A 457,014-nucleotide genomic window follows, 5' to 3' on the forward strand; every position below is an offset into this window, starting at 1 on the left:
GCTCGGCGGCGGTTGCAACGCGGACGACAACCGGGCCAGACGGCCCTGCGCCTCCCTCACATGAGGACCGCGCGGATAGTGGCGCAGATAGCTCCAATAGGCGTCGGGCGAATTAACGATCAGCGTCCGCCGCCAGACGAAGGCCTCGCGACGGGCCGCCAGCATGCCGCGCACATTGCGCGAATAGGGGCTCGAGGGGAAAGCAACGAGGAAATCATCATAGCCACGGATGGTGTCGAGCTCGAGCGCCGTCGCATAAGCCTCATCCACGCTAAGCTCGCGCAGCGGCCTGCGGCGACGTTCGATCACCGCCTGGGGCGAGACCTGCATCGCCGGCGCGCCGGCGCCACGATCGAGCAAGGCCAGCGGCGGATCAATCTTCGAGACATGCCAGGGCACTTGTGCGCCGGCGGTCAATTCGGCGGTGCGCGCCCGCACGCGCACCATGATCTCATTCAGGTCGAGACCAGGTTGGCGCAGCATTTCGGCCAGCGCCTGGGCATAGGGCCCATAGGGCGCCTTCGGCATCGGCGCCACTTCGCCGGGGCCAGCGTTGAAACCAACGAGGCTGCCACGGTCCGGATCGGTCAGCGTCAGCCCTGGCGGTGTTGCGGCTTCCTTGGCGAAGGGGCTTGGATAGGCCAGATCGAACAGAACGATCTTGGCGCGGTTCTGCAGACCCGCGAGAGGACGCGTCAGATCGGAAAGACGAATGGCGGCCAGCGCCAGATCAGCCTCGCGGGTGATGCGCGCGCCGGTCGGCACGAAATAGTTTTCGCCATCGCTCTGCACGCCATAGCCAGACAGATAGATGGCAGCAACAGCGCCAGGGCCAGCCGCTTCCACCTTCTCGACGAACTCGCGATAAGCGGCGCGGAAAGTATCGACATCGAGATTGCGCGCGCCGGTGACATCAAAGCCCGCGGACTTCAGGGCGTCGGCGACAAGCGCCGCATCATTGGCCGCTGTCGGCAGCGAGGCAGGGCCGTAATCATCATTGCCGATGACAAAGCCAAAGCGGGCTTCAGTGGGTTGCGCTGGTGCGGGTTGTGCGATGGAAGGCGTGTGGATTGGGATTGCGAGCAAAGTGGAAACGATCAGAGTCCAGATCAAACGCATGATTTCCCTCGTCGTTCGTTGTGCCCGCGTCGCACCCAATAGAATATTCAGGGTACAGCTAGCCTTCTTCACCTGAACCATGGCTGAACAAAGACAAAGCACAGCATGAGCTGTGATTCATCCATCCAGACGTACCAGGCCTTTTGTGGCAATAACTTAGCATACGTTCCATCGCCTAACGATCAACATGGCGACGGAGCAGCTTAGCCACATCTGCAAGGACTGTCTCCATCAACACATGATAACGCCGACGTTGTCCATGTGTTCCTCCGCTGGATATCCGCTACTTCCACATGCGCGCGAAACACTTGAAAAAACGACGCGCAACTTCGGATGGCTGCTGACGCGACGATAGTGCGAGGTCGCTTTCAGATTCGCTGTGCAAACATCGAATTGGCCAGAGGCTCTCCGCTTATCTCTTTTCAGGCTTGCGCTGCGCCGTGCCGATACGCTGCGGCGAATGCAACCCGGTCTTGTTGCGGGCCACACGCCGCGGCGGACGTGGCGGCGTCCCTTCAAGCAGATTGCAAATAAGGTCGATGACCTCGTCCGTACAGACGGCCTTCGGATTGAGCCGGCTGTTGAGCGAGAAGCCGTCGAAAGCCATGAACAAAAGATGGGTGCAGCTGCCGTCCGCGAGCAAAATCTGCCGTTCGGCCGGCAAGCATTTGTGCAGCATCTCGCTCAACTTCTGCTTGCTCCATTCGATCGTACGCGCGTCATACTCCGTAGGCTGCGCCGTCGAGAGCGCCTGCATGATGTTATTGGCGAAGCAATTATCCTCAGCTGGAATTTCGCGCCAGAAGGCGGCGATGATGAAGCGCAGCCGTTGCCGGGGATTCTTGATCTCTTCGAGGTCGCGCTCCAATTGCTCCAAGCGATCGCGCAGCCAAGGGTCGCTGATGGCAACCAGCAGATCGAGTTTCGAGGCGAAGTAAGAATAGACATTGGCGAGCGATACGTCGGCGGCAGTCGCTATTTGGCGCAACGTTGTCCCGCTATAGCTGTGCTGCCGAAAAAGCTCATGCGCTGCGGCCACGATAGCATCCCGCACCTCCGCCTTTTTAACTTGGGCCAACACGCCCTCCTTTATCCAAACACTGTTCGCTATTGACACCGAATAGATTTGAGTCATTATCAAAAACGTTCATCGTTTGCTATTGCTAATACCTCATGCGGAGCCCTCTGGATGTTCGAGTACTTCGACGGCAATTACCCCTGGAACAGCGCCACTGTCATGGTGTTGAACACCGGTGCCCAGATCGCCGAAGTGGATGACGTTCTGTCTCCTATCAAGCACCTCGCGGCAGGAGCGACAGACCAAGCGAATGAAGCTTTTTGTCAAGCTTGGCAGAATGCAGCACAAAAAGTCGAGGGCTTTGCAGAGGCTGACGAAGCCCTAGGCAATCTGCGCGCAGCCGGCGGGAAATATGCCCGAGCCGCCGGCTATTACTTTGCTGCGGAGCGGCAAACATCCGTTAAAGATCCCAACCGGCTAGCGCTCTATCGCAACATGCTCCACGCATTCACAAAGTACGTGGCCTTGCGGCGCGAACCATGCGAGCGCGTCGAGATACCTTTTGATAATGGAACATCCCTGCCCGCTCTCTACGTTCGCGGTAAGGGGGCGGTCGCTAGGAAGCCATGCATCGTTCATTTCGATGGGCTGGATGTCAACAAAGAGTGGATTTACCTGAGCGGCATGCCGCACGAACTGGCGGAACGCGGGGTCTCCACATTGATCGTCGACCACCCTGGCGTAGGAGAAGCCCTGCGTCTGCGCGGATTGAAAAGCATCGTGGAAATCGAACGCGCGGCGTCGGCTTCCGTGGACTGGCTGATCACGCAATCCGATGTTGATCCCGAACGAATTGGAATGATGGCGCCCAGCCTCGGCGGCTACTACGCCATGCGCTCTGCCGCACACGAGCCTCGGTTTCGTTGCGTTGTCGCCTGGGGCGCCATGTATGACTTTGGTGCCGGCGTACGTCGTCGTCTGGCGGGAAATGGAACGCAAAAGTCCGTTCATCACTTCTTCGATCATGTGCAGTGGGTCACGGGTGCATCCAACCTAGAGGAAGCTCTCCGGATCGCGGATCAAATGACCCTCAAGGGCATTCTAGATAGAATCCGCTGCCCAATGCTTGTCGTACATGGCGAGAACGACCGGCAAGTGTCGCTCGATGCTGCAAAGCAGGTGTATGCCGAGGCCATCAACAGCGTCAAAAAAGAGCTGAAGGTGCACACGCTTGCCGAAGGCGGGAGCGAGCACTGCAGCATCGACAATATGAGTCTTAGCATCGATTACATCGCGCATTGGATTGCCCGCACACTCGACGCTCCAAAAGAGCTGGCCTGAGCGTCGTCTATTTGGCACCTCGATCAAAATTCGTTTTAACATACGGAGGCAACGATGTTGATGACGCGCCGCCATGTCCTGGCTGCATCCGCCGGCACTCTTGTCGCCGCGCCAATCACGGGTCGAGCGCAGGAAGCGCTTCCGGACGTGATGCGCGTGATCGTGTCGGTCCCAGCGGGAAACTCAATAGATAGTTCAGCGAGGGTATTCGCGGAGGCTTATCGAATCGCGACAGGCCGCAAATGCTACGTTGAAAATAAAACAGGGGCAGCAGGAACCATCGCGGCAACGGAGGTGTCGCGCGCAAAGCCCGACGGATCGGTGCTTCTGTGGACGACAGGAGGGCATACCACCACGGCAGTCCTGATGAAGAAATTGCCATATGACCCCGTCGAAGGGTTCACTCCGATGACGCCAGTCAGTGCCGGAGATGGCTTCGCTTTGATCACGCGCGCTGCGAGCCCATTGAATAGCGTTCAGGACGTCATCGATATCGCAAAGAAGACGCCCGGCAAACTTACCTACGCATCCGGTGGCATCGGGAACACCACGCACGTGGTCGGCGCACTTTTTGCCAAATACGCCGGAATCGATTTAACCCACGTTCCCTACCGATCGGACTTCCTGCCCGACCTGATCGCTGGCGTCACGGACATGATGTTCTCTTCACCGGCCGTGCTCGACCCTTTCATTAAAGACGGCCAGCTGAAACTTATAGGCATCAGCAGCCCCAGGCGATCTGAGAGATACCCAGACCTTCCTACTTTTTCTGAATTTGCCGTGCCGGATATAGGAATTCCTGCTTACTCGGCTCTACTGGCGCCGCCGAATATGCCACCTGCCACGCTTGCTACTTTGCATGAAGGAATCACACAGGCGCTTCGCTCGCAGCTCGTTGCCGCCAACTTCTCGATGATCGGCAACCGCGTCTGGACTCTGTCGCCGCAAGAATTCAAAACCTATTTGCAGAATGAAGTAGTCTATTATCAACGTGTACTGCCGCCGCTCGGCATTCAGATGAACTTCTAAGAAAGCGGACAGGCCGCCGATTTTCGACACCTCGGTCGACCGGCTCGAAGCCTATTAAAACTAGATTCGCACTCGGCACCCGCAATGCAATCGCCGTTCAATCTCAAAAGTACGTAACTGCCCGTCCAAAAGCGGTGAAGTGCTCCGCGAGACGCGATCCATTGATCAGAATCTTCACTATTTAGCGAACAATGTTCTCTATTGACATCCGTGAAATCCTAGCCATTATTCAAAAACAATCATTGTTCGTTATTTAAGGAGAGGGTTCATGCTGCATGCCGCCTATCGATCGCAGGAAATGAATCCCGGCAAAATGCCGGCATTGTTCCGCAAGCAATTTGAACTCTGCCAGGTCAAGCCAGGCGAGACGATCGCCTGCATCACCGACCTCGGCACGCGGCGCGAATATGTACAGGCGGCCTTTGCCGCCGCCGACGAATTGCGCGCCGATGTTTTCGAGATGTGCGTCAATATGATTCCCGGCTGGACGAAGGTTGGCGTGCCGACGATCGGTCAGTGCAAGGGCACCCTCGACGCGCTGCGCCAGGTGGATATGATCGTCATCTTCCACGTGCCGCTGTTTGCCTCGTGGCTGAAGGAGGTTCGCGCCGCGGGTGTGCGCGTGTTGATGATCATCGACGCGCCCGACGATCTCGAACAGCTGCAATCGCCGCCCGGCCTGAAAGAAGCGGTAGTCTACGGCCGCGATCTTTATACCAAGACCAAGACGGCCCGGCTCGTCTCGGATGCGGGCACCGACCTCACCTGGTCGCGCGGCGAATTTCGGGTGATGGCGCAATATGGCTATGCGGACGAACCCGGCCGTTTCGACCATTGGGGCGCCGGCCACATCCATACCTTCCCCAACGAAGGCAGCGCCAACGGCACAGTGGTGATCCAGCCCGGCGACATCATCATTCTTCCCTACTGCCGTTATGTGGTCGATCCGGTCCGCCTCAAGATCGAGAACGGCTTCATCACCGAACTGGATGGCGGCCTTGACGCCAAACTGATGCGCGACTGGCTCGACGACGCCAAGGCGTCCGACGACGATCGCGATCCTTATGCCATTTCGCATCTGGGCTGGGGCCTCAATCCGCAAGCGCCTTGGTACTGGATGGGTCTACAAGGCGAAGTGCCAGAACGGTCCCGCGTAGCGGCACGAGCCTTCGCCGGCAACTTTCTGTTCTCGACCGGACCGAATTCGGAAGGCGGCGGCAATCGCAAGACGCGCGGCCATTACGACGTGCCGATGCGCGATTGCACCTTGATGCTCGATGATCAGGTGATCATCGAGAAAGGCCGCATCATCGATCAAAACATGATCGTCGAACGCATCCGACGCTGATCCGCCGGCCTGGAGGGGATCCCGCGCCCATGGCGCGGGACTGGGCCACAACGAGCCTTTCCGAGCAGTCGGAAACACGGAGGGAATGGATGCTGATCGCCGATTATCCGCAGCAAGAGCCACCGTCGGCTGTCGGTCTCGCCTATGGCGAGGCCTGCGCGACCCGCTCGGCCGCCGTGACATTCGATGAGCTCCGCTACGGCGACAATCCCTATCAAAGCATCGCCATCTACCGGCCGGAGAAACCAAACGGCATCCTGTTCGGTTTCTCCCACGGCGGTGGCTGGACTGGCGGCTATAAAGAATGGATGGGCTTCATGGCGCCCGTTCTGAACGCCAGCGGTATCACCTTCGCCTCGATCGGCTATCGCCTCGCGCCACAACATCTGTTTCCAACGGGCGTGGAAGATATCGCCCAAGCCATCGCTCTCCTAAGCCATCGGTGCAGCGACTGGGGTTGCGATCCAAGGTCCTTCTTTCTCGGCGGACACTCAGCCGGCGGGCACTATGCCGCCCTGCTCGCGGTCACGCGCGACTGGCAAAAGCCACTCGGGCTCGACAACACGGTCATCAGAGGTTGCCTACCCATTTCCGGTGTCTACCGCTTCGGCGATGGGTCTGGATTGTCGATGCGTCCGCGCTTTCTCGGCCCCGAAGGCAATGGCATGGACATCGCGGCCAGCCCCGTCCTGCGCATCGACGGCACGCCGCCACCTTTTCTGATGGCCCATGGCGATCGCGACTTTCCGCATCTCATCACCCAGGCGGAAGAGATGGAGCGCGCGCTGGAGACCGCAGGCGGCGATGTCACCCGGCTGGTGTTGCGAGACGCCGATCATTTCCAGGCGAGCCTCGCTGCGGGCGACGACACGGCCTTATGGGCGCCCACCGCGATCGGCTGGATGAAGGAACGGGCGGCATGAGCCCGCCCTCCGCGCTCAGTGTCGCCCATCTGTCGCGGCGGTTTGGCGCGACGCAGGCGCTGCAGGATGTCTCATTCGATCTCGCGCCCGGCGAATGCCTGGCGCTGCTCGGCCAGAACGGCGCTGGTAAATCGACGCTGATCAAAATTCTCAGCGGTTTGCAGCGGCAGGACAGCGGCACGATCAAACTGTTCGGCGACGCCGTGGCCTTCGCTCATCGGCGCATGGCGCTCGATGCCGGCCTCGTGGTCGTGCCGCAGGAATTGCGCGTGGTGCCGCTGGCGAGCGTGGCGGAGAATGTCATGCTTGGACGCCTTCCCAGCAATCGTCTGTTCGGGGTTTTGCCGCAGGTCGACCGGCAGGCGCTGCGCCGCGAAGCGGCGGCGGCTCTGGCGCTTGTTGGGGTTTCTCTCGACCTCGACCGCCCGGCCGGGGCGCTGTCCTTCGCCGAGCGACAGATGATCGTGATCGCTCGTGCCCTTGGCCATCGTGCCCGCATTCTCATGCTTGATGAGCCGACAGCCGCGCTCGACCGGCCGGAGGTTGAACATCTCTTCACGGTTTTGCGTCGCCTTAAGCAACAGGGCGTCGCGTTGATTTATGTGTCGCACCGGCTCAAGGAAATAGACGTCATCGCCGATAAGCTGCTCGTTCTGCGCGACGGCCGGGTCGCGATGAATAGCGCGGCGCCCCCCTTCCCCCATTCCGGCATCATCAGCGCGATGACCGGCCATGTGAAGGCACCGGAAGACACGCGCCACGAATTTCACGAAGCTGGCGCAGAGGTCGCGCGACAGGATGTCAACGGCGTGGTCATTGCCTGTCAGCGCGCCAGGTGTATCGGCCTTGGCGGATTGCTCGGGTCGGGCATCAGCACGGTCGTCCGGCGCTTCTTTGGCAGCAATGGTTCAGCGATCAGCCGGTCCATCAATCGCGGCTGGGGCTATCTGCCGCCCGAGCGCGCGCTAGCCTTGGTGCATGCGCTTTCGGTCCGCGACAACATCGTCCTGCCGCATCTGCGCCATTTCGCCACCGCCTTCGGCCGCGACGAAAAGAAAATAGATCAGGCGGTGATGCGCATGATGCAGATGCTCGACGTCAGACCCTTGCGGCCAGACCTGCCAGTCCGCGCCCTCTCCGGCGGCAATCAGCAGAAAGTCGCGCTGGCGCGCTGGCTTGTCGGCAAGATCGATCTCCTGCTGCTCGACGAACCGACTCACGGCATCGACGTCGCGGCAAAAGACCAAATTCATGCGCAGATCCGCCGTTTCGTGGCGAAAGGCGGCGCGGTTCTGATGGCCAGTTCAGATGTGCCCGAACTCCTGAGCATTAGCGACGAAATCAAGATCATGCGCCAAGGCCATGTCACCGGCAGCCTGCGGCGCGACGAAGGTTTCGACGAACTCGCCTTTCACGCGCTGGCAGAGGAAACCGCATGAGCGACACGACATTGCGTCCTTGGACCACGGCTTTCGTCAAAAACCGCGTCCGCCTGAGTGAACAGACACCGCTTCTGGTTCTAGTCGTCCTGTGCACGGTCGCTTCGATTGCATCCGAGAATTTCCTGACGCCCTTCAACATCACCAATCTGCTGCTGCAGGCCGCGGTAATCGCCGTCATCACCATCGGCATGACCTATGTGATTGTCGCCGGCGGTTTCGATCTGTCTGTCGGCTCCGTGGTGGCTCTCTCGGGCTGTCTGGCGGCGCAGACGATGCTTCACTTCGGTATCGTCGCGGGGATTATCGTCGGCGGCGCCACTGGCGCTGCGGTCGGATTGATCAATGGCTTGGTCATCACGCAGCTCAGAGTGAGCCCCTTCATCGCCACATTGGCGAGCATGGTTCTCTTTCGCGGCGTCGCGCTCATCATCACGCAAGGCGCGCCCGTCGTCGGCGATGAAGGCCTGCCGGCATCTTTCGTGCATTTTGGCGTCGGCCGTTGGCTTGGCATCCCCCTGCTCGTCTGGGCAGCCCTGGTCCTCGCCGTGGTGTGCGGTTGGATATTGCATCGCACCATCCTTGGCACACGCATTTTCGCCGTCGGTGGCAGCCGTGAAGCCGCTTTGCTCGCCGGGATCATGGTCGAGCGCGTTACCACCACGGCTTACGTGATCTGTGGCACGCTCGCGGGCCTTGCAGGCGTCATGCTGGCTGCACGGCTGCAATCGGGGCAACCGACCGCCGGCGAGTTTTATGAATTGACCGCTATCGCGGCCGTCATCCTGGGCGGGGCTTCCCTACAAGGCGGCGAAGGCCGTCTGCATCGCAGTCTGATCGGCGTGCTGATCATGACAGTGCTCGCCAACACGCTCAATCTGATCGGCGTCGATAGCTATTGGCAGCGCGTCACGATCGGCGTGGTTCTTGTCGCTGCGGCCGCCGCCGATCAGGCGCGTCGCCGGTTTTCTTAAAATGCTCCAGCAAGGGAAGAAGATCATGATCAGCAAACGGATATTTCTCGGACTTGTGTTGGCACCGCTGCTTTCAACAAGCGTCATGACGCATGCCATGGCCCAGACCAAGGAATACACCATCGGCGTTGCGCTCGCTTCGGACACCAATCCTTTCTACATCGCCATGCGGCGCGGCATCGAGGCGCGAGCCAAGGAGCTGGGCGTCAAAGTGGTCTTCGTGACGGCCAATGAAGTCATCGCGCAACAGGTGACCGGCATCAACGATCTGGTCGCCCGCAAGGTCGATGGGATTCTGGTGTCGCCGATCGATGCCGTGGCCGTCGCAGCAGCCTATCAGGCCGCCGGCGAAGCGCGCATTCCCGTGATCTCCGTGGCCCGCCACGCCAATTCGCCGCATCAGTCGGCTTATGTCTCCATGGATGAGAAAGGTGTCGGGCGCGACATCGCCACCTGGATCGGCAAAGCTGTCGGCGGTAGCGCCGACGTGGCGATGATTACCGGCCCCGCCGGTGCGGCGACCTTCCGCAACATCAATGCCGGCCTTGACGAAGGTTTTAAGGCACAACCGCAGATCAAGATCGTCTACCGCAAGGATGCGGCGCTGACCCGCGAGGATGGATTGAAATATGCCGAAGACATTCTCGTCGCCCGCCCCGGCATCAAGGCGATCTATTGCGCCAATGACGAAGTGGCGCTTGGCGCCGTCCAGGCCGTGACGGCTGCGGGCAAGCGCGGCCAGATCATCGTGACTGGCATGAACGGCATTCCTCCGGCCCTGCAGGCGGTCAAGAATGGCTCACTCGGGCTCACGGTGGAGCTCAATCCCGTCTCTTGGGGACGGCTGGGCCTTGAGACCATGGTTGATTGGCTCAACGGCAAACGCGCCTCTGACCTTGTGACGGTCCGTCACGTGCTCATCGACGCGAGCAATGTCGCCAATGCCTTGCCGCCTGCAAAATAGCAACTCATTCGGAAACAGGGGCCACGCCGACATAACGCGCACGTGGGCGGATGAGACGGCCGCTCTGGAATTGCTCCAACGCATGCGCGATCCAGCCGGTGCAGCGCGCTGTCGCGAAGAGCAGGAACGGCGCGTCGTCGACCAGCGCAAGCGATGAAGCCAATGCGGCGAGTGCGAAATCGATATTCGGCGCTTCGCCGGTGATCGTCTCGGCGACGCGCTGGATGTCTTCGAACTCAGCCGGCATTTTGCATGCCGACAGCAGGGCGCGGGCACGCGGATCGCCTTCGGGATAGAGCGGATGGCCAAAGCCCGGTACGGCCGCGCCGAGGTCGAGCCGCGCTTGCACGGCGTTCTCCGCGCCAACGCGCCGCGCCTCCTCCAAGAAGGCACGCACGCGGCGCGCCATGCCGCCATGCAACGGCCCCGACAAAGCGGCGAGCCCCGCCATGACGCAAGCCGCCAATGACGCGCGCGTCGAGGCAGTGACACGCACGGCGAAAGTCGAGGCGTTCAGCTCATGATCGGCGAGCAGCACCAATGTCCGGCGAATGAGATCGGCGCCTTTCGCGTCACACCCCCAGGCACGCGCCAGGCGATCGTGGATCGGCCCCTCGCCCGGCCCGCCCGCCACCGCATCGACCAAGGCATCGAGGACGGCGGCGGCCTCGAAATAGAGCGCCTTGGGCGTGCGGCCGGCAATGGCAGGATCATTCGCGGCGCGCGCGGCGATGGTCGCGAACATGCGCTGCAAGGGCGTACCAGGACCGATCGGATTGGACTGCGGCGGAAAGCGCGCATTGCCGCACGCCCAAAGCAGGCGCGCGACGTCTTCAAGACGCGCGGTCTGCGCCAGCGTCTCCACATCCTGGCCGCGATACCACAAACGCCCGTGCGCCACCGTGGTGATCGTCGAGGCCAACACCGGCTCGCCCCAGGCGATGGCGTCTTCGGCGATCGCCGCGTTCCGCCGCCCGCGCGTCTTGCGATAGCTCAGACGGTCGACGTCGGCGGCGCGATAGAGCCGGCGGCGCGGATCCTCGTCATCCGCCTTCGCCTCGATGCGGCCGCGACTGACATAGGCATAAAGCGTCTGCGGCCGCAGTTTCAGCCGGGTCATCACGTCCTGCGCGCTCAGCCATTCGCTCATATCGCTACTTTTCACGTCGATATATTGATTATCTTTATCAATATTGATTCTATGCCGATCAGGGCCAATCCTCAAGCATCATTGATTGATGGAGTTCAGCCATGCCCGATCTCACCCCCATCTCCGACGGTCTCGAAGATGTCGTCGCCGCCAGCACGGTCCTTTCCGAGGTCGATGGCGCTGCCGGCCGCCTGATCCTGCGCGGCCATGCGCTCGAAGACATCGCCGGCCATGCCGACTTCGCCGAAGCGGCGCGGCTGATGTTCGACGGCTTCTTTCCCGATCTGCCGGCGGGCGAGGCTTTCGCCCGGGCGCTTGGCCAGAGCCGGGTGGAGGTGTTCAGCGAAGTCGCAGCCCTCGACAGCACGCTCATCAGCCGCACACCGACCGAGGCGCTCCGCGCCCTGATGGCGCGGCTGCCCGATGGCGACGATCTCGCCACCGCCCTGCGGTTTTTGGCGGCGCCAGCCGTGTTCACGCCAGCAATCGTGCGGGCGCAGCGCGGCCTTGCCGCCATCGCGCCCGATGCCTCGCTTTCCCATACGCAAGATATTTTGCGGATGATGCACAGCGACGGCCCGACCACGACCCAGGCGGCGGCGCTCGATGCCTATCTCGTCACCGTCTGCGACCACGGGCTCAACGCCTCCACCTTCGCGGCGCGTGTCGTTGCTTCCACACGCGCCGGCCTTGGATCGGCGGTGCTCGCGGGCTTGAGCGCGCTGAAAGGGCCACTGCATGGCGGCGCGCCGGGGCCGGTCATCGACATGCTCGATGAGATCGGCGACGCCAGCCACGCGAAGGCCTGGTTGGAAGCAGCATTGCAGCGTGGCGACCGGCTGATGGGTTTCGGCCATCGCATCTACCGTGTGCGCGATCCGCGCGCCGATGCGTTAAAGCGGGCGATCCGTAAACTCGACGCAAGCGCCGGCCGCCTCGCCTATGCCGAGGCTGTGGAAGCGGCGGCGCTCGCCATCCTGCGCGAGCGCAAGCCGAACCGCTCCTTGCAGACCAATGTGGAATTTTACACCGCATTGCTGCTGGAAGCTCTGGCCTTTCCGCCCGACACATTCACTTGCGTCTTCGCCATGGGCCGCACCATCGGCTGGCTCGCCCATGCGCGCGAACAGATCGCCGGCGGCCGCCTCGTGCGCCCGCAATCGATTTATATCGGCCCGATGCCGCAACAGGCGGCGTGAACGGCACGCATTAAACGCAACCCTGCTGCTGTCATGATTTGGCAGCAGGGTGTGTTTCAGGGTCCATCCTCAAGTACTGTCGCCATCGCGCTATGAAACCTGTCGTCGCCGAGAGCGACGGCACGGGTTATCATCGCCGATGGACAGACCAAGGATGCGATGATGGACGATCAACAGCGGGATGAATTCTTCGAGCGGCTCTGGACGGGGGCGGCGACGCTGGAGGATTGGACGGCGACGGTGGCGGGTGGTGTCGCCCAGCCGATCGCCGACGACGTCATCACCATCCACACCAGCTATCTGTTCGGCAATGCCACGGCGCTGCGGACCAGCGAAGGGATCGTTCTGATCGACAGCGGCAGCCGCGAGACGGCGGCGCAAACCTTCGCGGTGCTGCGCCGCTGGGACGAGGCGCCTGTTCACACCATCATCTACACCCATGGCCATATCGACCATACCTGGGGCGCCCGCCTTTACGATCAGGAAGCCGACGGCAAAGGGTTCGCCCGTCCCCGCGTCATCGCCCATCGCAATGTGCTCAACCGCTTCAAGCGCTACGACACGACCCATGACCTCAATTCGCTGGTGATGGGCCGCCAGTTCAACCAGCCGGGCTATACATTCCCCGATCAGCATCGCCGGCCCGACGAGGTCTATGACGAGACATTGTCGCTCGACATCGGCGGCACGAAGATCGAGCTGATGCACGGGCGCGGCGAGACCGACGACGCCACTTTCGTCTGGCTGCCGCAGAAACAGATCGTCGCCAGCGGCGATTTCGTCATCTGGGTGTTTCCCAATGCCGGCAACCCCCGCAAAGTGCAGCGCTATGCGCCCGACTGGGCGCGCGCCTTGCGCCAGATGCAGGCGCTGACGCCGGCGGTGCTCGTGCCCGGCCATGGCCCGGTGGTGCGCGGAGCCAAGCGCGTCGATGAAATGCTCGGCAGCGCTGCCGACGTGCTGGAGAGCCTCACCACGCAAACATTGGCGCTGATGAACACGGGCTCGTCCCTCGACGACATCCTTCATAAAGTCAGCGCGCCGCCGGAGCTGTTGGCACGGCCGTGGCTGAAGCCAAAATATGACGATCCGGAATTCGTCGTGCGCAACATCTGGCATCTCTATGCCGGCTGGTTCGACGGCAATCCATCGCACCTGAAGCCGGCGTCGGATGCCGAACTCGCCGCCGAGATCAGCACGCTGGTCGGCGGCGTCGACCGGCTGGCACGCCGCGCGGGCGAATTGGCGGCCAGCGGCCACACGCGGCTGGCGGCGCATCTGATCGAATTCGCCAGCGATGCCATGCCGCAGTCGCCGCAAATCCAGAGCGTGCGCGCTGAGGTCTATGGGCGCTGCGCCGAGGCGGAAACGTCGCTGATCGGCAAGGCGATCTTTTCGGTCTATCAGCGTGATGCGAAGGAGCGGTCAACCGTACCCATCCGCGCCGTGACATTCCCCAGAGACGAGAGCGCGCATGAAACCGAGGAGATTCTTGCCGAGACCGAAGGCGGCCAACAGATTCTAGACTGGCTTGCCAGCTTCCCTGGCTACCTACACGCTGGCGCCGCCTTTGGCGATTTTGAAGTCGTCTCCTTCCATCTGCGCCGTGAAAGCCCAAGCGAACTGGTGTTGAACTTGCCCGACTCTCCCCGCCCGGTGACTGTAACTTTCACGCTTGGCGATTGGATTGATACACGCATAGAAGGCTTCAGCCATCAAAACGTCATCGGCGGCCTGCGCCTGCGTCGTGCCGGCCTGCGAGATACACAGCTCTGGGAACAGGGTGTTGGTATGGTCCCCGGCCTGATCGAAATCGAATTGGAGCCCTGCTTCGGTGCCAACGGCGTCATCCGTGCCACCTTGCAAAAGGTGCATCTGCAATTCTCGTGATTGCTACGCATGTTGGAATATCCGCGTTGCAGCTGCTATGCGAACAGGTCCGATATCGATTCACTTTCGAGTACGCTGATGAGCCTGACAATCCGAAGCGCCAAATCCGATGACGAAAGCGCAGTCACAGCCCTATGGCGTGCCTGCGATCTCGTCGTCAGCTATAACGATCCCGGCGCTGACTTTCGCTTCGCACGCGGCGGCGCGGCATCCGATATTTTGGTTGGGACGGATGCGGCAGGTCGCATCGTCGGCTCCGTCATGGTCGGCCATGATGGCCATCGTGGCTGGCTGTATTATGTGGCTTCCGACCCGACGTCGCGTGGCAGCGGCATCGGCCGGCAGATGGTGACGGCGGGCGAGAATTGGCTGCGGCAGCGGGGCGTCGTCAAAGTGCAATTGCTGGTGCGCGAGACCAATACCAAGGTCATCGGCTTCTACGATCATCTGGGCTATGAGGAGACACCGCGCGTCATCATGGCGAAGTGGCTGGACCGCTGACTGCGATCAGTTTGTCCGCCCGCCGCGATCCGATTGCATTCCACGTCTGATGTTGCGGTATTCGCGTGGGGTAGCCCCAACGACCTGCTTAAATCGCGCCGCGAAATGGCTTTGCCCGCTGAAGCCAACTTCCAACCCTATGTCGACGATTGACTGCTTTGTCGCGTCCAGCAATTCGCAGGCGCGGTTAACGCGTTTGCCCGTGACATATTGATGTGGCGACACACCCGTTCTTGCCTTGAGACGACGCGAAAACTGCAGAGGGCCGAGGTTCAACACGCCAGCCAAACGCGACACATCAATATCCGCGTCGAGATGGGTATGGATATATTCATCGATGATCGCCATCTGCTTGCTGGTCAGAGGTGAGACTGGCAGGCTGGGAGCAATCTTAGCGTCCGTGAAATGTCTCAGCAAACGAACGGCGAGGAGATTGGCGACCGATTCCGCATAGAGCGCTGAAGAGAGCGGATTGGTGGCGGTTTCTCGATACAGCATGAATGCCAGATGCCATATCGTGTCGTCGCGGCCGTTCGGCGTGCCCTGGATGCTGATATCGTCGCGCATATCGAGCTCGGCTGCGACCCGCTTTACAACCCCGCAATCCAATTCGAGCATGACCCGCTCCAAGGAGCCGGTCCAATCAATGGAATGACAAGCCTCAGCGGGATTGATGACAATATTCCTGTTCCCGGCGAGAACCTTCCGCAAGCCAGCGTCTTCATTCCACCACGCGAGATTGGCCCCGCCTCTCAGACATACGCCAATCTGATGAAACTCATGCCGATGGCGCACATGCGCCGGCCGATACGCCTGCTCGTGCTTAACCTCGAGCCATGAGGAATGGGGGGCGTCGGCAAGTGGCTGTGTTCCCAACGACATCTGGCTACACCTGCGCTGCAAAAGTCAGACCTATTTTTTAGCAGCAACCTCCGCCACCAGCAATGTCCGTCGCCTCCCGCCCCAGCGCCCCAAAGCCTTGAGAGCCGGAAATGACGGAAATCAGACAATTCGCCCCGCCGTGATAGACGCGAACTTAACGGCGACTTACAGCCCGGAGATAAGAATTCAGGCCTGGGAGGGCGGCGGACATGACTTGGTTCAAGACCACTTGGCTCAAGACCACTTGGCGCAAGATCGCCGCGTATGGCATCGCCGTTTTGTCGATAAACCTGTCATCGGCGCAAGCCGACACCGCCAAGACCGACCTGGCGCACAACTTTCCCAATCAAATGGTCAGAATAGTCACGCCGATTGGAGCCGGCAGCGCCGTCGACGGGCTGGCGCGCGTCATCGCCGACAAGCTGCAGGACATCTGGAAGCAATCCGTCGTTGTTGAAAATCGACCCGGCATGCCGGGAACCGCGAGTGTGGCGAAAAGCGCCCCCGACGGCTACACGCTCATGATGATGTCAAACGGCCACGTCGTCGGTGGGCTCATCAACAAAAGCCTGTCGTTTGATCCGATCGCGGACTTCCAAGGCGTTATCAAACTCGCATCCGTCCCTCTTGTCTTGGTGACGGAACCCAAGCTCCCGGCAAACACGCTGCAGGAGCTGATCACCCTGGCACGAACGAAGCCTGGCCAGATGAATTATGGGTCGGCGGGTCTCGGCAGCACCTCTTTCCTTTCCGCCGAGCTGTTTAAGAAAATAACCAACACAAATTTCGTTCAAATTCCCTACAAGGGCGGCGGCGATGCGCTGATCGGAATTCTGCGTGGCGATTCTCATATTTATTTTCTGGCGCTCAATCTGACGGTCGAGCAGGCCAAGGGCGGGAATCTCAAAGCGCTGGCGATCGCAACGTCCAAGCGCAGCCCCGCCCTGCCTAATGTTCCAACCTTCGCCGAGGCTGGCCTGCCAGAGTATCAGTACGATGCGTGGTTCGGCGCCATGGCGCCGGCACATACGCCAGTGCCCATCCTGAACAAGATCAATGCCGACATCAGCCGCGTGTTGCAGATGCCCGATGTCATCGAACGGCTGCAGGCACAGGGTTTTGAGCTCACCAGTAGCACGCCCGATGAGTTCAACGAGTTGATGAAGTCAGATGAGAAACTTTATCGAGAGCTTCTGAAAGACACAAGGGTCGGCACGCCCTGACCGACAGAGGCCGTTCTCAACAGACAAGATAGAGATCACAGAACACTGATAACTTCGATGGAGTAAGAACTTATGGCCAGCGATACATTGCAAGCGACCAGCACGAACGCATGGCAGGCGTTGCGCGGCCGATTGGACCAATCGATCCCTTTCGCCAATATGCGCGATACACCCTATTATAGAGATGCTGTCTACGAGCAATTTTCGGCGAAAGAATATGCGCGCCGCTATGAAGCGCTGCGTGCCAAAATGCGCGAGCATCGGCTTGATTGCATGATCGTGCCAGGAGGGCCGAGTCACTGGAGCTTTGGCGGCGGCATGGCGTGGCTTACGGGCCATTGGGAGTGGCATGCGCTGTGCTGCTACATCCTGGTTCCCCTGCACGGTGAGCCCACCATGATCTATTCGATGGGCGGCACGCATGCGGAGGCCGTCCGCCGACTGGTCGAGGTTGCAGTGACGGACGTTCGCCACAGTCGCGGCGGGCGCTATGCCGATGTCATGGTCGAACGGTTGCGCGAACTCAAGCTCGAACGCGGTCGCATCGGCCTGATGGAGATCGACCCACGTCATGGCGATTACATGCCGGTCAATCAATATGAGGTCTTGCGTCGCGGCTTGCCCGACGCGGAACTCATATTCACGAAAGACTTCCTGCACGAACTTCTGGTGATCCACAGCGAGGAAGAACTCGCCTGCGTCCGCAAAGCCGGAGTGCTGACGCAACGCGCCATGGAAGCCCTCGTCGCCCGCGCCAAGCCGGGCGTGAAGGAATATGAACTGCGCGCGGCGGCGGCGAACGCGATCCTGGAAGGCGGCGGCGATATCGACTTTCTCATCATCGGCTCGACCCCGATGGCAAACCCGGCGATGATTTTCGGCAACCCTCGCCCTTCGAGCCGGGTGCTGCAGAAGGGCGATATCATCAATATGGAGCTTGCCGCGGCCTATCGAGGCTATACCGCTCAGATTGGCTCACCCGTCTGTATCGGCGAACCGACCGATATGGTGCGCAAATTCTGGGAAGACATCACCCTGCCCGGCTATCGCAAAATCGTCGCCGAAATCGCTCCTGGCAAGCCGGTCATCAACATGTGGGAAGCGTCGAAATTCTTTCGCGAGAAAGGCGTGCAATCAAGGCCGATCCATTGCCACGGCATTGATCTTGTCACCGACGAACCCCATGTCACGACGGAATATGGCAGCCAGCATCACACGGTCGAATTGCTGAAGCCGGGGATGATCATCATGGCGGAACCCAACCCGATCACCATGGATGGGCTTTTCGGCATTTTCCTGGGGCACACCTTCATTCTCAACGAGCATGGCCACGAAGTCGTCGATACATTTCCATTGGAATTGGCAATCGCAGGCACTTGAGCGCAGGCTCCACGAACCAGGCGCGTCAGGCCCACAAAGCGTGAGCCGGCGCGCCACTCCTATTTGTCTTCGACCTGCGCCTGAAGATTGTCGCGCAGCACCCCCAGAACAGTGCGCGCCGTTTCGATATCCTTGAGCGTCAGGCCCTCGGCCACGCTTTCGGCCCAGGGTATCTGCAACTTCAACGCCCGGTCGTAAACGGTCTTACCGTGTTCGCTGAGACTGACCAGTTGCGCGCGCCGGTGATGCGGATTCGGCTCGAAGGCGACGAGCCCTTCTTTTTCCAGATCGTTGACGATGCGTTGGACGTTCTGCCGGTTCGCGCCCATGTCACGCGCCAACCATGCGACAGGCTGCGGGCGATCGGCGGCCACGATGGCGCCGAGAACCTGCCAGCGCGCGCTGGTCAACCGCAGTTCGGCGACGAGCCTGTCTCCGGCCGTCAGCATGCGGTTATTGACCTGAAACAGATCCAGAATGAGGTCGGTCACGGCCGCCCCCGTCGTGGTTCTTTTGTTCTTTACCATGGGCACCATACACCTTAATTGACATTATGATGTCAATATGCAAGATGACACCATGATGCCAATATAGTTCATCGTAGGAGCGTGTCATGCCGGTTCGGCGCCCCATGGATCCCGCTTTTCCAATCGAAAAGCAGATTGCCATCGATGCATCGCCTGTCGTTCTGGTGAACGTCTTCACCCTCGATATCGCCGACGAAGAGACGTTTCTCGCCGCCTGGCGCAACGACGCCGATTTCATGACACAGCAGCCGGGATGCATCTCGACGCAGCTTCACCGCGCCATCGGCGACAGCCCGACCTATCTCAACTACGCCGTCTGGGAATCGACGGCGGCGTTCCGGGCCGCCTTTACGCATCCGGAGTTTCATGCCCGGCTGGCGAGCTATCCGTCGAGCGCCGTCGCCTCGCCGCATCTGTTCCAGAAGATCGCGGTTCCCGGCATCTGCGTCACATAGACCCCTTCCAAGGTTGCAAGGAGAAAGCCATGGCCATGCGTTTGCTCTTCAACATATTGGCGATTTCGGGAGCCGCGATGTTCGCCGGCGTCATGCTGGCGATCGGCGTCATCCTCGGCGCCTATTGGAAAAGCTTACCGCCGCAAGGGTTTCTCGACTGGTTCAGCCAGAACAATCATTTCGTGGCGCAAGTCATTCCGTTCGTCGTCGCTCCCGCCCTAATCGGTCTCGCGGGCTCGCTATACATCAGTTGGGGCGACACGACAGGGCGCACGCTCTGGCTGGTCGCCTCAGCTTGCATCATCGCGGTTCTGGCTGTGACGTTTGCCTATCATCTGCCGAGCAATGCGCAATTTGCCGCCAAAGCCGTACCTCTGGATCAAGTCTCCGGAAAACTCGACAGCTGGCTCCTGCTCCACAGTCTGCGCATTGTTCTGGCGCTCGTCGCCTCCATCCTCGGCATTGTCGCGATCGCGCGTTGAACGCCCAGTTCACACCTTCGGCAGCAGCGCGATGATCTCGCTATGGGCAATGCCCTTAGCCGCCGAGGCGATGTCGCCGTTCTTCAGCGCCTCCGCCGCCTGGACGAGATCAGCCATGACGCGGCGGTAGAGCGCGCCGCCGAGGCTGACGCGCTTGACGCCCGCTTCTTCCAAAACTTTCAACGGCACCGGGCCGCTGCGCGGTCCCACAACCACATTGACCGGCTTGGGCGCTACGGCGCGCACGACTTTCTTGATCGCATCGAGATCCGGCAGGCCGGGCGCATAGAGCACGTCGGCACCCAGTTCCGCGAAAGCAACAAGGCGGCGGATGGTGTCGTCGAGATCGGGCCGGCCTTGCAGGAAATTGTCGGTGCGCGCGGTGAGCACGATGCGGCCGCGCGCCGCCTGCACCGCGCCTTTGATGCGCGCCACGGCAGCGTCGAAATCATGGATCGGATGCTGCGGATCAGCGGTCGTGTCCTCGATGCCCAATCCGGCAAGGCCGCCGGCGATGGCGGCGCGCACAGTGAGCGCGCAATCTTCCGGCGAAGGACCGAAACCATCTTCAAGATCGCCATTGATCGGCAGGCCGGTGAGCCGCGCCAGCATACTGGCGTTCTCCATCGCAATATCGCGGCTGATCGCATGGAAGCCATCGAGCCGGCCAAGCGCGAAGGCAATGGCCAGCGATGTGGAACCCAAGGCCTCGAAGCCGGCGCGCTTCAGCAGCACCGCTGAAGCGCCATCCCAGGCATTGGGCATGATGAAGGTGCGCGCATGCAGCGCCAGAAAATGCTCATAAGCTTGCGGCTGAGACATGAGAGGCCTCCCGATGGGGGCGCGACTGTCGGACGAACCAGCGCGCCAGGCAAATCATGGCTGGGCTGCGATTATGGATCCTCGCCGGGCTTTGTGGTGAAGGCATCGGCCCATTCCGGACGCTTGGCGTATTGCGCCCGCACATAGGGGCAACGCGGCACGATCTTGAAGCCGGATTGGCGGGCGTCGGCCACCATATGTTCGACAAGAGCGAGCGCCACGCCGGTGCCGCGCATAGCCGGCGGCGCGCCGGTGTGGTCGGCGCTGACGATGCCCGGGCCTTCAATGGTGAAAGCGATTTCCGCCTCGGCGTCGATGCCGGCGACGTGCGCCACGTAGCGGCCGTGGCTGGCGTCGCGCATGTCTTTCGTGATGGTGATCGCGCTCATGAATCCTTCAACCCCGCGTTGCCCCTGCCTCTTGGGCTCCCCTTCCGTCGATATCGCCTGGTTTCGCCGCCGTCGAGGGCGCCATCGGCCCAATTGAGCAAAAGCGGCCAGGAACGCCGTGTGGTCGCATCCCCACACAAGCCAAAAAAGCTTTATGCCACAGAAAGATAGGCCGATAGCGGGGCTGGCGTTGGCAGAATCATCGCTATACGATGCAGGAATCGCGCGGGAATGTGGCCAGGGGCTTGGCTGCCGCGATTGGGGCTTTGGGCACAATGTTCGGATGGCAGGTTTCCAGGCTCGGCATCGCCATGCCGAGGCGCAATGGCGCGTTTCTTTCCGGTGTGTCGGTGATGACCCTACTGCTAGCCAGCAGCCTAGGCATCGTGCTCACATCTGGCTCGGCCATCGGTCAGGAAATTCTTTACAGCGGCGGCAGAGGCGGCAATGGCACGCCGGATGCCGGCGGCATCGTTGGCGGCGGCGGGGGCGGTGGCGGCTTTGGCCCAGGCGGAAGCGCTGACATCAATCCCGGTCAATCTGGCTCAGCGACAGACGGCGGAAGCAGTGGCAGCGGAAACGCGGGTGGCGCCGGCGGCGGAACAGTTTCGAATTCGACGCCTTTGGCTCAGGGTTATGTGGGTGGCAACGGCGTCACCAGTCTCTCCGGCGGCGGCGGTGGCGGCACTGGCCTTGTGCTAACCGGCAACGGTTCCACAGACACGAATGGACGAACCATCACTGGCGGCGTGGGCGGCGGTGTCATCGCTGCAAGCAGCGGCCGCGGCAGCGGCGGCGGCGGAACCGGTCTTCTCGCACAGGATGGCCGTAACGTCCTGATCAACAGCAGCACCATCAGCGGCGGCGATGGCGGGAATGGCGACTTCACTAACCCCAATAATTTCTCGCATGGCGGCGGCGGTGGTGCGGGTATCTTTCTGCAATCAGGTGGCAGTATCAGCAACGTCAGCGGCAACGTTCAGGGCGGCAACGGTGGCTATGGTTCGTTTGGCGGCGATGGCGGCGATGGCGGGGCCGGTATATTGGCCAACAATGGCAGCATCGAAAACGCTGGCATCATCACCGGCGGCGTCGGTGGCTCTACAGCCTATATACAATTTCCCCAGCTCGCAGGCCGCAGCGGTGTCGGAGGTGCCGGTATCGAGGCTTGGGGCACGACGATCACCAATATGGCCAGTGGTCAGATCACTGGGGGTATGGGCGGGGCAAATATATACGCGGGCGTTGGCGGCGATGGCGTGATGCTCCGCTCTGGAGCACCAAGCGTCCTGACCAACAACGGCAGCATCACAGGCGGCGTCGGTGCGCAATCCTATGGGTTTGGCGGCGTCGATGGCCAAGCCGCCGCGGGTGGCGCCGGCGTCAGCCTCGCGACAGGCAGTGTCCTCGACAATGAAGCCGGTGTCATAACCGGCGGTCGAGGTGGATATGCTTTCGCCGGCACGAGCGGCGGCTTTGCGGGCGCAGGTGGCGCCGGCGTGCGGCTAGGCGGGGGCACAGTCAACAACAGTAGCAGCATCACCGGCGGCAATGGCGGCGTCGCCGATGGCAGCCTTGGAAACACCCTGGGACGCAGCGGTGGAAATGGTGGTTCCGGGATCGATGCGACTGGCGGCACAATCAACAATCGGACGAACGGAACCATCACGGGTGGAGACGGCGGGATTGCCGGGACTGAGGTCGCGGGCATCGGCGGCGCTGGCGTGCGCGCCAGCGGCGCTACCATCAACAACGACGGTGCGATTACGGGAGGCATTGGCGGCGCAGCCAATGGCGCCGTGGAGGCCGGCGCCGGCGGCACCGGGATCTCCGGCGCCAACCTCACCATCATCAACAGCGGCACGATCATCGGCGGCATGAGCGGCGACGGCGCGGTGCAGGCCGATGCCATCACTTTCACTGGTGGCGCCAACAAGCTGACCATCGGCACCGCTGTCGCCGACATCAACGGCGCTATCGCCATCAACGGCGGCTCGCTGACCTTAGACCAGTCGGCCAACAACACGGAAATCTTCAGCGACATTATCGGCATTGGGTCGGTCGAGAAGACCGGCACGGCCACCGTCCTGCTCTCTGGCATCAACACCTATTCGGGCGGCACGACCGTCACCCAAGGCATTCTCGACCTCGACGGCCCCCAGCCCTTGGGCACCGGAACGGTGACGATGAACGGCGGCACGCTGCGCGTCGCCACGACCGGCTGCGGTTGCGGTGGCAGCGTCATCGACCTGTTGAACGATGTCGTCATCAATGCCGCCGGCGGCACGTTCGATGCGGCCTCTGGCGTCATGGTTTTGCTCGGCAATATCACCGACGGCAACGGCCGCGGCACTTTGACGATCACGGGTGATGGTGGTGAGTTTGGCGGCTTCGTCGTCTTCCTCGGCAACAACACCTATAGCGGCCCGACTCATATCACCGCCAACGGAATTCTGCTGGCGGGTTCCGAGACGGCCCTCTCGGCGAATTCCGACTATATCGTCGACGGCATTCTCGATATGGGCGGCTTCAACACCACTGTGCGTTCGCTGTCGGGCGCCAGCACCGGCCAGGTCGGCAGTTCCGGCTTCGGCAACCCCGTGACGCTGACCCTCAACGCCACGAGCGGTACCAGCACTTACAACGGCATCATTCTCGATGGCGGCAGCGACCCCGTGTCCGTCGTCAAGACCGGCGCCGGCAAACAGGTGCTCGCCGGCATCAACACCTATACCGGCTCAACGACCGTCAATGCTGGCATCTTGAGCATCGATGGCTCCATCGCCTCCTCATCAGAGGTGATCGTGAATTCGGGCGGCACGCTATCGGGCAATGGCATCGTCAGCACGACGACCATCAATGCGGGCGGCACATTGGCGCCGGGCAATTCCATCGGCACGCTGACCGTGCAGGGCAATCTCACCTTCATGGCCGGATCGGCCTATCAGGTCGAGGTGTCGCCCTCGAACGCCGATCGCGTCAATGTCACGGGCATCGCCACGCTCAATGGCGCCACCTTGTCGGCCTTCTATGAGCCGGGCGCCTATGTCACCAAACGCCATACGGTTCTCAATGCGGCCGGCGGCGTCAACGGCACCTTTAGCGGCCCGGTCAACACCAACCTGCCAACGAATTTTTCGACGGCGCTGAACTATGACAACAACAACGCCTATCTCGATCTGACGCTCAACTACGTGCCACCGGGACCGCCGTATTTCGGCAACGGCCTGACGGTGAACCAGGCGAATGTCGCCACTGCGCTGGTCAACTCGTTCAACACAGCCGGCGGCATTCCGCTGGTGTTGGGCGGTCTGACGGCAGGCGGCTTGACGCAAGCCTCGGGGGAATCCGCGACCGGCCTCCAGCAAGCGACATTCAACGTGATGGATCGCTTCCTCAATCTGATGACCGATCCCTATGCCAGCGGCCGCACCACCGCGATGCTGCCGATGTCTTACGCGCCTTTGCCCCGTGGCACACAGCCCCTCATGGTGACCCAGCAGCAGCGCTGGAGCGTCTGGGCGGCGGGCTATGGCAGCACGCAGACGACCAGGGGCAATGCCTTCGTCGGCTCCAATACCAACACCGCCGGCATCTATGGTTTCGCGGCCGGCGCTGACTATCGCGTCTCGCCCGACACCCTCCTCGGCTTTGCGCTCGGGGGGGCGGGCACCAGCTATCACCTCAGCACGGGTCTGGGCAGCGGTTCCTCGAATGTCTTCCAGGCCGGCATCTACGGCCGCCACACGTTCGGCCCCGCTTATGTGGCGGGCTCCTTGGCCTATGGCTGGCAAGATGTGACGACCGACCGGCGCGTAATGTTCGATCAGCTGCGCGCCAGGTTTAACGCCCATATGTTCTCCGGGCGCCTCGAAACGGGTTATCGCTTCGCCACGCCCTTTGGCGGCCTGACGCCCTATGCGGCGGGACAGTTCACCAACATCGCGCTACCGGCCTATCAGGAACAGGCGATCACGGGCCCGGGCGTCTTCGCCCTGTCCTATGGCTCCAAGAGCGTCACCGCCTGGCGCAGCGAGCTGGGCCTGCGCGGCGACAAGGCCATCGAGATGGGGGACGCTACGCTCACTCTGCGCAGCCGCCTCGCCTGGGCCCATGATTTCAACCCGGATCGCAGCATCTCCGCATCGTTCCTGAACCTTCCGGCCTCGGGCTTCATCGTCAACGGCGCGGCGCAAGCCCGTAACGCGGCGCTGGTCTCGGCGGGGGCGGAGATGAAATGGCATAATGGCTGGTCGATCGCCGGCTCGTTCGAGGGGTCTTTCTCCAATCGCGGCAATGGCTATGCGGGCAAGGGCTCGCTGCGCTATCAATGGTGAGATGACGCTGCCTTTGACGAATGCGCCATCCATGGTTGAGATGGCGCATTCGGACGCTGGGACGTCCCTTCGTTCGCGAAAGAGGGCAGCATGATGATCGCAACAAAAACCGGAGCTTGGAAAGCCGGAATTTGGCGGCGCACCACACTCGCCATCGCCGTCGCGGTTCTGGCGGCCGCCTTCCACACAGCCCCCGCCGCAGCGAAATCGCGCTCGCTCAGCGGCACCGTGACTTATCGCGAGCGGATGGCCCTGCCGCCTTCGTCTCTTGTCGAGGTGCAGTTGGTGGATATCTCGCTGGCTGATGCTCCAGCCAGGGTTTTGGCCCGGACCACTTTGTGGCCGCGTCGTCAGGTGCCGCTGCGCTATCGCCTGCGCTATGACGATACGCAGATCATCGCCAACCACACCTATGCCTTACAGGCGCGCATCACGCTCGGCGGCCGGCTGCTGTTCATCAATACGACGCGTCACAGCCTGTCGGCCGATGGGCTTGCTGGCGGACGCGAGGGATTTGGCGATACCGACATCCTGGTCGAGCGCGTCGCCGACAGCCCACGCACGCAGGAACCGGCGGCTCCTGCCCGACCCGACGGACGCTGGCTTGCCGAGGACATCGGTGGTGGCGGCGTCATCGACCGCTTACAGACCGTGCTGGAAATCGCGCCCAATGGCGCGGTGAGCGGCAGCGGCGGCTGCAACCGCATGGTTGGCAAAGCTAATATCGCCGGCGACCGGCTGAGCTTCGGCCCGATCGCCAGCACCAAAATGGCCTGCCCGCCTGCGGCGATGAATCAAGAAGCGAAATTCTTCGCGGCCCTGGCCGATGTGCGCGCCTGGCGCGTCGATGCTATCCGGCAAAAGCTGATCCTGCTTGACGCACAAGGCCGCACCATCATCACGCTGGCCCGGATGTAGGATCAGCCGGAAGCCTCCGTCATTCATCCTTTTGATAAATCAACCGTGCCTTGCTGAAATCGCGGGCGCGCAAATCCTCGCGCTTGATCCAGATATAATAGAGACCATTGAAGTCGTTGATGTCGTTGTCATAGGCGCCGATCTGCAGCAGCAAAACCCATTGCTGCGCTGATCGCTCAAGCCGTTTGAAGACATCACGATAGTTCATCTGCGTGATATCGACACCCGCGTCCGCGGCGGCGAGATCGATCGTCATCTCTTTCTTGATATTCTCCGGCCAACCGCCAAGACGATTGGACGCCTCGAGATGGGTGGGCTGGAGATCGCTCCAGTTCTCGTGCGGATAGGGTCTGTTCAGATAGCTCGGTGTGATCGGCGCCGCGCGCTGATCCGGCAGCGTATAGGTGAAAACAGGCCGAAACCGCGCCGACGGCAGGCAATTGCGATAGACATCAATGCCACCAAACAAAGGATAACCGAGATCGGGCGCCGTCTTCCGTGTCAGCTGATCGGTTTCCACATGGATGAGCTGAAAGAGCCGATTGCCATTGGGCTCCTGGCCCGTCTGCGGATTGAATACGAGATCGTAGAAAAGTAAGAGCCGGCCCGCGCGCGGGATATCCTCATCGAGCCGCCCCGCAGCGGCGCAGACAGCCAGATCGATCTGCGTCATGAAGGCCAATGGCGCGACGCGCTTGGCCAAGGCCTCCTTCAGCGCGATCTGGCGCTTGAGGTCTTCGTCCGAATTGTCTGCTTCATACTTGCGCAGGGTTTCTATCGTAGCCAGACCAAAGACTGTCGGCTGGCGTAACGGCCAGATGAAATCACGCGGCACATCAGGTGAACCACCAATCTTGCCGGCGCCCACAGCGATCTCGCTGTCTTCAACCGCTGTCGACTGCAAGGCGATGGAGGGCTTGGCGAGGGCCAGCAGCGTTTGGACTTCGTCGGTCGATATGCCTGTCGCGGTCAGCGAGGCGGACAATTCATCGAGTGTTCGATAAGGCCCAGACCGGAAGGTCGCAGCGTTCTGCGCACTCAGTTGACGCGGCAAAGCCGCGCAAAAACCCGCGGCACCGATCATCTTGAAAAACTGCCGCCGCGGGAATTGCACGGGACTACGACGTGTAAACCCGTTCATCGCAGAAGAGTCCGGAAATCGTAGGGAGGGAAGATGGCGGGAGGGGGAAGATACGCGCCCACGCCATGAGGAGCAACTTTCTCGCACACGTATGCATGGCGATCTCATGTATATGAGCGCCAAGATCAGGACGTTTACGCAAATCATTGCACAACAAGATGCGCGCCGCCTGGCAGGCAGCGCGCAAACCTCACTAGATCGGTAGGTACCTACCCACAGCTATTTCGCTTTGCCATGCATCCACCTGACACTTTGTCCCGAGCAGGCTTCTACCGCTCGCTCTGGATCCCCGCGCAGCCGCTGCGCGGCTGTCTGGGATACACCGAGCGCTTATCAACAACCGTCAGACCGCTTCGGCACGCAGGGAGGCCATGTCGATGACGAAGCGATATTTCACGTCGTTCTTTTCCATGCGCTTATAGGCTTCGTTCACCGCCTGGATCGGCACGATCTCGATATCGCTGACGATCTTATGCTCGGCGCAGAAGTCGATCATCTCCTGCGTTTCGGCCATGCCGCCGATGGCGGAGCCGGCCATGCTTTTACGCCCCATCATCAGATTGCCACCGATGGGTGGCGGCGTCAGCTCCGTCAGGGCGCCGACGAGCACCATGGTGCCATCGAGCTTCAACAGGGCAAGATAGGGATTGACGTCATGGCCCACAGGAACGGTGTTGAGTAGAAAGTGAAAGCTCCCCGCGTGTTTGGCCATTTGCTCGGCATCACGAGAGACCAGAACTTCGTCAGCGCCCAGCCGCTTCGCATCCTGGCCCTTCTCCGGCGACGTGGTGATCATCACCACATGGGCGCCCAACGCCTTGGCGAATTTCACACCCATATGGCCAAGGCCACCCAGGCCGATGACGCCGACTTTCTGGCCCGGCCCGACCTTCCAATGCCGCAATGGCGACCAGGTGGTGATGCCGGCGCACAACAGCGGCGCTGCCCCGGCAAGATCGAGCGATTTCGGAATATGGACGACAAAGCGTTCGTCGACGACGATCTCTTCCGAGTAACCGCCGAACGTCAATTGCGTGCCGCTGCGATCATGCGAATTGTAGGTCCAAGTCGGAACCTCTTCGCAGTACATTTCCAAATCCGCTTTGCAGGCGGCGCAGTGGCGGCAGGAATCGACCATGCAGCCGACGCCGGCAAAATCACCGACCTTCAGCTTGCGCACATTGGCGCCTATAGCAGCGACACGGCCGACGATCTCATGGCCTGGCACCATCGGATAAAGCGAATTGCTCCAGTCGTTGCGCGCCTGATGCAGATCGGAATGGCAGATGCCGGAATAAAGAATGTCGATGCGAACATCGTTCGGCCCTGGATCGCGCCGCTCGAAAGAGAATGGCGCCAGCGCGGATTGGGCATCCTGAACCGCGTAACCACGAACTTTGTACATATATAGCCTCCAGAGAGCCGCCGTTGGAGCTGCTAGATAGTGCGGGACATCCACCACAATTAGATGTCACAATCGGGTTAGTCTTATGAACTGGATGCATAAATGAAACGGGACGATCTCAGCGATCTCGCCCTCTTCGCGGCCGTGGCCGAACAGAAGAGTTTCACCCGCGCCGCCGCCCTGCTCGGCATGTCGCAATCGGCGCTGAGCCACGCCATGAAAGCGCTGGAGGGGCGGCTCGGCCTGCGGCTGCTGGCGCGCACGACCCGCAGCGTGGAGACGACGGAAGCCGGGGAGCGCCTGCTGTGCGCCCTCAAGCCCGCCTTCGACGACATCGCCCACGAATTGACTGCGCTCGGTGAGTTGCGCGACAGGCCTAGCGGCACCATCCGCATCACCGCCGGCCGGCACGCGGCCACCTCTTGCCTGTGGCCGGCGCTGCGGCGCTTTCTGCCGAAACATCCCGATGTCCAGGTGGAGGTTTCGGTTGACGCCGGCCTCACCGACATTGTCGCCGGCCGCTTTGATGCGGGCATCCGGATCGGCGAACAGATCGAGAAGGATATGATCGCGGTACGTGTCAGCCCGCCGCTGCGCTCGATCGTCGTCGGCGCGCCCTCCTATTTCAAGAAACATCCCGCGCCCCGGCGGCCACAGGATCTCGCCGATCACGACTGCATCAATTACCGCTTCGCCACCGCCGGCAGTCTCTACGTCTGGGAATTCGAGAAGAGCGGCCGGCCGATGAAAGTGCGGGTCAATGGCAGGCTCATCTTCAACGATGCCGAGATGATCATCGAGGCCGTGCTCGCTGGCCACGGCCTCGCCAATGTGTTCGAGGATCAGGTGAAATCCCACATCACCGCCGGCCGCCTGCGCACGGTCCTGAACGAATGGTGCTCGCCTTATCCGGGCTATTACCTCTATTACCCCAGCCGCCGGCAGACACCGGCGTTGAAGGCCTTGATCGAGGCGATGCGCATTTAGCGCGCCAGGCGTTGCGCCGTCGTCTGCGAAATGCCGGTCTGGCCGGTGGTGTAGGCTTGCGTCAGCAGGCTGCGGATATAGTCGCCGGCCACAACGGGCTCATAGACCCCACGCGTCGCCTCGCAGCTCGACAGAGTGGCAATGGTGGCGCGCGGATTTGGATAGGCGAAGAAGGAAATCGACAAGCGCGGACGCGGGCTTAGATTGCGCACACGATGCAAGGTGGAAACATAGAGATCATTGGTCCAACGCGACAGCAGGTCGCCGACATTGATGACGAATGTGCCGGCCTTCGGCGGCACATCGATCCATTCGCCACCCGCATTCTGCGCCTGCAGGCCACCAACATCATCCTGCTGCAGGATGGTGAAAGTGCCGTAGTCGGTATGCGGCGAAAATCCCCATAGACGATCGGCAACAGCGGGATCGACCGCCGGATAATGATTGAAGGAGTGGATGCAGCCGAGCCGGTCGTGGAAATCCTCCAGATAGGTCTCGGGCATGCCAACGCTCAGGGAAAAGGCGCGGGAGAGCTGGCGAGCCAGCCGCACTTTATTGGCAATGGCCGTTTCAATCGCCGTCCTGAAACCAGGCAAGGCCGCCTCGGGCAACCATTGCGACCGGCCGGCGGGTGACGTCTCATCGATCACCTCTCCCGGATAGAGAGCCCGCGACGAATAAAGCCGCTCCTTACGATCGGCCTTGGTCAGTTTCTCGGCATCGGGCTCAAGGCCGCCGGTCTGGATGAACCCGAGGTTGGCCTCGTTGTTGCGGGCGAGGATCAGTTCCTTTTGCGCCGTCGACAAGGCAAAGAATTGCTTGCCGAACGCGACCGTCGCCTCCATCTCGGTGCCGGCAATGCCGTGACCGGTGATATAGAAGAAGCCAATATCGATACAGGCCTGGCGGATGGCTCCGGCCACTTCTTGCCGCTCCTGGACAGATCCACCCGCCGCGAAGGGCGACAGATTGATGACCGGAACGCTCGACACGCTGCTTCTCGTTTCGCTCCCAACAGCTTTACCCATCACACCCTCACTTATGATGACTTTCTGATCCGCTTGCTCTCGCCCGTCCGCCGCGACGACTTGGCCCCACCTTTCATCTCCGTCTCGACATCGACGTCACCAAGGGCGTGGTTGACGCTTTTGAGAATGGCGACGAGGCCAACAAGATCGACGTGGCGGACCAGGGGCCAGATGACCTTGCGATAGTCGACGCCCGCGTCCGTCAATGCTTCGAGCGTTTCCTGCCCGCGCTGGGTCAACATCAGATGCGGTGACGCCTTGTGATCCTGATTGAGCACGAGCTGCACCAGCCGATCAGCAACAAGCTCATCGGTGATGCGCTGCACGTTCTGGCGGGTAACGCCAAGGCGGCGGGCGATCTGCGGGACGGAAAGAAGTTCCATCGAGGCCGCACGCAACACCTGCCAGCGCGCCTGCGTCTGCCCGCCCTTGGCGGCTAGCACCGCCCCATGGCGCCGAAAGGTGGCCGAGAGCGCATAAGCCTCGATGGCCAATTGATCGATAATTTCGATATCTGATTTCTGCATCATATTTTCATATTGACAATAAATTGTCTGTTCGTCAATCTGTGTTCATTGTTCGCGTATGTGGGAGACGAGTGTGAGACTGCAAGGCAAAACAGCAATTGTGACGGGGGGCGGCCGCGGCATCGGCGCGGAATATTGCAAGGCGCTCGCCAATGTCGGCGCAGCCGTTCTGGTGGCCGACCTCGACGGGGATGGCGCCAAGCACGTCGCGAACGAGATCGTCGAGGCGGGCGGCCGGGCCCACGCTTTCCGCCTCGATGTATCCTCGCCCCAAGACACGAAGGCCATGGCCGATGCGGCGCAAGAAAAGTTCGGCGGCATCGACATTCTCGTCAATAACGCCGCCATGTACGCCAATCTGACGCGCAAGCGTTACGACGAGATCACCCCCGACGAATTCGATCAGGTGATGGCCGTCAATGTCAAAGGCGTCTGGCTGTGCACTATGGCCGTCGTACCGGCCATGATCCAACGCGGCGGCGGCCATATCATCAATATCGGCTCAGGCAGCGTGTTTGTCGGCGGCAACGGGCTTGTCCACTATGTCGCCTCAAAAATGGGCGTGATGGGTCTCAGCCGCGCGCTGGCGCGCGAACTCGGCCAGTACAATATCTGCGTCAACACGCTGATCCCCGGCCTTACCGACAGCAGTTCCAATCGCGCCAATACGACGCCGGAATATCTCGCAAGCGAGGCCAAGCAGCGTTCGATCCAGCGCGTACAGACACCGCAGGACCTGATCGGCCCACTCCTCTTCCTTGCCTCCGACGACAGCCATTTCGTCTCCGGCCAGAACCTCAATTGCGACGGCGGCCGCCTCTTCATCTGACGGAGCATTCATGGAAAAGCCTTCCGACCGCATGCGCGACCAGCTCGAACAGCTCGCGCTCGCTTGCCGTATCCTTGAAATGGAAGGGCATGGCGATCTGGCGCAGGGACATCTGTCCCTGCGCGACGATAGCGGCGATTTCTTCTGGATGAAGCGCAACGACATCGGCCTCGGCGAAGTGATAGGGCCACAGGATTTCGTCGCGCTTTCCTTCCACGGCAAGCAGCTTTCCGGCAGCGGACGGTCGCATTCCGAATGGCCGATCCATTCGGAGATTCTTAAAGCGCGACCGGATGTGCGCATCGTCGCCCATAGTCATCCGCAGTTCGCCTGCCTGCTGACAGCGGCCGAACCGGCGTTCCATCCCTATACGATCGAGGCCGACAAACTGACCCGCATTGGCTTCTTCGGTGGAACATCGGCATTGATCAACGATAGCGAGGCTGGGGGCGACGTGGCCCAGGCGCTTGGCGCAGCCGACATTCTGTTCCTCGCCAATCACGGCGTCGTTTTCTGCGGCGCCACGGTTGCGGAGGCGGTGTGTCGCGGCATTTTTCTGGAACGTGCGGCGCGGGTCGAAGTGATGGCCGCGGCGGTTGACCTGAAGTGGCGACGCTTACCCGATGCGGAAGAACGCGCCGTGCGCCACCAACAAATGATCGGACCTGGTCACATCGATCAGACCTGGGCCTATTTTCAACGCAAGCTCGCGGCGCAGTATTCGGCGGCCGACGGCGCGCCCAGGCCCGTTTTCGGCAACAGGATTTAAGCGACATCTTCGTACAGTTCAGCGTCAGGGAGAGTTGTCATGAGAGGTTTCCGCATCAGGACATTGGCAGCCACTTTGGCCATAGCCGTTTCATCGCCAGGCCAGGCGCTTGAAAAGATCAATTTCCTGCTCGCCGCACCGCCAGCCCTGCCCGCTTTCTCGCCGCTCATCATGGCCAAAGAAAACGGCTACTATGCCGAAGCAGGCTATGACGTAGAATTCCATACCGCACGTGGCGGGCTCGACATCGCCAAGCAGGTCGGCGTCGGCAATGCCGAATTTGGCCTGTCTCTTGGCGACGCGCCGATTGTCGTGCGCGCCAACGCCATTCCGATCAAGATCGTTGCTTTGCTTGGCGGCGGCGCACTCGGCGTACTCGTGGCGCGGAAGGATCGCGGCATCGAGAAGATCGAGGATCTGCGCGGCAAGAAGATTTCGGTGATGTCGTTCCAGGAAGCCAATTTCTTTGCCACGCTTGGCGCTCTCGCCCGACATGGCATCGGCCGGGGCGAGGCGGACATCCAAGCTGTCGGCCCGAGCGGCGTGATTGGCCTTGTCATTGCTGGCGCTGTCGATGCCTGTATCTGCACGCCGGATTGGGAGATCAGCGTACAGGATGGTGTCGGACCGACGCTATCAATGCCGCTCAAGGATTATATCCCGACCACGGCACAGGCGATCGTCGCTTCCGACGCGATGATAGCCAAACGGCCGGAGACGGTGCGCGCCATCGTGCAGGCCAGTTTGAAAGGCCTGAAGTTCGTCATGGACGACCCGCAGACAGCGACCAAAATCTACGTGCGCGCCGTTCCCTCCTTCCAAGGCAAGGAGGATGTCGTTCTGCGCATGTTCCAAAATTATATCGAGCGCACGTATAAGGGACAGAAAGTTCTGGGCGAGACAGATCCGGACGTTCTGGCGCAGATGCAGAAACTCTATCTTGACCTCGGCGTGATCGAGAAGCCGTCGCCCGTCGAGAGTTTCTACACCAATGCTTTCGTTCAGCCGCGATGAACAGCCCTTATCGCGGCTGGCCCACCTGCCGCAGACCAGTGAGCATCACCGTCCCCGCCGCGACGATGAGCGCGCCCGCCCAATAAGGGGCGCTCGTGCCAAGATTGAGCGCCAGAGCTGCGGCGAGTAGCGGGCCGAAGATGCGGGCGATGGCCTGTTGCCCCTGATAGGCGCCTTGCACGCGTCCCTGCGTTTCGTCACTGGCCGCATTGGCGACAAGGCCGTTCATCGCTGGCATGAACAGTCCGTCGCCCAAGGTGAAGACGACGATCGCGAGGATGAGCAGGAACACCGACGGCAGCAGCACGATCGCGCCGATCAGCAGAAAACCCGCGGCATTGATCATCAGTCCGGCGCGCGCCAGCCGGTACTCGCCATAACGCGGCAGCAAGCGGCGGGTCAGTACGCCTTGAGCGAGAATATCCATTATGCCGACGACAAATAGGGCCATGCCGATGCCAAGCGGGCCGAAGCGCAGCACCTCGATCATAAAGACCGAGATATTGCTCTGCATCATCGTGGCGGCGAAATAGAACAGGAAGGACGCAGCGAAAGCGATGCGCAGGGTACGATCACTAAGCACGCCGGAAAATTGCGACAGGACGTTGAGCTGGCGCCAGCGCAACACCGGCGCGCGCCGCTCAGCCGGCAGGGTTTCCCCCAGCGCCACGTGCACCCAAAGCATGTTGAGCAAAGCCAGAACGGCAGCCGCGAACAAGGGCGCCGTCGGCGAGATTTCGCCAAGCAGACCGCCGACCACCGGACCGAACATGAAACCAACGCCGCCCGCCGCACCCAGCATGCCATAAACGCGCCCGCGCTCAGCGGGCGGCGTCACGTCGGCGACGCTGGCATAGATGGCGCCGATATTGCCGGCGGTCAGGCCATCAATGATACGACCCGCGAAGAGAACCGACAAAGCGCCGCCGATGCCAAACACCACATAGCCGATGGCTGATCCAAAGAGTGAGACAAGCAAGACCGGCCGACGGCCGTAACGGTCGCTCAGCGCACCAAGAACCGGCGCTGCCAGAAAGGCGCAGGCGGCATAGACCGAGACGATCACACCGACGGTGAGCGCGAGCTGCGATTCAGGCACGTAACGGCCGACCAGAAGTGGGACGACCGGATTGATGATGGTGAAGCCACTGACATTGAGAAAGACGGTGACCGCCAGGATCGCGGTTCTATCGGTCAGCAGGCTGGAAGCGGAGGAAACAAAATTTTGACGTTGGATTAGACGATACATGGACCGGTCTCACGTTCTGGGTCCGGTCGATGCAAGGTCGAAAGAACGAGCACCCAGCCGAACCAGCGCGCCGAAGCGCTTGGATCGCCGTGGTGCCTCAGGCCCCAGATGTTTCGGAACCGGACAGTGCTTCCCTTAGGGGAAGGGTCTGGACCTACCATACCAGACCTGCCTTTTTCGACGCGGCCAATATAGAGCGACTGTAGGCGGCGCGCTAGCCCATTACGATGTGTGCGCCGCCAGATGATCTGCCCCTGCCTGACGCGCTCAGACCGACTGATCGTCAAAGAGCAACATCAGGTAATCACCGTCGTTAGGCGCGAACCGCACGCGGTCGGCGGCGCAAGCCTTGCCCGTCTCGCTGGCGAAAGCCTCGCGGATGGCCGCGACACTGTCGAAATATAGGGTGGCGACGAAATGGGGCGTATCGCTTGCCCCCGGCCTGACAATGGCGCCGGTGCTGGTTTCGTAACGCCGCAAACCGGGCAAGCGTTTGGCGAGCGGCACGTGAACGTCGAAGTAGTGCTTTTCAAAGGCTGCGGGATCGGCCGGCTTGTTATAGATGACCAGCATCTTTGCCATCACTGTTCTCCTTGTCTGTAGCGCGATATGGCATCGCTACTCCCATGTCGCGACGAAAGGGCCTGCTTCGACAGGATGATGGAAAAATCTTATGCGCGGCAATCCGGACTTACGGCCCGACAAGCCGGGTCACTTCCTTGCGCAGGCGCGGCAGCACATCCTTTTCGAACCAGGGATTCTTCTTCAGCCAGGAGTTATTCCGCCACGAGGGATGCGGCAGGGCGATGACTTTCGGCGTCGCGGCGAAGGCCGCGCGCCAATCGCGCACCAGATCGGTCATGCCGCCTGATGCCGGCACCGGCAGACCCAAGCGCTGGCGATGCCAGGCCTGGGCATAGATGCCGATGGTGAGAATGGTTTCGATCTGCGGCATGGCCTGCATCAGCTCTTCATGCCAGCGGCGCGCGCATTCTCGGCGTGGCGGCAGATCGCCTTTCTTGGCGTCGTGCCCAGGAAAGCAGAAGCCCATCGGCACGATGGCGATGCGCGAGGTGTCGTAGAAAGTCTCGTTGTCGACCCCCATCCATTGCCGCAGCCGATCGCCGGAGGGATCGGTGAAGGGCATGCCCGAAGCATGAACGCGCACACCCGGCGCCTGCCCCGCGATCAACAGCCGCGCCGTCGACGATGGCCGCACGACCGGGTTCGGCTCATGCGGCAGCGGTGCCTTGTCGGGCGTCTCGATGCAGATGCGGCAGGCCGCGATGTCGCGCGTCAGCGCGGCCAGTTTCCGCTGTCCCGTTGTCTCGCCCCTCTCAGTTTGCTTGGTCAAGATCAATCGTCCTAGCGCCGCTCCAGCCCAAGGCGATGCCCTGGTTCATTTTTTCTCGTTCGGAGCGATCGTGTCCGCAACAGCATTTTTGGCGCGCCGCGGCAAAATCGTCATCACGAGAATGAAAGCTGAAAGTAACAGATTGAAGCCATTGCTGACGATCAGAGGCCAAGCGCCAAGCAACAGGCCGTAGGCGGTCCACAGCGCAAAGGCGAGCACCGTCAGCAAATAGGCCCCCGGCGAGATCGATTCCGTATCCCTTGTTCGGATGATGCGCCAAGCCTGCGGCACAAAGCTCGCCATGGAGCAGATCGCCGCGAATGTTCCGATGCCGACAATGATCATGGCAATCCCAGACCCCTTGCAGCGAACGCTTGGACCTTTCAATGGTTCCAAAGACTTAGCGGTAACTTCGGACAGTATTCCAGGGAACTGCAAAATTTTTGCGGCGAGTCATTTTGACGCGGGAACCTTGGTTGGTTTCGCCCGTTACTGGGGCGTTGAGTTGAGTGTGCCGCGTTGAACTGAACTGGAGGTCAATACCGACGGGAGGACCTCAGGCGCGCACTCGCGATCGCGGCGGCTTCGTCGCGGGTCTGTTCGTGCCTTCGCACAAGCACCTTTATCCGCGCCAGCACCTTCCCTGTCGTCCCCCGCTCCAACTCCTGGAACCACTGTGGAAATCAGCTTGAGAACAAAGCCGTCAATCCATGGCGAGCCACTCGGCGTCACCCTCGCGTTGCGGGGCCGGGTTCTGGGCAATGTCCATTTCTACTAAGGAGAAATCCATGACCGTTGTCACACGGCTTTACGACGACTTCGCCCATGCGCAGGAGGCCATAGCCCTGCTCGAGCGGAGCGGCGTGCCCAGTGCCGACATTTCCATCGTCGCCAACACCACCGACCGTTGGCGTGCCTATGACAATCAGGATGATCAGACTGGCGATCCCCATCTCGATAATGGCAGCGCCGGCCTGCTCGCCGGGCTTGGCATCGTCGCTATTCCGGGGCTGGGGCCCGTGGTGGCGGCCGGTTGGCTCGCATCCATGGCGCTCGGCCTTGTCGCGGGCGGCGCGGCTGGCGGCATCACCGGCGCACTGATCGAGAGCGGCGTCAGTGAAGCTGAAGCCCATGCCTATTCGGAAGCGGTGCGACGCGGCGGCACCTTGCTGACGGTGCGCACCCATGCCGCCATCCACGAGAAGCTTGAAACGCTCCTCGATGCCATGACCGATCACTGGTCGGAGCAGACCAATGCGCTTGGCGCCAATATCTGGCCGAAAGCCGGACGGACACACCTAAGGTCAGTCGCGAACACACGGCCAGATCCGCGAACAGACGCGCCCTACGTCGGCCAGACGGCTTGGCGACTTGTCGGCTAGCAGCATGTAGGCAGCAGGCTTTGTGAACGGCAGGCTTTGTGAACGGACTTGGCCTCACAGATCGAACGTGCCGCCGTCCTCCGCGATCAGGAGGCCGGCGGCCGCGATCTCCTCGCGCAAGGCATAGGCATCCGCATTCATATGCGTGGCCATGATCTTGCGCGCCTTGAGACGCGGCAGGTTGGCTTTCAGCGTGGTCCAGTCGATGTGATAGGGCACGGCTTCGCGGCCCGCATAGCATTCGACGACGAAGAGATCAGCGCCCTGGCTGATCTCGATGAGATTATCAACCCAGCACGTGTCGCCGGAATAGGCGAAGACCTTGCTGCCATTGTCGATGCGCAGCGCCCGCGACATGGCGCCGGATGGATGATCGACTGGCAGCGCCGTGATCTTGCAGCCCGCCACCTCCGTGACATGGCCCGGCGCGGTTTCGATCAGGGTGAGCGGATAGCTCCAGCGGTTTGACCAGCTGTCGGGAAACAGAGCCTCGCATGTGGCGCGCAGGCGTGCCTCAAGCCCCTGGGGACCGACGATGGTCAACGGCTTCGTGCGCCGACTGACGAACTGGCCTTCGAGCAACAGCGACGGCAAACCACCGAAATGATCGCCGTGAAGATGGCTGAGCACGACGGCGTCGATATCCGTCGTATTAAAGCCAAGTTTATGCCAAGCGACCAACGCCGAGGAGCCGAAATCGACCACGACGGTATGGTTATTTTCTTGTTTATTTTCTTGGCCCTCACCGGGCCAATCGAGCCGCAGGCACGTGTTGGAGCGCCCGCCGCTGCCGAAAGCATCGCCGCTGCCCACGATGGTCAGATGCATCTGCCGATCCTTATGTGCCTGATTTTGTGCCTCTCCCGAGCTTGGATTGACGGAGACCAGATCATGTGCGGGAGACGAAGCAAACATGAAAAATCCTATACAATAGATGGCCTTCGGCCGAAACGACCCCGGGAAAATCCATCAAGAAACCATCGTATTTCATCGCAAATTGCAGCAATCAATGTGCGCTAGCGCACATCTAAGGGCGCGAATCCGCGCTTCTGCAGGCTCCCCGGACCGATCCAACCCGTAACTGGGTGCTAGATCAGGCTATTTTGCCAAGTGTCAGGCGATCGTTAAGCTTTTTGACGGAATATGGCCAAGCCGCGGTGCGGGCCTTTTCCAATCAATTCGCGTTTTGAGTCCGGGTCAGTTGTGTCCATGCGTGAGGTCACTGCCGAAATGATCGAGCGGGGTCGCGGCCCCGATCCAAGAATGGTCCAGCAGCGGCGCGACATGGCCTCGAAAATCCGTGCCACCCGCGAACGAATCACGTCGTCTGGCACCGGCCACCGCGCCTTCGATCTTGAGCTGGTCCGCCAATTCGCCGAAGCCCGCAAATCCGCGGCCCCCGTCGTCATGGCGCTGTCGGTGATCGTCGCCTGCAGCACGGTCATCTGGGCGCCGCCGTTACGGGCGCTGATCTGGCTGACCTTGATGGCCAGCGCCAATGCCCTTGTTTACGGCTTCGCCACCCTGTTCCTGAAGGACGATGAGCCCGAGCGGCGGCTGCGCGCCTGGCATCGCAAATTCATCCTGGCTGAAATTGTCCAAGGCTTTGCCTGGGCCAGCCTCGTCGCCATCCTTCTGCCGGTCTCCGACGAAAGCGCGCGCCTCTTCGTCCTGTTCGTGCTGCTCACCGTCGCCGCGATGAATGCGGTGCTCTCGGCCCCCATCCCCATGGCGGTCTATTGCAGCCTTCTGCCCGTAACGCTTGCCATCGTTGCCTTCACGCAGGGGCGCCCCACGGCGGCGGCCGCCCTGCCCCTGACGATCATGGCCGCTGCGACACCAATCTATTTCGCCGTCCTCGCCAAGCGCCTCTATGCCTCGACCCTCGATTCCCTGTCGCTGCGCATGGAGAAGGACGAGCTGATCGCCGAACTGGAAGCGCAGAAGATGAACTCGGACGAAGCGCGCCGGCGCGCCGAGGAGGCAAACCTCGCCAAGTCCCGCTTCCTCGCCACGATGAGCCACGAACTACGCACGCCGCTGAACGCCATCCTCGGCTTTTCCGAGGTGATGCAGAACGAGCTCTTCGGCCAGCACGCGGTTCCGGCCTATCGCGAATATGCCAGCGACATCCACACCAGCGGCGAACATCTCCTCAAACTCATCAACGAGATTCTCGATCTGTCGCGGGTCGAGGCCGGGCGCGTCGATCTGCGCGAGGAATCGATCTCGATCGCCCATATCGTCGAGGATTGCCAGCATCTGCTCAGCATGCGGGCGCAGAAGCGCGGCATCAACGTCGTCAATTCGGTCGAGGCCAATCTGCCACGCCTGTGGGCGGACGAACGCGCCGTGCGTCAGGTGGCCCTGAACCTTTTGACCAATGCGATCAAATTCACGCCGCAGGGCGGCACCGTGACGATCAAGGTCGGCTGGACGGCGGCTGGCGGTCAATACGTCTCGATCCGTGACACGGGCCCAGGCATTCCGCCAGAAGAGATTCCGGTGGTGCTGTCTTCCTTCGGGCGCGGCTCGATGGCGCACAAGAACGCCGACGAAGGCTCCGGCCTTGGCTTGCCCATCGTCAAAGGCCTGATCGAGCTGCACGGCGGCACGTTCGTGCTGAAATCGGAAGTCCGCGTCGGCACGGAAGTCATCGTCATCTTCCCGCCGGAGCGGGTGATGGACGCGCTGCCGCAAATGGACGTGATGGCAGAGGAAAAACGCGCGCCGCGTCGCTTCGTGCGCCGCTCCGCTGCCTAGAGCAAATTGCGTTTCTATCGAAACGCAATTTGCCGAGAACGCCCTTAACCAGAGACGAACTTCGCCTCGTCCCCTTCGATCTGGTTGCGGCCGAAGCGACGCGAGCACAACACGGTCATGATCACTGCGGCGACCAAGCCCAGAGCCAGCGGGATGGCCGAGGCGATGAACAGCCACGATAGGCTGACGCCGGAGCTGATCAGCACGGCCCCAAAGATCGGCCCGAGGATGGAGCCAAAACGGCCGATGCCGAAAGCCAGGCCCACCCCCTTGGCGCGCACGGCTGTCGGGTAAATCAAACCCGACGCGGCATTCAGGCCGAACTGCACACCAAGATTGCAGAAGCCCGCCGCCGTGACGATGGCGATGAGAGCCACCGTGCCGAGATTGGGAATGCCAATGGCGGCAATGGCGAGACAGGCGAACAGCAGCAGCACGGTCAGCACCGAGAAGCCGAAACGGTTGAGCAGAACGCTGACGAGAATACCACCGAACAAACCACCGATCTGGTACATCGCATTGGCAGCGGCCGCGTTGCCCGCCGTCATCCCATTGCTCTCGAACAGGATCGGCATCCAGCTGCTAAGTAGATAATTGGTCATCAGATTGAGGGCGAAAAGCAGCCAGAGCAGCAGAGTGATCGGCCCCAGACCATTGGTGAAGAGCCGCTTCAACGACGTGTTCGCCGCATCACCCGTCGCTTCGCCGGGCGCATGAACCATGAAACGATCATCGGGGCGGAAGGACAGATCGGGCCGCATCTTGCCCAACAAGGCGGCGAGCTGCGCCGACTTGGCTGGACGCAGCGCCAGGAACTTCACCGATTCCGGCATGGCGACGAGCAGCAGCAACGCAATGAGCAAGGAAGCGATGCCACCGATGAGGTAGAGAATTTGCCAGCCATATTGCGGCACCAACCAGGCGGCGACCACGCCGGGCACGGCGCCACCGCAAGTGATGCCGGCAAACATCAGGATCACCATCGTGGCGCGCACGCGCTTGGGCGCCATTTCAGCGTTGAGTGAAATGGCGTTCGGCATGATGCCACCAAGACCGATGCCGGTGAGAAAGCGCAGCCATGTCAGTTCCGTCACCGAACTGGCGTAAGCGCTCCCCAGCGAGAAGATGCCGCAGAGCAGACAGCCGACGATGATGGCGGTGCGGCGGCCGGCTCGATCGCCAAGCCACCCGAGCAGTGGCGCACCAATGAGAATGCCAACCAGGCTGGCGCTGAACACCGGCGCGATGTCGGCCTTGTTAAGATGCCAGGCCTGAACGAGCGAAGGCGCGCTGAACGCGGCGGCGGTGAGATCGTAGCCATCGATCAGCATGGCCGCGAAAGACCAGAACAGCAGTTTGAGATTGAAGGTGCGAATGCGCTGGCCGTCGATCAATTCCTCGACGAGATAGCTACGTCCTGTAGCCGTGGGATCGCGCCCTTGGGTCGCTGCCTGGGTCATCGTGTTTCCTCTTTATGTGCAGGAACCTGTAAGGACAGGAGTGATCCTGACGCAGGTCTATCCCGTCGGCGTGGCAAGCTCACGGCGCATAGTGCAAATCGCGCGTGTGCTTATCCGCTCGACCGAGGCGGTCGTCATTTCGCCTGGCTGTTGCGGATGGTAAGCGTGGCACGGGCGATCGATCGCCGCGCGTCACGGTAAAAGCGTTTTGCAGTTTGGCGAGATCGCCAAACCTCACAAAGACGCGTCAAAATAAAAATCCAAGGCAAAATTGCGTTTCGATCGAAACGCAATTTGCTCAGGGTCGGTAGCGGAGAATCCCTGTTGAGGTCAAGGCAACGGGTCGATCGTACCCCGCGCCTTCCTGGACGCCGCCCACCGGCAGTCCTCACGCCATCCTATTTGGTGTTCTGCTCTTTAGCCTTGTCCTGCAGTCGTTCCTGCGCACGTTCCTGTTCTTGCAGCCAGCCGGCGTAAGTGGGCCGGTCGATGCTGAACAGGTCTGTCGTGCGCGCATACCAGCCACCCCCGTGCATGCGGCCGATGAGGCCGAGCGCCGGTGTGTCGATATGGCCCCGCACGCCGTCGATGACGAATTCGTCGGCGATGTGGGCCGCGACGATGCGGCCGATGACGATGGTCTGTTGCGGCCCCGTCACCACAGCCGACAGGCTGCGGCATTCGAGCGAAACGGGCGACGCCTTGATGCGCGGCGGCGCGACGAGCCGGCTGGGCGCGGCTTCAAGGCCGGCGCACTCAAGCTCGCTGATGTCGCGCGGCGCGTCCATGCAGGTGATGTTCATCGCCGGCGCCAGATCGTTTGACACCAGGTTCACGACGAACTCGCCGGTCGCCAGGATATTCTCCGCCGTATCTTTAAAACCCTTCACGGGGTCGCGCAGCAAACCGAGCACGAGCGTTGGCGGCTCATGGCCCATGACATTGAAGAAACTATAGGGCGCGGCGTTGACGATGCCCGCCGGCGATTTCGTCGTCACCCAAGCGATCGGCCGCGGCGTCACCGTCGCGGTGAGGATTTTATAGCGGATGTCGGCGGCTGTGCCGTCCATCTCATAATACATGGCGCTACCGTTGCTCGGCGAGAGAAGCGAGATTGGAGACTGGATGTTTCGGCCGGTCGTCCACCGTCAGCTGGAAAATATCCGGCCGCGCGTAATGGCCGCTGACATCGAAATCGAACTTGCCGCGTGGCACATCATCAAGATCAAGATCAGCGTAGAGGATCGTCTCGCCCCCAAAATTCGGTCCGGCGAGAATGCGGCCAAGCGGATCGATGATGGCGCTGCCGCCACGCATCATCACAGTTTCAGGCGCATCGCCGAGTGCCGATTCATGGCTCTTGCTGTAAGCGCCGCGCGTGATGTGCTGGCAGGCGGTAAGAACGAAGCAGCGGCCTTCCAGCGCGATATGGCGCATGGTCGGCACCCAGGTTTCACGATCATCCGCCGTCGGCGCGCAATAGATCGAGATGCCTTGCGAATACATATGCATGCGCAGCATCGGCATATAGTTTTCCCAGCAGATCACCGCGCCAACTGTGCCGAGCGGGGTTTCGAACACCGGCATGGTCGAGCCATCGCCAAAACCCCAGATCAGCCGTTCGCCAGCTGTCGGCATTAGCTTGCGGTGCTTGCCGATGAGCCCCTTGGCGCCATCAAAGAACAGTACCGTGCAATAGAGCGTGCCCTTGTCGCGCTCGATACAGCCGATCACCGCGAACATATTGGTCTCGGCGGTGGCGGCGGCGATCGTCGCCACCTCTTCACCGTCAAGCGCGATCGCCGCCGCGTGATAGGCGCGGAAGGCTTCGCGCCCTTCCGGCCGGCGCATGCCGATGGGCGCGCCGAACGAGGCGCCCTTCGGATAGCCACCGATGAAGGCTTCGGGAAAAACGATCAAGCGAGCACCGTTCCCGGCCGCTTCACGGATCAACGCCGCGGCTTTTTCGGCCGAGGCGACCGGATCTTCGGGAAAGGAGGCGGCCTGGGCGACCGCGGCTTTATACGTCGTCATGGCTGTCTCCGCTTCTCCTACCCTACAGCGTTTGCGAGCAAAATCGCGTTTCGACCGAAACGCGATTTGCTTTAGACCGCGACCACCGGATGGCGGATCTGGCCGATCTTCTCCACATAGGCTTCGACGACATCGCCAGGCCACAGCCATTCCTGCGGATTGCGGCCAGCGCCAACGCCTTCCGGCGTGCCCGTAGCAATAATGTCGCCAGGTTCGAGAGTGATGCCGGCGGAAATGTCGGAGATCAGCGTCTTGACGTCGAACAGCATGTGCTTGGTGTTCGACTTCTGCTTGATCACGCCATTGACGGTGAGCCACAGGTCGAGCGCCTGCGGATCGGGGATCTCGTCGGCGGTGACGATGCACGGACCGAACGGACCATAGGTGTCCATGCCCTTGGAATAGATCCACTGACCGGCGCGGCGATTATCTCTCGCGCTGACGTCGATCATGACGCTGTAGCCGAAGACATAGTCGAGCGCTTTGTCCTTTTCGACGCGCTTGGCCGTGCGGCCGATGATCGCCGCCAGTTCAACTTCCCAATCGAGCTGCTGGGTGATTTCCTTGTTGTGTTCGATAGCATCGCCCGGCCCGATCACCGTGGTCGGCGGCTTGGAGAAGATCACCGGCTGTTTCGGCAGATCGGTCGAGGTGTCGAGGGTGCGGCTCGATTCCGCGACATGCTCCACATAGTTGAGGCCGATGCCGAAGATGTTCTTGCGCGGGCGCGGAATCGGCGCGAGCAATTTGACATTGACCAGCGGCAGCGCTGCGCCGAGCGGCCAGGACGGGCGTGTCTGATCGACGACGTCCTGCAATTGCGTGACAGCGAGCGGCCCGAGATCGATCAGATCGAGCATGGTGTCGGGCAGATCGAGGCCGAGGGATTCGCCCAGAACAGCGACATCGACGACATAGTCGCCATCGATAAAGCCCAATCGCGCGGGCGCCTCGATGGAGGCGCGGTAAGTCACAAGACGCATGGATGTTCTCTCGTTAGTTAGAGCTTTTTGTTTTGACGCATTTTCTTCACGCGAACCGGAATCCAGTTCGCTTGAAAATGCTTTAAGCTGGCTGAAAGCCGCGATTGTCGAGGAAGGCTTCCTCGCGATAAAGGCCGAGCGCCTGCATGACCGGCAGGTCATGGAAAGCGAAGAGGCAGGCGTCTTCCTTGTCCGAGCCATTGGCATGTTCGTGCCAGGCCCAGGACGGCACGCAGAAAATATCGCGCTCCTGCCAGTCGAAGCGGCGGCCACCGATGATCGAGAAGCCGCTGCCCTTGGCCACCTGATAGATGAAACTACCGGTGTGACGATGCGCCTTTGTGCGCTCGCCGGCGCGCAGCATCTGCATGCTGGCGCCGATGGTCTGCATGACCGGGCCGCCGGTGACCGGATTGACGTAGTTCATCATCACGCCATCGAAGGGCGAACCTTCGGTGGTCGCCGCATAGCGCGTCAGCGCCTCATAGGTCGGCGCCCATTCATATTTGAGCAGGGGCGAATAGCCCTTCGACCAATCACCCGTCGACGGACGCAGACCTGGATTGCCCCAAGTCTTGCTCATGTCGTCGACCGCATAGCCCACAGCCTGATGCAGATCGGGATGGACGACATAGAAATTGGCTTCGAGCGCATTGACGAGAGGAATGTCGAGACCATCCTGCCAGATGCAAGGTGAGCCACTCGCTTCAACACCATGTTCATGCCAGGTGCCGTTGGGCGTGAGCACGAAATCATTGGCGCCCAGCGTCATCTTGTGGCCGTCGACGATGGTATAGGCGCCCGCGCCTTCCATGATGAAACGCAAAGCCGAGGCCGAATGCGCATGCGCCGAGGCGACTTCGCCAGGATGCATCACTTGCAGGCCGGAATAGAGCCAGCCCACAGCAGCGGCATCTTCCGTGCGGCCAGGATTGTTGAGATAGATGACGCGCCGGCCGGCTTTTTCCGGCGAGACCAGCTCGACCGAGCGCAGCACATGTTCGCGCAGATCGCGATAGCGCCACAGCACCGGCACGGAAGCGGACTTTGGCTCCCACGGCTCGATCTTGTTGGCGACGGTCCAGAGCGCGCCGGTCTGCAGCCGGTCGAGATCCTTGTAATAGGCGACGAGTTCCGGCGTGTCCTCGACGTTGGCGCGCCCGGCGACTTCCTCGCGATATTGGTCGTGCCGTCCTTGATCTTTTTGGGTTTGGCTCATGACCCGATCCTCGCTCCGGTCCCTGTTCTCCCCATGACGCTAGGGAGGATTTTCGAAAGAATCAATCTTTTTCGTGAATGATGACGATTTTGGGTGATTTTCTCCACCAATCGCCTATTCTAGCACCAGATTTGGCGGAAAAACTTGGAGGAAAACGTGCCCCCCAGACGCATTGCCGCTGCGGCTTTAGAGAATGACCGGACGGGCACAGAAATCCTGACCCTGGTGGACACGGCTTATCGCGATCTGCGCCGCGACATTATCGGTGGCGTGTTCGCGCCTGGCCAGCCACTGCGGCTGGAAGTGCTGCGCACCCGCTATGGCCTCTCCTTCTCGCCGCTGCGCGAGGCGCTGAACCGGCTGCAAAGCGAGCGGCTCGTGCAATCGGCGCCGCTGCGCGGCTTCTCGGTCGCGCCGCTCTCACCCGCGCAGATGTGGGATGCGGTGGAGACGCGCGTCTTGATCGAATGCCAGGCGCTGCGTCGTGCCATCGCCGCCGGCGATGACGCCTGGGAAGCCCGGATCGTCGCCGCGTTCCATGCCCTCAGCCTCAAGACCAAGCGGTTCGCCGCACGTTCGACACCTCCCACCGCCGAAGAGGCGCAGGAAATCGAGACCAGCCATTACGAATTTCATCGCGCGCTCATCGATGTCTGCGGCTCGCCGCGTCTCATCGACCTTGCCGACAAGCTCTATGCCGAGACCGAACGCTATCGCCAGCCGACCCTGACCGGCCGCACGCCCAGGGGCGCGCCGCGCGACGTGGCGCTGGAACATCGCGAAATCATGGATGCGACTTTGGCGCGCGAGGAAGCGCGCGCCACCGAACTGCTCGCCGCGCATTATCGGCGCACCGCCACTTTGGTCGAGGAAAGCCTCGCGGCCGAGTGAGGCGGAACAAACAGGCATAGAAGCCGCAACAGCGATTCGTGCCGGTTCCGTACCGGCTTTGGTTTACTATTCCCGTTTTGGGTGCCTGACGCCAAGCTGCGGCAGCAGAGCTCGTTAACCATAGCTTTTCGCCGGCTCGTACCGCCCGGCGCTTGCCCAGGCGCGCCAGGCAAGCACCACGGCGGTGATCTGCGTCAACGCTCCGACGATCATGGCCACGCGCAAGCCCTGCGCGCCCGCCCCCGCCACCGCATAGATCGCGCCGAGCAGCGCGACGCCCATGGTGGCGCCGATCATGCGCGCGACATTGAGCAGCGCGCTAGCCGTGCCCGAGCGCGCCGCCGCGACAGCACCAACCGCCGCGGCCGTGAGTGTGCCGGTGGCGAACCCCATGCCAAGCCCGGTGAGCGCCAGGCCAATCTCTCCCCACAGCACCGAAGATGCCGTGGCCGACAGCGCAATGGTCGCCAACCCCAAGGCAATAATCGCGACACCACCGGTCGCCAGCAACCGATGGCCGAACCGCACCGCCAGCGCGCCGGAGAAAGGCGAGATGGCGACGAAGACAAGCGCCATCGGCAGCAAGGCCAGGCCAGCGCCTGTCGCATCGAAGCCACCGGTCGCCTGCCAGGTCATCGGCACCAGGAACAAAGCGCCATACATGCCGAAAGTCATCGCCGCCGTGGCGGCGAGCGCGCTTGAAAAAACTCTGGAGCGGAAGATATCGAGCGGCACCAGCGCCGACGCGCCGCGCCTCTGCTCGATGCGGATGAAGAAGATGAACGCGAGCAGCGCAATGACGATGGCTGCACCGCCCATCAGAGGCGCGTCATGAAATTCGATAGCGGCGAAGGCCAGGCCGGCGATGGCAAGCGCGCCCAGCATTTGCGCCGTGATGTCGAAATCGCGGTCCTGGGGATCTGATGTCTCGCGGATCGACAGCCGTGCCAGGCCCATGGCCAGGAGGCCGAGCGGTACGACGACGAGAAAAATACTTCGCCAGCCGAAATGGTGGATCAACACACCGCCGGCCGTGGCGCCAACGGCCATGGCAAGGCCATTGCAAGCCGCCCAGATGCCAAGCGCGCGACCACGTCGCGCCGGATCCGTCCAGGTAACACGGATGATGGCGAGCGAAGCGGGGATCATCAGCCCTGCCCCCAGCCCTGCGATGGCGCGACCGGTGATGAGCACGCCAATATTCGGCGCGAAGGCGCAGCCAAGCGAAGCCGATGTGAAAATGGCCGTCCCGATCACGAACATGCGGCGACGTCCGGCCAGATCGGCCAGAAGCCCGCCGGTGAGCAGAAGCACCGCATAGACCAGATTGTAGCTATCGATCACCCATTGCAGCGCGCCGGCGCGCGCCTGGAAGTAATCGCCAATAGACACCACGGCGAGATTGGCGACAGCGGTATCTACTTGGGCGACAAGAACGGCAAGACAGAGCGTAATCAACGCCATCGTCTCGCGTGGCGGACGCGGATTGAACGGGAGTTCAAGCGGCGGCAAACTGCCAGCGCGGTAAATCGGATCGTCGGGCATGGTTTCGATCTCCAATCGGAGTTCGAACATTAGACCCCCACCCTGCTGACATGTTTCGACGACAACCGAAGCATGATGATCTTATTCAACGAGACCAGACAGCATCATGTTCCCCCTTTGCATCGGCGAATTTTGCTCGGTTCGTCTCGACCCATTCCGCTGAGAGCTTTTCAAACAGGATTGGCGGTACACCGACCCTTTTACCGCCTTGAATCAAGGTCAACGCCTCGGCAACCGATGAAGGCCATGAGGGCTGTCCGAAATGCCCCAAGGCCTCCAGCACGTGCTCGGAAGCCGTCGGAATAAATGGCCACGCGATTGTCGCCGCCAGCGCTACCAGGTTGACGCTGGTCCGAATGATGATGGCAGCACGATCAGGCTCCCGAGCAACCTTCGACCATGGCGCGGCAGCGACAAGATAAGTATTGATCGCGCTCCAAATCGCGCGCACTTCATCCGCGGCCTTGCGGAGAGCACGTTCATCTTGGTGCGCCTTCAAAGTTGCAAGACGTTGGATCAGTTCGAGAACGAGGCTTTGTTCGAGATCGCCCGTTTCGCCTGCCGTTGGCACGATGCCATCGTATTTCGTGGCAACGAATTTCAACACCCGATTGACGAGATTGCCGAAAGTATCAGCGAGATCGTTGTTCACGCCTGCGGCGAACCGCTCGAAGGAGAAGGCGGAATCGCGGCTCTCTGGCGCATTCGCCGCCAACCACCAACGCCAGTAGTCTGCCGGCAGCAAGTCTAGCGCTTGATCGAGAAACACGCCACGGCGCTGGCTGGTTGAGAATTTCTGGCCTTCGTAAGTGAGCCATGAAACCCCTTTTATGACGTCAACAGTCTTCCACGGCTCGCCAGCGCCCAATACGGTGCAAGGAAAAGAAACCGCGTGAAACGGCACATTGTCCTTGCCTAGGAATTGCAGGTATTCGACATCGTCCGCCTGCCACCACCAGGCTTTCCAATCGCGCTTCTGCGGATCGACATCGGCCCATTCCTGGGTGGCCGCTATATATTCGATCGGAGCGTCGAACCAGACGTAAAACACCTTCCCTTCGAAGCCGTCTTTCGGGATGGGAACGCCCCAGGCGAGATCGCGTGTTATGCAGCGATCTTGTATGCCTTCATCGAGCCATTTGCGCGCAATCGACGTTACTAAGTGCGGCCAACCCTGCCGCGAAGCCAGCCACGTCTCCAAGGCGCCAACCAACGCCCGCTGGCGCAAGAAGAAATGTTTGGTTGGACGCACCTCGAGGTTCGTGCTCCCGGAGATCGCAGACCGTGGCTGAATCAGGTCCGTCGGCTCCAACAATCGGGAGCATTCCTCGCATTGATCGCCCCGCGCACGATCGAAACCACATTGTGGACAGGTGCCCAGGATGTAGCGGTCCGGAAGGAAGCGGGCATCATCATGCGAATAGACTTGCCTGAGCGTGCGCTCCTCAATGAAACCACGCTCGTCCAGGCGTTTGAAAAAATGCTGAGTCAGTGCACGGTTTTGTGGCGACGACGAGCGTCCGAAATGATCGAACGAAAGGCAGAATCGCCGGTAGATATCGGCCTGAATGCGATGCTGTTCGGCGCAATATTCGGCAACGGGGAGGCCCGCTTCAGCGGCCGCGAGTTCCGCTGGCGTACCATGCTCATCGGTGGCGCAGATGAACAACACCTCGTCGCCGATCTGACGCCGGTAGCGGGCGTGAATATCGGCGGGCAAGAGCGATCCCGCCAAATTGCCGAGATGCTTGATGCCGTTGATATAGGGAAGCGCGCTGGTGATCAGTACCTTACTGTTATTGGTCATCGTGGTGGTCCTGGGCTGCGGGGCTGGAAAATCGGCAATAAAAAAGGCCCCGAACGAGGGCCTGATCCGATCACCGCACGCAGTCTCAAGACGCGCTACGTCAACCCAGTCCCTCTTCGGAGGTTGGGATGCGCATTCGTGTTATGGCGCGAAAATATGTGATGATGTTCACTATGATCACCTGAGTACGCACCCATTATGTGTCTGCGAACTCCTTTTATCAAGTGGTTCAAGCCACTTCAGGGGCGATCCACCCTGCTGACATGTTTCGACGGCAACCGAAGCATGATGACCGGATACCGGCTATGATTGTCATTCTCGCAGCAGCAATCGGGAGAGGAACCATGACATTCGCCTCCGGCTTCTCCACCGCCGCGGCGCTCATCGCCGATCCGGCGCGGGCGCGCATGTTGACGTTCCTGCTCGACGGGCGCGCTTATCCGGCCGGGCAATTGGCCGAGGTTTCGGGCGTGACGCCGCAGACGGCGAGTTCGCATCTGGCGCAATTGCTGGCTGGTGGGCTCGTCACCTGCGAGGCGCAGGGGCGCCATCGCTATTATCGTCTCACTGGGCCACGGGTGGCGCAGGCGCTGGAACATCTGGCGACGCTTGCGACACATCAGCCGGTGAAACGACCAGCGCTCAGCACCGAAGCGCGCGAGCTGCGCTTCTGCCGCTCCTGTTACGATCATCTCGCCGGCCAGATCGGCGTCGCGGTGACGCAAGCGCTGCAAACACACCGTTTCATCGCGATGGCCGACGATCAACAGTTTCGCTTGACGCCCGAGGGCGCCGCCTGGTTCGAGGCGGTCGGCATCGACACGCAGGCGCTGAAGCCGACGCGGCGCGGCATCGCCCGCCCCTGCCTCGACTGGACCGAGCGGACCTATCATCTCGCCGGCCCGCTCGGCCGGCAGCTGCTCGACACGCTGATCGCGCGCGGCTGGCTGCGCCGCGCCAAGGATACGCGTCGCCTGCAGCTCACACCCAAGGGCCGGTTGGAACTGAAGCAACGGCTCGATATCGACGCCGAGACGCTCGCCCGATTGCCGCAATATCCACCGCAACAAGGCGTTGCAGCCATAAATTCAGCGCAATCTTGAAATCTAGATTGCCTTGATTTTTGCGATTGACCGAAAATCAAGCTATAATTTATAAGTCACCCCATGGTGACGCCCCTTGGTGGCGGGCGACGCCATAGCAGATGTCGTTCAAGAGGGTCGTTTCGGTGTCGTCTCCCGTCAAAGTCGAACTGTTGGCGCACGATCCAGCCTGGGCGCGGGACGCGGCCCGGGAAAGCGCCGTGCTGGCGGAAGCGCTCGGCCCCGTGCTCGTCGCGGTTCACCACATCGGCTCGACCGCCATTGCCGGCATTCATGCCAAGCCGATCATCGACCTGATCCCGGTTGTCACCGATCTGTTGGAGCTCGATCGCTGCCGCGATGCGGTGGAAGCGCTGGGTTATACATGGTGGGGGGAATATGGCCTGCCGGGCCGGCGCTATTGTTTCAAGAGCGATCCGGTGACGGGCCGTCGCCTCGTGCATCTGCATTGCTATGCGGAAGGTTCCTCCGAAATCACCCGCAACCTGGCTTTCCGCGACTATCTGATCGCCCATCCCGACATCGCGCGGGCCTATGATCAGGAGAAGGCCCGTTGCCGCGACCTGCATGCTGGCGATATGCATGACTATAGCGATTGCAAGGATGCCTGGATCAAGCGGATCGAGGCGCAAGCGCTGACCTGGGCCGTGACTAGAGCGAAGGAACTGCGTTGATGCGGATGGCCGCCCTTCTCATCACCCTGCTGGCGGGCCTGTTCGTCCTCACTCCGGGCCAGGCGCAGACAATCCGGGTCGGCGGACAGCCGGTGCAGATCGACGCGCAGACTGTCGATCTCTCCGAACTGACCGTGCTCACCGACATTTCGGCCCTGGCGAAATTGACCGCGGTGAAGAAGCTGCTGATCAACGGCACCGGCATCACCGATCTGTCGCCGCTCGCGTCGCTGCAGACACTGGAGGAGATCGACATTTCCGATACGTCCGTCGAGGACCTGGCGCCGCTGCGGAAACTGCCAAACTTGCGCGCGCTGTTTGCGGCGCGCAGCCGCGTCTATGATCTCAGCCCCCTCGCCAGCCTGCCGCGCTTGAGCACGCTCGACCTGCGCCAGACCCGGCTTGGCGATGCCGACGGATTGCGTCCGTTGGCCAATCTCGAAGCCCTCTGGCTTGCCGATCTGCCGTTGAAAAACATCGCCGCTCTGGCGGAAACGAAGAAGCTGACGACGCTCGATCTGTCGCACAGCAAGGTTTCCGACCTGTCGCCGATTGCCGAAGCGAGCGCGCTGTCGGTCTTGCTGCTGCAAGGGGCGCCGATTGCCGACCTGACGCCGCTGGCGAAGCTGACCAAGCTCACGCGGCTCGATCTCAGCTATACGCAAGTGACGACCCTGGTGCCGCTGACGGCGGCGCAGAGCCTGGAAGACCTGCGTGCCGATGGAACCAGCGTCTATGATCTCGCGCCGCTCAAAAATGCCACGAGCCTGATGGTGCTATCGCTGGCCTTCACGCCGGTCGACGATGTGACACCCTTGGCCGGACTGACGCACTTGAAGAACCTCGTCCTGGCGCGCACCGACATTCAGAGCATCGCCCCGTTGAAGCAACTGGCGCAGCTCTGGTCGCTGGATATCCAGGGCACGCCGGTGCATGATTTCACGCCGCTCCTCACCCTCACCTCCTTGCGACGGCTTTCGATCGGCGAGCCATTGCCGAAGGAGAGGTTCGGCGCCAGCGCGCCCATTGATATCAATGCCCTCAATCTCAACTGGCTGACAGTGGATGGGCAGAAGCAGATCCAGGAATTTCTTGCCGGCCCGACCCACATCGGACCGCGTTGAGTTTTTGTAGCGCGGCTCAGCGTTTCAAGACCGACACATAAGATGCAACTTCCGGAGCCGTGAAGATGCTCTTGGCTTGGGCGGCAGCGGCGACATAGCCGGATATATCGACGTCTTTCGGTAGTGCGAGCTTGCCGTCGCAATAGACATATATGTCCTTGACCTCGCGAATGACGCGCGAACCCGGGATGGCATAGGGCGCGGAAAAGGTCGCTTGGGTGCGAGTGATGGCATAATGAGACGGCGTGACGATGAGCAGACGCGTCTCAGCCCAGCCGCCCTCGGCACCATCGCGACGGACGACCTGACGCAGCACACGCTTGCCCCGGGCGACATAGATTTTCCAGATGGCGCCCTCTGACGACTGCATCCGCGAGGCTTCGAACTGCGCATTGGCTCGGTTCGGCAAAGGCTGGCGCAGCAGCCGTTCAAGCCGCGCGTCGTCGCAGGCAAGAGCCGCCGTGGTACAAAGGGAAAGACAGGCCGCCAGTACGGATTTTTTCATCGGTCGCTCTCGGGAAATGGAACCGTCACAGATTAAACTGTATTCTAAAGCAAATCACGTTTCGGTAGAAACGTGATTTTGCTTAGATCCTCTTATTTGGACGCGTCTTCATGGCGCTCGACGATTCCGTCGAGCTGTGAAACGCTATGTACGCGGCACGCGCCGAAAGCCTTGATTGACGTCGCGCCAGGATTCATTGTGAAATTTGTTTCAAGATGCGCGGATCGAGAACGACATGACACCCTATCGCAAAATTTTCGCGGCTTCGCTTGGCATCCTCGCTGTCAGCTCTGCCGCGCAGGCGCAAGATGCAGACTATTGCTCGCCCTTCGACGCGGCGCGCCAGGCTACGTCCTCGCTCGCCCTGCGAACGGTGAAAGACGAGGTGAAGCGCCTGCATTTCATCAATAGCGAACCGAACAAGGCGGGCTGCCCGTCGCTTGAGGCGAGCTGTCAGCTGCCGTCGTTTGTTGTGGGCGGTGACAGGCTCCTGGTGTCCTCGGTCAATGCCAAGAAGCTCGCCTGCGTTCATTACTTCTCCAAGGCAGGCAAACTCAGCAGCGGCTTTGTCGACGCCAGCGCTCTCAATGTCGCGTCCACATCCGGCGAGAAGCTCAGCAGCCGCGCCGGCTTGGGCGCCTGGAGCAATGGCAATACGGGTCTGATCGAGATCAAGCCTGCAACCGACAACTATGTTGTCATCTCCGGCGAAATCAATCGCGGTCCGCCCTCCTTCAACAGCGGCAGTTTGAATGGCCCTGCCTTCCTCTCCATCAAGGACGACGGCAAGAGCGCCGGCTATGCGGACGATCACTATGACGGCACCACATCTCCCACGAGCCCGCCCGATACCAGCGCCGCGAGCTTCAGCTGCAAGGCGCGGCTACGCCTGATGGGCGATTTCCTGATCGTCGATGACAATGACAATTGTGGCGGCCATGGCGTGATGTTCACCGGGCTCTACAAGAAGAAGCCCTAGCATTTCGAGCGCCCACCGCGGAGAGATGATGAATCTGCGAACACGATTGAGCGGCGCCTGGTCGCTCCTTACAGGCAGAGGCGATGATGCCGCCGTGTGCTCGTTCTGTGGACAGAGCCGATTTCAGGTCGAGCAGGTTATCGCCGGGCCTGGCGCAACCGCTATCTGCAACCGCTGTGTCTTCATCTGCAATCAGGTTTTGCTTGAGCACGCCGGCCCGCCAGGCTTTCGCCGCCAGGCTGATGGCCCCCATGGGCGGACCATCAGCATATCGCTGAGCCACAGCGAGCCGATACTCGACACTGTCGAGCGTGTTGCCCTGGAAGCGCTGCTGCGAGCGCTCATTGCCGCTTTGCCGGATAGTCGCTTGGTGGGCTGGAGCTATCTGCATGGCCAGGATCGTTTCGATCTACTGACAGTCGAAATCGAAACCACGTCGGGCCAAACGGCCGAAGATATGCAGGCACTGGCCGCCGCCCACTGGCAGCGGCTGCGCGACATAAGCCTCGCCGCGCGCCAAGCGCCGGCCAATGGTGAGGTACCGCCGTTGATCGCCATCGGCGAAACGGCGATGCAAGCGGCCCGGACTTTCGCCGATGCGGTGGCGCAGGCTGCGACAAAAGACCAGAACGCCCCGGTTTAACCGCTACACACGCAATTTTGACCGCCACACTCCGTCCATACAGTTTGCGCAGGATCGCCAGCTGTGATGCGATGACACTCTGAACCCACGGGGAGAATTGGTTTTGAGAAAAACGACCTTGCGCGCTTGTCTCACCCTCCCGGCCCTGTTCATGGCGGCCGCTCTCACCGGCATTTCCGCTGCGACAACAGTTGCGGCACAGCCGGCCGGCAATCGCGGCGCACGGTCGGCTGAACAGGCGCAGCAACCCTCGAACGAACCGCGCGCCGAGGCGCGCCCCCTCCCGGCTGACCGCACCACAACCCACAAGGTCGAGATCAACGGCAAGACGGTTGAATTCACCGCCACGGCCGGCGCGATCCGTCTCACCGATCTCGAAAGCGGGCGACCGATTGCCGACATCAGCTATATCGCCTTCCAACTGGCTGGCGCCGACAAGCGGACACGGCCTGTGACCTTCGCCTTCAACGGTGGCCCCGGCTATGCCTCCGGCTGGCTCAATCTCGGCGCGCTCGGGCCATGGCGACTGCGTATGGACGCGGATGCGGCTTTCCCGACTGCCGATGCAGCGCCGCTCGACAATGCCGAGAGCTGGCTTGAATTCACCGATCTGGTCTTCATCGATCCAGCCGGCACTGGCTATAGCCGCATACTCGGCGGCGAGGATGTGCGCCGACGTTTGTGGGGTGTCGATGGCGATATTTCGTCCCTCGCCACCACGATCCGACGCTGGACCGAAGCCAACGGTCGCAGCTTCTCGCCCAAATATCTCGCCGGTGAAAGCTATGGCGGTTTCCGTGCGCCCAGGATCGCCCATCAGCTCACCACCGACCAAGGCGTCAGCGTCAACGGGCTCGTGCTGATTTCGCCGGTGCTCGATTTCCGCCGTTTCAACGCGCGCGAAAATCCCCTCAGCTATGCGGCTGCCCTCCCCTCGATGGCGGCGACGGTCTTGGAGCGCAAGGGCACGATCGAACGGGCGAGCCTAAAGGCGGTGGAGGATTATGCACGCGGACCTTTCGTTACCGATCTGATGCGCGGGCTGAAAGACACCGAGGCCGTGGCGCGACTGACGCGCAGTGTTGCGGACTTCACCGGCCTCGATCCCGATCTCGTCGCCCGACGCAACGGCCGCATCAATACCTCGACCTTCGCGGCCGAGACCGGGCGCGCCAACGGCAAGGTCGCCTCCATCTATGACGGCGCGGTGCTGGGGCTCGATCCGTTCCCCGGCTCGCTGCGTCCGGAAGCCGACGATCAGATGCGCCTTGGCCTGCACGCGCCCATCACCCAGGCCATGGTCGAGATGTTCCGCAACCGGCTGGGATGGACCGTCGAGAACGGCCGCTATTTCTTCATCAACGATCAAGCCTCGCGGTCGTGGAACTGGGGGAACAGGCAGCAGGAAGCGGTGACTGCGCTCTCGCAATCCTTGGCGCTCGACCCGCGTCTGCGCGTGTTGATCGCGCACGGATTGACCGATCTCGTCACGCCTTATTTCGAAACACAGATGGTGCTCGACCAGATGGCGCAAATCGGGCCGCCCGAGCGGCTCCGTTTCGAAGTCTATCCCGGCGGACACATGTTCTATGCGCGCGACGACTCGCGGAAGCGCTTCCGCGATGCCGCACGCGCCATGATGGCGGCGCCATAAGCTTCACTGCACGTCCAACGGTATTTTGTATCGGTTCAACTCCCGTTCGGCCGCGATCGTACCTATCTTATTGCCATTCTGATCTTGCTCGCGTTACTGCAATAAGCGCAGAGGAATGAATGGCATGAATCCATCGCGACGCGACCTGGCGCGTTTGCTGCTCGCGGCCACGCCGTGGCTCGCGGCGGGCCAGCTTGGCATTGCCTCGCCGGCATGGGCGCAGCGCCGACGCACCGTTGAAACAAGCCCACAAAAGCCAGAGGGCAAAGATCGCGGTGGGCCTGCGGGCACAACTCATATCGTCGAATTCCTCGCCTCGCCCTTTCCTTATGATGGGCGCGTGCCCGGCCGCGACACGCCTTTCTTCGATACGACCAAAGACAAACGGCGCGGCCGGACATCGCCACGCGGCGGCTTTACGCCTGACAGCGCCTATACGGATAAACGCGTGCTGCTGCATCTCGGCGCCGGCTTCAATGCCGCGCGGCCAGCAGCGCTCGTCGTCTTTTTGCACGGCCAGCACAGCCAGCTCACCCGCGACCTGCGCAATCGCCAGCATATACCGGCGCAATTCGATGCCTCGGGCCTGAATGGGGCTCTCGTCGCACCGCAGCTGGCCTTCGACGCGGTTGATGGCGCCGCCGGGCGTTTCTGGGAGCCGGGCTTCTTCAACGATTTTCTCAACGAAGCGGCCTCGCGCCTCGGCGAATTGTCAAAAGCCGGTGGCGCCGCGTTCCGCGCCATGCCGATCATCATCGTCGCGTCTGGAAGCGGCGCGGAAGCAGCGGCCTATGCGCTGCAGATCGGCGGTGCTGCGGCGCGCATTCATGGCGTCATCCTGCTCGACGCCTGGCTCGACGAACGCCAGCGCCTCGTCAATTGGCTGGCAACCAAGCGCAACGATGCTTTTCTGGTCAGCGCCTATGGCGCCGCCGCACGCGCCGACAATGCGGCTCTGAAGAAGGAGCTTGCGGCACGCGGCTTCACCGGCCGCGATGGACGCCCCAGCGTGCTGTTACCTGGCAGCATCTGGTTTCTCGATGCCGGCAATACCGATCCGAAAGACTTCATGACAAAAGCCTGGACGGCGGATCCGCTGAAAGTGCTGCTGGCGCAGATTCCGGAATTTCGGCAACAGAAGCGTTGAAGACGATCACCGCGCCGGGATCGATAGGATCACGCGCAAGCCGCCCAGCGGAGAACGGTCGAGCGCCAGGGTGCCACCGTAGGATTCGACGAGATCGCGCGTGATGGCAAGGCCAAAGCCGGTGCCTGGAGTCGTCTCGTCCCAGCGCCGCCCGCGCTCGATCTGCACCGCCTGTTCCGCTGGCAAGCCTGGACCATCATCCTCCACCGTGAACACGGTGGCGCCGCCCGTCATCCCAGCTTTGAAGCCTATGCGGCCGTGCGCCCATTTACGGGCATTGTCGAGCACGTTGCCGAGCATTTCCATAAAGTCAGCGCTGTCGCCCGCAAACACCGCGTCAGGCGCGACCGCAATGTCCCAGTCGAGCGGCCGATCGGACGGCAGGCGACGCAAAGCGCCGGCGAGCTTATCGGCCAGCGGCGCGACAGGTGTCGATGCTTTACCAAGGGTCGGCACGAGCCTGGCGCGGGCGCGCGCCAAAGCGCGGTTGACCTGTTGCTGCATCAATCCTGTCTGCTCGTTGATGGCGCCGGACAATTCGGTGCGGCCCTCGCCTTCCGCCTGGCGCGACAATGCATCGAGCACGGCGAGCGGTGTTTTCAAGCCATGGGCTAGATCACTCGCCTGCGCACGGGCTTTGTCGGCCGCGGCGTCCTGAAAGGTGATCAGGCGATTGAGATCATCCACCACCGGCTGCACTTCCGCTGGAAAGACGCCAGGCAGATTACGGGCACGACCAAGATGAATCTGCTGCAATCCTTGCGCGAGCCCTTGCAAGGGACGCAAGGCGAGGCGCAGGAACAACCACATGGCCAGGGATAGACACAGCGCCAGGGCCACCAGCGAAGGCACCAGCAGATTGCGGAACGAACGCTGCGCCGAGGCCAGATCGTTGCGATCGAGCGCCGCCGTAACCTGAACAGGTGTCTCAGCCTCGCCCTCCGCATCGCCCTTGGAGACGGCAATCGTCTGCGTCACCGCGATGAGACTGCTACCATTGGGGCCGGAAAGATCGATTGTTCGCCTTTCGCCGTCGGTGGGATCAGCGGGCACGGCGAGTTCGGAATCCCACAGCGAGCGCGAACGGGCACGCTTGCCCGCCGGCGCCGTCACCTGCCAATAAAGACCGCTATAGGGCTCGGCAAAGCGTGGATCGGGCAATGTTAATTCGCCGACCGGTGCCCCGGCCCGATCCAGGCTTACCTGCGCAGCCAAAACCTTGACGATCTGCGTCAGCTCACTCTCGGCACGCCGGTCCAACTCACGCTCGAAGATCGTGGTGAGCCCAAGCCCGGCAAGGGTCAGCGCCAGAACGATAAGGGTTGCCGCAAGAGCGCCGAGGCGAACGACCAGCGACCGGCTTTTCATGGCGCATCCGGGGCGATGTAATAGCCATAACCACGCCGGGTTTCGATCAAGGGCACGCCGAGCTTGCGACGCAGGCGTGCCATCAGCGCCTCGACCGCATTGGTGTCACGGTCGCTATCGCCGGAATGGATGTGATCGAGCAGTTCTGTCTGCGGGACGGCACGGCCGCGATGCAAGACCAGATAGGACAGCAGCCGATATTCCAGCGCTGACAGCGCCACGGCTTTTCCCTCGACGCTGATGCTTTGCGCACGTGTATCGATCTCAAGCGGTCCGACGCTGACCAACGAAGAGGCATGGCCCGCCGCCCGGCGGGTGATGGCGCGCAGACGCGCGATCAGCTCCTCCATGCGAAACGGCTTGGTCAGATAATCGTCGGCGCCAGCGTCGATCCCCTCGACCTTTTCGCGCCAGCCATCTCGTGCGGTGAGAATGAGCACCGGCGTCGTCACGGCCGCGGCGCGCAATCGCTTCAGCACGGACAAACCATCGAGACGCGGCAGACCGAGATCGAGCACGATCGCATCATAGGTTTCGGTCTCGCCTTTGAACCAGGCATCCTCGCCATCGCGCGCCACTTCGGCAACATAGCCGGCGGCCACCAGACCATCACTGATGTCCTTGGCGATGCGCGGTTCGTCTTCCACCACAAGTATGCGCACGATCAATCGCTCTTATCGCTTTTAATAACTTCCAGCGTCTGCGCGTTGATCTCGATTTCGCGCCGACGCCCTCTCGGCGTCAGAATCTTGATTTCATAGACCCACACGCCATCATCCCGATCAAGCTCGATCTTGATGACTTCGCCCGGCAAGCGTTGCCGCGCCACCGCCAACACTTCCGACAACGGGCGGATTTCGCCCTGCTTGCGTGCATCGAGCGCGCAATTCTGGCTGCCATCACAGTCTGAGGCCCCCTGCACGTGCTGAACGCTGAGAAGCCCCGCCATCACGATCAAGCCTGCCGCAAGAAATCTAAGACCCATCGGGGTATCCACCAGGAACTGGAATTGTATCAGGTATCTATGCGCTTTTTCCCGACGCTGGGAAGCTATGGCCGTAGCCTGGCGCCTGCATACCAATAAGCTTGCTACCGAGCTTGATATCGACAGTATAAGCCGGCGGTGCGCGCAGGCCAGGCCCCTCCACTGGGCGTGGCCCTGAACGGCTGGATGTCTTATTTGACGCATCCTCATCATCATGACCTGTGGAAAGACCGGCAACGAGCGCGGCGAGCAGCAGGAAGACGACAAAGCCTTCCAGGCTCAAGGACACACCGGCGATAATAGGTGCTGCGAGGAACAAAATAACGGCCGCCGCTTGCATGAGATGGCTCCATAGTCGAAAACAACGATGCGCCATCAAGGCAGATCGTGCCTGACAGTTCGCTGACGGTCCCTGTCAGCTTCCCGCGGGGTGGGCCATGCAAGATCGCTCCCGCAACACGAAAGGAATACTCCATGCGCCCTATCGCCTTGATGATTTTGCCCGTTGTTTTCGTCAGCCAAGCCGCGCTCGCCGACAGCCGATCCTGCGCCACCACCGCCTTCGGCCAGGACCAGAAGATGACGCTTGAGGCCGCGACACAGCAGGCCGAGACTCTCGGCTATGCAGTGAACAAGGCCAAGCGCAGCAAGGGCTGCTGGAAGATTGAAGGCTTCGACCGCAATGGCGCGGAGATTGAAATTATTTTCGATCCAAGTTCGGGCCAGGTGGTCAAGCCGCAAGATTGGCATGCGCCGGCACGCTGACGAGAACCGCCCATACAAGGAGGCTCGTACAAGGAGGCTCGACGCATTTGCGTCGGGCCGATAGCTCATAACAATTTGATGACAAAAGATGGTCGCTTGTCGAAATTTTGACGGCAGGAATGCTGAGATAAAAATCTCATTTTAGAAAACTTCTTTGATTGCGATGCACAATTCTTGGACATCGAATCTCGCAACAAGAACTTATGATCGGCGAGAGCCAATCAAGTCTTGAACAGACGTATCATTGTCTCCATATGGGGGTCTCACTTCCGCCGCACGAACCGTGTGGAAGGGGGCCCGGGAGGTTCTGGCATATCGCCGATGCGCGACGCCAATAGCCGCCATATCGATTTGTTGGAAATGCAAGGAAGGCCATGGAAATCAGACAGGCTCACGTCGAGGACGCGGCTGCCATCCTTGCCCTGCAAAAACTGGCTTATCAGAATACGGCCCTGCTGTATGGGGGACCCGCCATTTCGCCGTTGATGCAGACGCTCGACAGTCTGGCCGCAGATTTCGCACGAACCCACTTTCTGAAAATGGTGACGCCGCAGCAGCAGATCATCGGTTCGGTCAGAGGATTCCAGGTCGGCTCGACTGTCTTTGTTGAGCGCGTCATCGTCGCGCCGGAATATCAGCAGCGCGGCATCGGTACTGCCCTGGTCCATCGGATCGAGGCGCAATTCGCCGATGCACAGCGCTTTGAGCTGTACGCCGGCGAGAAGAACGAAAAGGCTGTCCGTCTGTGCCAAAAAGTTGGCTATCGGGAGCTGAAGCGCGAACGGATGAGCCATCAGCGCATCTTCATTTTCATGGAGAAACTGGTCGGCGCCTTCGCCTATCCGCCAGCCGAACCGGCAAAGGTGCGTTCGCTCTCCTAGGGTTTCGCGAGATGATTTCGTCCAATGCGGAGACGAAAGATGGTTGCGTAGACCGCTTGGATGTTGATCAAACGGGCTCGACGATCTGGCGTCCGCGCCAGATCATCTATCGTTTTGCGATAATTCTGATGAAAAAATTGAGCGGCAGCGCGCAGGCCGCGGTGCTACCTTCCCCCGACCAGCGGGATTGACAGGGGCGATCAAAGGATCGCGGCCCCGATGGCGTGGGGGCAACGATGTTCAAGACTTTGATCAGCATGTTTGCGCTTGCCACTATCGCTGGATCCGTATCGCCAGCCGTGGCGCAAGTGCCACCCTTTCCATCTTCGTTTCGCATCCAAACGGTCGAAGCCAACGGCGTGAAGCTGCATGTACGCGTCGGCGGCAAGGGGCCAGCCGTCGTGCTTTTGCATGGCTATGGTGAAACCGGTGACATGTGGGCCCCGATGGCTGCCGATCTCGTCCGCGACCACACGGTGATCGTGCCGGATTTGCGCGGCCTCGGCCTATCATCGAAGCCCGCTGGTGGCTTCGACAAAAAGACCCAGGCCGGTGATGTGACGGCGGTGCTCGATACGCTCAAGATTGAACGAACGGATCTGGTTACCCACGACATTGGCAATATGGTCGGCTTTGCCTTTGCGGCCCTCAATCCAACGCGGGTTAATCGCTTCGTCATCATCGACGCACCGGTGCCGGGCGTCGGTCCGTGGGAAGAGATTCTCAAAAACCCACTGCTCTGGCACTTCCGTTTCGGCGGCCCTGATATGGAGCGCCTCGTCGCCGGACGCGAACGCATTTATCTCGACCGCTTCTGGAACGAATTCTCCGCCAATCCGAAGAATTTCACAGAATCGTCGCGCCGGCATTACGCCAAGCTCTATGCTCTGCCTGGCGCCATGCATTCTGGCTTTGCGCAATTCGCCGCGTTCGATCAAGACGCGATCGACAATCGCGCCTTGCTTGCCAAAGGCAAGCTCACCATGCCCATCCTCGCTCTCGGTGGCGAAAAATCATTTGGCCCGATGATGGCAACCGTGATGCGTGATGCCGCCACCAATGTGACCGAGGGCATCGTCCCTGCTTCCGGCCACTGGATCATGGAAGAAAATCCGAAAGCAACAATCACATTGGTGCGTGAATTCCTCGACAAAAAGTAGGATGTCGCGATCGAGTGTCGTCTCCACCATATGTGGAAACAATGCTTTAGCAGCTCGGGCCAAGAACACGCGATCCCGGCATATAGGCCACCTCGAAATTTGGCCGAAGCCTGATGCGAGCATACCAGTCGGTCACCTTCGGTAGATCGCTCCACATCGATGAGAGGCCCAGATCCTCCATGCGCACGATGGTCGGCGTGATGCTGACATCGGCCAGGCTATAGTCGTCGCCATTAAGCCAGGGACCGAGCGCCAGGGATTGCTCCATGCGCTCAAGCGTTTGGCGCAATTTTTCCAGCGCCTCGGCGATATCCTGATCGCTGAAGCCAGTGCGGCCCATCTTCTTGTAGAAGTGTTTTCGCAGCGGCAGGCGATTGGCATAGGCATCGAATTCCGCGTCCGTCATCTTCGCCCAGATCGGTACGAAATAGGCATTGAACGACGGCGGGCGAATGGCCGGCGTCGGCACCTCATCGATATATTGGCGCCAGGCGCGCATGCGCGCGCGGGCCTTGGCATCTTTCGGACGCACCGAAATCTCAGGATAGACGTCTTCGAGATATTCGTTGATGACGGAGCTGTCGATGATCGGATCGCCACCGTCGACCAGGGTGGGGACGACACCATTGGGATTGAGCTTCAAATAGCCCGGCCTCACATGGTCGCCCTTGGCGAAAACGATCGTATGACCTGTCCACGGCAGGTTCTTTTCGGCCAGAACCAGCCGCACCTTCTGGCTGCATGTGGAAATAGGCGCATGATAGAGTTCGAGCACGACGGCATCCTCCCCCTGTTGATCAGACACAGTGAGGCCGCCACGATTTGTTTTGTCAAATCGCTAAATTGAACCGAACGCAGTCGCGATAACGCGTTATGGCGTTTCACAGCTCGACGGAATCGTCGAGCGCCATGAAGACGCGTCCAAATAAGAGGATCTAAGCAAAATCACGTTTCTACCGAAACGTGATTTGTTCTAGTTCGGCTTTGACGCCACTTTCGCTTGATCGAAGGTCGCCATGTCGCTGTGGCAGGCGAGCGCCGCTTTGACGATAGCCACCGCCAGCGCCGCGCCGCTGCCTTCGCCGAGGCGCATCCCGAGATCGAGCAGCGGCTTCTTGCCGAGCCGGCGCAACACCTCGCCATGAGCGCCCTCAGCCGAAACATGGCCGGCGATGCAATGGTCGATGGTGGAGGGATCGAGCGCATGCAGAATGGCGGCGGCCGCCGTCACCACATAGCCGTCGAGGATCACCGGAATGCGCTCCATGCGCGCGGCGATAATGGCGCCGGCAAGGGCACAGATCTCACGCCCGCCAACGCGGCGCATCACTTCCAGTGGATCATCGAGGTGATCGCGATGCAACGCCACGGCACGCTCAACCGCGCTCACCTTACGCGTAAAGCCGGCATCGTCGACGCCCGTGCCGCGCCCGACCCAGTCGGCGGCTGTGCCACCGTAAAGCGCATGATAGATCGCCGCCGCGACTGTCGTGTTGGCGATACCCATTTCGCCCAGGCACAGGAGATCGGTGCCGCCGGCGATCGCTTCCATGCCAAAGGCAAAAGTGGCCGCCGCCGCCTTTTCATCGAGCGCTGGCTCTTGCGTGATGTCAGCCGTCGGCAAATCCAGCGCCAGGTCGAAGACTTTCAGGCCGATGTCGAAGGTGGCGCAGATCTGGTTGATGGCGGCGCCGCCAGCCGCGAAGGTATCGAGCATCTGCCGCGTCACCGCCTGCGGATAGGCGGAGACGCCCTGGGCCGCGACGCCATGATTGCCGGCGAAGACCGCCACCAAGGGGCGCAGGACCGACGGCTGCGAGCGGCCCTGCCAGGCGGCGAGCCATTCGACGATCTCCTCCATGCGCCCTAGCGCCCCGGCGGGCTTGACCAGTTCCTGGTCGCGCGCCCGCACCAGATCGACACAGTCGTCTGCCGCTGGCGGCAATTGCGGCACGAGCGCGCGGATATCGTCGAAGGGCAGGCCGGTGGGGCTAAAGGTCATGGGGCTACAGGGTCTGGAGAGCGGAACGAGCCCCGTGTAGCGGGCGCGCCGGCAATTGCAAAGGGGCCATGCGTCCCAGCTTAGGTTTTGAACGTATTGCCTTGAAATAACTCCACCATCAGCTCCCGCATCCAGATCGAGCGTGGATTGCTGGCAAAGCGCCGGTGCCAGAACTGTTTGACCGGGATCATCGGCACCGGCATGGGCGGATCGAACATTTTCAGCCTGTAGGTGACCAAACGCAGTCCCATGACCCGTGGCACCGTGACGATCAGATCGGACGAGGCGAGCATGAACGGCACGCTGAGAAAATGCGGCACCTGAACGGCCATGCGCCGCTTCAATCCCAATGTCTTCAGATTGTTCTCGAATATTTCCTGGCTACGTCCCTCATGGGTGACGACGATATGGCCGCAACGCAGAAACTGTTCGAGCGACAGGGAATCGTTGATCTCCGAATGATCATCGCCGACCAGGCAGACGAAGCCCTGCTCGAACAGCAGCTGCTGAAAAATGGTCGATTGCGTGATGTCTGGAAAATAGCCAATGGCAAGATCGATCTTGCCCTCCCCCAGCGCTTCTTCAAGCTCCGCCGGCTTCACCACGACGGAGCGGATCGGCATATGCGGCGCGATCACTTTCAACCTGGCGATCAAAGCCGGCAGCAGGATCATCTCGCCGACATCGGATGTGGCCAGCACGAGCGGACGTGTCTCGTGACGCGGATCAAACGCCTCCTGCGCGATGATATCCTCATTCAGCGTGTTGAGAATCTGCTTGATGGCCGGCCCGATGCTTTGCAGCCGTGGCGTCGGGCGAAAGCTGGCGCCGGATTTGACGATGAGATCGTCTTTGAGAATCTTGCGCAGTTTGGCCAAGGAGGCACTGACCGTCGGCTGGCTGATCTTCAACGTTTTCGCGGCGCGTGTCTGATTGGGATCCTGCGCCAGCGCATCGAGCAAAAGCAGAAGATTGAGGTCGAGCCCCCTGAAATCCATCGGCCGCCTCCCCAATCGACGCCTCCTTTCTAACATCGTTGGCCAAAGCCGTGCAATTCACGCCCTATTGTCGACGGCCCCGACCGGGCGCGACCGCGTCTTCAAAAACCTTCAACCAATCCTTGTCCTGGGGCGAGTTGGCAAAGCCACCCCAGGCGTGACGATAGGCATCTGGATTTTGCGCGCTCGACGGCACCTTGCCCTGCTCCGCCAACTCCTTGGCGGCGCGCAACAGGCAGCGGCGGGTGCGCACCACCATGATATCGCTTGGCGCCAGATGTTCCCGATCGCGATCAACGATCGGGCCCATGCTTTCGCTGATCGCCATATCCTGAATTTCGACACCCTCGATGCCGGAATAGCTGAGGTGCTTTTGCACGTCGCGATCGATCAAATAGTCGTTGCCAGCATTCGCCTTCAGCCGCCAGCGGCCATACCAATCCGTGGTGTTGGGCAGATAATCGTAGAGGAAGGAAATGCCCGGGCCGCCGCCAAGCAGCGTCTTCTTGGCCGGATTATCGACGGCCGATAGCGTGTGCGCCTTACTGGTGATCGAGAAAAACATCGTATGGGTATCGTCCATCGGCACGAAAGCACGCAACGCCGGCTCGCGGCCAAGCGGAACGGGCGGCGGCTGCGTGAAGAACGGCAGATTGAACTGTCCGAAACGCCAGTTTCTCTCGCCATCGGATGTATCGCGATAGGCTGCATACATCACGCCGCAGTCCGTATCGGCGACATGATACTCCGGCGCGCGATTGGCGACGGCGGGATCATCGCCCTCCACCTTGCCGCCGTGCAGAAAGCCCAGATGCGACGTATCGATATCGCCTTCCAGCGCCTGCAGATAGTTGCACGGCCGCAGCGCGCACCAGACACTGACATTGTCTTCGTCAAGCCCCAGTGCTGGAGCCTGCGGCAGACCGGGAGGATCCTTGCTGTCGCCCATATAGACCCAGACGATGCCCAGATGTTCCTTCGTCGGATAGGCCTTGATGCGCACCTTCTCGCGATAGGATGAATCATCGGGCAGGTTCGGCGCATCGAGACATCGACCGTTCGTGTCGAACTTCCAGCCGTGATAGACGCAACGTAGGCCGTTTTCCTCGTTGCGCCCGAAGAACAGCGACGCGCAACGATGAGCGCACAGATGCTCAACGATGCCGATGTGCCCCGAAGTATCGCGAAAAGCCAACAGGTCCTCGCCCAGCAGCCTAAGCCTGATCGGCGGACCATCGGCAACCGTTTCGCTGGAGAGCAGGGCCGGTATCCAATATTGCCGCATCAGCTGGCCCATGGGCGTGCCGGGGCCCACCCGGGTCAGAATCTCTCCATTGGTCATGCGACCCTCCCTCTCGATTGGAACAGTGGGTCGCAGCTGTAATGAGAGGAATTTCAATTCAGAATAGAAAAGACCCGATTGTCACTATTGGGAATTTTGATCGTCCGGCAGCCTAGCCAGGGCGATTGCAAAGCGCTGGGACAAGTCTGATATATTCCGGCTCAAATCGGCGCAGGTCTCTCAGAAGGTCCTTACATGTCCCGCGATATCAAGCTTTCCTTTCCCCATGGCACGACCGCCCTGGAAGCCCAGCAGAAGGCCGACGCCGGCATTCGCAAGGCTTTCGCCCAGTACAACGACAAGCTCTCCAGTCACGATCTGCGCTGGACAGGCTCCCATGCAGATATTTCGGTTGGCGCCCTGGGGCAAAATCTCAATGGCACGCTCGATATCGACGACACCAATGCGGTGGTCACCGTCACCCTGCCCTGGCTGCTCGCGCCACTGGCGAAAAAGGTCGAGGGTTTCTTGCAAAGCCAGGGCCAGATTTTGCTGGAGAAGAAATAGGGCGCATGGCGTTACTCTCAGATTTTCTCGCAGATCTTCTGGCCTGCCTGCGCTTCTATTCACGCCTCCCCGTGCCGACGCTCGCGGTGGAAACGGCGCCGCATGCCATGCCCGATGTCTCACGCATGGCGCGCGTGCTGCCGCTGGCTGGCATCGTCATCGCGTTGCCGGCCGCGCTCATTCTCATCTGTGCCCATGGGCTTGGCCTGCCAGCGACGATCGCCGCGGGCCTGGCCCTCGTAGCCCTGGTGCTGACCACCGGGGCCTTCCACGAAGATGGTCTCGCCGACACCGCTGACGGTTTCGGCGGCGGTGTGGAACGCAGCCGCAAACTTGAGATCATGAAGGACAGCCGCATCGGCACCTATGGCGGCGCGGCCTTGATCCTCTCCCTCGGACTGCGCTGGGCGGCGCTGGCGGCGCTGATTGATCGCAGCAGTCTTGTTGCGGGCAGCAGTCTTGGCGCCGCCGGCCTGTTGATCGCGGCGGCGGCTTTGTCGCGGCCGCTCGGTCTGCTGCCGCTGTTTGCCCTGCCCCCGGCGCGCACCGATGGCGCGGCGAGCGCCGCCGGACGGCCGACAACCGATGCGTTCGTCACGTCGCTGGGCGGTGGCGCGGTCATCGCCCTGCTCTTTGGCGTTTCCCAAGGGGGAGTCCCGCTAGTGCTGGCAGCCTGTATCGTTGCAGCCATCGGTGCGCTGGCTGTCACCGCGCTCTCGCGTGCACAGATCGGCGGCCAGACCGGCGATGTCGCCGGCGCGGCTCAGCAGCTGGCCGAAATTGGATTTTTGCTGGCATTTCTGACACAAAATCCTGTCTGAACCCGATTAGTCTCGTCATTTTCATTCAGCACTCTTTGGTCCGCCATGAAGTTTGTGTTCGTCATCCTCGCCGTTGCCGCGGCTTTCGCCATCGGCGGCACTATGATCGATACGAAGATCTTCGGCCTTTCCCCCGGCGCTTTTGCCGCCGTGCTCGCCTTCAGCCTCATCGCTGTCGCCAACATCGGCTGGTATGTCAGCGAACATCGCGGCCGGTTATCGACCACGCTGCTGCAAGCCGTGGCCTGGGTGGTCATCTTCGGTGTGGTGATCACCGGCTATGCCTTCCGGCAGGAGTTCGCCGGCATCAGCTCGCAGGTGATGGACGAGCTGGTGCCCGGGCGCACGCCTAAGGCAGGTCCGGGCGAAGCCATCGCCGTGCGCCGGAGCGACGGCCATTTCGGCTTCGACGCCATCGCCAATGGCACCAAGGTGACAATGATGTTCGACACGGGGGCTTCAAGCGTGGTGCTGACCGCGCAGGACGCGCAACGCATGGGCGTCGATCTCTCGAGCCTCGACTATACCGTCCGGGTTTCGACCGCCAACGGCACTGCGATGGCCGCGCCCTATTATCTCGATGCGCTCACCATCGGCAATATCACCGTGCGGCGCGTGCGCGCCCTCGTCGCCCGCCCCGGTGCACTCAGTGAAAGCCTGCTCGGCCAATCCTTCCTCGAAAAGCTGGCGGGCTATAACGTGGAAAAGAACCGGCTGGTTCTGCGCGGGATCTGAGCGAGCCCGGTAAAGGATTGGACATGACCACGTGGCGGCCGCCGTCGATAATTCGTGTGAAAGTGATCGGCCTCGCCTGGCACGGCCGACGCCTGCTCGCGGCGGAGGTGGAAACCGATGCGGGCGTCGTCAAAGGCGTCCGTCCGCTCGGCGGTTCCGTTGACTATGGCGAAACCCGCGAACAAGCTTTGCATCGCGAGTTCATGGAGGAGCTCGGCACGGCCATCGCCATTCGCGGCCCCTGGCAGGTGTTCGAAAACATTTTCGAACACGAAGGCGCGCTTGGCCATGAAATCATCTTTGCCGCCGAGATCGAATTGGCCGACCAAATGCTTTACCAACGCGATGAAATCGCCTTTGCCGAAGACGATGGCACGGCCTGCAAGGCGAAGTGGATCGATCTCGAGGACCTGAAAGCCTCTGGCCTCGCCCTTTATCCGAGCGGGTTGGCTGCGAGCCTGCAAACGTCTGGAACGTTTCACGTCAAGATGGAAACATAGCCTGACGTGAAGTAGGATAACCGCCATTGCGAGCGCAGCGAAGCAATCCAGGGGCCAAGGTATTGTGAAATGCTCCAAGGACGTTTGCCATGTCAGATCGTGAGAGCCTCACCACCGCGAAAGCCATTATTGCCAGCGCCGAACCGCAACTGTTCGTCGCCGATATTAAGGCCTCATGCGATTTCTTCACCAGTAAGCTCGACTTCTCGGTCGCTTTTTCCTATGGCACACCGCCGTTCTACGCGCAGGTCAGGCGCGACGGCGCAGCGGTCAATCTGCGATGTGTCGAACGGCCGTTGATCGACACGACAGTGCGCGACCGGGAGCAATTGCTTTCCGCCTCCTTCACCATCGCGACAGCGGAGGAAATCCGACAACTGTGTCTGGAGTTTCAATCCGCAGGCGTCGTCTTCTTTCAACCGCTGAAGAGCGAGCCTTGGGGTGCGCGTGATTTCATCGTTCAGGATCCGGACGGAAATCTGCTCCTCTTCGCCGGCCCAGACGACTAGAATTTCGCACATACAGCCATCAAACAGTGAGTTTCAGATGAGCGACACGAACCATTTTCTCGATGAAGCCATCAGCCTGGCGCGCGACAACATCCGCCAAGGTGGCCGCCCGTTTGGCGCCGTGGTGGTGAAGAACGGCGAGATCATCGCACGCGCCGTCAACCGCATCCTTATCGACAACGATCCGACGGCCCATGCGGAACTGCTCGCGCTGCGCGCCGCCGGCAAGGCGTTGGGCTCACCGCGTCTCGACGATTGTTCCGTCTATGCCAGCGGCCAGCCCTGCCCGATGTGCCTTGCCGCCATGCGCATGTCCGGCATCCGCGACATCACCTTTGCCTATTCCAACGCGCAGGCCGAACCTTTCGGTCTGTCGACTGCGACCATCACTGCCGAATTGGCGAAGCCCGCCGACCAGCAGGCCGGCCTCTTGTTCAAGCATACGCCCCAAGATGTGTCTGATGCGGAGCATCTCTATCGCCTGTGGCAGCGCCATTCAGGTTAGCAGAGCTACTTCGCGAAGGCCTTGGCCCCTGCCACGCAAGCCACCACCGCGACGGTGACGACCAGCATCAACGGGCTCACCGCTTCGTGCAGCAAGGTCGCCGCCAGCGCCAGACCGAAGAAGGGCTGCAGCAATTGCAGCTGGCCGACGGCGGCGATGCCGCCCAATGCCAGGCCGCGATACCAGAAGACAAAGCCGATGAGCATGCTGAACAGCGACACATAGGCGAGACCTAGCCAGGCCGGCTCGCCGACATGGGCGAAGGAATGTGGCCAGGTCAGCGTGGCGAGCACCACCATGATTGGCAGCGACAGCACCAGCGCCCAGGAGATCACCTGCCAGCCGCCGAGTGTGCGCGACAGGCGCGCGCCTTCCGCATAGCCAAGGCCACAGACGACGATCGCCGCCAGCATCAGCGCATCGCCTAACGGCGCCGCGGTGAGCCCTTGTGAGACGGCAAAGCCCGCGACAAGCGCGCTGCCGAGGCCCGAGAACAGCCAGAAGACCGGGCGCGGCCGCTCGCCGCCGCGCAGCACGCCGAAGATCGCCGTCGTCAGCGGCAAGAGGCCAACGAAAACCACAGAGTGAGCCGAGGTGACATGGCGCAGCGCCAGGGCGGTGAGCAGCGGAAAGCCGACGACGACGCCGAGCGCCACGACCAACAAGGAGACGAGATCGCCGCGCGCCGGCCGCTTCTCGCGAAAGAGCAGCAGAAGCCCAAGCGCCATCATGCCGGCCAAGGCGGCGCGGGCCACGGTGAGAAAGACCGGATCGAAATCGGCGACAGCCACACGCGTGGCGGGCAGCGAGCCGCTGAAAATCAGCATGCCGAGAAAACCGTTGATCCAGGCCGTCGTCGTCTTGTCCATTTCACACCTCGGGGCGCTCTATCGGGCGCAAAGGGGTGGATCGGCCAGAGACAATACAGTACAATTAGGCGTAACTGTTATGGTCACCGGAACAGTACAGATGGACGCAGAGATAGAAGACAGGAGCGGCACGCGGATCGACGCGGTGATGGCGGCGATTTCCAGCCGTATAGCCGTGCGCAGCCTGACACCAGGCGCACGCCTGCCTTCCGTGCGTGCTTTCGCCAAGACCATGACGGTCTCCACCTCGACGGTGGTGGAGGCTTATGAGCGGCTGGCGGCCGAAGGGGTGATCCGCTCGCGGCCGGGCTCGGGCTTTTATGTCGCCGCACCGCTGGCGCCATTGTCGCTGGCCGAGATCGGCCCCAAACTCGACCGCGAGATCGATCCGCTGTGGATCTCACGCCAGTCGCTCGACGCGGGCGACGATGTCCTGAAACCCGGTTGCGGCTGGTTGCCGCCGTCCTGGATGCCGGAAGCGGCGATCCGCCGGGCGTTGCGGAGCCTCGCCCGCGCGCCTCAGGCTGCACTGACCGATTATAGCTCTCCGCTCGGCTTGCCAGCCCTGCGCCAGCTCCTTGCCCGCCGCATGGGCGAACATGGCATCATCGCCTCGCCCGACCAGATCATCCTGACGGATTCCGGCACCCATGCGATCGACCTTCTCTGCCGCTTCCTCATCGAGCCCGGCGACACGGTGTTGATCGACGATCCCTGCTATTTCAATTTCCATGCGCTCCTGCGCGCCCATCGCGCCAAGATCGTCAGCGTGCCCTATACGCCGGATGGCCCGGATATCGAGCTGTTCGCGCAGGCACTGACAGAGCATCAGCCGCGCCTCTACATCACCAATTCGGCGGTTCACAATCCAACCGGCGCGACGCTCTCGCCCGTCACCGCCCATCGGGTGCTGAAGCTCGCCGATCAAGCGGGATTGACGATCGTCGAAGACGATATTTTCGCTGACTATGAAACCACGCCGGCGCCGCGCCTCGCCGCCTTCGACGGGTTGAACCGTGTCATCCATATCGGCAGTTTCTCCAAAACCCTGTCGGCTTCGATGCGCTGCGGCTTCATCGCCGCGCGCCCCGACTGGATCGAAGGCCTCACGGATCTGAAGATCGCCACCAGTTTCGGCACGGGGCGGCTTGCGGCCGAACTGGTGCTGGCGCTGCTGACAGACGGCAGCTATCGCAAGCACGTGGAGGGCCTGCGCATCCGCCTCACGACCGCCCGCGCCGAGACGACCGCGCGCCTGAAGCCACTCGGCATTGTGCCCTGGTTGCAGCCGCAGGCCGGCATATTTCTATGGTGCCGGTTGCCGGAAGGGATCGATGCAGCAGAGGTGGCGCGCACCTGCCTGAAGGACAATATCGTTCTGGCGCCTGGCAATGCCTTCAGCCTGTCGCAGACCGCCCATCGCTTCCTGCGCTTCAATGTGGCACAGTCGAGCGATCCTCGCCTCTATCGCTCACTCGAGACAGCGTTGAGACAGAAGCCATGAAATCCACCAACTATCTGAGCACTTTCATCGTCATTTCGCCGGATAGCGCCGCGACACAGGGCACCGTACCCGAGAAAGCCGGCTCCATCGCTGCGATCCAGCATCGCTTGTTGAAGGACAAGCCCTATGGTTTGACCAGCGACGACGTGTTGTTCCTCACCCATGCGGAGCGGGCGCAGATTCCTAAGTCTGACTGGAAAGCGGCGCGGGCAGAGTTTTTCGCCAAGCCGAAAGCCTGCCTACGCTGCTCGCCGCTGGTGAAGCAATTCGGCTGGGGCCTGCACCATGATGAAAAAGGCCGCGTCGCGCTCTATGGCGTCGAGACGCAGCCCTATCGTCAATTGGCCAAGAAGGCCGACCTGAAAATCGTCAATGGTATGCGTAGCAGCCGGGCTTAGAGCTTGGTTCTCATTAGAACCAAGCTCTGGTTTTCTGTTTGACGCATTTTCTTCACGCGAACCGGAACCACTTCGCTCGAAAATGCTTTAACCCGTCACCAAGCTGACGACGAAGCGGGCGGACACGATCAGCAGGAACAAGCCGAAAGAGATTTCCAGCGTGCGCTTCGACATGGCATGCGCAAGCTTCACACCCAGCGGCGCCGTCAACACGCTGATCGGCGCCAGCAGCACGATGCCGATTAGCGAAACATAGCCGATGGCAAAGGGCGGCAGGCCGGGCTTGTCATAGCCGGCGATGGCGTAACCGATGGCGCCGGGGATGGCGATCAGCACGCCCATGCCGGCAGAGGTCGAGATCGCCTGATGGATCGGCCGATTGTAGAGCGTCATGAACATGGAGGAGATCTGGCCGCCGCCGATGCCCATCAGCGCCGACAGCACGCCGGTGATGAAGCCATAGACGCGCATCAGAAAGCCCTTGGGGAAATCATTGCCGAGGCGGAAGGGAAAGCCGCTGAGCAAGCGGATGGCCGAAAGACCCGCCACCACGATGAAGACGATCTTGAACACGCCCGACGGCACCCAGCGCGCCGCCAAGGCGCCAAGGATGGTGCCAAGCACCACCGGCACGGCCCAGACGCGCAACACCGACATATCCACCTGCCCACGCGCCTTGTGACTGCGGAAGGAGGCAATCGAGGTGGGAATGATGATCGCCAACGATGTGCCGATGGTGAGCGGCATGCGCACTTCGTCGGCCACGCCGAGGATACGGAAAATCTCGTAGAGCACCGGCACGATGACCGCCCCGCCGCCGACGCCGAAGACACCAGCGAGGAGCCCGGTGATCGCCCCAGCGACGATCATGCCCGCGATCATGATGGCAAAATCCTGCACCGGCATTCCCAAAATCATCATTCCTGGTCCTCAAATTATTATCGCGCCTGTTTTCAGGCTCGTTTGCCGGCGGATTTAGCAGCGGCGTGGCAACGGGCGGGACCATTGCGGCATCACCGCAGTGGGCGCAAGGCCAAGCTCGCCTTTAGGGCATATTTATCGGGAGATTGTCGTCAGGCCGCGTCCTGGGCCTGATCGGCGCGGCTCGCGTCTCGGCTCACCAGAGCGACAGCGGCGCGCAGTACCTCGAGGCCTGCACCGCGCTTGACCGCTTCCGTCGCCAGATGGCGGCGGAAAGCACGCGCGCCATGCATGCCGGCGAAGAGACCGAGCATGTGACGGGTGATGTCGGAAAGACGGGCGCCCTTCGCCAGTTCATCAGCGATATAGGGCTCCATCAATACAACGGCCTCGAAAGCGTCAGTGACAGGCGCTGCCTGGCCGAAGAGCTGCGGATCGACCTCAAGCAACATCCCCGGATTCTGATAGGCCTCGCGGCCGACCATCGCGCCGTCGACCTGTTCCAGCTGAGCCTTGATGACATCCATGCTGCGCAGGCCGCCGTTGATGGCGATCGGCATATCCGGAAAATCGCGCTTCAAGGCATGGACGAGCGGATAGTCGAGCGGCGGCACGTCGCGGTTTTCCTTCGGCGACAGGCCTTTCAGCCAGGCCTTGCGCGCATGCACGATGAGCGCGTCGACGCCTGCAGCCCGCAGCTTTTCGGCCATCGTCCACAAAGCTTCGCGCGGCTCCTGATCGTCGACGCCGATCCGGCATTTGACGGTGACGGGAATGTTCACCACGGCCTTCATCGCCGCGACGGAGGCCGCAACAAGATCGGGCTCGCGCATCAGGCAAGCGCCAAATGCGCCGTTCTGCACCCGGTCGGACGGACAGCCGCAATTGAGATTGATCTCGTCATAACCGAAGTCCGCGCCGATGCGGGCGCATTGCGCCAGAGCTTCCGGCTCGCTACCGCCAAGCTGCAAAGCCACCGGATGTTCCGCGGCATGATAGGCAAGCAGACGCTCGCGCGGACCGAACAGGATCGCGCCCGTGGTCACCATTTCCGTATAGAGCAGCGCCCGGCGCGACAGCAGACGATGCAGGAAACGACAATGCGTGTCCGACCAGTCCATCATCGGGGCGACAGAGAATCTAATATCTAAGATGCTCATTTAACTATATTATCTCGCTTTCACGCGCAGTGCGCGCAAGCCATCCAAGGTCTTATGTAGCCCGAGCGAACGGGAAGTTGAATATCCGGCTTATGACACGCCCTCATTTGTGCGGCCACCGGGGCTCTCTATACGGTGATGAACCGTCAGCCGGTCCCCGGCCATCCGACTGGAGACGCACGATATTTATTATCGCGCGGCACTTGTCTGGCTGGGCGCCGCCTGTGACGATACGCACATTACACAAGGCAAGATTTTGCTATCCCCGGGCCTCAGAAGCCATGGAGCGCTGAAGCATGGGGCAGTTTCGTCATGAGTGAGTCTGAGCGTTTAGGGGCTGAGGCTCGGGCGCTCTCACCTCAGGCCCTTTCAGACCTGATCGGATCCATCTACGACAGCGCCCTCGATCCGTCGCGCTGGGAGCGCACATTGGCCGACATTGCGGCCGCGATGCCCTGCGAATCCGTGATCCTCTCCCTCAACGACCTGCGCCACAACCGCTTGCTGATCGACAAAAGCATCGGCTGGGGGCCTGTCGGGCTTAAGGAAAGACAGAAACACATCCCCGAAATCCATGCGCGGGTGAGCGAATGGTTTGTCAAAGGCCCCTCCCTCGACCAGCCCTTCGTCGCCTCGCGCGAGCTCAGCGCCGACTATCTCGTGGCTTCTCCTTATGTCCAGAGCTGCCTCAAGCCGCTCGGAATCGTCGACATCATGCATCATTTCCTGATGTATACGCCGACACATTTCTCCGAACTGGTGATCGGCCGCCACGAGCGGCATGGCCCTTTGACCGATAAAGAAATCGCGATCGGGACGCTCCTGCTGCCGCATCTGCGACGCGCCGTCACCATCAGCAATGTGCTCGACGCCAGCACCATCGAGCGCGCGCGCTTGGCGCAGGCGCTCGATACGCTTCGCTGTGGCGTCGTTCTGACCAACACTGAAGGCACCATTCTCCACGCCAACAGCGCAGCCGAGCAGCTGTTTCGGAGCGGCACGGAAATCCGCAGCATCGGTGGCGTTCTCAGCGCGCCAGCGCCTGACGCGACGCAAGAACTACTCAAAGCCATTCGGCTGGCGGCGCGTGATGAAACAACCCTCGGGAGAACCGGCCTTGCCATCCGCTTGGCCAGTACCACCGCTGCACCGCTCTACGCCCATGTCCTCCCGATGACCGGCAGCGAGTTGCGCACGAGACTGCAACCAGACGCCGTCGCCGCCGTTTTCATAGGCGGCTCCAGCGTCGCAATGCTCGATCTGACACCAACGGAAACCAAAGACTACCTGCGGCGGCGCTTTGGATTGACCAACGCGGAGGCCAACGTCGCGGTGGAAGTGCTCAAAGGCGGGGGACGTGAAGCGGTCGCCGCCGAGCTTGGCATCTCCATGACAACCGTGCGGACACATCTGAGCCGCATCTTTGAGAAGACGGGCGTGCGCCGGCAGACCGAACTCGTCCATCTGCTTCTGCAAGGCGAGCTTGGCGAGAACGCGCCGGGTTGAATGTCACGTAGAGGTCTCTCACCGCGCAGTTCATATGCCCTGCCAATTAATCTAGCGCCTTTGCCTATAAGTCTTTGTGGCCTTCACATTGCATCCCCGATCCTGAAAATGCGATGTTCCTCGGATAAGAAGAGGAAGCCCAAGGATCAATGCAAGTGGATTTCGACCATATCAATCATGTCGGCATGGCAGTGCGCGATCTCGCATCGGCGACCGCCAGTTTCGAGGCCATGGGGTTCCAGCTCACGCCCTATTCGCCACACTCGGCGGCCTGGAAACCCGGCGACGCGGTGAAGCCTTTGGCTTCGGGCAACCGCTGCATCATGTTCGCCGACAACTACCTCGAAGTCCTGGGCAGCGAAAACCCAAAACAGCAGGCGCCGCGCATCGCCAACTTCCTGGCGCGACACCAGGGCGCCCATATCATCTGCTTCAACACGGAAGACCCACAGACCGTCGACCAGCGGCTGCGCGCCGACCAGATCGAAACTTCTGGCGTCATTCCGCTCCAGCGCGACATCGACACACCTGATGGCGTCAAAACGGCGAAATTCGAGCGCGTGCAATTCGCGCCAAACGATTCACCAGAAGGCTATATCCAGGCGGCGCGCCACCTGACGCCGCAATATATCTATCAGCCGCGCTATATCGCTCATCCCAATGGCTGCACCAAACTTGTCGACACCATTGTCATCGTCGACGATCTCGATCGCTTCTGCGCCCGCTATGGATGCTATATCGGCGCGCCGCTGACGCGCGAGGGGCCAGTCGCCCGTTTCGATTTCGCGCACGGATCGCGGCTCACGCTCATTCACTGGCGCGATGCTCCCGCCCTACTGCCCGGCACGTTGTTTGCACCTGTGCCGAGTATTGCCGCGGTCAGTTTTCGCGCGCCCGATCTTCGCACCGTTCGCGAGCGGCTTCTGGCACACGGCTTTACTCCCGCCGAGGTCGGCGAACGCTTGATTGTCCCGGCCGAACAGGCCAGCGGCGTCGCCATTGTTTTCGAGGTTTGATCATCATGATGTCTCGCCGCTTCCTTATCCCGCTTATGGCCAGCCTGCTGCTGTCGCCGTCGCTTGCGATGGCGCAGGATTTTCCCAAACAGATGGTGCGCCTCATCGTGCCCTATCCGGCGGGCGGTGGCGTCGACGGCCTTGCCCGCGCGGTAGCCGACGGTCTCGGCCGGAAATGGGGCCAATCGGTCATCATCGACAATAGGCCTGGCGCCAGCACGATGATCGGCGGCGAATATGTCGCGCGCGCGCCAGCCGACGGCACGACGCTGCTCTTCACCAGCGATTCCTCGATCACCAGTAATCCATTCCTGTTCCGGAAAATGTCGTTCGATCCGATCAAGGATCTGGCGCCAATCACGCAGCTCGCCGACCTGCACCAGATGGTTCTGGTGCATCCTTCAGTCCCCGCCAACACGCTGCAAGAGCTGGTGGCGCTCGCCAAAGCCAAGCCCGATGCGCTGAACTATGCATCCTATGGCAATGGCAGCCAGCCGCATCTGCTGTTCGAGGCGCTGAAGAAACAGGCCGGCATTCAGATTATTCAAGTGCCATTCCGTGGCATCGCGCCTGCTTTGCAGGCGGTGATCGCCGGCGACGTGCAGATGACGCTCGGCGGTCCGGCGGCGCTCGGCATGTTGGAAGCCAAGCAGCTCAAGGCGCTCGCCATCGGACGCAAGCAGCGCCTGCCCGCCTTGCCCGATGTGCCGACCTTGGCGGAAGCGGGCTATCCGGAGATTGATCCGCTTTCGTGGTTCGGCCTGTTCGCGCCGGCCGCGACACCACCCGCGATCATCGCAAAGATCCAGCAGGACGTCGCCGCCATCATGAAGGATCCCGACTTCAACAAGCGTTTTGTCGAGGGTTTGGGCTTCACCGGTGTCGCCAGCACGCCTGAAGCTTTCGCTCAGTTCATCAAGACCGATCTGGCGATCAAGCAACGGCTGATCGCCACCTCCGGCGCAACGGTGGAATGATCTATTTGTCCGGCGGCACACGGGTGGTCGGCAGCAGCGACCACCCGAAGCGCGCTTCCAGAAGCCCCCAGATACCGCGACGCGCGAAGATCATCGTGATGATGGCGATCGTGCCCAGGACAATCATGTAGATCGGGCCGAGATTGGCCAGGAACTCGCGTAGGATGAAATAGACGGCGGTGCCGACGATCGCCCCCTCCAGGCGACCGATGCCGCCGATCACGACGATGAAAATGATCGTCACGGTCCAGTCATTGAGGCTGAAGCCACTGGCGGGCGAGATCCGCAGCTTCTGGAGAAAGATCAGCGACGACACGGCACTGACGGCGGCAGCGACACCGACATAGGTGAAAAATTTCGCTCGCCAGATATCGATGCCCAAGGACGCGGCCGCCGTCGGATTATCGCGCAAAGCCGTCAACGCCAATCCGGCTTTAGAGCGCAGAAGCATATAAGCGCCCAACAACGTACCGGCACTCATCGCCAGCAACAGCCAATAGATAATGAACTCACGCGTCGCCCTGTCATCGGCGATGCCGCGCACGACAGCCGCTGGCAGCGACATGCCGGCACCGCCGCCAAGTTGTGGGATCATGGTGAAGACGAGATAGATCGTCTCAGCCGCCACCCAACTGCCGATGGCGAAATAGGCGCCTTCGAGGCGAAACAACAGCGGCGCGAAAATCGCTGCCGTGAGCGCGGCCAGAAGGGCGCCGAGCACGATGGCGACATAGGGCGAGACGCCCAGGAATATGGTGGCCGAGAACAGCGTATAACCGCCAATACCAACGAAGGCCTGCTGGCCAACCGAAAGCAACCCGGCATAGCCGGCAAGCAGATTCCACAGCAGCGCCAGAGTGAGCAGGCTATACATTTCGCCAAGCAGCCGCAGGCCACCGCGATCGGCCCAGAGCGGCGCCGCCGCGAGCCCTACGACCAGAACAGCTGATATGACGATGAAACGGCGCCAATCCGGGATGGGGCGTGCGGGTTCTCTCATGTCGCTTACGGCGCTTTCGGGAACAGGCCGCGTGGACGCAGCGCGAGAATGATGAAGAAGACCAGATGGCCAGCCAAAATCTGCATGTTCGGCGAAATCTGCGCGCCGAAAGATTGCGCGAGGCCGAGCACGAGGCCGCCCGCCAAGGTGCCGTAGAAGCTGCCGAGGCCTCCGATGATGACCGCCTCGAAACCGTAGATCAGCCGCGCCGGCCCGGAATAGGGATCGAAATTCGAGCGCATGGCCAGAAACACGCTGGCGATGGCGATGGTGGCGAAAGAGATCGCCATGGCCAATGCATAGATATGATTGGCGCGCACGCCGATCGCCGAAGCAATCTGCGGATCGTCCGACGTGGCGCGGAAGGCACGGCCGATGCTGGTGCGGGCAAAGAGAAATTCCAGCACGACAACGAGAGCGACAGCAACAAGCAAGGTGAACAACGGCAGCAGGCCGATCTGGATCGACCCGAGCGGTAGACTGCTGGTCTGCAGCTCGCCAGCAGACAGACGCATGCTGTTGCTGGTGAAGATCGCGAGGAGCCCATTCTGAATGATAACGGCAAGGCCAAAGGTCACGAGCAGCGGCGGCAGCACGTCGTCGTCGCCCATGGTGCGATTGAGCACCCATTTCTGCAGCCCATAGCCGATCACCGCCATGATTGGCACAACGACGAGAAGCGCCAGCAGCGGATGCAGTCCGCTCGCGCCGATGACCAGATAAGCGATATAGGCGGCCAGAACGATGAAATCGCCATGGGCGATATTAACCAGCCGCATGACGCCAAAGATCAGCGACAGGCCAAGGGCGAACAGCGTGTACAAGCCACCCAGCAGAAGACCGCCGATCAGCGTGTCGAGCACGTTCATGGTTGCGCTCCCACTGTCACTCTCCGAAATAAGCGGTGGTCAATTGCTGCAGCGTCAGGGCTTGCGCCGCCCCGTCAAGGACGATGCGGCCTTCGCGCATACAGACGAGGTGTTGAGCGATTCTGCGCACGCGGGCGATATCCTGCTCGACGACGATGGCGCCAACGCCGCTGGCAAGGATGGCTGGAAAAGCGGCATAGACCTCATTGACGACAATCGGCGCCAGCCCCAGCGAAATCTCATCAAAGAGGATGAGATCTGGATTGGCGATCAGCGCCCGGCCGATCGCCACCATCTGCTGCTGGCCACCGGAGAGCGACAGCGCTGGCGCGTGTCGCTTCTCGGCGAGGATGGGAAACAGCGTATAGACGCGTTGTAAGGTCCAATGACCTTTGCGACCATAGTCGGCCGCGATGCGCAGGTTTTCCTCGACGCTCAGCGAGCGAAACAGACGACGCCCTTCAGGCACCATGGCAATGCCAAGCGTCGCCAGATCGCTGGTCGGCAAAGCGCCAATGGGGCTACCGCGAAACCGCACCATGTCCTGCTGACGCGGCAGCAGCCCCATGATGGCGCGAAACAATGTGGTCTTGCCGGCACCATTGGCGCCCACAAGGCCAAGCATCTCGCCCTGTTCCAGATCAAAACTCAGATCGAACAGGGCCTGGAAATCGCCATAGCCCGACGACAACCGATCGAGAGACAGCAGCGGTTCAGCCATGGGTGCTCTCCGCATCAAGGCCGAGATAGATCGACGAAACTTCCGGGCTTTTCATGATCGTCGCTGGATCGCCCTCGGCGATCTTCTGGCCAAAGTCGAGCACGATCACCCGGTCGACGATCGAGAGCAGCGCATGCAAAACATGTTCGATCCAGATGATGGTGGTGCCTTCCGCATGGATCTTGCGGATGAGCGCCACCAGTTCATGACATTCGGATTCGGTGAGCCCACCAGCGATCTCATCGAGCAGAAGCAGGCGCGGCGCTGTCGCGATCGAGCGCGCCAGTTCCAAGCGCTTGCGATCGAGCAGCGTGATCTCGCCAGCGCGCAAATGGGCCTTGGGCCACAGGCCGGTGCGCTGCAAAGCCTCGGCCGCCGGCGCACGCGCCTCGCGCTGCGACAAGCCTTGGCCAAAGGCCGCTGCCACCAAAGCGTTCTCAAAGACGGTCATGCCGCCGAAGGGCTGCGGCACCTGAAAGGAGCGGGTGATGCCCAAATGACAGCGGCTGCGCGCGCTCGCCGTGGTGATGTCCTTGCCGAAAAAGCTGATGCGCCCTGCATCGGCCCTGATGATGCCAGTGAAAAGATTGAACAGTGTCGTCTTGCCGGCGCCGTTCGGCCCGATGATGCCAACGGCCTCGCCGGCGCGCACCGTCAGCGACACATCCTTTGTCACCGACAAAGCGCCATAGGCTTTGCTCAGCCCTGCGACCTCCAGCGCGACTTCGCCCGACGACATGCCCCCTCCCGGCCGATGTCCAAACGCAAGACCCGACGCTAGGCCGAGCACCTTCCCGGGCAAAGAGCTAGAATAAAGATACATTATAAGCAACAGAATATATTATTTATTGCCCACTCCATTTCCCTGTGCCATGGTCAACTCAAGTGGGAGTGGGGCGATCACGGGAGGGTGCGCGCTGTGAACAAGTCCGCCAATCGATACGATTACGACGTGATCCAGATCGGCTATGGGCCGGTCAGCAAAGCTTCAGCACTCTTTCTGGACAGGGCCGGCTGGCGGGTCGGCATTTTCGAGCGCTTCAAGGAAGTTTATCCGCTGCCGCGCGCGGTCTGCATCGACCATGAAATCTTCCGCATTCTTCATGCCGCGGGCTTAGGCGACATCGTCGACCGTGTGACGTCGCCGGCGCCGGTTTATCGCTGGTTCAACGCCGAGTGGAAGGAGTTGCTTGCGATCGATTGGACGGTTGGTTCGACCTCCGGCGGCACCGAGGTAAATTTCGTCCATCAGCCGAGCTTCGAATGGGCGATGGATCAAGAGGTCAAGGCACGGCCGGGGCTCGATCTGCATTTGCACCATGAAGCGGTGGAGATCGAACAGGACGCCGACAAGGTCACCGTCACCGTGCGCGACACCGAGACGGGCGAGATCCGCAAGGTCACGGCGCGCTATGCCATCGGCATCGACGGCGCCAACAGTTTCGTGCGCCAGAGCCTTGGCATCGGCCAGCAGGATCTCGGCTTCGAGGCCGACTGGTTGGTCATCGACTTCACCCTCAACAATGGCCTCACCGCGCGCGATCTCGGCATTCCCGAATGCGGCCAATTCTGCAATCCGGTGCGCCCCACCACCATCGTGCCCGGCGGCATCGAGAACGGCCGCGTCTGCCGGCGCTGGGAGTTCATGCGCCTGCCGCACGAGACCAAAGAAGAGATGGTCGAGGAGGCGAAGGTCTACAAACTGCTGGAGGATTGGATCAAACCGGATCAGGGCGAATTGGTGCGACATACGCTGTACTCGTTCCGCTCGCTCGTTGCCGATAAGTGGCGTGATGGCCGCATCCTGCTGGCCGGCGATGCCGCCCACGTCATGCCCCCCTTCATGGGCCAAGGCATGTGTTCGGGTATGCGCGATGTATGGAACCTCACCTGGAAACTCGATCGCGTGATGCGCGGCGCGGCCTCCGACACACTGCTCGACACCTATCAGCCCGAACGCGCCCCGCATGTCACCGACGTGATCAAGACCTCGATCTTCCTCGGCTCCATCATCTGCATGCCGGACGAGAAACAGGCAGCCGAACGCGACGCCATGTTCCTGAGCGGCAATGCGCCAGAGCCAGCGCCCTTCCCCATTCTCACCGATGGCTTTCTCGAGCGTGACGCATCGGGCGCGGTGGTGGCGCCTGCCGGCCAGCTGTCGCCGCATGGCACGGTGCGCCACCAGGGCCGCACGGAACGGTTCGACCATTTCGTCGAGACGGGTTTTACCTTGATCCTGTCGAATGGGCTCGCCGCCACCGATCTCAGCGCCGGTGCCTGGGCCATTCTCGAAAAGCAGGGCGTTCAGGTCGTCACCGTCGCGGATCGTCGTAAGGCGAGCGATACGGAGATTGGCGATACGCAAGGCCAGTTCCAACGCTTTATGGAAGCGCATGGCATCAAGGCTCTCCTGGTGCGGCCCGATTTCTATCTGTTTGGCGCCGCCGCCGATGCCCAACGCCTGGAAGCCATGATCTCAGCCTTCGGTGCGCAAGCGCAGGCCGTCAATCTGGCTTCGGTGGACCGCCAAGAAATCTCGGCTTGAGCGGCGCGTCGCCGCGTTTAGACTTTCGCTTTCGTCTGACGGAGGGAACAGCATGAGCAGACTGACACGAAGAGGCGTGCTGCGTAGCGGCACGATGGCAACAGCGACGCTCGCCATGCCGGCGGTTCTACGTCCTGCCCTGGCGCAGGCCAAGCCGATCAAGCTCGGTTTCATCAGCCCGACGACCGGACCGATCGCCGCCTTCGGCGCGTCGGATGAGTATGTCTTGGCCGGCGTGCGCAAGGCCATTGCCAACGGCGTCACCATCGGTGGCAAGACCTATCCGGTGCAGATTATCGTCCGCGACAGCCAGTCGAATCCCAACCGCGCCGCCGAAGTCGCCTCGCAGCTGATCCTCGACGACAAGGTCGATCTGATGTTGGCCTCGAGCACGGCCGACACGACCAATCCGGTCGCCGATCAGTGCGAGCTGAACGAAGTGCCCTGCATCACCACCGACACACCATGGGACGGCTATTTCTTCGGCCGTGGCGGCAATCCGGCGAAGGGCTTCAACTGGACCTATCATTTCTTCTGGGGCGCGCAGCAGATCGTCGATTCCTACACCTCATTGTGGGATCAGCTCGCCACCAATAAAAAGGTTGGCGTGCTGTGGTCGAATGACAGCGATGGCGTGCCGCTCTCCAACGCCAAGACCGGTCTGCCGCCACTGTTCGCCAAGCGCGGCTATGAACTGGTCGATGCCGGCTTTCACCAGCCGCTATCGGACGACTTTTCGGCGCAGATCGGCAAGTTGAAAGATGCCGGCGTCGATATCGTCACCGGCATTTTCCTGCCGCCGGATTTCACCACGTTCTGGACCCAGGCGGCGCAGAAAGGCTTTCGTCCGAAAGCCGCAACCATCGCCAAGGCGCTGCTGTTCCCGACTTCGGTGGAATCGCTTGGCGCCAATGGCAATGGCGTGTCGAGCGAAGTCTGGTGGTCACCCAACCACCCGTATGTCTCCGGCCTCACCGGCGAAAGCTCGAAGGCATTGGCCGAGGGCTATACCGCCGCGACCGGCCGCCAATGGGTGCAGCCGACCGGCTACAAGCACGCGCTGCTCGAAGTCGCGATCGACGTGTTGAAGCGCTGCGGCGATCCGACGAAACCGGCCGCGATCCGCGACGCCATCGTCGCCACCGACTATAAATCCGTCGTCGGGCCGGTCAGCTGGAAAAACGGGCCGGTCAAGAATGCCTGCGCGACGCCGCTGGTTGGCGGGCAGTGGCTCGCCAGAGGCGACGGCAAGTTCGATCTGATCGTCTGCGAGAACAAGACGGCGCCGGAGATCCCGGTTCAGGCGGCCTTCAAGGCGCTCTGATCGATTCCAACATTCAATTTAGCAAGGCCGCGGACCCACGTCTGCGGCCTTTCGTCATATATATTTAGAACCCGCCCGGCCTTGCACCGCCACTGTCGATCTGGGAGCTTCCTCAACGACAGATTTGTCTCCCTCAGACGTCAGGATCGCCCCATGGATCGTCGTCGTTTCAATCTTGTGCTCGGAGCCACCATCGCCATGTCCACTCAGGCTTCAGCGGCCGGCGTTTTCCTCAATTACAGCCAGCAGGAACTCGACGATGCCTATGATCAGGCCAAATGGGCGCCAAACTCCAAGGAGGTGATCGCTCGCTACGCCACCGACAGCGCCGCCGTGCGGCGGAAATATCCGCCGAAGACGGAGCGCTTTGGTCCGACCGACGTAGAGACACTCGACATTTTCGCGCCGCAGGGCGCGAAGGACCTGCCGGTGATGGTCTTCATCCATGGTGGCGCGTGGCGCGTGCTGACCAAGGACGACGCCTCGGCGCCGGCGCCGACCTTCGTCGACAACGGCTGCATCTATGTCGCCCTCAACTTCGCCGTCATTCCGGCGGTGCGCCTTCCCGATATGGCGCAGCAATGCCGCACGGCGATGCTGTGGGTGCAAAAGAACATTGCGCGTTTCGGTGGCGATCCCAACCGCATCTTCGTCTCAGGCCATTCGTCCGGCGGCCATCTCTGCGGCGTTGTCGCCACCACCGATTGGGCGAAACTCGGCGGGCCGGCCGATCTCCTGAAAGGCGCCGTGCCGATGAGCGGCATGTTTGACCTTTACCCGGTGATGCTGTCGCAACGCAGTTCCTATGTGAAGATCTCTCCGGAAGAAGTGGTGGCGCTGAGCCCGATGCGCCATCTCGACCACGTGACCTTTCCCGTTATCGTCGTGCATGGCGACAAGGAGACGCCGGAATTCCAGCGCCATTCGCGCGAATTCGCCACTGCGATGGCCGGCATGGGCAAGCTCGCCGGCAACATCGTGCTACCCGGCCGCAACCATTTCGAAGTGCCGGAAGAGTTGAACAAAGCCGACACCGAAGTGTCGAAGGCGGTATTGAAGCTGATGAAGGGGTGATTAGCTCTACCAAGATCGAGCAAGGATGTCGTATTGGCGCTGCATCGCATCCATAACAGGATGCAATGCAGCGTTTCTGTTTGGATCGAGCAGCCCACAATCGGCGCGGAGCTGAACCGTATGCGCAGAGCCCTGCACTATCGCGGCCAATTCGAACGCGTCTTCAGATGCTATCGATTATAAATCCATAGGCTGCCTGACTCTTGTGAGCACTCCCTCAATTTGTAAGCGTTGCTCGCTAAACAAATTTCAGATGGGAGGAATCATCTATGGACCGTCGCCGTTTCAATCTGATGCTCGGAACTTCTTTGGCCATGTCGACCCGGGCTTGGGGCGCGGGAGAGGTATTTCTTGGCTACGATCAGAAAGCCGTTGACGATGCCTATGACCAAACAAAATGGGCGCCGAATGCCCGAGAGATGGTTGCTCGCTATGCAACCGATAGCGCTGAAGTACGCAAGAAATATCCGCCGAAAACGGAACGTTATGGCGACAGCGAGGTAGAGAATCTCGACATCTTTGCACCGCAGGGCGCCCAAGACTTGCCTGTCATGGTCTTCATCCATGGCGGCGCCTGGCGCTCCCTCTCCAAGGACGACACGTCAGGTCCGGCACCAACTTTCGTCGACAATGGCTGTATTTTCATCGCGCTCAATTTCGGTGCTATCCCGGCCGTACGCCTTCCCGAAATAGCGCAGCAATGCCGCGCCGCCATGCTGTGGGTTTATAAGAACATCGCTCGTTTCGGCGGCGACCCCAATCGCATCTTTGTCGCCGGCCGTTCGTCCGGTGGGCACTTATGTGCCGTTGTTGCCACCACTGATTGGACGAAACGGGGCGGCCCAGCCAATTTGCTCAAAGGGGCCGTGGCTATGAGCGGCATGTACGAACTCTATCCAGTGATGCTGTCGCAACGCAGCTCTTATGTAAAACTCTCGCCGGAGGAAGTCAGTGACCTCAGCCCGCTGCGTCACATGGATCAAATCACCTTCCCGGTCATGGTCGTCAACGGCGACAAGGAATCACCGGAATTTCAGCGCCAGGCCCATGTATTCGCGGACGTTCTGGCCGGCATGAACCGTCTCTCCAGCCATATGGTGGTGACCGGTAAAAACCACTTCGAAGTACCGCAAGATTTGAACAATGCCGGCACCGATCTGTCGAAGGCGGTTCTGAAACTGATGAAGGGCTAAGCCTTATCCCAGCCGCGTCGCGTAAGGCGCCAGAACCGGCAGGCGGAAGAAACCGGGTGCGGCGTCGCAGACTTCGGGAATAGCGCGGATCATCAAGGCGGCTGTCGCATCCATCGTCGGACGCGACAGCGGCGCGGCGGGATCTGGATCGGTTAGCGCCAGCGACAGGCGCACATTGGGGCGGCCGTCGATTTCAATGCGCCAATGGGCCTCATCGGTCTCGCCATGCAGGGCCGGCGACGAGGTCCACAGGATCGAATGGGTCATCTTCACACCGTTGGCGAAGGTCGCTTGCCAGCGCCAGGTGGTGGCCGCCACGGTGCCGCGCGGCAACACGCCGACTTTGACGGGAATATCGTGCGGCGCCAAAGTCACTTCGTGGTCCGGCGTCATCGTCGCAAGGCTCGTACCAAGGGCTTCCGCCACATAGGTCAGCGTCTCAGCGAAATAGATATTATACAGTTTGGCGATCGGCCCCTTGGTGACATCCATCTTGGCCGGATCAGCGCCAAAGCCCATGACATCGAAGATCAGGCCGGGTGAGGGCGAAGGCGAGGCGTCGACCACTTCGAAACAACGAATAGCATCGAGCTTGGCGACCAAGCCCGTCACCATCACCGCCAATCGCTCAGCGATGAAACCGGGGTTGAAGCCGATGCCCGCAAGCGTCGCTTGCCCTGAGAGCGCGGCGGCACGCAGCGGGCCGGCATAGGCCTCGCCCTGCACATCCGGCAGGAAGAAACCGTTCGGCGAAATGACATTCTTGCCGCTCGCCAGTAGTTTCGCGATCTTGTCGTTCTGCTTCTCGTAGGGGACGCTGATTAGCGAGGCGTCGATCACCACGTCGGCATCGAGCGCCAATATCTCCTCGAAACTGTCGGTGGCGAGAATGCCGGTCTTCGGCCGCTTGGCGATGTCGCCGGCATCCAGGCCGACCTTCTTGGGATCATGCACCAAGAGCCCGACGAGCTGTAGATCGGGGTGGTCGATGATGCGCCGCAAAGCTGTTCTGCCAACCGAACCCGTGGCCCATTGCACGACCTTGCGCATCGCGGTCTCCCTCTATTGCTTTAAGGTTTGGCCTTCGCGGCTGGGCGAAGCGCGATATGAGCGCCGCCCAGAACGATGAGATGTCCTTTGGGATCCGTAACCTTGACATCACAGATCGCCTTACGGCGATCGTGATAGCTCACGATGGCATGGGCGATCAGTTCCTCGACGTCGAGCGGCGCCGGATTGAGATAGCGCACCGAGAGATCGACGGTGAGAATGGTCTCGCCCGGCGCGATGAGGGTCATCGCGGCTGTACCAGCCGCCATGTCGACCAAGGCCGCTGCGACACCACCGTGAACCAAACCGACGAAATTGGAATGCCGGCTTTCGACAGCGCAGGTGAAACGTGCCGCGCCCCGCTCCGCCCAGACCGGCTTGACGCGCAGCGCGCCGCTGAAGCCGGACACATAGCCCTGCTCGATCCAGCTCTGCGCCACTTCAAGCCCGCTCTTGGTGCGATCGAAATGGAAGGCGGGCAGACGCGTATGATCATCCATCACGCCGGCTCGTAGGTGTGGGCACGGAAGCGATCGACGGCGGCGGCATATTCGGTATCGAGACGATCGACGATCTCCTCCACCGGCTCGATGCCACGCACCTTGGCGATGCCCTGACCGGCGGCCCAGGTGTCGCGCCAGCGCTTGAGCGAGCTTTCGCCGGTTGTGTAGCTGCGCGGAGGCGCGCCCGCCGGTGCGCTCGGATCGATGCCGCAGGCCAAGAGGCTCGGCTTCAGCCAGGAGGCCGGCGTGCCGCTGACCGCCGACGTGATGACGAGATCATCCGGTCCGCAATCAACCACCATCTGCTTATAGGCATCGACCGCCATGCTCTCGCGCGCCGCCAGGAAGCGGGTGCCCAGATAAGCGAAATCGGCGCCCGCCGCGATCGCGCCCGCAAGGCCCGCGCCATCGGTGATGCCGCCGCCGACGACGACAAAGCCATCGAAAAATTCGCGCACCGCCGAAACAAAAGAGAAGGGCGAGAGGTGGCCGGTGTGGCCCCCTGCTCCAGCGCAGATGCACGCCAGCCCATCGACACCGGCCTGCACCGCTTTGCGCGCCAGGCGGATGTCGACCACATCGCCGATGACGATGCCGCCGTAGCTTTTGACCACGTCCATCACCGGCAGCGGCGACCCAAGCGCGGTGATGACGATGGGCGGCTTGTGACGGGCGACGAGTTCAAGCTCGTCCTTCAAGCGCGCATTGGTGGAATGAGTGATCAGATTCAGCGCCCATGGCGCCACGGGGCGCGCGCCATTCGCCGCGCCCAATTGTTCCTTGATGCTGACGATCCATTGATCGAGCTGCTCCACCGTCCGACAGTTCGAGCTGGGAAACGAACCGATGACGCCAGCGCGGCAGGCGGCGACCACGAGATCGACGCCGGAGACCAGGAACATCGGCGCGGCGAAGACCGGCAGTCTGAGTTGGAAGGGAAAGGATTTGCTCATGAGGCTGTCTCGCTGGCGAGTTTGGCGCGCAATTCGCGCTTGAGGAGCTTGCCGACCGGATTGCGCGGCAGCGCCGGGAAGAGTTCGAGCCTTTCGATCTGCTTATAGATCGCGACCTGCTTGTCATTGAGCAGGAAACGGTTGACGTCTTCGAGCGTCAGCGTTTCGCCGGCACGCGGCGCGACACAGGCGCAAATGCGCTCGCCCAAGATCTGGTCTGGAATGCCGACGATCGCCACCTCGGCAACCTTCGGATGACCGGCGAGGTGGCCTTCCAGCTCCTCGGCGGAAATGTTCATGCCGCCGCGAATGATGATGTCCTTCAGCCGCCCCATGAAGCGGAAGAACTGGCCGCGGTCGCCGGCAAGCTCAAAGAGATCGCCGGTGCGATACCAACCCTCAGCATCGAAGGCCCGGGCATTCTGCTCGGCCGAACGCCAATAGCCCGAGAAGATCGGCGCACCCTTGACGCGCAATTCCCCGAGGCCGCCGATCTCCGTGATTTCCTCTTCCGTGACGGGATCGACCAGCCGCGTCGCGACGCGATCGGCATAGGCGAAATCCCATTTGAACTGCGGCGCGAAACGCGGAAAGAACACCGCCCGCTCAGCCGGATCGGGAATATCAGCCAGGGTGCCGGCGAAAGACGCGCCTTCGTTGGAGCCAAAATAATTGATGACCTCGACACCATAGCGCTCATGCCAGGTGCGCACCATCCATTCCGACAGCGGCGCGGAGCCTGAGCCGAGACGCGACAGAATGTTGAAATCGATGCCGGTGAGAAGCTGTTCGTTATGCAGCAGCCGATTGAGGATGGCTGGCGGCGCCACCGTATATTCAATCTTCTCGTCGCGGATCTGCTGCAGGAAGACGTCGAGATCGAACGGCTGATGCTGAACCATGGTGGCGCCCAGCACCAACCAGGCCGAGAAGCCGGTGGAAATGCCGGCCATGTTGATCATCGGGAACGGATTCAGCAGCCGTGCGCCGGAGCGCAGGAAAGCGGCAGCGATGACCATTTCGCCAACCACGAACCATTCGTTGTGGCTGCGCGGCACGCCCTTGGGCGCGGCCTCGGTGCCCGAGGTCCAGCAGATGGTGACGATGTCGTCGGCGCTGACCGCAGCCGTTTTGGCGGCCGCCAGAGCCCTTTGCCGGGCTCCCACATCCACCGAGGCCAGCAGCGCGCGCAGATCCCGCGTTCCTTCCGTGGCGCCGCCATAGGTGAAGATGGTCTGCATCTTCGGCAGTTTCGGCGCCAATCGCGCGAACATCTCTCCATGCGGATGTTTGCCGATGCGCGCCGCCGTGATCACCAGTTTGGCGTCTGTGATTTGCGCCACATGGGTGAGTTCGTGTTCGCGATACTGGATCGCCACCGGTGTCGCCACAATGCCGAGTTTCATACAGGCGAGATAGACGACGAACAGTTCCACCGTATTGGGCAATTGCACCAGAACGACATCGTCCCGCACAATGCCACTGTCGAGCAACACCGCCATCAGGCGCGTCACCTGATCGTCGAGCGTGGCCCAGGTCAGCCGCTGCGGCGTCTCGCCGGTGATAGAAGCGACATTGGGGGGATCTATACAGGCCTCGGCGTTTGGACGCACGCGCACATGCTCGTCGAACAAATCAAACAGGCGGCGCTCATCCCACCAGCCCTTGGCTTTGAACTCTCTGGCCCGTTCCTGCGAAACCAAAATCATCTTGTGCCGTCCATCCCTGCAGCCGATGCTGTTATAGGCCGCCGCCGTTGCACGATACGAAACCGCGCGGCGACGAAAGCCAGATCGGCCAGGCAGGCGTTGCCGGCCGGGTTCAATCCGGTGACGTGATAGTCGCTGTAAGCAGCGGCGAAATTGATCCACATGGCGCCTTGCAGATTGATCGACAGATTGGCGCCCGCCCGCTCATAAGCGCCGACGGAGCGCGCGATAAAATCCTCGTCTGTCGCATAGAGATAGGAAGAGATCGCGCCGTGGGTGCGCGCCAGGTCCGTGGCTTCCGCCACCGCCGCGTCGCCATCCTCTGCCGCGATCAGAAACAGCACTGGGCCGAAATGTTCTTCCGCATAGAGCGCGCGATGAGACGCATCCACTGCCGCGACGAGCGGCGTCAGGGTGCGCGCCTTGGGGAAGTCCGCATGCGCATAGGGTTGCGGCGCGCGCAGGATGCGGGCGCCGGGCGTGTTGCGCAAACGCTGTTCAAGCGCCCTGACGAGATCGACGCTCGCCCGAGCCTGGATCGCGCCCATGATGCCGGCGGCCATTGTTGGATCAGCGGCAATCTCATCGATGGCGGCGACAAGGGCTTTCCTCACATCATCGAAAGACGCATGGCCTTCGCCCACCGCAATACCGTTCTTGGGGACATAGACCGTCTGCGGACTGGTGCACATCTGGGCCGAGAACAGACAAGTGGCACGCGCGATGGCGCGCGCCGTCTCGGCGAGACTATCAGTTGAATGAACGACCACCGAATTGACGCCGGCGGTTTCGGTGAACAGGAGTTTCCCTGTCACCGTGCGTTCAAGATGGCCGCCATAGCGCGGACTGCCGGTGAAATCGACGATCTGTATCGCCGGATGATCGATGAAGACCTGCGCCACCGGCGCTTCGAGCGTATCCGCCGCCAAAGTCACCAGATTGGGATCAAGGCCATAGTCGGCGAGGACCTTGCGGCAGGTGTCGACCACGATCGCCATTGGCAGAATGGCAATCGGATGCGGTTTGACGATGACCGCATTGCCCGTGGACAGGCTGGCGAACATCGCCGGATAAGCGTTCCACGTCGGAAACGAGGCGCAGCAGATGACGAGGCCGATGCCGCGCGGCATCAGCGTGTAGGTCTTTTCCAGCGCGACATCCTCGCGGCCGAAGGTGCGGCGCCAGACAGCGCTTTCAGGCACATCGGCCATGGCTTTCGCCGCATAGGCCAAAGCCTCGATGCCACGATCGAGCGCATTCGGCCCGCTGCCGCTGAAGGCCTGGGTATAGCTCTGGCCGGTGACATGCATGACGCTATGCGCCATTTCGAAATTGCGGTCGTAAAGCCGCTGGCTCATCTCGCAGCACAGGGCAATGCGCGCCTGCGGCGAGACTTCCCGCCAGTCCTCCATCGCCACTTGGGCGGCAGCGATCAGGGCTGCGGGGGTGCTTTGTGGGTAATCGATGCCAAGCGCCTCCCCCGTATAGGGCGAGACCTCGTGCCCGACGCGACCGGTGATGCCTGGTTGATCCAAGGCGAAGGAACGGCCGCGTTGCGCTTCAAAAGCCTTGCGGCCGGCCTCCGGCTTTTCCGCGCCGTGGATCTTCGAACTCGGCGAGTCCTTATAAGGGCTCCAGCTGCGCCGCGTTTGAACAGCCGCGATCGCCGCCGCCATCGTCGGCGCGTGGCGTTCCATCACAGCCTCGAAAGCGGCCTTATGGGTCTGCACGTCCACGGTGGCGCCTTCCGTTGGCTTCAAGTCAGACGTTCGACAACCATGGCTGAACCGACACCCGAGGCGCCGGTGGTGACCACGAGGCCATAGCGTCCCTTCGCGGCGTCGAGATTATCGAGGAGCGAAGACAAAAGGATCGCCCCGCTCGCCCCGAGCGGATGGCCGCGCGACATATGCCCACCGGCGATATTCACCTTGTCCGGATCGACATCGTAATCGCGCAAGAATTTGACGATGGTGACGCCGAAGGCTTCCATGAACTCAATGCGGTCCATGTCCTTGAGCGACAGTTTGGCCCGTGCCAGCGCTTTATCCATCGCCGCGAAACCCGCCAGCAGCGAAACATGGGGATCGCCGCCGGCATCGGCCCAGGCGACCACGCGCGCGCGCGGCGTCGCATCGAAGGCATCGCGACCCGCGACCAAGGCCAGCGCCGCCGCGTCACACATTGGCGGCGCATGAGCGATGGTATGGCGATGGTCGAGCACCTCGCCTTCCAGTGCCGCGCGATAGGCGTCCGCCACAGGGCCGAAGGCCGGCTGCATAGCCGCCAGGCTTTCCAGCGTCGTCTGCGGCCGCACGCATTCATCGCGCGCCAGCACTGCCGCGCCTTGCGCATCCTTGACGACGATGCGTGACTTGATCAGCGCCGGATCGCCCTCCCCTGCCCCTGCCAGCTGATTGGAACGCAAGGCTGCGGCATCGAGGTCGGCGCGCGAAATGTTCTCCGCCGCCGCCAGCCGATCGGCGGCGAGCGCCACTGGCACATAGCGGGTGCGGGCTGGAAAATTCATGTCGGTGTAATAGTCAGCCCTGTCGGCCATGAAGGTGACGCGCGACATGCACTCGACGCCGCCCGCCATCGCCACCGGCGTTGCGCCGGCCGCGACGAAAGCCGCCGCCTGGCCGATCGCACTCAGGCCCGAGACGCAATAGTTATTGATCACCTGGGCGCTGGCGCCATCGGGCAAGCCCGCATGCAATTTGGAGATCAAAGCGATATTGCCGCCCTGCGCGCCGATCTGGCCGACGCAGCCGAGCAGCAAAGCCTCGGTGCTCTGCCGCGCACCGGGAACACGCACTTCAAGGCCATCAACCAATTGCTTGACGAGTTCATGCGGCGCAATGGCAGCAAGCCCGCCGTCGGGCCGCGCCTTGCCGCGCGGCGTGCGCAGCGCGTCATAGATAAAGGCGTCCATCAAGCCCTCACGCTGTCATCTGGTCGCCACGCGCCCAGGTCGCATGGAAGCCCGAGGGCACGCGAACCGGGAGGACCACGCGGGCGATTGGCCCATCCTCGAAATTCTTGGCGTCGATGATCTGCACTTCCGAATGGCTGCGATCAGCCGCCTGGACGAAGGTGACGACATAGCCGTCGTCCTCATCCTTGGCGCCGATGCGTGGCGCAAAAGCGGCTTCCGACCCGGTCCAGCCCGCTTCGAACTTGTAGCTCTGCCGCGCACCGGTCTCGAGATTGTATTTGTGTAGACCGTCGAACAGCAGCAGTTCGCTCGGCGCCATCGACACGTGATAGGACCACTTCGACTTGCGGCCGGAATAATCCTGGTTGATCGCCGGGAATTCGCCAAAGGCATCATCAAGCTGGCGGAACTTGACCGCGCCGGTGCGCATGTTCATGCGCCATTCGACCGGAACCGCATGCAGCTTCAGCACCGCCACCATGGCCGCATAGTCGCCATAGGCGGCGTTCGGGCCATAGCCATGCGGCACCATTTTGCAGGCCTGCATGACGACATCGTCGCCATCTTCCCAGCTGTTGATGACATGGTAGATGTAACAGGGGTCGGTCTCGAACCAGCGAATATCGCCACCACGGCCATTGCGCGGCACCACGCCGAAGCGGGCGGGCTGGTTACGCTGCTGAATGCGCCACAGATTCTGTCGCAACCCCTGTTCGGTGAAGACGATCGGCAGATCATGCAGGATGATGTAGTTTTCGGTCAGCCCCATGTCGTGGGGCAGACGCGGGCCTGGCAGTTCGACACGATCGAAATTGGTCAGCACATTGTCTTTGCTGACAACGCCGAAACTCATCCAGGGCTCGTAGAGCGAATAGTCGAAAAATGCGAATTCGCCGGTGACATTATCGACCTTGGAATGGGCCGAGACATGACGCGGCAGCTTGCCACCAAAGTTCTCGTCACCAATGGTTTCGAGCGTGCGCGGATCGACGCGCACCGGCGTGCCGGAGATGTACCACAGGCCCATCAACTGACCGTTGTGGATGACCACATCGGTATTGGCCGTATCCTTGTAAACTTTCTCGCCACGCTCGCGATGGGCCGGCAGCAAAACGCCGCTTGCGCCGCAGCTGCCATTCAGATCAGCCACGTGATCCTTGGAACGGATATAGCGATTGCGATATTCGGCCTTGCCGCTCTCGAAATAGACGGCGTGCAACATGCCGTCACCATCGAACCAATGGTGCAGATCGGTTGGCATATGCGTCGGGTTCGGCCCGTTGCGCACATAGGCGCCGTGTAGATCGCGGGGGATTTCGCCGATGACTTTCGGCGACAGCACCGTCACCTCATCACTGACCGGCGCAAAGAAGCCCTGAATGTAAGGATTGCGTGCGTTGACGTTGTCCGAGTTGTGACCCAGTTCCGCCATCTCATTCCTCCTCCGTCATCCAGGCCCCATCCCTGGCTCGTTATCTCAGGTAAGCACGCTTGGTCTGTTAACGCAAGCTACTAAATAGCCCGTCCGCACGAGCTATTTCGCGAGAGCTATTTGGCCGGCCGAGGCCAGGGAAAGAACCGTGGAGTGCGGGCGACATATTTCGCCCAGGTTTCCGGCCGGGTGCGACTCATATGCATTTCCTTGAACCGCCCAGCCGAGCCATAGCCCATGAACCAGGTGACATAGATCGGGCAGACGATGGCCATCAGGCCATAGGGATGGGCGAGAGCAAAAATAAAATAGCCCCACCACATGACGGATTCGCCGAAGTAATTCGGCTGCCGCATTACGTTCCACACGCCTGTCTCAAGCAGGCCGCCGCGATTGGCAGGATTGTTCTTGAAGCGACGCAGCTGAAGATCGGCAAGAGATTGAAACAGAAATCCTGTCAGCCAAACGAGAAAACCGACAACAGCAATCCAGGAAGGCTGCGGGCTCGGCGCGCCGAAGGCAAAGGCGAAGGGCGCGCACCAAATCCAGATCAGAACGCCTTGCAGCAGATGGATCTGGAAAAAGCTCCACCACAGCCAAGCACTACCGTTCCGCTTACGCCAGGTGGCATAGGGCTCGCGCTCCGCACCGATATTGTCGTGAAACGTCTGGAAGGCGAGACGCAGCGACCACGCAGCGGCCATCGCCACCAGCAACGCCGACCACCAGGTGAAATTGGCGCGAAACAGATAGGCCATGAAACAGGCGGCGGCGAAGGGCAGCAGCGGATAGGCCACATCCATGATGCCGTGATTGCGCAGAGCGGTGCCGATCGCCCAAGTCACGATCAAGCCGAGTAGAATGACAATGCCGGCGGTCAACCAGACGCTGAACACACCGCGCAATGGCCCTTCACCGAGACTGAGCGTGATTAGGAGGATGACCAGCGGCACTGCGGCATGGACATAGTGCCAAGCTTTGCCGCGCGTCTCCTTCGGCATGACCAAAAGCCAGATAGCGGCGATGACGCACCAGCCAATCAGCATCTGTGCAATCAAGCTCACGGCAATCCTCCCCACTCGGATCAGCGTTATCCTGCCGCGTCACTCCACCGTCAGCAGAACCGTGCGCGGGAGACTTGCAAAATTAGTCCGTTAATGCAAGCTATCGCATGCGAGCCCCTGGGAGGGATGGTTTTGCGCAGGTTTGAATACGATCCGTCAGCGGCGCGCCGCGATGCGCGTCTCTTCGCGTTGCCAGCGAATGCGCTTGGCGTCGACCGGCAGGCCTGTGGCGACATCGCAGACGATCGGCGTAATGCGCTCACCGGTTTCGCGATCAAGCAGCTTCATCGGCGGGTTGTTGAAGTCACACAGCCAGCGCTCGCTCCAGCCGAAGAGCGCCAGAATAATTGGATAAAGACCAAGGCCCGCGGGCGTCAGCCGATATTCGAAACGGATCGGCCCGTCTTGATACGGATGTTTCTCGAAAATGCCGTTGGCGACAAACCTGTTCAGACGCTCGGTGAGAATGTTCGAAGAAATATTCAACACCTGCGTGAACTGGTCGAAGCGGCGCAGGCGAAAGAAAGCCGCCGACAGAATCGCCGCGCTCCAATAATCGCCGATGATCTCGACCGAACGCTCAATCGGCGCTTCGCCACGGCCGGTTTCCAATCGCCGCCGCCGCGAGCTGACGGGCAGACGCCGCTCCTCAATGCCAGGACCACGTTCATAGGTGATGCGGCGCGGATCGACCGGCTTGCCATGGGCGCGATCAAGCACATCGAAGTGGACGCGCTTGCCGGTCTCTCGATCAAAGAATGCCAGCGCATAGCGGTTGCGCAACGGCTCGGGCGCATAAAGTCGATCCCACTGCCCTTGCATCACCGAGATGCCGAACAGATCGAGCCCCATGGCGGTGAGACCATATTCGGTGCGCACGCCGCCTTCCCGGGTGCGCAGTTCCAGCAGGCCGGCGGAGACAAGCCGCGTCAGGCGATCGGACAGAACACTGCGCGGCAGGCCGAGATTGTCGCGCCAATCAGAGAAACGATGCACACCGAAGAAGGCATCGCGCAGGATCAGTTGCGTCCAGGTATCGCCCATGATGGCGAAGGCGCGCGCGACGGGATTGCCCAAAATCGCATCTATCAAATTCTGATCCACGATTTCGGTTCCGCTCCGTGGGTTCAAGACAAGCGACTGGGCAAGCGACGCGATGATGGCCAAAGGCGCCGCTCCTGTCGCGGCCGCCACGCAAATCAAATGCACATAATCAGCGGGAACAACAAGAGGGTTTTCTTGCAGGTGGCGACAGCGCTTGAGGCCAGCGCCTGCCGCGTCGCATGATTGACAGTGAATTGGGGCAACAGTACATTACTTCAATAATTGAAGTAATAACGGAGGGGACGACACGATGACGGACCTCGCAGGCCGCGTCGCGATTGTGACCGGCGCCGGCAAGAGCCTGGGGCGCGCCTATGCGCTTGGCCTCGCCGCGCAGGGCGCCGCCGTTGTCGTCAACAATCGCCGCCATCCTGGTGAACGCACAGAAGACACATCCGCCGCGCAAGTGGTTGCCGCCATCCGCGCCCAGGGTGGACGTGCCGTGGCCAATTATGATGAGGTGGAACAAGCCACTGCCGGCGACGCGATGGTCAAAGCCGCCCTCGACAGCTTCGGACGTCTCGACATCGTCATCGCCAATGCGGCGGTGCCGCAGGCGGCGGCCTTTCACAAGACGTCGGCTGAGGAATTCCGTACCATTTTCGACGTTGGCTTCTATGGCACGCTGCATCTGTTGCAGGCGGCCTGGCCGATCATGCGCGAGAACGGCTATGGCCGCATCGTCACCACCACATCAAGCGCCGGGCGCTTCGGCAATCATGGCCTCACCGCCTATGGCGCCGCCAAGGGCGCCATCGAAAGCCTGACGCGCAGTCTCGCCGCCGAGGGCGCGTCACGCGGCATCAAGGCCAATGCGATTTCGCCCTATGCCCTGTCGCAGATGACGTCCGGCTATCTCTCGGGCGACATGGCCGAACGGTTCAGCCCCGAACAGGTGGTGCCCATGGTGCTGTGGCTGGCGAGCGAGGCCTGCACCGCCAATGGCGAGGTGATCATCGCCGGCGGCGGCCATTTCCGGCGCGGCTTTCCCGTGGAAACCACGAGCGCTCCGGGCACAGGCAAGACCATGGCGGATGTCTTTGACGAGATCCGCGACAGGGAGGGGGTCGCCTACACCTCATCCAACGCCGCCTTCGACGGACTGCTCAAGGACATGAACTTGAGCGCTGCCGACGCCCGTAAGAAATCGGCCACATAAGAGAGACGCGGATGGACGCCCAGGTCGTGCAGATTCTTCAGCTGACCCTCAACGGGATCTCCATCGGCTCGATCTATGCCCTGGTCGCGCTCGGCATCGTGCTGACCTACAAGGCAACCGAGGTGCTGAACTTCGCCTATGGCGACATTCTGATGATGTCGGCCTTCATCGGCTGGGGCCTGATCGTCGTGGTGGGCATCCCGTTCTGGCCCGCCGCCCTGCTGACCATCCTCATCGCCGCCGTGCTCGGCTTTTTCCTCGACCGTTATGTGATGCGCACGATCGTCGGGCAGCCGCAATTTGCTGGCGTCATGCTCACCATCGCACTGGCCTTCATGCTGCGCGGCCTTGTCAGCATGGGCTTTGGTCCAAGCTCGCGCAGTTACCCGACACCCTGGACCGGCCATATCACCCATATCGGACCGATCGTGGTGACCGATCTCAACCTCGTCATCCTCGCCGCCGCCTTGATCGTCACGGCGCTGCTGTTCCTGTTCCTGCGCTACACCCAGCTTGGCGTCGCCATTCAGGCGTCGTCGCAGAACCAACTCGCCGCTTATCTCTGCGGCATCCGCGTGAAGCGACTGAACTCGCTGGTCTGGGGCCTCACCGCCGCCATGGCCGCCGTCGCCGGCCTGCTGCTGGCCCCCATCGCGCTGGTCGATATCAGCCTCTGGTTCGTCGTCCTCAAGGGCCTCGCGGCGCTGGTGCTCGGCGGCTTTGGCAGCATTCCGGGCGCCATCATCGGCGGCCTGCTCATCGGACTGATCGAACAATTCGCCGGGGTCTATCTGCCCGATGGCGCCAAGGAAATGTCGGCGCAGCTGGTGCTGATCGTCGTCTTGATCTGTTGGCCCCGCGGCCTGTTAGGCGAAGCGCACGGAAGACGAGTTTAACATGCGGTTTGCATACGACACCTCCTACAGCGATGCGCAACGGCTGCTGCGCTACCGTTCGCAATGGCTCTGCTATGGCGCGCTGGTCATCGCCCTCATCGTCGCGCCCTGGGTCATCCCGGCCTATTACGTCGGTGAGCTGAGCTATCTCTTCATCATCGCCATCGCCAGCCTGGCGCTGATGGTGCTGACCGGCTTCACCGGCCAGGTCTCGCTCGGCCACGCCGCCTTCATGGCCATCGGCGCTTATACCCATGCGCTACTGCTCGACCAGGGCATCGGCTTCATCCCCTCCATCCTGGGGGCTGCGACACTGACGGGCGTGGTTGGTCTGGCCGTCGGCCTGCCGGCGATCCGCGTTTCGGGGCTTTATCTGGCGATGGTGACGCTCGCCTGCGCCATGCTGACCGAACAGGTCATCGGCCGCTGGAAGGATTTGACCGGTGGCTTCACCGGCATTCCCGTCTCGCCACCCATCATCTTCGGCTATGACTTCAGCTCGCTGAAGGCCTTCTATTTCCTGTGCCTGGTCATCCTGGCCATGGTTCTGCTCGGCCTGATCAATCTGATACGCGGCCGTACCGGACGCGCCTTCATCGGCGTGCGCGATTCAGAAGCCGCCGCCTATACGCTCGGCATCTGGGTTGGCGGCTATAAAGTGCTGGCCTTCGCGATCTCCGCCTTCGTCACTGGCATCGCCGGCGCGCTGCTGGCCCATCACCTGCAATTCCTGACACCGGACGGGTTCAGCGTCATGCTGTCGATGGAGCTGGTGCTGATGGTGGTGATCGGCGGGCTCGGCTCGCTGCGTGGTGCCATCTTCGGCGCAGTACTGATCGGCATGCTGCCGACGCTGATCTCGAAGATCAAGCCGCTGCTGCCGACCAGCATTTCCTCGCAGTTCGGCCTTGAGACGTTCGTTTTCGGCTTGATCCTGGCTCTGTTCGTGATGTTCGAGCCCAATGGGCTCAACGGCCGCTGGCTCAAACTGAAAGTGCTATTCCAGAACTTCCCGCTTTATCGGCGCAACACGTTCCGACGCGGCAAGACCTATATGCATTCGGAGCGCTATCGATGAGCTATTTCTCCGTCGACAGCGTCTCTCTGTCCTTTGGTGGCGTGCGCGCCATTCGGGATCTCAGCTTCGATGTGGCGAAGGGCGAGGTCTTCGCCATCATTGGCCCCAATGGCGCCGGCAAGACGTCTGTCTTCAACGTCATCACGCGGGTATTCACCGCCAGCTCCGGTCGCATCACCTTCGATGGCCAGGATATCACCCATGTTCCGCGCCACAAAGTCGTCGACTATGGCATCGCCCGCACTTTCCAGAACATCGAACTGTTTGAAGGCGCGGCGGTGATCGACAATCTCCTGCTTGGCCGTCATCGCTTCTCCTACGGCAATCTGCTCTCGGAAATCTGCTGGCTGCCGGGCATTCAGCGGGCGGAAGCGGAATCGCGCGCCCGCGTCGAAGACATTATCGATTTCCTCGAACTCGCCCCCTATCGCAACAGTCTGGTTTCCTCCCTGCCCTATGGCGTGCGCAAAGTGGTCGAACTGGCGCGCGCCCTCGCCACCCAGCCGAAACTGTTGCTGCTCGACGAGCCCGCCTCCGGCCTCAACCCGGAAGAGGCGCGTGACCTTGCCTTCTGGATCGACGACATCCGCAGCGATCTTGGCGTCACCGTGGTGATGATCGAGCACGACATGTCGCTCGTCTCCCAAGCCGCAGATCGGGTGTTGTGCATGAATGCCGGCCAAGTGCTCGCCATCGGCGCGGTGGACGAGGTGCAAGCCAACCCCACCGTCATCTCCGCTTATCTCGGGACATAGCGACATGAGCGAACCCTTGATGAGCATCCGCAATATCGAGACTTGGTACGGTCCGATCAACGCCATTCGCGGTGTCAGCCTTGATGTGCACGAAGGCCGCATCGTCGCGGTTCTCGGTGCCAATGGCGCCGGAAAATCGACCCTGCTGCGCACCATCGCCGGCGTGATCGACCCGTTCAAAGGCGCGGTGACATTCGACGGCCAGATGATCCACGGGCTCGATCCCGATGAAATTGCCCGTCGAGGCGTCGTTCTGGTGCCGGAGGGACGGCAGGTGTTTCCGTTCCTGAGTGTGCGCGAAAACCTGATGATGGGCGCCGTGGCGCGGCGCGACAAAGCTGGGCTCGCCGACGATTTGGAACAGATTTTCAACTGGTTCCCGCGTCTGCGCGAACGCACCAACCAATATGGCGGCCTGCTCTCGGGTGGCGAACAGCAGATGCTCGCCATCGGCCGGGCGCTGATGTCACGGCCCCGCATGCTCCTGCTCGACGAGCCTTCCCTTGGTCTCTCGCCCTTGATCACCAAGGACATTTTTTCCATCATCGGGCGCGTCAATGCCGAGACCAAGACGACCATCCTGGTGGTCGAGCAGAATGCGGCGATCGCGCTGAAGAATGCGCAGGACGCCTACATCATGGAACTGGGGAGGATCGTCGCCGCCGGCTTGAGTGAAGAGCTCATGCAGAAGCAGGACGTGAAGGAGTTCTACCTCGGCACCGGCGCGACAACAGGAGCGGATGGACGCATGCAACGCTGGAAGAGGCGCAAGACATGGCGGTAGCAGGCATGGCAGCTCTGCGCATCGACACGGCGCCGCCGCCGTGGAGCCCCATCTCGGTTGCGGGCCAGGACACGCCGACCCGACTGTTTCGGGCGCGCTGCCAGGCGTGGAAAGAGCGGCCGGCGTTGCGCCAGAAACGCAAAGGCATCTGGCATTCGCACAGCTGGGGCGACTATTATTTCAACGCCCGCGCCATCGGCCTGGCGCTCCTCGATGTCGGCTGCAAGCGTGGCGATGTCATTGCCGTTCTGGCCGAGAACCGGCCCGAATGGCTCTTCGCCGATATGGGTGCGCAATGTGTTGGCGTCATCGGCACAGGCATTTACCCGACCTCCCCGCCCGAACAGATCGAATATATCCTGATCAATTCAGGCGCCCGCGTCATCTTCGTCGAGAACGACGAGCAACTCGACAAGACGCTCGAGATCCGCAAGAACTGCCCGGGCCTGACACGCATCGTGGTGATGGACTGGGACGGGTTACGCGATTTCTCCGATCCGCAGGTGGTGCCGTTCTCCGCCTTCCTGGCACGTGGCCAGGAACAGGCGACGGCGCAGGCGGAGGTTTTCGAACAAGCGATCGATACGACCGATCAGGCCGATACGGCTTTTCTCGTCTATACATCAGGCACAACCGGCGCGCCGAAAGGCGCGATGATCTCCAATCGCAACGTGATGTTCCAGCTCGAGGCGATTGCCCGGCATCTGCCGGTGGCCGAGCTCGATCATTCCATCTCCTTCCTGCCGCTCTGTCATATCGCCGAGCGCATGGGCACGGTGTTCAACCAGCTCCGGCTCGGCGTCATCGTGCATTTTCCTGAAAACGCCGGCACCGTCTTCAATGATATCCGCGAAGTCGCGCCGCATATGCTGTTTGCGCCGCCGCGCTTCTGGGAGAAGATGCATTCCCAGATCGAATTGTTCCTGCGCGACGCCATGCCGTTGGCGCGCAAGGTCTACGCCAAGGCGGTCGCCGACGGTGCGGCCATTGCGGAGGCGACCATGGCGGGGCGCCAGGTCTCGGGACTACGGCGCTGGCGCTTCGCGGCGCTGCAGCTCGTCGCGCTGATGAATGTGCGCAAATTCCTCGGCTTGCAGAACATCAAAGTGGCCACCACCGGTGCCGCGCCCGTGCCGCCGGATCTGATCAAATGGTACATGGCCATGGGCATCAATCTGCTCGAAGCCTATGGCATGACGGAGACGACCGGCTATGCCACGGCGATGCCGGCGAACGGCATCCGGGTCGGCACGGCCGGCATCGGCGTCGATAAAACCGAACTCAAGATCGGCGCCGAGGAGGAAATCCTCGTGCGCGGGCCGCATGTCTTCCAAGGCTATTGGCACATGCCGCAGAAGACCGCTGAGGCGATCGACCACGACGGCTGGCTGCGCACGGGCGATTGTGGCGAGATCGATGCCGATGGCTATCTGCGGGTCAAGGACCGGTTGAAGGACATCATCATCACCTCCGGCGGCAAGAACATCACCCCGAGCCAGATCGAGAACGATCTCAAATTCAGCCCCTATATCGTCGATGCGATGCTGGTCGGCGATGGGCGAAAATATCTTACCTGCCTCGTCATGATCGATCAGGACAATGTCGCCAAATTCGCTCAGGACAAACAGGTTCCCTACACCGATTTCAGGAGCCTGACGCAGACCAGCGAAGTGCAGACCCTGGTGCGCACGGAGATCGAGACCATCAACGGCAAGCTGGCGCGAGTGGAGCAGATCAAGGATTTCCGCCTCATCGAAGACCTGTTGACGGCCGAGGACGAGGAACTGACGCCGACCATGAAACTCAAGCGGCGTGCCGTCGCTAAGAAATACGCGGCGCTGATCGAGACCATGTACCAAAACTGAGGGTTGAACTCGCAACGGAGGGGATGATGCGTTTAAAGACAGCATTAATGGCGGGTGCCTTAGCTGGCGCCGTGCTGACCGGACTATCCGGCTTGGCCCGCGCAGCGGGCATTACGGACAGCGAAATCGTTCTGGGCACCCATCTGGACCTTTCAGGTCCCGTGGCTGCCGCCATGCCGCAATTGCGCAACGGCATGCAGATGCGGTTCGACGAAGCCAATGAAGCGGGCGGCATCAACGGCCGCAAGATCCGCCTCATCGTCGAGGATAACGGCAGCCAACCGCAGCTTGCCGTGCGCGCCACCGACAAGCTGATCCGCAGCGACGGTGTCTTCGCCATCGTCAATGCCTTCGGCTCGGGCACCAATGCCGCCGTGGTCAAGCGCGCCGTCGATGCCGGCGTGATTTACTTCTCGCCCTGGGGCGCGGCAGCCGTGTTGCAAAAGATTTCCGGCCGCAGCCCGCTGCTGTTCACGACGACCGCCGACTACGACACCACAGCAAATGCCGGTCTTGGCTGGCTGATCGATGAGAACAAGGCCAAGAAAGTCGGCTTCATCTTCCAGGAAGGTCCGCTCGGCGAATTGACCAAGACTGGCGTTGTCGCAGCCCTTGAATCCCGGGGCATGAAGCTTGCGGCCGAAGCCTCGTATAAGGTCGGCGACATCGATTTCTCCTCCCAAGTGGCTCGTATGAAGGCCGCTGATGTCGACATTATTTTCGCCGCGACCCTGACGCGCGAGACCGTCGGCGTCATGTCGGAAGTGAAGAAACTCGGCTGGGACAGCGTCAAGGTGCTGACGACCATTCCGGGGCGGACGATTGTTGTTGCTGAAATCGGCAAGGGCGCCGTGGAAAGCCTGTCCGGTATTGGCACCTGGTATATCTGGCCTCCGGGCGCAGAGCCGGCTGACGTCAAGGTCTGGCAGGAGAAGTATCGCAAGCTCTTCAAGATCGAGCCGGACGAAAATGCTTTCCTGGCCTATGCCTATTCCGACTGGTTCGTGAAATACGGCCTGCAAGCGGCCGGGCGCGATATCACCGCCGAAAAGGTCGTCAAAGGCCTGCAGAGCTCCACCTATACCGACAGCCCGATCTTCTATGGGCCGAAGCGTTTCAAGAACAATCATATCGATCCGGAAACCGTGCAGATCAGCCAGGTCAAAAAGGGCGTCTGGATGCCGATCAGCGGTATGATCGATCCGAAGTAAGGCAGGCCAAACGAACGGCGCCGCGTTCGCGCGCGGCGCCGTTTGCTTTTCAACCGTTGGAGCACTGAAGGCATGAGTGAACAGCCCGCGATCGATTTCTCCCGTCTCGGCCCTGCGGCCGGCGCGCGCATCGCCATCGTCGGCGGCTGCGGCGGCATGGGGCGCGCGCTCGTGCGCGCCTTGCTGGACACGGGCGTGCAAGTGGCTGTGCTCGATCTGCCGACATCGATCGAACAACATAAGCCGCCGGCCGGTGCCATCGCGATTGCGATCGACGGCAGCCAGGAAGAGAGTGTGACTCAGGCTTTCGCTGATCTAAGCCGGCAATGGGATCGTATCGACGGCTTCGTCAATCTCGCCGGCTTCATGAAGGGGTTTCATCCGATCGCCGAATTGCCGGCGGCGATTTTCGACGAAGTCATGACAGGCAATCTGCGCACCCAGTTCCTGTGCGCCCGTGCCGCGCTGCCTTTGCTGCACAAGAGCAGCCAGGCGGCCATGGTCAATGTCACCTCCACTCTCGGCATCGATGTCCACGGCGGTTACGTCCATTACTCGGCCGCGAAAGCCGGCATTATCGCGCTGACCAAGGGGCTGGCGCGCGAGAATGCGCCGCGCGTGCGCGTCAATGCTCTGGCGCCTGGCCTGACCAACACCGCTTTCCTCGTCGGTGGCACGGGCCGAGAGAAAGTGTTCGACGATATGGACCCGCAGCTCTATGGCAAACGCGTGCCGCTGAAGCGGGTCGCCGTCGCCGACGACATGGTCGGCCCGATCCTGTTCATGCTGGGCGCGGCCTCGCGCTATATGACCGGCGAAACCATGATCGTCGACGGCGGCACCTATGTGCAGTGATCAGAGGCGCAATCACAATTTCCTGTGCAGGAAATCGAGGACAATGCGGTTGAATGCGTCGGGCTGTTCAGCCCAGCCGAAGTGACCGACACTTGGCATGCAAACGAATTCGGCCCCAGCAATTTTCGTCGCCATTTTCTCCATGACGGCGACGGGCGCCGTGCGATCGCCTTCGCCAGCGATGCACAGGGTCGGCACATTGATCTTCGGCAGCACGTCGCGGCCATCGTAATGCACGATGGCGCTGATGGCGGCGCGGAAAGTTTCCTCGCGCATGGTGCCGACGGTGCCGATCACCAGATCAACCGCAGGACCATTGGCGCCCGACACCATCATCTGGCGCAGCATGCCCGGCGTATATTGCGCAATGCTCTGCCCGGCATCGAGCGGCGCGACGCGATCACGCACGAATTGCTGCTGCCATTCGCCATCGGGCTTGCCGAAGGCAGCGCTTGTCGCCGACAGGATGAGACCGGCAACCTTGTCGGGGAACAGGCCGAACGCCCGCTGCGCGATCATGCCGCCCATCGAATGACCGACCAGCACATTGCGCGCGCCGCCGGCAACATCAAGAAGTCGCCCAAGCGCTTCCGCCGCGACCTCGACCGAGAAGGGCTGCGGCAACGGGCTCAGGCCATAACCTGGCGCATCCCAGGCCAGCACCCGATAGCCAGCCGCAACCAGGGCTGCGATCTGCGCCCGCCAATAGTCCTTGGCGCCAAAAGCGCCGTGCAGCAGCACGATGGTGACATCGCCTGCACCCGTGACGCTGTAGTCGGGAATTCGCTTGGTCATCCAGCTCTCCATGGGGGGGGGGGGCACTATAACTTCATTTAATGAAGTATTATTTGCAAGTCCTTTGCGTAGAAAGGGAGGAGCAGAATGACTGACAATGCCTGGAAGCTCCCAATTGTGAGCAAAAACCAACGACTTCTATCCCCGGCGGGACTCAGCTAAGAGCTAGGATCAAGGTTTTGGATCCCATCGTGGTCAGCAAGGACAAGCCCGAACAGCTGATGACCCCGGCGCGCCTCGCCCAGGCGGTCACCGGCGACGCGTGGACATTGCACATCCTGCGGCACGCCTTCCGCGGGACACGGCGTTATAGCCAGTGGCGCGAGCTTTTCGCTGGCGAGGGCATGCCCATCCCCGAACCTGTGTTGAGTGATCGCCTAGGACGGCTGGTGTCTTATCAAGTCCTCGAGCGACAGCCCACCACGCCGCAGGGCGCGCATCTTGAATACCGGTTGACCGATCGCGGCCTTGAACTGTGGACGCTGTTGATCTCGATCCGGGATTGGGAAGAGCGTTATGCTGGCGGGCGACGCGGCAAAAATACGGCGATGATCGTGCATACGAGTTGTGGCCACCCGACGCATCCGACCCTGATCTGCTCCCATTGCAGCAAAACCGTCACGGCGCGCGACACCAGGCTCGACATGATCGTCGCCAAGTCCGGCACGTCCGCTGCAAAATTATTGAAAGTGCCCAATACACGCCGCTCGAACGCCGCCGAGCGTGGTGCGCGCGGCAAATTCCTGCGCACTCAGACCTTGCAGATCATCGGCGACCGTTGGAGCAATATGCTGCTAGGCGCCCTCTTCCTCGGCAAGCACGGCTTCGACGAATTGCGAGGCTTCCTGGCGATTCCACCGGCCGTTCTTTCCAATCGCCTGGCGAAATTCGTGTCGCTGGGCGTGTTGCAGAAAGAGAACCACGCCGAAACCCCACGCCGCAAATTCTACCGGCTGACCGACAAAGGCCTGGCGCTGTTTCCGCTCGTCATTTTCACGGTCGACTGGGGCAATCGCTGGCTGACCGCTCATCCGGAACATTTCCGCATCGTCCACACCACGTGCGGCGCCACGCTGCGCCCGACGCTGGCCTGCAGCCATTGCCACGAGCATCTGCAACGCCAGACGGTGCAACTGGTCCCCTGACATGAGCGCAAGGCCCGTTTTCAACGACGTTACCGCCTGACTTGTTTACTTCAATAAATGAAGTTATAGTCCTGACGGGAGGACAAGCCATGGATGCCTATATCGTCGATGCGGTTCGCAGCCCTCGCGGCGTCGCCAAACCCACCGGAGCCCTGGCCAGCGTAAAACCCGTTCACCTCTTGGCGCAGATGCTCACCGCCGTACAGGACCGGGCTGGCTTCGATCCCGAACAGATTGACGATCTCATTGTCGGCTGCGTCACCCAGAGCGGCGACCAGGGCGCCAATATCGGCAAGACAGCGGCGCTCTATGCGGGCTGGAGCCCCAATGTCTCGGGCATGACCCTCAATCGCTTCTGTGCTTCGGGCCTTACAGCGGTGAACCTTGCTGCCGCGCAGGCCGCCGCCAATGAAGGGGCCGTGGTGGCCGGCGGCGTCGAAATGATGTCGCGCGTGCCGATGTTCGGCGACAATGGCGCTTTGTTCACCGACAAGGAAGTCGCCAAGCGCACCAATTTCGTTCACATCGGCCTCAGCGCCGATCTCGTCGCCACCCAGCATGGTTTCAGCCGCGCGCAATGCGACGACTATGCCTTTCTCTCCCATAGCCGCGCCGCCGCCGCCAAAGCCGAGGGCCGGTTCAGCCGCTCGCTGGCGCCGGTGAAATCCGCCGAAGGCGCTATCGTGTTGGAAGCCGACGAGACAGTGCGCGCCGATGTGACGCGCGAGAAACTAGCGGCGCGAGACGCGGCCTTCCTGGAGGCCGGCGCCAAGGGCGGCGATGATCGTCTGCGCGCCCTGTTTCCCGATCTCAGCGAAATCCGTCACGTCCATCACGTCGGCAATTCGCCGCAGATGGCCGATGGCGCGGCCGCCGTTCTGGTCGCGTCAGAGAAGGCGCTGAAAGATCTCGGCCTCAAACCACGCGCCCGCATTCTTGGCTGGAGCGAAGCCTGCACCGCCATCACCCAGACGGGCGCGGTGGAGGCGACACGCAAATGCCTCGCTCGCACCGGTATGAAGATCGAGGATATCGATCTGTTCGAGGTGCGTGATTCCTTCGCCGCTGTGACCCTGCATTACATTCATGCGCTCGGCATTCCGTTGGAGCGCTTCAACGTCAACGGCTCGTCCATCGCGCTCGGCCATCCCATGGGCGCCACCGGCGCGATGTTGGTCAGCACCTTGCTCGACGAACTCGAGCGCCGCAACGCGCGCTACGGCCTCATCGGCATCGCTGGCGCCGCCGGCGTCGCCACCGTTACGCTCGTCGAAAATCTCGCCGCCTGACGGTTGGCGCCAGGAGCATCGTCATGAAAACCTCGCACACGATCCCCAGCACCATCGTTTTCCCCAACGAAAATCCCTATCTCAACGAAGCCTGGAAGCCCTGCGACACCGAATGGACGGTGACGGCGCCGGATCTCGAAGTCATCGGCGAGATTCCACGCGATCTGAACGGCGTCTATCTGCGCAACGGCCACAACCAGGTGCATGAACCGATCGGCCGGTTTCATCCTTTCGATGGCGACAGCATGGTGCACGCCGTCCATCTGGAAAATGGCAAGGCGGCCTATCGCAATCGCTATACTCGCACCATCGGCTTTCTCGCCGAACAGGCGGCGGGCAAATCGCTCTGGCCCGGCATTATCGAGCCGCGCAAAGGCTCACGCCGGGGCTGGGGCAGCATCGGCAAGATGAAGGACAATGCCGGCACCGACATTCTCGTCCATGGCGGCAAGGTCATCGTCGCCATGTCCCAGTGCAGCGAACCCTATCGGCTTGACCCGATCACCTTGGAGACCTTCGGCCCCGACGAGAATTGGGCTCTGGACGTGCAGCCCCATGGCATCTGCTCGCATTTCAAACATGACCTGGCGTCCGGCCATATGATGTTCTTCAACTATGGCGAACGCCATCCCTATATGAATTACGGGGTCGTCGACCGTCACAACAAACTCGTCCACTACGTGCCGATCGAACTGCCCGGCCCGCGCTGGCCGCATGATCTCGGCTTCACCAGCAACTATTCGATCTTGCACGATCTGCCGATGTTCTTCGACCAGGCGCTTTTGGCCAAGGGCGCGCATCGCCTCGCTTTCCATCGCGATGTGCCGGCGCGTTTCGGCATCATTCCGCGTTTCGGCGCCAACAGCGACGTCAAATGGTTCGAGGCCAAGCCCTGCTACATCCTGCATCTGGCCAATTGTTATGAAGACGGCGACGACGTGGTCATGGAAGGCTGCATCCAGACCAACCCACTGCCCGACCTCTCGCAATTCCCGAAAGAGGGCTATGCCCGCATGATGGCCATGCTCGACATGCATCTGCAGGAAACCCACATGCATCGCTGGCGCTTCAACATGAAGACCGGCCAGACGAAGGAAGAATATCTCGACGATCAGGTCACCGAATTTCCGATGACCAATGCGGATCTTGGCGGACGGCCCTATCGCTACAGCTACAATGCGCTGCCAGCCAAAGGCTTCTGGCTCCTCGAAGGCCTGAAGAAATACGATTTCCAAACCGGCCAGACGCAAACCTATATGATGCCGAAGGGTTGCTATATCAGCGAAGCCCCTTTCGCGCCGCGCCCGCACGGCCAGGGTGAGGACGATGGCTATCTCCTCACCTTCGTCACCAATCTCAACAGCGGCCGCGGCGAATGCGCCATCTTCGACGCGCAGGACATCACCAAAGGACCGATCGCGCGCATTCTCCTACCGCATCAGGTGCCAAGCGGCGCGCACGCCTTCTGGGCGCCGTCCGATCTCCTCGTCGCATAACCGATATCGCGAGAAGCCCCATGACGAACCGGCAACTCCCCGCCTCCCTGACCGATGGACTGGAACTGCCACTGATCGTGGCGCCGATGTTCCTGGTCTCCGGCGTCGATCTTGTCGCCGCCGCTTGCCGCAACGGTACGATCGGCGCATTGCCGTCGCTCAATGCGCGCTCACCAGAGATTCTGGACGCCTGGCTGAAGGATCTGACGACACGCCTTGAGGATGATCGCCAGTCCGGCAATGCGCCAGCGCCCTGGGCGGTCAATCTCGTCGTCCACTCCACCAACAAACGATTGGCGCCAGACCTCCATCTTTGCGTCAAATATCGCGCGCCGCTGATCATCACCGCGCTCGGTGGCCCAAGGGCGGTGGTCGATACGGTGCATAGTTATGGCGGCCTGGTCTTCGCCGACGTCAACACGCCGGCCTATGCACGCAAGGCGGCCGACACCGGCGTCGATGGGCTGGTGCTTGTCTGTTCGGGTGCCGGTGGCCACACCGGGCCGATGACGGCGCCGGCCTTCGTCGCCAGCGTGCGCTCCTTCTTCGATGGCATCATCGTCGTCGCCGGCGGCCTGACCTCCGGGCAGCATCTGCGCGCCGTCCAGGCGATGGGGGCTGATCTCGGCTATATGGGCACCAATTTCATCGCCACCGAAGAGAGCCTGGCACAACCGGGCTACAAACAGATGGTGGTCGACAGCCAGTTCTCCGACATTATCTGCACCAATGCGATCACCGGCGCCTATGCCAACAAGCTGCGGCCGAGCCTGGTCGCCGCCGGCCTCGACCCCGACAATCTCAAGCCACGCGGCAAATTCGAAATGGCGAGCGCGGGAGAGGACCAGAAAGCCTGGCGCGATCTGTGGTCCGCCGGCCATAGCGTCGAGCAGGTGAAAGCGATCCGTACCACCGCGGAGGCCATCACCGAGATCGGGCGCGGTTATGATGAAGCCCTGGCCGCCGAGCTGAACGATCCCTGGCGGCGGATGCGGCAGACCACCATGCAAGCGACGAAGAAAGTCACGGCATGAGGATTTGCGATGCCGTGACCGCTCAGCGCTTCCGCGAGGCTGGATGGTGGCCGGACACGACTCTCGACGATCAGCTTTTCCGCCATATGCGCGAACGGCCGCAACAGGAAGCCATTGTCGACCCGCCTAATCGCGCCGAGATCGACGGGCAACCGCCAGCGCGGCTGACCTGGGCTGATTTCGGCGACGCCGTCTCCCGCCTTACCGCTGCCTTGGCGCGCAACGGCATCGGCGCCGACGATGTTCTGGTGGCCCAGATGGCCAATACCTGGGAGATCATCGCGCTTTATTTCGCGGCGGCGCGGCTCGGCGCCATCGTCTCGCCAGTGCCGACGCAATATCGCGAGCGCGATGTCGGCTATGTGGTCGAGCACGTGCGGGCCCGGGCATTGATCGTCACGCCGCGCATCGGCCGACACGATTTCACCGCGATGGCGTCTGCCATCGCCAAGGCTGCATCGATTAGGCTTTTTACGATCGGCGACAGCAGCGAATCTGGCATCGATCTCACAGCGGAGATGGAGAAAGACGTAGGAGAGTATACCGCAGTATCGCCGGCCCATGCCGACGATATCGTCTGCCTGTGCTGGACCTCGGGCAGCGAGGGCCGACCGAAGGGCGTGGCGCGCAGTCATTCGCAATGGCTCGCCATCGCGCCGATGATCGTGGAATCGGCCAATCTTCAGCCCGGCTGTCGCATTCTCAATGGACGACCGGTCGTTACCATTGGCGCGATGACGGCAACTTTGTCGCCCTGGCTGCAGCTCGGCGGCACGCTGGTCAATCATCATCCGTTTTCGCTGGATGTCTTCATCGACCAGATTTTCAACGAAGCCATCGACTTCACCGGCTGCGCGCCGGCCATGCTGGTCAAAATGGCGGAACATCCTGCGATGCAGAGCCGACGCGATCTCGGCCGACTGCGCACCATCAGCTCGGGCTCGGCACAATTGCCGGCGCATCTGATCCGGCTCTATCGCGATCGCTTCGGTGTCGATCTCCTCAATGTTTTCGGTTCGACCGAAGGGACGATGCTGGCCAGTACGCCCCAAGACATGCCCAACCCCGAGGATCGTGCCGCCTATTTCCCGCGCTATGGCGCGGATCGCTGCTGGCAGCTGTCTCTGGCGCAGGGGATTGAGAGTCTGCTGAAAGATCCAGAGACGGGGAAGCTGATCGAGGTGCCGGGGAAACCCGGCGAATTGCACCACCGTGGCCCTTTCACCTTCTTGGGCTATTTCAACGCCCCGGAACTCTCCGAAGCGGCCTTTGACACGGAAGGTTTTGCCCGCACGGGCGATCTGTTCGAGATCGCTGGCGATCGGCAGCAATATTACCGTTTCGTCGGCCGCCTGAAGGATATCATCGTGCGCGGCGGCATGAACATTTCCACGGCGGAGGTGGAGGCGCTGGTGGTATCGCATCCGGCAGTTCTGGAAGTGGCCGCGGTCGGCGTGCCCGATGCGGCGTTGGGCGAAAAGGTCGCGATCGCCGTGGTCTTCCGCGACGGCGCCACCGCCTCGCTGGCGGAGATCAACACGTTTCTGCGCGAAGCCTGCGGCATTGCCCTCTTTAAACAGCCCGAGCATCTGATCGGCCTTGAGGCGCTGCCGCGCACGGCCGTCGGTAAAGTGGACAAGATCGCGTTGCGCAAAATGGTCGCTGACGGAGTTTACGCCACAGGACCACGGGCATGAGCCGACAGACCCTCGTTCTCATCCCTGGCATGCTCAACAATGCGACGGTGTGGAGCGAGGTCGCGCCCGCCCTCACCGACGTGGCGGATGTACATATCCCGATATTCAGCGATGAAAACACAATCGAAGCCATGGCCGAGACAGTGCTGGCCTCAGCCCCGCCAGGGCCGCTAGCCATCGCCGGCTTTTCCATGGGCGGTTGGGTGGCGCAGGCGGTATTTCGCCAGGCGAAAGATCGCACCACGCGCCTCGCCTTCATCAGTTCAGGCGCAAGCCCGGCTGATCAGAAAGAACTGGACACGTTCACGCGCACCGGCAACAGCGTGCCGAGTAATTTCGAAGCCCTGCTGGCGCGCATGTTCCCGGCAACAGTCCATCCCTCGCGGCTTGAGGACACGGCGCTTGCCGCGACAGCCATTCAGATGTGGCGCGAGGTCGGCCCGATCACTTTCGTGCAGCAGCGCCAGGCTGTCGTCGACCGGCCGGATCTGCGCCCGCATCTGCGCGCTCTCGACATTCCCGTGCTCATCGCCTGCGGGCGTGAGGATCCGGTGTGTCCACCGGCTTTTTCGCAGGAACTCGGCGCTTTGATGCCGTCAGCGCATATTGTCTTCGTCGAGCAATGCGGGCATCTTTTGCCCTTCGAACGTCCAGACGAACTTGCCGGCCTCATGCGGCAGTGGCTCGCGGCCAAGCAAGGTATCACGCAGGGAGAGAGACATGGCTGAGCCGATCTATATCCTCGGCGGACATCAGACCGATTTCGCCAAGGCATGGTCGCGCGAAGGCCAGGACATTGCCGACATGGTGCGCGTGGCGACCGAGAGCGCGCTCGCTGACGCCGCGCTTGACGCATCCGCCATCGAGACCATCCATGTCGGCAATGCATTTGGCGAAGCGCAGCGGCGGCAAGGGCATCTGGGCGCCATGGTGGCGCAGGTCGTTCCTGAATTATGGGGCGTGCCGGCCATGCGCCATGAGGGCGCTTGCGCGTCCAGCTCGCTCGCCACGCTCGCCGCCATGGCGGAGATCGAGGCTGGGCGCTACGGCTGCGCGCTGGTGCTCGGCGTCGAGGAATTGAAGAACCTGCCCGGCGATGTCTCGTCGCAGAACCAAAACGCCGCCGCCTGGCAGGGACACGAGGGCATCGACTGCCGCTTCATGTGGCCTGCCGTCTTCGGCCGCCTGGCTGGCGAGTATGACCGGCGCTACGGGCTCGACCGGCGCCATCTCAACCGGATCGCCGAACTCAATTATGGCAATGCCAAGCGCAATCCAAATGCACAGACGCGCACGTGGCAGTTCAACGAACTGAGTTTCACCGATGACGACAATGCCAATCCGATGATCGAGCCCGGCACCCGGCGGCAGGATTGCGGCCAGATCACCGATGGCGCCACGGCGGTGATCCTGGCCTCCGAGCGCGTTGCGAAGGACTATGCGGATCGGCGTGGCATCCGGCTCGAAAGCCTACCGCGCATTCTCGGCTGGGGCCATCGCAATGCCGGCTTGAAATTTCTCGACAAGATCGAACGCAGCCGCGACAGCGAATATATCTTCCCTCATGTGCGCCAGACGATCACCGACGCCTGGCAGCGCGCCGGCATCACCGGCGTCGACGATCTCGATGGCATCGAAACCCATGATTGCTTCACCACGACGGAATATATGGCGATCGACCATTTCGGCATTACGCCGCCCGGCCAAAGCTGGCGCGCGGTGGAGAATGGCGACATCGACATGGGCGGTCGCATTCCGATCAATGCGTCGGGCGGTTTGATCGGCGGCGGCCATCCGGTCGGCGCGACAGGCGCACGCATGCTTCTCGACACGGCGCGGCAAGTGACCGGCAAAGCCGGCGACACCCAGATCGACAATGCCAAGACACTCGCCACGTTGAACATCGGCGGCTCCTGCGCGACGGTGGTGAGCTTCGTGGTCGGCGTCCGCGACTGAGCTTGGTCGGTCGAACCGGGAAGCAAGACGACATTTCGACGACATTTGCGCCAAGGATGTCCATCCACAACCTTGGCCGCGCCCGCTTTACCTCGTGCGAACATCTGGCCTAGATTGGATCGGCGGATGGCGAGAGGATGAACCGGGTGCGAAGCTGGCCAAGGCCGACAGGCCGAAGAAACAAGCTGGGACCTCGACGCGTCTCGTTTTTTTTGGCGGCCGTCGCGGCATTGGCGCTGACGGGTTGCCAAGAAAAGGCGGCGACCAGCCAAAAGCAACTGCTGCGCGTGCGCGCCGTCGATGCGACGCTAACCGATTATACGCCCACGATCTCCCTGACAGGCGTCATCGCCGCGCGAATCGAAAACCCGATTTCCTTTCGCACCAGCGGCCGCATGGCCGAACGTTTTGTCGAAGTCGGCGATCACGTGACCCCCGGCATGCTGCTCGCCCGTATCGATCCGCAAGAGCAGGAATCGGATATTCGCTCCGCCCAGGCTGCTGTCGACTCGGCCCAGGCGCAGGTGACGCAGACGACCACCACCTACCAGCGTCAGCAAACCCTGCTCAACCAGGGCTTCACCACGCGAAAAGACTATGATCAGGCAGAACAAGCGATGCGCGTCGCGCAAAGCGCTCTGCAATCGGCGCAGACCCAACTGCAAAACGCGAAGGACGCCCTAGGCTATACGGAGTTGCGCGCCGAGAAGGCGGGGATCATCACCGCACGCAGCGTCGAGACCGGACAAGTGGTACAAGCCGCGCAGACCATTTTTACCCTTGCGGAAGACGGGGACCGCGATGCGGTCTTCAATGTCGATGAAGCTCTAGTCGCCTCGTCGATTCCCGATCCGCAGGTCATGGTGACCCTGCTGAGCGACCCACGTATCAAGGCGCTCGGCACCGTGCGCGAGGTGGCGCCGGTGATCGATTCAACGTCGGGCACGATCCGCGTCAAGGTCACCATTCCCAATACGCCCCCGGACATGGCGCTCGGTGCGGCCGTCGCCGGCTCGACCACTTTGCGCGGCGCCCAGGCCGTGCTGCTGCCGTGGGAGGCTTTGTTCTCGGACAGGGGCGCGCCGGCGGTCTGGACCATCGACAGGGCGACGCGCGCCGTGACGCTGACGCCTGTTACCGTGCTCACCTATAACTCCGGCAATGTCGCCATCAGCAAGGGGTTGGCCAACGGACAGGGCGTGGTGGCGGCCGGCACGCAACTGCTGCGGCCAGGCCAGATCGTCGAGATCGCACAAGGAAGCGCGCCATGAAGAGGAAGCTCCTTCCCCTGCTGGCGTTGACGCTGGCCCTGCCGCTGGCCGCCTGCAACGACAAGAAGAAGGACCAACCTGAGATCATCCGGCCGGTTCTGTCCGTTGTCATTCAGCCGCGCACCCAAAGCGAACAGGGGTTCGTCGGATCGATCGAGCCACGCATCAGCGCCCCCTTATCATTCCGCCTGCTCGGCCGCCTCATCGCGCGTAACGTCAATATCGGCAACGTGGTGACCAAGGGCGCGACGATCGCCTCGATCGATCCGACGACCTTGCAGCTCCAAGTGCAGGCCGCGCGGGCTGACCTGTCCAGTGCCGAGGCGCAGTTCTCCAACGCCTCAGGCAATGAGGAGCGGCAGCGAATTTTGCTCCAAGCCAAGAATGCTTCGCAAGCCACCTATGACTCCGCCTTGCAGGTGCGCGATTCCGCCAAGGCCGGTGTCGAACAGGCGCAAGCAGCCTTGGCCAAAGCCGAAGAACAACTGACCTATTCGCAGCTCTATTCCGACTTCGACGGCGTTGTCACCGCTGTCGGCGCCGAGGTCGGCCAAGTCGTCTCGGCGGGCCAGATGGTGGTGACGGTGGCGCGCTCCGACCAGCGGATCGCCGTGGTCGATATTCCCGATCAGTTGATGAGCGATCTAGCGATTGGCGCGGAGTTCAATGTGGTTTTGCAGTCCGCGTCGACGGTCAAGGCAATCGGCACTGTCTATGAAATCGCGCCGCAAGCCGATGCCATCACGCGAACACGCCGCGTGAAACTCAATCTGACGGACCCGCCAGCGGGATTTCGTCTCGGATCGACAGTCAATGTGACGCGCGATGTCGCCATTAAGCCGTCGATCCTCGTGCCGCTATCGGCATTGGTGGAGCAGGACGGCAAAACATCGGTATGGACCGTCGATCCCGCCACGTCGACGGTTGCCCTGCAGCCGATCGATGTGGCGAACAAGGATGGCGACACGGTCACGGTCGGCAGCGGGATCGCGCCGGGAACGCGTGTGGTGATTGCCGGCGTGCATAGTTTGAAACCAGGCCAAAAAGTGAAGATCGCCAACGTAGGGGAACAGCCGTGAAAGGGTTTAACCTCTCCGAATGGGCGCTCGATCACCGTTCGATGATCTGGTATTTCATGCTGGTCTTCACGCTGGCCGGCGTCTTCTCTTATCTCAACCTCGGCCGCGAGGAAGATCCAGCCTTCACCATCAAGACAATGCTCATCCAGGCGAACTGGCCTGGCGCTTCAATCAACGATCAGGTCACGCAGGTGACCGATCGCATCGAAAAGAAGCTCGAAGAGCTCGACACGCTCGACTACTCCCGCTCCATCACCACGCCGGGCCAGTCGGTTATCTTCGTCAATCTGAAAGCGGATACCCCGGCCGCCAAGGTGCGGCCGACCTGGGTCGAAGTCCGCAATATGATCAACGACATTCGGGCCAATTTCCCGCAAGGGGTGCAAGGTCCGTTCTTCAACGACCGGTTCGGCGACGTCTATGGCAATATCTACGCCTTCACCTCGGACGGGGTGACGCCCCGGCAATTGCGCGACTATGTCGAGATCGCGCGCTCGCGCATTCTGACGGTTCCCAATGCCGGCAAGGTCGACCTGATCGGCGCGCAGGACGAAGCGATCTATCTGGAATTCTCAACGCGCCAGACCGCCGCGCTTGGCCTCAACCAGCAGCAGGTGATCCAGAGCCTGCAGGCGCAGAACGCGATCACCCCATCGGGCGTCATTCAATCTGGCCCTGAGCGCATCATCGTGCGGGTTTCCGGCCAGTTCACGTCGGAAGACAGCCTCAAGGACATCAATCTGCGGGTCAACAACCGCTTTTTCCGCCTGACCGATGTGGCAACGGTACGGCGCGGCTATATCGATCCGCCGACGGCGATCTTTCGATTCAACGGCCAGGATGCGATCGGCCTCGCCATCGGCATGAAGCCCGGCGCCAATCTGCTGAAATTCGGCGAGGCGTTATCGGCAGAGATGAAACTGATCACCGCCGAGCTGCCGATCGGCGTTGGCGTGCATCTGGTGGCCGATCAGCCGCAGGTGGTGGAAGAAGCGGTGTCGGGCTTTACACGCGCCCTCTTCGAAGCCGTGATCATCGTGCTGGCCGTCAGTTTTATCAGCCTGGGCGTGCGCGCCGGCATGGTGGTGGCGCTGTCGATCCCGCTGGTGCTCGCCATCACCTTCGTGGTGATGGAATATATGGGCATTTCGCTGCAGCGCATTTCGCTCGGCGCGCTGATCATCGCGCTTGGTCTCCTCGTCGACGATGCGATGATCGCCGTGGAGATGATGGTCACCCGGCTGGAGCTGGGGGATTCACTGCGTAAAGCTGCGACGTTCGTCTATACGTCCACGGCCTTTCCGATGCTCACCGGCACGCTGGTCACCGTCGCCGGCTTCATTCCGATCGGGCTCAATTCGAGCAGCGCCGGCGAATATACCTTTACTCTGTTCGTTGTGCTGGCCGTTTCCCTGCTCGTCTCTTGGGTTGTCGCGGTGATTTTCTCGCCTCTGATCGGCATCACCCTGCTGCCGGAGACGATGAAGAAGCACTCTCACGAACCCGGCCGGTTCCATAAACTGTTTTCCAGGGCGTTGATCTGGTCCGTGCGCAACCATTGGATCACGATCGCCGCCACGATCTTGCTCTTTCTAGCGTCGCTCGTCGGCATGCGGCTGGTGCAGCAACAGTTCTTCCCCTCCTCCGACCGCCCGGAACTGATCGTCGACTGGAATTTACTGCAGAGCAGCTCCATCGCCGAAACGCGCGCCCAGATGGAACGCTTCGAGGCGATAGCCTTGAAGGGCGATCCCGATATCGATCACTGGAGCACCTATATCGGCCAAGGCGCCGGACGCTTCGTGCTGTCCTTCGACGTCCAGCAGCCAAACCCCTATTTCGGCCAGATCGTCATCGTCGCCAAGAGCTATGAGGCGCGCCGCCAGTTGCAGCCGCGGCTGGAAAAAATCGCGCGGGAGCAATTCGTCGGCACCGACGTGCTGGTCAAAACGCTGGAGCTGGGGCCGCCCGTCGGCCGGCCGATTCAATATCGCATCAGCGGTCCCGACATCGAGACAGTGCGCTCGCTCGCCATGAGCTTCGCTGGCGCTATCGATGGCAATAGGAACCTGAGCCTTCTGACCTACGATTGGATCGAGCCGGCGCGGGTCGTGCGCGTCGATGTCATGCAGGACAAGGCGCGCCAGCTCGGCATTTCCTCGCAGGATATCGCCCAGTCGCTCAACAGCATCGTCGGCGGCGTGACGATCACCCAGGTGCTCGACCACACTTATCTCATCAATGTGATCGGCCGCTCGCAAGCGAGCGAACGCGGTTCACTGGAGACCCTGCAAAATCTGCAGATTCCAGCCGGCAACGGCGAGTCGATCCCGCTCGCGGCGATCGCGCGGCTGCAATACAGCCTGGAGCAGCCCACCATCATGCGGCGCGGCCGGTTGCCGACGATCACAGTCAAGGCCGGCGTCGTTGGCGCGGTGCAGCCCGATACGGTGGTGAAGGAACTCGAGCCAATCGTGCGGGCTTTCCGCGAGAAACTGGCGCCCGGATATGCGGTAGACATCGCCGGCACCGCCGAGGAGAGCGCCAAGAGCCAGGGGCCAATCGCCGCCGTCGTACCGCTCATGCTGTTCGTCATGGCGACGATCCTGATGATCCAGCTGCAGAGCTTCCAGCGCCTGTTCCTGGTGGTCGCCGTGGCGCCGCTCGGGTTGATCGGTGTTGTCGCAGCCCTGGTGCCTTCCGGCGCCCCTCTGGGTTTCGTGGCCATTCTGGGCGTGCTGGCTTTGATCGGCATCCTGATCCGCAATTCGGTGATCCTGCTCATGCAGATCGAGGAATTGGTCGCGGAGGGCATCGATAAATGGACCGCCGTCATCGAGGCGTCGGAACATAGAATGCGCCCAATCGCTCTGACGGCGGCGGCAGCCAGCCTGGCGCTTATTCCCATCGCGCGCGAAGTGTTCTGGGGACCAATGGCCTATGCCATGATGGGCGGCATTATCGCCGGCACCGTGATCACACTCTTGTTCCTGCCGGCTCTCTATGTCGCCTGGTTCCGCATCAAGGAGCCGCCGCGGCCGGCGGAGGCCGAGACGAACCCGCCGCCCCTGCCGGAAGGGAGCGTCAGCCACGCCCAAGCGTTGTAAGCCGTCAAGCCTGATAGGGGCATGATGTGATCAGGCCCGGGATGTTGGCCTCAACAGGGTCGCAAAACGAAACGGGCGAGAGTGATCTCGCCCGTTTCGTTTTGTCGGTGAGGCGATGCCTCAGTAGTGGGTGCAATCCCTGCCGGCGTCACGTTCCTCGCGGCGCCATATCGCCTCGCCTTCATCGTCAAGAGCAGACTCGACGATCAATTTCAGGCCAGTCAGCACCGGCATAGGCGACCGCTTCATGACCCGTTTCAGGCCGCGACGATCGCAGTCGTCAAAAGTTTCCCCAAAGTTCCGCACCATAGAGGCTACGAATTCACCGTCCGACATACCCGCCGCCGCAGCCAGCAGGTTCATACGTTTGCTGAAGTCGCCGCCGATCGAGCGAACAGCCGCGGATGCGACCGGGGGAAGCGAGCATGTTGCGACGATCTCTTCGATCTCCATGTGCCTCTCCATTTCTAGATCTCGTTCGGCCCCCACAGCCCCCGCCGGATCCGATTAACAAAACCGGATCCGTTGGTCTTGAGCCTGTGTCTTAAAGACGAATGCTGACGGTAACATGACGCAAAACGCAGGGAATAAGGTCTTTTCTGGGCTATTGCGGTGCACCAGAGCAAATCTGTGTTTCGATAGAAACGCGATTTTGCTTAGCCGCCGTCGGCGACAAGACCTGCTGCGGCGATGCCGGTTGAAGCGGCCAGCTCGTCGTTGTCAGACGTGTCACCGGAAACGCCGACGGCGCCGAGAATACGATTGTCCTTGTCGCGGATCAGCACGCCACCGCCGACCGGCAGGATGCCGCCGTCGGCCAGATGAGCGACGCCGTTAAAAAATTGCGGGCGATCGGCCGCCAGCTTCTCGATACGCTTGCTGCCGGCGCCCCAGGCGACCGCGCCGTAAGCTTTGCCGAAGGCGACCTTCCAACGCATCAGGCTGGTGCCATCCTCGGCCGCGCTGGCCTTGAGCGCGCCGCGCGCGTCAAGCACGACAATGGCGAGGGCATTGAACTTACCCTGGCGGGCATGGGCGAGCGCGTCGTGGACTATGGTCTGGGCTTGAGCGAGCGTAAGGTCTGACATCTGGTTCCCCTGTTGAATGGACCTGAAGACTTTTTGGCACAATCGAGCCAGGGCGTCGATCCTCGGGCCACGATCATTCGGCGTAGCAATTACGCGCCCTGTGATCGGCGGTACGGATAGCCTGCTTTGAACGGTTTGATGGACGCAAGATCGGCCTGCCATGTGCGCTGACGCACATCTTTGACAAAATTCATTGCCATCCTGGCCGCACTGGAGGAACATTTGCTGGCGGCGAAGCATATGTATGGGCGGGAAACCGCGAAAAGGAGATAGGTATGGATCGCAGATATTTTCTCAGAGCGCTTTTCGCCGCTGGCGGCGCCGCCGTTCTGGTGCCCATGCTCGGTGCTGGCGATGAAGCATCGGCCGCGCCACGCCCAGCCGTGAAGCCGGAACAAGCCCCCGAAGTTGCCGCCGATGCCGACGTGCCGGCCGAAGGCGCACAAGACTCACAATATTATTATTATCGCCGCCCGCGCGCTTATTACTACCGCCGGCCGCGCTATTATTATCGCCCCCGCTACTATTATCGGCCCCGTTACTATCGGCCGCGCTACTACCGTCGGCGCTACTGGTAAATTGTAAGCGCTCCAAAAAATTGCCCCTCGCGAAACCATCGCGAGGGGCTTTTGTTTTCAGTTGATCCGTTTGGCTACCAGACGCCGGTATTGGGCATCGAAGTCCACGGCTCGGCCGGCGGCAATTCGGCGCCGCTCTGCAAGAGTTCAATGGAAATATTGTCGGGCGAGCGGATGAAAGCCATCCGGCCATCGCGCGGCGGACGATTAATCGTGACGCCAGCCTTCATCAATTTGTCACAGACCGCATAGATATCATCGACCTGATAGGCGAGATGACCGAAATTGCGGCCGCCCGCATAGGCTTCCGGGTCCCAATTGTAGGTCAGTTCGACCAGCGGCGCCTGATTAACCTTGGCCGCCTCGGCATCCTGCGGAGCCGCCAGGAAGATCAGGGTGAAACGTCCGCGCTCGCTCTCGATCCGGCGCACTTCCACCAGCCCCAGCTTGTTGCAGTAGAAATCGAGCGAGGTGTCGATGTCGGCGACGCGAACCATCGTGTGCAAATAGCGCATGCAAGACTCCAGAACGACCGCCGGCGGATTTCCGGCCGGCGCAAAGTTGCGTATGAGAGGGACCAGTATGGAAGAATTAGGGTGCTGACGCCAGTATGACCGCCACCGACGCCTCCCACGATGCCGCGGCCCGCAAACAGCGCGCAGCAGCGGCTTCCGTTGCCGCCAGCGCCTTGCTGACCATCGGCAAACTCGTCGCCGGGCTTCTGTCGGGATCGCTGGCGCTGCTCTCGGAAGCCCTGCACAGCCTCATCGACACGGGCGCCACGATCCTGACCTGGTTCGCCGTGCGCGCCGCCGACCGCCCCGCAGATGCCGAACACCACTACGGCCACGGCAAGGTGGAAGCGGTGGCGGCCCTGGCCGAAACCGGCCTGCTGATCGTGCTGGCCTGCGGCGTGCTCTACGAAGCCATTCAGCGGCTGAGCGGCCATGCGGCCGCCCCCGTCGAGGTGAGCTGGATCGTTTTCGCTGTCCTCGGCGCCTCGATCGTGGTGGATGCGGTGCGCTGGCGCTCGCTCGCCAAAATCGCGCGCGAAACCAAAAGCGATGCGCTGGCCGCCGACGCCATGCATTTTTCCAGCGATCTCGTCGCTTCCGTCTGCGTCAGCCTCGGGCTGATCGCAGTAAGCTATGGTTTCCAGCGGGGCGATAGTTACGCGGCCATCGGCGTCGCTGTCTTCATCTTCATCGCCGGCTACAGGCTCGGCCGGCGCACCATCGACACCCTGATGGACAAGGCGCCCGACGGGCTCACCGAGCAGGTGCGCGAAATCGTCGGGCACGTGCCTGGCGTCGCCAATGTCGAGGATATCCGCCTGCGCCAGTCGGGCGCCGCGCTGATCGGCGAAGTAGCGGTAGCCGTTGCGCGCACCCTGCCGGTCGAACGCATCATGTCGATCAAGGACGAAATCACCGCGCGCATCACCGCCGCTTTGCCCGAAGCCGCCCTGGTAGTGATCGCCAATTCGCGCGCCCTCGACGATGAAACCGTGCTGGAACGGGTGCTGGTCACCGCCGCGCGCAAGCGCCTGATGGTGCATCACGTCACCTTGCAGACGGTCGATGGCATCCGCTCGATCGGCTTCGACCTGGAAGTCGACGGCCGCATGACGCTTGGCGCCGCCCATGATGTCGCCTCGCAGCTTGAAGCGGCGATCCGCGACGAACTCGGACCGGAGATTGAGGTCGACAGCCATATCGAGCCGCTGGAAGCCCGCGAACTGCACGGCGAGAACGCCCCGGCTGCGCGCACCGCCAGCATCGCCGCCACTTTGCAAGAGGCGGCGCAAGCCTCGAAAATCATCTCGGACGTGCATGACGTCCGCGCCCGCCAGACGCCGGCCGGGCTCATTATCAGCTACCATTGCCGCGCCATGGCGGAGGCCAGCGTCGAAGATGTGCACCAGGCGGTCGACCTTCTCGACCGCAGGGTCAAAACCCAGTTCGCCGATGTCGCCCGCATTGTCGGCCACGCCGAGCCCTACGGCGCCTGAGCGCCTGTCTTCGCCGTTTCACAGCTGCTCTTGATACTGGTTCTTGGATACTGGCCCTTGCGGCCGCCCCCTTATTGACAGTCGCCGCAAAATATGTGAGTGAATATTCACTTACTTTTCGGAAAGCCACAGGCTGCCGAAATCCAGGGAGACAGGCATGTTCGGGGAGCTTTTGACGTCGCGCCGGTTCTGGCCGCTGTTCTGGTGTCAGTTCTTCTCCGCCTTCAACGACAATTTCGTCCGCAACATGCTGGCGATGCTGATCCTCTTCAAACTGGGCGCCGAAGAGACCGGCGCGCTTGTGACCCTGGCGGTCGGCATTTTCGTCCTGCCCTCGATTTTCCTCTCGGCGCTCGGCGGCGAGATCGCCGATTCCCACAACAAGGCTTTGATCGCGCGGCGGCTGAAGTTCGCGGAAATCTTTGTCCAGATGGTCGCCGCCGCCGGCTTCTGGTTCGCTTCCCTGCCACTGCTTTATGCGGCGCTCTTCGGCCTTGGCGTGATCGCCGCGCTGTTCGGGCCGATCAAATACGGCATCCTGCCCGACCATCTGAAGACCCACGAGCTGCCGGCCGGCAATGCGCTGATCGAGGGCGCTACCTTCGTCGCCATTCTGCTTGGCATCATCGTCGGCGGCTATGCTGCCTCCCACGGTCGCGACCCGTCCGGCGTCGTCGTGCAATTGATGATCGTGGCGCTGGCCTGCTGGCTGTCGAGCCGCGCCATTCCGCCGACCGCGGCGGCAGCGCCAGAGTTACGGGCAGACCGCAACATCCTGCGCTCGACGTGGCGGCTCGCCAGCGAATTGCGCGATGATCGCCGCATCTGGATCGGTGGCCTGGCGGTCAGCTGGTTCTGGATGACCGGCGCCGTGTGCTTGTCGCTCGTCCCCGTCCTCATCAAGCATCGCATCGGCGGGGGCATCGATGTAGAGACGGTGATCAACGCGCTCTTTGCTGTCGGCATCGCCGTTGGCTCCATTGGCGCGGCGATCGTCGCCCATGGCCGCATCGTGCTACTGCCGGTGCCGCTGGCCGCGCTCGCCATGGCCGCCTTCCTTATTGATCTCGGCTGGACCACCCTGTCGCTGCCCCATGCGGCGAGCGAGATCGACATCGGCACGTTCCTCGCCAGCGCCACGGGCCTGCGCATCGCCATCGATGTGGCGGGTATTGCCGTCGCCGGCGGTTTCTTCGTCGTGCCGGCTTTCGCCGCCGTGCAATCCTGGGCCGGTGTCGATCGACGCGCCCGCGTCGTTGCCGCTGTCAATATCGTCACCTCCCTGTTCATGGTCGGCGGCGCGCTGATCACCGCCATCCTACAAATGAGCCTGTTTGGCGTCAGTGAGCCGGCGCTGCTGATCTTGCTCGGCGTGCTCAATGTCGCCGCCGCCGTTTATCTGTTCGCGCGCCTGCCGGGCTCTTTCGCGGCCGACGCCTTGCGGCCGTTGTTCAAGCTGATTTTCCGTATCGAAGTGCGCGGCCTCGAAAATGTCGCCAAGGCGGGCGACCGCTGCGTCATCGCCGTCAACCATCTGTCCTTCCTCGATGCGCCGGTGATCCTGTCGCTGCTCGACGACAAGCCCGTCTTCGCCATCGACTGGCAGATCGCCAAGGCTTGGTGGGTGAAGCCGTTCCTTGGCATCGCGCGCACCTATCCGATGGATCCGACCAAGCCGCTGTCGACGCGCGGCCTGATCAATGAGGTCAAAGCCGGCCATCGCCTCGTCATCTTCCCGGAAGGGCGCATCACCGTCACCGGCGCCTTGATGAAAATCTACGACGGCGCGGCGATGATCGCCGACAAGGCGAACGCCATGGTGGTGCCGGTGCGCCTGGAAGGCCTGGAACGCACACCCTTCACCCGCCTGCCGCGCGGCTTCGTGCGCCGCACCCTGTTCCCGAAAGTGCGTGTCACCTTCCTTGAGCCGCGCAGACTGACGCTGCCGGAAGACCTGCGTGGCCGCAAGCGCCGCCAGGCAGCGGGCGCAGCACTCTATGACGTGATGTCGGATCTGATCTTCCGCACCACCGATATCGACAAGACGCTGATGAAAGGCCTCGTCGATGCCATCCACGAGAGCGGCAAATCGAAGATCGTTCTGGAAGACCCGCTCTCGGGCAAGCTCAACGGTCGCAATGTCCTGATCCGCACCGACATCCTGGGCCGCAAGTTGATGCCGCTGACCCAGGCGGGCGAATGCGTCGGCGTGATGCTGCCCAACGCCAATGCGGTCGCCATCACCTTCTTCGCCTTGCAGTCGGCCGGGCGCGTCGCCGCCATGCTCAACTACACGGCCGGTGTCGCCAATCTACAATCGGCCTGTAAAGCCGCGGGGGTGCGCACTATCCTCACCTCGCGCGCCTTTCTCGATAAGGCCAATCTCGGCGCGGTCGCCGCTGAACTGGCAAAGACGACGAAAGTCATCCACCTCGAGGATATCGCCGCCACGGTTGGCACCGGCGACAAGCTGCGTTCGCTGTTTACCGCTGGCCACTCGCTTGAACAGCGTTCGCCCGATGATCCGGCCGTCGTGCTTTTCACCTCCGGCTCGGAAGGCGCGCCGAAGGGTGTCGTGCTGTCGCATCGCAATTTCATGGCCAACATCGCCCAGATCGACGCGCGCTTCGACATCACGCCAGCCGACATCATCTTCAACGTGCTGCCGGTGTTCCATTCCTTCGGCCTGCTCGGCGGCATGCTGTTGCCGATGCTGTCGGGCATGAAGTGCTATCTCTATCCCTCGCCCCTGCACTACCGGCAGATTCCCGAACTGGTCTATGGCAGCAATGCCACCGTGCTGTTCGGTACAGACACTTTCTTCAACGGCTATGCCCGCACCGCCAACCCTTATGACTTCCGCTCGCTGCGCTATCTCGTCGGCGGCGCCGAGCCGGTGAAGGAGACGACGCGCAAGGTCTATATGGAGAAATTCGGCCTGCGCATTCTCGAAGGCTATGGCATCACCGAAACAGCCCCCGTGCTGGCGGTGAACTCCGCCATGTTCAACCGCAATGGCACTGTCGGCCGGCTGCTGCCTGGCATCGACTATCGCCTCGAAGAGGTGCCTGGCATCACCGAGGGCGGCCGGCTGCATGTCAAAGGCCCGAATGTGATGATGGGCTATTATCGCGCCGATAAGCCGGGCGTGCTGGAACCGCCACTGGGCGGCTGGCACGATACCGGCGATATCGTCACCATCGATCCGATGACCTTCGTGACGATCAAGGGCCGCGCCAAGCGTTTCGCCAAGATCGCCGGTGAAATGGTTTCACTCGCCGGTATCGAACAGATGTGCACGCCGATGTGGCCGGAGAATCCGCCCTGCGTCGTCGCCGTGCCCGATGCGCGCAAGGGTGAACGTCTCGTCATGGTGACGACCAAGACCGACGCCACGCGCGCCGAGGTGCAGACCTTCATGAAAGCGCACGGCGCCAACGAACTGATGTTCCCGTCCGAACTTCTGATCGTGCCGGCTCTGCCGCTGCTTGGCTCCGGCAAGACCGACTATGTCGAGCTTGATCGGATGGTGAAAGCGAAGGTCACGGCCAGCGCGGGAGCGGTCTGACATGACAGCCGCCTCCCTCCCCATCCCGCTACGCAAAGGCGCGGCAACACGCAACCGCATCCTCGCCGAGGCCCTGCGCCTGTTCGCCGACAAAGGCGTCGAAGGTACATCGATCCGCGACATTGCGCTCGCTGTGGGCATAGTCGATGCCGCGCTCTACCGGCATTTCCGCAGCAAGGATGAAATCGCCAGCGAGGTCTTCCTGCTGCACTACGGCGCGCTGGCCGAGGCCATCGCTGAAATTGGCGAACACAAGCAGTCTTTCCGGCAGACTGTGCGCCAGCTTGTCGACCATTTCTGCACATTATTCGATGAACAACCGGCGGTCTTCGCCTTCATTCTGCTCCAACAGCACGATCATCTGGCCGGGATCGGCGACGAGGCCAATGTGGTCGAGACATTGCGCCAGATTATGCAACGGGCGCATAAATCCGGCGATATCATTGTCGGCGACGCCAATGTCGCCGCCGCCATGGCCTTGGGAACCGTCATCCAACCGGCGGTTTTCAAGCTCTATGGGCGTCTCGACAAGCCGATGAAGAGCTATGGGGGGCAATTGACCGAGGCGGTCTGCCGAGCTCTCGGCGTGCCCTGAAGCTGCCCAACTTGCATTCTGCGGTTCAGACCCCATAAATGTTTGAACCATTACAGAGCGAGTCCTCATGCGTACCGACACCGCCCGCCCCGTTCGCCTTGCCGACTATCGTGTGCCTGACTATCTGATCGACAAGGTCGATCTCGTCGTCCGCCTCGACAGACATGCGACACTGGTCCGGGCGCGGCTGAGCCTGCGCCCCAATCCCAAGGGAAAAAACGGTGCGCCCTTGCTACTCGATGGCGATGGGCTTGTCGGCCAGCTGGTGGCGATCGATGGTGAAGCGCCGTCCCCGGAGGCCTTCCGCATCGGGCCGGACCAGCTCGAACTGTTTGCACCACCGCGCCAGCCCTTCACGCTTGATATAGAAACCACAGTCGACCCCACCGCCAATACGCAGCTCATGGGCCTCTATCGCTCGGGCTCCGCCTATTGCACCCAATGCGAGGCGGAAGGCTTCCGCCGCATCACCTATTTCCTCGACCGTCCCGATGTCCTGTCTGTCTATTCGACGCGGATCGAAGCGCAGCGCAGCGACGCGCCGGTGCTGCTCGGCAATGGCAATCTCGTCGAACAGGGCGATCTCAGCGACGGCTGGCACTACGCGGTGTGGAACGATCCGTTCCCGAAACCTTGCTATCTCTTCGCCCTGGTCGGCGGCGATCTCGATGTGCTGAAAGACAGCTTCACCACGATGTCTGGGCGCAACGTCGCGCTCGGCATCTATGTGGAACATGGTAAGCGCGATCGCGCCGCCTATGCGATGGACAGCCTGAAACGCTCGATGCGCTGGGACGAAGAGCAGTTCGGGCGGGAATATGATCTCGACGTGTTCAACATCGTCGCCGTGTCGGACTTCAACATGGGCGCGATGGAGAACAAGGGCCTCAACGTCTTCAACGACAAATATATCCTGGCCTCGCCCGACACAGCGACCGACACCGACTATGCCGGCATCGAAACCGTTGTCGCGCACGAATATTTCCACAACTGGACCGGCAACCGCATCACCTGTCGCGACTGGTTCCAGCTCTGCCTGAAGGAAGGCCTCACCGTCTTCCGCGATCACGAGTTCAGCGCCGACCAACGCTCAAGGCCGGTGCAGCGCATCGGCGCGGTGCGGAACCTGCGCGCCACGCAATTTCCGGAAGATGCCGGCCCGCTGGCGCACAATGTGCGGCCGGAGCTCTATCATGAGATCAACAATTTCTACACGCCGACCGTCTACGAGAAGGGCGCCGAGGTTATCCGAACGCTGAAAGAGTTCATCGGCGCTGATGCTTTCCGGCGCGGCATGGATCTCTATTTCGAGCGCTATGACGGCACGGCGGCGATCGTCGAAGAATTCATCGCTTGTTTCGCCGAGGCGAGCGGCCGCGACCTGACGCAATTCATGCGCTGGTATAGCCAGGCCGGCACGCCGGTTCTAACCGTGCGCGAAAAATATGACGAAGCCGCCCGCAGCTATACGCTGGAATTCGAACAATCCTGCCCGGCCACACCTGGCCAGCAGCTCAAACTGCCGCAGATCATTCCCATGGCCATCGGCCTCGTTGCCACCCATGGCGAAGCGCCCACGCTCGACCTGCCAGCGGCCAACGAAGCCGGCGGCGCCAGCGCTGAGGAAGTCGCGCGCGGCGTTTTCGAGCTGTCGACCCGCTCGCGCCGGCTCGTCTTCCGCAATCTTGCCAGCAAGCCCGTTCCCTCGATCCTGCGCGGCTTCTCGGCGCCGGTGCGCGTCGAATTCGACTGGAGCGAAGAGGCGCTGCTGACCCTGCTCGCCCATGACAGCGACAATTTCAATCGCTGGCAGGCGGCCCAGACCTCGGCGACCCGGCTGATGCAGACCTCGGTAGCAGCGATCCGCAGCGGCGGCAAACCGGCCGACCCGGCGCGGTTCTGCACGGCGCTGGGCCACATCATCACCAGTTGGAAGGCCGATCCGGCTTTTGCCGCGCTCGCCGTCAACCTGCCGAGCGAGCTGGATCTGGCGCGTGAGATCGCCGTCGATGTCGATCCCGATGCGATCCGCTCTGCCCGCCAGCACATGCGCACCACGCTCGGACGCATGAACCTGCCGGCGCTCGCGGCCATCCATGACGAACTGTCGGTTCCCGCCGCGTTCAAGCCGGACGCCGCCGGCTCAGCCAACCGCAGCATGCGGCTGATGGCACTCGACCTGATCGCCGCCGGCGATCCGACCGAGGGCGCCCGCCGCGCACGACGCCAGTTCGAGACCGCCGACAATATGACCGACATGTTCGGCAGCCTCAGCATTCTGGCCTTGAATGCCCCGGCCGAGCGCGAGGCGGCGCTGGCGGCTTTCTATCAGCGCTTCGCCGACGACCCTCTGGTCATCGACAAATGGTTCGCGCTGCAGGCGATGATCCCCGACAGCGAGGCGCTGGCCCGCGTGCGCGGGCTGATGGCGCACCCGGCCTTCTCGATGAGCAATCCGAACCGGTTGCGCTCGGTAGTCGGCACTTTCGCCATGGGCAATCCGACCCAGTTCAATGCCAGCAACGGCTCCGGCCACGACTTCCTCGCCGACGTGGTGTTGGATGTCGATCGCCGCAATGCCCAAGTGGCGGCGCGACTGCTGGTCGCCTTCCGCTCGTGGAAGGGATTGGAAACCACACGCCGCGCCGCTGCGGAAGCGGCACTCAAGCGGATCGCGGCCCACAACGACCTCTCGGCTGATGTGCGCGACATCGTCACGCGCTCGCTGGCTTAGAATCAATCGCGCTTCGATCAAGTATTTTCGAGCGAAGCGCGGTGGTTGTGAGCCGCACTTCGCGTGAAGGAAATGCATCAGACGGAAAATGAGAGCTCGGTTCAATTTCCGAGCTCCAGAAACGCGATTTTGCCTTCCATCTTGTTTTGACTCGTCTTTGTGGCGTTTGACGATTCCGTCAGACGCCACAACGCTATGCGCGCAACAAAAAATTCGTAAATGATTGGTTAAGGGACTGGACAAATCACCCCGTCAGGATTCAACTGGCCTCGATTCGACGCGATGCGGCACATGGCGACGAACAAGTTTCAAGTACGAGGGGGCCATTCATGGCACGTGCAAACGTGCTGGAGGAATCCGTTTATTCGGATTCATCCAGAACGGCAGCGCATGCGATTCCAAAAGCGAGTGTTCGACCAAGCCGAAGCGGTTTGGAAAACACATTCCGCCTGATCGCCCCTGCAGCAGCCGCCCTTTTTTGTTTGATCCTTTTATCGGCCAGCCTTCTTTCCCTTATCAATATTCGCGGACACGCCTTTCAAGCCACAACCTCCGACATCGAACTGACCGCCGCCGTCGTGGCACTCACCCTCGACCGGGCCGACAAAAATCCTGACGCAGCGGACATTCTTGAAGGGGCGCTCCGCACCCACACGCCGCAGCGTGGCACGATCGTCCTCCTCAGCGACGCATCGGGCCAGATCGTCGCCGCCTCGCCCGCCGCTTCGGCGCGCGGCACGGCGACCGATCTGTTGGGCGATGCACAGCCGTTGCTGATCCTCGGCGAGCGCGCCGGCATCGTGCGGACCCATCTTGCCGATGGACGCGAGGTCTTCGCGGGCTCCTTCAGTTTGAAAAGCCCTCTCGGCCAGGTCTTCGTTATCCGCCCGATGGCGGAAGTGGTGCGCGACTGGCGCAGCGCCGGTCTCTTGCCTGGCGTGCTCGGCGCCCTGTCGACGATCGTTATCGGGGCGCTCGCCTTCGCCTATTTCTGGCAGGCGAACCGGGCGCGGCGCGCCTCGGCCCAATGCGAACAACTGGGCCGCAAGTTCGACATGGCGCTCAACCATGGTCATTGCGGCCTGTGGGACTGGGATTTGTCGCGCGGCCGCATCATGTGGTCGGACTCGATGTACGACCTGGTCGGCCTGCAGCCCGATGGCGGGTTCCTGTCGGTTGGCGACGTGACCAGCCTGGTGCATCCCGCCGATCTCAACCTCAGCCTCGTGGCCAAAGTGCTGCTGACGTCGCGCCCGCGCACCGTCGACCGGACATTCCGCGTTCGCCACAGCGATGGCCGTTGGCTTTGGATGCGGGTGCGCGCCGAAGTCGTTCGCCACTCGCCGGGCGACGCGCCGCATCTGATCGGCGTCGCGCTCGACATGAGCGAACATCGCAGCCTCGCCGAAAAATCGCGCACCGCCGGCGCGCGACTGCAAGACGCGATTGAATCGATCTCGGAATCCTTCGTGCTGTGGGACATGGACGACCGCCTTGTCGCCTGCAATGCGCGCTTCATGAAGCTCTACGGCCTGCCGCCCGAATGCGCCCGCGAAGGTACCGCCGTCGAGGACATTCTGGCGCAAGCCGAAATTCCCATCGTCTCGGCACAATCGCAACCAGACGCGCCTCCCGGCGCACGTTCCTATGAAGCGCAACTCGCCGACGGCCGCTGGCTGCAAGTCAACGAGCGGGCGACGAAGGACGGCGGCTATGTCTCCGTCGGTTCCGACATTACGGTGCACAAGCTGCACGAAGAGAAACTGCTCGATTCCGAACGTCGCCTGATGGCGACGGTCGCCGACTTGCGCAAGTCGCGGCAGACCCTGGAAGTGCAGGCCCGACAGCTTGCCGACATGGCCGAGCGCTATCTCGAACAAAAGGCCGAGGCCGAGCTCGCCAGCCGCGTCAAATCCGAATTCCTCGCCAATATGAGCCACGAACTGCGCACGCCACTCAACGCCATCATCGGCTTTTCGGAGGTGATGGAACACGAGACGTTCGGATCGCTCGGCTCATCGAAATATCTCGATTATGCCTGCCATATCCGCGAGAGCGGCCAGCATCTTCTCGGCATCATCTCCGACGTGCTTGAAATGTCGGCGCTCGAAGCCGGCCACGTCGAACTGAGAAAGACCGAGTTCGAAATCGCTCTTGCCATCACGTCGGCGACCGAGAGCGTTATGGATATCGCGCAGCGCAAGAATGTGACGCTGACGAGCGAAACTTGTCCCGGCGTTCACGTCAGCGCCGACCGCAACGCCATTGAGCGGGTTCTCGGCAAGCTGGTGCGCAACGCGATCCGCTTCACTCCCTCGGGCGGGCGCGTCGGCGTCCGCTGTCGGATGATCGACGGCGCGATCAACATCTATGTCGAAGACACCGGCTGCGGCATTTCCTCGGAGGCGCTGGCACGGATCGGTCGGCCCTTCGAGCAGATCAACGCGCCGCTGGAAAACGGTTTTAAAGGCTCAGGGCTTGGCCTGGCGATCGCTCGCTCCCTGGCGGAGCTGCACGGCGGCTCCATGCGCATCCGCTCCGTCGAAAATGTCGGCACCCTGGTGCGCGTCCGTCTGCCTTTGCCGCCGAGCGCCCTGAAGGCAATGGCGCGCAACACCGAGAGCCCGGCGGCGCCGGCCACCCAGTCACAGTCGCAAAGCGCCTGATCCATTTCTTGCGTAAAGCGCCTGATCTACTTCTTGCTGGACGAGGCTTTACCAGACGCGCTCTTGCCGGGCGCCCCAATCAGCCGCGTGAAGATTTTCCGCACGTCGGCGCGTGTTTCCGTCAGCATCAATTCGACACGGCCGAAGTCCGGCAGATTGACGCTGGAAGCAATGCGGCGCAGCACGCTGGAGGCGACCTTGGTCGGATCGAACGGCCCTTCGATCGTTAGCCGCATCATCTGCGTGACAGCCTGATAAAACGCGCATGCCGTGATCAACTGCTCGCCATCGCCTGGCGACAGAAGATGCACAGCAGCGGCCTTGCGCAACACGCCGAGCGTCGAGACCTCGGCGATCTCGGGATGCTTTCCCGCATGGGCGAGCGCTAGGAACTGGGCGATGAATTCAATGTCGATGATACCGCCGGCCGCCAGTTTCAAATCCCACGGGTCGGCATCGCCCTTCTCCCGCGCGATGAGCCCGCGCATGGCGGCGATATCTTTCTGCAGTTTCTTTTCATCACTCTGCCGGCAGATGATAGCGGCTCGTGCTGCCTCGATCTGCTCGCCGAGCGTTGCATCGCCCGCGATGACCCGAGCGCGCACCAGCGCCATATGCTCCCAGGTCTCGGCTTCGTGCTGCTGATAATCGACGAAGCTGGTGAAGCGCGTGGCCACCGGCCCCTGCCCGCCTGACGGGCGCAACCTGAGATCGACATCATAGAGCTTGCCGCGCCGCGTCGCCGAGGTCAGCACCGCCACCAGCCGCTTGGTCAGACGGGCATAATATTGCGCCGCATGGAGAGGACGCGCCCCATCGGACTCCGGTGTCTCGTCGTCGTAATCATAGATCAGGATCAGATCGAGATCGGACGCAGCGGTCATCTCGCGCGAGCCGAGCTTGCCCATGCCGATAATGGCGCAACGCGCGCCCGGCACCGTGCCGTGATCAACAGCGAAGGCGCTCTCCACGTGCTGGAGCGACACGCGCAGCAGCGCATCCGCCAAGGCACTGTAGGAAAGGCCGACCTCCTCCGCCGATATGGTGCCGGCTAGAAAGCGGATGCCGATGACGAACATTTCCTCTTGCGCCAGATCGCGACAGTCGTCCATGAACTGTTCACTGTCGTGCGCCGTCTCGAGAATGCGCAGGGCGCGGGCCTCGAAACGGCTTTCGCCCGAGCGTGCCGCGCTGTGGGTCGGATCGATAGCGGCATCGAGCACATGCGGGCGCAACGAGACCATCTGCGCCAGGCGCGGCGCGCCGCCGAGAATATCGGCGAACAGTTCACGCACCTTGTCGTTCGACTTGAGGATCGAAAACAATTCGACGGCCGCCGGCATGCGCATCAACGCATGGTCGAAGGCAAGCAGCGCCGCATCGGCATCGCCGCTGCCGCCAAAGGCCTCAAGCAGCGCCGGGACGAGCGCCGTCACAACCTCTCTCGCACGCGCGCTCTGCATCGCCGGGCGACGGCCAAAATGCCAGCCGCGCACGGTCTCGGCCGCAAGGGCTGGATTGGCGAAGCCGAGTTTCGACAGGGTTTCGAGGGTTTCGGGATCATCCGTGACGCCGGTGAACACCAGATTGCCGACGCTCGACGACAGCTCCGGTTCGGCCTCGAACAAGCGCGCATAGTGGCGCTCGACGCAGGCGAGCTGTTCGAGCAAGGCGTCGCCGAAAGCCGCGCCATCGCGATAGCCGCAGAATTGCGCGAAACCTTCGAGCACTTCAGCGTCGGCTGGCAAGCGCTGGGTCTGTTCATCGGCCACCATCTGCAATCGATGTTCGATCTCGCGCAGAAAGCGATAGGCGGTCGAGAGTTCGCTCACCGCGTCGGGCGTGATCCAGCCGTCGGCTGCCAATTCGCTCAGCATGTCGAGGGTACGCGGGCCCCGCAACTGCGGGCGACGGCCGCCGAAGATCAATTGCTGGGTCTGGACGAAGAATTCGACCTCGCGGATACCGCCGCGCCCGACCTTGATATTGTGGCCAGCGACAGCGATCTCGGCGAAGCCGCGCACCGCATGAATCTGCCGCTTCATCGCATGGATATCGGCGATGGCGGCATAGTCGAAATAGCGCCGCCACATGAACGGCGTCAGGTCTTTCAGGAAAGTCTCACCCAGCGCGATTTCGCCGGCCACAGGGCGGGCCTTGATGAAGGCGGCACGCTCCCAGTTCTGGCCGAGCAATTCGTAATAGGAGAAGGCCGCTGGCAGCGAGACGGCGACAGGCGTCGAGCCTGGATCAGGGCGCAGCCTGAGATCGACGCGGAAGGCATAACCATCGCCTGTGTGTTCCTGCAGCAGTTTGGCGATGTGCTGGGTGACGCGCACATAGATGCGCGTGCCTTCCGAGGGATCGTCGATCGCTTCGGTCTGCGGGTCGAAGAAAGCGACAAGGTCGATGTCGCTTGAATAGTTCAACTCGCCGGCACCATGTTTGCCAAGCGCCAGCAGGACGAGGCCGCAGGCGCGCTCGGGCTCGGCCGGATCGGCCAGCTTCAAACGCCCGGCATGATGCGCGGCGCGCAGGGCATAGGCCGTGGCGGCGCGTGTCGCCACATCGGCGAGGTGCGACACCGCCGTCATCACCGCATCGACCTGCCAGACGCCGCCTAGGTCGCACAGCGCGATCAGCAAATGGCCTTCCTGCTTGCCTTTGCGCAGGGCGTGCAGAACAGCGTCATCGTCGTTGGCGAGCGTGCAGGCGACCCGCATCCGCTCCAGGCAATCGTCAAACCGATCCTCCGGGCTGGAGGTCAGCAGATCGCGCAGGCGATCGGTGTCGGCGCTGCTGAGCCCCCAGAGATAGGGCGAATGTTCGGCGACGCCCTGCAACAAAGCCTGGATCTTGCCGGCGGTTTCCGCGTCGGCGCCAAAACCCAGATCAATCTCCAGATCGGTCAGTTTGTGCGCCGCTTTGCCGCCCACCAACGGCGCGGTGAGGATCCGCCGGGCCAGCGCGCGATTGTCCAAGGGAATTGCGTTCTGCGACGAACCGGTGCTGCGGCTATTTCGCGGTTTCGCTGGGGATTTTTTCGCTGCGCTCATGTGTCTTGTCCGGTTGGACAGGCAGGGCGGCAGCCGCTGGTATGACGAGCGTCACAAGCAATCCCGGCGCGTTGTCCTCGATTCTGATTTCGCCATTGTGCAGGCGCGCGACCGCCGCCGCAAGCGATAGTCCAAGGCCCGATCCCGGCCGGGAACGAGAACCTTCGAGCCGGACAAAGCGCCCCAGAACATGCTCGCGCTCGGAAGCCGCGATGCCGGGGCCGCGATCGCCAACCCGCAGGAACACCTGGCCGCCCTCGGTGCTGGCGCTGATGCGAACGACCGAAGGATGATCGGCGCTGGGCGAAACGCCGTATTTCAGCGCATTATCGATGAGATTGGCAAGCGCTTGGCCGATGAGTTCGCGGCTGCCATAGACCGTGAGGCCGGGCGCGATATCGGTTTCGATGCGTATCTGCGCCTCTTCGGCGGCCGGCTCGTAAAGTTCGACGAGATCGCGCGCCACATCGCCGGCGTCGAAGTCGGTCTTGCCCTCGATCTCGCTGCCGGCCTCCATCCGCGCGATCATCAAGAGCGCGTTGAAAATGCGGATCAGCGTGTCGGATTCCTCGATGGTTTTATCCAGCGCGCCACGGAATTCATCCGGTGTCTGCGCCGTGCGCAAAGCTTCCTCGGCGCGGTTGCGCAGGCGCGTCAGCGGTGTCTTGAGATCGTGGGCGATATTGTCGGAGACCTCGCGCAGGCCCTTCATCAATTCGACGATACGATCGAGCATCGAATTGAGATTGACGGCAAGGCGCTCAAGTTCGTCATTGGCGCTGCTCAGCGGGAGGCGGCGTGAGAGATCGCCGGTCATGATCGTGCGCACGCTATCGTTCATGCCATCGACGCGCCGCAAAACGCGACGGGCGACGAGGAGGCCGCCGAGCGTGCCAATCACGATCAACCAGAACAGCGATGTCAGCATGGCACGCGAGAACACGCGCCGCAGCGCCTCGCGATCTTCCAGATCGCGGCCTACGAGCAGACGGAAACCACCAGGCAAGAGGAAAATGCGGGCCAGCGCGCGGCGCTCGACGCCGGGCTCGCCCTGGCGCTCATAGGTGGTTTCGCGCACGCCCGGCTGTTCGAGGACGCCGGCCGGCAGTTGCGCGATGTTGCCGGCAATGGCTTGGCCGGCGAAATTGGTGACGAGATAGAGCGAAGCGCCGGGCTGGCGCGTGCGCCGCTCGATGACATCGACAATGACGCGAATGCCGCCACGGGCATATTGCTCGGACAGGCCGTTGATCTCGGCCTCGACGGTGGCGGCGATCTGCTCATCGAGCAGGCGACGCACGTTCCAGCCGACCCAGCCGATGATGACGCCCGCGCCGATCGAGAAAATCACCAGATAGGCGAGCGACAGCTTGAACGCCGTCGTGCGGAAGAGATTAGCGAGCGCCGTCACGGATCATATATCCGGCGCCGCGAATGGTGTGCAGAAGCGGCGGGTCAAAGCCCTTGTCGATCTTGCTGCGCAGGCGCGAAATGTGCACGTCGATCACATTGGTCTGCGGATCGAAATGATAGTCCCAGACGTTCTCGAGCAACATGGTGCGGGTCACCACCTGGCCTGCGTGGCGCATCAGATATTCGAGCAGCCGGTATTCGCGCGGCTGCAACGGAATGTCCTTGCCGTCGCGGGTGAGCGTATGGGCGAGCCGGTCGAGTTCTAGGCCGCCGACACGCAATTGGGTGGTCTCGCCAGCAGCGCCTGCCCGGCGACGGGCCAGCACTTCGACGCGGGCGAGCAGTTCGGAAAAGGCATAGGGTTTGGCCAGATAATCGTCGCCGCCGGCGCGCAGGCCCTTCACCCGGTCATCGACCTGGCCGAGCGCCGAGAGAATCAGCACCGGCGTTTCGACCTTCTGCTCGCGCAGGCCGCCGATCAGCGACAGGCCGTCGAGCTTGGGCAACATGCGGTCGACGACCAGCACTTCATAGGCGCCTTCGCGCGCCATGGCATAGCCTTCGAGCCCATCCGCCGCATGGTCGGCCAGGTGGCCGGCCTCCCGGAAAGATTTCACCAGATAGCCCGCAGCTTCGCGGTCGTCCTCGATCACCAGAATGCGCATGAGGGACATATAGCGGACTTTCAAAACAAACGGCAGGCCATTTGGCCTGCCGTTGTTACGTTCCTGAAGTCTTACGAGGCCGGATTGGTGACCAGCGCCACGAAACGGGTGCTGTCGCCCGATTTGACGCGCAGGAGCACCGCCTTACGGCCGGCCTTCTTCGCATCTGCGAGAGCCGCCGACACTTGCGCCGGACGGGTGACGGGCTGGCCGGCCGCCTCAAGGATGATGTCGCCAGCGCGCAGGCCCAAGGTGGCACCCGCGCCATTCGGATCGACTTCAGCCACGACGACACCTTCGCGGCCGGCGCCCGGGATCTCGCTGGCGGGCGCCAGCGACAGGCCGAACTTCTGGTCGAGCCGTTCGGTATTGCCGCTGTCGCCCGAGCGACCCTGACGGGCATCAGCCCGCTGATCGGGCAGCGCCTCGAGAACGACGGCCGTGGTCATTTCCTTGCCGCCGCGCAGATAGGCCAGGTTGACCTTATGCTCGGGGCCGAGGCCGGCGATCCGGCGCGACAGTTCACGCGGGCTATCGATGCTTTCGCCATCGACCGAGATGATCACGTCGCCCGACTTGAGCCCGGCCTTGGCCGCCGGCGTGTTGTTCTGCGTATCCGCAACCAACGCGCCATGGGTGTCCTTGAGGCCGAGCGAGTCGGCGATCTCCGGGGTCACCGGCTGGATCTGCACGCCCATATAGCCACGGGCCACGACGCCCTTGTCACGCAGGGCCGCGATGACGTCCTTCACCGTGCTCGACGGGATGGCGAAGCCGATGCCGACGCTGCCACCCGACGGCGAATAGATCGCCGTGTTGACGCCAACCACACGACCGCTGGTGTCGAAGGTCGGGCCACCGGAGTTGCCGCGATTCACCGGCGCGTCGATCTGCAGGAAGTCATCATAAGGACCAGCGCCGATGTCGCGGCCACGTGCCGAGACGATACCAGCCGTCACCGTGCCGCCGAGGCCGAACGGATTGCCGATAGCCACAACCCAGTCACCGACGCGCGGCGAGGTCGAGGAAAGTTCGACGGACTGATAGGTGCCAGCCTCGTTGATCTTCAGCAGCGCAAGATCGGTCTTCTCGTCGGTGCCGATGACCTTGGCGGTAACGGTCTTGCCGCCATCGAGCGTCAGCGTGACGTCGCCACGAGCATTCTTGACCACGTGGTTATTGGTGACGACGTAGCCATCGGACGAGATGATGAAGCCCGAACCCTGAGCAATGCCGCGGCGCTGCTGCTGGCGCTGGTTCGGCATCTGGAACGGCGCGCCTTCCTCACCGAAGCGACGGAAGAAGCGTTCAAGCGGATCGCCGGGCTGCAAGCGCGGCATGCCTTGGCCCGCACCCGGACCGGCTTCCTCGTTCGCGGACTCGACGATGTTCACCTTGACCGAGACGACAGCGCCACGCACGCGCTGAATGGTGTCGGCGAAAGACGGCATGGCAGCATTGGCCAGCGGCGCTTCGGCATGGGCGCTGGTGGCGATTTGCGGGATATGGACGGCGCCAAGCGCGCCACCGAGAGCCAGAACGGCGACGGCACCGAGAAGGGCTGCGCGCACGGTCTTGTTTGGCATCTGCTTATTCGGCGTCGGCTGGTTCGGCGTCTGCGGGTTGAGAAGGGACTCAGACATTCACTCATCTCCTGAATGGGGTCGCCGGTTCACCCGGCGGTGATGGAGAAGATGGGCGCTGTCGGCTTTCACCGCCATTTCCGGCAGATGAATTCTTGGTAACGTGCGTAAGCGGCTAGTTTTCGCGCTTTTTCAGCACTTCAGCGAGTTTTTGAGCTTCTTCTGGGCTCAACTCATCAGCCAATTCGCGCACTGGCCGGCGACGTCGCAGAAAGACCACAATCAAAGCCGCCGCCAGAATGGCCGGTGTGGCGATCCAGAGCAGAATGGTTTCCGTGTTGAGTGGCGGCTTCAGCAAGATGAACTCGCCATAACGCGCGACGAGATATGTGCGCACCGCATCATCGCTGTCGCCAGCAACAAGCCGTTCGCGAACGATGACGCGCAAATCCTTGGCGAGCGGCGCGTTGGAATCATCGATCGACTGGTTCTGGCAGACCAGACAGCGCAGACCTGCCGAGATCGTCCGCGCGCGTGCTTCCAGTTTCTGATCGGCAAGAAGTTCAGACGGCTCGACCGCATGCGAGGCAGAAGCCGCGAGAAGACTTCCCGTCAAGAGAAGGCTTGCTGCGAACAGAAGATGACGAAGGAGCTCGGCGATACGCATGGTCTATTCCGCCGGCTGCATCGCCGCATGGCGGGAGCGGCGGGCCACACCGACGCGCAGACGGCGATCCGCGAGCGAGATGGCGCCACCCAAAGCCATGATGATCGCACCAATCCAGATCAGCGCGACATAAGGCTTCCAGTAAAGGCGGACGTCGATCATGCCATTGCTGTTTTGCTCAGTGACCACCGCATAGATCTGGCCGAGCGAATAGGTGCGCAGGCCAGCATCCGTCGTCGTCATCTGCCGGGCGCGGTAGAATTTGCGCGATGGCTCGATCACGCCAACAACCGTGCCGCCTGAGCGGATCGTCATGCGCGCGACGGTTTCGTCATAGTTGGGACCAGGACGCGGCTCGATCTTGTCGAGGGTCAGCTCATAGGGGCCGACCGCGACATGGTCGCCCGTGCGCATCGCCAGAATTTTTTCGACGCCCCAGCCGGTGGCGGCCAGGCCGAGCAGCGACACGCCGACGCCGGCATGAGCAAAGGCCGTGCCCCAGGCCGACCACGGCAGGCCGGTGGCACGCGCCAGCATCACCGATGGTGACAGACCGCCACCAGAGATGCGGCCCCAGATCTCGACGAAGGCGCCGACCATGACGAACAGAGCGAGCCCAGCGAAAACGGCGGATACGACCGGCTCGCCCTGCAGGGCGGCCAGGATCAACCCGCCGCAGATGGCTGCGATCAACGCCACCACGAGGCGCTGAGCGGCGCCAAGGAAATTACCGCGCTTCCACGCCAAAACTTGGCCAAGCGGCATGGCGAGGAACAGCGGCACGAAGAGCGGAATGAACGTGTAGTTGAAGAACGGCGGCCCGACCGAAATCTTGTCGCCGGTGAGTGCTTCGAGCGCCAGCGGATAGAGCGTGCCGACGAAGACCGTGGCGCAGCTCGTGGTCAACAGCAGGTTGTTGAACACCAGCGCGCCCTCACGCGAGATCGGCGCAAAAATGCCGCCCGCTTTCAACAACGGACCGCGCAGCGCGAACAGCGCCAGCGAACCACCGATGAAGAAAACGAGGATAGCGAGGATGAATACGCCGCGCTGTGGATCAGTGGCGAAGGCATGGACCGACGTCAGCACGCCGGAGCGCACGAGGAAGGTACCAAGCAGAGAGAGCGAGAAGGCGAGGATGGCGAGGAAGATCGTCCAGATTTTCAGCGCGTCGCGCTTCTCCATCACCGTCGCCGAATGCAAGAGCGCGGTGCCGGCGAGCCACGGCATGAGCGAAGCGTTCTCGACCGGATCCCAGAACCAGAAGCCGCCCCAGCCCAAGGTGTAATAGGCCCAGTAGGAGCCCATGGCGATGCCGAGCGTGAGGAAGATCCAGGCGGTCAAGGTCCACGGCCGCACATAGCGCGCCCATTGCGCGTCGATGCGGCCATTGATGAGCGCGGCGGCGGCGAACGAGAAGGTGATCGAGAAGCCGACATAGCCGAGGTAGAGCATCGGCGGATGGATGGCGAGGCCGGGGTCTTGCAGGATCGGATTGAGATCATTGCCCTCGGCCGGCGGCGGCAGCATGCGGGCGAAGGGATTGGACGTCAGCAGGATGAAGAGCAGGAAGGCGGCGCTGATCCAGCCTTGCACCGCCAGGGTCGTCGCCAACAGATCCTGTGGCGTGCGCCGTCCTCCAACAGCGACAAGCGCGCCAAAGAAGGCGAGGATCAGCACCCACAGCAGCATCGAGCCTTCGTGATTGCCCCAGACCCCGGAGAATTTGTAAATCAGCGGCTTCTGCGAATGAGAATTCTGCACCACATTGGCGAGCGAAAAATCAGACGACAGATAGGCCCATGTCAGCGCACCGAAGGCGATGGCGACAAGAACGAATTGGATGATCGCCGCTGACGGCGCCATGGCCATCAAAGCCGGATCATTCTTGCGGCTGCCCCAGAGCGGCAGAGTTCCCTGCACCAGCGCCAGCGCCAGCGCGAGAACGAGAGCGTAATGTCCGGTTTCGACGATCATCGCGACGTGCTCACTTCTTCGCCTCGGCGCCGTTCGCCTGCCAATGGCCTTGTTTCTTCAAAGCATCGGCGACTTCGCGCGGCATATAGTTCTCGTCATGCTTGGCCAGTACGGAATCGGCGCGAAAGCTCGTCGGGCTCACCAGCACGCCCTCGGCGACGACACCCTGCCCTTCGCGAAACAGATCCGGCAACATGCCAGTGTAAGTCACGCTGATCTCGCGCTCCACATCGGCGACGACAAAGGTGACGGTGCGATTTTCGCCCTTCATGATCGAGCCCGCCTTGATCAAACCACCCAAGCGCATGCGCGTGCCAGGCGCCGGCGCCTTGGCGGCGATCTCGGCCGGCGAATAGAAAAAAACGATATTGTCGCGCAGAGCGAACATGGTGAGTCCTGCGGCGACAAAGAGGACGCTGAGCGCGCTGCCGATCAACACCAGCCGGCGTTGCTTGCGGGTCATGATCAGCCTCCAAGTCCCAGTTCGCTTGCCAGGGCGTCGACGCGAGCCCGCCCTTCGCCATCGTCGGCCAGCGCCTTGCGCGCCTCAGCCAGCGCCGCACGGGCATCATCAGGCTGCTTCAAAACCATATAAGCCCTGATCAGCATCGCCCACCCATTGCCGTCGCGCCCGTCCTTCGCCAGTTTGGCGGCCAGATTACCGACCATGGCACGAATGGCGCTGTCGCGCTCAGCCTCGGGCAGCGCGGCGATCGCCTGCCCGGCTTCGCTGGCGGGGCGTGCATCGGCGGATGCTTCGGGCAATCCCAGTTCACGGATCCGGTCGCGCACGACGCCGGCCCATTCAGCATCGGCCGGTGCCTCAGCCACGAGCTTTGTCCAGATATCGCGGGCTTTTAGCTTGTCGCCCGCCTGGGCGGCAGAAAGGCCGATATAAAAACGCGCCTGCTGAAACTGCGGCGCCAACGCCAACGCCCGTTCAAAGGCAGCCAAGGCCTCGGGTGTCACGTGGCCGTTCGCGGCAAAAACCAAGGCTTCGCCCAGTGAGGTCTCACGCACCGGGGTCGCGCCGAGAACACGCAGCGCGTTGGCCCAGGCCTTGGCGGCGTCCTCGTAACGGCCCAAACGCAGATAGACCGGCGCGATCACTTCATAGCCGCGGCCATCGTCCGGGTTCTTCGCCAAATGGGCTTCGATCTGGGCCACAGCCATCATGATGTCGGGCTGGCCCGGCGGCGCCTGACGGCGCGCTTCGAGCGGCAGGTCGGGAACCTCGGGATTGCCGATGCGTGCGTAAAGGCCGAGCGAAACGCCGCCGATGATGACGATGCTGGCCAGCGCCGCGACGCGCCGGCGCCAGGTAGCGGCAGAGGAAACAGTGGCTGCGGAGGTGGAAACAGTCCCCTCGCCTTTGGCCTCCGTGCGCATCAGACGACGGGCGGCTTCGGCACGCATGGACTTGGCGTCAGCTTCACTGACAAGGCCACGCTGGAGGTCGGTGTCTATGCCGGCCAGCTCACTGCGATAAAAGGCGGTATCGCCATCGGATAGCGGCTGGCGCGCGCGCGATAGCGGCCACAAAACGCCGATAGCGGCAAGCCCGGTCAGAAGCGCGAAAACGACCCAGATCATGGCGCGGGTTCTGTCACGGCTTGATGGCGAATGAAAGCCGCCACAAAGTCACATCCGCATTATGTCCGTAGGAAGCCATCGCTCAAACTGGATGTTTCAGCCCGCAGGCAGGCGCAAAACTGCCCGTAATCCACCCATCGACGCCTCTTCCAGGCGCAAAGTGCCGCCATAGACCCTTGCCAGATCAGCAACGATGGAGAGGCCGAGGCCCGAGCCCGGCTTGGTCTCGTCCAGGCGGCGACCGCGCGCCATGGCCTCCTCCCGCCGTTCCGGCGGCAGGCCCGGCCCGTCGTCTTCGACGCTGACCTCGATAAATCCGTCCGCCAGCCGGCGGGCGCGCACGGCGACCTGGCTCGTCGCCCATTTGCCGGCATTGTCGATGAGATTGCCGGTCATGTCCTCGAAATCCTGCCGTTCGCCGCGAAAGCGCAGGCCGGGGGCGCCGTCGAAATCGAAATCGACGCGGGTGTGGAGCTTTTCGAAGGTGCGCATCAGGGCATCGAGGGAGGGTTCGATTTCGGTGATGGCGCCGATGACACTGGAGCGGGCGGCGAGCCGGGCGCGATCGAGATAATAGGTCACCTGGTCGCGCATCACCTCGACCTGTTCAAGCACTTTGCCACCAAGCGGCGAAGCGTCCGTCGCCGCCTCGTTGGAAATAACGCTGAGCGGCGTCTTCAGCGCATGGGCGAGATTGCCGACCTGCGTGCGCGAGCGTTCCACCACTTCGCGGTTGGAGGCGATGAGCAGGTTGAGCTCTCCGGCCAGGGGCGCCAGATCCTGTGGATAGGCGCCGGCGATCTTTTCCCCGTCGCCCCGGCGAATGGCCGCGACCTCGCCACTCAACAGACGCAAGGGCCGGAGGCCGAAGCGCACTTGCAGCGCCGTCGTGCCGACGAGCGCCAGGGCCAAGATGGCGAAGGCCAAGGCCAGGGTCAGGGTGAACTTACGAATCTCGAGAAGAACATCCTCGTTGGTGGCGGCCACCTGAACCAGATAGGTGCCGTCATCACCGACATCGATGACCCGTTCGATCATGCGCAGATTGCGACCATCGGGGCCTTCGATATAGCCCTTGCGCAGGCCGGTCTGATCGGCACGCACGCCGATGTCGGCTAAGCGCGGCAGGCGCGAGGCGAAAAGCGAGCGCGACGCGCGCATCTGCGGCGTGGCGCCATCCATGCGCGTCACCTGCCAATACCAGCCCGAGCGGGTAAGTTCGAACAGGGGCTCGCCCAACTGACCAGGGCTTGTCGGCGCTTCATCGCCGCTCAGCGCCACATCGGCGACCAGAGCCTTCAGGTAGACCGACAGGCGATCGTCGAAAGCCTGCTCCGTCGTTTGCCGGAACGCGGCCACCAGGCCAGCGCCGGCGATCAGCAGAAGCAGGATGCTCCAGAAAGCAGCGGACAGAAAAAGGCGGGTCGGGATCGACAGCGCATCGCGGCGTAGCAGAGCCATCGCGCCTATCTGCTCGATTTGGCCGGAGAGGCCGGCGGCTCGCCCGGCGGCGCGATCAGATAGCCCAGGCCACGGATCGTCTGCAGAACTTCGACGCCAAGCTTTTTGCGCAGACGGCCGACGAAGACCTCGATCGTGTTCGAGTCGCGATCGAAATCCTGATCGTAAAGATGTTCGACCAGTTCGGTGCGCGAAACGATGCGGCCGGCGTGATGCATCAGATAGGCGAGCAGCCGATATTCATGGGAGGTGAGCCGGATCGGATTGCCATCAACGACCACCCGGCCCGCCTTGGTGTCGAGCCGCACCGGGCCGCAGACCAGTTCGCTGGTCGCATGGCCAGCGGCGCGGCGCACCAGAGCGCGCAGACGCGCCAGCACTTCCTCCATATGGAAGGGCTTGGCGACATAATCGTCAGCGCCGGCATCGAAGCCTTCGACCTTGTCGCTCCAGCGGTCGCGCGCGGTCAGCATCAGCACTGGTGTCTTGCGGCCAGCGGCGCGCCACTCTTCCAGAATGGTGATGCCATCCTTCTTCGGCAGGCCGATGTCGAGGATGATCGCGTCATAGGGCTCGCTCTCGCCAAGGAAATGGCCTTCCTCGCCGTCGAACGTCGTGTCGACCGCATAGCCCGCCTGTTCCAGGGCGGCGACAAGCTGACGATTCAGATCCTTGTCGTCCTCAATAACAAGCAGTCGCAACAGACCCGCTCCTTCATGGCGTTTTGCGGTTTGGCGTGATCCAACCAACAAAGACGCGTCAAAATAAAATCCTAGGCAGATTACCTAGGGCTGCGAAACCGGCAGCTGAGAAACCGGTTTGCCGTCGACGGCATCCAGATAGACGCGAACGACTTTTCCGTCACGACGCAGCAGCGCCAGCTCATATACGTATTTGTCGTCCCAGCGACAAAGGCGAGAGCGCAGCGGCTCGCCCCCGCCGTTGCGGGCGGCATTGCGTAGCATGGGAAAAGGATCGGCGAGCTTGCGCTCCTGCACGGCGGCGCGCGTCTCGGAGGGCGACAGACAGGTGTGCACAGCGCGCTCCGCTCCAAGGGCGGGCGGCGCGGACATATGACCCATCATTGCCAAAACGAGCAGGAGTTGCATGGCCCGATCCTGCCTCAATTCCGCTGAACCCTAGATGAACTCCCCCATCACCACAAGAAATTCAAGATGTTAGAGCAGTTCTTCGCCGACTCGCCTGCCAGATTTTGGACAAAGCCCGACGACATAGGGCGAATCACACGGGCGACGGCAAGAATCTTTGCCATCGAATCAAAGCCATTTGGCACCCACGCCCCCTCGGGCTACACACCGGGCAAGGAGTGCCTGTCGATGAAATCCGCCCGCCTGCTGCTGGCCGCCCTGTGCGTGCTCTCGATCCCCACGTCCAGCGAAGCGCTCGTCGGCCCCTCGCAGGACGGTGGTGTGCTGGCCGCCCATACCGTGATGCTGCTGAAACGCTCGGGCAAAGCATCCGGTTTCTGCACCGGCGTGGTGCTGACGCGCGACATCATCCTCACCGCCGGCCATTGCGCCCATGGCGCCAGCGACCTCGCGGCCTATGTCAACGAAGGCGGCACTCCGGCGGTCATTCCCGCCAATGGCTCGGTGATCCATCCGGAATTTCGCGCCGATGCGGTCAAGACGCGGCAGCGCTCCATCGATCTGGCGCTCGTGCGCCTGTCGAAGCCGCTGCCGGCGTCGTTCTCCCCCATCCAATTGTCGTCCCGGCAGTCGGTCTCGGTCGGCGATACATTCCGCATCGCCGGCTTTGGCCTGACGCGTGAAGGCGACGGACGTTCAGCGGGCACGTTGCGCAGCGGCGTCATCGCCGCGCGCGCGCCACTGTCGTCGATCCTGCTCTGGGCCGAGGACCCACGACGCGGCGGCTTCGGCGCCTGCACAGGCGATTCCGGCGGCCCGATCTTTTCAGACGACGGCAGCGAAGTCGTCGCCATCACCGTCTGGTCGCGCGGCAGCGGCGGCAAACAGTGCGGTGAACTCACGCAAGGCGCGCTTGTCGGCCCACAGCGCGCTTGGATCAATGAAGCTATGACCCGGTTGGCACGCTGAATATGAACACTGACTCAAACGACCTTTCCCTTGCGGCGCTGACCATTCTCGACGCCGGCCCCATCGGCCATGTGCGCGCTGCCGCAGAATCCGGTTTCACCTCGGTTGGCCTGCGCCTGCAGCCGCTACTGCCAACCGACCTGGCCGTGGTTGGCGACGCGAAAGCCATGGACGAACTGGTGCAGTTGATCGCCCAGACACGGATGCGCGTGCTGGAGGTCGGCGTTTTCCCGCTCAAGGCCGGCATGGACCTGGAAGCCCTCGGCCCGGTTCTCAGCTTCAGCCACAAGCTCGGCGCGCGCTATATCGTTTGCCCGGTGGAGGATGACGACAAGACCCGCCGCGTCGAAACCTTCGCGGCCTTGTGCGACTTTGCAGAATCCTGTGCGCTCGAAGTGCTGGTGGAATTCAACCCCTATAGCGCCTGCCGTTCATTGGGCGAGGCTTACGAGCTTGTCGATCGGGCCAAACGACCGAACGGCAAATTGCTTATCGATGCGTTTCACCTGTCGCGTTCAGGCGCGCATCCGCTTGATCTGCGTTCGGTGCCGAAGGAGCTGCTGGCGCTGGTGCATCTGTGCGATGCTGAGCCGCTGCCGTCGACACCGCGCAGCGTCGATGATCTGCGGCGGGAGTCGCGCACCGCCCGTCTGTTGCCGGGCGAAGGCAGTTTGTGGCTCGACGAACTGCTTGATGTCCTCCCTGCCGGGATCCCTCTTAGCATCGAGGCGCCAGCGGCCAAGAACGCGCACCTGCCAGCGACCGAGCGCGCCCGCCTCGCGCTGGCGGCAACACAGCGCCTGATGGCGCGACGCAACCAAGGCAAATAGGGATAGGACGGGAGATCAAGGGCAAGCGGTTCAAGGATAATAGATTTTAGAATTGTTCTGATTTCTGGCTTTCCCCTTGACCTTCCCGCCCGCGCCGACAAGGCTCGTCAGACGGTTTTGCTATCACCATATCTTCCGTCCACCATTGTCGAGACTGATGAAAGTGCCACGAGCCTGATGTCCGCCCCCCTGCCTTCATTGCCCAAGGAAATGGAAGTTTTGCACCAGGTGCCGTTGTTTGCGGCGCTGCTGCCGGAAACTTTCGCGCGGCTGGCACAGGCGGCGCGGATCGAGCGGCATGCCAAGGGCGACATCATTTTCCGCCAGGGCGACGTCGCCCAATCGGCGATTGTCGTGGTGGATGGCTTCGTCAAAGTGTCGCGCCTGTCGGCCAATGGCGATGAAACGCTGATCCATATTTTTGGGCGTGGCGAAAGCGTCGGCGAATCCGCCGTTGTTGCCCGTGATCGTTATTCGACGACGGCGGAGGCCGTGGGCCCGGCTGTTGTCGTGCGCGTGCCTGGCGCGCTCTTCATCCAGATGGCGCGGGAATTTCCCGACCTGGCCTTTGCTATTATCAACGAGGCGCAGGCCAAGGTCATCTCGCTGATGGATGAAATCGAAATCCTGAAAGTGCAGACCGCCGACCAGCGCGTGCTGCGCTTCCTCCTGTCGCTGTGTCCGCCCGACACCGACAGCTGCACCATGCGCCTGCCCTATACCAAGGGCGACATCGCCGCTTCGCTCGGCCTGAAGCAAGAGACGTTGTCGCGCTCCTTCGCGCGGCTGAAGACGATCGGCATTGAGATTGACGCCCGCCAGGTAACTGTCGCCAGCGTGCGCCGCGTCGAAGACGAGATCGCGCGGCTCAACCAGCTCGTGTGATCAGCTCAAGTCCCTTAGTGCACACGCTCGATCGCAATCGCGGTGGCTTCGCCACCCCCGATGCACAAAGCCGCGACGCCGCGCTTGAGATCACGCGCCGCCAAAGCATGCAGCAGCGTAACGATTAAGCGAGCACCAGTGGCGCCAATCGGATGCCCGAGCGCGCAAGCACCGCCATTCACGTTCAGCCGATCGCGCGCGATACTGAGATCCTTGGCAGCGGCCATGGCGACGACAGCGAAGGCCTCGTTGATCTCGAAGAGATCGACATCGTCGACCGACCAGCCGGTCTTATCGAGCAGTTTGCGGATCGCCGGAATCGGCGCTGTCGTATACCAGGCCGGCTCCTGGCTATGGGTGGCATGGGCCTTGATCTCGGCGAGGACAGACAGATGCAGGCGATCGGCTTGCGAGCGCCGCATCAAGATCAATGCCGCCGCGCCATCGGCATTGGCCGAGGCGCTTGCGGCGGTGATCGTGCCATCGGCACGAAACGCCGGCTTGAGCGTTGGAATCTTCTCCGGTGACACTTTCAGCGGATGTTCATCGGTATCGACAAGGCGATCACCGCCCTTGCCAGGCACCGCCACGGGCGTGATCTCGGACTTGAACGCGCCGCTTTCAACCGCATGGCGCGCCCGCGTCAATGTCTCGGTGGCATAAGCGTCCTGGTCGGCGCGGGTAAATTGATAGGCCTGCACAGCGGCCTCGCCAAAGTCGCCCATCGGACGACCGCGCTCATAAGCATCTTCCAGCCCATCGAGCATCATGTGATCGAAGATGCGATCGTGGCCGACGCGATAGCCGCTGCGGCCCTTGGCCAGGAGATACGGCGCGTTGGACATGGATTCCATGCCGCCAGCCAGCGCGATATTCGCCGATCCCGCCAGAATGAGATCATGCGCCAGCATGGTGGCCTTCATGCCGGAGCCGCAGACCTTGTTGATGGTCGTGGCGCCCACCTGATCGGGCAGATGCGCGCTGCGAGCCGCCTGCCGCGCCGGCGCCTGCCCCTGGCCTGCGGGCAAAACGCAGCCCATCAGCACTTCGTCGATCTGATCTGGCGCCAATGTGGCGCGTTCGAGCGCAGCCTTGATGGCCTGGGCGCCCAGGGCAGGCGCTTCGACAGGCGACAAGTCGCCGAGAAAACGGCCAAGAGGCGTGCGCACGGCGGAAACAATGACGACCGGATCGGACGCGGACATGAGTTTTCTCCGTATTGCAATCGGCGACGCACGGAAGCCCCTTCCGGAACGCTGTTACTATTAAATTATGGTCATAATATAATATGTCAAGCGTTGTGGATCGCGAGCCGTAACGCCACGTTCCGATTCAAATCCTGGAGGGTCTAAAACTTCCGCGGTGGCGGCACTTTGCCGGGCCAGCGGACGATGTGGTCGAGCAGATCATCGTCCGACAAGTCGTCCTCAGACGGCCCAGCCCGGCCGCGCACCGAGACGCCGGCCGTGTGCACGGTCTCGCGCGATCCAGAAATCAGGTGATGCCAGGGATAGAGGTCCTTGCCCTCGTCGACCAGGCGATAGGCGCAGGTCGGCGGCAGCCATTTGATCTCGCGCAGCCGGGTCGGCGTCAGCTTGATGCAATCGGGCACCTTCGCCTTGCGGCCAGGATAATCTGAGCAGCGGCAGGACTTTTCCTCGAACAGCCGGCACACCACATCGGTGAAATGGATCTTACCGGTGTCCTCATCCTCAAGCTTGACGAGGCAACAACGACCACAGCCGTCGCAGAGGGACTCCCACTCGGCCCGGCTGAGGGCATCAAGGCCCTTTTTCCAAAATGGCTTGGTCGCCGCGGGCGCGGTTTTTGCAGCCATGGCAGACTTACGAACCGGTTTTGTGTCATTCTGGGGCATGGATCGGGCATGCGCCTCGGCAGGGCCATCGTCAAGAGGCTTACCAACGTGGTATATGGGGAACTGATCATTTTACGGGACCGGATCGGGATCCCCGCACGTGTTTGACGATTTTCAGACCACAGGCCTTGGCCAGAAGATTGCCCGCGCGCTTCTGGCCTTTGACGCGTGGATCAATTCGAGCCTCTACGAAAGTGGCCAGCAGGCGCGCCAGCGCTATGACACCTTTGTCGCCTTCATGGACCGGTTCCACGTCTCGGGCTGGCGCAAGGTTGGCGTTGAACTCGCTTGCGAGACCCTGACCTTGGGTCTGGCCGGCGCGGTGCTGATGCTGGCGCTCGCCGTCCCGGCCTTCAACGAGACCAGCGACGAGGATTGGCTGAAGAAGCAGGACCTCGCCGTCGTCTTCCTCGATCGCTATGGCGAGGAAGTCGGCCGACGCGGCATCAAGCACGACGACTCGCTGCCGCTCGAACAGGTGCCCGACTTCCTGATCCAGGCCGTGCTCGCCACCGAGGACCGGCGTTTCTTCGAACATTACGGCATCGACCCGATCGGCACTTTACGCGCCTTCACTGTCAACGCCCGTTCGTCCGGTGTCGTGCAGGGCGGCTCGACCATCACCCAGCAGCTGGCGAAGAATCTCTTCCTCAGCAATGAGCGTTCGATCGAGCGCAAGGTGAAGGAGGCTTTCCTGGCGCTGTGGCTGGAAACCCGCCTCACCAAGAACGAAATCCTCAAACTCTATCTCGATCGCGCCTATATGGGCGGCGGCGCATTCGGCGTGCAGGCAGCGGCTGATTTCTACTTCGGCAAGTCGCTGCGCGAGATCAATCTTGCTGAAGCCGCCATGCTGGCTGGCCTGTTCAAGGCGCCAACCAAATTCGCGCCGCACGTCAATTTGCCGGCAGCGCGGGCCCGCGCCAATGACGTTCTGCAGAATCTCGTCGACTCCGGCTTCATGACCGAAGGCCAGGTGTTCATCGCGCGCAAGAATCCCGCCACACCCGTCGATCGCCATCGCGCCGCCTCGCCCGACTGGTATCTCGATTGGGCCTTTGAAGAAGTGAAAAAGCTAGCGCAAGCCGGCAAGTTTGGCGACGATCGCGTGCTCACCGTGCGTACCGCGCTCGACAGCGGCATCCAGCACCAATCCGAGAAAGTGCTGGAAGACAATCTGCGCCAATTTGGCAAACAGTATCGCGTCAAGCAGGGCGCCATCGTCGTACTTGAGCCCAACGGCGCCGTGCGCGCCATCGTTGGCGGCCGCGACTATGGTGCCAGTCAGTTCAACCGCGCCACCGACGCGTTGCGCCAGCCCGGCTCTTCGTTCAAACCCTATGTCTATCTGGCGGCTTTGCTGACCAATAAATTTAAGCCCTCGACCATCGTCACCGATGGCCCAGTATGCATTGGCAATTGGTGCCCGAAGAATTACGGCGGCGGCTATGCCGGATCGATGCCGCTGATCTCGGCGCTGACACGCTCGATCAATACGATCGCGGTGAAACTGTCGATCGCCATCGGCGACGGCTCGCCCAAGGCTGGCCGTGCCAAGATCGTCGAACTGGCGCGGCGCATGGGCATCACCTCGCCTTTGACCGACACACCGTCCCTGCCGATTGGCGCTGGCGAAGTGACGCCGCTCGAACATGCCAATGCCTATGCGGTGTTCGCCAATGGTGGTAAGCGCGCCCCGGCCTTCGCCATCGTCGATGTGCACAATTCGCGCGGCGACCTCATCTATCACCACGATGCGGAAGCGGCGATGACACAGGTGGTGCCACCGGCCAAGATCGCCGAAATGAATACGATGCTGATGTCGGTGGTGGAGAACGGCACGGGCCGTCGCGCCATCCTGCCGGGCATCAAGGTCGGCGGCAAGACCGGCACCACCAATGGCTATAAGGACGCCTGGTTCATGGGCTTCACCGGCAATTACGTCGGCGCCGTCTGGTACGGCAACGACGAGCCGACCTCGATGAACAATATGACGGGCGGCACCCTGCCGGCGCAAACCTGGCACGATGTGATGGAGTTCGCCCATCAGGGGATCGAGCTGAAGCCACTCTACAGCGCACCGCCGCCAAGCCCCGAAGCCATCGCCGCGGCGCTGTCGCGCGGCAGCGGTCAGGGTACCGCCCTTGGGCAACCGCAACGGCCGGTGACGCTATCGCGCAAATCAACCGAGACGCTCGGCGCGCTGGAAAACCTTCTGCGCACCTCGGCTGAACGCCAGCGCAAGGTCGACGCAACGCCGGTGCACGACGATGGCACGATGCTGCGCCTCGGGTCGGCGAAACCACCGCAGATGCTGACCCGCTGAATGGGCGATATCCCAGAGAAAATCACGCTTCGATAGAAGCGCTATCGTGCATTGACTCAATCCCAGTGGATTGACTTGCGTGCGATGGGATGTTGCCATGATGCAAAGATCATCGGCAGCAAGATCATCATCGGGAGGAAGAGCCATGACGGCCGCAGGCGGCGTCAGACAGGCGCTTATTATCGGCGCCGGTTTCGGCGGCATCGGCATGGCGATCCGCCTCAAACGCGCCGGCATCGACGATTTCGTCATCCTCGAACGCGCCGATGGCGTTGGTGGCGTCTGGCATGCCAATCGTTATCCGGGCGCGGCCTGCGATGTCGAATCGCATCTCTATTCCTATTCTTTTGAGACCAATTTCGATTGGGAACGGCCGCACGGCACACGCCGCGAGATCCTGCGCTATTTCGATCACTGCCTGCGCAAATACGCCATCCTGCCGCATATCCGCTTCAACACACCTGTCGAAACAGCGACCTTCGATGAAGAACAAAGCATCTGGAACGTGCGGACGCGAAACGGCGAAACCCTGCGCGCCCGATCACTGATCTCGGCTTGCGGTCTTTTCAACACGCCCGCGATTCCAAAACTCGCTGGCATCGAAGGGTTTGCAGGCGAGGTTTTCCACTCAGCTGCCTGGAACGAGGACTTCGTTTCCCACGGTCGCCGCATCGCCGTGATCGGCACGGGCTGCAGCACCGCGCAATTCGTTCCCGAAATCGTCGGGGATGCGGCGCGGCTGGTCGTCTTCCAACGCACGCCTGCCTTTGTCGGACCAAAGGCGGAGGCAGCCTACAGCGCCCGCCAGCGCCGCCTCTACCGACTGCTGCCGATCCTGCGACGTCTCGACCGGCTCAGCATTTTCCGCCGCTACGAGCAGCTCTATCGCATCCATGAAGATCCGGCGTTCCGCGCCGAACGCGGCAGGGACACGCGCGCTTTCGTCGAGCGCCAAGTCAGCAATCCGCAAAAGCGACAAAAACTCACCCCCACCTATGATGCCGGCTGCAAGAGAGGCGTGCGCTCAGGAAGCTTTCTGAAGGCGCTCGATCGCGATCATGTCGACGTGGTCACGGAGCCAATCGAGCGCGTCCATGCCCATGCCATCGAAACCAGGGACGGCGCTCTCCATCCCGTCGACACAATCATCTATGGAACGGGTTTCACACCTTCCAATTACCTTTCGACATTTGAGCTGCGCGGGCTCGGCGGCCTCACCCTGAGCGAGGCCTGGAAAGACGGTCCCGAAGCCTATTTGGGCATCACCATGAACGGCTTTCCAAACTTCTTCATGATCTACGGCCCCAACACCAATGCGCCCGCCTCGATCATCTACATCATCGAATGCCAGATCGATTACATCTTGAAATGCGTTCAGGCCCTCGCGAAGGGCCAACTGCGCCAGATGCACGTCGATGCGCAAACCCAGGCGACCTTTAACGCAGATCTGCAAGCCCAGCTGCGATCAACCGCCTGGGCCAGCGGCTGCATGAGCTATTTCATGACCGCCGCGGGCAAGATCGTCACGCAGTGGCCAGGGGCGAGCCGCAGTTATTGGATGCGCACCCGCCGCCTGAAGATGAAAGACTACCAAACCACGCGCTGAACCTACTGGCCCTTCATCACCACTTTGCGGATGCGCTCACGCTGCTCGGGCGTCACTGCACCCAGCGCCTTAATGGCAAGATCGCGCGCCACTTCCGGCTCCTGGAAGGCAATATAACGCTGGCTCTTCTCGCCATCGGCGATCAACGCCGGATCGGTCAGCGCCCGTTTGACGGCGGCGCGCAGAAAAGCGAGCCGCGCCGGCGGCACGCCCTGGGTGGTGACGAGAATACGGCCGAGATCATTGATGGAATTGCGGAAGTCGAGCCACCAGACCTGCTCGTCATCGAGCTTGAACGCCTCAAAAACCGTCGGCACGTTGGGCAGCAGTTCGGAACGCTTGCGGCCCATCGAGAGGAAGGCACGCGCCTGGCCCGACTTGTCGATCTGCGCGGCTGAGGAATCGGACACATAGAGCGCGTCCTGTTCGCCGCGCTCCATCGCCAGGGCGATTTCGTTGCTGCCCTTGTAGCCAAGGATGATCTGGCAGTTGAGCCGCAGCGCCTCGCAGGTGATGGCAGCGCCGTCGCCAGGCCCATCGTTGAGGCCCGTCCCGCCCCAGCGGATGCGCGCTCCAGGCTTCAGCACGTCCTGCGGCGTCTTAAATGGCGAATCCTTGGCGACGAGCCAGATCCAGGGATAGGCGCTGACGATGCCCAGATGTTCGAGCTTGGTCAGGTCGTAGCGGGCGTTCTGATTGTCGACGATCTGGCCGAGCGCCGCCGGTGTGCCGTTGGCGATATGCAGCTGCAGGCCATCGGGCGCGGCATTGGCGATGCGATTGAGCGCGACGATGCCGCCGGCGCCAACCTGATTTTCGACGACAACCGTCGCCTCGAGTTCACGGGCAAGATAGGGCGCGATCATCCGCGCATAGGTATCAAAGCCGCCGCCGGCGCCAACGCCGACAACGAATTTCACGATCTTGCCTTTATAGAAGGCGGCCTCGTCTTGGGCTGCGGCAGATTGGGCAGCGGCAGGTGATGCGGCCAGAGCAAAGGCGCAGGCGGCCACAGCCATGGTCGTGATGCGGATGATCTTGACGATCATAGAAATACTCCTCCCTCGAAGCTCGGCGCGTCTTGACGTGCACTCTTGGTGCGGCCGGGCAATTTCGGTCCTGCTCTTGCCATGGTTCGCGCCAACATGGCAATCGTAACGGGGTTGAAGCCGACTCAAGCGGCAGGCGCGAGCAGGTTCTGCGGTCGTTCTGGAGCAAGCGCATTGGCGACGTTTCTGAAATCGCTGTTGGCAGCCGCCATCGGCGTCGCGCTTGGCCTCACCGCGACATGGCTGGCGGTCGAGCGCGGCTATGGTTTCGGCGCCGTCAGTTCGGGCCCCTGGACCGGCTGGCCAAAAACCGGATCGGACAGCGCTGACCCCTATGCGCGCGCCGTGCTGGCGCGCACCGGCGAAGTGCCGCTCGGCCTCGCCGAAGGCCTCAGCTTCACCGCCCGCACCGATCAAACCGGCGCCCAGCTCGATCCCAGCTGCGACTATGTCCTCACCGGGCCGATCCCGCCGGCGCGCTATTGGACACTCACGGCGCTGACACCGCGCGGTCTCATCATCGACAACAGCGCCGGCCGCACCGGCATGACATCGGCGGAAATCGTCCGCGCCATGGACGGGACCTTCGCCATCACAATTTCCAGGCAGGCCCGGGCCGGCAATTGGCTGCCGCTCGGCAATGCACCTGAATTCGTCCTGATGCTGCGGCTCTATGATACGCCACTCAGCTCGGCCAGTTCCTCCATCGGCACCACGCCGATGCCGGTGCTGCGCAAGGAGCGCTGCGCATGAAGCCGTTCACCAACTGGCGTGAAACGCTGATCAGCAATTCGCCCTGGATCGCCGGCGCTATCATCGTGGCCGGTATCGTTCACATCACCTCGATCATGGCGATGCCCTATCTGGCGCCGAAAGACGCTTTCGCGCGCCTGGAACAGGCCGCTCCTCTCAATCGACTGACCGTGTTGCCGCAGCCGGCGGCGGCAGCGGCGCTGATGCCGTTCGAGGATCCAGCGGCCGTGGTGGCCGTCTGCCGTTACGATCTCGACGTCGCGGCGCTGCGCCTGCGCGGCCCTCTGTCAGGCGACGGCCTGCTGCTGTTTTCTTTCCACAACCGCTTCGGCACGACCTTCTATGCGATGACCGACAAGGGCGCGCTGCGCGGCCGGCTCGACGTGCTGGTGCTCAACCAGACCCAGCTCGAAGCGGTGGAAGCTTTCGATCCGGAAGACGAGCTACCGCAGGAATTGCGGCTGGTGAGCCCAACTCAAAAGGGATTTGTGATTGTCCGCTCGCTGGCGCCAGAGCCTGGCAGCCGCCCGCAGGCGCGGGCACGGATCGGACAAATCGGCTGCGAAGCGGAAGGCAACCGGCGGGATTAGGCGCGACGCAGGTTAAGCTCGACGCTTACGCTTGCGCGAGCGTTGGCTTGAGGTCGACTGGCCAACCCCAGGGCGCTTTGCACCGGGATCGGGTGTGCGTTCGTAGCGGACTCCGGTGAAGAACAAAATCTCGGCCGCTACGCCGGATGTAGAAGCGCCCCCGGATATCGGGCGCTTTTGAACTGGAAATTGAATCACTATCGCCATTGCGCCAGCTCCGGGACCAAACCGTTCCTTCAGCGAGCAGAAGCAGAACGATTTAATTAAAGGTTTCGGAAGTTAATAAATAGTCAACACCAGTTTCATTTCCGGACGGGTGCGGCGGCACATATGCCGCGCCGCCCGTTCCCGAAGCGAAATCGCCTGATGGTGAACTAAGCTCCCGGAGCTAAATCGAGGAAGTTGCGCCCGGCGCGATCCTCGACATCGACGATCCAGATGTCGGGATCAAAGGCCATTTCGCGCTGCAAGCGCGTGCTGACGGCGAGCCCATCCAGCCAATCTTCGGCATGCATGCGCGTCCACAGGCGATCGATGCCGTCGTCGCTGATTTCGCTCTGGGGGGCCGGACCAAACAGCGCCTGCCGGCCGTCGAGGCAATCGATCACGACGAAGATCGCCCCCGCCTCCTCGGCGCCGCGCCGGCGCAAGGTGGCGTAGGCACCTTCAACCGCGCAGCGGCGCAGATAGGCCGACACCCATATGCCAGCCTTTAATCGCATGGTCAGTTGATCTGAATGCCGGAACGCGTTGCAAGTTCACGCTGCGTGCGGCCGGTGATCTCTCCGGTCAGCGGCAGGTTGCGGTCGCGTTCGAACTTGTGGATCGCCTGTTTTGTGCCGCTACCGATAACGCCATCGACGCTGACGGAGTAGCCGAGCTTGGCCAGCGCCTTCTGCGCCGCCATGACTCGCTTTGCCGCAGGGTCCACGGGCGCCGATGCGGCGACTGTCGAAACCTGCCCCGCTCCCACAGCACCCTTGAGGAGGGCTGCGATCGGGTCACTCCCCTTCGGCTCACTCGCCGCCGGCTTGGAATCTGTCTTGGGATCGATCAGGTCCGCGATGCCCCTTGGCGCCGCTGCAGGACGTAGCGGTGCCGTAGCCGCCATTTCCGTGGGGCGAGGCGCTGGAACCGGCGGTTCGGCCGCGGGAACCACGCGCGGTGCCGTGCCGACCATTTGTGGCGCCGGCGTCGCACCGCTGCCAGCGTGTGAAAACAGCGGCGCGGGATGGCGCGCGGTCTGGAAGAACAGCGCGTTGACGATAACGGCGCCAAGCAAAGCCGCCGACGTGATGATGAGGAAACGACGCCAGTTCATCACCAGCAATCCACGCATGGATGATGCCTTACGAGCGGGCGCGGCTTTCGCCGTGGCGCGGCCATTGGCGCGAGTGCGGCGCGGCATCGCGTCGAAATCGGGCTCTTCGCGAAGGGCAAGATTACGCAATTTTCTTCACCTGTTGATTGGAACTCAAGTGGGCGCGTGAATGTGTTGGAGCGGCATCTTGTGTCGAGGGACCCCGCGCGATCGTTTCGATCATGGCGAGCTTACCCTTGCGCGCCTCCGGCTCCTGCCGGCAATCGATCGGCAGTTTAACCGTTACGCGCGTGCCTTCTCCAAGGCCGCTTTCAATCGTCAATTCGCCGCCATGCAGACCGACAAGGCCGCGCACGACCGACAGGCCGAGGCCGGTGCCTTCATAAGGACGGTCATAGCTGTCGCGCGCCTGGAAGAAGGGATCGCCAAGGCGCACCAAATCCTTGGCCAGGATACCAATGCCGGTATCAGCCACCGAGATCGTCAGGGCATTGCCCTTCGGCCGCACCGAAATTGTCACCGTGCCACTGTTGGGCGTGAACTTGACCGCGTTGGACAACAGATTGATGAGCACCTGCTTGATCGCGCGCTTATCGGCGACGAGTTCGTCGAGCCGCTGCGGCACATCCTGCACGATCGAGATATTGGCCTGCTGAGCCTTCAGCATAACCATCTTGGTGCATTGATCGATGAGCGGCGCCAGATCGAACGGCTCCGACACAATATCGAAACTGCCGGCCTGGATCTTCGAGATATCGAGGATCGAATTGACGACGGCCAGAAGATGCTCGCCCGAGGAATGGATGATGTTGGCGTATTCCTGCCGCTTCAACGGATCCCGCGGCGCCAATTCCTCGGTGCCGAGAATTTCGGAGAAGCCAATGATGGCGTTCAACGGCGTACGCAGTTCGTGGCTGACATTGGCGAGGAAGCGATCCTTCCAATGAGAAGCGCGCTCGGCCTTTTGCAGGGCATCGTCGAGCTGCTCAGCATGAAGTTTTGCCAGCGAGATGTCGCGCAGAACCGCCATCACGCTGCGATCACGCTTCAGATCAAGCCGGCGCAGCCGCATCTCAACCCAGGCAAAGGACGGATCGGTGGCGAGGCCGTGCTCATCCAGGGTTGCCGCCGCACGCACCCGCAGTTCGATCGGCGCCACGCCGCCGTTCGCCGCCGCGTCGGAAACGGCTTTGAGATAAGCCGGGCGGTCAGCGACATGGATGCGCTCGAACAGGGCGCGGCCGATCACGTCGCGCGCGATCAGGCCCGGCCCCTCGAAACGTTCGCTTGAAACAAATGTCACGGCGCCGGAGCGATCAAGCCTGATCACAAAATCGCCAATGGCCTGCGTCAGCGCCTGATACTGCGCGGCGTTGCTGCGCTCGCTGTCGCGGCGCTCGCGCTGTATTTTCAAGCCCGCAAGCGCCACGGCCCCAGCATAGATGACGGCAACGATCAGCAGCAGCGCCGCCATATGATCCTGGGACGGATTGGCTGCCCCCATCCAGTGATTGAGCCTGGCGACATGGAGACCGACGAGCGTGGCGATAGAGCCGATGCAGCTCGCAAGGATCAGCCGGGCGTGCGTGGCGAACATTGCTTCCAGCGGCACCAGGATGAGCCACACCGCCGCGACGCTGAAGAGCGAGCTGGATTTAAAACCGAGCAGAGCGGCGAAAGCGAGCATAGCCGCTGCCGAAATGACTTGGCACAACAGCAGTCGCCCCGTCGTCGAGACGATCATCGCAGTGAAAGGCGGCACCAGCAGCAACGCCAGCAACGCGGTGTCCCACAAGGACGGCGCACCATAAAGCGCCAAATAAACGGGCACGAAGGCAAGGCCCATCGCGCCGAGCAGAAGACGGCTGGCAATGAAAAGGCGATGGCCGATGTGATCGATCGGCTGGGTCACACTTGCGTGCACCAGTCCACCGATCCGATCCCACAATCCGTTGAGGAAGGACACACCGCTACTCGTAAGCCAACGCCGCCCCGATCGGCGGCATGGGGCACCTTCGCAAGGCGATCTTATTGAACCCTAAACCGCGACGGCCCCGACGGTCGAAAAGCCTTTCCAGCGACGGATTTTGGACGTCTGACGGCTGAAAACTGCCTGCATGGTTTAGAAGACGTTGCCGATTTAGCGCGGTTCCACGCCACCATGGTGAACAGAGCATTGCCGCGACGTATCGGATTTGCGCGAAGGATTTGACGTCAATTTGAAGTGTCCCCGCCATAGTCGCGAGGTCCGCTGTTGTGGCGGTGCAGAGAGCTCAAATGTTCTTCCTTGCGCGCAGTGTATTCTGGCTTGGTCTGACCTTCTCCTGGATCCCCTGGAGCGGCGACGGCGGCACCGTGACCGGCCCGCGCGAGGCCGCCACCGCCCTGGTGCGGCAGGCCGCGGACACGATCCCTGGCGAAATCAGCCGCTTCTGCCAATCCTCGCCGCGCTCCTGCCTCGATATGGCGGCCAAAGCCAGCAAAGTGCTGACCATCGAATCGCTGATCGAGGCCGATGCGGCACAACTGCTCGCCGATCAAACTGGGCGGCCACTGCGCTAAAATCGGCCGCAAAGGCTCGTTTTGGCAAAAAATATCGAAAACCACCGCGATTTGTCGCTGGCGCCAGCCCGCCGGCTCTTCCATATAGGCCATGAAAGGACAATTCGTGCCCATGGCCACCAGCCTGCAGACCATCATTGAGGATTTTGAGCTGATCGACGACTGGGAGGATCGCTACCGGTACGTCATCGATCTAGGACGGACGCTCGATCCCCTGCCCGAAGACGCCCATAACGCAGCCAACAAGGTGCATGGCTGCGCCAGCCAGGTCTGGCTGCAGACACACCTCACCGACGGCGCCAACGGACCTGTGTTGAGTTTTCTGGCCGACAGCGACGCTCATATCGTGCGCGGTCTCGTTGCCATCATCCTGTCGATCTATTCGGGCCACAGCGCCCGCGACATCATCGGCACCGATGCTCTGGCGATTTTTCGTCAACTCGGCCTGATCGAACATCTCACCCCGCAGCGCTCCAACGGCGTGCGCGCCATGGTCGAGCGTATCCGGCGCGAAGCGACGGCAGCGCTGGCGGCGGCTTGATCCTGAATAGCCGCCAATAAAAAAGCCGCCGTGATCCACGGCGGCTTTCGAAAGACAGTATAGCGAAGCTTTACCGAGCGCCGCGGCGCTGCTGACCGAGACCCATTTCCTTCGCCAACAGCGAGCGGGCCTTGGCATAATTGGGCGCAACCATCGGATAATCGTTCGGCAAACCCCATTTCTCGCGATATTGCTCGGGGCTCATGTTGTACTGCGAGCGCAAATGCCGCCGCAGCGATTTGAAGCGCTTTCCGTCCTCCAAGCAGATGATGTAATCATCATGGATGGAACGACGGGCCGAAACCGCCGGCTTGGGCGGCTCGACGACCTTGGCCACAGACGAACCGCCAATGCGCTGCAGGGCAGCGTGAACTTCTGCAATTAGATTTGGCAATTCCGTCATCGGAACTGGATTATTACCGACATAAGCCGACACAATATCGGCTGCGAGCTCGATGAAATTGGAGCTATCGGAATCGTTCATGAGACTTTCCACCTGAATAACATTCAAAGAATCAATGGGGCGCGTGTAATAGACTTGTACTACCCAAAGCACAAACTGGCATTCATGGCAATATACTAAGCAAACAAGAGTGCAGTTTTTAGTCGCGTAACACAAATCTCAGCAATCCATCGTTATTCGACACACTGTAAATGGCGCATTACTTTGATGATACATATACATACGTAGATTTATCAATCCAGTCTCGAGGTCGTGGATTACCAAAAGCGACAGCCGAAGACGCGGCGCGCTTCTGCTATCAAGGATGGGACTCAAGGGTGGCCCATGAAGAAACCGTCAGATCAACAATCTAGCCGTAAATCGAACGCCCTCGGCGCCAAGGTCGCCAAAAAGGCTTCGAAAACCGAGCCCAAACGCAAGGCACGGCCGGCTCCCGCGCCACCACAGCGCGTGCCGCTGGCCCGAACCTTTCACGGCCAGACGATCGCCGATGATTTTGCCTGGCTGCGCGCCGACAATTGGAAGGCCGTGCTGAAAACGCCAGCCAAATTGCCAAAGAAGATCCGCGCTTTTCTTGAGACGGAAAACAAATATGCCGAGGCCGTACTGGCGCCGGTGAAGACGCTGCGCAAACAGCTCGTCAAGGAAATGCGCGGGCGTATCAAGGAAGACGACTCGCAGGTCCCCGCCCCCGACGGTCCTTGGCTTTACTACGATCGCTATCGCAAAGGCGGCCAACATCCGCTGGCCTGCCGTAGGCCCCGTGACGGCGGCAAGGAACAGATTCTCATCGACGGCGAGAAACTCGGCAAAGGCAAGCCGTTCTTCGACATCGAAGCGACTGAACATTCGCCCGACCATAGCCGTATGGCCTGGTCGGCGGATACGAAGGGCTCGGAATATTTTGTCATTCGCATCCGCGAAGCCGGCAAAGATAAGGATCGGCGCGAGAAGATCACCGACACCGACGGCTCGATCGTGTGGAGCGCGGATTCAAAAACCCTCTATTACGTGCGCATGGACGAAAACCATCGTCCCTATCGCGTTTATCGCCATCGCCTCGGCACGCCGACTGACGCTGATGAACTGGTATTCGAGGAAAAGAATCCACGCTGGTTCATCCATCTGTCACAAACGCAATCGGGCCGCTTTGGCGAGATCGAAGTTGCCGATCACGAGACTTCTGAGACACGCCTGATAGATCTGACTCAGGACGCGCCGAAACTGCGCCGAGTGGCGCAGCGGCGTGAACGCGTGCGCTTCGATGTCAGCGATCACGGTGACACGCTGTTCATCCTCACCAATGCGGATGGCGCGGTCGATTTCAAAATCGTGCAAGCGCCGCTCAAGAGCCGTTCTTCTGATCAGTGGCGCGATCTGATCCCGCACAAGCCCGGTCGCCTGATTACCGGCATGACCGCCTTCGCGCGCCATCTGGTGCGCACCGAGCGCGAGGACGGCCTGCCGCGCATCATCATTCGCGATATCGCCAGTGGCGAAGAACATGCCATCGCCTTCGATGAAGAGGCTTATGACCTCGACCTTGGCGAAGTGCTGGAGTTCGACACGGACGTCATTCGCTTCAGCTATTCGTCGCTGACCACGCCGTGGGAGACGTGGGACTATAATATGGCGACACGCGAACGCACCTTGCGTAAACGCCAGGAAATTCCATCCGGGCACGATCCGAAAAAATATGTCACGCGACGCATCTACGCCACCTCGCACGACGGCGTCGAAGTGCCGATCTCGATCCTATATGCGCGCAAGACCAAGATCGACGGCAAGGCGCCGCTGTTTCTCAATGGCTACGGCTCCTATGGTTATTCCTCAGATGCCGGCTTCCGCAGCAATGTGTTGTCGCTGGTCGATCGTGGTTTCGTCTATGCCATAGCTCATATTCGTGGCGGCACGGACAAGGGCTGGAACTGGTATCTCGACGGCAAGCTCGACAAGAAGACCAATACGTTCCACGATTTCATCGCCAGCGCCAAACATCTGGCCCGCAAGAAGTTTACTTCGGAAGGCCACATCGTCGCCATCGGCGGCAGCGCCGGCGGCATGCTGATGGGGGCTGTCGCCAATATGGCGCCGCAGGTTTTCGCCGGCATCATCGCCGCTGTTCCCTTCGTCGACGTGCTCAACACCATGCTCGACGACAGCCTGCCGCTGACGCCGCCGGAATGGCTCGAGTGGGGCAATCCGATCGCAGACAAACAGGCTTTCGAGACGATCCGTTCCTATTCGCCCTATGACAACGTGCGGGCGCAATATTATCCGCCTATCCTCGCCGAGGGCGGCCTCACCGATCCGCGCGTCACCTATTGGGAGCCGGCGAAATGGGTCGCTAAACTGCGCAACGAAATGACCAGCGGCGGCCCTATCCTGCTGCGCACCAATATGGGCGCGGGACACGGCGGTGCACCAGGACGCTTCGCGCGGCTTGAAGAGGTCGCCGTCGAATATGCCTTCGCCATCATGGCGGCACGGCGCCAATTGAAGGCCTAAAACAAATCGCGTTTCGCCAGAAACGCGATTTGTCGTTTGACAATTCCATCGAACCGCAAAACGCTATAGCCATGCTGCTTGACCGTCATCAATCACAACTGCTGATCGTCGATATCCAGGAACGATTGCTGCCGGCCATGGTGGCGCCCGACTCATTGATCGCCAATGTACAAAGACTCTGCGTTGGCGCCCGCGAACTCGCCGTGCCGATCACCGTTTCGGAACAATATCCGAAGGGCATCGGCGCGACGGTTACCAGCGTGCGCGAGGCGGCGGGCGATGGCGCGCTGGTGCTCGACAAGCTGCATTTCTCCTGCGCCCGCGACGATAAGATCGCCATGCGCATCAACGAACTCGGCCAGGTGCACCAGCGCAAGCAACTCGTGGTCTGTGGCATAGAGAGCCATGTCTGCGTGCTGCAGAGCGCCATCGACTTCCAGACCAGAGGCTATCAGGTCGCGGTGATCGCCGATGCGGTGTCCTCGCGCAGCGACAGTTCGAAGGCCACCGCGCTCGAACGCCTGCGCCAAAGCGGCGTCACTGTCGTGACGACCGAAATGGTTCTGTTCGAATGGCTGGAGGTCGCCGGCACCGATCAGTTTCGAACGGTGTCGAAACTGATCAAGTAGCGCTTTCCTTACGCCGGCTTGGTCAGGAACTCGCGCAATTCGTCGAGCGACTTGAAGTGGAACAAGCCACTCGACGTTTCGGCATCGACTGAACCGTTGTCATAGAGCGTGTAGATGACGCCTTGCGATTCATAACGGCGCACGATGGTCACTTCAGGTTCGGGATCCGGAGCAGGCGTCGGCTCGAGCGCAAGTTCTGGCTCGGGCTCGGGTGCCGGCTCGGATGTCCCTGGCGCGGGCTCCACCGCCAGCGGCGACACTGGCTCTGGTTCGGCCTCAGCTTTGATCTCGGGCACCGGCAACGGTTCAGGCTCAGCAGCTTCGTGTGGCGCGGCTTCGTTCGGCGCGTCGTCGAGAAGCGTATGTTCCAGGCGCTCTTCGATCGTGCGCATGATGGCGGCGTGATCGCGTGGCGACACGGGCGCCGCCGGAGAAGCAGCTGGTGCGGCCGCAGGTGCAGGCTCTGCCGGTTCCGAACGCGTCACCCATTCGGGCTCCTTCGGCAGTTCGATGCCACGCAGGGCAGCATCAAGCCAGGCAAGTTCGTCCGCTTCCGTCGATTCTCCGGCCGGGCCGGCTTCAATCTGCTCAACGGCGGCGGCGGGAGCGATCTCCTCAGTGATCTCTTCTACGATCTCTTGCGAGCTTTCTTGCAAGCTTTCTTGAACGCTCTCTTGGCCCATCGGCGGGCTGGCGATATCCGCCGTCGCTGTTACGTCGTCATGCACATTGTCCTGACCAACCGCTTCCGGTGCAGGCGGCAGCAGTGGCGACGTTTCGACAATGGGTTCGGCCAGGGGCCCTTCCGCGACCTTAGGCATCTGCGGAGGTTCGGGCGGCGGCGGCGCCGCACCGAAGAGCTTGCCTTCAATCTCAGCCTCTAGCCGTTTCAGGGTCTCCGTCGGATCAATGGACGCGGCCGGTTGGGGCGCAGGGGGCGCGACGAGAATCGTGGGCTCAGGCGGCGCTTCAACGACCTTGGGCGGGGCTGGCGGCTCGACGGGCCGGGGCGTCGGTTCGGAGCGACGGCCGAAGATGGCAACGCCCGCTGCGGCGGCGCTGGCGGCGCCAGCCAGCGCACCGATGGAAATACGTCCCTTCGGCGGGGGCGCAACCGGCGGCGGCGCGACGATAAAGGGCTCGGGCGCGAAAGGCTTCGGCACGGAAGGTTTGGGCGGCTCGGGCGCGTGAATGGGAGCTTCTGAGACCGCAGGCTCCGAGATCACGGGCTCAGGAATCGCAGGCGCGGCCATCACGGGCTTGGGGATCACCGGCTCATACGCCCGGATGTCCTTATGGATCTCTTGAGCCACGGTCTCGTGCAGAGAAGCGCTTTGCACGGCGGTCTCATGCACGGCGACATCAGGGGCCGGCTCCGCCTCGGCGGCAGGCACCGAGGGCACGAACGGCGGCAGCGGCGCCGGAATGGGCAGCGGCAACGGCATGTCCTGCGGGCTCGGCAAGGCATTCTGCATGCCTTGCGGCGGCCTATCGGCAAGCGGCGGACGCGACGGCGTGGCCGGGCGCGACAGCCCTTCACTCTCTTCCGAATGCGTTCCTTGGATCACCGCATCGAGCTTTGCCACGACGGCCGAAATCGCCGTCAGGATGGCACCCGCCGAAAGCAGCATCGATCCCGCGATGAATTGCGCCCAACCCCGCTCCACCAGAACGATCGACCAGCCATTCACCATGGCGGCGATGCCGATCACGATCAGGAGCAAGCCGGCAGCAAGAATGGCAAGCCGCATCAATTTCTGCCTTCTCTCTCAGCGAAACCCGAATCAAGGGCCTAACGCTTGAAAAACTCACAAGGTCACAAAAAGAGGTGGAAATACTTAAAATTGCGTCAGAAATGACCAATCCGAAATTTTGGAACGATAACTAGCTGATTCTAAATAGCTTCACTCCACGCACCCGTACGGCGATTATATATTATTCCGTCAGCTGTGTGAGAAGTGTGTGCGGACTGTGTTTTTGCATCGACTCGGTGAGGGTCTCAATCGAGGCATATGCATAGCGAGAATGACTGTCCTCGCTGTTGTGTCCGATGATGTCCTTTCGGTCCTCCTTTGACATTCCCAGTTGGCGCGTCCAGGACGCAAACGTATGACGCAAATCATGAATTCGCTTCGTGGGCAAGCCCGCCTTCTTGCGAAGAACGCCCCAACCCTCGTTGATCGAGACCCAGGGTTTACCGGTGTACGGGCTGGCAAAAACGTAGCGTGAGTTTGTGCGGGTGCGGAGCACCGACAGCGTGCGTAAAGCTGTGTCCGAGAGCGGGATCAAACGCCCCCGTTTTGTCTTCTCGCGAAGGTGGTTCAGATCGATCACCCGCTTGCGGAAATCGATCTCATCCCACTCCAGGTGGAGTGCCTCAGATTTGCGCATCCCAGTCTCCAGGATGAGCATAATGAAGAACGGCCAGAACCGATGGTCCTTGGCTGCGACGAGCAGTTTCCGAACCTCCTCGGGGCGAAGCCATCGGGGTTGGTACTTGGACTTCTTGAGGTGCTTCTTGTTGATCAACTTTATGGGGTTGAACTCAGGAGCCCCCTCCATTTCATCAGCGATACAAAACTCGATGACGGTGCTGATGGCGCTCAGTTGCAACCGTAGCTGAATGTCCGGAATTTTGTTCTCTTTACGGACGGTCTTGATGTGCAGTCGAAACCAGGCTGGCGTCATCTCAGCCAGAGCCGGATCGCCCGCTTCGTGGATGAAGCGAGCAATCAGTTTCCCGTATTGATCAAGGGTCGTCTCTCGCAATTCGTTCGGGTTCGCCGCTGCGAACACGGTCCAGGCTGTGCTGAAGCGGACGCTGTGCTGAATAACGATGTCGCTTACAGCTTTGCGTTCTCTCTCATCCGCAACTTGTTGAGCCTGTTTTCGAGTTCTTGAGCCCTTTGCGATACCTGTGGAGATGCGTTTGATCGTACCTCCGACTTGCACTTCTGCGTACCAGAAGGGCGAGTCTTCTCTACTGTACAGTTTTGACATGTTAAATGGCCTGTTTGGGTGGACTGCAGGTGAATCTTAAGCTGCTCGCGATTCACCAGCCAAACGCCATTTAGTTGAAAGGCCCCAGGTAGCATGCCATGCCGCGCCCAGTAATAAACGACCCTTCGAGACACCCCCAACAAACCAACAACTTTAGATAACCTGACGACCACTATAGGCCCCCTCAACTGCACAACTTCCCGTCCCCCGGGAAGTAAATCGTTAACAGTTGAGACTAATTTGAGAACTTAATATTGTGTTAATTATGAATCTTGCTTCACCGCGTAATGGCGAATTACTTCTAGGACCGGGAATGGGGTTTCTAGACCACCTCGCTTGAGGAGGTCAGCCGAAATAATCAACCGGTCGACGCTCTTGGAAAGGTGCGGAAGTTCGTCTTTTGAAAAATTCCCTAACAGCTCAATTGCCAGATCCTCACTCACAGCACCTAGGCACTCGAGTAATTCTCTACTGGTAGGCGTCGTCGTTCCCATACGCGTAACTCTCCACTCATACTAAGTTTCTCACTGAGCCGACGTTTGCGCGTTCCGTGTGCAGGAAAGCCAATAATGGTTCCTCCTGCTCGTGGGAATGCACATGCACGACACAGCATGCAGTTGGTGTCGAGATAGCTCGCTGGACACAGAGCCACCCGATTACCTCCCGGTGTTCCGAAGCTGAGACGGCCACCAATCCGATCCCGAAAAGCACGAAGGCTTTCATCAGGGCGTTTGCTGAAACTCTCATCGACAACGGTGACGACAGGAAGTCCTGTCTTCACCAACTCGTCAGCTTCGTTTATGTCGTTCGCGGATAGGTTCACGTTGAACCCCAACGAACGGATTTCATTGAATACACCATAGAACCTATGGTGCGTGTAGACAATTGCCTTCCGGCCGCCGTTTGCCTTCGCCAACGCACGAATCTGATCGTGGTTATTGGGCAAATCACCAGCTTGTCCGTAACGCCACACCTGATCGCGAGGCAGCTTGCGGATCGCAGCGAGAAGCTGATCGAAACTCAAAAGGTTTACAGCCTCGCCGTTCGAGACCTTGTCCCAATGCAAACGTAGCGGCCCATGCTCGGCATAGCAGCCGTTGTTCAAGAACGCGCAGGAAGTGGGACATGTATCACGTGACGACGTGACGACAGGGATAGGACCGGTCTTCTTATTTCGCGAGACAGCGGTCATGACAAAGTTTGCCATTCTACGTTCCATTAAAAAACCCGCCGGAAAACCGGCGGGTTGTGGCCTCTGATAAATTTGATGGTTGGACCTAGAACACTGGGCGGAAGGTGAAGACGCCATCGTCGATGCGACAGTCGACAGCCTTCATGCTGACCCGGATCTCACAGCCCTCCGGAACGATGTGACGGGAACAGAAATCCCCAACGCCGTTCTCTTCGATATGGATTTTGGCGTTGCCCGGAATAAAGGTGCCGCTTTTTCTCAAGGCGAGCCAGCCGGTATCCTCGTCTGTACCAACGAGAACCTCAATTTGGTCCTTGTCCTTCCACCCCAGTTCCGCAAGAACTTCTGGGGGGAAGCGAAGAAGTCCCGTGAGGCCCTCGGGTAGAGCCCGAATACCGTAGCGGGGTTCGGTGAGAATATGCCGAACGCGTCGGGTTTCCTTTTTCACAAACGACACATGCGTCTCCTGACGTTAACTGGAATAGCTAACGTCAGGTGATGTGCGTCGTTTGGATCAGCAACTAAGAGTCCTTAGACTCCTGTCGTTAGCGTCCTACGAGAAACTGGAAGAAGCGCGCGAGAAACGCTTGCTCTGCTGGATGCAGCTCCCGCTCCTTCATCACCTGGATCTCAACCCCGTCGATCTCCGGCTCATAGACTTTGTCCTCATCGATCCGGATCTCGTTCGTGCCCCAGTACTGGTTGATGGTGGTCTGATTGGCGTCGATGAAGTCGATGAGGTTCGCCTTGTCCATTTCCTGCAGAACCTCATAGCGGCAGACCCGCATCTTCTGACCGTGGTAGTCGCGAGGCACAGCGACCACGTCCTCTGGCCAGAAGGCACAGAGGACCACGCGCTTGCCCGGGTCATGGAGTCCGTACGACGGCAGATAACGATAGGCGCCGAGGTGGAGACCTGTTGAGCACTCATGGTCTGGGTTCGGATCGACGTCCTGCCAGTCGACATGAACAATCTGACCCGGCGTATTGTCGAATGTCCCGGTGTAGACGTCCCGGAAGTTACCCCGGACAACCTTCAGCGCAGCGATACGGCCATCCGGCAGGAAGCCGAGCTGGGATTGTTCGATGAAGATCGGCAGCCGTTCCCGCGCTTTCTCGGACGGATTGCGCATCAGGCTCGCCAGAGCCTCCACCAGGGCGCCAGTCGGAAGGTCTTTCTCGATGAAGCCGAAAAGCTTGTCGACCCAGACGTTGTGAATTTCGATGCCGTCGAAGGTGACGGCGTCGCCAAACACCGAGATGCGACCGTCAGTCGACTTGCTGAGCGCGATGCGAATGTCAGCCAGCTCGCACAACGTGTCGGCATCGAGATGACCTCGGAGCAGTCCTTCAGCGATCTTGGCGAAGTTGGCGTGATCCGACGCCACGGTGAAGACGCTCTTGTGAGCGAAGAACGTAAGGCTGTTGTCAGAAATCTGAAAGGGAATCTGGTTCATTGATGCATGTTCTCCAGTTCAAAATAGCGGTTGAGGGCCGACATCAGAATGTCGTGGTCACGCTGATAGTACCCTCCGGCACTCCCTAGGGCGTGCGAGTATCTGCTGAGTAAGGCTGGGAGGACCGGGTACTTCTTCTCAATCGAGTCCCAGCGCTCATTGAGATCAATCGACGACTTTTTCTGAGCCAATGGATGGCTGACGCCGAGTTCGCTATAGATGGTGATTAGCTTGCTCGTTGTCAGCTCCGCGACGGCGTCTTGCTTGTCTCGGCCCTTGAGGTACTTTTCATAGTCCCCGAACAACTTGAGCATCTCACTCGGCAGCGGTGCCGAGAACATCTTGTGGTGCTTGGCCATGTTGAGCAAGTTCGATCCGACACTGAACTTGCTGTTCAGAATGCGCTCGTATTCCCTCGCATCGAACTTTTTCTTCGCTTCCCCGATCAACCGATCCCCAAGCCACTCGAAGTGTGAAGGCACAGTATCGCTCGATCGATAGACGAGGATCTTTTCATCTTCTGTGAGCAGACCCGTCTCCCGAGCCAACTGGAGCGCATAACCGATCCGGTTATCTGTAGGTCCGCCGTTGCGCAGTTTGTATCTGCGGGTCCGTCCTCCAGAGTAGCGTGTGTCAACAATGAACAGATGCTTCTCAGACAGGTCCAAATACTCAGTCCCATCGGGGTACACGTTCACCTTTGTCAGAGACTTATCCGGTCGAGCCCCTCGTTTGAGGACGGTCTTGGGTAGCACCACGTCGTCGAGACAGATAATGCCGGGGTTCTCGAACTCTTCGCGGAAAAGTGCCTTGAGTTGAGTCTTGAACGTGTCCAGGTCCGGGGGGCGGAGCCAAATGATGTTGGCCCCACTTTCCAGCGTCCCGTTGTCGACCAAGGCCTGGATCTTCTCGCCTGACCGATACGGCTTCAATTCATAGACGAAATATTTTATCCGACAGGACACTTCGTGTGGGTTGGTGTTGGGGCTCGAAAAACGGTTTCGGTTGTGGCGAAGCGCCCCGAATGTGTACCCACCTCCCTCGACCAGGGACTGCACGGTTGCCTTGGTGCCCACGGGGATCTTGTAGAACGCATACCCCCCAACCGGCTTGCCTTCGAACGTCACCCTCTTCGCCAAGTATTCGGCAATCTTCCAATGCGTCGTTTTATGCACGTCCGAGAAGTACTCACGAACCTCACGGAAGGTCTTGAGCTTGTCCACGGCGGCCTGCATCTTCTGGACATAGACCTGTTCGAACTCACCCAAGAGGCTCTTCAGCGTCGCCTTGGTCTTGTCGTCGTAGCCCAGCTCCTCTCGCGATGTCTGCACCATCACGCTGCCGATGGGAGCATCAAACAGGACGCTAAGGTTGTTCCAGGGCCAGTTCTCGATGCCGAGCTGCTGCAAGTTGATAGGATAAGCGACGCAACCCATCCGCACCCAAGGCCCCGAGAAGGGCGCGTTCTCGAAGTGGGTCCAATTGTCTCCCGCCTTCGCAACCTTCGGCTCCTCCAGGAGGATCGGGGTCACTTTCGGGCGCGGGTTGAAGTGCCAAAGGATTGCCTGGGCCTTCTCCATGAACAGGGCGATATCCGAGGACCGGACTGGGAATGACACTTCCAGTCCGGCCCTCTCTTCAGGCCCAGCCGCCCGAGTCAGCATCAGTTTGCATTGAGGCATGCCACCGTTGTTGAGTGACATGACGTAATGGTGGACCCTCCCTCCGTGGAACGACGTGACATTGAACGAAGCCACGCCGCTCTCGGTGATCAAGTATGCGAATGGCGACTTGGAGCCGAGCCCAAACCCACCGACATTGTCGTTGTCGTTACCCTTCGTGCCACCGAAGAAGGTCGCGTAGACGGTGACCATCTGATCGGGACTGAGCCCTGGGCCGTAGTCACGGACCCGGAACGTCGGAACCAGACGGGTCGGCAAATGCACTTCGAAGTCGCCACGAGCTGCATCCCAGGCGTTTGTGCAGATCTCACGGATCGGATACGCGATCTTATCCTTCGCGATACCCGACATGAGCTGGAACGCGGCTTTGGCGTTGAAATCGAACTTGAAGTTCGTGGTTTGTTCAGCGCCGGATGAAAAGTCGGTATAGTTGGGTTCAGCGAGCTGCATTGAGTGCTTCCGCATAGATGTTTGGGTGATGCTGTTTGACGTGCGCGCAGATGCGCAGCGTCTCATCAGCGAGCTGATGTCGACGACGACGGAGAATGGTCAGGGCTTGGTGCTTGAGGCGGAGCGAGTAAGTCGCTTTGGTCCGCCAATCTTTGCCACGGTGTGGCTCTTCGAGCTGACCCTTGATGACCATAATCGAGTCCTCAAGGTAGATGAGTGCTTGGTCGCACTGCTCTATCGTCGTAACGTCATCAACCCGCCATCCTTGGCTGTTGATGTACAGGGTCACGGATCGGTCTTCCTTTCGGTGCAAATGTGACTTCGCTCTCGAAGGGTCCAGCTTCGAGAGCGAGTTTTATCCAGGGGAGATATTTTTCAGGGACGCTGTGGAGACCTGGGTCGATGTCGAGCAACCAGTCGCCTGCATCTTTGGCGTGTCGACGGCTATCGGAATTGCGATAGAGCCAGTCTGCGAGGTCTTCGGCCTCCTGAGTGTCAGCGAGGCGAAGGATCATGCTGCCTGCTTGATCCGGAGCACCTTCCGCCACTCGGGCTTGCCGGTGTCGAGGAAGTTGGTGATGGCTTTGGCGGCTTGTTTAGGGGTTATCCGGCTGTAGGCATAATCATCGTTACCCCCATCACCCCCAAGCGGAAAGTACAGCTCCCCGAGCGGTCCCTCGGCATTGCAAACGTAGCTTCTAGGACTGAAGTTGTCACACAGATGGGCAACCCAGCCACCTATGCAACGCACTGTTCCGCAATCGAACTCCCCCTCGAACTCCACCATGTTGAAGATGGGCTTCTTGCAGGGGACGTAGCGGTAGATGGGCTCCTTGACATGGACGTACTCACCCGCCTGCAACCCATCACGCACCTTCACCAGGGCGTTACGCTCCTTGATCGAGATTCCCAGATCCTTCGGCTTCAGCATGCTCTTCTCTCCTCACGTAATCGATTTCAATTCGCCCCGTGATCTCCTTGCGAGCGTCCGCCATGACGTCGGAGATATTAGAAAAGCCGCTACGCCATTTGGCGTGCGGCTTGTTCAGTTTGTATGAGAGGGCGTCCTGGTAGATGGCGACGAAGACTGTGGTCACGACGGCGGGATCACCCACTGTGCGACCGGAAACGGCACGGAACATAGTGCCTCGACCCAGGCCCTACCCTTCTCCGTGGGTCGAAACACGATCTTCCCCTCGAACATTTCGGGCTCTATCATCCCTTCGTCCCTCAAGTTCGAGGTGGTATTGATCACGGATGAGGTATTGGCTCGGGGATGCTCGGCAGCAGAATAATAGTAAAACAGCATCGTCTCGATGCAGACAGGACTAGCCATCCTGATATTCCTCCCTGGTTTCCTCAATCTCGACTTCCGAAAACCACTCAGCGTCTTGGCTGAAATCAGCGCGAGGCATATTGAAATGCTCCCGCAACAACTCAAGCAACTGTTCGCGTTCGATCCTGACCCTTGTGGTGGTCACCGTTTTGATGCGCGTCTTTACCATCTGCTGCCATCTCGCATGTGATGCGCCCATGTCCTGCGAACAGGGCGTGATGAACGACCCAGACCTTCTTGAAGCCGTCTCGTCGGAGTTCGAAGTGGCCGGTGCCAGCTTCCACGACGAGACCGCAGCGGTAGCAGAGGCCGGCTTGTCGGTTACGGGCCATCTAGGACTCAAACTCTCGTTTGAGCTGCTCATATTGTCTTCGACGCGTCTCTTGCCACACTGCTTCGCTCTGCAAACGCCGCGCCACTTCTGTGTCTGTTTCCGGTCGTGGTTTCTCTAGGCGTACCTCCACGGTAGCGCTGCCGTAATCGTCGTACGGCTCTATATCAATCCGGAGGTCACCATGCTGCTGCATCGATTGCGTGAGGAAGTGGATTGCTTCCGAGATCTTGCGTCCATCCAGATCGTAGCGGATGTCGATGTACTCCATGATCTCTTTTCTAGGTGTGTCGTTCATTGAGATACTCCTTCGCCTCACACATCGCTTGCAGGAACGCGATGCACGGGTTCATCCGCGATGGGCGGCTGTCGACGTCAAAGCCCGTGTCCAGCACCCGGTCCTCCTGCAACCCCATGGGTGCGATCCAGGCATCGTCGCTGACAGAACATGTGCCGACTTTCCACATCCAGTTGGGGAAGACTTCGTGGAAAAGTTTGAGGCAGGAATCCATGGATATCTCCACCGAGGAATCGTACCATCGTCCTTCCCAGACCCGCTCTCCGTCATCCGCAATCACATAGGTCATGCAAAACTCGCGGTCCTCGCTGACCTCGTAAAGCTTCTTATCTTTGAGGAAACACAGGACCTCGCCCAGAAGCTGGTCGGGGAAATGTTTTCCTCTGAAGGCAGCGATCTGTTCAGACAGCTTCATTGTGCTGCTCTTCCGTTCGGAGATATTCCAACCAATCGGCTTCGCAAGCGCCGTGGAAATAGCGACCTTCGTCTTCACTCGACGGAACAGCAGCGTTGAGCCACCATCCCGCCTCGAACGCCTTCTGCTCCTCCACCCGCGCCTCTCCACAGAGCCGGAGCAGCTCCTTCGCCAGGGCGATGGCATCCTCCTTGCTCTCTTGGTCGAGGATGTAGCGAGCTTGGACGTGGATGAGGTGGTCGTGGAAGGAGGTCATGCGTATTTTTCCTCACCGAAGACGCAAGCCTGCAGGAAGGCATCGGCGCAGGGGGCATCAATGTTACCATCAAATATCTGCGCGAAACGGCCCGGGAATCTCTCAGCCATGGCTTTGAGACCGGTGGCGATACGGCGTTCATCCAATCGGTGCTTCATCTTGTGCCCGGTTTGCTCGTCGTCCACTTCGATGACGTCGATCAGGATGGCGCCAGCGAACGTCTCTGGTTCGGAATACCAATAGTCGCCGCGATGCTTGCGCCTCCGCCAGTAGATGCCGTCACACCACCCACCACGACTTGCCGTGGTTACGGGGTCGCCACCTTCGATGGCACTGGAGAACAGTTCTGACAGTGTAGCGGGTGAGATTTCGAGATTTACAATCAAGACTTGGCTCCCTGCTGATCAGTGGTGGGCTCGCTGCACTGCGGAATTTCGTCGACATCCTCGCAGTGGCAACAGCACGACCATCCGCAGGTCTCGCACCCTGGACCGTTGTGATACCCGGCGCTGCGAAAGAACATGTCGATTTCGCCGTCGTCCATTCTTGGTGTATGTCCGCGAGCTTTCATGGCATCGAACCAATTTTCATCCATCGCCATTTGGCGCCCTCCGAACTCAGTTCCTGAAGTCGATATTCGGAACAATGGCCGCCGGCTTGAACGTCACCCGGTAGTGGTAGACGTTGGCGGCTGCCGCCTCCATCTGCTCCGAGAAATAGGTGACGTTGTCGCTCAGGCCGAGGAAGTGCTTCTTGTACTGGCCCGCGCCGGTCTTGCAGGTGACGGACAGCTTCTTGTCGGTCTGGGTCTGCGCGCAGAGGCCCTCGATAGTGAGGATGTAGTCGTTGGTGATCCCGTTGTAGAAAACGATCCGGCGGTTAATCTCGAAATTGTCGGCAGCCTGCGAGAGGTTGCGTGATGCAACATCGGCGTCATTTGAGCAGGCGGCCAGGCCGAGCGTGATCGCTGCGACGAGCAGCATGCCCGTCACCTTGTGTATATTCGTCATGTTTTCGATTTCCTTTTAAACGTCCTGGCCGTCGACCATAGTCAACGTAGGATAGCCTTGCAGTGAACACTCACCGGAGACGGAGTCTCCCCACTCTTCGGGTCTTTCGTATGCGGTAAACGAGGCGGCATCATCGAGCACGCCCTTGACGATGCGCTCTGCCTCCTCTGCGCTTTCGGCCTCGACTGTGACTGCAGCCTTGAGGCTCATGTCGAATGTGTAATGTTTGGTCATGTCGCCGACGCCTCCTCGATCATGGCGTGCCATTTCACGTACCCCTGCTCCTTCGCGCTGACGCGCAATGGGTCGGGATACGTCGCAAAAAGGAATGATGTGGTGTTGATGCAAGCGATGACATCGGCCATTTCCCGAGCCAGTTCCTCCAGATTGGTGAGGCCGCTCTTCGGGTCCAGCTCGCCCGCACCCTGCATGAGACAGCGCGAGGCTCGGCCTGCCAGCTCGTTGCATTCCTCACCCAGCTTGGCGAGGACGGCGATGCGGATCGGGTTCGTCTCCGGTATCCACGGTGAGATGGTGTCGGTCATGTAGGCACCTGCCACAGAAGGGAGTAGACGGCGTAAAAACTGGAGGGAACCCACAGCACCAGCATCGTCCGCTCCAGTTTCGACCAGGCCTTCCAGCTGTCGAAGCTGGCAAACGAGACGCCGATGCCCATCACCAAGAGGATGATGGCCGCTAGGAGATTAAGGAGAGCCAGGACCATCTGAGTCCTCCCATGGTGGGGACAGCTTGACTGCCGCGACGAGTGATGAGGCGCCCGCAACGAGAGCGGCTGTGATAATGTGAGCCGGCCAACTGTCTCCGAACGTCACAAGAACAACGAAGATGAACAGTGACTGGAGGAGCTGACAGAGGCCGACTAGGTTCAGGATGACACTCATGGGCGCAGGCCTTTCACACCACGACGCTTGGCCGTGTTGAGGTGACGACGAAGACCGCGTGTCATGTTCGGAAGCACGACTGTTTCCTGAAGCTCCTTCGCATAGCGGACGTGGGCCTGCTTCTTCATCTCGAGCATGGCCGCTTCGGCTAGTTCTGCCTGCACGAGGAAGTTGGTCACTTTGCTCTCCACTGGCTAATGCTCCTGTCTGAAAAGGCCGACGTAGAACGTGCCGGTGATATCTAGGAGTTCACTGATGTAATGGTGACCCCTTCCATCGGGACATCTGATGAAGAGTCCGTACGAGTCCTCTTCAATTTTGAGTACCGCGTTGGCCGGCAGGCAGTCGAACCGGTCGTCGGCTCGAACATAGTCGCCTTTTCCGCAGTCGCAGACCTTGATAAATTCGCTCATTCCGAACGAGGCTCGGCCAGGTGAGCCTTCACCTGCTCTCGGAATCCTGCGAACCACTCCACTAGGTCGGCGCCGTTGACCGGCGTTTCATCGTCATCGAACTCGGGCCAGGCTTCGACAAGATCGTGCAACAAGTCCCGGTCAGTCGTTGGCATAGGTCACCACCCATTGTGCAATGTGAATCAGACAGAAGATCGGCATCAGGACCCAGGCAAGAGCGAGTATCCACATGAAGTCTCCGGCTGTGGTTCGCTTGCCTTCAAACGCTCGAACTCCGCAAGAGAGGCAGGTCCATAGTGCAACCCAGAGGATGAAAGACATCGATGAAGGTGCTCCAGCAGATTGTCGGGAAGCGGAGATTGGAAGGCTGGATAAAGAACGGGCCCACCTTGGTTCAGATGGGCCTGTATGGTGTAGAGGCTCAGATCGAGCAGCCACTTGAAGTGCTCGATGTCCGTCTCATCAAACGGTACGTTGCGCCCCTTCATTGTGTAGATGATGCACGTTTGAGGCTGGGCTTGGGTCCCCAGATGACCCTCGATAACCTGAAGGAGTTTCATCTTCGCGCTCCCGATGGATCAGTACCCAGACACCCGTCCCCGGAATGAGTGCGAACGTGTCGATGTAGGTTCCGGGGAATGTGGGGTTGCCGAAACGATCGACAAGTTCGGGGAAGGCCCTACGCCGGTGCCAGAGCATAGGACGCAGCCTCTATCAGAGTGAGAGGACGGAAATCGGCCACGCCATCGACACCAACGTCGAGACTTCCTGGAATGCGATCAGGAAGAGTGGCGTGACAGTGGCCATGGAGGTGGATGCCACCACGACGCTGACCTGCCCAGGTTCGAAGCGGGTAGTGGCAAAGCGTGAGGTGGAAGTCCCCCAGCTGGACTTCCAAGAACTGGATAACCTGCTCCCATTGGGGGAGCTTGCGGGTCATGCTGTGGTCGTGGTTCCCCCAGATCAGGATCTTCTTGCCATGCAGCTGGGTGAGCAGAGACTGCATATCTCGAGGCTTGCTGTGGAAGGCGAAGTCCCCAAGGTGGAAGACCGTGTCCTCGGGTTGGACGTAGTAATTCCACCGTTGGATGAGAGCAGCATTCATCTCCTCAACCGAGGCGAATGGCCTTCGGCAGTAGTTGATAATGTTGGCGTGCCCGAAGTGGGTGTCGGCGGTGAACCAGACGGTCATGCGGCCCTCTCGTGTCGGAAATGTTGGGGTTTGGTTGCCTCGTACCAAAAGGCCACTCGGGGTGGCTCTTCGTAGACGGTGATGATCAGTGGGGTTTCTTCGAGATACTTCCGCTCGGCCTTCCTAAGGGTGGCCCCGCTCTCCCTGGCCGTGTCGATGATCAGAAGTCGACCGAGGTGGCGAGGGTGGCGGGCACCGTAGGGAATGAACGGAATGCCGAGCAGGTGGGAGGTGTAGACGCTTGCTAGCGCTCCTGATCTCCCCGGTCCTGTTACGGCACCGAGGTCGTCTGTTGTGTAGGTGGTAAGGATTTCTCGCAGACGAGCCGAGAACTCGGTCTCCGAGACTATCCTCAAAGCCACCCCACAACAGCACCCACGGGTAGCAGGCCGATCCCCAGGAGGCGGAGTACTTCCATCAACCCCCACTGCGACAACGGCACAGCCGTCTGGGCTAAGAGGAATAGCTTGTACAGATTCATGACCCAGCCAACAGCACCCATCAGGGCAACGCCAAAGCCGAACGCCCACAAACCTGCGGTGAATTTGCTCATAGTGTATTTTCCTGGGTTAGATAAGGATCAGCTGTTCAGCCACGTCCCGGCTGACCTGGATCGGCTTGGGTGCGGGTCGTACGAAGGCTATAGCCTTCACGACCACCAGCTCGGCCGCCGGTCGATCAGTATGGGAGAGCAAGGTCTCCGCATGCTTGATGGCCTCGTCTTCGGTGGCCTTCCACTTGCGATGCGAGGTGTGAACAAGAGGGGCGATGACGCAGTAACGCTCTTCGGTCTGCACGACCTGGGTGGGCTTCGGACGACGAGCCATGGGTATCTCCTAATAAAATGGGGGCAGCTTCCCCAGGGGTGCTGATGCAGTCCCCTCATCTCTCACCCCTGGGGATTACGGTCCGCCGTAAGACCCATCGAAAACCAGAGATAAGGGGATCTGTGTTGTCAGCGGTCGACCACTGCCAGCTCGCAATGGATCACGTGTTTGAGGTTGAGGTACCAAGAGGAATCGTCGATGGACCGAATTCTGGCCCAGCCATCTCCGCTGATGCTCAGCACTTCCCAAGCCTTGGACTCGACGTGACCATTGATGAGACCAACGTTGGAGATCATGACCTTCTTGGCGGGGTCTAGGCCGTTGACCTGGTTAAACAACGTGATTGGTGTGTTCATCAATCACCTTCGTGTTGAGACCATTCTCCCCGGCGAACTTCGCAAAATGAGCCGGCCACTCCGATACCTGTGACTTGTCGTGAACCTTTTGCAGGTCCCGGAAGAAGTCAAAATTCTCGAGCCCGACACCGAGGCCTTCTGTGAGCACAGCCTCAAGCATGACGTCGTCGCCATTGTCGAACTTGGGGCTGTATTTATCGTCGGGGATCAGCATCCCTACCGCGCACTTGTGGCCTTGCGGGCTCCGGTACATACAGAAGATGTCGTCCTCGTCCTTCTTCCGCAACGACCGGGTGCCCTGCTTCAGCAACCCACCGACTGCGCGATCGAAATAATCCTGCTTCTGTTCTTGGGTAAGCATCGACGAACCTTTCTAAGTTTCTCGTGGAAGTTCTTCCGAAGGCGTTGCTCTTCGGTTCGAGGTTTGGGGCGAAGCACCTGATGGACGCGCGCCTTCGACACGCCGACTGCTCTTGCAATCTGCGCGTAGGAAAGGTTATGCGTGTCTCGGAGGTGCTTGGCCTGGGTGGACCAAGTGGGCATGGGGGGATGCGGTGGCCTGGGTTCTAAAAGAATTGAATGACAAGCAGCTGGAATTAGCGCTTGAAAGTTTCAACAGCCGTCGGACGAGCCTTCAAGGTGAACAGGCGAGTATCCGAGCATCGCAAGAGTCCTTGCTAAGGGCCCGTCTGCCTAATCAGGACCAAATCGACGCGCTCCAGGTAAGCCTTGAGGTACTTATCAATATTGAGCTTCATACCTCTCGTGAGATTGAAAAGCTTGAAGCTGAGATAGAGAGCCGGAAGTAGCCAGTTACGCCCTGACGAGCAGTTCTTTAACCTCGTCCTTGAGCGTGGCTTCGTCCTCCCAAAGGCGCGGTGGACGGTCCCAGTCGTTGAGATCACACTTGAGTGCCCGGATCGCATTGTCGATCCGGTCGTCGATGAGACGTACGAGAGCCTCGAACTGTTCCTCAGACATAGCAAAGGGGCTCCTCGCCGCTCTGCTGCTCAGCCCAGTTCTTAGGCAGACCATGCTCGAGCAGCCAGTAGATGCGCTTGGCAGCTCCCTGTGGAGTATTGTCTAGGTAACTCCACCCTGGTCCGAAGGCCCAGTCCCACTCGTCCGAGTAGTGGGCGAGGTCGAACTGATTGCGTGAATAGCTCTGCCACGAGTAGCAATCCGCGCTGGGCTCAATACCCGCTGCGGGGCCATGACCAAGAGCACACGCAATTGCGCCGCAATCGTGCTTCGCCGGGCTGTATTCGTGATCCCGGTAAGCGCTAACGCAGTACCATTTCATGTCAAACTCGTACTCCACACGGCCGGTGATGAGATAGTCTGCGAGTTTTCTGAGGTTGTCTCTATTCATAGCAGAGAGGCTCCGTACGCATCATCTGTTTGTGCCAGTTCGACGGTAGTCCCTCGTCGAGGAGCCAATAGATGCGCCTCGCGGCCCCCTCCGGCGTGTTATCCGATCTTTCCCAGCTACCGGAGAAGAGCCACATACCCTCGTCGCTGAATAACGAGAGGCCGAAATGGCGTCTCACATAGGTCGTCCAGGACTCATCCTTCTTGATAGGTTCGATCCCGGCGGCGGGTCCATGCCCAGCTGCGCAGGCGACGGTACCGCACTCATGGACCAACGGGGCGAGATCATCGCCGTACTCGTCGCGGCAGAAGGACCCCATATCGAAACGGCACGCGGTGGTGCCCGTTGCGAGGTAGTCGGCCAGCTTCTTGAGGTTTTCACGATGCATTGGCGATAGCCTTATCCAAGAGTGCGAGTACTTCCCCGTGTTTACGGTTGTCTGCATCGTTGAACGCGATGACGATATCCGCTGCCACACCGTTGTTGTGGAGGTCTTTGGCCTCGGGTTCGATCAGCTTTGCGAGCGTCGACACCACTGCTGCCCGTGACCAGTGCGGTAGTTCGACCGCTCGGAGGGCGCCGAAGAGACACCAGCAGACCGCAGCTCCGCTCTCCGGAAGGAGCCCTGACATTCCGTCAGCGTTACGGGCGAGGCTATGTTGCGTCCACCGATCCGGGGTCGCCAGGTGGTTGCGGACAGCTTTGAGATTTTCAAGAAGCTGATTTGACATTGGCGATGGCCTCATCGAGTACGTTCAGGACGTCGTCGTGAGTGGTTCTCCGGTCGTCATTGAAGGTCGGGATGTCGCTGTGCGTGCGGGTCACGACGATCTGGATCGCGCCCTCCAACGCTTTCCAGCGAGGGTTTTTCTCGCTGGTGTCGTATGTCAGTTCATCGAGTTGGTTGGGAAACTCACCCTCGGCCACCACCTTATTCATGGCACCGAGCATGCAGTAGCAGGTGGCATACGTCGACCAGGGCTCAATCTGGGATTGCTCCTCGTCCATAGCATAGTAGTCCCGTGTCCACTTCGCGGGCGGCGTCAGCAGGGTGCGGACAGCCTTCAGATCTTCAAGAAGCTGTGACATGCTGAAACACCCTCTTCCCTGAGTTGCGATAGGTCTTGCCCTTGGCAAATGTGGGCTTGACCCGCGTGATGACAGACGTTTTCTTCGCGCGACGGAGGGCCGCGCGTTTGACTTGGCGTGACATGTGGGAAGTCTCTCTACTTAGAAAACATGATGGCGAGGTCGATGACGCTCATGACGTCGCGATGCGTGGTGTTGGGGTGGTCATGCCAATGAAGAAGGCTATCGTGGCGCCAATGGACGTGCCCCTGGAGAGCGTTCCATAACGCTCGCCCACGTGGTTTGTCCCCGTCGGCAATCGCGTGCACCGCAAGTGGTACGCAATACCTGCCGGCTTCGGTGCGATAGGAAAGCGGAATACCATTGATGTCGAAGTGGATCATGTTCTTGGTCCACTTTTCTGGCAAGTCGACGAGGCTGCGCAGGGTGTGGAGATCAGCGAGGAGCTGACTATTCACCCCTGCCAAAATAATCCTCGATCGCCTGCTGGACCTCAACATAGAACGGGCCGGTCCAGTCTTTCACCCACTGCGGCGCGTTCGGATGGTTTCGTAAGTCGTCAGTTGCATACTGGTCATCGACCAGTGCGAGGGCAGCATACTCCCCCATTGCAACAATCTGGTCAGTGACATCCCAGGTCGTAGGTCCATAGGGATCGACTTCGACCGCGTAGTCGCGTACCCACGCCTGGGGGACGAAACGGGCGACGATGCGGTGGGTATCCTCAGGCATTGGCGATGGCCTTATCCAAGAGTGCAAGCACGTCGGAGTGCCTGGTGTTGGGGTGGTCGTTGAAATTAGCAATGCTCCGACCGTCCCCGATGGCGTGGTAGAGGGCAGAATTGACCTCATTTTCCCGATCGAAGGGCAGAAGCTTTCGGCCAGCACCGACGAGACACCAGCACGTTGCGCTCTCATTCTGAGGGTGGACATGAAGGCGATGCTTGTTCATCGCCAACCAACCCTGCGTCCACCGGTTCGGGTCCGAGAGCAGGTCGCGGACAGCGGTGAGGTCCTGTTTGAGGGTCATGGGTTGGCCTCGATCACTTTATCAAGGAAGGCCATGACACCCGGGTGAGTACCGTTGTCGTTAAGGGTGAGGTACGAACCTGGTTCTGTGGCAGCCGCCGTAAGAGCCTTGTCCACGGCGTGGAAGCGGGACCAGTGTTGTCTGGCGTGGAGCTTGGCGTTCGCTCCGTTCAGGCACCAACACGTAGCTGCGGGATGGTTAAATGTTACGCCACAACCCTCGTGGTCGCGAGCATTCTCGCCCTTGGTCCATTTGGCGGGATCGGAGAGGAGTGTGCGGATTGCTCGGAGGTCAGTGTTGAGTTGGGATGCGGACATGCGTTATCGCTCCTTCCCTGGGCGGGAGAACGGACGTGATTGTGGGTGGTGCTAGGGCGCGGCGGCTATCGCTTGGTCGAGCAGGTTCAGGACGTCGTCGTGCCTGGTCGAACCGTTGTCGTTGAAGGTAATGAAGCCCGTCCGCCCTGGTACCGCTGCATTCAACGCGCTATCAAGAGCATCGTACCGTCTGGTGTAGCGGGCATCCGTGATCTTAATCATTGCACCATTCAGGCACCAACAGGTGGCGTTGTCGTCATCGGGGAGTGCCTGCCGACCGAGTGCGTCACGGGCATTGAAGTTTTTCGTCCATCTGTCAGGCGTATCGAGGAGCTGGCGGATAGCCTGAAGATCAGCCTTGAGCTGAGACATGTGCGATGGTCCTGTCCAAGAGGTTGAGGACGTCGTGGTGATTTGTGTTGGGGTCGTCGTTGAAGTCAGCGATGCTCTTGTCATAGGTGGGGATATGAAACCGCACAGCGTTCTTCACATCGCGTTGTTCTTCAGGAGATGCAACGGAGTTGATCGCGCCCAACATGCAGTAGCAGGCGGCATTGCTGCTTTCGGCAAACGTAGGGTTTCCGCTCTCATCTTTAGCAAGATACCCCTTCGTCCACTTCGTCGGGTCCGCGAGGAGTGCGCGGACCTTGGTGAGGTTCTCGAGCAGGGTCATTGGGCTGCCTCGATTGCTTTGTTGAGCAATGACATGACGTCATCGTGGGTGGTGTTCGGGTCGTCGTTGAAGCCGACATAACCCCCATGGTTCGTAGGCACCGACCGGGTCAGGATGACTCTGATTGCCGCGTAACGGCCCTCATCATCATCATCTAACAGACCTACCTTGGCCGCAGCCCCATCCAGGCACCAGCACACTGCCGTGGGGTGATCCGAAGTGCAGATGTCGCCATCGCGATCCCTCGCAAAGGCATCCTGTGTCCACGCTGAGGGCGTGGACAGCAGGTCTCGCATGGCGATGAGGTCAGTTTTGAGTTGGGACTGGGACATTGTCGAGCACCTGAGGGTTGAGGCCGTACTGGGCTGCGATGTTGCGCATTTCCTGGAGCCACGCGGTGAGCGGGCCACCTTTTGTTTCGGGCATATGGTTGTCGTGCGCGTCTTGGATCGCGGCGAGAAACTCCACGTGGTTGTTGAAACGGACCAGCTCGAAGGCCGGGATCGCGCTCCAAGCGCTGTGTCCTTCCATCTCCCTCACGTACTCGTCGTCAGTTATGAGGATGCCGAGCGCACACTTGGTACCGTTGGGGCCGCGATATCGACAATCGTTGTTGTGATTGATTGACCGAACACCCTGAGCGACGAGACCCGTGGCCACAGTGTCGAAGATTTCCTGCTTGGTGAGAGACATGCGTCCTCCTTCACGCTGTGGTTCAGCGTGTTGTAGTGGGCTTGGGTTGTGGGAATGGTTAGGGAAGGTGGCGCATCACCAGCCAGTAGAGACTGTTGTAGTCATCACCTGTTGGTGCTTGCTCCATGTTATTCAGGCGGGTGTCGTACACCGCGACACGGGTCCGAATGTCTTGCATGGTTTGGTGCAGTTTAAGGTACTGACGCGCGATATAACCCGCGAGCAGTACCCCTGGGAGAAGGCCGAGAAGGAACCCCATCAGGGTGTGGCCGCGATGGTGCGGTCGATCAGGTCAAGGACCATGGGGTGAGTGGTGTTGGGGTCGTCGTTGAAGACGGAAATCCTATGGTCACCGAGTTGTGCTCTCAGTGCGAGAACGCATGCAGTGTATGCAGGCCCGTCGGGGTTTGTGCGGCCAATTGCACCATACAGGCACCAGGACTTCGCCAGGGTGGGATCATAGGTTTGATTACCATCGATATCCCGTGCACCTGCGTTCTGGGTCCAGTTCTCTGGAGGCGTCAGGAGAGTGCGGACAGCCTGAAGGTGAGCTTTGAGCATGACGGTGCATTCCCTAGGTGAGAGGGTTGTGGTGGGTGTGAAATGTGGGAGTGAGTTAGTAGGCTTCGGTGGCCACGTACTGTCGCTGCTGCGCAGGTGGGAGACCCTTACGGTTCCTAGCCTGCTCACGAAGCTCACGTGCTAACCGTCGAGATTCAGGCTCTCTAGGGTGTTCACCTCTCATTACCTCAATGAAGTGCAGAGGGTTGATGCATAGCGAATTGGTGCACTCACCGTTGGTCTGCAGTGGGAGCAGACTCTCAACCGGTATGCCGTTGTGACGCGCGAATAGCTCGCGTCTGGGGTTCACCCTCTTTCGGTTGAGGGTAGCAACAGGTCGAAGGCTCTCACGTTTGGCACGAGGGGCCCTGATCGGCTGGTCAGGTCTACCACCGTTGTACGGGGTGTATTTGTAGACTTTGTCAGGGTTGGTTGTGGCACCAGTCCAGACCCAGCAGCGGGTTTTAGGTGGGTTGTTCGGGTACCCCGTAGGGGTTTTGATGTGCTTACGCCAGAGGTGCAGTTTGATCGCCATGGGCATTATTTCACTAGTTGACTGAAACAATTACAAAAATTGAAAAACTCTTGTTCCACTCACTGTCCTGAAGGCTATTCAATTCTCTAACCTACTCCTATGGACTCCTTTTGGACTGGCGGACTCTTTGGGGAATGTAGTGGGATAACTGATTTAGAAATATCCTATTAATATCAATAAGATAAAATAATAATAAAGTAATAAACAGAATATATAAACAGTGGGGGCTTAAAAAGAAAAAAGAAAGTAATAGGGATATAAGGGTTTTACTGCCCCGCAAAAAATCTCTACCTGCCGATGGCTTTCCGGGCGGTGCTGGCGATATCGGTTTCCAGCTGATGTAAAGTAAAATAGTGATCAAAGCTCAGAGCTGGCAGTTTCACGCGAGCTTCTCCGTTGCTCAGCGTGTAGGTGCCATCAGGGTGGCGAGTGAGCACAATGACGCGATCCTGGTAGATCACCTTGTCGTCCATGAAAGCCTCCGTTTTCCCGTTCGGGAAACTGAAATCCGCGCAAGCGGAAACGTCCAGGCTGGAGATCCAACCCGGAGTAAAGCCCGCGCGCGAGATTTGAAAAGATGTTGATATTATCAACACCGATTTTGTTTGCTGCGCCCGCCAAGCGGGAGACAATTCTCTCCCGAACCTCGCCCCGACCCCGGCCCACAAAAACGAACAACTGTTACGCATCCGAAATGATATTCACCGCCGGCCACGGTCACGGCCCCGTCAGCGACGTCCGCACACATGGCCCCGAGCTGGCACCCAAGCCCGCGTCTTAGGCGGAATGCGGACCGTGCGCGCGCGCTGGCTGTGAGACGCTTCCCCAAGCCCTTGCGTGGTGAATACGTTTCGGCCGCCATGCTCGTCCAGGAGGTGAGCTTGCGCCTGCGCCAGGTCCGCGTCGGCCAAATCGGCTTCCCGCGCGATCTCTTGAGCCCGTCCCAGGATCGCAGCCCGCCGCGATACCTCGCGGTGACTCAGAATGGGCCGCTGAGCCGGCTCCGCCCAGTCCGCGCTACCTGTGGGGCGCAAAACCCGTTTGCCCGTCAGTGAGTCAATGTGAGTCATTGTGAGGCCCCCCGTGTTTTCCCGTTCGGGAATTCAAAATCGGCGCATGCGTCGCCAGTTCAGATACGACTGAACCAAGAACGCTATGGCCAAGCCCACAATCGCGGTTAGGGCGGGCGTATAAATCGTAATCAACGCATCGCTATCCACGTGCGCCTCCGTTGGTGTCGGTCCCGCCTCGCACAGGCGGGACCGTCCGGGGGAAGGTTAGGCCGCTTGGGCCTGTTCAGTTGAGGACAGGGCGAAGAGGCGCGCATTGGCTGCCTTGATGACGTTGGTAACGTCGTCGACGTCCATTTCACCAATGAAGCTGATCAGATCAGCAACCGTAATGCGCAGTGTCATCTGTTCAGCGTCGGGATTGTCGCTAATGACGTTCTCCGCCATGGGAATGCCCGCCGCCTGCGCCGTGGCGGCGGCCTGCGCTGGCGTTGCGGTGGCTGCATCGCGCAGTTCCTGCAATTGTTGTTCAAGCTTGGCCAGCTTGTCGGCTGCCACCTGTTCAGCGGCGGCCTTGGCCTTGGCGGCCCTGTCATCCGTGCGCAGTTCCTCGCGCATTTCCTGAGTAAGCGCCACGCCAACCTTGGCGAAGCGATTGGCATCGGCCAACCCCTCGACATTCATGTCAGCCAGAAAGCCCGTGATCGCTGTTTCCTTAGCGTCCTCGCTGTTGGCTTGCTGGAATTCCTTGACGCGCACATGCTCGAAATATTTCTCCCGCATCGTGGCCAGCACGCGGGTTGCGCAATCGACGCGATTGTAAGCCGTCGTCTTGGCCATTTCCGCATTCAAGAGCGCCGCAACAATGCGGCTCTTGGCGTCCTTCACTACATTGGCGTGCACCTTGACGTGGCCAATATGGAAGTTTGTCTTGACGGCCAGGCACGTGACGATGGCCGCCAGATTGGCATGCTCTGCGCTGTTAACTTCGATGGCCGTTTCAGAAACCCGATTGATGTAATGTTGAATGCTCATTTTCGTTTACTCCTATTTCCCGTTCGGGAAAGTGAAGATTAGACATAGTAATGGCGTTCACTCGTTAGAGTGTCTTGAAGTACTGGAGGGGGAAGGCCCCTGTTCACGAACTGAATATGACAGTGAGGATGGGGAGTTGGAAGGAGAACGTCAGATTGGATAAGTATATGATTTTATTGTATTATTTTTACATATAGTGGGGAACCGTCGCGCATTTATTCTCGCCAAATTTTTCGATTTTTGGATGCTAGTACTAGCAACTTCCGCCAACAATACTTGGCAGAAGGGAGTCCAAGGACTCCCTCCGAATGAGCCAGGTGCAAAAGAAAAGGGGCCCGAAGGCCCCTCAATTCCCGTTCAGCGCTAGTTCCCGCTCCATTTCGTAAAGCGCGCGGTCCCACCAATCCGCGTCTACTTCGACGGCTTCGTCGGCTTCGTCGGATCGACAATCGTGAGGAACCTGTACGCTGAGTCCCCCGACCCGGCTCTGGAAGTCTTGCCCAGACCGTCCAACACTTCCTTGAAGCCGAACTCCTTCTGCAACTGGCGCATACGATCGATAAAGGTCTCGTATGCCGCAGGCTGCACATTCGCCTCGCTGACGCAGAACAAGCGGTAGGCGAGATAAACCTGCCGGGCGGGTGTGGTAGCCTCGCTCGATGCCCCGTTCTCGCCAACCCCCAGCTTCAGGTGTCCCCGATGATGAGAGTTGGCGAGGAAAAAACGGACAGGGTTCGTCCGATTTTCAACGCGTTTACATAGCTCCAAGCTGCTGGCGGGCACGCAATACTCCGCGCGATCCTTCAATGTGATCAGCCCCTGCACTGCCCATGCCGCGATGGCCTCCCGTTCCTGCTCCAAGATCAGCTGATCGATGTTGACGATGCGATCTTTCGTCTCGATGGAGTTGGAGAACTCCAAGAACAACCAGCGACGGGTGAAGCCTGCCGATGAGTCATCGGTACGAGGCAGAACGTTGGAGGCGAACCAGTGAGCAGCGATCGGATTGAACTTGTAGAGGGGTTGGTACTTACGTTGAGCCTGAATAGTGGAACCTTCCACCACCAGCTTGAAGATATCACCCGAGATGAGGTCCCGCTCCGATAGCTCACCTGCAACATTGAGCACCTTGTCGGTCAGCTCCGCGACCGAGAACTGGTTGTTCCAGAACTTCGGAGCCACCGCTGCTGCACAACCATCAGGCATCAGGCCCTGCATAATGCGTAGAATACGTGATTTACCCGTATCAGCTGGGCCATAGAGACAGAACACGCGGAAGTACTGTGGCGCCACACCAAACAGGGTGGCTGCAAAAGCCTCCTGCAGAGCCTCAACCTTGTCGGCAAAGTCAGGATCGGTGCCCCAATAACGCACCAGAAGCTCCGAAAACATCGTCGCTTTGCCCGCCAACTCCGGCTGGTAGGGGTAGGGAAGCACATAAGTGCAGCCAAAGTCCTTGTTATGGGGCTGTAACGTCAGATCTTCGGTCAGATAGCCATTGACGAAGTTTATGCCCCGGATATCGCGTTGTTTGAGGTCAGCACGCGTCAACGTCGCCATAACCTTCACGACAGCGCGATAGTCGTTGTCCTTCTTGCATGCCGGGAAGTTGCCATACTCCGTGGCCACGATCTTCTGCAGGTCAGCGGCCTCCATTGGCACCCAATGCGCGCCTTGCCATTGGTAAAACATCTCATTGGAGAAGCGTAGCTCCCCTGTCCGCTCGACATTGTCGATGACAGCACGCGCGATCTCGGTCTGATCGTTGCCCGCAATGTCGCCCTTCTGAAATTCGCGAATTTGCCGAAGGATGCTTGCGGCGGTGAGGTTGTTCGCCGTCGCACCCTGGAGCACTTTCACAATATGCTGCTGCTCGAGCGGTGTGATGCCTGGATTACCGGCCACGCGCGCGCACATAATCCCAACCAACTCGGTCATCTTCGGGTTGGTGTGGTCGAGACCGTCTGACTGGATCTTCGCATGGAAGTCGTCGATGATCTCCTGATACGAGAAACGCCGGTTTTCACTGGTGATGTCGTCGAGGCCCAGCTCTTTCAGCTGGTCTACGGTCATACCCTCATCCCAACCAGCTGGAAGCGTCAGCTTTTTCGGGCCAAAAAGGTCCTTCCGCAGCCATTCGACGATCTTTTCCGTCATCTTTGCAGGCGGGAGTTCGTCTCCCGGAACCTTTTCGACACGGTCCTGCACCCACTGAAAACCGACGTCCAGACCCTCTTTCAGGGTGATATTGCCCTTGATGATGTCGGAAACGATGCCACCGGCGAAGCGGACGAGCGCATTATCGCGCCCACCAGCCGGAACCCAGTTCACAAAGCCGACGCGCGCAGCACCTGAAGCCACCTCGTAGCCGTTCTGACGCAGCGCATCGCGGGCCAGCTCGCCAAACGACGTCGGCAAGGTGCCAATCTGGCCTAGCACGTCCAGCAGATCGCAGTTGGCGGTGTAGGGCGCCATCAATCCCGGATGGATCGAGGGCGGCAACAACACCTGAGCACCCGTCGACAGGAAGTCGAGGACGTTGGTGCCGTCCGCGAGCTTCACGTGGAAGGTGTTCTGGCCCTGATACTTGAACAGCTTGACGTAGCCCTTGCGCCCACGACGCAGCCACGGCGATTTCGGTGTGATGCTGTCGATAGCATTCAGTATGCCCGGTTCGTCACTATCGACGTCGAGCGCAACAAGGCCAGAAGCCTGCCCCAGAACCAGGCCCATGTTGTGGTCCGGAAACATCTGCAGCCAACCGGCTTGCTCGGCATCCCCAACGGGCACGGCCGAGTAACGCTGCCAGGTAGAAATCGCAGGACGCTTGCCGGCCGCCTTGTCGGCCCCGGACGGGTCGGGTCGTGTGATCGGGATAACCGATAGTCCAGCAGCCCAATAGCCTGGCGCGTTCTCACTAAAAATACCCATAACCCCTTAAGCCTCCAATTTCGATTCAGCGCCCGCGCCCAGCTTCAAATCAGCGACCGACTGCAGGTTCCGCAACCGATTGCGAAACTGCGTGCGGCCATTGACGTCGAGCATGTCGTCCATGACGCCGAAAACGATTTGCTGAAATTCCACGGTCTCTCGAAGCGTGTAGACGCGCTCCTTCAGGCTCACCCACTTCTCCAGAAGCGAGGTCTTGGCCTTTACGAGCTGAATACGGTCGCTGGGGTCAGTGTCCGTAGACATCGACACATCCAACTCGATCTTCTTCATCATCTCGATGGTGGCTTCCACCTCTTCGAGGACGACTTCGAACTTGTCCTTCGCGCCCTCAAACACCGGAACACGGTCGCCACCCGAAACGGGCCCCTCACTGAGGAAACGGTTGAGGTAGACCCTCAACTCACGGGGGTAAGGGCAACTTGTCTGGCCCAGGTACTCATCTACGGACATACCGCTTTCACTATGAGCCAGCTTCAATGCTCTCAATCGTATGTCTAGGTCCTTGGGCAACAGAGGATAGGTCACTCGCAATCCCTTAAAAGTGAGGTGGACGACGGAGATCGTGGCCATACCAGCGATCAGCAAGGGGAAGTCGCGCGACTCCCTTCTTAAAAACCCGCGTGCTGCAGGGCTTTCTAGCGGCTCTTTTGCAGCTGGGGTGTCGTCCCCATATTTGCAAACGCATGAACCCGTTGCTCAGTGAGTTCATTTCCACTGCGGACACTCGTTACGATGACGACTCGTCCGAAACTTCAATGTCCGAATGGGTCATCAAAAACACGCGTCTCAAGCGCAAGCCCTACAGCTTCAGAGGCTATGAGTTCCAGCAGAAGATCATCGACGACCTGCACCAGAACCTGTGCTGCATCAAATGCTCACAGGTCGGCCTCACCGAGAGCCAGCTGCGCAAGTACCTAGGTTGGCTGCGACGCAACCCTGGCACCACCGGCATCTACACGATGCCCGACGACAAAATGCGGGACCGTGTTTCGCAGACGCGCGTCAAGCCGCTGATCACGACGGAACCGGTGTTCAACCCTCCGCGCGGAGACAGCCCTGTCAGGCAGAAGGGCATCTATCAGATCGACGATTCCTTCGCCTATTTCACCGGAAATACCGAGGGTGACGCGACCTCGATCCCTGCCGACATCCTCGTTCACGACGAACTGGACCTCTCGGACCAGGAGAACATCGGCCTCTTTCAATCCCGCCTGCAGAACTCCGACTTCAAGATCCGCCAGACTTTCTCGACCCCAACCTTTCTCGGGTTCGGGATCGATGCCATGTTCAACCTGTCGGACCAGTGGGAGTTTTTCACGCGCTGCCCCGGCTGCAGGCAGCATCAATTGCCAGAATTCCACCTCCGCCACATGCACCTTCCAGGTCTCCTCAAGAAGGAAGACGACCTGACCAAGCTGACGGCCGAGGACATTGGCCGGATCGACATATCCCAAACCTATTGGCGCTGCGAGAAGTGCTCGACCCAGCTCCATCTTGGTGACACCAGCATCCGTGAGTGGGTCGCCAAGCATCCGAGCCGCACCCAGAACCGTGGATATCGCGTCCGACCGACGTCCATCGATCGCATCACGATCCCTTACATATTCCAGCGTCTGGTGGAGCATCAGCGCCTCGACAATATGAAGGGCTTCTTCAACACGGTGCTGGGCGAGGCCTATAACGATTCCAACGCTCGGATCAGCGAGGCTGACATCAAGGCCTGCATGGACAGCCCCGGCGAGCCCTCCGACAACATCAATGAGCCCTGCACCATTGGTATCGACCAAGGCAACATCTGTCATATCACGGTCGGGACGCCAACGCGCACCCTGCTCCACACCCAGGTCCCGCGCAACGAACTGAAGGATAAAGTCCTCTATCTCTTGAAGCGCTTCAACATCGTCAGCGGCGCGATGGACCGTTATCCCGACACAACGCTGGCGGAGTCGATCCGCGACCTTGAAGGATACAAGGGCATCATTTGGCCAATTCACTACGGAACAGCAGCCAATAGTCCCTTCCTGAAGGAGACCAAGGATGAGTTCGACGAGATCACCCACTGGGTAGCCCATCGTACCAAGACCCTGGATCAAGTCGCTACTATCATCCGCAACCATAAGCTTTCGCTCAATGGCTTCGGTCATCACCAGTCTCTGCTGATCAACCACCTGCGTGGCATGTTCCGTAAGGAAGCACCCGACATCCTTCCGGTGTGGGAGAAGCTCACCGAGGAAGATCACTTCTTTCACTCACTGGGTTACATGCTGCTCGCACGTCGCCTTGTCGACGTCATCTTTCACAATAGCGAGCCTGAACTCAGGTCCAACGCATTGCTGATCGGCGGTACGACTTCAATCGTACCCGACCTCTCCCCAAATTCGCTGAACAGACGCACCCCCCGGTCGTCATTAGGAATGCTGACGGTTGCTTGACGGCCTGCTGAACATCATTCTACCCAAGAAGAAAGCCCCGAATGGGGGCGTCAGCAACACTCCGACTTTCCAACCCGACCAAAAAGACCAGGTGCTTACCGTCCCGCAGTACCGGGACCATCTGACCGATCTCTTCACGTCCCGTCAGGCGAACAACAGCCAGGACCTTCTCAAGGCGCTGTTCCGCCAGGACCCCGACGTATCCGCGACCGTCAACGGCTACTTGACGCTCGCGAACACCGAAATGGTGATGTGGGCGACTGACGCTCAGGGCGCTGTCGACCGCGACGCGAGCAATGCTCTCGCCACGCTGGTCACGCGCCTCACGCGACAGGTCGACTACACACTCGGCTTCCAGCTCAAGCAATCGATTTACCAGCTCAACGCCGACCTTCGATACATGCTTCTCCTTCGCGGTGGTATCGGCGCGGAGTTGGTATTTGATAAGGCCCAGCTCCCTGACAGCATTCGTCAGGTCGACCTGGCATCAATCCGTTGGTACGAGAAGGCCTCGGGTGTCTATAAGCCGGGGCAGTCCGTCCAGGGTCGGGGCGACCCTGTGATGCTCGATACCCCGGCTTTCTTCGTCTCGTTCTACCGCCGGGACCCGACGACGATCTACACCGACTCCACGTTCATCGCCGCGATCAATACCATTGCTGCGCGTCAGCAGGTCATCAACGACCTGTACCGGATCATGCAGATCACCGGCTTTCCTCGCATGGACATCAAAGTCCTTGAGGAAGTGATCATCAATCGGGCACCGGCAAACATCAAAGCCGACCCAACCAAGCTGCGTGAGTTCGTCAACAACCAGGTTGCTGCGATCCAGTCGACGTTCCAGAGCCTGCGTGCCGACCAGTCGGTGGTCCACACGGATTCCGTCGAATTCGATATCCTGAATGGCAGCTCGGCCGCTGTGGCTCTCGACGTAACGAACGTTGTCGAGACCCTAAACGCTCAGAACCAAGCTGCGCTCAAGACGATGGCAACCGTCCTCGGTCGTGGCAGTGCCGGCGTCAACACCGGCTCAGTCGAAGCCCGGCTGGCCGCCATGTACGCCGACGAGTTGAACGAGCCGTTGGCTGAGATGTACGAGAAGATGTTCTCGTTCTGCCTCCACCAGCAGGGATTCCAGGGCTTCGCCAACGTCAAGTTCCGTCAGGCTGAGCTACGCCCGGACCTTGAGCTGGAGACAATGCGCCAGATCAAGACCGCTCGTATGCGACAGGACCTGTCGGACGGCATCATCACCGACATTGAATACGCGCTCGAGATGTACGGGCGCCTACCGAATCCAACCGCGCCTGAGCTGTCGGGCACTGGCTTCATGACGCCAACGCCCACGGCCGCTCCCAACGCTGCTGACATCTCCCCGAACACCGACCCACTCGGTCGCTCGCTAACCCCGGGCAAAACCGGCGCGACGAAGACTAACCTGCCTAAGAGGAAGTCCTGATGCCGATATTTCGCGACGCGGCCTGGGGGCAACGTCTCATCCTGCAGGATCTCACCGGCGACCCAATCAACCTAACGGGCGTCCCGCTGCGGATGCAGTTTCGCGAGTATCCGGATCACCCCACCGCTTTGATCGACATGTCGACCGCGAACGGGCTGTTGAGTACGAGCGCCAACCCAACGGGAGGCGTTGTCGACGTTCATCTCGGCCCCAGCGATACGGCGACTCTCCCCAAGATCAGCTTGTATTGGGACCTCATCCGCACGGACACCAACGTCCCACTTTGCGGAGGTCGCGTTCTCGTTGACCAGGTGGTGACGCGATGAGCGATCTCGTTGTCACTTATACCACGAACAATGTCGTCGTCACCGGCATCTACGGCGCCGCCGTTGGCATCCAGGGCCCGGCGGGTCGAGCCGCAATCTACGGCGCGGGAGCACCCGGTCCAACTGTTGGCGAAAACGGGCTGTTCTACATCGACCACACCAACTGGCGGATGTACGGCCCGAAAGCCGGAGGTGTTTGGCCAGCTCCGGTTTCGTTAATCGGTCCAGCGCACTGGTTAGGGGCGTCCGCTACGGCCCCAACCGTCAACCTTGCTGGGGCCCCGCTCGTCGCTGGCGACATGTACTGGAGCACTGCCACCAGCAAATGGCGATCGTGGACGGGTACCGCTTGGGTCGACATAGATGCGGGCGCAGTAGCAGCTCGCAACGCGGCTGAAGGCTTTGCGACTAACGCCGCCGCCAGCGCTTCCCAAGCGGCGACTGATAGAACTGCAGCCGCTGGTTCTGCATCGTCCGCGTCCACCTCGGCAACAACCGCCACGAACGCAGCTACAACCACATCCGCTGACCGTGTTGCCGTCGCGGCAGACAAATCGACGGTGGCTGCTGATAAGGCAACAGTCGCCGCTGATAAGGCCACGGTCGCGGCCGACAAGGCCACCGTCGCGGGCGACAAGACCGCTGCAGCAAACTCTGCGACCGCCTCGGCCAATTCTGCAACCGCCTCGGCCGGTTCTGCAACCGCGTCCCAGAACAGTGCGACAGCCGCCGCCGGTTCAGCGACGGCTGCGAACACTTCATGGTTGCAGATAGATAAGCGCAATCTGGGTGCCAAAAGCTCCGCCCCCACGCTCGATAACCAAGGCCAGGCCCTCGTCGCGGGCACGGTTTATTTCGACAGCCCCACAAGTACGACCAAGGTCTGGACTGGATCAGCTTGGATACTTGCTGCGTCAGCAACTGCTTTGGACCGGTCAGCAAATCTCAGTGATCTTTCCAATGCAGACACTGCACTCACCAATCTGGGTGCCACCACTGTAGGCAAGGCGCTTCTCAAGGCTGCAACCGTAGCCGCCCAGCGGGTAGCGTTGGGCTTCACTACTGCCGGCTCGACCCTAGTCCAGGCGGCCGACACAGCCGCTCAACGGGCTGTTCTGGGCTTTTCGACGATCGGCTCCACCTTCATTCAAGCTGCTGATGCGGCAGCGGCGCGTGTCGTACTCGGCATCACTTCCGTTGGCTCAGCACTAGTCACGGCGGCCGACGCGGCAGCGGCGCGTGTCGTACTCGGCATCACTTCCGCCGGCTCGGCCATAGTCACAGCGGCTGACGCAGCCGCGCAACGTACCGCGCTGGGCATTTCCGCTGCTAACACCCCATCCACCGCCACCGGCAACATTGCCGCGACTAACGTGCAAGCAGCGCTTGCAGAATTGGACAGCGAAAAGCAGAATCTTCATAACAATTTGACGGCGCTGGCTGGGCTCACGCTAGCTGCCAATAAGTTGCCCTACGCAACTGGCGCTGGTGCACTATCTTTGGTCGATCTCACGGCTTTCGTTCGCACACTGTTGGATGACGCCGACTCCGCCGCGTTTCTGACAACACTTGGTTTCGTATTCTCGATGGGGGCAAACGGATATGTCAAGTTCCCGAATGGCCTTCTCATCCAGTGGGGATCGCAGAGCGGCGGCACAGGACTGGTCGATACCTACTACCCCATCGCATCCCCAAACGTCATGGCGATATTCACGACGATTACAGGTGCCACCGCCTCAACCGTAACGGCGAACGTTTATGACCGATTCGCCACATACTTTCGCTGCTATCGTCGCGTCCAGACCTCGGGAGCCATGGGCGACGCTAGCGAAACGTTCTTCTTCCTCGTAATTGGAAGTACATGACCGTGCTGATGACGATCGACGCCGAAGGGCGACCAACCGGCTTCTACGTTCCCGAAATTCATGGTAACGCCATCCCTTCGGGCGCTATTGAGATTACCGAAGCACAGTGGCGAGAGGCACTGAGTAATCAAGGCCGACGTTTATGGAACGGCTCCGCTCTCATTGAGTGTGATCTACCTCCATCGACCCCCTTACCCATTGAACTGATCGGGGCCATTTCACGCCGCCAGTTCGCAAAAGGGCTCGCGCACCATGAGTTCGTGGCACAGGAAGAGGCCGAAGCATTCCTAACTGTTGGCACGTTGCCAGCAGCGTTTGCTACCATGGTCGCTTCATTGCCACCCGAAGAGCAGTTCGACGCGCGAATGGATTTGCAGGCAGCAACCTTCGAACGCAATCACCCTTTGGTCTCAGTGTTCGGTTCTGCTCAGGGCATGACTGAAGTGCAGATAGACGATTTCTGGCATTACTGCTGGATGCTCTGATCTCAGCACATTATAACACGGCATAACACAGCACTGATTGATAGCCCCAGTCCTGATCCTACGTGAGCAGCAGCCCGTAGTTTCAGGATTTTTCTTTGAAGCAGATTCCGATTACCGATGCCATTCGAACACAGCTGATCGCAGCTGTTGGCGATGATGACATCGAAGTCAATAACCTTGCCGTGTACGAGGCGACTGCCCTCAACACGAAGCCCATTCGGAAGAACCACCCGCTCTATAAGGGTGCGCATCACTCCACACAGTTCCTGCACGAAATGTCGAACCAGCTCGCTCTAGAGAGCTTGCCGCTCCATATCATGCACAACACGTACACCGGCGAGCTGCCTCTCGGTCGCGTATTTCACAGCGAAGTGCTCAACGGCGACGAGCTTCGCGTTCTCTTCTGGGTCGACAAGACGAATGAAGACGTCGTCAAGCTGATCGACAACAGCACGGTCGATCAGGTGTCCGTCTCGGTTCTGCCGAAGGCGGCCACCTGCAACATGTGTGGTTTCGACTTTCTCGGCTCGGAAGCGACGCTCGACCACTTCTACTCAGGAACGGACCCGAAGGGTCACGTGATGGGTGAGAACGGCGCGCACGTCAACCTGCACAACCTCGATCAGTGGTTCGAGATGAGCCTCGTCAATCGAGGTGGCGCCACCGGTGCGCGCATCGCGAACCGCAAGTCCTCCCACTTCAGCGAAGCACGCCTGGCCGCAAGCGGCCCGGCAGCCTTGCTGGCGACTTTGAACCTCTCTGAAAGCGATTTGGAGACCCCCGGCATGGATATGGAAAAATTTCTGGAAGGCCTGACGAAGACGACTGCCGATCTGGCACTCGCCCAGGCCTCCAACACGAGCAAAGACGGCGAGATCACCGTTCTAAAGGCGAAGGTCACGGAGCTTGAAGCGAAGCTCTCCGATGCCGCGAAGGGCGAAGACTTCAAGAAGACCGCCGAGAGCCTCGTTGCTGCTCTGACGTCCGCCGTCAAGAAGGCGCTGACCCTGACTGGTGATGCCACCACGCAGATCCCGACCGAAGTCCCTGCACTCATCACGCTCGCCGCCGAGAAGATCGAAGGCCTGAAGCTGAACGTCGCCGGGGCGCAGTCTGAATCCGCTGACGCCAACGACGGTGACAAAGCCGTCCGTATGAATTTCGCCGCTTTCAAGCGTCGCTCGTAATCCAAGGAGCTTCATAGATGTCTACGGCTTTTCACACCGGCGTCAAAACTGAATCGTTCTTCGATGAGGTTTGGATTCGAACGATGAATTTGGCTGCGGCGATCACCGTTGCCGACGTCGGCAAGGCGCTCGCGATCGACGCGAGCGCAGCCAACACCGCGAAGCTCGCCGGCACCGACGATCACGTGATCGGTCGCCTCGAAACCTTTGAGGATCGCCAGACGGGCAAGGTTGGTGCCGTTTCTCGCAAGGGCCAGTTCAGTCTGCCGAAAACCGGCACCGTCAACGTTGGCGATTCTGTCGTTGGCAATGGCTCAGGCGTCGTCAAAGCCGCCGTCGTTGTGACCCCCACCACCGCCACCCCTTTCACCGCCGCGCAGACGAACAACCTGCGCGCCGTCGCGACGAACATCGTCCTCGAGGTCAACAACACGGCCAACACCGTCGTTGTTGAACTCAAGTAATCTGGAGACAACATCTTATGGCTTCGATCATCCACCCGCTGACTTCGATCCAGCGCGTTGCTCCGGAAGAACTCCTGGGCGGTTTGCGTGTCGACAACGCCCATAACTCCCGAGACGCCGGCCAGAAGCTGCTCTCGGAAGCGGCCAAGTACGGTCTCGCGATGCGCGACTACCTCCGCCTCGCCATCGACCCGTCCAAGTCGAACGAAAAAGACAAGTACGAAGGCCTGAATGGCTACGAGGCCGCGCTGGCTTACCTCCAGTTGCCGCTGAACGACGACTTCGACGGCGGCATTGTGCTCGACCTTGCGTCGGACACGTTCAACACCTATCCGGGCACCCGCGCGCTGTTCCCGGAAGTCGTCGACGATCTCGTCCAGTGGAAATACCGCCAGGACAACATCGAGAACGTCGGCGCCCTCGTCGCTTCGTCTCGCACGATTAACGGTACCGAATTGATCACGACAGTGGTCGATGACAAGCCGGGTGACTACCAGGGTACAGGCGTCATCGCGGAAATGGCCAACATTCCGGTTCGCTCCATCCGTACAAGCGATCACAGCGTTAAGATGTACAAGATCGGTGGCGGCTATCGTACCTCGTACGAATTCAGCCGTCGCGCCCGTCTTGACCTCCTGACGCCGTACGCCAACCGCATTGCGCGCGAACTCGAAATGTCGAAGGTCGGACATGCGACCAACCTGCTCATCAACGGTGATGGCGTTCAAGCCGCCGCCCCCGTCGTGAACCAGTCGGCCTTCAACGGTGTCAACATCGGCAACTCCACGAACAGTCAGCTGAGCTACAAGCACCTGCTGAAGTGGTTTGTGGCCCGTGCCAAGGCCGGCGTTCCACTGGACACGGTCGTCGGTAACTGGGACGCGTATGTGGACTGGCTGCTCATGTTCGCCCTGCCGATCTCCGACAATCGGGATCGGACGGCAGCCGAAAACCTCGCGCGTTCCGGCTTCCAAATCGGCGGCGTACCGATCCTCAACGGTCAGGTGAACTTTGCCTTGTCCTCGACGGCCGCCAACACCCAGCTGATCGGCATGACCAAGGGTGAGACCTTGGAAGAGCTGAAGGAAGCGGGCTCCATGATCCAAGAAGCAGACCGCGCGGTCGGCAACCAGACGGTCTCCTACTACAAGACCGAAGTCACCGGCTACCGACTGGTCTTTGGTGATACCCGCGAAATCTTCAACTACGCCGCCTAAAGGCAACATTGAGCCCCGGCGAGCCGGGGCTCTTTCATATGGAGCGAACTATGATTTTGGTGGAAACCGCCGGCAACTTCCAGCTTATGGACCCCATGACGGGGGCGGTCATTCGGCACGAAGGCTACACCTGCGTACCCAATTCGTCCTTCATCGGTCAGAGGATTGCCCTCAATCAGGCCCATGTTGTGGCAGAGGTCAACAACGACGCCACGGATGCGGACTGGCGCGACACTGTCGAACAGAGCAAGGGCGACATCGAGTTGGCCATCGCAGCGTTTGTGGCTGAATTCCCCGTTCAGGGTAAAACGGAGGAAGCTGCCAAACTGAAGGCTGAGGCTGATGAGGCTGCAGAGGCCGCCCGCCTCAAGGCCGAAGCTGATGAAGCTGCCCGCCTCAAGGCTGAGGCTGAGACGAAGGCTAAAGCCGAGGCGGAAGCCAAGGGTCGAGGCAAACTCAGCCTCCCGAAGGGTTGATTAGCGTGGATGTGTTGGTCGGTACCGCCGCATCCATCTCCTTCCTCTTGCAGAGCCCGACTGGGGCTCTGCCTGCCGATGTCGGCAGCGTCACATGGTCTCTGTATGGCGGCAATGGCGCGCGGATATCTGGTCCAACTGCCATCACCACGGCGGCGATGCAGTCGGAAGTAATCGTTCCGCTCGCGCCCAGTGACCATACGATTACTGCTCCTGCACGTTTCGAGCGCCGCACAGTCGTCCTCGACTGGCAGACCGATGGTGTTTCCCACACCTCCCGGCAGACTTACCGTGTCCTCCCCTTCCTGAATACCTCCGCCAACGCGGATGCTGTCCGCACCCTGCTGGCGTTGACGCCAGACGAGCTTCGGGATGAGGAGGTCGATATTGTCCGTGCTTATTTCCAGATTGAGAGTGAGGTTACTCAGGCCGTTCTGGACGTTGGCCTGTCCTCTGGCACTCTCATAGAGTTCTCGCTCAATCAGGCAATTGTCTGCGAAGCTGCTCTACCCTGCCTGAACACGATTGAGCTACGTGCCGCAGCTGTGAACACGGATGGTGTCCAGAAGTTTGAGCGTTACAAAAGTGGCATCGACTTCGATGCCCTGCGCGCTCGGGTCCAAGGTATGAAGTTAGAAGCCCTCGATAGTGCCGCTGGCATCGAGATCGACGACCCGACCCTGGTCGTCCTGACCCAACCAACGGATGTGATCACAGGTGCGTAGTACTTCGGCCCGCTTCCGCGAATGGCTGACTTCCGAAACCGGTCTCAAGTTTGAGGGGACGTTGATGCCCCTCGACGACGGGGCAGCCAATACCACAACCTTTCTGGAACCCCGGTTCGTCCTCCATACCAAGCCCAAGGAGCGAGTCTCGGTCGGGCAGACCTTCACCGACGCTCAAAAGCGGACCTTCCTCCTGGCTCAACATGACCAGCGGGCCGATCTCCGGCGCAGCTTCCGTTTATTCCAGATGACCGCAAAGGTAGCCTGGGGCCGCATGTCGGAAGTCACGGACCTCATCACAGGCTTAAAGAAGGGGGAGAAGGTTGATCCGCTTGGCAATATCTGGGTCAGCTTCGAACTCTATGGTCGAGAAGAGGTCGATCGTGTCCTCCACATTGGCATCGACCGGGTCCGGGTGGTTACCGGTGCGCCCGTCCAGCTGAACGACTACGTCGATGGCAAGCGTGTGTCCCGTCTAACCAAGGTCTTCGGGGTGTCCGTCCTGGAGATCACCTGATGGCTGTCAACATCAGGTTCAGTCTCCGTGTTGGCCGTCGAGGAGCGGGCAACACGAACCCTGCTGACAACGCGGCCATCAAGGCCATGCAACAGAGATTGTCCAGCTACCAGATCTCAGCCGACAAGCCCTCTGAGAACAAGAAGGTGCAGCAGGAACTGCAGAACTGGATGATGACGATCGCTGGGGGGATAGCAAGCCAGAAGGTGCGCAGTGCCATCATGGCCTCCAGGGATCAGATCGTTGCCGATCTGAACAACGACTTGGAGGAATACACCAGGAAGGCAATCCAGTTCTTCACCAGTCGCCAGTCCTCCCACGTCGCCAACCGAAATATGGCCGCTCGTGATCTGCATCTGAGCCTCGATGATGTCGCCCCCTCTGGCTTCACCTCCTCGCTCCTGGACAAACGCCGCAGCGTGGTGTCCTGGAAGCCGCTACAACCCAAGACGATCAAGAAGAAGAGTGGAGACACGACATTCTATGTCTTCTCCGGGGATCTGAAGAAGACCCTGAACTCCCGCCTACCGGGTATGTTCAAGGACATCCTCCATCCAGGCATCAAGCTATCGTTCGACAAGAACAATGTCCTGAACGTTTCACCGACTTTGGCCACCACTGGCAAGGTCAGCGGACGGGCTGCCTTCATCCAGGGCCAGGTTTTCGATGGCAAGGACATCAACAATGTCCTGATCCGAAACTACCTCAAGAACCGTGTCGAGGAGCTAGGGGCAGACGTCGCCTACAAGCTTGGTGTCGGCAAAGGACAGAAGGAGGAGCCCAAGCGCCCTTGGGTCGACGCCACCGTCTCCTATTGGGCTTTGCGACGCTACCCCCATGTAATGGTCACCAGCGTCCGCAAACGAGTCAGCGAGGCCCTCAAAAATGTATAAGACCTGTCGCCTCTCCCTGATCCGTGCGGTCATGGACGCAGTATCTGGTCTCCAGAACCCAACCGGGAACCCACTCGAGTACATCGATTGGGACGGACACACCGATTTTCAGAAACTACCCGCTTCGGACCTGATTGGCATCAGCGGCTTCGGCATGACTGAGAACGGTGGGCTCTACGATATCGTCTTTGGTATCTCGGTCTCGACGATCAATGACCCCAACATGTTCCGCACGACGGATTTCGTCGACGTTTTGCTCAAGCGGCTCAAGGGGGGAATGCAATTCGATCTTTTGGACGCCAACGCGGACAAGATCGGAGTAGCTACTATGGTGGAAGGCACCTCAGCAATGCCGGTAGTTCGGGCCGAGGTCAGGAATGTCTTTACGGTGTCGGGGACAGCGGTGACTGGTGACCTTCCTGATTGATAAACTCGGCCAGCTTCACCAGCCGTCGCATATCCTCATCCCCAGCCGTCAGACCCAACTCGATCAAGAAGAGTGCTTCAGCTGAGCTGGTGCGCAGGTTCTGCTGAGCCCGTGCCCGGATAATCTCCCGGAGCTGAACGGGCACCCTGATCGACATAAACACGGTCTCTTCCGTCACCATCATCTCCTGTAACACGGCATAACACGCCACTCGTTGTAGGTGGGAATCCACGATTCCATTTGCAAGCCAGCGAATTCTTTGCCCTTTCCTTCGGAGTGGCTACATGGCTGGTACAGCAAAAACCGAACAGTTTATGTTTTCTGTCGCGACCCTAATGGTGGGTCCGCAGACTGATCTTCTGAAGCTCAACGTCAATGACAACTCTCTCGGCCTCGTCAAGAACGTGTCCTGCGAGTCCAGCCCGCAGCTGGTCGAGCTGACCCAGGGCATCCAGAACGACGTGGCTTTCTCCGCCGCCAACGATATGCAGATCAAATGCTCGGCCGAAGTCTACGAGTTCACCGCGCGCAACATCGCCTATGGTCTTTCGCTGGACGCCAGCTCCCCGACCTCGTTCGCCACCCAGCCGGCGCCGCTTCCGCTGCAGGCCCCCGTGGCCGCTGCAGCGACGACCTTCATCCTAACCGGTGATCAGACGACCACTTTCCAGGCGGGAAAATGGGGCTACCTGCAGGAAGGCACCGACGATTACTTGCATATCTTCAAGGTGCTCTCGTCTGCGTACTCGACGAACACCACGGTCACGATTACCGGCTATGCTGTCCCCACGGGGATGTCGTTTTCGACGGCCAATGGCCGCGCGGGCATCTTCAACAAGATCGACGCAAACCCTGATGCTGCCAACGCCCCGCTTGCGTGCCGCATCACCGGTACCATGATCGCCAACAAGCGCCCCGTTCAGATCATCTTCCCCAAGATCAAGATCACGAAGGGCTTCTCGATGAAGTTCGCGAACGACAACTTCCACAACTTGCCGTTCGAATTCACGCCTTATGTCCCGCTCCCGACCGATCCGGGCTACAACGCGGACTTTGTCAAGCGTATGTCGGTCCTCTGGCCGTAATACGCTCTACGCGCCCCGGCAGCCACCTCCCTGCCGGGGCGTTTTTTATTGTCTATATTCTGTCCTTCAGACTCAAAAGAAAAGTACGATATCCCCGGGCCAGAGCCGCTTCGGTACACATGACCATTTTTGATCCCGGATCAAAGGAAGCACATCATACGCCGTAAGGTAGTCATTGAAGGCAGTAGGGGTCGCCGTCACATTGTAGACAAAGGCCTTTGTCTTCTTGTACGGAATTACCACGTTTAAAGGTAACGAGTTAGCTATACACTCTTCAGCCGTCTGCCCTGTGTGTTTTAGATCGTGAAACGTGTCAGCTTTAACAGCCTTTGTAGAGACGTTCGGTAGTCGGTCAACAACGGCTCTGGGTAGTTCGACGTACTGGTCATACTTCGTTTCAGGACTCAAACAGCGAAAGCACCTTTGCTGATGCAGCTCCCCAGTATCTGGCGCAATGTGATAGCAGGCTAGAACAACGATACCCTCCTGACGCTCCCGAATAACTCGGTAAGGTGCGGTTTTCGGGTTCTGATTACGGTACCGTCGATACAATCCGCCCCTCCTAAGGGATTGGCCCCAAGCAGCGTCATTCGGCGTGCGCGGTCACGCTCCAAGTCCTATCCTTCTTACTCTGGCTAACATACACGGTAACGCCAGCGGATGCGGCCGACCCGTTCGCATAGCCAAGAGCAAAAAAGCGATCCAAGGCCCTCTGAACAATGCCCGTATCCGCTCGACTAGAAAGCGCACGCACCATCACTCGGCCAACGTCCACCACAACCCCGCGCTGATACGGGCTCAATAACGCCCGTTCAGAGATACCGGTGATCATTGTGGACGTAACATCCACTTGCTGATGATTGACAATGGCTGTCAGAGTTACCTTACCGGTGTTGAATCTGCAGAAAGCTGCGTGGTCGGACTTACAGGTTGTTGGCACGAAGCGGGCGGGCGAACCAATGCTCAAAGCAGCCCTGTTTAGGTCACCACCGAAGTCTCGAGGCACAGGTGGTCCAGCTTGAGCTACGGTCGTGCTCAGCACCACCCCCAGACCCAAAGTCCAGGCTACAATTCCTTTTCTCACTTATTACCCCCACTCGTTCAGCCCAATCCGAGGATATAGGACCGAGATTCACCGGGTCAATCCACCTCGACGCTGAACTTTCTCCCTCACCTATATGTTGGTACCTCTCACTATCCCCAAATCCTCCGAGAAGTCATACCCGGAGGTATTTGTGGCTGAACCCAGAATTCATCTGAAGAAAGAGGGGGACGGAGAGGTCGAAGTCTTTATGAGCTTCGGTCTCCAGGACCAGTGCGCGCAGCTGATTGGTAGCGCCGAAAATATCGCCCGCGTCACCGAAATCCAGGGGCTCGTCATGGCTCTGGTGACCTGCGCGCTGGTACCTCGCACGACATTCGGACGCCCCACCGTTGACGTCGAAAGTTTCGACCCCCCTGGCATTTCTCCTGAAGAGATCGAGCGGCTTCTCGACTGGGTGTTGGAGCACACCCTCGATTTTTTCGTACGACAGCTCAACTCCAGATCGAAGCTGGCGTTGAGCAAAAAAGAGACTTTGAAGGAAATCAACTCCTCATTGATTTCTATCGCGGACGAAGTTTCGAAGACCTGATCGTGCTGACCTTGAAGGTTCAGCCTTCAAGTCTCGCCACAGTCTATTGGTCCCACACATTGAAAGACCTGCAACGACTGACCGATCTGCACATCCAGACCGAGTTAGCGAGGGTGTTCTCGGTAACAGAGAGCCTTCAAATCGTTGCAGGTCAAATATTCGGAACGAAGGACGGAGGTAGAAGCAGCACTTCTGGTGGCGGAAACGTCAATATCGTCACTGGGCCCGAGAACTTTGACGCGTCGAGGTATGCATAGTGGCTGATAACGATCTCAACGTTGGTGTTGATCTCGACCTGGGAAACCTCAACCGCGAGACCGGCGATGCCGCTGCCCAGCTGAACAAGATGGTCGCCGCCATTGCGGGAATGGCGGCAGGCCTCACAGCCTCGACGCAGGAAGCCAAAGGGCTCGCAGAGAATTTCAAGAACCTGGAGATGGTGGTCAAGCGGACGTCCGAGCAGACTCGGGCGCTCCGAAACCAACTCAACGACCTCAAGTCCACCCAGAAGGCGGAAGGGATTGCGAGGAAGTCCATCCTCGACAGTGCCTCACCTACCGGGGGCACGCTTCGCGACGCAGGTCTTGTCAATTTTAATTTCAAAGCCATTGAGACGGCTCTCAACAGCTCTGGGGAACAGATCGCGGCCCGTCTCAAGGAGACGATGCTCAAGATCGGCAAGCGTCTGGAGGATACTACTGACCAGATGCTGAAGGCGCGGCTCAACGAAACTTCGTTCCGCACAGCCCAGAAAATCGCCAAGTTCACGAGCCCCGAAGCCATTCAGGCGGCCACCATTGCGTCGGAAGCCCGCCAGATCCAATCCATCAACCGGTACGCTAAGTATGGCTCTGGCGCGGATTATCTGGCCGCCTCTGAAGCCGAGAAGGCAGCGCGAGCCTCGAACAAGTCCACCTTCGGCCAGCGCCTTGGCGCGCGCTTCGAGACCTTTTCCGACTATGCGGCCATCGGCACAGGTTTCTATGCCATTAAGCAGGCCGTGCTCGGGGTTGCTGATCTTGACGACGCGATGAAACGCTTTCAGGCGATCACGGAAACGTCGAACGCCGAAATGGGCAAATTCCAACAGGGCCTCCTACAGCTCGCCTCGACCAGTAAGTACTCTGTCTCCGAGCTGACGGAAGTCGCTACCACCCTCGGTCAGACCGGGCTGTCCGCCTCCGGTGTGGTGAAGGCGCTCCCCGCTGTGACCGCTCTGGCCACCGCCGCCGGTGCGCCGTTGAAGGAGGCCGTAGACGCCGTCGCCTCGGCTCTCGGCGCTTATAATCTTGATGCCAGCCGAGCAGTCGACATTGCCAACGTGATGACGGCGGCGTTGAACAAAACGAAGCTGACGATGCAGCAGCTTCAGCTTGGTTTCTCTTACTCAGCCAACGTTGCCAAGGAAGCCGGCGTTTCGTTCACCGAACTCTCTGCCATTCTCGGTGGCCTTGCTCAAGCTGGTATCCGGAGCGGTTCTACCCTCGGCACCGGTACTCGTCAGCTGATCCAGGACCTGCTGTCGCCTAGTGAGAAGCTGAAGAACGTCATGGACCAGTTGGGCGTCACCCTGTCCGACATCGACATCAAGACGCACGGCCTGGTCGGCGTACTCGATAACCTACGTGCAAAGGGCTTCGGCTCGGCCGAAGCGCTCCGCTCCCTCGACCTTCGCGCCGCCTCGGCCTTTACGGCCCTCGCCGGCCAATCGGAGACCGTCAAACAGCTGCAGCAAAGTCTTTTGCTTACGGATGCGGCCAGCACTGGTGCAGCCAAGGCGTCGGAGTCGCTATACGCGGCCTTCACCCGACTAGGCAACACCACCATTGCCATCCTATCGCAGGCGTTCGGACCACTAGTCGAACTTCTGAAGAAGGTGGTTGACGGCCTCTCGGGTATGCTCGGGGTTGTCAATCAGCTGGGCTTCGTTCTCCCTGTCATGGGAACGGCCCTGGCTGGTATCGTTGCCTCGGGAGCGATTTCTGGGGTTGTCGCGGGCTTCGCCTCAATCTCTGCCCTGCTCTCCCGCCTCCCCACCTTAGCTTTGGGGGCAGTCGCTGCGCTGCGAGCCGTGCAGGTTGCCATGCTGGCCAACCCTCTCTTCGCAGTAGGCGCGATTGCGTCGACAGCCGCTCTCGCTGCGATTTCGATCTTCAGCTCCAACATCAATAACACCCAAGCCAACCTTGACAAGCTTAAGGGGACGCTGAACGAGCTGCAGGAGAAACAGCAGACAATCGAGACAAACATTTCCGGCGCCGGTCGAATGATCGATGACCTGTCGGCTCGTCGTGAAAAGCTGAACAACGATCCCCTGCTCCGTCGTACGGCGATCATCGAAGCACAGCAGGCGTTCAAGGAACTTGGCCTTTCGGTTTCATCCAGTTCGGACAACATTGACGTATTAATCGAAGCCCTACGCAAGCTGCGCGGGGAACTAGCGAAGGAACTCCCTCAAACGTTGCGCCGTCGTGTTGTGGACCAGAAGAAAGAAATTTCTCTGATGACACAGCAGTCGGATGAATCCGACGCAGAGTACCGCAGCACCAACCGGGCTCGTCGAAACCGCTTGTTTGCGTCGGCCGGGATCGGGGACCAAACCCAGAAGGTCTTTGACTTCCTCGACAAGCCGACGAGCCAGATCGACACATCAGACGTACGTGGCCAAACCGCACCGCTGGTGGGTTTGATCAATGATCTCCGCAAAAGCTTCGAGGGTAGAGGCGATGATAAGACGTCCAGTATTTTAAAGATGCTGGACCAGCTTTATGCCGACCTCGAAGCGAAGACCAAGCGTCTCCAGAACCTCCAGGGCAAAGGCATCGACCTGCAGAGCACGGAGAGAAGCGCAGAGGTCAAAACTATCCAAAGCAGCGAACTGTTTCAGCGTCTCTCTGCGAACCGCGAAGATCAGTATAAGGACCTCCGCGCTGGGTACAGCAGCGTTATGGGGAACCAGAGCTACACGATCTCCGAGCGGGCAAAGCGTCTTGCCGACTTGTCCAATAACACCCAAGCTCAGTCGCGCGCTTTGATGGACGACGCGGAGGCCCTCGCGGAGGAGTTCGCACGTCAGGGGTTCTCGCCGGAGGCTATTCGCCAAGCCCTGGAAGGCCTGAGAGATAGCATCATTTCTGTTGGCAAGGGTGTAATCGATCAGACGAACAGTGCTGCTGAAGCCGCGAACAAGATGAAGGAAGCGGAACTTAAGCAAACGAGCAGCCGTCTCAAGGCAGAAATCGCTACCGCTTCGAGTAGGGCTCAGAAGAGCCGCAGTCAGTCCGAAATCGATTCCCTTCAGGCTTACGTCACGGGGCGTGAAAAGCAACTTGCGGAAGTGGACGAACAGCTCCTCCGCAGAGGCGCCAAGGATCAGATTAACGGAATTCTCAACTCCGACGAGCAGCTACGACTAGAAGAACTTCGTCGCGAAAATGATGCGAAAGCGGCCAAGACGGCTCAGGATTTTGCCGAGTTTCGTCGTCGTACCACGGAACGTGACCTTCAGGATGCGAAGAGACTCGTCACGTCTAGGAAGGATGGGTTGGAAAGTCAGATCTCTGCTATCGAACGAGAGCTGAAAGATCCCGCTACTACGCGACAGAAGGCTCAGGAACTTCTTGAGACGCTCAACAAACTGTTCGACCAGCTGAAGGGCGTCCTGCACCAGGGGATAGATATTGATGCCGCCATCCAAGCAAATAAGGGGGAGCGGAACAACGTCATCATCGACCCCTCCAAGGTCAGTCCAGGCACCGTGCAGGCACAGGTTCTTGATGCTCTGAAGGCAATTGGTGCCTCCGACCGAGCTGGTACGGCGTTTTCGTTTGCACAGCACGAAAGCCAATGGCGTCCGAACGTTAGTAATGAACGTGGCTCGGGAGCGACGGGTCTCTTCCAGTTTATGCCCAAGACCTGGATGGGTCTCGGTGGCGGCAACATGTACGACGTCGACCAGCAGGTCACGCGGTTCGTTCAGTACATCAAAGTCATTGAAGGTTCGCTTCGGAAGGCGTTCCCGGATCGCGAAATCAGCGACGAGGATCGCTACCTCGGATGGCAGCAGGGTCCTAAAGGGGCAGTTGACCTCCTCAGTAACCCGAACGCGCTGGCCAAATCCGTGGTTGGCCGCGATGCGGTTTCGATGAATCTACCAGACCGGCTTGTTGGTCAGACCGACACGATGACGGCGCAGGAGTTCGTCAAGGTTCTCACGGAAGGCTTCCGTGCTTCACAGGCGAAGGCTGCGAACTTTGGCAACTCTACCAAGCAGATGGCAGACCAGGAAACGGCGAACCAGAAAGCCGCCCGAACGCGGGAGCTGGAGACACAACAACAGAAAGATATCCAGGACGAGGCCCACCGCAGATTCAGGGCGCAGGCAATTCTCGACGCGAAGGATTCTCGGGTTAACCGTCTGGACATCCAGAGCAAGGAATCTGCGCTTAAGAACACCATCGACCCAGCAGAAGCCCGGCGTCTGCTGATCGAAATTGTCACAGGTCTCGCTTCAATGATGAAGCGTGAGCTGGCTCAGCTTGAGAATGACCCAGCCTTTAAGGACCTTTCGCAGGACGAGAAGGAACACCGTCGTCAGCAAATTCAGGACAAGTATGCCCAGGAGTTGGATCGAAAAGGTCAGGGCTATGCTTCAACGGTGGGGGATAAGGAACTCACCAAGGCCAAGCAAGAGATGGATCGCCTTAATCAGCTGAAGGAGTTGTACGAGCGCGACAGCTCAAAGGCGATCCCGGGATTCGGCTCAATTAGTGATCTGGAGAAGGCCATTGACCTCACCAAGCGCCAGCTGGAAATTCTAGATCCTATCAAAGAGAAGACCGCTGAGATTGAGGCGATAAACGAGCAAATCCGCCTTGCGAAGGAGCTTGGTCTTGGAGATGAGCAGACACTCAACGAATTGCTTGCCCGTCGCAACGAACTGGAGAGGGAACGTGGCCGTCTCCAAAAGAAGGGTGATGTAGACGCTCAGGTCCGTAGTTCAGAGGGTTCCCTCTCAGGAGCCTTCAAAGCTGGTACCGACTCCTATTTTAAATCCTCGGGCATGCTCAAGGCCAACGGTGACTTCAAAACGTTCACCGAGCAAATGGCGGGGTACTGGGACCAGGCCTTGAAGGGCATGGACAATTCCATGAGCCAACTGTTCACGGATCTCGCCTCTGGCACCAAGACGGCAGGGGACGCATTCCGCGCCTTCGGTCAAAACATCCTCCAGACCATGATCAAGATCGTGTCCGATGCGGCTACCAAACAGCTCCTCAAGATGTTTACCGACATGTTCTCGAGTGGTTCGGGCAGCATCTTTGGATCAATAGGATCTGCCTTCGGCTTCAACCAGGGCGGTATGGTGCCCGCTATGCGCCGTGCCGCGCTTGGTACCTACAACACCAACCGTGACTCTGTCCCCGTCCTCGCCCGGCCGGGTGAGTATATCCTGCGCAACTCGGCCGTCGACGCGATCGGTCGTGGCAACCTCGATATGCTCAATACTCTTGGCAACCGGCGTATCAGCCAGGCCCCAATTGCTGCCCCCTCGTTGGGAAAAACGACCAAGGACGAAGTCAACGTCTGGGTTGTGGCACAGGATCAGGTTCCGCCTCCGGGTCCGAAGGACATCGTCGCAGCTGTCGTTCAGAACGCTGAAGCGGGTGGTCAGATCAAGCAACTCATCAAGAAGGTGACAATGGGTGGCTAAGCTTTTTGACTTTCCCTATCACAAGATCTCGGATCGGTACCCGGAGTCGAGTAAGATCGTCCAATATGGCCGTGGCTACTCCTTCGCTTCAGCCCCCATCGGCCCCGATCAAATGATCTTCAAGCTTCGTTTTGATGCCATGTTTCACTGGCTGACGCTCTACGAGCAGATCGATCGCTACACGAAGCCCCAACTCAACATCGTCCTATTGCAGGAGTTCTATGAAGAGGTGCGCATGTTCACACCCTTCAACTACAAGCACTGGCGCCGAGGTTTGGTAACTGTCCGTTTCAACAAGCCACTGCCAGAAATGATGCCCATGACCGAGAAGATCATCGTGGATCAGGTGACTGGCTCTCGTGGACATCAGGTTGAAGGTTTCGATGTAGAACTTATATTGCAACCACTATGACGATACCTGCTTCACACGTCGAAGAATCCGTCAAACTTACCGCCGACGCTCCCGTCGATCTCTTTGAGATCAGCCTTGTTGGCACCCCAACCCCGGTTGCGCTTTACCTCACGAATGGCCCCACTGTGACGTGGCAGGGCAAAGATTACGAGGGCAACGCGCTCAAGTTGTCCAGCATCGCCCAGAACGCGAGTGGTGAGAAGCCTCGCCCTTCCCTCACACTGGCGAATCCGTACGGCATCTACAATCCCTATGTCTTTGCGGGTCACTTCGACGGAGCATCGGTTACCCGTCACAAGGTTCTGCGGCAGCACATTCTCGCTAACAGCAACCTGACGGACACATCGTTCTGGTACATCGGCCGTATCCCGCAACTGATCGCCAACCAGGCACTGGTCTGTGAGCTGAGGCTCTATACGGACGGACCTGAGTTCAAAATTCCGGCTCGCATGTTTATCCCGCCCGAATTCCCATTTGTGAAGATCCAATAATGATTCAATATCAACATCTTCTGGGGCGCACATTCAAACTCGGCTCCACCGACTGCTACGGACTGGTGCGCGAGTTCTACAAGGACAACTTCGGCATCCAGCTACGCAACTATGCGCGCCCGATGGACTTCTGGGACCACAACCTCAACCTGTATGTCGAGAACTTCACCAACGAGGGCTTCCGTCCTCTGTCTCCTGCTCAAGAACACCCCGCGCAGTGGAAGCCCGGTGATGCTGTCCTAATGGCCATTCGGTCCCCTATCGCGAACCACGCAGCCGTTATCCTGCCAAGCGGGAACATCTTGCATCACATGCTCGGCAAACTGTCCGTCGAGGAACCTTTCCGCCCCGCGTATCGGAACGCGATGGTTGCCATCCTCCGCCACAAGGACGTGGTCCTCGAGGAAGAACACCACACAATGGACGTCATGGAGCTGCTACCCGATGGTATTCGAGAAAAAATCGCTCGAGACTTTCCTCGCGGGGTCATTGGGACCCAAAGAGCGGATCGGTCTCGTACTGAGTGATGGTACTATCATCGAGCTGGAGAACGTGTGCGAGAAGCCAGAGGCTGGTTTCGAGATTGATGGTATGGACCTCCTTCAGTACGAAGATCGCACCTTTGCCTCATGGCATACCCACCCTGGCTCGGACAACAACCTCTCCGTAGGGGACATGCATACCTTCTTGAATTACCCCGACTGGCGGCACTATATCGTCGGCACAGACGGCACTGCCGAGTATTTTGTAGAAGAGGGTAAGCTGCTTCAGTGCGAATGACGGTCCACTTCCATGGATCATTGAGAAAACTGCAAGCAGACCCGATCGAGGTAGAAGCCGAAACACCGGCCGAAGCCATCAAGATAGTCACCAGCCAACTCCCTGCTTTCGCACCCAACGCGGTCAAGGGCCGCCAATGCGTTCAAGTCGCAGGGTGTCACAAAATCGAGGAGCTGTTCTCCACCAACCCGCGCGAAGAGATTCATCTCATGCCGGCCTTCATCGGCGGCAAGAGCGGTGGTTGGTTGCAGATCATCATCGGTGCCGTGCTGCTGGTTGCGGCGGCAGCGGCGAGCTTCATGGGTATGCCGGTCATCGGTTCGCTGCTCCTGAAGATGGGCCTCCTCATGTTGTTGGGCGGCGTTCTGCAACTCATTGCGGCTCCGAAACGAGATGACAAAAACTCCGAGGAGGTCAAAGGCCACTACCTCGGCTCCCCCAAAAACACGGTCGATATCGGTCGGCGTATTCCCATCCTGTACGGGAAGACGCAGATCGGCGGCCACTACCTTTCCTTCAACATCTCCGCCGCCGAGGTCTGATTTGCAGCCCACCATCGACAACGTCCGCTCCATTGTTGAGAAATCAGGGAGCATCCGCCAGGCCGAACGAGACCTTCGATCTTTGGGGGTGCAGACATCCGAGAGAAGCCTGCGCCGACTGCTGGCCAAGGTGGGAGACGACGGGTACGACGTCGAACCGCTCCCACCCAGTATTGATGTGGAAGAGCTGATCGCAGCACGTTCAGCCCGGTTTGACACCAAGAAGAAACACACCGAAGCGGCCAAGGTCCGTACGGTCTACCTGCGCAATAACCAGACCATCGGCGTTGGATTTCAGGGTGATGGCCACCTTGATGACGACGGCACCGATCTTCGCGAATTCTTTCAGCATGCGGCGCTGTTCGATGGTTCCAGAAAGGGCCTGTATCTCGGTTTCATGGGCGACCTGTTCAACAATTGGGTCGGCCGCTTGACCGCTCTATTCGACAAGCAGGCAATCACCGGCGCTGAAACACAGGCCCTGATCAAACACTATGCGGAGAACCATCGCTTTCTGTTCTACGTGCTCGGCAATCACGACATGTGGAACGGCAAAGAAGACATTCTCCAGTACACGTTCCGGGCTACGTGCAACATCGTCACGGCGCACGAGCAGCGCGTGAAGCTGGTCTTCCCGAATGGACGAGAGGTCCTCATCCATGCGCGCCACAAGTTTCCTGGCAACAGCATGTATGCGACCCAGTTCGGCCAGATGAAATATGCAACCCTGGACGGCCAGGCTGACATCTACGTCGGTGGTGACAAGCACGTCTCCGGCTATTCGAACGGCGTTCACGCCGGAACTCACAAGATGTGGTCAGCGCTGCAGGTCGCTTCGTACAAGAAGTACGACGAGTACCCGGTCGAACTCGGGCTGCCTGCCAAGGACCTCTACAATTGTCCGGTGGCGATCATCGATCCCAAAGCTTCCGACATCAACCTCATCCGTTGGGAATTCGACCCCTTTGAAGGAGCTGAACGACTCAAGTGGGAACAATCGCGTTAAGAGGTAACAAATCCCTCGGTGGCGGTTCTGATACTCAGACCAACACCCCCGATACCCTTAAGAGCGACGATAGCGTCGAAATCGTTCTTGCACTCTCTGAGGGTCCCTGCGTCGGTTTCGCAAACGGTGCGCGCTCCTTCTTCGTCGGCGGTACCCCCCTTGTAGACACCGACAATAAGCCGAACATCGGCAACTTCGACCTTCGTCTCTATACCGGTGATAGCCCCGCAACGCCCATCGTCCCAAAACTCGGCGGCTTTGGCGCTTCCACGAACGTCGGTGTCGAACTCGAGACACACATTCCGGTCACGCGTTCAGGCACATATTCGAACATTGACTTCCTTGAACTCCGTATCGTCTACAACCGGCTGCTGGCTACCAACAAGAACGGCACGTTCGCCGCATCCGGCGCGTTCATTGTCGAAATCAAGCCGCACTCCTCGTCGGTCTGGCAGTCAGCTTACACCACGACCTCGCCGCCGCCTTATCAGCAGCTCGGAACCGACGTGTTCCAATGGATGGCGTATGCGGCCAACAACCAGAAGAACAACAGCGTCAATCCGGCGTTCCGTAAAATCTACCTCCAATCCGTTATGCCTGGTGTCCCGGAAATCCCACAGGCAGTCTGGCTCAACAGTTCGGAGAACTACCGCCCCTACGGTTGGAACCTCGTCACCTGGGCAGCCTACGGCGGCGCCACCCACAATGTCACACCGGGCTACAGCTATTGGGAATGGAACGACGGCGGTATTGTGCGCCGTGTCTATCACGGCTTCGTGGACGGAGCCGCTCCAGCCCCCCTGACACAGTATGATTTCTGGGTGGCTCCGACAGGCACCATGGGTCGCTCGACCGAAGTGGCCTACACTTGGAACGGTTCCGCCTGGGTTGATTATATGGATTGGGCTCAGCCCCCGATCACCACACCCGGTATCGTCGAAATCTACGGGAAGACGTCCGTTCCTTATGTGAAGGAGCTGCGGTTCGCAGTCCCTCGCATCAGTGAGCCGTTCGACGTCCGTGTCACCAAGCTGTCGCTGCCGAATACCACTGAATATTTCTGCGACATTCTGTTTGAAAGCTTCCAGGAGCTGACGGCCAATCCGGTGGTCTACGACGACCTGATGCTGGCGCATCTAACCATCAAGGCCTCGAACCAGTTTTCCAGCGTCCCCGAGTTCCTCTCGGAATGTAAGGGGCGCATCATCCGCGTCCCGAACAACTACAACCCGGACGCGCGCACCTATACCGGGATCTGGGATGGGACCTTCAAGTTCGCCTACTCGAACAATCTGGCTTGGTGCGCTTACGACCTGGTGACCAATGCCCGATATGGCGTCGCCTCCTATCGTCAGGTGATAGCCGACAAGTTCGCTTTCTATGCCTTCGGTCAGCACTGCGACGCCCATGGCTTCACCTACAACGACTGGATTACCGAACCTCGCAACCTCAATGAGATGATCGATTACGTCTGCGGTATCGGAGGCGGAAAGTATATCGATCGTGGCGACGGCTACGCGACCGTCATCTTCGACTACAAAGATCAACCAGCTGAGCATCTGTTCACGCCTGAGAACGTCGGTGAAGGGATTTTTACCTACGCCTTCACGGACATCACGTCGCGTAAGAACGACATCACCGTTTCGTTTAAGAACGAGCTGTACGGCTGGATCGAGGACCGTCGCCGTATCTACGACCAGACGCACATCGACACTTACGGACGCAATCCGGAGGAGTTCGTCGCAGTCGGCTGTACCGACGAAACGGAAGCGGTCAAGCGAGCCCGTCTCCGACTGGCAACCTCGCTGACGGAAAAGACAATCGTCACTTTCAAGACGAACCGTCAGGGGCTTTACGTCAACCTCTATGGCATCATTCTAGTAGCCGATCCAGATTCCGGCTTCGGTCTGTCAGGCCGTATCAACTCCGTCGTGAATAGCACTACTCTGGCGCTGCGCGACCCGTTGTATTTCGAAGCTGGCTTTACCTACAAGGTGAAGTTCTCGGTCCCGGACGGCGGCAAGTTCCGGATCATTGAACACAACCTCATCACCAGCACTGGCTCGACCAAGCAGCTGAAGCTCGCAACCCCGCTGGCTTACACCCTGCCGGAATACTGTACCTTCTCAATCGAGTCTTCGTCGGGTATCGGCGCACCGAAGGCATGGCGGGTTACCGACATTGAGGAGGTGGACGGCGATCCCGACAACGTGTCGATCTCAGCCCTCGAGGTCAACCGCAACAAGTGGGATTACGTCGACGGGATTTACGACCCTATCGAGCCGATTGGAACGGGCAACGTCAACACGCAGCTCCTGCCTCCGACTGACGTCCGGATCACGCCGCGTACGACGGACGGCAAACATTACATCGACATCACGTGGACGCCGTCAGGCAGTCCGCTGACCCGCCAGACGCGGCTTTATCAGCAGATCAACGGTGGTGACTTAGACCTTCTGACTGAGACCCGTCAGAACCAGTACACGATCGTTGCGCCCGTGCCGGCCAAATATCAGTTCGCACTCGTCACCGTGGGTCTTGACGGCAACGAGAGCCCGCCGGTCAGGTTCGAGCACATCGTTGCTGGTGATGAGAGCGTCCGACTGGTTACTGCCCCGACGAACTTGCGCATCCAGAACTCCCTGTCCGCCGGTGTGTTCACGGGCCGCGATCCGGTCTTCCTTTGGGACGCCTCGGTTAATGACCCCTACGTCGTTCGCTACCGCATTCAGGTTCAAGACCCTGCCGACTCTTCGGTCAAGCGTCAGGAGTTCGTCACCGATACGACCTGGACCTATTCCTATGGTTTGAACGAAATCGACTGGGGAACACCTAAGCGCAACTTCAATGTCGAGGTCCGTGCGGTCGACGCAGCTGGGTTCGTTTCGCCGCGCAACCTCCTCCTGTGCTCCAACCCCCTCCCGGTGGCTCCGCTTGCGGCTGACGTCTCGGTCACCCAAGGGATGTTCATGGCCTACGTGTCGGCGCAGCGTCCTGCGTCTTCCGACATCGCTGGTATGGCCGTCTATGCCTCAACCACCAATGGCTTTACACCCAGTCCGACAACCCTGATCTATAAAGGTCCAGATATCACGGTCCGCAGGGAAATCGCAGAAGGCCAGACGCTCTACTTCCGTGTCGCCTTCTACGACACGTTCGATGGGACGCTGTCACCTTTCTCGGACCAGAAGTCGGTCGTCGGTTCGGGGCTGGTTCCGAACTCGGTCAGTTATACCAAACTCTCGACGGATCTTCAGACTGAGATCAGCACCATCGCTCCGACTGCGGTTCGCGTCGCGGCTCTGGAAGAGGAGACCTACGGCACCTGGAACGTTAGAATCCAGACCCAGGTGACGACGAACGCTGGACCGAAGAACATCATCTCCGGGTTCGGTCTCGCGCAAGCTACCCACGACGGTGTTGTTGAGTCGGATTTCATTGTCCAAGCTGATCGCTTCTCGATCATCCCGAGTTATAACAGCACAAATCCCGTCAAGCTGTCTCCCGTCTTCGTCGCCTCGACCGTTGCAGGCAACATGTCGGTGGGCATCAATGGCGACCTGTTCCTCGACGGCAGCATCTCGGCCAATGCGCTGAAGATCAACAGCCAGATGGCGAACCTCGTCGTAAACGGCGACTTCGAGGCGGATCTGCTCAATTGGTCGGCCCAGTTCCCGGCCCGAACCACGATCTCAGTGGACAGCGCAAGCGGCTCGAAAGCGGTCCGTCTCGACCGCACTGCAGCGACGACCGGCATCAACGGTATGCGCATCGATTACACCCAGCTGATCCCGGTCGCAGCGGGCGTGCCCCTTGAAGTGTCGGCTATGGTCAAGGGCGACACTGCGAGCATTGGTGGCTGTTATCTCGCGGTTCTTTGGTACGACGGAAGCCTCACGCTTCTGAACGAGAGCCAGCCGGTCAGCAATCAGCCGTTCACTACGACCTATGCGTTGAAGTCCGGTCAGACTACCCCTCCGGCGAGTGCAAAATTTGCTAAGGTCCGCGTCTATCATTGGGAACAATCCACCACCCGATACATGTACGCCGACAATGTCGCGCTTAGGGGCACGGCTCAGGGCACTTCGATCCAAGGCGGCGCGATCTCGGCGTACCATCTGAGCGTCACGTCTCTCTCCTCGATCACTGGCAACGTCGGCATCCTGACAGCAGGTATCATCCAGGGCGCTGATCCGAATGCGCTCTACATGGACCTGAACGCCAGCTATCTGCGGGCGCGGAACGGCGACTTCCAAGGTACGCTGCGCGCGACCAAGATGGTGGCAGGTAGCCGCTTGGAACTCGGCGCCGGTGCCAACATCGAGAGTGGCGTTCTTCCGTTTGACACGGGCACCTATCGCCGTGGTGGAGAGTTTTATTTCAGCTCAGGGTCAAGCCTCAATCCAAACTTCACGCTCAAACGGGATCGGCTTGTCTCGGATGCGCTTGGCGAACGGATGCACACGCCGATTATGCCTTGGAATCATGCCCTGCAGTATCCGGCAGTGCTCGACGGCGGCGCTGGTATTCCGTCACTTTTCATTATGCCAGACGGTGGCTTTGCTCAGACCGGAGGCATTAGCGCCTGGCCGAGCGGCGCCGGTAACATGGGTGAGGTTCACCAGATTTATTGGGACCCAGGCCTTCGTTGGAATCGTCAGGGCAACTTCTGGGCCCTCGGTCGTCCATTCTATATCCAAGTTCCGGCGGGGGTCACCGCCATGGAAGCGTGGCTCTGGGGCGGCGGCGGCGGCACATGCTGGTCCGGAAATGACGCCGGTGCTGGTGGGCACGTCAGGGGGTATTTCTCTGTCACCGAAGGCCAGCGCTTCCACCTAACTGTTGGGTTCGGAGGATCAGCAGGGGACTGTCGGGAATCCGACTTCACTCCCTCGCCGCTGCGTTTCGATGTTCTCAAAACTCTCGAAGGTTGGGCCGAGGCTGGTCGAGGCGAGCCTGGAAATCTCTACCACGCCACAGGTGGTGGACGAACCTGCCTGGGTCGCATCATCGACGACGCTGGTAACTTTGAAGAGATCCTGGTCGCCGGCGGCGGCGGCGCTGGTCACGCGGGCCAGAACGGCACGCCCGGCGGCCCGTATTCCCCCGGTTGGACTGGAGGCATGCCAAATTCCGTTGGTCAGAACACTTTTGGCCAAGGCGCAGGCGCTGGCGGCGGCGGCGGTGGTAGCTCAGTTTATGGCGGCGGTGGCACCAACGGTAAGGGTGGTTCGAACTACGTCCACCCAAGCTGCTGGAACACGAGCAGCCAATCTGGCTCCGGCCCGAACCCACCCGAGACGGCGTCTGGCTACTACAACCACCACTGCAACGGTCGGATGGGTTTCGACAACGTCAACCGTAAGAAACAGCCTGGTTATGGCTTCGCAGGTGGTCGGCGCCCGAATGGTCCGACTGTTCTAGGTGAAGACGCTCTCAATGCCGGCGCTCCCGGCTTCGCGTGGATTGGCTTCTGGTAAACTGAAAGGACCCCCTCATGGATAAGCCCACTTTCGAAGCTCCTGCTATTATCCCAACTGGTACGACTGACCTGTGTGTCTCATGGTCTCTCGGTAGCGAGAAGGGTAGCTTCCTCATTCCAGCTGACGTTGACTTTCTGGGTATGTCCGACGCTGCCAAAGTTGAGTACTGGTTCAAAGCTACAGGGCGTAAAGCGACTACTAAAACCCTAAAGGACTAGTCGCCAACTACTGAGCCATGGCACGCAAGGTCGGCATCATGGCGTACGGGACGCCGGAGGACCGCCTCCGGCTTGAGTCCCTGGCCCGTATCAAAGGGCAATCCAGCAGCGAATGGCTGATCGAACAAATCCGTGCAGCTTATAAGGAGCTGTACGGAGACGTGCCTCCCGTTCCCAGACCTGAACCGGAGACACGCTCTTGACGATGAGTTTTCAGGGCGCAGCCCTTCCCCTTTCCAATGACACGGTCGAGAAGACCGCCAAGGCTCTCGGTATCGAGGTCGCAGCGCTTCGTGCCTTCATGGAAGTCGAGGCGCCAAAGGGGCCGTTCGACGCCAAAGGGCGTCCGACGATGCTCTTCGAACCTCATAAGTTCTACAAGCATCTGCCCACTTCAGATAAGCGTGCGCGAGCTGTAGCAGAGGGTCTCGCTTATCCGAGACAGGGTACCAAGCCATACCCTTCAGAGAGTTACACGCGCCTCCTGCAGGCGATTGAAATCGATCTCGAAGCTGCTCTTCAGTCCTGCTCCTGGGGATCGACCCAGATTATGGGCGAGAACTACGAAGAGCTGGGTTACGTGTCCGCGAAGGCCATGGTCATCGCGGCGATGGATAGTGCAGATCTCCAGCTGGTCCAGACCGCGAAGCTCATGCGAGCAAAACCCGGTCTCGTCAATGCCATCAAAAAGCATGACTGGGCCACATGCGCCCGCCTATGGAATGGAGCGGGTTATGCCAAGAACAAATACGACGTCAAACTCGCCAAGGCTTATCAGAAGTGGCTCAAGAAGGCTCCCGCCCGCCCGGTTGCTGTAGTCACCGACCTGTCGAAGGAGGAGATCGAGGCCGTCCAGGCCCAGCTTAAGAAGCGCGGATACCACCTGGTCGGCAAGGTCGATGGCAAGTGGGGCTCCAACACCATTGGGGCTATCTCTGCTTTTCAGACCGAGAACGGTCTTCCGCTCACCTGTAAGCTCGACCCCGCCACGCGTGAGGAGCTGTTTGGCTCGAACGCTCCGCGCCCGATTGGTGAAGCTCGATCCAAAGCGGGGTTCGCTGACGTTCAGGGCCTTGGCATTGCCAAGATCGCGGGCGGCATCGGTCTCGGCGGCAGTGGTCTCTCGGCCGCAAGCGAGTATCTGGATAAGGCCAACGAAGTGAAGGACAAGGTCGTCTCGGCTTGGGACATCCTCGAGCCGATCCGTGGCATCGTCGCGGCTCATCCGCTCCTGCTCGTCACCGTCGCAGGGCTCGCCGTGGCGTCCGTCGCCGGTGTCTTCATCTACGCGCAGATCCGCAACTATCGCTCGGGGGCGCTCGCGTGATCATCCCGACATGGGCGAAGATTGCTGGTGCTTTCCTCGTCGTCGGCGGAATCTATTCCGCCGGCTGGCTGGGCGCGACGGAGCACTATGAAGTGCAGAGCCTGCGAAACAAGAACGCGGCCCTCACCAAACAGCTCAAGGACACCAACGAGATCAACGAGGCCGCCAGCAAAGAGCGCGAGAAGGCTCAGGCTGCGATGCGCCAACTTCAGGGGAAGATCGATGCGTTTAAAGCCACGCCTGGCCGCAACGACGCTATGTCTGCTGATACTGCTCGGCGGCTGCGCAACATCGCCAAAGATGCAAGTCGCGGCTACACCAAAGGAAGACGCGGAGCTTCGTAGGCCAGTTCAAGCCCCGGTCCCGAAGAAAGGCAAGTCAGCGAGCAACTACGCCGCTGATACTCTCGGCGCTTTGGGAGAAGCCAACGCAAAGATTCAGCAGTGGACGAAATTCTACGATGACGTGCGTGAGAGGAACGACGACAAATGACGCTCCTCGACCGCGTAGTTTACGGTATCAGCTCTCACTTTATGGAGCGTAGGGCGGAATGGGCTATGTCGGCTGCCCTGCTCTCCACCGACTTTATAGCGCTCGGCATCCTGCGTCTGCTCGCGCTGGTGATCAACGGCACCTTCGCTGACACCTGGTATGGTCGCTGGACGCACCACGTTCGAGGCTTCCTGGCTCTTTACAGCCTTTATGTTTGGACGACGATCGACTCGAGGCTCCTCCTTCCGATCATCATCATAGAGTTCTCCAACCTGGCGCTGGCTTTTGGCGATTCAGGCGCCGCCGATCGGAGGTTCAAAAATGCAGCTGCCGAACATTGACCCGGCCGCTGTAGAGAAACTTGCCCCTGGCTCGTCGATCTTCTTCTCAGCAGGTGTAGTCATCGCCGGCATCGTGCTGGGTTTCGTGGCCTATTTCCAGAAGATGTTCGGCTCTCGCGCCGAATCCAACACCGACAGGCTCGAGAAGGGCATTGATCGCCTTTGTGATCTTCTGGAAAAGAAGATCGAAGTGGACGAGGAGACGGCAGCTACGCTGCGGGCGATGTTGGGGCAGATGAAGGACGAGGCCGCATATCAGCACGGACTAGCTGCGGGGAAACGGCTTACCTGAATTCGAGGTAGGGCCGACAACTCTGCATTATTCTTGGAAGGTCTGCCTGAATTTCCTTAACGAGGGCAGCTAGCGCCTCACGCCTGGCAACGAGCTTTTGGTCGGTATTTAGTATTTGGGCATCAATATTTGCTTTCTTCTCGTCCCGCTCGGCCCTTGAAGCGGCGGTTTCAATTCCCCCTCCTATTTTAAAGTTTTGCTCTAACTCTAAGGCCGTCAATCTCATCCTGTAGCTATTTAAATCCTTCTCGTAGCTCATAATCATCTGACCATCGCTAACCACTTTTGATGCTCTCTCCGCGTTAATTTCCCATAGCTCCTTCAGATGTGGGAACAGAAACGAACCCATCGTCACTCCATCCGAGAACGGTTTAAATTTATCGGTCCAATTGGGATCGTCTTTGATTAGACTTTCAATCTGATAGAGGAAATCAACAACTGTATGATAGACATTGAAGCGGTCTTCGAACAGGTCGTGTCGAAACTTCTCGGTATTAATTTCGACCTGCCGTTGGGCTATATCTCGCTGAGCCTTCGAGAAAGTGTACGTTATTTTCGCCGCCACTGACGCAGCGGTGACTGTGGCCACAGGACCCGCGAAGTCTTTGAAAAGATCGCGCCACCCAACGCTCCAAATTACATGCCCAAAGTCAGCAGCGGCCTGCGCAAATGGTCCTACCGTCCCCAACCCCATCGTCAGCCCCTAAAATTCCCGCCGAACTTTCCTCGCCGGCTTATCGTCTCGCAACCCCACGAAACTTGAATGTCTCAACACGCCGCCCTTCTCCCAGCTCATGAAGGTCACTTCAGCAACGAGCTTCGGCTCGACGCGACGTATACCTTTCTTGCCCCTGCTGGGAAACAGTGGCGTCTCCTCGATTTCCAATGGCTTCAGCTTCTTCAGGATCGCAACCAGGTCCTTGTCCGTGAAGCCTGTCCCCACCCGGCCGGCATCCTTCAGCTCTTTACCGTCGTAATAGCCAAGCAGCAGAGCGCCAAACCCAGGACGCGAACCTTCTGGCTCAGTCCACCCGGTGATGACGAACTCCTGGCGCTTAAGGCACTTCGCCTTGACCCATACCCCACGGTTGCCCGGCATGTATTGAGCATCGATACGCTTCGAGACCATACCTTCGAGGTGCATGCCACAGACTGCCTGGAAGAAGAACCCAGCTCGTTCTGTAGAATGATCGTGGTACTGGAAGCCACTCTTCCTCGGCACCAGCGGTTTGAGCAGCGCTTTCCGTTCACCGAGGGAGAACTTCATCAGATCTCGGCTGTCGAGATGCAACAAGTCGAAGGCATAGAACATAAGCGGTAGCTTCTTCTCGTGCGCCTGTTGCGTCAGAGCGAAGCTCGGGAGCCCGTCCTTGTTCAGGGCAGCCATCTCACCGTCGATGTATGCTGACTTAACCTTGAGCCTCGATGCTGCTTTCGCAAGGGACGGATACCGGTCTGTCCAGTCGAGGCCACTGCGGGTTAGAAGGCGAACCCGCCCGTCTTCGATCAGAACGGCGATACGATAGCCATCAATCTTGATCTCGTGGACCCAACCCTCACCTTCGGGAGGGTGTTCAACAAGCTTCACCAGCTGTGGTTCGACCCATTTGATCATTCGAAAAGGTCCGGTTTTCCCCTTATCCGTAGGGTACGCCCCCGATTGTCTTTCGAGAAACGGGAATGGTCCTCGACCAAATCGATCGTGTCTGGCCGCTTCTTGCACTCAACATCGGAGCAGATCAGGCGCTCGACAACACCAGAGATCCGCGTGTTCCACCCGTACCGAGCGGCGAACGCACGAAGTGGGAGAGAAGCCGACCGGCCGCACTCGCAGTGGACCCATATCCAATAGGCGCTCAGATCAATCAACGTCTGCTCGCTCACCCGCTCCGGAAACTCGACCTCTCGATGGTCCCGGTACGGTGGCAGAGGAAACGGATAACGCTGTTCCTTACGGCCGGCCATTTTTGATCGTGTGGTTCTTGAATAGCTGGGCACCACAGCTCAACGACAGTGCCGTCGTTGTTCGAGGCACTTCCTTCTCGTAGACCTCGACGAAGACGTCAAACGCGGCCCGAGCTGCTTTGGCATCCTTCAGCTGGCCAATAATCTCAACCACTCCGCCCCGGTCTCCGCCCCAGGGCCACCGCTGGATTTTGAAGTGCATCCCGTTGAACGGGTCTTCACGGGTCAGCTTCATGTAGTAGTGCTGCAGAGCGTATGTAGCGTAACGCACTGATTCAACACTTAGACGAGCTTCTTTGCCCTCGTTCATCCGGCCCCACAGCTTGAACATGAGGGCCTGGACCAACTCCAGGTCATTGATGATGTCGCCGGGTGAGAACTCGTCTGCCATGGCGGATATGGATTCCACCGGCAGGCCTGGCTGTCAAGAACGAAGCGAGAACAAATCACGTTCGCCTCCGCCCCAGGAGGGTGATGAGAGCCCCTGCCCCGAGGGTGAAGGCTGTTAAAACTGCATGGAAAAGGGTGGTGGCGAGGTGGGGATTGAGCAGCGCCAGGACAAAGGCGATGGTCACGCAGACGAGGGTCAGCGCGAGCCCACAAAGGATAATAAGACGAGTGTTCATTACAGTCTCTCGGATCATTATCGATCGAGAGACACTTTCGCGCGCGAGAGGGCTCTCGACCGTGAGGTCGATAAAACCCTCAATCGCGCTAACCACTAGGTTTCGGGGGAAACCTAAGCTCGACTGAGAAGCAACCTAGATTACTTCGACCCCTATGACCCTGACCCTTTCGGGCTCACGTCGGGGCGTTCCGTGGATAAGAACGAGTGACGAACGTTGATTCTAGCCCGATTCGCGCGCTCACTCAAGAGTACCCGTCCACAAGCGCCTTCTGCAGCCGGGCGACCAGTCTTTCTGCGTCCTCTTTGCTCCACACGGCAAAGAGCTGTGCCTCATCAAACAGAGCGTCACGGTTGTCGCTCTCATAGTCCATTGGGGGAGTTTCCACCCCCAACAGCGCCTGGTCGGTCGCAGCCATCCACATATCGGTATCGCTGCACTCATCAAACCAAGGGAAGAGATCTTGCACGACAAAATCGTCGGCAACTGTCTCCCCTTTGATCACGACCTCACCGTGCATGTAGTCGACATAGCCCGGCCGCTGGGCAGCGAACTTGGCAAAGATCGTCCCTGCAGGCAGACTAAGAAACGTTTTCCGATCAACGATCCTCATGCATGTCCGCCCTTTCCAGAGCCGCCTTCTCCGTGAAGACCGCGTTTGGGAATCGCTTCTTCAGCTTTTCCATATTACCCCGTGTCACCCGCGTGATGCCACCCTGGGCATTGCAGAGGAGCTGGAGATACCAAAGAAGGTCGCCAGTCTCGAGCAGCAACTCGTTCTCGTCGATCTCCTTCTGGTTATAGAGCGCCGTCGACAAGAGTTCCCCCAGCTCGGCTGCTTCGGTACAGACGCCAATAATGCCGTGGAGAATGTCGAGGTCCACAACGTCGAAGCGAACCCCAGGCTCGTCGAACTTCATAGACTCGACCTCAGCCCCGTTTTCGGTGTCTCGCCCATAGAAGAGTGCCTTCTTAACACTATCGAGATTTCTTCCCTCTCGGGCGAAGTCATCGAAGGTCCAGGCGAGCAGCGTGGGATGAGACAGCTCCTCATGGAACTTCTCGTACTTCGCCAACGGTCTCACGAAATCGGCATAGTTCTCGCCGTCAACGTTGATGTCAGTCGAGATCGGATACTGACGACTGAGCCGCAGCGCCCCCTCGGGCAAGGAAACCATGATCTGGTTCCCCTTCTCGTCAAGGACACGTTGAAGCTCGGCCATCTTCCCAGTCTGCTGTGCCTTCATCACGACAACCTCTTCCATCACTTCGCCCTCTTTTTCGGTTTCCGCTTCACAACCTTGATGTCGTCCAGACGCAGAACGTTGACTGGTCCGCCGCTGTTTTGATCGACCAGAATGGCGATCTCGACTGCCTTCGCTGCGTCGGCGCCCATATGCATGGCAGCCGTGGCTGCCATGGCTCCTGATCCTCCGGCCCAATACGGACCTGCAGCTGGCCACCAGCCGCCTTCCTCAATGCAGAAGACGCGGCCATCTTTGCAGACGACGAAGATCGAACTGTCTGCCATGCTCGGCAGCTTCGAAGCATCCCACTTGTCGGGGTCGTCCCAGGGCAGCTTCCGCATACGATCCAGCTTCTGAGCTGCAGCGTAGACGTTGCTGATGGTTCCCATGACCGCATAGATCACGGGGTGTTTTGTGCTGATCCAGGCCTTCTTGATGGAGTTGGGGACGATACCGTCCCCACTCGTGATCCGGGAATCGAAGGCCACTACCCCGTCTCTGACGGCGAGAGTGGTCAAGCGCCACCTCCCTCATCGAGAGCCCACGGGCCGGGGTCGAGCTTGTAGTTGGGGTCCACAAACCAGTCTTCGGGGCTCGGTTTTGGAATCGGGAAAGCTCCCGTCCGCATGACGTACTGCCTCAGTTTGTCGAGCGTCACATGAGGCTGATCCAACTTCTCAAGGCGATCCTCTTCCATCAGCTCCCAGATCGTCTTGCTATCCGCCGGCAGCTTGATCTCTTCCTCACCCGGCTTCGCCGGCGGGGAATTAAACCGCAACTGCTTCCGCTCGCCTTCGTGTTTCCAGCGGTCATCCTCACCCAGATCGGCATCAAAATGCTCGATCAGGAAGGCGATGTTGCAGCCTATGACTGACAACATCGGCAGCCCGCTCTCTTCGTCGTAGTCCTTACCCTCTTTGAAGTCTGTAAGATGACGCTCCAGGCTATCGATCATGCTCTTCCACTTGAAGCCTTTCCGCCAGTTCTCGGCGCTGTACTTCTGTTCGCCGTACGTCAGAGCGAAGGCGACATAACGGTTGAGCGACGACGGCACCAAGCTCATGCGGGGCTTGCCGTTGTTATATCGAAGTGCGTTGGTGCTCATTTGGCCTCCTTGTAGCCATAGAGGCGGTCGATGAAGTCAAAGAGTTCATCGGAGGTCTTGATGAACGATTGTGTGTAGGACTTGTCGGCATTGTAAACGCGGACCGAGAACTCACCTCTGGAGGTGAGCTTGATGGACATATGGGGCATCACTCACTCCTCAGCTGGTAGAACCGTGTCATCCACGCCTGGGCGGCGTCATCTGGATGCATTGGGTCAACAATGCAGTCCAGCATCGGGTGGCGGAGTTCGTACATGAGACCCAAGGCGAGCATCTCGTCGTTGCGGATCGCAATGTCGTAGCCGTGGATTTGCCGGTAATGATCCCAAGGGACCCCCAAAAGATTCGCCAGGTGGCCGAGGATTCTCAGCTCATAGAGTTCGATCTCTGGGAACTTACTCTTGGCCGACGCTGGGATGTCGCTGATGAAGGTCTCAGCCAGGTCGTGGGTGAGAGCCGCCATGGCTAGCTCCTGTGGCACGTACCAGGACAGGAGTGTTTGATGCTGCGCTATAGAGAGGGCGAACTTGCCCCGACCGGCGTAGCGATTGATCCGCGAACACGCAAATGCGAGGTCGGGAATCTGTAGGTCGAACATTTCCTTTGTAAGCAATAGAGGATCGTTCAGCGCGTGGAGTGTGGGACAGAACATCATCAGTCCACTCCATAAAAGAAGGAGCGAACGCCCACTGGGTCTTTCCGGGGGATGAGATAGAGGACCACCCACCCGTCCTTATGACGACCCTGGCACATCTCATGTGTGCCAGCGTCGAAGAGACGGCGGGCTTCCTTGATCGGGTGGAAGAACCGATGCGGCCACGGTCCACCCGGGTCCTTCACCGCGATGACGTGTTTCTGCATACCCGGCTTGCCGAGTGTGAAGAGATCATCGGGGATGGGGTAATTGGGGCGCTTAAACGTATACGATGAGGCGTTGGCCTGTCGTTGTTTAAGCTCTCGATAGTCCATTCCGAGGAGTCGAGCGACCTTAGAGACATTGCCTCCTGTTCGCGTCAACTCCTCATCTACTAGGCGTTCAATGACCTCAGACACGTGGCCCTCATCGTCAGAATTCCAGGATTGTTCCTGCTGACGGAGACTTGTGTGTGATGAGGATAATTTGCGAGATTCGGTCCACAAGGAGTCCTAGGGAGTCCTGCGTTTTCTGAGCACGATCATCGTCCATGGACGCGTCGATCTCATCACCGATGAAGACAGGGAAGACATTGTTCGTCAGCACCTGTCCCAGTCCCAGTCGCAGAGCCAGGTTGGCACATGCCTTACCTGACCCCGACAACGTACCGAGCGGTTGTCCGTCGACGGTCACTTCAAAGTTCTCATCGACGACAATGCTATTACGTTGTCCACCAGTCATACGTGTCAGAAGCCACGAGGCGACCTTCGATAGCGACGGCACAAGGTACGTCTTGATGCGTGACCGCATCTCGACAAGGAACAGGCGAGCCTGCTTCCAGCCTTCCAGCTCGACGCGCTTCTCAGACACGACAGCTGAGGTAGCGGTCCAGGCAGCATGAGCCTTCTGGTGCATGGTCAACTGCATCTCGTAATCACGAGCGATCTTGAGCTGTCTCTCAACGTGGGCCAGCGCGTCGTCCACCAACTGGAGTTTCGCCAGCTCATTTTCCTTGACCGCCTTCTCAGCCATCCAGGCGTCGTAGGGCCCGATGTCGCGATCGTAGATATGCTTGGCAGCTTCGTACGCCTGCCGCGTGCGCAGTGCCTGCTCGATGGGCGTCCGATCCGGGCGAGCGCCGAGATCAAACAGCATCTTGTCCTGCACCGAAATATGCACCGCGCCTGCGGCCCGCGCTAAGGATTCTCGGGTTGCCTGGGGTCGCGCAGCCTCAAGTGGAAATTGCGAGACCTCCGCCCAAGTCTTTTGGATGACGTCTCGGTCCCAGTTATCTATCCGACGAACCTGATCCGCCAGATCGGCAAGCGAGAGGCTAGGCTGAGGAAGGTTGCCCAGCTCGGTCAGGAGGAACTTGTAGTCGGCAATAGCCTGATGTTCGAGGCTGAAGCGCGTCTGACAATGAGGACAGTCAGCGTGGGGAGCTTTACCCAGCTGCTCCAGCTTTGCCGTGTAAACCGCCTGCTCTTTGAGTTTGCCGTGGAGCGCAATCTGCTCTTCGGCAGTCTCGCGAGTGATCGATGCCCGAGGATTATCACGCTCGAAGGCAGCACGGCGCCCGGCTTGGTCGAACAAGTCCCACTCTAAGCGGATCTGCTCGGGGTCGAAGTCGATGACCTGGAGGGTCTTGATGCGCTTATATTCTACCTCCCAGGCGTTGATCTGTGCCAGCTGCTCATTCAGGACCGCCGCTGATGGCACGTCTGGTTCCACAGGCAGCTTCGGCTCGGGCTTCCCTACCGAAAGCCAGCCCTTGAGCTGGGATTGTAGCTGCTGTTGTTCCTTGAGAGTGACGAGCTGCCCCTCCAAATCCGGGATCGGCTGCAGGTCTTCGGGAGCCACAGGCGTCTGCGGCTCCGACCCCATATGCTTTTCCAGGACCTCAATCTCTTTACCGGCAAGGCTGGCCTGCTCCGACACCCACTTCGTCACGGTGTCGATCCGGTCCACACCAATAACCTGGTCGACCATCCGCTTCCGTTCGGCCGGCAGCATATTGCCCAGACGCTCGACGTCACCCTGGTTCGTCACGCAGGAGATGTCGAAGACGTCCAGACCGAACCCGAGCGAGGATAGGAGCTTCTGGTTCACAGGTTTGACACCTGTGGCGACCAGCTCTTGGTTCCGCCACAGCTTGGCTTTGTTGATCTGGCGTTCGACCCTGTAGTTCTCGCCACGGAGATCGAACTCAGCCGTCAGCTGGAGGGTCTTGTAATCCTCACTGGTGCCACGGAGCGCCGAAGTACCAAATAGGGCAAACCGCATCATCTCGATGACGAAGCTCTTCCCCTGCTCATTGGCACCGGTGATCTGTGTCAGTCCCTTGGTAAGGTCCAACTCACGCTGGAGCGTTCTCCCCGTCGACGGGAAGGTCACGCTGTACTTCAGGGTCTTGAACATTCTTGCTCTCTTCCTTCATCCGGTGCAGGACCTCGCCAAAGTGGAACATCATCACTTTGGTCCAGATGTTCTGGACAATGTCGGGTCCGAAATCGCTGTCTTCGACCAGCTTGAGGGCGTCTGCATAAGCGCCCTCCCCCAAAGCATCCTGCTGGATCAGAAACTCCAGCAGCTGTATCTCAGGAGGGATCAGCCACTGCTGGGCTCGAATGGCCTTCAGAGCGTCACTTCGAAAGCTTCCTGCCATTTGCTCCTCAGCTGTTCGGCCACCGTTTCTGGCAGCGTGAATTCTTTGGCGACGTCGTCGTAGAGACTGCTCAGATTGAAGTCGCCCAGGTTGACGTCGAGATCTGCGCTGGCGACTTCTTCTGGTTTGCGGACCTGGAGCTGCAGGCAGTCGATCGTGAGATCGAAGATTTCACCCGGCTCAAGGTCGATACGGACACATTTGTTCTTCAGGTCCGTGGCACTCGCCGCTTCCTTGAGGCTCAGGGTGACATAAAGATGGTCGTTGTCCTGCTCACCGAACGCATATGGTTGCATCGATCCGACCACGGTGACGTCGATGCCATCACGGGAGAAGGCGTCGGGCTTGTGGATGTGACCGGTGTAGGCCTGGGTGATCCCCAGGTCCTTGAGCTGTAGGGTCGGGATTAGGTTGTGGACGTCTGAACGGGTATCGACGTCCCAGTGTCCGAAGGCTTTCTGCACTGTCGAATGACTTTTTGGCAGACCCTCAATCATCTCCGATGCTGGGATGGTTGGGTGCCAACCGCACAGCAACAACCCGTCCGATACATAGAGCATGTCAACGGGTGTGACGTTCTTCAGCTCTGCCGTCAGAGCGGTGAACACATCAAAGGCAGTCTGCACCTCCAGGTCCCGGCTGGCGTCGTGGTTGCCTCGGAGGACAAAAAACACAGTGTCCGGGTTGTTTCTGGCCGCCTCTTCGTACGCCCAGTACGTTTCCATAATCATGGACAGGCTGACGACAGGCTTATCGAACAGGTCCCCCATGTGGATGTGGCAATCACACCCCTCCGGGTCCAACTCCTGGACGAACTGCTGCCAGACCATCTTCTCCCGGTCGTCCCGGCGGTGCAGCGGCACGTTCGTGATGAACCGCCGCCCGAGGTGGGTATCCCCCAGCAGTTTGATGCGTTTTCCGTTGTGGTCGATAATCAATTGGACCCCGCGAGGTACATAAGGAGGAAGAACACGGTCTCAGCGAATTGGATGGGACCGCGCATAAAAAGAGCAAGGGTGACCGCTGCGACAGCGATCACCCCACTCGTAATCCAGATGAAAGCTTTCATCTTACGCACGCACCCCCTTACACTGAATCATGACCCGGTCCAGACGGTCGCCCACCAGCTCTCGCAGTTGTGCATCCGTCAGCTTTCCTTCCGCCCAATCGGCCAGGTAGAAGGCGTCGCGCCCGTTTTCCATCGGAACCAAGGCCTGCATCGGAACAATGCAGCCATAGTTCAGCGTGACGAGGACATAGAAGGTCGCAATGAAACTAAGCATTGGTCACCAACTTGATTTGGTGGAGGACGTCGAAGATCGCGTTGTGAGCCTCGCCCACGAACTCAAACTGCTGTTCCCACTCCAACGGTTCGGTGTGGCCCCGTCCGGTGATGTAGGAACGGACGTCAACCGCGTTGTAGTACCTGAGCGGGTTCTGGATCATGAACTGGCGGAAATATGAGTCCATGAAACCCCAGTCGAAGCTGATGGGCTTGGCCCAGAAGCGGATGGGACGGTTGGTCGGCGTCTTGGCGATCCAGTTGAAGAGGTCCTGCATAACCAGGGCCGGGTCCTCAGACCGCGCCAAGATCGCTTCGAGGATCTCGGGCTTCTGTCTGCCCCACCATTGACGCGTGCTCTCGTCCCAGAAGCGGTTCGGGACGTTCGGCGCCAGGGATCTGCAGAACATGTCGTCGGCGTCGACTTCTCCGGTCTCAACGTTGAAGCGAACAGCTGCGGCCTGAAGCATCCAGCTGTGGCTGGGATCGATGCCTGTGGTCTCACAGTCGAACATGATGTCGGGGTAAACGAGATTGGTCACAGGTCCTCCTGCGTGAGTTCGCGCATCTCGGACCATGGAATGGAAAACAGCTTGAGCGCCTCGCGGCTTTCAAGCCCCTGGAACGGCAACACGAACCAACGGTTCAATGAAAGGGAATGGACGAAGATTTCGTAGCGACCACCTGCCGGAAGGATCATCCGTGCCGCCGTACGTTGACTGGGCTTGATGAGAGAGAAGGGAAACTTCCTCTCGTCAATCGTCGACTTCACCTCGATGTAGCGGGTGCCGTTCCGGCGGGTGGTCAGGAGATAATCCGCTGGCTGCTCTTCGTAGAACCCGGCAGCGCCGGTCTTTCCACGAACATGAGCCGCATCTGGGAAACGGTGAAGGTGCGCGTCCTTACCGAGGGACCGCACCATCGCCTCGAACTCTTTCTCAGATGGTTTGCCAGTGTTTTTCGCCATGGCAGTGAGGTGGCGACGGGTCCCGAAATTACAAAGTGGGACTCCCTAGGAGTCTGGCCTGAGGTCATCCATAAAACTGGACAGCACCAGTCCCGCTGCACCTATGGGGTGCGGAAGCAACACCAGTTCAATCCCGACTTCGGCGAACAAGCTCCGGGTCACCTCGAACGACGCTGCCCAACGTGGGTTGTCGTCCGGGAGCGAGACCACACGCTTGATGCCAGCTTGAGCAATCAACCCGGCACATCCGCTGCAGGGCATGAATGGCCAAACATATAATGTGCAGCCATCCAGCGGTCCCGTAGCATTGACGATGGCGTTAGCCTCCGCGTGGACTACCAGCTTGTACTTCTCGTCACGATTGTTCAGGCGTTCTGGGGTGTCAGCCACTTTGCGGGGGAAACCATTGTACCCGAGACTGATCACCTGCCGTTTATCGTTCACAACCACAGCACCAACCTTAGTGCTGGGGTCTTTCGAGGCGGCAGAGGTGTAGCGGGCGAGACCGAGCCAGAAGAGGTCCCATTTCATACCGCCACCGGGGCTTTGATCGTAGGCTCCGGTTCGTAGTGAAACAGCTTGATGTCGTCGTATCGGAAATCAAACAACGACGTGATTTCAGAGTTGAGGACGAGTTCCGGAAGCTTCTTGGGCGTCCTCAGCAGCTGCTCCTGAACCTGTTCAAAGTGGTTCCGGTAGATGTGAGCATCACCGAAGCTGATGATTAGGTCACCAACCTCTAGATCCGTGACATGGGCCACCAGATGCGTCAGAAGCGCGTAGCTGGCGATGTTGAACGGAACGCCGAGGAACATGTCGGCCGACCGCTGGTACATGTGGCAGGACAGGCGCCCGTTGGCGACGTAGAACTGAAACAGACAATGGCACGGTTCCAGTCGCATTTCCGGGAGGTCATCTACATTCCAGGCTGAGACAACCATACGGCGGGAGTTCGGGCCCCATTTGATTCTCGATATGACATCGCTCAACTGGTCATACTTTCGACCGTCGACGGCCGACCAGGAACGCCATTGCTCGCCATAAACCGGGCCGAGATCGCCGTTGGCGTCGGCCCACTCGTCCCAGATGCTGACACCGTTATCTTTCAAGTATTTGATGTTGGTGTCACCCGAGATGAACCATAGCAGCTCATGGACCACCGACTTAAAGTGAATCCGCTTCGTGGTCATGAGCGGAAAGCCCTTCTGCAGCGGAAAACGGAGCTGCGGTCCGAACATGGATCGGGTGCCAGTTCCAGTCCTATCTTCCTTGTCGGTACCGCGTTGCATGATGTCTTGGAGGAGATTGAGATAGTTCTTCAACGACGAAGCTCCGTCAGGGTGCGGGAAAGGTCCATGCTCGCTCGCTTGGCGGCGGCATTCTCTTTGGTGCAGCAGGCGCTTTCGCCTGATGCGTCCTCAGCTTTCATGCGCATGATTGCCATTTGCGCAGCCTCAATGAAGCGAACTGCCTCACGGACCGCATCCTCAAGCTTGGAAATTCGTGTGCTATGCCAGCTCATTCAACTCTTCCTCAGGATTGTTCAGGTAGTAGAAACGTTCAATGAACGTCCCGCCTATGTGACTGTGGATGCGAACGAGCACCCAGACCGTGCGCCACCAACAGATGCGGCCTTCAACAACTCTGGGGAGGAACAGAAACTTGCGGTAGCAATACTCATCGATCATGCATCCACCTTCACTTTTGATCTGTTTTTCTCCCTGATCTCAGGAATACGGTCCCAAGCTCGTTCGGATTCGTTGGTAACAACCTGATGAGCGTCCAACCCAAGAGACGCCGCAACAGCAAGCGCTGTGAATAAAACCCCACCAAGTTCCTGGTGTGGCTCTCCCACAGGGCGAGAGAACGTGTGTTCGACTTGCCGGAATGCGTTCTCTCTTGTGATGCCGACTGCCTGGGCGAGTTCTACAGCCTCTTCCAGAAGCCGAAGAGCACGGGTTCGCCGGTCCATATTTCCGGACGAGCCAGGGAACGCCGTTTCAAGCCACTTGACGACGTTGCGCTGGGTATCTGAGAGGGATGGTGACATCACAACCGCTCTCCCTCATGGAAGGCCACCGCAACCGGAAAGCGCGGAATGCCATCCGGCGTCGGCGTGAAGTACCGAACCGTGGCTGTGGTCGGAGAGGTGCCGAGCAACGCCTTCGTATAGGCCTGATCACCCTTGATCCCAGCGCCGAACTCACGGCCATCAGCCAGCTTCAGGGTCACCTTCTTGGCGTAACCTGCCCAGTTTCCGAGTCCTTCCTCGAGCCGAACCACCTCGAACTCGGCGTCCTGGAATTCCTTCCGCTTCAGGAGCTGCTTCGAGCGCTTCTGCTCGTAGTCGCCGTTGAGTCTAACCATCTGCCCTTCGTACCCAGCTTCCAGATACTGGCCATAGAGGGTGTTGAGTGCAGCTGCGTCGGACACCTCACCGGTTGGCACCATCTTGAGGCTGGTGGAGAAGTCCTTCGCCATGATCCGAAGGCTGGACAAGCGCATGAAGAATGAACCCGGTACCGAAGGCACGTCGTAAATGTGGTACTGGATCAGCCGAGCGGATTCCGCCAGGTCCGCGTCGGTCGGCTTCTGCTTCTTGACGAGGCTAGTGATCTTGTTGAAGTCGTCGCTGAGCGTGTCCCCATAAAGCTCCCCATCCAGGATCAGGCTTGGTGCAAGGGCGAAGAAGCCAGATAGCGCCCCCGAGACGTGCGGACAGGACAGGATCGGCTTTCCCTGTCGGGACCACAGACCCTCCTTGGTGGCGATGCAACGAATGCCATCCAGCTTGGGTTGGCTGAACACGTGCGGATGACCGCTCGGGAAATCCGTGTACTTCTCGGCCAGCATCGGCTTGATGACGCTGTCGCGGGGACGGTCAACTTCCCCAATAGTGAGACGGTAATCCCTCGCGAGCTTCTTGCTGCGCTCGGCGTCGGCCTCGAACTGGGCCTGTTCCTCGGCCGTGTCCTTGGACTTCGGTGCGGCGATGGTCCAGCCACTGACGACCAGGTTGCCGTCGAGAATACCGGCGTGGGTCCGCCATTTGTCGCCTTCGACCTCATAGGCCCAAGTGCGGATGTTCTGTTTGGAATCGCGCTTGTAGATGGGTTCCGATATCATTTTACCTCCATTCGATCTTAAGCTGCTTGGGCATAAGCATGCGGCTTCGCCCGCTCCTCGAAGAGCCAATCGATCACTTCCTTGTACCCAGCCTCGTCCAGGCGCTTGCCCGCTCGGGCCTCACCCACGATCTCTGCATCAGGTTCGAACAGCTCGACCTGTCCCAGACGCGCCTTGTCCTTCGTCCATGGCGCGAAGGTCAGGCCGACTGACGGCGAAGCGTCGAGCTTGCATTTCTGGAAAAGATCGGGGTGCGTGATCATGACGTCACGCGCCTGAGTGATGAACTGAGGTGCGATCTCGCGATGAACCGAGAACAAGACCTCGTCGTGGATCGGTGCCAGGAAGCGGGCGTCTTTCCGCCACTTCGGGACGATCAATTTGTCCTCAATCGACAAGATCGACCGCTTGGCAATCGTCGCGCAGGTTCCTTGGATGTACGCGTTGACGGACTGATTACCTCCGCGCTTGGCGATCTTGCGCCCAATCCAGCGCATGACCTCATGAAAGTTGGCGAGGTCGGTCAGGTGTGTGTCGGTGATGAATTTCCGGCACCACTCGTCAAACCACTGGTTCGTCGACTCGTAGCGAGTGTACCGTTGGCCGTCCGGTAGCGTGATGTAGCCCCTGGACTGAACCTCTTCGATCAACCCGACGCGCCATGCTTCGGCTTCAGGGAAACGAGCGCGGTAGGCATCCGTAGCGTCGGCGGTCTTAGTGGTGTCCCAACCCATGCGCTCGCCAATGGTGGCGAGCCAACCGGAGTACCAGTAGTTGAAATTGGCCCCCTTCCCGATCTCGGTGCGCCAGTATCCATAGGCCTTCTTCGGCTCGAGAACCTCGCCCTTCAGATTGTTCTGAATGCGTTTCAAGTCCTCAAGTTTCACCCCGATGTCATCGGCGTAATCACCCCAGGCGTCGTGCGCCCTGAGCTTCTTGAAGACGTCGAGGCTCATAAAGGGAAGTTCAACACGAAGAATGTCGGCCGCCGAGCCGCCGTGCAGGTCTTCGTGCGGGAGCTGGCCAAAAGCCTTGATGAACTCCCGGTCGCCCGAGAACTCACCAATTTCGACCAGCTCGATACCCGACCAGTCGATGGAGACGATGACGTGATCTTCCTCGTCTGGGAGGAAGTAGCCACGCACGAAGACGGACTCGCCACGCTTCGCAAGCTGCATCGGATTGGGTTCAGAGCCGGCCATACGACGTGTCGCCAACATGGACGTCAGCGTCGGATACATCCGGTTCGTTTCCGGATCGGTCAGCTGCAGGTACGGAGCGATGTAGAGCTTCGCGCGCTGATCGACCGAGGCCAGGGCATTGATCTGCTCGATGACGGTGATCGCTGCCTCTTGTCCCTCTTGCTTACTAAGCCGGATCAGAAGCTTGCCCCGGGCCTCACCATCACCCTCAATCTTGCCCTGAGACACAATCGGCTTCGTGCCAATGAGATCGTAGAGCAGCGTGCGGATTGGCATGTAATGCGAATAATTTGGGCCAACGGATTTTGCGGCGCCCAGTTCCTTGGTCCACTGGTTCGAAATTGAACCACGAGCCTGCATGAGTTCGGCATAATCGTCCTTCTGGTCGCCCAGGTTCGCCCAGTTGACAATCTGCTGCCGATACTTGGCGTGGTTGTTCTGGTACCACTTCTCAAACTTCAGCAGGTTCGCGTTCGGCTCTGCCGGAAATGGTAGGAGCTGCTTCACACCTGCTCGCAACGTTCGCAAGATGCCCGCTGCCGTCTGCCTCTCGGTGTGGAGCTGGTTCTTGATGGCGTCGGAATTAACCCGGAGGCCGCCGAGCTTCGCATCCGCGAAGATCTTCGTCATCGGGTTCTCTTGCGTCATGAAGGTTTCAACGAGCTTATTCCCCCCTCGCTGCATCATCATCGCGAGCAGATGACGGAACAGACGCACGGTCCAGTAGGAGTCATCGGCGCCGTACGCGACCACTTCTTCGCCTGTGAGTTCTCCCATATGGGCCTTGTCACCCAGGACCTCCGCGAAGGTCGTCATGCGATGACCGAAGTGCGATTGAACTGCCTGCTTCAGACCGTAGCCGTAGGCCAAGGAACCCGCGAGACCGTTCCACGACCACGCTGACGAGGACTCTTTAGCTATGATCTTGTAGGCCAGCTCCGAAAGCTCGGGGGTCATCTCCCGCGTCTCGCGGTTGTAGCCGGTCAAAGATGCGCGGAGAATGAGCGGGACGAGCTTCTGAATCTCACCAATGCCACTCATACGCCAAGCGTCGATGTTGTACTCGTCCGGGCTATAGGTGCTGACGGCCATCTGCAAAGTGCAGATTACGTTCTCGAGATCATAACCCAGGCAAGACTTGGCGACGGCCAACTCGAACGGTGCGTTGTGCGCGACCCAGTACGCACCAGTCTTCCGAGCCTCGTAGCAATCGAGCAGATGCTGGGGTTCTAGCCTGTTCTCAACATCGGCATGGCCGAAGTTCATATAATAGGCCTCCGACATATTCTCGCTGTAGAACGAAGCACCGACAAGATCGGTCCGACGCATGTCGAAGATCAGTTTCTTGCCAGCGGCTTTCTTCCGCGTGACCGGATCGTAGCCACAGCGCTGATTGAGACCCTCATGGCGACGATCATCGTGCGTCTCAAAGTCGTGACCGATGAAGTCCGCTTCAGAGATCAGCTTCACGAGCTGCGGTTTGACCTGGGCAATATTGCGCTTGTCGACGAGAACTGCGGGGACTGTCATAGAAGGTATTGCTCCAACAGGGCGTTCGCCTTGGCTTGATTTTTCTGACCGACGACCATGTGGCGGGTCATCTCGTCTTCAGGAATCGTGTAGAGGCCGACGATCTCCCACATCTTCAGGGCCTCGACGGCGTTGCTCACTTCACCCAACCAGTTGCGGGTGGCGGCCGTGGGGAGTTGTTCGGCCGTCATGGCCACGACGCGAGCGTCGCCCCCGTTGAACGCTGCCTTGAGCTGGTGCTTCGTTTGGGGGGTGAGCTGAGCCCAACCTTTCTGCCCGAACAGCTTCACACCAGGGATGTTGTCCGAGGCGTCACCGACGAGCGTTTTGTAGAGACGAACGTCATCTGGAGGCAGTTCGGTCGTGAAGTCCGCGCTGGTGTGACCATCGAACAGCTGCGACAGATCGCGGTCCTGCGAACGAATGTGTTTGTTCGTCACCGGATAGGCACGAACAATCGTCGCAATCACATCGTCCGCCTCATAGGTCGGGACCGTGATCTGGACCGAAGGTGTGAAAGCGAGCCCCTCCCGGAGCAGGTTGACCATTGGCCAAATATTATCCGGGTGCGGAAGGCGCTTGCTCTTGTAGGCCGGGAAAATGGCTTGGCGGCGCTTCTTCGCCCCGGCTCCGTCCCAGCACCAAATGTTCACGTCGCCGGCTTGTGTCGCCAGCATGTCGTTGATGATCCTGCGCGGGGCACGACCTGTTACGTCCCGTTCAAGCTCGCGCCGAACGTGGAATAAAGCGTCAATAATGTAGATCATGAGACCCTCGAAAAGGTCCCCAGCTTCCCCTCTTCGAGGTGGAGCTGGGGCCAAGTTCTTCGACGCTGGAGTGCAGAAGGGAGGGAGAGTTCAGCGACGAAGTTTGATGACCCGAAGTGCAGACGTCGTACCTCGGATCAGCAACTCAGAAATCAGTTCGTGACGTTCTCGATGGAGAACACGCCGTAGTTGTTCGAGCCCTTCTTCTTCGGAATATGAACAAGCGTCACAGCGATATCCTCGTCTTCGTCCCGACCGGCGGCCTTCATGGCCTTGACCCACGGCGCAACCATCTGGGTGCCCGTATACGGGGTCGAGTAACCAATGCGGGTGCCCGCCGGGATGACGCCCGCCTTGCCCTGGACGTCCTTCGTCAGGGTGAACACGAGGTCGAACGAGATATACTGACCCTTGCACCGAGCGTCGGTGCTGCGAGCCATCTGGATGACATCAGCCCACGCCTGGCCGGTGGTCATCTCACGGATGCCATCGACCGAATGCTTGTAGGTCTGATTGCCGGCCAACGAGAAGCTTACGGTGTACTTCGCCGCGACTTCCGCCAGCTTGATCGAGACACCGAGCTTCTCGAACGGCATGATGTCTTCACCGATCCGCAGGCCAGTATCCTTGACCTTGAGATAGGCATCGACGGCATTGCCGACCTGGGAGAGAGCGTCATCGACGCTGATGGCGCGGCCTGCAGGGAGCGTGACAACCGACGACTGCTTGTTGTCGTTCGACACAGTCGGGAGTGAGTCTGCAGCTGTATTGGCCTGTTCCATAGCAGCGTTGAGAGCGTTATTCAGAGACATGAGTGTGCGTTCCTTGAAAAGGTTGTGGTTCAGATTGAGGTTTGAAATTCGATCTCGTTTCGAGTGAAGACTTAGGAACGCTTCAGCTCGGGACCAAAGAAGAGTCGCGGGACTCTTATCTAAAGATGAAAAATTTCTCGGTTCGGATCGACGAGATGCGCGTCGGCCGACTTCTGATTGACGATATCTGCCACACGATAATCGACGCGTGTCTCGTACTTCAGTACCGTGATGCGAAGGGCGGACTGTCGAGCCTCGCGCATGAAGCGCATGTAGGACTGCCAGAAGATTCCATCTGTGAACGGAAGCGTGGCATAGATGCAGTGGCTAACCTCGATCCGGTTTGGACCCCAGAACTGCCAGTTCCACCCCACGTCGGATACGTTGCTCGAAGCAACGACGCCATCCAGCTCACCTGCGATGAACCGCTTGCTGTTAATCTGACGATCTTTGGGCTCAACCTCCCCGGTAATCAGTGCGAACCTGAGACCGAGGCTCTTTGCCAGGGCCAAAATCTCGCGTTGCTGCGGGATCATTGAACTGAACACGACGACGGGGGTACCAAGCTCGGCGTGCTGCGTGAGGTGAAGGTCCAACCGTTCGAGTTTACCCGGGCGCTTCCCTGGCATGATATCGACGGTCATACCGCTGTCGGGGAAGCGCAGATCGGGGAACACGTTGGGGTGTTCCATGATCTGCCTCGCCCGGGCGAAATGGACACCAGGCAGGGTGCCGTCGACGAAGAACTTTTCTAGCTCTAGTAGAGCATCGCGCTCGAAGGTGTCGTAAAGCGGTTTCTGTTCAGGCTCCAGCTCGACCTTCTCGATCTGGATGACTTTCTTTTCCTCACCGTGGATGTCTTTCCATAACCGGTGGGTTCCGTGTCGCTCGAGAATTTTGCGGAGACGGTCGTGGTTCTGGTAACCAGTTCGCTTACCGGTCCACAGGTCCAGCAGGTAGTGGTGGTTCTTGAAAGCGTCGAACGTCCCGTAGTAGCGGGGTTCTATGACCCTTATCGCAGGATAGGCAGTATCCAGTTTCCCATTGATGATGGTACCTGACATGGGACGAAAAAACTTCCCTCGTTTGTCCATAAACTCATACATCGCTCCTGTGTTTCCGGATTCGTGTCCGCCGAATCCTTTGTGAAATTCATCAACAGCCAAAGCGGTAAACCGCTCGGGGAAGCCACCCTGCTTCATGATGCGCTTGAACCTATCGAAGCCCATGAGTTTTACCTTGTCGGAAGCCTCCATCTGCTTCTCGACTTGAGCGGGGGTGCCATCGATGATGGTGATCTCGTCAGGCTGCCACTCTCCGAAGAACATTGCCTCTTCAAGATTCTTGCGGAGGAGAGATTTGGGCTGAACCCAGATCGTGCCGGCTTGGTGCTGTTGCCAGCGATAGACTTGCTCGACGCACTCTACTGGCGTCTTACCTGTGCCAGGTTCGTTGCCGTTGATGGCGAACGGATTGTTGATGAAGTAGGATAGGTCTTCGAGCTGGTCAGGGCGAAGTTGCCAGGTCACATTGTCTCCGGAAGATACCGATCAACAAGGATTTCGAAGCGGCCATCGTTGAATTCGCTGGCCGGTCGGCTCCAGGACTGCTTGTCCACACCCACGTAGTGGACGATCTCCGTCCCCTCTTCGATGGGCTGGGAGGTTTGCAGCTTGCTAACCCCGACAACGCGGTACTCGGTGCCACGTTTGATGTGCCGGTGCGTGGGGTCGGCTCGCTGTGAGTAGCAGACAAGATGTTCATAGCGTTTCTTCAGCTCTCGCAGAGCCTGTGCGGCTTCATAAGCATCCCTCTCAAACGGCTCCCCATCGGGGTTTGCCCAAGCTTCAAGACGCGTGAGAATGTCGGACATCGTTGACCTTCTTGTTGATGTAGCCGAGCAGCAAACTGGTTCCGAGCCGCGCCCAGTCTGTATCTGGGGGCGGATCATGATCGGGAACAGGGAGTGTGGTTGCCGCCGGTGGCTTCAAGTCACCGCAGAACACTATGGTTCTGACGCGAGGCGTTCTCAGCAACATGTTCAATGCCGGGAAGTGCTGAGATTGGTAGTTGACGATGATAAGTGGAGCCAAGTTGGTGTGGTTGACCTCGAACGTCAGCGCCTTATTCGTCGTCGCCCATGGGTGATGGATCACCTGCCGGGTTGGGTTACAGAGCCGATACGTCTCCTCGATCCATGGCATTGCCTTGTGGGGTACCCAGTAAGCACCACCATCAGGGATGGGGGCTAACTTCTCGAGCAGAGGTAGGTCCGTGGTCGTAGGCTCTGCCAGCTCGTCGAGGGGAAGGATGTCGTGGACACATCGGAGCCACGTCGTCCTGTTCAGGATTTCGAAGGGGCTGGCGAGCTTGCTCAGCCCCTCTGTGAGACAAAGGGACTTCTTCCTTTCGTGCAAAAAGAAGAGGTCCCCGTCACTATGCAGTCCATAGTGGTGGATCATGCCGCCTTCTTGAGAGCAGCAGTCGATGGGGTGATCTCGACCGAGGGTTTCCGGTTCTGGGAGTATTGGTCCTGGAGCGAGACGACACCCGCGCCGAGCAGCTGCTTCTTTTTCTGTTCGGGCAGAGCGTCCCAGACCGCTTGGTTGAGTACCGGCGCCTGCCCCTTGAAGGCGGCAGTGGAGCCTCGCTTGGTCTTCACGACACCCAGTTCGCTCGTGAACACGAACGGCTCGTCAGCCCGCGCGGTAGCCTCCCGAAGCTCTTCCTTCCCCTCCTCGATCAATTCGAGGGTTCCACTGATGGCAATGACCTTCTTAAGCAGTCCGTCCGCCAGTGCTTGCAGATCGTTTTTCATGACGTGCTCTTTCCCTGTGGATAAAAATCCCGAGGTAATGCCGAAACCTGGCATCGACGCTTTGGTCCTGGACCAAAAGAGAAAGCCGACCTGCTAGGTCGGCTTTTCGATCTTCGGGAGACATGGATGTGTGAAATTTGATGGTCTCAAACAGACTTCTGACTTGGACTACCGATGATGACAGATGGAACCTCCGTAAGCTGTTGGAGAGGAATGTCGGTGATCTCAGAAATCCGAACGAGTTCCGAGAGGGTGAAGTCGTGCAGCCCCGTCTCCATCATCCGCAGACGGCTGTGGTTGGAGAAGTTGGTCGCCCGGCAGAAGTCGTAGGTGTCCCATTGCTTCTTGCTTTGCCGGAAACGGTAGAGCTTGGCGCCAACCGCCGTGTGTAGGGAGCTGAGAGGCTTGGATTCGCTGATCGGCTTGAAGCCGTCCCGGCGCTTCGAACGAAACGGGATTTCGACCCCGTTCTCCTGCGCCTTTTGACAGGCCCGGGCGATGTATTTGCTCACGGTCCCGGGTGCGACCCGAGCCTTGAACTGGGTGCGGATTTCGGAAGCTGGAACGGCTTGGTTGATGAAGAGGTCATAGACCTGCTCTTCGATGGAAACGGTGTCTTTGGTGTTCAATTTGTCCCCCCGGACAGTGTGAAAAATTTGTGCGAACAGGCGTGCACAAATGGACCCGATTTGCACGGGCGCGGGGAGGTAAAGTCTTATTAAAATCAGCTAGTTAGCTCGAATTCCAGGCCAAAACTTAAAAATGCATCAAATAGGGCAGCACAGGCTTGGCCTCAGCCCTTACCCGGCTACCGTAGAATCAGAAATATATAGTGTTTTCAGCCCATTAAGGCCGCCACAGGTGTTACCGCAGGCTTAGTTGCCTGCGACCGAGTGGAGAAAGCCCTCGATGGTTTCGTTGAGACGTTTGGCTTGTTGGGCGACATCGGAGGCCGACCGGTGCACCTGCGCCGCGGCCTGATCGGTCTCGCTAACCACCGATTTCAGCCCCTCCATATGGCTGGCGACGGACTTGGTTTCCTCGGCCGCTTCGGCAGCGCTGCGGGAAATTTCCTTGGTCGCCGCCGCCTGTTCTTCAACCGCCACGGCGATGCCGGCGGTAAACCCTTCGGCCTGCTGCATGGTGGAAGCGATGGAGCCGATGGCCTCGACCGCACCTGTGGTCGCGTTCTGGATCGAGGCGACATGTTCGGCAATACGATCGGTCGCCTGCGCCGTTTGATGGGCCAGGGATTTGACCTCCTGGGCCACCACGGCAAAGCCGCGCCCCGCCTCGCCGGCGCGTGCCGCCTCGATGGTGGCGTTAAGGGCGAGCAGATTGGTCTGCGCCGCGATCGCTTGAATGATGCCGATGATCTCGCCGATCTTATGCGCCTTGTCTGCGAGCCCGTTGATCGTCTGGCTGGTGGTCGCCGTGGTGCGCGAGGCTTCGATGACCATATTGCGGGTGCGCACGACCTGATTTTCGATCTCGCGAATGGCGATCGAAAGCTCCTCGGAAGCGCGCGCCACGGTCGTCACATAATTGGAAGCGCCTAGCGTCGAGCCGGAGGCCTGGCGCGACCGACGCGCGCTCTCGGTGGCAATGGTCGACAGGCTGTCGGCGGCCAGCGTCATATGTTCGCTATGGGACGACACCTGCCCCAGCAACGAGCCAACCGTCGAACGAAAATCGTGGACCAGCGTTTCCAGCTTGCCCTGCCGCGCCTGGGAGGCAGCGGTTCCAGCCTCAATAGTGTGTAAAAGATCGTTGCGTTCGACGAGCCGCTGTCTCAATTCGCGGATCGCATCGGCCATCTGGTCGATCTCTTGGGTGCTCTTCACATCCGGCACGGCGCAAGAGAGATCGCCGGCAGCGAGCTGCTTCAATGACGCGGTCAATTGTTCAATCGGCTCCGTGACGGAACGTAGAACCACATTCAGCGCAATCGTCAGAATGGTGACGACCAAGAGAGCCGCGGCGACGGCCCAGAGCACGTCCTGAACGAAATCGCCACCGGTCTGCGGGCGCGTGAACGAAGCGACAAGCAAGACGACGATGACGGCAAGGCCGCTGACCAGCGAAGTCAATTTGACGATCGTATCGCGGATCATCCGCTTGCCGCGCGCTGCCGTTTCGGTCGCGCCCGCCCCTGCTCGTCCGGCCATGTCCATGAATGCCTCAAAGGAATCGATGGCCGCAGAAGTCTTGCGGCTCGTATCGGCACTTTGCCGGAACTGGCTTAACGTCGGGTAAATGCTTTATTACCCAAGCACTTGAAACTGTTTGGATTCGTTTTCACGCCGCGTGGGAACACCCGGCAAGCTCTCCAAGCTTCCTGCCAGCTTTTAGGCTTGCTGGACATCAGCACCAATTTCGGGAGCATGTCTGGGATCATTCCAGCTCACATCGAGCGGCGCTCGTAAGACGCACAGAACTCCGTCCGGTTCGAACTCGATAAGGACATCCCCGCTCAGTTCGGTGGCCAGCACTTTCTCGACGAGCTTTGATCCAAATCCTTTTCTAGTCGGCGGACTAACACAGGGACCGCCGCTCTCTTTCCACCGCAATTCGACGACCCGTGGTGCGGCGTGACAGAACTGCCAAGTAATCGAGACCACGCCTTTCTGTACCGAAAGAGAACCGTATTTGACCGCGTTGGTGGCTAATTCATGCAAAGCCATAGAAAGAGCCAGAGCGACCCGTGACGGCACGCGCGCTTCGGGGCCCGCAATCTGGAAACGCTCCTTTTCGTAAGGAGATATTGCTTGTTCCACGATCGCTAAGAGCATGGCTCCGTCCCAGGAGCCGCGATGGAGCAAATCGTGCGTTCTCGTCATTGCGAACAAACGCCCTTCAAAGACCTCCATTGCGACGAAAGGATCCGAGGCTTGGTTGAATGTTTGGCGGGCAATCGCCAACACCGTCGCGAAGATATTTTTAACCCGGTGCTGCATTTCTTCCGCAAGGATGCGTTGCAACCGCTCCGCTTCCTTTCGGTCGCAGATATCGCGAGCAATCTTGGAGGCTCCAACAACTTTGCCGGTCTCTTCGATAATAGGTGAGACGGAGAGCGAAACGTCGATTAGGCGGCCAGTCTTGTGCAGGCGCTTAGTTTCGAAAGGCGCGACGCGCTCACCTGCACGTATCCGTGTTAGGATTTCTTGCTCTTCATTGCGGCGATCCTCGGGTATCAAGAGAGTAACGGACTGCCCAATTACCTCTTCTGATGTATATCCATAAAGGCTCTCGGCGCCCGCATTCCAACTCCTTATGCGCAGAGAAACATCGGTAGAGAGTATGGCATCCTGAGAAGTGGCAACGATCGCAGCAAGCTTGCGCTCGACTTCTTCGGCTCGCCTACGTTCAGTAGTCTCGCTGACGATGCAAAAGACGCCATACACGACGCCGATCTCGTCTCGAACTGGCGAATACGAGATGTCAAAATAAGCGATCTCAGGATAGCCGTGGCGCTCGATGTAAAAGGGTCGATCCTTTGCTGAGACGGTCTTCCCCGTGTCGAGAACCCCCTGCAACAAAGGCGCAAGATCAGACCAAAGTTCTGTCCAGTTTTCTTGCGCCGGCCTCCCAAGCGCGCGTGGATGTTTATCACCAATGGTAGGTGCGTAAGCATCATTGTAGAAAGCAATAAATTCCGGCCCCCAAAACATTACGATCTGAGCCTGCGCGGGGAGCATGAGCTGAAGGGCTGACCGGAGACAGGCCGGCCATTGATCCATCGGCCCCAAACCCGTACCCGCCCAATCAAAATGACGAATTAGTTCTTCCATTTCCTCTGCCGCGAGAAAATCTCCCGTGCCCACCAGCCATCTCCGTGCTTTCCCAGCATCAATGACATCATAAATCGGCAGGGTCATCAGTCACAAGGCTTGCTATCGCCACTTTGAGTTTATGATCCGCAGGGATTGCTCGAAAGCTCGCCGAATGATGAGGTCTATCCGAATTAGCCCTATGCCGCCTTGCGCCGAGCGGGCTTGCGTCGGTTCGCTGTCTTGGCTGGCTTTTTTCGCCCGCTCTTGCCGCCATGGCCGATGCTCCGCCGCAAGGCCTCCATCAAATCGATAACGTTGCCTCGATCCTCGGCCGATTCCTCCCTGGCGACGATGGCCTTGCCAGCTGCTTTTCGCTTTACGAGCGCACGCAAGGCCGTCTCGTAGCGGTCCTTAAATTTTGAAGGATCGAATGAGGCTTCCTTGCTCTCCAAAATATGCTCGGCGATCTTTACCATGTCCTTTGTGATCCGAGGTTTTGTGATCTTGCCGATGACGTCGCTGGCTTCCCTGACCTCATAGGGATAACGAAGCGTCGTTCCCATCAAAACATCGCCGTGTGGCTCGATGGCCATAACATGCTCACGATTGCTGAGAACGATCCTGGCGAGCGCCACCCGACCTTTGTCCTTCATCGCGTCGCGGATCACGGCGAAGGCGTCAGCGCCAACCTTTCCCTGTGGCGCCAAATAATACGGGCGATCCCGATAAAGATCTTCGACCTCTTCCGCAGGCACAAAGCTGTCGATGTCGATCGTCTTGGTGCTTTCGATCTTAAGGGCGTCCAGATCCTCCTCGTCTATCTCGACATATCGACCCTTCCCAACTTCATAGCCGCGGCCCTTGTTTGCCTTGTCGACTGCCCGCCCCGTGACTTCATCCACCATCTGCTGCCGTAGACGGTGCTTGGTCTTGCGATTGATCTGATGGAAATGGGTTCGTTCGGCTAAGGTCGTGGCCGGAAACAGGGCAATGGGGCAACTCACCAAGGACAGCTTGAGCGTCCCCTTCCAATAAGGTCGGATAGGCATGTCGGGGCTCCTGATCGCCTGGCTTCTCGATGTCAATGCCGAAAAGCAAAATCGGTTGCGGATCCAACGCTTAAGCCAAGAGATCGCCCCTTATCTTGGCTGCCGGGCGCTCGGCCGCTGGCCTGGGCAATGTGCTCGGCCAACCGCGATCGAGACAGCATAGGCGAAATCTTGGCTTAAGTCGGCTTAAGTCTTGATCTTATTGAACTATCGAGCAGCCGGACGAGCCAGAACGGCGCCGACGGCCGCTGTCCGCGCCGTAAAATCATCCGACAGGAGGAAGGAGAGCTCCTGCGGGCGCGTGCCGGTGACGGGGTCGGCCGCCGTCAATTCCGCGTCGATATAACCGGGATGACACATAATGAGATGGCGCGTGCCGGGCGCGGTGAGATAGCGCGAGAACAGGCCCGCGTAGTCGATCCGCTCGTCGAAGGCCGAAAAGCCAGCAAACCCCTCGTTGGTCGCAAAGCCATAGCGGCGCGCCGTCGGCGCGAAGCCGCGCCCCAGCCAGGCCACCATCGCCGCCTTGGCGAGCGCGCTGCGCCGCAGGAGGATTCGCGTCAAATGATCGGAACTGTCGCGCAGCCAAAACTCATGCGGCAACGGGAAGCGGCCAAGTTCGGAGAACAGACTGTCGCGGATACCAGGCAGCGCCTGTACATGCTGATGGCCGTCGAGAAAATCCGGCATGCGGCCCATCGCCTGAGCGAAGGCATCGATCTGCGCGTAAATTTCCGCCGCGATCTCCTCACGCGGCAGGTCGGCCGCCTTGGCACGCACGAGAGTCCCGATGCCCGGCAGGCCATTGCGCGCGAAAGCCGGCATCGGCGTCAGAGGCGTCCCGAGCGTGAGATTCAGGTGAACACCCAGCCACGCACGGTCGACATGGGGGGACAGATCACGGGCGGCGTCGCGCCAGGATGGCCTGTTGGTCATGGCGCCGGTGGCCGACAGACGCCCAGCCTCGAGCGCCTCCAAAATGCCGCGGCTCACCGCCGGCGACAGCGCATAATCGTCAGCGCACAGAATGAACTCGAATTTGGCCAATTTCCCTGCTCAAAACCGGATCAATACCACTGGAACCTGCACAGCTTGCACAAATTGGCCGGCCCGCATAGGTCTTGCAGCACACGGGCGGCAGGCGCCATCACCACGGAACCTTAAGTCAAGGCGATGACCCAGACCACGACCAGCGAACGACCGTCCGACCCAACCTCACGCCCCTCGCCACAGATTTCCGTCGTCGTGCCAATGTATAATGAGGCGGAGAATTTATCGCCCCTCATCGCACGCCTCGTTCCGGTATTGGAACGGTGTGCCGCCTCTTTCGAAGTGGTTTTCGTCGACGACGGTTCGCGCGACAACACGCTCGACGTGTTGCGCGCCGCCCATGCCGTCGATCCGCGCCTCGGCGGCATCTCCTTCTCGCGCAATTTTGGCAAGGAGGTGGCGATCGCCGCCGGCCTTGACCATGCGCGCGGCGATGCCGTCGTCATCATGGACGCCGATCTGCAGCATCCGCCGGAGGTGATCGAGACCTTCGTCGAACGCTGGCACGCCGGCTTTCAGAATGTCTATGCCCAGCGTACCGATCGCGAAGGCGACAGTCCGCTGCGCCGCTGGCTGACCGAAAAATTCTACGAAATGTTTGCTATTTTCGGCGAGACGCGGCTGCCGCCGGGCGCCGGCGATTTCCGTCTGCTCGACCGCAAAGCCGTCAGCGCTTTGCGCGCCATGCCGGAGCGGGCGCGTTTCTCCAAGGGGCTCTATGCCTGGATCGGCTTTCGCTCGACCGGCGTGCCCTTCACCGTTGCCGATCGCGCCCATGGCGAATCAAAATTCAGCTATCGCAAGCTGACGCGCTTCGCCCTCGACGGCCTGATGTCGTTCACCACGCTGCCGCTGCGCATCTGGACCTTCATCGGCACGCTGGTGTCGACCATAGCGCTCCTTCTCGCCGCCTACTTCCTGCTGAAGACCGCGGCTTATGGCGTTGACGTGCCTGGCTATGCCTCGCTGATCGTCTCCATTCTGTTCTTCGCCGGCATCCAGCTCATGTCGCTTGGGATCCTTGGCGAGTATGTCGGACGCATCTTCGCCGAGGTGAAACGGCGCCCGCTCTACCTCATCGCTGAGCGAATCGGCGCAAGCGCTGTCGAACCGTCTAGCGAAGTCGCGGATTCTCCCTTGCCTGTTCGGGTCGTGGACCGGTCCTTCCAGTGAGCGGTCTCGCGCGCAATCTGCTGTCGGTCGGCGGCTTCACTCTGCTGTCACGTGTGACCGGCTTTGTGCGCGATATCGCGCTGGGCGCCTTCCTGGGCGCCGGCGCCCTGGCCGATGCCTTCTACATCGCCCTGCGCCTGCCCAATCATTTCCGCGCCATCTTCGGCGAAGGCGCCTTCAACGCTGCCTATGTGCCGGGCTATTCGCGGGCGCTTGAAGAGCGCGGCAAAGACGCGGCGCGGCTGTTTTCGGCGCGCATGTTCACTCTGCTGTTTGCCGTGCAGATCATTCTTCTGCTGCTCGCCTGGGCCTTCATGCCGCAGGTAATGGCGGTCCTGGCGCCAGGTCTCGAAGCGGATCCAACGCGTCTGGCATTGGCCGAGACCATGACGCGCATTACCTTTCCCTATCTGTTGTGCGTCACCCTGGTCACGCTCGTCGCCGGCACCCTGAATGCCAACGGTCGCTTCGCCGCCGCCGCTTTCGCGCCGGTGTTGTTGAACCTGGCCATTCTGGCCTTTCTCGCCATTGCCTTTCTGTTTCCCAATGCCGGCTATGCTGCGGCCGCCGGCGTGCTTGTCGCAGGCGCGCTCGAACTGATGCTGGTGCTCTACGCGGCACGGCGCGCGGGCATTCTTGCCGTGTTCGCGCGGCCGCGCTGGGACGCGGACGTCAAACGCTTCTTCAAAACCTTCGTGCCGGCCGTCATCGGCTCGGCCGGCGTGCAGATCGCACTGTTCGCCGACACCATCATCGTCTCGATGCTGCCGACCGGCGGCGTGTCGTCGGTCTACTACGCCGATCGCATCTATCAACTGCCTGGCGGCGTCATCGCTATAGCTGCCGGCACCGTGCTGCTGCCGGAGATGAGCCGGCGCTTTGCCGCTGGCGACAACCAGAGCGCTTATGCCGCGCAGAACCGCACGATGGCGGTGACAGCGGCCTTGAGCGCGCCGTTCTTCGTCGCCTTCATCATGATTTCCGACATCATCATGCGCGGTGTTTTCCTGCGCGGCGCCTTCGACGAAACAGCGGCTTCCGCAGCCGCCCATGTCCTGATGGCCTATGGCTGGGGCCTGCCCGCCGCCGTGCTGGTGCGCTCCGCCGTCGCCAGTTTCCAGGCGCGCGGCGACACGACGACGCCGATGATCATCTCGCTGTTGGCGGTGGCCGTGAATGTCGGGCTCAAGATCCTGTTGTTTCGCCCTTATGGCGCGGCCGGCCTCGCCATCGCCACCTCTGTCGGCACCTGGATCAATCTGTTGCTGCTCGTGGGGCTCGCCGTCAAACGCGGCAGCATGCAGCCCGATGCGACCACCGGACGTATTTTCGCGGCGGTCGTCGCCGCCACGCTGGTTCTGGCCGTCGTAGCCTTTGCCGCGCAGCCGCTGGCCGATGCCCTCGCGGTTCATGCCGGGCGCTGGTCGAACGAAACGCGCCTCGTGACCATGGGCATCTGTGGCGCGCTGGCTTATGGTATCGCGCTTGCCGGCGCGCTCTATGCCTTCGGCGTGCGGCCCGGCCGACTGCGGCCGCTGCGCCAAACGCAGGCCGATAAAGCGGCAACACCAGAGGTCTGACCATGGCCGCAGCGATCTATGCTTTCGACGCTTACGGCACCTTGTTCAACGTGCATGCCGCCGTCGACCGCCACCGCGACGCGATCGGCGCACAGGCCGATCGCCTGTCGGAACTGTGGCGCGCCAAACAGCTCGAATATACTTGGACGCGCACGTTGATGGGCGCCTATCGCGACTTCCGCGTGCTGACGGCGCAAGCGCTCGATTTCGCCGCGGCGCGCTTCGGCGGCATCGATGCGCAGACGCGCGCGGCTTTGCTCGCCGCTTATGAAACCCTCGACGCCTATCCCGACGCCAAGCCCTGTCTCGCGGCCTTGAAGGCGCAAGGCGCGCGCCTCGCCATTCTGTCCAACGGCACGCCGGCCATGCTGGAAGCCGCCATCGACGCTGCCGGCCTGAACAGCCTGTTCGATGCCGTCCTGTCCGTCGACACTCTGCAGGCCTTTAAAACCCTGCCCCGGACCTATGAACTGGTGACCGCGCGTTTCCAGGCCAAACCGGACGCCGTGACCTTCCTGTCGTCGAACCGCTGGGACATTGCCGGCGCGCGCCAATTCGGCTTCCGCCCGGTCTGGGTCAACCGTACCAGCCAGCCTGACGAATATCCCGATCTGTCCCCAGTTAAGGCTATAAAATCGCTGGCTGAATTACCGGGCTTGGAGACCGGCGCGTCGCCCCTTACATAGGGCCGTCCGCCGAACCGGAAACCGCGATGAACAAGCCTGCCGTTATCAGTACCGTTGCCGACCTGCGCGCCACGCTTGCCCCCTGGCGACGGGCTGGAGAGACCGTGGCGCTCGTGCCGACAATGGGGGCTTTGCACGCCGGCCATATCTCATTGGCGCAATTGGCCAAGCGCAAGGCGCGCCGGGCCGTGGCTTCGGTTTTCGTCAATCCGACCCAATTCGCGCCGAATGAAGATTTCGCCAAATATCCGCGCACGTTCGAAACCGATCTCGAGCGACTGACGGCGGCCGGCATTGACGCGGTTTTCGCGCCGACGCCGCAAGTCATCTATCCGGCGGGCTTTGCCACCACTGTCTCGCTGGATGGCCCGGCCAAGGCTGGCCTGGAAGATCGCTTCCGCCCCACCCATTTCGCCGGCGTCGCGACGATTGTCGCCAAACTGCTGCTCCAGAGCACGCCGGACTTCGCCATTTTCGGCGAGAAGGATTTCCAGCAGCTCGCAGTGATCACGCAGATGGCGAAAGATCTCGATCTGCCGGTGGAGATTGTCGGCGCACCGACAGTGCGCGAAAGCGACGGCCTCGCCATGTCCTCGCGCAATGTCTATCTCGACACCGACGAACGCCGCCGCGCGCCGCTTCTGTACGCAACGTTGCAAGATGTGGCCCGCCGGATTGGCGCGGGCGAAGATGCCGAGAGTGCTCTTACCATTGGGCGCCAAGCGCTTGCCGATGCCGGCTTCGTGCTCGACTATCTCGAATTGCGCGATGCCACTTCCCTGGCTGTGCCGGCACGGCCGCTGACACAGCCGCTGCGGCTGCTTGTTGCCGCCAAACTCGGTAAGACCCGTCTCATCGACAATATTTCCGTCGCGTTGTCTTAACGACATCACCAGCAAGAGTTCCAGGAAATCACCATGGCCTATCTCGCCGATGCCAAGACATCTGATACCAAGACGTCCGACGTCAGGCCGTTGAAGCTGACCGACTTTGAGAAGATGCGCGCTACCGGCGAAAAAATCGCTTCGCTCACTTGCTATGATTCAAGCTTCGCGACGCTGCTCGATCGCTGCGGTGTCGACATCCAGCTCGTTGGCGATTCCTTGGGCAATGTGTTGCAGGGCCATACATCGACCTTGCCCGTGACCATGGAACATATGGAATATCACACGGCCTGCGTGGTGCGCGGCGTGCGCCGTTCCTTCGTCATGACCGACCTGCCCTTCGGCTCCTATCAGGAGAGCCCGTCGCAGGCCATGCGCAACGCCGCCCGATTGATGGCGGCTGGCGCGCAGATGGTGAAGCTCGAGGGCGGCGCCCATATGACCGAGACCGTACACTTCCTGGTGCAGCGCGGCGTGCCGGTCTGCGCCCATATCGGGCTGACACCGCAATCGGTGCATCAGCTCGGCGGCTATCGCGTGCAGGGCGCCAATCAGCTGACCGCCAAAGTACTGCTCGACGACGCCAAGTCGCTGGCGGAAGCCGGAGCGGCCTTCATCCTGATGGAAATGGTGCCGACGAAAGTGGCGGGCGCAATCACCGCCGCGCTGACCACGGCCGGTACGATCGGCATCGGCGCGGGTGTCGATTGCTCCGGCCAAGTGCTGGTGCTGCACGACATGATTGGTGTTTATCCCGGCAAGAAAGCCCGCTTCACCAAGGATTTCATGGCCGGCGCTTCAAGCATCGATGACGCCGTGACGCGCTATGTGCAGGACGTGAAGGGCAAGAGTTTTCCGGCTGCGGAACATTCTTACTAACCAACCAACCTCACCAGCACATAGCCAAGCACGCTGATCAGCGCCATCGAGGCGAGCGCGGCGAGCGAAACGCGACTGCCGGAGCGCAGCAGCACGCGCGCATCGGCCGAGAGGCCCAGCGCCGCCATGGCGATGAGCGTCAAGAGGTTGGAAGCGCCAAGCAGCCAGGCGCGGGGCTCGTCGGGAATGAGCCCAAGCGAGCGCAGCGCGACGAGGCCGAGAAACGCATAGATGAACCACGGCAGGGTGACGCGCACGTTGCGGCTGCGCGCGTTAAGTAACGACACCACGAGCAGCACCGGCGCCAGCATCATCACCCGCACCAGTTTGGTGAACGTACCGATCTGCGTCGCCACCGCGCCGATCGGCATGGTCGCCGCTAGCACCTGCGGCACTGAATAGATCGTCAGCCCGGCGAAAGCGCCATATTGCGCGCTCGTCAGCCCCAGTGCATCGAAGAAAAACGGATAGAGGATGGCGAGCGGCAGGCCCCAGATCGCCGTAAAGGCAATCGCGGCGGTGACTTCGCGCGGCTCGGCACGGATCGCTGGCGCGACGGCGGCGATGGCTGAATTGCCGCAGATGGAGCTGCCGCAGGCGACCATGATGGCGAGGTTCTTCGACAGGCCCAACGCCTGCCCGATCAGGAAACTCAGGCCCATGCCGATGACGACGACCGCCATGGCGCTCACAACGATGCCGACCGACAGACCTGGCACCATGCCATAGCCAATCGAAGCGCCGAGCAAAGCCACGCCGATTTCGAGCAAGGTCTTCGCCGAAAAGTCGATGCCTTTATCAAACGGCCGGCCAGGCTGCACGAAGGTGCGCAGAGCCATGCCGATCAGGATCGCGCCGACATAGGCATCAATCACCTGATGGCCGATGGCGCGCTGCGCCAATCCAGCGAGATGCGCCACAAGCGCCACCAGGCAGCACAACACAATGCCCGGCCATGGGCCGAAGGCGCTGCCTTCTGGCAGCGCGCGGCGTATCCTCTCTAGGTTCATTTTATGTGCTTATGTTCGGGTCAATTACCCAGGGCTTCCAGAACGCGCACCCAGGAACGCATGCCGCCTTGGAAAGAGGACAGTTCGTATTTTTCGTTGGGGGAATGGATCTTGTCGCTTTCGAGCGCGAAGCCGATCATCAGGGAATCGAGATCGAGTTCGCTTTTGAACAGGCCGATGATGGGAATGGAGCCCCCGGAACCGACCAGCACCGTCTCCTTGCCCCACTCGCGCTGCAGGGCATCGCGCGCCTTGCTTAGTTCCGGCGAGGCGAAGGGCAGTTGCAAGGCCGGCGAAGCGCCATGCGAGATGAACTCCACCTTACAATCGGCAGGCAGACCGGCGCGCACATGCGCTTCGAACGCCTTGACGATCTTGACCGGGTCCTGTTGTCCGACGAGGCGGAACGACACTTTGGCGCGCGCCTCGGCCGGCAACACCGTCTTGGCGCCTTCGCCCGTATAGCCGCCGATAATGCCGTTCATCTCACAGGTCGGCCGCGACCAGATCTGCTCCAGCACGCTGCGCCCCTTCTCGCCCGCCGGCACCGACAGGCCGACGTCGGAGAGAAAATGCGCCGCATCGAAGGGCAGCGCCTGCCATTGCGCGGCCACATCGGCCGGCAATTCGGTGACGCCATCATAAAAGCCCGGCAGGGTGACGCGGCCATCGGCATCATGCAGACCGGCGAGAATATGAGAGAGAATGCGAATGGGATTGGCGGCTGGGCCGCCGAACATGCCCGAATGCAGATCGCGGCTCGCTGCCTTGATCACCACTTCATGGAAGACGAGACCGCGCAGCATGGTGGTGATGGCCGGCGTCTTCGTGTCCCACATATTGGTGTCGCAGACGAGAGCGATATCGGCCTTCAATTCGTCCTTGTTGGCCTTGAGGAAGGCCGGCAGGGAGGGAGAGCCGCACTCTTCCTCACCCTCGAAGAGGATGGTGACATTGCAGGGCAGACCGCCATTGGCCATCAGCGCCCGGCAGGCTTCGACGAAGGTCATGAGCTGGCCTTTGTCGTCGGAGGAGCCGCGCGCGACGATCTGCTTGCCGTTGCGCCCATCGACCAGGCGCGGCGCGAACGGATCGGTCTCCCAGAGATTGAGAGGATCGACCGGCTGCACATCGTAATGGCCGTAGAACAACACATGCGGCGCGTTGGCGCGCTGCGCCTTGGCATGGGCGACGACCATGGGGTGGCCGGCGGTCGGCCGCACAGACGCCTCGAAGCCGATGCCCTTCAGCTCGTCGGCGAGCCATTGCGCGGCGCGCTGGCACTCCGCCTTGAACTGCGGATCCGTCGAGATGGACGAGATCTTGAGCAGATCGAACAGTCGCGTCAGCGCGGCATCGGTGTTTTTGTCGAGGGTGGCGAGAGCCGAAGAAATATCTGTCATGTGTGTCCGCTACCGTTGTGCACCAGCATAGCCAATCAACCGCGCTCTCGCCTATGAGCGGCGAGCGCCTTTGTCGTCGGGACGATCGAGCGGATTTTCGGACGCGGTTTTGGCGGTCGAATTCGACGACACACCATCGGCAATGCCATAGCGACCGCCCTTGCCGCCCAATATGCCGCCCAGCACATTGCGCAAAATGGCGCGGCCGATTTGCGAGCCGACCGCGCGGGTCGCCGACTGTACGGCCGATTGCACGATCACCTGCGCCGTCGTCTTGGGCTGGCGCATCGGCTTGCCGGTCTTCGGATTGATCGTCGTCGGTGGACTCCCGAAGACGCCGCCGATGGCATTGCCGATATCACTCAGGATGCCGCCGCTGCCGGCGCCCGCTTCCACTTCTGGCGAGCCCGCGCCTTCCATCTGTCCGCCAGCCCGCTTGGCCAGAATCTCGAAGGCGGATTCGCGATCGATCGGCGTGTCGTATTTGTCCTTGATCGGGTCCTTCGCCATCACGCCTTTGAGTTCCTCTAGCGTGATGGTGCCGACACGGGCGGACGGCGGCGCGATGAAGGTGCGCGACACCATCGAGGGCATGCCCTTTTCATCGAGCATCGAAACGAGGGCTTCGCCGACCTTCAATTCCATGATCGCCTTGACGGTGTCGAGACCGGGCGTCTGGCGGAAGGTTTCGGCGGCGGCGCGGACAGCACGCTGATCGCGCGGCGTGAAGGCCCGCAGCGCATGCTGGACACGGTTGCCGAGCTGGCCGAGCACGGTGTCGGGAATGTCGAGCGGGTTCTGCGTGACGAAATAGATGCCGACCCCCTTGGAGCGGATGAGGCGCACGACACGCTCGATAGCATCGAGCAGCGCCTTCGGCGCATCGTCGAACAACAGATGCGCCTCGTCGAAGAAGAACACCAGTTTCGGCTTCGGCAGATCGCCCACTTCGGGCAGCTTCTCGAACAGTTCCGACAGCATCCACAACAGGAAGGTGGCGTAGAGGCGCGGGCTTTCCATCAGCTTTTGCGCCGACAGAACATTGATGACGCCGCGCCGTTCCTTGTCGAACTGGATGAAATCGGTGAGGTCCAGCGCCGGCTCGCCGAAGAATTTGTCGGCGCCCTGGTTCTCCAGCACCAGCAATTGCCGCTGGATCGCGCCGATGGAAGCGGGGACGATGTTGCCGTATTTGGTCTTCAGGTCGAAGGCGTTGTCGGCGACATATTGCAGGAGCGACCGCAGATCCTTGAGGTCGAGCAGCAGCCAACCTTTTTCATCGGCGACGCGGAAGACAATATTGATGATGCCTTCCTGCGCGTCGGTGCATTGGAGCAGACGCGATGTCAGCAGCGGACCCATTTCGGCGACCGTGGCGCGAATCGGATGGCCGGCCTCGCCCAACAGATCCCAGAAGGTGACGGAAAAATCGTCGGCCTGATACTCGAAGCCGAGTTCCTGAGCGCGCTTGACGAAGGGCGGCTTGGAGTCGCCCGGCATACAGATGCCAGAGAGATCGCCCTTGATATCGGCGGCAAACACCGGCACGCCGTTGTTGGCGAAGCCTTCAGCCAAAGTTTGCAGGGTGACCGTCTTGCCGGTGCCGGTGGCGCCAGTGATCAAACCATGACGATTGCCGACGGAGAGCGTCAGGTATTCGTATTTATCGCTCTTGCCGACGAGGATCTTGCCGGGTTCGGTACGCGGATCGCCTGACATCTCAAGATTCCTGCATAATTCTGACAATGGTGGACTCTTATAAGACAGCCGTCTGACGCTTTCCACCACGGCGACAGAAATCTCCGCTTGATCGGCAGGCAAAACGTGGCGCAAATGCGCCAGGTGCGGTCCTGAAACAGACAGGAAGGGAAATATTATGGAAGAATTGCTTGCACGGCTGACCTCAACCGTCGGCGTTGACGCGGATACGGCTCGCAAATCCGTCGGCGCGGTCCTTTCCTTCCTGGAAAAGGAAGGCCCCAGCGCCGAAGTCGGCACCCTGATCGACAAACTGCCCGGCGCGCGTGACGCGATGAACGAAGCGGCAACCGCAGGCGGCGGTGGCGGCTTGATGGGCGCCCTTGGCGGCCTGATGGGTGGCGGCATCATGGGCCTTGCTGGCCAATTGCAGGGCTTCGGCCTCGGCATGGGTCAGATTCAGTCTCTCGCCAAAGAGTTGTTCGCTTATGGCCGCGAAGTGGCGGGCGAAGACACCATGGGCGCGATCGCCGGCAGCATCCCCGGCCTCAGCCAGTTCGTCTGACGCACGAACGCCGAGACGTCGACATCATGACCGGCCCGACCGACTCGATCACCTTCGCGCCATTGGCTGCTCCCTTCGCCGGTCCCGGCGAAGGTGAGTGGCACGCGCTGGTCGAGAAGGTCCTCAAGGGCAAGTCGTTCGACAAGCTCGTCTCGCATACGGCTGACGGCATCGCCTATGGCCCGCTGACGCAGCGGGCCACACAAGCAGGCCCGCGCGCGTTGCGCGCGGCACACGGCCAATGGCAGGTGATGGCGCGGATAGAACATCCCGACGCCGATATCGCCAATGCCCAGGCGCTCGAGGCGCTGATCAACGGCGCCAGCGGATTGCATCTGGTGATGGCCGGCGCCGCTGGCGCCCATGGCTTTGGTCTCTCCGTCGCTCATCTCGCGCAGGCGCTGAAGGGCGTTGATCTGGCCGGCGCCGCCATCGAGGTGGATGCCGGCGCTGTTGGCGAGGCGGTTGCCAGAACCCTCGTCAGGCTCGTCGCCGAACAAGGACTTGAGCCATCGCTGACGCGGATCTCCTTCGGCGTCGACCCAATTGGCCTTGCGGCGCGTGGCGAGGAAACATCGCCCCTCCATTCGCTTGGCCCCCTCGCGACCGATCTCGTGGCGCTGGGCTTTCGCGGCCCGCTTTGTGTGGCCGATGGCCGTATCGTTCATCAGGCCGGCGGTTCGGAAGCGCAGGAACTGGCCTACGCGCTCTCTACCGGCATCGCTTATCTGCGCACGCTGGAAACAGCGGGGCTCGATCTCGAAACCGCGCGGCAATTGATCGGCTTCCGCCTCGCCGCCGATGCAGACGAATTCATCACCATCGCCAAACTGCGGGCGCTGCGCAGCCTGTGGGCGCAGGTCGAGAGCGCCTGCGGCCTTGCTCCAAGACCTCTGCATCTGCATGCGGAAACCGCCTGGCGGATGATGACGCGCCGCGATCCGTGGGTGAATGTGCTGCGCGCCACCACGGCGGTGTTTTCCGCCGCTGTCGCCGGCGCTGACGCCATCAGCGTGCTGCCCCACACGCAGGCGCTTGGATTGCCTGACGCCGAGGCGCAGCGCCTGGCGCGCAATGCGCAACTGGTGCTGATGGAAGAATCCAATCTCGCCAAGGTGGACGATCCGGCCGCCGGCTCCGGCGCCTTCGAAGAGATCGGCGCTGCGCTGGCGCAGAAGGCCTGGACACTGCTGCAGGAGATCGAAGGCGAAGGCGGCATTCTTTCGACACTCGCCTCCGGGAAGCTGCGCGAGGCGGTGGCGCAGGTGCGCGCGCAACGCTTCAAGAACATCGCCCGCCGGCGCGAGCAGATCACCGGCACCAGCGAATTTCCCAATATTCACGAGGCGCCGGCCCATGTGCTGTTGCCGCTGAGCGCCGCGGCGGCCTCCGGCGACATGGATGCCACTGGCCTGTCGCCGATCCGCCTCGCTGTGCCGTTCGAACGGCTGCGCGACACGGCCGAGGCTTTCAAAACCAGCCACGGACAGGCGCCGAAAATCTTTCTCGCCAATCTCGGTACGGTCGCAGCTTTCACCGGCCGCGCCACCTGGGCACGCAATTTCTTCGAGGCCAGCGGCCTCGAAACCATCGCCTCGAGGCCACTGGCAACCATCACCGACGCGGCGCGCGCCTTCGCCGACAGCGGTGCGCCGATCGCCTGTCTGTGTTCCAGCGACACGGTCTATGCCGAACAGGCCGCTGCCGTCGCCACGGCTTTGAAACAGGCCGGCGCGTGTCAGATCTGGCTTGCCGGCCAGCCGGCGGCTCTGGAACCCGAGTTGCGCGCGGCTGGCATCAGCGATTTCGCCTTCGCCGGCTGCGATATGATCGAGGCCCTGGCGCGGGCACTCACCGCAGCGATCAGCGCGAAATAGCGATGCTCGTTCAAGACGGATCATCCATGCGCCTTCGTGTTCTCTCTTTCATCCTCGTGATGGCGGTGGCCGGCAGCGCCATGGCCGCCCCGTTCGATGGCTCCTGGTCCTTCGACGTCTCCACTGAAGTTGGCGATTGCGAGCCGGTGCGGCAATATCCCGTGACGATCGCCGACAGCCGAATGGCTTCCGGCGCCGGCTCCCCTGCTGCGACCGTCGGCACGATCGAGGCGAACGGCTCCGTCTGGGGTCGTTTTTCGAGCGCCGGAGATGTGGTGCGTATCCAGGGCCGGCTGTCGAAGGGCACGGGTTCCGGCACCTGGTCGTCCGGCAGCCGCTATTGCGGCGGTCAATGGCGCGCCCATAAAGGCTAATGCGCTGCAACGTGGCCCTGGCGGCTTCCGCCGGTTATACTCGCGCCATGAGCCGTATTCCTGATTTCTCGACCCTAGGGTTCCGACCATCGGCCGCCGCAACAGGCCCCGGAACCGCCGCCAGCGCCGATCTTGGCGCCGCTCCCCCCTGGCTGACGCCCGAGGGCATCGCGGTCAAATCGCTTTACGGGCCGGGCGATCTTCAGGGGATCGATTTCCTCGACACTTGGCCAGGCCTCGCCCCCTATCTGCGCGGGCCCTACCCGACCATGTATGTCAATCAGCCGTGGACGATCCGGCAATATGCCGGCTTCTCGACGGCTGAGGATTCCAACGCCTTCTACCGGCGCAATCTGGCGGCCGGCCAGATGGGCCTGTCCATCGCCTTCGATCTCGCCACCCATCGCGGCTATGATTCCGATCATCCGCGCGTCGCCGGCGATGTCGGCATGGCCGGCGTCGCCATCGATTCCATCTACGATATGCGCACGCTGTTCTCCGGCATTCCGCTTGATCGCATGTCGGTGTCGATGACGATGAACGGTGCGGTGCTGCCGGTGCTGGCGCTCTATATTGTCGCCGCCGAAGAACAAGGCGTGCGCCAAGAGAAGCTCTCCGGCACCATCCAAAACGACATCCTCAAAGAATTCATGGTGCGCAACACCTATATCTATCCGCCAGCGGATTCGATGCGCATCATCTCGGACATCTTCGCCTATACGTCGAAGCATATGCCGAAGTTCAATTCGATCTCGATCTCCGGCTATCACATGCAGGAAGCCGGCGCGACGCAGGATCTCGAGCTCGCCTATACGCTGGCCGATGGTGTCGAATATGTGCGCGCCGGCATTGCCGCTGGCATGCAAGTCGACGACTTCGCACCGCGCCTGTCGTTCTTCTGGGCGATCGGCATGAACTTCTTCATGGAAGTGGCGAAGCTGCGCGCGGCGCGCCTGCTGTGGGCCAATCTGCTGCTGCCGTTCGCGCCGAAATCGCAGAAGTCGCTGGCGCTGCGCACCCATTGCCAGACATCCGGTTGGTCGCTCACCGCGCAAGACGTCTACAACAATATCGTGCGCACTCAGATCGAGGCGATGGCTGCAACACAGGGCCATACGCAATCGCTGCACACCAATGCTTTAGACGAAGCGTTGGCGTTGCCGAGCGATTTCTCGGCCCGCATCGCGCGCAACACGCAGATCTTCCTGCAGCAGGAATCCGGCACCACCAAGGTTATCGATCCGTGGGGCGGCTCCTATTATGTCGAGCGTCTGACCGCCGAGCTGGCGATGCGCGCCAAGGCGCATATCGATGAAGTCGAAGCGCTGGGCGGCATGGCCAAGGCCATCGACATGGGCCTGCCGAAGCAACGCATCGAGGAAGCAGCGGCGAAGACGCAAGCGCGCATCGACACCGGCCAGCAGTCGGTGATTGGCGTCAACAAGTTCCGCCTCGAGAACGAGAAGCCGATCGATGTGCTCGTCGTCGACAACTCCGCCGTGCGCGCCCAGCAGATCGACAAGCTGAAACGCCTGCGTGCCGAACGCAATGAAGGCGACGTGACGCGGGCGCTTGTCGCTCTGACGCAGGGCGCGCGCGGCAATGGCAATCTCTTGGCGCTGTCCATCGACGCGGCGCGCGCCAAAGCAACCGTCGGCGAGATTTCGCTGGCCTTGGAAAACGTCTTCAATCGCCATGTCGCCAAGATCTCGACGATCAGCGGTGTCTATGATCGCGAGGCCGGCCCCGCCGCCGATGCGGTGGACCGGGTGAAGCGTATGACGCGTGCCTTCGCAGAGAACGAAGGGCGCAAGCCGAAAGTGCTTGTCGCCAAGGTCGGCCAGGACGGCCATGACCGTGGCCAGAAAGTCATCGCCTCGGCTTTCGCCGACATGGGTTTTGCTATCGAAGTCGGGCCATTGTTCGCAACGCCAGGCGAAGCGGCGCAACAGGCCGTCGATGGCGATGTTCATGTTATCGGCATTTCGTCGCTTGCCGCCGGCCATCTGACACTCGTACCAGAGGTCCGCGATGCTTTGGCCAAACTCGGCCGCGACGACATTATGATCGTTGTCGGTGGCGTGATCCCGCCGCAGGACTTCGAAGCACTGCGGCGCGCAGGGGCCGCAGCCATCTTTCCACCGGGCACGCCGATCGCTGAATCGGCCGAAAAGCTGCTCGAAGAGCTCAACGGCCGCCTGGGCTACGCGCAGAAACCCGCGGCAGAATAGACACTTAGCAAAATTGACCGGGCCTGCCTTGCTATCGCCACGGACAGGCCGCACTCGGTGGCGGGCAAAATGCGCTTCGATCGAACGCATTTTGCGCCAGAGCGGATACGAAAAATGGGCTGTTTTCGCTCAAATCCCGCTCTGCCTTTTTGAGAGCGATTACGTTTGATGAAGTTGGATCGGTTGATCCCATTTCTTCTCTTCGTGATCTACGGCACCGAGAGGAGGCCATTTGATGCATCGATTTTCATCCGCGCTGCTGGCCACGGGGGTGCTGCTGGCAGTGGTGCCGGCGCGGGCCCAAGATTCGACGCGCTACAATCAAGACATCACCGAATTATCCAAACGCCATCATGTCCCTGAACGTCTGATCCATCGCATCATCGTACGCGAAAGCCGTTACAATCCGAGAGCTCTACACGCCGGCAACTATGGCCTCATGCAGATCAAGCCGGCAACGGCACGCGGCATGGGCTATCGCGGTTCACCTGCCGGCTTGCTCGACGGTAAAACCAATCTCACCTATGCGGTGCCCTATCTCGCCAATGCCTATCGGGTCGCTGGTGGTAACGAGGACCGCGCCGTTCAGCTTTACGCGGGCGGCTATTACTACATCGCCAAGCGCCGTGGCATGCTCGGCGCGCTCCGCACCGCCCATGTGGAGGGAACTGCGGATGGAGCTCTGGCACCAACGCCTGTCGTGATCACCGAACAAGTAGCGATGGCTCAACCCGTGCAGGCTTATGCCGCCGCGCCCGCTTCGCCATTCGCGGGACTTGCCTCTCTCTTCTCTCCGCAACAGCCCGAGCAACCGGCCGCCGCAGCGCCTGAACCAGAACCGCAGGTCGAACAGGCCGCGCTTGAAGAAAAATCGAAGTCGCGCAAGCGGCGCAAACACCGCACCGCGCCCCATCGCGCTACTGTGCCGTTACCGCCGACGATGCAGGCGCCTCAACCGGCGGCGGAAGCTGCTGGCTCTCGATAACTGAAGTGCGCGGGCGCTGATCGGCGATCGTGCCCCCATCGATCACGGAGATTTCGCGTGAGTCTTCGGCGCGCGGACGGGCGATCTGCGCACCGATCCGGCGCACCACATCAGGCGCGCTCGCATAGGCGCCGTGATTGATCCAACCGTCTGAGAAGGCGCTGAGGTCATAGACTTTGACGCCGAGACGATCGAGTTCGGCACGATCGTTGGCATCGGTTGGATTGATAGCGCCGACGCGCACACGTTCGCCAACAAGCCGGCTCGACAGATTGAGCGCGCGATCGCTGGTCGAAGAGAAAACCGAAACATTGGTGCCAGGCAGTCGCGCCATCTGCTGACGGAACACAGCGACATCGATATCGGGTGCGGCCAGCATGACATTGCCAAGCCGACCATTGAGCAGCGTGCGGCTGCCGATGGCGGATTCACGCAAAGCTTCCATCGCCAGCCAGGCGCCCATGGAATGGGCCAGCACATGGACACGGCCGACCGACGGCAAAGCGGAAATCTCGTTCAACAACGCGGTCAGCGCATCGCGCGAGACGGTGGCGTTCTCCTTGGCCGAACCATAGGCGAGCATCCCATTCTGCGCCGGCCAGCTGAACAGGATCGGGACGCCGCCGAAACGGCCGTCAGCGACGATCTGCGCCAGGCGGAAGCGCGACTCCTCCAGCGATGTGTTGAAGCCATGGACGAAGATCAGCACGTCACGGTTCGAGCCGACGCGGCCGGACAGATGGGTGGCGACTTCTTGGGCCATGGATGACTCGCCCAGGCGCCGGCTGCGCACCAGGGTGAAATGCTTTTCCGGATTGGGGCGGCCGAAACTCGGGGTTTCGATATTACCGGCTCGGTGATTGGGCGGCACTGAAACGGTCACGAGGGAAAAATGCGCCGTGCCGTCCGGCAGATCGCGCTCGGCGCTGCCCCGGTCACTGCGCCGCGTCGAAGCGACGAACATATCCACAGGCAGCGGGTCCCCCGCCGGCCTCGATGAAAACATGCTGCCGGCGCTGTCGACCGCGCTCGCCGTCATGTCGGTGACGGCCCCCACGGAGGTGCAACCCGCCAAGCCCGCGCTCAGCAGGGCGAGAAGGGCGAAATGGGGCAAACGGAGACGAGGTTGCAACGGCAGGGTCATCAGATCGGGGGCAATCACCGGGAGGCGCCATCGGCGCAGGATCGGCCTATTCGTGGAACGGCCGGATTAACGAAGGTTTACTGCGAGGCAGCCCAAGCGATTGAATTCAATAATGTGTGTTTTTAAGGGCGCCCCGGAATACCAGCGGACATCCCGCGAACAAACGAGACCGTTGCAAAACATTTTCGGGATGTGTTGCTCAAATGCGCGAATAGGGAGGGTGTGGGAAATAAGTTCCGTGCGCCAACACACCGCCGCGCCCGCTGTGCAGGCATAGAGTCAGCCCTGATACTCCCCTGCGGCTAGCCCAAGGTCGACACCAGCCGCATTTTCCAGCCTTCCTGTGGGGTGGGTGATCCCCTGACGAGTATTTTGCGAAATGGATCGCGCCATGCACCGTCGAATGATCAAGCTTTCGCTGGCCGTGGCGCTGCTGGCCGCTTCAGCTCTCCTGCCGCATACGGCCACGGCTTGCGAGGCGCCTTTGGATCTTCGTGCCATCGACGCGGCCCTGGCGCGCGCGCAGCTTCCTCCCGACGCGCTTGCAAGAGCGCGGCAATTGCGCATCAAGGGCGCGGCGTTGATAGAGAGCGGCAAGCGTGACGAAGGGCGCAGCGCTTATCGCCAGTTGACGCAGGTGCTCGGGATGCCTGCGTCGTCCGGTACGTTCCGATGCTGAGGCGAGCGGCGAAACTCGCGATCCTCGTTTGTTGCGCGATGGCGGTCGCCATGGCGGGCTCTGCCCATGGGGCGACGTTCGAATTGCGATCGCGCGACGTCATCGCGGTCGAAGGCTACATCGAGCTGGGGGATTGCGCGCGTTGGGCGGCGCTCGTCACACCAGCCATCAAGGCGGTCGAACTGAACTCCCCGGGAGGGCGCGCCGGACAGGGTGAATGCATCTCGCGCTCCATATCGGGCTTGCGCCTCAAGACAATCGTTCACGACAAATGCGCCAGCATCTGCTTTCTGCTTTTTGCAGCTGGTGCCCAAAAATCAGCCTGCCCGAACGCCCGGATCGGCGTCCATCGCCCCAACGATCCGGTGACGCGTGCTGAATCCTCCGACCCGATTTTTCTGAAGACGATCCTGGAGTACGCCGACAGGTACCGTGTGCCCGGCCCGATCAAGGCGAAGCTGTCCGGCACACCCAGCCGCGACATGTATTGGCTGACGCGAGAAGATCTGACTTCCATGAATGCCACAGGTTGCTAGTCTCCGAATTCGACGTCCGCTGGACGGTGTCGCCTCGGAGACAGGAAGCGATGGAGCAGAATGGTCACAGGCGGCCCTCGAACCGGCGGACCGTGCGCGTTCTGGTCACCGCTTTCGGCGCCTTTCCAGGCGCCCCCGCCAACCCAACCGAGGCGATCATCCGCAGGTTGCAACGCCAACCCCGGTTCGCGCTGGCCGACATTGAGCTGCGTGTCGCCGTGATGCCGGTGCGCTTCGCTGGCGTCGTAGGCCGCATCGCCGCGCTGCTGCAGGAGCACCAGCCCGACATCGTCGTCCATCTGGGCCTGGCTGGGCGACGCCGGGCCATCAGCGTCGAAGCGCAAGCCCGCAATCGCCTAACGGTGCTGCACCCGGATGCCGACGGCGCCCTGAACAGCCAGTTTACCGTTACACCCGGGGGCCCAGCGATCCGCCGGGCCCGGTGGAACCCGGACTTCCTTGCCTGCGCCATCCAGCGCACCGGCATTGCCGTCGCCCGATCGCGGGATGCCGGCGACTATCTTTGCAACCAGACGCTATATGTAACATTAGACCTATTCGATGGGCCGGCCGGTTTCATTCACGTGCCGCGTCTGCGCCGGCGGCGGCCTATCCCGCGCCCTTTGGCGGGCAGGCGCCCCCGGTCAACGCCCCTGCCGAGCTTATCGGAAGCAAGCCAAGCCGTGGCTATTGCCGTTACGCTTCTGGCGCGGAACCAGCGACTTTCACGCAAGTCATGGTAGACACACACCAGTAAACACACGCCCAATAGACAAATCTCCGTAGACAAGCCTGCGTAGACAAACCTTCGTAGACTTGACCCCGTAAGGCCCCTCAATTAGGTCCCTGTAAACTCACGAGACAAGGGAACGGCTGATGGATGTGGATACCGGCACCTTCTTGGTGCAGCTGCTTAAGATCATGTGGATCAATATTCTGCTGTCCGGCGACAATGCGGTGGTCATCGCGCTCGCCTGCCGCGGATTGACCGCAGACAACCGCAAGTGGGGCATTATTCTTGGCGCCGGCGTTGCCATCCTGCTGCGCATTCTCTTCACCGCGGTCGTCACCGAGCTGATGCAACTGCCCTTCCTGAAGATCATCGGTGGCGTGCTGCTGCTGTGGATCGCGGTGCAATTGCTCATCGAAAACGCCGATGAGAAGGACATCAAGGAATCCAGCAATATCTGGGGCGCCGTCCGCGTCATCGCGGTGGCTGACCTTGTCATGTCGCTCGACAACGTGGTGGCGATCGCCGCCGCTGCCCATGGCAACTGGCTGCTGATCATCATTGGTCTCGGCATCTCCATCCCGCTGATCGTCTTCGGCGCGCAGCTGGTCATTCTCATGCTTGAGAAATGGCCATGGCTGGTGTGGGCCGGCGCTGCCCTGCTCGGCTGGGTAGCGGGCGAACTCATCGCCGACGAACATGCACTAACGGCGACCTTCGCGAACTTGCCTTCGGCGCTCGTCCACTTTGGCATGCCGGCTCTTGGCGCGGCCCTGGTGGTGATCGTCGGCTTGATCCTGAAGAACCGGCACCAGACGCGCGAAGTGGCGTCGTAGTCTTCAAGGCCTTCTCTCTTCTAGGCCCTTTATGGAAACGCCCGCTGGCAACAGCGGGCGTTTTGCTTTGGAGAAAGCCCATTCTTGATGATGAACTGGCTCGGCGCCCTAACGGACGAACTGCACCATGCCCTTCGGCGGCGCAGCGACTGGGATGCAATCCTTGCGACCGGAATTGATGCAGCGCTGGCGCGTCTCGTAGGAGTCGAAAGCCCGTATGGTCCAGATCGAAGCGACCGCCAGGAACAACAGAACGACCGTCGCGATGAGATTGACGAAATGGCGATGGCCATAATCGATGGGGGCGTCGGCACTTTCGCCGCGCTCGGGAGATCCGCCATCCTGTTTGGTCCGGCTATCGACCGACATTCCGCTGCCCCAGAGCAAACCGCGTTCTCCAGAAACGCAATTTGCCCCCCGATTTTATTTCCGACGCGTTTTGTGACGTTTGACTCAGTCAAATTTCAAAACGTTACGGAAGCTTTGCAACCTAATGTCCTGACAATGGATATGACGGCTTTTGGTTGCAAGCGCTTTTACCGCAGGGCAGCTACACGTCCGATTGCGAGCCGAGCTTCACGCGCTCACGGTTAAGCACCCAGAACTGCCCGGAAGCCTTGGCGACGATTTCGCCAGCCGTGTTGCGGACCTCGCCCTCGGCGAACATCAGGGACTTAGTCGCCTTCAGCAGCCGCCCCTCGGCCACCAGACGGCCCCTTCCCGGCGTGAGGAAGGCGATCTGCATATCGACGGTGGCGACCAATTGCGGCTCCGGCAGGGTCGACGTGCAGGCGCCGGCCAAGGCCGCATCGAGTAGGGTCATCAGCAGGCCGCCATGGGCCGCCTGCACCCGGTTGGTCTTTTCCGGTGTCGGATCGACGGCGACGCGACAGACCCCATCGGCGCGAGAGAGGCGCTCGATGCCGCAGTAATCGAGGAAAGGAACACCGGTTGTCATGGCTACGCTCGCTATACCGGCTCGCGCCAGGAGGCGAGCGGCAGGCCGGAATAATTTTCGGCCAGGAAGGTCGAGCCGGCGCGCGAGGAGGTCACAGCCTCGAGCTCGGCGATCTGGCGTGCGTTGTCGAAGGGGCTGTCGGCGACCGGATGCATCATCGAGGTCATCCACCAGGAGAAATGCTGGGCGCGCCAGACACGCTTCAGGCAGGTGGTGCTATAGGCATCGAACAGATCGGTGCGGTTCTTCTTGTAAAATGCGACGAAGGCGCGAGCGAGCACGCTGACGTCGGCGATGGCGAGGTTCATGCCCTTGGCGCCGGTCGGCGGCACGATATGGGCGGAATCACCGGCGAGGAACATGCGCCCAACTCGCATCGGTTCGGTGACATAGCTGCGCATCGGCGTCACCGCGATCTGCGACAAAGGCCCCATGCTGACTTCGAGCCCTTCGTGCTGGCCTAGACGGCGGTGGAACGCATCCCAGATGCGATCCTCAGACCAGTTCTTAGCGTCATCATCGACCTCGACCTGCAGATAGAGGCGCGATACGGTCGGCGAGCGCATGGTGAACAGCGCGAAGCCTTCAGGATGGTGGCAGTAGACCAGCTCGTCAGCCGTCGGTTTGGCCTGGACGATCATACCGAGCCAAGCGAACGGATACTGCCGATCGTAGCCTTTGAAAATATCGGCGGGGATGGCGTCTCGGCAGATGCCGTGAAAGCCGTCGCAGCCGGCGATATAGTCGCACTCAAGCCGATGTTCGGCGCCTTCGTGCTGGTAACGGATGAAGGGCTTATCGCCCTCGAAACCGCCGACTTCCTTGGCCTGCGCCTCGAAAATGATCTTACCGCCGGCGGCCAGGCGCGCGGCGATGATGTCCTTGACGATTTCCTGCTGACCATAGACGGACACCTGCCGTCCTGTCAGTTCGTGAATATCGATGCGGCGACGTTGGCCGTCGAAGCAAATCTCGATGCCGTCATGCACCAAGGCCTCGCGGTTCATGCGCTCGCCCAGGCCTGTGTCGTTCAGAAGATCGACCGAGCCCTGCTCCAGAAGCCCTGCCCTGATCCGCTGCTCGCAATATTGCCGGCTGCGCGATTCAAGGATGACGGACTCGATCCCCTGCAGATGCAGAAGATGGGACAACAGCAGCCCCGCGGGACCCGCGCCGATAATGCCAACCTGTGTCCGCATGACCCATCCTCAGACTTCTTCCGCCCATCATTTTGACCAAACGGCTGTCGATGACAATGTCAACTTATTGGTCAACTTATTGCCCGTTGGACAGCAAAACGGGGCGGCGTCACCGCCGCCCCGTGCATTCATGACAAGGCGATCAAGCCTTGCCCCAAACCTCGTCGGCGACTTCGACGACCATGCGCAGCTTGTCCCACTGCTGCTGCTCGGTGATCGCATTGCCTTCCTCGGTCGAGGCGAAACCGCATTGCGGCGACAGGCAGAGCTGCTCGATGTCGGTATATTTGCTGGCTTCCTCAAGACGGCGCTTGAGCGAATCCTTAGTCTCCATGTCACCGGTCTTGGAGGTGACGAGACCGACAACCACGGTCTTGTTCTTCGGCAGGTGACGCAGCGGCGCCAGATCGCCCGAACGGTCATTGTCCCATTCGAGGAAATAGCCATCGAGATCGATCTTGTTGAACATCAGATCGGCAATGTGCTCGTAGCCACCCGAAGCAATGAAGGTCGAACGGAAATTGCCGCGGCAGACGTGCATGGTAATGGCCATGTCGGACGGGCGGCCTTCCAGCGCGGTGTTCAAGGTCTGCGCGTAGAGCTTTTCCAACTGGTCCGGATCATCGCCGCGCTCGATCAGCATCTGGCGCTGCTTGTCGTCGCAGAAATAGGCCATCGAGCAATCGTCGATCTGCAGATAGCGGCAGCCGGCATCGTAGAAGCCCTTGATCGCCTCGCGATAGGCAAGACCCAGATCATGCCAGAAGTCCTCGAACTTCGGATAGATCTTGGAATCGACCATCTTGCTGCCGCCACGATAGTGCAGCATCGACGGCGAGGGGATCGACATTTTCGGCGCGCGCTTGGTGTGCGCCTTCAGGAACTTGAAGTGCTCGATATGAGGATGATGCTTCGAGCCGAGCTTGTCATAGACGTAAGGCGCTTCAGCCTTGGTGGTGACGCCGGTGAACTTGATGCCGGATTCGACTTCGGCCAATTTGACGCCATCGAGCTGGCTCAGGAAGTCATAGTGCCACCAGGAGCGGCGGAACTCGCCGTCGGTGATCGCATGCAGGCCCACTTCTTCCTGCTTGGCGATGATCTTCTTGATCTCTTCGTCCTCGACCGCCTTGAGCTGATCGGCGGTGATTTCACCCTTCGCCTTCTTGACGCGCGCCTCCTTCAGAGGTGCGGTGCGCAGGATCGAACCGACATGGTCTGCGCGAAAGGGCGGTATCTTACGTTGCATCGAATTCTCCTTCGAATTCCTAGAATGAGAGCGGAATGCGGAAAAGCGGTCACCACTTTTCTCATTCCGCCCCAACAGAACCTTAGTGGCCGCCGCGTTCGGCGACGCCCAGGAGACGCGACATCGTGTCGGCATCCTGTGCGAGATCTGTACTCTGCCCACTGTAGACGACAGCGCCACGTTCCAAAATAACAACACTGTCCGTCAAGGGCAGAATCTTCTTCGCGCTCTGCTCGACCACTATAGCGGCCATCTGCTCTTCGCGAATGATTTTCCGCAAAGCCGCGAGCAGTTCGTCAACAATGATGGGCGCCAGCCCCTCAAGCGGCTCATCAAGCAGCAGCAAGCGTGGGTTGAGCGCCAACGCGCGGGCAACCGCCAACATCTGCTGTTCGCCGCCCGACAATTGGTTGCCCATATTGCGTTTGCGCTCCGCAAGACGCGGGAACATCTCGTAGAGCCGCTTCAGGCCCCACGGGCCCGGACGCATGATGGCGGTGAGATTCTCCTCAACCGTCAGCGACTTAAAGATGTTGCGCTCTTGCGGCACCCAACCGATGCCGCGATGCGCCCGCTGATCGGAACGCAGACGGGTCATCTCATTGCCGTCGAACAGGATCGAGCCGCCGCGCCAACGGGTGGCGCCTACGATGGTGTTGATCAGCGTCGTCTTGCCGGTGCCGTTGCGCCCCAGCAGCGCCATGGCGTGGCCTGCCTCGAGGCGCAAAGAGATGCCGTTGAGGACCAGCGCTTCGCCATAGCCGGCGCGCACGTCTTCGAGCTTGAGAAGATCAGCCATGGGGGATCTCCTCCTCGCCCAGATAGACTTGGCGCACGCGTGGGTCGCGGGCGATTTCCTCCGCCGTGCCTTCCACGAACAGGGCGCCGTTGACCAGAACCGAAATGGTCTTGGCGAAGCGGAACACCAGATCCATGTCGTGTTCGATCAGCACCAGCGAGACCGAAGCCGGCAGGGCCGCCACCACGTTGAGAATCTGCTCGCGTTCGGATTCAGGCACGCCGGCCGCCGGCTCGTCGAGCAGCAGCACCGTCGGCTTGGCGGCGAGCGCGATGGCGATTTCCAACAGGCGTTGCTTGCCATAGGCGAGCGAACCAACCCGTTCATGCAGGACATCACCGAGATTGAGGCTTTGCGCCAGCTCGACCGCCTCGGCGACAAGATCCTTGCGCGCGCCGAAAGGCTTGAACCAGCTGCGCGCCGCGTTCTCGCGCTCGTCGATCGCGATGACGATCGATTGCAGCGGAGTCAGATCGGCGAACAGCTGATTGATCTGGAACGTGCGCGCGAGGCCAGCGCGGGAACGGGCCCGCACCGTCCATTCACTGACGTCCTGACCGTTGAGGAAAATGCTGCCGGAGGTCGGCAGCAGCACGCCCGACAGTTGATTGACGAAGGTGGTCTTGCCGGCGCCGTTCGGGCCGATCAGCGCATGACGGGCGCCGGCCGGCAGTTTGAACGTGACATTGTCGGTGGCGGTGATGCCACCGAACTTCTTGCACAGCGCGCGCGTTTCGAGAACGGTTGTCATTTGCCCGCTCCCTTGTAACGCGCGGCCGCGCTGGCAAAGAGGCCGATGATGCCGTTGCGGGCGAACAGCACCAGCAGCACCAGGGCGACACCAACCCAGAACAGCCAGTATTGCGGCGTGATGCTCGACAGAATGTCCTGCATGACACGGAACGCGACTGCGCCGATCAGGCCACCATAGAGATAGCCGGAGCCACCGAAGATCACCATCAAGAGGGAATCGGCCGAGCGATGGAAGGCGACCATATCGGGCGAAGCGAACTGCGTCGTCTGCGCCAGCAAGCCGCCAGCAATGCCAGCGATGGCCGCGGCGAGGGTATAAACCTGGACCAGCCGGGCATTGACCGGCACGCCAATGGCGCGGGCCCGCAGCGCATTGCCCTTGATGGCGCGCAGCGAATATCCATAGGGCGAATTCACCAGGCGACGGCAGAACCAGAAGCAGACGAAAATGACGATCAACGTGTACCAGAACGCTGTCCTGCCGTAGAGATCGAACTCCCATATGCCCAATATCGGCGAGGACATGACGCCCTGAAGGCCATCAGAACCGCCGGTGATGTCCTTGAGCTTGTTGACCAGTTCCTCGACGATCAGAGCGACGCCAAGCGTCACCATGAGACGTGTCAGATCGGAGCCGCGCAACACCAGGAAGCTGGTGGCGAAGCCGACAGCGCCAGCGACAAGGCCGGCCGCGAGCAGTCCGAGGATAGGATCGCTCAACGGCGCGACGCCCGCGCCATATTTGGCGAGGAGGCCAGCGGTGTAGGCGCCGATACCGAAGAAAGCGCCCTGCCCCAAGGTGACGAGACCGGCGTATCCCAGGCAGAGATCGATCGACAGCGCCAGCAGGCCGAGGATGAGGATTTCGCTCATCAACATCATCTTCGACGGGATGATCGGCACGTTAAAGCCGAGCATCGGCGCGAACATGCTGAGACCGCACAAAAGCGCGAGCCCCCAGAAGAGGAACTCAAACCAGCGCCAGCGGGCAGCGGAGACCAATTGCTCGCTGGCCGAATCTGGGTTTGGCATACGAAGGTTTTCGCTGGTGAGGGCGCTCATCGGCGGGTGCTCCGCGTGAACAGGCCTTCGGGCTTGAAGATCAGCACCAGCACCATGATCGAATAGATGATGAAGCCGCCGATCGAGGGCACGAAATATTTGCCGGCGACGTCGGCAATGCCGAGCAGGATCGAGGCAAAGAACGGACCGGTGATGGTGGTGGTGCCGCCAACGGAAATGACGATGAGGAAATAGATCATGTATTTGAGCGGGAATGTCGGGTCCATGGACAGGATGCTGGCGCCCAACGCACCGCCAAGACCGGCGAGGCCGGAGCCAACCGCGAAAGTGAGCGCGAAGATACTGGTCACGTCGATACCAAGACCGCGCGCCACGCGCCGGTCATCGACCGAGGCGCGCAGGCGACTGCCAAAGCGCGTGCGACCGATGACATATTGCAGGAGTATCGTCAGCAGGCCGCAGATGACGATCACGAACAGCCGATAGACGCCGATGCTGGCGCCCAAGAACTCGAAGCGGCCACTGAGATGGGCCGGCAGATTGATGATCTGCTGGCTGGCGCCCATCACATAATCCACCGCCGCGGTGGCGATGAAGATCAGACCGATCGAGAACAACACCTGATCGAGATGGGTCTTGTCGTAGAGGCGCGAATAAAGCGTGCGCTCCAGCACGACACCCAGCACGGCGCTGGCGATGAAAGCCGCCGGCAGGCACCAGTAGAACGAGATGCCGTACCAGTTCATCATGACCACCGTGAGGTAGCCCCCCGCCATGGCGAAAGCGCCATGGGCGAGGTTGATGAAATTCATCAGCCCGAGGGTGACACACAGTCCTACGGACAAAACGAAGAGCAGCATGCCGTAGGCGATGCCGTCGAACAAAATTGTAAGCAAACTATTCTCCCGCCCTCGGAGACAGCTCCGCGGCGTGAGGCCGCGGAGCGTCCAGAGCCTTATTTATGCGTCGGGTCTTTCACGTCTTTCACGACGTCGAACTCGACGTTGTAGAGCTCGCCGTCCTTACGCTCGACCTTGCGGATGTAGACATCCTGCACAACGTCGCGCGTCGCCGGGTCAATGGAGAAGCTGCCACGCGGGCTCTCCACCTTCATGCCCTTCATCGCTTCGACGAGGGCAGTACCGTCGGTCTTGCCATCCGTCTTCTTCAGCGCCTCGTACATGAGGTGCATGCCGTCATAGCCGGCGACGCCGATGAAGTTCGGCCGCATATTGTTGTTGGCGGCCTTGAAGTCGGCGACAAACTTTTTGTTCATCGGCGAGTCGTGCGCGGCCGAATAGAAATGCGACGTCGTCAGGCCGATCACCGCATCACCCATGCCGTTGAGCTGATCGTCATCGGTGATGTCGCCGGTGCCAATCACCTTGATGCCGGCCTCGCTGATGCCACGGTCAACGACCTGGCGCATGAGCGAACCAGCGGTCGGCGCCGGCACGAAGAGGAACAGCGCATCGGGCTTCAGATCCTTGGCGCGCTGCAGGAACGCGGCGAACTCCGGATTGGCGAGCGGCGCCTTGAGCTGCTCAAGAACTTTACCGCCCCGCGCCTCGAGGCCCATCTTGAACGCATCCTGCGCGTCGATGCCCGGGCCGTAATCGGAGACCAGCGACACGGCGGTCTTGATGCCGTTCTTAGCCGCCCATTCGGTGATCGGAACGGTCTGCTGCGGCAGGGTGAAGCTGACGCGCACGAAATAAGGCGAACGCTCGGTGATGACCGAGGTGCCGGCGGTCATGATGATGGCCGGAACCTTGGCCTGAGTGATAACCGGGGCGACGGCAAGCGCCAGCGGCGTCAGGCTGAAGCCGGCGAGGAAGGCCACCTTGTCATTGACGATTAATTCTTGGGCAATGCGGCGGGTCTGGTCAGCAACGCCGGTGTCGTCCTTGACGATCAGCTCGATCTTCTTGCCAGCGACCATATCGCCGTTCTGGGCCATGAAGAGACGGGCGCCGGCGACCTTTTGGCGGCCGGACGAAGCTTGCGGACCGGTCAGTGTGGCAATGAGACCGATTTTGACGACTTCCTGGGCGGCAGCACTGGTCAGCATTCCCGCGAACGGTACGGCGAACGCGCCGGCGGCAACGCCAGCGAGCAGAACTCTGCGCTTCATCATCTTTTCCCCTCGAGTGCATTGTAAAATGTTCTATAGGTGGGCGCTTGCCTCGACCTCGCCGAGACGTTGCCCTGCTTAGTCGGCCGGGACATTTGAACACTTTTCGTCCGCTCGCAAGTCCGTCGTGTTCAAAAGAACGGCAAAAAATGCACTGCGACAGTTATGCTCTGCCCACCCAGCCCACCGCGCAGGCGCGATTCTGGCCAGGCCTGCAAGGCGATAATCGTGCCCTGGATCGACGTTAGAGGCCGAAGAACGCGCGAATTTGCGGCCAGGTTTTTTGGCCGTTCTCGCGCATTTCCTCCGCGAGAGCCTGCGGCATCCAGTCAACAAACGCCGGCTTGAACGAAGGCCGCGCCCTCACTTGGTGGAACCATCTTTCGACCTGCGGCAAGCGGCCGCCGGTCCACAGCCCATCCATGGCCAAAGCATCCAGTCGATTGACATAGGGGGTCATCGCAATGTCGGCCATCGAGAAGCGATCGCCGACCAACCATTCCCGCCCGCCAAGTGCGGCCTCCATCTTATGCAGGTAGCCATCATAGAGACGCATTTTATCGGCGGCTCCCGGTCCCTCTATCCCTTGCTGTATCCACTGCCATTTGAGCGTGCGCGCGGCGGTGCCCTCCGCGGCTCCGCGCTGGAGAAACTCGTCAAAGTTACCGGTGCCTTGGCGCAAAATCGTGTGGCGATGCGACACGATGTAGGTGATTGCGGAACATGCCGGATGTAATTCTTCGTCCACCGCCTTGGTCCAAACACGCACGTGCGCGCGTTCATAGGCCGTCTCGGGATAGATCTTGTGGCCGGGGAATGTCTCTTCCACGTATTCACAGATGACGGTGGACTCAGGGATCACCCTTCCATCGTGAACAAGGGTTGGTACCACCGCCTTGGGGTTGATCTTGAGATAGGCCGGATCGAACTGATCCCCCTTGAGAATATCAAGATAGTGGCTGCGCCACTCCAATCCCTTCTCGGCCAGCGCGAAACGAACCTTTGCCGCGCAGGCCGACGATCCATGATGATAAAGCTCCAGCATTCGGCCCCTAACCGCACGTGCTTGGAACGTTCATAACATGCATTCTCAGAGACTAGCAGCCACTTCGATCTCGACCAGCTTCTCGGGCGCCGAGTAACCGATCACACTTGAGATCGTCACGCTCGCCACCTCGGGGAAATACTTGGCCAGGCCGCGTGCGGCGCGACGTGGCCCGATGGTCCTGGAGACATGGGCGGTGAAATCGAACAGACGGCGCCAGTCCGTGCCAGCCGCTGCCAGGCTCGCGTCGATCTTGGCCCGGATATTCTCCAACTGCTGTTCGAACTCAGGCGCCGTATCCGTATTGCCGGACAGAAACACCATGCCATCGAGCGCCACATACATGGGCGGCGCGATGATCGGATCATATTCGGCGACATGTTTCGCCACCTCGGCTCGATGCACCCGTTGAGCTACGAGATCGATCGCGATGCTGCTGCCCATCGGCAAGCGCTCGGGATCGATATAGCTGGAACTGGCGGCGCGGCGCGGGCCGCCGAGCATGGACAGGCGCGCATTGCTGGCCAGCTGCCGCGCCTCGGCATCGCGCGCATAGAGCCGGCTGCGCACGATATGATCGTCGTGAAAACCTGCTTCGATCAGCGCCGACAGCGCGCTTTCCATGGCGACCCGGCTTTCCCCCTCGATGTCGCCGTTGGCTACGCCGTTAACCGACACTTTCAGGAGTTCCCGTCCCTCATGCAAAACCCAGACCCGGGAGATCATGCGCGTTCCTCTACTCGATGCTTGCCGATGATAGTTGTCGATGGAGTTTCGCCCGCCCCAATCCTGGCCCAGGCCAGGTGCCGACGCAAACCCGATGTCTTTAACGCGCGCCTGCCCATTCGGTTGCAACCAAGGTCGCATTTCCAAGATCGGATTTATTGGCAATTCGATCTTTCCGCAGACTCAAAATCGGCTAACCTGACAGGCGGAGAGGGATTTACGGAGGGAAACGCATGCTGGGGCTCATGCAGGATTGGCCGCTGCTCATACCAAAAATCATTGATCATGCAGCAAAACAGCATGGCACACGCGAGGTCGTGACACGCTCCGTCGAGGGGCCGATCGTGCGCACCGACTATGCCGCCATCCGCGCCCGCGCCCTGAAGGTCGCGCAGCGACTGACACGGGAGGGCGTGCGCCCGGGCGACCGCATTGCAACACTGGCCTGGAACACCGCCCGCCATCTTGAAACCTGGTATGGCATCACCGGCGCCGGCGCCATTTACCACACGGTTAATCCGCGGCTGTTTCCCGAGCAGATCGTCTGGATCGTCAACCATGCGGAAGATCGCATGGTGCTGGTCGATCCGACATTCGTGCCCTTGCTGGAGGCCATCGCCAGCCGGCTGCCGACGGTCGAACGCTATGTCGTCCTCACCGATGCGGCGCATATGCCCAAGACCGCCCTCAAAAACGCCGTCGCCTATGAGGATTGGATTGGCGAATGCGACGGCGACTTTCGCTGGCTTGAGCTGGATGAGCGCTCCGCCGCCGGCCTCTGCTACACCTCGGGCACGACGGGAGACCCCAAGGGCGTGCTCTACTCGCATCGTTCCAACGTGCTGCATGGGCTCGCCGCCAGCATGATGGACTGCCTGGCGATCAGCGCCAACACGACGATCCTACCGATCGTGCCGCTGTTCCATGCCAATTCCTGGTCGATCGCCTTTTCGGCGCCGATGGTGGGCGCGAAAATGGTGATGCCGGGGCCGAAGCTCGACGGCGCTTCCGTTTATGAACTTCTGGAAACGGAGCAAGTGACCTGTACGGCGGGCGTGCCAACCGTGTGGGCCATGCTGCTGCAATATTTGGAGAAGGAGAACAAAACTTTCTCCACCCTAAAACGCCTGGTGATCGGCGGCTCGGCCGCGCCGCGCGCCATGATCGAAGCGTTCGAAAAGCGCTATGGCGTCGAGGTCATTCACGCCTGGGGCATGACCGAAATGAGCCCGCTCGGGACGGTCTGTTCCATCAAGCCCGTCGTCAGTGGATTGAAGGGCGATGCGCTTTACGATCTCAAAAGCAAACAGGGCCACACCCCGTTCATGATCGAGATGAAGATCACCGATGACGAGGGCAAGGAACTGCCGTGGGACGGCAAGACCTTTGGCCGCCTCAAAGTGGCGGGACCGGCGGTGGTGAAAGCCTATTACCGCGGCGAAGGCAGTGTCCTCGACGACAGAGGCTTTTTCGATACGGGCGACGTCGCCACGATCGATGAGCACGGTTATATGGCCATCACCGATCGCTCGAAGGACGTGATCAAATCGGGCGGCGAATGGATTTCGTCGATCGATCTGGAGAACATCGCCTGCGGCCATCCCGATGTGGCCGAGGCGGCTGTTATCGGCATCCGCCATCCAAAATGGGACGAGCGGCCGCTGCTGGTCGTGGTGCAAAAGCCTGACCATACGGTCGACAAGGCGGCGCTTTTGGCCTTCCTGTCAGGCAAGATCGCCAAATGGTGGATGCCCGACGACGTCCAAATCGTCAGCGAAATCCCCCATACGGCGACGGGAAAGATCAATAAAGTGCGGCTGCGCGAGCAATTTGTCGACTACCGGCTGCCGACCGCTGTGTAGGCCGGCGAAAGACGAGCAGAAGACTGCGGCGCGCCCGCCAGTTGCGCCGCAGCATATTCGCGGGCATGATGCAACCCTCAAGGTGCAGCCAGTCGCTGGAAACGCGAGCTGACAACGGAGAAATATCATGAGCCGTCGTATTCGCGTGCTGATGATTTTCCCGCGTTTTAACCCACACTCGTTCTGGAGTTACGAGGGCGCGGTTGAAGTGCTCGGGGCCAAATATCCCGCGGCCCCGCTTGGCATGATCACGCTGGCCGCGCTGCTGCCGGCCGCGTGGGACATTCGGCTGATCAACCGCAATACGGACACGCTGGAAGAGCATGACCTCGACTGGCCCGACATGGTGATGACGGGCGGCATGCTTTCGCAGCAGAACGATGCCCTGGATCTGATCGAGCGCTGCCGCGCGCGCAACCTGCCGGTGGTGGTCGGTGGACCCGATGCCACATCGAGCCCGCACATCTATGACCGCGCTGATTTCCAGGTGCTCGGCGAAGTCGAAGACATCATCGGTGATTTCGTCGCCGCGTGGGACAACGGTGAACGCCAGGGGCGTTTCATAGCACCACGCTTCCAGGTCAACGTGACGAAAACGCCGATCCCGCGTTTCGACCTGCTGAAGTTCAAGGACTATCTTTATATCGGCCTGCAGTTTTCGCGCGGCTGCCCGTTCACCTGCGAGTTCTGCGACATCATCGAACTCTATGGCCGCAATCCGCGCGCCAAGACCGCCGATCAAATGCTGGCTGAGCTCGATCGGCTTTACGAACTTGGCTATCGCGGCCATCTCGATTTCGTCGATGACAATCTCATCGGCAACAAGAAGGCCGTCAAAGCGTTCCTGCCGCATCTCATCGCCTGGCAGAAACGCCGCCACTTTCCCTTCACCTTCTCGACCGAGGCCTCGCTCAACATCGCCGACGATCCGGTGTTGATGACCATGATGCGTGAAGCGAACTTCTTCGGCTTCTTCGTCGGTATTGAAAGCCCGGATCCCGAAACCCTGATCCAGATGGCGAAGAAGCAGAACATCAAGCACGAGATCTACGAGAGCGTGCACAAGATCTACGCCCAAGGCATGATTCTGTTTCCCGGCTTCATCGTCGGCTTCGATTCCGAAAAGCAAAGTGTCGCCGACGGCATCATGCAATGTATCGAGGATGCCGCTCTGCCGATGGGCATGCTCGGCCTGCTCTATGCCCTGCCCGGCACCCAGCTGACGCGGCGGCTCGCCAAGGAAGGCCGTTTGCATCCGGAGACCGGCCATGATGTCGACAGCCGACAGGGCGATTTCGCGCTGTCTGGACTGAATTTCGAGACATCACGACCGCGCGCCGAGATTCTGCGGGATTTCGCCGGCGTCCTGCGCCGCCTCTACGAACCGAAAGCCTATTTCGCCCGGTTGCGGCGGGCCGTTGTGCCGATGCAACGGGTGAAATTACCGGCCTGGATCGCGATCCGCGACTCGCTGCGAGAGATCGATCGGTTTTTCAAGATCATGTGGGAAGTGACCGTGCATCGGCCCGACATGCGCTGGCCGGTGTGGAAGCTGATCATCGAATGTCTGGTGCGCAACCCAAGCGCCATCCGTAACATCATGGTCATGGTGGTGTTCTACCTGTATCTTGCGCCGCTTAGCCGATTCTGGATCGGCGAAACTGAACGGCAGATCGAGGCCATAGAATCCGGCCGCTGGCAGGCCCCGCTTGCAATGAGCGCCCCGACACTGGCGCCGGCGCCCGTCTAAGCGAAGCTGTTGCCTCGATCATCGCGGGATATAAACGGGCTGGGTATGACCGATCAATTGACTACAGCGCGCGCGCAAGCCCCCGCTGACCGAATTACGTTCCTGCGCGATGGCCGTCGCTTCCTGCATCTTCTGGTGCGCGGCGCGCTGTTGCAGCTTGTCACCTTCGGTTTCTATCGCTTCTGGCTGACAACGGACCTGCGCCGGCACCTGTGGTCGCGCACCGCGCTGAACGGCGAGAACTTCGAATACACCGGCCGTGGACGCGAGCTGCTGGTCGGCTTTCTGATCGCGCTCGCCATTCTGGTGCCGATCTATCTGGTGATTTTCCTGATCGGTCTCTGGCTCGAGCAATTGCGCGCTTTCTCGTCGCTGCTGCTCATCCTGTTCATGTATCTGTTCGGACAATTCGCGCTGTACCGGGCGCGGCGCTACCGGCTGTCGCGCACGGTGTGGCGCGGCGTGCGCTTCTGGATGACAGGATCAGGCTGGGCCTATGCGCTGCGCGCCTTCGGCTGGCAGATCCTCGTCGTGCTGTCGCTTGGGCTCGTCTATCCGTGGTACGCGCGCTGGCGTGAAAGCTTCAAGATGCGCAACACCTATTATGGCGACGCGCCCGGCGCCTTCGAGGGGCGCGGCGGCCAGTTCTTCAAGCGCGGCATCGGCCTATGGCTGCTGACCGTCGGCGGACTGATCGCTCTTCTGGCAGGCACAGCCGCTTTCGACTGGATCAAACTGGCCGGCGACGAGAAAGACCTCCCGATCGCGGCCACCTTTGGCTATGGCGCGGCAGTGGTGCTCTGGTTCATCGCGTCACTCATCGCCTATCCTTATTTCAGAGCGCTCGAATGGCGCTGGTGGGCGCAGGGCGTGCGCCTCGGCAACGTCTCGATGAACTCGACATTGCGTGGCGGGCAATTTCTGCGGCTTTATCTGCGGACCATCGGCTGGGCGCTCCTGCTCCTCATCGGCTGGTTGATCGTCGGTGCGCTCCTCGCCCTCATCGTTCATCTAGGTTTGGGCGACCTCAAACTTCTGATGAGTGAAACCGCCGGCCGGATGAAATCGCCAGGCATTTTCCACATCGCCATCCTGGTCGCAGCAGCCCTCTTCTATCTCTTGATCCTCATGTCCTTCGGCATCGTGCAGCGCTTCTTTGGCATGCATGAAATCTGGCGGGCGGTGGTTGAATCTCTCACCGTCGCGGGCGTCGCCTCCTTGGAGGGGGTGGCCCAGCGAGGCGACGCAGCAAGCGCGCTTGGCGAGGGACTTGCCGACAGCCTCGATATTGGTGGATTCTAACCGCCATGCAGCAAGGCCCTGCCACATTCTACGATGGACTCACGAACAAGCCGCACACTGTAATTGTGCGGCTTGGGCATACGCTGGAGATCGTCGAGGACGACCGAGTGCTCGCCGGCTGGCCCTATGAATGGGTGCGGCGCGCCGACTCGTCGGACGGCAGCTTTCGCCTGCGCACCCTGAATGGCGCCCAACTGGCGCGTCTGATCATGCCCGACGATTTTTTCGCCGCGCAGCTGCGCAAGGCTTGCCCGCGCCTGGACGTCGAGGACACGACGTCAGGAACCGCCACCGGCCGCATCGTTGCCTGGTCGCTTGCCGCCGCTGTGTCGCTGATCTTGACCGGGCTCTACGGCATTCCTTACGTGGCCGATAAGCTGACGCCGATGATGCCGATGACCTTTGAAAACTATCTCGGCGAAGCAACTGACAAGCAAGTCGGCACGATTTTCAATACGAGCGCTTGCGACACTCCCGAAGGCTCCGCCGCCTTCCGCAAGCTGATCGGCAAAATCGTGGCGCCGGCTGAACTGCCCGTCGCCGTGCGCGCCAGCGTGGTGCGCTCGGGCATTCCCAATGCCATCGCTTTGCCTGGCGGCAAGGTCTATCTGTTTCGCGGCCTGCTTGACAAAGCGCAAAGCCCTGACGAGATCGCCGGCGTGCTGGCACATGAGCTCGGCCATGTGAAACATCGCGACAGCATGCGCATTCTCCTCCAGGCAGGCGGCACGTCCTTCCTGCTTGGCCTGCTGTTTGGTGACGTCACCGGATCGGGCGCGGCGATCTATGCGGCGAAAACGCTGACCAACGCCTCCTATACGCGCGATGCCGAACGCAATGCCGATGGCCTCGCCATCGAAGTGATGCAAAGCCTCGGCCGCTCGCCCAAGCCCCTGGGCGAACTACTGCTACGGGTGACGGGCCCGGAAGATCGTGGCCTGATGAACTTTGTCGCCAGTCACCCCTTGTCGGAAGAACGGTTGCAGCGGATGGCTGCCGCCGCCCCAGCAACCGCTGGACCGCCGATCCTGAGCGAGGCAGAGTGGCAAAGCCTGAAACAGATCTGCGGGCCCGCGAAACCAAGCGATAAGACGAACGATAAAACATGACCAACGACAACGAACTCGACATGATCGTGCCCGGCCGCGCCTGCGGCTCCTGCACCATGTGCTGCAAGGTTCTCTACATCACCGATTTCGCCAAGCCGGCCGGCCGCTGGTGCAGCCACGTCAAGCCGGGGACAGGCTGTACGATCTACGAACAGCGGCCCCAGACGTGCCGCACCTTCCTGTGCAAATGGCTGCAGGACGAGAATATGGGCGACGAATGGAAGCCGGAACGGTCGAAATTCGTCATTTCCCAGATGACCGAGGGCGGCAATCTCCTGATCGCCGTCGATCCGAATTTCGCCAATGCCTGGCGCCGCCCCCCCTATTTCGCCGTCATCCATCGTTGGATTCTCGATGGCGCCGCGCAAGGCCGTTTCGTCTTCGTGCGCATCGGCGAACGCTGCCTGGCCTTGCTGCCTGACGGCGAACGCGACCTTGGCGCGGTCAGCCCGCAGGACCACATCACGGTGTCGCGCCAGGCGGGGCCGGCCGGCCCTGTTTTCACCGCGACGGTGCATCGGAATGCGGCCTGACCCAAAGACGGTAGGCAGCGGCATAAGGATTTAGCCGGATGCGGCGGCTCATTCTTGAGGAACCGAATTCAGCGTCGGCCATCTGGGCCCGGCGGCTGGCGGTTTTCGCCATCGCGCTAGCCGGCATGGCGGTTATTCTGGTGCGCACCCGCGCGGCCGATGCCACGGCTGGCCTATCGGTTTTGGGCGCTGCGATCTTCCTCGCCTGCGCCTCCTTGCTGCTCGCAGGCGCCGCAGCCGTCACCATCTGGCGCATGGGGCTGCGCGGTGTCGGCATCGCCGTCGCCGCCGTCTTTCTGGCGCTCATCGTGCTCGCCTATCCGGGCTGGCTGGCGGTGCAAGCCGTGCGGCTGCCGGTGCTCAACGATATTTCGACCGACATCAACGACCCGCCCGCCTTCGCCCGTTCGGCGCGAGCACTGCGCGGACGTGGCGGCTTCGTCCCGCCCGACGTCCCCGCCGAGCGCCGCCTGGCGCAGCGGCGCGCCTATCCCACCATACAGCCGATCAATATCGACCTTGAGCCAGAGGAGGTTTATCAGCTCGTGCTGCGCGCGGCGGCGGCACTCCACTGGCAGGTCGTCGACCAGGTTCCTCCCGGCGGGCGCGCTGGCATCGGCCGGGTGGATGCTGTCGACCGCTCGGTGATCATGGGCCTGCCCGACGACATCACCGTGCGCATCCGCCCGCTCGCGGCGCAGACGCGCATCGACATCCGCTCCGCTTCGCGCGTCGGCCGCCACGATTTCGGCGCCAACGCCAGTCGCATCCAGCGGTTCAGCCAGGAAATGCAAACCCAGCTCGACGCCCGGTAACCGCTGTATTCAAAAAGATACAGCGTTGCTATAGGAGCGTGTTCACTTCGGAGCTGGAATGACCGCACAAACATCGCCCCAGACATCGACCTATGTCGCCACGAGCGGCGCGGCTTATCAACGCTTTCTCGGGCGCTGGACGGAATCGCTGGCGCGCGAATTCGCCAGCTTCGCGCCACCCGCCGGAGGCGGACCTTTGCTCGATGCCGGCTGCGGCACCGGCAGCCTCGCCCTCGAACTGGCGCGGCGCTTTCCCGATCGCGCCGTCCATGGCGTCGACGTGGCGCAGCCCTACGTGGATTATGCCAACGCACGCGCAAGCGAAGGCCGGCCGATCTTCGCCAAGGCCAGCGCCACCGACCTGCCTTTCAGCGATGCGACATTCGCGGCGAGCTATGCACAGCTGGTGATCAATTTCATCCCGCAGCCACAGCAGGCACTCTCTGAGATGATCCGCGTCACCAAGCCTGGCGGCGCTGTCTCGGCAACGATCTGGGATTTTCGCGGTGGCCTTGTCTATCAACGTCTGTTCTGGGATGCGGCGTCAGGCGTCGATCCAGGCGCCGGCGCGGCGCGCGACAAACATTTCTCGACACCGCTCGCCAAACTCGATCCGCTGTTGGCGCTGTGGCGGCAGTCACCGCTGCGCGACGTGCGTTTTGCCTCCCTGCACACGCGCATGGATTACGCCAGCTTCGACGATTACTGGGAGCCCTTGACCGGCGGACAAGGACCCGTCGGCGTCTATATCGATGCTCTTGCTCCAGCCCTGCGCGACAATATCCGCGACCATGTGCGACAGGCCTATCTGGCCGGCGATCCCGATGGCCCGCGCTCCATGGTGGCGACGGCCTGGGCCGTTTCCGGGCTCAGGCCGCAAGATTGAGCTATTGCTGCTCGAGCTTCACGCGGCCCGACGCCAAGAGATCGCGAAAGATCACCTGCTCCTTCACGACAGCCGCAGGCATGGCTTCGGGCGCGCTGGCGACCACCGTATAGCCCTGCGTTGCAAGCATATTGAGCACTTCCGGCCGTTTTAAAGCGGACAGGAAAGCAGCATTGACTTTCGCGGTCAGTGCCTTCGACATGCCGGGAGGCCCCATGAAGCCGAGCCAGCCGGCGGCAACCGCCTGCTTCACGCCAACCTCGTTCAGGCTCGGCGCGCCGGGATAGATGTCCCAGGCGTTCTGCGCCGACACGGCGAGGATCTTGATCTTGCCGTCGTCGGCCAGCCCCTTACCGGCGCCGGTGACGAGGGTGAAGTCAACAATGCCAGCGAGAAGATCGGTTGTAGCCGGTGCTTCGCCGCGATAAGGTACGTGCAGCGCGCTGACACCTGCTTCCTTCAAAATCGCCTCGGACCAGAAGTGATAAGATGTGCCGGCGCCGGCCGAACTGTAGGTGAGCTGGCCAGACTTGGCTTTCGCCGATGTCATCAAATCCTGGAAGCTTTTCGCCTGGGTCTTTTGCGGATTGATGGCGAAGCCGAAATAGGTTTCGACCGCAATGGTGATCGGCGTGTATTTCTTGTCGAGATCGGCATATTTCGGATCAGTGATCGGCAGCAACGACAGCAGGGCCGGCACAGCCAAGGCGAGCGTATAGCCATCGGGCTCGGCGCGGATGAGTTGATCGAGCGCGATGCGGCCGCTGGCCCCGGTGCGATTTTCGACGACGACGGATTGCTTGAGTTCCGTGCTCGCCTGGGTCGCGACGGCGCGGGCCACCGCATCGGCGACGCCGCCGGCCGGATAAGGCACGAGAATGGTCACCGTGCGTGCGGGCCAATCCTGCGCCATCGCCGATGCGCTGACGAGCGTGGCGGCAGCCAGCGTCAGGCCAATGCAAAACTTCTTCATCCCATCCCCCGAATAAGTTTGGTCCGTTACGTCAGCCGACGCGGCGCTTCAAGAAATCGAGCAGAGCGTCGTTGAACGCCTGCGGCTGCTCGGCCCAGGCGTAATGGCCGGCATCTTCGATCACCGCGAATTCGGCATTGGCAATCACAGATGCCATTTGCTGCATGCCCTCCGGCTTGCCCACCGGATCGTGCCGGCCAGCGATGCAGAGCGTCGGCACGGCGATCTTTTTCAGGACAGGCAGACCGTCCCAAGCCTGGATGGCATACATGGCGGCGCGGAAGGTCGGCGTCGGCGTGGTTGCCGCCACTTCGATGATGAGATCGGCTAATGGACCCGACGATGTCGGCGCGAACATCGACTTCACCAACGGGGTCGCGGCTGCGGCCAAGGTCGCGTGTTGCGTCAATGGTGCAAGACGCTTCTCCAGAAAGTCCTCGGCGAAATCCTTACCGCCCTGCTGCAACGACGACAGAGTGGCCGAGAGGATGAGGCCATGCACTTTCTGCGGCGCAAGCTCATAGACCTTCGGCGCGATCAAGCCGCCCATCGAATGGCCGAACACGACATTGCAGGCGCTGCCGACCTGATCGATGAGACGCACGCAAGCCGCCGCCAGGCTCTCGATGCTGAACTCCTGCGGCAGTGGCGAGATGCCATAACCTGGCGCATCCCAAGCGACGACGCGGTAGCCGGCCTTCACCAGCGTTTCGATCTCCGGCTTCCAATAGTCCTTCGATCCATAGCCGCCATGCAGCAGGAATACAGTTGTTGCACCGCTACCGGCAACAAGATGATCGGGACATGTCTGCTCTTTCATAACGCTCTCCCCTGCATGACGCCGTCCCCTGACGTTATTGCGTTTGCTGTTGCGATGAACCGATCCAGGTGCCGAGCACACGAGCCAACACGTCTGGCTGCTCGATCGGCAGAAGATGTCCGGCACGCGGCACCGACATCCATTGCGCCTGCGGCACCGCCTCCGCCATCCGCCCCATGGTCTCGAGCGGAATGACGCGATCATCCTCCGCCGCGACCAACAGGCGTGGGATGGGCGCTGCGGCCAGCAGAGCCGTGCGGTCGTCGCGCGCCTTGCTGGCATATTGATGGGCGATAAAGCGTTTCTCGCCATAGGCCCGGGCGATGCGCAGACGCAGCGCCGCGATCTGCGGATCACGCGCCGCATCGGGATGCAGAGCGATGGCGCCAGGTCCTTCCACCAGCTTCATATGATCGCCGCGTTCGGCCGCGGCCGCCGCTGCGTCACGGGCCGCCTTCTGCTGTTCGGTGTCGGCGAAGGACGACGTGCAGATCAGCGCCAGCCCCTCGATACGTTCGGGCGCCTGTTCCAGCATGGCGAGCGCGACATAGCCGCCGAAGGAGAAGCCCGCGAGATGAAAGCGCGCCGGCGCCTGGGCGAGAAGATCGGCCGCGATCGCCTCGACGCTCGGCAAGGCGGCGCAATCCTGGGGATGGCAGGTGATCGTCGCCGGTAAAGCGGCGATCACGCCATTCCAAGTGTCACGCGTATTGTTGACCCCAGGAACCAGAACCAGATGGGTCATGCGGCACTCGCTGTCCGCTCGCCGTGCAGGCGATCGGCTTCGATCCAACAGGCATGGGTGCCGACCTGGATGCGCTCCGGCAGAATGACGCGGGCGATGGGCCCCGCCGCCATATCGTCGGCACGCAGGATCAGACATTCCGACATATTCTCGTTCATGTCGGTGACGAAGGTCAGCACATAGCCGTCGTCTTCGCGCGTGGCGCCGACAGCGCGCGCCATTTGCGGTTCGCTGCCATAGCGCCCCTCGCCATATTCATAACGATCGGCCGTGCCGCGCTGCAGATCATAGCGTTTGAGGCCGCGAAACAGCCACTCGCCCTTTTTGTAGAGCACATTGTAGGAATAGCGATTGGGCAGACCGACGACTTCGTTGCTGACGGTCGGGAACTCGGTGATCTCGTCGTCAAGCCGCTCTTCGCGGGTCTCTCCCGTGCGCATGTTGAAGCGCCAGCGATGCATGAAGGTCGGATTGTTGTGCTTGTCGAGATTGGCGCGAATGCGCTCGAACACATTGTTATGTTCATTGACCGGGATCTTCTTGAAGTCCGGCATGATGCAGGCGTCCATCACCACGTCGTCGCCATCTTCAAAGCAATTGGAGAGATGTAAAATGAAGCAGGACGAGGCCTCGAACCAGCGGATGGAGGTGTTGTCGCCATAGCGCGGCACGATGCCAAAGCGCGCTGGCATGTCGCGATTGAACACCAGATCGTGCACGCCTTTCTTCAGCGCCACCGGATCGAAATAGAGCGGCAGATCGTGCAACACGGTGTAATTCTTGGTGATGCCGAGATCGTGCGGCCAGCGGGCGCCCGGCAGTTCGATCGGCACGTAATGCACCACTTCGCCCTTGGCGTTGCAGACGCCGTAATTCATGTAGGGCGGATGTTCGGGATAGTTGAAGAACATCAGTTCGCCCGTGGCGTTATCGACCTTGGCATGGGACGACACACCGTCCTTGACCTGCCGCCCCATGTTGACGTCGGGCCCGAGCGTTTCGAGCGTGATCGGATCGAGCCGCCAGGGCTCCCCGCCTTGCGACATGGTGGCGAGCAATTGGCCGTTGTGAACGAGGACGTCGGTGCCGGCATTGTCCTTCATGGCGCCAATCGAGCCCCAGCCGCGACGCTGATAGAGATTGGGGTTGAGCAGGCCGGGCCATAGCGCCTTGCCGGCGGCTTGTTCGGCGAGAAAGCCGGTCGTGCGCACGAAGCGATTGCGATATTCGGCCATGCCATCGTGAAAGTGCACCGCATGCATCATCGCGTCGCCATCGAACGGATGATAGACGCCGATCGGCTCATGCACCTGATTATGGGTGTTGCGAACGTAAATGCCGGACAGATCCTTGGGAATCTCGCCGATGACCTTCAGGTCCGGGCCGGAGACCGCGTATTCGGTGTCGTTTGGCGTGAAGGGGCCCTGCAGAAACGGATTACCGGCCGCGTTCGAGAGCGTCAGCTCGATCTTGCTGCTCCGCAACATTTGATAGCTCCATATTTGATCTATCAATTATTGATTGAGCAATTATTATCTGTCAAGAGGACCGCGGCACCTCCCTGCCACTGCCCTGCCAATGAGGAACGAGATCATGGTTCTGCGCCGCGAATCGAGCCATGGTTCGCCGATGAAGCAGCGAACGCTTTCCACGGCCCCCCAGAAAACTGCAGGTGCAGCTCAAGGTGCCGTCCAAGACGATGCGACGCTCTACTACGAGAGCACGATGGCGCTCGCGCGCATGCTGCGGGTCGGCAATCTAACGACGAGCGTGTTCGAACGCATGACCGGCGTCCACATCGCGCAATGGCGCATCCTGGCCTTCCTGGCTCACAATCCCGACTGCACGCAGAAGCAGCTCAAGGACGCGCATCAGGTCGATCCGGCCGCGATCACCCGTTCGGTCAAATTGCTCGAGCGCAGCAAGCTCGTGGTGCGGCGTACCGATGCAGACGACAATCGGCTCACCCGCGTGATCCTAACGGCGGCCGGCGAGAAGCTGGTCGCTGAAGTTTCGGAGCGACGCCGGCGCTATCTCCGCGAAGCTTTGCAAGGCATCGCCCCCAAAGACATCGACGTGTTCGAGAAAGTGCTCGTCAGCCTGGAAGCGAACACGCAGAAAATGGCGGATGTCCAGGGCGAGGCGCCGCGCGAACAGCCAGCCGTCAAATCCAAATAAAGCGTTCGTTCTCGAACACGAGCAGCCGGCCCTGCCAGATTTCGGTGACAGCGGCGCGTTGCGGCGCGAGGCCGCTGAGAATGACCATCAGCGCCCGCGCCACGCCGCCATGGGAGACGACCACGCAATCCTTCGTGTGCGCCTCGATCCAGGCCCGCATGCGCTCGGTCAGCATGGCGTAGCTCTCACCCTCCGGCGGCAGGGTGTTCCATTTATCGGCTTCGCGGGCGATGGCCGCTTGCAGCTCGGCTTTGCGCACTTGCGGCCAAGTTTTTCCCTCCCATACGCCAAAGCTCAGTTCGACCAGGTTGTCGTCGAGCGCATAGGCTGTAGGGTCGAGCCCGATCGTCGTGCGAGCGATCTCCATGGTGCGGCGGGCGCGACCAAGCGGCGAGGACAGATAAGGCAACGCTGGATCGGCGACCCGTTCGGGCCCCAGCAGGTTGAGGAGCTTGCGGCCAGCGGCGGCGGCCTGATATTCGCCCCGCGCATTGAGCGCAATATCCTGGCGTCCCTGCAAGCGCCCTTCGGCGTTCCAGTCGGTTTCTCCGTGACGGATGAAGATCAATCGCGCAGGTGCCATATCCGTCGATTAAGCATTTTCGAGCGAAGTGGCTACCGGTTCACGCGAAGAAAATGCCTCGAAAGAAAAAACAAGAGCCCGGTGCTGATTTCATCAGAACCGGGCTCTTGGGCAAACGCGAAAAATAGAGAATGGCTGTGTCTTATTCCTTAGTGGCGACCGAAATATCCGGCGCACCCGGGTTCTTCATGCCTACGACATGATAGCCGGCATCGACATGGAGGATTTCGCCGGTGATGCCACGGCCCATGGGCGACAGCAGAAAGGCCGCTGTCTCGCCCACTTCCTCGATCGTCACCGTGCGGCGCAGCGGCGCGTTATATTCGTTCCACTTGAGGATATAGCGGAAGTCGCCAATGCCGGAGGCGGCGAGCGTCTTGATCGGCCCCGCCGAAATGGCGTTGACGCGAATGTTCTTCTCGCCGAGATCGGCGGCGAGATAGCGAACGCTCGCTTCGAGCGCCGCCTTGGCGACACCCATGACATTGTAATGCGGCATCCACTTTTCGGCGCCGTAATAGGTGAGCGTCAGCAGCGAGCCGCCATCCTTCATCAGCTTTTCGGCGCGCTGCGCCACCGCTGTGAAGGAGTAGCAGGAGATCTGCAGTGATTTGGAGAAATTGCCCGCCGACGTATCGACATAACGGCCGGTGAGCTCGTCCTTATCGGAAAAGGCGATGCAATGGACGACGAAATCGATGCCGCCCCATTCCTTTTCGATCGCGGCGAAAACCGCGTCCATCGACGCCTCGTCGGTGACATCGCAATGGCCGGCGACGAAAGCGCCCAAACTGTCGGCCAACGGCCGGACGCGCTTTTCCAGCGCCTCGCCCTGAAAGGTGAAAGCCAGCTGCGCGCCCTGATCGTGGGCGGCCTTGGCGATGCCCCAGGCAATCGACCGGTTGTTGGCGACGCCCATGACAAGGCCGCGCTTGCCGGCAAGAATGCCCGATTCCTGTGCCATATGTGCCTCGACACTCGCTCCGATGGATGGCCGAATTCCATAGATGACGGCCGCTACCCTCACCTGTGGCGTTTAATTGTTCATACAGGCCAAGGCAAGCAGACCAAGGAGTGAATACCACCTGATACGTCGTGCGCGGGTGGAAATATGTGGACCACGGACGGGCGAGCCCCGGATTAATGGCAAAATGAAGCCATGCCGCCCGGGAATAGCTGTTGTGACGGTTAAATTCCACAGCAACGGCGCGCCCGCGGCGGTATAGCGGTTGAAGGCGCTTTAAAGAACGTGACCCGGCGCCCATGTTTGGCTTAAACTCCGCGGACCAGCAGGCGGCTAGACAGGAAAGACGCCAAAGTGAAGCGCAGCGTGGTGGAACGATTGACAGGGCGGTTGCGCCGGTTCGCACGGGCGCTCTACGCCGGTTCCGAGACCGACATGGCCGATGAGGTCGTGCGGCTGACGATAGAAGCCGCTCTCACTGCCGACGACACCGCCGGCCGTTCCGACATCCGTATCTGCCTGTTCCAGCACATGATCGACAAGGCGCGGGCGGCGCATAAGAGCGCCGGGACCGAGCCGCCAGTCGTGGAGCCTTCCGAAGACGCCGATATGACCGTGGCCTTGACGACGCTGCGCTTTGAGGAGCGCGCCGCCTATCTGCTCGTAGCGCTTGAGGAATTCGGCTATGCCGACGCCGCCGCGGTGATGCGCGTCCCCTATGACGTTCTGGCCACGCGGGTGGCGCAAGCGCGCATCAAGCTGGACGAATTTTTCGACGAGGCGGTTCGGCGCGCCGCCGGCGGCCAGGCGCGCGGCACGCCGCCCGGCCATTTACGCATCGTGAAGTGAGACGCTGATGTTTTCCAGCAAACTGGTCAGCGCGGCGGAACTGAGCGCCTTTCTCGACGGCGAAACCGAGCCGTCGCGCCGGGCGCTGCTGCGCGAACATCTGCGGTCATCGCCAAGCGACGCACAACGGCTGGCGCGCTGGCGCCAACGTGAGGAAGCTTTGCGCACCGCTTTTGCCCCGGCGATCCGCGAAGGCGCAGGCCCCATCGCGCCGCTCGCCCGCTCGCTTGATCAGAAGGTTTTTCCGCGCGACCGCCGCCCGGCCCTGCGTGTTTCGGGCGCCGAAAGCCAGCGCAGCGACGAGCCGATCCGCAATCTGGCGGCGACGCTTCCCGACGTCGCACCCTCGCCCCAGCAGCGGCTCATCCTCGTCGCGGTCTTGGCCTTCCTGGCTGGCGCTGCGGCCATGTATGGGGGTATGCGCCTCCTCGACGAACAACGGGCCCCGACCCAGCAGACGACAGCGTCAGAACGGCCGGGCGACAGCACGCGTTGAGCGTCCTGCTTGCTTTTCTGCGCGAATAGGTAGAAGTTCCACATGATAAGCACGGTCGTTGGGGAGCAACGGCATGTGGAACCAATCATATAATCCGCTCAACAACGAGACTCTCTCCACAATCGCGGCGGCCCTGCCTGCCGTCACGCTCCTCGTTCTGATCGCCAGCGGCAAGGTCAAAGCCCATATCGCGGCGGTGGTCGCCCTGATCGTCGCGAACCTGATCGCGATCTTCGTTTTCACCATGCCCGCCAACATGTCGATCCGCGCCTCGCTGCTCGGCGTGGTCACCGGCTTCTTCCCCATTGGCTGGATCGTCCTCAACGTCATTTTTCTCTATCGCGTCACCGTCGCGAGCGGGCGTTTCGAACTGCTGCAACGAGCCATCGGTGGTGTCACCGAAGACCGACGGCTGCAGTTGTTGCTGATCGCCTTTTCCTTCGGGGCTTTCTTCGAAGGTGCCTCAGGTTTTGGAACCCCGGTGGCGATCACAGGCGCGATCCTCATCGGCCTTGGCTTTTCGCCGCTTGCCGCCTCCGGCCTGTCGCTGATCGCCAATACGGCGCCGGTCGCCTTCGGCGCGCTCGGCACGCCGATCCAGGGCTTGGCGTCGGTGACCGGGCTCGACCCTTACGTGCTCGGCGCCATGGTCGGGCGCCAGTTGCCGGTGTTTTCCCTGATCGTGCCGTTCTGGGTGGTCGGCGCCTTTGCCGGCTGGCGCGGGATGATGGCGATTTGGCCAGCCATTCTCGTCACCGGGATCTCCTTCGCCGTCCCGCAGTTCGTAATCTCCAACTACATCAACCCATGGATCGTTGACATCGGCGCGTCGCTGATCTCGATGGGCTGTCTCATTCTTTTTCTGAAGGTCTGGCAGCCGCGAGAAATCTGGCTTTCGCCGGCGCTGCGCGGCAAGGATGAATCAGCCGCCCTGGCGCGGCCGGCGACCCTGACCGACAAGCCGCAGCTCACCCCGCAACAATTGTGGAGCGCGCTGCTGCCCTGGATCCTGGTCTGCGTGGCCATGCTGATCTGGGGCAATGGCGCGTTCAAAAACTGGGCGAATGCGATCTTCACCTGGAATTACGCGGTTCCGGAGCTGCACAACCTGATCAACAAGGTGGCGCCTGTCGTTCCCAAACCGACGCCGGAAGGCGCGGTCTTCGCCTTCACCTATCTCTCCTTCACCGGCACGGGCATGCTGTTGGCAGCCATCGTCTCCGGCCTGCTGATGGGCTTCTCGCCCGCTAAGCTCATTGCTGAATACGGCCGCACGCTGAAAGTCTGCGCCGTTTCGCTGATCACCATTTCGGCCATGCTGGCGATCGGGACGTTGACGCGACTGTCGGGCCTGGATGCGACGCTGGGACTGGCCTTTGCCGCAACCGGCATCCTCTATCCCTTCTTCGGCACATTGCTTGGCTGGTTGGGTGTGGCGCTTACCGGCTCCGACACATCCTCCAACATTCTGTTCGGCAATCTGCAGAAGATCACATCGCAGCAATTGGGCATTTCACCCGTGCTGATGGCGGCGGCCAATTCGTCGGGCGGTGTAATGGGCAAAATGATCGATGCGCAATCCATCGTCGTCGCCTCCACGGCGACCAATTGGTATGGCCATGAAGGCACGATCCTGCGCTTCGTGTTCTGGCATTCCATCATTCTGGCCAGCCTCGTCGGCCTCTTCGTCACTTTGCAGGCCTATGTTTATCCGTTCACGGCGATGGTGCTGCACTGAACGACTTGCACTGGAACGACTTGCACTAAACGCAAAAGCCGGGCGTTTAAGCCCGGCTTTGATGGCGCATCTATCAGCTTGCAGCGCTATGGTTTGCGCGGATTGTAGGGGTGCTCGGCCTGCATCTTGCGAGCAACGGCTTCCAGATCAGCATCGACCACATCCGGCAGCACGATCTTCAAAGTCACCAGAAGATCGCCCTGCGGTTTGCCGCCCTGTTCGGGCAAGCCTTTGCCACGCAGGCGCATGGTGCGGCCCGAATTGCTGTTGGGCGGAATTCTAAGTTCCACCGCACCGGTCAAGGTCGGCACCTCAACCGTGGCGCCCAGGACGGCTTCATAAATCGTCAGCGGCAGATCGAGACGAAGGTCCCGGCCGTCTATCTTGAACTGCGCATGCGCCGCGATCTGCACCGTCAACAAAATGTCGCCGGCTTCGCCACCGAACGGCGCAGGACCGCCCTGGCCTTTCAGCCGGATCTGCTGGCCCGACTCGATGCCCGCCGGGATCGTCACATCGACCATGCGACCGGTGGGCAGTGAGACACGCACCGAACCGCCGCGCACGGCATCGCTCAACGGCACGGTGACGACGGCATTGATGTCCTCGCCACGACGTGCCGGGCCGCCACGGCCGCGACGGCCGGAACTGAAAATATCGCTGAACAGATCGGACGGATCGAAGCCCGCACGGCCGCCAGCGCCACCGAATTCAAATTCGAAATGTTGCGAACCGTCGGGATTGCTCTGGCGACGGCCGGCGCCTGGATTGAATCCGCCGCCAAAACCTTCGAAGCCACGCGGCTTGCCTTCCGCGTCGATCTCACCGCGATCGAAGCTGGCGCGCTTCTTGTCGTCGCCAACGATCTCATAGGCCTGATTGGCCTCGGCGAATTTCTCCTGGGCCTTCGGGTCGGATTTGTTCTGATCGGGGTGATATTTCTTCGCCAGGCGCCGAAACGCCTTTTTGATCTCGTCCGCCGAGGCGGATTTCGACACCCCTAAAACCAAATAAGGATCACGCATTCAACGAGCCCACTTCCGGCTCCGCCCATGATCGGCGCGGCTACCTATGTCTCGGCCATGATTTGGGGGTGTGACCGACTGATTGCAAGCCAAACTAGCAAGTTGTGGGCCGTTTCGGTCAATTATGGGCGTTTTGTTGCGATGTGGGGCGGTCTGGGCAATGCTGCCGGCCCTGGAGCCGGAACTGATGGACGATTCTTTTTTTGTTTTCCTCGCCCTCGCCGGCCTGGTCCTCGTGGTCCTCGGTCCCGTCACCTTTTTCCTGACCTTGGGCGCGCGCGGTCGGGTTAGCGAGCTGGAACAGACGGTTCGCAGGCTCGAGTACCGGCTCCGGCGCGTCGAGGAGGCACCGCCAGAAGGTCGCACCGCACCGGCGGAAGCGGCCCCCGCAGCGCCCGTCCAACCGATCGAGACATTCGCCCCGGCCGAAAGGGCGTCGGAGCCGATGGAAGCCTTAGCTTCCGAAGCTGCCGTTCCGCCTGACGCCCCGACGGAAGCGGCCGCCGCCGCGCCGGCCCCCGCCCGCCCGTCGCGCAGCCTCGAAGAAAGTTTCGGCACCCGCTGGACGGTCTGGGTCGGCGGATTGGCGCTGGCCCTCGGCGCCCTGCTGCTGGTGCGCTATTCGATCGAGGCCGGACTTTTCGGGCCAGCGGCGCGCGTTGCCTTCGGCCTCATTCTCGCAGCAGCCCTGATCGTCGGCGGCGAAGTGTTGCGCCGGCGCGAGCCGCCCGTAGACACCGTCCCTGTCGCAGCCATGGCCAAGCCGAGCATTCCGGCCATGCTCACGGCCGCCGGCACGGTGGCTGCCTTCGGTGCGATCTACGCCGCCCACGCGCTTTACGGGTTCATCGGCCCTGCCCCCGCTTTCATCGCCCTGGGTGTGGTCGGCGTCGCCTGCATGTTCGCCTCGGCCCTGCATGGGCCGTCGCTCGCTGGCCTCGGCCTCGTCGGCGCCTTCGTCGCACCGCTGCTGGTCGACAGCGATGCTCCCAATCCCTGGCCGGTGGTGCTTTATCTCGCGGTGCTGACGGCGGTCGCTTATGGCCTGGCGCGGCTGCGCCTCTGGCTGTGGCTGGCCATCGCCGCAGCCGTCGGCGCTGCGCTTTGGGGGCTCGTCTTCGCCAGCCAGATCGAAGGCGGGGATGCCGGCCAGTTCTTCCCGGCGACGATGATCCACATCATCATACAGATGGCGCTCGCCGGCTATTTCCTGGCTTGGGATCCGTCACGCACGACCAGTGAGGAAGACGCTCGCCCCGATCCGATCGCCATCGCCGCGCCGCTGATCTTCGGCCTGCTGGCGATCGGTGCCCTGCTGGAAGGCAGTCTCGCCGGCCAGTTCGGCAATGGCTGGGTGCTGTTCTCAGCCCTCGCCATCGCGGCCCTGGCGCTGATCGGCTTCCTCGTCGCGCCTGCCGCGGCGGTATTCGCCGCTGCAGGCGTGCTGGCTCTGGTGACCGCGCGGCTGTGGCCGGCGACGATCACGCCCGACGCGCGCGGCACCCTGCCGGACTTCGCCGCAGACTTCTTCATCGGGCCGGTGCAGCCAAACCTGTTCATCGGCTTCTGCACCGTCGCCGCGCTGGCGATGCTGGCGCTGGGCGGCTGGCGCATGCTGATCGCGCGCCGCCTGCCGGTGGTGACGCTCTCGATCTACAGCGCGACAGCGGCGCTGACGCCACTCGCCGTTCTCATTGTTGCCTGGATGCGCATGGCGCAAGGCGAGCGCAGTTTCGCTTTCGCTGCCAGCGCGGCGGCTCTGGCGCTGATCTTTGTCGGCGCCGCGACCAAATTCCGCGACCTTGAAAGCCGAGGCGCTGACGAAACGCCAAACGCCCGCTTCGCCACCGGCGTTTTCGCCTCCGCGGCTATTGCCGCCCTCGCGCTCGGTTTCACCTTCGCGCTCAATGGTGGTGCGCTCGTCGTAGCGCTCGCGGTGGCCGCACTTGGCGCCGCCTATGTCGGCGTCAAACTCGAAATCCCGGCGCTGCGCTGGTGCGTCGCCGGCCTCGGTGTGATCATCGCCGCGCGGCTCGCCTGGGAACCGCGCGTCATCGCCCAGCCGGGCACGACGCCGATCTTCAACTGGCTACTCTATGGCTATGGCGTGCCGGCACTGGCCTTCGGTTATGCGGCGCGGCTCATGCGTCGTCATGGCGGTGAGGACACGCCGGTGCGTGTGGCCCAGGCGCTCACGATCCTGTTCGCCGCCTTCCTCGTCTTCTTCGAGATCCGGCATCTGATCAACGCGGGCGACCCCTTCGCCGCCGCCGCGCCGACGATCGAACAGGGCCTGCATGCGGTCGCCGCATTCTCCTTCGCCATCGTGCTGACGAAGCTCGACGCGGCGCGCTCATCCATCGTCTTCCGCATCGCCTCGCTCGGCTTTGGCGTATTGTCCTTCGCCTATGCCATCATCGGTCTCGGCGGCTTCGGCAATCCGTATTTCTCGTGGCAGCCGGTAGAGGGCGGCACGATCTTCAACGCCTTGCTGATCGCTTATCTGTTGCCGGCGATCCTCGCCTTTGTGCTATCGCTCGTCGCCAACGGCGTGCGCCCGGCCTGGTATGTGACCATGGCGCGCGTCGTCGCCATCCTGCTCGTCTTTGGCTATCTGACGCTGGAAACCCGACGGCTGTTCCAGGGGCCTTATCTCGGCTTGCTGCGTCACACCAGCGGCGCCGAATTCTATGCCTATTCGGCGGTCTGGCTCGCCTTCGGCGTCGTTCTGCTCGCCTGGGGCCTGCTGCGGGGATCGCGCGAGGCGCGCCTGGCCTCGGCAGTGTTCGTCGCCATCAGCGTGCTGAAAGTGTTCCTCTTCGATCTCGCTGGCCTTGAGGGCATTCTGCGGGCGCTGAGCTTCATCGGCCTGGGCGCCGTGCTGATCGGCATCGGCCTCGTTTACCAGAAACTGGTGTTCGTGCGGCCGGCATCGACCCCAGAAAATGCGCCGACGGATCGCCCGCCCGGCGCCGCGCCGTGATAGACTGGCGGAAATGACGAATCTTGACAGACAAAGGTAAAGACGTGGCTGAATCCCAGAACGATATCGCGAAACTTCCGTTCGAAGAGGCGTTGAAGGAACTCGAATCCATCGTATCGCAACTCGAAAGCGGACAGGTCTCGCTCGACAAATCGATCGAGCTTTACGAACGTGGCGAAAAGCTCAAAGCCCATTGCGAAACGCTGCTTAAGAATGCCGAAGCCCGGATCGAGAAAATTTCGCTGGGCAATGACGGCAAGCCCAAGGGCTCCGAGCCGCTCGACGTCGAGAAGTAGCTTCGGACATCCACGCAAATCAGGCGGGCGTCTTGCGCTCGCCTGTCGTCAATGTGGTTTTGGCGAGTTCAATCGCCTGCGCCAGCACCTCGCTGTCGCCGATGTGATTGGCGAGAATCAGGATCAAAGCCGAGTTCAGCTCCGCGCTCTCCGCATCGCCTAAGCTGCGGTGGGCGTCGATGAGCAGGCGATAGGCGCTGTCGGGATCGGGGAAGCGGCTGTCGATTCGCAGATCGGTCATGATCCCTCGGTCTTGCTTCAATGGCCGCGCAGGCGGCGGCGTGCCGCCGCGATCAAAGCCGCATCGGTTTTGCGCCAGCGGGCGGTAAGATGCTGATCGGGCCGGAAGAGGAAAACCGCGTCATCACCGGCATCGAGCCGTTGCCGCAGCAGGCCGCGCCGATCGTGAAAATCCTGGCCTTCGCGCAGAACGCGACAATCAGCCTGCAGCCTGGTCCCGAAAGCCACGAGCGTCTCAGCGCCGCCGAGAAGATCGAGAAACCAGATCGGCTTGCCATCCGCATCTTCCACCGGCGCGTCGGGCGCCGGGGCGCCGAGCTGCGCGACACCGTTCCAGCGATCGATATCGGGGGTCGAGAGCGACGTATCGTGCACGGTGGCGATCGATAGCCGCCCGGAATTGATCAAGCGTTGCGCAAACGGCGCACTGCGCGCCAATGCCAGGGTGGCGTCGCGGAAGCGCACCTCCTGCGGGCTGCGCGGCGCGATGAAATCGGTCGAGCGTGTCGAATGGCGAATGTTCTCCTGGGCCGCTTGCGAGCGCTCCGCGTGATAGCTGTCGATCAGAGTTTCCGGCGCTTCGCCGTTGAGCACCAGGGTCAATTTCCAGGCGAGGTTCTCCGCGTCCTGAATACCGGAATTGGCGCCGCGCGCGCCGAAGGGCGACACCTGATGAGCGCTGTCGCCAGCAAAGACCACGCGCCCATGGACGAAGCGATCGATGCGCCGACACTGGAAGGAATAGAGCGACACCCATTCCAGCTCGAAACGATCATGGCCCAGCATCTGCTTGAGGCGCGGCACAACTTTCTCCGGCCGCTGCTCGTCGGCTGGATCGGCATCGGGCCCGAGCTGCAGATCGATGCGCCAAATATCGTCAGGCTGCTTGTGCAGCAGCGCCGAATGTCCCCCGTGAAACGGCGGCTCGAACCAGAACCAACGTTCCGGCGGAAAGTCGCCCGTCATTTTCACGTCGGCGATGAGGAAACGATCCTCGAAACTCTCACCGCGCCATTCAAGCCCCAGGAGACCGCGCAGAGTTGAGCGCGGTCCATCGGCCGCGATCACCCAGGCGCCGGATAGGCGATAGTCGCCCTCCGGCGTCCTCACCTGCACCGTGGCGCCATCATTGCCCTGCTCGATGCCAATAACCTTGTTGCGCCAGCGCAAATCGACGCCCAGCGCCAAGGCCCGCTCGACCAGGAAATGTTCGAGATAATATTGCTGCAGGTTGATGAAGGCTGGCATGGCATGGCCATCTTCCGGCAACAGATCGAACTGCCAGACCAGCGCATCCTTGAAGAAGACCTTGCCAACCTTCCAGACGACGCCTTTGTCGAGACAGGGTTGCGCCACGCCCAGACGCCCCAGCACTTCCAAGGTGCGCTTGGAATAGCAGATGCCGCGCGACCCCTCGCCGATGCGATCGGCATCATCGAGCAGCACCACTTTGATGCCACGCAAAGTGAGATCGATGGCGGCGGCGAGGCCGACCGGCCCCGCGCCGACAATCACCACCGGATAGTGCCGTGGTTCAGCCGCGTCCTGATCAGGCGAGCGGCGATAGCCAAACTGATAGCGCGCGCGATGGTCGGGAGTGGAATGCGTTGGCGCCATCCTCTCCCTCCCCTTCACATCATTTCGGATCGCGTCGCGACGGATCGAAATGTTTCTTCAATCCGTTCCAGCAGTCAATATAGGTTTTATCAAGCGTGGAGAGTTCGGAGGCGAATTTCGTCAGGCGCTGCGGATAACGCGTCTCGAACATGAAGGCCATGGTGCCGGTGAGCTTCACCGGCTTCAACTCCACTGTGGTCGCGTGTTCGAAGGCAGTGTCGTCAGGCCCATGCGGCAGCATGCAATTGTGCAGGCTGATGCCACCCGGCACGAAGCCTTCCGGCTTGGCGTCATAGACGCCATAGATCAGGCCCATGAACTCGGACATGATGTTGCGATGATACCATGGTGGCCGGAAGGTGTTTTCCATCACCAGCCAGCGCTCGGGGAAGATGACGAAATCGATATTGGCAGTGCCGGCGCTTTCAGACGGCGACGTCAAAACCGTGAAGATCGACGGATCCGGGTGGTCGAACGAGGTCGAGCCGATGGTGGCGAAACGGCGTAGATCGTATTTATAGGGCGCGTAATTGCCATGCCAGGCGACGATGTCGAGCGGCGATTGGCCGATCTGCGTGCGATAGAGCTCGCCACCCCATTTCAGATAGAGCGTCGCCTCTTCCTCGCGGTCCTCGTAAGCGGCGACCGGCGTGAGGAAATCGCGCGCATTGGCCAGGCAGTTGGCGCCGATGGGGCCACGTGGCGGCAAAGTGAAGGCGCCGCCATAGTTTTCGCAGATATAGGCGCGGGCCGGGCCATTGATCAGCTCGACGCGGAAGATGATGCCGCGCGGGATGATGCAGATTTCGCCCGGCTCGATGTCGATCACACCGAATTCGGTGGCGAAGCGCAGGGACTTTTCCTGCGCGACAAAAAGCATTTCGCCATCGGCATTGAAGAAATATTCGCGCTCCATCGACTTCGTCACCAAAGCCAGATGGGCCGCCATGCCAGCGCGCGTGTCGCTGTCGCCCGCCGTCGTCATCGTGCGCAGCCCCTCGATGAAGGTAAGCGGCGTCTCGGGCAATGGCACCGGCCCCCAACGCAATTGCCCAACGGGCAATGTGCTTTCCTCGCGCGCTGCTGGGGCCGAGCGCAGAAGCCCTTTGTCGATCTGCTCAAAGCGGCCGGAATGTTTGACGCTCGGGCGAATGCGATAGGCCCAAGAACGCTGGTTCTCGCCATGCGGCGCCGTGAAGGCGGTGCCGGAGAGCTGTTCAGCATAAAGACCATAGGGGCATTTCTGCGGCGAGTTGCGGCCGACAGGCAGCGCGCCGGGCAAAGCCTCGGTCTCGAATGAATTGCCGAAGCCGGACATATAGCGGAGGCTCATGGTCCTCTCCCTTTAGTTTCCAGGTTACTTGAATTTCCGGGTTGCTTGAGTTTTCAAGTTGCCAAAATCAGTTGCATATGAAACTAATTTCGTCAACAGGGTTATGCCATGGCCACGCGTCGTCTCATTTTGTCGGAATTCCTGCCCTACCGGCTGAGCATCACCATGCAGGCCGTGTCGGAGGGCCTGGCCACCCGCTATTCCCACGAATTCGGCATTACCGTGCCGGAATGGCGAGTGATTTCAGCACTCGGTGAGCATCAGGAGATGACCGCGCGCGACATCGCCCTGCATGCGCGCATGAACAAGACCATGGTGTCGCGGGCGGTGGCGACGTTGTTGCAGCGCAATGTCATCAGCCGCCGCGAAAACAGCGGCGATCGGCGCGAGGCCTTTCTGAAACTGGCCCGGCGAGGCCATGACATTTACGCGGCCATCGTGCCCATGGCGCTCGACTATGAACGCAAGCTTTTGCGCGACCTGCCGAAAGCAGACATCGCCTTGCTTGACAAGACTTTGACGCTGCTGCTGCATCGGGCGGACGAAGAGGCGCGCGCCATCAACTGCGAGATCGACGGAGACACGGAATGAGCGGCAAGGCATTCGCTTCCACCGGCGACATGGCGGCAAAAAACGTCACCTTCGGTGAGATCGGCCCTGGTCTCTACGCCTACACCGCCGAAGGCGATCCCAACTCGGGCATCATCGTCGGCGACGACTGCTGCATGGTGATCGATGCACAGGCGACACCGGGCATGGCGCATCAGGTGATCGAACGGGTGCGGCAGGTCACCGATAAGCCGATCCGCTATGTGGTGCTGTCACATTATCACGCCGTGCGTGTGCTTGGCGCATCGGCCTATAGCGGCGCCTCGATCGTCGCCTCGGATGAAACGCGCCGGCTGATCGTCGAACGCGGACAGCAGGATTGGGATTCCGAATACGGCCGCTTTCCCCGACTGTTCCAGGATGCGCAAAGCATTCCCGGCCTGACCTGGCCCAGCTTCACGTTCGAAAACAACATGTCGGTATGGCTCGGCAAGCGCGAGGTGCGCCTGATGCATCTGGGCGCCGGGCATACGTCAGGTGATATCGTCGCCTGGGTGCCGGACGCCCAAGCCATATTTTCTGGCGATCTCGTCGAATATCATTCGGCTTGCTACTGTGGCGATGCGCATCTGCGGGCATGGCCGCAGACATTAAACAATATCGCGGGCTTCGCGCCGGAAGCGATCGTACCCGGCCGGGGTGACGCCCTGAAAGGGCGTGGCACGGTGCGGGAGGCATTGGCGATGACGCGCGATTTCGTCAATGCGCTCTATGGCGCGGCTGAACTCTCGGTGGCCAGGGGCCGCAGTTTGAAAGAAACCATGGCGGCGACGCGCGCGACGATGGACCAACGCTTTGGTTCGTTCGCCATCTATGAACATTGCTTGCCCTTCAATGTGGCGCGCGCTTTCGACGAAGCCTCAGGGATAGATGATCCGGTGATCTGGACGGCGGAGCGCGATCGCGAAATGTGGGCGGCGCTACAGGGTTAGCTTGTCGCCGCCCGATCTGGAGTGCTGGATTGATCGCATCGGCTCAGGAGGGGCAAATCGCGCCATCCATAAGCAACCTCGATCAGAACAGCTTCACCGCGCTTGTCCTCTTTCTGGCCGACCACCTGCCCACCGAGCTGCTCATAGAAGCTGCGGGCTTGGCCGTTTTCACGCAGCACCCACAGGCTCGCGGCTTCGTGTCCGTGCCCGATCAGGCCGCGCGCCATCGCCGCCATCAAGATTAAACCGAGGCCCTGTTTCTGCGCTTGGCGCAGCAGGTAGATGGCGCCAATCTCGCCGGTAAATCCTATTCTTTTTAACTCGGCCGCGTGCTGATCACTATAGGAGCCGAAGCCAACCACTTTTCCGCCACACTCGGCAAGGAGAGCGATGGTTCTGTTGTAGGCATCCGGGTTGCCGAGCATGTCGTGCCAGCGCTGCGTACGATCCTGCACCGAGAGCCGATCGATGATCGCCTCCGGTATCAGACCAGGATAGGTCTCGCGCCAGCAGGCGACGTGCACATTTGCAAGCGTCGGAGCATCGGCGACAGTGGCTTCTCTGATCGTGCAGGAAAATGGAGCGTCCGACATGTTCATCATCTCCCTGCGCTTCCTTCGCTGTTTGCTGGACCGATTAAATCTATCGTGAACCAGCACATCTTGCGAACACAGAACCTCTCAGAAATGTAATCGAATCCGCGATTGACTATTCGTGTGTCAGGATCAAATCATCAACCAAGAACGACAACTCGCAAGAACAGCCCCCCATTCACCACACAGGTCGTTCAGCTAGGGATTTCGAGACGCTCGTCCAGAAGGCCTTCCCGCTTGCGCCCCGCATCGCTCTTGGGTCTTTGAATCCATCGTCGCCGTGTTCGAGATCCTGATTAAAGGTTCTGGAAAAGGGAGGGAGCGATGACATCGCTTCACAATGATCTGATTGTCGACACCGCACCCTCCGCAACGGGCCTGCTCGGCAATCGATGGTGGGTGGTCTTCGGTTCGGTCCTAGGCATGATTGCTGGACAAGGCGCGACGACCATTTTCATCTTCGGCACGTTCGTCGGACCCGTCACATCCGATCTCGGGATCAGCCAGAGTTCCTTCTCGGCCGCGCTGCTAATCCTGACAATCGCCGCCGCGGTGGTGACACCGTGGACTGGGCACATGATGGACAAGCATGGCGTGCGGCCGGTCATGTTGCCGATGATCACGCTTTTTGCCGTGGCGACGGCGGCGCTGGCATTCATGCAATCGTCCCTCGCGCTCATTTATGCCTTGTTTGCGATTCAGGGCGCTTTCAGCGCCATTCAAGCACCGACTGGCTATGTGAAAGTCATTTCGCGACGCTTTGATCGGCAGCGCGGTCTTGCTTGCGGCCTGGCGATGGCCGGCGTCGGGCTCGGCGTCGCTTTGCTGCCGCAATATATCGCCATCCTGATGACGCATTATGGTTGGCGCGGCGCTTATCTCGGGCTCGGCGCTTTCATCTTTGTGATGGCCTTCATTCCCGTGGCCTTATTCGTCCGCGACGCACCGGGGCAAACAGCTGCCATGCATCGTGAAAGATCGGCGGACCTTCCAGGACTGACAGTTAGCGAAGCCGTGAAAGGCACGCGCCAGTTCTGGCTTCTGGTGATTGGCCTGTCGCTGGCAGTGATGGCCATCAATGGCGTTCTCGCGCAATTGGTGGTGATGCTCAGTAAGCGTGGCTTTACGATTCCGGAGGCAGCGACAGTGATGTCCATCGCTGGCCTGGCGATGATCCTCGGCCGCGTCCTCGTCGGCTACTGTCTGGACAAGTATCACGGCTCCTACGTAGCGATGGCCGTCTTCAGCTTCCCGGTGATCGGCATTCTGTTGCTGCTCTCGGGTGCGAGCGGACCGGTTCCCTATATCGCGGCCATTCTCTGCGGATTGGGCATCGGCGCCGAACTCGATCTGATGGGCTTTCTTGTCAGCCGCTACTTCGGCCTGCGCGCCATCGGCACGATCTACGGCATCCTCTTCGCCATTTTCGTGATCGGCTCGGGCGTTGGCCCCTATCTGGTGAGCCTGTCTTTCGAGCACGCGCAATCTTATGCGCCCGTTCTGGAAGGCTTTATCGTCGCCTTGCTGGTGGTCATCGCCATGATGGCCTTCCTCGGGCCCTATCGCTATCCGGTCGCGCACGACAGCAACTGATGCGGTCCTTCGCAGCTAAGCGAGGCCCCAAATACGATCGCCGGCCTGTGGCCGGCGATAAATGCGAAGAACGGCGAGAAAGCTTAAGCCGCCTGGAGATTACCGGCTGCGGCTTTCCCTGAACGCTTATCGGTGATGATTTCGAACGAGATCTTCTGACCTTCATTCAGCCCGTGCATGCCTGCCGCCTGCACCGCCGAAACATGTACGAAAACGTCTTTGCCACCGTCGTCGGGCTGGATGAATCCATAACCCTTCTGCTCATTGAACCACTTCACGGTTCCAGTGTTCATTCTCAGTTCCTTTCACCAGACAGGCGCCCGGCCGGGGCTCACACACCGCCCGGACTTTCGATATTGGTAGAGAACGCGCCTGCCTTGATGGGCTAGACGGCCTTCATCCAGGCCAAAGTCGATACATCTTGTTACGATATATATACGGACATTTCAACCCATCACGAAAATCGTGATCTCGTCTAACCGGCGAGAAAATAGTGCCAGGTGCCATCAGCACCGATGCCGGCGCGCTGAATGAGCGGCAGGCCGATATCGTTGGTCAGGCCGAGATTGGCGAAGCGCACGCAGCGATACATATTGAGCCGCTCTTCCCCCGTCGGATCAGGCTTCTGCACGGCGCCGAAATGCGGCCAGATGTAACTGATGGTGCTGCCGCGCGTGCTCTTCACATAGTCGCTCTCAAATGCCGCCTGCAGCAGCGCGAGGATTTCGCGACCGTGTCCATCAAACGAATAGCGCTTGAGAAAGTCGATCACCGTGGCGAAAGAGCGTGGTTTGTCGTCGCCTCGGGCGAAGAGCGGTAGGGTCTCGTTCCATTCGATGGCCGGTCGTAGCCGTTCGATGTCGCCCGACCGCGCCGCCACCAGAATGCGTTCGCGCATTTCCGCGACGCGCGGCGGCAGGGCATCGAGATCGCCCGAAGGCGCGGAAAAGGTCTCAACGGGAACAGCCGGGCGGCGGGCGGGCTTCTGCTTTGCGTCCATCCCCCATGATAACGGCTGGCGACGGGGCGCGTACAAGGGAAAGAGGGCGGGCGGGCAGCCCATTTTAACAGGATGATGCCTTTTACCGGGAATTCAGCTAACCAGTTGGCATGATCTCGCAGAAAGCCCGCTATTCCTTCAAAGCCCTGACCGCCCTGGCGCGCGCCGCGCCGGGCGAGACCGTGCAAACCCGTCAGATCGCCGAGCAGGAGAACATCCCCCGCGCCTTCCTCGAGCAGATCCTGCTTGAATTGAAGCGCAACCGCCTGGTGACCAGCCGGCGCGGCAAGGAAGGCGGCTATTTCCTCAGTCGCTCGCCGGAAGAGATCTCCATTGGCCAGGTGCTGCGGGCGACCGATGGCCCCATTGCCCCCCTGTCCTGCCTGTCACGTCATTCCTATCGGCGCTGCGAGGACTGCCCGGATGAGGCCGCCTGCGCGCTGCGCGCCGGTTTCGCGGAGGCTTTCTCGGCTCAGCTCGAAGTGCTTGAAAAGATTTCACTTGCGAGCGCCATGCGGCATGCGCTGGAGGCCAAAGCGAATGGCGCCGCGCCGGACATGGAACTCTATATGGGCGCCGGCATTTAAGCTTTAAGCGAGGCGTTTTTCGGCGGAAAAGATGCGGCCGCCTTATTCCACATTGATTGCTTGTTGTTGAAAATAAAAAACAGACTTGCAAAGTTGATAGAATGGATCAACATTATCGGCATATAAACCTTGGGGTGCCGTCATGTCGTCCAGCCGTTCGCAAGTTTCCGCTCCGCTGCCGCCTGTCGGGCGAGTGCGGCGGATTGTGGATATCGTCTCGATCATCGCTGCTTTCGCCTTCGTGTTCTTCGTCGCCTGGGGCGCACGGGCACAGACGGGCGAACTGCTCAACGTTTCCTATGATCCGACCCGCGAGCTCTATCGCGCCATCAACACCGCCTTCATCGCGCAGTGGAAAGCCAAGACCGGCCAGGCACTGACCATTCGCCAGTCCCATGGCGGCTCAGGCTCGCAGGCGCGCACGGTGATCGACGGCCTCAATGCCGATGTCGTCACCCTGGCGCTGGCCGGTGACATCGACGCCATTGCCGAACGCTCGACCCTGATCCCCAAGGATTGGCAGAAGCGTCTGCCGCAGAATTCGGCCCCCTATACCTCGACCATCGTTTTCCTCGTCCGCAAGGGCAATCCAAAAGACCTGAAGGATTGGGGCGATCTGGCCAAGCCTGGCGTCTCCGTCATCACGCCTAATCCGAAGACTTCGGGCGGCGCGCGCTGGAACTATCTGGCCGCCTGGGCCTGGGCGACGAAGAACCTGAAGGACGACGCCAAGGTGCGCGACTATATCGCCGCCGTTCTGCGCAACGTCCCGGTGCTCGACACAGGTGCCCGTGGTTCGACGACGACCTTCGCCCAACGCGGCCTCGGCGACGTGCTGCTGTCGTGGGAAAACGAAGCCTTCCTCGCCTTCGACGAATTCGGCAAGGACAAGTTCGATATCGTCGTGCCGAGCCTGTCGATCCTGGCCGAACCGTCGGTCAGCCTGGTCGATGGCAATGTCGACAAGAAGGGCACCCGCGTTGCAGCGCAGGCCTATCTCGACTTCCTCTACACCCCGGAAGCGCAGAAGATCATCGCCAAGAACCATTATCGCCCGCGCAACCTCGAAGCCGCCGATCCGAAGGATCTCGAACTCTTCCCCAAGCTTGATCTGGTGACCATAGACAATGATTTCGGTGGCTGGGCCAAGGCGCAGAAGACCCACTTCGATGACGGTGGCACCTTCGATCAACTCTACAAGCCGGCGCGATGAGCCTCGCTCTTTCAACAAGCAAATGGCGACAGCCGAGCATCCTTCCAGGGTTCGGCCTCGCCTTCGGCACAACGCTCACAGCGTTGTGCCTTATCGTTTTGATTCCGCTCGGTGCGCTGATGCTGCGCGCGGCTGGCGCCGGCTGGACCGACATCGTCGCCATCGCCACCTCGCCGCGCACGCTCGCGGCATTGCGCCTGTCCTTTGGTGCGGCTTTGATCGCCGCCGTGGTTAATACGGTCTTCGGCCTGCTGATCGCCTGGATTCTGGTGCGCTATGAATTTCCCGGCCGTCGCTTGATCGACGCTGCCGTTGACCTGCCCTTCGCTTTGCCCACCGCTGTCGCGGGCATTTCGCTTTCCGCCATCTATGCGCCCAATGGCTGGGTCGGTTCTTTCGCCAATGCGCTTGGCTTCCAGATCGCCTATACGCCGCTTGGCGTGATGGTGGCACTGATCTTCATTGGTCTGCCGTTTGTCGTGCGCTCGGTGCAGCCGGTGCTGGCCGAAAGCGAGCGCTCCATCGAAGAAGCCGCCGCATTGCTCGGCGCCAGCCGCCTGCGCACTGTGTTTCGCGTCATTCTGCCGGCTGTCGCTCCGGCGATCCTGACAGGCTTCGTCCTCGCCTTTGCCCGCGCCGTTGGCGAATATGGATCGGTGATCTTCATCGCCGGCAATATACCAATGGTGTCGGAGATCGCGCCGCTCCTCATCGTCATCAAGCTCGAACAGTTCGACTACGCCGGTGCCGCCGTCATCGGCATGATGATGCTGATCGTCTCGTTCGTTATGATCCTCGTCTTGAACCTGGTGCAGGCTTGGGGTCGCGAGAGGCTTGGCCATGTCTGACACCACGCTCAAGCCGCAGGCGGCAGATCACGAAATCTCCGGCGAGTCGCCGATCACGCGAGCGGTGCTGATCGTCTGTGCGCTCGCCTTTCTGGGCCTGTTCCTCTTCCTGCCACTCGCCTCGGTTTTCATCGAAGCGTTCAAGCGCGGCTGGTACGCCTATCTAGAAGCGCTCGCCGATCCTGACGCGGCATCCGCCATCTGGCTGACCCTCTATGTCGCGGCCATTGCCGTGCCCTTCAACATCATCGTCGGCATTGCCGCCGCCTGGGCCGTGGCGAAGTTCGAATTCAAGGGCAAGAGCTTTCTCGTCAGCTTGATCGATCTGCCGTTTTCGGTGTCGCCGGTGGTCGCGGGCTTGAGCTATATGCTGCTGTTCGGCGCCCAGGGCTATTTCGGCCCCTGGCTGAAGGCCCATGACGTGGCGATCGTCTTCGCCGTTCCCGGCATCGTGCTTGCCACCATCTTCGTCACCTTCCCCTTCGTCGCGCGCGAACTGATCCCGCATATGCAGGCGCTTGGCACCGACGACGAGGAAGCCGCGTTGACGCTCGGCGCCTCGGCCTGGCGCACCTTCTTCACCATCACCTTGCCGAATGTGAAGTGGAGCCTGCTCTATGGCGTGCTGCTGTGTAACGCGCGCGCCATGGGTGAGTTCGGCGCGGTGGCCGTTGTCTCCGGCAAAATCCGTGGCGTGACGACGACGATCCCGACGCAGATCGAAATTCTCTACAACGAATATAACGGCGTCGCCGCCTTCGCCCTCGCTTCGCTTTTGGCGGCGCTGGCGCTCGTCACCCTCGTGGTCAAAACCTTTCTTGAATGGCGATACGCTGACGCGATCGCCGCTTCCTCGCACCGTTGAGCAGGATCATGTCCGTCTCCATCACCGTCGAGAACGCCCACAAACAGTTCACCTCTTATCCGGCCCTGCGCGATGTTTCGCTGCGGGTCGAACAGCAAGAACTCGTCGCTCTGCTTGGCCCATCGGGCTCGGGCAAGACGACCTTGCTGCGCGCCATCGCCGGCCTCGAACAGCTCGACCAGGGACAAGTGTTCTTCGACAAGACCGATATGCGTAGCCTGTCGCTGCGCGAACGGCGCATCGGCTTCGTGTTCCAGAGTTATGCTCTGTTCAAACACATGACCGTTTTCGAGAACATTGCCTTCGGCCTGCGGGCGCGGCCGCGCCGTGAGCGGCCAAGTTCGGCCGATATCCGCAAGCGCGTCGGCGACCTGCTCGACCTGGTGCAATTGTCCGGTCTTGAAAAGCGCTTTCCAACCCAGCTCTCCGGCGGCCAGCGTCAGCGCGTCGCTCTGGCGCGCGCCCTCGCCATCGAGCCCAGCGTGCTGCTGCTCGACGAGCCGTTCGGCGCGCTCGACGCCAAGGTGCGCAAGGACTTGCGCGGCTGGCTGCGCGAACTGCACGAACGCACCGGGCAGACCACCCTGTTCGTCACCCACGATCAGGAAGAAGCGTTGGAGCTCGCCGACAAAGTGGCGATCCTCAATCAGGGCGTCATCGAACAGATCGGCTCGCCCGATGCCGTCTATGACAGTCCGGAAAATGCTTTCGTCTGCGAATTTCTCGGCGAAGCCAACAAGCTGCCGGTGCATGTCGCTGGCGGCCAGGCATTCTTCGACGACGCGCCGATCTTCGGCGGCATAGGCCAGAACCGCAGCGGTCCCGCTTCGCTCTATGTGCGTCCGCAGCACATCAAGCTGGCCGACAACGGCCCGCTGGCTTTGCCCGGCATTGTCGAGCGCATCCGTCGCAACGGCGCGGTGCGCCGCCTCGAAGTGGCGGTGCGCGGCTATGCCAAGCGGCTGGAGCTCGATCTCGCCAGTTCGGTCGCGCCCGCAATCGGCGAGCGCGTGTCGATGAAGATCGTCAACGCCCATATTTTCTGAGTGTTATGTTACGCTACGGCGTGACTTGAACCTGTCATCGATTTTTGCCACCCGCGGCCTTCATTGGCCGAGGCAATATGTATTTCGCAAAATTTTTCCGCAAAGCTCCCAACGACGACCGTTTGCTGCTCTACACGCCAGATATCCTGATGGGCATCTACGCGCGGGAGATCAATTACAGCGATTATCCGAATGGCCGACCAAGCCATGAGCCCGACGGCAATCTGTTCGGCGAGTTTTTGCGCCACAACTACCCCACAACGCGCGAGGGCGTAGCAGCTTATCGCGATGAAGCCGAAAAACTGCGCCATGCTGGCTACATGGAAACCCACCACACCGAATATACGTTGCGAGACCTAGAAGGCGACGATACGCCGAAACCCGACTGGCAGAAAGCGCTCGACGAAACCCTGCTGGCGATGTTCGCCGATCCGCTGCCGGTGCAAGCAGAGCACATCGCTGCACTTGCAGGCACCCCAGCCGAGAGCGAGCCGATTGCGCTCTGGGCCCGCGCGCATTACGGGTCCGCGACAAGCGCCGCCGATGCGCTGGCGCTCAGCGAACAGGCGCGCGACGGCATTTGGGCCCGCAAGGCCGCCGGTACATCGTTTTACACGTGGTCGCTCAGGTCCAGCACCATCGAAGCCTATGTGCTGGAACTGCTCTGCCGGCGCTATCTCATCGCCGGCAATCCCACGGCCGCACTCGACGCGATCGAGCAGGCCCAGGAAGCGCGGATCGACCCGGAACGCAGCATTTTGCGCGCCAATATTATCTGCGACTATTTTCCGGAACGAGAAGAGGACGCCTTCGACAGTATCTATCGCTATGTCGACTTCGGCGACTACACGTCAATCACCTCGCGCCCTTCCTATGCGGCCTATGCCGCACGGCGTGCCACTGACGCCGCCGCCAAACGGGCCAGTTGGCGCTGGAGCCGGGCACACAAGCCTGCGGATGAAGCCGCCATCGTAGAAGCTGAACGCCGCTTCAACGGCCGTTTCCCCGATGACTACCGCGCCTTCCTGAAGGAGCGCGGCAAGAGCGTTCTGTTCGTGCGCACCCCGCGCGAGGATGCCACCCTCAAGTTCCACGCGCCTGAGCAACTGGCGAAGCAGCACGAGGGCCTATCGAGCTTTCTCACCCTGTCAGAGAGTTTGGAGCAGGCCACTGCTGCTTTTCGCGACGAGTACGACGTCTCGCTCCAGCATCTCGTGCCCATCGCCGAGCCTCAAAACGCCAGCAATGCCCTGCTGCTGCATATCGAGCCCGGCGATAAATATGGCCACGTCTATGTGTGGAACCACGACGGCGCGTTCGAGCTGGTTTATGAGCAGCAGAGCTTCAAGGCTATGATGCAGGCACTTCTCGAGGGGATCGAGACGCAGGACGCGGCCGCGCTTGATCTCTTCAACATTCGCCCCCGCGATTGAAACGTCTCAGTCCTGCTGCGGAATATTGGCTTCCTTGATGACACGCGCGAACCGCGCGCGATCATCGAAATAGACCTTGTCGAATTCTTCTGGCGTATTGCCCACCGGCTGCAATTCCATCGTCGCCAGGCGCTCCTTCATATCAGGCGCCTCGAGCGTGGTTTTCGCTTCTCTCCAATAGCGATCGACGATGGCGCGCGGTGTTTTCGCCGGCAGGAACAACCCCATCCATCCGGCCACGATGAAATTCGGCAGGCCCTGCTCGGCGATGGTCGGCACATCGGGCATGGACGGCGTGCGCTGCGCGGTGGTGATGCCGATGGCGCGCACGGCACCAGATTCGATATGCGGCTTGGTGGCGGAGGTCGGCACGAGCGCAATCTCGATGTCGCCTGTCAGCAGCGACTGGAACAGCGGCGCGTCACCGCGAAACGGCACCATCTGGATGTCGGTGCCGGTCTCCTTCTTCAGGAGCTCCATGGTCAAGTGCAGCGAATTACCGATGCCGGTCGAGCCATAGTTGAGAACACCAGGCTTGGCTTTCGCTAGCGCCACCAGTTCCTGCAGGTTTTTCGCCGGCACTTTCGGATGCACGACGATCACCGTGGAGGTCGCCACGAGCTGTGTGACGCGAATGAAATCCTTGTCGGCATCGAACGGCAGCGATTTGTAGATCGACGGTGAAATCGCCTGACCATTGATGTTGAACAGAATGGTGTAGCCATCGGGCGCGGCCTTGGCGACCGCATCGGAGCCGACGTTGCCGCCAGCACCGGCCCTGTTCTCGATGATGACCGCGACCTTCATCTGCTCTTGCAGCTTGGCAGCGAACAGTCGCGCCGACGCATCGGTCGCGCCGCCCGCCACATAGGGCACGATCATACGAATGGGTCTGTCGGGAAACGTCTGGGCCACGGCGGCCCCCGCCATCGCGGCCATCATGCCCAAAACCTGAAGCGTCCCGGTCAGCCTGAACTGCATCGAATCCCCCCTCGTCGCGCGCATATTTGCGTCGCGCCGATCATGTCGGGCGGAGAGGCCGCTGTCGAGATGGAGGATTGGCGATCAGTGCCGGCGCGTCATCGAGAATTCGCCCAGGCGGATGCGTTCGGGCAGGCGCTCGGCGAATTTGGCTACCTGTTCCTCGCCGTGAATGCCGACGAGTTCGCGGAAGGCCGCATCAAGCGCCGCATGGGCAAAGCAGCCGCTCTCGATCCCCGCCAGCACCGCTTCAGCGAAGGCTTCGGTAAAATAGCCGAGGGCCTCGCGGCGCTCTTCGGCAGCGTGGAACTCGTTCACAAGGGAGGTCGGCGGCGTTTTCATCGTGGTGGCAATCTAGTCACCCACGCCCCGCGCCGCGACCTTCGAATAAAAAAAGGGTTAACATGGGCGCTACGCGGTTACCGCGCCTTAGCCGCCGTAACGGTTGGAGACCTCGCGGACGATCTTTTGCCCCTCGTCCAGGTAGCGCTGGATGATGAGCTGCGCGTTGGGCGTGCAGGAGCGGTAGGTCTGCTCGTAACCACGAAAGCCACGGTTAAAGGCGCCGGCCAGGCGCTCCTTGCGGGCTTCCGTCAGGCCTTCGGCCTCGATCAACGCGGTCATTCGCCGGCGCCATTCAGCGCTGTCGTTGGCCCCGCAGAGATCGCGCAGAAAGGCGAGCGCGCCGAGAAGTTCGGAAAGGCGCAACAATTGCCGCTCATAGGGCGCGGCCGATGTGTCGGGCGCAGGCGCCGCGGGGGCTGGCGGCTTTTGCTGCGCGCGAGCGCCGGTTGCCAACGGCCCGGCCTGAAACGAGGCCAGCACCAGAGCGAAGCTCAGGGCGACTGAAAGGAGGCGCGCCGATCTGTCCGTCACGGTCTTATCCACCCCGCCCTTTTCGTCTCACGCCGGCTTGTCGACGAGGGCGCGGGCGCTGACGAGCAGTTCCGTAAGCCCCTGCGTCAACGGGATCGAGGCATAATGCGCTTCGTCAGCCCAGATCACCTGGCCCAGCTCATCCCCCGCAGCGCCTTCTCCTGCGAGCCAACGCGCCGCGAAGGACGCGATGACATAATGGCGTTTGACGCGGCCATCATCGTCGCGGTTGATCACCTCACGCCAGCCATTGAAGGCGACGATCTCGGCGCGCACGCCGGTCTCTTCCTCGACCTCACGCAAGGCCGCCTGTTCGAGCGTCTCGCCGGTTTCGACGAGACCGCCTGGCAGACTGAATATTTTATCGAAAGGTGGAAGACGCCGGGCGCCAAGCAAAACCTTGCCGCCGCGCCAGACAGCGGCGCTCGCGGCGAGGATGGGACGGGGCGGATAATCGCGATTGTCAGTCATCATAAAACCTTACGGGAACAGCCGTTCCTTGCGCCAGTCGCCTTCCGGCTTGTCACGACGAAATGTGATGCGATCGTGCAGGCGGAAGGGCCGGTCGTGCCAGAACTCGATCTGTACGGGCTTGATGCGAAAGCCAATCCAGTAAGGCGGACGCGGCACCTCGCCGACGCCGAATTTCAACGTATAGGCGGCGATCGCCTTCTCGAAAGCGAAGCGCGACTCGACCGGGCGTGACTGCTGGCTGGCCCAGGCGCCGATGCGCGCATCGCGCGGCCGCGAGGCGAAATAGGCATCCGATTCAGCGTCCGTCACCTGTTCGACCGGGCCACGCACGCGCACCTGTCGACGCAGGCTCTTCCAATGGAAATTGGCCGCGGCGTGCATGTTGGCGGCGAGCTCGCCGCCCTTGGCGCTTTCGCGATTGGTGTAGAAGACGAACCCGCGTTGGTCCCAGTCCTTCATCAACACCATGCGCACATCCGGCAGGCCATCGGGGTCGACCGTCGCCAGAGCCATGGCGGAAGGATCGTTGGGCTCGGATTTAATGGCCTCAGTGAACCAGTCGCCGAAAAGGGCGAATGGTTCGGCAACGTCGGTGAAGTCACCCGCTGTTAACTGGTTCAATGTTTAACTTTCCTGGCAAGTTTTTTGTAGTGGATTTTAGAGTGCGCGTTTTGCCCTTCTCAAGCTTTGATATAGGCGAAAACCGTCGATTTGTCGTCGCGGGCTTTCGTTCCATTACCCCGGCCGGTCTGTTGATCGGCCTCGCCATCAGTCTCGGCGGCTGCGCCACCGCGATTCCGCTCCCCTCTTTCATTGCCTCCAAGGAAGATCCCGACGTCACGGGCTCAATCCGGCAGGTCTCATCCGTGTCGCCCTCGCCGCTGTCATCGGACCTCGACGCCGAGGATTGGCGCCGGGCCAAGGGCGCCATGAGCGTCGCGCTCGACCCCCAGGGCAACGGCATGCCCGTCTCCTGGGACAATCCAAAATCGGGCGCCAAAGGGGTTTTCCGCCCGGTCGGCGAGGCCAAGCCGGTGGATGACAAGATTTGCCGCTCCTTCGTCGCCGATCTGTCTGGCTCCCACCCGGAACAGTCCCTCCAGGGCACCGCCTGCCGCGACAAAGGCGGCGATTGGGCCCTGGGACCGGTCACCCCCTGGAAAAAGGCCTGATCGGGCTGAAACCGGGCACATATTTCCGTTCACCCTGCAGCGCAAAACCGTTCGCCTCAACGCCCCTCAATTGCTAAGAGAAGGCGCAAATTTGAGGATTTACCGTGACTGCGCCGTCCCAGGGTCAGACTGCCAAGGATCAAACCACCGAACGCGAGAGCGCGCTAATCGCCCGCCTCGTCACGGCGGGCTACGTCCGCGCCGAGCCATCCATCCTGCAACCCGCTTCGGTCTTTCTCGACCAGTCGGGCGAAGACATCCGTGGCCGTATCTATCTGACAACCGACGCGTCTGGCGCCGAATATTGCCTGCGGCCTGAATATACCATTCCGGTCTGCCGCGATTATCTGGCCTCGTCCATCGCCGGCAAACCGGCCGCCTTCTCCTATCTCGGCCCGGTGTTCCGCTACCGGCCGGCCGGCCCGGTCGAATTCAACCAGGCGGGCCTGGAAAGCTTCGGGCGCAGCGACCGCGAGGCGGCCGACGCTGAAATCTTCACAGTGGCGCTGGAAGCCGCACGCGCCGCCCATGCCGGGCCGCTGACGGTGCGCATCGGCGATACCGGGCTGTTCACCCGCCTGCTCGACATTCTCGACCTGCCGCCTGTGTGGCTGCGCCGCATCCGGCGCGGCCATGCCCGTGGCCAGACGCTCGACGCCCTGTTCGCCTTGCCGGAAAACGGCAATGGCGGCGATCATTCCGGCGTTCTTGCCGCGCTTGAGGGCACCGACAAGAAAGGCGCACGCGCGCTGGTCGAAGACCTGTTGTCGATCGCTGGCATTTCCTCAGTCAGCGGCCGCACCGCTGGCGAGATCGCCGAGCGTTTTCTCGAACAGGCCTCGCTCAAGGCCGGCAGCGCATTGGCAGCCGAGAAGCGCGTGGTCATCGAACGCTATCTCACCATCGCCGGCAATCCCGACGATGCGGCGCGACAGTTGCGCGCCCTGGCGGATGACACCAAGCTCGACCTGACGGCCGCGCTCGATGCGTTCGAAGCGCGGCTCGGCTTCATCGCCGCGCGCGGCTTCGATGTTGGCGATCTCCAATTCTCCGCCCGCTTCGGCCGCAATCTCGATTATTACACCGGCTTCGTCTTCGAAGCGCAGGATCGCTCGCGCACCGACAACCGGCCGATCGTCGGTGGCGGGCGCTATGATGGACTTTTGAAGACCCTCGGCGCCAGCGCCGACATTCCGGCAGTGGGCGCCGCCATCTGGTGCGACAGGCTCGATGTTGTGGGAGCCAGCGCATGAGCAATCTCGTCATCGCCGTGCCATCGAAAGGCCGGCTGCAAGAGAACACCGCGAAATTCTTCGGCCGTGCCGGGCTGACCTTGGTGCAGGGCCGTGGCGCGCGCGACTATCGCGGCATGATCGCGGAAGTGAGCGGCGTCGAAATCGCTTTTCTCTCGGCCTCCGAGATCGTCTCGCAACTGGCCTCCGGCAATGTCCACATGGGTGTCACCGGCGAAGATCTGGTGCGTGAGACGATCGCCGATGCGGACGCACGCATGGAACTGCTGCAGCCGCTCGGCTTCGGCCATGCCAATGTGGTCGTCGCCGTGCCGCAGGCTTGGATCGACGTGAAAACCATGGCCGATCTCGACGATGTCGCCGCCAATTATCGGGCGCGGCGCGGCGAGCGCATGCGCGTGGCGACGAAATATATTCATCTGACGCAGCGCTATTTCGCGCAGACCGGCGTCACCGATTATCGCATCGTCGAATCGCTTGGCGCGACTGAAGGCGCACCGGCGGCTGGACAGGCAGAACTGATCGTCGACATCACGACGACAGGCGCGACGCTACGCGCCAATGCGCTCAAAGTGCTCGATGATGGCGTGATGCTCGAGTCACAAGCCAATCTCGTCGCTTCCGTGAAAGCCGATTGGAACGAGGCGACCAAACAAGCCGCCAAAAGCATTCTCGGCCGCATCTTCGCCGAGGAAGAGGCGCGGACATCGCGCGAAGTGCGGGCACGCCTGCCCGACAGCGCCGCCGCTTATGCGCAGCAGGCTGAAAGCCTGTTCCAGGCGCGCGCCATCTTCGGCAGCGCATCGGACATCGTCTCGCTGATCTGTCCGGTGGAGCGCACGCCAGCCCTGGCCGATTGGTTGATCGCGCAAGGGGCACAGCATGTCACCGTCGGCTCGCTTGATTATGTGTTCAGCGCCGTCAATCCTCTCTACGAAAAACTCGCCCGACGAATCGGCTGAAAGATAACGGCTGGCTCGCCATAATCTCGACGCGACGACCCCACACGGTGCGGCGCTTCCACGGGGTATGATTCATGAGCCTGTCTCGCCGCCATTTCCTTGCCGCTACGTCCGCGTTGGCCGCGCCTTATGTAACGCGCGCCAGCGCCGCTGCCGATGATGCGATGATCGGCCAGATGCTGATCCTCGGCTTCTCCGGCACTGCGAGCGATGCGGGCGGCGCGCAAGGGCTGGCACGGCAGATCGCGGCAGGCCAGGCGGGCGGTGTCTGTTTCCTTGGCCACAACACCCGCTCGCGCCAAGGGATCGAGAGCCTGACGCGCTTGTTCGGTGGAGCCGGCCGGCAATTCAAACCGCTCATCGCCGTCGATCAGGAAGGCGGCGCGGTGCAACGGCTCGGCGCCAAGAGCGGCTATAATGCCGTGCAACCGGCGCAAGCCATCGCGGCGCGCGGGGAACCGACCAATGCCGAACGCGTTTACGCGGCCATGGCGCGCGAGTTGAAATCCGCCGGCTTCAATCTCAATCTCGCGCCGGTGGTTGATCTGGGCTTCGAACCGCGCAATCCGATCATCGCCAAATGGGGCCGCGCCTTCGGCCAGGATGGCGCGACCGTCGCCAAATATGCGTCTGCCTTCGTCGAAGGCCATCGCAGCGCCGGCGTGCTGACAGCGCTGAAACATTTTCCCGGCCATGGCTCGACGCTGGGCGATAGCCACGAGAAGCCCGTCGACCTCACAGCGACATGGAAACCGGAAGAACTCGAACCGTACCGGCGGATGGCGCGCAGCGGTGATATCGATATCGTCATGAGCGGCCATCTCTCCCATGCGCGCCTCACCGGCGGCGAACCGGCGACCCTGTCGCGCGCGGCCATCGAAGGCGTGCTGCGCCGTGACATCGGCTATCAAGGCGTCGCCATGACGGACGATCTCGACATGGCGGCGATCCGCTCGTCCTACACGCTAAGCGAAGCGGTGATCCGCGCCATCTCCGCTGGCAACGATCTGTTGCTCTTGTCGAACTCGCGCACGCCCGATCCCAATCTGCCGGCGGCGCTCATCGCCTCGGTGAAGGAGGCGGTCGCCACCGGCCGCATTCCAGCCGGCCGGATCGAAGCTTCGGCGGCACGGATCGGTAGCCTCAAGCAGAGCGTCTAGCATCGTGTCAGCCTATGAGTTCGCCCTCGCGGGCCAGGCGGATATCGAGGCCATTGCCACGCTTCTACAGGCCAATGAACCCTCGCGCGGCGGTTCGCTGACCGGCGAATTTCCGCGTGAGAAAGTCGAACACATGGTCCTCCAGGGGCCCACGATCGTGGCACGGCACGAAGGCCACGTTGTTGGCGTGCTGTTCAGCGCCGCGAAAGATCTCAATCGTGATATCGCTGTGATCAGGGCCATGTTCGCAGCGTGGCCCGGCGCCCCGGACGCCTATCAATACGGACCCGTCTGCATCGCCGCGTCAGAACGCGGCAAGGGCCTAATGCCCCTGCTCTATCAGGCGCTTCAGAAACTTCATCCTGGGCGGGAAGCCGTGCTCTTTATTCGCGCTGACAACGCAGCGTCGATACGCGCCCATGAACGGCTGGGCATGCGCAAGATGACATCGTTTCTTCTCGATGATGTTGAATACGGCGTCTTCAGCGATCGCCCCGCCGCGCCACCTAGCTAGCGCGCAAGCAAAAGGCGGAACCGCATCGCGGTCCCGCCTTGTAAATTGGCGCTGTCGAAATCTTACGAGTCGAGGCTGCCGATGTGCTTCTGGCTGTACAGCTGGATGCCGACCTGGCGGATCAGCTCCTGCTGGGTTTCGAGGAAGTCGATATGCTCTTCCTCGTTCGACGCCAGTTCCTCGAACAGCAACTTGCTGACGCGATCGTTGATTGAGGCGCAATAAGCGGCGGCTTCCAGATACAGGGCCCGGGCGCTCATTTCCGAGGCCAGGTCGGAGGAAATGATTTCCTCAACCGTCTGCCCGATCTTTAGCGGATCGAGCGTCTGCATGTTGGGGAAGCCTTCGAGGAACAGGATGCGGTCGGTGAACTTGTCCGCATGACCCATTTCTTCAATCGATTCCTCGCGCCATTTCTTGGCGAGATCGTTGAAGCCCCAGTTCTTGAGCATGCGGTAATGCAGCCAATACTGGTTGATGGCAGTCAGCTCGCTGCGCAGCCCCTTGTTCAAATATTCGATGACTTTGCGGTCGCCCTGCATGCTCGATCCCCATGGACGGATTCTTGGAAGAATCGGTCCGCCGGTGGATCAGAGCGCGAGCAACTCGGCCTCCACCTCAACCGGCTTACCGTTGAGCGCAGGGATACGGCCTTCCTGTTCAACGATCAACGATTGAATGGTGATGGCACAGCGTCCACACTGTGGAGAACAGCCAAGACAATCATAAACTTGTTTCGCGCAACGAATGCCCTTCGCCCGGTCGCAGAGCACACCGCGGACGTCTTTGTCTGAGAATACGTTGCACGAACAGACGATCATCTTTTTGGCCGCCCAGTTTAGAATTGTTATAAATTCGCTTTATTAACAGCAGGTTATATCTCTCTGCCTTCAGGCGTAACAGATGGGGATTTGTCACGTCAATGTCAATTTTTCGCTCCGACGGCCACAAATAGGGTCCTATGCACAGCGACAGGCGTGACGCGCTCACAACTCAATTGTGAACGATTATTACAGAGGATCACTTTTTATAACGATTCAAAATTGGGAGTATTTGCGAAGCATTCTCAGGCACCGAATCCAACGGAAAATCGCTATTTTGGCCTGTCTCGACAGCCAAACCACGGATTCCCGACTCCCAGCACCTGCATCCGTTCTATATGGCGGCGGCCCTGGCGGCCGAAATCGGACAGCAACCGTGGCGCTCTTTGAGACAGCGCGCCAATGCGGGGCATGAAAAATCCGAGAATCGCCTGATCATAACGGGGCCGAATTCTCCAATTCCCCATAGCGTCATGGCTTAGACAGAGGCCTAGCAGGCAGGCGGCCGCACCTTTCAGCCGCCAGCCAAGCCCTTAGACGCCCGCGTCAGGCCGGCGACGGCACGAACACGCCGTCGGACGCCGGCTGCATCTCGATGCGGCTGTCGTGCATGCCGATCAGCGTGGAACGATGGCCGATAGAGACGATCGAGGTGTTCGGCAATTGCTGGCGCAACATGGCGTAAATCTCCGCCTCGAGCTTCTCGTCCAGCGCCGACGTTGCCTCATCGAGGAAGAGCCAATCGGGCTTGTCGAGCAAAGCGCGGGCGATGGCGAGCCGCTGCTGTTCGCCACCCGACAGGCGCTGGCCCCAGTTCTCATCGTCGTCGATGCGATCCGCGAAGGGGCCAAGCTGGGCCAGCTTCAGGGCTTCGCGCACGGCTTCGTCGGAATAGGTTTCGGCGGTCGCGGGATAAGTCGCCGCCGTCTTCAGAGAGCCGCTCGGGACGTAGGGACGCTGCGGCAGCAGCATCACCTTCGCGGTGGAGGGAATGTCGATGCGGCCCTGCCCATAAGGCCAGATACCGGCAATAGCGCGGAACAGGGTGGACTTGCCCGAGCCTGATGGGCCGGTGACAAGCACAGCGCTGCCGGCCTTCAAGGACAGGGCCTTGGCACGCACGATCTCGCGACCATCGGGCAGTTTGAGAGAAAGACCTTCAATCGCCAGATCTTTGCCGGAGGCAGGCACAACATCGATATGCGGCGGCGTGGTGCCGAGCGTGCGCGCCTTGTGCAGCGCCTCGCTGAAGGTGGTGAGACGATCGACGTTCGCCTTGTAACGCGCGATCAAACGATAGCGATCAACAAAGTAGCTGAGCGCGTCCGCGACCCGGCCGAAGGCACCCGCCACCTGGCTCATCTGCCCCAGCGTCACCTTATCGGCGAAGTAATAGGGCGCGATGATCACGTAAGGCAGGATCGGGCTGATCTGGCCGTAGAAAGACGTGAACGTGTTCAGCTTCATGGCCCGGCTGACGATGCGGAAATAGTTGGCGACCAAGTCAGTGAAGCGGCCGGAGAGGATCGAGAGTTCCGAACGCTCGCCGCGCAGCAGCGCCACCTGTTCGGCATATTCGCGCAAGCGCGCCAGCGAGAAGCGGAAGTTCGCTTCGTATCTTTCTTGCGCGAATTCCAGCCGCACCAGAGGACGACCGATCCGATGCGTAATCCACGTGCCAAAAGCCGAATAGGCAAGCGCCACCCAGAACGGCAGCCCTGGTACGACAATATTGGTTCCGGGAAGAACGAACTCCGCCGGCATCGACCACAAGATCAAGGAAAAGGAGACGAGCGTCGAGATCTGCTGAATCAGCGTGATCGAATAGGAATAGGTATCGGTGAGATAACTCCTGATGTCCTCAGCGATACGTTGGTCGGGGTTGTCGGCGCCATCGCCGATCAGCCCCATGCGGTAGATACCGCCCTTGCCGAGCCAGGAGGTCGAATATTGCTTGGCGAGCCACTGCCGCCAGTAAATCAGCAATGATTGCTGGAAGAAATATTCGATCAGATTGCTGATGATCGCAATGACGGCCCAGAACGTGAAAACAGTGAGGAGCAGCGACCAGAAAGCGGCCTGATCCTTGTTCTGAATGGCGTTGAACCAATCGCGATTGAAGAAGCTCAGGCGCACCGAAATGCCGACCTGCAGCTGGTTGATGACGACCAGCAGCATGATCAGGGCCGTGCCCAGGTGACGCTCGCGCCAGCCGCGGTGACGCAACCAGGGCATGGGCGCCGCGATCGGATCGGCCGCTTCGAAATAGGGGTCGGCCAAGCGGGTGATCTGGCCAATCACCGGGATATAGGACAGGCCGTAGATGATGAGGCCGAAGACCGCGATGGTGATGCACAGGGTCGACGGTGGCGTGGCATCCGCCAAAAAGGCTGGCCAGAAGCCGCGGCTCGACGACGCGAAGGCGAGCGCCAGGAGGACATATTCGAAAGCAAAAAGCCGCAGGAATATTTGCAGAAAAGTAGAGATCGTGGCGCCGCGCAGAGTGACGTAGGCCAGCGCCAAGCCAACCGCGCCGACCCCGATCAGCCCCGGATCAACGGCTATTCCTGAGATTTGAGAGGCACCTGAGCCGACACCGGCTGCTAGACATATGACCGCCGCGAGTGCGACCGCACCACCCAGAACCTTCATGCAGAAACTCTCGCGCGAAGAGAGCCGGCGAGCGCCGGCTCGCAAGCGAGAATCGAATGATTCAACGGTTGCAGGCTATCACAGGTCCGCTGGACGCGCAGATGAAGTTGGCGTGTGCGGGACAGGGTCCGCATCGTCTTCGTCCCGGCCGGTGAATTCTTCACCATTCACGGCCGCAATGAGGCGCGGCGATGGCTTGAAGGTGAGGACCCGGCGAGCCGTGATCGGATATTCCTGGCCAGTCTTCGGATTGCGGCCAACGCGCGGCCGCTTCGCCCGCACATGGAAAGTGCCGAAGGAGCGCAGCTTGACTGTCTCCCCCCCTTCCAGGGCGCCGCAAATTTCCTCAATAGCCACTTCGACGATTTGCTTAGCCTCTACCCGCGAGAGTCCCGGGCCCGTCACATAAACCGCGTGCAGAAGATCGGCACGGGTAAGTGTCTTGTTCGTCATTGTCGTATCGCCGCCTTTGAAGTGATGAACACCCGCGAGTACGCAAGAACAACGCACATGCCATTTGCAACGCGCATCCTGCCTCAGTGACCGCCGCTACTCGGTCACCGCCCCCGGCGGTTCGTCTTCATTCCCCTCGAACTGAACGCTTTTAAACATGCAGAGTCAAAGGGAAAAAATACAATCTGCATTCAGGAGCCCGGCAATCCACGACGCTTGCACGAAACATTGCATTTGAGCAAAAGCCTCCAAACAGGCCTTCCCAAGCACAATAATTTCCAACGTGGGCGGTTCCGCTTGGTTCCGTCGCCTCGCGATAAATTTCGCGGCGACCGGCCTCGCGACAAAAAACAGGCCGCGCACGGAGCGCGGCCTGCGATATTGGAACCGACAGAATGGACTTAGAAGTCCATGCCGCCCATGCCGCCGCCGCCCGGCATCGGGGGCATAGCCGAATCCTTCTTCGGCTTGTCGGCGATCATGGCTTCCGTCGTGACGAGGAGGCCGGAGACCGAGGCTGCGTCCTGCAGAGCCGTGCGGACGACCTTCGCCGGATCAACGATACCGGCTGCGATCATGTCGACGTACTCTTCAGTCTGAGCGTTGAAGCCGAAGGTCTGCGACTTGTTCTCGCCGATCTTGCCGACAACGATCGAGCCTTCGACGCCCGAGTTCTCGACGATCTGACGGATCGGCGCTTCCAGGGCCTTCAACACGATGTTGATGCCGGCCTGGACGTCCGAATTGTCGCTCTTCAGCTTGGCAACCGCGCCCTTGGCGCGCAGCAGCGCAACGCCGCCGCCCGGAACGATGCCTTCTTCCACCGCAGCGCGGGTGGCGTTCAGAGCGTCGTCAACGCGATCCTTCTTTTCCTTGACTTCGACTTCCGTCGCGCCGCCGACGCGGATCACCGCGACGCCGCCAGCGAGCTTGGCGAGACGCTCCTGGAGCTTCTCACGGTCGTAGTCGGAGGTGGTCTCTTCGATCTGAGCCTTGATCTGGGAAACGCGACCTTCGATGTCCTTCTTCTTGCCGGAACCGTCGACGATCGTGGTGTTTTCCTTGTCGATACGCACCTTCTTGGCGCGGCCGAGCATGGCGATCGTGACGTTTTCCAGCTTGATGCCGAGGTCTTCGGCGATCATCTGGCCACCGGTCAGGATGGCGATGTCTTCCAGCATGGCCTTGCGGCGATCGCCGAAGCCCGGAGCCTTGACAGCCGCAACCTTGAGGCCACCGCGCAGCTTGTTGACGACGAGCGTGGCGAGGGCTTCGCCTTCGACGTCTTCAGCAACGATGATCAGCGGCTTGCCGGTCTGAACGACGGCTTCGAGCACCGGCAGCATCGGCTGCAGCGACGACAGCTTCTTCTCGTGGATGAGAATGTAGGGGTCGTCGAGTTCGGCGATCATCTTCTCGGCGTTGGTAATGAAGTACGGCGAGAGATAGCCACGGTCGAACTGCATGCCTTCGACGACGTCGAGTTCGGTCTCGGCGGTCTTGGCTTCTTCAACCGTGATGACGCCTTCGTTGCCGACCTTCTGCATCGCCTTGGCGATCATGGCGCCGATGGAGGAGTCGCCGTTGGACGAGATGGTGCCGACCTGGGCGACTTCGTCCGAGGACTTGATCTTCTTGGCGCGAGCCTGGATGTCCTTGACGGCTTCGGCGACGGCGAGATCGATGCCGCGCTTCAGATCCATCGGGTTCATGCCGGCGGCCACGTACTTGGCGCCTTCCTTGACGATCGCCTGGGCGAGAACCGTGGCGGTCGTGGTGCCGTCACCGGCGGTGTCGTTGGTCTTGGAAGCGACCTCACGCACCATCTGGGCGCCCATGTTCTCGAACTTGTCTTCGAGTTCGATTTCCTTGGCGACCGTGACGCCGTCCTTGGTGATGCGCGGGGCGCCGAAGGACTTGTCGATGACGACGTTACGACCCTTGGGGCCGAGGGTCACCTTCACCGCATTGGCGAGGATGTCGACGCCACGGAGCATTCTCTCGCGTGCGTCGGCCGAAAAACGTACTTCTTTAGCTGCCATAACTTCAGTCTCCTGGACTTAATTGGCTGAAATAACGTGAATTAAGGGGCCGGCAATTAGGCGATAACGCCCATGATGTCGGATTCCTTCATGATCAGGAGGTCCTGACCGTCGATCTTCACTTCCGTGCCGGACCACTTGCCGAACAGGATCCGATCGCCCTTCTTGACATCGAGCGGAACCAGCTTGCCGGCTTCGTCACGAGCGCCCGAACCAACGGCGACGATTTCGCCTTCCTGGGGCTTTTCCTTGGCGGTGTCCGGAATGATGATGCCGCCCTTGGTCTTCTCTTCGCCATCGAGGCGCTTGACGACGACCCGGTCGTGCAGAGGACGAAACTTCATGTGAGCATTTCCTGTAGCTTGCGGGTCAGGGCCGGTGCGACCGGCCTCCGCCCCCGGTTGCGTGACATGGGGGACGTTATTAGCACTCGCCATTAACGAGTGCTAATAACGCTGCCGAGGAGATAGGAGAGGCTGGGGAGGGAGTCAAGAACGCTCGGGCAAAGAATCAGGCCGGGACGGAGACCATCAGATCCACGCGCAAAGGTTTGCACGTCCGAGAGCGAAGACGAACCGAAAGATGGGCTAAAACGATTGCCTTTCTATGACGACTGGACGGCGGTTCGAAGACCAGCGATGGTTCACCTCTTAACCATTTTGGGAGTTCTCCCCTGTGTCCACCCCTGCCCTCGCCGTTCTGCCGCCGGATCAGCTCACCGCGCGCCCGGGCCTCGACCTGCTGAAAGATATGATCGCCGGTAAAATACCGGGACCGCCGATCGCCCATACGCTTAATTTCCGGCTGGCGGAGGTCGAACACGGCCTGGTCGTCTTCGAGGGCGAACCGCAGTTCGAGTTCTATAATCCGCTCGGCACGGTGCATGGCGGCTGGACCGCGACCCTGCTCGACAGCGCCATGGCCTGCGCCGTCCATTCGACACTTGCCGCCGGACAGGCCTATACGACGCTTGAGTTCAAACTCAATTGCGTCCGACCGATCACCAAGGACACCGGCCTGGTGCGCTGCGAGGGCAAGATCATCAATGTCGGGCGCACGATTGCGACGTCGGAAGGCCGGCTGGTCGACAGCAAGGGCCGCCTGCTGGCCCATGGCACCGAGACCTGCCTGATCTTTTCGGGGAAATGAGCTTCCGCCTCTCCCGGCCATTGCAACAGGCGCGGTGACGCGGGATCATGCGCCCGCCGGAGGCACTCAAAAACTCTGGACGGGGAGGAAATATGTTCAATTGCCTGACGCGGGTTGCCGCTGCCGGCCGCTTTGCCATTGCAATAAGCCTGATCACAGCTCTGAGCGCACCAGCGGCCGCCGCCGACAAGGTGCGGGCCGGGACCTCCGGCCTGGCGCTGCTGTGGACCTTCATCGACAGCGGCACGAAAGCCGGCATCTGGCAAAAATACGGCATCGAGGTCGAGCGGGTGGCGCTGGCCGGCGATGCGGTGATGCAGCAGGCGCTGACCTCGGGCGACCTCCAGTTCGGCTTCGGCTCGGGGCCTGGCATGGGCTACCACTCGAAAGGCGTGCCGGCGATTGGCGTCGCCGCTGTCGCCGGACCGCCCTACAGTTTCATGATTACGGTGGTGCCGAACTCACCGATCCGCACCGTCGACGACCTGAAAGGCCGGCGCATCGGCGTCACCACCGCCGGCTCGATGACGCAATGGCTGGTGCGTGAACTGTCGCGCCAGAAAGGCTGGGGTCCAAACGGCATTATCGATCTACCGATGGGTGCGCCGCGCACCCAGCTTGTCGCCATGAAGTCAGGCGATCTCGACGGCACCGTCACCACCGTCGAGACAACGGCCACTTACGAGGAACTGAACGAAGCCCGTGGCGTGGTCGAACTCGGCGAACTGGTGAAGGACTTTCACACGCACGTGCTGTTCGCGCGCACCGCGCTGATCGACAAAAATCCGGATCTCGTCACGCGCTTTCTCAAAGGCTGGTTCGCCACCGTCGCCTATATGAAAGCCAACAAGGCTTTCGCCATCAAGGAATCAGCGGCGGCGATGAAATATTCGGAATCAGCGATTGCCAAGGCGATGGACGCGCAGTTTGCAATGCTCTCCGATGACGGCGCCTGGAACCCCAAGGCCATAGATAAGATCAGCTCATCGCTTGTCGAACTCGGCATCCTCGAAAAGGAACCGCCACGCGACCAGCTCTATACGGATCGCTTCGTGCCGGTGAAGCCGTAAGCTCCCCCAAGGCGATAGCGACAGCTTCATCACGAAAAAGCACCAGCCCCTGGATAGGTCCAAGACTCAGCAGGACTCATTCAGAGGCTGGCCTCAATGGATCAAAGTCTACGGACGAAGCCCCATTTTGCGCATGCAGGCCGAATAGACGTCCGCGCGTGCTTTCGTGTCGGGATCGTCAGGGCCCGTCGGTTGAGGCACGATTTTATGCGCTTGCGAGATGCATTGCCGAATGGCGTCTCCTCGCGCCGTTCTGGCCGAGGCGTAAGATAGCGTCATCGTGATAGAGAGTGCTGCAAGAGCGTAGAGCGCTAGATACTTCATGGCGTCTCCAATCGCGTTAGTGTCGCCACCCCGTCAATCGGCCTCAGATTTTTGACAGAGCTTGCATCCGCAAATCGCTTAACGCCGGCCTGTTCACTCGGTTGCATGTTCTACATCAAAAAACTTATAGTTGAAGACTGCAACTATGCGCTGTGGCCGTGCGGCTTCTTGAACTTAAGCACGCTCAGTCGAGCTTGATGCCGGCATCCTTGATGATACGCCCCCAAAGGGCGGCTTCATCGGCAACGATTTTGCGGGCTTCGGCCGGGGTCGGATGCCAGGCGATGAGGTAGTTCTCGTCAAACCGCTTCTTCACGTCCGGCTCTGTAATCATTTCGCGCATCAGGCCGTTGATCCGCTCGATTACTGGCGCCGGCGTGCCAGCTGGCGCGATCAGCCCGAACCAGGTGGTCGATTCATAGCCGGGCGCGCCGGATTCGGTCGCAGTCGGCAGATCGGGCAAAAGCGGCATGCGCTTTTGCGTTGTCGCCGCCAGCAAGCGCAGCTGTCCCGCCTCGACCAAACCGATCACCGGGGCGACGCCGACGGAAATCATCTGCACCTGATTGGTGGCGAGATCGGCGACGGCGGGCGCGGCTCCACGATAGGGCACGTGCACCATCTTGATGCCGGCGATGCGCTCAAGCTGCAAAGCCGAAAGATGATTGGTGGAAGCGACACCTGCCGATCCGTAGTTGATCGTGCCGGGCTTCGCTTTCGCAAGAGCGAGGAACTCCTGCAAGGTCTTGGCCGGCACATCCTTGCTGACCACCACCACTTGCGGCGCCTCGGCGATGATCGCCACCGGCACCAGGTCCTTGGCCGGGTCGAACGGCATGCTGCGATAGAGGAACTGATTGACGGTCAAGACACCGTTGGTGATCATCGCCAGGGTGTAGCCATCGGGCTCGGCCTTCGCCACCTGATCGGCGCCAACATTGCCACCCGCGCCGGTGCGATTGTCGACCGTGGCCGTCTGCCCGGTGCGCCTGCCAATATATTCGGCGACGACGCGGCCGAGATAATCGGTCGTTCCGCCGGCTGAGTAAGGGACGACGATGCGGATCGGCTTGGTGGGCCAGATTTCTTTTGGTTGTCCCAACGCCATGCATGGGACGAGCACCATCATCGCAGCAAGACACGCCGCAAGACGCGCCTCTACACCTGCCATTCTCCCCATGGCGCCCTCCCCTTGTTTTCATAATTTGTCGCATGGCGGCCATAAGCCCGCAATCACGCAATCGCGCCGCATTGACCTACGGCCCGGCGCAATGACATGGTCCCTGCGATTCAGGTAGAGGAAACCCATATGAAGGTCAGGGCTGCGGTTTTTCGTGACGGCACACTCAACCCCTCTTTTGAAGATCTGACGCTCGCTGGCCCGCGCGCCGGCGAAGTGCTCGTCAAAATCGTCGCCAGCGGCGTCTGCCATACCGATCTCAAATCGGCGGGGAAGGTCAGCCCGGTGCCGAAGCCCGTGGTGCTTGGCCACGAGGGCGCCGGTGTTGTCGAAGCCGTTGGCGCCGGCGTCACCAAGGTTGCGAAGGGCGATCATGTCGTGCTGACCTTCGGCTTCTGCGGCCACTGCCCGAGCTGCGCAGATGCCGAGCCAGCCTATTGCTACAATCAGGGCCGGTTGAATTTCGAATGCACGCCTGTTGATGGGCTGCGCTACACCGATGCCAGCGGCAACCCGGTACATGGCGATTTCTTCAGCCAGTCCTCCTTCGCCACCTATGCGGTTGGCCATGAGCGCAACGTTGTGAAGGTGCGTAAGGACGCGCCGCTCGAACTGCTGGGGCCGCTGGGCTGTGGCATCCAGACCGGAGCCGGCGCCATCCTCAACGACTTCAAACTGCAGCCCGGCCAAACACTCGCCGTGTTCGGCGTCGGCGCGCTCGGCCTGTCAGCGGTGATGGCGGCTCGCATCGCCGGCGCCAGCCGGATCGTCGCCGTCGACCGCCATGCCCACCGCCTCGACCTCGCCCGCGACCTCGGCGCCGACCTGACGATCGTTGCCGGCAGCGAACCGACCTCGGCCGAAATCTTGAAACAGATTCCCGGCGGCGTCGACTTCGCGCTCGACACCACTGGCGTATTGCCGGTGATGCGGCAGGCGATAGACTCGCTGGCGCCGCGCGGCATGGCCGGCTTCGTCACCAGCCCGTGGGACGGTTCGGAACTGTCTGTTTCGGTCCGCCATCTGCTGCTCGGCCGCAAGATCCGTGGCATTATCGAGGGCAACAGCAATCCGGACGTGTTCATCCCGATGCTGGTCGATTTCTTCATGCAGGGGCGCTTCCCCTTCGACCGATTGGTGCAATTCTACAATTTCGACGAGATCGCCAAGGCCTTCCACGACAGCGAGGACGGCAAGACGGTGAAGCCCGTGCTGCGGATCGCCGCCTGATCGTAAGAATGCGAAGATGGAAGGGCTCGGCTTAGCCGGGCCCTTTTTACGATCGCTTCAAACCGTCACCGCTTGGTGGCGACAGGCGCGCAAGATTGCAGATCGCGGTCGGCTTTCGACCGCGCCTGAGACAGTTTTGGCAGAACACCCACAAGAGCCGGCAGGAAGATGCCGGCCATAGCCGCGATCGCCATCATGAAGGCCGACGGTCCGGCAAAGCCTTGCGAGATATCGCGAAGATGGCCGAACACGATCGGGCCGATGATCGAGCCGATATTGCCCACTGCACTGACGAAGGCGATACCGCTCGCCGCCGCCGTGCCCGATAGGATCAAGGCCGGCAAAGTCCAGAACACGGCGATTGCCCCCAAAACCCCGGCATTGGCGACGACCAAGCCGAGAATGAGCAGCCATGGGCCACCCCACCCGAAATAGAGGTAGCCAACAGCCAACAGCCAACCGACCGCGCAGGTGAGCATGGCACAGGCGATGTGCCAGATGCGTTCTCCTTTGCGATCGGAACTACGCCCCCAGAAAACCATCGCGAGCGTGCCCAGCAACGGCGGAATGGCGACGAGGACACCAACAACGGCATAGGACAGATCGAGCGTCCGCACGATCTGTGGCAACCAGAGCGGCACTCCGGTCAACACGATCGAAATCAGCGCATAGAGGACACCGAGCGCGACAACATGCCGATCGCCAAAAACCGCGAGATGGTTTGACGTATCGAGCTTGCCGAGTGTCACCTTCTCGCGCTGAACCATATTTTCCAGCGCTTCCTGTTCAGCGGGAGATAGCCAGCGCGCCTCTCGCGGCCGATCGCTCAGATAGAACCAGGCCGCGATGCCAATGAACAGCGTCGGAAGCCCTTCAAGAATGAACAGCCATTGCCAGCCATGCAGGCCCCAGAGGCCGTTCATCTCAAGGATCGGCCCAGATAGGAGGGCGGTCAACGACTGCCCCAGGGGCATGGCGATCAGAAACACCGCATTGGTGCGGGCCCGGACCCTGCCCGGAAACCAGCATCCGAGAAAAAACAGGATTCCCGGAAACAGGCCCGCTTCCGCCACGCCGAGCAGGAACCGCAAAACATAGAAACTCATCGGCCCGGTGGCGAGGCTGGTCGCCATCGACAGAAGGGCCCACGTCACCATGATGCGCATAAACCAAAGTCTCGCACCGACCCGCGCCAGCATAAGATTGCTCGGAATTTCAAACAACATATATCCCAGGGAAAACAGGCTCGCTCCAAGGCCAAACGAGAAGGAACTCAAGCCGAGATCCTTGTTCATGCTGAGCGCGGCAAAGCCGACATTTACGCGATCCATGACCGCGCAAAACATCATAAGAGCCAGGAAACCAATCAAGCGCCGGAATGCTTTTCTAACCGCGACTTCCTCGACAGCATCAATAGCGCTCGACATGTCTGTGTTCCCTTACGATGACCGGCTAGAATTTTGGAAATATCTGGCGCTCCGCAAGCCAACTCGACATCTTCACCCGCTCGACCCGCTCAGCCGCTCGGAAGCCGTCATGCCGTTCCTTGTTCGGCCAAACATGTTCGGCCGTGACGGCCATGCGCACGGCTATGTCGTCGCGCGTGATATTGAACACCATCATGTCCTGGGCCAGAACGAGACGGCCTTCATAATGTTGCCTCACGTCGCGTTCGATCTCAGGCAACAGATCGAAGTCGTTGAAAAAGTGGTAGAGCACGCCAAGACGCGGCTTGACCTGTTGCAAGACATAGCCGGCTTCAAGGGGTGAGGAATGGGCCATGGTGCCGATGCCGACAGCCGTCTTCTTGTCGTAACCAGAACGCTCCATGAGTTGACTGACGGAGTTGAAAGCCTCGTGAACGACGAGATCAGCCTGCTGCGCGTTCTCGATGAAGAAATGACTGGGGGTGGTATCTCCGGAAAAGACGAACGTAAGTCCGTTCCATTCGAGGCGAAGACTGACCGGCCCATCGTAAATATGCACCGCGGGGAAGCTGATAATCCGCACCCCGTTTCGTTCGTAGATCGTCTGGACCTTGCTATAGTCGAACTCGTGCACCTCGACTTCGGCGCCCGATGCCGGCAGAAGCCCCGTGCGTGTCGCGGTGTCCCATGCATAAGCGGACTTCTGCATCTCGACAAAATGTTTCGTTCCGTGTTCCGTCTTCAGGCCCGATGGGCCATAGATGACAAGCGGCGTTATGCGCCCACCCGCCCAACCTCCAACCCAGACGTTGGGAAAGTCTCCGACGTGATCGACGTGCAGATGGGTGGCAAAGCACGCGGTGATATCGGCATAGGGGATTTCGAGAGCCGTGAAATTTTTCTGCGATCCACTGCCAAAATCGAAGATGAACTTATCGCCGTTACCCAGTTCGATAAGCCAGGAGGCATTGGCCTGCGCGCGTCGTAGGAACGGTCGCCCCGTTCCCAGCGCCACGACACGCATCTCGTCGGGCGCAAGAGCCTCTGTGTTGGGAAAGTAGTGATCTCTACGAATGGACACTCAATTTCTCCTCAGGCTCGTATGGCTCTAAATTTATATTTGGCGGGCGATTGGACGCGTTCCGCCGCTACGGCATTCACGCGGGGTCAGGCCGAAAGCCTGCCGAAAGGAGCGGCTGAAATGCGCGGCATCTGAAAACCCCCACGAAAAGGCAATATCGCTGATCGTGCGCGCTCTTAAGTTGGGATTCTCGATATCGGACTTGCAACGCATCAATCGCGTCTGCTGCAACCAACGACAGAATGTCGTTTCGTCCTGATCAAACAAGGCATGCAACGAACGAATTGAGACGCCGGCCGCGCGCGCGATGCTCTCAGGCGCAATTTCGGGATTGCGCAACTGGCTAAGCGCAATATTTTTAACGCGCGTCAGTGTCGCGATACGGTTTGTCGGGCCGGCGTTGCCCCCTTGCGAGGCGAATTGGCTGACCGCCGTTACGAGCAAATCACTGAAATGTTCCTGCAATCGATCGTGAAAAGAGCTTTGCTCGGCTTCGTCCTCGACGACGACTTGCTGCATGAAAGCAAAGAGGAAGCGGCCAGGACCAGAAGAACCTGAGATTGTTCTTGCCGTGACCGTATCGAATGTTCCGTAGCGCTGCCGAAGATAGGTGCGCGGCAAGTTAAAGCAGATCTGCTCAAACGCGTCCTTGAATCTCAACTCATAGGGGCGCGTGCTGTCATAGACCGCGAAGGTGCCTGGTGTCGTGACACATTCGCGCCCATCTTGCGTTACAAAGCCTTCGCCCGAGACCTGAAAATTGAGTTGCAGCACATCTTCGCGGGCATAGAGGATTTCCTGGCGCGTGCGGCGCACGTATTGTTCTCTGGAATCAACACGGGTTACGCGCATCGCACCGAGTCTCTTGGTGGAGATTTTCCCCGAAAAGCTCCCGGCATCCTCGATGTCGATTTGAACGCTCGGATAGTAGCCGCAGATGAGCTCCTGCCAGTGACGGCCGCGCTCGCGTGGTTTCACGGTCTGGGTGGTGAAGCGCTCCATCATAGTTGCCTCCCCTATCGATGACTTGCGGCCGGATCCTTACCGGGGCGGAAGGAAAGTGAGTTCGTGAGCGCTGGCGATCCTGATCACTTCCGCGGGATCACCGACGTTGTTGATCTTTTCAAACAGCTGCCAAAGTTTTGCCGTGGGCGACACCCAGAAAAGGCATTTCACTCGCTGGTCGGATTTATTGAATATGCCGTGTGGAATACCGCGCGGCATGCACACCAGATCACCAGGCCCGGCCTTCGTTTCCGTGCCGTCGAGTACGAGATCGAAGCTTCCCTCGAAGAGATAGATGAACTCGTCTTGCGTGTGATGGATATGGGGCGGCACGAACGTGCCGGGCGGAAAAGTCGCGTGCCAGGAGAAGGAACTTTCGGTGACATGCTTGGGCACATAGGTCTGCCCCAGGATGTTCCAGCTTATATCGTCGATACCAGTGTTAGCCTGTCGAACGGTTGCCGTAAAAGAAGGGATCGTCATGAGCTGTCCTTATGAACGTCAGTTTCCTGTTTGAACGTTTGTTGTTTGACCGGGAGCGAAACCCGCCATTTTCGCGTATCCGGCGACAATGGCTTTCAATTCGCCGTCGTCGATCACGTCGGCAAGCTTGGCGAAGCCGTTAGGTGCTCTTCGCTCCACCTCATCGATCGCACCTTCCGGCCCTCCGCTGCGGTTGGAGGCGACAATCGCCGCGGTTTTCGGCAGACGCTCGGCTTCGTAAGCGGCCAGTGCGGCCATGGGATGTTCGCAGGCGACGAGCGCGTCCGCCAGAATGCGAGCATCAACGATCGCCTGCCCTGCTCCATTGGAGCCAACCGGATACATGGGGTGAGCGGCATCACCGAGCAGAGTGACCCGGCCATGGGTCCAACGCGGCAAAGGATCACGATCGACCATCGGATATTCGTAAAATTCAGGGGAAGAGCGCACCAACGCTTCGAGATCGATAGGTAGACCAGAAAAAGCCGCCAGATGGGGGAGCAGATCGTTGATCGCGCCCTGGCGATTCCAATCCTCCCGCCGTGGAACTGGGCTGCCCGCTTCCGCCTGGCGATAGGTGACGACCCAGTTCAGCAATTGACGCCCATCGGCTGCAATTGGACCGATGGGATAGAGAACGAGCTTGTGGGAGAAGCCCCCGGCTACGATCATACTGCGGCCGTCTCCCAGAGGCGCATGCGGAGCAGCGCCGCGCCACATCATGACACCATTCCATCGGAGGCCGCCTTCGTCGGGATAAAGCAGGGCGCGCGCGCACGAGTGAATGCCGTCACAGCCGATCAAAATATCGCCTGACACTTGGATCCGATCGCCGTTGGACGTGGCAAATTCCGCGACGACACCCGCTTCGTCTTGCTGATAGCGCAGAAGGCGCCTGTCCAATGTCACGGCTGCCGGACCAAGGCGCGTCACCACAGCTTCGAACAAAGCATTCTGCAAGAAGCCGCGATGAATGGAGAATTGCGGGGCGTCGAGCCCAGCATCCAGACCGCGCAGCTCGCGCCAGATCTCCTGACCGAAGCGATTGGCATAGGTCAGCTCGCGCGTCCGCACGGCGATTGCATCGAGCTTCGGGAGCAATTCGAGCACAGTAAGCTCGCGAACCGCATGGGGCAGAACGTTGATGCCGACCCCGAGAGGCCGCAGCGTTGGCACAGCTTCGAAGACTTCGCAGCGAAGGCCGCGCCGATGTAACATCAACGCAAGAGTGAGCCCCCCAACACCACCACCAACGATGATCACTTTCATCGGGCCGCTCCCTGCACGGCCTTTGCCAAACCCGGCAATGACCCTGACTTAGTGGCGCCCCCTTTGGGCGCGATCAGCTACGCTATGCCGATGGAATGGTGATTTCTTGCCTGAGAATGCAGACAAAGTTGCGTTTGAACGTTTGTCGCATCAGCGTTGCTCGAGCGAAGACCCCTCTTCCAGATATGAATTTTTGAGAAAGACCACCCGACAAGAGCAGCACCCTCCAGCCCGGCCGCAAGCCAGCTTTCAAATTTACCACTTAAGATACTTTAATATTAAAATATTGCATATGCAATTATTATTCCACCGGAGAAGCGCTGCGGCTGGGCCACGGCTCCCGATTGCGCCGCTTTTTTGCACGCGCCGCCGCCAGGAAAGCTTGGCTTTGCCTGTATTCCGTTCGCTGGCGATCAATAGGCTGAGGATGCCGGCGGAGAGGCCATCGCTAGCTCCTGGCGCGGCGAAACTCCCATTTCAACCTGTCCGGCTCGTCTTGGCTATTCGACCAACTCGGGCGGCTGCCCCATCTTCTGGTAGAGGAAAGCCACGCTTTTCAAGAAGTGGTTCGCCTGCTGCTTATCCATGAGTTGCAGCAGCTGATCATGTTGTAGGCGAACGACTTTGATCGCACGACGAAGGACGCTCCGTCCCAAAGTGGTCAACGACATAGAATATCCCCGACGGCTCCCTGGCGGCCGCGATCGCTCGACATATCCTTGAGCTTCCAAACGGTCGAAAGCCCGGCTGAGCGTGGAGGGATCGATGCCGGTAAACTTCGCGATCTCCGCCGGCCGGTCGATCTTCGAGAATCCGAGCGTCGCCAGAACGCGCCATTCCGCGACCGACATGCCGTGTTCCTGCAGCGCGCGATCCAGCGCGCCGTTGATCACCTTGATCACCTTGTTGAGCATAAACGGCAGAAGGGATTCGAGATCGATATCCTGGGACGCGCTTTTCATTCTCAGATCCTAACCCAGACCGCTCCGAACGAGGCCTCTTTCATCAGAAAAAGCCTATGTGAAGCAAGCGATCACGCCAAAGCAGCACAAAAACCGCCAATTTGTCGCCGCGCCCTGTTCTCCCGCAGGCTTCCCCTTGGCATAACTGACGCCATGAGTGCCCGCCCGATTCGCTTTTCCCTGTGCCGTGTTCGCCTTGAGCGAGGCCGCAGATGCGTGTGATCGCGGCGTTCCTGGTCAACACCGCGATCAATTTTTTCATCGGGCTCTTGGTCGCCAAATTTCTCGGTCCCGATCAGTTCGGCCGCTTCGCTCTGGCGCTTGCCATGGGCATGGTCTTGCAAACGATCACGCTGGAATGGATCCGGCTGTCGACCATCCGTTTCTATTCGGAGAGAAGCCGCAGCGAACAGCCGGAGTTGCGCGCCACGCTCGATGCGGCCTTCGGCATTGTCGCGATCGTTATTACGGCGGGCCTCATCGCCTTCATTCTTGCCGACATCGATGTCTCGTTGTCGCCGTCGCTGATCGGCCTGGCTGTCGCCGCCGCGGTCGCCAATGGCTTCTTCGATTATCATACCGCGGTGGTGCGGGCGCGCTTCCTCGACCGACTGTATGCCCGGCTGATCATCGCCAAGAACATCCTGGCCTTCACGCTGACCGTCGGCGGCGCTTTCTTGACGGGCTCGGCCATCGTGGCATTGACCGGCGCCTGTATCAGTATGGCGGGCTCCGTGGTACTAGCGCATAAGGCACTGACGGATCAGATGTCGCCGGTGCGCACCGCGCAACGGCCACTCGTCGCGCAGTTCGCCCGCTATGCCCTCCCCATCATCACCGCCAACGTGTTCTATCTGGCGATCCCGCTCGTCAATCGCTCGCTGGCGGCTTCGCATTTCGGCTTCGCCGAGACAGGGCAATTCTCGCTCGCCTATGACATCGGCACGCGCCTGATCGCCGCGATCGGCTCCGCCCTCGATGTGCTTTTGTTCCAGATCGCTGTGCGTACCGAGGAGCAGCATGGCCGTGAGCGCGCGAAAGCGCAGGTCGCGCAAAACATGGCCGTCGTCTTCGCCCTGCTCACGCCAGCGGCCGTTGGCCTCTGGCTGGTGTTGCCAAGCCTCGAGCAGTTGATCGTACCCAGCGAATTTCGCGGCCCCTTCGGCCGCTATCTCAGCCTGATGCTGCCGGGCCTCTACGCATTCGGCCTGATGAACTTCGCCATCAATGCCGTCTTCCAGATCGAGAAGAAGACCTTACCGTTGATTGCCGCGGCACTCACCGCCTGTGTGGCCGCGGCTCTGCTCCTCGTGCTGCTGCCACTGGGCACCGACGCTTCGCGCCTGGCGCTGGCGCAGACTGGCGCCTTTGTCGTGGCTTTCATCGTTCTGGTCGGCTTCGCCGCAGCCGCCGGCGCTCAATGGCCAAAGCCACGCGATCTCCTCCTCACCATCGCCGCCACCCTTGCCATGACCGTGGCGCTCTGGCCCCTGCATCGCCTGGAGCCGGGGGTGGCTGTCCTCGTCGCGCAACTCCTCATCGGCCTGTCTATCTACGGCGCGGTGGTGATGATCTTCGATGTTGCCGGCCTGCGCCGCACAGCGTCGGAAACAATCGCCCGATTGCGCCGCCGGGGCCTTTAGGATTTTAGCGCACCAAGGCCGCAACTGTTTTTTAACCGAAGATATTGGCGACCGAGTAACCCTAATAGGGTGTCAATTAACATCTTCAAGTTGCTCCATAATACTTGCATAACCATCAACCTTGATGGCGCTTAGCCCAGCCAATATTTACGTTACCATTGCCCCGTCTGATCTGGTCCTGCCTGAGCAACAGGCCCGGAGTGGCACCCCTCGGTGTCGCGACGATGGAGCAAAACAATGTCCGCACGATTTGGCGCGGTTTCCGCGCTGGCCCTGGCACTGGCCGGGCAATTCGTACCGTTTGCCGTGCCCGCAGCTTTGGCCGGCGGCATGAACGACACGGTCATCCGTGGTGTCGGCCCCGCCGGCGACCTGCCTGCCATCCAGCCCTATGCAGAGCCGGTGGCGCCGCGGCAGCTGCGCCGCACCTCATCGATCTCAGCGCCGCGGCCTCCCCATGGCGTCGTCGCTAACCAGCCCTATGGCCCGGGCGCCGATCCGCGTCCGTATCAGGTCGCGGCCTCGCGCGGTTACGGCGGCGGCTTCATCGAACTCCTCGTCACCGGACGCGATCCGACACCGCGCCGTGGCTACAACGAGCCGCTGCCGATGCAGCCTGCCTACCAGCAGGCACCGGTTTATCAGCAGGCGCCGTATCAGCAGGCCTATGCCCCGGACCCGCGTGCCGAGGCGCCGGTGCGCCGTGCTGTCGATCCGATCTATCTGAAACAGGAAGTGGCCTATGATGGGCCGCATGCCGCCGGCACGATCGTCGTCGATACGCCGCGGCGCTTTCTCTTTCTCGTGCTCGGCAATGGCCGCGCGCTGCGCTACGGCATCGGTGTCGGCCGACCGGGCTTCTCATGGGCTGGCATGAAGACCGTGTCGCGCAAAGCGGAATGGCCGAATTGGACACCGCCGCCGGAAATGCTCAAGCGTCGCCCCGATCTGCCGCGTTTCATGAAAGGTGGCGAAGACAATCCGCTCGGCGCCCGTGCGCTTTATCTCGGCTCGTCGCTCTACCGTATCCACGGCACCAACGAACCTTATACGATTGGCACCAATGTCTCTTCGGGCTGCATCCGCATGATGAACGAGGACGTGATCGACCTTTACGGCCGCGTCGGTGTCGGCACCAAGGTGATCGTGATTTAAAATAAAAATCTCAGAACAAAGGTTTCCTGGCGCGCGTCAACGCTGGGGGGACAGGAGAGAAGCCGTCGCACTTGGTGCGACGGCTTCTTTCGTTTATGGCGAAACGCGATTTGCTCTAAATGTCGGTGGTGTCGTCGCCGCCACCCCAATCGTCGCTGCCGCTATCGTCGTCATCACCATCGTCGTCATTGCCCCAGTCATTGGAACCAGACGACTGATCGTTGTTGCTGGATTTGTCGCTGTCGCCGCGGCTGTCGCTGGCGGCAACCTTGCGATCATTTTCATTCCAGCGCGCGCTGTCGTTCAACGACAGATTATCGTCCTTCGGCAAGCTGTCCTTCGGCAGGTCCGCGGCTTTAGCCGGACTGCCGCCGAGCGGATTATGCGCACCGAAAAGCCCGCTCAGTGAATTGGCGAGCAACATCCCGCCGGCAACACCGGCAGCCGCGCCCAGCGCGCCCTTCAGAAAGCCACCGCCACCTGGCTGCTGCATGGGTTGTTGCATCGATTGTTGCATGGGCTGCTGCATGGGCACGCCGGCTTGCGGCGGCCATGACGCTCCGCCTTGCTGCTGCGGCGGCGCGACTGGCTCGCCACCATGCGTCCAGCGGTTATCTGGCGCGGGCTGCGCCTGCTGCTGTGGCGCCTGCTGCTGTGACTGGAGGATCGACTTGCCGATACCGCCAAGGAAACTGCCAGGCTTGTGCGCGCCTTCCTGTTCGCGCAGGCGCGCTTCGAGTTCCTCGATCTTGGCGGCAGCGGCCTTCAAGGTCTCATCCTGAACGATGACGGATTGGGCGAGCAGATAAGGCGCATAAGGCTGCTGGCGCACCCCATCGGCGATGAAAGCCTCAGCCTCAGCATCTCGCTGTCCGCCAGAAGCGTTGCGGATACGGTCAAAGAGACCGGCGAGAAGCTGGCGTTCGTCGGGGGTCATCAAAATTCTCCCTGGGGCCAAGGTGGCCGGGGAGAATATGGGAGGCAACAATGACCAATCCAAGACGGGCAACGTCCCCGCCAACATGAAAAAGCGCGCCGAAATGGCGCGCTTTCCAATTTGTAATGTTGAAGCCTGGATTATTTCGGCAGGAAACCGACGTCCTTCGAACCAACCAGGTCGATGTTCAGGCTGGCGGCGAAGCGATGACCGCACCAGTTGGAGCGCAGGCTCGGCGTCTGGCCAGGCGTGTTGCCCGACGGATCAGCCGTCGCCATGTAGCAGCCGTTCTTGTTGAGCGTCGAACCGAAATAGCGCAGATCCAACGTGAACTGGTTCCAGGTATACGAACCGCCGACATTCCAGGCCGTGTACTTCGGCAGCTTGACCGGCAACGCGAAGAACGCATTGAAGTCGGTGCCCGCCTTCAGCGGATGCAAGTTCATGTAGCCCCACTCGCCGGAGATCGCGAAGCCAGTATCACCGAAGGTGTATTTGGCGGTCGCCGAGGTGTAGAGCGAATGCGTCTTATAGTTGAGCCAATTAGGCGAGTAGTACGCCATGGCCCCAATGTTCAGTTCAGGCGTGATTTGGTAAGACGGCTTGACGAAAAACTCCCAGTAGCTCGGATCCTTCGGCGTGGTGGCGCAGAAACCACCCGGGAACGGGCAGCGGGCGCCCGCCGGCAAAGCCGCGAAGCTTGGATTCATGAACGTCGTGGTGGCGCTATCGGTCCAATAGCGATCCTTATTGCCGGGATAGAGATAGTACTGCGCACCGACATCGACGGTGAGATCACCGAAGGAGAAACGGACACCCGGAATCAGATCGATCTCGGCGAAGGGGTTGGTCGGCTGATTGACCTTCCACATCTGCGCGCGGGTGTAGAGCTGGATCATCGGGTTGATCTTGTACTGCAGCTCCGCGTAGCCCGTCACACTCGGCTTGCCGTCAGACTGCGAAATGCCGCGATACACGTTGTCTGACATCACGCCGATACCGAAGGCATAGTCAAAACCAAGAGCGGCTGGCGGCGTCGGAGGCGCCGGCGGAGCCTTGGCGACACCGAGGTCGGCGGCGAAAGCCGTTCCAGAAAGGGCGGCAGCCGTCACAACCGCGACCGCCAGGGATTTGAACCTCATCAACATGCTCCGTCAGCAGGAAAATTCCACACCGACAGAAGAATTCTAAGTCCCCTGCATCGCAAGGCGAACTGTTATGCATCGTGCCTATGTACTAGGCATTTGACGGGTGAAACACATGATTGGAGGAGATTGTTGCAAGATTGCAACAACCCTGCATATCGCATTCGCATTATTATGCATTCGCCGTTCGCAATAGCCGGGCTTTTGTTCAAGCGCCTGATTTCACTCCCATGAAAGCCGGCTGCTCGCCGCAATTGGCGGGCGATCTGATCCGCTGCTGAATTCTTGAGCAGCGGGATCATGGCTCGAACCGGAGACAACCTTCCCGCTGCCTCGATTGGCAAATTCCCCAAGCAAAGGCATGATTCGGAGAACAACGAGACAACGGGGGAACGACATGGCGGGCGATCATCCAAGGGATCACGGCTTCGCGGCATTGCGCGATATATGCGGCGAGGTCCTTCAGCCCCGGCTGTCGCGACGCGGCCTCTTCGGAGCGGCGGGAGCGCTGGCGGCGACTGGCTTTGCCGGGGATTTGATGCCGGAAGCCGTGGCGCAAACGCCGACGGCCCTGCCCGTGCGCGGCGAATTCGTGATCCGTAACGCCTATATCCTCAGCGTCGACCCGACCATCGGCGATATGCCGCGCGGCGACATCCATGTGCGTGGTGGCGACATCGCCGCCGTCGGGCCGACGCTCGCCGTGCCGCCGGGCACGATGGAAATCGACGCCGCGCGCATGATCGCCATGCCGGGTTTCGTCGAAACCCACTGGCATTGCTGGAACAGCTTGCAACGCAATTGGCTGACTCCCGAGGCCGGCTATATGGCGACCAAAAACGCCACGGCGAAATTCTATGCGCCGGCCGACTTCTACAATAGCGACCGGCTTGCCTTCGCCGAAGCCATCAACGCGGGCATCACCACCACCTATAATTATGCCCATAACGTCATCTCGGCAGAACATGCAGCCGCCGAGATGAAAGCTCACACAGATTCAGGCATTCGCGGCATTTACGGCTATGGCTGCGCCGATCTGCTGCCGGCGGCACAAGCGATGGATATCACCGGTCTGCGGCAAGCGCACAAATTGTGGGAGGCTGGCGCGACGCGCGATAAAGAGCAACTGCGCCTGGGCGTCTCATTGCGCGGTCCACGTTCGACAACACCGGAGGTTTTCGACGCGGAAATGAAGGCCGCGAAAGAACTCGGCTTGCCGATCATCTTTCACGCCGGCCAATCGCCATCATCAACCGTGTCGACGGAGGCATTGAAAGCCAAGGGCTATCTGACGCCCGATCTGACCCTCGTGCATTATGTTCTTGCCACACAAGCGGACCGCGACAATCTGGCCGCCGCCGGCATGTCGCTGAGCTACACAGTCCATGGCGAATTGCGGGTGCGTGCCCGCGATCCAGCCGAACAGTTCTTGCACATGGTGGCCAGCGGCGTGAACGTCTGCCTGTCCTTCGACGGCAATTCGATCTCGCCAGTCGATATGTTCTCCTCCATGTGCCTGGCCTGGGACATGGGCGCACCGAAAGACGGCACCTCCACGGAAAAACTCACGGCCGTCGATTTTCGGCAAGTCCTCAACATGGCGACGATCAACGGGGCCAAGGCCATGGGCTATGACAAACTCATCGGCACGCTGACGCCAGGCAAACGCGCCGACATCATTCTGGTGCGGGCGGACGATCTCAATATGGCGCCTTTCGGCAATGTCGATTGTGCTCTGGTGCGCTCAGCCAATGCCGCGAATGTCGATACGGTGATCGCCGACGGCCGCATCATGAAGCGCGGTGGCAAACTCGTCGGCATCGACCCGCAAGGTGTCATCCGGGCAGCGGCCGCGTCCGCTCACGCCATCCGCAAGCGCGCCGGCGGCCGCCTCATACCACAGGAAAATGAGCCACGCGGCTATTGAGCCGGGGGCCCGTTTCGAGAGCCGGCGGCATCGGGCCACCATGAGCCCAGTCGAGCAATTCGACCGTGTGCACCACGGGGATGGCCGTGCCGCCGCCGATCTGGGTGATGCAGCCAATATTGCCGGTGGCGATAATATCGGGCCGCAGGCGCTCGATGTTACCGACTTTGCGATCGCGCAGGCGCCCGGCGATCTCCGGCTGCAGGATGTTGTAGACGCCGGCTGAACCGCAGCAGATATGCCCCTCCGGCACATCGCGCACGGTGAAGCCGGCATTGCGCAGCAGACGCTTTGGCTCATCGCGAATCTGCTGGCCGTGCTGCATCGAACAGGCTGAATGGTAAGCGACGGCGCGCTTCGGCGCGTTGTGCGCAGCGGGCAGATTGAGCCGGTCGAGATATTCGGTGATGTCGCAGGTGAGCGCACTGACGCGGCGCGCCTTATCCGCATAAAGCGGATCGTCGCGCAGCATGAAGCCGTAATCCTTCACTGTCGTGCCGCAGCCCGATGCGGTGATGATGATCGCTTCGATCCCCTGCTTGTCGATGGCGGCGATCCACGCGTCAGTATTGCGGCGCGCGAACTCCAGCGCCTGCGCCTCGCGCCCCATGTGATGGACGAGCGCGCCACAGCAGCCTTCCTCCGCGACCCGCACCACTTCGATATCGACACGCGCCAACAAACGACGTGCGGCGGCATTGATAGCCGGCTGCAACACGGGCTGGGCGCAACCCTCGAGGATCGCAACGCGGCGATGGTCGGCCCGCGAGACAGCCGCAGGCTCCGGCATCACGGCCGGTGAGCGCGATGGCGCCAGCGCCACCATGGCGGCAAGACGTTTACCGACCAGCGGCACATGCGCCAGCACGGGGCGCAGCGGCTTGGCAAACAAGGCGGCGCCAAGCGCCAGCCGGAAGCGATTGCGATAGGGCAGGATATTGGCGAGGACGGCGCGCAACAGGCGATCGGTGAAATCACGCTTATAGGTCTGCTCGATATGCGCCCGCGCATGATCGACCAGATGCATGTAGTGCACGCCAGAGGGGCATGTGGTCATGCAGGACAGGCACGACAGGCAGCGGTCGATATGCTTGACCACCTCTTTCGTTGCCGGCTTGCCGCCTTCCAACATGTCCTTGATGAGATAGATACGGCCACGCGGACTGTCGAGTTCGTCGCCCAGCAGCAGATAGGTCGGACAGGTCGCGGTGCAGAAGCCGCAATGAACGCAGCTGCGCAGAATCTTTTCCGAAGCCGCCATATGCGGATCGGCCAGTTGCGCGGGTGAGAAATTCGTCTGCACGATTCAGAATCCTAGTCAGAGTCCAGCGTACATGCGGCCGGGATTAAGGACGCCATCAGGATCGAAGCTAGCCTTGATGCCGGCGGTAAGCTTCATCAAGGCAGCATCCTGCGGCTGGAAAACGTCGAGCGTGGCGCGCAGCGCGTCGGAAGCGCGCATCAAAGTCGCATGGCCATCGCGGCCCACGGCCTCGCGAACAGCGGTGTGGTTGCCCCCCTCGGCACAGGCAATCCAGATCAGCCCCCCGCCCCAGTCGAGCAAATGACGGAACGACAATCCTGACCTCAGTAATCGGGCGAGTACCAGCGGGCTCTGCGTCGGTGCGACGGAAACGCGCCAAAGAAGATCGCTATTGGGCTGCGCCAGATATTCGACGTCGCGAATAGCGCGCCACAGCATACGCGATTCATCGTCCTCGATTTCGCTCGCTCGCCCGAAATGGCTGAGAGCCTTGGCGAGTTCGCGGGCGCGATAGGTGATCGACTCGGCGAAATGCTCCAGCCGCAACACCGTGCGCGCCTGATCCGCGCCCATGCCTGCAGGCAGATGCGCGGCGGCGCTGACGGCGAAAGGCGAGCCGAGCGCAGCCGACATCGCTTCGACCGCACGCTTGTCGTCGAGGCCTTCGAAGATCAGGGTCAGCGTGCGCTCAGGTTTTGGTAGAGCCTTGAAAGTGACTTCGGTGAGAAAGCCCAAGGTGCCGTGGGCACCACAATTGAGCTTCACCAGATCAAGGCCGGTGACATTCTTCATCACCCGGCCGCCGGACTTGACGATTTCGCCACGCCCATTGACAAGGCGCACGCCGAGCAGAAGATCGCGCGCCGCGCCGGCCTGAATGCGGCGTGGCCCCGACGCGCCCGTGGCGACAATGCCACCGATGGTCGGCGCGCCCGTGCTGCCGTAAATGGCGCGATGATCCATCGGCTCGAAGGGCAACATCTGCCCCTTCTCGTCGAGCGCCGCCTCGATCTCAGCCAGCGGCGTGCCGGCGCGTGCCGAAATTACCAGTTCCGTCGGCTCATAACGGGTGATGCCCGTGAGGCCGCCTGAAGACAACGTCTCGTCGGTCTGCGTCGGACGGCCGAAGGGCGCGCGCGTCCCGCCGCCCGCGATGGCGAGTGTCTGCCGGGACGCCTTGGACGCGCGGATGGCCTCGGCTGCCTCCGCCTCGCTTGTCGGAACGATGGTCACGCCGCGATCCGTCCATCCAATGGGAAGACTTTCGCCGGGTTCAACAGCCACTGCGCGTCGAACACGGCGCGCACGCGCATCTGCTGCACCAGATCGGTTTCAGTGAACTGATGGCGCATCAGATCACGTTTTTCGATGCCGACACCATGTTCGCCGGTGAGGCAACCGCCCGCATCGACGCAAAGCTTGAGGATGTCGTTGCCGGCGGCCTCCGCCTTGGCCTGCTCTGTGGGATCGTTGACGTTATAGAGAATGAGCGGGTGCATATTGCCATCGCCGGCATGAAACACATTGGCGACACGCAAGCCATAGCTGGCGACGATCTCGCCGGTGCGCTTCAACACATAAGGCAATTGGCTCGTCGGCACGGTGCCGTCCATACAGATATAATCGGCGACGCGGCCGGTGGCGCCGAAGGCCGACTTCCGGCCCTTCCAGATCAGCGCCGTCGCCGTCGCCGACCGCGACTCCTTGATCACTTTGACGCCGTAGCGCCGGGCGATCTCGCAGATACGCGCCAGCTGCGCCTCCATCTCGTCCTCGGAGCCTTCGACCTCGACAATCAGCATGGCTTCGACATCGAGCGGATAGCCGGCCTTGGCGAAGGCCTCGCAGATCTCGATGGCGGGCTTATCCATGAACTCCATCGCCACCGGCACGATGCCGGCGCCGATGATCGCGGCGACGCATTCGCCCGCCGCTTCGCTTGATTCAAAACCAAACAATACCGGTCGCGCGCCTTCCGCTAGACGCAGGAGCCGCACCGTCGCCTCGGTGACGATGCCGAGCTGGCCTTCCGACCCGACGATCAGGCCCAAGAGATCGAGCCCGGCGGGATCAAGCGCCTGGCCACCGATCTCAACGACCGTTCCATCGATCAGCACCATTTTGACGCCGAGGATATTGTTGATGGTGACGCCATATTTCAGGCAATGGGCGCCACCGGAATTCATGCCGATATTGCCAGCGATGGTGCAGGCGAGCTGCGACGAGGGATCGGGCGCATAGAAGAATCCGTCCGGCATCACCGCATCGGAAATCGATAGATTGGTGACGCCTGCCTCGACCAGCGCGCTACGATTGGCATAGTCGACGGAGAGAATACGATTGAGCTTGGAGACGCCGATGACGACAGCGTCCTCCTGCGGAATGGCGCCGCCGGCCAGCGATGTTCCCGCGCCGCGCGGCACGACCTTGACGCCTTCGCGATGGCAGAACGCCATCACCGCCGCGACCTCCGTGGTGTTACGCGGCAAGGCCACGGCGAGCGGCAGCCGGCGATAGGCGGTCAGTGCGTCGGTCTCGAAGGCGCGGCGCTCGTCCTCGCTGGTGACAAGGCAGTCCGACGGCAAAAGCTTCGCGAGGCCGGCGACGATTTCGTCACGGCGGGCGAGGATCGCCGGGTCAGGCGTTGGGAAAGCGATGGAGCTCATGGTGTGCTCCGGAAAATGTAACGGATCATGCCGCCATTGTAGCGCTCTGCCAGCCGTGCCACAAAGGGCTATGTTGGATATCTTCGTTGCCCAGGTGCCCAAAAGACGCCCGGCGACCCAGACCGTTGCGGACCGCTAACGTGACCGAAAACTCGCAAATCCGTGCGGCTGCTCCGAAAGTCGGCCTGTTCGTAACCTGTCTTGTCGATGCCATGCGGCCAAGCATCGGCTTTGCCGCTGTCAAACTGCTGGAAGATGCCGGCTGCGAGGTCATCGTGCCGGCGCAGACCTGCTGCGGCCAGCCAGCGTTCAATTCTGGCGACCGGGCGACGACGCGCGATATTGCCTTGCAGGTGATGGATGCCTTCGCCGGCTGTCGCTATGTGGTGGCGCCATCGGGCTCCTGCGGCGGCATGCTGGCGCGGCATTATCCTGAACTGTTCCAGGACGATCCCGGCCTGTCGGCCAAGGCGCGCGCTTTCGCGGCGAAAACCTTCGAACTGATCAGCTTTCTCACGGACGTGATGAAGGTCGAGCGGGTCGAAGCGCGGTTTCCCAAGCGCGTCACCTACCACGACTCGTGTTCCGGCCTGCGAGAGCTCGGCATTCAGGCGCAGCCGCGCAAGCTGCTCGCCAGCGTCGAGGGGCTCGATCTTGTCGAGATGCAGGAAAACGACGTGTGCTGCGGCTTCGGCGGCACGTTCGCGGTGAAATACGGCGAGATTTCCGGCGAGATCGTCGGCAAGAAAGCCGAGAACATCGAGGCGAGCGGCGCTGATGTTCTGCTGGCGGGCGATCTCGGCTGCCTGATGAACATGGCCGGCAAGCTGTCGCGCGACGGTAAAACCGTGGAAGTGCGGCATGTGGCGGAAGTGCTCGCCGGCATGACCGACACGCCGGCCATCGGCGCGCCGGAGGGCGGACGGGCGTGAACGAACAATGGCATGTGGTCGCCGTTCTGCTGGCTGGCCATTTCATCACCGTGGCGACGCCTGGACCCAACAGCACCTTCATCCTGCAGATGGCGCTGCACAGCCGGCGCGCCGCCCTCATCGCCGCGCTCGGCATCTTTCCCGCCGGTGTGCTGTGGGCCAGCGCCGGCCTTGCCGGCATGGGCCAGTTGATCGCCGCAGCCCCCATGCTGGAAACGTTCCTGCGAGTCGGCGGTGGTGCTTACCTCTGCTATATCGGCTGGCGGATGATCGCCCGCTACCGCAAAGGCGCCGTCGTCACCGCCGCCACGACGACGCCCAGCGTCTGGTCGCTTCTGGGCATGGGTTTCACCACCAATTTCCTCAATCCGAAGGCCATCGCCTGGTACACCAGCATTTTTGCCGCCACGGGCGCGTTTGAGCTGACGACACCCTATCGGATCGGTGTCATCCTCGGCATGCCGGGCCTCGGCTTTCTGTGGTACCTTTTCATCGCGACCATCGTATCGAGCGCGAAGGTGCGTGGCGTGTTGTCAGGATCGACCCGCTGGATCGATATCGTGTCCGGCATGATGATGATCGCCTTTGGCGGCAAGCTGCTCGCGTTCGGTTAGGGAGACCGCCTTTCACCATGAGCGTCGTCGCCACCTCCTCGCAATTCAAGGACAATGCCCACCGCGCTTTGGGCGACGGGCAATTGCAGAAGGCGCTGGGCAATGTCCGGCACAATTTCATCGACCGCCGCGCGCAAGCCGCGGCACGGCTACCGGAATTCGAACCGTTACGCGATCAGGCGCGCGATCTGCGCGATCATGTGCTCGCCCATCTCGACGTCTATCTCGACATCTACACGCAGAAGGTGAGCGAGGCGGGCGGACATGTGCATTTCGCCCGCACCTCCGAGGACGCCTGTCGCATCATCGTCGATCTCGCCAAGGCGCGCGGTGCGAAAACCGTCACCAAGGGCAAGTCGATGGTGTCGGAGGAGATCGGCCTCAATGCTGCGCTGGAGCGCAACGGCATCGAGGCGGTCGAGACCGATCTTGGCGAATATATCATCCAGATCCGTGGCGAGGCGCCGTCTCATATCATCGCGCCGGCGGTGCATCTCAACCAGGAAGACATCGAGCACGATTTCCGCCGGCTACACACCTGGCTGCCGAAGGATCGCGATCTGACAGCACCAGAATCCCTGCTGGCGGAAGCGCGCGCCACCTTACGGGCGAAATTTCTCGCTTCCGACATCGGCATCACCGGCGCCAATTTCCTTGTCGCCGAGACGGGCACATCGGTCATCGTCACCAATGAAGGCAATGGCGACCTGACGCAGATCCTGCCGAAAGTGCATGTGGTCGTCGCCTCGATCGAGAAGATCGCGCCGACCCTGGAAGACGTCTCCGGCATATTGCGCGTGCTGGCGCGTTCGGCCACCGGCCAGGACATGTCGGTCTATACAACCTTCTCCACCGGTCCGCGCCGGCCGAACGATGTGGACGGGCCGGAGGAGTATCATGTGGTGCTGGTCGACAACGGCCGCTCCAACATGCTGGGCACGGATTTCCAGGAGATGTTGCGCTGCATCCGCTGCGGCGCCTGCATGAACCATTGCCCCGTCTATCATGCGGTCGGCGGCCACGCCTATGGTTGGGTCTATCCTGGCCCCATGGGTGCGGTGTTGACGCCCTCGCTGATTGGCGTCGATCAGGCCGGTCATCTGCCGAATGCCTCGACCTTCTGCGGGCGCTGCGAAAGCGTCTGCCCGGTGCGCATTCCTCTACCAAAACTGATGCGCCACTGGCGCGAGCGCGAGTTCGAGCGCCACCTGTCCCCCGTGACCGTGCGCAGCGGGCTGGCGCTGTGGGCGTTTTTCGCCAAGCGGCCCAAGCTCTATGGGCTGGCAACGCGCATCGGCGTGAAAATGCTGGCACTGGCCGGGCGGACGAACGGCCGCTTCACGTGGCTACCGCTTGCCAGCGGCTGGACGAAATATCGCGACATGCCCGCGCCGCAAGGCCAGACATTCCAGGCGCAATGGAAACGCCGTGGGGGAGCGGTGCGATGAGCGACGCGCGCGACGACGTTCTCGCCAACATCCGCCGCTCGCTTGGCGTCTCCGCCCATGACGCGGGCCGCCGGCAAACCGCCGAAGCGCGCATCGCCGCCGCCACCAAGGGCGTTCTGCCCAAGCGAGGCGAAGGCGATCTCGAAACGCGCGTCGTGACCTTTCGTGCGCAAGCCGAGAGCGTTTCGGCCAGCGTGGTGCGCGTGCCGGCAATCGCCGACGTTCCCGGCGAAATCGCCCGCTTCCTGCGCACCAACAACCTGCCCGCCACCTTGCGCATGGGCGATGACGAACGCTTAGGCGCCCTGCCCTGGGCCGAGACAACGATCGACATCTCGAAAGGCCCGTCCGACGGCCACGACTTGAATTCGGTCAGCCACGCGGAAGCCGGCGTTTCCGAAACGGGCACGCTGGCGCTGTTCTCGGGCGCTCACAATCCGACGAACTTGAATTTCCTGCCCGACAATCACATCGTCGTACTCACAGCCAAGAGCATCGTGCCAAGCTATGAAGCGGTGTGGGACACGGTGCGGGCACGCTATGGCAAAGGCGTGATGCCGCGCACGGTCAATTTTATCACCGGGCCATCACGCTCCGCCGATATCGAGCAGAAAATGCTGCTCGGCGCCCATGGGCCGCGCCGGCTGCATATCGTCATCGTTGGGTGAGGTCTATTCCGCGAACAGGGTCTCGGGCGTCACGGGCCGATGGACCATGTTGAGGTTTCCGCTTTCATCAAACCAGAGCGCCGCCGGACGATCCCAATACAGTTCGACACCATTTTGATCGGGATCGCGGAGGTAGATGGATTCGCTCACGCCATGATCCACTACGGCATCGATTGAAATGCCCGCAGCTTTGAGACTTAGAAAGGCGTCACGAAGATCGCTGCGTTGATCGAAAACAATGGCAAGGTGATATAAGCCGGTCGTATTGTGTGGCGGCGGTGTGCCGTCGCGGCTCTGCCACGTGTTGATGCAAATATCGTGGTGATAGCCGTCATAGGCGAGGAAGGCCGCCTGCTCGCCGATACGCTTCGTCACTTTCAGTCCGAGAACGCCTTGATAAAAGGCAAGCGAACGATCGATGTCCGCGACTTTCAAATTCACATGGCCAATGCGCGCCGCGCGAACCGCATGTGGCGCTGCTTGATCTTCTTTCATGGGGGTATTCCTGACTTGCACGGCCACCTATCGGCGGTGGCAAAGCGCTCTGTCGATTGACTGGCTTCACGTTCAGCGGAACCGAAGTCAGCTCTTACGTCGCATAGGATGCGACAGGCTACTGCATTTGCCGGACCTTCTGTTTCCGCCAACACCCATGCAGACTATATTTCGATATATCTAATGTCAAGATATATCGAAACTTGTTTCCAGGCCGCGCGCCGCGCGACCCGGAGTTTTTGACCTCATTTGCCCATCAGGAGCTTCACGCCGATCAACGAAATATCGGGGATGTAGGTGATCAGCGCCAAGGCAAACAGATAGACGAACAGGAAGGGAATGATCCCCCTGTAGAGCGTCTTCAGCGGAATGCCGAGCACCGACTGGGCCACGAAGATATTGATGCCGAACGGCGGATGGAACAGACCGATCGCCAGATTGACCGTCACGACAATGCCGAAGTGAACGGTGTCGATGCCGATCGCTTTGACCATCGGGATCAAAAGCGGCGTCAACAGCAGAATCGCAGACAGCGGATCAAGGAAGCAACCGACCGCCAGCAACAGCACGTTGATCGCCAGCAGGAACATCCAGGGCGCGACGCTGTAATGCTGCAGCCAGTTTGCCATCATCGCCGGCACTTGGTTGGCGGTGAGGATCCAGCTGAACACGCCGGCGCAGGCGACAATGATGAGGATCTGCGCTGAGAACACCGCCGTCGCGGAGGCCGCTTCGACAATGTCCTTGAAGGTCAATTCGTGGAAGACGAAACGCGTCACCAGGCCAGCATAGATACAGGCGACGGCCGCCGCCTCTGTCGGCGAGAACACGCCGCCGTAAATGCCACCGAGAATAATGAACGGTGCCCCCAGCGCCCATAGGCCACGCCGGGTCGCATAAACGAAACGTTTCCAGTCAAACGGTGAACCACGGCCAATGTCATGCCGGCGGCAATACCAGATGACATAGGCCGCCAGCAGGCCAGCGATCAGCAGCCCCGGGATGATGCCGGCGGCGTAGAGACGCGGCACCGATTCCTCGGCCGCCGCGCCATAGACGATCATCGGAATGCTCGGAGGGATGATGATGTCGATGGCGCCGACGGCGGTGATGAGGCCGGCGGAGAAGTGATCGGGATAACCGGCCTTGCGCATGGCCGGATACATCACCTTGCCGATGGTGGCGACGGCCGCGGCGCTAACACCTGAGATAGCGCCAAAGATCGTCGTCGTGCCAACGGTGGTAATGCCAAGGCTACCGCGCACCGGGCTCGCCGCGCTCTGGACGAAATCGACGAGGCGCTGAGCGACGCTGCCGCGCCCCATCAATTCGCCGGCATAGATGAAGAATGGCACGGCCAGCAGCGCGAACTGGTTGATCGTGCCGAACAAATTCTGATGCAGCACCGCCGGCTGAATGCCCATCACGAAGATGAGCATCGCCGTGACGCTGGTGAGAAGGACAAGGAAGATCGGAAAGCCGAGGAGCAAAAGCACCAACGGCACGACAACGAGGGAGAGGGTCATTGACGCTGCTCCAAAGCTGCCGATTCCGGATCTTCAATAGGGGGAGCACCAAAGCCAGCCGCACGCAGGATCAGCATAATGATGACCAGCGCCAACCCGATGAGGACAGCCGAATGCGGAATCCACATCGGAATATGGGCGACGTCGCTCTTGGAGCTGAAAGCAAAAATACGTGTGACATAGAACCAAGAAGACTGGGTGATGGCATAGCCCACCACGGCGATGGCCAGAGCCGCCTCGATCCACGCCAGAATGGTTTTCACCGGCTTGGGAAAATTGATGACAATGGCATCCATGCGCAGATGCATATTGCGCCAGGTGACGATGCCAGCTCCGAGGAAAGCAATCCAGATCATCGTATAGACCTGAAACTCCTCGGCGCCGAGCAGGCTGTGGTTGAACACATAGCGCCCGACGACATTGGCGAAATTCAAAAGAACGATGGCAATAAGTGCAACCCCGAGGGTCACCTCCAATATACGCATCAACGATCCAACGACCCTATTAATCATGGGTTCCCCTACCCTCGTGTAGCGCGGAGGCCCGGGCTTGCGCCCCGGCTTTCCGCTCATTCCGTGATCGCAAGCCTATTGAGCGCGCAAGCGATTACCTGCGGCGACAATGGCGTCATAGTCTTCCTTGAACCCAGGTGTGGCGGCAGAAACCTGTGGCACCACGTTGGCGACAATATCGAGATATTTTTTCTGCTCTGCGGCGCTCAGTTCAATGACCTCGCCGCCGTTCTTCTTCCAGACCTCAAGCCCGTTGCCGATCTCGCTCTTGACCGACGGCACGATGGCAAGCGCGGCCTTCGCGGCTTCTTCGCGGACGATCTTCTCGAGGTCCGGCCCCAGCGACTTCAAAAAGGCGCTGTTGACCAGAACTGGCGCGATGATCACCGTTGACGGAACAGCCGTCAGCGCTTTGGCGACGTCGAAGAACTTGAAGGTCGTAAAGGCCGAGAGACCAGCGATGACACCGTCGATCGCTTTGTTCTGCATCGCCGACAAAACCTCGCCGAGCGGCATGGACAAGGGCGAAGCGCCGGCTTTGCGCAAGGGCTCGAGATGCAGTGGGGCGCCGCCGGGCGTTCTGATTTTCTGGCCGGCGAGATCGGCGATGGTGCGTATCGGCTTATGCGACAAAACGTAAAGCGGCGTGACGGTGACAAAGGCGATCGATTCAACGCCCTTATCCTTGCCAAAACTGCTCAGGCGTTCGCGGATGGCCGGATCGGCAAAAAGCCTCGCGTTGAAATCGAAGTCCTCGAACAGGCCGGGGGCATCGAACACCGAAAAGCGCGGCTCCAAACCGACAAAGAAACCTGACGCCACCGTCACCATTTCGATGGTTCCGAGCGCCGTCCCTTCGACCGTCGAGGGAATGCCTCCGAGCTGCCCGGCGGGATAAAATTCAATCTTGATCTTGCCGCCCGACCGCGCGTCCACACCGGCGGTAAACGCCTTGGCCCATTCCTGGGACGGATCATTGACGGTCGCCGAGGATATCTTCAGCTTGATTTGGGCTTGCGCCTGCACCACTCCCATCATGAGCAGCGGCAACGCGAGCGCAGCCATCCTGAACCCTGGTCTCATAGCATCCCCTCCCCAGTGGACACCGCTCAAGCGCGACACCGCTCCCGCACCCCTCCGGCGCGGATCGGCCTGCTTGCGCGCGTGCAAGTCCGCCATTAGGGCACGCTGACCTGATTGCAGATAGATGCCAAAAGTGTTCCTCCGATACCCAGAAAGCATCACCCAACGCCATCCGGCGATTGCTCCGTCCGAGCCCCTTCCGACTGGTGGATGGCAGGCCCGTGCATCGCGCGGACCTGCTCGATCGGCTACTGGCCGCGCGCTTTCTGCGATGCGGTCAACAGAACATCGTAATCGGCCTTGAAGTTCGGATTGGACGCATAGACCGCCGGCAGGATCGACACGACATTGTCGATGTATTTCTTCTCTTCCTCGGCCGGCATCTTGATGACTTCGCCACCATTCTTGCGCCAGACATTGAGGCCAGCGGTCTCATCCGCCACACCCCACGGCACGATGGCGTTTTCGGCATTGACCGCTTCTTCGCGCACGATCTTTTCCAGATCAGGCCCGAGCGACTTGAGGAAGTCGCTGTTGACCAACACCGGCGCGACGATCACCGAGCCTGGCACGGCGGTCAAAGCCTTGGCGACATCGTAATATTTGAAGCCGGTGAACACCGAGAGACCGGCGATGAAACCATCGATGGTCTTATTCTGCATGGCCGGCAGCACTTCACCCAGCGGCAACGACAGCGGCGAGGCATTGGCCTTGCGGAACGGTTCCAGATGCAGCGGCGCACCGCCCGGCGTGCGGATTTTCTGGCCGGAGATATCGGCGAACTTGCGCACCGGCTTGTGCGACAGGAGATAGAGCGGCGAGTGAATGAAATAGGCGATCGGCTCAACGCCCTTGGTGCTGCCGAATTTCGACAGAACGGCGCGCGCCGTGGGATCGGACAAGACCTTACGACCGTGCTCGGTGTTATCGAACAGGCCCGGCATGTCGAGAACGAGGAAGCGCGGCTCTAGGCCGACATAGAAGCCGGACGCGAGAACCACCATTTCGATGGTGCCAAGCGCCGTGCCTTCGACCGTCGCGGGAATGGGACCGAGCTGGCCGGCGGGATAGAATTCCACCTTGATCTTGCCACCGGCGCGCTTCTCGACACCGGCAGCAAAGGCCTTCGACCATTCAGCCGACATGTCATTGACGGTTGGCGACGAGATTTTCAGTTTGATTTGCGCCTGCGCTGCCGTCGACAAACCAACAGCCATCGCCGCCGCGAATGCGGCGCCCAAAACCTTGCGCATGAAAGAAGCCTCCACTCCCATCTGCAGGCGCTTAGCCCTCCGCCAGCGCGTGCATTTGCACATACTCTTACACGGAAGAGCCTATTTGTCACCGCATTCGCTGCGTTTTGGGCGTTTTTTCTTTTAAATCTACCTGTATCGGCAGGCGGTATGCTTGATCTCAACCATTTTTCTTGAGCGTTAATTTTCCGACTTAATCGTAAAAAACTGAGTTAGCAAAGGCACATGACGGAAACCGTCGGGGGTCAGACCCGCATCGTTGTGAGCATAGGCTCGGCCTTTGGCGCCGGCACCTCTTGACGCGGTCGCCGGGCATAACGCTGGGCCAAAGTCGCGCAGGCGAAGAGCTGCGCCTGGTGGAACAGCATCAGCGGCAGAACGATGAGACCGAGCGCCTGGCCGGGGAACAGAATGTTGGCCATCGGAATGCCGCTCGCCATGCTCTTCTTGGAACCGCAGAAAACGATCGCGATCTCGTCTTCCTTGGAGAAGCCGAGCCTGCGGCTGACGATCGTCGTGATCGCCAACACGGCAGCTAGAAGCACGACATCGAGCACGACGATCAAGATGAGATCGTTGGCCGTCACCTTCGACCAGATACCCGCCACCATGCCTTCGCTGAAGGCATCATAGACGACGAGCAAGATCGAGCCCCGGTCGACCAGCGACGTTAGCGTTTTGTGGCGCTGCAGAAAGGCACCGATGAAAGGCCGCAGCACTTGGCCGGCGAGAAACGGCAGCAGCAATTGCACCGCAATGCTTTCCAACGCCTTGGTGCTGAAGCCGACGCCTTTTGAGTCGAGCAGGAGCATCACCAGCAAAGGGGTGACCACCATGCCGAACAGATTTGAGACGGAGGCGCTGCACAGCGCTGCCGGGACATTGCCACGGGCGATCGAAGTGAAGGCGATCGACGATTGCACGGTCGAGGGCAGCACGCAGACGAACATCAGCCCCAGGATCAGATCATGCGGCAGCCAGGCGCCGAACGCCCGCGTCAGACCGAGGCCAAGGAGCGGGAAGAGCACATAGGTGCTGCCGAAGACCAGGGATTGCAGCCGCCAGTGCAGCAACCCATCCCAAACCGCGCGCGGCGACAGCCGAGCGCCATAGAGGAAGAACAGGAGCCCGACAGCCACGGACACCGCATCGTTGGTCACGTCCGCGCCCACGCCCCGTGCCGGCAGGATCGCTGCCACGCCGACCGTGGCGACCAGAGCGACGAGATAGGGATCGATGCCCAAACGGGCCAGTAAGCGGCGGAACATGTGATCAGTCCTCAGAAAATGATGACCTCCTTCTAACCCCTCCCGCGCCTATTTTGATCCAGACTGGACATGATATCGGTTATCATGAATTATAATAAGCATGGCATTAGAACCCCGCCCCCTCGATCCCGTTTTGCTGCGCAGCTTCCTGAAGGTCAGCGAAACCCACAGTTTTACCGAGGCTGCCCGCCAGCTTGGCCTGCAGCAATCCTCGGTCAGCCAGCACGTGGCGCGGCTGGAGAAGCGGGTCGGGCGACGCTTGCTGGCCCGCGACACCCATGAAGTCAGGCTGACGCCGGATGGCGATGCGATCCTGCCGCTCGCCCGGCAGGTGCTGGAAGCGGGCAACCGCATCGAGCGCTATCTCAAGGGCTCGACCCTGCGCGGGCGGCTGCGGCTCGGCGTCTCGGAGGATTTCGCCTTCACGGCGCTACCCGACATCCTCGCCGAATTCGCCATGCAGCATCACGCGGTCGATCTGGAACTGACGGTTGGCCTGAGCGGCCTGCTCTACGAAAAATACGACGCGGGCGATCTCGACCTGATCTTCGCCAAGCGCCGCAAGGGCGACGAGCGCGGCGAGGTCGCCTGGCAGGAGCGCCTCGTCTGGGTCGGTCGGCCAGGTTCGCGCCTGGCGGAGCAGACCGTGGTGCCGCTCGTGCTCTATCCACCGCCGAGCATCACGCGGGTCCACGCCATCGAGACTTTAGAGCGCGCCGGCCGTGCCTGGCGGGTCGCCTGCACCAGCGACAGCCTGGCGGGCCTGCGCGCGGCGACTGTCGCTGGCCTGGGCGTCACCGCCCATTCGGCACGGCTCATTCCGCCAGGCCTTGTCGAAGTCGAGCCGAAAGAGGCATTGCCCCGGCTGGGCTCGATTGAGTTCGTGGTGGTCGGCGGCCAATCGCACAAGGAGGCCGAACGGGCGCTCGCGGCAAGCATCCTGTCGGGCACAAGCCGCCTGCTCTCAGCGGCGGCAACGGAGCGCCGCTCAGCTAGCAGTTCTTAGGGCATTTTCGAGCGAAGAAGAGCCAGGCAATGACGGATACGATGGCGATGTCGAGACATCGCCATCACTCTGTCAGTCCACCTTCGACCAGCCGAAAACCAGCCATTTGTACTGCGAAGTCTTATTCGGCTCGGCGGTGTAGGTCATTTGGAGGTCGCCGCCTTTGGCGTAGATATCGAGTCTGGGTTCCGTGTCGAGCTTGAGCCACAAGGAATCGTTCTTGAAGGACCAGGTTCCACACCATACGCACGGCCCTGACGCCGGATCACCGGGCTGGTGAAAATTGTAGCGACCGTCCGCCTTGATCTCCAAGTAGTCGAACGCACCGTAAAACGTGGTCACTGTCTGCTGAAATTTGGTTGCGGCCGCTTTCTGCTTCTGCGTGGGCGTGCCTTTCAGATCTCGCGGTGGCCGGATCGCAGATCCATTGAGTTTCCATTTGCCAATGAAATCATTTTGGGCTGGAAGAAATTCCGTTTGAGCCTGTGCCGATGAAACGGGAGCACAAATAAAGGACAGCCACGTGGCGGCTAAGACCGTCGCCACCGCTTTTGCGCAATTCAAGATAGCCTCCAAATTGAGTTCTAAGAGTTTAAATCAAAGCCACCCTGAATGATTATGGCGCTATACGCAACGCTCAATGAAACACTGATCGGATGCAAATGAAAGATAAACACCTTTGTGCCGCAAAGCTTTCTTGAATTCATTCCGCAGAGAGCTTTTCGTTTTGATGAAATCAAAATCGAACTTTAGCCTTTTGTTTTGACACGCCTTCTTCATGCAAACCGAAATTGCAATCATGCTTCGCTCGGAAAGCGCTCTCGCTGAGCGACGATCGCCCAGGACGCCAGCGTCATCCAGCCGTCATCGCTGCATCATACGTGAACCGAAGCTTCTCGCCCGATCAGAGACACGGTTCATGTTTCGCACCGCGACTGCCTTTGCACTTCTTCTCTCGGTAGGACTGCTGCCCGTTCAAGCGGAAGACCCGCAAGCCTATACGACCGAGACCGCCGCCTCGTTTCCCGCACCCGAGGCTCGACAGGCTGTCGCTGTCGATGCCGACGCCTTCTATGCGATCACCGATCGCTCGATCGGCCGCTATGACAAGAAGACGGGCGCTAAACTCGCGACGTGGACCGACGCGAAAGATGGCCCCTTCGTTCATCTCGACAGTGGTGTCGTGGTGGATGGCAAGCTTTACGCCGCCCATTCCAATTATCCTGAATCGCCGATGACAAGTTCCGTCGAGATTTGGGATGCCGCGACGCTCAAACATATCGGCACGCGCAGCTTCGGCATCGATCGCGGCTCGCTGACCTGGATCGACTATCGCGATGGTGTCTGGTGGGGCGCTTTCGCCAATTACAATCGCGTCTTCGGTCGCAGTCCGTTGGCCTATGGCAACAAGTACAACACGCAGATCGTCCGCTTCGATGCGGATTGGCGCGTCGCCGAGGCCTGGGTGCTGCCCTCACAGTTGATCGAAAAATTCGGGGATATGAGTAATTCCGGCGGCTCGTGGGGGCCGGATGGACGGCTCTGGATCACCGGCCACGATCTGCCGGAACTCTATGCGCTGGAATTGCCCAAGGCAGGCTCGGTGTTGCGCTGGGTCGGCACCGCACCCGCCAATGTGGCCGGCCAAGGCATCGCCTGGGACCGGACGCAGAAGGGTGTGATCTGGGGCGTCATTCGCGACAAGGTGAAGGGTGAAAACCGCGTCACCGCCACCCGTGTGCAGCTGCCCTAGTTCGAAAGCTTGGCGACCGCCCGCTTGAGCTCGCGCAAGTCTTTCCAAGCCAGCCGTTTGTGGGACGGCTGGCGTAACAGATAGGCCGGGTGCAGCGTCGCCAACGCCCGAATGGTGCGGCCGCCCTCGCCGCCTTCCATTGGGAAATCACGCCAGACACCGCGCGCGCGCATGATGCCTTCCTTGAGGTTCAGCAGCGTCTGCGCCGCCGAGCCGCCGAGGCAGACGAGAATGGCCGGGTTCACCAAGGCGATTTGCCTGTGGATGAACGGCAGGCAGATGGCGGTTTCCTGCGGCGAGGGCGTGCGATTGCCTGGCGGGCGCCACGGCACGACATTGGCGATATAGACGTGGCTGCGGTCCATCTCGATAGCGCGCAGCATCAGGTCGAGCAATTGCCCGGCCCGGCCGACGAACGGCAGGCCCTGGCGATCCTCGTCGGCGCCCGGCGCTTCGCCAACCAGCATGATACGGGCCTGTGGATTGCCGTCGGCGAAAACCAGGCGATTGGCCGTGCGCTTCAGCGCGCAACCGTCAAAACTCTCAAGCGCCGCACGCAATTCATCCAACGAATGGGCGGCGGAGGCCAATTCGCGCGCCGTGCGCGCGGCCTCATCCGGCGGTGGCGCCGCCGTGGCGCTCGGGCGGGCAATCTCGCCCTGCGGCAGGCGCGACGGCAATTGCCGGGCAGGCGCGGTCGCTTCCGCCGGCTGACGCCGCTCGGCCCGCACCGGCGCGGGCTCGGCGGCGACCTCGGCAAACCGGTCGCGCGGCTGTTCGCCGACCGCGAGGTCTATGCCCATATCGGCATACCACCTCGTGATCGCGATCAATTCGTCGCGCGTCAGATTTTGAACGTCCATTGCGGCCATGGCGGGATTTTAGGGCTTTTATCCGGTGGGGACAAATCGGCTCTGTTTGTGTAGGTAAAACCTCTCAGGGAGAGAGCCATGTCCAAGCCGAAAGTGCATATTTACAATCCGGTCGATGAAACCGGGGAATCCTACCGCCGCATGCGCGAAGCCGGGCTGGAAGTGGTCAAGGCTGAGGAACTCTGGGCGACCGCCGCCAACCGCCGCGACGTTGTCGAAATGGCTTTCGCCCCCGATACGACCGTCGGCGTCGGCGTCGCCAATCGCACCACCCAGGTGACGCGCAAGTCGCTGGAAAGCGCGCCCGGCCTGCGAGCGATCGTCAAATACACCGTCGGCTTCGACAATGTGGATCTCGATGCCGCCAATGAACTGGGCATTCTCGTCGTCCATTCGCCGACGGAAGCGAATTGGGGCGGCGTCGCTGAGGGCACGGTGGCCAATATTCTCACCATGCTCAAGAAGACGCGCGAAAAAGACCGCCATGTGAAGAACGGCGGCTGGCGCGATCCCTCTTTGCAGGGCCAATATCTGGGCGCCCGACACATGGACAATTATCCGGGCATGGCCATCGGCATTATTGGCCTGGGCCGTATCGGATCGCGCGTCGCCGATCTCTTCGCGCCGTGGCGCGTGCGCCTGATGGCCTATGACCCCTATGTGGATGAATCGCAGTTCGTCCTGCACAACGCCCGTAGCGTCGATCTCGAAACGCTGCTGAAGGAATGCGACGTCGTCACCGTCCATTGCAATCTGACGCGCGAGACGACGAAGCTGATGAACGCCGAGCGTATTGCGCAGATGAAGCCATCGGCGATCCTGGTGAATGCGGCGCGTGGACCGATCGTCGATGTCGACGCCCTGTTCGATGCTTTGGAAAAGAAGCAACTGGCTGGCGCCGCGCTCGACGTGTTGCCGGATGAGCCACCGAATCCGCAGACGCCGATCCTGGGCCTGGGCGACAACGTGCTGCTGTCGCCGCATATGATCGCCAACAATGTCGGCACCGGCCTGCAGCATGCGGTCGGCTGGGTCGAAAAAGCGGTCTTCGACGTATTGCGCGGCGAGGTGCCTCGCCATGTGGTCAACGCAGAGGTTCTACCCATGTGGTGGCAACGTTTCGGCGGTAAGAGCCTCATCTGAAGGCATCTGCATGCGAGCTATGCAAATTTGAATTTGGTTTAGAAGCGAACGAGCCCCTATGTTGCCGCGGCATTCGACCGCAGGGGTCGGGGAGGATTCCAGTGAGCGGACAGGCAACGGCCCAATCGGCGAAGAAAGCGGGCGGAACAACCAACACGCGGTTTCCGCCCGAGATCATCATCGCGGCCGGCTGCCTGATGTCCGTCATCACCTTCGGTCCCCGTTCGGCCGTCGGCCAATTCCAATTGCCGATCCTGGGCGAATTCAACTTCGGCTCGGAAGTCTTCTCCTTCGCCATGGCGGTGCAATATCTGTTCTGGGGGCTCGGCCAGCCGATCGCCGGCGCGATCGCCGACAAATATGGCACAGCGCGCGTTCTCGTCTTCGGCTGTCTCGTCTATGCGCTTGGCATCGCCTTGGTGGCCTGGTCGTCCGATCCGCTGACCTTCACCTTGACCCAAGGCGTCATCGTCGGTCTCGGCTTCTCCTCCTGTTCGTTCGGCCTCATCATCGGCGCCTTCGGCAAACTGCTGCCACCGGAACGGCGTTCCTTCGCCTTCGGCGTCGGCACCGCCGCCGGCTCCTTCGGCCAATTCCTGTTCTCGCCGCTGTCTGGCGCCATGATCCAGGCCTATGGCTGGCAGATGACGGCGTTCATCTTCGCGGCCACGGTCATCGCCTGCATTCCGCTGGCCATCTTTCTCACCAACAGGCCGTCATCGGCGACAACGACCGATCCGAGCCCGGCGCCGAGCCAATCGTTCCGGCAGGCAATCAAGGAAGCCTTCGGCCATCGCTCTTATGTGCTTCTAGTGACCGGTTTCTTCACCTGCGGTTTCCAACTCGCCTTCGTCACCGTGCATTTCCAACGCTATGTGGTGGAAGCCGGGCTTGCACCGAGTGTCGGCTATTGGGCCTTCGCGCTGGTCGGCATTTTCAACATCATCGGTTCGCTGGCATCAGGCTGGCTGGGCGACAAGGTGCCCCGCAACTGGGTTCTATCGTTCATCTATCTGTCGCGCTCGCTGGTGACCATCATCTTCATCATGCTGCCGGTGACGCCGTTGAGCACGATGATGTTCGGTGTACTCAGCGGCCTGCTGTGGCTGTCGACAGTACCACCGACATCGAGCCTCATCGGCATCATGTTTGGCATGAAATATTTTTCGACGCTCTACGGGCTGGCTTTCCTCAATCACCAGCTCGGTGGCTTCATCGGCCTGATGCTGGCCGGCTGGCTGCGCGAAGCCACCGGCTCCTACACGATCGTCTGGTGGCTTTCGATCGCGCTTGGCATCATCTCGGCGGTGATCAACATACCGATCGTTGAAAAGCCGGTGTCTCGCCAGCCGGCCACCGCCGCCGCGTAGTCGACTTTTGTCCAAGACCTGAGCAAGACTTGACCATGCCTGGCGCCCTTGCGGCGTCGACCATGGTGGTTTAGCCCAAAAGCATTGTCACAGAGGGTCAGCCATGACGACGTTCCGCGCCATCCGCATCGACAAGACCGACACCGGGACAAATGCCTCCTATGTCGATTTCGATGACAGCGCGTTGATGGACGGCGACGTGACCGTCCGCGTCAGCCATTCGACGGTCAATTACAAGGATGGCCTCGCCATCACCGGGGCTTCGCCGGTGGTACGTCGCTTTCCGATGGTCCCCGGCATCGACTTTGCCGGCATTGTCGAAACATCGGACAGTCCCGCCTTCAAAGTGGGCGACGCGGTGGTCCTCACGGGCTTTGGCGTCGGCGAGCAGCATATGGGCGGCTTCGCCCAGAAGGCGCGGGTGAAATCCAACTGGCTCGTGCCGCTGCCCAACGGACTGACGGCAGCGCAGGCGATGGCTATCGGCACCGCCGGCTTCACCGCACAGCTCTGCTTGCTAGCCCTGGAAAAGCACGGCGTTAAACCAGCCGACGGTCCACTCATTGTCACCGGCGCGGCAGGTGGCGTCGGCTCCATTGCCGTGGCCTTGGCGAAGAAAGCCGGCTGGCATGTTATCGCCTCGACCGGCCGTGCCGAAGAAGGCGACTATCTGAAAAAGATCGGCGCCGATGAGATCATCGCGCGCAAGGAGCTGTCCGAACCCGGCCGCCCCCTTGGCAAGGAACGCTGGGCCGCAGGCATTGATTCCGTCGGCTCCCACACGCTCGCCAATATGCTGGCGCAGACGAAATATCGCGGCGCCATCGCCGCCTGTGGCCTCGCCCAAGGCATGGATCTGCCGGCGAGCGTCGCACCATTCATTTTGCGCGGCGTGTCGCTGCTCGGCGTCGACAGCGTGCAATGCCCCATGCCGCAACGGCTGGAAGCGTGGCAGCGGCTGGCGCGCGATCTCGACAAGACCCTGCTGGCGGACATGACCCGCCATGTGCCCTTCGCCAATGCGATCGATATCGCGCACGATATTCTCGCCGGCAAAGTGCGCGGACGCGTGGTCATCGATGTGGAACAAAAATAACGCAAGTCGCTTTAAGCGCGGCCCATCTGCGATGACAGCATCGAGAGATCAACGCCGATCTTCTTCAGCGCCCGTTCGTATTTGCTGTCGTGGTCGGCGTCGAAAATAATCGCTTCGTCGCCCGGCGCCGTCAGCCAGCCGTTCTGCTGGATTTCGCCCTCGAGCTGCCCTTCGGCCCAGCCGGCATAGCCGAGCGCCAGAACCGACTTGCTCGGGCCTTCGCCTTTGGCGATGGCTCGCAGGATATCGACGGTGGCGGTCAGCGCCACACCATCGGCGATGTTGAGCGACGATGACGGCGTGAAGAAATCCGGCGAATGCAGCACGAAGCCACGGCCGCGCTCCACTGGACCACCGCGCAGCACCGGAACCTCCGTCACCTTCGGCGGCAGGCGAATCGCATCGTCGGCGGCGATCACCTCGAGCTGGACCAGCAATTCTGGAAAATTGACTCGCCGCGACTGGCGATTGATGCGGATGCCCATCGCACCGCTGCGGGAATGAGCGCACAGATAAATCACCGACCGCTCGAAGCGCGGATCGCCGATGGTCGGCGTTGCGATCAACAGATGGCCTTCGAGACTAAGATTCTCGCCGCTATCCGCCTTGATCCGATCACTGCTCATGGCCCTAATCTAGGCGTCAATTCAGGCATGAACAAGGAGGCCTCACTCCGGCCTGTGGGCAAGAATTGTGGCAAGCATTCCCGCCTGAAAATCGCGCAATGCGGCAACATCCGAGAGCGCCCGCTGGCCTGCCGCAAAAAGGCGCTCGGCGCCGTCTTTTCCGGCGACCGGCGCGGCAAGCGCCAGGAATTTATGTTGAAATGCCTCATTCTCAAGCGGCCGTCCAGGGTCTCCCAACGCGTCGATCACCTCGATGGTGCGGACTTGCCCGCCAATGCTCAGATGCACGCGCGCCGGCCAGCGTCGTGGAAAATGCCCGTCGAGGGCCGAATCATGTTCCACTGAAATCTTCGTCATCAGGGCGCTGATTCGCGGGTCCTGACTGCGATCGATGCGCTCGACGTCGGTCAGCAACGCCGGCTCATAGGCGGCGAGCCCGCATTGATAGGCCACCGACGTCATCCGTCCCATGCGCGCGGCCACACCGCCGCCACCGCCGATCATGGCGACATAGTCTTTCGGCACGCCGATGCGCACGCTCTCGATCGCGGCGGGATCGACGCCTTCGTCCAAAAACTGGCGGAAGCCGTCAACGGCGGCGATGGTCTGCTTGGCGGCGCAGATCGGCTTCAGACTCAATGCATCGAGATCGACATCGGCGAGTGCTGCATCACGATCGAACGCGAGACCATGGACGCGCTGCAACCAATCGCCATCGAGCAGGCTCGTATCAGCCGAAAAGCCGTCGCGGATCGCCCGCGCGGCGCGCAGACCGGACGCTGCCGCCTGCCCGGCCAGCAGCCAGCGCGGCGCAAGACCAGCGACATGGGCGCCTGCGCCACCAGAAATCTGATTGAGCCCAAGGGCGATCGCCTTCGCCACCTCCCCTGGTCCGCCGCCAAAGAGCACCGAAGCAGTGACCGCTGCGCCAATCGGCGCCAGCAGATAGGTCGGCCAGATGCCGCGATAGAGAATACGCGGACCATCGAGCGCCATGCCCAGCCGCATGATGATGCGATAGCCCGCCGCTATGCCGCGCGCCGTCGCCTCTGGCGAGGCCCCCTGTTGCGCGCCAGCCACAAGGGCGACAGGCACGACGACCGATCCTGGCGTCGTACAGGAGGACATATGAATGTCGTCGACCTCGCTGAGGCGGGTCATCGCCACCGCGAGCGCGGCATGATCGGGCACCGACGCGCTCCAGGCAGTATCCGAGAAATGCGCGCGCAAGGCCCCTGCCTCACTGGTCGCGCCGCCCGCCAGCATCGCCGCAGCGATGTCGATCAACGAGCGGGTCAGCAAATGTGACGGCACAGGATCGGCAAGAACTTTCTCGGCAATCTGTTCAATTACAGCCATATGTTCCATCTCGTTCCGGCATCCCCATTGCCACCCATCACGGCATTGAGATGCGGGCATCCATTTGATAGGCTGGGCGTGAGAGTATCAGGCACGGAGTTTCAGAGTGCCTCGCCAAAAGCGCAAGACGCCGCCAGATCCGCTGCTCCGCGCCATTGTCCTCAGCATCCTGCTGTGTGGCGTGTTGGCGCTGTTCATTGCCACTTGGCCGGACGCTTTCAATGGCGACAAAGTCGGCGCGGCCAGCGCCGTTCCTCCACCTGCAACCGCAGTTCCTGCCGCGACGGTTGCCGTCCCACCTGTGCTGGGCGGCGAGACCATCGAGAATTCGACCGTGGGCGCCGCCGGAAGCCCGCCGCGCGAAGGTTTCGCGGTGGTGCCGCGCCGTGTGCCCAGCGTCGTCGTCGGACCTGACGGCAAGATCATCTCGCCTTAGACCCTGCTCGCATTTCAAGCGGCCGCCGTCTCGGCCACCCGGGCGGGGAAATAGCGATCGAGCCAATCGAACACGACGCTATGGACGCGCACATTGCTGTCAGCGAACATGAAGTGATCGGTCTCGGCGAAGAGATGCAGATCGCACGGCTGCCCGGCCCGCTTGAACATTTCGATCGACTGTTCCGTCGGCGTCACGGTATCGACCGAGCTGTGCAGAAGCAGCAGCGGCCGTGGCGCCATGCGATGGACGACGTCGTCAGCGCGGAAATCGAACATGCTTTGCGCCGTCTCGGCGGTGAATTCGAGGATCGCGCCGGCGGCCAGATGGCCGCGCAGTTCCGGCGGAATGGGCACGATGTCGTAGCGCGGCACCATGAGAGATTCGCCCGTGCGTTCGCGGTGGCGCTTGCCTTCCGCCAGCATGGCTTCGAATTTGCCCCAGGCGGCGCCAGGATGCTGGCCTCTGAACTTGCGCTCACCATTGCCCCAGCCTCCCGAGGAGACGACGGCGCCGACGCGCTCATCGACGCTGCCCGCATAGACCGCGACCGCGGCGCCAAAACTCGATCCGAGCAGGCCGATGCGGTTGCCATCGACCTCCGGCCGGTTCTGCAGAAACGTCACTGCGCTTCTGGTGTCGCTCACCTGTTCAAGACAAATCAGATTGGCGCGCTTGCCTTCGCTCTCGCCGCAGCCACGCATATCGAAGCCAAGCGTGATGTAACCACGCTTGTTCAGCATGGCGCAGGGGCCGACGACGTTACCCGACGATTTGTTGCTGCCAAATCCATGCAACACGATGATCGCGGGACGTCGTTCGCCAGGTTTATAATCAGCCGGCATGCTGAGGACACCCGCCAGCGTCAAGCCGTCCGACTGGAATGAAACTTTCTCCATGGGCACTTCCTCCGCTTCACCTTATTTGGCGAGTTCGATCACGTCTTTGGGCGCCTCGATGATCCGCTGGGCGATCTTGGCCAGCATATCGGCACTCATCGGTTCGATATAGAGCTTCATTTTCGCCGCGTCGGCGAGAAAATCCGCATCCTTCATCGTCTCCTCGAATGCCTTGCGCAAAGCGGCGGCCCGCTCCACCGGAACGCCCGGCGGCAGGAACACACTGCGGCCGAAATCGGATTCCGCCGAGAGAAACTCCGCGACCCGTTTGTGCAACGGATCCGGCATCATTTCCGCCAGAGTGGGCACGGAGGGCGCCGTGGGATCGCGTGTGATCGAAGCGAAAACGATGGGAATGATTTTCCGGTCGACAATCTCCTGAGGCATGGTGAGCTGCACGCTGATCCAGGATGCGCCGCGTCCCTCCACCTCGCCACGCTGCATGGCCAGATTGAGATCGGCGACGCCTTTATAGCCGGTGACGATCTTGAACTTCGTGCCGGCGAATTTGTTGAGCACATTGGGCACGATAAACGTCGGCGAACTCGGGCCTGTCGCACCAATCACCACTTCGGTGGATTTCGCCGCCTCGACACTGTGCGCCTTCGCCGTGTGCCACACCGCGAGCATGTTGCGCACTGGCGCCATATTGCCGAGCCAGTACCAGTCGCGCGCGTCGTATTTGGCATATTCCGGCTGCAAGACCTGATGCAGCACGATGGTCTGCTGGGTCATGGCCATGGTCAGCCCGTCGCGCGGCGCCGTGTTCTGCATCTGATTGGCGACCTGCAAGCCGCCCGATTGACCACCAGCGAATTTCACCACGATCTTAGCATTGCCCGGAATATATTTGGGCATGTGCTCGGCCAGCACCTGGGCATAGGGGCCGAAACTACCACCAGGGTCGGAACCAATGATGAAATTGATCGCCTTGCCCTTGTAGAAATCGGCGACATCTTCACTCGCGGCAGGCGTCGCCTGCACGCCCATGACCGCCAAAGCCAATATCGCACCGCGCGCTTGCCATGCCATCGACGCCCTCCCCAGAGCCAAGCGGTTGTCGGTTCGCCGATCAATCCGCTTTCATGTCGCGATGATCATAGCATCGCGGATGGCGGCGTCACGCCGGCTTTTTGCGCCAGTTCGACAAGTTGCCGGCGCAGCCGATCGGAGAGTGGGATGCCGCTTCGCGCGCGCTGCTCCGCTTCCTTTTCAGAGCGCTCACCTGGAAGACGGATCGGCTCATCCGGATCGAGACGCGGCAAGGCGTGAATAATGCCGTCAAGCAGATCGATATCGCTGGCGTAATCTTCGACTGGACGAAATTTCGAGATGTCGATGGCGATCACCATCTGGCTCTGGGTGTGCCAGGCCTTCTTGCCCGGCGCGAGCATCGCGGTGAGCAGCGGCGCGCCAGCCATCACGCTCGTCAGACATTCAAACATCAGCGCCAGCCCCGCCCCTTTCGGGCCGCCGACCGGCAGCGGGATCAGCGCCTTGGCGGGATCTGTGGTCGGCGCGCCTTGTGCATCGAGCGCCATGCCCGGCGGGAGCTGCTCGTTATTACGTTGCGCCAGCCGCAGACGGCCGTTGGAAGCGATCGAACTCGCCATGTCGAGCATGGTGACGCCTGATGGCCCGCCCGGCACAGCGATCGCCAAAGGACTGGTGGAAAGACTGGGCACCTTGGCGCCGTGATAAGCCATCAGCGGCGTGCCTGCGCCAAGCACAATCGCCGCCATGCCCTGGCGCGCGATCCATTGCGCATAGTAGCCCAGCGCACCGCTATGGCCGAAGCGCCGCACGGTGCCGAGCGCGACACCGCTGCGCCGCGCCCGCTCCACCGCTTCATGCATCGCCAGGCTCATCGGCACCGCCCCGAACTGATTGCCGCCGTCGATCAGAAACAGCGCATCGGCCAGCGATTGCAGCTGCGGTTCGCCCTTCAGGTCGATATCGCCGCGCGCTACCAGATCGAGATAGCGCGGCACGCGTTCGACACCATGGCTGTCGATGCCGCGCAGGTCGGCCCAGACCAGCACGTCAGCCATGGTCGCGGCATAATCGGCCCGCATGCCGTTTTTGACGAAGATCGCAGCCACAAAGGCGCGCAGGTCGGCGCCATCCAGTCCTACCGCTGTCATATTCCGCCTATTTCATCGATGTTTTAGCACCTTCGACGATGTCAGGCGGTGTGTTGAGAATATCATTGGCGATCTTCTGCACCTCGGCCCCAGACGTCGGATCGATATCGAGCTTACGCTTCTCCGCCGTTTCGAGGAACTCCTTGTCTCGCACAGTCTTATCGAAGGCGTCGCGCAAGGCTTGCAGACGATCGGCGGGAATCTGCGGTGGCGCCAGCAGAGCCCGACCGATGGCCGCGCCGGCAGACGCAAACTCGATGATCCGTTTGGCCTTAGGATCGCTGACGACCTCCTGCATCAACGGCACATTGGCTAGTTCCTTGTTGCGCCGCAGCCCCGCCTGCAGGACCGGGATGAGTTCACCTGAAGCGATCGGTGAGGCGTGGGTGACGCGCCAGGAATTCCAAGCTGATGAGACGAGATCGACCTCACCCTGCTCCATGGCGTGGATATATTCGGCCGAGCCTTTGTAGCCGCAGACCATTTTGAAATCGAAGCCGCCCAGCACTTTCAGAAGCGCGGGATATTGATAGCTCTGCGAATTGACGCCGGAGCAGCCGACGATCAACTGCTTCTGCTTCATCTCCTCGATGGTTTTGGCGGGCGCGGCCTTGCGCAGCACGAAGCCCGTGTTCACTGGCGCGAAAGAGCCGATATAGGCCATCTCCTGCACCTTCCATCGGCCAATCTCGGGCTCGAGAATCTGCGTGTGAACGAGTGTTTCGGGAAACAGCGAAATCACCGTGCCATCGCGCGGCGACTGCGCATAGAAGAAAGCCGCCGCGACGACGCCGGCGCCACCCGGCCGGTTCTCGACAATGATATTGGGATTGCCCGGAATGTATTTCCGCATGAACTCGGCGGCGAGGCGGGCATAGAAATCATAGGATCCGCCCGGCGGATGGCCGAGCATGATGGTGAGATTGCGGCCCTTGTAGAATTGCTCCACCGCTGACTGTGCCTGGACTTGCGATGTCCATGCGAGCAGCGCGACAGCCGCGCCGAACAAGCCCTTCTGAATGTTTCTGTTCACGTCAATTTCCTCCCTTGCCGTGAGCTTCGTTCAATTCCTGCCCTTAATCCTTGGGCTTTAATCCTTGGCTTGCCCCTTGCCCTCGACATTGCGCACAGGGGTTTCCGGCTTCAGCCCGCCGCGTCGACGCGCATAGGTGTTCTCGCCATTGGCGCGCCATTCACCAGAAGCCGCCGCATCGGCGAAGGCCTGCCACTGCGCGCTCCAATCGCCGAGATCATAGCCGTGCCAGGGCGCTTTGACGCTGAGGCGCGGCAGATCCAAGTCTTTGGCCATCTCTTCCCAAAGACGGCGGGCGTTTTCCATATAGGACTTCGCTGGCAGAGCGAGCGGCGAGGTCGGATGTTTCAACGTCGCGTCGATCAGCATCGTCGAATCATCGCCGCCCGCGCCGGATTTCGGCCCGTGGCCCCCGGCACGATGGGGCACGAGTTGGACGTCCTCGATCGGATTGGAGCGATAGGCCAGCGACCAGAAAATCGCATCCGTATTCAGCGGATCGATATCCTGCGAGACGGCGATGACGATCTTGCCGCATTGCGCCTGCAAGGTGGCCGCGCCGTGCAACCCGCGCCAGACCTCCGTCTTGAGCGCGCCCTGTTCAAACTGCAGAAAGATGACTTTCCGCAGGTTGGTCAACGGCTCGTGCATCGACACGGCCTTGATGCCCTTGATATCGAGATGGTGTTTGAGGTGCTGGAAGAACAGTGCCTCGTAGGCCGACTTTTTGAGAATGCTCGATTCGCTCGGCGTCACTTCACTGAGAACCGAGGCGAAGACAGGCTTGCGCTTCATGGTGATGGCGGTGACGCGCATCGACATGTTGAAATCTTCAAGCGCGATATGGCCGTGGCTTTCACCGAACGGGCCCTCCGGCTCAAGCAGATCCGTATCGATGAGCCCTTCAACGACGATTTCGGCATCCGCCGGAATTTCAAGGTCGACCGTCTTGGCGCGGGTCACCCGCATCGGCCGACCGGCCAGACCACCAGCCACCGCCATTTCGTCCTGATCGATGGCGAGTTTCTGCGGACCGGTGAAAACAACCACGGGCGCGCAGCCGACAACGATGGCGCAAGGCATCGGCTGGCCAAGTTTCTTGTATTTCTGCCAGTGCAGATAGCCGCCGGCGCCCGAAAGGCGCGAAGCCATGCGCACGCCAAGCCGATCGTTGGCTTTCAGGCCGGCGCGATAGGTGCCCATGTTGCGCACGCCGGTCTCAGGATCCTTGGTCACGCAGACGGTCGCCGTCAGATAAGGCGCGGCGTCGAAGCCTGGCGTCGAAATAGGCACCGGCAACATCGCTAGACCACCACCCGGCTTGGTCAGATCGTCGCCGGTGATCACCACTTCATGGCAAGGCGCGTCATCGACGTAAACCGGTTCAATCGGATGATCGATGGCGCGCATCCAAACATCGGCCAATTCGTCGACGCCGACGCCCATCCCCATGGCATATATTTCATGTGTCGCGGCTAAAGCGCCGACCACCACTGGAATATCATATTTCTCGCCGCCAGAGCCCACCACATTGGTGAACATCATCGCTTTGCGCGCATCTTCCGGATAACCGCCGACAAATTGCCAACGCATCAACGGATGGATCTCAGTGTCCTTGTTGATGGGGCGATCGATACGTACCAGCAAGCCGCGTTCTTCAAGCCGCTGCAAATGCTCCTGAAAGTCGGAAGGCGCCGCTGTGCTCTGCCCGCTCGACTTGCGGCTCGATGTAGACACGCGTCCCTCCTTCGTATCGCAGCACGTTTTTCGCCGCGTTTGGTTGCGTTCTTATAGACGTTCCTGTAGCGAGGCAACACAAGCAATATAACTATATGGGGAGGTTCATGGCTTCGGTCGCGCAGAACGGTTTCAGCGTTATCGGGCAACCCTTGCAACGCAAGGAAGACCAGCGCCTCATCACCGGCCAAGGCCGTTTCACCGATGACTTCAACTGGCCGCATCAAGCGATCGCGGTCATGGTGCGCTCGCCCTATCCCCACGCACGCATTCGCTCCATCGACACGACAACGGCGCGCACCATGCCGGGTGTGCTCGGCGTCTTCACCGGCCAGGATGCGGCCGCCGACAGGCTCGGCCCGATCCCGCACGATCCCGTGCCCAAAACCAAATTCGATATGAAGCTGACCGGTCCCGGCGGCAGCAAAATTTTCATTGGCCCGCACGCGCTGCTGCCCGCCGACAAGGCGCGCCATGTCGGCGAAGCAGTCGCGATGGTCGTGGCTGAAACCGACGCTCAGGCGCAGGATGCGGTGGCCGCCGTCATCGTCGATTACGAAGAACTGCCGTTCGTGCTTGATCAACGCGACGCCGCCGATGGCGAAGCGTCCGTGTTATGGGACGAGCACGGCAGCAATGTGCTGGTCGATACCTGGTTCGGCGACAAGCCGGCGACGGAAGCTGCCTTTGCCGTCGCCGATCATGTCGTCCGCATGGATTTTCATATCCCGCGCGTTACCGCTGTGACGATGGAGCCTCGCGCCGCGCTTGGCGCCTATAACGCCAAGTCGAACACCTATGAGCTTGTCGTCGGCGGCGGCGGCGCCGTGCGGCAGAAGAACGAAATTGCCCAGATCCTCGGTGTCGAGCCCGAGACCGTGCGGGTGATGACCTATGATGTCGGCGGCAATTTCGGCGCCAAGAACCGCGTCTATGTCGAATATGGTCTGGTGCTCTGGGCCTCGCGCCACGTCGGCCGTCCCGTTAAATTCACCGCCACGCGCAGCGAATGTTTCACCACCGACTATCAGGGTCGCGATCTTGTCTCCTGCGTTGAACTGGCGCTGCGCAAGGACGGACGCTTTCTAGCGCTACGTTGCGACAATATCAGTAACGTCGGCGCCCATTGCGTCTCCCTCTCGCCGCTGGGCAAGGGCTCGGGGCTGATCACCGGCTCCTACGATATTCCAATCGCCACCTTGCACGCGCGCGCCGTGTTCACCAACACGATGTCGACCCAAGCCTATCGCAGCTCCGGGCGGCCGGAAGTCAACTTCGCCATCGAGCGGATCATCGATACGGCGGCGCGCGAACTGGGGTTCGACCGCATCGCCTTGCGGCGCAAGAACCTCGTGCGCCCCCGCGCCATGCCTTACACCAATGCGGTGGGCGCCACCTACGATAGCGGCGACTATGAAGCGCAGCTCAATCTGTCGTTGCAAATTTCCGACTGGAAGGGTTTCACCAAGCGCAAGCGCGATGCGGCGCGGCGCGGCAAGCTGCTTGGCCAAGGGCTCGGCCACTATGTCGAATCCTCGATCGGCACGCCAAAGGAACGGGCCGAAATCACGGTGCTGCCGGAGGGGCGCGTGCGCGTCGTTATCGGCACGCAACCGAGCGGACAGGGACACGAGACCAGTTTCTCGCAAGTCATCGCCGATCTTCTGCGCGTGCCGGTCGATCGCATCGATATCGTCATGGGCGATACCAAGATCGTGCGCCTAGGCGGCGGCACCCATTCGGGCCGTTCCATGCGCCATGCCGGCACGGTGATGTCGAAGGCCTCGGGCGAACTGATCGGCAAAGCCAAAGCGATTTTTGCCCACACCTACGCGGTGCCGGAAGCCAGCGTCACCTTTGAAGACGGCCGCTTCGGCGCGCCAGCCACCAACCAATCACCGGACTTTTTCGAACTGGCGCGCGAAGTCGCCAAACAGAAGCTGCCGGTCGATCTGCGCGATGGCTTGGCCGTCGTCACCGACAATGAAATGCACGAGCCGGTCTTTCCCAATGGCTGCGCCTCCTGCGAAGTCGAGGTCGATCCAGAAACGGGATGGATCGACATCACTCGCTATTCGGCGGTCGATGATGTCGGCCGCTGCATCAACCCGCTGATCGTCCATGGCCAGACCCATGGCGGCATCGCCCAGGGCGTCGGCCAGGCGATGTGGGAATGGTGTTACCTCGATCCGACGTCGGGGCAGCCGCTGGCCGGGTCGTTCATGGACTATGGCATGCCACGCGCCGACAACATGCCCTCGTTCCGCACGGAGATCGCCGAAGTCCTGTCGCCGACCAATCCGCTTGGCATCAAGGCCGGCGGCGAAGGCGGCACGACCCCTGCCCTTTCAGTCATCGTCAATGCACTGGTCGATGCGCTGCAGGATTACGGCGTGCGCGATATCCCGATGCCGACGACACCCCAGCGCATCTGGCGTCTCATCCACGAAGCCCGCTCGACACCGCGCAAATCTGCTTAGGATCTTTGTTTTGTCTTTGTGACATTGTCTTGGTGACGTTTGACGACGTCGAACCGCAAACACTTTTAGGGAGTCCATCGTGAGCCTGCCAACCGTCGAATTGATCTGCTTTCCCGGCGCGCCGAACCTGCCAATCTTCGTCGCCCGCGACAAAGGCTGGTTTCGCGACAACGGCATCGACATCAATCTGTCGACGACGCCGAACTCAGCTTTCCAGGCCGAGAACCTCGCCAGTGGCAAGTTTCACATCGCCGGCACGGCGTTCGACAATGTGGTCGCCTATCAGGAAGGCCAGGGCGCGGTGCCGCTGAAGGACACGGACTTCTTCGCCTTCATGGGCGCGACGCAAGTCGAACTCGCCTTCATCACCCAGGCCGACATCAAGAGCTACGCCGATGTCAGAGGCAAGAACCTCGCCCTTGATGCGCTATCGACCGGCTTCGCCTTCGTTCTCTACGAGATGCTGGCGAAGAACGGGCTGACCAAGGCCGACTATCAGATGCAGCCAGTCGGCGCGACGCCGGCACGCTGGGAGGCGGTGAAGGCCGGCACCCATGCCGGCACCCTGACGATTGAGCCGTTCACCAGCATCGCCCGCAACCAGGGCTTTCATGTTCTGGACACATCAACCCAGGTATTCCCAGCCTATCAGGGCGGTGGCTTTGCGGCGCGCCGCGCCTGGGCCGCGGCCAATCCGGACGCGCTCAAGGGCTTCATCCGTGGCTATCTCGCCGGTCTCGCCTGGACGCTTGATCCCGCCAACAAGGAAGAAGCCACGCAGGTCCTCCTCGCCAACATGCCGGAAATCAAACCGCAGGTGGCGCCAGCCGTCATGGCTTCGCTGCTCTCGCCGCGCTCCGGCCTGACGCCGAAGGCGGCGATGCTGATGGACGGCGTCGCCACCGTGCTCGACCTGCGCTCGCGCTATGGCGCTGGCGCCAAGCTGAGCGACCCGGCCAAATATATCGACCTGACCTATTACAATCAGGTCGTTGCCGGCTGACGGGTCCGATCAGCCCCGGCCGAGGAACGGCTGGCCGATCGGCAGGATCGTCGTGTCGAGCATGTTGGTGGTGTCGGGCATCGAGGCCATCAACACGATGACCGAGGCCACCTCTTCCGGCTGGGCCATCTGCTCCGCCGGCCGATCGGCCATATTGGGGGCCAGTTCCGAGACGGTGGCGCCGGGATGGACGACCGAGGCGGTGATGCCGAATTCGCGCCCGTCCAGCGCCAGCGAGCGCGTCAGGCCCTCGATGGCGAATTTCGTCGCCGTGTAGCCGATGGCGTTCGGGCGCGGCATTTTCGCTGAAATACTACCTATGTTGATGATCCGGCCACGCTTCTGCGGCTTCATCATCCGCAGCGCCTGTTTCGAGCACAGGAACACCGAGGAAAGGTTGGTCGCGACGATCTCCTGCCAGCGGGCGAATTCGAGCTGATCGGTCGGCGTATGGTCGGCGATGCCGGCACAATTGACCAGCAGATCGAGGCGGGCGAACTCATTGTTGACTGCGTGGAAGAGGCAGAAAACGTCCTCTTCATTGGTCACGTCGGTGGCGCAAATCCGGGCTTTTCCGCCTGTCGATTCAATGGATTTCCGCAATTCCTCAAGACGATCGCGGCGCCGCGCCGCCAACATCACGGTCATGCCCTCAGCCGCCAGCCCCTTGGCGATGGCCGTGCCGATTCCGGAACTTGCGCCCGTCACCACGCCGACCTTGCCATCCAGCCTACCCATGGGTTCCTCCAAATATTTCGCGTCTCAATTTTGCGTCTCTGCCATAGCATGCGAAGGACCTGCGGCCAGGGCAAAAACGCGGTTCGGAGCCAAATGGTATAGTTTATGCTTGTCGGCGGGCTGCAAACGCCCGCTTGCAGGCCAAAATCAGGCCAAATATATACGCGCTAGCCTTGCGGAATCAGACGGCAATCCCAATCTCCACCCCACGGGGACCGGGCGGCCCGGATCATCTCCGGAGCCCGAAAAAACTCACCGCCCAGAACCGGATCGCTTCGGGGTCCGGCGGTCCTGCGTAGAAAGAAGGAAAGTACTATGGCTAAAGTGATCGGTATTGACCTCGGCACGACGAATTCGTGCGTCGCGGTGATGGAAGGCACCACGCCGAAGGTAATTGAGAATTCGGAAGGCGCGCGGACCACCCCGTCGATCGTTGCTTTCACAGACGACGGCGAACGCCTCGTCGGCCAGCCGGCCAAGCGCCAGGCGGTCACCAATCCAGAAAAGACATTCTTCGCGATCAAGCGCCTCATCGGCCGCTCGTTCAGCGATCCCATGACCCAGAAGGACATGGGCCTGGTCCCCTACCAGATCATCAAGGGCGGCAACGGCGACGCGTGGGTGTCGGCTGACGGCAAGCAATATTCGCCGTCGCAGATCTCCGCCTTCACCCTGCAGAAGATGAAGGAAACCGCCGAGGCCTATCTCGGCCAGACGGTCACCCAGGCGGTCATCACCGTCCCGGCTTACTTCAACGATGCCCAGCGTCAGGCCACCAAGGACGCCGGCAAGATCGCCGGTCTGGAAGTGCTGCGCATCATCAACGAGCCGACGGCGGCAGCGCTCGCCTATGGTCTCGACAAGAAGGCCGCCGGCACGATCGCGGTCTATGACTTGGGCGGCGGCACGTTCGACGTGTCGATCCTCGAGATTGGCGACGGCGTGTTTGAAGTGAAGTCGACCAACGGCGATACGTTCTTGGGCGGTGAAGACTTCGACATGCGCCTCGTCGAATATCTGGCGGACGAGTTCAAGAAGGACCAGGGCATTGACCTGAAGAAGGACAAGCTCGCCCTGCAGCGCCTGAAGGAAGCCGCTGAAAAGGCCAAGATCGAACTGTCTTCGGCGACGCAGACCGAAATCAACCTGCCCTACATCACCGCTGACGCCTCGGGTCCGAAACATCTGACCCTGAAGCTGACGCGCGCCAAGTTCGAGGCGCTGGTTGACGATCTGATCCAGAAGACCATCGAGCCCTGCCGCAAGGCGTTGAAGGATGCCGGCCTCACCGCTGGCGAGATCAACGAAGTGGTCCTCGTCGGCGGCATGACCCGCATGCCGAAGGTGCAGGAAGTCGTGAAGTCGTTCTTCGGCAAAGAGCCCCACAAGGGCGTCAACCCGGACGAAGTCGTCGCCATCGGCGCCGCTGTCCAGGCCGGCGTGCTGCAAGGCGACGTCAAGGACGTGCTGCTGCTCGACGTGACCCCGCTGTCACTGGGCATCGAGACCCTGGGCGGCGTGTTCACGCGTCTCATTGACCGCAACACGACGATCCCGACGAAGAAGAGCCAGGTGTTCTCCACCGCCGAAGACAATCAGACGGCGGTGACCATCAACGTGTTCCAAGGCGAACGCGAAATGGCGCAGGACAACAAGAGCCTCGGCCGCTTCGACCTGCAGGGTATTCCTTCCGCCCCGCGCGGCATCCCGCAGATCGAGGTCACCTTCGACATCGACGCCAACGGCATCGTCAACGTGACGGCCAAGGACAAAGCCACCGGCAAGGAGCAGCAGATTCGCATCCAAGCTTCCGGCGGCCTGTCGGACGCCGACATCGAGAAGATGGTCAAGGACGCCGAATCGCACGCTGCCGAAGACAAGCAGCGCCGCGAGTTGGTCGACGCTAAGAACCACGGCGAAGCCTCGATCCATCAGACCGAGAAGTCGCTGGTGGAATATGGTGACAAGGTCTCCACCGCTGACAAGAGCGCGATCGAGGGCGCCATCGCGACGCTCAAGACCGCACTGGGCGGCGAGGACACCGAGGCCATCAAGGCCGCGACCAACGAGATCGTGCAGGCTTCGATGAAGCTCGGCGAGGCCATGTACAAGGCTCAGGCTGACGCCGCGGCCGCGGCTGGCGCTTCGGGCGCCGCCGACCAGGCTGCCCCGAAAGACGACGTCATCGACGCTGACTTCAAGGAAGTCGGCGGCGACGACAAGAAAAAGAACGCCTAAGGCGTGATTTTGCCGAACTAAATTCGGGACCCGGCGCAACCCGGGTCCCGTTTCGTTAACAATCAATCTGCGCCGAATCGGCGAGGAAGCGCGATACAGCGCGAACAACTGGATCGGGGCCCATGGCCAAACGCGACTTTTACGAAGTGCTCGGTGTTACCAAAACTTGTACCGAGCAAGATTTGAAGTTGGCGTTCCGCAAGGCGGCGATGCAGCACCATCCCGACCGCAATCCGGGCAATGTTGAAGCCGAGATCAAGTTCAAGGAACTCAACGAGGCCTATCAGTGCCTCTCCGACGGACAGAAGCGCGCCGCCTATGACCGCTTCGGCCATGCCGCCTTCGAAAATGGCGGCGGCCAGGGTGGCTTCGGCGCCGATGGCTTTGCCAGTTCGATGGCGGATATTTTCGAAGATCTGTTTGGCGGTGTGATGGGTGGCGGCGGCCGTGGCCGCCAGGGTGGCGGCAAGGAGCGCGGCGCCGACCTGCGCTACAATCTCGAAATCGCCCTCGAAGACGCCTTCAAAGGCAAGACGGCCCAGATCAAAGTGCCGACCTCGATCACCTGCGAAGGCTGTTCGGGCTCCGGCGCGAAGTCCGGTTCGAAGCCCAAGACCTGTTCGACCTGCGGCGGCCAGGGCCGCGTGCGGGCGCAGCAGGGCTTCTTCGCCATCGAGCGGACCTGCCCGACCTGCCAAGGCCGTGGCGAGATCATCGAAAATCCGTGCACCGTCTGCTCTGGCGCTGGCCGCGTAACGCGCGAGCGCACGCTCTCGGTCAATATCCCGCCGGGTGTCGAGGACGGCACGCGCATTCGCCTTGCTGGCGAAGGCGAAGCTGGCCTGCGCGGTGGCCCGACGGGCGACCTCTACATCTTCCTGTCGATGAAGCCGCATCCGTTCTTCCAACGCGATGGAGCCGACCTCTATTGCCGCATGCCGATTTCTATGGTGCAGGCGGCGCTCGGCGGCGAATTCTCCGTCCATGGCATCGACGGTTCGGAAGCCCGGCTGAAGATTCCCGAAGGCACCCAGTCCGGCCGCCAGTTCAAGATCAGGGGCAAGGGCATGCCGGTCTTGCGTTCGCGCGATGTCGGCGACCTCTATATCCAGGTCGTGGTCGAGACCCCGCAGAGCCTGACGCGACGCCAGCGCGAACTGCTGATGGAATTCGAGAATGAATCCTCCAGCAAGACAAACCCGGAGGCGGCTGGTTTCTTCGCCCGCATGAAAGACTTCTTCGGCAATCTCAGCGGCGCTTAAGGCGAAGCTAGCCGCAACTCCCTATGACGTGGATGTGCGCCATCGCACATCCTTCCTTGCGCCCTGCCGTATTTTGCTGCCTCATGGCCGGCAATCGGCAGGGAGTTGACCCATGGGTGTTCTTCGTTCCGCCCTCCATCGCCCACAGCAGCGGCGATACATGCTGGCCATCGCCAGCGCCCTGATCGCGACAGCCATCGCGCAAGACGCGTCCGCGCAGACCTTGATCGGTGGCGCGACCGTCATCCAAAACGACGTGCGCGGCGATATCCTTGGCCGCCGCTCGAAGTTGAACGTCGGCGATCGCATCTTCCAAGATCAGAACGTCCAGACCGCCGACGACAGCCTAGCGAAATTCGTTTTCCTCGATCTCACCAATATGTCGCTGGGGCCGCAGAGCCAGGTGAAGCTCGACAAGTTCGTCTATGACGGCGACGGCAAGGCCAAGTCGGTTTCGGTGACAGCGCTGAAGGGCGCCTTCCGTTTCATCTCTGGCCAGTCGCAGCATGACGCCTATCAGGTCGTCACGCCGCAGGCGGTGATAGGCGTGCGCGGCACCACCTACGACGTCCAGGTGGAAGGCTTGCGCACCATCGTCGTGCTGCAAGAGGGCGAGGTGAACGTCTGCGTGCGCAACACCGCCAACTGTCGGACCCTGAACGAGCCCGGCACGTCGGTGACCGTGACGCAGAACAATATCGAAGGACCGACCCCCGCCGCCAACAAGCCGTGGGACTTCGGCTCGCTGTGCGCGCCAGGCGCCGATCTCTGCGCCCACACCACACAGCTCGCATCGTTGACTCCGCTGCCGCCGCCCCCGCCGCCAGCCTCGGCACGCCCGCCGCGACGGCACGCGCAGGCGCCCGCACCCAGACTCCGTCAGGTCGAAGCGCCACCGCCACGTGTGCGCCGGCCGGTGCGCGTCGCGCGTCCCGCCATCTATGATGACTACCCGCCGCCCTATTACGGCCCGGGCCCAGTTTATATGCCGCCGGTCTATGGCGGCGGCTATTACGGGCCACGTCCCGGCCGTTATCCGCGCCCCGGCATGGGTCGACCGCCCTACGGCGGTGGCTATCCCGGCCGGCCGCCGGGCATGGGTGGCGGACGCGGTCCTGGTGGACCGGTCATCGGCTACCCCGGCCGTGGTGGCATGGGCGGTGGTGGACCGGTCCTGCGTTCGCCCGGCCGTGGCGGCGGAGGTTCTATTCTCCGCTAGAGCAAATCACGTTTCGGTAGAAACGTGATTTTGCTTAGATCCTCTTATTTGGACGCGTCTTCATGGCGCTCGACGATTCCGTCGAGCTGTGAAACGCTATAATGATTGGCTAACAGCTGAAATCGGCGGCGGCGATCCAGAACACTTCGCCGTCGCTGTTCTCGGTGTCGAGCCACATCAACGGCAGTTCCGGGAATTCAGCGTCGAGGACCTCGCGGCCGGTGCCGATCTCACACAACAGCCCACCGCCATCGTGCAAGCGCTGCGGCGCCTCGCGCAGAATATCGCGCACGATGTCGAGCCCGTCCGGCCCCCCGGCGAGCGCCATTCTCGGCTCATGTCCATATTCCGGCGGCAACAGCGCCATGGCCTGCGCATCGACATAGGGCGGATTGGTCAGGATGAGATCGTAGCGACGCTTGCCCAGCGGCGTGAAGAGATCGCCGTGGAACAGTTCGATGCGCGACTCGAGCTTCGCTTCCTTGACGTTGCGCCGTGCCACTTCGATGGCATCTGGCGAAAGATCGACGGCATCGATCTGCGCATTGGGGAAAGCCTGCGCGGCCAGGATGGCAAGACAGCCTGATCCCGTGCACAGATCAAGCACGCTGCCGATGTCGTCAGGGTCGTTCACCAGGGCCCCATCGCCGCCGCCAAACAGCCCGGAAAACAGGAGATCGCCGATGAAGGAGCGCGGCACGATCACCCGTTCGTCGACATAGAAAGGCACGCCACGAATATAGGCCTTGTTGAGCAGATAGGATGCGGGCTTGCGCGTCGCAATGCGCGTCTCGATCAGATCGGCGAGGCGATGGCGCTCCTGCGGCAGCAGTCGCGCGTCCAGAAACGGCTCGAGATTGTCGATCGGCAGATGCAGCGCCTCGAGAATGATGAAGGCTGCTTCATCGAGCGCATTGGCCGTGCCATGGCCATAGGCCAGCCCGGCACTCTCGAAGCGCGTGATGGCATAGCGCAGGAAATCGCGCAGCGTGAGCAGGCCGTCGGCGGCGTCTTTATCGGCGGTCATTCAGGTTCTCCATCCGCAACCTGTATGGGGAGACCCGCAGCCGGGCAAGATGGTTTACCAGAATCCAGTTTGCTCCCCCGGTTGTGTCCCGGCCGGCGGGCGGGCTAGATACCGTCCGGAAAAAACAAAACCATTGGAGGAACGCATGCGAATCTGCCGTTTTGACGCGGACAGGCTGGGCATTGTCATCGGCAACAAAGTCCATGACGTGAGCGTGGCGCAAGACGAAATCCGCAAATCGGCGCGCTACGACATGATGGGCGACGCGGTGATTGCGGCGCTGCCACAATGGCGGGAGCGGCTGGAGGTCCTGGCTAAAGCGACCCCGGGCAAGCCGATTTCAGAGGTCAAACTGCTGCCGCCGGTGGCGCGTTTCTCCAAGGTGATGGCGGCGCCGACCAATTACCACGACCACATCAACGAAATGGCCGCCCGCCAAGGCATGGCCGTCGAAGCCCATCGGGGCATCCAAGCCGCCGGCATTTTCCTGAAAGCCAACTCGTCCGTCGTCGGCCCTTCCGGCGTCATCTCGCTGCGCTTTCCCGAGCGGCTCAACGAACATGAGCTCGAAGTGGTGATGATCATCGGCAAGGCCGGCACCAATATTTCGATGGACAAGGCACTCGATCATGTCGCTGGCTATTGCATGGGTCTCGACATGACCGTGCGCGGTAAGGAAGACCGCAGCTTCCGCAAATCCGTCGACGGCTATTCGCCGATCGGCCCGTGGATGGTGACGGCAGACGAGATCTCTGATCCCGACAATCTCGACATCGAGCTCACCGTCAACGGCGTGACCAAGCAGAAGTCGAACACTAAACATCTCATCTACAATTGCCGCAAGCTCATCGAATTCGCCTCATCCTATTACACGCTGCAACCGGGCGACCTGTTCTTCACGGGCACACCGGCCGGTGTGTCGCCAGTGCAGCCCGGCGACTGGATCAGCGCCGCAAGCCCCAAGCTCGGCGAATTGCGCATTCAGGCTGTCGCACAGGCCTGATCTCATCAAGATATCACGAGAGAGGATGCGGCCTGCGCCGCATCCTTTTTACGAATTCAATCTGCAACGATAAATTGAAAGAGGAGCCAGCGGCCCATGTTTCGCAACGCACAGGTCATCACCATAGAAGAACACTATTGGGACAAGGAGATCGTCGACCTGCATGCGAACGAAATGCCGACGCGGCAGTCCGACATCGTGCAGCGCCTCTATGACTTCGATGATCTACGCATCGGTGAAATGGACGCTGCCGGTATCGACATCCAAGTGGTTTCCCATGGCGCGCCATCGACGCAACGCCTGAAAGGCCAGCAGGCCATCGACGTGGCGCAACGGGTCAACGATCGGCTCGCGGCGCAGATCGCCCGCCATCCGACGCGCCTCGCCGGCTTCGCCGCCTTGCCGACCGACGTGCCCGAGGCCGCTGCGCGCGAGTTGGAACGTTGCGTCAAAACGCTCGGCCTCAAGGGCGCCATGACCCATGGCCTCAGCAATGGCGAATTCATCGACAAGCCGCGCTTTCGACCGATCTTCCAGGCCGCCAACGATCTCGATGTGCCGATCTATCTGCACCCGGCCGACCCGAGCCCGATCGTCGCCGAGGCCTATTACAATGATTACGTCAAAGCCTTTCCGATGGTGATCCGCCCAGCCTGGGGCTTCACCGTGGAAGCTGCCACGCAGGCGATCCGCCTCATCTTGTCAGGTGTGTTCAAGGACTGCCCCCGCTTGCAGATTGTTCTCGGCCATTTCGGCGAGACCCTGCCGTTCCTGCTCTGGCGCATCAACCAATCGTTGCAGCGGCCGGGCCAGGAAAACATCAGCTTCCGCGAGATTTTCTGCCGGCATTTCCATGTCACCACCAGCGGCCATTTCTCCACCCCCGCCCTCGTCTGCACGATGATGGAAATGGGCATGGACCGGATCATGTTCTCGATCGACTGGCCCTTCGTGATGAATGGCCCCGGCCTCGACTGGGTCAAATCGCTGCAGATCAGCGAAGCGGATATGGCCAAGTTTATGGGTGGCAACGCCAAGCAGCTGTTGAAACTTTAGGACCCGAAATCAAAAAATTACCAAAAATCAAGGGCTGGTGACCGAATCAGGTGATCCATGCGATAAGCCGCGCATGGCTTCACGCTTTCCGACTTACGATCCAGGCTTCGGTGTCTACGTGCACTGGCCCTTTTGCCTGTCCAAATGCCCGTATTGCGACTTCAACAGTCACGTACGGGCGCAGGCTATCGACGAAAAGCGCTATGTCGCCGCCTTCCGGACGGAACTCGCCCATCGCGCCGCCCTGGCGCCGGGACGCACGGTCCAGTCGATCTTCTTTGGCGGCGGCACGCCGTCGCTGATGAAGCCGGAGACGGTTGGGGCGATTTTGGACGAAATCGGCCGCCATTGGACCGTCGCCAAGGACGCCGAAGTCACCCTGGAGGCCAATCCGACCTCCGTGGAGGCCGGGCGTTTCAAGGGTTATCGGACCGCCGGGGTCAACCGTGTGTCGCTTGGCGTGCAGGCGATGAACGACGCCGATCTGAAGGCGCTGGGCCGGCTGCACACAGCGGCCGAGGCGATGACAGCGGTGGGCGTGGCGTCCGCCATTTTCGACCGTTTCTCCTTCGATCTGATCTATGCCCGCTCCGGGCAGACGCCGGAGGCTTGGCGCAACGAGCTGACCGAAGGCGTGAAGCGCTCCGGCGGGCATTTGTCGCTCTACCAGCTCACCATCGAGCCCGACACGATGTTCGAGCGCCTGCGCAATGCCGGCCGGCTGAAACTGCCCGACGAAGACGTGTCGCGGGCGCTCTGGGACGTGACCCAGGACGTGACGAACGCGGCCGGCATGCCGGCCTATGAAATCTCCAATCACGCCCGCCCAGGCGATGAGAGCCGCCATAACCTCATCTACTGGCGCTATGGCGAGTATGCCGGCGTTGGCCCCGGCGCCCATGGCCGGCTCAACACGCCCCGTGGCCGGGTGGCCCAATCGACGGAACGGCATCCGGAAATGTGGCTGACGGTCGTCGAGAGCGACGGCCATGGCTTGGTCAGCGATGAACTGCTGACGCAAGAAGAACAGGCCGACGAAATGCTGTTGATGGGCTTGCGCCTGACGGAAGGCATCGAGGCGCTGCGCTTCGAGGCGATCCGCGGCCAGAAACTCGATCAGGAGCGCGTCTCGTCGCTGATCGAAGACGGCATGATCGAGATCACCAGCGACGGGCGCATCCGCGTCACGTCATCCGGCTTCCCGGTGCTCGATGCGGTGGTGGCCGATCTCGCGGCCTGATGTGAAGAGCGTCACCATTACAGGTGACGAACGATATCCGCGTTCAGTGGGCGATTATCGGCGCAAGTCGAAACGCGCGCGTTGACTCGACATTCGCTTTCCCAGCTTGATCAAGACGCGATGGCGGAGCACTCTCGCGGGCGCTCACTTCCATAAAACCCTTGGAAATGTGCACGTCGAAACGAGACAAGAAACTCATACCCAGAAGACCGTCGACCGTCATTCCAAAAACTTTCTTATCACCCGACTGCACGACAACGGGAATGTTGGTGGCGTTCAAGTTGCCGAGCTTGATCGAATCGGCCTTCGAAAGAAGGCCGGTCGTCGGGCCGTTAGCCGTGTTCAGCCTCACCTTCCTCGCGCCTTCCGTCCGCAGCTTAGCGCGTTCCGCGAAATCGCTCTGCACGGATACGAAACTCGCGCCGGTATCAAGAATGAAAACGCCTTTCTCGCCATTGATCATAGCTGTAACGCGCACGACATTGGCCTGGCCCAAGAGCGGAAACCGCTCCATTGGTTTCGTTTGCGCGCAATGGCCCTTCTCGGCATAACCTGCCAGGTCCCTTTGAGCGGGAGGGATGTCGCGCGTGTCCGGATCAAAGGCGACCCACGTTTCAATGGTCTTCATCGCCTCGCAGAAGCGCCCGACTGCCGCATAGGCGCTTGCCATGCGGAAAAAAACCTCGCTCGGCACATTCTTTTTGGAAGGAGAAAATTCAATCACCTTGGCATAGTCGTCCAACGCGCGCTTGTGATCGCCCGTTTCATCGAGCGCGCGCGCCCTCAGATAGTACACCTTTGGCGATGTCTGTATTTTGCCAACCAAAACGTCCGTGACTTCGACGGCTTTGCCATAATCAGAAAGTTGGAAGAAAATATTCGCCGACATGTCGAGCGCATTGTCGGGACCACCGCAAGCCTTGGCGAAACGATAGGCACTCTCCGCAGCTTCGCGGCGAAAGCCCACATTATACAGAGCCTTTGCGAGCGGGACGATCACCACTTGATCGCAAGGTTCGCGTCGCAGTTCGTCTAGATGCGACCAGACCGATGTATCCCGAGCGATGCGCGCCGGCAGAGTAATGCCAAGTCGCCCATAGACCGGGGCAAAGAAAACATCCGGATTTTCTTCGGAGGTTACCTGCTCGGCTTTCAGTGGACCCGCGACCAAAACCGCGAGGAGCATAGGCATCGCGAAACGGAGCGAGACTTTGCGATGGTTCGGCCTCGAACGCACCGACCGCCATATCCTGCGCATGCGTACCGCCCCCCGACGGAACCTAGCTTGTCCGTCCGCCCATGGTGGCGACTCGCAAGTTTCCGTCAAGTGACAAGGCTGCGAATACTTTCGTATGCCGTTCCTATCGCGTCGCTACAATGCACAGCCGCGTTCTGTCGAAACACGACTTGCTCTGATTGCGATAATTTTGAAGGCCTGTGAAACGCTAGCGCGAACGCGTTTACGTCCCGGGAGGCGAGCTGAACTTCTGCGGCGCCGGGCTGATCACCGTGCTCGTGCCATTGCGAATCTGCAGCACCGAGAGGCCGCGTTCGTTCTGGCCGTCGCCCCGGAAGCGGAACAGGCCGTCAGCGCCCCGGAAACCATCGCCGTTGGTCAGCGTGGCTTCAGCGAAGCGGCCGCTCTGCTGTTGCGCCAGCGCCACGAGCAGCGACACCGCGTCATAGGAGAGCGTGGCAATGCGCACAGGATCGGAGTTGAACTTGGTGCGATATTTCTGCGCGAAGATATTGAAGCCGGCATTGTCGGGCGCGGCGAACCAGGCGCCCTGAAGTGCGGGCAGACGCATAACGCGGGCATCGTTCCACACGCCGGTGCCGAGAAGCTGAACGCGCTTGACGTCGATACCAGCAGAGCTGATGGCGCCGGCGACAGCCGTCATCTGATCGGCCTGTTCGGGCACGAACAGCGCATCGACCGCATCGCCGAGGCCGGCAATCTTCTGCGCCGCCGCAGCCGCGCCACCGGGCCGGTAACGCTCGATCGCAGCGACGCGCACGCCTTGCGACGCCGCCACGGTCTGGAACTGAGCCAGCGCCACATTGCCGTAATCGGTTTCCGGCGCCATGACGGCCATGCTCTTCTTGCCGCGCGACACGGCGAAGTCGACGACGCGCGAGACCTGCGTCTCGACCAGGAAGGACAATTCATAAACACCGCGCGCCGCGGCGCTGGTGTCGGTGGAGAAGCCGATGACCGGGCGATTGCCGCCCCGGGCGACGCGGCCGACTTCACGCATATTGGCCGCGTAGAGCGGGCCGATGAACGCTTCGGCGCCTTCGTTCAGCGCCGCCTGGGCCGCGGCGCGCGCGCCTTCGGCCGAAGACTGGTCGTCCTTGACCAACAGAGTGACCGCATCCAGGCCGCGCTCCGACATGGCAAGCTCGGCGGCGTTGCGCAGGGACTGGCCAACGGTGCTCGGCTGCCCGCCCTGGGTCAGCGGCAGAATCAGCGCGATCTTCACCGGCCCATGGCCGATGGTGTTGCCGGCCTCTTGGGCTAGCGGGGTCCCGCCGCCGGCGGGCTGGCTATCGCCAGAGAAGGGGCCACCGACGCCCATCGAGCCGCAGCCGGCCAGTGCCAGCAGGACGCTCAAAGCAGCGCCCGTCTTTGCGGCCGACAAGGTACGGCTCAAACCTCGGTCAAAAAATGCCATCATCACTCAATCCCGCCGCCAATCGCCGCCTATCCCGCGCGCGGGATCAAGCCAGGCTTTGAAAATATGCTGTCTCATCAAGCTTGCCCAGCGCGATTGTCGCCGCCAAAGCAATTCTGGTCGTGTAAGTCGTGTAAAATGCTGCGCGAGAAAGGTTAACCATCTTTTCCTATCTAGCCCCAACGATTTGCAGGCGTGCGGACGAATTGTTCTTTAAATCGAACATTTGACCTGTTTACAGAACGCTCTCGGACCGGTAGCTTCATTCTGATTTTTCAACGGGAGTTTTCCATGACCGCGCCAACCCGCGGGGGGCATACGGCGGAGCAGCGGCCCCAACCCGCTTTCACGGCCTTCGGCCTGCGCGCTGAAGCTGAGAAGATCGCCCCCGGTCTGCATGTGGTGGCGACGCCCATCGGCAATCTCGGCGATATCTCGTTTCGCGCGCTGGGAACCCTGGCGGCGGCCGATGCGATCATCGCCGAAGACACCCGCGTCACCCGCAAACTGCTTGCCCACTACGGCATCGCAACACCGCTGGTCGCCTATCACGAGCACAATGCCGCTGTGATGCGCCCACATCTCGTGGCGCGGCTAGAAGCTGGCGCCGCACTGGCGCTGGTTTCCGACGCCGGCACGCCTTTGGTGTCCGACCCCGGCTTCAAGCTCGTCGCCGATGCGGTGGAGCGCAATATCCCCGTGACCTCCGTGCCCGGTGCCTCGGCGGTGCTAGCGGCGCTGGTCGTCGCCGGCCTGCCGACGGATCGTTTCTTCTTCGAGGGTTTTCTGCCGCAAAAAAGCGTGGCGCGGCGGACGCGGATCGCCGAACTGGCGCTGATTCCCGGCACGTTGGTGTTTTTCGAATCACCACGCCGGCTGGCGGAGTCCCTGGCCGATCTCAATGCGGTCCTCGGCGATCGCGAGGCCGCTATCGCGCGCGAACTGACCAAACATTTCGAAACGGTGCGACGCGGTTCGCTCGCCACTCTCGCGGCACAGCTCGCGGCCGAGGACCCGCCGAAGGGTGAAATCGTGCTCTTGGTGGCGCCGCCCGGCGACGAAGAGGTGATCGATGACGCCGATATCGACGCGCGCCTGGAAGTGGCTCTGCGTACTTATTCGGTGAAGGACGCGGCAGCGCTGGTGGCGGCCGAAACCGGCCAGCCACGCCGCAAGGTCTATGCGCGCGCCATTGAATTGGGCGCGGCCCAGACACGCGGCGCGCCTTGAGCAACGCGCGTGCGCGTGAGCGACGCATCAAAGCCCATGCCTTCGGCCTGCGTGCCGAAACCTGGGCGCGCTTTTATCTGCGCTGCAAGGGGTGGCGCGTGCTCAGCACGCGCTACAAAGTGCCGGGCGGCGAGATCGACATCATCGCGCGGCGCGGCGATCTCGTCATCTTCGTCGAGGTGAAGGGACGACCGACGCTCGATCAGGCCTCGGAAACCATCACCGCGCAGAAACAACGCCGTATTTCCCAATCCGTGCGGCTGTGGCTTTCCCACAATCCGTGGGCCATGGATAAATCCCTGCGCGGCGACGCGCTATTTATCGCGCCACGCGCGTGGCCACGGCACATTGCCGACGCCTTTCCCCTCGACCTGCGATAACGAGCTGTTTTAAGATAGCACCAGCACAGCACCTAACAATGTGCACGGGAGGGACAGCTCATGAATGGCCGCATTGCCACTGCACGATTTGCGCTTGCTCTAATGACGACGGTCATCGCCGGCAGCGTATCGGCTCAAACGCAGATGTCGCCGGCCGAGTGGGATAAAGTGGTCGCTGCCGGCAAGGCAGAGGGCAAAGTGATTTATTACACTGCCCATGTCGGCAATCCGCTGCAAACCGCCATTTTGAAAGCCTTCACCGCGCGCACTGGCATTCCGGTCGAGGCGCTGGAAGCGCGCGCCAGCGAATTGCGCGAACGCACCCGCGCCGAACAGACGGCCGGCCGCTTTACGGCCGATGTTACCTTCACCACCGACGGGCAAGCGGCCGTCATCGACAAAGACGACAAGGTGTTCGCGCGCCATTCGATCACGCCAAATGCGCAAGCGCTCCGCGCGCCGTTCAAAGCCGACGATCTGTTCGCCCCCTCGATGATCCTCAACTATGGCGTGCTGGTGAACACGTCGCTGGTCAAACCGGAGGATGAGCCGAAAAGCTGGACCGATCTCACCGATCCGAAGTGGAAGGGCAAGATTCTCTCCGACGACACGCGCGCCATCGGCGGCGGCTATTTGTGGTTCTTCACCACATTCAACGCTCTGGGCGAGAAATATCAGGAGGCCATGGCGGCGCAGAACCTGGTCTTCACCCGCGACCAGCGCGAAGCGGGCCGGCGGATCGCGCGCGGCGAATATGCCATGTTCATCCCCTTCATCTTTCCCGACATCAACAATCTCAAAGGCTTGCCGGTAAAGGTTCTGCCGATGGCGGAAGGTGCGCCCTATGTACTCTATGGCGCCGTGCAGATGCGCAACGCGCCCCGGCCGAACGCGGCGCTGATGCTGATCGACTTCATGATGTCGGAAGAAGCGCAATTGATCTGGGCGCGTGGTGGCCATGGCTTCGTGCGCGAAGGCATCGAGGACAAAGTGCCGCCGGAACTGCGCGCCTTCGCCAACCCGAAACTGCTCGGCACCAATGACTGGCGGAGACAGGATGAAGGACTGGCGGCCGCTAAGAAACTGTACAAATAGGGCTGGCTAAACTCTTGGTGCCATTTCCGCTCAGCTGCAGCGCGGCTGTCGGAATGACACCGAGGTTTCAGCGCCTATTCTCAGTGCTTAGGCAGATTTGGCGTGCCTTCATGCGCAACGAGGAGATCGTGCATGTCGTTGGCATGCTCTTCCTCTTTGCCAAGAATGCCCTCGATCATCACGCGCGTGGTGGTGTCCCTGTCGCCAAAATATTTGATGAGTTCGCGATAGTGCTCGACAGCAATTCGTTCCGCGACAAGGTTTTCGCGGATCATATCGACCAGATTATCGCCTTCGACATATTCCGAAGCTGAGCGTGAGGCCAATCCTTCCGGATTGAAATTCGGCGTTCCACCGAGCTGATTGATCCGCTCGGCGACCTGCATCATGTGCTCCTGCTCCTCACGCGCGTGTTCGGCAAATTCCTTCTTCACCCCTTCCGATGAAATGCCGGTCGCCGCGACAGCATGCATCGTATAACGCAGCACGCAGACGATTTCGGTTGCGAGGACCGACTGCAGAATCTCGATCGTCTTATTCACGTCCGCACCATAGGCAGACGTGATGGCGCCTTCGGACAGATGCGCCCGCGCCTGCTTACGCAACATTTTGACGTCGCTCAGGAAAGGCTCTTTTGCCTTGGACGTATTCGCGGTTTCTTTGGAAGGATGTGCTGTCGCCATGTCTCGTCTCCGGGCAGGCCCAGCCAAGACCCGACCGGGCAATGCCTTTCAACGTGTCGGCGACAACGAAAGTTCCAAGAATTCTAAAGTGCGCCCCTGAGGGGTTAACGCCAGTCGTCGATACAAACCACCGCCCGCTCGTTAGCACCCATGATCTGGCAATAGCGCGCCTTCGCCAATCCGAAACTGCTCGGCATCGATGACTGGCGCTGGCAGGATGAAGGACTTTCCGCTGCGAAGCGAATTTCTAAAGGAAGCCAGACGGCGTGCCACTTCAACTGATCGAGAGATCGCAATAGGTTTGCAACGCTTGAGTGCCTGGATCACGGTCGCCCAAGGTGCCCTGTTCGATGCTCAGCGCATCGGCTCGCAACTGGACGGCTTCGAGGTGTTTGCCCTGATAGGCCGCGATCAGACCCAGATTGTTGAGACTGCCTACCAAGCGGAGAGAATTGGCTGGCCCGATCGCGCGCCGGATATTCAAAGATTTACAGACATAGGAGATGGCTTCGCTATAACGCCCAAGTTCTCGCAGAGCAGCGCCGAGGTCGCCATAATAATTCGATAGAAGCGGATCCTTAGCATCGAGGTGCTTTTCGCCGGTTGCCACCGCCTTAGCGAACAATTCGTGCCCTTGCGCGAAGTCTGAAGCGCTACGGGAACTCATCCCGCGATTGTAGTAGACCTTGGCCAATTGGTTTTGGGCATTGGCCACGCTCGCATCATCTGCCGGCAGAACACCTTCACGCAAGCCCAGCGTTCTGCGCAGCAGGTCTTCGACATAGGGCGAGGTGCTTCTTGCCCAATTGTCCATGGCAAGCGCATAAAGCCGATCAGCTTCGGCAAGCGAAGCCGACGACCCGCTTTGAGCGCCAGCTGATGCCTCGAACGCCACCAGAATGGCCACCGCGCGTAAAAACCTCAGCATCGCGGTCCACACTCGGTCAACGACGCCATATGTCTAGCGCCAGTCGTCGATACAGACCACCGCACGTTCGTTAGCCCCCATGATCTGCCAATAGCCGTTGGCCTCGCCGCCGACGACCACGACATTGACGTCCTTTTCCTCGAAGACATTGATCTCCTGCGTATCGGCCGCCTTGAGCTTGGTCGCCAAAGGTTCTTCACCGTAGGTGGCGCGGGGATAGCGGTAATTCTGCACGAGTTGCAGATCCCAATAGCGGGCCGCCGGCATGGTGGCGTTTTCCCAGATCCAGCGGATCAGCTTCTTCTTGGTGTCGAAACCGCCGCGGTCGATAAACTGGTTGGCGGTGATTGGATCGAGCAGCAGCACCGGGCCTGTAATAGCATCGGTGCCGCGCAGCATGTCGCGCACGTGCTCCTGCCAATATTTCTCGCGCAGACCGAGCGAGAACGTCGTCGAGCGGCAACCGTAGAAAATCGTCACCGTGCTCTGCTCTGGCTTGAAGCCCTTCTGCACATGCAGCGGCTCCCAGGGACTGCGCTCTTCGTTCTCGGCGAAGGTGATGCTGTTGTAGGTGTAATTATTGCCGATGGAGCCCATGAAGGTCTCGCCGGGCACTGAACCGCCTTGCAAGTTCTGCGACAGCAGGCCGTAGGCGCGCCCGATGGTGGCATTGGCGTGATTGTAAGGCCCCATCGCGCCGATGCCGCAATTCATCTCGATCTCATGGCGGATCGGCCCGTTGACCACCACCATCGCCGAGGCCGAACTCGACGTCGAGCCGCGCGCTGAAACGCCCGAGGCCGCCAGCGCCAGAATGACCGGGAAATATTCCGGCCGCGCGCCAGACATCACCGCGTTCACGGCGACCTTCTCGACCGTATATTCCCACAGACCGCGATTGGCCGTCGGTTGCATGCGGCCGACGACTTCGTCGGGCTTGCGGCTGGTCTGCGCCAGCATGGCGGCGACACGTTCCTGCGTCGGCAGCACGATCGGCAGTTTGTCGGTCCAATTGTTGTCGAGGAAAAGCTGATGAAGATTGTCCTCGGTATCGGGATCGACGAGACGCGGCGTCGAACGATCAGCAGCAACCGTTTCCGACGCCAGGCCATGCGTGAGGCCCTCGATGATGCCTTGCATTACCGGCTGACCACGAATCGGATCCTTGCCGTTCACATAGGCGGCGAGCTCCGTCGCTGACTTGCCCATGACCGGCTGCGGCACGAATACGCAAGGCGCATTGGCAAGGCCGGCCATCTTCGCCACCGAGCGCACCACCTTGTCGAATTTCTCGGTGTGAATGGCGACCGTCGGCACGCCGTATTTGGTATCAAGATTGATCGCATGGGTGGCGGTCGCCGGCGCGCAGGTGCTGCAATGACCGACGCCGATGATAGCGGCGTCGCCATTGGCCTTGATCTCTTCCCAGGTCTTGGGATCGTCATGGCCATAATAGTTCGACAGGCTGACCATCTTGGTGGTGACGCTCGGCATATGCGTCGTGAACCAGGCCTGCACTTGTTTCAGCAGTTCGATCGAATCATCGAATCGGCAATCGATGAGATAGATCGTCTTGCCATCAAGGGTTTCGAGGCGGGCGGACGCGGTGCGGCGCTGTACCTTCGGCGGATAACCGACCGGATTGAGAACGGTGATTTTCTCGGCGCTACGCGCTGCAACTTTGTCGAGCATTCAAATCCTCCCCGAAATCGGGTTTATTGCCGGGTTCTTATTGTCTGGTACCTAACCTATCGCATTTCGGCTGGCAGCGCATCTAGGCGCTGGTCTTCAATGTCCGCCAGGCGGCTGTCGCAGCCGTCGCGCCATCGCCCGCACAGGCAGCCAGCAGGCCCACCGATTGGCTGCGAATGTCGCCCACCGCGAAAATCGCTGGATGGGACGTACGCATCATGACGTCGGTTTCGATATGACCGTTCGCATCAAGCGTCACAAGCCCCTGTAGCAAAGCGGTATTGGGCACAGTACCAGCACAGATGAACACGCCATGGCAGGCAATCTCCTGCGAGCCGCCCGGGCCGCGCGCCACCACATGGGTGACGCCGCTCTCGCCAGCGATACGTTCGACATGGGTGTTCAAGCGGATATCGATATTGGGCTTGGCCTGCACCTGATCGATGAGGAAAGGCTGCGCGCGCAATGCGCCGCCACGCACCAGAACCAGCACCGAACTACAGCTGTCCGCCAGCACCAGCGCTTCGTCGAGCGCCGTATCGCCACCGCCGATCACCACGACGGCTTTGCCGGCATAGAGCGGCCCATCGCAGGAGGCGCAATGGGAGATGCCGCGACCGGCGAACTCCTCCTCGCCTGGCACGCCCAGCGTGCGTGGTGCCGAGCCCAAGGCCACGATGACGGCGCGCACCGAGACCGCATCGCCGCCACAGGAAATGGACAGTCCGGCCTCCGCCGGGGTTATGGTCTCGATATCGTCGATGCGGAATTCAGCGCCGGCGGCTTCGGCCTGCTCAAACGCCAGGGGCCCGAGATCGTAGCCAGATACCCCCTGGGGAAGGCCCGGCAGATTGTCGATTCTCGTGGCGGTAACGATCTGGCCCCCGGCGCCCATCCGGTCGATCACCACCGTTTTGAGGCCGTAGCGAGCGGCCCACATACCGGCCGAAAGTCCGGCGATTCCGGCGCCAAGGACGGCAATATCGTATTTTTCCATCAAAATCCTCCCAGAATCGGCTTCTTAGCGTGCTTCCACCCACTCCCGCCGCAATTTTCCTGTCCGATTGGATTAACCGGGAAAACCGAGAGACATGACGCTTTCTTGACGTCGCCAGCGTTGTAGGCGAGTTATATCGCCGTTTTGGGATTGGGTTGGAAAGCCTCGAGGTCGTTTTGCGTCACAATCATCACGATCAGGAACGCGCTTCAAGAGCGCGGCCGAAGACGTCGCTTCAGGAGCGTTTTTCCGACGAAGCCCGCTTCATCAAAGCCTGGCTCGAAAACCCTGGTTCGACCGGCGCCGTCTCGCCATCGGGCAAATATCTGGCGCGCGCCATGGCGCGCTATGTCGACATCAAGATCCCCGGCAAGATCATCGAATTAGGGCCCGGCACGGGTCCGGTGACACAAGCGCTGATCCAGCACGGTGTGACCGCCGACCGGCTCATTCTGGTCGAATATGATCCGGCCTTTTGCAAGCTGCTGGAACGGCGCTTTCCCGGCGCCACCGTCATTCAGGGCGACGCCTACGATCTCGACACTACGCTTGCCGGCCTCATCAACGAGCCAATCGCGGCGGTCGTTTCCAGCCTGCCGCTGCTCAACCGGCCAGAGCCCGATCGCTGCGCGCTGCTTGAGGATGCCTTCGCCCTGCTCGGCCCGGGCGGTCGTTTCATCCAATTCACCTATGGCATGGTCTCACCCGTGCCGCGCCGGCCGAAACAATGCCGCGCGGTGGCTTTCGATGCCGAGGCTTCCCAACCGGTTCTGCTCAACATCCCGCCAGCGCGGGTCTGGGTCTATCGCCCGGCCACCGCCGGCGCCAAGGCCAAACGCCCCCATCCCGCCGTCGCTATGATCTCGAAACTGCGCGAAGGCACAGGCCGGATGAAGGACGAAATCCTCGACACGCGCGATCGGATCGAGACCGAAATCCGCCTGGCCAAGGACCGCGTGCGCCTCGACCTGCAGCGCCGGAAGGTGCAGATGCGCGATGAGCCAGCCCTGGCCCTGCTGCGCCGCCTCGGCGACGGTAAGCGGAAGTCCGGCCGACCGTAAGCAACACGTCCCTAAAACAGCATTATTTGAGCGTGAAAGCTGGCATTCCAGCGCAGAAATGCGTATGGACCGGCTATCCCTTGCTCGCCCGAACACCGTAGGAGGCCTTCGTGTCCGCCCTCATCTCGCCACGCGACCGCTTGATCGTCGCGCTCGATCTGCCCTCGGTCTCCGACGCACGCGCCATGGTTGAGACGCTCGGCGATACCGTCAGTTTCTACAAGATCGGCATGGAGCTGACCTACGGCGGCGGCTTGAGCCTGGCGCGGGAACTGACGGATCAGGGCAAGAAAGTTTTTCTCGACCTGAAGTTGCACGACATCCCCAATACGGTGACGCGCGCCACCGCACAGGTCGCCGAACTCGGTGCCTCGCTTCTCACCATTCATGCCTATCCGCAGACGATGCGCGCCGCGCGCGCCGCTTTGCAGGGATCGCCCCTGAGGCTGCTCGCCGTCACGGTGATGACCAGCTACGACGATGCCGATCTCAAGGAAGCCGGCTTTGCCATCGGTGTGAAAGAGCTGGTGCGTCGGCGCGCTGAACAAGCGCGCGATATTGGCATCGACGGTCTCGTCTCATCGGCTGAGGAAGCGCAGGATCTGCGCGCGCTGGTGGGTCCGCAGATGCTGCTGGTAACGCCGGGCATCCGCCCTGCCGGCAGCGCCACGGCCGATCAGAAGCGCATCATGACGCCCGCCAAGGCGATTGCCACCGGCGCCGATCATCTGGTGATCGGCCGGCCGGTGACGCAAGCGGCTGATCCGCGCGCGGCTGCAACAGCCATCGTCAAGGAGATTGAAGCGGCCGTCGCCTGAACGACGACGACCGCTGAAAATAATAACGCCGGGCGTACATCCGGCCCGGCGTCCCGCTGCAAAAAGCGATAAGTGCGATCTGCAACTGAGGTATCCTTAGCGCGCGATTATTGCCGATTCATGACGGCGAAAAAATATTGCCTACCATTCAGCCTTTAAGGGTCGGATAATCCCACAAGCCGACCAGACGGCTCCGTGCGTCTTCTACAATCTGATTATAGTCGTCCTGGAACGGAGCGACGAGCTGCTTCTCAAGGTCCGCGCGCAGACCCTGGAGCACGGCGCACTCTGCAGTACTTTCGAAGCACCTGCCGCTGGGGGTATGAGTGGCCTTCGGATCACACCAACGAGACAGAAGCTCGAAGAGCACGATAGCCTCATGAGGGCTGAGGCGGATTTTGACATCATCTTGATGCGGATCTGAGGCGCTCGTCATAGTTTGCTTTAACACGAGGAGCGGCCGGCCCAGATCGCAATGCCACCAAAAAAGCCGCCGGGCCCATCGGTGCGCCCGGCGACAAGGTGCCGCTTGGGGAAACGCGCCCGGGGGGACATTGGCGCTGCGGCCCCGCAGGGCTAGCGCAGATGCATCACAAGCCGATGACAATACCTACGCACTTGCACCGGCGACACTCACTGCCAGGCCCATGGCTGGCAAATCGCGCCCCACCCCGCTATAGAGCCCCCAATGTTTTATTTGCGAGGAATTGTATGAGCGACATGCGGCTGGTGGTCGCCGGCGCCGCCGGGCGCATGGGGCGAACTCTTGTACAGATTATCCATGCGGCCCAAGGCATGCAGGTTGTCGGTGCGCTGGAACATGCGGGATCGAAGGCGCTTGGCCAGGATGCCGGCGTACTCGCCGGCCTGGGCGAGATCGGCGTCCCGATCACTTCGGAACCCCTTGAAATTCTTGTGAAAGCCGATGGCGTGATCGACTTCACCGGCCCTGCCTCGACGGTGCAGCTGGCCGGCCTCGCGGCCCAGGCCCGTATCGTCCATGTGATTGGCACCACGGGCCTTTCGGAAGAGGATATCGCCAAGATCGACGCCGCTTCCCGTCACGCGGTCATCATCCGCTCCGGCAATATGAGCCTTGGCGTCAATCTGCTCGCCGGCCTGGTCAAAAAGGTCGCGGCGACGCTTGGCGAAGACTACGACATCGAAATCGTCGAAATGCACCATCGCGCCAAAGTCGACGCGCCGTCGGGCACGGCCCTGATGCTGGGCGAAGCGGCGGCTGCCGGGCGTGGCATCACGCTGGCTCAACATTCGGCCCGTGGCCGCGACGGCTTTACCGGCGCCCGCCAGGATGGCGATATCGGCTTTGCCTCCCTACGCGGCGGTTCGGTGGTCGGCGACCATGACGCGATTTTCGCTGGCCCAGGCGAGCGGCTCGTCCTCACCCACAAGGCCGAGGATCGCGGTATTTTCGCGCGTGGCGCGGTGCGCGCCGCCCTGTGGGGCCGCAACCAGAAGCCCGGACATTATTCCATGGCCGACGTTCTCGGCCTTTCCGACAACTGATAAGAAATCTGCGAGGAAATCTGATGGACCGCATTCTCGTCCTGCTGCGCCACGGCCAAAGCGAATGGAATCTGAAGAACCTGTTCACGGGCTGGAAGGATCCGGCGTTGACCGAAGTCGGCGTGAAGGAAGCTATCTCCGCCGGCGAACGTTTGAAGGCCCATGGCGTGACCTTCCAACATACCTTCACATCGGCGCTGTCACGCGCCCAGCACACGGCTCGCCTGGCGCTTGAAGCGATGGGCGCGCCGAACCTGGCGATGACTAAGGACATGCGCCTCAATGAGCGCGACTACGGCGATCTCGCAGGCCTCAACAAGGCCGAGGCGGCGCAGAAGTGGGGCGACGAGCAGGTGATGGTCTGGCGCCGTTCCTACGACACGCCGCCGCCGGGTGGCGAGAGCCTGCGCGACACGCTGGCGCGCGCCCTGCCCTACTACAACCAGGAAATCCTGCCCTGCGTGCTGCGCGGCGAGAACACTCTGGTGGTGGCGCATGGCAATTCGCTACGCGCTCTGCTGATGGTGCTGGAAAAGGCGACCCCGGAAACGATCCCCAGCATCGAGCTCGATACCGGCGTACCCGTGGTGTATCGGCTGAAGGCGGATTCCACGGTGGAATCGAAAGTGATTTTGAAGGCCTGACGGTCAACCTGGGCGATCACCCATGCCTGAGATCGCCGACGGACTGCATTATTTCCCCGGCTTCTACAGCCGGGACGAACAGATCGCGCTGGTGGAGCAATTGCGCCTCTGCCTGCGCGCCGCACCGCTCTACACACCGCACATGCCGCGCACTGGCAAAGCCTTCTCTGTGCGCATGAGCAATTGCGGTTCGCTCGGCTGGATGTCGGATGTAGAGCGTGGTTATCGCTATGAGGCGCGTCATCCGGTGACAGGCGCGCCATGGCCCGACATTCCCGATCTCGTGCTGAAAGCCTGGCGTGAAACATCAGCCTATCCGGCGCTGCCGGAAGCCTGCCTGATCAATTTCTATGATGGAAGCGCCCGCATGGGCCTGCACCAGGACCGCGACGAGACGGCACAGGATGCGCCGGTCGTCTCGATTTCGCTGGGGGATTCGTGCCTGTTCCGCTTTGGCGGCACGCAACGCGGCGGCCCGACAAAATCGTTGAAGCTGCATTCAGGCGACGTGCTCGTCATCGGCGGCGCGTCGCGCTTCGTCTTTCACGGCGTCGATCGGATTCTCTCCGGCACGTCGACTTTGCTCGCCGATGGCGGCCGCATCAACTTAACGATGCGGCGCGTCACCTAGAGCAAATTGCGTTTCGATAGAAACGCTATCCGATCAAGCCGAGGCGTCGCTCGGCTCCGCCGCGGTCGCCTTCGGGCCGCCACGGGACACGCCGACCTTGGCCGGACGCAAACAACGCTCACCGATCGAATAGCCGGCCTCCATCACCTGCACCACGGTGCCGGTGGGAACGGAGGTATCGGGCGCCTCGAACAGAGCCTCGTGCATGTTGGGATCGAACTTCTCGCCCTTCGGATCAATTTTCTTGATGCCGTATTTGGCGAGGCGCGACTGGAAATCACGCTCGGTGACTTCGATACCTTCGATCAGGGCTTTCCACGGGCCTTCAGCGGCGGCGCGCACTTCGGCCGGAACCGATTCGATGGCGCGATGCAGGTTGTCGGCGAAGGTCAGCATGTCGCGGGCGAAATTGGTGACGCCGTAGACGCGCGAATCGGCGATTTCCTTTTCGGTGCGGCGGCGCAGATTTTCCATCTCCGCCAGGGTGCGCAGGGTACGATCCTTCAGCTCGGCGTTTTCCGCCGTCAGCTTTTCCAGCACGACGAACGGATCGGGCTGCATGGCTTCCGGATTCATCTGGTCCTGCGGTTCCTCGCCCGGCACAGCCGGGTTCGTCTGGGGATCAGTCATAGCACTCTCAAAATGAGGGAATTTCACCCCGATATCGGGGTCCTGAGCCGAAAAATCAAGCTCCAGCTGCTTCCGATGCGGCTTTCCGGCCGCCAGAACGATTTCCGGCCTCCGTCGCGCCAAGAATTTCGGTCAATTGCCTGCGAATAGCCGCCTGACGACTGGCATTGGTGATTTTCAGGCCGGTGAGGTCGGTCACGTAGAACGCGTCCACCGCCTTCTCGCCGAAGGTGACGACGTGGGCCGAGCCAATGTTAAGGTTGAGGCTCGACAGTTGCGACGTGAGTTCGAACAAGAGGCCCGGACGGTCGAGGCCCGAGACCTCCAGAACCGTGAACTGGTTCGACAAAGTGTTATCGATGACGACTTCCGGCTCGATGCGGAACGCCTTCTCGCGGCTCTTTGGCGCCTCGCTTTTTTCCGCCACGACCTGGCCAAGACGAATCTCGCCGCGCAGCGCCTTCTCGATGGTGGCGGCAACGCGCGAGGCGCGGCGCAACTCATCAGTGTCATCATCGAAGGCGCGACGGATGGAGATGGAGTCGAGCGCCAGCCCATCGGTCGTGGTGAAAATCTGCGCGTCGACGATGTTGGCGCCTGACACGGCGCAAGCCCCCGCTATGATCGACAGCAGGCGCGGATGATCCGGCGCCACCACCGTCAGTTCGGTCACGCCAGTGAATTTCTCGGTGGTATATTCGGTGGCCAGCGAACGCAGTTCGACCTCGCACAGGCGCAGCAGATTGGCGTGCCTGACCATGTGCTTGAGATCGACCTTCAGCCAATAGGGCTGATAGTGGCGGGCGGCATAGGCTTCGAAATCGGGATCGGACCACAACAGCGCGCGGCGCAATTCGTCCTGCGCGATGGCGACGCGCTGCTTGCGATCGATGGCTGAATGGCCGCCGGACAGCACCGGCTCGGCTTCCCAATAGAGCGTGCGCAGAAGTTGCCCCTTCCAACCGTTCCACACACCAGGGCCAACGCCCCGGATGTCGCAGACGGTCAGCACCAGCAACATGCGCAGCCGCTCGAGCGTCTGGATCGGCTTGGCGAAGCTTTCGATGGTGCCGCGATCGGACAGGTCGCGCCCTTGGGCGACGTTCGACATGTCGAGATGATGCTCGATCAGCCAGGCGACATTGTCGGTCTCCGCTGGCGTCAGCCCCAGCCGCGGACATAGTTTGCGCGCCACCTGCGCCCCGGCGATGGAATGATCCTCCGGGCGGCCCTTGGCGATGTCGTGCAGGAATAGCGCCACATAGAGCACTTTGCGATTGTGGATGACCGGCAGAATTTCGCTGGCGACCGGATGATCCTCGACAAGCTCGCCTGACTCGATGCGCGACAGAATGCCTATACAACGGATCAGATGCTCGTCGACCGTGTAATGATGATACATATTGAACTGCATCATCGCGACGATGCGGCCGAAGTCAGGAATGAAACGGCCGAGCACGCCGGATTCGTTCATCAGGCGCAGCACCGTCTCGGGCGCATGGCGCGACATCAGGATTTCGACGAACAGCCGGTTGGCTTCGGCATCTTCGCGGACGGCGGCGTCGATGTACTTCAGCGACAGTGTCACCCGCCGCGACGCGTCCGGATGAATGGCGAGCCGGTGTTTATCGGCCAACCAGTAAAGCCGGATGAGATTGACCGGATCGGTCTCGAAGACTTTGTCATTGGCGACCGTGATGCGGTCGACCTCAATGGCGAAGCCCGGAAACTCCAACGCGTCGTTGCGGCGCCGGAACTTGCCCATAAAACGATTAAGCGTCGCGCGCGGCTTGGCCTGCCGTTCCTCAAGCGCGGCGCAGACAATGGCGGTGAGATCACCGACGTCCTTGGCGATGAGGAAGTAATGCTTCATGAAACGCTCGACATCGGACAGGCCGGCATGGGTGACATAGCCCAGCCGCTCCGCGATGTTGCGCTGATAGTCGAAGGTCAGACGTTCTTCCGAGCGGCCGGTGACGTAGTGCAGATGGCAGCGCACCCGCCACAGGAATTCTTCGCAACGGCGGAAGGTCAGGATCTCGCGTTCGGTGAACACGCCGGCGGGCACCAGCTCGGCGATGTCGCGCACGCGATAGACATATTTGGCGATCCAGAAGAGCGTGTTCAGATCACGCAGGCCGCCTTTGCCTTCCTTGACGTTCGGCTCGACGACATAGCGCGAGGCGCCGGACTTCGACAGACGCGCGTCACGCTCGGCCAGTTTCGCGGCGACGAATTCACGCGCCGTCTTGCTGACGATCTCCTTGTCGAAACGCGTGCGGAAATCCTCGAACAGACCGGCATCGCCGAGAATGAAGCGGGCCTCGTGCAGCGCGGTGCGGATGGTCATGTCGCCCATGGCCTGGCGCAGGCATTCGGCGACCGTGCGGGTGGCATGACCGACCTTCTGGCGCAGGTCCCACAGCAGATAGAGCACCGCCTCGATGACGCTCTCGCTCCAGGCGGTCTGCTTGTAGGGCAAGAGGAACAGCAAATCGATGTCGGAGCCCGGCGCCAAAGTGCCCCGGCCATAGCCGCCGACGGCGACAATGGCGATCCGCTCGGCGGTCGAGGGATTTTCCGCCGGGTACATCCAGGTGGTGACGAAATGGTGGATGGCGCGGATGATCTCATCCTCGAGCCAGCCGAGATTATGGACGCATTTGAGCCCCTGCCCGTCGATCTCGAACCAGCGCTGAATGACCGCCTGGCCGCCCGTAAGGGCTTGGCGGAGCTCTTCGAGGGCGGCGGCGCGCATGGCGCCGCGATCCGAGGATAAATCCGCCCCGATGGCATCCAGCCGGGCCTGGAGCGCGGTGTGATCGACGATGGCCGAACGCGGATGGGCGATCTTCGGCGGACGGGCGGCGCGACGGGGCGCTTCGGTCGAAACAGCTGTGAGGCTCATGGAAACCACCCATAGCACGGATGGGCCAGCGGTGCGCCAAATTTGACCGCTCGCAGCGTTTTGGAATTGCACAAAGACGCGTCAAAACAAAGATGCTGGGCAAAATCGCGTTTCTATCGAAACGTGATTTGCTCTAGCCGCCGCGTTTGCGCTCGATAGCATCCCAGAGAGCGGCGGCGAGATCAGGCCCACCGAGCTTGCGAATGGCGCGCAGGCCCGTCGGCGACGTGACGTTGATTTCGGTCAGATTGCCGTCGATGACGTCGATCCCGACGAAAATCAGGCCGCGGCGCTTCAATTCCGGCCCAATGGTCTCGCAAATTTCCCGTTCTCGCGGCGACAGATCGGTTTCGCGCGCCGCGCCGCCCCGCACCATGTTCGAGCGAATGTCGTTTTCAGCCGGCACCCGATTGACGGCGCCCATGGCGACGCCATCGACCAGGATGATGCGCTTGTCGCCCTCGGTGACGCGCGGCAGGAAGCGCTGCACCACCCAGGGTTCACGGAAGGTGGCCGAGAACAGGTCGAACAGCGAACCGAAATTCGGATCCTTTTGCGACATCTTGAAAACGGCGGCGCCGCCGTTGCCGTAAAGCGGCTTCATGACGATGTCGCCATGCTGGTGGCGGAACGCTTCGATCTCGTTGCGGTCGCGGGTGATCAAGGTGTCCGGCATGAGCTGCGGAAACTGCATGACGAACAGCTTTTCCGGGGCGTTGCGCACGCTGGCTGGATCATTGACCACCAGGGTGCGCGGATGGATGCGCTCCAGCAGATGAGTGGTGGTGATATAAGCGAGATCGAAGGGCGGATCCTGGCGCAGCAGCACCACATCCATCTCGTTGCCCAAATCGGTACGGCGGCTCTCGCCCAGCGTGAAATGATTGCCGACCTCGTCGCGCACCTGCAGGGCCTGCGTCTCGGCGACGACGCTTTGGCCGGCCATGGAGAGGCGATCGGGCGTATAATAGACCAGTTTATGGCCGCGGGCCTGCGCTTCCAGAAGCAGCGCGAACGTCGAGTCGCCGGCAATATTGATGCGTTCGATCGGGTCCATCTGGACGGCGACGGTAAGCGACATACGATTCTCCGGCAGGACAAAGCGACAGACAGGCGCGGTTCAGCCGCGCCGAGGACAGAACGCATATCGGCGCACTGGGCGTCAACTGCAAGACCGGCCCGTTCCCCCGGCCCATGCGACCCTGCCGGCGCAAATTCGCACTGGTCAGGCCGACGCGGCCCAGCCAGAATGGCGCATCATACCGCTCCGGAGGAAACGAATGACGACGCTTTACTATGCCCCAGGCACCTGCGCCACGGGCATCCACATCCTGCTCGAAGAGATCGGCAAGCCCTATGACCTGAAAAAGGTCGACTTCGCCGCGCAGGCGCAATACCAGCCCGACTATGTCGCCGTGAATCCGAAGTCGAAAGTGCCGACCCTGGTGCGGGACGATGGCTCCACCCTCACCGAATTTCCGGCCATCGCCGTGTGGCTGGCCCTGACCAATCCAGACAAGAAGCTGCTCTCGACCGATCCGGAGAAACTGGCGCGGACCCTGGAGACGATCGACTATATCGTTTCCACTTTGCACATGCAGGCGTGGACGCGCTTCTGGCGCACCGTGCGCTACAGCAGCATCGAGGACGAACATCCCAAGATCAAAGCGCAGGGACGCGAAATGGCCGAGAAGGGCCTGGCGTTGCTCGACAAGCAACTGGCCGGCAAGGATTGGCTGATGGGCGATTTCACCATCGCCGACTGCGCGCTCTACTTCTTCGAATTCTGGGTGGCGGAATGGGGTAAGTGGCCGATGCCCGCTAATGTCGCAGCCCATTACGCGCGCATGAACAAGCGCCCGTCGGTGCAGAACATGCTTAAGATGCAAGGGCTGGCGCAGGCCGCCTAGAGCTTCTTCGGTTCTGATAAAATCAGAACCGAGTTCTCATTTTCTGTTTTAACGCATTTTTTTCACGCGAACCGGTGTCCACTTCGCTCGAAAATGCTCTGCTTTTTAAGCAGCGGCGCGCGCCCGGTTGAAGTCCGACAGGATGCGCGCGCTCGATTGCGAGAGTTCGTCAAGCCGGCGCTGCAGGTCGCTATAGAGCAGCCTGCCGCCACGCTTCTGAAACACACCGCCAATCATTACCGTATCGACATTGGCAACGCCCGCGTGCAGCAGGATCGAGGCTGCCGGATCGACAACCGGATGCATGTTTGGATCGCGTGCCGAGAGCAACACTATATCGGCCTGCTTCCCGGGCGTGAGCGAACCGGTGCGATGATCGAGCCCCGCCATGCGCGCGCCATCGATCGTCGCCCAGCGTAAAGCCTCCCGACAGGGAATGGTGATCTCTGCCAGGCCTTTTCCCGCAGCGGCAAAACTGTCGAGCGCATCGATGAAACGCTGCGCCTGCAAGGTCATGCGCGCGACGGTGAACATGTCGCTGGCCATGCCGGACTCGATATCCGAGCCGATGCTGATGCGACCGCCGCGCTGACGCAGACGGCCGGTCAAAGGGCGGCCGAAACTCATCTGCATTTCGACCTCGGCCGTCACCGAAAAGCTGACGCCAGCGGCCACAAGCAGATCGAGCTGCGCATCACTCAGCACATTGCCATGGACAATGTTGAGATGCGGTCCGAGCAGGCCCTCTGCCGCCAGCCGCTCGAAGCCATCGGGCGTGAGCATCGGGCCGCTGACATGCATGCTGGCGACCATGCCGAGCTCGCGCGCCAGGCGGAAATCATGATCGCAGACATCGTAGACCGACATGCCGGGGCCAAGAATGGCAAGCCCCATGGTGATGAGTGTGTCGTCGCTAGACAGCGCCCCGCCGCGCAACCGCTCGACCTCATGGCGTGGCATCGGCACTTCGCTGAAATGTTTCTGGCCAGGTTTCGGATCTGGCTTAGGCGAGCCATGCAGGAACAAGGCGCGAATGCCTGATTGCTGCAGGCCTTCGATCGCCGCATCGGTACAGGCCGGCGTTGGATTGTTGTGGCACCAATCGACCAAAGTGGTGGTGCCACAATTGATCTGATTGAGCGCACCCATGAGATTGGCGATGTAAATGTCGTCCGCGCGGAAATGCGTGGCAAGGCCGGCATGGATGGCGCGCAGATATTGCGAGATCGTCCAATCCGCCGCAACGCCGCGCAGGCCCGTCTGCCAGGTGTGCATATGGGCGTTGACGAAGCCCGGCATGACGATCATGCCGCTGGCATCGATCACTTGAGCCTCGGCCGGCGCCTCTAGAGCGGGCCCAACTGCGGCGATCCGGCCATCGCGGACGAGAATGTCGCCCTTCAGATCGCCCAGCCGGTCGTCCATCGACACGATGGTTCCGCCGTGGATCACCACATCCCGCATCTACCCCTCCCAGAGCGCGGCCGCCGGAGCGGCTCAGGCCCTGAGAGATAGCAGATGGCCTGTGATACCAGCAAACTTGGCGTCCAATGGAACGACCTGCTAAGGACAGCCCGCAACGATGGAGTGGGCAAGGCCAGCCCACAGGATGGAACAGATGGCGAAAGCGAAGAAAATTGCCTACCAGGGTGAACCCGGCGCGAATTCCCACATCGCCTGCCGGGCCGTGTATCCGAATTACGAACCGCTCGCCTGTAATACGTTCGAAGATGCTCTTGCCGCCATCGCCGACGGAACTGCCGAACTGGGCATGATCCCGATCGAGAATTCGATAGCCGGACGCGTCGCCGACATCCACCATTTCCTGCCGGGCTCGGGCCTGCATATCGTCGGCGAATATTTCCTGCCCATTCGCTTCCAGCTGATGGCGCTGCCCGACGCCAGCCTGGCGACGATCCGCACTGTCTACAGCCACATTCATGCGCTGGGCCAATGCCGCAAGATCATCCGTAAGCTCGATCTGACACCAATCACCGCCATCGACACCGCCGGCTCAGCCCGGGAAGTGTCGCAATCGGGCGATCTGTCGCGCGCCTCGCTGGCGCCGGAGCTTGCCGCCGAGATCTACGGCCTCAAGATTTTGATGCGCGACGTCGAAGACGAGAAACACAATACGACACGCTTCGTCGTGCTCTCGCGCGTCGCCGACTGGGCGCGGCCCAACAATGGCAACACGGTGACGACTTTCGTTTTCCGCGTGCGCAACGTGCCGGCGGCGCTTTACAAGGCGCTCGGCGGCTTCGCCACCAATGGCGTCAACATGACCAAGCTGGAAAGCTACATGGTCGATGGCGAATTCTCCGCCACCATGTTCCTGGCCGACGTGCAGGGCCATCCCGAAGACCTGCCCTTGAAACGGGCATTGGAGGAACTCACCTTCTTCACCGCGGAACTGCGCATTCTCGGTGTCTATCCGGCGCATTCCTTCCGCAACGAACATCTGAGTGATTGATGACGGCGACATCCCATAACGAGAAGGCCATTCTCGTTATGGGCGAGGCCATTCTCGATCTGGTGGCCAGCCGCGCCGACCCGTCGGTGTTCGAAAGTGCCACTGGTGGTTCTTCGTTCAACACGGCGCTGGCGCTGGGCCGCCTCGGCATTACGGCAGAATTTTCCGGCGCATTGTCGCGCGATACCAGCGGCGAAGTCTTCGCGCAAAAGTTGCAACAGGCTGCCGTGGGCATGCGCTGGTGTCTGCGCAGCAGCAAGCCGATGCCTGTCGCACTAGCGCGCTCCACGACAACCGGGTCGGTTGATTTCACGCTCTATCTGCAAGGCACCGCGCATGAAGAGCGCGACGCTCTTCCCGCCCCTCTGCCCGACGATATCGCCCATCTGCACGCCGCCTCGTTTCGCTGCCTGTTGGGTGAGCAAGGCGAGATGGTGCTGGCCGCGATGCGCAATGCCCGCGCGCTGATCTCTGTCAGCTTCGATCCGAATATCCGCCCGGCGCTGATGCCGGCGCGTGTGGAAACTGTGCGACTGGTGGAGGAACGCGTCCAAACCTCCACCCTTGTGAAAGCCAGCAACGAGGATGTGGCTTGGCTCTATCCGGACCAGCCGATAGAGCGCGTGGCGCAACACTGGCTGGCGCTCGGCGCCGAACTTGTCGTCGTCACCTGCGGCGCCAAGGGCGCGGTGGCGACCTGGCATGGTGGTTCGCTCGCCTGCGCCACACCGAGCGTCGCCGTGGTCGATACGGTTGGCGCGGGCGACAGTTTTTCCGCCGGCCTGCTGGCGGTGCTGGCGCGCGAAAATCGCCTCGGAACCGGCTCGTTACAGCCGGATTCCACCAGCGTCGGCCGCTGGCTCGATCATGCCAGTCAAATTGGCGCGCTGACGTGCAAGCGGCGGGGCGCTGAACCGCCCTGGTCACACGAACTCTGAAAACGCCTTTTCCCGCCGCCCAGCTTGGGCTAGGAAAGGCCCCTGCTAGAGCATTTTACGACGCAAAGACGCGTCAAAACAAAATAGAAGGCAAAATCGCTTTTCTGCTGAAAGGCGATTTGCTCGAAGGGGAACTTAATGCGTCCATCTAAACGTGCGCCTGACGAAATGCGGGCTGTGTCCATCGAGCGCGGCGTTGCGCGTTATGCGGAAGGATCTTGCCTGATCAAGTTCGGCGAGACGCATGTGTTGTGCGCCGCTTCGCTTGAAGACAAGCCGCCGATGTGGCTGCGCGGCCAAGGCCGCGGCTGGGTGACGGCGGAATACGCCATGCTGCCGCGCGCCACGCACACGCGCACGCGTCGCGAGGTAACCTCGGGCAAGCAATCCGGACGCACCCAGGAAATCCAGCGCCTCGTCGGTCGCTCCCTGCGCGCCGTCGTCGATCTGCAGGCGCTGGGCGAACGACAGATCACCATCGACTGCGACGTGTTGCAGGCCGATGGCGGCACGCGCACCGCTTCGATCACCGGCGCCTGGGTCGCCCTGCATGACTGCCTCAAATGGATGCACGGGCGCTCAATCATCCGCGACATGCCGTTGCGTGACCATGTCGCAGCCATTTCCTGCGGCATCACCAATAACGTCTCGGTTCTCGATCTTGATTATGTCGAAGACTCGGCGGCACAGACCGACGCCAATTTCGTCATGACCGGCAAAGGCCATCTGGTTGAAGTGCAAGCCACCGCCGAAGGCGCGCCCTTCGACGAAGTGCAATTGCAGCAGATGATGGCATTGGCCAAGCAGGGCATCGCCAGCCTCATTGAGAAGCAGAAGCAGGCGATCGCCTGAATGAGCGCCGACCATCGCAAAATCGCCGGCAAGCTGGTCATTGCCACCCACAATGCCGGCAAGCTGAACGAGATGCGCGAATTGCTCGCGCTCTATGGCGTCGAGGTCGTTTCGGCTGGCGAGCTCGGCCTCGCCGAGCCTGAGGAAACGGGCGATACATTCATCGCCAACGCCATCATCAAGGCGCAGGCGGCCGCAGACGCGACAGGCCTGCCGGCCTTTGCTGATGATTCCGGCTTGTGCGTCGATGCGCTGGGTGGCGACCCCGGCATTTATTCAGCCCGCTGGGCGCGCGAGGCCGGCGACTACAAAGCGGTGATGGCGAAGATCGACACGATGATGCGCGACAAGGGGGCGACCATGCCCCGGCAGCGGCGCGCCCATTTCGTCTCGGCGCTTGCCGTCGCTTGGCCGGACCAGCACGTCGAATCCGTCGAAGGCAAAGTGTTCGGCGAAATCATCTGGCCGCCACGGGGCGAGCGCGGCTTTGGCTATGATCCGTTCTTCCTGCCCGATGGCCACACGCGGACATTTGGCGAGATGGCCTCGGACGAGAAGCACGGCATTCCCGCCGATGGATCGCAGGCCTTATCGCATCGGGCGCGTGCCTTCCAGGCGCTGGCACGGATGTGTTTGAACTGACGACCAAGGATCGCTGAAATTGAAAGCCCCGGCTTCGACCGGGGCTTTCGTTTAACTTCAGTTGTATTTGCCGCTGGCTTGGATCGCCGCCCAGACGCGGTGCGGCGTATAGGGCATTTCCAGCGCATGGATGCCGAGCGGACGCAGCGCATCGATCACCGCATTGGTGACGGTGGGGACGGCACCGGTGGCGCCCGCTTCACCGACACCCTTGGCGCCAAGCGGATTGGTCGGGCTCGGCACCGGCCGGTCCACCAGTTCCAGCTGCGGCAGAAGATCAGCGCGCGGCATGAAGTAATCCATGAAGCTGCCCTGAACCGGCTGGCCGTCGGTCTCACCATAGGTGATGATCTCACCTAGCACCTGACCAAATCCCTGCATCAGGCCGCCATGCAATTGCGCCTCGGCGAGCGTGTGATTGATGATGACGCCGGAGTCATCGACAGCCACATATTTCACAACCTCGATGGTGCCGGTCGCTGGATCGACTTCCACTTCAGCGATATGCGCGCCCGTCGGGAACGACAGGCTGACGGGAACGCCATCAAGCGTGTCGAGCGGGTTGTCGTCTTTCTTCGCCAGGGTCTTGGCGAGTTCGACGAGGCCGATCGAGAGATCGGTGCCACGCACCCGATAGGTGCCCTTGTCGAACTCGATGTCGATTTCGGCGGCCTCCAGATGCTTGGCGGCGAACTCCTTGCCTTTGCGCACCACCTCGCGCGCGGTAACCGTCAGCGCGCCGCCATGGTTCATGATGCCGCGTGAGCCGATACTGCCGGAGCCTTTCAAGTCAGGACCATCGGGATCGCTGAACCGCAGCGTCACTTGTTCCGGCTCGATCCCCAGTTCAGCGGCGACGATTTCCGGATAGACCGTTTCGTGGCCCTGCCCTGACGGGCCCGACACCGTGTAGATGATCGGATTGCCGGATTCGCCGAATTTGATCGCCGCCTCTTCGCGCGGAATGCCACCGCCGCCCGACGGCTCGATAAACACCGACAGGCCAATGCCATAGAGCTTACCGCGCTTTTCCGCCGCCTTGCGGCGTTTGGCGATGCCCTTCCAATCGGCGGTTTTCAACGCGTCGGCGAGCAGGCCCGGCGGATCACCACTGTCATAGGTCGCACCTGTCGGCGTCTTATAGGGGAAGGCCTTACGGGGGATGAGATTCTTGCGCCGCAGCTCGACCCGGTCGATGCCCAGTTCGCGCGCTGCTTCCTCGACGAGCCGCTCGGCGAGATAGACGACATTGGGGCGTGCCGCGCCGCGATAGGGACAGGTCGGCGAGGTGTTGGTGACGACGAGCCGATGTAGGCCGTAGACTGCCGGGATCGCATAGACGCTGGTGGGATTGGAGCTCGGCCCCGCCGTATTGGTCAGCGGGCCAGAGCCCGACAGATAGCCGCCGCAATCGACGATCCACTCGATGCGCAGGCCGAGGAACTTGCCGTCCTTGGTCAACGCCAGTTCGCCCGACAGCGTGGCGCCGCGGCCGTGATGATCGCTGAGGATGGTTTCGGAGCGGGTTCCCACCCACTTCACCGGCCGGCCGATTTTCTTGGAGGCCAGCATGCAAGCGCAATATTCCGAATAGGCTTCGCTGCGCACGCCAAAACCGCCGCCGACGTCCCAGGCATGAAAGCGGATTTTCTCCTGCGGGACACCGGTTCCCGCCGACAGACCGGGACGCATCAGCGTGAGCCCCTGCGACGGTGCATAGACGTCGTAGACGTCCTTCTTCGCATCGTAGCTGGCGAGGCAGGCTTTCGGCTCCATCGGATTGCCGACAATGCGTGGCGCCTCGACGGTGAGCTTCGTCACGTGATCGGCTTTGGCGAAAGCATCATCCGTCTTGGCGCTGTCCCCATACTCATAGTCGAAGACCAGATTGTTGGGGATGTGATCGTATAGTTGCTGGGCGCCCGGCTTGAGCGCCGCGCGCTCGCCGATGACGACAGGCAGATCCTCATATTCGACCATGATCAGCTCGGCCGCGTCCATCGCCTGAAGCTGCGTCTCGGCAACGACGATGGCGACGCTGTGGCCGACAAACAGCACACGATCAACAGCCAGAACATCCCGGCCGGTCTCGATCAGCTTCATGCCGCCTTTGCCAGGATAGCGCACCATATTGGGGATAGGGCCCAGGCCAGCCTCCCGGGCTTCCTTGCCGGTGATCACCGTCAGGACGCCCGGGGCGGCCAAAGCCGCCTCGGTGTCGATCGAAAGAATCTTGGCATGGGCGCGATCGGCTCGCAGAAAGCAGGCATGGGCTTCGCGCGGGAGTGACCAATCGGATGTGTAACGCCCCTGCCCCGTCACCAGTCGGAAATCCTCCCGACGGCCAGTAAACTTCGATGACATGCTATCCCCTTATAGAAATTCTCAGATTGTCAGACAATCTAGAGGTCTATTCGATCAGACTTTTGGCCCGCTCCGCAAGAGGTTTGGGCGTCGCCAAAACCTCAGCGACAACTTTTTGCATATCGACCCCGCGCACCGGGTCGACATCGACACGAGACTGGGCCGCCTCCTTCAAGAAATCGGGGTCCGCCATGGTCTTGTCAAATGCTTCGCGCAGGGCGGCCACGCGATCCGCCGGAACGCCGCCATTGGTGGCGAGCGGCCGACCAAGCTTGGTGCCGGAGGTGATGAGATCGACGATACGACGAATATCGGGATCCTGCACCAGATCGGAGGCGATCGGCACATCCTTCAGTTCAGCTTGGCGCGGACCGGCATAGACCAGCACTTTGATGTCGCCATTCTTCAACCATTCCGGCTTGGTCACTTTCCAACTCGACCAGGTGTTGTTGCGCGCCTGCACCTCTCCGCGCTCCATGGCGAGATTGATATCGTTGCCACCGGGATAGCCTGAGACGATCTTGAACTTGGTGCCCAGGAACTCGTTCAACATCCCGGGAAACGTATAGGTGATGGCGCCCTTGCCAGTCGCACCGGCAATGATTTCCTTCGAACGGGCTTCCTCGATCGTACTGACACCTGCGGACTTCCACACGGTCATCGTCTCGACGGTCGGGGAGATCGAACCGATCCAGTTGAACTTGCCCAGATCGAAGCGGATGAGATCAACACCGGCGGCCTGCATGGCCGGGAAATTGTTGGCCATCATACCGATGTTGGTGCCGTCCTTGGGGGCGACTTCGGCCAGATAGGCGCCCATTTTCGCACCACCACCACCGGTCATGTTCTGCGGCACGACGGTCGGATTGCCGGGAATATAACGGCCGATGAAACGGGCGACGAGGCGCGCATGCAGATCATATTCGCCACCGACACTGGTGCCGATCAAAACATTGACGTTCTTGCCTTTATAGAACTCAGCTGGCGTCTGCGCCTGTACGGCACCCGCCACTGTGGACAGAGCAATCAAGGCCAAGCCTCTAAAAGCAAACATTCTACCAGCCATCATTATTCCTCCCTGTTATCCGAAAACCGCGTTTTGGAATGACTTTCGGTATTTAGCGGCGCAATATAGGCACGCCGTCTCCTTCGTCAAAGTGCGGTTTATTGCCGGTTTTTCGCGAAATTGCCGGGTTGCGGACGGTGTCGAAGCTGTCCTATAGCCCGTCGTTCTCATACCGCCGAATAAACGGCTTCTGAGGGGAAGAAAAATGAAATTTTTAGGTTTGGGGGGATTCGTTCTCGCTGGCGTGGCGGCCACTTGCAGCCCTGTACTGGCCCAGCCATCGCCCGAGCAATTTTTTGCCGGTAAAACAATTACCATCACCGTCGGCTTTTCGCCGGGGGGCACCTACGACCTGTTCGGCCGTATGCTGTCACGCTATCTCGGCAAACATGTTCCAGGCAAGCCGACAGTCATCGCCTCGAATATGCCAGGCGCGGGCTCGCTGACGGCGGCCAACTGGCTTTATCGCGTGGCGCCGAAAGACGGCACCTCGATAGCGATCGTCGCACAGACCATTGCGCAGGAAGAAGCGCTGAAGAATAAGGCTGTCCAGTACAAGACGGCTGAGTTCAACTGGATCGGCCGCGCCACCTCCAACATCGAAGTGCAGATCATCTCGACGCGCAGCAAAGGCACGACGATGCAGGGGATGAAGGAGGTCGAAGTGCCGACCGCCAGCACTGGTCCTGGATCGCCGTCGGAAAGCTATCCGAAGCTGCTCAACGCGCTGGCCGGCACCAAGTTCAAGATCATCCGCGGCTATCCTGGCTCAACCGATGGTCTGCTCGCCATGGAACGCGGCGAAGTCGATGCGGCTCTTACATCGTGGAACACGATGAAGACAACGCGCATGGATTGGCTGACAGGAAAGAAGGCCGCCGTCGCCATCCAATATGTGCTGGAGCGGTCGCCGGACCTTAAGGACGTCCCGGCAGTGACCGAATTCGCCACCAATGACGCAGACCGGGCTTTGCTGGCCTTCGCCGCGAGCAGCGCGGACATCGGCCGCGCCTTCATGGCCCCGCCGGGCGTCCCCGCCGATCGCGTCAAGGCGCTGCGCGAAGCCTTCACCGCGACGATGAAGGATCCTGACCTCGTTGCCGAAATCGAAAAGGCCAAACTCGATTTCGATCCGGCCAGCGGCGAAGTGGTGCAAAAGATCGTCGCGGACGTGATCGGTGTTTCACCGGAAATCGTCGCGCGGATGGAGAAAATCCTCGCGGTCGAATAGGGGTGAGGATGCACAATTGTGCAGACGCAGCAGGCTAAAATCGACAAAAGTTGACCTGCCCCTGCCACGCACCTAGATGCTGCTCTCCGGTGTCGGCCCGACGGGCCGACACCGTGCAGGACCACGCCGGAGAAGCCGCACCATAAGCCTCTCCGACGCGGCCCCAGCCGAAATCAAGAGGTGCAATATGCCCACCATGGAAACGTCCAAAACCGAATCGCGCTCCTTCGTCGTCGACGATCCGCAGAAGGGCGTGTTTTTGCTCGATCGCGAAGCGCTCGTCTCCGACGATGTGTTGCGCGCCGAGATCAAGAACATCTTCGCCAAATGCTGGATCTATGTCGGACATGGATCCGAACTGAAAAAGAACGGCGACTTCCAATCCAGGAAAGTTGCCGGCCGCCCCATCATTTTCGCGCGCGACGGCAAAGGTCAGGTGCGCTGCTTCTTCAACACCTGCCGCCATCGTGGTGCGATGGTGTGCACGGAGCGCCATGGCAATGTCCGCCGCTTCAGCTGCGTCTATCACGGCTGGATCTACAACAACGATGGTTCGCTTGCCCGCATTCCCGGCGATGAAGCCTATGTCGAGAATTTCGACACCAGCGGCCTCGGCCTGAAATCGCCCGCGCGCTTCGAACAGTACCGCGACTTCTGGTTCATGTGTCTCGATGAGAACGTGCCCGCGCTCCCCGACTATCTGGGCAAGGCCACAGACTATATCGATCTCGTCATCGAACAATCGCCTTCCGGCAAGATGGAAGTTCTGCACGGCACGCAGGAATATGACGTGCAGGCAAACTGGAAGCTGATGGTCGAGAACAGCGTCGACGACTATCACCTGCCGACCACCCATTCGACCTGGCTCAACTTCATGGCCAATTCGGGCGTCAAGGTGGAACCGCCGAAAGACAAGGATCTGGTGTTGCCGACGCGTGGCTTCGCCTTCGATCTCGGCAATGGCCATTTCACCACGGACAACGTCAACTTCCGCGGTCGTCCGGTCGCCGCCTGGATTCCGCTCTATGGCGAGGGCGCCAAGGCCGAGATGACGGAGATGCGCGCCGAACTCGTCGAGCGTCTCGGCGAAGACCGCGCCCGGCGGGTTGCCGATACCAATCGCAATCTGGTCATCTTCCCCAATCTCGTCATCAACGACGGTTCGTCCGTCACCATCCGCACCTTCTTCCCCGACGGGGCGAACAAGATGCAGGTGACGGCCTGGGCGCTTGGCCCAGTGGAAGAAAGCGAAGCGGCACGGGCGCGCCGGCTCGACGCCTTCCTGACCTTCTACGGCCCCGGCGGCTTCGCCACGCCCGACGATGTCGAGGCGCTTGAACTGGTGCAGCAGGGTCTTGCCAACTGGTCGGAAGACCGCTGGTCGGAAATGTCGCGTGGGTTCGGACGCGAAGGCGAACAACTCAACAGCGACGAACATCACCTGCGCACATTCTGGCGCCACTGGAACAAGATGATGATGACGGGAGCGCAGGCATGAGCGCGCACGCTGAGACCCTTGCGCCGGTGAAAGTCACCCGCGCCGAAGTCGAGGACTTCTTTTACCACGAGGCAGCCTTGCTCGATGAGTGGAAGCTCAAGGAGTGGGAAGCGCTGCTGACAGATGACGCGACCTATTACGTGCCGCCGAACGACGACCTCGCCGGTTCGCATAAGGATACGCTCTACATCATCTCCGATGATCGCGAGCGCATTCGCCAACGCATCATCCGCGTGCTCGATCCCAACTGCCACGCGGAATTCCCGAAGTCGCGCACCTGCCGGCTGATCACCAACGTCCGCATTAACAGCGTGGATGGCGATCTGGTGACGGCGAGCGCGAATTTCATCTGCTATCGCTATCGCCGCTACCAGCGCGAGTTCAGCTATGTCGGCACCTATCGCTATACGCTGCGTAAGGATGGCGACAGTTTCCGCATCAAGGAGCGCCGCGTGTTCCTGCATGCCCACGAACTGGGCCGGCTGGGCTCGGTGAGCTTCATTCTGTAACGGAGCCAGACAAGAACGATGACGACGATCGAACGGGCGAGCGCTAGTCTCGTTCCCTACAAACTTGAACAGGCAGTCGGCGGCTCCGGAGTGGCAGCCGTCGACATGATCGTCGTCGAGCTGACCGATAGTGACGGGGCCACCGGCCTCGGCTTTTCCTATGTGCTGGGCGGCGGCGGCGAACTGGCGCTGCGCGCCGCCGAAGCGCAACTGGCGCGCTTCGTGCGCGGACAGCCGGCACAGGCGCCACGAGCTTTATGGAAGAAGATTTCGCAAAGCTTCAACCGCACGGGCCTTGGCCCCAATCTCGTCGGCCTGGCGGCCGTCGATGTCGCCGCTTGGGATCTCCAGGCCCGGCGCCAGAACGTGCCGATGGGCGTCGCCATGGGCGGCCAGATCCGCGCCACGCCGGTCTATGGCAGCGGTGGGTTCAATGTCGTGCAATCGGCGGCGGATGCCGCCAGCGTCGCGGAAGCAGCCGTGAAGCGCGGCCTGGGCGCCGTCAAACCGCGCATCGCCGGTGTCCGCAAGGATGTCGAGGTGATCGCCACCGTGCGCCAGGCGATCGGCAATCGGGCCCATATGATGCTCGACGCCAACGAAAAATGCGATCTCGCCACGGCGCAATGGCTGATGGCGCATGCGCGCGACAATGACGTGCTCTTCGTCGAGGAACCGCTGCCGGCCAGCGCCCTCAACGGCTATAAAGTGCTGAGCCAGATGGCTGGCGCGCCGATCGCCACCGGCGAGCATCTGCAGGGCCTGCGCGATTTCACCGCCTTCATCGCCGAGGGCATCGTCAGCGTGGTGCAGCCTGATCTGGCCATGATCGGCGGCCTGACGCCGTCTCTCGATCTAGCGATCCTCGCAGAGGCTTTCGATGTTTCGGTGAGCCCGCATTTCCTGCCGGGGCTTTTCGTTCATCTTGCCGCCGCCTCGCCGGCGGTGCGCTGGCTGGAAGAATTTCCGCTGCTTGAGCCGATGTTCGAGGGCCTGCCCGAGATTGCCAAGGACGGCACGATGAGCGCCACGGCGGCACCGGGCCACGGCCTGTCGCTATCGAAAAAGGCGCTCGCGGTGCAAGCGCCTTTCCCTGGATAGGCATTCTCAGCCGTAACGTTTCTGCGTTCGAGAAATTCTAAGCAAAATCACGTTTCTACCGAAACGTGATTTGCTCTAGGTCTGATTACTCGACCTTGATTTTGGCCTTCTCGACAACCTCGTGCCAGCGCTTGGTTTCGCTGGCGATGATGTCGCGGAATTCCTGCGGCGTCGTCGGCCACGGCTCTGCGCCGTCACGCTCCAGCGCCTCCTGCATCGCTTTCGATGCCAAGGCGCCATGCACTTCCTTGGTCAACTTCGCGACGATGTCGTCGGGCGTTCCAGTGGGCGCCATCATGCCGTACCACTGGGTCGCATCGAAGCCCGGCACACCCGCCTCAGCAATGGTCGGAATGTTCGGATCCGACTTCAACCGATTGGGACCGGAGACGCCGAGCGCGCGCATGGTGCCGGCACGCGCATGGGGCAGAACGGCGGGACCGCCGGTCATCATGAACTGAATCTGGCCGGAGAGAAGATCGGCGACCGCCGGCGACGTCCCACGATACGGGACATGCGTCATTTGCGTGCCGGTCGCGACCATGAAAGCGGCGGTGGCGATATGCGCCGCGCTGCCGTTGCCGCCAGAACCGTAGTTGAGCTTGCCCGGATTCTGACGCGCATATTCAATGAACTCGGCGACGTTCTTCACCGGCAACGACGGATGCACGACGAGCACGTTATAGACACGCGCCAGCATGCTGATGTGCGCGAAGCTCTTGATCGGATCATATTGCAGATTGGAATAAAGTGAAGGGTTGACGCTCAGCGTGCCGATATGGCCCATGCCAACGGTGTAACCATCCGCCGGAGCCCGCGCCAAGGCGACGCTGCCAACGGCGCCACCAGCGCCTGGCCGGTTTTCGGTGACCACGCCCTGGCCCCAAGTCTCGGTGAAACGTTGACCAATCAAACGCGCCAGAATGTCGGTTGAACCACCCGGCGTGAACGGCACGATCATGGTGATGTTCTTCGTCGGCCATTGTGCCTGCGCCGATGACGAGGCGATGCCGCCAGTCGATACGGCCAGCGAAGACGCAGTCAATTGCAGAAAACGGCGGCGATCCATTTTAAAGTCCTCCCTAGTGTCTTTCGTGGACCTACTATGTCGTGATGCGTCCGTCTAGCAGCCGTTGCGGTTCAAGGCTGCGAACCGCAAGGACACATCAAACACACGCACACTTTCTCTTCGTGATTGGACGGCGACGCGGAGACTTAAAATTTCAAAACCGCCTATGACTATTGTTACATAGTCAAGCCGTCTGCACGGATGTCTGCTTCACCTGAAGAATACGACGGGCCCGTTCGACAACGGGCAGATCGACCATCCGGCCTTGAACCGTAGTCGCACCGAGGCCCGCCTGCTCAGCGTGAGCATAAGCGACAACCACTTCGCGCGCCCATTCGAACTCGGCCCTGGTCGGAAAAAATCCGCGATTGAGAAGAGACACGACATTGGGATGAACACAGGTCGCGCCATCGAAACCATGCTGGCGCGCCTCAAGCGTAGCCGCCATAACAGCGTCGACATCGCGGAAGTCAGCGACACTTCGTAAAAGCCCGAGAGAGCGCAAACCCGCCGCCTTGGCTGCGAAATGAACCATGAGTTTTGGCCATCGCAACATGTCGGGCGTCGGGCTGGCATTCATACTGGTGGCCAAATCTTCGCCACCGGTAATCAGTCCCCAATTCCGCGCCGTCGCCGTTGCGATGGCCGAAGCATTGAGAACCGAACCAGGGTCTTCGACGATCGGTACCAGACGCACCGGATCCGTCCGCGCCATCGCGCGTTCAATGCGAGAGAGGTGATGGTCGAGGGCTTGCAGCATCTGCGGCTTGCTGGCTTTCGGCACCAGGATGCCATGAGCGCCGGCAAGACAGGCGGCCGCTGCGTCATCCTCTTGCAGGCCCGTCTCGGCGGCATTCACGCGCACGAAGACGGTGGCGCCGTTCTGACCGACCGATGCGATCGACTGCGCCAATCGTTGGCGTGCGCCGGCCTTTTCGGCCGCCGGTACGGCGTCTTCGAGATCCAGGATGATCGCGTCGGCATCGCGCTCATGCGCCTTGGCGATGAACTTCTCCGAATTGCCGGGGACGTAGAGCAGTGAGCGGATCATTGGGGAGCCCTCTGCGCTGCTTCAGTCATCTTGCCTCCGCCGATCACGCCGGATTGGAACAGGGCTTCGATATCAGCTTCGTCAAATCCAAGCTCCTGCAAGACGGCGTGCGTATCCTGGCCTGCGGCCTGCGCCGAGAAACGCGTTACCGACGCCTGTCCATCGAAACGCACGGCGGACGCGACATCGATGATCGGCCCTTCGATGGGATGATCGCGATGCTGGAGCAGGCCCGTCGTCACAATATGCGGATCTTCCAACAAGGACTCGATCGAATGACACGGCATCACCGGCACGCCCGCTTCGGTCAGCGCCCGCAACCAATAGTCGCTCGGTTGATGCTTGAGAGCGTCGGCCCGCATCGCGAACCAATCCTTCGACGCGGCGAAGCGCGCAGCCACGGTGCGGAAACGCGGATCATCAAGCAGTTCCGGTCGCCCCACGGCCTTCAGAAAAGCATGAACCTGCGGATCCGTGTTGCAGGTCACGCTGACCCATCCATCGGATGTCGCGATCGGCAGGTTGTCGGGCGCCAGGATACGGCTATCGCCAGAGTCCCCGCGTGCCGGACGGAAGGTGGCGGCACCGAGATGTTCCTGCAGCACGAAGGCGGCCAGCGTCTCCATCATCGGGATCTCAAGCTGGCCGCCGCGCCCTGTTTGGCTGCGCCGGAACAACATCGCCGTGATGGCGCCGGCCGTGACTTCTCCGACCACATGGTCGGCCAGCAGAAACGGCGCATAACTCGGACGGCCATCGCGCTTAATGAACAGTCCCGCCACACCCGCGGCGCCCTGGATCACCGTGTCATAAGCCGGCCTGCCGCGATAAGGGCCCGGACCAAAGCCGGTGATCGTGCAGTGGATCAATCGCGGATGCTTTGCCAGGCAGGTCGCCGCGTCGAGGCCGAGGCGGGCAAGCGACTCCGGACGTATGTTGGTGATGAAGATATCGCTCTCGCTGAGCAACCGCGTCAGCACCGGCCTGCATCCGGAATGTTTCAGATCAAGCGCCACAGATCGTTTCGACCGATTGAAGTGCATGAACTTCGGCGACATGAAGCCCGACTTGGAGGCTCCGCCCAGCGTGCGCAGCAAATCCCCGTCCAAGGTTTCGATCTTGATGACCTCGGCGCCCATGTCCGCCAGGCGCAAAGTCGCCGAAGGACCGGCGACGACGCTGGTGAGATCAAGGACGCGGACACCTTCCAGTGGCAAGGGTTCCTTTAAGGACACGGGCTCGCTCATTTCGCCACCACTTCGATAGCGATCCGCCCTTGGTCTTCGGCCCACAGCCGCCATCCTTCGCCGAGCGGCGCGACGCAGAGGCTGATCTCGCGGTCACAAAACAGGAGCCCGAGATTCTTCGCCTCGTAATAGGAGGGCTCCTGCCCCGTCACGTCGCGGAACAGTTGCAGCAGGAACAGGGCGGTCAGTCCACCATTTACGACCAGCGACGGATAGCCTTCGATCTGCGTGGCGTAGGATTGGTCATAGTGAATGCGGTGCGCGTTGAAGGTCACTGCGGAAAAGCGAAACAGCAGTGGCGTGGTCGGGCGGAAGGCGCGCTGGTGGAGCGCCGTGCGCGGCTCAGGCTTCTGCGGCTTGGAGCCTGCGTCCTCGGACGCATTCTCCGACCCGCGATAGATGATGTCCTGTTCCTCGACAATCGCCGGCTCGAGCAGATCCGCGCGCGAGATCGCGTGCCGGACGGTGACGATCATCAAGGGACCGCTCCGCCCGTTCTTGTGCCGGACTGCGGCGATTTCACTGACACGCCGTAAAGGCTCTCCGATGCGGACGGGCGAATGGCGCCAGACCCGCCTGCCGCCATGCACGCGCCGGGGCAGAGGGGAGCTCGGCATCAGCCCGTTCGGCTCAGGATGACCATCCGGGCCAAGGTCAGCCTGTCGCGCCAGCGGCGGGAACAGGATCACCTGCCAGCCGAGAGGCAAGGACTGGCCGTCATCGCAGTGCGCAGGGTCCAGATTAAGCAGCGCAGCCAAGCGCTTAACATTGGTCAGCGCGCAGGTGTCCCAGGCTTCTTCGCGCCTGTTCAAGGTGTCGATCGCGTTCATGGGGCGACGATAGTCGTCCCGCCGATATGTTGACTACGTCACTCAATTGGCGGAATCGATGCGTCTGATGCAACTATCGAGAGGGCGGCGCGACGCATGCTTGATACCCATGCTTGACACTCCTGCCCTCAGCGCTTTCGTCGCGGTGGTGGACGCCGGCAGCGCCCATGCGGCCGCGCGGCGGCTGGGGCTTTCCCAGGCCGCGCTCTCGCGGCGGCTGCAACGCCTGGAGACGTCGCTCGGCATCAAACTCTTTGTCCGCGCCGGACGAGGCCTTGCGCTCAGCGCGCAGGGCTCAGCGCTGCTGCCAAAGGTGCGCGCGCATCTTGAGGGGCTCTCCGACGCCCTCAAGACCGTCCGTGACGATGTCCGTTATGGCGTACCAACCGTGACGTTTGGCTGTCTGCCGACGCTCTGCACCTCGGTCCTGCCCCAAGCGCTGGCGACGGTGAGTAAGCGCCACCCGGATATTCGCCTCAGGATCCACGATCTTTCGGCGACCGAAATTCGCCACAACATCGCTGATGGCTCTGCGGATGTCGCGGTGACTTATCTTGGCATCGAAGAGAGCGGCTTCAGCCAACAGGCCATCATCGAGGAACCGATGGTTCTCGTGGTGGCGAAGGAACACGCGCTCGCGCAACAGACGCACTTAGCCTGGAGCGCGCTGCGCGGTGTTGATCTGATCGGCATCGGACCTCAATCAGGTCTTCGTCGTTTGCTTGAAGACGCGCGTCCGATCATCGGCTTTGATCTGAATTGGCGTCATGAAGTGCAGCATATCACGACAGCGCTGCAACTCGTCGCCTCGGGATACGCCATGACCGTGGCGCCGCTGCTCGCGCTTCAGGGCGGCGCCGGCGACCATCTGCACGCAATCCGCTTGGGAGAGACGCCGCTCCATCGCCGCCTGGGTAGCCTCTGGCGCGCCGGAGAACGCCTGACGCCCGAAGCCGAGGCCGTCCGCCGGGAAGTTGGCGCAGCGCTCAGGGCCGAACTTGCGCTGCGCATGAACGCATTGATGACAGGCCACAGCCGACGTGCTGAGCCAGATTAACTGGCCGAGAGTCCTATGAGACAAATTCTAAAGCTATTTCGACCGGCTCGACTTCACCTTAGAATTTCATTTCATCTTGGAGCTTGACCTGGAGCCTCAACTTCACCTTGCCAATGTGACGCGATGGTGATGGGCTGCGCTCTGTTGGAACGACATGGCAACTCATTGCAATCCAACGGGCTTACTTCAGTCCCCTGTTGCAAGCCCCGATCACAATAACGCCCCGAAGGCCGGATCAGATCGGCCCTCTTGGAATACCGGAGTTTCAAATGACCAATCCCTCCCCGCTGCCGGTTTATGGCCAACGCACCGAGACCGATAGTTTCGGGCCGATCGAGGTCGAGGCGAGCCGGTATTGGGGCGCGCAGACGCAGCGCTCCCTGGAGAATTTCCGCATCGGCGGCGAACGCATGCCACTGGCCCTGATCCATGCTCTGGCCCTGATCAAACGCGTCGCGGCGGAAGCCAATCGCGACCAGGGCCTGCTCGATGCGCCACGCGCCACCGCCATCATCGCCGCAGCGCAAGAGGTGATGGACGGCCGGTTCGACGACCATTTCCCGCTGGTCGTCTGGCAGACCGGATCTGGCACGCAGACCAATATGAACGTCAATGAAGTGATCGCCAATCGCGCCAGCGAAATGATGGGCGGGCAATTGGGCACCAAGTCGCCGGTGCATCCCAACGATCATGTCAACATGTGCCAGTCGTCGAACGATTGCGTGCCGACGGCGATGAATATCGCTGCCGCTGTCGAAGTGGCGCATCGGTTGTTGCCGGCACTCGATGCTCTGGCTGGCGCGCTGACCGCGAAGGCGGAAAGCTTCGCCGCCGTCGTCAAAATCGGCCGCACCCATCTGCAAGATGCGACGCCCGTGACCTTGGGCCAGGAATTCGGTGGCTACGCGGCACAGGTGCGCTATGGCGCGCAACGGCTGCGCGAGGCCCTGAGCCATGTGATGGCGCTGGCGCAAGGCGGCACCGCTGTCGGCACCGGCCTCAATGCTTGGCAGGGATTTGCCGAACAAGTGGCCGAGCGTGTGGCGCAAGCAACGCAATTGCCCTTCGTCAGCGCCGCCGACAAATTCGAAGCGCTCGCCAGCCATGATGGTCTGGTGTTCCTGCATGGCGCGCTCAACGCCTGCGCCACGGGACTTTTCAAGATCGCCAATGATATCCGCCTGCTCGGCAGCGGCCCGCGCGCCGGCCTCGGCGAACTGGCGCTGCCGGAGAACGAGCCTGGCTCCTCGATCATGCCCGGCAAGGTCAATCCGACCCAGGTGGAGGCGATGACCATGGTCTGCACCCGCGTGTTCGGCAATCAAACCACGGTGACGGTCGCCGGCTCGCAGGGACATCTCGAACTGAATGTCTACAAGCCGGTGATCGCCCAAGCGATACTGCAATCAATCCGCCTGCTCGCTGACGCCGCCGCGAGCTTCCAAACGCATTGCGTCGAAGGGTTGGAAGCAAACCAGGCGCGGATCACTGATCTGCTGTCGCGCTCGCTGATGCTGGTGACGGCGCTGGCGCCGAAGATTGGTTATGACGCGGCGGCAGCCATCGCCAAGGCGGCGCACCATCATGGCACGACCTTGCGCGAAGAGGCGCTCAAGTCAGGCCTCGTCACCGCCGACGAGTTCGACGCCATCGTCCGGCCTGAGTTGATGCTCAAGCCGGAGCGTTGATTGCCGGAGCGCTGATTAAGGGCTGCTCTCAGGTCTGATGCGGCGCACGCATTGTTGGGTCATCGCGTCATAAGTGACGCGTTCGCCCGGCTCGAGATTGTTGCGCAGCACTTTGTCCCACAGACCCGCCGTTTGCGCTTCCTTCACGACGCAGGAACAAGCGGCGGTGCAATAGGCCCGATCCGGCTGCACTTCGAGGCAACGGGCCTCGCAGGCGCGCTGGAAGGAAGCTGTCGGCGTGTCCTGCGGCAACTGCCGTTGGACGGCGAACAGCGACACCAAAAAGGCGACAGCCAGCAGCAATGGCTGGTGTGTCAGATAGACCAAGAGCGAATGGCGCCCGCCCAAGGCCAGAAGGCGCCGCGCCCGATTGCTCTCCTGCCATGACAGCAGCGTGGCCGGCCAGCGTTCGAAGGGAATCGCCTGCACCAGAGCAAGGCCGAGCAAGGTAAAGCCACTCCACGGGAACAGCGGCCGCCAATCGTTCGTACGCGGCTCTTCGAAGCCGAGGCCGAGCCACCAATTGAACGGATCGAGCGTCTCGCTGGCGAAGATAGGCGCAGCGATGATGGCCAGGCCGGCAAGCAACGTCAGCGGCCAGGGCACACGCGTGAACAGCAAGGCCAACAGGCTCGCGACGACAATGCAATGCAGGATGCCGAAGAAGATATAGCTGTCGGGGAAGAGATAATAGGTGACGAGCGTGACCAGCGCCGCCGCCGCGACGATCATCGATAGGCGGAAGAGCCAGGGCTTCCATTTAATCCCGTTGCGCGTCGCCAAGGCATGGCTGACACCGACCAGCGCCAGGAAGCTTCCGGCGATGACGTGGCCGAAGAATTTGAACGCCGGGCTGACCGGCATCTCCGGCGGGATGACGCGAAAGAAGCCGAGATCCCAGATGAAGTGATAGACGAACATCGCCGCCAAAGCGGTGCCGCGTGCGGCATCGACAATGGCGAGACGAGCGGAGGGGCGCGCCTGATTCATCGGGGTTGACGCCGCCGTCACTTGTTAGCCGTACCGAAGAAGTGCTGGAACACCATGTCCGGGGCGGACAGATTGTGGCGCGACGGCACCGTGCGGCCGGCCCAGAATTCCTGCGCCTTGGCGCCCTTGAAATCCATGATCGGGCCTTCGCCCCAAGCCGGCGCGCCAGCGGAACGCCACTGCACGCGCGCCACGTCGGAATTGGTCTCGGTGATATACATCGAACGCAGGGAGGCGAACGGCAGGCCCTCGGGCATGGCGCGATCAAGGCTGACATCGATCGCCAGATGATCCTGATCGATGGTCGAGAGTTTCAGTTTCGCCGAACCACCACGCATGAAGTTCAGGTTGAACGTCATGGTGGCCGGATCGAACGCCATGTCCTTCAGCGCCACGATCGGCCGCTCCTGCACTTCGACAGGACCGACGAGGAAGGATGAGCCATAGGCCGTCCAGCGCATGTCGCCGAAGGGCAGCGGCCGGGCGCGCCAATAGCCATCGGGTGGATAGACCACCAGCACTTCCTCGGCCCGTTCGCGATGCAGCTTCCAAAGCTGGATCAGATGAAACTTCTCGCTGCGGCCTTCAACCGTGAGCGGCACGCTGTTGGGCCGCCAGAACGTCGGGAAGATATAGCCCGTCAGCCAATAGTCCGGCGTTTCCCAGATGGTGATGCGCTTAGGCTTGTCGGCGCCGCTGGTGAAGGCGCTGTCAGCCGACATGTCGCAGCTGGTGAAATCCGGCGCCCAGCGGTCGGTAACGATCGTGCCGATGTAGGCTGGATGTTGCGCCTGAATGCGGAACGAACGCACCTCCGGCGAGGCGAAATCAACGCGGATATTGTCCTTCTCGGCGCACAGCACCGGCTCGCTCAGATTGCGAATGTCGACCGTCAGATCCTGCGGCTTCGCCTCGGTCTTCTCTTGCGGTTTCTCTTGCGGCTTCACGGCCGGCGCTTGCGCCAAGGCGGAAACAGCGAGAACCGAGCTGGCAAGAGCGGCATAGAACAAGCGAAGCGTCTTCATGGAACCTCATCGGGAGCAAGCGCCGCGGGCGGCGCCGAGGGATTTGATCTTATACGCAAGAGAATCGAAGGCGGCGCAATCTCTTCCGGAATGGCGCACAGCCCCCTTCGCTCAAGCCATTGGCCAAACCCGGGAGCCGTCGTCAGAACGGCGAAGGGAATGGCGACAAAGTAGCCGAGCGTCAATGGCAGGGATGGCCAGATCAAGGCCGGCGCCAGGTGGCTGGCCACCAGTAGAAGCACGATCCCGAATACCGTCTGCCCCCAGAGGCCGCGCGCCGCCGTTGCCCATGACAAGGCATGGGCGTCGCGCGCCTGGCCGTTCCACACAATGGTGCGACCAAACGCCAACCCCAGCATGAACAGGCCGGTGCGGAAGGTGGTCGCGGCCCCGAGCAGAAAGGAGAAGACGATCTCGATGATGGCACCCGCGGCAAAGCGGCCGCCGCCGCCATAGCGGGCGACACCGCCCTTGGTCAGCGCGATATCGGCGAAGCCGGCCAGTTTGGGGGTAAGAAACATCAGCAGGAACACGATATAGAAAGCCAACGCCGACAGCCCCGGGAAGGTTGCGAGACTTTCGCCATCGAGCGGCTTCAAGGCGGCCAAGGCAATGATCGCCGTCCAAGCTGGAATGCCGACGAACATCATGATCGCCCAGATCAGCTGAAACCGACTCATCGGCTGGAGTCCTGGCAGGCCAAGGAGGCGAAAATATTGCATATTGCCCTGGCACCAGCGCAAATCCCGCCGGGTGAATTCGAAGACCGTCGGCGGGTTGTCCTCCCAGCTTTCGCCTTCCTGCGGCAATACGCGCACCTCAAAGCTGGCGCGACGCATCAAGACCGCCTCGACCTGATCGTGCGACAGAATTTGTCCACCCAACGGCGGACCGCCCGGCAGAACCGGCAAATCGCAATGATCGCGAAACGGCGCGATGCGCACCAAAGCGTTATGACCCCAGAACGGACCGCAATCGCCACTCCACCACGCGCTCCCCATCGTATAGGGCCGCATGCCATGACGCATGCCAAACTGGAAGATGCGGGCGAAGGCCGATGAGGTCGGCGCGCCGACCACGAGGCTTTGCAGAATGCCGAGTTTCGGCCACGCTTCGCCAATGCGCACGAGGCGCACAATCATCTCGCCCGACATCAACGAATCTGCATCGAGCGGCAGCATGAATTCGAACGCTTCGCCCCAACGCTCGCAGAAGTCTCTTACATTGCCAGCCTTGAAGCCGGCATTGTCGTCGCGGCGGCGGTAGTGCAGATCCTCCGTGCCAAGACCGCCCTCAGCCTGCCATACGGCGAAGGCTTGTTCTTCGGCAGCGGCGACATCAAGGTCGTCGCTGTCGCTCAGGACGAAGTAAGCAAACTGCCGGCCAAAGCCCGTCGCCTCGACGCTCTCGCGGATGGCACGCAGTCGGGCGAAGGCGCGCGTGGGATCCTCGTTGCGAATGGTCATGAGAATGGCGGTACGGCCGGCAATCGGCACGAACCTGTCGCCGGCCTGGGCGAAAGGCGCAACCGCGCCCATTGGATCGTGAGAGCGATGCAGCAACCAAACGCCGAGCAAGGCGTTCCACACACCGAGCACGCTCCAGGGCGCTGCTATGGCGAAGCAGACGAAGATCAGGACATCAATCACGCTCCAGCCGCCGGCACCCAGAATCTGCGCCAGCCAGAGCAGCAGGACGCCGTAGGTCAGGATGTTGAGGCAGGCGACGATGATCCGTCGCCGCATCAGCAGCGGGCGGGACTGCAAACCTGCCGGTGTCATTTCAGGCATTGCGGCAGGCATGAAAACAGGCTCTTGATCATGAGGGCGACGGCAAGCTGGGACGTCATGCCAGATAGACTGTTGGACAGTGCTTGATCCAAGGTTGGGTACAAGGCGAGGGAGCTTATTAGGAGCGGCAATGGCGGTCGATAGCAAAAGTGGAGCAGCGCTGGCGCTCTGGCATGTTTCGCCCGGCGTGGCGCAGTTGCGTGACGCGGCCGTGACGCCGCCCGGCCCCGGTGAGGCGCTGGTCAAAACCCTGTGGAGCGCCATCAGCCGTGGCACCGAACGCCTGGTGAGCCAGGGGCGCGTGCCGGCTTCCGAATATGAGCGCATGCGCGCGCCATTGCAGGAGGGCGCTTTCCCCTTCCCAGTCAAATATGGTTATTGCGCCGTCGGCCAGGTCGAAGCAGGTCCGGCTGAGTGGATCGGCCGCACGGTCTTCGCGCTGCATCCGCATCAGTCGCGCTTCGTCGCGCCGCTCGGCTTCCTGGCGCCCCTGCCCGAGGGTCTCGATCCCCGCCGCGCCACGCTGGCGGCCAATATGGAAACGGCGCTCAACGCGCTGTGGGATTCAGGCGCTGGCCCCGGCGATCGCATCGCCGTGGTCGGCGGTGGTCTCGTCGGGCTGCTGCTGAGTTCTCTGTGCGCGCAATTGCCCGGCGCCGAGGTGCATCTGATCGATATTGACGAGAAGCGCCGCCCACTGGCGACCGCGCTCGGCGCGCAATTTTCGCGACCGGACGACGTGCAGAGCGCGGATTGCGATGTGGTGTTTCACACCAGCGCCAGCGCGGCGGGCCTTGAAACAGCGATCGAACTGGCCGGACAGGAAGCGCGCATCGTGGAGCTGAGCTGGTATGGCACCGGCACGGTCGCCGCGCCCCTTGGCGGTGGCTTTCACAGCAAGCGCTTGCAACTCATCTCGTCTCAAGTCGGCCACGTCTCACCGTCGCGACGCCCGCGCTGGACCCATGGCCGTCGTCTTGCGAAAGCGCTCGCGCTTCTCAACGATGCGCGTCTTGACCAGCTGATCACCCATGAATTCACCTTCGTCGATCTGCCGCGTCGGCTACCGGCTTTTCTCAACAGCTCCGATGGCATCGCCGCCGTCGTCCAATATTGACACTCTTTGTTTAACGCGTCTTTGCGTCGCAAAACGCTATGGGAGACCGCCATGTATGCCATCGAAGTGCGCGACCACATCATGATCGCGCATTCCTTCAAGGGAGACCTGTTTGGACCAGCGCAGAAGCTGCACGGCGCTACCTTTGTGGTCGACGTTGCCTTCTTCCGCGAAAGCCTGACGGCGGACGGTGTCGTCGTCGATATCGGCCGGGCGCATGAAGCGCTGAAAGCAACGCTCGCGCCGTTGAATTATAACAATCTCGACACGCTGTCGCAGTTCGCCGGCCAGCAGACGACAACGGAATTTCTGTCGAAGCATATTTTCGACGCTATGGCGGCCGCGGCGCGCACGGGCGCGCTTGGCCCCGGCGGCGAGGGCATCGCGCGCATCCGCGTCACCCTACATGAATCGCATGTGGCACGCGCCTGGTTCGAAGGACCGGTCTGACACGCAATGAAACCGCTTTCGGTCATCTTCGCAGTTCCGGGCGACATCCGCACTCTGACAGGCGGCACGATTTTCGATCGCCGTGTGCTGGAGCTTTTGCCATCGCTCGGCATCGATGTGACCTTGTGCGCCCTGCCCGCGTCGTTTCCCTATCCATCCGCCGCCGATCTGGCGCAGACGCAAACCTTGTTGGCGCGCGCCGATCCTGACGCCATCCTGCTCGTCGATGGTCTCGCCTGGGGCGCACTGCCGCCCGACATGGCAGCAGGCTTCGGGCCCCGTATCGTGGCGCTGTGCCATCACCCCCTCGGGCTGGAAGCCGGCCTGAGCGCCGAACAGAGCCGGCATTTCATCGCCAACGAGAAGCGGACCCTGGCGGCCGCCGCTCATGTCATCGTCACCAGCGCGTCGACGGCTCGAACTTTGCGCGATGATTTCTCCGTCACGGCCGAGCGCATCACCATTGCCGAGCCCGGCGTCGATCCAGCGCCGCGCGCGCAAGGCTCCGGCGGCGCGCCGCACTTGCTGGCCATCGGCTCAATCATTCCCCGCAAGGGCTATGACGTTCTCGTCACCGCGCTGGCCGGCTTGAAAGACTGCGACTGGCGCCTTTCCATCGTCGGCTCGCCCGACCGCGCGTCGGCAACGGCACAAGCCTTGTCGGCACAGATCGCCTCGACCGGGCTTGGCGAGCGGATCACGCTGGCTGGCGAGCTCGCCAACGGCGCGCTTGAGGCCTGCTATCACCAGGCTGATATTTTCGTCATGGCGTCACATTATGAAGGCTATGGCATGGCGCTCGCCGAAGCCATGGCGCACGGCCTGCCGATCGTCACCACGACTGGCGGGGCTGTCGCCATGACGGTGCCTGATGGCGCGGGATTGAAAGTTCCGCCGGGCGACGCCGAAGCATTGGCCGAAGCGCTGCGGATGGTTATTCTGGACCGCAAGCGCCGCGGAGACATCGCCGAGGCTTCCTGGCAGGCCGGGCAAAAATTGCCGCGTTGGGAAGAGACCGCTGGGATCATTGCAGCCGCGCTGCGGAGGGTTGACGACGTAAGATGAGTGGATTTTCGACCGAATGGCTGGCGCTGCGCGAACCTATCGATCATCGCTCGATCAACCCCGAACTGCGTGCCGAACTGCTGACCTGGGTCGGCCAGCGCGCGCATATCCGCATTGCCGATCTCGGCTGCGGCTCAGGCTCAAACCTGCGCGGCCTGTCGCCGCTGCTGCCGAAATCGCAGCACTGGCGCCTGCTGGACCACGATGAGGCGCTGCTCGATCACGCCAATCTGGCGATCACCGCCTGGGCCGATGAATTCGCCGGCGACGACGATCGCCTCAGCGTGCGCACGAACAACAAGAAGCTGACGCTCGATTTCGTCCAGGTCGATCTCGCCGACGATCCTGCCGCCGCCTTTGGCGAACCCCTCGATCTCGTCACCGCGTCGGCTTTTTTCGATCTCGTCTCGGAAGCGTGGATCGAGAATTTCTGCAAGGAATTGGCGGCGCGCAAACTGCCGCTCTATGCTGTACTCACCTATGACGGCACCGAAACATGGTCGCCAACCCATGAGGCGGACGCGCACATGCTCGCGGCCTTTCATGCCCATCAGGCGCGCGACAAAGGCTTCGGCCCGGCTGCTGGTCCGCAGGCGGCAACGGCCCTGCGCAGTGCGCTCGAACGCCACGGCTATCAAGTGTCGAGCGGCGATAGCGCCTGGCGGCTTGGCGCAGCTGAACGCGCTTTGATCGGCGAACTCGCCGTAGGCAGCGCGGCGGCGGTGCGCGAGACCGGGCACGTCGCGCCCGATCGGATTGAAGCCTGGCTCGCCGCGCGTCGTGGGGCTTCAGCCTGCCAGATCGGTCATATCGACCTGTTCGCCCGACCCGCCTGACGGGTTAAAGCGCCTTCGTGCTCCACTCGGTCGCCTTGCGGCCGACAACAGCGGCGAGGCTGGTCAGCCGCTCCGCCGCCAGCCGATCGAGAATGCCGCGTTTAATCTCCTCGACGAGCGGCAAGCCGGCATAGACCAGCGATGAATAGACCTGCAGCAAGGTGGCCCCTGCTTCGATCTTGGCGAAGGCGGAGGTGGCATCGGTGATGCCACCAGCGCCTACGACCGGAAAAGCGCCTTCGACACGCAGAAACACCTGCGCCTGAACTTTTGTCGACAGTTCGAACAAGGGCCGACCGGACAGGCCGCCCGCTTCACTCTTCTGCGCGCTCGCCAAAGTTAGCGGTCGCGTGATCGTCGTATTGCCAATGATCATGCCATCGACGGCACGGGCACGCGCGACGCGCACGATGTCGTCGAGATCGCCTTCGGTGAGATCGGGCGCGATCTTCAGGAGCACCGGCCTGCGGCCAAACCGTTGCGCATTGCGATCACGCGCATCGAGAACACGCGCCAGCAAATCGTCGAGTACGCCAGCTTGCTGCAGATCACGCAAACCCGGCGTATTCGGCGAGGAAATGTTGACGGTGAAATAGCTCGCCACATCGGCGAAGGCATTGATGCCCGTCACATAGTCTTCGACGCGATCGCTGGCGTCCTTGTTGGCGCCGACATTGATGCCGACGATGCCTGGCCGCCCGGCCCGCGCGGTGAGACGGCGATGTACCGCCTCATGTCCCTCACTGTTGAAGCCGAAGCGGTTGATGACGCCTTCGTCCTCGGTCAGGCGGAACAAACGCGGGCGCGGATTACCTGGCTGCGGGCGCGGTGTGATCGTGCCGGCCTCAGTGAAGCCGAAGCCGGCGCGCAGCAGCGCATCGGGCACATCGCCGCCCTTGTCGAAGCCAGCGGCCATGCCGATCGGATTGGGAAAGGACAGACCGAAGGCCTCGACCTTCAGCCGAAGATCATCCTTGGCGGCCGCCGGCAGCGGTAAAGTGCGCAAGGCCGCGATGGTCAGGCCATGGGCCTTTTCCGGATCGAGTTGAAACAGGACAGGACGGGCCAGCGCCCAGAGGAAATTCATCACGGCAGCAGACCTGCAAAATCATGAGCGCCAGTCGCATCGAGCGGAAGGGCCTTGGCCCAGATCACTTCGGACACAGCGAAAGGGCGATAAAGATGCGGAAACAATTGTCCACCGCGCGACGGTTCCCACTTCAATTCCACGCCCAAGGCGTCGGCATCAAGCGCCGCCAGCACCAGGCCGGATTGGCCGGCAAAGTGTTTCGCCGCCGTCTCCAGCGCCTGATCAGCGGTGGAGAAATGGATGAATCCATCGGCCAGATCGACTGGCGCACCGGCGAAAAAACCGCATTCCCGCGCCCTATCCCACTGTTCTTGCGTAGAAATTTTGTAAATCAGCTGCACATCTCGCTCCAGATTTTGGCCGACCCTAAGGGGCGGCGGGGAACCGTGCAATCGATCTGGAAAAAGCTATATTCTGCTGAGAGGAATATTGTCACAGGGCCGCTGCCCGGTCGCGAGGCGCATCTTGCTGACCCACCAACAGATCTGGAGCGCCATCGACGCGCTGGCCGAACGGGAGGGGATCACCGCCTCGGCTCTCGCGCGCAAATCTGGGCTCGATCCGACCACGTTCAACAAATCGAAACGCGCCACCACTGACGGCCGCTTGCGTTGGCCCTCGACGGAATCAGTGGCCAAATGCCTGGCCGCGACCGACACCACCATCGAAGACTTCGTCGAACTGATGGTGCCCGAGAACGAGAGGCCAAGACGATCGATCCCGCTCATCGATCTGGCGCGGGCCAGCCATAAAGATGCGTTCGACGATGACGGCCTACCAGCTGGCGAGGGCTGGCACGAGAGCGACCTTCCCGCCATCGCCGACGGCGAGACCTATGCGCTCGATGTTTCCAGCGACGATCTGCTGCCGCTCTATCGTTCTGGCGATCGGCTGATCATCTCGGCCGCGGCCATCCCGCGCAGCGGCGACAGGGTGGTCCTGAAGACACGACAAGGCGTGCTGCATATCGGCGCGCTCAAACACGTCAGCGACACGTCGCTCGAACTGAAGGCGCCGCAAACCAGCGCTCCCGATCAGGTGATCGAGATGGATGACATCGCCTGGATGTCGCGGATCATCTGGGTGAGCCAGTAAGCGTTACAGAATAACCGACGCGCCGCTCGGAAAGACCAATAGCCACAGGCCACGACCTGTATAGGCCGCGCTGAGCGCCAAGATGAGCCATTGCGTCCATTTGCGGAAATTGGCGTCGGTCATGCGGTTGAGCACGCCGGTGGCCGCCGAACCGCCAGCGAAGGTCAAGAGCACATAGATGCCGAACAGCCAGATCGGCACATGTTCGCTCGCTTCCAGCGCCAGCGCGCCAAAATAAAGAAAACGCATGGCCTGCGAAAACAATTGCGTCACCGCCTTGGTGGCGACGATGACATGACGGCTGAGCTTGCTCGCCTGGAAGAACATGTCCAGCACATTGCCCGCGCCACCGATGCTGATCTGCAGCACGATGACGATGAAGCCGCAGAAAGACGCCATGCCGCGCTTGGTGATATCGGGGGCCATGTGTTTCGGCAGGAGGCTGCCGATCAACGGCGTCAGACCAAGGCCGAGATAGATCACCGGCTTCGGGGGCACGAAAGCGATGAAGAGCATCAGGACATAGCCGAGGATCGAACCGGCGACAAAACGCCAGGTCAACGACCAATCGATATGGTGACGCCACAGCACGCCGCGCCACAGGCCCGACATGAACATCAGCGCCGAGAACAGGGTCATGGCGGCGCTGACGGGGAGATAATACAGCAAGACGGCCAGAATGATCTGGCCGCCAACCATGCCGAAGATGCCCGACGTGAACGCGCCGACGAATGTCACGGCGCCGATCGCCAGACCGGCGAACAGGCTTATCACCCGGCGTTTCCTCTTTCTTTCAACGGGCGATCATTGCCGAGGCTAACGCCTCACGCCGCCCGGTTTTGCAAAAACTCTTCATGCTCGCGCACCAAAGCGCCCGACAGCGCCTTGGCGATCAGCGCCCGTGTCTCGGGAATGCCGTAGAGCGCGACGAAGGAACCGAAGCGCGGACCACGGCTTTCGCCCAGCAGAACCTGATAGAGCATGTTGAACCAGTCGTTCGACACGCCCGGCCGCTCTGCCGTAGCGCCCTTCGCCTTCATGTCCTGGAAGCGGGGGATCGGCCGCGCCACGTCGTAGAGAATGGTCTGGATATCCTCGGCGCTGGCATCCGGCGGCAGTTTCGCCAGCTCAGCATCAAGGCTTTCCAAGGCGCCACGCTCGACATCATCAGGCACGCGATACGACTTGGCCGGCCGAACGAAATCGCGGAAGTAAGACACCGCATATCCTACAAGCAGGTCGAGGCGCGGATGGGTCTCGCGCGAAACGCCCGGCGCATAGCGGCGCAGGAAGCCCCACAGCACTTGGGGATCCTCGCTGTTGGCGACCGCCGCCAGATTGAGCAGCATGACGAAGGAAATCACCGTGCCGCCAGCCTGGCCCGGCTGTTGCAGCACTTCCGGCGCCGGGGGCTGGCCGGCATGGATATGCCACACCGGATTGCCGAGGCGGTTCTTCCAATCCTGCCGCTCATAGCCGTTGAGGAATTGCAGATATTCGTCGACGGCGCGCGGAATGGCATCGAAATAGAGCCGCTTCGCTTCGCGCGGCTTTTGAAACATGAACAACGACAGAGATTCAGGGCTCGCATAGGTGAGCCACTGCTCAATCGTCAGGCCATTGCCCTTCGACTTGGAAATCTTCTGGCCCTTTTCGTCGAGGAAGAGTTCGTAGTTGAAGCCTTCCGGCGGCGTGCCGCCGAGCACGCGCACAATATTGCCGGAGAGCTTGACCGAATCGATCAGATCCTTGCCAGCCATTTCGTAGTCGACGCCCAGCGCCGCCCAACGCAGCGCCCAATCCGCCTTCCACTGACACTTGACCGCGCCGCCCGTCACCGTGGTCTCGATCTTCTGGCCCGTGCCTGGATCGACATAGACGATCGTGCCCTTCGACGCATCGCGCTCGATCATCGGCACCTGCAAGACGATGCCTGTGCGCGGACAGATGGGCAGGAACGGCGAATAGGTGGCGCGACGATCCGGCCCCAGGGTCGGCAGGATGATGTCCATCACCTTGTCGTAGACTTCGAGCATGCGCAGCAGCATCTCGTCGAAGCGGCCCGATGTGTAGTAATCGGTCGACGAGGCGAACTCGTAGTCGAAGCCGAACCGGTCGAGGAAGGCGCGCAGACGCGCATTGTTGGCAGCGCCAAACGACGGATATTCGTTGGAGAAGGGATCGGGCACCCGCGTCAGCGGCTTGCCGAGATATTGCGCCATCATCTCGCGATTGGGCACGTTATCTGGCACCTTGCGCAGGCCGTCCATGTCGTCGGAGAAGGCCAGCAGGCGCGTCTCGATCTTGCCTTCTGTCAGAACCGTGAAGGCATGGCGCACCATGGTGGTGCGCGCGACTTCGCCGAACGTGCCGATGTGAGGCAGGCCCGAGGGGCCGTAACCGGTTTCAAACAAAACCGATTTCTGCCCCGTGCGCTCGATGCGCTGGATGATCTTACGGGCCTCTTCAAAGGGCCAGGCGGCGGAAACACGCGCCGCATCGGCGAGCGTAAGGAGATCGGCGGTCATCAAATGTCCCGGGGGTGAGGCGCCGACATCCATAGGACGCGGCGCGAATTTCGATCGCACCCTAAACACTTTCTGCCGCAGTGAAAACCCGTTTCGGACCATTGATTGGGCCTAAGCCTTGCGTCCGCCACAACATCATGCGACCAGCGGACGCGGGCGCCCTGTTCCAGCGCCGACAATGGCGGATCGACAGATGCGGCGAGCCAGATGGCATAGAACGACATTCAAGCGGACCCTGCTCCAGGCCGTGGCGGCCAGTCTGGCTTGGATCGCCTGCCTGATGCCCCTCCCGACCTTCGCCCAGGCGCAGAGCGGCGCCACGAACGTGCCCTTGTTCTGGGATCCGCAACGGCGCCTCGAGCGGCCAGATACAACCGCGCTGCGCAGCCTGCGGATCATCACCGACGACGAATATCCGCCCTTCGGCTTCACCACGACCGAGGGCCTGCTAGCTGGCTTCAATGTCGATCTGGCCCGGGCGATCTGCGACGAACTCAAGGTGAGCTGCACGATCCAGGCGCGACGGTTCGACACGATTTTCGACGCGCTGGATAAGAACGAGGCCGATGCCGCCATCGCCTCGGTCGCCATCACGCCGTCAACACTGGCGCGGGCGGACTTCACCCAGCCCTATTACCGCACACCGGCGCGCTTCGTGACGCGCAGCGGCACAGCGCTCGATGATCCGCGCCCCGAGACCATGGCCGGCAAGGTGATCGGCGTGCAGGCACGCACCGCCCATGAAGCCTATCTGCAAAAATTCTTCGGCGTGGCGGAGATCAAATCCTATGACTCGGCCTTGGCGCTGCGCTCGGCGCTGAAGCGCGATGAAGTGCCGGTGATTTTCGGTGACGGCGTGTCGCTAGCGCTCTGGCTCAACGGCAGCGATGCGGCCGGCTGCTGCGCCTTTCGTGGCGGACCGTTTCTGGAAAGCTCGTATTTTGGCGAAGGCGTCGGCATCGCGGTCAAGCGCGACAATGCACCGATGCGCCGCATCTTCGATTTCGCTCTGGCGCGCCTGGCGCAGCGTGGCGTCTATGCCGAGCTCTATCTGAAGTATTTTCCGATCGGCTTTTTCTGAATCGGCGTCATCAAGTCAGTTGAAGAGGCCGAAGCCTGCGTCTCATCTCGGACATTTGCGGAGCAAGAAATCCGGGAGCCAGCGGCGTGCGACGAATGCCAAACATTGCAAGTTAGGGACCTTGCATGGGGTTGTTCCTCAGAATCCCCAGACCCCCTCCCCCCAATGAGCCGTTCTCCCTCTTTGCGCGCCGCAATCAGTCTTCCTTAAAATAGGAAAGCAGGACGGCGGATTTATGTTCGAAAAGTCTGCTGAAACCCCTGGGCGCCTCCCGTCATTGCGAGGAGCATCGCGACGAAGCAATCCAAGGGCGCACGGTAGAATGTTAAGAAGTGCCCCTGGTACAGAGGCCATACGCCTTGACCCCTGGATTGCTTCGCTGCGCTCGCAATGACGGCGCGCCATTCCGTCTCTCTTAGAGATAACGCGCCAGCTCTTTCGCCAACTTTTGCGGCGTCTTCTGCGTGTTGAGCGCGGTAACGAAGCGGCCTTGCTTGTCCATCAGATAGACGATGGCGCTGTGGTCCATCGTATATTCCTTGCCTTCGCCCGGCACGCGGCGCGCGTAGACGCGATAGGTCTTCATGACGCGATCGACTGACTCCCGTGGGCCGGTGCCGGCCTCGATGCGCGGATCGAAATTGGAGAGATAATCTTTCAGCACCTCCGGCGTGTCCCGCTCCGGATCAACCGTGACGAACAGGCCGGCAATCTTCTTGTCCGGCCCAAGCGCCTTCAACGTCTCGGTGAGGTCGAACAGGGTCGTCGGGCAGACATCCGGGCAATGGGTATAGCCGAAGAAGACCAGGAAGGGCTTGCCGAGCATGTCGCGATCGGTGATCGCTTTGCCATCCTTGCCGATGAGTGCAAACGGGCCACCGATCGCCGCCGGCTGTGGCGCGCCGACGCCCCCGCCCGCCTGGCGCAAAGTGATGTAAGCGGTGGCGCCCAACAGACCCACACCGAGAATGAGACAGATGATCGGGACAATCAGGCGACGCTGGGCGCTGTTCATAAAACCTTCCTAACGGGTTCGACGAGACTCAGAAGCAGCTCGCCACCGCAGTCACCAGATCCATGAAAATGGTCGGCCCGAAGTTGATCCACATGGCCATGGCCGCCACGAACATCAGACCGAAGCCAGCCAGCACCAGCCGCACAGCCAGGCGGCTGGAGCGTTCGTCGGTGTGGTCGGTGTCGACGTCGTGGGTCACGCCGGTCTCACTTCAAAGACTGCAATGCCCTTAATATAGGCCTTCCCGGCGGCCGGCGCATCTGTTGAGAGGGGACAGCGGCAATCGGACGCTTTATAGCGTTTCACAGCTCGGCGGAATCGCCGAGCGCCATGAAGACACGTCAAAATAAGAGAATCTAAGCAAAATCACATTTCTAACGAAACGTGATTTGCTCTACGACAATTCGGCGGTCAGCGACCGTAGAAAGGCCAGGCAGGCGGCCAATTCGCTGATGTCGACGAATTCGTCGGGCTGATGCGCCTGATCGATGCTGCCCGGCCCGCAGACGACGGTGGGCACGCCGGCGGTCTGGAAGCGGCCGGCTTCCGTCGCATAGGGCACGGCGATGGTCCGGTTCGATTGGGTCAATTTGAGCGCCAAGGTCTCGGCAACCGAGCCGGATTCGGCCTCCAGGCCCGGCACTTCAACCTCAATCACCGTCTCGATGCGAGCCTGGGGCGCATGGCGGCGCAGACGCGGCAGGACCGTGCTGGCGGCATAGTCCTCCAGGCGCAACAGCGCCCGGTTTTGCGCAATGCCCGGCAGGCCACGAAACTCCCAGTGAAAGGAGCAGCTCTTGGCCAGAATGTTGCGCGCCGTACCGCCGTTGATCACACCGACGCTGAGCGTCGAAAAGGCCGGCTCGAATCGCCCGGAGGGATCGCCCTCGCCCGCCAGTTCGTCGGCGAGCTTATAGAGATCGGCGACGAGCATCGCCGCGCCTTCGATGGCATTGGCGCCGAGATAGGGTTTCGAGGAATGGGCCTCATGGCCATGCACGGTGGTGATGAAGGTGGCGATGCTTTTATGCGCATCGGCAACTTCCATCTGCGTCGGCTCACCGACGATGACCGCGCGCGGTCGGGGTAAGTCCTGGCCGAAACGGGCGATGGTATCGACGGGACCGAGACAGGTGGTCTCCTCGTCATAGCTGAGCAGGATGTGGATCGGCACCTTGAGATTGGCGGCCTGGAAGTCCTCGATCATGGCGAGGCAGCAGGCATCGAAGCCCTTCATGTCGCAGGTGCCCCGGCCAAACAGCCGCTCGCCCTCGCGGCGCACGGTGAAGGGGTCGCTCGTCCAGGTCTGGCCTGTGACCGGCACCACGTCGGTATGGCCCGACAGCACGATGCCGCCATCGCGCATCGGCCCGATGGTGGCGAAGACGGCCGCCTTGTCGCCGGCCTTGTTGGGCACAGTGACATGGGCCACGCCACGGGCGCGCAGATAATCCTCGATGAAGGCGACAATCGGCAGGTTCGACTTCGAACTCTCGGTGTCAAACGCGATCAGCCGCGCCATCAGATCGATGGTGCGGGACAGACGATCGTCAGTAACGGCAGACATGCCAACTCCGTGCGCGCGGCGACTCTAGATTTCGATTCCGATCCAGTCAGAACCGAACTCTAGTTTGCTATTTTGACACATTTTCTTCACGCGAACCGGAGGTCCTCACGACAACCGCACTTCGCTCAAAATGCTCTAATTGAGGACGCGACGCGCATGCGGGCTGTCGAGCGAAAAGGCAGGGATTTCGACCTCGAACTTGCCGCCTTCCTTGCCCTCTTCGAGGTCGACGAAGCTATATGAGCCGACCATGATACCCGAGGGCGTGGTAAGCGGGCAGCCCGAGGTATATTTGAAATGTTCGCCAGGCTGCAGAACCGGCTGCTCGCCGACGACGCCCGGGCCGCGCACGTCCTCGCGCCGGCCATTGGCGTCGGTGATTTGCCAATGCCGGTGCGTCAGCTGCACGGCATGATCGCTCATATTGGTGATTCCGACCGAATAGGCCCAGAAAAAGCGTCCGGCGTCCGGCTGCGACCGATCGGCCAGGAATTCCGGCTCGACGGTCACTTCGATGTTGTGGGTCTTTGATTTGTACATGTCGCCAGTTTGCCCCAAACCCAGTGTCGCCGTCGAGCCCTTCGCATCTGCAAAAAGGGGTAGGCTCGCCTTACACCATCGAAGTTTTTACAATTATTTGAAAATTGCAAGATTGGCGGCCTCGAGGCGCAGTTTGGCCAGCATCGCCGTCAAAATCGTCGCGTGATCGTCTGTCCACAGTGGCGCGTGAGCCGCCGTTTCGATCCGCCACAATCCGCTGCCGTTTTCCAGCAATCCGCGCACCTGGGCGGGATCGCGGACGATCATCGCGACCACGCTGGGCGAACGAAATTCGGACTCATTCGCGCTCACCGCCATGTCGCGCCGGACGTAGGCGTAAAGCCCGAGTTCGGTCGCGATCCGCCCGATGATGTCGGCGAAGTCCATCGTATTGTTGGAAATGTGAACCGCGATCACGCCACGCGGCGCGAGCAGCCGCACATAGAGCTCGAAGGCTTCAAGGGTGAGCAGATGGGTCGGGATCGCATCGGATGAAAACGCATCGACAACGATGATGTCGCTCTTAGTCCGCTGCTGCGCCAAAGTCAGACGCGCGTCGCCCAGGACATATCTTGCTTGTGGCCCGCAATCGGAAAGGAAACGGAAACGACCGGAATCACGCGCCAACCAGACGACAAGCGGATCGATCTCGAAGAAGGTCACCGCCTCGTCTTCGTGAACGTGGCAGGCCAGCGCACCTGTGCCCAGCCCGATAAATGAGGCCTGATTCAACTTGCCATGGCCACTGGTACGACGCGCGACCGCAATAGCTTCGCCAAGCGGGCCATCGAAGGCATAATAGGTCGTCGGTAACGGCTTGCCAGTCACCATCGTGCCATCATCGTTGCGGATGCGGATGGCGCCATGCATGGTCTTGCCATGGGCGAGCGTGCGGAACTTACCATCGCGCGCTTCCTCGACACGATGAACGCCAAAGAAGGAGCGAAAGGATTCGCGGCCCGGCGTGAACGTCTGCAGCAGCAAGATAGCGATCGTCGCGGCGACGCCGAAGATGGCGGTGCGACCGGCGGAACGCCAATTAAGCAGCAACAGCGCGCCGATCGCGCCGGCAAGCAGCTTATAACCGAGATCGACAGGCGCGAGCAGCCCCAGCGCCGCCGCCGCTAGAGCCAAAGCGATCGTGGCCGATGCGACCTTGGCCCAGACCGAGGCGGTGAAAGCCCGAATCTCGGCAATGGCGCCCGGCCGGCAAAACAGCGCCGTCGCCAGCAGCAATGGATATTCGACAAGGCTCGAGAACAACAGCGGTGCAAGAAGACTGACAAAAGCACCGCCAAGGGCGCCGCCCAGCGACATGGCGGCATAAAAGAACGTCAGATGGCGTGCCGGCGGGCGCAACCGATAAAGCGCGGCATGGCAAACCAGCGCGTTGATGACGAACAAGGCCAGATGCGTGACGAGACCGAGCGTCATCCACGCGAAGGAACCGATGCAGATGATCATCAGAATGATCGCCGACAGCCACGGTTGCGCGATTGAAAGTCTGTTCTCGAATTTCGTCTGCGCCTGCGGCGAACGGGCGCGAAAAGCGATGACGAAGGTCAGAAGATACAGGCCGAGCGGCACGACCCACAGCAAAGGCGCGGCGGCCACGTCATTGGAGAGATAGACGGTGACGGAGACCAGCAAGGCCGAGGGCACGAAAGCCAACGCCACCCAGATCATCGCCGCTGCTGGCGCGATGGGCGCAGTGGCTTCGGCTTCGGCTTCGGTTTCGGTTTCGGTTTCGACCTCAATGCGCGATCCAATGGCCGCGGCACCGCCGGAGCGCCAAAACACGCTGAACGCACAGATGACGATCATCGCGACCAACAGCACGAAGCCGATGGCCCAGCCTTGGCTCTGCGCGCGCAAGCCGAACAGGGGCTCGATCACAAAGGGATAGGCGAGCAGAGCTGCAAACGAACCCACATTGGAAGCACTGTAGAGAAAATACGGATCGCGCGCGTGACTGTGGCCAGAGCGGGCGAACCAGGCCTGCAGCAGAGGACCATGGGCCGAGAGCGCGAAGAACGGCACACCAACGGACGCAGCGAACAGACCGATCAGCCACAATGTTGGATCATGATCGGTTGGCGGCGCACCTGCGGCACGCAGAGCCACCGGCAGAAACAGAAAGGCAAGGCACAGCAGGGCGACATGAACGAGCGCCCCCCGGCGCGGGTCCATCCAACGGATCAGGACATGAGCGTAGCAATAGCCGCCGAACATCAGCGCTTGAAAGAAGACCACCGCCACCGACCATACCGAAGGGGAACCGCCCAGCACCGGCAGCGTCATCTTGGCGAACATCGGCTCCAGCGCGAACAGAAGCAGCGCCGATGTGAAGATAACAACGACAAAAAGCGGCAACACGCCCCGGCTGAGGGCGGGCACCGCCTGACGTTGAGGCTGGACGTCGAAGGTGGTCATAGGGCGCCCTTTTTGCCGGCGACGATAGCGGGCCGGCGTTAACGAACCCTGCCCTCAACCGGCCAACCACCGACGACAACAGCGACCTTCGTCCAGTTGGATCAAATCGCAGGCGCGCTAGACTGCCCCACGAGGAAGAGGGGGAAATCGACATGGGCAGGGATTTCAAGATTTCGCGCCGGCGCGCGCTCGCAGGACTTGGTGCAGGCGTTGGCGCCAGCGTGGCCGCCCCGGCCCTCCTGACACAGCCATCCTGGGCGCAATCGCCCTTCGCCGCCGGCAAGACCATCCGCATGGTGGTGCCGTTCACGCCGGGCGGCGCCACCGACGTGATCGCGCGCATCGTCGCCGACAAGCTCGGGCAGATGTGGAACACGTCCATCGTCATCGAGAACAAGGCGGGCGCTGGCGGCAATATCGGCAATGAAATGGTGGCGCGCGCCGAACCCAATGGCGAGACCATGCTGATGAGCACGATCGGCCTGGCGCTCAACGCCTTCCTCTACAAGAAATTGACCTATGATGCGATCAACGACTTCACGCCAGTCTCGCTGATCACGATGATGCCAAACATGCTGATCGCGCCGGTGAACGCGCCGTTCCATTCGGTCGCCGAACTCGTCGCCTATGGCCGCGCCAATCAGGGCAAGTTGTCCTATGCCTCGTCAGGCATCGGCACGTCGATCCATCTGTGTGGCGAGTTGTTCAAAAAGCTCACCGGCATTCAGATGGCTCATGTGCCCTATCGCGGCAGCGCGCCAGCCGTGCAGGACGTGATGGGCGGCCGCTGCGATCTGATGTTCGACAACATCACCTCGTCGCTGCCGCAGGTTCAGGGCAAGACGCTGCAAGGGCTGGCGGTGACGACCGTGAAACGCTCGAGCTTCGTGCCCGATCTGCCGCCGGTGAATGAAACCGTGCCGGGCTTCGACGTGTCGGCCTGGTTCGGCACTCTGGTGCCGGCGAAAACACCGCCGGAGATCGTCGCACGCCTGTCGCGCGACACGCAGCAGGCGTTGACCGATCCGCACGTCAAGGAACGGTTGGCGGCGCTCGCCGCCGAACCGCTGGGCGCCAGCGGCGCTGACTTCGGCAAGCTGATCCGCAGCGAGACCGACAAATGGGGCAAGCTGATCAAGGAGGCGGGTATTAGCGCTGAGTGATCAGCGCTCATTGTTCAGCGTGGTGCGGCGGCGCGCTTCAGACGATCGTTGATCGCCTCGCCAAGTCCTTCGTTGGGGATCGGCGCGACCGCGACCACTTCGACGGCGGCCGCATCAAGCTGATGCAAAGCCGCGAAGAGATTGGCGGCCGCCTCCTGCAGGAAACCATCCGGAGACAGATCGACATGCACGACTCCGCCGGACAATTGACCACCGAAATCGAGCACCGCTTCGCCCGGTTTGACATCGGTGGCGTTGAGCCGCAGGCGGGCGTGCGGTGCGTAGTGCGAGGTCATCATGCCCGGTGCGATCACCTTGTCGTCGGTGGGGTCGGCCAGTTCGGCATCGAGGATGACTTCCAGTTCTTCGCGTTGGGCACCGCCGGGCCGCAACACCACGGGCGCGCCGCCCAGACACGCGATGATCGTCGACTCGACACCGATGCGCGACGATCCGCCATCGATGATGAGATCGACCCCATGCCCAAGATCGGCGGCGACATGATCGGCGGTCGTCGGGCTCAGGCGTCCAGAACTGTTGGCGGAGGGCGCTGCCACCGGCCGGCCGAGCTGTTCGAGAATGGCGAGGGTCGTCGGATTGGCGGGAACGCGCAGGCCGATCGTATCGAGACCGGCGCGCGCCAATTCGCAGATTGGCGAATCAGGGCGGATCGGCACGACGATCGTCATCGGGCCCGGCCAGAAGGCGCGCGCCAAGGTCAGGGCATGCTGGTCGAAGACGCCAAGCCGTTCGGCCGCGACGATGTCGGAGACGTGAGCGATCAGCGGGTTGAAGCTTGGCCGCCCTTTAAGGGCAAAAATCTTCGCCACCGCTTCGCTGGACGTGGCGTCGGCGCCGAGCCCGTAGACCGTTTCCGTGGGCAGAACGACGAGCCCGCCGGAGCGCAGAATCTCGACCGCCCGCTCGACCGCTTCCGGGCCAGCTTTCATACGGTTGGAGGCCACTTGCTGTTCGACTGCTATCGTCATCGTCCGTTCACCCGGATTCGTGTTGCCAAGGGCTATATATGGTTTATATATGAACCAAATTCGCCGCCCGTTGACGGCTTGTCGGCTGCACGGGCTTCTGCGTCAAGAAGGGTGGAATCCACAGGAGCCGCAAAGTGACCTACCGCGTCCCTCTCAATGAAATCCTGTTTTCCATGACCCATGCCGCCGGGATGGACCGGGGCGTCGCCGACGGCATTTACACCGATCTGAGCGACGGCTTCGCCGCCACCATCCTGGAACAGGCCGCCAGTTTCGCCGAAGGCGTTCTGGAGCCGATCAACCGCCAGGGTGATCTCGCCGGGGCGAAATTGGCGGACGGCGTGGTGACAACGGCGCCGGGTTGGAAACAGGCCTATGGCCAGTGGATCGAGGGCGGCTGGGCCGGCGTGACGGCTTCGCAGGAAGCCGGCGGCATGGGCCTGCCGCATCTGCTCGATTCCGCCTGCCTGGAAATGTGGTCCTCGGCCAACATGTCTTTCATGCTCTGCCCGATGCTGAGCTCGGGCGCCATTCTGGCGCTGGAGCGGCACGGCTCGGAAGCGCTGCAAAAAAACTATCTGCCGAAAATCGTTTCCGGCGAATGGTCGGCGACGATGAACCTGACCGAGCCCCAGGCCGGTTCCGATCTCGGCGCCTTGCGCACCCGTGCCGACAGACAGGCTGATGGCACCTATCGCATTTTCGGCCAGAAGATTTTCATCACCTATGGCGAACACGACATGGCCGAGAACATCGTCCATCTCGTGCTGGCCCGCCTGCCCGACGCGCCGGCCGGCACGCGCGGCATTTCGCTGTTCCTGGTGCCTAAATATCTGCCCAACGGGAGTGATCCGCTGGGCACGCATAATGACGTGCGCTGCCACAGTCTCGAACACAAGATGGGCATTCATGCCTCGCCCACCTGTACGATGATCTATGGCGATCAGGGCGGCGCTGTCGGCTATCTCGTTGGCGAAGAGAACCGTGGCCTCGCCTGCATGTTCACGATGATGAACAATGCACGCCTTGGTGTCGGCCTGCAGGGCGTGGCGCTGGCCGAACTCGCCACCCAGAAAGCCATCGAATACGCCAACGAGCGCCGGCAGGGCCGCGCCACGGGCTTCACGGGCCAGGGCATGAGCCCGATCGCGCTGCATCCCGACGTGCGGCGCATGCTGATGACGATGAAGTCCTGCACGGCCGCCGCGCGCGCCATCTGCTACATGACCGCCGAAGCGATCGATCGCTCGCACCGCGCTGGCGACGCGCAAGCGCAAAAACAAGCCAGCGAGCGCGCCAGCCTGCTGACGCCGGTGGCGAAGGCCTTTTCCACCGACATCGGCAATGAAGTGACGTCGCTTGGCGTGCAGGTGCATGGCGGCATGGGCTTCATCGAGGAAACCGGCGCTGCGCAATTCATGCGCGATGCACGCATCGCCGCGATTTACGAAGGCACCAACGGCATCCAGGCCATCGATCTCGTGCAGCGCAAGCTGCCGCTCTCCAACGGCGACACGGTGGCGCGCGAAATCGCCGACATGCGCGCGGTCATAGCTGAAGTGAGCAAGATCAACGATCCGGCTTTCGGCGCCACGGCTGCCCGCCTCGGTGAATGTATCGACGCGTTGGAAAGCGCCACCCGCTATATGCTCGAAGCTCTTACCACCCGCACCGATGATGCGCTGGCCGGCGCCACGCCCTATCTGCGCCTGTTCGGCTTGGCGCGCGGCGGCACGGCGTTGGCCCGCATGGCGCTCGCCGCGCTCAACGCGAACGGCCGCGAAGCCCATATCGATATCGCCCGCTTCTTCGCCGAAAACCTCTGCGTCGGCGCCAAGGGGCTCGAATGGACGGTCACTGGCGGCGCTGCCTCCGTCCACACCGCCGAACGGGCACTGGCATCATGAACGATCATATCACCACCACGTCGGCCGATGGTGTCCTCACCATCACGATGAACCGGCCGGATAAGAAGAACGCGCTTACCGGCGCGATGTATGAGGCGATGATCGCCGCGATCGACGCCGCCGAGGCCGACAGCAAGATTGGCGCCCTGTTGCTGCGTGGCGCAGGCGGCCTGTTCACCGCCGGCAATGACATCGCCGATTTTCTCTCGGCCTCAAGCGGGATCGAGGATTTTCCGGCGCTGCGCTTCATCCGCCGTTTCGCCATTTGCGACAAGCCGATCGTCGCGGCGGTGGACGGCGCGGCGGTGGGCGTCGGCACGACCATCCTGTTTCATTGCGATCTCATCTATGCGGCGCCGGACGCAACCTTCCGCATGCCCTTCGTCGATCTCGGCCTGGTGCCGGAGGCCGCCGCCTCCCTGCTCATTCCGGAGCGCGTTGGCATGGCCAAGGCGAGCGAATGGCTGTTGCTCGGCGAAGGCTTCGACGCCACTGAGGCGTATCGTCTGGGCCTCATCAACGCCATCGTCGATAAGGATCGCCTGCAGGCTCATGCGCTGGACAAGGCGCGCGCACTCGCCGCCAAGCCGCGCACTGCGGTAGCGACGACGCGGCGACTGATGCGCGGCGATCGCGATACCATTCTCGACCGCATGGGCGTCGAGGCACGCGCCTTCGGCGCGGCGCTGAAGTCCGACGAAGCCCGCGCCGCCTTCATGGCCTTCATGGCGAAAGCCAAGAAATAAGCAACTTAACGGAGCAGCACGATGACGACGCCCACAGGCACGCTCGCCGGCAAGACCCTGTTCATCACCGGCGCCTCGCGCGGCATTGGTCTCGCCATCGCGCTACGCGCGGCGCGCGACGGCGCCAATATCGCCATCGCCGCCAAAACCTCCGAACCGCACCCGAAACTGCCGGGCACGATCTATACGGCGGCCGAGGAGATCGAGAAGGCCGGCGGCAAGGCCCTGCCGCTGATGGTCGATGTGCGCGAAGAAGCGCAGGTGCGCGAGGCGGTCGAGAAAACCGCCGCCCATTTCGGTTCGCTCGATATCGTCGTCAACAATGCCAGCGCCATCTCGCTCACAGATTCCCAGGCAACCGACATGCGCCGCTACGATCTGATGCATCAGATCAATACGCGCGGCACGTTCATGGTGTCGAAATTCGCCGTGCCATTCCTTGCCCAGGCGGCGAACCCGCACATTCTGACCTTGTCGCCGCCGCTCGACATGAAGGAAAAATGGTTCGCGCCGCACACCGCCTATACGATGGCGAAATTCGGCATGAGCATGGTGGTGTTGGGATTGGCCGGTGAACTGCGCCGCAAGGGCATCGCCGTCAACGCCCTGTGGCCACGCACGACCATCGCCACATCGGCGATCAAGAATCTACTCGGTGGCGACGCGTTGATGCAGGCATCGCGCACGCCCGAAATTCTCGCCGATGCCGCGCATATGATTTTCTGCACGCCAGCGAAGACGCTCACCGGACAGTTCATCATCGACGACACCTTCCTCTACGAGAATGGTGTGCGCGATTTCGACCAGTATCGGGTCAATCCGGCCCAGGCGCTGGCGCAGGACTTCTTCGTACCGGCGGATAGCGTTCCGCCGGTGAGCCTGGCCGCGCTAAAGTAAAACCTATCGCGGCTTATTGCCGAACAGCTGGCCGAGAATATCGTTGAGGCCGGTCTGCTGTTGCGGCGCCTGCTGGGTGCCGTGACCGAGCATCTTGCCCAGCATGTCGATGCCGGCCTGGATCGTTTTCGGATCGAGCCCGCCGGGGAAAGCCGCCGGATTTGCGCCCGGCGAAGGCGCTTGTGGCCTTGCGCCGCCAGCTTGCGGCGCACCCGAGGGCTGACCGACTTTGTCGAGGATGTCGCCACCACCAGGAGCACTCGCCTGCGGCTGCTGGCCGAACGTGCCCTGCAGGATCTGGCCGAGGATGCCGCCAAGGCCACCGCCGAGCCCGCCGCCAAGACCACCCGGAAGACCGCTGGCATTGCCACCAGGCATTCCACCGGGGAGACCGCCAGGCAGCCCGCCGGGCAATCCACCCTTGTTGCCGCCCTGCGGCGCGGTTTGTGCGCCCGGCTGGCCGAAAGCGCCGCCAAGCTGTTCGAGAATACCGCCGAGACCCTGGTTGTTCATCGACTTGGTCAGGCCGCCCATGACGATGGCGATGATCGCCGGCATCAGCTTCTGCATGATGTCCTGGCTCACATTGGCGCTTTGCGCGGCAT

447 protein-coding genes and 1 pseudogene (2 of these 448 running past the window's edge) are annotated in these 457,014 nt (G+C 61.0%); 207 read left to right on the forward strand and 241 right to left on the reverse strand.

What is annotated here, in order from left to right; translation table 11 throughout:
* A protein-coding gene (locus BLW50_RS30685) for a caspase family protein (protein ID WP_170850121.1) crosses the window boundary here: on the reverse strand, nt 1-1,119 show its start. Its footprint begins 1,920 nt before the window's first position; 1,119 of the gene's 3,039 nt are visible here — the first part of the coding sequence; it begins with the start codon at nt 1,117-1,119; the stop codon falls past the left edge of the window.
* Between the two features lie 412 nt (nt 1,120-1,531).
* On the reverse strand, nt 1,532-2,197 hold the full coding sequence (locus tag BLW50_RS12325; protein ID WP_170850122.1) for a TetR/AcrR family transcriptional regulator: 666 nt from the start codon (nt 2,195-2,197) through the stop codon (nt 1,532-1,534).
* Between the two features lie 111 nt (nt 2,198-2,308).
* Between BLW50_RS12325 and BLW50_RS12330 the strand changes: the two genes are divergently transcribed.
* The 7 genes from BLW50_RS12330 to BLW50_RS12360 all read left to right on the forward strand — a co-directional run bounded on the left by BLW50_RS12330 (nt 2,309) and on the right by BLW50_RS12360 (nt 10,155).
* Nucleotides 2,309-3,478, forward strand: a complete 1,170-nt coding sequence (locus BLW50_RS12330; RefSeq protein ID WP_090702479.1) for an alpha/beta hydrolase family protein — start codon at nt 2,309-2,311, stop codon at nt 3,476-3,478.
* A 54-nt stretch (nt 3,479-3,532) separates the two neighbouring features.
* Entirely contained in the window at nt 3,533-4,507 is a 975-nt protein-coding gene (locus BLW50_RS12335; RefSeq protein ID WP_090702482.1) for a Bug family tripartite tricarboxylate transporter substrate binding protein, read from the forward strand.
* A 268-nt stretch (nt 4,508-4,775) separates the two neighbouring features.
* Nucleotides 4,776-5,855: a 2,5-dihydroxypyridine 5,6-dioxygenase NicX family protein gene (locus BLW50_RS12340; protein ID WP_090702484.1), complete on the forward strand. Its 1,080-nt coding sequence runs from the start codon at nt 4,776-4,778 to the stop codon at nt 5,853-5,855.
* Between the two features lie 89 nt (nt 5,856-5,944).
* Complete coding sequence (locus BLW50_RS12345; protein ID WP_170850123.1) at nt 5,945-6,778, forward strand: alpha/beta hydrolase; 834 nt, start codon at nt 5,945-5,947, stop codon at nt 6,776-6,778.
* The gene (locus tag BLW50_RS12350; RefSeq protein WP_170850124.1) at nt 6,775-8,217 is read left to right on the forward strand and encodes a sugar ABC transporter ATP-binding protein; all 1,443 of its coding nucleotides are present in this window, start codon (nt 6,775-6,777) and stop codon (nt 8,215-8,217) included. The genes BLW50_RS12345 and BLW50_RS12350 overlap by 4 nt, the downstream gene beginning before the upstream one ends.
* The gene (locus BLW50_RS12355) at nt 8,214-9,191 is read left to right on the forward strand and encodes an ABC transporter permease (RefSeq protein WP_210186072.1); all 978 of its coding nucleotides are present in this window, start codon (nt 8,214-8,216) and stop codon (nt 9,189-9,191) included. The genes BLW50_RS12350 and BLW50_RS12355 overlap by 4 nt, the downstream gene beginning before the upstream one ends.
* A gap of 25 nt (nt 9,192-9,216) precedes the next feature.
* Nucleotides 9,217-10,155, forward strand: coding sequence for a substrate-binding domain-containing protein (locus BLW50_RS12360; RefSeq protein ID WP_170850125.1), 939 nt, complete (start codon nt 9,217-9,219; stop codon nt 10,153-10,155).
* Between the two features lie 4 nt (nt 10,156-10,159).
* On the opposite strand, the gene BLW50_RS12365 is transcribed toward BLW50_RS12360, so the two are convergent.
* Nucleotides 10,160-11,305 (reverse strand): citrate/2-methylcitrate synthase, encoded by a 1,146-nt coding sequence (locus tag BLW50_RS12365; protein WP_090702494.1) that lies wholly within the window; start codon nt 11,303-11,305, stop codon nt 10,160-10,162.
* Nucleotides 11,306-11,424: 119 nt separating this feature from the next.
* Between BLW50_RS12365 and BLW50_RS12370 the strand changes: the two genes are divergently transcribed.
* From BLW50_RS12370 to BLW50_RS12380, 3 genes are all read left to right on the forward strand, one after another.
* Complete coding sequence (locus BLW50_RS12370) at nt 11,425-12,504, forward strand: citrate synthase/methylcitrate synthase (protein WP_090709058.1); 1,080 nt, start codon at nt 11,425-11,427, stop codon at nt 12,502-12,504.
* Nucleotides 12,505-12,666: 162 nt separating this feature from the next.
* Nucleotides 12,667-14,394: an alkyl sulfatase dimerization domain-containing protein gene (locus BLW50_RS12375; RefSeq protein WP_170850126.1), complete on the forward strand. Its 1,728-nt coding sequence runs from the start codon at nt 12,667-12,669 to the stop codon at nt 14,392-14,394.
* Nucleotides 14,395-14,472: 78 nt separating this feature from the next.
* Nucleotides 14,473-14,895, forward strand: coding sequence for a GNAT family acetyltransferase (locus tag BLW50_RS12380; protein ID WP_090709060.1), 423 nt, complete (start codon nt 14,473-14,475; stop codon nt 14,893-14,895).
* Nucleotides 14,896-14,901: 6 nt separating this feature from the next.
* On the opposite strand, the gene BLW50_RS12385 is transcribed toward BLW50_RS12380, so the two are convergent.
* Complete coding sequence (locus tag BLW50_RS12385; protein ID WP_090702500.1) at nt 14,902-15,777, reverse strand: helix-turn-helix domain-containing protein; 876 nt, start codon at nt 15,775-15,777, stop codon at nt 14,902-14,904.
* 209 nt (nt 15,778-15,986) lie between these two features.
* Between BLW50_RS12385 and BLW50_RS12390 the strand changes: the two genes are divergently transcribed.
* Both BLW50_RS12390 and BLW50_RS12395 read left to right on the forward strand, forming a co-directional pair.
* Nucleotides 15,987-17,000: a Bug family tripartite tricarboxylate transporter substrate binding protein gene (locus BLW50_RS12390; RefSeq protein WP_090702504.1), complete on the forward strand. Its 1,014-nt coding sequence runs from the start codon at nt 15,987-15,989 to the stop codon at nt 16,998-17,000.
* Nucleotides 17,001-17,072: 72 nt separating this feature from the next.
* The gene (locus BLW50_RS12395) at nt 17,073-18,380 is read left to right on the forward strand and encodes a M24 family metallopeptidase (protein ID WP_090702507.1); all 1,308 of its coding nucleotides are present in this window, start codon (nt 17,073-17,075) and stop codon (nt 18,378-18,380) included.
* Nucleotides 18,381-18,439: 59 nt separating this feature from the next.
* Here the strand turns inward: BLW50_RS12395 and BLW50_RS12400 are convergent, their stop codons facing one another.
* On the reverse strand, nt 18,440-18,907 hold the full coding sequence (locus tag BLW50_RS12400) for a MarR family winged helix-turn-helix transcriptional regulator (RefSeq protein ID WP_090709064.1): 468 nt from the start codon (nt 18,905-18,907) through the stop codon (nt 18,440-18,442).
* An 86-nt stretch (nt 18,908-18,993) separates the two neighbouring features.
* On the opposite strand from BLW50_RS12400, the gene BLW50_RS12405 reads away from it, so the two are divergent.
* Entirely contained in the window at nt 18,994-19,362 is a 369-nt protein-coding gene (locus tag BLW50_RS12405; protein ID WP_090702511.1) for an antibiotic biosynthesis monooxygenase family protein, read from the forward strand.
* A gap of 29 nt (nt 19,363-19,391) precedes the next feature.
* Nucleotides 19,392-19,844 carry an anthrone oxygenase family protein gene (locus BLW50_RS12410; RefSeq protein ID WP_244544224.1) on the forward strand — a complete coding sequence of 151 codons (453 nt, stop codon included), beginning with the start codon at nt 19,392-19,394 and terminating at the stop codon, nt 19,842-19,844.
* A gap of 9 nt (nt 19,845-19,853) precedes the next feature.
* Here BLW50_RS12410 and BLW50_RS12415 read toward each other — a convergent pair whose 3' ends face one another.
* A complete protein-coding gene (locus BLW50_RS12415; RefSeq protein WP_090702514.1) occupies nt 19,854-20,666 on the reverse strand; it encodes an isocitrate lyase/PEP mutase family protein in 813 nt (270 codons plus the stop codon).
* 71 nt (nt 20,667-20,737) lie between these two features.
* Nucleotides 20,738-21,055 (reverse strand): GNAT family N-acetyltransferase, encoded by a 318-nt coding sequence (locus tag BLW50_RS12420; protein WP_090702517.1) that lies wholly within the window; start codon nt 21,053-21,055, stop codon nt 20,738-20,740.
* Between the two features lie 275 nt (nt 21,056-21,330).
* On the opposite strand from BLW50_RS12420, the gene BLW50_RS31250 reads away from it, so the two are divergent.
* Nucleotides 21,331-25,392, forward strand: a complete 4,062-nt coding sequence (locus BLW50_RS31250) for an autotransporter domain-containing protein (protein ID WP_090702520.1) — start codon at nt 21,331-21,333, stop codon at nt 25,390-25,392.
* A 90-nt stretch (nt 25,393-25,482) separates the two neighbouring features.
* Nucleotides 25,483-26,310: a YbaY family lipoprotein gene (locus tag BLW50_RS12430; RefSeq protein ID WP_090702524.1), complete on the forward strand. Its 828-nt coding sequence runs from the start codon at nt 25,483-25,485 to the stop codon at nt 26,308-26,310.
* Between the two features lie 19 nt (nt 26,311-26,329).
* Here BLW50_RS12430 and BLW50_RS12435 read toward each other — a convergent pair whose 3' ends face one another.
* Nucleotides 26,330-27,394, reverse strand: a complete 1,065-nt coding sequence (locus BLW50_RS12435; protein ID WP_090702528.1) for a DUF1963 domain-containing protein — start codon at nt 27,392-27,394, stop codon at nt 26,330-26,332.
* A gap of 400 nt (nt 27,395-27,794) precedes the next feature.
* The gene (locus BLW50_RS12440; protein ID WP_090702531.1) at nt 27,795-28,856 is read right to left on the reverse strand and encodes an NAD(P)-dependent alcohol dehydrogenase; all 1,062 of its coding nucleotides are present in this window, start codon (nt 28,854-28,856) and stop codon (nt 27,795-27,797) included.
* A 102-nt stretch (nt 28,857-28,958) separates the two neighbouring features.
* On the opposite strand from BLW50_RS12440, the gene BLW50_RS12445 reads away from it, so the two are divergent.
* Nucleotides 28,959-29,843 carry a LysR family transcriptional regulator gene (locus tag BLW50_RS12445; RefSeq protein WP_090702534.1) on the forward strand — a complete coding sequence of 295 codons (885 nt, stop codon included), beginning with the start codon at nt 28,959-28,961 and terminating at the stop codon, nt 29,841-29,843.
* Here BLW50_RS12445 and BLW50_RS12450 read toward each other — a convergent pair.
* Nucleotides 29,840-30,835 carry an isopenicillin N synthase family dioxygenase gene (locus BLW50_RS12450; protein ID WP_170850127.1) on the reverse strand — a complete coding sequence of 332 codons (996 nt, stop codon included), beginning with the start codon at nt 30,833-30,835 and terminating at the stop codon, nt 29,840-29,842. The two genes, BLW50_RS12445 and BLW50_RS12450, sit on opposite strands and share 4 nt — an antisense overlap.
* A gap of 47 nt (nt 30,836-30,882) precedes the next feature.
* Nucleotides 30,883-31,398 carry a MarR family winged helix-turn-helix transcriptional regulator gene (locus BLW50_RS12455; protein WP_170850128.1) on the reverse strand — a complete coding sequence of 172 codons (516 nt, stop codon included), beginning with the start codon at nt 31,396-31,398 and terminating at the stop codon, nt 30,883-30,885.
* Between the two features lie 73 nt (nt 31,399-31,471).
* Here BLW50_RS12455 and BLW50_RS12460 point away from each other — a divergent pair, with 73 nt between their 5' ends.
* From BLW50_RS12460 to BLW50_RS12470, 3 genes are read left to right on the forward strand one after another with little or no spacing between them, the layout of a single operon-like run.
* The gene (locus tag BLW50_RS12460; RefSeq protein ID WP_210186073.1) at nt 31,472-32,227 is read left to right on the forward strand and encodes an SDR family NAD(P)-dependent oxidoreductase; all 756 of its coding nucleotides are present in this window, start codon (nt 31,472-31,474) and stop codon (nt 32,225-32,227) included.
* Nucleotides 32,228-32,237: 10 nt separating this feature from the next.
* On the forward strand, nt 32,238-32,996 hold the full coding sequence (locus tag BLW50_RS12465; protein WP_090702546.1) for a class II aldolase/adducin family protein: 759 nt from the start codon (nt 32,238-32,240) through the stop codon (nt 32,994-32,996).
* A 39-nt stretch (nt 32,997-33,035) separates the two neighbouring features.
* The gene (locus BLW50_RS12470) at nt 33,036-34,010 is read left to right on the forward strand and encodes an ABC transporter substrate-binding protein (RefSeq protein ID WP_090702549.1); all 975 of its coding nucleotides are present in this window, start codon (nt 33,036-33,038) and stop codon (nt 34,008-34,010) included.
* A gap of 7 nt (nt 34,011-34,017) precedes the next feature.
* Here the strand turns inward: BLW50_RS12470 and BLW50_RS12475 are convergent, their stop codons facing one another.
* The 4 genes from BLW50_RS12475 to BLW50_RS12490 all read right to left on the reverse strand — a co-directional run bounded on the left by BLW50_RS12475 (nt 34,018) and on the right by BLW50_RS12490 (nt 36,958).
* Complete coding sequence (locus tag BLW50_RS12475) at nt 34,018-35,259, reverse strand: MFS transporter (protein WP_090702553.1); 1,242 nt, start codon at nt 35,257-35,259, stop codon at nt 34,018-34,020.
* 267 nt (nt 35,260-35,526) lie between these two features.
* Nucleotides 35,527-35,841: an EthD family reductase gene (locus BLW50_RS12480; protein ID WP_090702556.1), complete on the reverse strand. Its 315-nt coding sequence runs from the start codon at nt 35,839-35,841 to the stop codon at nt 35,527-35,529.
* A 109-nt stretch (nt 35,842-35,950) separates the two neighbouring features.
* Complete coding sequence (locus BLW50_RS12485; protein WP_090702559.1) at nt 35,951-36,613, reverse strand: uracil-DNA glycosylase family protein; 663 nt, start codon at nt 36,611-36,613, stop codon at nt 35,951-35,953.
* A 45-nt stretch (nt 36,614-36,658) separates the two neighbouring features.
* Nucleotides 36,659-36,958, reverse strand: coding sequence for a SemiSWEET family sugar transporter (locus tag BLW50_RS12490; protein WP_090702563.1), 300 nt, complete (start codon nt 36,956-36,958; stop codon nt 36,659-36,661).
* A gap of 443 nt (nt 36,959-37,401) precedes the next feature.
* Between BLW50_RS12490 and BLW50_RS12495 the strand changes: the two genes are divergently transcribed.
* Nucleotides 37,402-37,995 (forward strand): hypothetical protein, encoded by a 594-nt coding sequence (locus BLW50_RS12495; RefSeq protein WP_090702567.1) that lies wholly within the window; start codon nt 37,402-37,404, stop codon nt 37,993-37,995.
* A gap of 54 nt (nt 37,996-38,049) precedes the next feature.
* Here the strand turns inward: BLW50_RS12495 and BLW50_RS12500 are convergent, their stop codons facing one another.
* Complete coding sequence (locus BLW50_RS12500) at nt 38,050-38,823, reverse strand: MBL fold metallo-hydrolase (RefSeq protein ID WP_090709068.1); 774 nt, start codon at nt 38,821-38,823, stop codon at nt 38,050-38,052.
* 381 nt (nt 38,824-39,204) lie between these two features.
* Between BLW50_RS12500 and BLW50_RS12505 the strand changes: the two genes are divergently transcribed.
* On the forward strand, nt 39,205-40,758 hold the full coding sequence (locus tag BLW50_RS12505; protein WP_090702571.1) for a sensor histidine kinase: 1,554 nt from the start codon (nt 39,205-39,207) through the stop codon (nt 40,756-40,758).
* A gap of 44 nt (nt 40,759-40,802) precedes the next feature.
* Here the strand turns inward: BLW50_RS12505 and BLW50_RS12510 are convergent, their stop codons facing one another.
* The 5 genes from BLW50_RS12510 to BLW50_RS12530 form a co-directional block, all read right to left on the reverse strand.
* Nucleotides 40,803-42,218, reverse strand: coding sequence for an MFS transporter (locus BLW50_RS12510; RefSeq protein WP_090702576.1), 1,416 nt, complete (start codon nt 42,216-42,218; stop codon nt 40,803-40,805).
* 398 nt (nt 42,219-42,616) lie between these two features.
* On the reverse strand, nt 42,617-43,300 hold the full coding sequence (locus BLW50_RS12515; protein WP_090702578.1) for a flavin reductase family protein: 684 nt from the start codon (nt 43,298-43,300) through the stop codon (nt 42,617-42,619).
* Between the two features lie 4 nt (nt 43,301-43,304).
* The gene (locus BLW50_RS12520; protein ID WP_090702581.1) at nt 43,305-44,252 is read right to left on the reverse strand and encodes a carbon-nitrogen hydrolase family protein; all 948 of its coding nucleotides are present in this window, start codon (nt 44,250-44,252) and stop codon (nt 43,305-43,307) included.
* Between the two features lie 71 nt (nt 44,253-44,323).
* Complete coding sequence (locus BLW50_RS12525) at nt 44,324-45,235, reverse strand: fumarylacetoacetate hydrolase family protein (RefSeq protein ID WP_090702584.1); 912 nt, start codon at nt 45,233-45,235, stop codon at nt 44,324-44,326.
* Nucleotides 45,236-45,317: 82 nt separating this feature from the next.
* On the reverse strand, nt 45,318-46,454 hold the full coding sequence (locus BLW50_RS12530; RefSeq protein ID WP_090702590.1) for a cupin domain-containing protein: 1,137 nt from the start codon (nt 46,452-46,454) through the stop codon (nt 45,318-45,320).
* Between the two features lie 156 nt (nt 46,455-46,610).
* Between BLW50_RS12530 and BLW50_RS12535 the strand changes: the two genes are divergently transcribed.
* The gene (locus BLW50_RS12535; protein ID WP_244544226.1) at nt 46,611-47,345 is read left to right on the forward strand and encodes a GntR family transcriptional regulator; all 735 of its coding nucleotides are present in this window, start codon (nt 46,611-46,613) and stop codon (nt 47,343-47,345) included.
* Between the two features lie 114 nt (nt 47,346-47,459).
* Here BLW50_RS12535 and BLW50_RS12540 read toward each other — a convergent pair whose 3' ends face one another.
* Nucleotides 47,460-48,920, reverse strand: a complete 1,461-nt coding sequence (locus tag BLW50_RS12540; RefSeq protein ID WP_244544227.1) for an MFS transporter — start codon at nt 48,918-48,920, stop codon at nt 47,460-47,462.
* Between the two features lie 55 nt (nt 48,921-48,975).
* The gene (gene metG / locus BLW50_RS12545; RefSeq protein ID WP_090702593.1) at nt 48,976-50,697 is read right to left on the reverse strand and encodes a methionine--tRNA ligase; all 1,722 of its coding nucleotides are present in this window, start codon (nt 50,695-50,697) and stop codon (nt 48,976-48,978) included.
* 344 nt (nt 50,698-51,041) lie between these two features.
* On the opposite strand from metG, the gene BLW50_RS12550 reads away from it, so the two are divergent.
* The 3 genes from BLW50_RS12550 (at nt 51,042) to BLW50_RS12560 (ending at nt 53,598) form a co-directional block, all read left to right on the forward strand.
* Nucleotides 51,042-51,800: an ArsR family transcriptional regulator gene (locus BLW50_RS12550; protein ID WP_090702596.1), complete on the forward strand. Its 759-nt coding sequence runs from the start codon at nt 51,042-51,044 to the stop codon at nt 51,798-51,800.
* Between the two features lie 101 nt (nt 51,801-51,901).
* Nucleotides 51,902-52,474, forward strand: a complete 573-nt coding sequence (locus BLW50_RS12555) for a GrpB family protein (RefSeq protein ID WP_244544228.1) — start codon at nt 51,902-51,904, stop codon at nt 52,472-52,474.
* On the forward strand, nt 52,474-53,598 hold the full coding sequence (locus BLW50_RS12560; protein ID WP_090702599.1) for a leucine-rich repeat domain-containing protein: 1,125 nt from the start codon (nt 52,474-52,476) through the stop codon (nt 53,596-53,598). The genes BLW50_RS12555 and BLW50_RS12560 overlap by 1 nt, the downstream gene beginning before the upstream one ends.
* A 16-nt stretch (nt 53,599-53,614) precedes the next feature.
* Here the strand turns inward: BLW50_RS12560 and BLW50_RS12565 are convergent, their stop codons facing one another.
* Nucleotides 53,615-54,103, reverse strand: a complete 489-nt coding sequence (locus BLW50_RS12565) for a hypothetical protein (RefSeq protein WP_090702603.1) — start codon at nt 54,101-54,103, stop codon at nt 53,615-53,617.
* Between the two features lie 235 nt (nt 54,104-54,338).
* Here BLW50_RS12565 and BLW50_RS12570 point away from each other — a divergent pair, with 235 nt between their 5' ends.
* The 4 genes from BLW50_RS12570 to BLW50_RS12585 all read left to right on the forward strand — a co-directional run bounded on the left by BLW50_RS12570 (nt 54,339) and on the right by BLW50_RS12585 (nt 58,526).
* The gene (locus BLW50_RS12570; protein WP_139267586.1) at nt 54,339-55,082 is read left to right on the forward strand and encodes a hypothetical protein; all 744 of its coding nucleotides are present in this window, start codon (nt 54,339-54,341) and stop codon (nt 55,080-55,082) included.
* A 28-nt stretch (nt 55,083-55,110) separates the two neighbouring features.
* The gene (locus tag BLW50_RS12575) at nt 55,111-55,725 is read left to right on the forward strand and encodes a ClpX C4-type zinc finger protein (protein WP_170850129.1); all 615 of its coding nucleotides are present in this window, start codon (nt 55,111-55,113) and stop codon (nt 55,723-55,725) included.
* Nucleotides 55,726-55,828: 103 nt separating this feature from the next.
* Nucleotides 55,829-57,379 (forward strand): S10 family peptidase, encoded by a 1,551-nt coding sequence (locus tag BLW50_RS12580; protein ID WP_139267587.1) that lies wholly within the window; start codon nt 55,829-55,831, stop codon nt 57,377-57,379.
* A 124-nt stretch (nt 57,380-57,503) separates the two neighbouring features.
* Nucleotides 57,504-58,526, forward strand: coding sequence for an alpha/beta hydrolase family protein (locus BLW50_RS12585; protein ID WP_139267588.1), 1,023 nt, complete (start codon nt 57,504-57,506; stop codon nt 58,524-58,526).
* Between the two features lie 6 nt (nt 58,527-58,532).
* On the opposite strand, the gene BLW50_RS12590 is transcribed toward BLW50_RS12585, so the two are convergent.
* The 4 genes from BLW50_RS12590 to BLW50_RS12605 all read right to left on the reverse strand — a co-directional run bounded on the left by BLW50_RS12590 (nt 58,533) and on the right by BLW50_RS12605 (nt 61,219).
* The gene (locus BLW50_RS12590; RefSeq protein WP_090702620.1) at nt 58,533-59,894 is read right to left on the reverse strand and encodes an ATP-binding protein; all 1,362 of its coding nucleotides are present in this window, start codon (nt 59,892-59,894) and stop codon (nt 58,533-58,535) included.
* Entirely contained in the window at nt 59,891-60,556 is a 666-nt protein-coding gene (locus BLW50_RS12595; RefSeq protein WP_090702623.1) for a response regulator transcription factor, read from the reverse strand. The genes BLW50_RS12590 and BLW50_RS12595 overlap by 4 nt, the downstream gene beginning before the upstream one ends.
* 2 nt (nt 60,557-60,558) lie before the next feature.
* On the reverse strand, nt 60,559-60,843 hold the full coding sequence (locus BLW50_RS12600) for a PepSY domain-containing protein (RefSeq protein ID WP_244544464.1): 285 nt from the start codon (nt 60,841-60,843) through the stop codon (nt 60,559-60,561).
* Between the two features lie 73 nt (nt 60,844-60,916).
* Complete coding sequence (locus tag BLW50_RS12605; RefSeq protein WP_090702628.1) at nt 60,917-61,219, reverse strand: hypothetical protein; 303 nt, start codon at nt 61,217-61,219, stop codon at nt 60,917-60,919.
* Nucleotides 61,220-61,353: 134 nt separating this feature from the next.
* Between BLW50_RS12605 and BLW50_RS12610 the strand changes: the two genes are divergently transcribed.
* The 4 genes from BLW50_RS12610 to BLW50_RS12625 all read left to right on the forward strand — a co-directional run bounded on the left by BLW50_RS12610 (nt 61,354) and on the right by BLW50_RS12625 (nt 63,685).
* Entirely contained in the window at nt 61,354-61,644 is a 291-nt protein-coding gene (locus tag BLW50_RS12610; RefSeq protein WP_090702631.1) for a PepSY domain-containing protein, read from the forward strand.
* A 374-nt stretch (nt 61,645-62,018) separates the two neighbouring features.
* Complete coding sequence (locus BLW50_RS12615; RefSeq protein ID WP_090702636.1) at nt 62,019-62,525, forward strand: GNAT family N-acetyltransferase; 507 nt, start codon at nt 62,019-62,021, stop codon at nt 62,523-62,525.
* An 11-nt stretch (nt 62,526-62,536) separates the two neighbouring features.
* Complete coding sequence (locus tag BLW50_RS12620) at nt 62,537-62,716, forward strand: hypothetical protein (RefSeq protein WP_090702639.1); 180 nt, start codon at nt 62,537-62,539, stop codon at nt 62,714-62,716.
* 66 nt (nt 62,717-62,782) lie between these two features.
* Nucleotides 62,783-63,685, forward strand: coding sequence for an alpha/beta fold hydrolase (locus tag BLW50_RS12625; protein ID WP_244544465.1), 903 nt, complete (start codon nt 62,783-62,785; stop codon nt 63,683-63,685).
* 46 nt (nt 63,686-63,731) lie between these two features.
* Here the strand turns inward: BLW50_RS12625 and BLW50_RS12630 are convergent, their stop codons facing one another.
* The 4 genes from BLW50_RS12630 to BLW50_RS12645 all read right to left on the reverse strand — a co-directional run bounded on the left by BLW50_RS12630 (nt 63,732) and on the right by BLW50_RS12645 (nt 68,027).
* Nucleotides 63,732-64,490 (reverse strand): glutathione S-transferase family protein, encoded by a 759-nt coding sequence (locus BLW50_RS12630; protein WP_090702644.1) that lies wholly within the window; start codon nt 64,488-64,490, stop codon nt 63,732-63,734.
* Nucleotides 64,491-64,658: 168 nt separating this feature from the next.
* Complete coding sequence (gene cobT, locus BLW50_RS12635; protein WP_090702646.1) at nt 64,659-65,687, reverse strand: nicotinate-nucleotide--dimethylbenzimidazole phosphoribosyltransferase; 1,029 nt, start codon at nt 65,685-65,687, stop codon at nt 64,659-64,661.
* 80 nt (nt 65,688-65,767) lie between these two features.
* On the reverse strand, nt 65,768-66,685 hold the full coding sequence (locus tag BLW50_RS12640; protein ID WP_170850130.1) for a LysR family transcriptional regulator: 918 nt from the start codon (nt 66,683-66,685) through the stop codon (nt 65,768-65,770).
* Between the two features lie 64 nt (nt 66,686-66,749).
* Nucleotides 66,750-68,027 carry a Rieske 2Fe-2S domain-containing protein gene (locus BLW50_RS12645; RefSeq protein ID WP_090702651.1) on the reverse strand — a complete coding sequence of 426 codons (1,278 nt, stop codon included), beginning with the start codon at nt 68,025-68,027 and terminating at the stop codon, nt 66,750-66,752.
* A gap of 195 nt (nt 68,028-68,222) precedes the next feature.
* On the opposite strand from BLW50_RS12645, the gene BLW50_RS12650 reads away from it, so the two are divergent.
* From BLW50_RS12650 to BLW50_RS12675, 6 genes are all read left to right on the forward strand, one after another.
* Nucleotides 68,223-68,534 carry a polyhydroxyalkanoic acid system family protein gene (locus BLW50_RS12650; RefSeq protein WP_090702654.1) on the forward strand — a complete coding sequence of 104 codons (312 nt, stop codon included), beginning with the start codon at nt 68,223-68,225 and terminating at the stop codon, nt 68,532-68,534.
* Between the two features lie 5 nt (nt 68,535-68,539).
* A complete protein-coding gene (gene cobS, locus BLW50_RS12655) occupies nt 68,540-69,355 on the forward strand; it encodes an adenosylcobinamide-GDP ribazoletransferase (RefSeq protein WP_090702657.1) in 816 nt (271 codons plus the stop codon).
* Between the two features lie 45 nt (nt 69,356-69,400).
* Complete coding sequence (locus tag BLW50_RS12660) at nt 69,401-70,090, forward strand: retropepsin-like aspartic protease family protein (RefSeq protein WP_090702661.1); 690 nt, start codon at nt 69,401-69,403, stop codon at nt 70,088-70,090.
* A 23-nt stretch (nt 70,091-70,113) separates the two neighbouring features.
* Nucleotides 70,114-70,590, forward strand: a complete 477-nt coding sequence (locus tag BLW50_RS12665; RefSeq protein ID WP_090702664.1) for an NUDIX hydrolase — start codon at nt 70,114-70,116, stop codon at nt 70,588-70,590.
* Between the two features lie 89 nt (nt 70,591-70,679).
* On the forward strand, nt 70,680-71,099 hold the full coding sequence (locus BLW50_RS12670) for a VOC family protein (protein ID WP_090702667.1): 420 nt from the start codon (nt 70,680-70,682) through the stop codon (nt 71,097-71,099).
* 37 nt (nt 71,100-71,136) lie between these two features.
* The gene (locus BLW50_RS12675) at nt 71,137-71,604 is read left to right on the forward strand and encodes a nucleoside deaminase (RefSeq protein WP_090702669.1); all 468 of its coding nucleotides are present in this window, start codon (nt 71,137-71,139) and stop codon (nt 71,602-71,604) included.
* Nucleotides 71,605-71,609: 5 nt separating this feature from the next.
* Here the strand turns inward: BLW50_RS12675 and BLW50_RS12680 are convergent, their stop codons facing one another.
* Nucleotides 71,610-72,473 (reverse strand): DMT family transporter, encoded by an 864-nt coding sequence (locus BLW50_RS12680; protein WP_090702671.1) that lies wholly within the window; start codon nt 72,471-72,473, stop codon nt 71,610-71,612.
* Between the two features lie 100 nt (nt 72,474-72,573).
* On the opposite strand from BLW50_RS12680, the gene BLW50_RS12685 reads away from it, so the two are divergent.
* Nucleotides 72,574-73,977 carry an aminotransferase-like domain-containing protein gene (locus BLW50_RS12685; protein WP_210186074.1) on the forward strand — a complete coding sequence of 468 codons (1,404 nt, stop codon included), beginning with the start codon at nt 72,574-72,576 and terminating at the stop codon, nt 73,975-73,977.
* Entirely contained in the window at nt 73,974-74,375 is a 402-nt protein-coding gene (locus tag BLW50_RS12690) for a DUF6157 family protein (RefSeq protein ID WP_090702676.1), read from the forward strand. Before BLW50_RS12685 ends, BLW50_RS12690 begins: the two co-directional genes overlap by 4 nt.
* 87 nt (nt 74,376-74,462) lie before the next feature.
* Here the strand turns inward: BLW50_RS12690 and BLW50_RS12695 are convergent, their stop codons facing one another.
* Both BLW50_RS12695 and dusA read right to left on the reverse strand, forming a co-directional pair.
* Nucleotides 74,463-75,293, reverse strand: coding sequence for a sulfite exporter TauE/SafE family protein (locus tag BLW50_RS12695; RefSeq protein ID WP_090709075.1), 831 nt, complete (start codon nt 75,291-75,293; stop codon nt 74,463-74,465).
* 155 nt (nt 75,294-75,448) lie between these two features.
* A complete protein-coding gene (dusA, locus tag BLW50_RS12700) occupies nt 75,449-76,456 on the reverse strand; it encodes a tRNA dihydrouridine(20/20a) synthase DusA (RefSeq protein WP_170850131.1) in 1,008 nt (335 codons plus the stop codon).
* Between the two features lie 312 nt (nt 76,457-76,768).
* On the opposite strand from dusA, the gene BLW50_RS12705 reads away from it, so the two are divergent.
* The 3 genes from BLW50_RS12705 to BLW50_RS12715 all read left to right on the forward strand — a co-directional run bounded on the left by BLW50_RS12705 (nt 76,769) and on the right by BLW50_RS12715 (nt 79,955).
* On the forward strand, nt 76,769-77,962 hold the full coding sequence (locus tag BLW50_RS12705; protein ID WP_090702679.1) for a LuxR C-terminal-related transcriptional regulator: 1,194 nt from the start codon (nt 76,769-76,771) through the stop codon (nt 77,960-77,962).
* A 155-nt stretch (nt 77,963-78,117) separates the two neighbouring features.
* Nucleotides 78,118-78,978 carry a VOC family protein gene (locus BLW50_RS12710; protein ID WP_170850132.1) on the forward strand — a complete coding sequence of 287 codons (861 nt, stop codon included), beginning with the start codon at nt 78,118-78,120 and terminating at the stop codon, nt 78,976-78,978.
* A gap of 5 nt (nt 78,979-78,983) precedes the next feature.
* On the forward strand, nt 78,984-79,955 hold the full coding sequence (locus tag BLW50_RS12715) for a Bug family tripartite tricarboxylate transporter substrate binding protein (protein ID WP_210186075.1): 972 nt from the start codon (nt 78,984-78,986) through the stop codon (nt 79,953-79,955).
* Nucleotide 79,956: 1 nt separating this feature from the next.
* Here BLW50_RS12715 and BLW50_RS12720 read toward each other — a convergent pair whose 3' ends face one another.
* Genes BLW50_RS12720 through BLW50_RS12735 form a run of 4 tightly spaced genes read right to left on the reverse strand, consistent with a single transcriptional unit; the run spans nt 79,957 to nt 83,284 of the window.
* Nucleotides 79,957-80,955: a branched-chain amino acid ABC transporter permease gene (locus BLW50_RS12720; protein WP_090702684.1), complete on the reverse strand. Its 999-nt coding sequence runs from the start codon at nt 80,953-80,955 to the stop codon at nt 79,957-79,959.
* Nucleotides 80,956-80,960: 5 nt separating this feature from the next.
* Nucleotides 80,961-81,824, reverse strand: a complete 864-nt coding sequence (locus tag BLW50_RS12725; protein ID WP_090702687.1) for a branched-chain amino acid ABC transporter permease — start codon at nt 81,822-81,824, stop codon at nt 80,961-80,963.
* A gap of 16 nt (nt 81,825-81,840) precedes the next feature.
* Nucleotides 81,841-82,545, reverse strand: a complete 705-nt coding sequence (locus tag BLW50_RS12730) for an ABC transporter ATP-binding protein (RefSeq protein WP_090702692.1) — start codon at nt 82,543-82,545, stop codon at nt 81,841-81,843.
* A complete protein-coding gene (locus BLW50_RS12735; RefSeq protein ID WP_090702696.1) occupies nt 82,538-83,284 on the reverse strand; it encodes an ABC transporter ATP-binding protein in 747 nt (248 codons plus the stop codon). The genes BLW50_RS12730 and BLW50_RS12735 overlap by 8 nt, the downstream gene beginning before the upstream one ends.
* A 180-nt stretch (nt 83,285-83,464) precedes the next feature.
* Between BLW50_RS12735 and BLW50_RS12740 the strand changes: the two genes are divergently transcribed.
* From BLW50_RS12740 to BLW50_RS12755, 4 genes are all read left to right on the forward strand, one after another.
* On the forward strand, nt 83,465-85,093 hold the full coding sequence (locus tag BLW50_RS12740; RefSeq protein WP_170850133.1) for a bifunctional 3-(3-hydroxy-phenyl)propionate/3-hydroxycinnamic acid hydroxylase MhpA: 1,629 nt from the start codon (nt 83,465-83,467) through the stop codon (nt 85,091-85,093).
* Between the two features lie 52 nt (nt 85,094-85,145).
* A complete protein-coding gene (locus BLW50_RS12745; RefSeq protein ID WP_090702706.1) occupies nt 85,146-86,417 on the forward strand; it encodes an ABC transporter substrate-binding protein in 1,272 nt (423 codons plus the stop codon).
* 153 nt (nt 86,418-86,570) lie between these two features.
* The gene (locus BLW50_RS12750) at nt 86,571-87,491 is read left to right on the forward strand and encodes an alpha/beta hydrolase (RefSeq protein WP_090702710.1); all 921 of its coding nucleotides are present in this window, start codon (nt 86,571-86,573) and stop codon (nt 87,489-87,491) included.
* Nucleotides 87,492-87,760: 269 nt separating this feature from the next.
* On the forward strand, nt 87,761-88,684 hold the full coding sequence (locus tag BLW50_RS12755) for an alpha/beta hydrolase (protein ID WP_090702714.1): 924 nt from the start codon (nt 87,761-87,763) through the stop codon (nt 88,682-88,684).
* A gap of 3 nt (nt 88,685-88,687) precedes the next feature.
* On the opposite strand, the gene BLW50_RS12760 is transcribed toward BLW50_RS12755, so the two are convergent.
* The 9 genes from BLW50_RS12760 to BLW50_RS12800 all read right to left on the reverse strand — a co-directional run bounded on the left by BLW50_RS12760 (nt 88,688) and on the right by BLW50_RS12800 (nt 99,437).
* Complete coding sequence (locus BLW50_RS12760; RefSeq protein ID WP_090702719.1) at nt 88,688-89,734, reverse strand: NAD(P)H-dependent amine dehydrogenase family protein; 1,047 nt, start codon at nt 89,732-89,734, stop codon at nt 88,688-88,690.
* Between the two features lie 20 nt (nt 89,735-89,754).
* Complete coding sequence (locus tag BLW50_RS12765; protein WP_090702723.1) at nt 89,755-90,234, reverse strand: PaaI family thioesterase; 480 nt, start codon at nt 90,232-90,234, stop codon at nt 89,755-89,757.
* Nucleotides 90,234-91,190 (reverse strand): NAD(P)H-dependent flavin oxidoreductase, encoded by a 957-nt coding sequence (locus BLW50_RS12770; protein ID WP_090702727.1) that lies wholly within the window; start codon nt 91,188-91,190, stop codon nt 90,234-90,236. Before BLW50_RS12770 ends, BLW50_RS12765 begins: the two co-directional genes overlap by 1 nt.
* The gene (locus BLW50_RS12775; RefSeq protein ID WP_090702730.1) at nt 91,187-92,899 is read right to left on the reverse strand and encodes a class I adenylate-forming enzyme family protein; all 1,713 of its coding nucleotides are present in this window, start codon (nt 92,897-92,899) and stop codon (nt 91,187-91,189) included. The genes BLW50_RS12770 and BLW50_RS12775 overlap by 4 nt, the downstream gene beginning before the upstream one ends.
* On the reverse strand, nt 92,896-94,659 hold the full coding sequence (gene paaN, locus BLW50_RS12780; RefSeq protein WP_244544229.1) for a phenylacetic acid degradation protein PaaN: 1,764 nt from the start codon (nt 94,657-94,659) through the stop codon (nt 92,896-92,898). The genes BLW50_RS12775 and paaN overlap by 4 nt, the downstream gene beginning before the upstream one ends.
* Nucleotides 94,656-95,834 (reverse strand): acetyl-CoA C-acyltransferase, encoded by a 1,179-nt coding sequence (locus tag BLW50_RS12785; protein WP_090702734.1) that lies wholly within the window; start codon nt 95,832-95,834, stop codon nt 94,656-94,658. Before BLW50_RS12785 ends, paaN begins: the two co-directional genes overlap by 4 nt.
* Before the next feature lie 7 nt (nt 95,835-95,841).
* Entirely contained in the window at nt 95,842-97,269 is a 1,428-nt protein-coding gene (locus BLW50_RS12790; RefSeq protein WP_090702738.1) for a carotenoid oxygenase family protein, read from the reverse strand.
* Between the two features lie 116 nt (nt 97,270-97,385).
* Nucleotides 97,386-98,333: a DUF1295 domain-containing protein gene (locus BLW50_RS12795; protein ID WP_210186076.1), complete on the reverse strand. Its 948-nt coding sequence runs from the start codon at nt 98,331-98,333 to the stop codon at nt 97,386-97,388.
* Between the two features lie 156 nt (nt 98,334-98,489).
* Entirely contained in the window at nt 98,490-99,437 is a 948-nt protein-coding gene (locus BLW50_RS12800) for a winged helix-turn-helix transcriptional regulator (RefSeq protein WP_210186077.1), read from the reverse strand.
* 250 nt (nt 99,438-99,687) lie between these two features.
* Between BLW50_RS12800 and BLW50_RS12805 the strand changes: the two genes are divergently transcribed.
* From BLW50_RS12805 to BLW50_RS12840, 8 genes are all read left to right on the forward strand, one after another.
* Nucleotides 99,688-100,596 (forward strand): SDR family NAD(P)-dependent oxidoreductase, encoded by a 909-nt coding sequence (locus tag BLW50_RS12805; protein ID WP_090702745.1) that lies wholly within the window; start codon nt 99,688-99,690, stop codon nt 100,594-100,596.
* 11 nt (nt 100,597-100,607) lie between these two features.
* On the forward strand, nt 100,608-101,492 hold the full coding sequence (locus BLW50_RS12810) for a branched-chain amino acid ABC transporter permease (RefSeq protein ID WP_210186078.1): 885 nt from the start codon (nt 100,608-100,610) through the stop codon (nt 101,490-101,492).
* Between the two features lies 1 nt (nt 101,493).
* Nucleotides 101,494-102,570 carry a branched-chain amino acid ABC transporter permease gene (locus tag BLW50_RS12815; RefSeq protein ID WP_090702748.1) on the forward strand — a complete coding sequence of 359 codons (1,077 nt, stop codon included), beginning with the start codon at nt 101,494-101,496 and terminating at the stop codon, nt 102,568-102,570.
* The gene (locus BLW50_RS12820) at nt 102,567-103,325 is read left to right on the forward strand and encodes an ABC transporter ATP-binding protein (protein WP_090702751.1); all 759 of its coding nucleotides are present in this window, start codon (nt 102,567-102,569) and stop codon (nt 103,323-103,325) included. The genes BLW50_RS12815 and BLW50_RS12820 overlap by 4 nt, the downstream gene beginning before the upstream one ends.
* Nucleotides 103,326-103,329: 4 nt before the next feature.
* Nucleotides 103,330-104,109 (forward strand): ABC transporter ATP-binding protein, encoded by a 780-nt coding sequence (locus tag BLW50_RS12825; RefSeq protein WP_090702753.1) that lies wholly within the window; start codon nt 103,330-103,332, stop codon nt 104,107-104,109.
* Nucleotides 104,100-105,974 carry an AMP-dependent synthetase/ligase gene (locus BLW50_RS12830; RefSeq protein WP_090702756.1) on the forward strand — a complete coding sequence of 625 codons (1,875 nt, stop codon included), beginning with the start codon at nt 104,100-104,102 and terminating at the stop codon, nt 105,972-105,974. The genes BLW50_RS12825 and BLW50_RS12830 overlap by 10 nt, the downstream gene beginning before the upstream one ends.
* A gap of 26 nt (nt 105,975-106,000) precedes the next feature.
* Nucleotides 106,001-107,185 (forward strand): ABC transporter substrate-binding protein, encoded by a 1,185-nt coding sequence (locus tag BLW50_RS12835; RefSeq protein WP_170850134.1) that lies wholly within the window; start codon nt 106,001-106,003, stop codon nt 107,183-107,185.
* A gap of 72 nt (nt 107,186-107,257) precedes the next feature.
* Nucleotides 107,258-108,040 (forward strand): SDR family NAD(P)-dependent oxidoreductase, encoded by a 783-nt coding sequence (locus BLW50_RS12840; protein ID WP_090702763.1) that lies wholly within the window; start codon nt 107,258-107,260, stop codon nt 108,038-108,040.
* Between the two features lie 12 nt (nt 108,041-108,052).
* Here BLW50_RS12840 and BLW50_RS12845 read toward each other — a convergent pair whose 3' ends face one another.
* Entirely contained in the window at nt 108,053-108,835 is a 783-nt protein-coding gene (locus BLW50_RS12845) for an alpha/beta fold hydrolase (RefSeq protein ID WP_170850135.1), read from the reverse strand.
* Between the two features lie 179 nt (nt 108,836-109,014).
* Here BLW50_RS12845 and BLW50_RS12850 point away from each other — a divergent pair, with 179 nt between their 5' ends.
* The 10 genes from BLW50_RS12850 to BLW50_RS12895 all read left to right on the forward strand — a co-directional run bounded on the left by BLW50_RS12850 (nt 109,015) and on the right by BLW50_RS12895 (nt 122,909).
* Nucleotides 109,015-109,980 (forward strand): winged helix-turn-helix transcriptional regulator, encoded by a 966-nt coding sequence (locus BLW50_RS12850; RefSeq protein WP_139267590.1) that lies wholly within the window; start codon nt 109,015-109,017, stop codon nt 109,978-109,980.
* 89 nt (nt 109,981-110,069) lie between these two features.
* The gene (locus tag BLW50_RS12855; RefSeq protein ID WP_090702773.1) at nt 110,070-111,269 is read left to right on the forward strand and encodes an acetyl-CoA C-acyltransferase; all 1,200 of its coding nucleotides are present in this window, start codon (nt 110,070-110,072) and stop codon (nt 111,267-111,269) included.
* Between the two features lie 23 nt (nt 111,270-111,292).
* Complete coding sequence (locus BLW50_RS12860; protein WP_090702778.1) at nt 111,293-112,765, forward strand: carotenoid oxygenase family protein; 1,473 nt, start codon at nt 111,293-111,295, stop codon at nt 112,763-112,765.
* 20 nt (nt 112,766-112,785) lie between these two features.
* Nucleotides 112,786-113,799, forward strand: a complete 1,014-nt coding sequence (locus tag BLW50_RS12865; protein WP_090702782.1) for an NAD(P)H-dependent flavin oxidoreductase — start codon at nt 112,786-112,788, stop codon at nt 113,797-113,799.
* 14 nt (nt 113,800-113,813) lie between these two features.
* On the forward strand, nt 113,814-115,496 hold the full coding sequence (locus BLW50_RS12870) for a class I adenylate-forming enzyme family protein (protein WP_170850136.1): 1,683 nt from the start codon (nt 113,814-113,816) through the stop codon (nt 115,494-115,496).
* The gene (locus BLW50_RS12875; protein ID WP_090702789.1) at nt 115,493-116,224 is read left to right on the forward strand and encodes an alpha/beta fold hydrolase; all 732 of its coding nucleotides are present in this window, start codon (nt 115,493-115,495) and stop codon (nt 116,222-116,224) included. Before BLW50_RS12870 ends, BLW50_RS12875 begins: the two co-directional genes overlap by 4 nt.
* On the forward strand, nt 116,217-117,452 hold the full coding sequence (locus BLW50_RS12880; protein ID WP_090702792.1) for an acetyl-CoA acetyltransferase: 1,236 nt from the start codon (nt 116,217-116,219) through the stop codon (nt 117,450-117,452). Before BLW50_RS12875 ends, BLW50_RS12880 begins: the two co-directional genes overlap by 8 nt.
* A 212-nt stretch (nt 117,453-117,664) precedes the next feature.
* Entirely contained in the window at nt 117,665-118,723 is a 1,059-nt protein-coding gene (locus BLW50_RS12885) for an efflux RND transporter periplasmic adaptor subunit (RefSeq protein WP_244544230.1), read from the forward strand.
* The gene (locus BLW50_RS12890; protein WP_090702800.1) at nt 118,720-119,802 is read left to right on the forward strand and encodes an efflux RND transporter periplasmic adaptor subunit; all 1,083 of its coding nucleotides are present in this window, start codon (nt 118,720-118,722) and stop codon (nt 119,800-119,802) included. Before BLW50_RS12885 ends, BLW50_RS12890 begins: the two co-directional genes overlap by 4 nt.
* A complete protein-coding gene (locus tag BLW50_RS12895; protein ID WP_090702803.1) occupies nt 119,799-122,909 on the forward strand; it encodes an efflux RND transporter permease subunit in 3,111 nt (1,036 codons plus the stop codon). The genes BLW50_RS12890 and BLW50_RS12895 overlap by 4 nt, the downstream gene beginning before the upstream one ends.
* Before the next feature lie 120 nt (nt 122,910-123,029).
* Here the strand turns inward: BLW50_RS12895 and BLW50_RS12900 are convergent, their stop codons facing one another.
* Nucleotides 123,030-123,362 (reverse strand): hypothetical protein, encoded by a 333-nt coding sequence (locus BLW50_RS12900; RefSeq protein WP_139267591.1) that lies wholly within the window; start codon nt 123,360-123,362, stop codon nt 123,030-123,032.
* Nucleotides 123,363-123,565: 203 nt separating this feature from the next.
* Nucleotides 123,566-123,997 carry a GlcG/HbpS family heme-binding protein gene (locus tag BLW50_RS12905; protein WP_090702810.1) on the reverse strand — a complete coding sequence of 144 codons (432 nt, stop codon included), beginning with the start codon at nt 123,995-123,997 and terminating at the stop codon, nt 123,566-123,568.
* Nucleotides 123,998-124,272: 275 nt separating this feature from the next.
* Between BLW50_RS12905 and BLW50_RS12910 the strand changes: the two genes are divergently transcribed.
* Nucleotides 124,273-124,575 carry a hypothetical protein gene (locus BLW50_RS12910; protein ID WP_210186079.1) on the forward strand — a complete coding sequence of 101 codons (303 nt, stop codon included), beginning with the start codon at nt 124,273-124,275 and terminating at the stop codon, nt 124,573-124,575.
* Nucleotides 124,576-124,649: 74 nt separating this feature from the next.
* Here the strand turns inward: BLW50_RS12910 and BLW50_RS12915 are convergent, their stop codons facing one another.
* Nucleotides 124,650-125,090: a VOC family protein gene (locus tag BLW50_RS12915; protein WP_090702815.1), complete on the reverse strand. Its 441-nt coding sequence runs from the start codon at nt 125,088-125,090 to the stop codon at nt 124,650-124,652.
* 95 nt (nt 125,091-125,185) lie between these two features.
* On the opposite strand from BLW50_RS12915, the gene BLW50_RS12920 reads away from it, so the two are divergent.
* From BLW50_RS12920 to BLW50_RS12940, 5 genes are all read left to right on the forward strand, one after another.
* Nucleotides 125,186-126,586 carry a cation diffusion facilitator family transporter gene (locus tag BLW50_RS12920; RefSeq protein ID WP_090702818.1) on the forward strand — a complete coding sequence of 467 codons (1,401 nt, stop codon included), beginning with the start codon at nt 125,186-125,188 and terminating at the stop codon, nt 126,584-126,586.
* A gap of 157 nt (nt 126,587-126,743) precedes the next feature.
* Entirely contained in the window at nt 126,744-130,154 is a 3,411-nt protein-coding gene (locus BLW50_RS12925; RefSeq protein WP_090702820.1) for an acyl-[ACP]--phospholipid O-acyltransferase, read from the forward strand.
* 1 nt (nt 130,155) lies between these two features.
* Nucleotides 130,156-130,749, forward strand: coding sequence for a TetR/AcrR family transcriptional regulator (locus BLW50_RS12930; protein ID WP_090702823.1), 594 nt, complete (start codon nt 130,156-130,158; stop codon nt 130,747-130,749).
* Nucleotides 130,750-130,816: 67 nt separating this feature from the next.
* Nucleotides 130,817-133,483, forward strand: coding sequence for an aminopeptidase N (pepN, locus tag BLW50_RS12935; protein ID WP_090702826.1), 2,667 nt, complete (start codon nt 130,817-130,819; stop codon nt 133,481-133,483).
* Between the two features lie 482 nt (nt 133,484-133,965).
* Entirely contained in the window at nt 133,966-136,149 is a 2,184-nt protein-coding gene (locus BLW50_RS12940; RefSeq protein ID WP_170850137.1) for a PAS domain-containing sensor histidine kinase, read from the forward strand.
* 26 nt (nt 136,150-136,175) lie between these two features.
* Here BLW50_RS12940 and BLW50_RS12945 read toward each other — a convergent pair whose 3' ends face one another.
* From BLW50_RS12945 to BLW50_RS12995, 11 genes are all read right to left on the reverse strand, one after another.
* On the reverse strand, nt 136,176-139,205 hold the full coding sequence (locus tag BLW50_RS12945; RefSeq protein ID WP_090702831.1) for a bifunctional [glutamine synthetase] adenylyltransferase/[glutamine synthetase]-adenylyl-L-tyrosine phosphorylase: 3,030 nt from the start codon (nt 139,203-139,205) through the stop codon (nt 136,176-136,178).
* Complete coding sequence (locus tag BLW50_RS12950) at nt 139,165-140,616, reverse strand: sensor histidine kinase (protein WP_090702834.1); 1,452 nt, start codon at nt 140,614-140,616, stop codon at nt 139,165-139,167. Before BLW50_RS12950 ends, BLW50_RS12945 begins: the two co-directional genes overlap by 41 nt.
* Nucleotides 140,600-141,283, reverse strand: coding sequence for a response regulator transcription factor (locus BLW50_RS12955; protein ID WP_090709087.1), 684 nt, complete (start codon nt 141,281-141,283; stop codon nt 140,600-140,602). Before BLW50_RS12955 ends, BLW50_RS12950 begins: the two co-directional genes overlap by 17 nt.
* Nucleotides 141,284-141,354: 71 nt before the next feature.
* Nucleotides 141,355-142,926 (reverse strand): Do family serine endopeptidase, encoded by a 1,572-nt coding sequence (locus tag BLW50_RS12960; protein ID WP_244544231.1) that lies wholly within the window; start codon nt 142,924-142,926, stop codon nt 141,355-141,357.
* 115 nt (nt 142,927-143,041) lie between these two features.
* Nucleotides 143,042-143,533 (reverse strand): cytochrome c-type biogenesis protein, encoded by a 492-nt coding sequence (locus tag BLW50_RS12965; RefSeq protein ID WP_090702837.1) that lies wholly within the window; start codon nt 143,531-143,533, stop codon nt 143,042-143,044.
* 3 nt (nt 143,534-143,536) lie between these two features.
* The gene (locus BLW50_RS12970) at nt 143,537-145,510 is read right to left on the reverse strand and encodes a heme lyase CcmF/NrfE family subunit (RefSeq protein ID WP_090702840.1); all 1,974 of its coding nucleotides are present in this window, start codon (nt 145,508-145,510) and stop codon (nt 143,537-143,539) included.
* Nucleotides 145,511-145,520: 10 nt separating this feature from the next.
* Entirely contained in the window at nt 145,521-145,973 is a 453-nt protein-coding gene (ccmE, locus tag BLW50_RS12975; protein WP_090702842.1) for a cytochrome c maturation protein CcmE, read from the reverse strand.
* 2 nt (nt 145,974-145,975) lie between these two features.
* Nucleotides 145,976-147,103, reverse strand: a complete 1,128-nt coding sequence (gene ccmI / locus BLW50_RS12980) for a c-type cytochrome biogenesis protein CcmI (protein ID WP_090702845.1) — start codon at nt 147,101-147,103, stop codon at nt 145,976-145,978.
* A 96-nt stretch (nt 147,104-147,199) separates the two neighbouring features.
* A complete protein-coding gene (locus BLW50_RS12985; protein WP_090702847.1) occupies nt 147,200-148,564 on the reverse strand; it encodes an ATP-binding protein in 1,365 nt (454 codons plus the stop codon).
* A 5-nt stretch (nt 148,565-148,569) separates the two neighbouring features.
* A complete protein-coding gene (locus BLW50_RS12990; protein ID WP_090709091.1) occupies nt 148,570-149,265 on the reverse strand; it encodes a response regulator transcription factor in 696 nt (231 codons plus the stop codon).
* Between the two features lie 84 nt (nt 149,266-149,349).
* A complete protein-coding gene (locus tag BLW50_RS12995) occupies nt 149,350-149,673 on the reverse strand; it encodes a PepSY domain-containing protein (protein WP_090702851.1) in 324 nt (107 codons plus the stop codon).
* Nucleotides 149,674-149,901: 228 nt separating this feature from the next.
* Between BLW50_RS12995 and BLW50_RS13000 the strand changes: the two genes are divergently transcribed.
* From BLW50_RS13000 to BLW50_RS13010, 3 genes are all read left to right on the forward strand, one after another.
* The gene (locus BLW50_RS13000; RefSeq protein ID WP_170850138.1) at nt 149,902-150,642 is read left to right on the forward strand and encodes a S1 family peptidase; all 741 of its coding nucleotides are present in this window, start codon (nt 149,902-149,904) and stop codon (nt 150,640-150,642) included.
* Between the two features lie 2 nt (nt 150,643-150,644).
* Complete coding sequence (locus tag BLW50_RS13005) at nt 150,645-151,472, forward strand: sugar phosphate isomerase/epimerase family protein (protein WP_090702857.1); 828 nt, start codon at nt 150,645-150,647, stop codon at nt 151,470-151,472.
* A 177-nt stretch (nt 151,473-151,649) separates the two neighbouring features.
* Nucleotides 151,650-152,357: a Crp/Fnr family transcriptional regulator gene (locus tag BLW50_RS13010; protein ID WP_090702860.1), complete on the forward strand. Its 708-nt coding sequence runs from the start codon at nt 151,650-151,652 to the stop codon at nt 152,355-152,357.
* 14 nt (nt 152,358-152,371) lie between these two features.
* Here BLW50_RS13010 and BLW50_RS13015 read toward each other — a convergent pair whose 3' ends face one another.
* Both BLW50_RS13015 and BLW50_RS13020 read right to left on the reverse strand, forming a co-directional pair.
* Nucleotides 152,372-153,562: an acetyl-CoA C-acyltransferase gene (locus BLW50_RS13015; RefSeq protein WP_090702862.1), complete on the reverse strand. Its 1,191-nt coding sequence runs from the start codon at nt 153,560-153,562 to the stop codon at nt 152,372-152,374.
* 143 nt (nt 153,563-153,705) lie between these two features.
* A complete protein-coding gene (locus BLW50_RS13020) occupies nt 153,706-154,194 on the reverse strand; it encodes a YcgN family cysteine cluster protein (RefSeq protein ID WP_090702866.1) in 489 nt (162 codons plus the stop codon).
* A gap of 139 nt (nt 154,195-154,333) precedes the next feature.
* Here BLW50_RS13020 and BLW50_RS13025 point away from each other — a divergent pair, with 139 nt between their 5' ends.
* Together BLW50_RS13025 and BLW50_RS13030 are read left to right on the forward strand one after the other, a co-directional pair.
* A complete protein-coding gene (locus tag BLW50_RS13025; protein WP_090702869.1) occupies nt 154,334-156,559 on the forward strand; it encodes a transglycosylase domain-containing protein in 2,226 nt (741 codons plus the stop codon).
* Between the two features lie 145 nt (nt 156,560-156,704).
* A complete protein-coding gene (locus BLW50_RS13030; protein WP_170850139.1) occupies nt 156,705-158,165 on the forward strand; it encodes a flavin-containing monooxygenase in 1,461 nt (486 codons plus the stop codon).
* A gap of 2 nt (nt 158,166-158,167) precedes the next feature.
* Here BLW50_RS13030 and BLW50_RS13035 read toward each other — a convergent pair whose 3' ends face one another.
* Nucleotides 158,168-159,214 (reverse strand): tripartite tricarboxylate transporter substrate-binding protein, encoded by a 1,047-nt coding sequence (locus BLW50_RS13035; protein ID WP_090702878.1) that lies wholly within the window; start codon nt 159,212-159,214, stop codon nt 158,168-158,170.
* 174 nt (nt 159,215-159,388) lie between these two features.
* On the opposite strand from BLW50_RS13035, the gene BLW50_RS13040 reads away from it, so the two are divergent.
* Together BLW50_RS13040 and BLW50_RS13045 are read left to right on the forward strand one after the other, a co-directional pair.
* Nucleotides 159,389-159,967, forward strand: a complete 579-nt coding sequence (locus BLW50_RS13040; protein WP_244544232.1) for a DUF1214 domain-containing protein — start codon at nt 159,389-159,391, stop codon at nt 159,965-159,967.
* A complete protein-coding gene (locus BLW50_RS13045) occupies nt 159,964-160,557 on the forward strand; it encodes a DUF1254 domain-containing protein (RefSeq protein ID WP_090702881.1) in 594 nt (197 codons plus the stop codon). Before BLW50_RS13040 ends, BLW50_RS13045 begins: the two co-directional genes overlap by 4 nt.
* A 374-nt stretch (nt 160,558-160,931) precedes the next feature.
* Here BLW50_RS13045 and BLW50_RS13050 read toward each other — a convergent pair whose 3' ends face one another.
* Genes BLW50_RS13050 through BLW50_RS13060 form a run of 3 tightly spaced genes read right to left on the reverse strand, consistent with a single transcriptional unit; the run spans nt 160,932 to nt 163,844 of the window.
* Complete coding sequence (locus BLW50_RS13050) at nt 160,932-161,279, reverse strand: DUF1491 family protein (protein WP_090702885.1); 348 nt, start codon at nt 161,277-161,279, stop codon at nt 160,932-160,934.
* Between the two features lie 2 nt (nt 161,280-161,281).
* A complete protein-coding gene (locus tag BLW50_RS13055; protein ID WP_090702887.1) occupies nt 161,282-162,007 on the reverse strand; it encodes a peptidoglycan-binding domain-containing protein in 726 nt (241 codons plus the stop codon).
* On the reverse strand, nt 162,000-163,844 hold the full coding sequence (locus BLW50_RS13060) for a PAS domain-containing sensor histidine kinase (protein WP_139267592.1): 1,845 nt from the start codon (nt 163,842-163,844) through the stop codon (nt 162,000-162,002). Before BLW50_RS13060 ends, BLW50_RS13055 begins: the two co-directional genes overlap by 8 nt.
* A gap of 311 nt (nt 163,845-164,155) precedes the next feature.
* Between BLW50_RS13060 and BLW50_RS13065 the strand changes: the two genes are divergently transcribed.
* The gene (locus BLW50_RS13065; RefSeq protein ID WP_090702893.1) at nt 164,156-164,440 is read left to right on the forward strand and encodes a hypothetical protein; all 285 of its coding nucleotides are present in this window, start codon (nt 164,156-164,158) and stop codon (nt 164,438-164,440) included.
* A 112-nt stretch (nt 164,441-164,552) separates the two neighbouring features.
* On the forward strand, nt 164,553-164,981 hold the full coding sequence (locus BLW50_RS13070) for a SufE family protein (RefSeq protein ID WP_090709097.1): 429 nt from the start codon (nt 164,553-164,555) through the stop codon (nt 164,979-164,981).
* A gap of 70 nt (nt 164,982-165,051) precedes the next feature.
* Here BLW50_RS13070 and BLW50_RS13075 read toward each other — a convergent pair whose 3' ends face one another.
* Complete coding sequence (locus tag BLW50_RS13075) at nt 165,052-165,465, reverse strand: Ros/MucR family transcriptional regulator (protein ID WP_090702897.1); 414 nt, start codon at nt 165,463-165,465, stop codon at nt 165,052-165,054.
* A 303-nt stretch (nt 165,466-165,768) separates the two neighbouring features.
* On the opposite strand from BLW50_RS13075, the gene BLW50_RS13080 reads away from it, so the two are divergent.
* Nucleotides 165,769-167,952, forward strand: a complete 2,184-nt coding sequence (locus tag BLW50_RS13080) for a S9 family peptidase (RefSeq protein ID WP_090702900.1) — start codon at nt 165,769-165,771, stop codon at nt 167,950-167,952.
* A gap of 71 nt (nt 167,953-168,023) precedes the next feature.
* Nucleotides 168,024-168,581 (forward strand): hydrolase, encoded by a 558-nt coding sequence (locus BLW50_RS13085; RefSeq protein ID WP_090702903.1) that lies wholly within the window; start codon nt 168,024-168,026, stop codon nt 168,579-168,581.
* 8 nt (nt 168,582-168,589) lie between these two features.
* On the opposite strand, the gene BLW50_RS13090 is transcribed toward BLW50_RS13085, so the two are convergent.
* From BLW50_RS13090 to BLW50_RS13115, 6 genes are all read right to left on the reverse strand, one after another.
* A complete protein-coding gene (locus BLW50_RS13090) occupies nt 168,590-170,332 on the reverse strand; it encodes a hypothetical protein (protein WP_090702907.1) in 1,743 nt (580 codons plus the stop codon).
* A 184-nt stretch (nt 170,333-170,516) separates the two neighbouring features.
* Complete coding sequence (locus BLW50_RS13095; RefSeq protein ID WP_090702910.1) at nt 170,517-171,581, reverse strand: tyrosine-type recombinase/integrase; 1,065 nt, start codon at nt 171,579-171,581, stop codon at nt 170,517-170,519.
* A 448-nt stretch (nt 171,582-172,029) separates the two neighbouring features.
* Entirely contained in the window at nt 172,030-172,788 is a 759-nt protein-coding gene (locus BLW50_RS30355) for a DUF7227 family protein (RefSeq protein WP_139267593.1), read from the reverse strand.
* A gap of 70 nt (nt 172,789-172,858) precedes the next feature.
* Complete coding sequence (locus BLW50_RS30360; protein WP_139267594.1) at nt 172,859-173,230, reverse strand: hypothetical protein; 372 nt, start codon at nt 173,228-173,230, stop codon at nt 172,859-172,861.
* An 88-nt stretch (nt 173,231-173,318) separates the two neighbouring features.
* Nucleotides 173,319-174,230, reverse strand: a complete 912-nt coding sequence (locus BLW50_RS13110) for a hypothetical protein (RefSeq protein WP_090702918.1) — start codon at nt 174,228-174,230, stop codon at nt 173,319-173,321.
* Complete coding sequence (locus BLW50_RS13115) at nt 174,227-176,362, reverse strand: ATP-binding protein (RefSeq protein WP_139267595.1); 2,136 nt, start codon at nt 176,360-176,362, stop codon at nt 174,227-174,229. Before BLW50_RS13115 ends, BLW50_RS13110 begins: the two co-directional genes overlap by 4 nt.
* Before the next feature lie 25 nt (nt 176,363-176,387).
* Here BLW50_RS13115 and BLW50_RS13120 point away from each other — a divergent pair, with 25 nt between their 5' ends.
* Nucleotides 176,388-176,681, forward strand: coding sequence for a hypothetical protein (locus BLW50_RS13120; protein ID WP_139267596.1), 294 nt, complete (start codon nt 176,388-176,390; stop codon nt 176,679-176,681).
* A 192-nt stretch (nt 176,682-176,873) separates the two neighbouring features.
* On the opposite strand, the gene BLW50_RS13125 is transcribed toward BLW50_RS13120, so the two are convergent.
* The 19 genes from BLW50_RS13125 to BLW50_RS13225 all read right to left on the reverse strand — a co-directional run bounded on the left by BLW50_RS13125 (nt 176,874) and on the right by BLW50_RS13225 (nt 184,059).
* Nucleotides 176,874-177,293 (reverse strand): hypothetical protein, encoded by a 420-nt coding sequence (locus BLW50_RS13125; RefSeq protein WP_090702926.1) that lies wholly within the window; start codon nt 177,291-177,293, stop codon nt 176,874-176,876.
* Nucleotides 177,250-177,504, reverse strand: a complete 255-nt coding sequence (locus tag BLW50_RS30690; protein ID WP_170850140.1) for a hypothetical protein — start codon at nt 177,502-177,504, stop codon at nt 177,250-177,252. Before BLW50_RS30690 ends, BLW50_RS13125 begins: the two co-directional genes overlap by 44 nt.
* A gap of 186 nt (nt 177,505-177,690) precedes the next feature.
* Nucleotides 177,691-177,867 (reverse strand): hypothetical protein, encoded by a 177-nt coding sequence (locus tag BLW50_RS30695; protein WP_170850141.1) that lies wholly within the window; start codon nt 177,865-177,867, stop codon nt 177,691-177,693.
* A gap of 163 nt (nt 177,868-178,030) precedes the next feature.
* Nucleotides 178,031-178,327, reverse strand: coding sequence for a hypothetical protein (locus BLW50_RS13140; protein ID WP_090702936.1), 297 nt, complete (start codon nt 178,325-178,327; stop codon nt 178,031-178,033).
* On the reverse strand, nt 178,311-178,742 hold the full coding sequence (locus BLW50_RS13145) for a hypothetical protein (RefSeq protein WP_090702939.1): 432 nt from the start codon (nt 178,740-178,742) through the stop codon (nt 178,311-178,313). Before BLW50_RS13145 ends, BLW50_RS13140 begins: the two co-directional genes overlap by 17 nt.
* Nucleotides 178,729-178,998: a hypothetical protein gene (locus tag BLW50_RS13150; RefSeq protein WP_090702941.1), complete on the reverse strand. Its 270-nt coding sequence runs from the start codon at nt 178,996-178,998 to the stop codon at nt 178,729-178,731. The genes BLW50_RS13145 and BLW50_RS13150 overlap by 14 nt, the downstream gene beginning before the upstream one ends.
* The gene (locus BLW50_RS13155; protein ID WP_090702944.1) at nt 178,995-179,384 is read right to left on the reverse strand and encodes a hypothetical protein; all 390 of its coding nucleotides are present in this window, start codon (nt 179,382-179,384) and stop codon (nt 178,995-178,997) included. The genes BLW50_RS13150 and BLW50_RS13155 overlap by 4 nt, the downstream gene beginning before the upstream one ends.
* Nucleotides 179,381-179,599, reverse strand: coding sequence for a hypothetical protein (locus BLW50_RS30365; RefSeq protein ID WP_139267597.1), 219 nt, complete (start codon nt 179,597-179,599; stop codon nt 179,381-179,383). The genes BLW50_RS13155 and BLW50_RS30365 overlap by 4 nt, the downstream gene beginning before the upstream one ends.
* Nucleotides 179,600-179,615: 16 nt before the next feature.
* The gene (locus tag BLW50_RS13160; protein WP_210186080.1) at nt 179,616-179,981 is read right to left on the reverse strand and encodes a beta-sandwich lipoprotein; all 366 of its coding nucleotides are present in this window, start codon (nt 179,979-179,981) and stop codon (nt 179,616-179,618) included.
* 42 nt (nt 179,982-180,023) lie between these two features.
* The gene (locus BLW50_RS13165) at nt 180,024-180,242 is read right to left on the reverse strand and encodes a hypothetical protein (protein WP_090702951.1); all 219 of its coding nucleotides are present in this window, start codon (nt 180,240-180,242) and stop codon (nt 180,024-180,026) included.
* Nucleotides 180,239-180,553: a hypothetical protein gene (locus tag BLW50_RS13170; RefSeq protein WP_090702954.1), complete on the reverse strand. Its 315-nt coding sequence runs from the start codon at nt 180,551-180,553 to the stop codon at nt 180,239-180,241. Before BLW50_RS13170 ends, BLW50_RS13165 begins: the two co-directional genes overlap by 4 nt.
* Nucleotides 180,550-180,732, reverse strand: coding sequence for a hypothetical protein (locus BLW50_RS13175; RefSeq protein WP_090702959.1), 183 nt, complete (start codon nt 180,730-180,732; stop codon nt 180,550-180,552). The genes BLW50_RS13170 and BLW50_RS13175 overlap by 4 nt, the downstream gene beginning before the upstream one ends.
* A gap of 174 nt (nt 180,733-180,906) precedes the next feature.
* Nucleotides 180,907-181,089 (reverse strand): hypothetical protein, encoded by a 183-nt coding sequence (locus tag BLW50_RS13180; protein ID WP_139267598.1) that lies wholly within the window; start codon nt 181,087-181,089, stop codon nt 180,907-180,909.
* 434 nt (nt 181,090-181,523) lie between these two features.
* Nucleotides 181,524-181,883 (reverse strand): hypothetical protein, encoded by a 360-nt coding sequence (locus BLW50_RS30370; protein ID WP_139267599.1) that lies wholly within the window; start codon nt 181,881-181,883, stop codon nt 181,524-181,526.
* Between the two features lie 119 nt (nt 181,884-182,002).
* Entirely contained in the window at nt 182,003-182,515 is a 513-nt protein-coding gene (locus BLW50_RS13200; RefSeq protein ID WP_090702974.1) for a metallophosphoesterase family protein, read from the reverse strand.
* 352 nt (nt 182,516-182,867) lie between these two features.
* Nucleotides 182,868-183,068: a hypothetical protein gene (locus tag BLW50_RS13210; protein WP_090702980.1), complete on the reverse strand. Its 201-nt coding sequence runs from the start codon at nt 183,066-183,068 to the stop codon at nt 182,868-182,870.
* A gap of 16 nt (nt 183,069-183,084) precedes the next feature.
* The gene (locus BLW50_RS13215; protein WP_090702982.1) at nt 183,085-183,342 is read right to left on the reverse strand and encodes a hypothetical protein; all 258 of its coding nucleotides are present in this window, start codon (nt 183,340-183,342) and stop codon (nt 183,085-183,087) included.
* Nucleotides 183,343-183,470: 128 nt separating this feature from the next.
* Nucleotides 183,471-183,698 (reverse strand): hypothetical protein, encoded by a 228-nt coding sequence (locus tag BLW50_RS13220; protein ID WP_139267600.1) that lies wholly within the window; start codon nt 183,696-183,698, stop codon nt 183,471-183,473.
* Nucleotides 183,673-184,059 carry a hypothetical protein gene (locus tag BLW50_RS13225; RefSeq protein ID WP_090702987.1) on the reverse strand — a complete coding sequence of 129 codons (387 nt, stop codon included), beginning with the start codon at nt 184,057-184,059 and terminating at the stop codon, nt 183,673-183,675. Before BLW50_RS13225 ends, BLW50_RS13220 begins: the two co-directional genes overlap by 26 nt.
* Nucleotides 184,060-184,252: 193 nt before the next feature.
* Between BLW50_RS13225 and BLW50_RS13230 the strand changes: the two genes are divergently transcribed.
* Entirely contained in the window at nt 184,253-184,507 is a 255-nt protein-coding gene (locus BLW50_RS13230) for a hypothetical protein (protein WP_090702990.1), read from the forward strand.
* A 4-nt stretch (nt 184,508-184,511) separates the two neighbouring features.
* On the opposite strand, the gene dptG is transcribed toward BLW50_RS13230, so the two are convergent.
* The 17 genes from dptG to BLW50_RS13330 all read right to left on the reverse strand — a co-directional run bounded on the left by dptG (nt 184,512) and on the right by BLW50_RS13330 (nt 195,415).
* Nucleotides 184,512-184,679: a DNA phosphorothioation-dependent restriction protein DptG gene (gene dptG, locus BLW50_RS13235; RefSeq protein ID WP_090702994.1), complete on the reverse strand. Its 168-nt coding sequence runs from the start codon at nt 184,677-184,679 to the stop codon at nt 184,512-184,514.
* Nucleotides 184,672-185,070 carry a hypothetical protein gene (locus BLW50_RS30700; protein WP_090702997.1) on the reverse strand — a complete coding sequence of 133 codons (399 nt, stop codon included), beginning with the start codon at nt 185,068-185,070 and terminating at the stop codon, nt 184,672-184,674. Before BLW50_RS30700 ends, dptG begins: the two co-directional genes overlap by 8 nt.
* Entirely contained in the window at nt 185,063-185,458 is a 396-nt protein-coding gene (locus BLW50_RS13245) for a hypothetical protein (protein WP_090703001.1), read from the reverse strand. Before BLW50_RS13245 ends, BLW50_RS30700 begins: the two co-directional genes overlap by 8 nt.
* Entirely contained in the window at nt 185,448-185,801 is a 354-nt protein-coding gene (locus BLW50_RS13250; RefSeq protein WP_090703005.1) for a DUF6197 family protein, read from the reverse strand. Before BLW50_RS13250 ends, BLW50_RS13245 begins: the two co-directional genes overlap by 11 nt.
* Nucleotides 185,782-186,159 (reverse strand): DUF6197 family protein, encoded by a 378-nt coding sequence (locus BLW50_RS13255; protein WP_090703008.1) that lies wholly within the window; start codon nt 186,157-186,159, stop codon nt 185,782-185,784. The genes BLW50_RS13250 and BLW50_RS13255 overlap by 20 nt, the downstream gene beginning before the upstream one ends.
* A gap of 137 nt (nt 186,160-186,296) precedes the next feature.
* The gene (locus BLW50_RS13260; RefSeq protein WP_139267602.1) at nt 186,297-186,626 is read right to left on the reverse strand and encodes a DUF6197 family protein; all 330 of its coding nucleotides are present in this window, start codon (nt 186,624-186,626) and stop codon (nt 186,297-186,299) included.
* Nucleotides 186,610-186,891: a hypothetical protein gene (locus BLW50_RS13265; RefSeq protein ID WP_090703013.1), complete on the reverse strand. Its 282-nt coding sequence runs from the start codon at nt 186,889-186,891 to the stop codon at nt 186,610-186,612. The genes BLW50_RS13260 and BLW50_RS13265 overlap by 17 nt, the downstream gene beginning before the upstream one ends.
* The gene (locus BLW50_RS13270; protein WP_090703017.1) at nt 186,884-187,189 is read right to left on the reverse strand and encodes a DUF6197 family protein; all 306 of its coding nucleotides are present in this window, start codon (nt 187,187-187,189) and stop codon (nt 186,884-186,886) included. The genes BLW50_RS13265 and BLW50_RS13270 overlap by 8 nt, the downstream gene beginning before the upstream one ends.
* Nucleotides 187,190-187,557: 368 nt before the next feature.
* Complete coding sequence (locus BLW50_RS13280; RefSeq protein WP_090703024.1) at nt 187,558-187,878, reverse strand: DUF6197 family protein; 321 nt, start codon at nt 187,876-187,878, stop codon at nt 187,558-187,560.
* Nucleotides 187,859-188,179 carry a DUF6197 family protein gene (locus BLW50_RS13285; RefSeq protein WP_090703027.1) on the reverse strand — a complete coding sequence of 107 codons (321 nt, stop codon included), beginning with the start codon at nt 188,177-188,179 and terminating at the stop codon, nt 187,859-187,861. Before BLW50_RS13285 ends, BLW50_RS13280 begins: the two co-directional genes overlap by 20 nt.
* Complete coding sequence (locus tag BLW50_RS13290; protein ID WP_139267603.1) at nt 188,176-188,511, reverse strand: DUF6197 family protein; 336 nt, start codon at nt 188,509-188,511, stop codon at nt 188,176-188,178. The genes BLW50_RS13285 and BLW50_RS13290 overlap by 4 nt, the downstream gene beginning before the upstream one ends.
* Nucleotides 188,486-188,872, reverse strand: a complete 387-nt coding sequence (locus tag BLW50_RS13295) for a hypothetical protein (protein ID WP_090703033.1) — start codon at nt 188,870-188,872, stop codon at nt 188,486-188,488. Before BLW50_RS13295 ends, BLW50_RS13290 begins: the two co-directional genes overlap by 26 nt.
* Before the next feature lie 258 nt (nt 188,873-189,130).
* Nucleotides 189,131-189,433: a DUF6197 family protein gene (locus BLW50_RS13305; RefSeq protein ID WP_090703040.1), complete on the reverse strand. Its 303-nt coding sequence runs from the start codon at nt 189,431-189,433 to the stop codon at nt 189,131-189,133.
* Between the two features lie 822 nt (nt 189,434-190,255).
* A complete protein-coding gene (locus tag BLW50_RS13310; protein ID WP_090703043.1) occupies nt 190,256-190,441 on the reverse strand; it encodes a hypothetical protein in 186 nt (61 codons plus the stop codon).
* A gap of 804 nt (nt 190,442-191,245) precedes the next feature.
* Entirely contained in the window at nt 191,246-192,013 is a 768-nt protein-coding gene (locus tag BLW50_RS13320; protein ID WP_090703050.1) for a hypothetical protein, read from the reverse strand.
* A 411-nt stretch (nt 192,014-192,424) separates the two neighbouring features.
* Nucleotides 192,425-194,944, reverse strand: a complete 2,520-nt coding sequence (locus tag BLW50_RS13325) for a bifunctional DNA primase/polymerase (protein WP_090703054.1) — start codon at nt 194,942-194,944, stop codon at nt 192,425-192,427.
* 6 nt (nt 194,945-194,950) lie between these two features.
* Nucleotides 194,951-195,415: a hypothetical protein gene (locus BLW50_RS13330; protein ID WP_139267604.1), complete on the reverse strand. Its 465-nt coding sequence runs from the start codon at nt 195,413-195,415 to the stop codon at nt 194,951-194,953.
* A 305-nt stretch (nt 195,416-195,720) separates the two neighbouring features.
* On the opposite strand from BLW50_RS13330, the gene BLW50_RS13335 reads away from it, so the two are divergent.
* The 26 genes from BLW50_RS13335 (at nt 195,721) to BLW50_RS13485 (ending at nt 227,254) form a co-directional block, all read left to right on the forward strand.
* Nucleotides 195,721-197,397 (forward strand): phage terminase large subunit family protein, encoded by a 1,677-nt coding sequence (locus BLW50_RS13335; protein WP_170850142.1) that lies wholly within the window; start codon nt 195,721-195,723, stop codon nt 197,395-197,397.
* Nucleotides 197,390-198,856, forward strand: a complete 1,467-nt coding sequence (locus tag BLW50_RS13340; RefSeq protein ID WP_090703063.1) for a hypothetical protein — start codon at nt 197,390-197,392, stop codon at nt 198,854-198,856. The genes BLW50_RS13335 and BLW50_RS13340 overlap by 8 nt, the downstream gene beginning before the upstream one ends.
* The gene (locus BLW50_RS13345; protein WP_090703066.1) at nt 198,856-199,182 is read left to right on the forward strand and encodes a hypothetical protein; all 327 of its coding nucleotides are present in this window, start codon (nt 198,856-198,858) and stop codon (nt 199,180-199,182) included. Before BLW50_RS13340 ends, BLW50_RS13345 begins: the two co-directional genes overlap by 1 nt.
* Nucleotides 199,179-201,047 carry a gp53-like domain-containing protein gene (locus tag BLW50_RS13350; RefSeq protein WP_090703070.1) on the forward strand — a complete coding sequence of 623 codons (1,869 nt, stop codon included), beginning with the start codon at nt 199,179-199,181 and terminating at the stop codon, nt 201,045-201,047. The genes BLW50_RS13345 and BLW50_RS13350 overlap by 4 nt, the downstream gene beginning before the upstream one ends.
* Nucleotides 201,044-201,532, forward strand: a complete 489-nt coding sequence (locus BLW50_RS13355) for a hypothetical protein (protein WP_090703072.1) — start codon at nt 201,044-201,046, stop codon at nt 201,530-201,532. Before BLW50_RS13350 ends, BLW50_RS13355 begins: the two co-directional genes overlap by 4 nt.
* Before the next feature lie 95 nt (nt 201,533-201,627).
* Nucleotides 201,628-202,719, forward strand: coding sequence for a hypothetical protein (locus tag BLW50_RS13360; protein WP_090703075.1), 1,092 nt, complete (start codon nt 201,628-201,630; stop codon nt 202,717-202,719).
* Between the two features lie 89 nt (nt 202,720-202,808).
* The gene (locus tag BLW50_RS13365) at nt 202,809-203,183 is read left to right on the forward strand and encodes a hypothetical protein (protein ID WP_139267605.1); all 375 of its coding nucleotides are present in this window, start codon (nt 202,809-202,811) and stop codon (nt 203,181-203,183) included.
* Nucleotides 203,184-203,200: 17 nt separating this feature from the next.
* A complete protein-coding gene (locus BLW50_RS13370) occupies nt 203,201-204,400 on the forward strand; it encodes a hypothetical protein (RefSeq protein ID WP_090703082.1) in 1,200 nt (399 codons plus the stop codon).
* Nucleotides 204,401-204,450: 50 nt separating this feature from the next.
* Nucleotides 204,451-204,876 (forward strand): hypothetical protein, encoded by a 426-nt coding sequence (locus BLW50_RS13375; RefSeq protein WP_139267606.1) that lies wholly within the window; start codon nt 204,451-204,453, stop codon nt 204,874-204,876.
* Nucleotides 204,877-204,881: 5 nt separating this feature from the next.
* Complete coding sequence (locus BLW50_RS13380; protein WP_139267607.1) at nt 204,882-205,601, forward strand: hypothetical protein; 720 nt, start codon at nt 204,882-204,884, stop codon at nt 205,599-205,601.
* A gap of 64 nt (nt 205,602-205,665) precedes the next feature.
* Nucleotides 205,666-206,118, forward strand: coding sequence for a hypothetical protein (locus BLW50_RS13385; protein WP_090703094.1), 453 nt, complete (start codon nt 205,666-205,668; stop codon nt 206,116-206,118).
* Entirely contained in the window at nt 206,118-207,011 is an 894-nt protein-coding gene (locus tag BLW50_RS13390; RefSeq protein WP_090703097.1) for a hypothetical protein, read from the forward strand. The genes BLW50_RS13385 and BLW50_RS13390 overlap by 1 nt, the downstream gene beginning before the upstream one ends.
* Nucleotides 207,004-207,438, forward strand: a complete 435-nt coding sequence (locus tag BLW50_RS13395) for a hypothetical protein (protein WP_090703100.1) — start codon at nt 207,004-207,006, stop codon at nt 207,436-207,438. The genes BLW50_RS13390 and BLW50_RS13395 overlap by 8 nt, the downstream gene beginning before the upstream one ends.
* Nucleotides 207,439-207,722: 284 nt before the next feature.
* Entirely contained in the window at nt 207,723-208,523 is an 801-nt protein-coding gene (locus BLW50_RS13400) for a hypothetical protein (RefSeq protein ID WP_139267608.1), read from the forward strand.
* Nucleotides 208,524-209,758: 1,235 nt separating this feature from the next.
* Entirely contained in the window at nt 209,759-210,157 is a 399-nt protein-coding gene (locus BLW50_RS13410) for a hypothetical protein (RefSeq protein WP_139267609.1), read from the forward strand.
* A gap of 256 nt (nt 210,158-210,413) precedes the next feature.
* Nucleotides 210,414-215,870 carry a phage tail tape measure protein gene (locus tag BLW50_RS13420; RefSeq protein WP_090703115.1) on the forward strand — a complete coding sequence of 1,819 codons (5,457 nt, stop codon included), beginning with the start codon at nt 210,414-210,416 and terminating at the stop codon, nt 215,868-215,870.
* Nucleotides 215,863-216,282 carry a hypothetical protein gene (locus BLW50_RS13425; RefSeq protein ID WP_090703119.1) on the forward strand — a complete coding sequence of 140 codons (420 nt, stop codon included), beginning with the start codon at nt 215,863-215,865 and terminating at the stop codon, nt 216,280-216,282. The genes BLW50_RS13420 and BLW50_RS13425 overlap by 8 nt, the downstream gene beginning before the upstream one ends.
* On the forward strand, nt 216,279-216,773 hold the full coding sequence (locus BLW50_RS13430) for a phage minor tail protein L (protein WP_090703122.1): 495 nt from the start codon (nt 216,279-216,281) through the stop codon (nt 216,771-216,773). Before BLW50_RS13425 ends, BLW50_RS13430 begins: the two co-directional genes overlap by 4 nt.
* Nucleotides 216,773-217,300 (forward strand): NlpC/P60 family protein, encoded by a 528-nt coding sequence (locus BLW50_RS13435; protein ID WP_090703125.1) that lies wholly within the window; start codon nt 216,773-216,775, stop codon nt 217,298-217,300. Before BLW50_RS13430 ends, BLW50_RS13435 begins: the two co-directional genes overlap by 1 nt.
* Nucleotides 217,301-217,549: 249 nt before the next feature.
* The gene (locus BLW50_RS13445) at nt 217,550-218,095 is read left to right on the forward strand and encodes a tail assembly protein (RefSeq protein ID WP_090703133.1); all 546 of its coding nucleotides are present in this window, start codon (nt 217,550-217,552) and stop codon (nt 218,093-218,095) included.
* A gap of 1 nt (nt 218,096) precedes the next feature.
* Nucleotides 218,097-219,101, forward strand: a complete 1,005-nt coding sequence (locus BLW50_RS13450; protein ID WP_139267610.1) for a metallophosphoesterase family protein — start codon at nt 218,097-218,099, stop codon at nt 219,099-219,101.
* Nucleotides 219,083-224,581 carry a phage tail tip fiber protein gene (locus BLW50_RS13455; protein ID WP_090703139.1) on the forward strand — a complete coding sequence of 1,833 codons (5,499 nt, stop codon included), beginning with the start codon at nt 219,083-219,085 and terminating at the stop codon, nt 224,579-224,581. The genes BLW50_RS13450 and BLW50_RS13455 overlap by 19 nt, the downstream gene beginning before the upstream one ends.
* A gap of 426 nt (nt 224,582-225,007) precedes the next feature.
* A complete protein-coding gene (locus BLW50_RS13470; RefSeq protein WP_090703147.1) occupies nt 225,008-226,129 on the forward strand; it encodes an N-acetylmuramidase domain-containing protein in 1,122 nt (373 codons plus the stop codon).
* Nucleotides 226,126-226,473, forward strand: coding sequence for a hypothetical protein (locus BLW50_RS13475; RefSeq protein WP_090703150.1), 348 nt, complete (start codon nt 226,126-226,128; stop codon nt 226,471-226,473). The genes BLW50_RS13470 and BLW50_RS13475 overlap by 4 nt, the downstream gene beginning before the upstream one ends.
* A 213-nt stretch (nt 226,474-226,686) precedes the next feature.
* On the forward strand, nt 226,687-226,962 hold the full coding sequence (locus tag BLW50_RS13480; RefSeq protein ID WP_139267612.1) for a hypothetical protein: 276 nt from the start codon (nt 226,687-226,689) through the stop codon (nt 226,960-226,962).
* A complete protein-coding gene (locus BLW50_RS13485; protein WP_090703157.1) occupies nt 226,943-227,254 on the forward strand; it encodes a hypothetical protein in 312 nt (103 codons plus the stop codon). The genes BLW50_RS13480 and BLW50_RS13485 overlap by 20 nt, the downstream gene beginning before the upstream one ends.
* On the opposite strand, the gene BLW50_RS13490 is transcribed toward BLW50_RS13485, so the two are convergent.
* From BLW50_RS13490 to BLW50_RS13580, 19 genes are all read right to left on the reverse strand, one after another.
* The gene (locus BLW50_RS13490; RefSeq protein ID WP_090703160.1) at nt 227,247-227,948 is read right to left on the reverse strand and encodes a hypothetical protein; all 702 of its coding nucleotides are present in this window, start codon (nt 227,946-227,948) and stop codon (nt 227,247-227,249) included. The two genes, BLW50_RS13485 and BLW50_RS13490, sit on opposite strands and share 8 nt — an antisense overlap.
* Before the next feature lie 9 nt (nt 227,949-227,957).
* Nucleotides 227,958-228,869: a non-homologous end-joining DNA ligase gene (gene ligD / locus BLW50_RS13495; RefSeq protein WP_090703163.1), complete on the reverse strand. Its 912-nt coding sequence runs from the start codon at nt 228,867-228,869 to the stop codon at nt 227,958-227,960.
* Nucleotides 228,870-229,205: 336 nt separating this feature from the next.
* A complete protein-coding gene (locus BLW50_RS13505; RefSeq protein ID WP_139267613.1) occupies nt 229,206-229,610 on the reverse strand; it encodes a hypothetical protein in 405 nt (134 codons plus the stop codon).
* Nucleotides 229,611-229,665: 55 nt separating this feature from the next.
* Entirely contained in the window at nt 229,666-229,845 is a 180-nt protein-coding gene (locus tag BLW50_RS13510; RefSeq protein WP_139267614.1) for a hypothetical protein, read from the reverse strand.
* Nucleotides 229,846-230,089: 244 nt separating this feature from the next.
* Nucleotides 230,090-230,458, reverse strand: coding sequence for a hypothetical protein (locus tag BLW50_RS13515; RefSeq protein WP_090703177.1), 369 nt, complete (start codon nt 230,456-230,458; stop codon nt 230,090-230,092).
* Nucleotides 230,445-231,110 carry a nucleoside triphosphate pyrophosphohydrolase family protein gene (locus tag BLW50_RS13520; RefSeq protein WP_090703179.1) on the reverse strand — a complete coding sequence of 222 codons (666 nt, stop codon included), beginning with the start codon at nt 231,108-231,110 and terminating at the stop codon, nt 230,445-230,447. Before BLW50_RS13520 ends, BLW50_RS13515 begins: the two co-directional genes overlap by 14 nt.
* Nucleotides 231,110-231,610 (reverse strand): hypothetical protein, encoded by a 501-nt coding sequence (locus tag BLW50_RS13525; RefSeq protein ID WP_139267615.1) that lies wholly within the window; start codon nt 231,608-231,610, stop codon nt 231,110-231,112. Before BLW50_RS13525 ends, BLW50_RS13520 begins: the two co-directional genes overlap by 1 nt.
* Nucleotides 231,607-232,197 carry a dATP/dGTP diphosphohydrolase domain-containing protein gene (locus BLW50_RS13530; protein ID WP_090703185.1) on the reverse strand — a complete coding sequence of 197 codons (591 nt, stop codon included), beginning with the start codon at nt 232,195-232,197 and terminating at the stop codon, nt 231,607-231,609. Before BLW50_RS13530 ends, BLW50_RS13525 begins: the two co-directional genes overlap by 4 nt.
* Nucleotides 232,194-232,346 carry a hypothetical protein gene (locus BLW50_RS30710; protein WP_170850144.1) on the reverse strand — a complete coding sequence of 51 codons (153 nt, stop codon included), beginning with the start codon at nt 232,344-232,346 and terminating at the stop codon, nt 232,194-232,196. Before BLW50_RS30710 ends, BLW50_RS13530 begins: the two co-directional genes overlap by 4 nt.
* Nucleotides 232,346-232,852, reverse strand: coding sequence for a hypothetical protein (locus BLW50_RS13535; protein ID WP_090703187.1), 507 nt, complete (start codon nt 232,850-232,852; stop codon nt 232,346-232,348). The genes BLW50_RS30710 and BLW50_RS13535 overlap by 1 nt, the downstream gene beginning before the upstream one ends.
* A complete protein-coding gene (locus BLW50_RS13540) occupies nt 232,852-233,250 on the reverse strand; it encodes a helix-turn-helix domain-containing protein (RefSeq protein WP_170850145.1) in 399 nt (132 codons plus the stop codon). The genes BLW50_RS13535 and BLW50_RS13540 overlap by 1 nt, the downstream gene beginning before the upstream one ends.
* Nucleotides 233,251-233,263: 13 nt before the next feature.
* Nucleotides 233,264-235,249 carry an AAA family ATPase gene (locus tag BLW50_RS13545; protein WP_090703193.1) on the reverse strand — a complete coding sequence of 662 codons (1,986 nt, stop codon included), beginning with the start codon at nt 235,247-235,249 and terminating at the stop codon, nt 233,264-233,266.
* On the reverse strand, nt 235,188-235,496 hold the full coding sequence (locus BLW50_RS13550) for a hypothetical protein (protein WP_090703196.1): 309 nt from the start codon (nt 235,494-235,496) through the stop codon (nt 235,188-235,190). Before BLW50_RS13550 ends, BLW50_RS13545 begins: the two co-directional genes overlap by 62 nt.
* The gene (locus BLW50_RS13555; RefSeq protein ID WP_090703199.1) at nt 235,466-236,434 is read right to left on the reverse strand and encodes a metallophosphoesterase family protein; all 969 of its coding nucleotides are present in this window, start codon (nt 236,432-236,434) and stop codon (nt 235,466-235,468) included. Before BLW50_RS13555 ends, BLW50_RS13550 begins: the two co-directional genes overlap by 31 nt.
* A gap of 132 nt (nt 236,435-236,566) precedes the next feature.
* Complete coding sequence (locus BLW50_RS13560) at nt 236,567-236,779, reverse strand: hypothetical protein (RefSeq protein WP_090703201.1); 213 nt, start codon at nt 236,777-236,779, stop codon at nt 236,567-236,569.
* Nucleotides 236,772-237,320: a 3'-5' exoribonuclease domain-containing protein gene (locus BLW50_RS13565; protein ID WP_170850146.1), complete on the reverse strand. Its 549-nt coding sequence runs from the start codon at nt 237,318-237,320 to the stop codon at nt 236,772-236,774. The genes BLW50_RS13560 and BLW50_RS13565 overlap by 8 nt, the downstream gene beginning before the upstream one ends.
* Complete coding sequence (locus BLW50_RS13570; RefSeq protein WP_090703208.1) at nt 237,317-237,745, reverse strand: hypothetical protein; 429 nt, start codon at nt 237,743-237,745, stop codon at nt 237,317-237,319. The genes BLW50_RS13565 and BLW50_RS13570 overlap by 4 nt, the downstream gene beginning before the upstream one ends.
* 45 nt (nt 237,746-237,790) lie before the next feature.
* Complete coding sequence (locus BLW50_RS13575) at nt 237,791-238,276, reverse strand: dCMP deaminase family protein (RefSeq protein WP_090703211.1); 486 nt, start codon at nt 238,274-238,276, stop codon at nt 237,791-237,793.
* Complete coding sequence (locus BLW50_RS13580; protein ID WP_090703215.1) at nt 238,273-239,067, reverse strand: thymidylate synthase; 795 nt, start codon at nt 239,065-239,067, stop codon at nt 238,273-238,275. The genes BLW50_RS13575 and BLW50_RS13580 overlap by 4 nt, the downstream gene beginning before the upstream one ends.
* 33 nt (nt 239,068-239,100) lie before the next feature.
* Between BLW50_RS13580 and BLW50_RS30375 the strand changes: the two genes are divergently transcribed.
* Entirely contained in the window at nt 239,101-239,520 is a 420-nt protein-coding gene (locus tag BLW50_RS30375) for a hypothetical protein (protein WP_139267616.1), read from the forward strand.
* 274 nt (nt 239,521-239,794) lie between these two features.
* Here the strand turns inward: BLW50_RS30375 and BLW50_RS13600 are convergent, their stop codons facing one another.
* From BLW50_RS13600 to BLW50_RS13660, 13 genes are all read right to left on the reverse strand, one after another.
* Complete coding sequence (locus BLW50_RS13600; RefSeq protein WP_090703229.1) at nt 239,795-240,871, reverse strand: ATP-dependent DNA ligase; 1,077 nt, start codon at nt 240,869-240,871, stop codon at nt 239,795-239,797.
* Between the two features lie 17 nt (nt 240,872-240,888).
* Entirely contained in the window at nt 240,889-243,603 is a 2,715-nt protein-coding gene (locus tag BLW50_RS13605) for a DNA polymerase (protein WP_090703233.1), read from the reverse strand.
* Nucleotides 243,600-244,370, reverse strand: coding sequence for a hypothetical protein (locus BLW50_RS13610; RefSeq protein WP_090703236.1), 771 nt, complete (start codon nt 244,368-244,370; stop codon nt 243,600-243,602). The genes BLW50_RS13605 and BLW50_RS13610 overlap by 4 nt, the downstream gene beginning before the upstream one ends.
* Before the next feature lie 152 nt (nt 244,371-244,522).
* A complete protein-coding gene (locus tag BLW50_RS13615; RefSeq protein WP_090703240.1) occupies nt 244,523-245,182 on the reverse strand; it encodes a hypothetical protein in 660 nt (219 codons plus the stop codon).
* A 119-nt stretch (nt 245,183-245,301) separates the two neighbouring features.
* Complete coding sequence (locus tag BLW50_RS13620; RefSeq protein ID WP_090703243.1) at nt 245,302-246,711, reverse strand: DEAD/DEAH box helicase; 1,410 nt, start codon at nt 246,709-246,711, stop codon at nt 245,302-245,304.
* Nucleotides 246,708-247,055, reverse strand: coding sequence for a hypothetical protein (locus BLW50_RS13625; RefSeq protein WP_090703246.1), 348 nt, complete (start codon nt 247,053-247,055; stop codon nt 246,708-246,710). Before BLW50_RS13625 ends, BLW50_RS13620 begins: the two co-directional genes overlap by 4 nt.
* Nucleotides 247,030-247,644 (reverse strand): hypothetical protein, encoded by a 615-nt coding sequence (locus BLW50_RS13630; protein ID WP_090703250.1) that lies wholly within the window; start codon nt 247,642-247,644, stop codon nt 247,030-247,032. Before BLW50_RS13630 ends, BLW50_RS13625 begins: the two co-directional genes overlap by 26 nt.
* Nucleotides 247,641-248,000 (reverse strand): hypothetical protein, encoded by a 360-nt coding sequence (locus tag BLW50_RS13635; protein WP_090703253.1) that lies wholly within the window; start codon nt 247,998-248,000, stop codon nt 247,641-247,643. The genes BLW50_RS13630 and BLW50_RS13635 overlap by 4 nt, the downstream gene beginning before the upstream one ends.
* 146 nt (nt 248,001-248,146) lie before the next feature.
* Nucleotides 248,147-248,629 (reverse strand): hypothetical protein, encoded by a 483-nt coding sequence (locus BLW50_RS13640; protein WP_139267617.1) that lies wholly within the window; start codon nt 248,627-248,629, stop codon nt 248,147-248,149.
* A 246-nt stretch (nt 248,630-248,875) separates the two neighbouring features.
* A complete protein-coding gene (locus BLW50_RS13645) occupies nt 248,876-250,174 on the reverse strand; it encodes a methyl-accepting chemotaxis protein (protein WP_090703259.1) in 1,299 nt (432 codons plus the stop codon).
* A 174-nt stretch (nt 250,175-250,348) separates the two neighbouring features.
* Nucleotides 250,349-251,878: a sensor histidine kinase gene (locus tag BLW50_RS13650; protein ID WP_244544233.1), complete on the reverse strand. Its 1,530-nt coding sequence runs from the start codon at nt 251,876-251,878 to the stop codon at nt 250,349-250,351.
* A gap of 92 nt (nt 251,879-251,970) precedes the next feature.
* A complete protein-coding gene (locus BLW50_RS13655; protein WP_090703263.1) occupies nt 251,971-252,822 on the reverse strand; it encodes a non-homologous end joining protein Ku in 852 nt (283 codons plus the stop codon).
* A 207-nt stretch (nt 252,823-253,029) separates the two neighbouring features.
* Nucleotides 253,030-253,869 (reverse strand): ChbG/HpnK family deacetylase, encoded by an 840-nt coding sequence (locus BLW50_RS13660; protein ID WP_090703265.1) that lies wholly within the window; start codon nt 253,867-253,869, stop codon nt 253,030-253,032.
* 126 nt (nt 253,870-253,995) lie between these two features.
* On the opposite strand from BLW50_RS13660, the gene BLW50_RS13665 reads away from it, so the two are divergent.
* From BLW50_RS13665 to panB, 5 genes are read left to right on the forward strand one after another with little or no spacing between them, the layout of a single operon-like run.
* The gene (locus BLW50_RS13665) at nt 253,996-255,045 is read left to right on the forward strand and encodes a glycosyltransferase family 2 protein (protein ID WP_090703269.1); all 1,050 of its coding nucleotides are present in this window, start codon (nt 253,996-253,998) and stop codon (nt 255,043-255,045) included.
* Nucleotides 255,042-256,625, forward strand: a complete 1,584-nt coding sequence (gene murJ, locus BLW50_RS13670; protein WP_090703272.1) for a murein biosynthesis integral membrane protein MurJ — start codon at nt 255,042-255,044, stop codon at nt 256,623-256,625. The genes BLW50_RS13665 and murJ overlap by 4 nt, the downstream gene beginning before the upstream one ends.
* A gap of 2 nt (nt 256,626-256,627) precedes the next feature.
* A complete protein-coding gene (locus tag BLW50_RS13675; protein ID WP_090703274.1) occupies nt 256,628-257,311 on the forward strand; it encodes a haloacid dehalogenase type II in 684 nt (227 codons plus the stop codon).
* Nucleotides 257,312-257,337: 26 nt separating this feature from the next.
* Nucleotides 257,338-258,195 (forward strand): pantoate--beta-alanine ligase, encoded by an 858-nt coding sequence (gene panC / locus BLW50_RS13680; RefSeq protein ID WP_090703277.1) that lies wholly within the window; start codon nt 257,338-257,340, stop codon nt 258,193-258,195.
* A 33-nt stretch (nt 258,196-258,228) separates the two neighbouring features.
* Nucleotides 258,229-259,074 carry a 3-methyl-2-oxobutanoate hydroxymethyltransferase gene (panB, locus tag BLW50_RS13685; protein ID WP_090703279.1) on the forward strand — a complete coding sequence of 282 codons (846 nt, stop codon included), beginning with the start codon at nt 258,229-258,231 and terminating at the stop codon, nt 259,072-259,074.
* On the opposite strand, the gene BLW50_RS13690 is transcribed toward panB, so the two are convergent.
* From BLW50_RS13690 to BLW50_RS13700, 3 genes are read right to left on the reverse strand one after another with little or no spacing between them, the layout of a single operon-like run.
* Nucleotides 259,071-260,084: a YeiH family protein gene (locus BLW50_RS13690; RefSeq protein ID WP_090703283.1), complete on the reverse strand. Its 1,014-nt coding sequence runs from the start codon at nt 260,082-260,084 to the stop codon at nt 259,071-259,073. The genes panB and BLW50_RS13690 overlap by 4 nt on opposite strands.
* 20 nt (nt 260,085-260,104) lie before the next feature.
* A complete protein-coding gene (locus BLW50_RS13695) occupies nt 260,105-261,487 on the reverse strand; it encodes a dipeptidase (RefSeq protein WP_090703286.1) in 1,383 nt (460 codons plus the stop codon).
* A gap of 51 nt (nt 261,488-261,538) precedes the next feature.
* Nucleotides 261,539-263,206 (reverse strand): helicase HerA-like domain-containing protein, encoded by a 1,668-nt coding sequence (locus tag BLW50_RS13700; RefSeq protein WP_090703289.1) that lies wholly within the window; start codon nt 263,204-263,206, stop codon nt 261,539-261,541.
* 157 nt (nt 263,207-263,363) lie between these two features.
* Here BLW50_RS13700 and BLW50_RS13705 point away from each other — a divergent pair, with 157 nt between their 5' ends.
* The 5 genes and pseudogenes from BLW50_RS13705 to BLW50_RS31070 all read left to right on the forward strand — a co-directional run.
* Entirely contained in the window at nt 263,364-263,750 is a 387-nt protein-coding gene (locus tag BLW50_RS13705; RefSeq protein ID WP_090703292.1) for a hypothetical protein, read from the forward strand.
* Nucleotides 263,751-263,776: 26 nt separating this feature from the next.
* The gene (locus BLW50_RS13710) at nt 263,777-265,627 is read left to right on the forward strand and encodes a methylmalonyl-CoA mutase subunit beta (RefSeq protein WP_090703295.1); all 1,851 of its coding nucleotides are present in this window, start codon (nt 263,777-263,779) and stop codon (nt 265,625-265,627) included.
* A 26-nt stretch (nt 265,628-265,653) separates the two neighbouring features.
* Nucleotides 265,654-266,001: a hypothetical protein gene (locus tag BLW50_RS13715; protein ID WP_139267618.1), complete on the forward strand. Its 348-nt coding sequence runs from the start codon at nt 265,654-265,656 to the stop codon at nt 265,999-266,001.
* A gap of 47 nt (nt 266,002-266,048) precedes the next feature.
* Complete coding sequence (scpA, locus tag BLW50_RS13720; protein WP_090709100.1) at nt 266,049-268,232, forward strand: methylmalonyl-CoA mutase; 2,184 nt, start codon at nt 266,049-266,051, stop codon at nt 268,230-268,232.
* A 235-nt stretch (nt 268,233-268,467) separates the two neighbouring features.
* Nucleotides 268,468-268,866, forward strand: a pseudogene (locus BLW50_RS31070) (lytic transglycosylase domain-containing protein); the annotation flags it as partial.
* Between the two features lie 283 nt (nt 268,867-269,149).
* Here the strand turns inward: BLW50_RS31070 and BLW50_RS13730 are convergent.
* A complete protein-coding gene (locus tag BLW50_RS13730; RefSeq protein WP_139267619.1) occupies nt 269,150-270,379 on the reverse strand; it encodes an alpha/beta hydrolase in 1,230 nt (409 codons plus the stop codon).
* A gap of 361 nt (nt 270,380-270,740) precedes the next feature.
* On the opposite strand from BLW50_RS13730, the gene BLW50_RS13735 reads away from it, so the two are divergent.
* From BLW50_RS13735 to BLW50_RS13750, 4 genes are all read left to right on the forward strand, one after another.
* On the forward strand, nt 270,741-271,040 hold the full coding sequence (locus BLW50_RS13735; protein ID WP_139267620.1) for a hypothetical protein: 300 nt from the start codon (nt 270,741-270,743) through the stop codon (nt 271,038-271,040).
* Between the two features lie 38 nt (nt 271,041-271,078).
* Complete coding sequence (locus tag BLW50_RS13740; protein ID WP_090703311.1) at nt 271,079-271,576, forward strand: ATP-dependent Clp protease proteolytic subunit; 498 nt, start codon at nt 271,079-271,081, stop codon at nt 271,574-271,576.
* 50 nt (nt 271,577-271,626) lie between these two features.
* A complete protein-coding gene (locus BLW50_RS13745) occupies nt 271,627-272,319 on the forward strand; it encodes a pyroglutamyl-peptidase I (protein ID WP_139267621.1) in 693 nt (230 codons plus the stop codon).
* Nucleotides 272,320-272,452: 133 nt separating this feature from the next.
* A complete protein-coding gene (locus BLW50_RS13750) occupies nt 272,453-273,142 on the forward strand; it encodes a TerC family protein (protein WP_090703319.1) in 690 nt (229 codons plus the stop codon).
* Between the two features lie 108 nt (nt 273,143-273,250).
* Here the strand turns inward: BLW50_RS13750 and BLW50_RS13755 are convergent, their stop codons facing one another.
* From BLW50_RS13755 to BLW50_RS13805, 11 genes are all read right to left on the reverse strand, one after another.
* A complete protein-coding gene (locus BLW50_RS13755; RefSeq protein WP_090703322.1) occupies nt 273,251-273,511 on the reverse strand; it encodes a hypothetical protein in 261 nt (86 codons plus the stop codon).
* A 181-nt stretch (nt 273,512-273,692) separates the two neighbouring features.
* On the reverse strand, nt 273,693-274,100 hold the full coding sequence (locus BLW50_RS13760; protein ID WP_090703326.1) for a PaaI family thioesterase: 408 nt from the start codon (nt 274,098-274,100) through the stop codon (nt 273,693-273,695).
* Between the two features lie 11 nt (nt 274,101-274,111).
* On the reverse strand, nt 274,112-275,299 hold the full coding sequence (locus BLW50_RS13765) for a 4-hydroxybenzoate 3-monooxygenase (RefSeq protein WP_090703329.1): 1,188 nt from the start codon (nt 275,297-275,299) through the stop codon (nt 274,112-274,114).
* 142 nt (nt 275,300-275,441) lie between these two features.
* Complete coding sequence (locus BLW50_RS13770; RefSeq protein WP_090703332.1) at nt 275,442-276,548, reverse strand: 5-methyltetrahydropteroyltriglutamate--homocysteine S-methyltransferase; 1,107 nt, start codon at nt 276,546-276,548, stop codon at nt 275,442-275,444.
* Nucleotides 276,549-276,630: 82 nt separating this feature from the next.
* Nucleotides 276,631-277,347 (reverse strand): ABC transporter ATP-binding protein, encoded by a 717-nt coding sequence (locus BLW50_RS13775; protein WP_090703336.1) that lies wholly within the window; start codon nt 277,345-277,347, stop codon nt 276,631-276,633.
* On the reverse strand, nt 277,340-278,098 hold the full coding sequence (locus BLW50_RS13780) for an ABC transporter ATP-binding protein (protein ID WP_090703340.1): 759 nt from the start codon (nt 278,096-278,098) through the stop codon (nt 277,340-277,342). Before BLW50_RS13780 ends, BLW50_RS13775 begins: the two co-directional genes overlap by 8 nt.
* On the reverse strand, nt 278,095-279,162 hold the full coding sequence (locus BLW50_RS13785; RefSeq protein ID WP_244544234.1) for a branched-chain amino acid ABC transporter permease: 1,068 nt from the start codon (nt 279,160-279,162) through the stop codon (nt 278,095-278,097). The genes BLW50_RS13780 and BLW50_RS13785 overlap by 4 nt, the downstream gene beginning before the upstream one ends.
* Complete coding sequence (locus BLW50_RS13790; RefSeq protein ID WP_090703343.1) at nt 279,159-280,019, reverse strand: branched-chain amino acid ABC transporter permease; 861 nt, start codon at nt 280,017-280,019, stop codon at nt 279,159-279,161. The genes BLW50_RS13785 and BLW50_RS13790 overlap by 4 nt, the downstream gene beginning before the upstream one ends.
* 59 nt (nt 280,020-280,078) lie before the next feature.
* Nucleotides 280,079-281,260, reverse strand: coding sequence for an ABC transporter substrate-binding protein (locus BLW50_RS13795; RefSeq protein ID WP_090703348.1), 1,182 nt, complete (start codon nt 281,258-281,260; stop codon nt 280,079-280,081).
* 241 nt (nt 281,261-281,501) lie between these two features.
* Nucleotides 281,502-282,302, reverse strand: coding sequence for a glutathione S-transferase family protein (locus BLW50_RS13800; RefSeq protein WP_090703353.1), 801 nt, complete (start codon nt 282,300-282,302; stop codon nt 281,502-281,504).
* 45 nt (nt 282,303-282,347) lie between these two features.
* On the reverse strand, nt 282,348-283,028 hold the full coding sequence (locus BLW50_RS13805; protein WP_090703357.1) for a RidA family protein: 681 nt from the start codon (nt 283,026-283,028) through the stop codon (nt 282,348-282,350).
* Nucleotides 283,029-283,261: 233 nt separating this feature from the next.
* Here BLW50_RS13805 and BLW50_RS13810 point away from each other — a divergent pair, with 233 nt between their 5' ends.
* The 7 genes from BLW50_RS13810 (at nt 283,262) to BLW50_RS13840 (ending at nt 291,285) form a co-directional block, all read left to right on the forward strand.
* On the forward strand, nt 283,262-284,890 hold the full coding sequence (locus BLW50_RS13810) for a long-chain-fatty-acid--CoA ligase (protein WP_090703359.1): 1,629 nt from the start codon (nt 283,262-283,264) through the stop codon (nt 284,888-284,890).
* A 127-nt stretch (nt 284,891-285,017) separates the two neighbouring features.
* Nucleotides 285,018-286,640, forward strand: a complete 1,623-nt coding sequence (locus BLW50_RS13815; protein ID WP_090703362.1) for a B12-binding domain-containing radical SAM protein — start codon at nt 285,018-285,020, stop codon at nt 286,638-286,640.
* Nucleotides 286,641-286,685: 45 nt separating this feature from the next.
* Nucleotides 286,686-287,942, forward strand: a complete 1,257-nt coding sequence (locus tag BLW50_RS13820) for a YjgN family protein (protein WP_090703365.1) — start codon at nt 286,686-286,688, stop codon at nt 287,940-287,942.
* 5 nt (nt 287,943-287,947) lie between these two features.
* The gene (locus BLW50_RS13825) at nt 287,948-289,051 is read left to right on the forward strand and encodes a M48 family metallopeptidase (protein WP_090703367.1); all 1,104 of its coding nucleotides are present in this window, start codon (nt 287,948-287,950) and stop codon (nt 289,049-289,051) included.
* The gene (locus BLW50_RS13830; RefSeq protein ID WP_090703370.1) at nt 289,048-289,584 is read left to right on the forward strand and encodes a YkgJ family cysteine cluster protein; all 537 of its coding nucleotides are present in this window, start codon (nt 289,048-289,050) and stop codon (nt 289,582-289,584) included. The genes BLW50_RS13825 and BLW50_RS13830 overlap by 4 nt, the downstream gene beginning before the upstream one ends.
* Before the next feature lie 38 nt (nt 289,585-289,622).
* On the forward strand, nt 289,623-290,399 hold the full coding sequence (locus tag BLW50_RS13835) for a DUF1499 domain-containing protein (protein ID WP_090703373.1): 777 nt from the start codon (nt 289,623-289,625) through the stop codon (nt 290,397-290,399).
* Nucleotides 290,400-290,457: 58 nt separating this feature from the next.
* Nucleotides 290,458-291,285 (forward strand): class I SAM-dependent methyltransferase, encoded by an 828-nt coding sequence (locus BLW50_RS13840; RefSeq protein WP_090703377.1) that lies wholly within the window; start codon nt 290,458-290,460, stop codon nt 291,283-291,285.
* A gap of 1 nt (nt 291,286) precedes the next feature.
* Here the strand turns inward: BLW50_RS13840 and BLW50_RS13845 are convergent, their stop codons facing one another.
* From BLW50_RS13845 to BLW50_RS13860, 4 genes are read right to left on the reverse strand one after another with little or no spacing between them, the layout of a single operon-like run.
* Nucleotides 291,287-292,258 carry a Bug family tripartite tricarboxylate transporter substrate binding protein gene (locus BLW50_RS13845; protein ID WP_090703379.1) on the reverse strand — a complete coding sequence of 324 codons (972 nt, stop codon included), beginning with the start codon at nt 292,256-292,258 and terminating at the stop codon, nt 291,287-291,289.
* A 31-nt stretch (nt 292,259-292,289) separates the two neighbouring features.
* Nucleotides 292,290-293,078 (reverse strand): alpha/beta fold hydrolase, encoded by a 789-nt coding sequence (locus BLW50_RS13850; RefSeq protein ID WP_090703382.1) that lies wholly within the window; start codon nt 293,076-293,078, stop codon nt 292,290-292,292.
* Nucleotides 293,079-293,112: 34 nt separating this feature from the next.
* Nucleotides 293,113-293,823: an alpha/beta fold hydrolase gene (locus BLW50_RS13855; RefSeq protein ID WP_090703384.1), complete on the reverse strand. Its 711-nt coding sequence runs from the start codon at nt 293,821-293,823 to the stop codon at nt 293,113-293,115.
* Nucleotides 293,820-295,310: a carotenoid oxygenase family protein gene (locus BLW50_RS13860; protein WP_090703387.1), complete on the reverse strand. Its 1,491-nt coding sequence runs from the start codon at nt 295,308-295,310 to the stop codon at nt 293,820-293,822. Before BLW50_RS13860 ends, BLW50_RS13855 begins: the two co-directional genes overlap by 4 nt.
* A gap of 106 nt (nt 295,311-295,416) precedes the next feature.
* Here BLW50_RS13860 and BLW50_RS13865 point away from each other — a divergent pair, with 106 nt between their 5' ends.
* Nucleotides 295,417-296,001 carry a MarR family winged helix-turn-helix transcriptional regulator gene (locus BLW50_RS13865; RefSeq protein WP_170850147.1) on the forward strand — a complete coding sequence of 195 codons (585 nt, stop codon included), beginning with the start codon at nt 295,417-295,419 and terminating at the stop codon, nt 295,999-296,001.
* Here BLW50_RS13865 and BLW50_RS13870 read toward each other — a convergent pair.
* A complete protein-coding gene (locus tag BLW50_RS13870) occupies nt 295,988-296,584 on the reverse strand; it encodes a histidine phosphatase family protein (RefSeq protein WP_090703392.1) in 597 nt (198 codons plus the stop codon). The two genes, BLW50_RS13865 and BLW50_RS13870, sit on opposite strands and share 14 nt — an antisense overlap.
* Before the next feature lie 142 nt (nt 296,585-296,726).
* Entirely contained in the window at nt 296,727-297,548 is an 822-nt protein-coding gene (gene fabI, locus BLW50_RS13875; protein WP_090703394.1) for an enoyl-ACP reductase FabI, read from the reverse strand.
* 354 nt (nt 297,549-297,902) lie between these two features.
* Between fabI and BLW50_RS13880 the strand changes: the two genes are divergently transcribed.
* The 3 genes from BLW50_RS13880 to BLW50_RS13890 all read left to right on the forward strand — a co-directional run bounded on the left by BLW50_RS13880 (nt 297,903) and on the right by BLW50_RS13890 (nt 300,631).
* Entirely contained in the window at nt 297,903-298,397 is a 495-nt protein-coding gene (locus BLW50_RS13880) for a hypothetical protein (RefSeq protein ID WP_139267622.1), read from the forward strand.
* A gap of 7 nt (nt 298,398-298,404) precedes the next feature.
* Nucleotides 298,405-298,893, forward strand: coding sequence for an anti-sigma factor family protein (locus tag BLW50_RS13885; RefSeq protein ID WP_090703400.1), 489 nt, complete (start codon nt 298,405-298,407; stop codon nt 298,891-298,893).
* 73 nt (nt 298,894-298,966) lie between these two features.
* Nucleotides 298,967-300,631, forward strand: a complete 1,665-nt coding sequence (locus BLW50_RS13890) for an L-lactate permease (RefSeq protein ID WP_090703402.1) — start codon at nt 298,967-298,969, stop codon at nt 300,629-300,631.
* 86 nt (nt 300,632-300,717) lie between these two features.
* On the opposite strand, the gene BLW50_RS13895 is transcribed toward BLW50_RS13890, so the two are convergent.
* Nucleotides 300,718-301,656, reverse strand: coding sequence for a DnaJ C-terminal domain-containing protein (locus BLW50_RS13895; RefSeq protein ID WP_090703405.1), 939 nt, complete (start codon nt 301,654-301,656; stop codon nt 300,718-300,720).
* A 187-nt stretch (nt 301,657-301,843) separates the two neighbouring features.
* On the opposite strand from BLW50_RS13895, the gene BLW50_RS13900 reads away from it, so the two are divergent.
* Together BLW50_RS13900 and BLW50_RS13905 are read left to right on the forward strand one after the other, a co-directional pair.
* Nucleotides 301,844-304,639: a DUF2339 domain-containing protein gene (locus BLW50_RS13900; protein WP_170850148.1), complete on the forward strand. Its 2,796-nt coding sequence runs from the start codon at nt 301,844-301,846 to the stop codon at nt 304,637-304,639.
* Between the two features lie 23 nt (nt 304,640-304,662).
* The gene (locus tag BLW50_RS13905; RefSeq protein WP_244544235.1) at nt 304,663-304,935 is read left to right on the forward strand and encodes an exodeoxyribonuclease VII small subunit; all 273 of its coding nucleotides are present in this window, start codon (nt 304,663-304,665) and stop codon (nt 304,933-304,935) included.
* A 19-nt stretch (nt 304,936-304,954) separates the two neighbouring features.
* Here BLW50_RS13905 and BLW50_RS13910 read toward each other — a convergent pair whose 3' ends face one another.
* The 3 genes from BLW50_RS13910 to hmgA are packed head-to-tail and all read right to left on the reverse strand — an operon-like array spanning nt 304,955 to nt 308,125.
* Nucleotides 304,955-305,176, reverse strand: coding sequence for a DUF2783 domain-containing protein (locus BLW50_RS13910; protein ID WP_090703415.1), 222 nt, complete (start codon nt 305,174-305,176; stop codon nt 304,955-304,957).
* A 17-nt stretch (nt 305,177-305,193) separates the two neighbouring features.
* A complete protein-coding gene (locus BLW50_RS13915; RefSeq protein ID WP_090703417.1) occupies nt 305,194-306,792 on the reverse strand; it encodes an FAD-dependent oxidoreductase in 1,599 nt (532 codons plus the stop codon).
* Nucleotides 306,793-306,811: 19 nt separating this feature from the next.
* A complete protein-coding gene (hmgA, locus tag BLW50_RS13920; RefSeq protein WP_090703421.1) occupies nt 306,812-308,125 on the reverse strand; it encodes a homogentisate 1,2-dioxygenase in 1,314 nt (437 codons plus the stop codon).
* Between the two features lie 108 nt (nt 308,126-308,233).
* Between hmgA and BLW50_RS13925 the strand changes: the two genes are divergently transcribed.
* Together BLW50_RS13925 and BLW50_RS13930 are read left to right on the forward strand one after the other, a co-directional pair.
* The gene (locus BLW50_RS13925) at nt 308,234-308,716 is read left to right on the forward strand and encodes a MarR family winged helix-turn-helix transcriptional regulator (RefSeq protein ID WP_090703424.1); all 483 of its coding nucleotides are present in this window, start codon (nt 308,234-308,236) and stop codon (nt 308,714-308,716) included.
* On the forward strand, nt 308,713-309,666 hold the full coding sequence (locus tag BLW50_RS13930) for an MBL fold metallo-hydrolase (RefSeq protein WP_090703427.1): 954 nt from the start codon (nt 308,713-308,715) through the stop codon (nt 309,664-309,666). Before BLW50_RS13925 ends, BLW50_RS13930 begins: the two co-directional genes overlap by 4 nt.
* On the opposite strand, the gene BLW50_RS13935 is transcribed toward BLW50_RS13930, so the two are convergent.
* Nucleotides 309,663-310,268 carry a GNAT family N-acetyltransferase gene (locus BLW50_RS13935; RefSeq protein ID WP_090703430.1) on the reverse strand — a complete coding sequence of 202 codons (606 nt, stop codon included), beginning with the start codon at nt 310,266-310,268 and terminating at the stop codon, nt 309,663-309,665. The genes BLW50_RS13930 and BLW50_RS13935 overlap by 4 nt on opposite strands.
* Before the next feature lie 315 nt (nt 310,269-310,583).
* Between BLW50_RS13935 and BLW50_RS13940 the strand changes: the two genes are divergently transcribed.
* Nucleotides 310,584-311,852, forward strand: coding sequence for an MFS transporter (locus BLW50_RS13940; protein WP_090703433.1), 1,269 nt, complete (start codon nt 310,584-310,586; stop codon nt 311,850-311,852).
* Between the two features lie 83 nt (nt 311,853-311,935).
* On the opposite strand, the gene BLW50_RS13945 is transcribed toward BLW50_RS13940, so the two are convergent.
* Together BLW50_RS13945 and BLW50_RS13950 are read right to left on the reverse strand one after the other, a co-directional pair.
* On the reverse strand, nt 311,936-312,145 hold the full coding sequence (locus BLW50_RS13945; RefSeq protein ID WP_090703436.1) for a cold-shock protein: 210 nt from the start codon (nt 312,143-312,145) through the stop codon (nt 311,936-311,938).
* Between the two features lie 182 nt (nt 312,146-312,327).
* On the reverse strand, nt 312,328-312,852 hold the full coding sequence (locus BLW50_RS13950; protein ID WP_090703439.1) for a hypothetical protein: 525 nt from the start codon (nt 312,850-312,852) through the stop codon (nt 312,328-312,330).
* A 110-nt stretch (nt 312,853-312,962) separates the two neighbouring features.
* On the opposite strand from BLW50_RS13950, the gene BLW50_RS13955 reads away from it, so the two are divergent.
* The 6 genes from BLW50_RS13955 to BLW50_RS13980 all read left to right on the forward strand — a co-directional run bounded on the left by BLW50_RS13955 (nt 312,963) and on the right by BLW50_RS13980 (nt 318,844).
* Nucleotides 312,963-313,439 carry an RrF2 family transcriptional regulator gene (locus BLW50_RS13955; RefSeq protein WP_090703440.1) on the forward strand — a complete coding sequence of 159 codons (477 nt, stop codon included), beginning with the start codon at nt 312,963-312,965 and terminating at the stop codon, nt 313,437-313,439.
* A gap of 142 nt (nt 313,440-313,581) precedes the next feature.
* Nucleotides 313,582-314,652, forward strand: coding sequence for a sulfate ABC transporter substrate-binding protein (locus BLW50_RS13960; RefSeq protein ID WP_090703443.1), 1,071 nt, complete (start codon nt 313,582-313,584; stop codon nt 314,650-314,652).
* Nucleotides 314,649-315,500 carry a sulfate ABC transporter permease subunit CysT gene (cysT, locus tag BLW50_RS13965; RefSeq protein ID WP_090703446.1) on the forward strand — a complete coding sequence of 284 codons (852 nt, stop codon included), beginning with the start codon at nt 314,649-314,651 and terminating at the stop codon, nt 315,498-315,500. Before BLW50_RS13960 ends, cysT begins: the two co-directional genes overlap by 4 nt.
* Nucleotides 315,493-316,365: a sulfate ABC transporter permease subunit CysW gene (gene cysW, locus BLW50_RS13970; protein ID WP_090703449.1), complete on the forward strand. Its 873-nt coding sequence runs from the start codon at nt 315,493-315,495 to the stop codon at nt 316,363-316,365. Before cysT ends, cysW begins: the two co-directional genes overlap by 8 nt.
* An 8-nt stretch (nt 316,366-316,373) precedes the next feature.
* The gene (locus BLW50_RS13975) at nt 316,374-317,411 is read left to right on the forward strand and encodes a sulfate/molybdate ABC transporter ATP-binding protein (RefSeq protein ID WP_090703452.1); all 1,038 of its coding nucleotides are present in this window, start codon (nt 316,374-316,376) and stop codon (nt 317,409-317,411) included.
* A 77-nt stretch (nt 317,412-317,488) separates the two neighbouring features.
* Nucleotides 317,489-318,844: an SMI1/KNR4 family protein gene (locus BLW50_RS13980; RefSeq protein ID WP_090703454.1), complete on the forward strand. Its 1,356-nt coding sequence runs from the start codon at nt 317,489-317,491 to the stop codon at nt 318,842-318,844.
* Nucleotides 318,845-318,850: 6 nt separating this feature from the next.
* Here the strand turns inward: BLW50_RS13980 and BLW50_RS13985 are convergent, their stop codons facing one another.
* The 5 genes from BLW50_RS13985 to pdxH form a co-directional block, all read right to left on the reverse strand.
* Complete coding sequence (locus tag BLW50_RS13985; protein WP_170850149.1) at nt 318,851-319,825, reverse strand: Bug family tripartite tricarboxylate transporter substrate binding protein; 975 nt, start codon at nt 319,823-319,825, stop codon at nt 318,851-318,853.
* Nucleotides 319,826-319,909: 84 nt separating this feature from the next.
* Nucleotides 319,910-320,167, reverse strand: coding sequence for a hypothetical protein (locus BLW50_RS13990; RefSeq protein ID WP_090703460.1), 258 nt, complete (start codon nt 320,165-320,167; stop codon nt 319,910-319,912).
* 87 nt (nt 320,168-320,254) lie between these two features.
* A complete protein-coding gene (locus BLW50_RS13995) occupies nt 320,255-320,701 on the reverse strand; it encodes a TIGR02301 family protein (RefSeq protein ID WP_170850150.1) in 447 nt (148 codons plus the stop codon).
* A gap of 27 nt (nt 320,702-320,728) precedes the next feature.
* The gene (locus BLW50_RS14000; RefSeq protein WP_090709104.1) at nt 320,729-321,172 is read right to left on the reverse strand and encodes an NUDIX hydrolase; all 444 of its coding nucleotides are present in this window, start codon (nt 321,170-321,172) and stop codon (nt 320,729-320,731) included.
* A 9-nt stretch (nt 321,173-321,181) separates the two neighbouring features.
* Nucleotides 321,182-321,796, reverse strand: coding sequence for a pyridoxamine 5'-phosphate oxidase (gene pdxH / locus BLW50_RS14005; RefSeq protein WP_090703467.1), 615 nt, complete (start codon nt 321,794-321,796; stop codon nt 321,182-321,184).
* A 41-nt stretch (nt 321,797-321,837) separates the two neighbouring features.
* Between pdxH and BLW50_RS14010 the strand changes: the two genes are divergently transcribed.
* From BLW50_RS14010 to BLW50_RS14030, 5 genes are all read left to right on the forward strand, one after another.
* Entirely contained in the window at nt 321,838-322,347 is a 510-nt protein-coding gene (locus tag BLW50_RS14010; RefSeq protein WP_244544236.1) for an RT0821/Lpp0805 family surface protein, read from the forward strand.
* 104 nt (nt 322,348-322,451) lie between these two features.
* On the forward strand, nt 322,452-323,600 hold the full coding sequence (locus tag BLW50_RS14015) for an ATP phosphoribosyltransferase regulatory subunit (protein WP_090703473.1): 1,149 nt from the start codon (nt 322,452-322,454) through the stop codon (nt 323,598-323,600).
* On the forward strand, nt 323,597-324,562 hold the full coding sequence (gene hisG, locus BLW50_RS14020) for an ATP phosphoribosyltransferase (RefSeq protein WP_090703477.1): 966 nt from the start codon (nt 323,597-323,599) through the stop codon (nt 324,560-324,562). The genes BLW50_RS14015 and hisG overlap by 4 nt, the downstream gene beginning before the upstream one ends.
* 74 nt (nt 324,563-324,636) lie before the next feature.
* Nucleotides 324,637-325,722 (forward strand): glycoside hydrolase family 3 protein, encoded by a 1,086-nt coding sequence (locus BLW50_RS14025; RefSeq protein WP_090703481.1) that lies wholly within the window; start codon nt 324,637-324,639, stop codon nt 325,720-325,722.
* A gap of 4 nt (nt 325,723-325,726) precedes the next feature.
* Nucleotides 325,727-326,236: a GNAT family N-acetyltransferase gene (locus BLW50_RS14030; RefSeq protein ID WP_090703486.1), complete on the forward strand. Its 510-nt coding sequence runs from the start codon at nt 325,727-325,729 to the stop codon at nt 326,234-326,236.
* A 62-nt stretch (nt 326,237-326,298) separates the two neighbouring features.
* On the opposite strand, the gene bfr is transcribed toward BLW50_RS14030, so the two are convergent.
* The 5 genes from bfr to groES form a co-directional block, all read right to left on the reverse strand.
* Nucleotides 326,299-326,778, reverse strand: coding sequence for a bacterioferritin (bfr, locus tag BLW50_RS14035; protein WP_090703490.1), 480 nt, complete (start codon nt 326,776-326,778; stop codon nt 326,299-326,301).
* An 825-nt stretch (nt 326,779-327,603) separates the two neighbouring features.
* Nucleotides 327,604-329,709, reverse strand: a complete 2,106-nt coding sequence (locus BLW50_RS14045) for an ABC transporter ATP-binding protein/permease (RefSeq protein WP_090703497.1) — start codon at nt 329,707-329,709, stop codon at nt 327,604-327,606.
* A 78-nt stretch (nt 329,710-329,787) separates the two neighbouring features.
* On the reverse strand, nt 329,788-330,162 hold the full coding sequence (locus BLW50_RS14050; protein ID WP_090703500.1) for an integration host factor subunit alpha: 375 nt from the start codon (nt 330,160-330,162) through the stop codon (nt 329,788-329,790).
* Nucleotides 330,163-330,563: 401 nt separating this feature from the next.
* Nucleotides 330,564-332,204 carry a chaperonin GroEL gene (gene groL / locus BLW50_RS14060; RefSeq protein ID WP_090703506.1) on the reverse strand — a complete coding sequence of 547 codons (1,641 nt, stop codon included), beginning with the start codon at nt 332,202-332,204 and terminating at the stop codon, nt 330,564-330,566.
* 56 nt (nt 332,205-332,260) lie between these two features.
* Nucleotides 332,261-332,548, reverse strand: coding sequence for a co-chaperone GroES (gene groES / locus BLW50_RS14065; RefSeq protein ID WP_090703509.1), 288 nt, complete (start codon nt 332,546-332,548; stop codon nt 332,261-332,263).
* Nucleotides 332,549-332,879: 331 nt separating this feature from the next.
* Between groES and BLW50_RS14070 the strand changes: the two genes are divergently transcribed.
* Together BLW50_RS14070 and BLW50_RS14075 are read left to right on the forward strand one after the other, a co-directional pair.
* A complete protein-coding gene (locus tag BLW50_RS14070; RefSeq protein ID WP_244544237.1) occupies nt 332,880-333,353 on the forward strand; it encodes a PaaI family thioesterase in 474 nt (157 codons plus the stop codon).
* Between the two features lie 92 nt (nt 333,354-333,445).
* The gene (locus BLW50_RS14075; RefSeq protein WP_170850151.1) at nt 333,446-334,423 is read left to right on the forward strand and encodes an ABC transporter substrate-binding protein; all 978 of its coding nucleotides are present in this window, start codon (nt 333,446-333,448) and stop codon (nt 334,421-334,423) included.
* A 508-nt stretch (nt 334,424-334,931) separates the two neighbouring features.
* Here BLW50_RS14075 and BLW50_RS14080 read toward each other — a convergent pair.
* On the reverse strand, nt 334,932-335,927 hold the full coding sequence (locus tag BLW50_RS14080) for a Bug family tripartite tricarboxylate transporter substrate binding protein (protein ID WP_090703514.1): 996 nt from the start codon (nt 335,925-335,927) through the stop codon (nt 334,932-334,934).
* A gap of 129 nt (nt 335,928-336,056) precedes the next feature.
* Between BLW50_RS14080 and BLW50_RS14085 the strand changes: the two genes are divergently transcribed.
* Entirely contained in the window at nt 336,057-337,157 is a 1,101-nt protein-coding gene (locus tag BLW50_RS14085; RefSeq protein WP_090703516.1) for an NAD(P)-dependent alcohol dehydrogenase, read from the forward strand.
* 65 nt (nt 337,158-337,222) lie between these two features.
* On the opposite strand, the gene BLW50_RS14090 is transcribed toward BLW50_RS14085, so the two are convergent.
* The 6 genes from BLW50_RS14090 to BLW50_RS14115 form a co-directional block, all read right to left on the reverse strand.
* Nucleotides 337,223-338,584: an MFS transporter gene (locus tag BLW50_RS14090; RefSeq protein ID WP_090703518.1), complete on the reverse strand. Its 1,362-nt coding sequence runs from the start codon at nt 338,582-338,584 to the stop codon at nt 337,223-337,225.
* Nucleotides 338,585-338,609: 25 nt separating this feature from the next.
* A complete protein-coding gene (gene gntH / locus BLW50_RS14095; RefSeq protein WP_139267625.1) occupies nt 338,610-339,665 on the reverse strand; it encodes a guanitoxin biosynthesis MBL fold metallo-hydrolase GntH in 1,056 nt (351 codons plus the stop codon).
* 33 nt (nt 339,666-339,698) lie between these two features.
* Nucleotides 339,699-340,670, reverse strand: coding sequence for an AraC-like ligand-binding domain-containing protein (locus BLW50_RS14100; protein ID WP_090703524.1), 972 nt, complete (start codon nt 340,668-340,670; stop codon nt 339,699-339,701).
* A 36-nt stretch (nt 340,671-340,706) separates the two neighbouring features.
* Entirely contained in the window at nt 340,707-341,153 is a 447-nt protein-coding gene (locus BLW50_RS14105; protein WP_090703528.1) for a cupin domain-containing protein, read from the reverse strand.
* Nucleotides 341,154-341,171: 18 nt separating this feature from the next.
* Nucleotides 341,172-342,422 (reverse strand): flavin-dependent oxidoreductase, encoded by a 1,251-nt coding sequence (locus tag BLW50_RS14110; RefSeq protein WP_090703531.1) that lies wholly within the window; start codon nt 342,420-342,422, stop codon nt 341,172-341,174.
* Between the two features lie 500 nt (nt 342,423-342,922).
* Nucleotides 342,923-343,336 carry a MarR family winged helix-turn-helix transcriptional regulator gene (locus BLW50_RS14115; RefSeq protein WP_170850152.1) on the reverse strand — a complete coding sequence of 138 codons (414 nt, stop codon included), beginning with the start codon at nt 343,334-343,336 and terminating at the stop codon, nt 342,923-342,925.
* Between the two features lie 260 nt (nt 343,337-343,596).
* Here BLW50_RS14115 and BLW50_RS14120 point away from each other — a divergent pair, with 260 nt between their 5' ends.
* Nucleotides 343,597-345,027 (forward strand): lipopolysaccharide biosynthesis protein, encoded by a 1,431-nt coding sequence (locus tag BLW50_RS14120; protein WP_090703536.1) that lies wholly within the window; start codon nt 343,597-343,599, stop codon nt 345,025-345,027.
* 237 nt (nt 345,028-345,264) lie between these two features.
* The gene (locus tag BLW50_RS14125) at nt 345,265-346,182 is read left to right on the forward strand and encodes a L,D-transpeptidase (protein ID WP_244544238.1); all 918 of its coding nucleotides are present in this window, start codon (nt 345,265-345,267) and stop codon (nt 346,180-346,182) included.
* 115 nt (nt 346,183-346,297) lie between these two features.
* On the opposite strand, the gene BLW50_RS14130 is transcribed toward BLW50_RS14125, so the two are convergent.
* The gene (locus tag BLW50_RS14130; RefSeq protein WP_170850153.1) at nt 346,298-347,119 is read right to left on the reverse strand and encodes a DUF2076 domain-containing protein; all 822 of its coding nucleotides are present in this window, start codon (nt 347,117-347,119) and stop codon (nt 346,298-346,300) included.
* A 140-nt stretch (nt 347,120-347,259) separates the two neighbouring features.
* Entirely contained in the window at nt 347,260-348,261 is a 1,002-nt protein-coding gene (locus BLW50_RS14135; RefSeq protein ID WP_170850154.1) for a TorF family putative porin, read from the reverse strand.
* Nucleotides 348,262-348,661: 400 nt separating this feature from the next.
* Here BLW50_RS14135 and BLW50_RS14140 point away from each other — a divergent pair, with 400 nt between their 5' ends.
* Nucleotides 348,662-350,191, forward strand: coding sequence for an amidohydrolase family protein (locus BLW50_RS14140; protein ID WP_170850155.1), 1,530 nt, complete (start codon nt 348,662-348,664; stop codon nt 350,189-350,191).
* On the opposite strand, the gene glcF is transcribed toward BLW50_RS14140, so the two are convergent.
* Genes glcF through BLW50_RS14155 form a run of 3 tightly spaced genes read right to left on the reverse strand, consistent with a single transcriptional unit; the run spans nt 350,157 to nt 354,121 of the window.
* Complete coding sequence (gene glcF / locus BLW50_RS14145) at nt 350,157-351,494, reverse strand: glycolate oxidase subunit GlcF (protein ID WP_090703548.1); 1,338 nt, start codon at nt 351,492-351,494, stop codon at nt 350,157-350,159. The two genes, BLW50_RS14140 and glcF, sit on opposite strands and share 35 nt — an antisense overlap.
* Nucleotides 351,495-351,509: 15 nt before the next feature.
* A complete protein-coding gene (glcE, locus tag BLW50_RS14150) occupies nt 351,510-352,688 on the reverse strand; it encodes a glycolate oxidase subunit GlcE (protein ID WP_090703551.1) in 1,179 nt (392 codons plus the stop codon).
* Nucleotides 352,685-354,121: an FAD-linked oxidase C-terminal domain-containing protein gene (locus BLW50_RS14155; protein ID WP_090703554.1), complete on the reverse strand. Its 1,437-nt coding sequence runs from the start codon at nt 354,119-354,121 to the stop codon at nt 352,685-352,687. The genes glcE and BLW50_RS14155 overlap by 4 nt, the downstream gene beginning before the upstream one ends.
* Before the next feature lie 140 nt (nt 354,122-354,261).
* Between BLW50_RS14155 and BLW50_RS14160 the strand changes: the two genes are divergently transcribed.
* Genes BLW50_RS14160 through BLW50_RS14175 form a run of 4 tightly spaced genes read left to right on the forward strand, consistent with a single transcriptional unit; the run spans nt 354,262 to nt 357,783 of the window.
* On the forward strand, nt 354,262-355,053 hold the full coding sequence (locus tag BLW50_RS14160; protein ID WP_244544239.1) for a (Fe-S)-binding protein: 792 nt from the start codon (nt 354,262-354,264) through the stop codon (nt 355,051-355,053).
* Nucleotides 355,050-355,667 (forward strand): LysE family translocator, encoded by a 618-nt coding sequence (locus tag BLW50_RS14165; RefSeq protein ID WP_090703557.1) that lies wholly within the window; start codon nt 355,050-355,052, stop codon nt 355,665-355,667. The genes BLW50_RS14160 and BLW50_RS14165 overlap by 4 nt, the downstream gene beginning before the upstream one ends.
* 17 nt (nt 355,668-355,684) lie before the next feature.
* The gene (locus BLW50_RS14170; RefSeq protein WP_090703560.1) at nt 355,685-357,115 is read left to right on the forward strand and encodes a LutB/LldF family L-lactate oxidation iron-sulfur protein; all 1,431 of its coding nucleotides are present in this window, start codon (nt 355,685-355,687) and stop codon (nt 357,113-357,115) included.
* Complete coding sequence (locus BLW50_RS14175) at nt 357,112-357,783, forward strand: LutC/YkgG family protein (protein ID WP_090703564.1); 672 nt, start codon at nt 357,112-357,114, stop codon at nt 357,781-357,783. Before BLW50_RS14170 ends, BLW50_RS14175 begins: the two co-directional genes overlap by 4 nt.
* Nucleotides 357,784-357,786: 3 nt before the next feature.
* Here the strand turns inward: BLW50_RS14175 and BLW50_RS14180 are convergent, their stop codons facing one another.
* From BLW50_RS14180 to BLW50_RS14205, 6 genes are all read right to left on the reverse strand, one after another.
* Nucleotides 357,787-358,278 (reverse strand): VOC family protein, encoded by a 492-nt coding sequence (locus tag BLW50_RS14180; protein WP_090703567.1) that lies wholly within the window; start codon nt 358,276-358,278, stop codon nt 357,787-357,789.
* Nucleotides 358,279-358,523: 245 nt separating this feature from the next.
* A complete protein-coding gene (locus BLW50_RS14185) occupies nt 358,524-359,804 on the reverse strand; it encodes a TRAP transporter large permease (RefSeq protein WP_090703569.1) in 1,281 nt (426 codons plus the stop codon).
* Nucleotides 359,801-360,376, reverse strand: a complete 576-nt coding sequence (locus BLW50_RS14190) for a TRAP transporter small permease (RefSeq protein WP_090703572.1) — start codon at nt 360,374-360,376, stop codon at nt 359,801-359,803. The genes BLW50_RS14185 and BLW50_RS14190 overlap by 4 nt, the downstream gene beginning before the upstream one ends.
* A 15-nt stretch (nt 360,377-360,391) precedes the next feature.
* Nucleotides 360,392-361,381 (reverse strand): TRAP transporter substrate-binding protein, encoded by a 990-nt coding sequence (locus tag BLW50_RS14195; RefSeq protein WP_170850156.1) that lies wholly within the window; start codon nt 361,379-361,381, stop codon nt 360,392-360,394.
* A 266-nt stretch (nt 361,382-361,647) separates the two neighbouring features.
* Complete coding sequence (locus BLW50_RS14200) at nt 361,648-362,652, reverse strand: TRAP transporter substrate-binding protein (RefSeq protein ID WP_170850157.1); 1,005 nt, start codon at nt 362,650-362,652, stop codon at nt 361,648-361,650.
* A gap of 245 nt (nt 362,653-362,897) precedes the next feature.
* The gene (locus BLW50_RS14205; protein WP_090703583.1) at nt 362,898-363,920 is read right to left on the reverse strand and encodes a bile acid:sodium symporter family protein; all 1,023 of its coding nucleotides are present in this window, start codon (nt 363,918-363,920) and stop codon (nt 362,898-362,900) included.
* 100 nt (nt 363,921-364,020) lie between these two features.
* Here BLW50_RS14205 and BLW50_RS14210 point away from each other — a divergent pair, with 100 nt between their 5' ends.
* Entirely contained in the window at nt 364,021-364,926 is a 906-nt protein-coding gene (locus BLW50_RS14210) for a LysR substrate-binding domain-containing protein (RefSeq protein ID WP_090703585.1), read from the forward strand.
* Between the two features lie 72 nt (nt 364,927-364,998).
* Here the strand turns inward: BLW50_RS14210 and BLW50_RS14215 are convergent, their stop codons facing one another.
* The gene (locus BLW50_RS14215; protein WP_244544240.1) at nt 364,999-365,490 is read right to left on the reverse strand and encodes a hypothetical protein; all 492 of its coding nucleotides are present in this window, start codon (nt 365,488-365,490) and stop codon (nt 364,999-365,001) included.
* Nucleotides 365,491-365,845: 355 nt separating this feature from the next.
* Between BLW50_RS14215 and BLW50_RS14220 the strand changes: the two genes are divergently transcribed.
* Nucleotides 365,846-366,679, forward strand: a complete 834-nt coding sequence (locus BLW50_RS14220) for an NHL repeat-containing protein (RefSeq protein WP_090703588.1) — start codon at nt 365,846-365,848, stop codon at nt 366,677-366,679.
* Here the strand turns inward: BLW50_RS14220 and BLW50_RS14225 are convergent.
* Nucleotides 366,676-367,542 (reverse strand): uracil-DNA glycosylase, encoded by an 867-nt coding sequence (locus BLW50_RS14225; protein WP_090709115.1) that lies wholly within the window; start codon nt 367,540-367,542, stop codon nt 366,676-366,678. The genes BLW50_RS14220 and BLW50_RS14225 overlap by 4 nt on opposite strands.
* Nucleotides 367,543-367,629: 87 nt before the next feature.
* Between BLW50_RS14225 and BLW50_RS14230 the strand changes: the two genes are divergently transcribed.
* The 3 genes from BLW50_RS14230 (at nt 367,630) to BLW50_RS14240 (ending at nt 371,160) form a co-directional block, all read left to right on the forward strand.
* Nucleotides 367,630-368,694, forward strand: coding sequence for an NAD(P)-dependent oxidoreductase (locus BLW50_RS14230; protein WP_090703590.1), 1,065 nt, complete (start codon nt 367,630-367,632; stop codon nt 368,692-368,694).
* Nucleotides 368,695-368,795: 101 nt separating this feature from the next.
* Nucleotides 368,796-370,064: an MFS transporter gene (locus BLW50_RS14235; protein ID WP_244544241.1), complete on the forward strand. Its 1,269-nt coding sequence runs from the start codon at nt 368,796-368,798 to the stop codon at nt 370,062-370,064.
* 103 nt (nt 370,065-370,167) lie between these two features.
* On the forward strand, nt 370,168-371,160 hold the full coding sequence (locus BLW50_RS14240; RefSeq protein WP_090703593.1) for an acrylyl-CoA reductase (NADPH): 993 nt from the start codon (nt 370,168-370,170) through the stop codon (nt 371,158-371,160).
* Nucleotides 371,161-371,171: 11 nt separating this feature from the next.
* Here the strand turns inward: BLW50_RS14240 and BLW50_RS14245 are convergent, their stop codons facing one another.
* Both BLW50_RS14245 and BLW50_RS14250 read right to left on the reverse strand, forming a co-directional pair.
* Nucleotides 371,172-371,786 (reverse strand): YqgE/AlgH family protein, encoded by a 615-nt coding sequence (locus tag BLW50_RS14245; RefSeq protein ID WP_090703596.1) that lies wholly within the window; start codon nt 371,784-371,786, stop codon nt 371,172-371,174.
* Nucleotides 371,787-371,828: 42 nt separating this feature from the next.
* Nucleotides 371,829-373,145, reverse strand: a complete 1,317-nt coding sequence (locus BLW50_RS14250) for an MmgE/PrpD family protein (RefSeq protein ID WP_170850158.1) — start codon at nt 373,143-373,145, stop codon at nt 371,829-371,831.
* A gap of 106 nt (nt 373,146-373,251) precedes the next feature.
* On the opposite strand from BLW50_RS14250, the gene BLW50_RS14255 reads away from it, so the two are divergent.
* A complete protein-coding gene (locus tag BLW50_RS14255) occupies nt 373,252-373,581 on the forward strand; it encodes a hypothetical protein (RefSeq protein ID WP_090703603.1) in 330 nt (109 codons plus the stop codon).
* A 14-nt stretch (nt 373,582-373,595) separates the two neighbouring features.
* Here BLW50_RS14255 and BLW50_RS14260 read toward each other — a convergent pair whose 3' ends face one another.
* The 5 genes from BLW50_RS14260 to BLW50_RS14280 form a co-directional block, all read right to left on the reverse strand.
* The gene (locus tag BLW50_RS14260; RefSeq protein WP_090703607.1) at nt 373,596-374,480 is read right to left on the reverse strand and encodes an alpha/beta hydrolase; all 885 of its coding nucleotides are present in this window, start codon (nt 374,478-374,480) and stop codon (nt 373,596-373,598) included.
* A gap of 21 nt (nt 374,481-374,501) precedes the next feature.
* Nucleotides 374,502-375,512, reverse strand: coding sequence for a Bug family tripartite tricarboxylate transporter substrate binding protein (locus BLW50_RS14265; protein WP_090703610.1), 1,011 nt, complete (start codon nt 375,510-375,512; stop codon nt 374,502-374,504).
* Nucleotides 375,513-375,577: 65 nt separating this feature from the next.
* Nucleotides 375,578-376,624, reverse strand: a complete 1,047-nt coding sequence (locus tag BLW50_RS14270; RefSeq protein WP_090703613.1) for an Ldh family oxidoreductase — start codon at nt 376,622-376,624, stop codon at nt 375,578-375,580.
* Between the two features lie 7 nt (nt 376,625-376,631).
* Nucleotides 376,632-377,657: a Bug family tripartite tricarboxylate transporter substrate binding protein gene (locus tag BLW50_RS14275; protein WP_090703615.1), complete on the reverse strand. Its 1,026-nt coding sequence runs from the start codon at nt 377,655-377,657 to the stop codon at nt 376,632-376,634.
* A gap of 57 nt (nt 377,658-377,714) precedes the next feature.
* On the reverse strand, nt 377,715-379,394 hold the full coding sequence (locus tag BLW50_RS14280; RefSeq protein WP_090703618.1) for a UbiD family decarboxylase: 1,680 nt from the start codon (nt 379,392-379,394) through the stop codon (nt 377,715-377,717).
* Nucleotides 379,395-379,501: 107 nt separating this feature from the next.
* Here BLW50_RS14280 and BLW50_RS14285 point away from each other — a divergent pair, with 107 nt between their 5' ends.
* Nucleotides 379,502-381,874, forward strand: a complete 2,373-nt coding sequence (locus BLW50_RS14285; RefSeq protein ID WP_244544242.1) for a xanthine dehydrogenase family protein molybdopterin-binding subunit — start codon at nt 379,502-379,504, stop codon at nt 381,872-381,874.
* Nucleotides 381,875-381,953: 79 nt separating this feature from the next.
* Nucleotides 381,954-382,877, forward strand: coding sequence for an ABC transporter substrate-binding protein (locus BLW50_RS14290; RefSeq protein WP_244544243.1), 924 nt, complete (start codon nt 381,954-381,956; stop codon nt 382,875-382,877).
* A 9-nt stretch (nt 382,878-382,886) separates the two neighbouring features.
* Here the strand turns inward: BLW50_RS14290 and BLW50_RS14295 are convergent, their stop codons facing one another.
* Nucleotides 382,887-383,615: an SDR family NAD(P)-dependent oxidoreductase gene (locus BLW50_RS14295; protein WP_090703626.1), complete on the reverse strand. Its 729-nt coding sequence runs from the start codon at nt 383,613-383,615 to the stop codon at nt 382,887-382,889.
* A 315-nt stretch (nt 383,616-383,930) separates the two neighbouring features.
* On the opposite strand from BLW50_RS14295, the gene dnaK reads away from it, so the two are divergent.
* The 3 genes from dnaK (at nt 383,931) to BLW50_RS14310 (ending at nt 388,334) form a co-directional block, all read left to right on the forward strand.
* Nucleotides 383,931-385,853: a molecular chaperone DnaK gene (dnaK, locus tag BLW50_RS14300; protein ID WP_090703629.1), complete on the forward strand. Its 1,923-nt coding sequence runs from the start codon at nt 383,931-383,933 to the stop codon at nt 385,851-385,853.
* Nucleotides 385,854-385,975: 122 nt separating this feature from the next.
* Complete coding sequence (dnaJ, locus tag BLW50_RS14305) at nt 385,976-387,115, forward strand: molecular chaperone DnaJ (RefSeq protein ID WP_090703632.1); 1,140 nt, start codon at nt 385,976-385,978, stop codon at nt 387,113-387,115.
* 112 nt (nt 387,116-387,227) lie between these two features.
* Complete coding sequence (locus BLW50_RS14310) at nt 387,228-388,334, forward strand: FecR family protein (protein ID WP_090703636.1); 1,107 nt, start codon at nt 387,228-387,230, stop codon at nt 388,332-388,334.
* 109 nt (nt 388,335-388,443) lie between these two features.
* Here BLW50_RS14310 and prmB read toward each other — a convergent pair whose 3' ends face one another.
* The gene (prmB, locus tag BLW50_RS14315; protein ID WP_090703638.1) at nt 388,444-389,361 is read right to left on the reverse strand and encodes a 50S ribosomal protein L3 N(5)-glutamine methyltransferase; all 918 of its coding nucleotides are present in this window, start codon (nt 389,359-389,361) and stop codon (nt 388,444-388,446) included.
* A gap of 145 nt (nt 389,362-389,506) precedes the next feature.
* Between prmB and BLW50_RS14320 the strand changes: the two genes are divergently transcribed.
* The 3 genes from BLW50_RS14320 (at nt 389,507) to hemW (ending at nt 392,660) form a co-directional block, all read left to right on the forward strand.
* Nucleotides 389,507-390,364: a fumarylacetoacetate hydrolase family protein gene (locus tag BLW50_RS14320; protein ID WP_090703640.1), complete on the forward strand. Its 858-nt coding sequence runs from the start codon at nt 389,507-389,509 to the stop codon at nt 390,362-390,364.
* 96 nt (nt 390,365-390,460) lie between these two features.
* Nucleotides 390,461-391,420 (forward strand): amidohydrolase family protein, encoded by a 960-nt coding sequence (locus tag BLW50_RS14325; RefSeq protein WP_090703642.1) that lies wholly within the window; start codon nt 390,461-390,463, stop codon nt 391,418-391,420.
* A 73-nt stretch (nt 391,421-391,493) separates the two neighbouring features.
* The gene (gene hemW / locus BLW50_RS14330) at nt 391,494-392,660 is read left to right on the forward strand and encodes a radical SAM family heme chaperone HemW (RefSeq protein WP_090703645.1); all 1,167 of its coding nucleotides are present in this window, start codon (nt 391,494-391,496) and stop codon (nt 392,658-392,660) included.
* Nucleotides 392,661-392,703: 43 nt separating this feature from the next.
* Here the strand turns inward: hemW and BLW50_RS14335 are convergent, their stop codons facing one another.
* Nucleotides 392,704-393,846, reverse strand: coding sequence for an aspartyl protease family protein (locus tag BLW50_RS14335; RefSeq protein WP_090703649.1), 1,143 nt, complete (start codon nt 393,844-393,846; stop codon nt 392,704-392,706).
* 274 nt (nt 393,847-394,120) lie between these two features.
* Nucleotides 394,121-395,338 (reverse strand): penicillin-binding protein activator, encoded by a 1,218-nt coding sequence (locus tag BLW50_RS14340; protein WP_244544244.1) that lies wholly within the window; start codon nt 395,336-395,338, stop codon nt 394,121-394,123.
* Nucleotides 395,339-395,626: 288 nt separating this feature from the next.
* Between BLW50_RS14340 and rsmI the strand changes: the two genes are divergently transcribed.
* The 3 genes from rsmI to BLW50_RS14355 are packed head-to-tail and all read left to right on the forward strand — an operon-like array spanning nt 395,627 to nt 398,040.
* The gene (gene rsmI, locus BLW50_RS14345; protein ID WP_090703652.1) at nt 395,627-396,565 is read left to right on the forward strand and encodes a 16S rRNA (cytidine(1402)-2'-O)-methyltransferase; all 939 of its coding nucleotides are present in this window, start codon (nt 395,627-395,629) and stop codon (nt 396,563-396,565) included.
* Nucleotides 396,562-396,945 carry a YraN family protein gene (locus BLW50_RS14350; protein WP_090703655.1) on the forward strand — a complete coding sequence of 128 codons (384 nt, stop codon included), beginning with the start codon at nt 396,562-396,564 and terminating at the stop codon, nt 396,943-396,945. Before rsmI ends, BLW50_RS14350 begins: the two co-directional genes overlap by 4 nt.
* A gap of 60 nt (nt 396,946-397,005) precedes the next feature.
* Nucleotides 397,006-398,040: an ABC transporter substrate-binding protein gene (locus BLW50_RS14355; protein WP_090703658.1), complete on the forward strand. Its 1,035-nt coding sequence runs from the start codon at nt 397,006-397,008 to the stop codon at nt 398,038-398,040.
* An 80-nt stretch (nt 398,041-398,120) separates the two neighbouring features.
* On the opposite strand, the gene BLW50_RS14360 is transcribed toward BLW50_RS14355, so the two are convergent.
* From BLW50_RS14360 to BLW50_RS14375, 4 genes are all read right to left on the reverse strand, one after another.
* Nucleotides 398,121-398,723 carry a ferritin-like domain-containing protein gene (locus BLW50_RS14360; protein WP_090703661.1) on the reverse strand — a complete coding sequence of 201 codons (603 nt, stop codon included), beginning with the start codon at nt 398,721-398,723 and terminating at the stop codon, nt 398,121-398,123.
* Nucleotides 398,724-398,997: 274 nt separating this feature from the next.
* Nucleotides 398,998-399,537: a tetratricopeptide repeat protein gene (locus tag BLW50_RS14365; protein ID WP_170850159.1), complete on the reverse strand. Its 540-nt coding sequence runs from the start codon at nt 399,535-399,537 to the stop codon at nt 398,998-399,000.
* Between the two features lie 147 nt (nt 399,538-399,684).
* Nucleotides 399,685-401,343 (reverse strand): UGSC family (seleno)protein, encoded by a 1,659-nt coding sequence (locus tag BLW50_RS14370; protein ID WP_090703668.1) that lies wholly within the window; start codon nt 401,341-401,343, stop codon nt 399,685-399,687.
* An 82-nt stretch (nt 401,344-401,425) separates the two neighbouring features.
* Nucleotides 401,426-402,340 carry an NAD(P)/FAD-dependent oxidoreductase gene (locus BLW50_RS14375; RefSeq protein WP_090703670.1) on the reverse strand — a complete coding sequence of 305 codons (915 nt, stop codon included), beginning with the start codon at nt 402,338-402,340 and terminating at the stop codon, nt 401,426-401,428.
* A 176-nt stretch (nt 402,341-402,516) separates the two neighbouring features.
* Between BLW50_RS14375 and BLW50_RS31305 the strand changes: the two genes are divergently transcribed.
* From BLW50_RS31305 to BLW50_RS14405, 5 genes are all read left to right on the forward strand, one after another.
* Nucleotides 402,517-403,401, forward strand: coding sequence for a class I SAM-dependent methyltransferase (locus BLW50_RS31305; protein ID WP_090709121.1), 885 nt, complete (start codon nt 402,517-402,519; stop codon nt 403,399-403,401).
* A gap of 110 nt (nt 403,402-403,511) precedes the next feature.
* Entirely contained in the window at nt 403,512-404,219 is a 708-nt protein-coding gene (gene pyrF / locus BLW50_RS14385) for an orotidine-5'-phosphate decarboxylase (RefSeq protein ID WP_090703673.1), read from the forward strand.
* A 711-nt stretch (nt 404,220-404,930) separates the two neighbouring features.
* Nucleotides 404,931-405,746: a 4-hydroxy-tetrahydrodipicolinate reductase gene (gene dapB, locus BLW50_RS14395; protein ID WP_244544245.1), complete on the forward strand. Its 816-nt coding sequence runs from the start codon at nt 404,931-404,933 to the stop codon at nt 405,744-405,746.
* Nucleotides 405,747-405,766: 20 nt separating this feature from the next.
* On the forward strand, nt 405,767-406,390 hold the full coding sequence (locus BLW50_RS14400) for a 2,3-bisphosphoglycerate-dependent phosphoglycerate mutase (protein ID WP_090709125.1): 624 nt from the start codon (nt 405,767-405,769) through the stop codon (nt 406,388-406,390).
* Nucleotides 406,391-406,412: 22 nt separating this feature from the next.
* Nucleotides 406,413-407,021 carry an alpha-ketoglutarate-dependent dioxygenase AlkB family protein gene (locus tag BLW50_RS14405; RefSeq protein WP_090703678.1) on the forward strand — a complete coding sequence of 203 codons (609 nt, stop codon included), beginning with the start codon at nt 406,413-406,415 and terminating at the stop codon, nt 407,019-407,021.
* Nucleotides 407,022-407,054: 33 nt separating this feature from the next.
* Here BLW50_RS14405 and grpE read toward each other — a convergent pair whose 3' ends face one another.
* The 3 genes from grpE to gshB form a co-directional block, all read right to left on the reverse strand.
* Entirely contained in the window at nt 407,055-407,597 is a 543-nt protein-coding gene (grpE, locus tag BLW50_RS14410; RefSeq protein WP_280141536.1) for a nucleotide exchange factor GrpE, read from the reverse strand.
* Nucleotides 407,598-407,706: 109 nt separating this feature from the next.
* The gene (locus BLW50_RS14415; RefSeq protein WP_090703683.1) at nt 407,707-410,559 is read right to left on the reverse strand and encodes a [protein-PII] uridylyltransferase; all 2,853 of its coding nucleotides are present in this window, start codon (nt 410,557-410,559) and stop codon (nt 407,707-407,709) included.
* A gap of 133 nt (nt 410,560-410,692) precedes the next feature.
* The gene (gshB, locus tag BLW50_RS14420) at nt 410,693-411,640 is read right to left on the reverse strand and encodes a glutathione synthase (protein WP_090703686.1); all 948 of its coding nucleotides are present in this window, start codon (nt 411,638-411,640) and stop codon (nt 410,693-410,695) included.
* Nucleotides 411,641-411,839: 199 nt separating this feature from the next.
* Here gshB and BLW50_RS14425 point away from each other — a divergent pair, with 199 nt between their 5' ends.
* Entirely contained in the window at nt 411,840-412,469 is a 630-nt protein-coding gene (locus tag BLW50_RS14425) for a glutathione S-transferase family protein (RefSeq protein ID WP_090703689.1), read from the forward strand.
* Between the two features lie 105 nt (nt 412,470-412,574).
* Here BLW50_RS14425 and BLW50_RS14430 read toward each other — a convergent pair whose 3' ends face one another.
* Nucleotides 412,575-413,933, reverse strand: coding sequence for an amidohydrolase family protein (locus tag BLW50_RS14430; protein ID WP_090703692.1), 1,359 nt, complete (start codon nt 413,931-413,933; stop codon nt 412,575-412,577).
* A 154-nt stretch (nt 413,934-414,087) separates the two neighbouring features.
* Here BLW50_RS14430 and BLW50_RS14435 point away from each other — a divergent pair, with 154 nt between their 5' ends.
* From BLW50_RS14435 to rdgB, 4 genes are all read left to right on the forward strand, one after another.
* A complete protein-coding gene (locus tag BLW50_RS14435) occupies nt 414,088-414,942 on the forward strand; it encodes a prephenate dehydratase (RefSeq protein ID WP_090709127.1) in 855 nt (284 codons plus the stop codon).
* Complete coding sequence (locus BLW50_RS14440; RefSeq protein ID WP_090703696.1) at nt 414,942-415,880, forward strand: carbohydrate kinase family protein; 939 nt, start codon at nt 414,942-414,944, stop codon at nt 415,878-415,880. The genes BLW50_RS14435 and BLW50_RS14440 overlap by 1 nt, the downstream gene beginning before the upstream one ends.
* 138 nt (nt 415,881-416,018) lie before the next feature.
* Nucleotides 416,019-416,732, forward strand: coding sequence for a ribonuclease PH (rph, locus tag BLW50_RS14445; RefSeq protein WP_090703699.1), 714 nt, complete (start codon nt 416,019-416,021; stop codon nt 416,730-416,732).
* Nucleotides 416,733-417,374 (forward strand): RdgB/HAM1 family non-canonical purine NTP pyrophosphatase, encoded by a 642-nt coding sequence (gene rdgB, locus BLW50_RS14450; protein ID WP_090703702.1) that lies wholly within the window; start codon nt 416,733-416,735, stop codon nt 417,372-417,374. It abuts the gene before it with no gap.
* 57 nt (nt 417,375-417,431) lie between these two features.
* Here the strand turns inward: rdgB and BLW50_RS14455 are convergent, their stop codons facing one another.
* Together BLW50_RS14455 and BLW50_RS14460 are read right to left on the reverse strand one after the other, a co-directional pair.
* Nucleotides 417,432-419,738: a xanthine dehydrogenase family protein molybdopterin-binding subunit gene (locus BLW50_RS14455; protein WP_090703706.1), complete on the reverse strand. Its 2,307-nt coding sequence runs from the start codon at nt 419,736-419,738 to the stop codon at nt 417,432-417,434.
* 46 nt (nt 419,739-419,784) lie between these two features.
* Nucleotides 419,785-420,768: a Bug family tripartite tricarboxylate transporter substrate binding protein gene (locus tag BLW50_RS14460; RefSeq protein ID WP_139267626.1), complete on the reverse strand. Its 984-nt coding sequence runs from the start codon at nt 420,766-420,768 to the stop codon at nt 419,785-419,787.
* 241 nt (nt 420,769-421,009) lie between these two features.
* On the opposite strand from BLW50_RS14460, the gene BLW50_RS14465 reads away from it, so the two are divergent.
* The 4 genes from BLW50_RS14465 (at nt 421,010) to BLW50_RS14480 (ending at nt 425,143) form a co-directional block, all read left to right on the forward strand.
* Nucleotides 421,010-422,035 (forward strand): Bug family tripartite tricarboxylate transporter substrate binding protein, encoded by a 1,026-nt coding sequence (locus tag BLW50_RS14465; RefSeq protein ID WP_090703712.1) that lies wholly within the window; start codon nt 421,010-421,012, stop codon nt 422,033-422,035.
* 187 nt (nt 422,036-422,222) lie between these two features.
* A complete protein-coding gene (locus BLW50_RS14470) occupies nt 422,223-423,533 on the forward strand; it encodes an aromatic ring-hydroxylating oxygenase subunit alpha (RefSeq protein WP_210186081.1) in 1,311 nt (436 codons plus the stop codon).
* Complete coding sequence (locus BLW50_RS14475) at nt 423,530-424,042, forward strand: aromatic-ring-hydroxylating dioxygenase subunit beta (RefSeq protein ID WP_090703715.1); 513 nt, start codon at nt 423,530-423,532, stop codon at nt 424,040-424,042. The genes BLW50_RS14470 and BLW50_RS14475 overlap by 4 nt, the downstream gene beginning before the upstream one ends.
* 18 nt (nt 424,043-424,060) lie before the next feature.
* Nucleotides 424,061-425,143 carry a mandelate racemase/muconate lactonizing enzyme family protein gene (locus BLW50_RS14480; protein ID WP_090703717.1) on the forward strand — a complete coding sequence of 361 codons (1,083 nt, stop codon included), beginning with the start codon at nt 424,061-424,063 and terminating at the stop codon, nt 425,141-425,143.
* 85 nt (nt 425,144-425,228) lie between these two features.
* On the opposite strand, the gene BLW50_RS14485 is transcribed toward BLW50_RS14480, so the two are convergent.
* From BLW50_RS14485 to BLW50_RS14500, 4 genes are all read right to left on the reverse strand, one after another.
* Nucleotides 425,229-426,212 carry a Bug family tripartite tricarboxylate transporter substrate binding protein gene (locus tag BLW50_RS14485; protein ID WP_090703720.1) on the reverse strand — a complete coding sequence of 328 codons (984 nt, stop codon included), beginning with the start codon at nt 426,210-426,212 and terminating at the stop codon, nt 425,229-425,231.
* A 184-nt stretch (nt 426,213-426,396) separates the two neighbouring features.
* Nucleotides 426,397-427,263: an HpcH/HpaI aldolase/citrate lyase family protein gene (locus tag BLW50_RS14490; protein ID WP_090703722.1), complete on the reverse strand. Its 867-nt coding sequence runs from the start codon at nt 427,261-427,263 to the stop codon at nt 426,397-426,399.
* The gene (locus BLW50_RS14495; protein WP_210186082.1) at nt 427,260-428,498 is read right to left on the reverse strand and encodes a CaiB/BaiF CoA transferase family protein; all 1,239 of its coding nucleotides are present in this window, start codon (nt 428,496-428,498) and stop codon (nt 427,260-427,262) included. Before BLW50_RS14495 ends, BLW50_RS14490 begins: the two co-directional genes overlap by 4 nt.
* Nucleotides 428,499-428,506: 8 nt before the next feature.
* On the reverse strand, nt 428,507-429,340 hold the full coding sequence (locus BLW50_RS14500; RefSeq protein WP_090703727.1) for an HTD2 family dehydratase: 834 nt from the start codon (nt 429,338-429,340) through the stop codon (nt 428,507-428,509).
* A 58-nt stretch (nt 429,341-429,398) separates the two neighbouring features.
* On the opposite strand from BLW50_RS14500, the gene BLW50_RS14505 reads away from it, so the two are divergent.
* Together BLW50_RS14505 and fumC are read left to right on the forward strand one after the other, a co-directional pair.
* Nucleotides 429,399-430,397: a LysR family transcriptional regulator gene (locus tag BLW50_RS14505; RefSeq protein WP_090703730.1), complete on the forward strand. Its 999-nt coding sequence runs from the start codon at nt 429,399-429,401 to the stop codon at nt 430,395-430,397.
* A gap of 269 nt (nt 430,398-430,666) precedes the next feature.
* Nucleotides 430,667-432,085 carry a class II fumarate hydratase gene (gene fumC / locus BLW50_RS14510; protein WP_090703734.1) on the forward strand — a complete coding sequence of 473 codons (1,419 nt, stop codon included), beginning with the start codon at nt 430,667-430,669 and terminating at the stop codon, nt 432,083-432,085.
* A 15-nt stretch (nt 432,086-432,100) separates the two neighbouring features.
* On the opposite strand, the gene BLW50_RS14515 is transcribed toward fumC, so the two are convergent.
* The 3 genes from BLW50_RS14515 to mdoH are packed head-to-tail and all read right to left on the reverse strand — an operon-like array spanning nt 432,101 to nt 435,902.
* The gene (locus tag BLW50_RS14515) at nt 432,101-433,075 is read right to left on the reverse strand and encodes a heparan-alpha-glucosaminide N-acetyltransferase (RefSeq protein ID WP_090703736.1); all 975 of its coding nucleotides are present in this window, start codon (nt 433,073-433,075) and stop codon (nt 432,101-432,103) included.
* 17 nt (nt 433,076-433,092) lie between these two features.
* Complete coding sequence (locus BLW50_RS14520; protein WP_090703740.1) at nt 433,093-434,100, reverse strand: hypothetical protein; 1,008 nt, start codon at nt 434,098-434,100, stop codon at nt 433,093-433,095.
* Nucleotides 434,097-435,902 (reverse strand): glucans biosynthesis glucosyltransferase MdoH, encoded by a 1,806-nt coding sequence (mdoH, locus tag BLW50_RS14525; protein WP_090703743.1) that lies wholly within the window; start codon nt 435,900-435,902, stop codon nt 434,097-434,099. The genes BLW50_RS14520 and mdoH overlap by 4 nt, the downstream gene beginning before the upstream one ends.
* A 118-nt stretch (nt 435,903-436,020) precedes the next feature.
* On the opposite strand from mdoH, the gene BLW50_RS14530 reads away from it, so the two are divergent.
* From BLW50_RS14530 to BLW50_RS14545, 4 genes are read left to right on the forward strand one after another with little or no spacing between them, the layout of a single operon-like run.
* Nucleotides 436,021-437,007, forward strand: coding sequence for a zinc-dependent alcohol dehydrogenase (locus tag BLW50_RS14530; RefSeq protein WP_090703745.1), 987 nt, complete (start codon nt 436,021-436,023; stop codon nt 437,005-437,007).
* A 51-nt stretch (nt 437,008-437,058) separates the two neighbouring features.
* On the forward strand, nt 437,059-437,457 hold the full coding sequence (locus BLW50_RS14535; protein WP_090703748.1) for a 6-pyruvoyl trahydropterin synthase family protein: 399 nt from the start codon (nt 437,059-437,061) through the stop codon (nt 437,455-437,457).
* A 6-nt stretch (nt 437,458-437,463) separates the two neighbouring features.
* Nucleotides 437,464-438,522 carry a glycosyltransferase family 4 protein gene (locus BLW50_RS14540; RefSeq protein ID WP_090703751.1) on the forward strand — a complete coding sequence of 353 codons (1,059 nt, stop codon included), beginning with the start codon at nt 437,464-437,466 and terminating at the stop codon, nt 438,520-438,522.
* Complete coding sequence (locus BLW50_RS14545) at nt 438,519-439,358, forward strand: class I SAM-dependent methyltransferase (protein WP_090703754.1); 840 nt, start codon at nt 438,519-438,521, stop codon at nt 439,356-439,358. The genes BLW50_RS14540 and BLW50_RS14545 overlap by 4 nt, the downstream gene beginning before the upstream one ends.
* Nucleotides 439,359-439,362: 4 nt before the next feature.
* Here the strand turns inward: BLW50_RS14545 and BLW50_RS14550 are convergent, their stop codons facing one another.
* Nucleotides 439,363-440,445, reverse strand: a complete 1,083-nt coding sequence (locus BLW50_RS14550) for a quinone-dependent dihydroorotate dehydrogenase (protein ID WP_090703757.1) — start codon at nt 440,443-440,445, stop codon at nt 439,363-439,365.
* Nucleotides 440,445-440,789 (reverse strand): DUF952 domain-containing protein, encoded by a 345-nt coding sequence (locus tag BLW50_RS14555; protein ID WP_090703761.1) that lies wholly within the window; start codon nt 440,787-440,789, stop codon nt 440,445-440,447. Before BLW50_RS14555 ends, BLW50_RS14550 begins: the two co-directional genes overlap by 1 nt.
* Before the next feature lie 124 nt (nt 440,790-440,913).
* Between BLW50_RS14555 and BLW50_RS14560 the strand changes: the two genes are divergently transcribed.
* A complete protein-coding gene (locus BLW50_RS14560; RefSeq protein WP_090709131.1) occupies nt 440,914-441,543 on the forward strand; it encodes a S24 family peptidase in 630 nt (209 codons plus the stop codon).
* Between the two features lie 3 nt (nt 441,544-441,546).
* On the opposite strand, the gene BLW50_RS14565 is transcribed toward BLW50_RS14560, so the two are convergent.
* Nucleotides 441,547-442,317 carry a TSUP family transporter gene (locus BLW50_RS14565; RefSeq protein ID WP_090703764.1) on the reverse strand — a complete coding sequence of 257 codons (771 nt, stop codon included), beginning with the start codon at nt 442,315-442,317 and terminating at the stop codon, nt 441,547-441,549.
* Between the two features lie 50 nt (nt 442,318-442,367).
* On the reverse strand, nt 442,368-444,071 hold the full coding sequence (locus tag BLW50_RS14570) for a lysine--tRNA ligase (protein WP_090703768.1): 1,704 nt from the start codon (nt 444,069-444,071) through the stop codon (nt 442,368-442,370).
* Nucleotides 444,072-444,264: 193 nt separating this feature from the next.
* Between BLW50_RS14570 and BLW50_RS14575 the strand changes: the two genes are divergently transcribed.
* A complete protein-coding gene (locus tag BLW50_RS14575) occupies nt 444,265-445,152 on the forward strand; it encodes a transporter substrate-binding domain-containing protein (RefSeq protein ID WP_244544246.1) in 888 nt (295 codons plus the stop codon).
* Between the two features lie 415 nt (nt 445,153-445,567).
* On the opposite strand, the gene BLW50_RS14580 is transcribed toward BLW50_RS14575, so the two are convergent.
* The 5 genes from BLW50_RS14580 to BLW50_RS14595 all read right to left on the reverse strand — a co-directional run bounded on the left by BLW50_RS14580 (nt 445,568) and on the right by BLW50_RS14595 (nt 450,707).
* Nucleotides 445,568-446,167 carry an SCO family protein gene (locus BLW50_RS14580; protein WP_090703772.1) on the reverse strand — a complete coding sequence of 200 codons (600 nt, stop codon included), beginning with the start codon at nt 446,165-446,167 and terminating at the stop codon, nt 445,568-445,570.
* Between the two features lie 28 nt (nt 446,168-446,195).
* Nucleotides 446,196-446,366 (reverse strand): hypothetical protein, encoded by a 171-nt coding sequence (locus BLW50_RS30715; protein ID WP_170850161.1) that lies wholly within the window; start codon nt 446,364-446,366, stop codon nt 446,196-446,198.
* A 195-nt stretch (nt 446,367-446,561) separates the two neighbouring features.
* Nucleotides 446,562-447,734 carry an acetylornithine deacetylase gene (gene argE, locus BLW50_RS14585; RefSeq protein WP_090703776.1) on the reverse strand — a complete coding sequence of 391 codons (1,173 nt, stop codon included), beginning with the start codon at nt 447,732-447,734 and terminating at the stop codon, nt 446,562-446,564.
* Between the two features lie 135 nt (nt 447,735-447,869).
* Complete coding sequence (gene apaG / locus BLW50_RS14590) at nt 447,870-448,274, reverse strand: Co2+/Mg2+ efflux protein ApaG (protein WP_090703780.1); 405 nt, start codon at nt 448,272-448,274, stop codon at nt 447,870-447,872.
* Nucleotides 448,275-448,367: 93 nt separating this feature from the next.
* Nucleotides 448,368-450,707, reverse strand: coding sequence for a spermidine synthase (locus tag BLW50_RS14595; RefSeq protein WP_090703784.1), 2,340 nt, complete (start codon nt 450,705-450,707; stop codon nt 448,368-448,370).
* Between the two features lie 152 nt (nt 450,708-450,859).
* On the opposite strand from BLW50_RS14595, the gene BLW50_RS14600 reads away from it, so the two are divergent.
* Nucleotides 450,860-451,870, forward strand: a complete 1,011-nt coding sequence (locus BLW50_RS14600; RefSeq protein WP_090703787.1) for a tripartite tricarboxylate transporter substrate binding protein — start codon at nt 450,860-450,862, stop codon at nt 451,868-451,870.
* A 14-nt stretch (nt 451,871-451,884) separates the two neighbouring features.
* On the opposite strand, the gene BLW50_RS14605 is transcribed toward BLW50_RS14600, so the two are convergent.
* Nucleotides 451,885-452,859, reverse strand: coding sequence for an L-threonylcarbamoyladenylate synthase (locus BLW50_RS14605; RefSeq protein ID WP_090703789.1), 975 nt, complete (start codon nt 452,857-452,859; stop codon nt 451,885-451,887).
* A gap of 134 nt (nt 452,860-452,993) precedes the next feature.
* Here BLW50_RS14605 and BLW50_RS14610 point away from each other — a divergent pair, with 134 nt between their 5' ends.
* The 3 genes from BLW50_RS14610 to BLW50_RS14620 are packed head-to-tail and all read left to right on the forward strand — an operon-like array spanning nt 452,994 to nt 456,409.
* Nucleotides 452,994-454,766 carry an acyl-CoA dehydrogenase gene (locus BLW50_RS14610; protein ID WP_090703792.1) on the forward strand — a complete coding sequence of 591 codons (1,773 nt, stop codon included), beginning with the start codon at nt 452,994-452,996 and terminating at the stop codon, nt 454,764-454,766.
* The gene (locus BLW50_RS14615; RefSeq protein ID WP_090703796.1) at nt 454,763-455,512 is read left to right on the forward strand and encodes an enoyl-CoA hydratase-related protein; all 750 of its coding nucleotides are present in this window, start codon (nt 454,763-454,765) and stop codon (nt 455,510-455,512) included. Before BLW50_RS14610 ends, BLW50_RS14615 begins: the two co-directional genes overlap by 4 nt.
* A gap of 21 nt (nt 455,513-455,533) precedes the next feature.
* Nucleotides 455,534-456,409: an SDR family oxidoreductase gene (locus BLW50_RS14620; protein WP_090703799.1), complete on the forward strand. Its 876-nt coding sequence runs from the start codon at nt 455,534-455,536 to the stop codon at nt 456,407-456,409.
* Between the two features lie 3 nt (nt 456,410-456,412).
* Here the strand turns inward: BLW50_RS14620 and BLW50_RS31255 are convergent, their stop codons facing one another.
* On the reverse strand, nt 456,413-457,014 hold the 3' portion of the coding sequence (locus BLW50_RS31255) for a DUF937 domain-containing protein (protein ID WP_170850162.1). It continues 319 nt past the right edge of the window; only the last 602 of its 921 coding nucleotides appear in the window; its start codon lies beyond the right edge, outside the window — the gene reads right to left on this strand; its stop codon occupies nt 456,413-456,415.

Source organism: Beijerinckia sp. 28-YEA-48, assembly GCF_900104955.1.
Lineage (GTDB): Bacteria > Pseudomonadota > Alphaproteobacteria > Rhizobiales > Beijerinckiaceae > Terripilifer.

Bases quoted from the DNA above. Each gene is read 5' to 3' on its own strand.
- BLW50_RS12330 (WP_090702479.1), top strand. From the start codon at position 2,309: ATGTTCGAGTACTTCGACGGCAATTACCCCTGGAACAGCGCCACTGTC.
- BLW50_RS12335 (WP_090702482.1), top strand. From the start codon at position 3,533: ATGTTGATGACGCGCCGCCATGTCCTGGCTGCATCCGCCGGCACTCTT.
- BLW50_RS12340 (WP_090702484.1), top strand. From the start codon at position 4,776: ATGCTGCATGCCGCCTATCGATCGCAGGAAATGAATCCCGGCAAAATG.
- BLW50_RS12345 (WP_170850123.1), top strand. From the start codon at position 5,945: ATGCTGATCGCCGATTATCCGCAGCAAGAGCCACCGTCGGCTGTCGGT.
- BLW50_RS12350 (WP_170850124.1), top strand. From the start codon at position 6,775: ATGAGCCCGCCCTCCGCGCTCAGTGTCGCCCATCTGTCGCGGCGGTTT.
- BLW50_RS12355 (WP_210186072.1), top strand. From the start codon at position 8,214: ATGAGCGACACGACATTGCGTCCTTGGACCACGGCTTTCGTCAAAAAC.
- BLW50_RS12360 (WP_170850125.1), top strand. From the start codon at position 9,217: ATGATCAGCAAACGGATATTTCTCGGACTTGTGTTGGCACCGCTGCTT.
- BLW50_RS12365 (WP_090702494.1), bottom strand. From the start codon at position 11,305: ATGAGCGAATGGCTGAGCGCGCAGGACGTGATGACCCGGCTGAAACTG.
- BLW50_RS12375 (WP_170850126.1), top strand. From the start codon at position 12,667: ATGGACGATCAACAGCGGGATGAATTCTTCGAGCGGCTCTGGACGGGG.
- BLW50_RS12380 (WP_090709060.1), top strand. From the start codon at position 14,473: ATGAGCCTGACAATCCGAAGCGCCAAATCCGATGACGAAAGCGCAGTC.
- BLW50_RS12385 (WP_090702500.1), bottom strand. From the start codon at position 15,777: ATGTCGTTGGGAACACAGCCACTTGCCGACGCCCCCCATTCCTCATGG.
- BLW50_RS12390 (WP_090702504.1), top strand. From the start codon at position 15,987: ATGACTTGGTTCAAGACCACTTGGCTCAAGACCACTTGGCGCAAGATC.
- BLW50_RS12395 (WP_090702507.1), top strand. From the start codon at position 17,073: ATGGCCAGCGATACATTGCAAGCGACCAGCACGAACGCATGGCAGGCG.
- BLW50_RS12400 (WP_090709064.1), bottom strand. From the start codon at position 18,907: ATGGTAAAGAACAAAAGAACCACGACGGGGGCGGCCGTGACCGACCTC.
- BLW50_RS12405 (WP_090702511.1), top strand. From the start codon at position 18,994: ATGCCGGTTCGGCGCCCCATGGATCCCGCTTTTCCAATCGAAAAGCAG.
- BLW50_RS12410 (WP_244544224.1), top strand. From the start codon at position 19,392: ATGGCCATGCGTTTGCTCTTCAACATATTGGCGATTTCGGGAGCCGCG.
- BLW50_RS12415 (WP_090702514.1), bottom strand. From the start codon at position 20,666: ATGTCTCAGCCGCAAGCTTATGAGCATTTTCTGGCGCTGCATGCGCGC.
- BLW50_RS12420 (WP_090702517.1), bottom strand. From the start codon at position 21,055: ATGAGCGCGATCACCATCACGAAAGACATGCGCGACGCCAGCCACGGC.
- BLW50_RS31250 (WP_090702520.1), top strand. From the start codon at position 21,331: ATGTTCGGATGGCAGGTTTCCAGGCTCGGCATCGCCATGCCGAGGCGC.
- BLW50_RS12430 (WP_090702524.1), top strand. From the start codon at position 25,483: ATGATGATCGCAACAAAAACCGGAGCTTGGAAAGCCGGAATTTGGCGG.
- BLW50_RS12435 (WP_090702528.1), bottom strand. From the start codon at position 27,394: ATGATCGGTGCCGCGGGTTTTTGCGCGGCTTTGCCGCGTCAACTGAGT.
- BLW50_RS12440 (WP_090702531.1), bottom strand. From the start codon at position 28,856: ATGTACAAAGTTCGTGGTTACGCGGTTCAGGATGCCCAATCCGCGCTG.
- BLW50_RS12445 (WP_090702534.1), top strand. From the start codon at position 28,959: ATGAAACGGGACGATCTCAGCGATCTCGCCCTCTTCGCGGCCGTGGCC.
- BLW50_RS12455 (WP_170850128.1), bottom strand. From the start codon at position 31,398: ATGCAGAAATCAGATATCGAAATTATCGATCAATTGGCCATCGAGGCT.
- BLW50_RS12465 (WP_090702546.1), top strand. From the start codon at position 32,238: ATGGAAAAGCCTTCCGACCGCATGCGCGACCAGCTCGAACAGCTCGCG.
- BLW50_RS12470 (WP_090702549.1), top strand. From the start codon at position 33,036: ATGAGAGGTTTCCGCATCAGGACATTGGCAGCCACTTTGGCCATAGCC.
- BLW50_RS12475 (WP_090702553.1), bottom strand. From the start codon at position 35,259: ATGTATCGTCTAATCCAACGTCAAAATTTTGTTTCCTCCGCTTCCAGC.
- BLW50_RS12480 (WP_090702556.1), bottom strand. From the start codon at position 35,841: ATGGCAAAGATGCTGGTCATCTATAACAAGCCGGCCGATCCCGCAGCC.
- BLW50_RS12490 (WP_090702563.1), bottom strand. From the start codon at position 36,958: ATGATCATTGTCGGCATCGGAACATTCGCGGCGATCTGCTCCATGGCG.
- BLW50_RS12495 (WP_090702567.1), top strand. From the start codon at position 37,402: ATGACCGTTGTCACACGGCTTTACGACGACTTCGCCCATGCGCAGGAG.
- BLW50_RS12500 (WP_090709068.1), bottom strand. From the start codon at position 38,823: ATGCATCTGACCATCGTGGGCAGCGGCGATGCTTTCGGCAGCGGCGGG.
- BLW50_RS12505 (WP_090702571.1), top strand. From the start codon at position 39,205: ATGCGTGAGGTCACTGCCGAAATGATCGAGCGGGGTCGCGGCCCCGAT.
- BLW50_RS12510 (WP_090702576.1), bottom strand. From the start codon at position 42,218: ATGACCCAGGCAGCGACCCAAGGGCGCGATCCCACGGCTACAGGACGT.
- BLW50_RS12515 (WP_090702578.1), bottom strand. From the start codon at position 43,300: ATGTATTATGAGATGGACGGCACAGCCGCCGACATCCGCTATAAAATC.
- BLW50_RS12520 (WP_090702581.1), bottom strand. From the start codon at position 44,252: ATGACGACGTATAAAGCCGCGGTCGCCCAGGCCGCCTCCTTTCCCGAA.
- BLW50_RS12525 (WP_090702584.1), bottom strand. From the start codon at position 45,235: ATGCGTCTTGTGACTTACCGCGCCTCCATCGAGGCGCCCGCGCGATTG.
- BLW50_RS12530 (WP_090702590.1), bottom strand. From the start codon at position 46,454: ATGAGCCAAACCCAAAAAGATCAAGGACGGCACGACCAATATCGCGAG.
- BLW50_RS12540 (WP_244544227.1), bottom strand. From the start codon at position 48,920: ATGTTCGAACTCCGATTGGAGATCGAAACCATGCCCGACGATCCGATT.
- metG (WP_090702593.1), bottom strand. From the start codon at position 50,697: ATGACCAATAACAGTAAGGTACTGATCACCAGCGCGCTTCCCTATATC.
- BLW50_RS12550 (WP_090702596.1), top strand. From the start codon at position 51,042: ATGACATTCGCCTCCGGCTTCTCCACCGCCGCGGCGCTCATCGCCGAT.
- BLW50_RS12555 (WP_244544228.1), top strand. From the start codon at position 51,902: ATGTCGTTCAAGAGGGTCGTTTCGGTGTCGTCTCCCGTCAAAGTCGAA.
- BLW50_RS12560 (WP_090702599.1), top strand. From the start codon at position 52,474: ATGCGGATGGCCGCCCTTCTCATCACCCTGCTGGCGGGCCTGTTCGTC.
- BLW50_RS12565 (WP_090702603.1), bottom strand. From the start codon at position 54,103: ATGAAAAAATCCGTACTGGCGGCCTGTCTTTCCCTTTGTACCACGGCG.
- BLW50_RS12570 (WP_139267586.1), top strand. From the start codon at position 54,339: ATGACACCCTATCGCAAAATTTTCGCGGCTTCGCTTGGCATCCTCGCT.
- BLW50_RS12575 (WP_170850129.1), top strand. From the start codon at position 55,111: ATGAATCTGCGAACACGATTGAGCGGCGCCTGGTCGCTCCTTACAGGC.
- BLW50_RS12585 (WP_139267588.1), top strand. From the start codon at position 57,504: ATGAATCCATCGCGACGCGACCTGGCGCGTTTGCTGCTCGCGGCCACG.
- BLW50_RS12590 (WP_090702620.1), bottom strand. From the start codon at position 59,894: ATGAAAAGCCGGTCGCTGGTCGTTCGCCTCGGCGCTCTTGCGGCAACC.
- BLW50_RS12600 (WP_244544464.1), bottom strand. From the start codon at position 60,843: ATGGCGGGGCTTCTCAGCGTTCAGCACGTGCAGGGGGCCTCAGACTGT.
- BLW50_RS12605 (WP_090702628.1), bottom strand. From the start codon at position 61,219: ATGCAAGCGGCGGCCGTTATTTTGTTCCTCGCAGCACCTATTATCGCC.
- BLW50_RS12610 (WP_090702631.1), top strand. From the start codon at position 61,354: ATGCGCCCTATCGCCTTGATGATTTTGCCCGTTGTTTTCGTCAGCCAA.
- BLW50_RS12615 (WP_090702636.1), top strand. From the start codon at position 62,019: ATGGAAATCAGACAGGCTCACGTCGAGGACGCGGCTGCCATCCTTGCC.
- BLW50_RS12620 (WP_090702639.1), top strand. From the start codon at position 62,537: ATGATTTCGTCCAATGCGGAGACGAAAGATGGTTGCGTAGACCGCTTG.
- BLW50_RS12625 (WP_244544465.1), top strand. From the start codon at position 62,783: ATGTTTGCGCTTGCCACTATCGCTGGATCCGTATCGCCAGCCGTGGCG.
- cobT (WP_090702646.1), bottom strand. From the start codon at position 65,687: ATGACCTTTAGCCCCACCGGCCTGCCCTTCGACGATATCCGCGCGCTC.
- BLW50_RS12640 (WP_170850130.1), bottom strand. From the start codon at position 66,685: ATGGATTTCAGGGGGCTCGACCTCAATCTTCTGCTTTTGCTCGATGCG.
- BLW50_RS12645 (WP_090702651.1), bottom strand. From the start codon at position 68,027: ATGACCAATGGAGAGATTCTGACCCGGGTGGGCCCCGGCACGCCCATG.
- BLW50_RS12650 (WP_090702654.1), top strand. From the start codon at position 68,223: ATGTCCCGCGATATCAAGCTTTCCTTTCCCCATGGCACGACCGCCCTG.
- cobS (WP_090702657.1), top strand. From the start codon at position 68,540: ATGGCGTTACTCTCAGATTTTCTCGCAGATCTTCTGGCCTGCCTGCGC.
- BLW50_RS12660 (WP_090702661.1), top strand. From the start codon at position 69,401: ATGAAGTTTGTGTTCGTCATCCTCGCCGTTGCCGCGGCTTTCGCCATC.
- BLW50_RS12665 (WP_090702664.1), top strand. From the start codon at position 70,114: ATGACCACGTGGCGGCCGCCGTCGATAATTCGTGTGAAAGTGATCGGC.
- BLW50_RS12670 (WP_090702667.1), top strand. From the start codon at position 70,680: ATGTCAGATCGTGAGAGCCTCACCACCGCGAAAGCCATTATTGCCAGC.
- BLW50_RS12675 (WP_090702669.1), top strand. From the start codon at position 71,137: ATGAGCGACACGAACCATTTTCTCGATGAAGCCATCAGCCTGGCGCGC.
- BLW50_RS12680 (WP_090702671.1), bottom strand. From the start codon at position 72,473: ATGGACAAGACGACGACGGCCTGGATCAACGGTTTTCTCGGCATGCTG.
- BLW50_RS12685 (WP_210186074.1), top strand. From the start codon at position 72,574: ATGGACGCAGAGATAGAAGACAGGAGCGGCACGCGGATCGACGCGGTG.
- BLW50_RS12690 (WP_090702676.1), top strand. From the start codon at position 73,974: ATGAAATCCACCAACTATCTGAGCACTTTCATCGTCATTTCGCCGGAT.
- BLW50_RS12695 (WP_090709075.1), bottom strand. From the start codon at position 75,293: ATGATTTTGGGAATGCCGGTGCAGGATTTTGCCATCATGATCGCGGGC.
- dusA (WP_170850131.1), bottom strand. From the start codon at position 76,456: ATGAGCATCTTAGATATTAGATTCTCTGTCGCCCCGATGATGGACTGG.
- BLW50_RS12705 (WP_090702679.1), top strand. From the start codon at position 76,769: ATGAGTGAGTCTGAGCGTTTAGGGGCTGAGGCTCGGGCGCTCTCACCT.
- BLW50_RS12715 (WP_210186075.1), top strand. From the start codon at position 78,984: ATGATGTCTCGCCGCTTCCTTATCCCGCTTATGGCCAGCCTGCTGCTG.
- BLW50_RS12720 (WP_090702684.1), bottom strand. From the start codon at position 80,955: ATGAGAGAACCCGCACGCCCCATCCCGGATTGGCGCCGTTTCATCGTC.
- BLW50_RS12725 (WP_090702687.1), bottom strand. From the start codon at position 81,824: ATGAACGTGCTCGACACGCTGATCGGCGGTCTTCTGCTGGGTGGCTTG.
- BLW50_RS12730 (WP_090702692.1), bottom strand. From the start codon at position 82,545: ATGGCTGAACCGCTGCTGTCTCTCGATCGGTTGTCGTCGGGCTATGGC.
- BLW50_RS12735 (WP_090702696.1), bottom strand. From the start codon at position 83,284: ATGTCGTCGGGCGAAGTCGCGCTGGAGGTCGCAGGGCTGAGCAAAGCC.
- BLW50_RS12745 (WP_090702706.1), top strand. From the start codon at position 85,146: ATGAGCAGACTGACACGAAGAGGCGTGCTGCGTAGCGGCACGATGGCA.
- BLW50_RS12750 (WP_090702710.1), top strand. From the start codon at position 86,571: ATGGATCGTCGTCGTTTCAATCTTGTGCTCGGAGCCACCATCGCCATG.
- BLW50_RS12755 (WP_090702714.1), top strand. From the start codon at position 87,761: ATGGACCGTCGCCGTTTCAATCTGATGCTCGGAACTTCTTTGGCCATG.
- BLW50_RS12760 (WP_090702719.1), bottom strand. From the start codon at position 89,734: ATGCGCAAGGTCGTGCAATGGGCCACGGGTTCGGTTGGCAGAACAGCT.
- BLW50_RS12765 (WP_090702723.1), bottom strand. From the start codon at position 90,234: ATGGATGATCATACGCGTCTGCCCGCCTTCCATTTCGATCGCACCAAG.
- BLW50_RS12770 (WP_090702727.1), bottom strand. From the start codon at position 91,190: ATGAGCAAATCCTTTCCCTTCCAACTCAGACTGCCGGTCTTCGCCGCG.
- BLW50_RS12775 (WP_090702730.1), bottom strand. From the start codon at position 92,899: ATGATTTTGGTTTCGCAGGAACGGGCCAGAGAGTTCAAAGCCAAGGGC.
- BLW50_RS12785 (WP_090702734.1), bottom strand. From the start codon at position 95,834: ATGGACGCCTTTATCTATGACGCGCTGCGCACGCCGCGCGGCAAGGCG.
- BLW50_RS12790 (WP_090702738.1), bottom strand. From the start codon at position 97,269: ATGGCGGAACTGGGTCACAACTCGGACAACGTCAACGCACGCAATCCT.
- BLW50_RS12805 (WP_090702745.1), top strand. From the start codon at position 99,688: ATGACGGACCTCGCAGGCCGCGTCGCGATTGTGACCGGCGCCGGCAAG.
- BLW50_RS12810 (WP_210186078.1), top strand. From the start codon at position 100,608: ATGGACGCCCAGGTCGTGCAGATTCTTCAGCTGACCCTCAACGGGATC.
- BLW50_RS12815 (WP_090702748.1), top strand. From the start codon at position 101,494: ATGCGGTTTGCATACGACACCTCCTACAGCGATGCGCAACGGCTGCTG.
- BLW50_RS12820 (WP_090702751.1), top strand. From the start codon at position 102,567: ATGAGCTATTTCTCCGTCGACAGCGTCTCTCTGTCCTTTGGTGGCGTG.
- BLW50_RS12825 (WP_090702753.1), top strand. From the start codon at position 103,330: ATGAGCGAACCCTTGATGAGCATCCGCAATATCGAGACTTGGTACGGT.
- BLW50_RS12830 (WP_090702756.1), top strand. From the start codon at position 104,100: ATGGCGGTAGCAGGCATGGCAGCTCTGCGCATCGACACGGCGCCGCCG.
- BLW50_RS12835 (WP_170850134.1), top strand. From the start codon at position 106,001: ATGCGTTTAAAGACAGCATTAATGGCGGGTGCCTTAGCTGGCGCCGTG.
- BLW50_RS12840 (WP_090702763.1), top strand. From the start codon at position 107,258: ATGAGTGAACAGCCCGCGATCGATTTCTCCCGTCTCGGCCCTGCGGCC.
- BLW50_RS12845 (WP_170850135.1), bottom strand. From the start codon at position 108,835: ATGACCAAGCGAATTCCCGACTACAGCGTCACGGGTGCAGGCGATGTC.
- BLW50_RS12855 (WP_090702773.1), top strand. From the start codon at position 110,070: ATGGATGCCTATATCGTCGATGCGGTTCGCAGCCCTCGCGGCGTCGCC.
- BLW50_RS12860 (WP_090702778.1), top strand. From the start codon at position 111,293: ATGAAAACCTCGCACACGATCCCCAGCACCATCGTTTTCCCCAACGAA.
- BLW50_RS12865 (WP_090702782.1), top strand. From the start codon at position 112,786: ATGACGAACCGGCAACTCCCCGCCTCCCTGACCGATGGACTGGAACTG.
- BLW50_RS12875 (WP_090702789.1), top strand. From the start codon at position 115,493: ATGAGCCGACAGACCCTCGTTCTCATCCCTGGCATGCTCAACAATGCG.
- BLW50_RS12880 (WP_090702792.1), top strand. From the start codon at position 116,217: ATGGCTGAGCCGATCTATATCCTCGGCGGACATCAGACCGATTTCGCC.
- BLW50_RS12890 (WP_090702800.1), top strand. From the start codon at position 118,720: ATGAAGAGGAAGCTCCTTCCCCTGCTGGCGTTGACGCTGGCCCTGCCG.
- BLW50_RS12900 (WP_139267591.1), bottom strand. From the start codon at position 123,362: ATGGAGATCGAAGAGATCGTCGCAACATGCTCGCTTCCCCCGGTCGCA.
- BLW50_RS12905 (WP_090702810.1), bottom strand. From the start codon at position 123,997: ATGTCAGACCTTACGCTCGCTCAAGCCCAGACCATAGTCCACGACGCG.
- BLW50_RS12910 (WP_210186079.1), top strand. From the start codon at position 124,273: ATGGATCGCAGATATTTTCTCAGAGCGCTTTTCGCCGCTGGCGGCGCC.
- BLW50_RS12915 (WP_090702815.1), bottom strand. From the start codon at position 125,090: ATGCGCTATTTGCACACGATGGTTCGCGTCGCCGACATCGACACCTCG.
- BLW50_RS12920 (WP_090702818.1), top strand. From the start codon at position 125,186: ATGACCGCCACCGACGCCTCCCACGATGCCGCGGCCCGCAAACAGCGC.
- BLW50_RS12925 (WP_090702820.1), top strand. From the start codon at position 126,744: ATGTTCGGGGAGCTTTTGACGTCGCGCCGGTTCTGGCCGCTGTTCTGG.
- BLW50_RS12930 (WP_090702823.1), top strand. From the start codon at position 130,156: ATGACAGCCGCCTCCCTCCCCATCCCGCTACGCAAAGGCGCGGCAACA.
- pepN (WP_090702826.1), top strand. From the start codon at position 130,817: ATGCGTACCGACACCGCCCGCCCCGTTCGCCTTGCCGACTATCGTGTG.
- BLW50_RS12945 (WP_090702831.1), bottom strand. From the start codon at position 139,205: ATGAGCGCAGCGAAAAAATCCCCAGCGAAACCGCGAAATAGCCGCAGC.
- BLW50_RS12955 (WP_090709087.1), bottom strand. From the start codon at position 141,283: ATGCGCATTCTGGTGATCGAGGACGACCGCGAAGCTGCGGGCTATCTG.
- BLW50_RS12960 (WP_244544231.1), bottom strand. From the start codon at position 142,926: ATGTCTGAGTCCCTTCTCAACCCGCAGACGCCGAACCAGCCGACGCCG.
- BLW50_RS12965 (WP_090702837.1), bottom strand. From the start codon at position 143,533: ATGCGTATCGCCGAGCTCCTTCGTCATCTTCTGTTCGCAGCAAGCCTT.
- BLW50_RS12970 (WP_090702840.1), bottom strand. From the start codon at position 145,510: ATGATCGTCGAAACCGGACATTACGCTCTCGTTCTCGCGCTGGCGCTG.
- ccmE (WP_090702842.1), bottom strand. From the start codon at position 145,973: ATGACCCGCAAGCAACGCCGGCTGGTGTTGATCGGCAGCGCGCTCAGC.
- ccmI (WP_090702845.1), bottom strand. From the start codon at position 147,103: ATGATCTGGGTCGTTTTCGCGCTTCTGACCGGGCTTGCCGCTATCGGC.
- BLW50_RS12985 (WP_090702847.1), bottom strand. From the start codon at position 148,564: ATGGCTCTGCTACGCCGCGATGCGCTGTCGATCCCGACCCGCCTTTTT.
- BLW50_RS12995 (WP_090702851.1), bottom strand. From the start codon at position 149,673: ATGCAACTCCTGCTCGTTTTGGCAATGATGGGTCATATGTCCGCGCCG.
- BLW50_RS13000 (WP_170850138.1), top strand. From the start codon at position 149,902: ATGAAATCCGCCCGCCTGCTGCTGGCCGCCCTGTGCGTGCTCTCGATC.
- BLW50_RS13005 (WP_090702857.1), top strand. From the start codon at position 150,645: ATGAACACTGACTCAAACGACCTTTCCCTTGCGGCGCTGACCATTCTC.
- BLW50_RS13010 (WP_090702860.1), top strand. From the start codon at position 151,650: ATGTCCGCCCCCCTGCCTTCATTGCCCAAGGAAATGGAAGTTTTGCAC.
- BLW50_RS13015 (WP_090702862.1), bottom strand. From the start codon at position 153,562: ATGTCCGCGTCCGATCCGGTCGTCATTGTTTCCGCCGTGCGCACGCCT.
- BLW50_RS13020 (WP_090702866.1), bottom strand. From the start codon at position 154,194: ATGGCTGCAAAAACCGCGCCCGCGGCGACCAAGCCATTTTGGAAAAAG.
- BLW50_RS13030 (WP_170850139.1), top strand. From the start codon at position 156,705: ATGACGGCCGCAGGCGGCGTCAGACAGGCGCTTATTATCGGCGCCGGT.
- BLW50_RS13035 (WP_090702878.1), bottom strand. From the start codon at position 159,214: ATGATCGTCAAGATCATCCGCATCACGACCATGGCTGTGGCCGCCTGC.
- BLW50_RS13045 (WP_090702881.1), top strand. From the start codon at position 159,964: ATGAAGCCGTTCACCAACTGGCGTGAAACGCTGATCAGCAATTCGCCC.
- BLW50_RS13050 (WP_090702885.1), bottom strand. From the start codon at position 161,279: ATGCGATTAAAGGCTGGCATATGGGTGTCGGCCTATCTGCGCCGCTGC.
- BLW50_RS13065 (WP_090702893.1), top strand. From the start codon at position 164,156: ATGTTCTTCCTTGCGCGCAGTGTATTCTGGCTTGGTCTGACCTTCTCC.
- BLW50_RS13070 (WP_090709097.1), top strand. From the start codon at position 164,553: ATGGCCACCAGCCTGCAGACCATCATTGAGGATTTTGAGCTGATCGAC.
- BLW50_RS13075 (WP_090702897.1), bottom strand. From the start codon at position 165,465: ATGAACGATTCCGATAGCTCCAATTTCATCGAGCTCGCAGCCGATATT.
- BLW50_RS13080 (WP_090702900.1), top strand. From the start codon at position 165,769: ATGAAGAAACCGTCAGATCAACAATCTAGCCGTAAATCGAACGCCCTC.
- BLW50_RS13085 (WP_090702903.1), top strand. From the start codon at position 168,024: ATGCTGCTTGACCGTCATCAATCACAACTGCTGATCGTCGATATCCAG.
- BLW50_RS13090 (WP_090702907.1), bottom strand. From the start codon at position 170,332: ATGCGGCTTGCCATTCTTGCTGCCGGCTTGCTCCTGATCGTGATCGGC.
- BLW50_RS13095 (WP_090702910.1), bottom strand. From the start codon at position 171,581: ATGTCAAAACTGTACAGTAGAGAAGACTCGCCCTTCTGGTACGCAGAA.
- BLW50_RS30355 (WP_139267593.1), bottom strand. From the start codon at position 172,788: ATGGCAAACTTTGTCATGACCGCTGTCTCGCGAAATAAGAAGACCGGT.
- BLW50_RS13110 (WP_090702918.1), bottom strand. From the start codon at position 174,230: ATGAACCAGATTCCCTTTCAGATTTCTGACAACAGCCTTACGTTCTTC.
- BLW50_RS13115 (WP_139267595.1), bottom strand. From the start codon at position 176,362: ATGCAGCTCGCTGAACCCAACTATACCGACTTTTCATCCGGCGCTGAA.
- BLW50_RS13125 (WP_090702926.1), bottom strand. From the start codon at position 177,293: ATGCTGAAGCCGAAGGATCTGGGAATCTCGATCAAGGAGCGTAACGCC.
- BLW50_RS30690 (WP_170850140.1), bottom strand. From the start codon at position 177,504: ATGTTCCGTGCCGTTTCCGGTCGCACAGTGGGTGATCCCGCCGTCGTG.
- BLW50_RS30695 (WP_170850141.1), bottom strand. From the start codon at position 177,867: ATGGTAAAGACGCGCATCAAAACGGTGACCACCACAAGGGTCAGGATC.
- BLW50_RS13140 (WP_090702936.1), bottom strand. From the start codon at position 178,327: ATGAACGACACACCTAGAAAAGAGATCATGGAGTACATCGACATCCGC.
- BLW50_RS13145 (WP_090702939.1), bottom strand. From the start codon at position 178,742: ATGAAGCTGTCTGAACAGATCGCTGCCTTCAGAGGAAAACATTTCCCC.
- BLW50_RS13150 (WP_090702941.1), bottom strand. From the start codon at position 178,998: ATGACCTCCTTCCACGACCACCTCATCCACGTCCAAGCTCGCTACATC.
- BLW50_RS30365 (WP_139267597.1), bottom strand. From the start codon at position 179,599: ATGGCGATGGATGAAAATTGGTTCGATGCCATGAAAGCTCGCGGACAT.
- BLW50_RS13160 (WP_210186080.1), bottom strand. From the start codon at position 179,981: ATGCTGCTCGTCGCAGCGATCACGCTCGGCCTGGCCGCCTGCTCAAAT.
- BLW50_RS13165 (WP_090702951.1), bottom strand. From the start codon at position 180,242: ATGACCAAACATTACACATTCGACATGAGCCTCAAGGCTGCAGTCACA.
- BLW50_RS13170 (WP_090702954.1), bottom strand. From the start codon at position 180,553: ATGACCGACACCATCTCACCGTGGATACCGGAGACGAACCCGATCCGC.
- BLW50_RS13175 (WP_090702959.1), bottom strand. From the start codon at position 180,732: ATGGTCCTGGCTCTCCTTAATCTCCTAGCGGCCATCATCCTCTTGGTG.
- BLW50_RS30370 (WP_139267599.1), bottom strand. From the start codon at position 181,883: ATGAAACTCCTTCAGGTTATCGAGGGTCATCTGGGGACCCAAGCCCAG.
- BLW50_RS13200 (WP_090702974.1), bottom strand. From the start codon at position 182,515: ATGACCGTCTGGTTCACCGCCGACACCCACTTCGGGCACGCCAACATT.
- BLW50_RS13210 (WP_090702980.1), bottom strand. From the start codon at position 183,068: ATGAGCAAATTCACCGCAGGTTTGTGGGCGTTCGGCTTTGGCGTTGCC.
- BLW50_RS13215 (WP_090702982.1), bottom strand. From the start codon at position 183,342: ATGGCTCGTCGTCCGAAGCCCACCCAGGTCGTGCAGACCGAAGAGCGT.
- BLW50_RS13220 (WP_139267600.1), bottom strand. From the start codon at position 183,698: ATGAACACACCAATCACGTTGTTTAACCAGGTCAACGGCCTAGACCCC.
- BLW50_RS13225 (WP_090702987.1), bottom strand. From the start codon at position 184,059: ATGCTTACCCAAGAACAGAAGCAGGATTATTTCGATCGCGCAGTCGGT.
- dptG (WP_090702994.1), bottom strand. From the start codon at position 184,679: ATGTCTGAGGAACAGTTCGAGGCTCTCGTACGTCTCATCGACGACCGG.
- BLW50_RS30700 (WP_090702997.1), bottom strand. From the start codon at position 185,070: ATGAATAGAGACAACCTCAGAAAACTCGCAGACTATCTCATCACCGGC.
- BLW50_RS13245 (WP_090703001.1), bottom strand. From the start codon at position 185,458: ATGCATCGTGAAAACCTCAAGAAGCTGGCCGACTACCTCGCAACGGGC.
- BLW50_RS13250 (WP_090703005.1), bottom strand. From the start codon at position 185,801: ATGTCAAATCAGCTTCTTGAAAATCTCAAAGCTGTCCGCAACCACCTG.
- BLW50_RS13255 (WP_090703008.1), bottom strand. From the start codon at position 186,159: ATGTCACAGCTTCTTGAAGATCTGAAGGCTGTCCGCACCCTGCTGACG.
- BLW50_RS13265 (WP_090703013.1), bottom strand. From the start codon at position 186,891: ATGCCTGAGGATACCCACCGCATCGTCGCCCGTTTCGTCCCCCAGGCG.
- BLW50_RS13270 (WP_090703017.1), bottom strand. From the start codon at position 187,189: ATGACCCTCAAACAGGACCTCACCGCTGTCCGCGACCTGCTCTCGGAC.
- BLW50_RS13280 (WP_090703024.1), bottom strand. From the start codon at position 187,878: ATGTCTCAGCTCAAGGCTGATCTTCAGGCTATCCGCCAGCTCCTCGAT.
- BLW50_RS13285 (WP_090703027.1), bottom strand. From the start codon at position 188,179: ATGACCCTGCTCGAGAACCTCACCAAGGTCCGCGCACTCCTCGCGGAC.
- BLW50_RS13290 (WP_139267603.1), bottom strand. From the start codon at position 188,511: ATGTCCCAGTCCCAACTCAAAACTGACCTCATCGCCATGCGAGACCTG.
- BLW50_RS13295 (WP_090703033.1), bottom strand. From the start codon at position 188,872: ATGTCTCTCACCAAGCAGGAAATCTTCGACACTGTGGCCACGGGTCTC.
- BLW50_RS13305 (WP_090703040.1), bottom strand. From the start codon at position 189,433: ATGCTCAAAGCTCACCTTCAGGCTGTCCGCACTCTCCTGACGCCTCCA.
- BLW50_RS13310 (WP_090703043.1), bottom strand. From the start codon at position 190,441: ATGGACGACAAGGTGATCTACCAGGATCGCGTCATTGTGCTCACTCGC.
- BLW50_RS13320 (WP_090703050.1), bottom strand. From the start codon at position 192,013: ATGAGCATTCAACATTACATCAATCGGGTTTCTGAAACGGCCATCGAA.
- BLW50_RS13325 (WP_090703054.1), bottom strand. From the start codon at position 194,944: ATGGGTATTTTTAGTGAGAACGCGCCAGGCTATTGGGCTGCTGGACTA.
- BLW50_RS13330 (WP_139267604.1), bottom strand. From the start codon at position 195,415: ATGTCCGTAGATGAGTACCTGGGCCAGACAAGTTGCCCTTACCCCCGT.
- BLW50_RS13335 (WP_170850142.1), top strand. From the start codon at position 195,721: ATGTCCGAATGGGTCATCAAAAACACGCGTCTCAAGCGCAAGCCCTAC.
- BLW50_RS13345 (WP_090703066.1), top strand. From the start codon at position 198,856: ATGCCGATATTTCGCGACGCGGCCTGGGGGCAACGTCTCATCCTGCAG.
- BLW50_RS13350 (WP_090703070.1), top strand. From the start codon at position 199,179: ATGAGCGATCTCGTTGTCACTTATACCACGAACAATGTCGTCGTCACC.
- BLW50_RS13355 (WP_090703072.1), top strand. From the start codon at position 201,044: ATGACCGTGCTGATGACGATCGACGCCGAAGGGCGACCAACCGGCTTC.
- BLW50_RS13370 (WP_090703082.1), top strand. From the start codon at position 203,201: ATGGCTTCGATCATCCACCCGCTGACTTCGATCCAGCGCGTTGCTCCG.
- BLW50_RS13375 (WP_139267606.1), top strand. From the start codon at position 204,451: ATGATTTTGGTGGAAACCGCCGGCAACTTCCAGCTTATGGACCCCATG.
- BLW50_RS13385 (WP_090703094.1), top strand. From the start codon at position 205,666: ATGCCCCTCGACGACGGGGCAGCCAATACCACAACCTTTCTGGAACCC.
- BLW50_RS13390 (WP_090703097.1), top strand. From the start codon at position 206,118: ATGGCTGTCAACATCAGGTTCAGTCTCCGTGTTGGCCGTCGAGGAGCG.
- BLW50_RS13395 (WP_090703100.1), top strand. From the start codon at position 207,004: ATGTATAAGACCTGTCGCCTCTCCCTGATCCGTGCGGTCATGGACGCA.
- BLW50_RS13400 (WP_139267608.1), top strand. From the start codon at position 207,723: ATGGCTGGTACAGCAAAAACCGAACAGTTTATGTTTTCTGTCGCGACC.
- BLW50_RS13430 (WP_090703122.1), top strand. From the start codon at position 216,279: ATGACGATACCTGCTTCACACGTCGAAGAATCCGTCAAACTTACCGCC.
- BLW50_RS13435 (WP_090703125.1), top strand. From the start codon at position 216,773: ATGATTCAATATCAACATCTTCTGGGGCGCACATTCAAACTCGGCTCC.
- BLW50_RS13445 (WP_090703133.1), top strand. From the start codon at position 217,550: ATGACGGTCCACTTCCATGGATCATTGAGAAAACTGCAAGCAGACCCG.
- BLW50_RS13470 (WP_090703147.1), top strand. From the start codon at position 225,008: ATGAGTTTTCAGGGCGCAGCCCTTCCCCTTTCCAATGACACGGTCGAG.
- BLW50_RS13480 (WP_139267612.1), top strand. From the start codon at position 226,687: ATGTCGGCTGCCCTGCTCTCCACCGACTTTATAGCGCTCGGCATCCTG.
- BLW50_RS13485 (WP_090703157.1), top strand. From the start codon at position 226,943: ATGCAGCTGCCGAACATTGACCCGGCCGCTGTAGAGAAACTTGCCCCT.
- BLW50_RS13490 (WP_090703160.1), bottom strand. From the start codon at position 227,948: ATGGGGTTGGGGACGGTAGGACCATTTGCGCAGGCCGCTGCTGACTTT.
- ligD (WP_090703163.1), bottom strand. From the start codon at position 228,869: ATGATCAAATGGGTCGAACCACAGCTGGTGAAGCTTGTTGAACACCCT.
- BLW50_RS13505 (WP_139267613.1), bottom strand. From the start codon at position 229,610: ATGGCAGACGAGTTCTCACCCGGCGACATCATCAATGACCTGGAGTTG.
- BLW50_RS13510 (WP_139267614.1), bottom strand. From the start codon at position 229,845: ATGAACACTCGTCTTATTATCCTTTGTGGGCTCGCGCTGACCCTCGTC.
- BLW50_RS13515 (WP_090703177.1), bottom strand. From the start codon at position 230,458: ATGAGGATCGTTGATCGGAAAACGTTTCTTAGTCTGCCTGCAGGGACG.
- BLW50_RS13520 (WP_090703179.1), bottom strand. From the start codon at position 231,110: ATGGAAGAGGTTGTCGTGATGAAGGCACAGCAGACTGGGAAGATGGCC.
- BLW50_RS13530 (WP_090703185.1), bottom strand. From the start codon at position 232,197: ATGAGCACCAACGCACTTCGATATAACAACGGCAAGCCCCGCATGAGC.
- BLW50_RS30710 (WP_170850144.1), bottom strand. From the start codon at position 232,346: ATGCCCCATATGTCCATCAAGCTCACCTCCAGAGGTGAGTTCTCGGTC.
- BLW50_RS13535 (WP_090703187.1), bottom strand. From the start codon at position 232,852: ATGATGTTCTGTCCCACACTCCACGCGCTGAACGATCCTCTATTGCTT.
- BLW50_RS13545 (WP_090703193.1), bottom strand. From the start codon at position 235,249: ATGTTCAAGACCCTGAAGTACAGCGTGACCTTCCCGTCGACGGGGAGA.
- BLW50_RS13550 (WP_090703196.1), bottom strand. From the start codon at position 235,496: ATGGCAGGAAGCTTTCGAAGTGACGCTCTGAAGGCCATTCGAGCCCAG.
- BLW50_RS13560 (WP_090703201.1), bottom strand. From the start codon at position 236,779: ATGCTTAGTTTCATTGCGACCTTCTATGTCCTCGTCACGCTGAACTAT.
- BLW50_RS13570 (WP_090703208.1), bottom strand. From the start codon at position 237,745: ATGGCGAAAAACACTGGCAAACCATCTGAGAAAGAGTTCGAGGCGATG.
- BLW50_RS13575 (WP_090703211.1), bottom strand. From the start codon at position 238,276: ATGAAATGGGACCTCTTCTGGCTCGGTCTCGCCCGCTACACCTCTGCC.
- BLW50_RS30375 (WP_139267616.1), top strand. From the start codon at position 239,101: ATGCTCGCTCGCTTGGCGGCGGCATTCTCTTTGGTGCAGCAGGCGCTT.
- BLW50_RS13600 (WP_090703229.1), bottom strand. From the start codon at position 240,871: ATGATATCGGAACCCATCTACAAGCGCGATTCCAAACAGAACATCCGC.
- BLW50_RS13605 (WP_090703233.1), bottom strand. From the start codon at position 243,603: ATGACAGTCCCCGCAGTTCTCGTCGACAAGCGCAATATTGCCCAGGTC.
- BLW50_RS13610 (WP_090703236.1), bottom strand. From the start codon at position 244,370: ATGATCTACATTATTGACGCTTTATTCCACGTTCGGCGCGAGCTTGAA.
- BLW50_RS13615 (WP_090703240.1), bottom strand. From the start codon at position 245,182: ATGTCTCTGAATAACGCTCTCAACGCTGCTATGGAACAGGCCAATACA.
- BLW50_RS13625 (WP_090703246.1), bottom strand. From the start codon at position 247,055: ATGTCCGACATTCTCACGCGTCTTGAAGCTTGGGCAAACCCCGATGGG.
- BLW50_RS13630 (WP_090703250.1), bottom strand. From the start codon at position 247,644: ATGATCCACCACTATGGACTGCATAGTGACGGGGACCTCTTCTTTTTG.
- BLW50_RS13635 (WP_090703253.1), bottom strand. From the start codon at position 248,000: ATGAAAAACGATCTGCAAGCACTGGCGGACGGACTGCTTAAGAAGGTC.
- BLW50_RS13645 (WP_090703259.1), bottom strand. From the start codon at position 250,174: ATGGACATGGCCGGACGAGCAGGGGCGGGCGCGACCGAAACGGCAGCG.
- BLW50_RS13650 (WP_244544233.1), bottom strand. From the start codon at position 251,878: ATGACCCTGCCGATTTATGATGTCATTGATGCTGGGAAAGCACGGAGA.
- BLW50_RS13655 (WP_090703263.1), bottom strand. From the start codon at position 252,822: ATGCCTATCCGACCTTATTGGAAGGGGACGCTCAAGCTGTCCTTGGTG.
- BLW50_RS13665 (WP_090703269.1), top strand. From the start codon at position 253,996: ATGACCCAGACCACGACCAGCGAACGACCGTCCGACCCAACCTCACGC.
- BLW50_RS13675 (WP_090703274.1), top strand. From the start codon at position 256,628: ATGGCCGCAGCGATCTATGCTTTCGACGCTTACGGCACCTTGTTCAAC.
- panC (WP_090703277.1), top strand. From the start codon at position 257,338: ATGAACAAGCCTGCCGTTATCAGTACCGTTGCCGACCTGCGCGCCACG.
- panB (WP_090703279.1), top strand. From the start codon at position 258,229: ATGGCCTATCTCGCCGATGCCAAGACATCTGATACCAAGACGTCCGAC.
- BLW50_RS13690 (WP_090703283.1), bottom strand. From the start codon at position 260,084: ATGAACCTAGAGAGGATACGCCGCGCGCTGCCAGAAGGCAGCGCCTTC.
- BLW50_RS13695 (WP_090703286.1), bottom strand. From the start codon at position 261,487: ATGACAGATATTTCTTCGGCTCTCGCCACCCTCGACAAAAACACCGAT.
- BLW50_RS13700 (WP_090703289.1), bottom strand. From the start codon at position 263,206: ATGTCAGGCGATCCGCGTACCGAACCCGGCAAGATCCTCGTCGGCAAG.
- BLW50_RS13705 (WP_090703292.1), top strand. From the start codon at position 263,364: ATGGAAGAATTGCTTGCACGGCTGACCTCAACCGTCGGCGTTGACGCG.
- BLW50_RS13710 (WP_090703295.1), top strand. From the start codon at position 263,777: ATGACCGGCCCGACCGACTCGATCACCTTCGCGCCATTGGCTGCTCCC.
- BLW50_RS13715 (WP_139267618.1), top strand. From the start codon at position 265,654: ATGCGCCTTCGTGTTCTCTCTTTCATCCTCGTGATGGCGGTGGCCGGC.
- scpA (WP_090709100.1), top strand. From the start codon at position 266,049: ATGAGCCGTATTCCTGATTTCTCGACCCTAGGGTTCCGACCATCGGCC.
- BLW50_RS13735 (WP_139267620.1), top strand. From the start codon at position 270,741: ATGGATCGCGCCATGCACCGTCGAATGATCAAGCTTTCGCTGGCCGTG.
- BLW50_RS13740 (WP_090703311.1), top strand. From the start codon at position 271,079: ATGGCGGTCGCCATGGCGGGCTCTGCCCATGGGGCGACGTTCGAATTG.
- BLW50_RS13745 (WP_139267621.1), top strand. From the start codon at position 271,627: ATGGAGCAGAATGGTCACAGGCGGCCCTCGAACCGGCGGACCGTGCGC.
- BLW50_RS13750 (WP_090703319.1), top strand. From the start codon at position 272,453: ATGGATGTGGATACCGGCACCTTCTTGGTGCAGCTGCTTAAGATCATG.
- BLW50_RS13755 (WP_090703322.1), bottom strand. From the start codon at position 273,511: ATGTCGGTCGATAGCCGGACCAAACAGGATGGCGGATCTCCCGAGCGC.
- BLW50_RS13760 (WP_090703326.1), bottom strand. From the start codon at position 274,100: ATGACAACCGGTGTTCCTTTCCTCGATTACTGCGGCATCGAGCGCCTC.
- BLW50_RS13765 (WP_090703329.1), bottom strand. From the start codon at position 275,299: ATGCGGACACAGGTTGGCATTATCGGCGCGGGTCCCGCGGGGCTGCTG.
- BLW50_RS13770 (WP_090703332.1), bottom strand. From the start codon at position 276,548: ATGCAACGTAAGATACCGCCCTTTCGCGCAGACCATGTCGGTTCGATC.
- BLW50_RS13775 (WP_090703336.1), bottom strand. From the start codon at position 277,347: ATGGCTGATCTTCTCAAGCTCGAAGACGTGCGCGCCGGCTATGGCGAA.
- BLW50_RS13780 (WP_090703340.1), bottom strand. From the start codon at position 278,098: ATGACAACCGTTCTCGAAACGCGCGCGCTGTGCAAGAAGTTCGGTGGC.
- BLW50_RS13785 (WP_244544234.1), bottom strand. From the start codon at position 279,162: ATGAGCGCCCTCACCAGCGAAAACCTTCGTATGCCAAACCCAGATTCG.
- BLW50_RS13795 (WP_090703348.1), bottom strand. From the start codon at position 281,260: ATGATGAAGCGCAGAGTTCTGCTCGCTGGCGTTGCCGCCGGCGCGTTC.
- BLW50_RS13800 (WP_090703353.1), bottom strand. From the start codon at position 282,302: ATGCTGGAGCTTTATCATCATGGATCGTCGGCCTGCGCGGCAAAGGTT.
- BLW50_RS13805 (WP_090703357.1), bottom strand. From the start codon at position 283,028: ATGATCTCCCGGGTCTGGGTTTTGCATGAGGGACGGGAACTCCTGAAA.
- BLW50_RS13810 (WP_090703359.1), top strand. From the start codon at position 283,262: ATGCTGGGGCTCATGCAGGATTGGCCGCTGCTCATACCAAAAATCATT.
- BLW50_RS13815 (WP_090703362.1), top strand. From the start codon at position 285,018: ATGAGCCGTCGTATTCGCGTGCTGATGATTTTCCCGCGTTTTAACCCA.
- BLW50_RS13820 (WP_090703365.1), top strand. From the start codon at position 286,686: ATGACCGATCAATTGACTACAGCGCGCGCGCAAGCCCCCGCTGACCGA.
- BLW50_RS13825 (WP_090703367.1), top strand. From the start codon at position 287,948: ATGCAGCAAGGCCCTGCCACATTCTACGATGGACTCACGAACAAGCCG.
- BLW50_RS13830 (WP_090703370.1), top strand. From the start codon at position 289,048: ATGACCAACGACAACGAACTCGACATGATCGTGCCCGGCCGCGCCTGC.
- BLW50_RS13835 (WP_090703373.1), top strand. From the start codon at position 289,623: ATGCGGCGGCTCATTCTTGAGGAACCGAATTCAGCGTCGGCCATCTGG.
- BLW50_RS13840 (WP_090703377.1), top strand. From the start codon at position 290,458: ATGACCGCACAAACATCGCCCCAGACATCGACCTATGTCGCCACGAGC.
- BLW50_RS13845 (WP_090703379.1), bottom strand. From the start codon at position 292,258: ATGAAGAAGTTTTGCATTGGCCTGACGCTGGCTGCCGCCACGCTCGTC.
- BLW50_RS13850 (WP_090703382.1), bottom strand. From the start codon at position 293,078: ATGAAAGAGCAGACATGTCCCGATCATCTTGTTGCCGGTAGCGGTGCA.
- BLW50_RS13855 (WP_090703384.1), bottom strand. From the start codon at position 293,823: ATGACCCATCTGGTTCTGGTTCCTGGGGTCAACAATACGCGTGACACT.
- BLW50_RS13860 (WP_090703387.1), bottom strand. From the start codon at position 295,310: ATGTTGCGGAGCAGCAAGATCGAGCTGACGCTCTCGAACGCGGCCGGT.
- BLW50_RS13865 (WP_170850147.1), top strand. From the start codon at position 295,417: ATGGTTCTGCGCCGCGAATCGAGCCATGGTTCGCCGATGAAGCAGCGA.
- BLW50_RS13870 (WP_090703392.1), bottom strand. From the start codon at position 296,584: ATGGCACCTGCGCGATTGATCTTCATCCGTCACGGAGAAACCGACTGG.
- fabI (WP_090703394.1), bottom strand. From the start codon at position 297,548: ATGGCACAGGAATCGGGCATTCTTGCCGGCAAGCGCGGCCTTGTCATG.
- BLW50_RS13885 (WP_090703400.1), top strand. From the start codon at position 298,405: ATGTTTTCCAGCAAACTGGTCAGCGCGGCGGAACTGAGCGCCTTTCTC.
- BLW50_RS13890 (WP_090703402.1), top strand. From the start codon at position 298,967: ATGTGGAACCAATCATATAATCCGCTCAACAACGAGACTCTCTCCACA.
- BLW50_RS13895 (WP_090703405.1), bottom strand. From the start codon at position 301,656: ATGCGTGATCCTTATTTGGTTTTAGGGGTGTCGAAATCCGCCTCGGCG.
- BLW50_RS13900 (WP_170850148.1), top strand. From the start codon at position 301,844: ATGGACGATTCTTTTTTTGTTTTCCTCGCCCTCGCCGGCCTGGTCCTC.
- BLW50_RS13910 (WP_090703415.1), bottom strand. From the start codon at position 305,176: ATGACCGATCTGCGAATCGACAGCCGCTTCCCCGATCCCGACAGCGCC.
- BLW50_RS13915 (WP_090703417.1), bottom strand. From the start codon at position 306,792: ATGGCGCCAACGCATTCCACTCCCGACCATCGCGCGCGCTATCAGTTT.
- hmgA (WP_090703421.1), bottom strand. From the start codon at position 308,125: ATGAGCCTCCGCTATATGTCCGGCTTCGGCAATTCATTCGAGACCGAG.
- BLW50_RS13925 (WP_090703424.1), top strand. From the start codon at position 308,234: ATGGCCACGCGTCGTCTCATTTTGTCGGAATTCCTGCCCTACCGGCTG.
- BLW50_RS13930 (WP_090703427.1), top strand. From the start codon at position 308,713: ATGAGCGGCAAGGCATTCGCTTCCACCGGCGACATGGCGGCAAAAAAC.
- BLW50_RS13935 (WP_090703430.1), bottom strand. From the start codon at position 310,268: ATGATGAACATGTCGGACGCTCCATTTTCCTGCACGATCAGAGAAGCC.
- BLW50_RS13940 (WP_090703433.1), top strand. From the start codon at position 310,584: ATGACATCGCTTCACAATGATCTGATTGTCGACACCGCACCCTCCGCA.
- BLW50_RS13945 (WP_090703436.1), bottom strand. From the start codon at position 312,145: ATGAACACTGGAACCGTGAAGTGGTTCAATGAGCAGAAGGGTTATGGA.
- BLW50_RS13950 (WP_090703439.1), bottom strand. From the start codon at position 312,852: ATGGACGCAAAGCAGAAGCCCGCCCGCCGCCCGGCTGTTCCCGTTGAG.
- BLW50_RS13955 (WP_090703440.1), top strand. From the start codon at position 312,963: ATGATCTCGCAGAAAGCCCGCTATTCCTTCAAAGCCCTGACCGCCCTG.
- BLW50_RS13960 (WP_090703443.1), top strand. From the start codon at position 313,582: ATGTCGTCCAGCCGTTCGCAAGTTTCCGCTCCGCTGCCGCCTGTCGGG.
- cysT (WP_090703446.1), top strand. From the start codon at position 314,649: ATGAGCCTCGCTCTTTCAACAAGCAAATGGCGACAGCCGAGCATCCTT.
- cysW (WP_090703449.1), top strand. From the start codon at position 315,493: ATGTCTGACACCACGCTCAAGCCGCAGGCGGCAGATCACGAAATCTCC.
- BLW50_RS13975 (WP_090703452.1), top strand. From the start codon at position 316,374: ATGTCCGTCTCCATCACCGTCGAGAACGCCCACAAACAGTTCACCTCT.
- BLW50_RS13980 (WP_090703454.1), top strand. From the start codon at position 317,489: ATGTATTTCGCAAAATTTTTCCGCAAAGCTCCCAACGACGACCGTTTG.
- BLW50_RS13985 (WP_170850149.1), bottom strand. From the start codon at position 319,825: ATGCAGTTCAGGCTGACCGGGACGCTTCAGGTTTTGGGCATGATGGCC.
- BLW50_RS13990 (WP_090703460.1), bottom strand. From the start codon at position 320,167: ATGAAAACGCCGCCGACCTCCCTTGTGAACGAGTTCCACGCTGCCGAA.
- BLW50_RS14000 (WP_090709104.1), bottom strand. From the start codon at position 321,172: ATGACTGACAATCGCGATTATCCGCCCCGTCCCATCCTCGCCGCGAGC.
- hisG (WP_090703477.1), top strand. From the start codon at position 323,597: ATGAGCAATCTCGTCATCGCCGTGCCATCGAAAGGCCGGCTGCAAGAG.
- BLW50_RS14025 (WP_090703481.1), top strand. From the start codon at position 324,637: ATGAGCCTGTCTCGCCGCCATTTCCTTGCCGCTACGTCCGCGTTGGCC.
- bfr (WP_090703490.1), bottom strand. From the start codon at position 326,778: ATGCAGGGCGACCGCAAAGTCATCGAATATTTGAACAAGGGGCTGCGC.
- BLW50_RS14045 (WP_090703497.1), bottom strand. From the start codon at position 329,709: ATGAAGGTTCTGGGTGGTGCGGTCGCACTCGCGGCGGTCATATGTCTA.
- BLW50_RS14050 (WP_090703500.1), bottom strand. From the start codon at position 330,162: ATGACGAACAAGACACTTACCCGTGCCGATCTTCTGCACGCGGTTTAT.
- groL (WP_090703506.1), bottom strand. From the start codon at position 332,204: ATGGCAGCTAAAGAAGTACGTTTTTCGGCCGACGCACGCGAGAGAATG.
- groES (WP_090703509.1), bottom strand. From the start codon at position 332,548: ATGAAGTTTCGTCCTCTGCACGACCGGGTCGTCGTCAAGCGCCTCGAT.
- BLW50_RS14075 (WP_170850151.1), top strand. From the start codon at position 333,446: ATGTTCAATTGCCTGACGCGGGTTGCCGCTGCCGGCCGCTTTGCCATT.
- BLW50_RS14080 (WP_090703514.1), bottom strand. From the start codon at position 335,927: ATGGGGAGAATGGCAGGTGTAGAGGCGCGTCTTGCGGCGTGTCTTGCT.
- BLW50_RS14085 (WP_090703516.1), top strand. From the start codon at position 336,057: ATGAAGGTCAGGGCTGCGGTTTTTCGTGACGGCACACTCAACCCCTCT.
- BLW50_RS14090 (WP_090703518.1), bottom strand. From the start codon at position 338,584: ATGTCGAGCGCTATTGATGCTGTCGAGGAAGTCGCGGTTAGAAAAGCA.
- BLW50_RS14100 (WP_090703524.1), bottom strand. From the start codon at position 340,670: ATGATGGAGCGCTTCACCACCCAGACCGTGAAACCACGCGAGCGCGGC.
- BLW50_RS14105 (WP_090703528.1), bottom strand. From the start codon at position 341,153: ATGACGATCCCTTCTTTTACGGCAACCGTTCGACAGGCTAACACTGGT.
- BLW50_RS14110 (WP_090703531.1), bottom strand. From the start codon at position 342,422: ATGAAAGTGATCATCGTTGGTGGTGGTGTTGGGGGGCTCACTCTTGCG.
- BLW50_RS14115 (WP_170850152.1), bottom strand. From the start codon at position 343,336: ATGCTCAACAAGGTGATCAAGGTGATCAACGGCGCGCTGGATCGCGCG.
- BLW50_RS14120 (WP_090703536.1), top strand. From the start codon at position 343,597: ATGCGTGTGATCGCGGCGTTCCTGGTCAACACCGCGATCAATTTTTTC.
- BLW50_RS14125 (WP_244544238.1), top strand. From the start codon at position 345,265: ATGTCCGCACGATTTGGCGCGGTTTCCGCGCTGGCCCTGGCACTGGCC.
- BLW50_RS14130 (WP_170850153.1), bottom strand. From the start codon at position 347,119: ATGACCCCCGACGAACGCCAGCTTCTCGCCGGTCTCTTTGACCGTATC.
- BLW50_RS14135 (WP_170850154.1), bottom strand. From the start codon at position 348,261: ATGAGGTTCAAATCCCTGGCGGTCGCGGTTGTGACGGCTGCCGCCCTT.
- BLW50_RS14140 (WP_170850155.1), top strand. From the start codon at position 348,662: ATGGCGGGCGATCATCCAAGGGATCACGGCTTCGCGGCATTGCGCGAT.
- BLW50_RS14155 (WP_090703554.1), bottom strand. From the start codon at position 354,121: ATGAGCTCCATCGCTTTCCCAACGCCTGACCCGGCGATCCTCGCCCGC.
- BLW50_RS14170 (WP_090703560.1), top strand. From the start codon at position 355,685: ATGAGCGTCGTCGCCACCTCCTCGCAATTCAAGGACAATGCCCACCGC.
- BLW50_RS14175 (WP_090703564.1), top strand. From the start codon at position 357,112: ATGAGCGACGCGCGCGACGACGTTCTCGCCAACATCCGCCGCTCGCTT.
- BLW50_RS14180 (WP_090703567.1), bottom strand. From the start codon at position 358,278: ATGAAAGAAGATCAAGCAGCGCCACATGCGGTTCGCGCGGCGCGCATT.
- BLW50_RS14185 (WP_090703569.1), bottom strand. From the start codon at position 359,804: ATGACCCTCTCCCTCGTTGTCGTGCCGTTGGTGCTTTTGCTCCTCGGC.
- BLW50_RS14190 (WP_090703572.1), bottom strand. From the start codon at position 360,376: ATGAGCGGAAAGCCGGGGCGCAAGCCCGGGCCTCCGCGCTACACGAGG.
- BLW50_RS14195 (WP_170850156.1), bottom strand. From the start codon at position 361,381: ATGGCTGCGCTCGCGTTGCCGCTGCTCATGATGGGAGTGGTGCAGGCG.
- BLW50_RS14200 (WP_170850157.1), bottom strand. From the start codon at position 362,652: ATGCGCAAGGTTTTGGGCGCCGCATTCGCGGCGGCGATGGCTGTTGGT.
- BLW50_RS14205 (WP_090703583.1), bottom strand. From the start codon at position 363,920: ATGTTCCGCCGCTTACTGGCCCGTTTGGGCATCGATCCCTATCTCGTC.
- BLW50_RS14210 (WP_090703585.1), top strand. From the start codon at position 364,021: ATGGCATTAGAACCCCGCCCCCTCGATCCCGTTTTGCTGCGCAGCTTC.
- BLW50_RS14220 (WP_090703588.1), top strand. From the start codon at position 365,846: ATGTTTCGCACCGCGACTGCCTTTGCACTTCTTCTCTCGGTAGGACTG.
- BLW50_RS14225 (WP_090709115.1), bottom strand. From the start codon at position 367,542: ATGGACGTTCAAAATCTGACGCGCGACGAATTGATCGCGATCACGAGG.
- BLW50_RS14230 (WP_090703590.1), top strand. From the start codon at position 367,630: ATGTCCAAGCCGAAAGTGCATATTTACAATCCGGTCGATGAAACCGGG.
- BLW50_RS14240 (WP_090703593.1), top strand. From the start codon at position 370,168: ATGACGACGTTCCGCGCCATCCGCATCGACAAGACCGACACCGGGACA.
- BLW50_RS14245 (WP_090703596.1), bottom strand. From the start codon at position 371,786: ATGAGCAGTGATCGGATCAAGGCGGATAGCGGCGAGAATCTTAGTCTC.
- BLW50_RS14250 (WP_170850158.1), bottom strand. From the start codon at position 373,145: ATGGCTGTAATTGAACAGATTGCCGAGAAAGTTCTTGCCGATCCTGTG.
- BLW50_RS14260 (WP_090703607.1), bottom strand. From the start codon at position 374,480: ATGGAGAAAGTTTCATTCCAGTCGGACGGCTTGACGCTGGCGGGTGTC.
- BLW50_RS14265 (WP_090703610.1), bottom strand. From the start codon at position 375,512: ATGGCATGGCAAGCGCGCGGTGCGATATTGGCTTTGGCGGTCATGGGC.
- BLW50_RS14270 (WP_090703613.1), bottom strand. From the start codon at position 376,624: ATGACAGCGGTAGGACTGGATGGCGCCGACCTGCGCGCCTTTGTGGCT.
- BLW50_RS14285 (WP_244544242.1), top strand. From the start codon at position 379,502: ATGGCTTCGGTCGCGCAGAACGGTTTCAGCGTTATCGGGCAACCCTTG.
- BLW50_RS14295 (WP_090703626.1), bottom strand. From the start codon at position 383,615: ATGGGTAGGCTGGATGGCAAGGTCGGCGTGGTGACGGGCGCAAGTTCC.
- dnaK (WP_090703629.1), top strand. From the start codon at position 383,931: ATGGCTAAAGTGATCGGTATTGACCTCGGCACGACGAATTCGTGCGTC.
- dnaJ (WP_090703632.1), top strand. From the start codon at position 385,976: ATGGCCAAACGCGACTTTTACGAAGTGCTCGGTGTTACCAAAACTTGT.
- BLW50_RS14310 (WP_090703636.1), top strand. From the start codon at position 387,228: ATGGGTGTTCTTCGTTCCGCCCTCCATCGCCCACAGCAGCGGCGATAC.
- prmB (WP_090703638.1), bottom strand. From the start codon at position 389,361: ATGACCGCCGATAAAGACGCCGCCGACGGCCTGCTCACGCTGCGCGAT.
- BLW50_RS14320 (WP_090703640.1), top strand. From the start codon at position 389,507: ATGCGAATCTGCCGTTTTGACGCGGACAGGCTGGGCATTGTCATCGGC.
- BLW50_RS14325 (WP_090703642.1), top strand. From the start codon at position 390,461: ATGTTTCGCAACGCACAGGTCATCACCATAGAAGAACACTATTGGGAC.
- hemW (WP_090703645.1), top strand. From the start codon at position 391,494: ATGGCTTCACGCTTTCCGACTTACGATCCAGGCTTCGGTGTCTACGTG.
- BLW50_RS14335 (WP_090703649.1), bottom strand. From the start codon at position 393,846: ATGCTCCTCGCGGTTTTGGTCGCGGGTCCACTGAAAGCCGAGCAGGTA.
- BLW50_RS14340 (WP_244544244.1), bottom strand. From the start codon at position 395,338: ATGATGGCATTTTTTGACCGAGGTTTGAGCCGTACCTTGTCGGCCGCA.
- rsmI (WP_090703652.1), top strand. From the start codon at position 395,627: ATGACCGCGCCAACCCGCGGGGGGCATACGGCGGAGCAGCGGCCCCAA.
- BLW50_RS14355 (WP_090703658.1), top strand. From the start codon at position 397,006: ATGAATGGCCGCATTGCCACTGCACGATTTGCGCTTGCTCTAATGACG.
- BLW50_RS14360 (WP_090703661.1), bottom strand. From the start codon at position 398,723: ATGGCGACAGCACATCCTTCCAAAGAAACCGCGAATACGTCCAAGGCA.
- BLW50_RS14365 (WP_170850159.1), bottom strand. From the start codon at position 399,537: ATGGACAATTGGGCAAGAAGCACCTCGCCCTATGTCGAAGACCTGCTG.
- BLW50_RS14370 (WP_090703668.1), bottom strand. From the start codon at position 401,343: ATGCTCGACAAAGTTGCAGCGCGTAGCGCCGAGAAAATCACCGTTCTC.
- BLW50_RS14375 (WP_090703670.1), bottom strand. From the start codon at position 402,340: ATGGAAAAATACGATATTGCCGTCCTTGGCGCCGGAATCGCCGGACTT.
- dapB (WP_244544245.1), top strand. From the start codon at position 404,931: ATGAGCGACATGCGGCTGGTGGTCGCCGGCGCCGCCGGGCGCATGGGG.
- BLW50_RS14405 (WP_090703678.1), top strand. From the start codon at position 406,413: ATGCCTGAGATCGCCGACGGACTGCATTATTTCCCCGGCTTCTACAGC.
- grpE (WP_280141536.1), bottom strand. From the start codon at position 407,597: ATGAATCCGGAAGCCATGCAGCCCGATCCGTTCGTCGTGCTGGAAAAG.
- BLW50_RS14415 (WP_090703683.1), bottom strand. From the start codon at position 410,559: ATGAGCCTCACAGCTGTTTCGACCGAAGCGCCCCGTCGCGCCGCCCGT.
- gshB (WP_090703686.1), bottom strand. From the start codon at position 411,640: ATGTCGCTTACCGTCGCCGTCCAGATGGACCCGATCGAACGCATCAAT.
- BLW50_RS14425 (WP_090703689.1), top strand. From the start codon at position 411,840: ATGACGACGCTTTACTATGCCCCAGGCACCTGCGCCACGGGCATCCAC.
- BLW50_RS14430 (WP_090703692.1), bottom strand. From the start codon at position 413,933: ATGCGGGATGTGGTGATCCACGGCGGAACCATCGTGTCGATGGACGAC.
- BLW50_RS14435 (WP_090709127.1), top strand. From the start codon at position 414,088: ATGGCGAAAGCGAAGAAAATTGCCTACCAGGGTGAACCCGGCGCGAAT.
- BLW50_RS14440 (WP_090703696.1), top strand. From the start codon at position 414,942: ATGACGGCGACATCCCATAACGAGAAGGCCATTCTCGTTATGGGCGAG.
- rph (WP_090703699.1), top strand. From the start codon at position 416,019: ATGCGTCCATCTAAACGTGCGCCTGACGAAATGCGGGCTGTGTCCATC.
- rdgB (WP_090703702.1), top strand. From the start codon at position 416,733: ATGAGCGCCGACCATCGCAAAATCGCCGGCAAGCTGGTCATTGCCACC.
- BLW50_RS14455 (WP_090703706.1), bottom strand. From the start codon at position 419,738: ATGTCATCGAAGTTTACTGGCCGTCGGGAGGATTTCCGACTGGTGACG.
- BLW50_RS14465 (WP_090703712.1), top strand. From the start codon at position 421,010: ATGAAATTTTTAGGTTTGGGGGGATTCGTTCTCGCTGGCGTGGCGGCC.
- BLW50_RS14470 (WP_210186081.1), top strand. From the start codon at position 422,223: ATGCCCACCATGGAAACGTCCAAAACCGAATCGCGCTCCTTCGTCGTC.
- BLW50_RS14475 (WP_090703715.1), top strand. From the start codon at position 423,530: ATGAGCGCGCACGCTGAGACCCTTGCGCCGGTGAAAGTCACCCGCGCC.
- BLW50_RS14480 (WP_090703717.1), top strand. From the start codon at position 424,061: ATGACGACGATCGAACGGGCGAGCGCTAGTCTCGTTCCCTACAAACTT.
- BLW50_RS14485 (WP_090703720.1), bottom strand. From the start codon at position 426,212: ATGGATCGCCGCCGTTTTCTGCAATTGACTGCGTCTTCGCTGGCCGTA.
- BLW50_RS14490 (WP_090703722.1), bottom strand. From the start codon at position 427,263: ATGATCCGCTCACTGCTCTACGTCCCCGGCAATTCGGAGAAGTTCATC.
- BLW50_RS14500 (WP_090703727.1), bottom strand. From the start codon at position 429,340: ATGAACGCGATCGACACCTTGAACAGGCGCGAAGAAGCCTGGGACACC.
- BLW50_RS14505 (WP_090703730.1), top strand. From the start codon at position 429,399: ATGCGTCTGATGCAACTATCGAGAGGGCGGCGCGACGCATGCTTGATA.
- fumC (WP_090703734.1), top strand. From the start codon at position 430,667: ATGACCAATCCCTCCCCGCTGCCGGTTTATGGCCAACGCACCGAGACC.
- BLW50_RS14515 (WP_090703736.1), bottom strand. From the start codon at position 433,075: ATGAATCAGGCGCGCCCCTCCGCTCGTCTCGCCATTGTCGATGCCGCA.
- BLW50_RS14520 (WP_090703740.1), bottom strand. From the start codon at position 434,100: ATGAAGACGCTTCGCTTGTTCTATGCCGCTCTTGCCAGCTCGGTTCTC.
- mdoH (WP_090703743.1), bottom strand. From the start codon at position 435,902: ATGCCTGCCGCAATGCCTGAAATGACACCGGCAGGTTTGCAGTCCCGC.
- BLW50_RS14530 (WP_090703745.1), top strand. From the start codon at position 436,021: ATGGCGGTCGATAGCAAAAGTGGAGCAGCGCTGGCGCTCTGGCATGTT.
- BLW50_RS14535 (WP_090703748.1), top strand. From the start codon at position 437,059: ATGTATGCCATCGAAGTGCGCGACCACATCATGATCGCGCATTCCTTC.
- BLW50_RS14540 (WP_090703751.1), top strand. From the start codon at position 437,464: ATGAAACCGCTTTCGGTCATCTTCGCAGTTCCGGGCGACATCCGCACT.
- BLW50_RS14545 (WP_090703754.1), top strand. From the start codon at position 438,519: ATGAGTGGATTTTCGACCGAATGGCTGGCGCTGCGCGAACCTATCGAT.
- BLW50_RS14550 (WP_090703757.1), bottom strand. From the start codon at position 440,445: ATGAATTTCCTCTGGGCGCTGGCCCGTCCTGTCCTGTTTCAACTCGAT.
- BLW50_RS14570 (WP_090703768.1), bottom strand. From the start codon at position 444,071: ATGACCGCCGATCTCCTTACGCTCGCCGATGCGGCGCGTGTTTCCGCC.
- BLW50_RS14575 (WP_244544246.1), top strand. From the start codon at position 444,265: ATGCGGCGAGCCAGATGGCATAGAACGACATTCAAGCGGACCCTGCTC.
- BLW50_RS14580 (WP_090703772.1), bottom strand. From the start codon at position 446,167: ATGAACAGCGCCCAGCGTCGCCTGATTGTCCCGATCATCTGTCTCATT.
- argE (WP_090703776.1), bottom strand. From the start codon at position 447,734: ATGTCTGCCGTTACTGACGATCGTCTGTCCCGCACCATCGATCTGATG.
- apaG (WP_090703780.1), bottom strand. From the start codon at position 448,274: ATGTACAAATCAAAGACCCACAACATCGAAGTGACCGTCGAGCCGGAA.
- BLW50_RS14595 (WP_090703784.1), bottom strand. From the start codon at position 450,707: ATGACCACCTTCGACGTCCAGCCTCAACGTCAGGCGGTGCCCGCCCTC.
- BLW50_RS14600 (WP_090703787.1), top strand. From the start codon at position 450,860: ATGGGCAGGGATTTCAAGATTTCGCGCCGGCGCGCGCTCGCAGGACTT.
- BLW50_RS14605 (WP_090703789.1), bottom strand. From the start codon at position 452,859: ATGACGATAGCAGTCGAACAGCAAGTGGCCTCCAACCGTATGAAAGCT.
- BLW50_RS14615 (WP_090703796.1), top strand. From the start codon at position 454,763: ATGAACGATCATATCACCACCACGTCGGCCGATGGTGTCCTCACCATC.
- BLW50_RS14620 (WP_090703799.1), top strand. From the start codon at position 455,534: ATGACGACGCCCACAGGCACGCTCGCCGGCAAGACCCTGTTCATCACC.